Annotated in this window: 315 protein-coding genes, 3 tRNA genes, 1 other RNA gene, 2 pseudogenes and 2 riboswitches (1 of these 323 only partly in view); of the genes and pseudogenes, 168 read left to right on the top strand and 153 right to left on the bottom strand. The window is 62.4% G+C overall.

Features of this window, described 5'->3' with window-relative positions:
- Positions 1–150 precede the first annotated feature (150 nt).
- The 5 genes from ACTJLB_RS11685 to ACTJLB_RS11665 form a co-directional block, all read right to left on the bottom strand.
- Positions 151–879: an SIMPL domain-containing protein gene (locus tag ACTJLB_RS11685; protein WP_027775695.1), complete on the bottom strand. Its 729-nt coding sequence runs from the start codon at positions 877–879 to the stop codon at positions 151–153.
- 203 nt (positions 880–1,082) lie between these two features.
- Positions 1,083–1,541, bottom strand: coding sequence for an EVE domain-containing protein (locus ACTJLB_RS11680; protein ID WP_440783328.1), 459 nt, complete (start codon positions 1,539–1,541; stop codon positions 1,083–1,085).
- A gap of 82 nt (positions 1,542–1,623) precedes the next feature.
- Positions 1,624–1,805: non-coding RNA, 6S RNA (ssrS, locus tag ACTJLB_RS11675), on the bottom strand.
- Positions 1,806–1,967: 162 nt separating this feature from the next.
- Positions 1,968–2,282 carry a cell division protein ZapA gene (locus ACTJLB_RS11670; RefSeq protein WP_020065163.1) on the bottom strand — a complete coding sequence of 105 codons (315 nt, stop codon included), beginning with the start codon at positions 2,280–2,282 and terminating at the stop codon, positions 1,968–1,970.
- Positions 2,279–2,635: an ATPase gene (locus ACTJLB_RS11665; protein WP_027775693.1), complete on the bottom strand. Its 357-nt coding sequence runs from the start codon at positions 2,633–2,635 to the stop codon at positions 2,279–2,281. The genes ACTJLB_RS11670 and ACTJLB_RS11665 overlap by 4 nt, the downstream gene beginning before the upstream one ends.
- A gap of 217 nt (positions 2,636–2,852) precedes the next feature.
- A riboswitch (cobalamin riboswitch) is annotated at positions 2,853–3,133 on the top strand.
- Between the two features lie 92 nt (positions 3,134–3,225).
- Here ACTJLB_RS11665 and ACTJLB_RS11660 point away from each other — a divergent pair.
- Genes ACTJLB_RS11660 through cobC form a run of 6 tightly spaced genes read left to right on the top strand, consistent with a single transcriptional unit; the run spans position 3,226 to position 9,570 of the window.
- Positions 3,226–5,142, top strand: coding sequence for a TonB-dependent receptor domain-containing protein (locus tag ACTJLB_RS11660; RefSeq protein WP_440783327.1), 1,917 nt, complete (start codon positions 3,226–3,228; stop codon positions 5,140–5,142).
- 27 nt (positions 5,143–5,169) lie between these two features.
- Positions 5,170–6,228 carry a FecCD family ABC transporter permease gene (locus ACTJLB_RS11655; protein WP_204520385.1) on the top strand — a complete coding sequence of 353 codons (1,059 nt, stop codon included), beginning with the start codon at positions 5,170–5,172 and terminating at the stop codon, positions 6,226–6,228.
- Complete coding sequence (locus ACTJLB_RS11650) at positions 6,225–7,064, top strand: ABC transporter ATP-binding protein (RefSeq protein WP_408423601.1); 840 nt, start codon at positions 6,225–6,227, stop codon at positions 7,062–7,064. The genes ACTJLB_RS11655 and ACTJLB_RS11650 overlap by 4 nt, the downstream gene beginning before the upstream one ends.
- A gap of 37 nt (positions 7,065–7,101) precedes the next feature.
- On the top strand, positions 7,102–8,163 hold the full coding sequence (cobT, locus tag ACTJLB_RS11645) for a nicotinate-nucleotide--dimethylbenzimidazole phosphoribosyltransferase (RefSeq protein WP_408423598.1): 1,062 nt from the start codon (positions 7,102–7,104) through the stop codon (positions 8,161–8,163).
- Positions 8,164–8,209: 46 nt separating this feature from the next.
- On the top strand, positions 8,210–8,995 hold the full coding sequence (locus tag ACTJLB_RS11640) for an adenosylcobinamide-GDP ribazoletransferase (RefSeq protein WP_020065169.1): 786 nt from the start codon (positions 8,210–8,212) through the stop codon (positions 8,993–8,995).
- The gene (gene cobC, locus ACTJLB_RS11635; RefSeq protein WP_027804176.1) at positions 8,980–9,570 is read left to right on the top strand and encodes an alpha-ribazole phosphatase; all 591 of its coding nucleotides are present in this window, start codon (positions 8,980–8,982) and stop codon (positions 9,568–9,570) included. Before ACTJLB_RS11640 ends, cobC begins: the two co-directional genes overlap by 16 nt.
- A gap of 44 nt (positions 9,571–9,614) precedes the next feature.
- Here the strand turns inward: cobC and ACTJLB_RS11630 are convergent, their stop codons facing one another.
- The 4 genes from ACTJLB_RS11630 to cobU form a co-directional block, all read right to left on the bottom strand.
- Complete coding sequence (locus ACTJLB_RS11630) at positions 9,615–10,493, bottom strand: cobalamin-binding protein (protein WP_408423595.1); 879 nt, start codon at positions 10,491–10,493, stop codon at positions 9,615–9,617.
- A gap of 130 nt (positions 10,494–10,623) precedes the next feature.
- Positions 10,624–11,727: a threonine-phosphate decarboxylase CobD gene (gene cobD / locus ACTJLB_RS11625; protein WP_440783326.1), complete on the bottom strand. Its 1,104-nt coding sequence runs from the start codon at positions 11,725–11,727 to the stop codon at positions 10,624–10,626.
- Entirely contained in the window at positions 11,720–12,655 is a 936-nt protein-coding gene (cbiB, locus tag ACTJLB_RS11620; protein WP_020065173.1) for an adenosylcobinamide-phosphate synthase CbiB, read from the bottom strand. The genes cobD and cbiB overlap by 8 nt, the downstream gene beginning before the upstream one ends.
- The gene (gene cobU, locus ACTJLB_RS11615) at positions 12,655–13,209 is read right to left on the bottom strand and encodes a bifunctional adenosylcobinamide kinase/adenosylcobinamide-phosphate guanylyltransferase (protein WP_408486084.1); all 555 of its coding nucleotides are present in this window, start codon (positions 13,207–13,209) and stop codon (positions 12,655–12,657) included. Before cobU ends, cbiB begins: the two co-directional genes overlap by 1 nt.
- Before the next feature lie 143 nt (positions 13,210–13,352).
- On the opposite strand from cobU, the gene ACTJLB_RS11610 reads away from it, so the two are divergent.
- A complete protein-coding gene (locus tag ACTJLB_RS11610; protein WP_440783342.1) occupies positions 13,353–14,810 on the top strand; it encodes a cobyric acid synthase in 1,458 nt (485 codons plus the stop codon).
- 96 nt (positions 14,811–14,906) lie between these two features.
- Here the strand turns inward: ACTJLB_RS11610 and ACTJLB_RS11605 are convergent, their stop codons facing one another.
- Positions 14,907–15,326 (bottom strand): PaaI family thioesterase, encoded by a 420-nt coding sequence (locus tag ACTJLB_RS11605; RefSeq protein ID WP_088172956.1) that lies wholly within the window; start codon positions 15,324–15,326, stop codon positions 14,907–14,909.
- A gap of 234 nt (positions 15,327–15,560) precedes the next feature.
- On the opposite strand from ACTJLB_RS11605, the gene ACTJLB_RS11600 reads away from it, so the two are divergent.
- Positions 15,561–16,199 (top strand): ParA family protein, encoded by a 639-nt coding sequence (locus tag ACTJLB_RS11600; RefSeq protein ID WP_020065177.1) that lies wholly within the window; start codon positions 15,561–15,563, stop codon positions 16,197–16,199.
- A 237-nt stretch (positions 16,200–16,436) separates the two neighbouring features.
- On the opposite strand, the gene panD is transcribed toward ACTJLB_RS11600, so the two are convergent.
- The 4 genes from panD to ACTJLB_RS11580 form a co-directional block, all read right to left on the bottom strand.
- Positions 16,437–16,823 (bottom strand): aspartate 1-decarboxylase, encoded by a 387-nt coding sequence (gene panD, locus ACTJLB_RS11595; protein WP_008924033.1) that lies wholly within the window; start codon positions 16,821–16,823, stop codon positions 16,437–16,439.
- 16 nt (positions 16,824–16,839) lie between these two features.
- Entirely contained in the window at positions 16,840–17,673 is an 834-nt protein-coding gene (panC, locus tag ACTJLB_RS11590; RefSeq protein ID WP_087751364.1) for a pantoate--beta-alanine ligase, read from the bottom strand.
- A gap of 206 nt (positions 17,674–17,879) precedes the next feature.
- Complete coding sequence (locus ACTJLB_RS11585) at positions 17,880–18,755, bottom strand: segregation and condensation protein A (protein ID WP_020065179.1); 876 nt, start codon at positions 18,753–18,755, stop codon at positions 17,880–17,882.
- 17 nt (positions 18,756–18,772) lie between these two features.
- Entirely contained in the window at positions 18,773–18,958 is a 186-nt protein-coding gene (locus tag ACTJLB_RS11580; RefSeq protein WP_007175923.1) for a DUF3460 family protein, read from the bottom strand.
- Positions 18,959–19,394: 436 nt separating this feature from the next.
- On the opposite strand from ACTJLB_RS11580, the gene ACTJLB_RS11575 reads away from it, so the two are divergent.
- Entirely contained in the window at positions 19,395–21,167 is a 1,773-nt protein-coding gene (locus ACTJLB_RS11575; RefSeq protein WP_440783324.1) for an autotransporter assembly complex protein TamA, read from the top strand.
- A 28-nt stretch (positions 21,168–21,195) separates the two neighbouring features.
- Complete coding sequence (locus ACTJLB_RS11570) at positions 21,196–25,560, top strand: translocation/assembly module TamB domain-containing protein (protein ID WP_440783323.1); 4,365 nt, start codon at positions 21,196–21,198, stop codon at positions 25,558–25,560.
- Between the two features lie 150 nt (positions 25,561–25,710).
- Here ACTJLB_RS11570 and metG read toward each other — a convergent pair whose 3' ends face one another.
- Both metG and ACTJLB_RS11560 read right to left on the bottom strand, forming a co-directional pair.
- Complete coding sequence (metG, locus tag ACTJLB_RS11565) at positions 25,711–27,849, bottom strand: methionine--tRNA ligase (RefSeq protein ID WP_408423580.1); 2,139 nt, start codon at positions 27,847–27,849, stop codon at positions 25,711–25,713.
- Positions 27,850–28,244: 395 nt separating this feature from the next.
- Positions 28,245–28,898: an OmpA family protein gene (locus tag ACTJLB_RS11560; RefSeq protein WP_020065184.1), complete on the bottom strand. Its 654-nt coding sequence runs from the start codon at positions 28,896–28,898 to the stop codon at positions 28,245–28,247.
- Between the two features lie 401 nt (positions 28,899–29,299).
- On the opposite strand from ACTJLB_RS11560, the gene apbC reads away from it, so the two are divergent.
- The 5 genes from apbC (at position 29,300) to ACTJLB_RS11535 (ending at position 35,105) form a co-directional block, all read left to right on the top strand.
- The gene (apbC, locus tag ACTJLB_RS11555) at positions 29,300–30,388 is read left to right on the top strand and encodes an iron-sulfur cluster carrier protein ApbC (protein WP_087751359.1); all 1,089 of its coding nucleotides are present in this window, start codon (positions 29,300–29,302) and stop codon (positions 30,386–30,388) included.
- 130 nt (positions 30,389–30,518) lie between these two features.
- Positions 30,519–31,052: a superoxide dismutase family protein gene (locus ACTJLB_RS11550; RefSeq protein WP_020065186.1), complete on the top strand. Its 534-nt coding sequence runs from the start codon at positions 30,519–30,521 to the stop codon at positions 31,050–31,052.
- A gap of 337 nt (positions 31,053–31,389) precedes the next feature.
- A complete protein-coding gene (dcd, locus tag ACTJLB_RS11545; protein ID WP_006048517.1) occupies positions 31,390–31,959 on the top strand; it encodes a dCTP deaminase in 570 nt (189 codons plus the stop codon).
- 87 nt (positions 31,960–32,046) lie between these two features.
- On the top strand, positions 32,047–34,332 hold the full coding sequence (locus ACTJLB_RS11540; RefSeq protein WP_020065187.1) for an arginine/lysine/ornithine decarboxylase: 2,286 nt from the start codon (positions 32,047–32,049) through the stop codon (positions 34,330–34,332).
- Positions 34,333–34,424: 92 nt separating this feature from the next.
- Positions 34,425–35,105 (top strand): lysozyme inhibitor LprI family protein, encoded by a 681-nt coding sequence (locus ACTJLB_RS11535; RefSeq protein WP_440783341.1) that lies wholly within the window; start codon positions 34,425–34,427, stop codon positions 35,103–35,105.
- 36 nt (positions 35,106–35,141) lie between these two features.
- Here ACTJLB_RS11535 and ACTJLB_RS11530 read toward each other — a convergent pair whose 3' ends face one another.
- From ACTJLB_RS11530 to zwf, 4 genes are all read right to left on the bottom strand, one after another.
- Positions 35,142–36,068 carry a bestrophin family protein gene (locus tag ACTJLB_RS11530; RefSeq protein ID WP_310065640.1) on the bottom strand — a complete coding sequence of 309 codons (927 nt, stop codon included), beginning with the start codon at positions 36,066–36,068 and terminating at the stop codon, positions 35,142–35,144.
- A 160-nt stretch (positions 36,069–36,228) separates the two neighbouring features.
- Positions 36,229–38,145 carry a bifunctional transcriptional regulator/glucokinase gene (locus tag ACTJLB_RS11525; RefSeq protein ID WP_027804181.1) on the bottom strand — a complete coding sequence of 639 codons (1,917 nt, stop codon included), beginning with the start codon at positions 38,143–38,145 and terminating at the stop codon, positions 36,229–36,231.
- Positions 38,123–38,869, bottom strand: a complete 747-nt coding sequence (gene pgl, locus ACTJLB_RS11520) for a 6-phosphogluconolactonase (protein WP_087751357.1) — start codon at positions 38,867–38,869, stop codon at positions 38,123–38,125. The genes ACTJLB_RS11525 and pgl overlap by 23 nt, the downstream gene beginning before the upstream one ends.
- A gap of 49 nt (positions 38,870–38,918) precedes the next feature.
- Positions 38,919–40,382: a glucose-6-phosphate dehydrogenase gene (gene zwf / locus ACTJLB_RS11515; RefSeq protein WP_088172948.1), complete on the bottom strand. Its 1,464-nt coding sequence runs from the start codon at positions 40,380–40,382 to the stop codon at positions 38,919–38,921.
- A gap of 550 nt (positions 40,383–40,932) precedes the next feature.
- Here zwf and ACTJLB_RS11510 point away from each other — a divergent pair.
- The 4 genes from ACTJLB_RS11510 (at position 40,933) to ACTJLB_RS11495 (ending at position 45,438) form a co-directional block, all read left to right on the top strand.
- A complete protein-coding gene (locus ACTJLB_RS11510) occupies positions 40,933–42,180 on the top strand; it encodes an ABC transporter substrate-binding protein (protein WP_020065193.1) in 1,248 nt (415 codons plus the stop codon).
- 243 nt (positions 42,181–42,423) lie between these two features.
- Entirely contained in the window at positions 42,424–43,362 is a 939-nt protein-coding gene (locus ACTJLB_RS11505) for a carbohydrate ABC transporter permease (protein ID WP_027775665.1), read from the top strand.
- The gene (locus tag ACTJLB_RS11500) at positions 43,352–44,209 is read left to right on the top strand and encodes a carbohydrate ABC transporter permease (protein ID WP_020065196.1); all 858 of its coding nucleotides are present in this window, start codon (positions 43,352–43,354) and stop codon (positions 44,207–44,209) included. Before ACTJLB_RS11505 ends, ACTJLB_RS11500 begins: the two co-directional genes overlap by 11 nt.
- Positions 44,210–44,322: 113 nt before the next feature.
- Entirely contained in the window at positions 44,323–45,438 is a 1,116-nt protein-coding gene (locus ACTJLB_RS11495; RefSeq protein WP_131318373.1) for an ABC transporter ATP-binding protein, read from the top strand.
- An 83-nt stretch (positions 45,439–45,521) separates the two neighbouring features.
- Here the strand turns inward: ACTJLB_RS11495 and ACTJLB_RS11490 are convergent, their stop codons facing one another.
- The 4 genes from ACTJLB_RS11490 to trxB form a co-directional block, all read right to left on the bottom strand.
- Positions 45,522–46,439 (bottom strand): LysR family transcriptional regulator, encoded by a 918-nt coding sequence (locus ACTJLB_RS11490; RefSeq protein WP_408486101.1) that lies wholly within the window; start codon positions 46,437–46,439, stop codon positions 45,522–45,524.
- A gap of 99 nt (positions 46,440–46,538) precedes the next feature.
- Entirely contained in the window at positions 46,539–47,159 is a 621-nt protein-coding gene (locus ACTJLB_RS11485) for a trimeric intracellular cation channel family protein (protein ID WP_027804182.1), read from the bottom strand.
- Positions 47,159–47,932 carry a Smr/MutS family protein gene (locus ACTJLB_RS11480; protein WP_408188969.1) on the bottom strand — a complete coding sequence of 258 codons (774 nt, stop codon included), beginning with the start codon at positions 47,930–47,932 and terminating at the stop codon, positions 47,159–47,161. The genes ACTJLB_RS11485 and ACTJLB_RS11480 overlap by 1 nt, the downstream gene beginning before the upstream one ends.
- A gap of 192 nt (positions 47,933–48,124) precedes the next feature.
- Complete coding sequence (gene trxB / locus ACTJLB_RS11475) at positions 48,125–49,126, bottom strand: thioredoxin-disulfide reductase (RefSeq protein WP_440783322.1); 1,002 nt, start codon at positions 49,124–49,126, stop codon at positions 48,125–48,127.
- A 354-nt stretch (positions 49,127–49,480) separates the two neighbouring features.
- Here trxB and ACTJLB_RS11470 point away from each other — a divergent pair, with 354 nt between their 5' ends.
- Positions 49,481–51,796 carry a DNA translocase FtsK gene (locus ACTJLB_RS11470; protein ID WP_408127566.1) on the top strand — a complete coding sequence of 772 codons (2,316 nt, stop codon included), beginning with the start codon at positions 49,481–49,483 and terminating at the stop codon, positions 51,794–51,796.
- A gap of 418 nt (positions 51,797–52,214) precedes the next feature.
- Positions 52,215–52,943, top strand: coding sequence for an outer membrane lipoprotein chaperone LolA (gene lolA, locus ACTJLB_RS11465; protein ID WP_087751350.1), 729 nt, complete (start codon positions 52,215–52,217; stop codon positions 52,941–52,943).
- A gap of 83 nt (positions 52,944–53,026) precedes the next feature.
- Here lolA and ACTJLB_RS11460 read toward each other — a convergent pair whose 3' ends face one another.
- On the bottom strand, positions 53,027–53,938 hold the full coding sequence (locus ACTJLB_RS11460) for a LysR family transcriptional regulator (RefSeq protein WP_440783320.1): 912 nt from the start codon (positions 53,936–53,938) through the stop codon (positions 53,027–53,029).
- Between the two features lie 193 nt (positions 53,939–54,131).
- Between ACTJLB_RS11460 and speB the strand changes: the two genes are divergently transcribed.
- Positions 54,132–55,121 (top strand): agmatinase, encoded by a 990-nt coding sequence (gene speB, locus ACTJLB_RS11455; protein ID WP_440783318.1) that lies wholly within the window; start codon positions 54,132–54,134, stop codon positions 55,119–55,121.
- 92 nt (positions 55,122–55,213) lie between these two features.
- Here the strand turns inward: speB and cytX are convergent, their stop codons facing one another.
- The gene (cytX, locus tag ACTJLB_RS11450; RefSeq protein WP_440783316.1) at positions 55,214–56,530 is read right to left on the bottom strand and encodes a putative hydroxymethylpyrimidine transporter CytX; all 1,317 of its coding nucleotides are present in this window, start codon (positions 56,528–56,530) and stop codon (positions 55,214–55,216) included.
- A gap of 253 nt (positions 56,531–56,783) precedes the next feature.
- Here cytX and ACTJLB_RS11445 point away from each other — a divergent pair, with 253 nt between their 5' ends.
- The 8 genes from ACTJLB_RS11445 to minE all read left to right on the top strand — a co-directional run bounded on the left by ACTJLB_RS11445 (position 56,784) and on the right by minE (position 63,732).
- Entirely contained in the window at positions 56,784–58,097 is a 1,314-nt protein-coding gene (locus ACTJLB_RS11445) for a replication-associated recombination protein A (protein WP_440783315.1), read from the top strand.
- Positions 58,098–58,160: 63 nt separating this feature from the next.
- The gene (gene serS, locus ACTJLB_RS11440) at positions 58,161–59,456 is read left to right on the top strand and encodes a serine--tRNA ligase (protein WP_408491030.1); all 1,296 of its coding nucleotides are present in this window, start codon (positions 58,161–58,163) and stop codon (positions 59,454–59,456) included.
- Positions 59,457–59,624: 168 nt separating this feature from the next.
- Positions 59,625–59,714, top strand: a tRNA-Ser gene (locus tag ACTJLB_RS11435).
- A 261-nt stretch (positions 59,715–59,975) separates the two neighbouring features.
- On the top strand, positions 59,976–60,761 hold the full coding sequence (gene map / locus ACTJLB_RS11430) for a type I methionyl aminopeptidase (protein WP_440783312.1): 786 nt from the start codon (positions 59,976–59,978) through the stop codon (positions 60,759–60,761).
- Positions 60,762–60,955: 194 nt separating this feature from the next.
- Complete coding sequence (locus ACTJLB_RS11425) at positions 60,956–61,489, top strand: GNAT family N-acetyltransferase (RefSeq protein WP_440783310.1); 534 nt, start codon at positions 60,956–60,958, stop codon at positions 61,487–61,489.
- Positions 61,490–61,717: 228 nt separating this feature from the next.
- Positions 61,718–62,542 carry a septum site-determining protein MinC gene (gene minC / locus ACTJLB_RS11420; protein ID WP_440783308.1) on the top strand — a complete coding sequence of 275 codons (825 nt, stop codon included), beginning with the start codon at positions 61,718–61,720 and terminating at the stop codon, positions 62,540–62,542.
- Positions 62,543–62,644: 102 nt separating this feature from the next.
- Positions 62,645–63,460, top strand: coding sequence for a septum site-determining protein MinD (gene minD / locus ACTJLB_RS11415; protein ID WP_007175863.1), 816 nt, complete (start codon positions 62,645–62,647; stop codon positions 63,458–63,460).
- A gap of 14 nt (positions 63,461–63,474) precedes the next feature.
- Positions 63,475–63,732: a cell division topological specificity factor MinE gene (minE, locus tag ACTJLB_RS11410; protein ID WP_020065213.1), complete on the top strand. Its 258-nt coding sequence runs from the start codon at positions 63,475–63,477 to the stop codon at positions 63,730–63,732.
- Between the two features lie 84 nt (positions 63,733–63,816).
- On the opposite strand, the gene ACTJLB_RS11405 is transcribed toward minE, so the two are convergent.
- Positions 63,817–65,334 carry a chloride channel protein gene (locus ACTJLB_RS11405; RefSeq protein WP_440783305.1) on the bottom strand — a complete coding sequence of 506 codons (1,518 nt, stop codon included), beginning with the start codon at positions 65,332–65,334 and terminating at the stop codon, positions 63,817–63,819.
- Positions 65,335–65,543: 209 nt separating this feature from the next.
- Between ACTJLB_RS11405 and waaC the strand changes: the two genes are divergently transcribed.
- Together waaC and ACTJLB_RS11395 are read left to right on the top strand one after the other, a co-directional pair.
- A complete protein-coding gene (waaC, locus tag ACTJLB_RS11400; RefSeq protein ID WP_440783303.1) occupies positions 65,544–66,545 on the top strand; it encodes a lipopolysaccharide heptosyltransferase I in 1,002 nt (333 codons plus the stop codon).
- A gap of 533 nt (positions 66,546–67,078) precedes the next feature.
- Entirely contained in the window at positions 67,079–67,216 is a 138-nt protein-coding gene (locus tag ACTJLB_RS11395) for a hypothetical protein (protein ID WP_165572639.1), read from the top strand.
- Between the two features lie 45 nt (positions 67,217–67,261).
- On the opposite strand, the gene ACTJLB_RS11390 is transcribed toward ACTJLB_RS11395, so the two are convergent.
- The 5 genes from ACTJLB_RS11390 to ACTJLB_RS11370 all read right to left on the bottom strand — a co-directional run bounded on the left by ACTJLB_RS11390 (position 67,262) and on the right by ACTJLB_RS11370 (position 72,464).
- A complete protein-coding gene (locus ACTJLB_RS11390; protein ID WP_440783340.1) occupies positions 67,262–67,441 on the bottom strand; it encodes a hypothetical protein in 180 nt (59 codons plus the stop codon).
- 151 nt (positions 67,442–67,592) lie between these two features.
- A complete protein-coding gene (locus ACTJLB_RS11385; RefSeq protein ID WP_088172943.1) occupies positions 67,593–68,900 on the bottom strand; it encodes an MFS transporter in 1,308 nt (435 codons plus the stop codon).
- Between the two features lie 409 nt (positions 68,901–69,309).
- Complete coding sequence (locus tag ACTJLB_RS11380) at positions 69,310–69,849, bottom strand: energy transducer TonB family protein (RefSeq protein ID WP_288823695.1); 540 nt, start codon at positions 69,847–69,849, stop codon at positions 69,310–69,312.
- A gap of 188 nt (positions 69,850–70,037) precedes the next feature.
- Positions 70,038–71,444 (bottom strand): argininosuccinate lyase, encoded by a 1,407-nt coding sequence (argH, locus tag ACTJLB_RS11375; protein ID WP_027775645.1) that lies wholly within the window; start codon positions 71,442–71,444, stop codon positions 70,038–70,040.
- A 195-nt stretch (positions 71,445–71,639) separates the two neighbouring features.
- Positions 71,640–72,464: a helix-turn-helix transcriptional regulator gene (locus ACTJLB_RS11370; protein WP_204520403.1), complete on the bottom strand. Its 825-nt coding sequence runs from the start codon at positions 72,462–72,464 to the stop codon at positions 71,640–71,642.
- Positions 72,465–72,639: 175 nt separating this feature from the next.
- Here ACTJLB_RS11370 and ACTJLB_RS11365 point away from each other — a divergent pair, with 175 nt between their 5' ends.
- Positions 72,640–73,392 carry a class I SAM-dependent methyltransferase gene (locus ACTJLB_RS11365; protein WP_440783299.1) on the top strand — a complete coding sequence of 251 codons (753 nt, stop codon included), beginning with the start codon at positions 72,640–72,642 and terminating at the stop codon, positions 73,390–73,392.
- Between the two features lie 55 nt (positions 73,393–73,447).
- Here ACTJLB_RS11365 and ppc read toward each other — a convergent pair whose 3' ends face one another.
- Positions 73,448–76,657: a phosphoenolpyruvate carboxylase gene (gene ppc, locus ACTJLB_RS11360; protein WP_087751338.1), complete on the bottom strand. Its 3,210-nt coding sequence runs from the start codon at positions 76,655–76,657 to the stop codon at positions 73,448–73,450.
- 422 nt (positions 76,658–77,079) lie between these two features.
- Here ppc and hemC point away from each other — a divergent pair, with 422 nt between their 5' ends.
- The 3 genes from hemC to ACTJLB_RS11345 are packed head-to-tail and all read left to right on the top strand — an operon-like array spanning position 77,080 to position 81,328.
- Positions 77,080–78,117, top strand: coding sequence for a hydroxymethylbilane synthase (gene hemC, locus ACTJLB_RS11355; RefSeq protein WP_020065225.1), 1,038 nt, complete (start codon positions 77,080–77,082; stop codon positions 78,115–78,117).
- Positions 78,117–80,135 carry a fused uroporphyrinogen-III synthase HemD/membrane protein HemX gene (gene hemDX / locus ACTJLB_RS11350; RefSeq protein WP_440783296.1) on the top strand — a complete coding sequence of 673 codons (2,019 nt, stop codon included), beginning with the start codon at positions 78,117–78,119 and terminating at the stop codon, positions 80,133–80,135. The genes hemC and hemDX overlap by 1 nt, the downstream gene beginning before the upstream one ends.
- Positions 80,136–80,137: 2 nt before the next feature.
- Positions 80,138–81,328 carry a heme biosynthesis protein HemY gene (locus tag ACTJLB_RS11345; RefSeq protein WP_020065227.1) on the top strand — a complete coding sequence of 397 codons (1,191 nt, stop codon included), beginning with the start codon at positions 80,138–80,140 and terminating at the stop codon, positions 81,326–81,328.
- A gap of 198 nt (positions 81,329–81,526) precedes the next feature.
- On the opposite strand, the gene ACTJLB_RS11340 is transcribed toward ACTJLB_RS11345, so the two are convergent.
- Positions 81,527–81,784 carry a hypothetical protein gene (locus ACTJLB_RS11340; RefSeq protein WP_020065228.1) on the bottom strand — a complete coding sequence of 86 codons (258 nt, stop codon included), beginning with the start codon at positions 81,782–81,784 and terminating at the stop codon, positions 81,527–81,529.
- 218 nt (positions 81,785–82,002) lie between these two features.
- Between ACTJLB_RS11340 and ACTJLB_RS11335 the strand changes: the two genes are divergently transcribed.
- From ACTJLB_RS11335 to ACTJLB_RS11320, 4 genes are all read left to right on the top strand, one after another.
- Positions 82,003–82,584, top strand: coding sequence for an RNA polymerase sigma factor (locus tag ACTJLB_RS11335; RefSeq protein WP_193610878.1), 582 nt, complete (start codon positions 82,003–82,005; stop codon positions 82,582–82,584).
- 12 nt (positions 82,585–82,596) lie between these two features.
- The gene (locus tag ACTJLB_RS11330; protein ID WP_408164195.1) at positions 82,597–82,905 is read left to right on the top strand and encodes a hypothetical protein; all 309 of its coding nucleotides are present in this window, start codon (positions 82,597–82,599) and stop codon (positions 82,903–82,905) included.
- A gap of 2 nt (positions 82,906–82,907) precedes the next feature.
- Positions 82,908–83,204, top strand: coding sequence for a 4Fe-4S dicluster domain-containing protein (locus ACTJLB_RS11325; protein ID WP_087751572.1), 297 nt, complete (start codon positions 82,908–82,910; stop codon positions 83,202–83,204).
- A 104-nt stretch (positions 83,205–83,308) separates the two neighbouring features.
- The gene (locus tag ACTJLB_RS11320; protein ID WP_440783294.1) at positions 83,309–84,025 is read left to right on the top strand and encodes an O-methyltransferase; all 717 of its coding nucleotides are present in this window, start codon (positions 83,309–83,311) and stop codon (positions 84,023–84,025) included.
- A 60-nt stretch (positions 84,026–84,085) separates the two neighbouring features.
- Here the strand turns inward: ACTJLB_RS11320 and ACTJLB_RS11315 are convergent, their stop codons facing one another.
- The 9 genes from ACTJLB_RS11315 to ACTJLB_RS11275 form a co-directional block, all read right to left on the bottom strand.
- Positions 84,086–85,702, bottom strand: coding sequence for an MFS transporter (locus tag ACTJLB_RS11315; RefSeq protein WP_440783293.1), 1,617 nt, complete (start codon positions 85,700–85,702; stop codon positions 84,086–84,088).
- 110 nt (positions 85,703–85,812) lie between these two features.
- A complete protein-coding gene (locus ACTJLB_RS11310) occupies positions 85,813–86,835 on the bottom strand; it encodes an LLM class flavin-dependent oxidoreductase (protein ID WP_410802003.1) in 1,023 nt (340 codons plus the stop codon).
- Positions 86,836–87,026: 191 nt separating this feature from the next.
- The gene (locus tag ACTJLB_RS11305; RefSeq protein ID WP_310065613.1) at positions 87,027–87,377 is read right to left on the bottom strand and encodes a hypothetical protein; all 351 of its coding nucleotides are present in this window, start codon (positions 87,375–87,377) and stop codon (positions 87,027–87,029) included.
- A 494-nt stretch (positions 87,378–87,871) separates the two neighbouring features.
- Positions 87,872–88,537, bottom strand: coding sequence for a DUF799 domain-containing protein (locus ACTJLB_RS11300; RefSeq protein WP_020065236.1), 666 nt, complete (start codon positions 88,535–88,537; stop codon positions 87,872–87,874).
- Positions 88,538–88,551: 14 nt separating this feature from the next.
- Entirely contained in the window at positions 88,552–88,917 is a 366-nt protein-coding gene (locus ACTJLB_RS11295) for a DUF4810 domain-containing protein (protein WP_020065237.1), read from the bottom strand.
- A 55-nt stretch (positions 88,918–88,972) separates the two neighbouring features.
- The gene (locus ACTJLB_RS11290) at positions 88,973–89,650 is read right to left on the bottom strand and encodes a CsgG/HfaB family protein (RefSeq protein WP_087751329.1); all 678 of its coding nucleotides are present in this window, start codon (positions 89,648–89,650) and stop codon (positions 88,973–88,975) included.
- A gap of 618 nt (positions 89,651–90,268) precedes the next feature.
- Positions 90,269–91,588 (bottom strand): MFS transporter, encoded by a 1,320-nt coding sequence (locus ACTJLB_RS11285; RefSeq protein ID WP_027775631.1) that lies wholly within the window; start codon positions 91,586–91,588, stop codon positions 90,269–90,271.
- 222 nt (positions 91,589–91,810) lie between these two features.
- The gene (locus ACTJLB_RS11280; protein ID WP_027775630.1) at positions 91,811–92,569 is read right to left on the bottom strand and encodes an SDR family oxidoreductase; all 759 of its coding nucleotides are present in this window, start codon (positions 92,567–92,569) and stop codon (positions 91,811–91,813) included.
- 51 nt (positions 92,570–92,620) lie between these two features.
- Positions 92,621–94,060 carry an aldehyde dehydrogenase family protein gene (locus ACTJLB_RS11275; RefSeq protein WP_440783291.1) on the bottom strand — a complete coding sequence of 480 codons (1,440 nt, stop codon included), beginning with the start codon at positions 94,058–94,060 and terminating at the stop codon, positions 92,621–92,623.
- Between the two features lie 277 nt (positions 94,061–94,337).
- On the opposite strand from ACTJLB_RS11275, the gene ppa reads away from it, so the two are divergent.
- Complete coding sequence (ppa, locus tag ACTJLB_RS11270; RefSeq protein WP_440783290.1) at positions 94,338–94,865, top strand: inorganic diphosphatase; 528 nt, start codon at positions 94,338–94,340, stop codon at positions 94,863–94,865.
- Between the two features lie 321 nt (positions 94,866–95,186).
- Positions 95,187–97,295 carry an FUSC family protein gene (locus ACTJLB_RS11265; protein WP_440783289.1) on the top strand — a complete coding sequence of 703 codons (2,109 nt, stop codon included), beginning with the start codon at positions 95,187–95,189 and terminating at the stop codon, positions 97,293–97,295.
- A 12-nt stretch (positions 97,296–97,307) separates the two neighbouring features.
- Here the strand turns inward: ACTJLB_RS11265 and ACTJLB_RS11260 are convergent, their stop codons facing one another.
- Positions 97,308–97,634 carry a GIY-YIG nuclease family protein gene (locus tag ACTJLB_RS11260; protein WP_087751325.1) on the bottom strand — a complete coding sequence of 109 codons (327 nt, stop codon included), beginning with the start codon at positions 97,632–97,634 and terminating at the stop codon, positions 97,308–97,310.
- A 9-nt stretch (positions 97,635–97,643) separates the two neighbouring features.
- Complete coding sequence (locus tag ACTJLB_RS11255; RefSeq protein WP_440783288.1) at positions 97,644–98,813, bottom strand: GNAT family N-acetyltransferase; 1,170 nt, start codon at positions 98,811–98,813, stop codon at positions 97,644–97,646.
- Between the two features lie 156 nt (positions 98,814–98,969).
- Here ACTJLB_RS11255 and ACTJLB_RS11250 point away from each other — a divergent pair, with 156 nt between their 5' ends.
- Positions 98,970–100,715, top strand: coding sequence for an NAD+ synthase (locus tag ACTJLB_RS11250; RefSeq protein ID WP_087751571.1), 1,746 nt, complete (start codon positions 98,970–98,972; stop codon positions 100,713–100,715).
- A gap of 104 nt (positions 100,716–100,819) precedes the next feature.
- On the top strand, positions 100,820–101,158 hold the full coding sequence (gene glnK / locus ACTJLB_RS11245) for a P-II family nitrogen regulator (RefSeq protein WP_006048444.1): 339 nt from the start codon (positions 100,820–100,822) through the stop codon (positions 101,156–101,158).
- 232 nt (positions 101,159–101,390) lie between these two features.
- Here the strand turns inward: glnK and ACTJLB_RS11240 are convergent, their stop codons facing one another.
- From ACTJLB_RS11240 to ACTJLB_RS11220, 5 genes are all read right to left on the bottom strand, one after another.
- The gene (locus ACTJLB_RS11240; RefSeq protein ID WP_027775623.1) at positions 101,391–102,512 is read right to left on the bottom strand and encodes a porin; all 1,122 of its coding nucleotides are present in this window, start codon (positions 102,510–102,512) and stop codon (positions 101,391–101,393) included.
- 617 nt (positions 102,513–103,129) lie between these two features.
- Complete coding sequence (locus tag ACTJLB_RS11235) at positions 103,130–103,909, bottom strand: ABC transporter ATP-binding protein (protein WP_020065251.1); 780 nt, start codon at positions 103,907–103,909, stop codon at positions 103,130–103,132.
- Between the two features lie 42 nt (positions 103,910–103,951).
- Positions 103,952–104,665 (bottom strand): ABC transporter permease, encoded by a 714-nt coding sequence (locus ACTJLB_RS11230; protein ID WP_020065252.1) that lies wholly within the window; start codon positions 104,663–104,665, stop codon positions 103,952–103,954.
- Positions 104,662–105,351: an ABC transporter permease gene (locus tag ACTJLB_RS11225; protein WP_020065253.1), complete on the bottom strand. Its 690-nt coding sequence runs from the start codon at positions 105,349–105,351 to the stop codon at positions 104,662–104,664. The genes ACTJLB_RS11230 and ACTJLB_RS11225 overlap by 4 nt, the downstream gene beginning before the upstream one ends.
- A 308-nt stretch (positions 105,352–105,659) precedes the next feature.
- Entirely contained in the window at positions 105,660–106,436 is a 777-nt protein-coding gene (locus ACTJLB_RS11220; protein WP_440783287.1) for an ABC transporter substrate-binding protein, read from the bottom strand.
- A 402-nt stretch (positions 106,437–106,838) separates the two neighbouring features.
- Between ACTJLB_RS11220 and ACTJLB_RS11215 the strand changes: the two genes are divergently transcribed.
- Positions 106,839–107,549 carry a pirin family protein gene (locus ACTJLB_RS11215; RefSeq protein WP_131319738.1) on the top strand — a complete coding sequence of 237 codons (711 nt, stop codon included), beginning with the start codon at positions 106,839–106,841 and terminating at the stop codon, positions 107,547–107,549.
- Positions 107,550–107,792: 243 nt separating this feature from the next.
- Here ACTJLB_RS11215 and ACTJLB_RS11210 read toward each other — a convergent pair whose 3' ends face one another.
- Positions 107,793–108,329 (bottom strand): periplasmic heavy metal sensor, encoded by a 537-nt coding sequence (locus tag ACTJLB_RS11210; protein ID WP_020065257.1) that lies wholly within the window; start codon positions 108,327–108,329, stop codon positions 107,793–107,795.
- Positions 108,330–108,549: 220 nt separating this feature from the next.
- On the opposite strand from ACTJLB_RS11210, the gene ACTJLB_RS11205 reads away from it, so the two are divergent.
- Both ACTJLB_RS11205 and ACTJLB_RS11200 read left to right on the top strand, forming a co-directional pair.
- Positions 108,550–109,275, top strand: a complete 726-nt coding sequence (locus ACTJLB_RS11205) for a response regulator (protein WP_013338547.1) — start codon at positions 108,550–108,552, stop codon at positions 109,273–109,275.
- Positions 109,259–110,575, top strand: coding sequence for an ATP-binding protein (locus ACTJLB_RS11200; RefSeq protein WP_020065258.1), 1,317 nt, complete (start codon positions 109,259–109,261; stop codon positions 110,573–110,575). Before ACTJLB_RS11205 ends, ACTJLB_RS11200 begins: the two co-directional genes overlap by 17 nt.
- Before the next feature lie 151 nt (positions 110,576–110,726).
- Here the strand turns inward: ACTJLB_RS11200 and ACTJLB_RS11195 are convergent, their stop codons facing one another.
- Positions 110,727–110,993: a hypothetical protein gene (locus ACTJLB_RS11195; RefSeq protein WP_440783286.1), complete on the bottom strand. Its 267-nt coding sequence runs from the start codon at positions 110,991–110,993 to the stop codon at positions 110,727–110,729.
- 113 nt (positions 110,994–111,106) lie between these two features.
- On the bottom strand, positions 111,107–112,792 hold the full coding sequence (locus tag ACTJLB_RS11190; protein WP_027804193.1) for a sensor domain-containing diguanylate cyclase: 1,686 nt from the start codon (positions 112,790–112,792) through the stop codon (positions 111,107–111,109).
- 753 nt (positions 112,793–113,545) lie between these two features.
- Here ACTJLB_RS11190 and ACTJLB_RS11185 point away from each other — a divergent pair.
- Complete coding sequence (locus ACTJLB_RS11185) at positions 113,546–115,297, top strand: ABC transporter permease (protein ID WP_131319740.1); 1,752 nt, start codon at positions 113,546–113,548, stop codon at positions 115,295–115,297.
- A 94-nt stretch (positions 115,298–115,391) separates the two neighbouring features.
- A complete protein-coding gene (locus tag ACTJLB_RS11180) occupies positions 115,392–116,738 on the top strand; it encodes an ABC transporter ATP-binding protein (RefSeq protein ID WP_013338552.1) in 1,347 nt (448 codons plus the stop codon).
- Positions 116,739–116,843: 105 nt separating this feature from the next.
- On the opposite strand, the gene ACTJLB_RS11175 is transcribed toward ACTJLB_RS11180, so the two are convergent.
- From ACTJLB_RS11175 to ACTJLB_RS11165, 3 genes are all read right to left on the bottom strand, one after another.
- The gene (locus ACTJLB_RS11175; protein ID WP_408409788.1) at positions 116,844–117,386 is read right to left on the bottom strand and encodes a hypothetical protein; all 543 of its coding nucleotides are present in this window, start codon (positions 117,384–117,386) and stop codon (positions 116,844–116,846) included.
- Positions 117,383–117,997 (bottom strand): hypothetical protein, encoded by a 615-nt coding sequence (locus ACTJLB_RS11170; RefSeq protein ID WP_440783284.1) that lies wholly within the window; start codon positions 117,995–117,997, stop codon positions 117,383–117,385. Before ACTJLB_RS11170 ends, ACTJLB_RS11175 begins: the two co-directional genes overlap by 4 nt.
- Before the next feature lie 238 nt (positions 117,998–118,235).
- Positions 118,236–119,294, bottom strand: coding sequence for a sigma-54 interaction domain-containing protein (locus tag ACTJLB_RS11165; RefSeq protein ID WP_020065267.1), 1,059 nt, complete (start codon positions 119,292–119,294; stop codon positions 118,236–118,238).
- A 307-nt stretch (positions 119,295–119,601) separates the two neighbouring features.
- Between ACTJLB_RS11165 and ACTJLB_RS11160 the strand changes: the two genes are divergently transcribed.
- From ACTJLB_RS11160 to otsA, 6 genes are all read left to right on the top strand, one after another.
- Positions 119,602–119,919: a DUF883 family protein gene (locus tag ACTJLB_RS11160; RefSeq protein ID WP_020065268.1), complete on the top strand. Its 318-nt coding sequence runs from the start codon at positions 119,602–119,604 to the stop codon at positions 119,917–119,919.
- A gap of 206 nt (positions 119,920–120,125) precedes the next feature.
- Entirely contained in the window at positions 120,126–120,389 is a 264-nt protein-coding gene (locus ACTJLB_RS11155; RefSeq protein WP_020065269.1) for a hypothetical protein, read from the top strand.
- A 297-nt stretch (positions 120,390–120,686) separates the two neighbouring features.
- A complete protein-coding gene (locus ACTJLB_RS11150) occupies positions 120,687–122,087 on the top strand; it encodes a sigma-54-dependent transcriptional regulator (RefSeq protein ID WP_020065271.1) in 1,401 nt (466 codons plus the stop codon).
- Between the two features lie 91 nt (positions 122,088–122,178).
- Positions 122,179–122,394, top strand: coding sequence for a hypothetical protein (locus ACTJLB_RS11145; protein ID WP_087751317.1), 216 nt, complete (start codon positions 122,179–122,181; stop codon positions 122,392–122,394).
- 153 nt (positions 122,395–122,547) lie between these two features.
- The gene (locus ACTJLB_RS11140) at positions 122,548–122,823 is read left to right on the top strand and encodes a hypothetical protein (protein WP_440783282.1); all 276 of its coding nucleotides are present in this window, start codon (positions 122,548–122,550) and stop codon (positions 122,821–122,823) included.
- A gap of 225 nt (positions 122,824–123,048) precedes the next feature.
- Positions 123,049–124,476: an alpha,alpha-trehalose-phosphate synthase (UDP-forming) gene (gene otsA / locus ACTJLB_RS11135; RefSeq protein WP_020065274.1), complete on the top strand. Its 1,428-nt coding sequence runs from the start codon at positions 123,049–123,051 to the stop codon at positions 124,474–124,476.
- Between the two features lie 142 nt (positions 124,477–124,618).
- Here otsA and ACTJLB_RS11130 read toward each other — a convergent pair whose 3' ends face one another.
- From ACTJLB_RS11130 to ACTJLB_RS11110, 5 genes are all read right to left on the bottom strand, one after another.
- Positions 124,619–126,067: an MFS transporter gene (locus ACTJLB_RS11130; RefSeq protein WP_440783280.1), complete on the bottom strand. Its 1,449-nt coding sequence runs from the start codon at positions 126,065–126,067 to the stop codon at positions 124,619–124,621.
- A gap of 178 nt (positions 126,068–126,245) precedes the next feature.
- The gene (locus ACTJLB_RS11125) at positions 126,246–126,749 is read right to left on the bottom strand and encodes a YbhB/YbcL family Raf kinase inhibitor-like protein (protein ID WP_440783279.1); all 504 of its coding nucleotides are present in this window, start codon (positions 126,747–126,749) and stop codon (positions 126,246–126,248) included.
- Positions 126,750–126,908: 159 nt separating this feature from the next.
- Positions 126,909–127,355 carry a very short patch repair endonuclease gene (locus ACTJLB_RS11120; RefSeq protein ID WP_088172916.1) on the bottom strand — a complete coding sequence of 149 codons (447 nt, stop codon included), beginning with the start codon at positions 127,353–127,355 and terminating at the stop codon, positions 126,909–126,911.
- 222 nt (positions 127,356–127,577) lie between these two features.
- Positions 127,578–128,009 carry a hypothetical protein gene (locus ACTJLB_RS11115; protein WP_440783278.1) on the bottom strand — a complete coding sequence of 144 codons (432 nt, stop codon included), beginning with the start codon at positions 128,007–128,009 and terminating at the stop codon, positions 127,578–127,580.
- Positions 128,010–128,104: 95 nt separating this feature from the next.
- Entirely contained in the window at positions 128,105–128,374 is a 270-nt protein-coding gene (locus tag ACTJLB_RS11110; RefSeq protein WP_440783277.1) for a hypothetical protein, read from the bottom strand.
- A gap of 432 nt (positions 128,375–128,806) precedes the next feature.
- Between ACTJLB_RS11110 and ACTJLB_RS11105 the strand changes: the two genes are divergently transcribed.
- Positions 128,807–129,421, top strand: a complete 615-nt coding sequence (locus ACTJLB_RS11105) for a hypothetical protein (protein WP_440783276.1) — start codon at positions 128,807–128,809, stop codon at positions 129,419–129,421.
- A gap of 77 nt (positions 129,422–129,498) precedes the next feature.
- Here ACTJLB_RS11105 and ACTJLB_RS11100 read toward each other — a convergent pair whose 3' ends face one another.
- The 6 genes from ACTJLB_RS11100 to ACTJLB_RS11075 form a co-directional block, all read right to left on the bottom strand.
- Complete coding sequence (locus tag ACTJLB_RS11100; protein ID WP_440783275.1) at positions 129,499–130,449, bottom strand: LysR family transcriptional regulator; 951 nt, start codon at positions 130,447–130,449, stop codon at positions 129,499–129,501.
- A 201-nt stretch (positions 130,450–130,650) separates the two neighbouring features.
- Entirely contained in the window at positions 130,651–131,538 is an 888-nt protein-coding gene (locus ACTJLB_RS11095) for a LysR family transcriptional regulator (RefSeq protein WP_440783273.1), read from the bottom strand.
- A gap of 73 nt (positions 131,539–131,611) precedes the next feature.
- On the bottom strand, positions 131,612–132,289 hold the full coding sequence (locus ACTJLB_RS11090) for an ABC transporter permease subunit (RefSeq protein WP_088172912.1): 678 nt from the start codon (positions 132,287–132,289) through the stop codon (positions 131,612–131,614).
- Position 132,290: 1 nt separating this feature from the next.
- Entirely contained in the window at positions 132,291–133,028 is a 738-nt protein-coding gene (locus tag ACTJLB_RS11085; protein ID WP_440783272.1) for an amino acid ABC transporter permease, read from the bottom strand.
- Positions 133,029–133,093: 65 nt separating this feature from the next.
- Complete coding sequence (locus tag ACTJLB_RS11080; protein WP_440783271.1) at positions 133,094–134,029, bottom strand: glutamate/aspartate ABC transporter substrate-binding protein; 936 nt, start codon at positions 134,027–134,029, stop codon at positions 133,094–133,096.
- Positions 134,030–134,108: 79 nt separating this feature from the next.
- Complete coding sequence (locus tag ACTJLB_RS11075) at positions 134,109–135,431, bottom strand: hypothetical protein (protein WP_440783270.1); 1,323 nt, start codon at positions 135,429–135,431, stop codon at positions 134,109–134,111.
- Positions 135,432–135,621: 190 nt separating this feature from the next.
- Between ACTJLB_RS11075 and ACTJLB_RS11070 the strand changes: the two genes are divergently transcribed.
- Together ACTJLB_RS11070 and ACTJLB_RS11065 are read left to right on the top strand one after the other, a co-directional pair.
- On the top strand, positions 135,622–136,536 hold the full coding sequence (locus ACTJLB_RS11070; protein ID WP_087751305.1) for a LysR substrate-binding domain-containing protein: 915 nt from the start codon (positions 135,622–135,624) through the stop codon (positions 136,534–136,536).
- 159 nt (positions 136,537–136,695) lie between these two features.
- Entirely contained in the window at positions 136,696–137,391 is a 696-nt protein-coding gene (locus tag ACTJLB_RS11065; protein ID WP_440783269.1) for an alpha/beta hydrolase, read from the top strand.
- 110 nt (positions 137,392–137,501) lie between these two features.
- On the opposite strand, the gene dcm is transcribed toward ACTJLB_RS11065, so the two are convergent.
- Positions 137,502–138,776 (bottom strand): DNA (cytosine-5-)-methyltransferase, encoded by a 1,275-nt coding sequence (gene dcm / locus ACTJLB_RS11060; RefSeq protein ID WP_440783268.1) that lies wholly within the window; start codon positions 138,774–138,776, stop codon positions 137,502–137,504.
- Positions 138,777–139,068: 292 nt separating this feature from the next.
- Complete coding sequence (locus ACTJLB_RS11055; RefSeq protein WP_440783267.1) at positions 139,069–139,395, bottom strand: hypothetical protein; 327 nt, start codon at positions 139,393–139,395, stop codon at positions 139,069–139,071.
- Positions 139,396–139,585: 190 nt separating this feature from the next.
- Between ACTJLB_RS11055 and ACTJLB_RS11050 the strand changes: the two genes are divergently transcribed.
- The 4 genes from ACTJLB_RS11050 (at position 139,586) to ACTJLB_RS11035 (ending at position 142,255) form a co-directional block, all read left to right on the top strand.
- The gene (locus ACTJLB_RS11050) at positions 139,586–139,777 is read left to right on the top strand and encodes a CsbD family protein (protein ID WP_020065286.1); all 192 of its coding nucleotides are present in this window, start codon (positions 139,586–139,588) and stop codon (positions 139,775–139,777) included.
- Between the two features lie 225 nt (positions 139,778–140,002).
- Positions 140,003–140,224: a hypothetical protein gene (locus ACTJLB_RS11045; protein WP_087751302.1), complete on the top strand. Its 222-nt coding sequence runs from the start codon at positions 140,003–140,005 to the stop codon at positions 140,222–140,224.
- Positions 140,225–140,382: 158 nt separating this feature from the next.
- Positions 140,383–141,087 carry a glutathione binding-like protein gene (locus tag ACTJLB_RS11040; RefSeq protein WP_020065288.1) on the top strand — a complete coding sequence of 235 codons (705 nt, stop codon included), beginning with the start codon at positions 140,383–140,385 and terminating at the stop codon, positions 141,085–141,087.
- 67 nt (positions 141,088–141,154) lie between these two features.
- Positions 141,155–142,255: an acyltransferase family protein gene (locus ACTJLB_RS11035; RefSeq protein ID WP_440783265.1), complete on the top strand. Its 1,101-nt coding sequence runs from the start codon at positions 141,155–141,157 to the stop codon at positions 142,253–142,255.
- Positions 142,256–142,312: 57 nt separating this feature from the next.
- Here ACTJLB_RS11035 and ACTJLB_RS11030 read toward each other — a convergent pair.
- Positions 142,313–142,387: transfer RNA gene (locus ACTJLB_RS11030), tRNA-Arg, on the bottom strand.
- 365 nt (positions 142,388–142,752) lie between these two features.
- Positions 142,753–142,944, bottom strand: a complete 192-nt coding sequence (locus ACTJLB_RS11025) for a rubredoxin (RefSeq protein WP_020065290.1) — start codon at positions 142,942–142,944, stop codon at positions 142,753–142,755.
- Between the two features lie 218 nt (positions 142,945–143,162).
- On the opposite strand from ACTJLB_RS11025, the gene ACTJLB_RS11020 reads away from it, so the two are divergent.
- The 5 genes from ACTJLB_RS11020 (at position 143,163) to ACTJLB_RS11000 (ending at position 151,229) form a co-directional block, all read left to right on the top strand.
- Positions 143,163–143,564 carry a DUF4399 domain-containing protein gene (locus tag ACTJLB_RS11020; protein WP_392392444.1) on the top strand — a complete coding sequence of 134 codons (402 nt, stop codon included), beginning with the start codon at positions 143,163–143,165 and terminating at the stop codon, positions 143,562–143,564.
- Between the two features lie 139 nt (positions 143,565–143,703).
- On the top strand, positions 143,704–145,653 hold the full coding sequence (locus tag ACTJLB_RS11015) for an ATP-binding cassette domain-containing protein (protein WP_440783263.1): 1,950 nt from the start codon (positions 143,704–143,706) through the stop codon (positions 145,651–145,653).
- Between the two features lie 407 nt (positions 145,654–146,060).
- Positions 146,061–148,046, top strand: coding sequence for a DNA topoisomerase IV subunit B (locus ACTJLB_RS11010; protein WP_408127607.1), 1,986 nt, complete (start codon positions 146,061–146,063; stop codon positions 148,044–148,046).
- A 69-nt stretch (positions 148,047–148,115) separates the two neighbouring features.
- A complete protein-coding gene (gene parC / locus ACTJLB_RS11005; protein ID WP_214876984.1) occupies positions 148,116–150,440 on the top strand; it encodes a DNA topoisomerase IV subunit A in 2,325 nt (774 codons plus the stop codon).
- A 330-nt stretch (positions 150,441–150,770) separates the two neighbouring features.
- Positions 150,771–151,229, top strand: coding sequence for a CopD family protein (locus tag ACTJLB_RS11000; RefSeq protein WP_020065296.1), 459 nt, complete (start codon positions 150,771–150,773; stop codon positions 151,227–151,229).
- Positions 151,230–151,313: 84 nt separating this feature from the next.
- On the opposite strand, the gene ACTJLB_RS10995 is transcribed toward ACTJLB_RS11000, so the two are convergent.
- The 6 genes from ACTJLB_RS10995 to ACTJLB_RS10970 form a co-directional block, all read right to left on the bottom strand.
- Entirely contained in the window at positions 151,314–152,522 is a 1,209-nt protein-coding gene (locus tag ACTJLB_RS10995; protein ID WP_087751297.1) for a chromate transporter, read from the bottom strand.
- 200 nt (positions 152,523–152,722) lie between these two features.
- The gene (locus ACTJLB_RS10990; RefSeq protein ID WP_020065298.1) at positions 152,723–155,074 is read right to left on the bottom strand and encodes a bifunctional diguanylate cyclase/phosphodiesterase; all 2,352 of its coding nucleotides are present in this window, start codon (positions 155,072–155,074) and stop codon (positions 152,723–152,725) included.
- Positions 155,075–155,660: 586 nt separating this feature from the next.
- The gene (locus tag ACTJLB_RS10985; RefSeq protein ID WP_440783261.1) at positions 155,661–156,563 is read right to left on the bottom strand and encodes a PhzF family phenazine biosynthesis protein; all 903 of its coding nucleotides are present in this window, start codon (positions 156,561–156,563) and stop codon (positions 155,661–155,663) included.
- A gap of 166 nt (positions 156,564–156,729) precedes the next feature.
- Complete coding sequence (locus ACTJLB_RS10980; RefSeq protein WP_020065300.1) at positions 156,730–157,194, bottom strand: RidA family protein; 465 nt, start codon at positions 157,192–157,194, stop codon at positions 156,730–156,732.
- Between the two features lie 54 nt (positions 157,195–157,248).
- On the bottom strand, positions 157,249–158,445 hold the full coding sequence (locus tag ACTJLB_RS10975) for a PLP-dependent aminotransferase family protein (protein WP_440783260.1): 1,197 nt from the start codon (positions 158,443–158,445) through the stop codon (positions 157,249–157,251).
- 75 nt (positions 158,446–158,520) lie between these two features.
- Complete coding sequence (locus tag ACTJLB_RS10970) at positions 158,521–159,225, bottom strand: VOC family protein (RefSeq protein WP_440783259.1); 705 nt, start codon at positions 159,223–159,225, stop codon at positions 158,521–158,523.
- 464 nt (positions 159,226–159,689) lie between these two features.
- Between ACTJLB_RS10970 and ACTJLB_RS10965 the strand changes: the two genes are divergently transcribed.
- A complete protein-coding gene (locus ACTJLB_RS10965) occupies positions 159,690–161,141 on the top strand; it encodes an aminotransferase-like domain-containing protein (protein ID WP_020065303.1) in 1,452 nt (483 codons plus the stop codon).
- Positions 161,142–161,290: 149 nt separating this feature from the next.
- Positions 161,291–163,189: a molecular chaperone HtpG gene (gene htpG / locus ACTJLB_RS10960; RefSeq protein WP_020065304.1), complete on the top strand. Its 1,899-nt coding sequence runs from the start codon at positions 161,291–161,293 to the stop codon at positions 163,187–163,189.
- 140 nt (positions 163,190–163,329) lie between these two features.
- Here htpG and ACTJLB_RS10955 read toward each other — a convergent pair whose 3' ends face one another.
- Positions 163,330–163,599: a hypothetical protein gene (locus ACTJLB_RS10955; protein WP_020065305.1), complete on the bottom strand. Its 270-nt coding sequence runs from the start codon at positions 163,597–163,599 to the stop codon at positions 163,330–163,332.
- Positions 163,600–163,879: 280 nt separating this feature from the next.
- On the opposite strand from ACTJLB_RS10955, the gene ACTJLB_RS10950 reads away from it, so the two are divergent.
- Positions 163,880–165,781 carry a hypothetical protein gene (locus ACTJLB_RS10950; protein ID WP_440783258.1) on the top strand — a complete coding sequence of 634 codons (1,902 nt, stop codon included), beginning with the start codon at positions 163,880–163,882 and terminating at the stop codon, positions 165,779–165,781.
- Positions 165,781–167,526: a hypothetical protein gene (locus ACTJLB_RS10945; RefSeq protein WP_440783257.1), complete on the top strand. Its 1,746-nt coding sequence runs from the start codon at positions 165,781–165,783 to the stop codon at positions 167,524–167,526. Before ACTJLB_RS10950 ends, ACTJLB_RS10945 begins: the two co-directional genes overlap by 1 nt.
- A 102-nt stretch (positions 167,527–167,628) precedes the next feature.
- Here the strand turns inward: ACTJLB_RS10945 and ACTJLB_RS10940 are convergent, their stop codons facing one another.
- Positions 167,629–168,135: an OmpA family protein gene (locus ACTJLB_RS10940; protein ID WP_440783256.1), complete on the bottom strand. Its 507-nt coding sequence runs from the start codon at positions 168,133–168,135 to the stop codon at positions 167,629–167,631.
- Positions 168,136–168,373: 238 nt separating this feature from the next.
- On the opposite strand from ACTJLB_RS10940, the gene ACTJLB_RS10935 reads away from it, so the two are divergent.
- From ACTJLB_RS10935 to ACTJLB_RS10910, 6 genes are all read left to right on the top strand, one after another.
- Positions 168,374–169,084 (top strand): chorismate--pyruvate lyase family protein, encoded by a 711-nt coding sequence (locus tag ACTJLB_RS10935; protein ID WP_310354631.1) that lies wholly within the window; start codon positions 168,374–168,376, stop codon positions 169,082–169,084.
- A complete protein-coding gene (locus ACTJLB_RS10930; protein WP_020065310.1) occupies positions 169,084–169,557 on the top strand; it encodes a DNA-deoxyinosine glycosylase in 474 nt (157 codons plus the stop codon). The genes ACTJLB_RS10935 and ACTJLB_RS10930 overlap by 1 nt, the downstream gene beginning before the upstream one ends.
- The gene (locus ACTJLB_RS10925) at positions 169,554–170,465 is read left to right on the top strand and encodes a spermidine synthase (RefSeq protein WP_440783255.1); all 912 of its coding nucleotides are present in this window, start codon (positions 169,554–169,556) and stop codon (positions 170,463–170,465) included. Before ACTJLB_RS10930 ends, ACTJLB_RS10925 begins: the two co-directional genes overlap by 4 nt.
- Before the next feature lie 443 nt (positions 170,466–170,908).
- Entirely contained in the window at positions 170,909–171,148 is a 240-nt protein-coding gene (locus ACTJLB_RS10920) for a DUF3311 domain-containing protein (protein ID WP_020065312.1), read from the top strand.
- Positions 171,148–172,698, top strand: coding sequence for a monocarboxylate uptake permease MctP (gene mctP, locus ACTJLB_RS10915; RefSeq protein WP_020065313.1), 1,551 nt, complete (start codon positions 171,148–171,150; stop codon positions 172,696–172,698). The genes ACTJLB_RS10920 and mctP overlap by 1 nt, the downstream gene beginning before the upstream one ends.
- Positions 172,699–172,858: 160 nt before the next feature.
- Positions 172,859–174,088 (top strand): FUSC family protein, encoded by a 1,230-nt coding sequence (locus ACTJLB_RS10910; protein WP_440783254.1) that lies wholly within the window; start codon positions 172,859–172,861, stop codon positions 174,086–174,088.
- 55 nt (positions 174,089–174,143) lie between these two features.
- Here ACTJLB_RS10910 and ACTJLB_RS10905 read toward each other — a convergent pair whose 3' ends face one another.
- The 5 genes from ACTJLB_RS10905 to ACTJLB_RS10885 form a co-directional block, all read right to left on the bottom strand.
- Positions 174,144–174,560, bottom strand: coding sequence for a VOC family protein (locus ACTJLB_RS10905; RefSeq protein WP_020065315.1), 417 nt, complete (start codon positions 174,558–174,560; stop codon positions 174,144–174,146).
- Positions 174,561–174,853: 293 nt separating this feature from the next.
- Entirely contained in the window at positions 174,854–175,807 is a 954-nt protein-coding gene (gene tal, locus ACTJLB_RS10900) for a transaldolase (protein WP_440783253.1), read from the bottom strand.
- A 294-nt stretch (positions 175,808–176,101) separates the two neighbouring features.
- Positions 176,102–177,322 carry a benzoate/H(+) symporter BenE family transporter gene (locus ACTJLB_RS10895; protein WP_440783251.1) on the bottom strand — a complete coding sequence of 407 codons (1,221 nt, stop codon included), beginning with the start codon at positions 177,320–177,322 and terminating at the stop codon, positions 176,102–176,104.
- Positions 177,323–177,362: 40 nt separating this feature from the next.
- Complete coding sequence (locus ACTJLB_RS10890) at positions 177,363–178,538, bottom strand: vWA domain-containing protein (RefSeq protein WP_440783249.1); 1,176 nt, start codon at positions 178,536–178,538, stop codon at positions 177,363–177,365.
- A gap of 36 nt (positions 178,539–178,574) precedes the next feature.
- A complete protein-coding gene (locus ACTJLB_RS10885; protein ID WP_020065319.1) occupies positions 178,575–179,417 on the bottom strand; it encodes an AAA family ATPase in 843 nt (280 codons plus the stop codon).
- A 265-nt stretch (positions 179,418–179,682) separates the two neighbouring features.
- Between ACTJLB_RS10885 and ACTJLB_RS10880 the strand changes: the two genes are divergently transcribed.
- Positions 179,683–180,051, top strand: coding sequence for a c-type cytochrome (locus ACTJLB_RS10880; protein WP_013338619.1), 369 nt, complete (start codon positions 179,683–179,685; stop codon positions 180,049–180,051).
- 58 nt (positions 180,052–180,109) lie between these two features.
- Positions 180,110–180,493, top strand: coding sequence for a c-type cytochrome (locus ACTJLB_RS10875; RefSeq protein ID WP_020065320.1), 384 nt, complete (start codon positions 180,110–180,112; stop codon positions 180,491–180,493).
- Positions 180,494–180,667: 174 nt separating this feature from the next.
- Here ACTJLB_RS10875 and ACTJLB_RS10870 read toward each other — a convergent pair whose 3' ends face one another.
- From ACTJLB_RS10870 to rsxB, 3 genes are all read right to left on the bottom strand, one after another.
- Positions 180,668–181,102: a DUF1841 family protein gene (locus ACTJLB_RS10870; RefSeq protein ID WP_020065321.1), complete on the bottom strand. Its 435-nt coding sequence runs from the start codon at positions 181,100–181,102 to the stop codon at positions 180,668–180,670.
- 193 nt (positions 181,103–181,295) lie between these two features.
- A complete protein-coding gene (nth, locus tag ACTJLB_RS10865) occupies positions 181,296–181,940 on the bottom strand; it encodes an endonuclease III (RefSeq protein ID WP_440783248.1) in 645 nt (214 codons plus the stop codon).
- 19 nt (positions 181,941–181,959) lie between these two features.
- A complete protein-coding gene (gene rsxB, locus ACTJLB_RS10860; protein WP_440783247.1) occupies positions 181,960–182,892 on the bottom strand; it encodes an electron transport complex subunit RsxB in 933 nt (310 codons plus the stop codon).
- A gap of 234 nt (positions 182,893–183,126) precedes the next feature.
- Here rsxB and ACTJLB_RS10855 point away from each other — a divergent pair, with 234 nt between their 5' ends.
- Positions 183,127–183,759, top strand: a complete 633-nt coding sequence (locus tag ACTJLB_RS10855) for a TetR/AcrR family transcriptional regulator (protein ID WP_020065324.1) — start codon at positions 183,127–183,129, stop codon at positions 183,757–183,759.
- 219 nt (positions 183,760–183,978) lie between these two features.
- Here ACTJLB_RS10855 and ACTJLB_RS10850 read toward each other — a convergent pair whose 3' ends face one another.
- Together ACTJLB_RS10850 and ACTJLB_RS10845 are read right to left on the bottom strand one after the other, a co-directional pair.
- Entirely contained in the window at positions 183,979–185,256 is a 1,278-nt protein-coding gene (locus ACTJLB_RS10850) for a polyhydroxyalkanoate depolymerase (RefSeq protein WP_020065325.1), read from the bottom strand.
- 181 nt (positions 185,257–185,437) lie between these two features.
- Entirely contained in the window at positions 185,438–187,318 is a 1,881-nt protein-coding gene (locus ACTJLB_RS10845) for a glycoside hydrolase family 15 protein (protein WP_020065326.1), read from the bottom strand.
- 237 nt (positions 187,319–187,555) lie between these two features.
- Here ACTJLB_RS10845 and ACTJLB_RS10840 point away from each other — a divergent pair, with 237 nt between their 5' ends.
- Positions 187,556–187,801, top strand: coding sequence for a hypothetical protein (locus tag ACTJLB_RS10840; protein ID WP_006048362.1), 246 nt, complete (start codon positions 187,556–187,558; stop codon positions 187,799–187,801).
- 272 nt (positions 187,802–188,073) lie between these two features.
- Here ACTJLB_RS10840 and ACTJLB_RS10835 read toward each other — a convergent pair whose 3' ends face one another.
- Positions 188,074–188,226, bottom strand: coding sequence for a DUF3096 domain-containing protein (locus tag ACTJLB_RS10835; RefSeq protein ID WP_007175701.1), 153 nt, complete (start codon positions 188,224–188,226; stop codon positions 188,074–188,076).
- A 277-nt stretch (positions 188,227–188,503) separates the two neighbouring features.
- On the opposite strand from ACTJLB_RS10835, the gene ACTJLB_RS10830 reads away from it, so the two are divergent.
- Positions 188,504–189,808, top strand: a complete 1,305-nt coding sequence (locus ACTJLB_RS10830) for a lactonase family protein (RefSeq protein WP_440783246.1) — start codon at positions 188,504–188,506, stop codon at positions 189,806–189,808.
- A 187-nt stretch (positions 189,809–189,995) separates the two neighbouring features.
- Here ACTJLB_RS10830 and ACTJLB_RS10825 read toward each other — a convergent pair whose 3' ends face one another.
- Together ACTJLB_RS10825 and ACTJLB_RS10820 are read right to left on the bottom strand one after the other, a co-directional pair.
- Positions 189,996–194,042: a DNA translocase FtsK gene (locus ACTJLB_RS10825; RefSeq protein ID WP_440783244.1), complete on the bottom strand. Its 4,047-nt coding sequence runs from the start codon at positions 194,040–194,042 to the stop codon at positions 189,996–189,998.
- A gap of 154 nt (positions 194,043–194,196) precedes the next feature.
- Complete coding sequence (locus tag ACTJLB_RS10820; protein ID WP_440783243.1) at positions 194,197–194,736, bottom strand: META domain-containing protein; 540 nt, start codon at positions 194,734–194,736, stop codon at positions 194,197–194,199.
- Between the two features lie 239 nt (positions 194,737–194,975).
- Here ACTJLB_RS10820 and purT point away from each other — a divergent pair, with 239 nt between their 5' ends.
- The 6 genes from purT to ACTJLB_RS10790 all read left to right on the top strand — a co-directional run bounded on the left by purT (position 194,976) and on the right by ACTJLB_RS10790 (position 202,127).
- Positions 194,976–196,199, top strand: a complete 1,224-nt coding sequence (gene purT, locus ACTJLB_RS10815; RefSeq protein WP_408189098.1) for a formate-dependent phosphoribosylglycinamide formyltransferase — start codon at positions 194,976–194,978, stop codon at positions 196,197–196,199.
- Positions 196,200–196,290: 91 nt separating this feature from the next.
- A complete protein-coding gene (locus tag ACTJLB_RS10810; protein ID WP_087751282.1) occupies positions 196,291–196,518 on the top strand; it encodes a DUF6726 family protein in 228 nt (75 codons plus the stop codon).
- Positions 196,519–196,540: 22 nt separating this feature from the next.
- Positions 196,541–196,897 carry an MliC family protein gene (locus ACTJLB_RS10805; protein WP_408189100.1) on the top strand — a complete coding sequence of 119 codons (357 nt, stop codon included), beginning with the start codon at positions 196,541–196,543 and terminating at the stop codon, positions 196,895–196,897.
- A 270-nt stretch (positions 196,898–197,167) separates the two neighbouring features.
- Positions 197,168–198,820 carry an acetolactate synthase large subunit gene (locus ACTJLB_RS10800; protein WP_088174865.1) on the top strand — a complete coding sequence of 551 codons (1,653 nt, stop codon included), beginning with the start codon at positions 197,168–197,170 and terminating at the stop codon, positions 198,818–198,820.
- A 60-nt stretch (positions 198,821–198,880) separates the two neighbouring features.
- The gene (locus ACTJLB_RS10795) at positions 198,881–200,317 is read left to right on the top strand and encodes an aldehyde dehydrogenase family protein (RefSeq protein WP_408418944.1); all 1,437 of its coding nucleotides are present in this window, start codon (positions 198,881–198,883) and stop codon (positions 200,315–200,317) included.
- Between the two features lie 349 nt (positions 200,318–200,666).
- Complete coding sequence (locus tag ACTJLB_RS10790) at positions 200,667–202,127, top strand: DEAD/DEAH box helicase (RefSeq protein WP_087751231.1); 1,461 nt, start codon at positions 200,667–200,669, stop codon at positions 202,125–202,127.
- Positions 202,128–202,261: 134 nt separating this feature from the next.
- Here ACTJLB_RS10790 and gluQRS read toward each other — a convergent pair whose 3' ends face one another.
- Both gluQRS and ACTJLB_RS10780 read right to left on the bottom strand, forming a co-directional pair.
- On the bottom strand, positions 202,262–203,158 hold the full coding sequence (gene gluQRS / locus ACTJLB_RS10785) for a tRNA glutamyl-Q(34) synthetase GluQRS (protein ID WP_440783339.1): 897 nt from the start codon (positions 203,156–203,158) through the stop codon (positions 202,262–202,264).
- Positions 203,159–203,178: 20 nt separating this feature from the next.
- Positions 203,179–204,042 (bottom strand): sulfurtransferase, encoded by an 864-nt coding sequence (locus tag ACTJLB_RS10780; protein ID WP_408418942.1) that lies wholly within the window; start codon positions 204,040–204,042, stop codon positions 203,179–203,181.
- Between the two features lie 361 nt (positions 204,043–204,403).
- Between ACTJLB_RS10780 and dnaE the strand changes: the two genes are divergently transcribed.
- Complete coding sequence (dnaE, locus tag ACTJLB_RS10775; protein ID WP_440783242.1) at positions 204,404–207,994, top strand: DNA polymerase III subunit alpha; 3,591 nt, start codon at positions 204,404–204,406, stop codon at positions 207,992–207,994.
- Between the two features lie 52 nt (positions 207,995–208,046).
- Here the strand turns inward: dnaE and ACTJLB_RS10770 are convergent, their stop codons facing one another.
- Complete coding sequence (locus ACTJLB_RS10770) at positions 208,047–208,811, bottom strand: glycosyltransferase family 2 protein (protein ID WP_440783241.1); 765 nt, start codon at positions 208,809–208,811, stop codon at positions 208,047–208,049.
- 249 nt (positions 208,812–209,060) lie between these two features.
- Here ACTJLB_RS10770 and msbA point away from each other — a divergent pair, with 249 nt between their 5' ends.
- The 6 genes from msbA to ACTJLB_RS10740 all read left to right on the top strand — a co-directional run bounded on the left by msbA (position 209,061) and on the right by ACTJLB_RS10740 (position 217,178).
- Positions 209,061–210,854, top strand: a complete 1,794-nt coding sequence (gene msbA, locus ACTJLB_RS10765) for a lipid A export permease/ATP-binding protein MsbA (protein ID WP_020065342.1) — start codon at positions 209,061–209,063, stop codon at positions 210,852–210,854.
- Between the two features lie 103 nt (positions 210,855–210,957).
- Positions 210,958–212,034 carry a glycosyltransferase family 4 protein gene (locus ACTJLB_RS10760; RefSeq protein WP_440783338.1) on the top strand — a complete coding sequence of 359 codons (1,077 nt, stop codon included), beginning with the start codon at positions 210,958–210,960 and terminating at the stop codon, positions 212,032–212,034.
- Between the two features lie 362 nt (positions 212,035–212,396).
- Positions 212,397–213,524, top strand: a complete 1,128-nt coding sequence (locus tag ACTJLB_RS10755) for a glycosyltransferase family 9 protein (RefSeq protein ID WP_440783240.1) — start codon at positions 212,397–212,399, stop codon at positions 213,522–213,524.
- The gene (locus ACTJLB_RS10750) at positions 213,524–214,879 is read left to right on the top strand and encodes an O-antigen ligase family protein (protein WP_392392422.1); all 1,356 of its coding nucleotides are present in this window, start codon (positions 213,524–213,526) and stop codon (positions 214,877–214,879) included. Before ACTJLB_RS10755 ends, ACTJLB_RS10750 begins: the two co-directional genes overlap by 1 nt.
- Positions 214,879–216,114 carry a glycosyltransferase gene (locus tag ACTJLB_RS10745; protein WP_087751238.1) on the top strand — a complete coding sequence of 412 codons (1,236 nt, stop codon included), beginning with the start codon at positions 214,879–214,881 and terminating at the stop codon, positions 216,112–216,114. Before ACTJLB_RS10750 ends, ACTJLB_RS10745 begins: the two co-directional genes overlap by 1 nt.
- Before the next feature lie 140 nt (positions 216,115–216,254).
- Positions 216,255–217,178, top strand: coding sequence for a recombination-associated protein RdgC (locus ACTJLB_RS10740; protein WP_440783239.1), 924 nt, complete (start codon positions 216,255–216,257; stop codon positions 217,176–217,178).
- A gap of 274 nt (positions 217,179–217,452) precedes the next feature.
- Here ACTJLB_RS10740 and ACTJLB_RS10735 read toward each other — a convergent pair whose 3' ends face one another.
- Together ACTJLB_RS10735 and ACTJLB_RS10730 are read right to left on the bottom strand one after the other, a co-directional pair.
- Positions 217,453–217,917 (bottom strand): VOC family protein, encoded by a 465-nt coding sequence (locus ACTJLB_RS10735; protein ID WP_020065348.1) that lies wholly within the window; start codon positions 217,915–217,917, stop codon positions 217,453–217,455.
- Between the two features lie 210 nt (positions 217,918–218,127).
- Positions 218,128–219,843, bottom strand: coding sequence for an SH3 domain-containing protein (locus ACTJLB_RS10730; RefSeq protein ID WP_440783238.1), 1,716 nt, complete (start codon positions 219,841–219,843; stop codon positions 218,128–218,130).
- Positions 219,844–219,961: 118 nt separating this feature from the next.
- Between ACTJLB_RS10730 and ACTJLB_RS10725 the strand changes: the two genes are divergently transcribed.
- The 6 genes from ACTJLB_RS10725 to pqqD all read left to right on the top strand — a co-directional run bounded on the left by ACTJLB_RS10725 (position 219,962) and on the right by pqqD (position 225,596).
- The gene (locus ACTJLB_RS10725; protein WP_020065350.1) at positions 219,962–220,387 is read left to right on the top strand and encodes a TOBE domain-containing protein; all 426 of its coding nucleotides are present in this window, start codon (positions 219,962–219,964) and stop codon (positions 220,385–220,387) included.
- Between the two features lie 87 nt (positions 220,388–220,474).
- Positions 220,475–220,975 carry a GAF domain-containing protein gene (locus ACTJLB_RS10720; RefSeq protein WP_020065351.1) on the top strand — a complete coding sequence of 167 codons (501 nt, stop codon included), beginning with the start codon at positions 220,475–220,477 and terminating at the stop codon, positions 220,973–220,975.
- Positions 220,976–221,022: 47 nt separating this feature from the next.
- Positions 221,023–222,717, top strand: a complete 1,695-nt coding sequence (locus tag ACTJLB_RS10715; RefSeq protein ID WP_087751242.1) for a putative bifunctional diguanylate cyclase/phosphodiesterase — start codon at positions 221,023–221,025, stop codon at positions 222,715–222,717.
- Between the two features lie 128 nt (positions 222,718–222,845).
- Positions 222,846–224,819: a sigma-54-dependent Fis family transcriptional regulator gene (locus tag ACTJLB_RS10710; protein WP_440783237.1), complete on the top strand. Its 1,974-nt coding sequence runs from the start codon at positions 222,846–222,848 to the stop codon at positions 224,817–224,819.
- Between the two features lie 281 nt (positions 224,820–225,100).
- On the top strand, positions 225,101–225,175 hold the full coding sequence (pqqA, locus tag ACTJLB_RS10705; protein WP_033379411.1) for a pyrroloquinoline quinone precursor peptide PqqA: 75 nt from the start codon (positions 225,101–225,103) through the stop codon (positions 225,173–225,175).
- 139 nt (positions 225,176–225,314) lie between these two features.
- Complete coding sequence (gene pqqD, locus ACTJLB_RS10700; RefSeq protein ID WP_408409887.1) at positions 225,315–225,596, top strand: pyrroloquinoline quinone biosynthesis peptide chaperone PqqD; 282 nt, start codon at positions 225,315–225,317, stop codon at positions 225,594–225,596.
- A gap of 151 nt (positions 225,597–225,747) precedes the next feature.
- Here the strand turns inward: pqqD and ACTJLB_RS10695 are convergent, their stop codons facing one another.
- The 3 genes from ACTJLB_RS10695 to ACTJLB_RS10685 all read right to left on the bottom strand — a co-directional run bounded on the left by ACTJLB_RS10695 (position 225,748) and on the right by ACTJLB_RS10685 (position 230,391).
- The gene (locus ACTJLB_RS10695; protein ID WP_440783236.1) at positions 225,748–226,998 is read right to left on the bottom strand and encodes a c-type cytochrome; all 1,251 of its coding nucleotides are present in this window, start codon (positions 226,996–226,998) and stop codon (positions 225,748–225,750) included.
- A gap of 87 nt (positions 226,999–227,085) precedes the next feature.
- Positions 227,086–228,813, bottom strand: a complete 1,728-nt coding sequence (locus ACTJLB_RS10690; RefSeq protein ID WP_440783235.1) for a methanol/ethanol family PQQ-dependent dehydrogenase — start codon at positions 228,811–228,813, stop codon at positions 227,086–227,088.
- A gap of 435 nt (positions 228,814–229,248) precedes the next feature.
- A complete protein-coding gene (locus tag ACTJLB_RS10685) occupies positions 229,249–230,391 on the bottom strand; it encodes a GAF domain-containing protein (protein ID WP_440783234.1) in 1,143 nt (380 codons plus the stop codon).
- Positions 230,392–230,752: 361 nt separating this feature from the next.
- On the opposite strand from ACTJLB_RS10685, the gene ACTJLB_RS10680 reads away from it, so the two are divergent.
- Together ACTJLB_RS10680 and ACTJLB_RS10675 are read left to right on the top strand one after the other, a co-directional pair.
- Positions 230,753–232,027, top strand: coding sequence for an EAL and HDOD domain-containing protein (locus tag ACTJLB_RS10680; RefSeq protein ID WP_440783233.1), 1,275 nt, complete (start codon positions 230,753–230,755; stop codon positions 232,025–232,027).
- 160 nt (positions 232,028–232,187) lie between these two features.
- Positions 232,188–233,885: a methyl-accepting chemotaxis protein gene (locus ACTJLB_RS10675; protein ID WP_440783232.1), complete on the top strand. Its 1,698-nt coding sequence runs from the start codon at positions 232,188–232,190 to the stop codon at positions 233,883–233,885.
- Between the two features lie 138 nt (positions 233,886–234,023).
- On the opposite strand, the gene ACTJLB_RS10670 is transcribed toward ACTJLB_RS10675, so the two are convergent.
- Entirely contained in the window at positions 234,024–234,803 is a 780-nt protein-coding gene (locus ACTJLB_RS10670; protein ID WP_440783231.1) for an MBL fold metallo-hydrolase, read from the bottom strand.
- A 172-nt stretch (positions 234,804–234,975) separates the two neighbouring features.
- Positions 234,976–235,860, bottom strand: a complete 885-nt coding sequence (locus ACTJLB_RS10665; RefSeq protein WP_440783230.1) for a LysR family transcriptional regulator — start codon at positions 235,858–235,860, stop codon at positions 234,976–234,978.
- Between the two features lie 150 nt (positions 235,861–236,010).
- On the opposite strand from ACTJLB_RS10665, the gene ACTJLB_RS10660 reads away from it, so the two are divergent.
- The gene (locus ACTJLB_RS10660) at positions 236,011–236,754 is read left to right on the top strand and encodes an SDR family oxidoreductase (protein ID WP_440783228.1); all 744 of its coding nucleotides are present in this window, start codon (positions 236,011–236,013) and stop codon (positions 236,752–236,754) included.
- 49 nt (positions 236,755–236,803) lie between these two features.
- Here ACTJLB_RS10660 and ACTJLB_RS10655 read toward each other — a convergent pair whose 3' ends face one another.
- Together ACTJLB_RS10655 and ACTJLB_RS10650 are read right to left on the bottom strand one after the other, a co-directional pair.
- Positions 236,804–237,481: a carbonic anhydrase gene (locus tag ACTJLB_RS10655; RefSeq protein WP_020065365.1), complete on the bottom strand. Its 678-nt coding sequence runs from the start codon at positions 237,479–237,481 to the stop codon at positions 236,804–236,806.
- 22 nt (positions 237,482–237,503) lie between these two features.
- Positions 237,504–238,820 (bottom strand): DUF2254 domain-containing protein, encoded by a 1,317-nt coding sequence (locus tag ACTJLB_RS10650; protein ID WP_440783226.1) that lies wholly within the window; start codon positions 238,818–238,820, stop codon positions 237,504–237,506.
- 347 nt (positions 238,821–239,167) lie between these two features.
- Between ACTJLB_RS10650 and ACTJLB_RS10645 the strand changes: the two genes are divergently transcribed.
- The 3 genes from ACTJLB_RS10645 to ACTJLB_RS10635 all read left to right on the top strand — a co-directional run bounded on the left by ACTJLB_RS10645 (position 239,168) and on the right by ACTJLB_RS10635 (position 241,019).
- The gene (locus ACTJLB_RS10645) at positions 239,168–239,386 is read left to right on the top strand and encodes a DUF2964 family protein (protein WP_020065367.1); all 219 of its coding nucleotides are present in this window, start codon (positions 239,168–239,170) and stop codon (positions 239,384–239,386) included.
- A gap of 168 nt (positions 239,387–239,554) precedes the next feature.
- Positions 239,555–240,019 (top strand): DUF4126 domain-containing protein, encoded by a 465-nt coding sequence (locus ACTJLB_RS10640; RefSeq protein WP_440783225.1) that lies wholly within the window; start codon positions 239,555–239,557, stop codon positions 240,017–240,019.
- 160 nt (positions 240,020–240,179) lie between these two features.
- On the top strand, positions 240,180–241,019 hold the full coding sequence (locus ACTJLB_RS10635) for a class II glutamine amidotransferase (protein ID WP_440783224.1): 840 nt from the start codon (positions 240,180–240,182) through the stop codon (positions 241,017–241,019).
- Positions 241,020–241,043: 24 nt separating this feature from the next.
- Here ACTJLB_RS10635 and ACTJLB_RS10630 read toward each other — a convergent pair whose 3' ends face one another.
- Positions 241,044–241,439, bottom strand: a complete 396-nt coding sequence (locus ACTJLB_RS10630; protein ID WP_440783336.1) for a BON domain-containing protein — start codon at positions 241,437–241,439, stop codon at positions 241,044–241,046.
- 154 nt (positions 241,440–241,593) lie between these two features.
- A complete protein-coding gene (locus ACTJLB_RS10625) occupies positions 241,594–242,319 on the bottom strand; it encodes a transporter (RefSeq protein WP_440783223.1) in 726 nt (241 codons plus the stop codon).
- Between the two features lie 526 nt (positions 242,320–242,845).
- Here ACTJLB_RS10625 and ACTJLB_RS10620 point away from each other — a divergent pair.
- Positions 242,846–243,886 (top strand): hypothetical protein, encoded by a 1,041-nt coding sequence (locus ACTJLB_RS10620; RefSeq protein ID WP_440783222.1) that lies wholly within the window; start codon positions 242,846–242,848, stop codon positions 243,884–243,886.
- Positions 243,887–243,922: 36 nt separating this feature from the next.
- Here the strand turns inward: ACTJLB_RS10620 and ACTJLB_RS10615 are convergent, their stop codons facing one another.
- A complete protein-coding gene (locus tag ACTJLB_RS10615) occupies positions 243,923–245,659 on the bottom strand; it encodes a SulP family inorganic anion transporter (RefSeq protein WP_440783221.1) in 1,737 nt (578 codons plus the stop codon).
- A 754-nt stretch (positions 245,660–246,413) separates the two neighbouring features.
- Here ACTJLB_RS10615 and ACTJLB_RS10610 point away from each other — a divergent pair.
- The gene (locus ACTJLB_RS10610) at positions 246,414–247,217 is read left to right on the top strand and encodes a transglutaminase-like domain-containing protein (RefSeq protein WP_087751262.1); all 804 of its coding nucleotides are present in this window, start codon (positions 246,414–246,416) and stop codon (positions 247,215–247,217) included.
- A 512-nt stretch (positions 247,218–247,729) separates the two neighbouring features.
- Here the strand turns inward: ACTJLB_RS10610 and ACTJLB_RS10605 are convergent.
- Genes ACTJLB_RS10605 through ACTJLB_RS10595 form a run of 3 tightly spaced genes read right to left on the bottom strand, consistent with a single transcriptional unit; the run spans position 247,730 to position 251,981 of the window.
- Positions 247,730–249,268 (bottom strand): efflux transporter outer membrane subunit, encoded by a 1,539-nt coding sequence (locus ACTJLB_RS10605; protein ID WP_440783220.1) that lies wholly within the window; start codon positions 249,266–249,268, stop codon positions 247,730–247,732.
- Positions 249,265–250,341, bottom strand: a complete 1,077-nt coding sequence (locus ACTJLB_RS10600) for an HlyD family secretion protein (protein ID WP_027804212.1) — start codon at positions 250,339–250,341, stop codon at positions 249,265–249,267. The genes ACTJLB_RS10605 and ACTJLB_RS10600 overlap by 4 nt, the downstream gene beginning before the upstream one ends.
- Before the next feature lie 11 nt (positions 250,342–250,352).
- The gene (locus ACTJLB_RS10595; RefSeq protein ID WP_440783219.1) at positions 250,353–251,981 is read right to left on the bottom strand and encodes an MFS transporter; all 1,629 of its coding nucleotides are present in this window, start codon (positions 251,979–251,981) and stop codon (positions 250,353–250,355) included.
- A gap of 594 nt (positions 251,982–252,575) precedes the next feature.
- On the opposite strand from ACTJLB_RS10595, the gene ACTJLB_RS10590 reads away from it, so the two are divergent.
- Positions 252,576–252,776, top strand: a complete 201-nt coding sequence (locus tag ACTJLB_RS10590) for a copper chaperone (RefSeq protein WP_440783218.1) — start codon at positions 252,576–252,578, stop codon at positions 252,774–252,776.
- 62 nt (positions 252,777–252,838) lie between these two features.
- Here ACTJLB_RS10590 and ACTJLB_RS10585 read toward each other — a convergent pair whose 3' ends face one another.
- Positions 252,839–253,513, bottom strand: a complete 675-nt coding sequence (locus ACTJLB_RS10585) for an antibiotic biosynthesis monooxygenase family protein (protein WP_131316669.1) — start codon at positions 253,511–253,513, stop codon at positions 252,839–252,841.
- A gap of 358 nt (positions 253,514–253,871) precedes the next feature.
- On the opposite strand from ACTJLB_RS10585, the gene ACTJLB_RS10580 reads away from it, so the two are divergent.
- The gene (locus ACTJLB_RS10580; protein WP_440783335.1) at positions 253,872–254,792 is read left to right on the top strand and encodes a LysR family transcriptional regulator; all 921 of its coding nucleotides are present in this window, start codon (positions 253,872–253,874) and stop codon (positions 254,790–254,792) included.
- Here ACTJLB_RS10580 and mug read toward each other — a convergent pair.
- On the bottom strand, positions 254,765–255,295 hold the full coding sequence (mug, locus tag ACTJLB_RS10575; protein WP_440783217.1) for a G/U mismatch-specific DNA glycosylase: 531 nt from the start codon (positions 255,293–255,295) through the stop codon (positions 254,765–254,767). The two genes, ACTJLB_RS10580 and mug, sit on opposite strands and share 28 nt — an antisense overlap.
- Positions 255,292–256,317 (bottom strand): GlxA family transcriptional regulator, encoded by a 1,026-nt coding sequence (locus tag ACTJLB_RS10570; protein ID WP_440783216.1) that lies wholly within the window; start codon positions 256,315–256,317, stop codon positions 255,292–255,294. Before ACTJLB_RS10570 ends, mug begins: the two co-directional genes overlap by 4 nt.
- Positions 256,318–256,653: 336 nt before the next feature.
- On the opposite strand from ACTJLB_RS10570, the gene ACTJLB_RS10565 reads away from it, so the two are divergent.
- The 4 genes from ACTJLB_RS10565 (at position 256,654) to ACTJLB_RS10550 (ending at position 260,818) form a co-directional block, all read left to right on the top strand.
- A complete protein-coding gene (locus ACTJLB_RS10565; RefSeq protein WP_440783215.1) occupies positions 256,654–257,232 on the top strand; it encodes an AraC family transcriptional regulator in 579 nt (192 codons plus the stop codon).
- 221 nt (positions 257,233–257,453) lie between these two features.
- Positions 257,454–259,319: a biosynthetic-type acetolactate synthase large subunit gene (gene ilvB, locus ACTJLB_RS10560; RefSeq protein ID WP_440783213.1), complete on the top strand. Its 1,866-nt coding sequence runs from the start codon at positions 257,454–257,456 to the stop codon at positions 259,317–259,319.
- Positions 259,320–259,362: 43 nt separating this feature from the next.
- Positions 259,363–259,662 carry an ArsR/SmtB family transcription factor gene (locus ACTJLB_RS10555; protein ID WP_440783334.1) on the top strand — a complete coding sequence of 100 codons (300 nt, stop codon included), beginning with the start codon at positions 259,363–259,365 and terminating at the stop codon, positions 259,660–259,662.
- 217 nt (positions 259,663–259,879) lie between these two features.
- Positions 259,880–260,818 carry an aldo/keto reductase gene (locus ACTJLB_RS10550; protein ID WP_440783212.1) on the top strand — a complete coding sequence of 313 codons (939 nt, stop codon included), beginning with the start codon at positions 259,880–259,882 and terminating at the stop codon, positions 260,816–260,818.
- A gap of 152 nt (positions 260,819–260,970) precedes the next feature.
- Here the strand turns inward: ACTJLB_RS10550 and ACTJLB_RS10545 are convergent, their stop codons facing one another.
- The 3 genes from ACTJLB_RS10545 to ACTJLB_RS10535 are packed head-to-tail and all read right to left on the bottom strand — an operon-like array spanning position 260,971 to position 265,489.
- The gene (locus ACTJLB_RS10545; protein ID WP_440783211.1) at positions 260,971–262,101 is read right to left on the bottom strand and encodes an acyl-CoA dehydrogenase family protein; all 1,131 of its coding nucleotides are present in this window, start codon (positions 262,099–262,101) and stop codon (positions 260,971–260,973) included.
- A gap of 12 nt (positions 262,102–262,113) precedes the next feature.
- Complete coding sequence (locus ACTJLB_RS10540) at positions 262,114–263,322, bottom strand: acyl-CoA dehydrogenase family protein (RefSeq protein WP_440783210.1); 1,209 nt, start codon at positions 263,320–263,322, stop codon at positions 262,114–262,116.
- 46 nt (positions 263,323–263,368) lie between these two features.
- Entirely contained in the window at positions 263,369–265,489 is a 2,121-nt protein-coding gene (locus ACTJLB_RS10535; RefSeq protein ID WP_440783209.1) for a 3-hydroxyacyl-CoA dehydrogenase NAD-binding domain-containing protein, read from the bottom strand.
- A gap of 147 nt (positions 265,490–265,636) precedes the next feature.
- Between ACTJLB_RS10535 and ACTJLB_RS10530 the strand changes: the two genes are divergently transcribed.
- The 3 genes from ACTJLB_RS10530 to ACTJLB_RS10520 all read left to right on the top strand — a co-directional run bounded on the left by ACTJLB_RS10530 (position 265,637) and on the right by ACTJLB_RS10520 (position 267,371).
- Positions 265,637–266,545: a LysR family transcriptional regulator gene (locus tag ACTJLB_RS10530; protein ID WP_020065390.1), complete on the top strand. Its 909-nt coding sequence runs from the start codon at positions 265,637–265,639 to the stop codon at positions 266,543–266,545.
- A 172-nt stretch (positions 266,546–266,717) separates the two neighbouring features.
- Complete coding sequence (locus ACTJLB_RS10525; protein WP_088174822.1) at positions 266,718–266,906, top strand: hypothetical protein; 189 nt, start codon at positions 266,718–266,720, stop codon at positions 266,904–266,906.
- 84 nt (positions 266,907–266,990) lie between these two features.
- Entirely contained in the window at positions 266,991–267,371 is a 381-nt protein-coding gene (locus ACTJLB_RS10520) for a DUF5594 family protein (protein WP_020065392.1), read from the top strand.
- A 28-nt stretch (positions 267,372–267,399) separates the two neighbouring features.
- On the opposite strand, the gene ACTJLB_RS10515 is transcribed toward ACTJLB_RS10520, so the two are convergent.
- The 7 genes from ACTJLB_RS10515 to ACTJLB_RS10485 all read right to left on the bottom strand — a co-directional run bounded on the left by ACTJLB_RS10515 (position 267,400) and on the right by ACTJLB_RS10485 (position 276,785).
- Positions 267,400–269,199 (bottom strand): methyl-accepting chemotaxis protein, encoded by a 1,800-nt coding sequence (locus ACTJLB_RS10515; RefSeq protein ID WP_440783206.1) that lies wholly within the window; start codon positions 269,197–269,199, stop codon positions 267,400–267,402.
- Between the two features lie 239 nt (positions 269,200–269,438).
- Positions 269,439–271,550 (bottom strand): phosphocholine-specific phospholipase C, encoded by a 2,112-nt coding sequence (locus tag ACTJLB_RS10510; protein ID WP_440783204.1) that lies wholly within the window; start codon positions 271,548–271,550, stop codon positions 269,439–269,441.
- A 78-nt stretch (positions 271,551–271,628) separates the two neighbouring features.
- On the bottom strand, positions 271,629–271,952 hold the full coding sequence (locus ACTJLB_RS10505) for a hypothetical protein (protein WP_408164363.1): 324 nt from the start codon (positions 271,950–271,952) through the stop codon (positions 271,629–271,631).
- A gap of 179 nt (positions 271,953–272,131) precedes the next feature.
- Positions 272,132–272,986, bottom strand: a complete 855-nt coding sequence (locus ACTJLB_RS10500) for an alpha/beta fold hydrolase (protein ID WP_440783203.1) — start codon at positions 272,984–272,986, stop codon at positions 272,132–272,134.
- Positions 272,987–272,994: 8 nt separating this feature from the next.
- Positions 272,995–274,599, bottom strand: a complete 1,605-nt coding sequence (locus ACTJLB_RS10495) for a benzoate-CoA ligase family protein (RefSeq protein ID WP_440783202.1) — start codon at positions 274,597–274,599, stop codon at positions 272,995–272,997.
- A 114-nt stretch (positions 274,600–274,713) separates the two neighbouring features.
- Positions 274,714–276,309, bottom strand: coding sequence for a 3,4-dehydroadipyl-CoA semialdehyde dehydrogenase (locus tag ACTJLB_RS10490; protein WP_440783201.1), 1,596 nt, complete (start codon positions 276,307–276,309; stop codon positions 274,714–274,716).
- An 8-nt stretch (positions 276,310–276,317) separates the two neighbouring features.
- Positions 276,318–276,785: a DUF4863 family protein gene (locus ACTJLB_RS10485; protein ID WP_087751278.1), complete on the bottom strand. Its 468-nt coding sequence runs from the start codon at positions 276,783–276,785 to the stop codon at positions 276,318–276,320.
- 180 nt (positions 276,786–276,965) lie between these two features.
- On the opposite strand from ACTJLB_RS10485, the gene ACTJLB_RS10480 reads away from it, so the two are divergent.
- From ACTJLB_RS10480 to boxA, 4 genes are all read left to right on the top strand, one after another.
- Positions 276,966–277,973 (top strand): helix-turn-helix transcriptional regulator, encoded by a 1,008-nt coding sequence (locus tag ACTJLB_RS10480; protein WP_440783200.1) that lies wholly within the window; start codon positions 276,966–276,968, stop codon positions 277,971–277,973.
- Between the two features lie 113 nt (positions 277,974–278,086).
- The gene (boxC, locus tag ACTJLB_RS10475; protein ID WP_440783199.1) at positions 278,087–279,757 is read left to right on the top strand and encodes a 2,3-epoxybenzoyl-CoA dihydrolase; all 1,671 of its coding nucleotides are present in this window, start codon (positions 278,087–278,089) and stop codon (positions 279,755–279,757) included.
- Positions 279,758–279,824: 67 nt separating this feature from the next.
- On the top strand, positions 279,825–281,252 hold the full coding sequence (gene boxB / locus ACTJLB_RS10470) for a benzoyl-CoA 2,3-epoxidase subunit BoxB (protein WP_440783198.1): 1,428 nt from the start codon (positions 279,825–279,827) through the stop codon (positions 281,250–281,252).
- An 87-nt stretch (positions 281,253–281,339) separates the two neighbouring features.
- Positions 281,340–282,581, top strand: a complete 1,242-nt coding sequence (gene boxA, locus ACTJLB_RS10465; RefSeq protein WP_440783197.1) for a benzoyl-CoA 2,3-epoxidase subunit BoxA — start codon at positions 281,340–281,342, stop codon at positions 282,579–282,581.
- Between the two features lie 33 nt (positions 282,582–282,614).
- Here the strand turns inward: boxA and ACTJLB_RS10460 are convergent, their stop codons facing one another.
- Complete coding sequence (locus ACTJLB_RS10460; protein ID WP_087752612.1) at positions 282,615–283,355, bottom strand: TetR/AcrR family transcriptional regulator; 741 nt, start codon at positions 283,353–283,355, stop codon at positions 282,615–282,617.
- Between the two features lie 302 nt (positions 283,356–283,657).
- Between ACTJLB_RS10460 and ACTJLB_RS10455 the strand changes: the two genes are divergently transcribed.
- The 8 genes from ACTJLB_RS10455 (at position 283,658) to ACTJLB_RS10420 (ending at position 293,587) form a co-directional block, all read left to right on the top strand.
- Positions 283,658–284,938 (top strand): Zn-dependent hydrolase, encoded by a 1,281-nt coding sequence (locus ACTJLB_RS10455; protein ID WP_440783195.1) that lies wholly within the window; start codon positions 283,658–283,660, stop codon positions 284,936–284,938.
- Positions 284,939–285,105: 167 nt separating this feature from the next.
- Entirely contained in the window at positions 285,106–286,455 is a 1,350-nt protein-coding gene (locus ACTJLB_RS10450) for an NAD(P)-dependent oxidoreductase (RefSeq protein WP_440783193.1), read from the top strand.
- Between the two features lie 60 nt (positions 286,456–286,515).
- Positions 286,516–287,844, top strand: a complete 1,329-nt coding sequence (preA, locus tag ACTJLB_RS10445; RefSeq protein WP_408197259.1) for an NAD-dependent dihydropyrimidine dehydrogenase subunit PreA — start codon at positions 286,516–286,518, stop codon at positions 287,842–287,844.
- Between the two features lie 127 nt (positions 287,845–287,971).
- Positions 287,972–289,483: an NCS1 family nucleobase:cation symporter-1 gene (locus ACTJLB_RS10440; RefSeq protein ID WP_020065408.1), complete on the top strand. Its 1,512-nt coding sequence runs from the start codon at positions 287,972–287,974 to the stop codon at positions 289,481–289,483.
- A gap of 52 nt (positions 289,484–289,535) precedes the next feature.
- Positions 289,536–290,987 carry a dihydropyrimidinase gene (hydA, locus tag ACTJLB_RS10435; protein WP_392392377.1) on the top strand — a complete coding sequence of 484 codons (1,452 nt, stop codon included), beginning with the start codon at positions 289,536–289,538 and terminating at the stop codon, positions 290,985–290,987.
- A gap of 350 nt (positions 290,988–291,337) precedes the next feature.
- Positions 291,338–292,120 carry an amino acid ABC transporter substrate-binding protein gene (locus tag ACTJLB_RS10430; protein ID WP_440783191.1) on the top strand — a complete coding sequence of 261 codons (783 nt, stop codon included), beginning with the start codon at positions 291,338–291,340 and terminating at the stop codon, positions 292,118–292,120.
- A 22-nt stretch (positions 292,121–292,142) separates the two neighbouring features.
- Entirely contained in the window at positions 292,143–292,820 is a 678-nt protein-coding gene (locus ACTJLB_RS10425; protein WP_020065411.1) for an amino acid ABC transporter permease, read from the top strand.
- Positions 292,820–293,587 carry an amino acid ABC transporter ATP-binding protein gene (locus tag ACTJLB_RS10420; protein ID WP_440783190.1) on the top strand — a complete coding sequence of 256 codons (768 nt, stop codon included), beginning with the start codon at positions 292,820–292,822 and terminating at the stop codon, positions 293,585–293,587. Before ACTJLB_RS10425 ends, ACTJLB_RS10420 begins: the two co-directional genes overlap by 1 nt.
- Positions 293,588–293,713: 126 nt before the next feature.
- On the opposite strand, the gene leuA is transcribed toward ACTJLB_RS10420, so the two are convergent.
- A complete protein-coding gene (gene leuA / locus ACTJLB_RS10415) occupies positions 293,714–295,432 on the bottom strand; it encodes a 2-isopropylmalate synthase (RefSeq protein ID WP_440783189.1) in 1,719 nt (572 codons plus the stop codon).
- A 302-nt stretch (positions 295,433–295,734) separates the two neighbouring features.
- Here leuA and ACTJLB_RS10410 point away from each other — a divergent pair, with 302 nt between their 5' ends.
- Positions 295,735–296,250 carry a hypothetical protein gene (locus ACTJLB_RS10410; RefSeq protein WP_440783188.1) on the top strand — a complete coding sequence of 172 codons (516 nt, stop codon included), beginning with the start codon at positions 295,735–295,737 and terminating at the stop codon, positions 296,248–296,250.
- A gap of 61 nt (positions 296,251–296,311) precedes the next feature.
- On the opposite strand, the gene ACTJLB_RS10405 is transcribed toward ACTJLB_RS10410, so the two are convergent.
- From ACTJLB_RS10405 to ACTJLB_RS10390, 4 genes are all read right to left on the bottom strand, one after another.
- Positions 296,312–298,180, bottom strand: coding sequence for a glycosyl transferase family 1 (locus tag ACTJLB_RS10405; RefSeq protein WP_440783187.1), 1,869 nt, complete (start codon positions 298,178–298,180; stop codon positions 296,312–296,314).
- A gap of 142 nt (positions 298,181–298,322) precedes the next feature.
- Positions 298,323–299,585 (bottom strand): DUF3443 domain-containing protein, encoded by a 1,263-nt coding sequence (locus ACTJLB_RS10400; protein ID WP_440783186.1) that lies wholly within the window; start codon positions 299,583–299,585, stop codon positions 298,323–298,325.
- 30 nt (positions 299,586–299,615) lie between these two features.
- Positions 299,616–299,846, bottom strand: coding sequence for a hypothetical protein (locus ACTJLB_RS10395; RefSeq protein ID WP_440783185.1), 231 nt, complete (start codon positions 299,844–299,846; stop codon positions 299,616–299,618).
- Between the two features lie 21 nt (positions 299,847–299,867).
- On the bottom strand, positions 299,868–300,329 hold the full coding sequence (locus ACTJLB_RS10390; RefSeq protein ID WP_408164387.1) for a DUF2844 domain-containing protein: 462 nt from the start codon (positions 300,327–300,329) through the stop codon (positions 299,868–299,870).
- A gap of 343 nt (positions 300,330–300,672) precedes the next feature.
- Between ACTJLB_RS10390 and bamC the strand changes: the two genes are divergently transcribed.
- Entirely contained in the window at positions 300,673–301,905 is a 1,233-nt protein-coding gene (gene bamC / locus ACTJLB_RS10385) for an outer membrane protein assembly factor BamC (protein ID WP_440783184.1), read from the top strand.
- A gap of 177 nt (positions 301,906–302,082) precedes the next feature.
- On the top strand, positions 302,083–302,238 hold the full coding sequence (locus ACTJLB_RS10380) for a hypothetical protein (protein WP_440783182.1): 156 nt from the start codon (positions 302,083–302,085) through the stop codon (positions 302,236–302,238).
- A 158-nt stretch (positions 302,239–302,396) separates the two neighbouring features.
- On the opposite strand, the gene ACTJLB_RS10375 is transcribed toward ACTJLB_RS10380, so the two are convergent.
- From ACTJLB_RS10375 to ACTJLB_RS10350, 6 genes are all read right to left on the bottom strand, one after another.
- The gene (locus ACTJLB_RS10375; RefSeq protein ID WP_088174951.1) at positions 302,397–303,323 is read right to left on the bottom strand and encodes a DMT family transporter; all 927 of its coding nucleotides are present in this window, start codon (positions 303,321–303,323) and stop codon (positions 302,397–302,399) included.
- A 250-nt stretch (positions 303,324–303,573) separates the two neighbouring features.
- The gene (locus ACTJLB_RS10370; protein WP_020065421.1) at positions 303,574–305,172 is read right to left on the bottom strand and encodes an L-lactate permease; all 1,599 of its coding nucleotides are present in this window, start codon (positions 305,170–305,172) and stop codon (positions 303,574–303,576) included.
- 265 nt (positions 305,173–305,437) lie between these two features.
- On the bottom strand, positions 305,438–305,968 hold the full coding sequence (locus ACTJLB_RS10365; protein ID WP_440783181.1) for a hypothetical protein: 531 nt from the start codon (positions 305,966–305,968) through the stop codon (positions 305,438–305,440).
- A gap of 220 nt (positions 305,969–306,188) precedes the next feature.
- Complete coding sequence (locus tag ACTJLB_RS10360) at positions 306,189–306,401, bottom strand: glycine zipper 2TM domain-containing protein (protein WP_020065423.1); 213 nt, start codon at positions 306,399–306,401, stop codon at positions 306,189–306,191.
- Positions 306,402–306,665: 264 nt separating this feature from the next.
- Entirely contained in the window at positions 306,666–308,597 is a 1,932-nt protein-coding gene (gene thiC, locus ACTJLB_RS10355; RefSeq protein WP_027775490.1) for a phosphomethylpyrimidine synthase ThiC, read from the bottom strand.
- 91 nt (positions 308,598–308,688) lie between these two features.
- Positions 308,689–308,807: riboswitch (TPP riboswitch) on the bottom strand.
- Between the two features lie 240 nt (positions 308,808–309,047).
- Entirely contained in the window at positions 309,048–309,467 is a 420-nt protein-coding gene (locus ACTJLB_RS10350) for a GreA/GreB family elongation factor (RefSeq protein ID WP_020065425.1), read from the bottom strand.
- Positions 309,468–310,024: 557 nt separating this feature from the next.
- On the opposite strand from ACTJLB_RS10350, the gene ACTJLB_RS10345 reads away from it, so the two are divergent.
- The 5 genes from ACTJLB_RS10345 (at position 310,025) to ACTJLB_RS10325 (ending at position 314,080) form a co-directional block, all read left to right on the top strand.
- On the top strand, positions 310,025–310,879 hold the full coding sequence (locus ACTJLB_RS10345; protein WP_440783180.1) for a DUF1223 domain-containing protein: 855 nt from the start codon (positions 310,025–310,027) through the stop codon (positions 310,877–310,879).
- Between the two features lie 26 nt (positions 310,880–310,905).
- The gene (locus ACTJLB_RS10340; protein WP_027775488.1) at positions 310,906–311,544 is read left to right on the top strand and encodes a cytochrome b/b6 domain-containing protein; all 639 of its coding nucleotides are present in this window, start codon (positions 310,906–310,908) and stop codon (positions 311,542–311,544) included.
- Positions 311,545–311,576: 32 nt separating this feature from the next.
- Complete coding sequence (locus ACTJLB_RS10335) at positions 311,577–312,368, top strand: molybdopterin-dependent oxidoreductase (RefSeq protein WP_288823570.1); 792 nt, start codon at positions 311,577–311,579, stop codon at positions 312,366–312,368.
- A 113-nt stretch (positions 312,369–312,481) separates the two neighbouring features.
- The gene (locus ACTJLB_RS10330) at positions 312,482–312,727 is read left to right on the top strand and encodes a pentapeptide MXKDX repeat protein (RefSeq protein ID WP_020065429.1); all 246 of its coding nucleotides are present in this window, start codon (positions 312,482–312,484) and stop codon (positions 312,725–312,727) included.
- 423 nt (positions 312,728–313,150) lie between these two features.
- Positions 313,151–314,080 (top strand): EamA family transporter, encoded by a 930-nt coding sequence (locus ACTJLB_RS10325; RefSeq protein ID WP_020065430.1) that lies wholly within the window; start codon positions 313,151–313,153, stop codon positions 314,078–314,080.
- A gap of 79 nt (positions 314,081–314,159) precedes the next feature.
- Here the strand turns inward: ACTJLB_RS10325 and ACTJLB_RS10320 are convergent.
- Positions 314,160–316,193 (bottom strand): annotated as a pseudogene (locus ACTJLB_RS10320) (oxidoreductase).
- A gap of 360 nt (positions 316,194–316,553) precedes the next feature.
- Here ACTJLB_RS10320 and ACTJLB_RS10315 point away from each other — a divergent pair.
- Entirely contained in the window at positions 316,554–317,348 is a 795-nt protein-coding gene (locus ACTJLB_RS10315; protein ID WP_020065432.1) for a DUF4397 domain-containing protein, read from the top strand.
- Between the two features lie 270 nt (positions 317,349–317,618).
- Here the strand turns inward: ACTJLB_RS10315 and ACTJLB_RS10310 are convergent, their stop codons facing one another.
- Together ACTJLB_RS10310 and ACTJLB_RS10305 are read right to left on the bottom strand one after the other, a co-directional pair.
- Positions 317,619–317,753, bottom strand: a complete 135-nt coding sequence (locus tag ACTJLB_RS10310) for an entericidin A/B family lipoprotein (RefSeq protein ID WP_020065433.1) — start codon at positions 317,751–317,753, stop codon at positions 317,619–317,621.
- Positions 317,754–317,981: 228 nt separating this feature from the next.
- On the bottom strand, positions 317,982–319,523 hold the full coding sequence (locus tag ACTJLB_RS10305) for a sensor histidine kinase (RefSeq protein WP_440783179.1): 1,542 nt from the start codon (positions 319,521–319,523) through the stop codon (positions 317,982–317,984).
- Positions 319,524–319,762: 239 nt separating this feature from the next.
- On the opposite strand from ACTJLB_RS10305, the gene ACTJLB_RS10300 reads away from it, so the two are divergent.
- From ACTJLB_RS10300 to ACTJLB_RS10280, 5 genes are all read left to right on the top strand, one after another.
- Entirely contained in the window at positions 319,763–319,939 is a 177-nt protein-coding gene (locus ACTJLB_RS10300; protein WP_020065435.1) for a DUF1328 domain-containing protein, read from the top strand.
- 109 nt (positions 319,940–320,048) lie between these two features.
- The gene (locus tag ACTJLB_RS10295) at positions 320,049–320,210 is read left to right on the top strand and encodes a DUF1328 domain-containing protein (protein WP_006052455.1); all 162 of its coding nucleotides are present in this window, start codon (positions 320,049–320,051) and stop codon (positions 320,208–320,210) included.
- 83 nt (positions 320,211–320,293) lie between these two features.
- On the top strand, positions 320,294–320,866 hold the full coding sequence (locus ACTJLB_RS10290; RefSeq protein WP_020065436.1) for a ferritin-like domain-containing protein: 573 nt from the start codon (positions 320,294–320,296) through the stop codon (positions 320,864–320,866).
- A 118-nt stretch (positions 320,867–320,984) separates the two neighbouring features.
- On the top strand, positions 320,985–321,617 hold the full coding sequence (locus ACTJLB_RS10285; protein WP_440783178.1) for a response regulator: 633 nt from the start codon (positions 320,985–320,987) through the stop codon (positions 321,615–321,617).
- Positions 321,618–321,637: 20 nt separating this feature from the next.
- Entirely contained in the window at positions 321,638–322,066 is a 429-nt protein-coding gene (locus ACTJLB_RS10280) for a response regulator (protein WP_027775480.1), read from the top strand.
- Positions 322,067–322,079: 13 nt separating this feature from the next.
- On the opposite strand, the gene ACTJLB_RS10275 is transcribed toward ACTJLB_RS10280, so the two are convergent.
- Positions 322,080–323,279 carry an MFS transporter gene (locus ACTJLB_RS10275; protein ID WP_440783177.1) on the bottom strand — a complete coding sequence of 400 codons (1,200 nt, stop codon included), beginning with the start codon at positions 323,277–323,279 and terminating at the stop codon, positions 322,080–322,082.
- Between the two features lie 185 nt (positions 323,280–323,464).
- Here ACTJLB_RS10275 and ACTJLB_RS10270 point away from each other — a divergent pair, with 185 nt between their 5' ends.
- Complete coding sequence (locus tag ACTJLB_RS10270; protein WP_440783176.1) at positions 323,465–323,962, top strand: DUF2569 domain-containing protein; 498 nt, start codon at positions 323,465–323,467, stop codon at positions 323,960–323,962.
- A gap of 22 nt (positions 323,963–323,984) precedes the next feature.
- Here the strand turns inward: ACTJLB_RS10270 and ACTJLB_RS10265 are convergent, their stop codons facing one another.
- Genes ACTJLB_RS10265 through ACTJLB_RS10240 form a run of 6 tightly spaced genes read right to left on the bottom strand, consistent with a single transcriptional unit; the run spans position 323,985 to position 329,913 of the window.
- Complete coding sequence (locus ACTJLB_RS10265; RefSeq protein WP_440783175.1) at positions 323,985–324,812, bottom strand: phosphodiesterase; 828 nt, start codon at positions 324,810–324,812, stop codon at positions 323,985–323,987.
- 45 nt (positions 324,813–324,857) lie between these two features.
- Positions 324,858–325,946 carry an ABC transporter ATP-binding protein gene (locus ACTJLB_RS10260; RefSeq protein WP_440783174.1) on the bottom strand — a complete coding sequence of 363 codons (1,089 nt, stop codon included), beginning with the start codon at positions 325,944–325,946 and terminating at the stop codon, positions 324,858–324,860.
- Positions 325,943–326,848: an ABC transporter permease gene (locus tag ACTJLB_RS10255; RefSeq protein WP_440783173.1), complete on the bottom strand. Its 906-nt coding sequence runs from the start codon at positions 326,846–326,848 to the stop codon at positions 325,943–325,945. Before ACTJLB_RS10255 ends, ACTJLB_RS10260 begins: the two co-directional genes overlap by 4 nt.
- A 49-nt stretch (positions 326,849–326,897) precedes the next feature.
- A complete protein-coding gene (locus ACTJLB_RS10250; RefSeq protein WP_020065443.1) occupies positions 326,898–327,722 on the bottom strand; it encodes an ABC transporter permease in 825 nt (274 codons plus the stop codon).
- On the bottom strand, positions 327,719–328,798 hold the full coding sequence (locus ACTJLB_RS10245; RefSeq protein ID WP_310065494.1) for an ABC transporter substrate-binding protein: 1,080 nt from the start codon (positions 328,796–328,798) through the stop codon (positions 327,719–327,721). The genes ACTJLB_RS10250 and ACTJLB_RS10245 overlap by 4 nt, the downstream gene beginning before the upstream one ends.
- Before the next feature lie 47 nt (positions 328,799–328,845).
- Positions 328,846–329,913, bottom strand: coding sequence for a LacI family DNA-binding transcriptional regulator (locus ACTJLB_RS10240; protein WP_131316737.1), 1,068 nt, complete (start codon positions 329,911–329,913; stop codon positions 328,846–328,848).
- 227 nt (positions 329,914–330,140) lie between these two features.
- Between ACTJLB_RS10240 and ACTJLB_RS10235 the strand changes: the two genes are divergently transcribed.
- A tRNA-Leu gene (locus ACTJLB_RS10235) sits at positions 330,141–330,225 on the top strand.
- A gap of 254 nt (positions 330,226–330,479) precedes the next feature.
- On the opposite strand, the pseudogene ACTJLB_RS10230 reads toward ACTJLB_RS10235, so the two are convergent.
- A pseudogene (locus ACTJLB_RS10230) lies at positions 330,480–330,614 on the bottom strand (hypothetical protein); the annotation flags it as partial.
- A 457-nt stretch (positions 330,615–331,071) separates the two neighbouring features.
- Here ACTJLB_RS10230 and ACTJLB_RS10225 point away from each other — a divergent pair.
- The 7 genes from ACTJLB_RS10225 (at position 331,072) to ACTJLB_RS10195 (ending at position 340,095) form a co-directional block, all read left to right on the top strand.
- Positions 331,072–332,145, top strand: coding sequence for a phytanoyl-CoA dioxygenase family protein (locus ACTJLB_RS10225; protein WP_440783172.1), 1,074 nt, complete (start codon positions 331,072–331,074; stop codon positions 332,143–332,145).
- Positions 332,146–333,513: 1,368 nt separating this feature from the next.
- Positions 333,514–334,281: a class I SAM-dependent methyltransferase gene (locus ACTJLB_RS10220; RefSeq protein WP_440783171.1), complete on the top strand. Its 768-nt coding sequence runs from the start codon at positions 333,514–333,516 to the stop codon at positions 334,279–334,281.
- 305 nt (positions 334,282–334,586) lie between these two features.
- Positions 334,587–336,098 (top strand): sugar ABC transporter ATP-binding protein, encoded by a 1,512-nt coding sequence (locus tag ACTJLB_RS10215; RefSeq protein ID WP_020065451.1) that lies wholly within the window; start codon positions 334,587–334,589, stop codon positions 336,096–336,098.
- 16 nt (positions 336,099–336,114) lie between these two features.
- The gene (locus ACTJLB_RS10210) at positions 336,115–337,140 is read left to right on the top strand and encodes an ABC transporter permease (RefSeq protein WP_087752586.1); all 1,026 of its coding nucleotides are present in this window, start codon (positions 336,115–336,117) and stop codon (positions 337,138–337,140) included.
- Between the two features lie 89 nt (positions 337,141–337,229).
- The gene (locus ACTJLB_RS10205) at positions 337,230–338,171 is read left to right on the top strand and encodes an ABC transporter substrate-binding protein (protein ID WP_440783170.1); all 942 of its coding nucleotides are present in this window, start codon (positions 337,230–337,232) and stop codon (positions 338,169–338,171) included.
- A 42-nt stretch (positions 338,172–338,213) separates the two neighbouring features.
- A complete protein-coding gene (locus tag ACTJLB_RS10200) occupies positions 338,214–339,512 on the top strand; it encodes an L-fuconate dehydratase (RefSeq protein ID WP_440783169.1) in 1,299 nt (432 codons plus the stop codon).
- A 79-nt stretch (positions 339,513–339,591) separates the two neighbouring features.
- Positions 339,592–340,095, top strand: a complete 504-nt coding sequence (locus ACTJLB_RS10195; protein ID WP_020065455.1) for a M48 metallopeptidase family protein — start codon at positions 339,592–339,594, stop codon at positions 340,093–340,095.
- Between the two features lie 50 nt (positions 340,096–340,145).
- Here the strand turns inward: ACTJLB_RS10195 and ACTJLB_RS10190 are convergent, their stop codons facing one another.
- The gene (locus ACTJLB_RS10190) at positions 340,146–342,494 is read right to left on the bottom strand and encodes an FdhF/YdeP family oxidoreductase (RefSeq protein WP_440783168.1); all 2,349 of its coding nucleotides are present in this window, start codon (positions 342,492–342,494) and stop codon (positions 340,146–340,148) included.
- 167 nt (positions 342,495–342,661) lie between these two features.
- Here ACTJLB_RS10190 and ACTJLB_RS10185 point away from each other — a divergent pair, with 167 nt between their 5' ends.
- From ACTJLB_RS10185 to ACTJLB_RS10170, 4 genes are all read left to right on the top strand, one after another.
- The gene (locus ACTJLB_RS10185) at positions 342,662–344,095 is read left to right on the top strand and encodes an aminotransferase-like domain-containing protein (RefSeq protein WP_408171015.1); all 1,434 of its coding nucleotides are present in this window, start codon (positions 342,662–342,664) and stop codon (positions 344,093–344,095) included.
- Positions 344,096–344,157: 62 nt separating this feature from the next.
- Entirely contained in the window at positions 344,158–344,511 is a 354-nt protein-coding gene (locus ACTJLB_RS10180; RefSeq protein WP_440783167.1) for an ArsR family transcriptional regulator, read from the top strand.
- Between the two features lie 156 nt (positions 344,512–344,667).
- Positions 344,668–345,810 (top strand): BMP family ABC transporter substrate-binding protein, encoded by a 1,143-nt coding sequence (locus ACTJLB_RS10175; protein ID WP_020065459.1) that lies wholly within the window; start codon positions 344,668–344,670, stop codon positions 345,808–345,810.
- 80 nt (positions 345,811–345,890) lie between these two features.
- Positions 345,891–346,421 carry a nucleoside deaminase gene (locus ACTJLB_RS10170; protein WP_020065460.1) on the top strand — a complete coding sequence of 177 codons (531 nt, stop codon included), beginning with the start codon at positions 345,891–345,893 and terminating at the stop codon, positions 346,419–346,421.
- Here ACTJLB_RS10170 and ACTJLB_RS10165 read toward each other — a convergent pair.
- A complete protein-coding gene (locus tag ACTJLB_RS10165; RefSeq protein ID WP_440783165.1) occupies positions 346,418–347,011 on the bottom strand; it encodes a lysozyme inhibitor LprI family protein in 594 nt (197 codons plus the stop codon). The genes ACTJLB_RS10170 and ACTJLB_RS10165 overlap by 4 nt on opposite strands.
- 252 nt (positions 347,012–347,263) lie before the next feature.
- Between ACTJLB_RS10165 and ACTJLB_RS10160 the strand changes: the two genes are divergently transcribed.
- The 4 genes from ACTJLB_RS10160 to ACTJLB_RS10145 all read left to right on the top strand — a co-directional run bounded on the left by ACTJLB_RS10160 (position 347,264) and on the right by ACTJLB_RS10145 (position 352,323).
- Complete coding sequence (locus ACTJLB_RS10160; RefSeq protein ID WP_408171019.1) at positions 347,264–349,561, top strand: putative bifunctional diguanylate cyclase/phosphodiesterase; 2,298 nt, start codon at positions 347,264–347,266, stop codon at positions 349,559–349,561.
- 126 nt (positions 349,562–349,687) lie between these two features.
- Positions 349,688–351,088, top strand: a complete 1,401-nt coding sequence (locus ACTJLB_RS10155) for an FAD-containing oxidoreductase (protein WP_440783164.1) — start codon at positions 349,688–349,690, stop codon at positions 351,086–351,088.
- Between the two features lie 95 nt (positions 351,089–351,183).
- Positions 351,184–351,759, top strand: a complete 576-nt coding sequence (locus ACTJLB_RS10150; RefSeq protein ID WP_087752577.1) for a TMEM175 family protein — start codon at positions 351,184–351,186, stop codon at positions 351,757–351,759.
- 75 nt (positions 351,760–351,834) lie between these two features.
- The gene (locus ACTJLB_RS10145; RefSeq protein ID WP_114196815.1) at positions 351,835–352,323 is read left to right on the top strand and encodes a metallophosphoesterase family protein; all 489 of its coding nucleotides are present in this window, start codon (positions 351,835–351,837) and stop codon (positions 352,321–352,323) included.
- A gap of 174 nt (positions 352,324–352,497) precedes the next feature.
- Here ACTJLB_RS10145 and proP read toward each other — a convergent pair whose 3' ends face one another.
- The 3 genes from proP to argA all read right to left on the bottom strand — a co-directional run bounded on the left by proP (position 352,498) and on the right by argA (position 356,485).
- Positions 352,498–353,967 carry a glycine betaine/L-proline transporter ProP gene (gene proP, locus ACTJLB_RS10140; RefSeq protein ID WP_440783162.1) on the bottom strand — a complete coding sequence of 490 codons (1,470 nt, stop codon included), beginning with the start codon at positions 353,965–353,967 and terminating at the stop codon, positions 352,498–352,500.
- Between the two features lie 740 nt (positions 353,968–354,707).
- Positions 354,708–354,983 carry an oxidative damage protection protein gene (locus tag ACTJLB_RS10135; protein ID WP_027775455.1) on the bottom strand — a complete coding sequence of 92 codons (276 nt, stop codon included), beginning with the start codon at positions 354,981–354,983 and terminating at the stop codon, positions 354,708–354,710.
- 113 nt (positions 354,984–355,096) lie between these two features.
- Positions 355,097–356,485, bottom strand: coding sequence for an amino-acid N-acetyltransferase (argA, locus tag ACTJLB_RS10130; protein WP_020065469.1), 1,389 nt, complete (start codon positions 356,483–356,485; stop codon positions 355,097–355,099).
- A gap of 23 nt (positions 356,486–356,508) precedes the next feature.
- On the opposite strand from argA, the gene hrpA reads away from it, so the two are divergent.
- Positions 356,509–360,930: an ATP-dependent RNA helicase HrpA gene (hrpA, locus tag ACTJLB_RS10125; protein WP_440783161.1), complete on the top strand. Its 4,422-nt coding sequence runs from the start codon at positions 356,509–356,511 to the stop codon at positions 360,928–360,930.
- 265 nt (positions 360,931–361,195) lie between these two features.
- Here the strand turns inward: hrpA and ACTJLB_RS10120 are convergent, their stop codons facing one another.
- Positions 361,196–364,066 (bottom strand): YadA-like family protein, encoded by a 2,871-nt coding sequence (locus ACTJLB_RS10120; protein ID WP_440783160.1) that lies wholly within the window; start codon positions 364,064–364,066, stop codon positions 361,196–361,198.
- 574 nt (positions 364,067–364,640) lie between these two features.
- Here ACTJLB_RS10120 and ACTJLB_RS10115 point away from each other — a divergent pair.
- From ACTJLB_RS10115 to ACTJLB_RS10100, 4 genes are all read left to right on the top strand, one after another.
- Positions 364,641–365,660, top strand: coding sequence for a YVTN family beta-propeller repeat protein (locus tag ACTJLB_RS10115; protein WP_020065472.1), 1,020 nt, complete (start codon positions 364,641–364,643; stop codon positions 365,658–365,660).
- Between the two features lie 63 nt (positions 365,661–365,723).
- A complete protein-coding gene (locus tag ACTJLB_RS10110) occupies positions 365,724–366,719 on the top strand; it encodes a sterol desaturase family protein (protein WP_020065473.1) in 996 nt (331 codons plus the stop codon).
- Positions 366,720–366,868: 149 nt separating this feature from the next.
- Positions 366,869–367,702, top strand: coding sequence for an EI24 domain-containing protein (locus ACTJLB_RS10105; RefSeq protein WP_020065474.1), 834 nt, complete (start codon positions 366,869–366,871; stop codon positions 367,700–367,702).
- 30 nt (positions 367,703–367,732) lie between these two features.
- The gene (locus tag ACTJLB_RS10100; RefSeq protein WP_310355740.1) at positions 367,733–368,563 is read left to right on the top strand and encodes a competence/damage-inducible protein A; all 831 of its coding nucleotides are present in this window, start codon (positions 367,733–367,735) and stop codon (positions 368,561–368,563) included.
- A gap of 115 nt (positions 368,564–368,678) precedes the next feature.
- On the opposite strand, the gene ACTJLB_RS10095 is transcribed toward ACTJLB_RS10100, so the two are convergent.
- A complete protein-coding gene (locus ACTJLB_RS10095) occupies positions 368,679–369,143 on the bottom strand; it encodes a rhodanese-like domain-containing protein (protein WP_020065476.1) in 465 nt (154 codons plus the stop codon).
- A 438-nt stretch (positions 369,144–369,581) separates the two neighbouring features.
- Between ACTJLB_RS10095 and glnA the strand changes: the two genes are divergently transcribed.
- Entirely contained in the window at positions 369,582–370,997 is a 1,416-nt protein-coding gene (gene glnA / locus ACTJLB_RS10090) for a type I glutamate--ammonia ligase (RefSeq protein WP_020065477.1), read from the top strand.
- A gap of 143 nt (positions 370,998–371,140) precedes the next feature.
- Positions 371,141–371,603, top strand: the start of a protein-coding gene (gene glnL, locus ACTJLB_RS10085; protein WP_020065478.1) for a nitrogen regulation protein NR(II). The gene runs 680 nt beyond the window's last position; 463 of the gene's 1,143 nt are visible here — the first part of the coding sequence; its start codon is at positions 371,141–371,143; its stop codon lies beyond the right edge, outside the window.

The raw sequence follows: 371,603 nt of genomic DNA, 5'->3' as shown, positions 1-371,603 counted from the left end.
CGACCAGCTTGGCGTACCCCGGCTCTCCTGACCTCAACTTCCCGAACCGCCCGGTGCGGACCCGCATGCCGGGTGGTGTGGCAGGGGTACGGCCTTATGGCCGTCCCCTATGCCGATTGCCGCCGCATGGGGCGGCAGGTGGACCGCGCGTTACTTCATCTGCACCGAGCCCGACACATTCACCGTTACCGTCGACGTGCCGCCTTCAATCGGCACAGGGGCCGACATCTTGGCGTCGGCGCCCATGGCGCGCGCGCTCATCATCATGACGGGCCGCGGCATGGCGCCGTTATGTCCGACGTTGACCTCGCGAATCGAATAACCGCTGTAGCCGAACGCCTGCGCGGACGAAGCCGCCTGCTCACGGAACGATTTGATTGCATCGCCAGTCAGCTTTTGTTCAGCAGCGCGCTGCGCCGCGGGCGACAGCGAGAACTGCACATTGCCGACCTGCATGATGGGCGCCATTTGCCCAGCAAGCTTCGACGCCGCGGCGAAGTCGTGCGACTCAAGCACGACCTCCGTGCGGCCGCGCCATGCGGAGATACGGCCATCGCGATCGGTAGACGGATAAATGGAGAACGAACCTGTGCGTGCGGTCACGCCACTCACGCCTTTGGCTTTTTGCAATGCCGAATCGGCACGCTGGTTCAGCGTTGAAGTAAGAGCCGACGGATCGCTCGCTTCCTGCTCGTAAAAGAGCGTGATTTCGACGACGTCTTGAGGCACTTCCGCGCTGGCCTGCGCGTTGAGCGACAGCACGCCGGCCGGTTGATAGGGCGCGACGCTCTGCGCGCGTGCCATAGCGGGCGTGAGCACGAGGGCTGCAGGCGCGGCGCAGACGAGCGCGAAAGCGAGTGCACGTGCGGTGTTTTTCATCTGTGTGGAACTCCTTGCTTGAACAGGATTGCGCACGATCCGGCAGGCGCGATGCAACGGCACGGCGCTGTGTGCGCCGTTGGTAGTCCGTTTGCAAGTGCGTTAGGCGCTTGTAACCTGAGCTTGGTTCCCCAATTTCACGGTGCGATGAGCAGCGGTGAGCGACATCGTTCGTGGCGCCGTTGCAGCAAGCATCGGCGAACTCAGGCGAGTCGCTTCGTGATGAAGCGCCACTCGGCTTCGGTGACCGGCGTGATGGACAGACGGTTGCCTCTCGCCAGCACGCGCATGTCTTTCAGCTCGTCGTGCTCGCGCAATGCGGCGAGCGGAATCAACGGAATCTTCTTCTTGAAGACCACGTCGACGAGCAGCCAGCGCGGCGCTTCCTGCGACGACTTAGGATCGTAGTAAGGACTCTTCTTGTCGAACTGAGTCGGGTCCGGGTAAGCGGTAGACGCTACCTCGGCGATCCCGGCGATGCCAGGCTCGGGACAACTCGAGTGATAGAACAGCACGCCGTCGCCGACCAGCATCGCGTCGCGCATGAAGTTGCGCGCCTGATAGTTGCGCACGCCGGTCCACGGCAACGTACGGTGCGGTGCGTTGGCAAGATGGTCGATGCTTGCTTCGTCCGGTTCGGACTTCATTAGCCAGTAGCGCATGAATCGAAAGGAACGTTAAGGTTGGAAAAGCCGGAGCCCAAACAAAAACGGCACCGGACAGTAGTCCGATGCCGTTCCAAATAAGGTCCCCGCCTTGGCCGCTAGGCCGGCATCCTGAACCGGGGGTTCAGAATTGGTCGCAGTTAGCAGCACTTCGGGTACATCAGACAGAGTGACGCGCACGCCCGTGCTACAAATTTCCGCAACCGTGCACATGGCATTGGTTCAAGGAATATATGACCTTGGCGAACCAGGCAGGGAAGCTAAACCGATGAAGCTAAAACCATTCAGGTGAAACGTTTGCCGAGTGTGCTCGTGCATGCTCTCACGCGCTTTGCTCAGCTGCTACGTGTGCCACCTGGTTGAATCTGCAGCCGACCCGAAGACCGGCCACTTCTACTTCCAGACACGTTGCAAACCTGCTGCTTACTGCATGGTGTACTGCTCGATCACAGTACCCAGTTGTTCGTTCATTTGATGCATTGTACGCCTGATTTCTTCAGCGGGAAATGCTTCTCCGTGACGCACGCTCGATTGCAGCTTAAGCAGTTCCGATGCCAGCGACAGCGCGGCCATGACAGCAATACGATCCGTGCCGCGCACGTTGCTGTTGTTGCGGATCTTCGACATTTCGGCGTCGACTCGTGCGACTGCTTCAAGCAGCGCGCCTTCCGTTTCCGGCGAGCAGGCGAGACGATAGGGCACGCCGAGAATCGATACTTCGATCTGCTTGGTGGTCATGCATTTTCTCCATGGCGAGTGGCGTCGCTCTCCGCTTCGACTTCATGCTGAGCGGGCTCGAGCAGATCGAGCTGGTTGTCCGGCTCGTTGTGCCCGCGAGCGCGCGGCAATTTTTCGAGGATCGCATTGAGCCGCACTTGAGCGTCGTCGATCTTGGCCGACAGCGCGTCGCGCTCCGCTTGCAGTGCATCGCGTTCCTCGCGAACCATGGCAAGTTCCGTGCGCGTGGCTTCTGCCTCGGCGCGCGACTGGGCGAGCTGCTCTTCAAGCGCAACTCGCGCTTCGTTGTGGCGCTGGCTGATCGCTATCAGCTTGCCGATATTCTGTGAGAGTGTTTCGAGTTCGGTGAGCATGTGCTGCGTCCTCTAAAGACCTCGCATTTTAGCGCGGAATGCCGCACGTTCCGACATTTGTCTCGTTTCGAGACGTAACAACACCGCTTTATGCAGGCTTTTTTCGACTGAAGATGAAAAAGTACTCGTGTGTCACAGATCGCGTCGGACAATACTCTGCTCCTGTCCGAATGATCGCTGTCGTGACCCGCATTCTTGACTGGCCCCGAGGCCGCTCATACACTGGCCGCACTCTGGTGCCCGCGCGCGCAATTCATTGCGCGTGCAGTTAAACGGGAAGCAGGGCGCGCCGTTCACCTGAACGCGCGAACCTGCGCTGCCCCCGCAACGGTAAGCGACCGCATTCGCTTTGCACTTCGTGCTTTGCAGTTCGCGTTTGCAGTTCGATCCCCATCGCGTGTTCCAGTTCAACATGCGAGTGTGCCACTGCGCGTCACGCGTGGGAAGGCGGGATCGAGCGTCGTCAGCCCGGATACCGGCCAGAGGGAGAGGCGCGCGCCCGCGAAATGAAGTCAAAAGCGCTCGCGCCTCGTTACGCGACGGCCTGCGGGGAAGCGGGCCGCGCACGCCATCCACGGGAAACTTCACTCATGCTGTCCCCTATCGCCCGCGCGGCGCTGCTCGCGTTTGCAGGGCTGCCGCAGCTCGCGCATGCGCAAGCCGCCGACAGTTCGCCTGCGCCGTCGGTTGCAGTCGCACCGGTCGCTACGAGCGCTGTATCCGTCGCCATCGCCGAATCATCACCTGCTGTTTTGTCGCCCGTCGTCGTCACCGCCGAGCGCGGACCTCAAGCGCTCGCCGACACGATTCCGCAAACGTCGCTATTCGATCAGCAGGACATTGCCGATACCACCGCAACCGATCTGCCGGGTCTGCTGCAACTCGCGCCCGGCGCGCAGATCTCGCGCACAGGTGGCCCCGGTTCGACAGCAAGCCTGTATCTGCGCGGCGCGTCGTCGACGCAATCGCTGATTCTCATCGACGGTGTGCGCGTCGATTCCGTGAGTCTCGGCACCGCGCAAATCGCGCAGATTCCGCTCGATCAGGTCGACCACGTCGAAGTAGTGAACGGCAACGTGTCGGCCTTGTATGGCTCGGGCGCGATCGGAGGCGTGGTCCAGGTGTTCACGAAAGACGGCGGCAATCATCCGCCGCGTTTCAATTTTTCCGTGGGCTACGGCAGCTACCACACGCAGACACAACAGGTAGGCGCGAACGGCGCGTTGGATATGGACGGCCGCACGACCTTCAACATCTCGCTCGCGCGTTCGAAGGACGACGGTTTTTCCGCGCTCAATCCTCGTGAGGCGCCGAATGCGAACCCCAATGCGAACGGCTATCTGAACGAGAGCATCTCCGCTTCGCTGCGCCATAAGTTCACCGACAACTGGGACGCGGGCGTCCGCTATCTGCAGTCGAACGGCAACAACAGCTACGACAATGCGTACGGCGAGCCGACCGATCTGAACAATCTGTACACGAAAGTGCGTCAGTTGTCCGCCTTCGCTAACGGCAAGCTAACCGACTGGTGGACCACGCACTTCATCGTTGCGCAAGGCGACGACCGCAGCGTGTCGAACACCAACGGTCTGTATAACGGCCGCTTCGACACCGACAATCGACAGTACACCTGGCAAAACGATTTCGCGCTGGCCGCGCAGCAGAAACTGCAGGTCGGCTACGAGCATCTGGACCAGAGTCTCGACTCCGATACGTTTGCCGCGCCCACTCGTCATGTCGACTCGGGCTTCGCCGGTTATACGGCACGCTTCGGGCGCAACCAGATACAGGCTAACCTGCGGCGCGACCAGTACTCCGATTTCGGCGGAGCGAACAGTTACTATCTCGGCTATGGCTTCGACATCACGTCGCGCTGGAAGCTAAGCGCAAGCTATTCCAGTTCGTTTCGCGCGCCGAGCTTCGACGATCTGTACTATCCGCTGAGCGGGAATCCGTCCATCCAGCCGGAGCGCAGTCATTCGATCGAAGCAGCGTTGCAGTACGCATCCAATGCGCTCGGTGTGATGCGTTTGAGTGCTTTCCAGACGCGTTATTCGAATCTGATCGACTATGAGCAGGTGACGCCGGGGATCTATCTGGCCGAAAACGTGGGCCATGCAAAAGTGCAAGGACTCGAAGGATCGTGGAGCGGCCATGTAGGTAAGACCGACGTGCGCGCGTCGGTGACGCTGCAAAACCCGGTCGACCTCGACAATGATACCGACCTCGTGCGGCGAGCGCGGCGTTTCGCGTCGCTGACGGTGAATCGCAGTATCGCAGGATGGCGCGTGGGCGGTGAGTGGATCGTGAGCGGTCCGCGCGAAGACAGCAGCGGCAAGCTCGGCGGCTACGGTGTCGTCAACCTGGCTGCCCGCTACAACGTCACGAAGGCATGGTACGTGGCCGCGCAAATCCAGAATGTGTTCAACAAGGACTATGAAACGGCCTACTCGTATAACTCGCCGCGGCGCGGTGCCTATGTCACGGTCGGCTGGCAGCAGCAGTGATGCCAGCGCCGTGCTGGGAACGCGCCGATGAGCCGTCATGAAGGTTCGATGCCCGCCACGCTTCACGCGATGACTGCGAAGCGCGCCGCCGCGATCTGGCTCGTGCTTGCTGTCGCTGCGCTTGCCGTATTGATGGCGTCGCTCGCATTGGGCAGTGTGTCGCTCGCGCCCGCGCGCGTGATCGAGGCGCTTTCGCCGCTGCATGCGGGCGCGTCTGACGCAAACTCCGCCGATCTCGCCGGCGAGATCGTGCGCACGCTGCGTTTGCCTCGCGCGCTGGCCGGTTTTGCTTGCGGCGCATTGCTCGCATTGGCTGGCGCGCTGCTGCAGGTGTTGTTGCGCAATCCGCTCGCTGAGCCATATGTATTAGGCGTATCGGGCGGCGCCGCAACTTTCGCGCTCGTCGCAATGATCGCCGGTTGCGCGTGGTGGCTCGTCGATGCGTCGGCATTCGCGGGCGCATTCGTGTCCATTCTCCTCGTGCTCGGCCTTGCACGTCGCGAGTTGTGGCGCGGCGAACCGCAGGACACGTCGCCGCGCCTGCTTCTGACTGGCGCCGTTATCGCGGCAGGCTGGGGCGCGCTCATTACCTTGCTGCTCAATCTTGCGCCGGACAATCGTTTGCGCGGCATGTTGTTCTGGCTGACCGGCGACCTCAATGGCAATGCGCTGCCGTGGACCGCGCTCGTCGCGCTGGTCGTCGTGCTGATTGCCATCGTGCCCGTTGCGCCGCGCCTGAATGTACTGTTGCGAGGCGACGCTGCCGCGCAGGCGTTGGGCGTTGCGGTCATGCCGTTGCGGTTGCGCGTGTATCTTGCGGCCTCGCTCGCCGCCGCAGCGGCTGTGACGACGGCGGGCACCATCGGCTTTGTCGGACTCGTGGTGCCGCATATGTTACGGCTCGCGTTCGGCAACGACCAACGTATGCTGCTGCCCGCCGCGGCTCTCGGCGGCGGGGTGGCGGTAATGGGCGCCGATCTGATCGCGCGCCTTGTGATCGCGCCGGCGCAACTGCCGGTCGGCGTGATCACGTCGATTATCGGCGTGCCGGTGTTTCTCTGGATGCTGCTGCGCGCCCGCCGATGATGCCCACTAACAACCTCTCGCAGCCCACGCTCAGCGCGCAACGCGTGAGCTTGCGTGCGGGCGCGCGCACGTTGCTCGATGCGTTCACGCATACGTTTTATCCGGGCGAGATCTGGTGCGTGGCCGGTCCGAACGGTGCCGGCAAGACGACACTCTTATCCACGCTCGCGGGTTTGCGTGAACCCTCGGCTGGCCACGTGGAACTCGACGGTGTGCGTATGTCCGCCTGGCACACGCGGCAACTCGCGCAGCGCCGCGCGTTAATGCCGCAAAGCGCGCCCGACGCATTCAGCGCGAGCGTGCTCGACATCGTGATGCTGAACCGCTTTCCGCATTTGACCGGCTGGGGTTGGGAGGGCGAGGGTGACCGCGAGGCCGCGCGTGCCGCGCTGGACTTGCTGGGGCTCACCGCACTAGCCGCGCGAGACGTGCTGTCGCTTTCCGGCGGCGAACGTCAGCGCGTGGCGCTCGCAGCGGTGCTGTGTCAGCAAGCGCCGCTCCTTCTGCTCGACGAACCTTTATCGCATCTGGACTTGCATCATCAGATCGAGTGCCTGGAAGCGCTCAGCGAATGGACGCGTGAGTCGGCGCGGACCCTGCTGTTTTCCTGTCACGACCTGAACCTCGCGCGCCGGTTCGCGACGCACGCGCTGCTGCTCGACGGTGAGGGCGCCGTCTACGCGGGGCGCGTGCACGAGGTACTGACGCCCGCGTTGACGAGCCGCGTATTCGGCTATCCGTTGATCCTGATTCGCGACGGCGAGCACGAGGCGCTCATTCCTGCGCCGCGCTCGCGTCACGAATCTGCTTCGAACCATGACACGTCGTCAAGCTAACGCTCAGAACCAAACATCTTTTATCTTCACGAAACTCATGACCTCTTCGCCACGCTTGTCCGGATTGCCCCAGGTAGAACCGCTCGAACAGACGTTAGGCAGCGAGCTTCAACACGTCATCGACACTAAGACGAAGCCGCCCGGCAGTCTCGGCCGGCTCGAAACGCTCGCGCGTCAGATGGGCCTGATTCAGTGCACTACGCATCCGGCTGTCCAGCGCCCCGCGCTGATCGTGTTCGCGGGCGACCACGGCATTGCGGCCGAAGGCGTCAGCCCGTATCCGCAAGCGGTGACCGCGCAAATGGTCGCGAATTTTCTCGCGGGCGGCGCGGCAGTCAATGCATTAAGCCGGGTCGCGGGCATCGAGCTCGAAGTGGTCAATGCGGGTATCGCGACGCCGTTGCCGCGCACCGATGGCCTTGTCGACATTCCAGTCGGCGCGGGCACGCGCAACTTTGCGCACGAACCTGCGATGACGCACGAGCAGGCGCTCACCGCGATGCAAGCCGGCGCGGCGCGCGTGCGGCATCACGCTGCGCTCGGCAGCAACGTGATCGGCTTCGGCGAAATGGGCATTGCCAACACATCGGCGGCGGCGTGTCTGATGAGCCGCATCTGCGGCGTGCCGATCGACGAATGCGTGGGCCGCGGCACCGGTCTGGACGACGCCGGGCTCGCAAAGAAGCGCAGCGTGCTTGCGGCGGCGCTCGCGCATCACGACGCATCCACGGCTCCTCTCGATGTGCTCGCAACCTTCGGTGGCTTCGAAATCGCGATGATGGCCGGCGCCTATCTTGCCGCCGCGCAAGCGCGCATGACGATTCTGGTCGACGGCTTCATCGCCAGTTCAGCGCTGTTGATTGCGGACGCAATTGCGCCCGACGTGCGTGAATATTGCGTGTTCGCGCATGCGTCGAACGAGGCAGGACATCTGCGCATGCTCGACTATTTCGGCGCGCAGCCGCTGCTATCGCTCGACATGCGGCTCGGCGAAGGCACCGGTGCGGCGCTTGCGGTGCCGTTGCTGCGTGCGGCATGCGCGTTCATCAACGAGATGGCGAGCTTCGAATCGGCCGGTGTAGCGAACCGCGAAGCGTGAACCGCGCCGCACTTCGCTTTTCAGTCAACGAGCACGCAAGCCATATATGAAACCGCTGGCCGAATTGCGCTACTTTTTCACGGCGCTGGGTTACTTCACACGTGTACCCGTGCCGCGCTGGGTCGGCTATGAACCGCACTATCTGAACGCGGCGGCGCGTTATTTTCCGCTCGTCGGCGTGCTGGTCGGCGGCATCAGCGCGCTTGTCTATCTCGCGGCGCTGCGTGTCTTTCCGGCGGGGGTTGCGGTGTTGTTGTCGATGGCGTCGTCGCTATTGATAACGGGCGCGTTCCACGAGGACGGCCTCGCCGATTGCGTCGATGCGTTCGGTGGCGCCTATACGCGCGACGATGCATTACGCATCATGCACGATTCGCGCATTGGCGCTTTTGGTGCGATTGCGCTTGTCGTCGCGCTTGTTCTCAAGTGGCAGACGCTCGCTTCGTTGCCGCCGCTGCGCGCCGCAAGTCTGATGGTTGCGGCTCATGCGGCGAGCCGCGCCTGTGCGATCAGCTATCTCTGCACGCTCGACTATGTGCGTGCCGAGGGCAAAGCGAAGCCGGTCGCGCAGCGCCTGAGCGGCACAGCACTGTTATGCGCCGCCGCATTCGGATTGCCGTGGCTGTTGTGGCCGGACGGACCTCGTGGATGGCTCGCGGCCGACTGGCGGTTCGCGGGCTCGGCGCTCGCGATGCTGGTCGCGTTGCGGTTCACAATGGGCCGCTATTTCGTGAAGCGCATTGGCGGCTACACCGGCGATTGTCTCGGCTTTGCGCAACAGATCTTTGAACTGGGCATCTATCTCCTAGGGCTCGCATGGATATCGTCATGATTCGCCATCCCGCCGTCGCACTCGACGCGGGCGTTTGCTATGGCCACAGCGATGTGGCGCTCGCCGAGGCGGCCGACGTGTCGTCCGCGGCACTTGCTTTAAGACTCGCAAGCTTGCAGGTGCCGGCGCCACGTGTCGTGATGTCGAGCCCGCTGACGCGCTGCTCGGCGCTCGCCGTCGAACTGGCGAACGACTTCGGCTGCGTGCTCAGCCATGACGATCGCCTGAAGGAAATGGATTTCGGCGATTGGGAAGAGCAGCGCTGGGACGCGATCGATCGCGAACTGCTCGACGACTGGGCGTCCAACTTCGAACATGCACGCGCGCATGGCGGCGAGAGCGTCGCGCAGTTCGTCATGCGGGTGCGCGCATGGTTCGACGCGTACGCGCAGACGCGCGAGTTGTCGCCGGCGTATGTGGTCACGCATGCGGGCGTGATGCGCGCGATTGCGTCGTTGGCGCTCGACGTGCCGCTCGAACGTTGCTTGCGATGGTCGCTGGAGACCGCCAACATCGTCTGGCTGCGCCGCGGCGACGAGAGCCAACAGTGGTCGCTCGTGAAGTGGAACGCGTGAGCCTGAGGGCCCATCGGCTCAGGCGTTAATGCACGTTAAGCCTGTTATTGCGCGTTTTGCCTGACGCGCGAGCGAGCGAGATCCAGGTCCTCGCACATCTGCTTCGCCCCTAGCGCGATGCGCGGCGCGGGGCGGTTGATGAGGTCGCCGTCGATCGAAAACAGATTGTTATTCGCTACCGCCGACAGACGCGGCCACGCGCGCCACGCGCCGAGTTGAGGCAAGGCCGTGTCGGGTTTCGTCGCACCGGGCGCTGCCGTGACGATCGCCTGCGGATTCGCCGCGAGCACGGCTTCGGTCGAAACGGTGGGCACGAGCGGTTGCAGTTTCGCGAACACGTTGCGTCCGCCGCATAGCTCGATCACGTCGCTGACCATATGCTCGCCGTTGAGCGTCATCAACGGTTGATCCCACACCTGATAAAACACGCTGACGGCTGGCCGGTCGGCGTACTGCGCGCGCAGGCGCGCAATGTCCCGACGATATGCGGCGGCGGCTGCATCCGCGGTAGACGAGGTGCCGAGCAATTCGCCGAGCTTCGTCAGCGAGACGGCGACATCGTCGAGATGATGCGGCTCGCTGAAGAACAGCGGTATGTGCAATTCGCGCAGACGATCCAGCTGGCGCTGTGCGTTACCGTGCCGCCACACCACGATAAGGTCCGGCTTCAACGCGACGATGCGTTCGAGATCGAGCGACTTGTTGTCACCCACGCGCGGCAGTTGCTGCGCCTGTGGCGGATAGTCGCTGTACGACACGGCACCTACTATCTTCGCGCCGCCGCCGGCCGCGTAGAGCAGTTCGGTGACGTGCGGCGCGAGGCTGATTACGCGTTGCGCGGGTGCGGGCAGCGTGAGCACGGCGCCCGTGTCGTCGGTCACGGCGATGCCCGCTTGCGCGCGCAACGCGATGGCGAGCAGCATGACGGCGAGAGCGGGGCGGAGCGATCGTGCAGACAAATTCATTGGGTCGAACGTCGAGTTTTGCGTTGGGTGGATCGATGCGCTGCCCTGCACTGCAATGCGACGTGGGCAGTTTGCGCGCGTCAACGGATCAGGCCGGTCGCGTTGCGTCGATCGTGTCGACTGCCGCGCGCAAGGTGTGGGCGAGGCGCGCCCATTCGTCTTCACTCGCGGGCAAACCGAAACGCACGCTGCCTGACGATGCGAAAAGTCGCGTCCACACGCCGCGCGTGGCCAATGCCTCGTGCAGGGCTGCGGCACGTGGATCGTCGGTCCAGGCGAAGAGCGGCGTGCTGCGGGTACGAATGCCATGACCTTGCAACAGATCGACGAGGCGCGCGCTGTCCGCTTCGAGCCGTGTGCGCATCTGCTGTTGCCAGGCGTGGTCCAACAGCGCCGCCCTCACGGCATGACGCGCGGGACCGCTGACGGTCCACGCGCCGAGCACGCGGCGCAAGCTGTCGAGCAGCGCGGGCGCGGCAAGCACGAAACCGGCGCGCACGCCCGCAAGTCCAAAAAACTTCCCCGGTGAACGCAACACGATCAGACCGTCGCGATCCGTAAAGGCCGCTAGCGAAGCGTCGGGCATCGTATCCGCAAAGGCTTCGTCGACGAGCAGGGTGCCGCCGCGCGCGCTCAATTGCGCGTGCCAGGCGAGCAGCTTCGAAGCGCTCAGATGCCCGGCGGTCGGATTATTCGGATTCACGACCGCCACATGCGTGAGCGAATCGGGCAGTACATCCCACGAAACATCGAGCGACACCACGCGATGTCCGCCCCGCTCGAATGCAGGCGCATATTCGCTGTAGGTGAGCGGCGCGACGCCGACTACCGCGCGCGGCAGCAACGCCGGCAACGTGCGAATCGCCGCCTGGCTGCCCGCTACCGGCAACACATGCGCCGCGTCCGATGCGCCGTAGTAGCGCGCGGCGCACTCGGCGAGGTCGTCGCCGTCATCGGGCAGGCGGCGCCAGGCGTCGGCGGGAACGGGCGGCACCGGATAGCCGTGCGGATTGATTCCCGTCGACAGATCGAGCCACTCCGGGTACGGAATGCGATAGCGCTCAGCCGCTTCGTGCAGATTGCCGCCGTGCACGATCGTTGCACCGGGTGACGCGCACGCAGCCGGCGCTTCACCAGCGTGCCCCGGCTCGATATGTTGAAGTGAGCGCAACTCGTCCATTCGTTCAGACATGCAAGGGCACGCTCAGCAAGGCCAGCACGATCAGCACCGCGAGCCACAAAATCACCGTACGCTCGACCAGCATGAGCGCGGCCGTTATGTGAGCGGCCTTCGCGGGATGCCCGAAGCCGAGCGTGGGCCGATGTTCGAGCGCGCCGTTATAGACCGCGGGACCGCCGATCAGCACGTTCAGACTGCCGGCGCCCGAGGCCATGACCGGCCCTGCGTTTGGACTGTCCCACCGCGGTGCCTGTTCGCGCCAGCAACGCCACGCGGTGCGCGTGTCGCCGAGCAGCGCATAGCTCGCGGCGGTGAGGCGTGCGGGAATCCAGTTGAGCACGTCGTCCAGTCGAGCGGCGGCCCAGCCGAAGCGCAGATAGCGCGGCGTGCGGTAACCCCACATCGCGTCGAGGGTGTTGGCGAGGCGAAATCCGAGCGCGCCCGGACCGCCCGCGATCGCGAACCAGAAGAGCGCGCCGAAGATCGCGTCATTGCCGTTTTCGAGTGCGGATTCGACGGCGGCGCGGGAAAGTGCGGCTTCGTCGGCATTGGCCGTTTCGCGCGAGACGATCCGCGCCGTCAGCAGGCGTGCTTCCGCGAGATCGCGATGCGCGAGCGCCCGCGCGATGGGCTCGATATGGTCGTGCAGGCTGCGGGCCCCGAGCGCGAACCACAGCAAGGCAACGTGCACTGCGCAGGCGGCGAAAAACGGCAGCACGGCGACGAGCCACCACGCCACCAGCACCGGCGGCAACACGGCAAGCGACCATGCGAGCAGCCCCTTGAGCCGCAAGCGCCGTCCGCGGTTGTAATGCGCTTCGAAACGCGCCGCCCATTTGCCGAAAGCCACCAGCGGATGCGCGCCGCGCGGTTCGCCGAACCAGCGGTCGACGGCCACGCCCGCGGTCGCGAGTGTCACGACAAGAGGAAGCGAGAGCATCACGCGCCGCCCGTGGTTTTGAGCGCGAGCGGCAGGCCCGCGACCATCATGGTGGCCTGCGTGGACAGCGCCGCGACGCGCTGATTCAGGCGCCCGAGTTCGTCGACATAAAGACGCGTTGCCGCGCCGAGCGGTACCACGCCGAGGCCGATTTCGTTGCTCACCGCGATGATCTTGCCGCGAGCGCCGGCAAGCGCGGCTTCCAGTTCTTCGATGCGGGCTTGATATTGATCAGGCGGTAGGCCTTCGCCATCGGCGGGACATAGTAGGTTCGCGAGCCATAGTGTCAGGCAGTCGATCAGCGTGCAATGCCCCGGCGCGTCGGCTTGCCTGATGGCGGCGGCGAGATCGACGTCTGCTTCCAGCAAACGCCACTGTGCGGGGCGCCGCGCGCGATGATGCGCGATGCGCGCGGTGAATTCGGCGTCGCCGGTCATGCGTGCCGTGGCGATGTAGGTCACGGGCAGCGCGCTTTGGGCGGCAAGCTGCTCGGCGTGCACGCTCTTGCCTGAGCGCGCGCCGCCGAGAACGAAGGTGAGGTCGCGGGAAATCATCGCGTGATTGTACCGGCGTGCAGCGCGGGCCGGCGCGATGGGATAATGCCGCTTCAATCGTCCTTTCCTTCGCCGAGTCCGACATTTCAGTGACCATCCATTCGATCTCGCATGACGCCGTACCCGTGCCGCGCGGCACGCTGATGATCCAGGGCACCACGTCCGATGCGGGCAAGAGTACGCTGGTCGCCGGTTTATGCCGGCTCGCGCGGCGGGCCGGTGTCCGGGTCGCGCCGTTCAAGCCGCAGAACATGGCGCTCAACAGCGCAGTGACCGTCGACGGCGGCGAGATCGGGCGCGCTCAGGCGCTGCAGGCGGTGGCCGCCGGCATCGCCGCGCATACCGATCTGAACCCCGTGCTACTCAAGCCCACGAGCGATCGCGGCGCGCAGGTGATCATCCACGGCAAGGCGCGCATGAATCTCGACGCCCGCGCCTATCACGAGTACAAACCCGTCGCTTTCGAAGCGGTACTTGCGTCCTACGCTCGGCTGCAAGCGGCGTACGACACGATTTTCGTGGAAGGCGCGGGCAGCCCGGCCGAGATCAATCTGCGCGAGCGGGATATCGCCAACATGGGTTTCGCCGAAGCCGTCGACTGTCCGGTCGTGCTGGTGGCGGACATCGACCGGGGCGGGGTTTTCGCGCATCTGACAGGGACGCTTGCGTGCCTGTCAGCGAGCGAGCAGGCGCGTGTGCGGGGTTTCATCATCAACCGCTTCCGAGGCGATATCGGACTGCTGAAGCCGGGTCTCGACTGGCTCGAGGCAAAGACCGGCAAGCCGGTGCTCGGTGTCGTCCCGTATCTGCATGGCCTCACGCTCGACGCCGAGGACATGCTGCCGCCCGAACTGCGCGCGGCGCAGCGCGGCGACGCCGCGCGCACGTTGCGGGTGGTCGTGCCGGTGCTGCCGCACATCAGCAACCACACGGATTTCGACGCACTGCGCGCGCATCCACAGGTCGATTTTCATTACGTGCGAAGCGGCACGCCGCCGCCCGCGGACCTCGTCATCCTCCCGGGTTCGAAGAACGTGCGCGGCGATCTGGCGTTTCTGCGTGCGCAGGGCTGGGACGCGGTGCTGCAACGGCACTTGCGCTACGGCGGGCGCGTGATCGGCATATGCGGCGGGATGCAGATGCTCGGGCGCGAGGTTGCCGATCCGTACGGCGTGGAGGGCGCGCCGGGAACGTCGGCGGGCCTTGGCTGGCTCGACTATTGGACAGTGCTGACGCGCGAGAAGACGCTGAAAAACGTGACCGGCCGCCTCGCGTTGCCGGGCTCGCCGGAGGTGGGCGGTTACGAGATTCATATGGGCGAGACGCAAGGACCGGCGCTGGAATCGCCGGCGCTGCGCCTGGGGCTGCCGGGCGAAGCGCGTCCCGACGGTGCGATTTCCGCGGATGGCCAGATCCTCGCGACATACGTGCACGGCCTCTTCGACACACCGGCTGCCTGCGCCGCGCTGTTGGCCTGGGCGGGACTGAGCGACGCAGACGCAATCGACTACCCCGCGTTGCGCGAAGCGTCGCTGGACCGGCTCGCCGACACGCTGGCTGAACACCTGGATCTGGCGAGCTTGATGGCTGCGGTGGCTTGACGGCCGGACTCGCCCGCGTCGCGATCGCGTTCTGCGAAGAACTATCGTGGAGAAGCGGACTTCGCGTCGCGCTGTTGGCGATGCCCTGCTGTCCTATCAATACAGCACGATCTGCGTGCAGCGGAACAAGGCGATCGTCTTGCCGTCGGGTCCGGTGACGGTCGCATCCCAAACCTGCGTGCTGCGGCCAAGGTGCACGCCTTTCGCCACCGCGCGGATCGTGCCTTCAGTCGCCGTGCCGAGAAAGTTGCTTTTGAGCTCGACTGTCGTGAAATTGCGTGCCGTTTCCGGCAGGTGGGCAAGACACGCATAGCCGCAAGCGGTGTCGGCGAGACCGATTACCGTGGCTGCGTGAAGAAAGCCGTTCGGCGCGAGCAGTTCTTCCCGCACGGTCAATTCCGCAGTTAGCGCGCCTTCGTCCAGCGACAGCACATGCACGCCCAGCAAGCCTGGCAGCTTGCCCTTCTGGCGTTCGTGCAGTCGTTCCACGGTGTATTCCGGCCGGAGTTTGCTCATTGGATTGGCTTCCTGGAAAGGTTAAATCGGTAATGCAAGGCGACCGATTAGCCGTTCGGGGGCTTCGGCCTCGCTGCATTTGTCGATATTATCAACGGCTGGATCGGCGCACGGACTCGAATCGGTGCAAGTCGGGGCGCCGACATGACAACAGGTACAAACCAAAAGCAGAAGGTTCAGGGCAGAATGCGGCGGACCGGCCGGCGTCGTCCTGGCTTCATTCCGGGAGTATTCATGACGGTAATCGTGGTGGCGAATCCGAAGGGCGGCGTGGGCAAAAGCACGCTGTCGACCAATCTGGCCGGCTATTTCGCCGCAACCGGCGAGTGGGTGGCGCTCGCCGATCTCGACAAGCAGCAGTCCGCGCATGCGTGGCTGTCGTTGCGGCCGGACACGCTGCCGGCTATCGAAACATGGGAAGTCAACCCCGAGACGCCCGCCAAACCGCCAAAGGGCCTAGAGCACGCGATCATCGACACCCCGGCGGGTTTGCACGGCAATCGCATGAATATCGCGCTGGATCTGGCCGACAAGGTGATCGTGCCGCTGCAGCCGTCGATGTTCGATATTCTGGCTACGCAGGAATTTCTGGAGCGTCTCGCGAAGGAAAAAGCCGTCAGGAAAGGTGCGATCGAGATTGGCGTGGTGGGGATGCGCGTCGATTCGCGCACGCGTTCGGCTGAGCAGTTGCACCGTTTCGTCGAGGGGCTGAAGCTGCCGGTGCTCGGTTACTTGCGCGACACGCAGAACTACGTGCAGCTGGCGGCCCACGGCCTCACTTTGTGGGACGTCGCCAAAAGCCGCGTGGAGAAGGATCTGGAGCAGTGGCAGCCGATCATCGAGTGGACGAATGGCGCCGGTAAGAAGGGGTGAGGGCGGGTCTTTGGGCGAGGCTTGCGCCGGCTTTAAAACGTTAGAACTGACGTGAGCGGACCCGAACTGCCCTGAGCACGGGAGCCAGCCGTAGCGATCAGGCGGAATTCCGCGCCATCAGCGCCCCCACCGCGAGGCAGCCTGTCCGCCCGCTTCGATAGGGCGTGGCGCCGAGCCGGGGGCGGCAACCCCCAGCCAAGCTGAGCTCCGTTACAAAGAACTCAGCGAGCGCGTCGCTCAATTCCAGGCCTGCGTTGGCACGTGATCGCGGCTGCCCTTGATCTTGTTGTTCTCGTCGACGAACACGAGGTCGGGCTTCCAGCCTGCCTTCAACTCCGCTTCGTCGACGACCGCGAAGGCCGCGATGATCACCAGGTCGCCCAGTTGCGCGCGCCGCGCGGCCGAGCCGTTCAACGAAATCATGCCGCTGCCGCGCTCGCCCTTGATCGCATAGGTCGAGAAGCGCTCACCATTGTTGATGTTCCAGATGTCGATCCGTTCGTTTTCGACGATGTTCGCCGCTTCGAGCAGGTCTTCGTCGATCGCGCACGAACCTTCGTAGTGCAGTTCGCAGTGCGTGACCGCGACGCGGTGAATCTTCGACTTCAGCATGTTGCGTTGCATAGTGTTCCAGACGGCTTCAGATTTCGAGGTTGTCGATAAGACGGGTCGCACCGAGCTTGGCGGCGGCCAGCACGACGAGTTCCGCGTTCGCGTCTTGCGGACCCGGCGGCAGCAGATTCGAGCGCTTGCGCACTGCGATGTAGTCAGGCTGCCAGCCGCGGGCGGTCAGCGACGCCATCGCCGCGCGCTCCAGCGCCGTGAAGTCGCGCTCGCCTGCGAGCACCGCGTCGCGCACGCGATTGAGCTCGGCGGCCAGCATCGGCGCCTCGGTGCGCTCGTCCGGCTGCAAATAGCGGTTGCGCGAGCTGAGCGCAAGACCGTCGGTATCGCGCACCGTCTCAGCCGCGATGATGTCGGTCGGCACCGCGAACTGCTGGCACATGCGGCGCACGATCATCAACTGCTGGTAGTCCTTCTTGCCGAACACCGCCACGCGCGGCTGCACGCACGACATCAGTTTCATCACCACGGTGCACACGCCCTGGAAAAAGCCCGGCCGGAATTCGCCTTCGAGAATGTCGCCCAGATCGTGCGGCGGGTGTACCCGGTATTCCTGCGGCTCGGGATAAAGGTCGCGCTCTGTCGGCGCGAAAAGCACGTAGACGTTTTCTTTCTGCAGCTTTTCGATGTCCGCTTCCATCGTGCGCGGATATTTGTCGAAATCCTCGTTCGGCCCGAACTGCAGACGATTGACGAAGATGCTCGCCACCACCGGATCGCCGTGCTGGCGCGCGAGGCGCATCAGCGACAGATGGCCCTCGTGCAGATTGCCCATGGTCGGCACAAAGGCAGTGCGATTCTGGCCGCGCAACTGGTCGCGCAATTCATGGATCGAGCTGATGACTTTCATGATCGGACAGGGATTCCTCGCGCGGCGCGAGACTGGGTTGACGCAAAGGCCTCAGGCGATTGCGCGGCCCGCCGCCTCACTGGTAATGACAGGTTCGGAGCGCGGGATTGTAGTGGATTTGGCCGCCGGACGCACCGAAACGAGGCCTGATCGGCCGTTTTCTGGAGCATGAAGCTCGGCCCGCTGCGCCGCAACCGGTTTTCGCTTCAGGCCGGCAAATAGGCGAGGCGCACGTAGATAGGTGCGAACGGCTCGGCCTGAGTAATTTCGACGAGAGATTCGCGGCACAACTCGAGCATCGCGATGAAGTTGACCACCACAACCGGGACACCCTTGCTGGTATCGAACAGATCGGAAAATTCGACGAAGCGCGCGTTCTGCAGTTGCCGCAGGATCGAACTCATATGCTCGCGCACAGACAGTTCTTCACGCGAAATCTTGTGATGCTGGACGAGCTTCGCACGCTTGATCACGTCAGCCCAGGCGGCGCGCAGGTCCTCGCTGTTCACGTCGGGAAAACGCGGCGTGATGCTTTGCTCGATGTAGACCTCGGCGCGCAGGAAGTCGCGCCCGAGTTGCGGCAACTGGTCGATGCGCTGCGCGGCGAGCTTCATCTGCTCGTATTCGAGCAGGCGCCGCACCAGTTCCGCGCGCGGGTCTTCGGCTTCCTCGCCGCTGTCGGCTTTCTTGACGGGCAGCAGCATGCGCGACTTGATCTCGATCAGCATGGCGGCCATCAGCAGATATTCGGACGCGAGTTCGAGATTGGTCTGGCGCAACTGGTCGACATAGCCGAGGTATTGCACCGTGACATCCGCCATGGGAATGTCGAGTACGTTGAAGTTCTGCTTGCGGATCAGGTACAGCAACAGATCCAGCGGGCCCTCGAACGTTTCGAGGAACACTTCGAGCGCGTCCGGCGGGATATACAGGTCGGTCGGCAGCTTGAAGAGCGGCTCGCCGTATAGGCGCGCGAAAGCAATGCCGTCGACCGTGTCGGGCGTCGAATCGGTGGCGGGCGTGGCTAGCGCGGCGTCGGACGGAGCCGGCGGCGCGCCGTGTGCCTCGTCGGCGGGATTCATTGGTTGCGGGGAGCCGCTCAGAAGTTCTGGTAGTACGAGTAAGGCGTCTGTTCGACGCGCGAAGCTTTCTGCTCGGCGCGCTCTTCCAGGTCGATCGGCTGCTTGTCCCACAGCAAGGCCCGGCCGCGACGTTGCTCGGCTTCCAGGTTGGGCTTCTGCTGCTTGAGCTGGTTCAGGAACTGGGTGATGTCCGATTGATACATGGCTCGACGTCCGTGGTTGGGGCGTGGTTGGGCAAATGGCGGCTTCGCCGCGGTGGTCTTCGCGCGGCTGCCGCTGCTATTCCGCAATTTTAGCGCATGCGCCGCGCGCGGTCGAAAAAGCGAGCCGGCGGCTGACGCATCGTCTGCGAATGCGTCTGGCGCGGATCGCCGGAACCCGCGCGCCGTACCGCGCGTCAAAGGCGGGCGCGTGCGCCTCGTGCCATGCCCCGCGCGGGCGTTGGCGGGCGCGTTTAGAGATAGCGCGGCGCCGCCGATGTGGTCAAATAGCGAGCTTCGGCGGCACTGCGCCCGAACGACAAAATTCATCAACCATGGCCGGAGGTCCTGTTTGGCGGGGTGTGCGATCCAACAGCCGCGCGGGCGGCGCAGCAAAGCCGGCGGGGGCCGCGGCGTTACTACGTCAATGCGTACGCCAATGCCCACGCCAATGTGGCGCTGGCTGCGCGCGTGGCTCGCCCTCGGCATCCTGATGCTGACGCTGGCTGGCGGTCCCGCATACGCGGCGCGCGCGGCGGCGAGCTACAAGGTCGATGTCGAAGCATCGCCGCGCTCGCTGCGCAAGCTGCTGGAAGAACACCTGGACGTTGCGCGGTTCGCGAAGCGTCCCGACATCAGCGACGACCAGTTCGAGTTTCTGATCACGGCCACGCCCCAGCAGGTGCGCGATCTGGCCGCCACGCAAGGCTACTTCACACCGATCGTGCGCACGGACGTGCGTACTGTCGAGAAAACCAGGCATGTGACCGTCAACGTCGATCCCGGCCCGCAAACGGTCATTACCTCCATTTCCCTGTCGTTCCGCGGCCCGGTGCTGACTGAGGACCCGGCGCAGGAAAACGCCGCGCGCTTTGCATTTTCGCTGCACGAGGGCGACCCGTTTTCGCAGGCGGGCTGGGACGACGCGAAGAACGCGTCGCTGAAGGCGTTGCAGGCGCGCCGCTATCTGGGCGCGAAGATCTATCACGCCGAGGCGCGCGTCGATCCACGTACGCACGAGGCCACGCTGTCCGTCGCGTATGAAAGTGGGCCCACCTTCACAATGGGCAAGCTGGACGTGTCGGGCACACGGCGTTATCCGGAACAGATCGTCGAGAATGTGAATCCGATTTCGGTGGGCGACGTCTACGACGTGCAGCGCATTACCGAATTGCAGCGGCAGTTGCAAAACACGCCGTATTACGCGAGCGTCGCGATCGACGTGGACAGCGATCCGGCGAAGCCGGTCGAAACGCCGCTGCATGTGAAGGTATCGGAGTATCCGTACAACAGCATTCGCGGCGGCGTCGGCTATTCGACCGACAACGGCGCGCTGGTGCAGGGCGCGTACTCGTATCTGAATACGTTCGGCAAGGCGTGGCCGTTCACCATCGACGGCCGGGTCGATCAGGTCCAGCAGTACGGCCAGGTTCAACTTGCCATGCCGCCGGGACATCGGGGGTGGACCAATAGTGTGCTGGCGTCCTACACGACCACGGACGTTTCCGACACGCGTATCTACAGCATTCGCGGTGGTGTGCAGCGTACTCGCACTTCGCAGTTCATCGACTACACGTATGCGATCCTGTTCTATCAGGACCGGCTCGACCAGAACGTGGGCGAGCCGACCACGAGCCGCGCGCTGGTGCCGTCGTGGTCGTGGACCCGGCGTAATACCGACGACCCGCTGTTCCCGCGCAAGGGCAACCTGATCCACGTCGAGGCCGGTTTCGCGGTAAAGGGTGTGCTCACCGACCAGACGTTCATCCGCGGCTACGCGCGTGGCCAGCAGTACCTGCCGATCGGCAAGGAAGACCTCATGGTGTTTCGCGCGGAGCTCGGCGGCGTATTCACGAGCGGCAGTTCGAGCGGCATTCCGGCTTCGCTGCTGTTTCGTGCGGGCGGTTCGAACTCGGTGCGCGGCTATTCCTACCAGAGCATTGGTAACAACGTTCAGGGTTCGGTATTGCCGACTAAATATCTGGTGACGGCATCGGCGGAATACCAGCACTGGTTCACGCACGACTGGGGTGCGGCGGCCTTCTTCGACGTCGGCACAGCGACCGACACCTGGGGCGAGAAAACTTTTTTCCCGGGCGTGGGCGTCGGCGCGCGCTGGCGCAGCCCGGTGGGCCCGGTCAATGTCGACGTGGCATACGGCATCCGCAACAGAAGTGTGCGGCCCTATCTGACGCTCGGTATCGCCTTCTGATGCGCACCTCCTTGTACACGAACCACGCATGACGACGGACGTTTCCGCCCAACCTCCCGTGCAGCCGCCCGGCAACCCGCCGCCGGGCGCTGAACCGCCCGGACCGCCGGAACCGCCGCCGGCGAAGCGCCGCCGCGCCGGCCGCCTGTTGTTGAAAACGCTCGCCGCGCTGGTCGTGGTGCTGGTGTTGCTCGTCGCGTTGGCGCTGGGCCTGCTGTACGGCGCGCTCACCACCGAACGCGGCACCGCCTATGCATGGCAGGCGGCGGTCAAGTTGCTGGGCGGCAAGCTGAGCGGCACGCTGGAAAGCGGAGCGCTCGCGAACGGCGTGCGGCTGCGCGAAGTGCGCTGGCGCGCGCTGGACGGCAGCGGCACGGACATCCAGATCGACCGTATGTCGGGCCGTTGGGCGCTCATGCGCGAGCCGTGGCGTTTCACGATCGACTATCTGCATGTGGGTACCGTGGACGCGCGCATCGGCGCCTCGTCGTCGAGCAGCAGCGAGCCGCTGAAGCTCCCGCAAGATCTCCGCTTGCCGATGCAGCTGGAAATCCGCGACGTGCAAGTGGACAAGCTGTTGTTGCACCAGGGCACGTCGACAACCGAGTTTTCGCACTTCGCTTTCCATGGACGCAGCGACGGCCGTCACCACGAGGCCGCTGTCGAGCGGCTCGATACGCCGTTCGGCGCGGTGACGGCGTCTGCAAAGCTCGACGGCGTGCGGCCGTTTCCACTGACCGGCGACGTGGGTTATTCGGGCAAGGTCAACGAAGAAGCCGTGCAGGTGGGCGGGCATCTGAGCGGCACGCTGGCCAATCTCGTCGCCGAGCTCGACGCGAGCGGGATGAAGCTCGCCGGTCACGCGCAAGTCGAGGCGACGCCGTTCGGCGAGGTGCCGCTCAAGCGCGCAACTTTGACGTTCGACCACGTCAATCCGCAGGCTTTTGCACCGGGCGCGCCGCTCGCCGATCTTGCGGTGAGGGCGGAGTTGCAGCCGGTGGGGCAGGAGGCGGGCGCGGTCGGGGCGAGCGCGGCTAGTGAGGCCAGTGGGACCAGTGGGACCAGTGGGACCAGTGGGGCCAGCGTAACGACTTCGCTGAACTCCGCACAAGGCGCAACCGCAGGACATTCCACGAGCGCCAGCCAGCCGCACACGGGCGGCAAGAGCGCCGGCGGTTTCGCAGTGGCGGGCCATATCTCGATTGTCAACGCACGTCCCGGCGCGATCGATCAGCACCTGCTGCCGCTCATCGACGCCAACGCCGACGTGCGCCTCGACGCCAGCGCGCAGCGCATTTCGAATCTCGCCGTGCGCCTCGTGAAGAGCGCCACGCTGACCGGCAGCGGCGCGCTGAGCGGCAAGCGCGGCCAGTTCGATCTGCAGGTCGCCGGTCTCGACCTGAACGCGCTTCAGGCGACGGTGCGGCCCACGCAGCTCTCCGGCCCGATCGCTATTAGGCTCAACGACGATATCCAAACCGTCACGCTCGATCTGGCCGATCCCAAAGCGGCGCTGCGCGCGCAGGGCAAGCTGACCATGGACCCCGCGCGGCTCAGCTTCAACGACGTGCGTATCACGTCGGGCAAAGGCCGCATCGATCTGTCCGGCGCCCTCAAGCACGACGCGAATTCCAGCTATAACCTGAAGGCGCAACTCACCGATTTCGATCCGTTGACGCTGGCCTCGCAAATGCCGTCTCGCGCGCCAGTCAATGGACCTGTTGTGCCGCAGAGCGAGGCGAAGGGCCGGCTGTCCGCGCAGGCCGCGGCGCAAGCCGGCAGCACGGCCGGCGCCAAAAGCGCAGCTCCGGCCGACAAGGCTGCGGCGGTCGTGAAGAACACCGGCAAGGCCGTCGTCAAGAAAGAGGTGATCGAGCGCAAGACACCCGCGCGGAAGCGCGCCGCGCCGCCAGCGCACAAGATCGAGGCGAAAGTCAACGGCACGCTGACCGCGACCGGCATGCTCGCGCCCGTTTTCACCACCAAAGCCGAGTTCAAGCTGGGACCAAGCGTCTACGACGGCCTGCCGCTGACCGGCGGCGGCACGGTGCAACTTGCGGGCTCGCGGATCTTGCCCAGCCGTGCGAACCTTTCGGTGGCGGGCAACCAGGTCGATCTGCAAGGGAGCTTCGGCGCACGCGGCGACCGCTTGCGCTTTCATATCGACGCACCGGCGCTCGAGCGCCTCGGCTTCGGCCTCGCCGGGCTCGTCGCCGCCGACGGCGACCTTACCGGCTCGTTCGAGCATCCGAACGTGGTACTGAACTACAAGGCAGACAGCGTCGTGTTGAGCAGCAACCGTATCGGTCATGCAGAAGGTCACGCCGAACTGCGCGACGGCGCGAACGGCGCGCTCGTCTTCACGACAGACGCGCGCAACGTGAGCGCTGGCGGCGTCGATCTCGCCACGCTCACCGCGCGTCTGACCGGCACGCGCGCCAGTCACTCGCTCGAAGCCGCAGCCACCGGCAAGCTGCAGGACCGCCCTCTGGATCTGACGCTGGCGGCCAACGGCAAGCTCACCGAGGCGCGCGCCGGCACGCGCTGGGACGGCACGGTGACGCGTCTGCAGAACCGCGGCACGCCCGCGTTGAATCTCGAGTCGCCGCTTGCCGTGAGCGCCGGGCCGCGCCGCCTGACGCTCGGCGCGACACGGCTCACGCTCGAAGGCGCGGTGTTGAGCCTGAAGTCGTTCTCTTTCGACCACGGCAAGGCTCAGTCGGCGGGAAGCCTGACTGGCATTTCCGTGGCGCGGCTGCAGGACTTGCGGCGCGAGATCACCGGCACGCCGCCAGCCGTCAAGACCGATCTGATATTCGACGGCGACTGGGACTTCGCGCTCGGCACCACGGCAAGCGGCCATATCCAGTTGCGACGCCGCAGCGGCGACGTCACCGTCGAGATTGGCCGCGGGCTGGCGTCGCTCGGTATTTCCGATATCGCCGCGCGCGCCGAGTTCAGCGGCGGCAATCGTCTGAACGCGACGGTGCATGCGCAGGCGAGCCGCATCGGCGTGATCGACGCCGACGCGCACACCACGCTGGTTGAGCGCGACGGCTTCCTGAGCGTCAACGAAGAGGGCGCGCTTACCGGCAATGTCAACGCCAATGTGCCGTCGCTGAAAACGACCGGCGGGCTGTTCGGGCCGAGCTATCTGCTCGACGGCCACCTCGCGTTGAAGCTTGCGCTTGGCGGCACCGTCGCCAAGCCTAACCTGACGGGTTCGCTGCTCGGTGACGGGCTTTCCGCCACGCTTGTCGACCAGGGCGTGCAGTTGAAGGACGGCGTCGTTCGGGTCGCGCTGTCGCACAACCTCGTCGACTTCGAGCAGGTCGAATTCCACGGCGCGAGCGGGACGTTGCGCGCAACCGGCCGGGTGCGTCTGGACGGAGCGGAGCCCGACCTGACTGCGAGCATCGTCGCGGACAAACTCGAACTCTTTGCGGCGCCGGATCGTAATCTGTCGCTGACGGGCAGCGCGAGCGTCGCCAACGCGGGCGCGCAGGGCGGCATGGCGATCAACGGCAAGTTTACCGTCGACCACGCGCTGTTCGACCTGCCGGAGCAATCCGCGCCCAAGCTCGGCGACGACGTGGTGGTCGTACGCCCGGACGGCACGGTGGCCGGAGAGCGGCCGCGACCGGTGCCGGGCAGCAATAAGCCGGTCGGTCCATTTGCTCCGCGTGCGAACATCGACATCAACCTGGGCAACAACTTCCGGTTTCGCGGACAAGGGGCCGACCTCGGCCTGACCGGCACTATCACGGCGATGAGCGCGCCGAACCTGCCGCTGCGCGCGGTCGGCAACGTGCGCGTGACGCAGGGCTCCACGTACACCGCGTTCGGCCGCAAGCTCAATATCGAGAACGGCTTCTTCACGTTCAACGGACCGGTCGCCAACCCCGGCATCAACATTCTGGCGATGCGCCGCAATCAGCAGGTGGAAGCGGGCGTCTCGGTCACGGGCACCGTGAACTTCCCGGTCGCGAAGCTCGTGTCAGAGCCGAACGTGCCCGATAACGAAAAGCTCTCGTGGCTGCTCTTTGGCCATGGCACGGATCAGGGCAACAACCTCGGCCAGCAGAGCACGATGACGACCGCGCTCGCGTTGCTCGGCAGTGCGAGCGGCAAGCGGATCGCGCAGACTTTCGGTCTCGACGAGTTTTCGATTGGCCGCAGCGAAGTCGGATTGACCGACCCGCAGGTCGTGATGGTGTCGAAGGCGATCAACGAATGGCTCGTGATCGGCTATGAGCAGGGGCTGCAGTCGGCAAGCAACGCGGTCAAGGCGACCGTCAACCTGACGCGCTACTGGTCCGTCGCGGCCTATGGCGGCACATTCGACGGGATCGAGCTGCTATACACGCGGCGCTACGACCGCATCAAGTGGTGATCTGCTTCTGGCCACTCTTGCTGTCTTGAGGAGCGCAATGCGCCGCGCATGAAAGTGCAGGCGAAAAAAAACGGCACGCCTTTTACAGCGTGCCGTTTTGCTTGTTGCAGCTAACCGTGTTGCGGGTGTGCCGACGTGTGCGCTTGCGCGTTACTTCACACGCATGCCTGGCTTGGCGCCGCTGTGCGGCTCGAGCACGTAGAGGCCGGGCTCGGCTTTCTCGTCGGTCGCCGACGCCGCCAGCACCATGCCTTCCGACAGGCCAAACTTCATTTTTCGCGGCGCGAGATTCGCGACCATCACCGTTAGCTTGCCGATGAGCTGCTCCGGCTGATACGCGGACTTGATGCCGGAAAATACGTTGCGCGTTTTCTCCTCGCCGACGTCCAGCGTGAGTTGCAGCAGCTTGTCCGAACCTTCGACCGCCTTGCAGTCGACGATCTTTGCGACACGCAGATCGATCTTCGCAAAGTCGTCGATGGAGATGACTTCGGGCGTGTCGTCCTTGTCCGCCGCGGCAGTCTTTGCGGCCTTCGACTTCGTCTTCGCGTCAGCTGCCGGCGCAGCCGCTTCCGGCGTGGCTTGCAGCGAGTCGCGATTGGCTGCCAGCAAGGCTTCGATCTGCTTGGGGTCGACGCGCGTCATCAAATGCTTGTACGCGTTGATCGGACGCGCCGAACTGAGCGGTACATTCGCGTCGGCCCACACGAGCGGCTCGATGCCGAGGAACGCTTCAACCGCTTCAGCGAGCTTCGGCAGCACGGGCTTGAGCGCAAGCGACAGCAGGCGGAACGCCTCGATGCTCACGCTGCACGTTTCGTGCAGCGCGACAGCGTTGGCCGGGTCTTTCGCCTGGTCCCAGGGCTTCGCCGTGTCGACGTAGGCGTTCACCGCGTCGGCCAGTTCCATGGTCTGGCGCAGCGCGCGGTTGTACTCGCGCGCTTCGTAGTTCGCGGCGATCTGCGGTACGGCGGCGCGCAGCGACGCGAGCAGCGGGTGCTGCATCGCGCTGTCCTGCACGCGGCCGTCGAAGCGCTTGATCAGGAAGCCGGCGGCGCGGCTCGCGATGTTCACGTACTTGCCGACCAGATCGCTGTTCACGCGCGCCTGGAAGTCGTCGAGATTCAGGTCGAGGTCTTCCATCGTGCTGTTCAGCTTGGCCGCGAAGTAGTATCGCAGCCATTCCGGGTTCAGGCCGGTGTCGATCACGCTTTGCGCAGTGATGAAAGTGCCGCGCGACTTCGACATTTTCGCGCCGTCCACGGTCAGGAAGCCGTGCGCGAACACGTTGGTCGGCGTGCGGTGGCCCGAAAATTCGAGCATGGCCGGCCAGAACAACGTGTGGAAATACAGAATGTCTTTGCCGATAAAGTGATACTGCTCGGCCTTCGAGCCCGGGCGAACCCACGCGTCGAAGTCCAGCCCGCGCTTCTGGGCGAGGTTCTTGAAGCTCGCGTAGTAGCCGACCGGCGCATCCAGCCACACGTAGAAGTATTTGCCCGGCGCGCCCGGAATTTCGAAGCCGAAATACGGCGCGTCACGCGAAATATCCCAGTCGGCGAGCTTCGCTTCACCGGCGTCGCCCAGCCACTCGCGCATCTTGTTGGTCGCTTCCGGCTGGGCAAGGCCGCCCACCCACGCGCGCAGGAAATTCTCGCAGCGCGGATCGGACAGGCGGAAGAAGTAATGCGTCGATGTCTTGCGAATCGGCGTGGCGCCCGAGACCACCGAGTACGGATTGACGAGCTCGGTAGGCTGATAGGTCGAGCCGCACACTTCGCAGCTGTCGCCGTACTGGTCTTTCGCGCCGCACTTGGGGCATTCGCCCTTGATGAAGCGGTCCGGCAGGAACATTTCCTTGACCGGGTCGTACGCCTGTTCGATATCGCGGGCGTCGATCAAACCCGCTTCCTTCAGCGCGAGATACACGTTCTCACTCAGGACGCGGTTCTCTTCGGAATCGGTCGAATAATAGTTGTCGAACGAGATCCCGAAGCTGTCGAAGTCGCGCTTGTGCTCCTGCCAGACGCGGTCGATCAGCTGCTTCGGCGTCAAACCTTCCAGTTCCGCGCGCAGCATGACCGGCGTGCCGTGCGTGTCGTCGGCGCCCACGTAATAGACCTCGTGCCCGTGCATTCGCAGCGTGCGGACCCAGATGTCCGTCTGGATATATTCAACCAGATGGCCAATATGGATTTGCCCGTTCGCATAAGGAAGGGCCGACGTGACGAGAACCTGGCGGCGGGCCGACGGCGCGCCTGCAGTGAGATCGGTTGCGGGTGCTGACATAAGGATGGTGGGAGCCTGCGGTGGGACGAAAGATCGATTCTAGCAGGGCAGGCGCCTGCGGGCGCGGCTTGCGCGGGCGCGCAGATGCCGCGCTGCCTCGGGCACTGCGAAAAGCGAGCGCCCAAAAAAAAACCGGGGCGATTAACCCCGGAGCAACAACGACAAGAGGAGAATGGTGACGCGGCGGCTTCGCCAGCCACGTACCGTAAAGACAGACAGCGGAATTTCGGGAGAGTTCGAAATTTTTTCGTCCTCGCGAGAGATTTTCCGCACGGCGTTTTTACAGCCGGCTCAGCATCAGGCTGCCGGCCACCGGATAACTGAATAGGCAACGCCGGTCAGCCCGGTGCTGCGAATCTCCGGCCCCAATTCCCCTGCTCAATCGTGCGTCGCTGTTATTGCGTGGTGTGCTGAGCCGTGGCGCGCAGATAGATTTCCACGCGACGGTTTGCTGCACGGCCGGCTTCGGTGTTGTTGTCGGCGATCGGCTGGTTCTGGCCCATGCCTTGTGCCGACAAACGCTGCGGCGCGACGCCGCGTTGCGCCAGATAGCCGGTCACGCTTTGCGCGCGATTGACCGACAGCGTCTGGTTATAAGCCGGCTGACCCGTGCTGTCGGTGTGGCCGACCACTTGGGCGATCACTTCCGGATTCTGCTGCAGCGTTTGCGTCAGCTGATCCAGCACCGGCGCGAACGACGGCTTGATCGCATAGCTGTTGGTGTCGAACGTGACGGAGCTCGGAATGTTCAGCTTGAGCGAGCCGTCCGGCTGCTCGGTGATCTGCGTGCCCGTGCCCTTGGTGGCGCCCGACAGCTTGTTGTGAATGGATTGCCAGTTGTAGCCGGTGATGCCGCCCACCGCTGCGCCGACGCCGGCGCCAATAGCCGCGCCCTTGCCGCCGCCGAAAATTGCGCCCAGCGCCGCGCCGGTGCCGGCGCCTACGCCCGTACCCACCGCCGTGTTAGTGCCCTGCTGGCTCGCGCAACCTGCGAGCAGGGAGCCCGAAACGGCGAGAATGGCCAGGCGAGTCGTGATTTTTGCATTCATTTTTGATTCCTTTCGAGTAAAGCGAATGACGCGAATAAAGCGCGCGAGTAACGCGCGCGGGTGAAGCGTCCGTGGCGCTAGAGCCTGCGTGGCGAACGTCACGGCACCAGAACAGACTGCTCGACAGTGCGAACAACCAAAGGGACACGCAAGCCAGGCGGAAAACCCCACGCGTTCTTCAGTCCCGGTCCGACAATGAAGAAGGGTCTTCCGGCAGCGCTCGACGTGAGCCACTACAATAAAGCCTGGCGCACGCAGCGATGCGGCCCCACGGCGTCCGCCGGCCCAAAGGGTGCCCGGCACGCCTGGTTTTCGCAATGCTGTCTAACAATTTCTTGCAATTCCGGCGCGTGGCCGAAGCTTCGATTGCGCCGCGCCGCAGGTGTTCCCTTGGAGTGTCAATGAGTATCGATCGGGCTTTGGTCGACGCTGCCCTCGCAGCCGTCACTGACCCCAACACCGGCCGGCCGTATGCCGCAGCCAGGAACATTAAAAACGTAGCCGTGGAGGGTGACACGGTTAACGTCGCGGTGGTACTCGGCTATCCGGCCATGCGCCAGTTCGAGGCCATCCGCAAGCAGTTCGCCGACGCGTTGCAGGCCGTGCCGGGCGTGGCGCAGACGCACATTCAGTTGTCGCAGGAAATCGCGGCGCATACGGTGCAGCGCGGCGTGAAACTCTTGCCGAATGTTAAAAATATCGTGGCCGTGGCGTCGGGCAAGGGTGGCGTCGGCAAAAGCACGACCGCCGTTAACCTCGCGCTGGCGCTGGCCAGCGAGGGCGCGTCGGTCGGCATACTCGACGCGGATATCTACGGACCCTCGCTGCCGCTGATGCTGGGTATCGAAGGGCGCCCCGAATCGCCGGACGAGAAGACCATGAACCCGATGACGGGCCACGGTCTGCAGGCGAACTCCATCGGCTTTCTGATCGAGCAGGACAACCCGATGGTGTGGCGCGGCCCGATGGCCACGTCGGCACTGGAACAGCTGCTGCGGCAGACCAACTGGCGCGATCTCGATTACCTGATCGTCGATATGCCGCCGGGCACCGGGGACATCCAGTTAACGCTCTCGCAACGCGTGCCGGTGACCGGCGCGGTGATCGTCACCACGCCGCAGGACATTGCGCTGCTCGACGCCCGCAAGGGCCTGAAAATGTTCGAGAAAGTCGGCATTCCGATTCTCGGCATTGTCGAGAATATGGCCATGCATATCTGCTCGAATTGCGGCCATGAAGAGCATATCTTCGGCTCGGGAGGCGGCGAGCGCATGGGTAAGGAATATGGCGTCGACGTGCTCGGCAGCCTGCCGCTCGACATTGCGATCCGCGAGCAGGCCGACTCAGGCCGGCCGACGGTAGTGGCCGATCCGCAAGGGCGCATTGCGGAGATTTACCGCACGATCGCGCGCAAGGTCGCGGTTCATATCGCCGAGCGCGCCCGCGACATGACGTCCAAGTTTCCCAACATCGTCGTGCAGAACACCTGACGAGCCCTTCGAACGACGGGCGAAAGGGGGCCGGGGGCGTCTATTCGCGCCTGGTCTCGCGGTATCATGTCGACTTCACAGGTTCGGCTCGGCAACCGCAGGGGCGGCCGCCAGCCGGCACGAGGATCGCATGGGAAAACGAATCGACTGGCAGGCGGTGCATGCTTTCATCGTCCTGACTGCCAGCAGTATGCTGTTATGCGGGTGCAGCGCTTTCCTGAGACCACAGGAAAAGCGCGCCGACGCGCAGTTGCTGCCCACCGTGGGCAATCAGGCGCGCGGCCTCGTTACGTTCATCGAGCGCTCGGACGGCGTTCAGGTTACCTACAATCTCGCGGGCTTGCCGCCTAACAGCGATCACGCGCTTCAGGTTCACGAGCGCGGCGACTGCAACGCAACCGACGGCTCCAGCGCGGGCCAGGTGTTCTCGCCGGCTGCCGAGCGTCTGAAGGCGGGTGCGCGCGTCGAAGGCGATCTCGGCAACATTCATGCGGACGCGAACGGCGTGGCAACCGGCTTCATCGTCGCCCCGGACGTCTCGCTCGACGGTATCCGTTCGGTCCTGCAACGCGCGGTGCTGCTCCATCACGACGCAACCGATCCCTACGCGTATCCGCAACATGGCGCGGGTCCCGCACTCGCTTGCGGTTTGATCCGCCAATGACGGGCTACCGCGTAGTTGCCTCGTTGCCCCAGCCCGTGGCCAGGCGGCCTGAAGCGGCCGGAACGCGGACGAAAGCGGACCAAAGCAAACCCAGGCGGCTACCTCGCGCTTATCAGTGGCGCGTATGTGCGGCAGCATCCTCGTGATCGCGTAAAATAAGCGCCTTTCGCCGCGGCGGCCGGCCGGCGTCATCGCCAGTGCGGCGCCGGGCAGCTTCTTGTGGAGCGCACCGGCAAAACCCGGCCCTGAAAGTGGGACAACCGGCCGCAACGTGCCCGGCACGCGCCGGGTTGTTATCCGTCACACTCCTGTTATTCACGTCGAGCAGCGTTCACCTATGACCATCAAATCCGACAAGTGGATCCGGCGCATGGCCGAGTCGCACAAAATGATCGAGCCGTTCGTGCCCGATCAGGTTCGCGTCTCCGAAGACGGCCGGAAGATCGTCAGTTACGGCACATCGAGCTACGGCTACGACATTCGCTGCGCCGACGAATTCAAGATCTTCACGAACATCAACTCGACCATTGTCGATCCGAAAAATTTCGACGAGAAATCGTTCGTGGACTTCAAAGGCGACGTCTGCATCATCCCGCCTAATTCGTTCGCGCTCGCCCGCACGGTCGAGTATTTCCGCATTCCGCGCTCGGTACTGACCGTGTGTCTCGGCAAGTCCACTTACGCGCGCTGCGGCATCATCGTGAACGTCACGCCGTTCGAGCCGGAATGGGAAGGTCACGTCACGCTCGAATTCTCGAATACGACACCTTTGCCTGCGAAAATCTACGCGAACGAAGGCGTCGCCCAGGTGCTGTTTTTCGAAAGCGACGAGATTTGTGAAACGTCGTACGCGGATCGCGGCGGCAAATATCAAGGTCAGCACGGGGTCACGTTGCCGAAGACGTGACGTCGGCAGCGCATTGACCCACCAGGTACACAGGGTGACCGCTGCAATCTATCCAGTGCAGCGGTCGTTCTTTTTGGAGAATCGCCCATGAAGTTCCGTTTTCCCGTCGTCATCATCGACGAAGATTTCCGCTCCGAGAACATCTCGGGTTCCGGCATCCGGGCTTTGGCCGAAGCAATCGAGAAAGAAGGCGCGGAAGTGCTCGGGTTGACGAGCTACGGCGATCTGACTTCGTTTGCGCAGCAGTCGAGCCGCGCGTCGTGCTTCATCCTTTCGATCGACGACGACGAGTTGCTGCCCTACGTCGAAAACGTCGTGGTTGAAGGGGAAACGCCGGAACTCGCGGCCGCCATCGTCGCGCTGCGCGCGTTCGTGACGGAAGTGCGCCGCCGTAACGCGGACATTCCGATCTTCCTGTACGGCGAAACGCGTACGTCCCGCCACTTGCCGAACGACATCCTGCGCGAACTGCATGGCTTCATCCATATGTTCGAGGACACGCCGGAGTTCGTCGCGCGCCATATCATCCGCGAGACCAAGGTTTATCTGGACTCGCTCGCGCCGCCGTTCTTCAAGGAACTGGTGCAGTACGCGGACGAAGGCTCGTATTCGTGGCACTGTCCCGGCCACTCGGGGGGCGTCGCGTTCCTGAAGAGCCCGCTCGGCCAGATGTTCCATCAGTTCTTCGGCGAAAACATGCTGCGCGCGGACGTCTGCAACGCCGTGGACGAACTCGGTCAACTGCTCGATCACACCGGCCCCGTTGCGGCTTCCGAGCGCAACGCCGCACGTATCTTCAGCGCGGACCATGTGTTCTTCGTGACCAACGGCACGTCGACCTCGAACAAGATCGTCTGGCACGGCACGGTCGCGCCGGGCGACATCGTGCTGGTCGACCGCAACTGCCACAAGTCGATCCTTCACGCGATCACGATGACCGGCGCGATTCCCGTTTTCCTCACGCCGACGCGCAACAACTTCGGCATCATCGGCCCGATTCCGCGGTCGGAATTCGAGCCGGAAAACATCCGCAGAAAGATCGAGGCGAATCCGTTCGCACGCGAAGCGCTGGCGAAAAATCCCGACCTCAAGCCGCGCATTCTGACGATCACGCAAAGCACGTATGACGGCGTGATTTACAACGTCGAGATGATCAAGGAAATGTTGGGCGAGTGGCTGGACACGCTTCACTTCGACGAAGCGTGGCTGCCGCATGCCGAGTTCCACGAGTTCTATCAGGACATGCATGCGATCGGCGCGGGCCGCCCGCGCATCGGCGCAATGGTCTTTGCCACGCACTCCACGCACAAGCTGCTGGCCGGTATTTCGCAGGCGTCGCAGATCGTCGTGCAGGATTCGAAGAACAGCCGCTTCGACAAGCACCGCTTCAACGAGGCGTATCTGATGCATACGTCGACGAGCCCGCAATACGCGATCATCGCTTCGTGCGACGTGGCCGCGGCCATGATGGAAGCGCCCGGCGGCACCGCTTTGGTCGAAGAGTCGATTGCGGAAGCGCTGGACTTCCGCCGCGCGATGACCAAGGTCGATACGGAATACGGCGACGACTGGTTCTTCAAGGTCTGGGGCCCGGACCAGTTCGCCGACGAAGGCATCGGTTCGCGCGAAGACTGGATGCTTCGCCCGAACGATTCGTGGCACGGTTTCGGACCGCTTGCCGAAGGCTTCAACATGCTCGATCCGATCAAGGCGACCATCGTCACGCCGGGTCTGGACATGGACGGCGGTTTCGGTGAGACGGGCATTCCGGCCGCGATCGTGACGAAGTACCTCGCCGAGCACGGCATCATCGTCGAGAAGACCGGGCTGTATTCGTTCTTCATCATGTTCACGATCGGCATCACGAAGGGCCGCTGGAATTCGATGGTGACCGAGCTCCAGCAGTTCAAGGACGACTACGACAACAACCAGCCGCTATGGCGCGTGTTACCGGACTTCGTCGCGCTGCATCCGACTTATGAGCGTGTCGGTTTGCGCGACCTGTGCCAGCAGATCCACAGCGTCTACCGCGCGAACGACATTGCGCGTCTCACGACCGAGATGTACCTGTCGAGCATGGAGCCGGCGATGAAGCCGTCCGACGCGTTCGCGAAGCTCGCGCACCGTGAGATCGACCGCGTACCCATCGACGAACTCGAAGGTCGTGTCACGTCGATTCTGTTGACGCCGTACCCGCCGGGCATTCCGTTGCTGATTCCGGGCGAGCGCTTTAACAAGACCATCGTCAACTATCTGCGATTCGCGCGTGAATTCAACGAGCGTTTCCCGGGTTTCCACACGGACATTCACGGGCTCGTCGGCGAGATGATCAACGGACGCATCGAATATTTCGTCGATTGCGTACGCGTCTGACAATGCGCTTCATGACGTTCCTCGGAAGCGACCGAGGCCGGCGACGCGAGTCGCGTGCGCCGGCTCGGGTGCGAGCGGCACAGCGCGCGCTGATGCGCACGTTGACCTGCGCGCTGCTGCTCGGCGCCGCGCCGCTCGCCGCGCGTGCGGAAGTCGCCGCAGCCGATCCGATCGATGCGGCGATGCGCACGTGTCTGGCACGCAGCGATATGTCGTCGACGATGGGGCAGGTGCAGTGCATGGAAACTGCGCGCATCGGCTGGAAGACCGCTATGGACAACGCATGGCAGCAGTTGCAGCCGGAGTTGCCGCCGGCACGGCGCAAGCAGTGGGAAAAGAGTCAGGCAAGCTGGCAGGCTTCGCGCGACGCAGAAACTCAACTGCTCGCGGCGGTATTCGCCACCACGCGCGGCACGATGTATGTGCTTGCCGAAGCCGATATGCAATTGCAGCCGGTGCGTGACCGGGCTCTCGCGCTGCGCAGCGCGGTCGCGAAAGCAAGTGCGGGTGGCGGCGATCCTCCGGGCCGTCTGCGCGCTTGCCGTGCGGACGCGCGCTGCGAACACGCGATGTTCGACCTGAATCGCTACTATCGCCGTCTGCAGGCAAAGATGCCGGCGCGCTCGCGTCCCACGCTGACGCGCGCACAAAAGGCGTGGACCGCGTATCTGAACGCGACGACGCCGGTCGTCGACGAACGCGGCCGCATCGACATCATCGGTGCGCGTGTGGCGACGCTCAAGCGTTTGTCGGAAACAGTCGGCAACGACTAGGCCTGCGAGCGGACAGGCGCGGCCTCATCTGAGCGCTCAGGTTAGCGCGTAGCTTTCGGCTTGCGGGTCGGGCAGCGCGACCGCGGGTTCGCCGCGCATATCGCGCAGAGCGTCTTCAATGATGAGAGACATGGTACTCAGCGCAAGGTCGTTGTCGTCGGTGCCGAACGGCTCCTCGATTTGCGACGCGATCGCTTCGTGCGCCATGAACGTGTACGCGACGAACACCGCGAACACCGGCGTAAAAATGCCGATGCTGTCGACGAGTCCAAACGGCAACGACGCACAGAAGAAGTACACCGTGCGGTGAATCATCACCGAGTAGGCAAACGGCAACGGCGTCGACGCGATGCGCTCGCACCCGCCGATCACATCCGACAAACCATTCAGATTCCGGTCGAACGCGAGTACGGCCATCGGATCAATTGAGCCCTTTTGCGCCTCGCGCTGCACCCATTCGCCAAGAACCAGCATCAACGTTGCCGGTTTGTAGCGCGATGTCATAACGCGTTCGAACAGCGCAGGCGGCAGGCGTGCGGCGAGGTCCTCGCGCGGATCGCTCCTGCGAAGCTGATGGCGCAGTGCGTGCGGCAACGCGCCCAACGCGGCGCAAAACTCGGCCAGGTTTTCGTTCGGCAACTGCGTCGTTCGCAAGGTCAGCGCCTGGCGAGCGAGCGAACGCGCGTCGTTCAGCAATTGGCCCCAGAGCTTGCGCGCTTCCCACCAGCGGTCATAACTGGCGTTGTTTCGAAAGCCGAGAAACACCGCGAGAGCGATGCCGATGAGCGAGAACGGCGCAGTCGTGTTGAGGTTCAGCGAGATGGGCAACAGATGATCGTGCGCCGCGACCGCAACGACCGAAATCGCGAAAATAAGGAAGAGCCGGGGAAGCAACTGCGGAAGCACCGAGCCGCGCCAGGCGAGCAACATGCGGAACCAATGGAGATGCGGACGGATGATCATCGGTGTGCTTTGCCGTGAGCGATGGAGTTTCTATTATCGCTTGTTGTTCGAGTCGCGCCATTGAAGCGCGTACTCGCACAGGCAATGCTTCGGTCCGGATATCAGAAATTGGGCGAAGGCCACGGCATGGCGCGGCCTTCATGCGACCATCAATCGTGCATCAATCGCGCGCCGACGAAGCCGCGCCGTGACTGAGCCAGTCGAGCACTGCGGTGGCGTCGTCGTCGGCACCTTGACGTGCTTTCGCCACCGTCTCCGCAACGTCCGCGCTCGGCACGGCGCGGCGAATTGCCACGCCGACCGCGAGAATATCGATCATCACAAGATGCAGAATTCGCGAAATCATCGACAATTGCGACTCGCGAATTTCAATGTGATCGGTTTCGAGCGCGACCGTCGCGCGCTTGGCGAGCGGCGTGTTGCTCGACGTGATCGCGATCACCTTCGCGCCTGCCTGCATCGCGACGTCGAGCACGCGCAGCAGTTCGGGCGCGCGGCCCGACTTCGACACGGCGACAATCACGTCGCCCTTGCCGAGCAACGCAGCCGAAGCGGCCTGCATGTACAGATCGCCGTACGCAATGGTCGGAATGCCGAAGCGGAAGAACTTGTAGTGCGCGTCCTGCGCGACGATGTTCGAATTGCCGAGTCCGTAGAACTCGATGCGCCGCGCGCCGTTCAGCAGATCGATCGCGCGTTCGACCTGGTCGAAGTTCAGATGCTCGCGCAATTGCAGAATGGCCGACACGGTGTTGTCGAGGACCTTCGCGCCGAAGTCCGTCGCAGTATCGCCGAGATGCACCTGGCTGTGGCTCACGGGAATGGTGCCGGTCAAACCCGTCGCAAGCTTAAGCTTGAAGTCCGACAAACCCTGACAACCGAGCGAGCGGCAGAAGCGGATCACAGTCGGTTGGCTGACGTCGGCCTTGCGGGCGATGTCGACAATCGGGTCGTTGATGATCGAACGCGGATGGTTCAGCGCGAGATCGGCGACGCGGCGCTCGGCCGGCGTCAGTGCGTCGCGCATCTGCCGGATCCGCTCGAATACGGCCGACGAACTGCCGCCCGCGCGATTCGACAACTGTTCGGCGAGGATCGCGGACACGCCGAGAAACGCCGGATATTCCGCGGTGATCACGTAGGTCGGCACGTTCTGCAGATACGCCTCGAAGCGGCCTTTCGCCTCGAAGCGTTTGCGAAACGACGAGCGCGCGAAGAATTCGCCGAGCCGCGGGACGACGCCGCCGCCGATATAGATGCCGCCGAGCGCGCCGAGCGTGACCGCGATATTGCCCGCAAACGTGCCGAGTATGCCGCAGAACACGTCGACGGATTCAGCCGCAAGCGGCTCGCCTTCCAACGCACGTTTGACGATTTCGACGGTGTCGACGTTTGCCGCTACGCGCTTCTTGTCGCGGCCTGCCAGCGCACGGTAAATGACTTCGATGCCGGGCCCCGCGGCCACGCGTTCGAACGACACATGCGACCATTTCTTGCGCGCGTACTGCAACACGATGTCTTCGCGCTCGTCGGCCGGCGCGAATGTGGCGTGACCGCCTTCGCTGCCGAGCGCGATCCAGCGGTCGTCGGCAGGAATCAGGCCCGACACGCCCATGCCGGTGCCCGGACCGAGCAGGCCGATCACGCTGTTCGGACGGCGCGTGCCGCCGCCGACCTGCACGCGTTGCGCGTCCGTCAGGCCGGGAAGGGCCATGGCGAGCGCGGTGAAGTCGTTCACGACGAGCAGCGTGTCGAAGCCGAGCGCACGGCGCGTGGCTTCGATCGAAAAGCTCCAGTCGTGATTCGTCATGCTGACCTGATCGCCGTCGACCGGGTTCGCAATCGCGATCGCCGCGTGATTCACGCGGCCGATCTTCGTGTCTTTCAGGTACTTCTTGATAACTTCAGCGACGCCGGGGTAATCCGCGCACGGGTAGACGTGCACCGAGCCGATCTCGCCCGGTCCGGTTTCCAGCGCAAAGCGCGCATTCGTGCCGCCGATGTCGGCCAGCAGCCTCGGTCCATCGGCGTGCTGGCCCGCGCCCGGAACAGCCTTAGTTTGCACACCAGTAGACATCGAGTCTCACTCCCTTGTCGTTTGCCAACTGCGAGATGGCATTTTTTTGTAGCGAAGATGCGGCGGCGTTCAGCACGTCCATCTTGCGCGGTCCGGCAATCAGCAAAAACAGATGCTTCACTTCCTTGAGCGCGGAGAGCGACCAGCTCACGCGTGCATGCGGCGCGCTGCCGGGATGCACGGCGACGAAGCGCTCAGTCGTGCTGATGGCGTGATCCCATTCAGGCGCATCAGCGAAGATCGACGCGGTGTGGCCGTCTTCGCCCATGCCGAGTATCGCGACGTCGGGCACGTTGGCGAAACGCGCGTCGGCGTTCAGCGCGGCGACGTGGGCGTGCAGATCCTGCGAGGTGTCGACGAGCGGCCAGAACGTCGCGTTCTTCGCGGCGTTCTGCAGCAACGTGGCATGCACCAGTTGCGAGTTGCTTGCGCTGTCCGTCTCGGGCACCCAGCGGTCGTCCACGAGTGTCACCGCAATGTGCGGCCAGTCGAAGCTTTGGGTGGACAACGTCTGCAGGAAAGGGCGCGGACTGCTGCCGCCGGACACGGCGAGCAGGGCCGGGCGCACGCCGGCTGTGGACGTACCGGCTGTGGACGCGCCGGATATACCGGCGTCTGACGTTGCCGTCTGTGCGGCCAGCGATGCATGCAACGCGTCGCCTACGGCCTTCGCCAACGCGTCGGATTGGGCGCGTTGATCATCGAAAGCGTGAAGCTCGATCACTTCTCCTCCGTGCTGCTTTTTTGTTAGAGCTGCGAAAATCCGCCGCGAATCAGTTCTCTTCTTCGAGCCAGCAGGTGCCGTGCTGCGCAAGCATCGCGCTCGCGGCGGCAGGACCCCATGTGCCCGCAGCATAAGGCTTCGGCGGTTTGTTCGAAGCCTTCCATTCGTTCAGAATCGGTTCGACCCAGCGCCACGCAGCTTCCTGTTCGTCGCGCCGCACGAAGAGTGCGAGACGGCCGTTGATCACGTCGAGCAGGAGGCGTTGGTACGCTTCCATCTGCCCTTCGCGGAAGAACTGGTCGAACGCGAGATCCAGGTGGACGCTTGCGAGATTCATGCCTTCGCCGGGCTGCTTCGCGAGACAGTACAGACGAATCGTTTCGTTCGGCTGCAAGCGGATCACCAGACGATTAGCGCCTGCGCGCAACGCCGAAGCACCCAACGCCGAATGCGGCACCGCACGGAAGTTCACGACGATTTCCGCGACGCGGTCCGCAAGCCTTTTGCCCGTGCGCAGGAAAAAGGGCACGCCGGCCCAACGCCAGTTTTCTATCTCGACCTTCAACGCGACGAAGGTTTCGGTCGTGCTGTTCGGCTTCACGCCCGGTTCCGTCGCATAGGCGGGGACCGCGGTGCCGCGAATCACGCCGGAATGGTACTGGCCGCGCACCGCGACCTTGCCGATGTCGAGCGGATTGATTGGCTTCAACGCGCGCAGCACGCGCAGCTTTTCGTCGCGCACCGAGTCGGAGTCCATCGAATGCGGCGGTTCCATGGCGACGATCGAAAGCAGTTGCAGCAAATGGTTCTGCACCATGTCGCGCAGTGCACCAGTATTGTCGTAGAAATCGCCGCGCGCCTCGACACCGAGTTCTTCTGCAATTGTGATCTGAATGCTTTCCACCCACTCGCGGCGCCACAGCGGCTCGAACAGCGCATTGCCGAAGCGCAGCGCCAGCAGGTTCTGCACGGGTTCTTTGCCGAGGTAGTGGTCGATACGGTAGATCTGTTCTTCAGCGAAGATTTCGCCGACCGCATCATTAATTGCATTCGACGACTTGAGGTCGTAGCCAAGCGGCTTTTCCAGCACGATGCGCGCGTTTTCGTTCAGGCCCACCGACGCGAGCGCGCGGCAGATCGGCACGAACAGCGACGGACCGGTAGCCAGATAAAACACGCGAATGCCGGGCAGGTCTTTCACCGCATCGCGCAGCAGCGCGAAGTCTTCCGGATTGCCCAGGTCGATCTTCACGAACTCGATGCGTTCGAGAAAGCTGGACCATGCCGTTTCGTCGACACCGTTCTTCGACACATGCGGCTTGACGTGCTCGTTGACCCATTGGATGTACTCGCCGCGATCCGCAGCATGGCGCGCCACCGCGACGATCTTGCCGCTGTCGGCCAGCATGCCGCCCGCACGGTGCGCTTCATACAGTGCGGGGAGAATCTTGCGCATCGACAGATCGCCAGTTCCGCCGAAGAGAACGAAGGTGAAGCTTGAATCGGTTTGCATGAGTCTCCGTCGATGTCCTGGGGCCGCCGCGCTGACCGTTCACTGCCGTGAAAAAGGCGACCGTAGTCCGATAAAATATTTTTTGACACTGAATTGTAGTTTAACTACAATCCAAATCAAGAGGTAGCGCTAATTCGATGAAAAAAGCGTGCGCTGTCAGGTCAGTTGCGCGTTTTCGCGAATCGGCAGGCGTCCCCTGCATGTTAACGGACATTGCGTGCCGGCATAGGCCAGCCTGTCCCGGCAGCCGTTACGGAAAGCCGGGGAGTGCAGGGCCGGCAAGCAGATTCCTCGGTTGACGTGCAAGGCACCTCGAGTCTGCCGCGCGAAGCGGGCAGGCAAAAATCAAAAGAGGAGACAGTCAGTTGCATCCCGAACCACTCATCTCTTGAGCTTCCAGCGGCCGGACATCGGTCCGCCGGCACATGCCTCGCGCATGCGCCCGACCGTGCTCGATCGCCCAGTGTTTTGCCTGTTTGAACCAACCACAGCACCCTGGCGACATCAGGGGCCATTTGTTTTTTGTTCAGGTGTCTGGAGGAGATAAGCAATGAAATTTCGCGCGATCATGGGCGCTTTGTGCGCCGCAGGTCTGATGTGTGGCGTCTCGGCCGTGCAAGCTGCCGAGTCGGTCGAAGTGTTGCACTGGTGGACTTCGGGCGGTGAATCGAAAGCCGTCGGCGTCCTCAAGGACGACATGACGAAGCAGGGTTACACGTGGAAGGACTTTGCGGTTGCAGGTGGCGCGGGCGCGGCTGCCATGACGGCACTCAAGACGCAGGTGATCTCGGGCAACGCACCGAGCGCTGCGCAGATCAAGGGCCCGCTGATTCAGGATTGGGCTTCGCAAGGCGTGCTGGTGCCGATCGACTCCGTCGCCGGCGACTGGAAGAAGAATCTGCCGCCGGAAATCGACAAGATCATGCACGCGGACGGCCACTACGTCGCTGCGCCGTTCTCGGTGCATCGCGTGAACTGGCTGTACATCAACAAGGCAGCGCTCGACAAGGCAGGCGGCAAGGTGCCGACCACGTGGCCTGAGTTCTTCGCCGTGGCCGACAAGATGAAGGCGGCAGGCATCCAGCCGATCGCGATGGGCGGCCAGCCGTGGCAAGACTTGACGCTGTGGGAAGACGTGGTTCTGTCGCAAGGCGCGGACTTCTACAAGAAGGCGCTGGTCGACCTCGACGAAAAGACGCTGACTTCGGACAAGATGGTCGGCGTGTTCGACACGGTCCGCAAGATCCAGGGCTACTTCGACGCGGGCCGCACGGGCCGTGACTGGAACCTGGCTACGGCAATGGTCATCAACGGCAAGGCCGGCATGCAGTTCATGGGCGACTGGGCGAAGGGCGAATTCGCCAACGCCGGCAAGAAGTCGGGCTCGGACTACGTGTGCGCAGCAGTGCCGGGCACGGAAAAGGCTTACACGTTCAACGTCGACTCGTTCGTGTTCTTCCAGCAGAAAGGTCAGAAGGCAGCAACGCCGGGCCAACTGGCGCTCGCGAAGACCATCATGTCGCCGGAGTTCCAGGAACAGTTCAGCCTGAACAAGGGTTCGATTCCGGTTCGTCTGGGCGTGTCGATGGCGAAGTTCGACGACTGCGCGAAGAAGTCGTACGCGGATGAACAGGTCGCGATCAAGTCGGGCGGCTATGTGCCGTCGCTCGCACACGGCATGGCTCAACCCGATGCAGCAGCCGGCGCGATCTCCGACGTGGTCACGAAGTTCATGAACTCGCAGCAGGATTCGAAGAGCGCAGTTGCGGCGCTCGCGAAGGCAGCGAAGACCAAGTAAGTGAAGTAGCGAAGCGGCGCGTCCGGGACCGGACGCGCCGCTTCGCGCCGCTGAGGGTGTCGGTTCGCGTCGCGCGATGTGCGCTTTAGCCGATGCAGCCCGATGCAAGCGGCTTCACCCTGGGTTTCATAGAGTCACACCTATGCCGTTGCGGCTTCGCGTTTGTCACGTTCTCACGTTGCCGGTTGGCCGTGTGCGTCGATGCGAGTGGCCAAGCGGTACAGTTTCAGCAGGAGTCGAGTAGTGACTGCTTCTATCAGCGGAAACGGGAAAACGGCCAGCGCCGCCCGCCGCGTGTCGCCCATGGCGGCCCTTGCCGATCGCTGGATTCCGAAGCTGGTGCTCGCACCCAGCGTCGTGATCAGTCTGGTATTCGTCTATGGTTTTATCGCCATCACAGGCTATCTGTCGCTGTCCAATTCGCGGCTGATGCCTCGCTATGAATTTGTCGGTCTCGACCGTTATCGCGAACTGTTCGATAACGACGTGTTCTGGACGTCGGCAGCCAATCTCGGCTGGTTCGGCATTCCGTTCATCGGCATCTGTATCGGCCTCGGTCTCTTCCTTGCGATCCTGCTCGATCAGCAGATCCGCAATGAAGGCGCGCTGCGCGCCGTGTTTCTTTATCCGATGGCGTTGTCGTTCATCGTGACCGGCACGGCGTGGCAATGGATCATGACGCCGAGCATCGGCCTCGAAAAGGTTTTCCACGACTGGGGCTGGACGAGCTTTTCGTTCAGTTGGCTCGGCGACCCCGACAAGGCGATTTTCTGCGTCGTTATCGCGGCGGTGTGGCAGTCCACTGGCTTCGTGATGGCGCTGTTCCTTGCCGGGTTGCGCGGTGTCGACGGTGAAATCTTCAAGGCCGCGCAGATGGACGGCGCGAATCTGCCCACCATCTACCGCAAGATTGTGATTCCGAGCATGCGTCCGGTGTTTTTCTCGGTGCTGCTGATTCTCTGCCATATCACGATCAAGACATTCGACCTGGTCGTCGCCTTGACGGCGGGCGGTCCTGGCACCTCGTCGTCGCTGCCTGCCATTTTCATGTACACGTTTTCGTTCAATCGCGGGCAGCTCGGCGTCGGCGCGGCATCGTCGATGATGATGCTCGCAACCGTCGTGGCCGTGCTCGTGCCGCTCATGTATCTGGAATCGAGGAGCACCCGCAATGCAGCCTAAGATGACGATCAGCCGTGCCGTCATTTACGCGGCCTTGGTCCTGTTTGCCCTGTACTTCCTGTTTCCGCTGTATGTGATGCTGTCGACGTCGTTTAAGGACATCGACCAGTTGCGCACCGGCAACCTGCTTACGCCGCCTTCGCACTGGACCGTGGAGCCCTGGATCAAGGCATGGAGCGGTGCGTGTACCGGCGTGCGTTGCGACGGCATGCAGCCGTTCTTCATGAACTCGGTGCGCATGGTGATTCCGGCGGTTCTGCTCTCGTCGATCATCGGCGCGTTCAACGGTTATGTGCTCACGCACTGGCGTTTTCGCGGCGCCGATCCGATCTTCACGATGCTGCTGGTCGGCTGCTTCATTCCGTTTCAGGCGATCCTTTTGCCGATGGCGCGTTTCGAAGGCTTTCTCGGCCTGTCGAACACCACGACCGGTCTGGTGGTCGTGCACGTGATTTACGGTATCGCGTTCACTACCATGTTCTTCCGCAACTTTTACGTCAGCATTCCGGCTGAACTCGTGAAGGCGGCGCGCATCGACGGCGCGGGTTTCTTCACGATCTTCACGAAGATCCTGCTGCCGGTCTCGCTGCCGATTTTCATGGTGTGCCTGATCTGGCAATTCACGCAGATCTGGAATGACTTCCTGTTCGGGATCGTGTTCTCCGGCGTCGATTCCATGCCGATCACGGTGGCGCTGAACAACCTCGTGAACACCTCGACCGGCGTGAAGGAATACAACGTGGACATGGCCGGCGCGATCATCGCCGCGTTGCCGACCTTGCTGGTCTACATCGTCGCCGGGCGCTATTTCGTGCGCGGCCTGACGGCCGGCGCGGTGAAGGGTTGAACCCAGGCTAGACCATCCGAGCGCGGCGGCCGCTTCGTGCATGAAAGGCACCCAGCACCGCCGTCACCGACAAGACGTTTTCAAGCAGTACCAGAGACAAGAGGATTCACAGCATGGCAAGCCTTTCCATCCGTGACGTGTACAAGACTTACCCGAACGGGGTGCCGGTTCTGAAGGGTGTCAATATCGACATCGAAGACGGCCAGTTCCTGATTCTCGTCGGCGGCTCGGGCTGCGGTAAGTCGACGCTGCTCAACATGATCGCCGGTCTCGAAACCGTGACAAAGGGCGAGATTCAGATCGACGGCAAGACCGTGAACAACCTGTCGCCGAAAGATCGCGACATCGCGATGGTGTTCCAGTCGTACGCGCTGTATCCGTCCATGACGGTGCGCGAGAACATCTCGTTCGGCTTGAACATTCGCAAGGTGCCGAAGCAGGAGCAGGCGCAGATCGTCGACCGTGTGTCGAACACGCTGCAGATCACGCACCTGCTGGATCGCAAGCCCGGCCAGCTGTCCGGCGGCCAGCGTCAGCGCGTGGCAATGGGCCGTGCTCTTGCGCGTGACCCGGTGATGTTCCTGTTCGACGAACCGCTGTCGAACCTCGACGCCAAGCTGCGTATCGAGATGCGTTCGGAGATCAAGCTGCTGCATCAGCGTCTCGGCACGACGATCGTCTACGTGACGCACGATCAGATCGAAGCAATGACGCTCGGCGATCGCATCGCGGTGATGAAGGACGGCATCGTGCAGCAGTTCGGCGCCCCGCAGGAAATTTACGACTCGCCGTCGAACCTGTTCGTGGCGGGCTTTATCGGCGCGCCGCCGATGAACTTCATCCAGGGCAAGCTCGTCGAGCAGGGCGCGGGCGTCGGCATCGAACTGGATACGGGCGTCACTCGCACGGCGTTGAACCTGCCGTTCGACTCGGCGAAGGTCAAGTCGCACGTCGGACGTGACGTGATTCTCGGCTTGCGCCCGGAGCGCATCACCGATGCGCGCGGCGCGCACGGCGACCACGCACGGCTGCAACAGATCGAAGTGAAGGTCGACGTGATCGAGCCGACCGGTCCGGACACGCTCGTCTTCGCGCAGGTCAACGGCAAGCGCGTGGTGAGCCGCGTGCACCCGGCTTCGAACCCGCAGCCGTTGACGAACACGACGCTGCTGTTCGATACGTCGAAGGCGGTGTTGTTCGATCCGTCGAATGAAGAGCGGATCGCCTGAGCCGGTTCTGACGGCTACTGTTGGTGTGAACGAAAAAAAGCCCCTTGTGTCGCGAGACACAAGGGGCTTTTCGCTGAAGGGCGTCAAGCGTCCGGGATGCGCAGATCCGGGTTGTTGCGCACGAGCTCCGTCACCCATTCGGTGAATGCGCGCAGCCGCGAACTCAGATTACGGCGATGCGCGTAAAGGATCGACAGCGGTGTGCTGGGGCTCGTGTAGTTCGTGAGGATTTCCTTGAGCACGCCACGCTCGATAAGATGCGCGACCATGAAGCGCGACGGCTGGATAATGCCGTGGCCGAGCGCACCCGCGCGAATATAGACCGAGCCGTCGTTCACCGCGAGCACGCTTTTCATCGCGACCTTGACGATCTCACCGTTCACTTCGTATTCGAACGGAAACGTCTTGCCGGTTCGCGCGGAAACATAGTTGACTGCGTGGTGTCCACTCAACTCATCGAGCGTGGCCGGCGTGCCGTGTTTCTCCAGATACGCCGGCGACGCGCACGTCACGATGCGCGCCTGGCCGATACGCCGGGCGACGAGACTGGACTCTTCCGGCGTGCCCATGCGAATGACGCAATCTACGGCGTCCTGTATCAGGTCGATGTTGCGGTCGGCGAGACCGAGCCGCACGTCGATTTCAGGGTAGCGCTGGTAGAAATCGTCGAGCGCGGGCAAAAGCAGCGCACGGGCGAGGGTGCCGGACGTATCGACGCGAATCGTGCCCACTGGATTCTCACGCTTGTTCGACAGCGACGACTCCGCGTCGGCGACTTCGGCCAGAATGCGCACGCAGCGGTCGTAGAAGAGCGCGCCGTCTTCGGTAACGCTGACCTGGCGGGTAGAGCGGTTCAACAGCCGTACGCCGACGTGTTCTTCCAGCGCCTGAATCGTCCGGCTGACTTTGGCGCGCGGCAGGTCGAGCGATTCGGATACTTTGGTGAAGCTGTTCGCTTCCACCACACGCGTAAATATCTCCATCGCTTCGAAACGGTCCATGTTTGGCCTTGTGAGTGATTGGCGGAAATAGGTTCGACGTGAAGTGTATAGGCTCGAATTAATGTTGTCCGCATCGGGTGTGGTGGGCGGCAGCTAGAGCTAATGCGGCAATCGCACGTTGAACCGGAAGGTTGCGAGCCGCGACAGCAGAATAAACGCGGTGGCGATCAGCACGCTGTACACGGTGTCGAAATTCACGTAGTCGAGCAGCACATACAGCCAGCAGCCGACAAAAGCGCATGTCGCGTACGGCCGCGAGTCGCGCAGGATCAATGGCACTTCGTTGCACAGCACGTCGCGGATCACGCCGCCGAACACGCCCGTTGCCACGCCCATCAGCACGGACGTGAACCACGGCATTTGGGCGTCGTGCGCAATCGAGGTTCCGGCGATGCTGAAAAGCCCGAGGCCGATCGCGTCGGCCACCAGCAGGACGCGCTCGGACAGCAGGCGCGAGGTGGCTTTCAGCAGCGTGGGGGCAAACAGCGACATCGCGAAAATGGCGATCAGATATTCCTGATGCTCGACCCAGTAGAACGGACGGCGCTCGAGCAGGACGTCGCGCAGTGTGCCGCCTCCAAACGCGGTGGCGATGGCGACGAGAAAGGTGCCCACAGCGTCCAGCCGACGGGTCTTGGCCTCGATAAAACCGGAGATGGCGTACGCGAAAATCGCCAGCGCCTCCATGAAGGTCAGCGCGAGCGTCAGCCTGGGATGGATCACCGTGGCTCCGCCAAAGCTCTTGCGTGAGCCGGCGTAGCGCCCGGCTGCAGCAGCACGACCACAGCGCCTGCGCCGCCGTCATGCGGACGTGCCTGGCAAAACGCGATCACTTCGCTCTTCTGCACGAGCCACGCGCGCACTTTGCCCTTGAGCACGGGTTCCTTGCCGATCGATCCCAACCCCTTGCCGTGAATCACGCGCAGGCAGCGCAAGCCACGCTTTACCGATTCGCGGATGAACTCAGCCAGAGCCTCGCGCGCTTCCTCGCGCCGCATTCCGTGCAGGTCGATCTGTGCCTGCACGATCCAGTCGCCGCGCCGCAGTTTTCGCACGACTTCCTGGCTCACGCCCGGGCGGCAATAGGAGAGTGTTTCGTCGGTGTCGAGCAGCACCTCGGGGTCGAACTCGTCGGAAATCGCTTCGTGCAGCACGGCTTCTTCATCGAGCCGGGTTTGCACCGGCAGCGGCGGCGGAGGATTGCGCGGCAACGATGCGCGCGGCGGCACCGCGAGCGGCGCGACTTCGCCGATTTCGCGGCGAAACAGATTGGCGTCTGCAGCCGCTTCGCGCTGTGCAGCCGCCGCCGCTGCGCGTTCACGCTCGCGCCGCTCGCTGTCGACCTTCAACGCATCGCGCAGCGCGCCCAGGCCCGCCAGACCCGCAGCCGGCTCGATTGCCGGCCTGGCGGCGGGGGCCGCCGGTTCCGGCGCGGGTCGCGCGGCGGCGCTGACACGCTTGGGCTCGTTCGGGTGAGGCTGGTTCTTGGGCATGGCGGCAATACACGCGGAAAATGAGTCGATCGAGAATCGATCGAAAGTAGATCAAGCGGCGTCTTGCATGGCCGTGGCGCACGTCCGAATGCAAAAGGCCGCGGGCTTGGAGCCGCGGCCTTTGATCGAGCGAGCGGCCGGGCACGGCCCAGCCGCCATTTTACCGTTGCGTTCGCGAAGAGACGCAGCCGATCAACGCTCCGCTTCCTGGCTCATTGCGTGCTCGCCGGCCATCTCGTTGATGGTTTCCAGATAGCGTTGCGCGTCGAGCGCTGCCATACAGCCGGTGCCTGCGCTCGTGATGGCCTGACGATACACGTGGTCCTGCACGTCGCCGGCGGCGAACACGCCCGGCACGCTGGTAGCGGTTGCGAAGCCGTTCAGGCCGCCCTTCGTGATGATGTAGCCGTTCTTCATCTCCAGTTGGCCTTCGAAGATGTCCGTGTTCGGCTTGTGGCCAATCGCGACGAACAGGCCCTGCAACGCGATGTTGGTCGTCTCGCCAGTCTGCGTGTGCTTGATGCGCAAGCCGGTTACGCCGGACTGGTCGCCCGTGACTTCGTCGAGCGTATGGTTCCACTTGATCTCGACGACGCCTTCCTTCTCTTTGGCAAGCAGGCGGTCGATCAGGATCGGCTCGGCGCGGAACTTGTCGCGACGGTGGATCACCGTGACCTTCTTCGCGATGCCCGACAGATACAGCGCTTCTTCAACGGCGGTATTGCCGCCGCCGATCACGGCCACATGTTGTTGCTTGTAGAAGAAGCCGTCGCAGGTGGCGCAGGCCGACACGCCCTTGCCCATGAACGCTTCTTCTGACGGCAGGCCGAGATATTGCGCCGATGCGCCCGTCGAGATGATCAGCGAGTCGCACGTGTATTCGCCCGAATCGCCGATCAGGCGGATCGGCTTTTCGTTCAGCTTGGCCGTGTGAATGTGGTCGAAGATGATTTCGGTGTTGAAGCGCTCAGCGTGCTCCAGAAAGCGTGCCATCAGTTCCGGGCCTTGCACGCCGTTGGCGTCGGCGGGCCAGTTCTCCACGTCGGTCGTGGTCATCAGCTGGCCGCCTTGCGCGAGACCCGTGACGAGCACCGGCGCGAGGTTCGCGCGCGCCGCGTAGACCGCTGCCGTGTAGCCGGCGGGACCGGAACCGAGAATCAGAACCTTGGCGTGTTTCGTGGAAGTTGCGGGCATGATCGAATCCTTTTACGGCGCGCTGCTCGCCCATGCGAGGCTGCGCGACTTGGCTGAAACTGTAGATGGGTATCAGTCGGGCATTATAAAGGGCGGGGCGGCGGGCTGCTCCATGAAGCTTTCTGATCGCGGCGATAGCCCACGGCGCGTGCTTTCGAGCCGGTCGCGCGTTGATTGGACGCCTGCGTGTGGCCAATCGGCCAGGTTACCGTCATTTACAGCCTCGCGCGGGGCACTGCGTTTACAATAGGCCGGATTGAAGTTTCGGGTCGCCGGTGTCGCGCCCGCAGCCGCGCCCAGCGCGGCTCGGCTGCGCCCCGGCACACCGGATCGGCCACACAAGCAACAGGATCAATGGCAAAAGCTCCTTATACCGCGAGCGCGCAGGCATTGCCGCACCGCATGTCGCGTCTCTTCACCGAAATCCGCTGGATTCTGCAGGTCGCGCTCGGCGTTTTCCTGCTGATGGCGCTCGTCAGCTACAGCCGGCGCGATCCGAGCTGGACGCACGCCGCGCAGGTGGATCACATCGCCAACTGGGCGGGCCGCGTAGGCGCGTGGACCTCGGACATTCTGCTGCTGCTGTTCGGCCTCTCCGCTTACTGGTGGATCGTGCTGCTCGGCCGCCATATCTCCGCGAACTACAAGCGCATCACCCGTCACGAAGAGTTGCAGGAAGACGCGCCGCGCGATGCCAGTTGGCTCGCGGACGCCTTTGCGTTCATGCTCGTGCTGCTTGCCTGCGACGGCATCGAGGCGTTGCGCATGTGGTCGCTCAAGGTGCAATTGCCGCGCGCGCCCGGTGGCGTGATCGGCGAAGCGGTCGCGCGCGGTGTGTCGCATGCGCTCGGTTTCACGGGCGGCACCCTCGCGCTGCTGATCGTGCTCGGCATTGGCTTGTCGTTGTATTTCCGGTTTTCGTGGCTGTCGGTATCGGAGAAGCTCGGGGAGTCGATCATTTCGGCTGTGACCTTCGCGAAGCTGCGCCGCGAGGCGGGCCGCGACCGCAAGCTGGGCGAAGCCGCGGCGGTGAAGCGCGAAGGTAAGGTCGAGAAAGGCCGCGTGCGTATCGAGGAGCACGAGCCCGTCGTCATCGTGCCGCCGGTCGTCACGCCCGCCAAGTCGGAGCGGGTCGAGAAAGAACGGCAAGTGCCGCTTTTCACTGATCTGCCCGGCGATTCCACGCTGCCGCCTATCTCGCTGCTCGATCCCGCGCCCGCCGCGCAGGAAACCATCTCGGCGGATACGCTCGAATTCACCTCGCGTCTGATCGAGAAAAAGCTCAAGGACTTTGGCGTCGAGGTGAGCGTCGTCGCCGCGTATCCGGGTCCGGTCGTCACGCGCTACGAGATCGAACCGGCCACTGGCGTGAAGGGCAGCCAGATCGTGAATCTCGCAAAAGACCTCGCGCGTTCGCTGTCGCTGGTATCGATCCGCGTCGTCGAAACGATTCCGGGCAAGAATTTCATGGCGCTCGAACTGCCGAATCAGCGCCGCCAGACCGTGAGCCTGTCCGAAATTCTCGGCTCCGCGGTGTATGCGGACGCCGCATCGCCGCTCACCATGGGGCTCGGCAAGGATATCGGCGGCAAGCCCGTATGCGCGGACCTCGCGAAGATGCCTCACCTGCTCGTCGCGGGTACGACCGGTTCGGGCAAGTCGGTTGGTATCAACGCAATGATCCTGTCGCTGCTCTACAAGGCGAGCGCCGACCAGGTCCGCATGATCCTGATCGATCCGAAGATGCTCGAAATGAGCGTCTACGAAGGCATTCCGCATCTGCTCTGTCCGGTGGTGACCGACATGCGCCAGGCGGGTCACGCGCTGAACTGGGCGGTCGCCGAAATGGAGCGGCGCTACAAGCTGATGAGCAAGCTCGGCGTGCGTAACCTCGCCGGCTACAACAACAAGATCGACGAAGCTGCCAAGCGCGAAGAAAAGCTGCCGAACCCTTTCAGCCTCACGCCGGACGAACCGGAGCCGCTCACGCGCCTGCCCAACATCGTCATCGTGATCGACGAACTGGCGGACCTGATGATGGTGGTCGGCAAGAAGGTCGAGGAACTGATCGCGCGTATTGCGCAGAAGGCGCGCGCCGCCGGCATTCACTTGATTCTCGCCACGCAGCGTCCGTCGGTCGACGTGATTACCGGGCTCATCAAGGCGAACGTGCCGACGCGGATGGCGTTCCAGGTGTCGTCCAAAATCGACTCGCGCACAATTCTCGACCAGCAGGGCGCGGAATCGCTGCTCGGTATGGGCGACATGCTCTACCTGCCGCCGGGCAGCGGCTTGCCGGTCCGCGTGCACGGCGCGTTCGTGTCGGACGAAGAAGTGCACCGCGTCGTCGACAAGCTCAAGGAGCAGGGCGAGCCGAACTATATCGAAGGCATTCTCGAAGGCGGCGTGACCGGTGAGGGTGACGAGGGCTCGGCGGGCGCCGGAGCGGGTGGATCAGGCGACGGCGAATCGGATCCGCTTTACGATCAGGCAGTGGACGTGGTGCTGAAAAACAAGCGCGCGTCGATTTCGCTGGTGCAGCGGCATTTGCGCATCGGCTACAACCGCGCGGCGCGCCTGCTGGAGCAAATGGAAAATTCAGGCGTGGTGTCGGCGATGTCGTCGAACGGCAATCGCGAAATTCTGGCACCGGCGCGAGAGGCGGAGTAGGCGTTATGGCGGGAAGTGTTTTGCCCGCTTTCGGGGCCTGCTTCGCGGACGGTCTTCTGAGGCGTGGTCCCAATGGCTGCAGCGGCCTGTTTCATGGTCGGCTTTGAATGTCCGCTTTCAATGTGGACATCAAGGACGCGGTCCAAAGATCCGCCGCGAAGATCCAGGTTCAGGGTCCTCTTCGACGCCGACTTCTAAGGCTCGTTTAAGCCTGCCTGCCTAAGCTCGGTTTGAGGCTCAGCGCAACAGACCGCAGGGACCGAAGTCTCATGCGTTCGCCCCGAGCCTCGCACAGCAAGCGTCTCGCTGTGCTCACGGCCACCGGCAAACACTGCTCATGTCGATGCGCCGCAATCAGAGCCAACCAAGGCCAGACAAAGCAGTCGCTCAACGAATTCAAATCAAGGGAGAGAAATATATGCAGCTATTTGTGCAGCAGCATGCATCCAGCAGCGTCGGCCGGTTCGCCCGGGCAATCGCACGCGGCGTCGGTACAGCCGCGATCGGCGCGACGATGCTCGTCGCTTCGCAGGCGTTCGCGAGCGGCACCGAGCAGTTAAAGGCGTTCGTCGCGCAGGTTCACTCGGCGCGCGGCACCTTCGTGCAGCAGGAAGTACGCGCGCCCAGCAAGGCGCAAGCAGCGAGCGGCGCGAGCGGCGTGCTGTCCACCACGGGCGGCGGCAAGAACGGTACGTCGAGCGGAACATTCACGTTCGCGCGTCCCGGCAAGTTCATCTGGCAATACGAAAAACCCTACTCGCAATTGCTGCAGGCGGACGGCGACAAGCTTTACGTGTACGACAAGGATCTGAACCAGGTGACGGTGAGAAGCCTCGGCGGCGCGCTCGGCGCGAGCCCGGCGGCAATCCTGTTCGGCAGCAACGATCTGGATAAGAACTTCACCTTGCGCGATGCGGGTGTCAAGGCCGGCATCGACTGGCTCGAACTCACGCCGAAAGCGAAAGACACGCAATTTCAGCGCGTGGGCATCGGCTTCAAGGACGGCAATCTGCAAGCAATGGAATTGCACGACGTATTCGGCAACGTGACGTTGCTGACCTTCTCGAACATCCAGAAGAATCCGCCGCTGCCCGCGGATGCGTTCAAATTTACCGTGCCGAAAGGCGCTGACGTGATCAACGGCTAACCGCTCGCCGTGCATTGATGTTTGCGAGAGAAGCCGCGCTGAACGCGCGGCTTTTTTATTACCGGTACAACGCAGCGACCGCGCTACGCTTTCGCTTCGACGGCATGGGCTGCCTTCATATCGTCGATGAACGCTTCGACAATATCTGTTCTATGCTGCCGCGTCCGCGTGACCATATGAAACGCAACGCGATAACGCATTAGCTCCGGGTTCAACGCGGCGAGCAGCCCTTGCTCGACGAACGGCGCCGCGAAGTGTCCGGGCAGGTAGCCGAGGTGATGCCCGGAAAGCACGAGCATCGCGACCGCTTCCATGTTGTCCGCGACCGCGGTGACGTTACGCGGCGTGGTCGAACTTTCGGCTTCGGGCAACGGATAGCTGCGCCACGCCCATTCGTGCGTTGCAGCTTGCTCGGGCGACACGCCGCCGGCTGAAGCAAACAGCGGATGTCCTTTCGCGCAATACGCGAACTGGTCTTCGGCAAACACCTCGGTGTATTCGAGCGACGGCACGCGATGCCAGAAATACCCGATGCCCACCTGAATCCGCCCATTGAGCAGTAACTCTTCGAGCTCGCCGGGTGAGCGCACCAGAATCGAAAATCGCACCGACTGATCGCGCGAGCGAAACCGGCCAATCGCGTTGCTAATGCGCGCACTTGCCGATACGGGCGTGTGCCCGATCATGCCGATGTCGAAGGTGCCCACGAGCTTGCGTCCGACATTGCGCGCCTGCATGCCGAAGCTGTCGACGGCACCGAGCAGCGCGCGAGCGGCATCGGCGAACTGTTCGCCGCGCGCGCTCAGCCGGAAGCCGCCGCGGCCGCGTTCGCACAGCCGATACCCAAGGCGCGTTTCGAGCGTGGCGAGTTGCGTGCTGATGGTCGACTGGCCGACGTTGAGCGTGGCTTGGGCCGACGAGACGCCGCCCGCGTCGACGATCGCGAGGAACACGCGGATAAGTCGTAAATCGAGGTCGGTGAGTTGGGAGAACATGCGTCAGGATACATCGCCGCGGATCGATGTAAAGGTTACTGCGCGGCTATTTTAAGTTGACGGGAAGTGCTCAAGAATGGAGATTCACCCGGCTTTCAGGCGTTCGGAGTGCCTCCGGAACGCATGAGCGCACGCAATATAGCCGGTTCTCAGATTCCGAAAAGCTGCGTCTTCTTTTCATTGCCGAGCCACGATGAATACTTCTTCTTTCATTTCTCCTGAAGCCGGTGAACGGCCGCAGCCGCTATCCGGCAATGCAATGCCGCGCTGCGGCGGCATTGCCACGATGATGCGCCTGCCGAACGTGGGCTCGGCGGAGGGATTCGACGCATGTTTCGTCGGCGTGCCGTTCGACCTGGGCACGTCCAACCGCACTGGCGCGCGCTTTGGACCGCGCCAGATTCGCAGCGAATCGGTGCTGCTGCGCCCTTACAACATGGCAACGCGCGCGGCGCCATTCGATTCTCTGCGCGTGGCCGATCTGGGTGACGTCGCGATTAATCCGTACAACCTGCACGATTCGATCGCCCGGATCGAAACCGCTTACGACGAGATACTTCAGCACGATTGCAAGCCGGTCACCCTTGGCGGCGATCACACCATCGCGTTGCCTATTTTGCGGGCGATTCATCGCAAGCACGGCAAGGTCGGCCTGATTCACGTCGACGCCCACGCCGACGTCAACGACACGATGATGGGCGAGAAAATCGCCCACGGCACGCCGTTTCGTCGCGCGGTCGAAGAGGGGCTGCTCGACTGCGAGCGCGTCGTGCAAATCGGTCTGCGCGGCACGGGCTACGCCGCAGAAGATTTCGACTGGTGCCGCGATCAGGGCTTCGACGTCGTGCAGGCCGAGGCATGCTGGAACCAGTCGCTTGCGCCGCTAATGGCGCGCGTGCGCGAGCGCATGGGCGATGGCCCGGTCTATATCACGTTGGACATCGACGGTATCGACCCGGCCTTTGCGCCCGGCACCGGCACGCCTGAAATTGCCGGACTGACCGTGCCGCAGGCGCTCGAAATCATTCGCGGCGCGCGCGGCTTGAATATCGTCGGATGCGATCTGGTGGAGGTGGCGCCGCCGTACGATCCGTTTGGCACGACGGCGCTGCTCGCCGCGAACCTCGCGTTCGAGTTGTTGTGCGTGCTGCCAGGCGTCGAGTACCGGACTGCTGCTCGCTGAGCTTGGCCGCCATCCGCTGCGATGCGCGGCGGATGCAACGAAAAAGGCCTGCAAATGCAGGCCTTTTCTTTAATTACGGCGCATTGAGCCGCTCACGCGTACGCGGTTTTACGCGTCGACACGAACGCGAGATAACACACCGCGCCGATCACCAGCGCGGGCAGCGTCGCGCCGAGATTCGGGAGCCATTGGTTGATCGCCTGATAAGCGGCAATGCCGATCGCCCACGCAATGAACGCGCTCAGATGCCAGCCGCCCGAGAAGCCGTAACGGCCGCGTACGTCGGCGAGCATGGCGGCTTCTATACGGCGCTTGCGCACGATGAAGTGATCGACCAGCACCACGCCGAAAAGCGGCGCGAACACCGAGCCGATCAACAGAAGGAAGTTCTGATACTTCGCCATCGGTATAAGCAGCGCGATCAATGTGCACAGCGCGCCGAACGCCGCCGACAGCATCGGCACACTGCCGCGCGCCCAGAAGGTGCCCGTCGACACCGCTGCTGAATGAATGTCGGCAAATGCGTTGTCCACTTCGTCGATCAGGATGAGCAGCAACGCAAGCCCGCCGCCGGCTTGCGCAAGCGCGCTTGTCAGCAGCGCGTCGCCGCCACCGGCGGCCAGACCGTAGATCGCGCCCAATGCATAGAACCAGATGTTCGCGATGCCATAGCCGAGCAGCGTGCCGCGGAACGTGTCGCCGGCGCGGCGGCCGAAGCGCGTGTAGTCCGCGATCAACGGTAACCATGAAAGCGGCATTGCCACTACGAGGTCGATAGCGCCGCCGAACGACATCTCGCCAGTGCCGGGGCGGCGCATCATCGCGCTCAGATCGTGCTGCGCGAGCAGGCTCCATGTGAGCCATGCCGCGCCGGCGAGCAGCAGCCAGATGCCCCACGTGCGCAGAAAGCGCCGCACGAACGAGAGCGGGCCGCTGATCGCGAGCAGCGTCGCGAGCAAGCCGAAGATGATGGTCCAGACGAGCGGCATGGAAAGAGAGAACGCCTGCTTCGCAAGAGCGTCGGCGGAATCGCGCATGACGATGACTTCGAACGAACCCCAGCCGACCAGTTGCACCGCGTTCAGCAAAGCCGGCACCGACGCGCCGCGCACGCCGAGCGTCGGACGCAGCGAGGACATCGCCGCGAGCCCGGTGTCCGTGCCGATCACGCCCGCGAGCGCGAGCAGAACCACGCCGATCGCGCTGCCGATCACGATGGCCAGCAGCGCGTGCGGCAGCGACAGCCCCGGCACTAGCAGCGCGCCGGCTTGCGCGACCAGCAGGCCGATGCCGAGCGAGAACCAGAGCGCGAACGCGTCGCCGGTACGGAAGGCGCGGCGCGCGTCGGGTACCGGCGTGAGCGGCGCGTAGGTGGAACCGGCGTCGCCGGCGAGTGGATCTTGTGCCATCGGGTCTTGTCCCTGAGTCGTGTTGCTGTTGCTGTTCCGGTTGCTCTTGTATGCGAGTCCGCGTGCATGTTCAGGATGCGCGCCGCTCGTCCTTGCGCGGTCACTGTCATAATGCAGGACGTTTCCCACGCCTCGCGCCTTGCTCGTGCGGGTTTTGCGCTCTCGTCCGGCAGCATGCCGCCTTCAGGCCGATCATCACACGGACCATCGTGCGGGCCGCGTCCGGAAAAGCCGAGATTATCCCCAAAACGTCATGTTCGAAGAAACCCGTGCCAATGTTCCGCTCGCCGAACGCCTGCGGCCCCGCAATATCGACGAAGTAATCGGTCAGAAGCATCTGCTCGGCCCGAACAAGCCGCTGCGGGTCGCATTCGAATCCGGTGAAGCGCATTCGATGATCCTCTGGGGGCCGCCCGGCGTCGGCAAGACCACGCTCGCGCGGCTCATGGCCGACGCGTTTCACGCGGAATTCATCGCGTTGTCGGCGGTGCTGTCCGGCGTGAAGGACATTCGCGAGGCGGTCGAGACCGCGCAGATTCATCGCGCGAACGGGCATCAGACGCTAGTGTTCGTCGACGAAGTGCATCGCTTCAACAAGAGTCAGCAAGACGCGTTCTTGCCGCATGTCGAGTCGGGGCTCTTCGTGTTCATCGGCGCGACTACGGAGAATCCGTCGTTCGAAGTGAACAGCGCGTTGCTGTCGCGCGCGGCCGTCTACGTGCTCAAAAGTCTCACCGAGGAAGAGTTGGGCGAACTGCTCGTGCGCGCGCAACAGGAACTCGGCGGCTTGACGTTTACCGACGAAGCGCGCGATGCGCTGATCGGTTCCGCCGACGGCGACGGCCGCAAGCTGCTGAACAACCTTGAGATCGTCGCGCGCGCGGCTTCGCAGCAGAAGACCACGGAGATCGACGGCGCGTTGCTCGGCAGCGCGCTCGCCGAGAATCTGCGCCGTTTCGACAAGGGCGGCGACGCTTTCTACGACCAGATCAGCGCGTTGCATAAGTCGGTGCGCGGCAGCAGCCCGGACGGCGCGCTCTACTGGTTCTGCCGCATGCTCGACGGCGGCGCGGACCCGCGCTATCTGGCGCGCCGCATCGTCCGGATGGCGTGGGAGGACATCGGTCTTGCCGACCCGCGTGCCGCGCGCATTGCGCTCGACGCCGCCGAGACCTACGAGCGACTCGGCACGCCCGAGGGCGAACTGGCGCTCGCGCAGGCGATCATCTACCTGGCCGTCGCGCCGAAGTCGAATGCCGGCTACAACGCGTACAACGAGGCGCGCCGCTTCGTGAGCAAGGACAAGTCGCGCGGCGTGCCGGTGCATCTGCGAAACGCGCCGACCAAGCTCATGAAGGAGCTCGGCTACGGCCACGAATATCGCTACGCACACGATGAACCGGATGCATACGCGGCCGGCGAGACGTATTTGCCCGAGAACATGCGCGATCCGCATTGGTACACGCCGACGCCGCGCGGCCTCGAAGGCAAGATAGGCGACAAGATGGCGCGTCTTGCCGAACTCGACGCGCAGTGGCGCAACGAGAACAAGCCCAAGAAGAGTTGAGCCTGTCCGGTGCCGCCGGTGCGCTAAAATCCCATCTTCATACAACGAATCCCGCCCCATCCCATGCTCGACATCCAGTTGCTGCGCAAAGACCTCGACGGCGTCGCGAAGCGCCTCGCCGACCGCGGCTATACCCTCGACGTGGCGGCCTTTACCGCGCTCGAAGCGGAACGCCGCGACACCCAGACTCGCACCGAAGAACTGCAGGCGCGCCGCAACAGCCTGTCGAAGCAGATCGGCGCGATGAAAGGGCGGGGCGAGGACACTTCGGCCGTGATGGCAGAAGTCGGCGGCATCGGCGACGAGATGAAGGCGTCGGCGGCGAAGCTCGACGACATTCAAAAACGTCTGTCGGATCTTCTGCTCGGCGTGCCGAATCTTCCGCATGAGAGCGTGCCGACAGGACGCGACGAAGCCGACAACGTGGAGGTACGCCGCTGGGGCACGCCGCGTCAGTTCGATTTCGCAGTCAAGGATCACGTGGATGTCGGCGCGCCGCTCGGCCTCGATTTCGAGACCGGCGCCAAGCTGTCGGGCGCGCGCTTCACGATGCTGCGTGGGCAGATTGCACGGCTGCATCGTGCGCTCGCGCAGTTCATGATCGACACGCACACGCAGCAGCATGGCTATACGGAGATTTACACGCCGTACATCGTGAATCCGGAAATTCTGTACGGCACCGGCCAGTTGCCCAAGTTCGCCGACGACATGTTCCGCGTCGAGAAGGGCGGCGGCGAAAACACGGTCACGCAGTATCTGATCTCCACGTCGGAAATTTCGCTGACGAACACGGTGCGCGACAGCATCGTCGAAGCGGGCGCGTTGCCGATCAAGCTGACCGCCCATTCGCCGTGCTTCCGTTCGGAAGCGGGCTCGTATGGGCGCGACACGCGCGGCATGATCCGTCAGCATCAGTTCGATAAGGTTGAAATGGTGCAGATCGTGGCGCCGGAAACGTCGTATGACGCATTGGAGCAGATGGTCGGCCACGCCGAGACGATTCTGCAAAAGCTGGAATTGCCGTACCGCGTGATCACGCTGTGCACGGGCGACATGGGTTTCTCGGCGACAAAGACTTACGACCTCGAAGTCTGGTTGCCGGCGCAGAACACCTATCGCGAAATTTCGAGCTGTTCGAACACGGAGTCGTTCCAGGCTCGCCGGATGCAGGCGCGCTACCGGAACGCGCAAGGCAAGCCGGAACTCGTTCATACGCTGAACGGTTCGGGTCTTGCGGTGGGTCGCACGCTCGTGGCCGTGCTCGAGAACTTCCAGAACGCCGATGGCTCCGTGACGGTGCCGGCGGCGCTGCGGCCATACCTTGGCGGCGTCGAGCGGCTGGAAGTGCCGGCGGCCTGATTCGCGTCGGGTGGACGCCAACCGCGTGATTTGATCGCTGCGATTCGTCGAAATTTTTTCGGCGAGGTACTTGGAAATCCAGATCAGCTGTTCTATAATCTTTCTCTCCCAAGCAGCGACCCGCTTGGATCTGACAAAACCGCCTCGTTGTGGCAAGTCGGAAAACACGGAAAGGTGGCAGAGTGGTCGAATGCGCCGGACTCGAAATCCGGTGTACCTTTAGGGGTACCGTGAGTTCGAATCTCACCCTTTCCGCCAAATTCAGAAAACAGGCCCTTCGGGGCCTGTTTTCGTTTGTGCGTGTCAAATGACCCGTCGTTCTAACGTCTGGTATCAAGTCTGGCATTCATAAGCGATGCTAACTTATCGCTGCGCGCGGGGAATTCCACCTGCCGCTGAGTCATCAACCCGCTGACTCACCATCCTCTTCCCCGCTTTGCCCGGCCCCCGCGCCGATCCTCTGTACAATTGGCCGTTCGATTGAATATCGACCCACCTGCGAACCCATCGACCGAATACATGGCCATTACCTACAAGACTCCTGACGACATTGCCAAGCTGCGTATCTCTGGCCGCCTTGCGGCCGACGTGCTGGCCATGATCGCCGAGCACGTGAAGGCCGGTGTCTCCACCGACGAGCTGGACGCACTGTGCAATGACTACATCGTCAACACGCAAAAGTCGATTCCGGCCAACGTCGGTTATCTGGGTTTTCCAAAGACGGTGTGCACCTCGGTCAATCAGGTGGTTTGCCACGGCATTCCGAACCGCAGCGAAGTGCTGAAAGACGGCGACATCATCAATATCGACGTGGCGATCATCAAAGACGGCTACTTCGGCGACACGAGCCGCATGTATTGCGTCGGCCAGCCGAGCACGGTGGCTCGTCAACTGGTCGACACGACCTACGAGGCAATGCTTGCGGGCATTCGCGAAGTGAAGCCGGGAGCGACGCTTGGCGATGTCGGCCACGCGATCCAGAAGATCGCGCAACGCGATGGTTTTTCGATCGTGCGCGACTACTGTGGCCACGGCATCGGCAAGGTTTATCACGAAGACCCGCAGGTTTTGCATTACGGCCAGCCGGGGCAGGGCATACGTCTGAAGCCCGGCATGGTCTTCACGATCGAGCCGATGATCAACGCGGGCCGCGCCGGTACCACGGTATTGCGCGACGGCTGGACGGTGGTCACGAAAGACCGCTCGCTGTCAGCGCAGTGGGAACACATGATCGCGGTCACCGACGACGGGTACGAACTCCTCACGCCCTGGCCGGACGGCACCGGCAACTACGCAGCACCGTGAGGCAAACGCGCTGCGCATGACGTCGACGGGTATGGCGCCAGGCGCCAGGCGCCGGGCGCGCGAAATGCTCGGGGTTGCCTGCGCGCTTTGCGTGAACCGGCTTGCGCGATAAGATCGCCCGTCAAAGAATGAATTGACTCTCGCGCCGGTTCGGTTAAAGCTACGGCTTAAGGTTTCAAGGGGTTTTCGTCTGCATGAGTCCGTCACTGACCGTTCGCCGTATCGCCGCTGATCAGGGCGCCGTTTTTCGCGAACTTCGTACAGCGTCCCTGCGTGAGGCGCCCTATGCGTTCGGCGCAACGCTAGAAGACGCATTGTCCGCGGACGCCGCGAGCTTTGACGCCGTCGCCGCAGAACACGCGGTTTCTGCCGCCATCAGCACTTTCATTCTCTACACCGAGGGTCATCCGGCCGGACTGGTCGAAGCGCACTTCGAAGAAGCCGATGGGCGCCGCGCGTTCGTGTGCGAACTGTGGGTGGCGCCTGCGGTCCGGCATCTTCGCGGCGGAGAGTTGCTGGTCGATACGGCTAGCGGCTGGCTTGCCAACGAGGGCGCGGCGGAAATCTACGCGTGGGTCGCCGACTCGAATCGCAACGCAATGCGCTTTTACGAAGCGCTCGGTTTCGGGCCGACCGGCGAACATCGGCGCGTCGCGCGTTCGCCAGAGCAGGTCGAAAGTCTGCTGGTTCGCCACGTGCCGTCCACGTCGACAGCAGTCGACCAGTGAACTGCCGAGTAGCGCAACCGTCCGCCGCCTGTTTCGAATTCCCGTCCGCGTCTCTGTCCGCATCACCATCCGCATTTCAGCAGCGTTCCCGCCTCGCCCGTTCATGTGCGGCGCGGTTCGATCGTTTCCGCGCGAGCAAGTGTGAACATCCAGCCGCTCGTTGTCCGGCAAAAAATCTCGCCGCGCGCGCGGACGCCTGTAAAATACGCAAAATTTTTGCCGAACGTTATGTCGCCCAAGAAATCGCCCTTTTTCGAACTCCGCAGCGGTTCCGTCGACACGCTCCTGTTTGTGGTCAAGACAACCGACCTCGATGCCATGCGTGCCGAGCTGACCCGGCGCTTCGAGGCGACCCCCGAATTTTTCGCTAACGACGTCGTCGCGATAGACGTGCGCCGGCTCGCCGGCAACGAACGCGTGCCGCTCGCCGAGATCGCACAGTTGCTCGAGAGCGTGCGCATGCGTCCCGTTGGCGTGGTCGCCGACACGCAGCAGTCGTGGGCGGCGGAGTCGGCGCTGCCGTTGCTCGAAGCGCGCGACCGCCGTGGCGCGTCCGCAAAATCGGCTGACGAAGAAGCCGCAGGCGCATCGGCGGCGGACTTGGCCGACTCGGCAACCTCAGGCACAAACGCAGCGCCTGCGAATCAGACGGCCGCAACCGCATCGGTTGAGCCCGCGCCTGCGCCGGCCGCCGAGCCCGTGCGTCTTGCCACGTCTTCGCAAACCATGGTGGTGGAAAAGCCGCTGCGCTCGGGTCAGCGCATCTACGCAAAGGGCGATCTCGTCGTGCTCGGGCTCGTGAGCTACGGCGCGGAAGTTATCGCTGAAGGCAACATCCATATCTATGCGCCGTTGCGCGGCCGTGCGCTCGCAGGCGTGCAAGGCAATCACGACGCGCGCATTTTCTGCACGTGTCTCGAACCGGAACTCATCTCGATCGCGGGCATCTATCGGACGACCGAGAACCCTCTGCCGGCCGACGTGCTCGGCAAGCCGGTGCAGATCTGGCTCGAAGACGAAAAGTTGATGATCGAACCATTGCGGCTCACGTAAGCGCTGCCGGATCCGCTGCGCCGAACGTTGACGGCGCGCGGCGTCGGGGGCGAAATATGGCCGCACATAATTGACGAATTTGACGAACACAAGGTAAGGGTAATGGCAAAAATCATTGTGGTGACATCGGGCAAAGGTGGCGTGGGCAAGACGACCACGAGCGCGAGTTTTGCATCGGCCCTCGCATTGCGTGGCAGCAAGACCGCCGTGATCGACTTCGACGTCGGTCTGCGCAATCTCGATCTCATCATGGGCTGTGAGCGCCGCGTCGTGTACGACCTGATCAACGTCATTCAGGGCGAAGCCAATCTGAACCAGGCGCTGATCAAGGACAAGAAGTGCGAGAACCTCTTCATTCTGCCGGCCTCGCAAACGCGTGACAAAGACGCGCTGACCATGGAAGGCGTCGAAAAGGTCATCAACGACCTCATCGCGATGGACTTCGAATACATCGTGTGCGACTCGCCGGCCGGTATCGAATCCGGCGCGCTCCTCGCCATGCATTTTGCAGACGAAGCGCTGATCGTGACGAACCCGGAAGTGTCGTCGGTGCGCGACTCGGACCGCATTCTCGGCATCCTGTCGTCGAAAACCAAGCGCGCGATTGAAGGCAAGGAGCCGATCAAGGAGCACCTGCTGATCACGCGCTACAACCCGAAGCGCGTGAGCGAAGGCGAGATGCTGTCGCTGACCGACATCCAGGAAATCCTGCGCATCGACCTGATCGGCGTGATCCCGGAATCCGAAGCGGTGCTGCACGCGTCGAATCAGGGTCTGCCTGCAGTGCATCTCGACGGCACCGACGTGGCCGAAGCTTATAAAGACGTCGTATCGCGTTTTCTCGGCGAGCAGAAATCGCTTCGCTTTACCGATTACCAGAAGCCCGGGCTGCTGCAGCGCCTCTTCGGCACCAAGTAAGGGGAGCGCACGTTATGTCGATTCTTTCGTTTTTGCTGGGCGAGAAGAAGAAATCCGCGTCGGTAGCGAAGGAACGCCTGCAGTTGATCATCGCGCACGAGCGCGCCGGCGGTCATGCTCCCGCCGATTATCTGCCTGCGTTGCAACGCGAACTGGTCGCAGTGATTTCGAAGTACGTGCGGATTTCCGACGACGACATTCGCGTGAGTCTCGAGCGCCAGGACGACCTAGAGGTGCTCGAGGTCAAGATAGAGATTCCGCAGACCTTATAAGTCTGCTGGTCGCGTTCGCGGTCGCGGTCGGCGAGAGTCGATGCGCGCGCCGCGCGAACGTCGGCGAACGTCGACGAGCGCGGCTTACGGACGAGGTGCGGGCGAACCGCCTTCAGTCGGTCTATCAGCGGGTCGATCGGCCGTGTCGTCGGCGGATGTGCGAGCGGAGGCATCAGCTGAACTGTCAGCGGACGTCTCGTTGGAACTATCTGCGGCAATGACTTCCGCCACCGGCTCCGATGCGTCGACTTCTGGCGCATCCACCGCGGGCACTTCCGGCACCGGAGCAGGCGCCGGACGCGGCAGCGGCGCCATGTAGCGCTCGGAAAGCGCCTCGTAAAGCGGCGGCGCGAAAAAGCGCGACACGCGGCTCGCGATCAGCGCGGTGGCCATCAGCGAAATCACGAGCGCGTGACCGTTGATCATCTCCATCACGATCACGAAAGACGTGATCGGCGACTGCGTGACGGCGGCCAGATAGCCGACCATGGCGAGCGCGATCAGCATCGGCAGTTGCATGGAGCCGAACACCATGTGCAGCAGATTGCCGAAGCCTGCGCCGATCGACAGCGATGGAGCAAAGATGCCGCCTGGAATGCCGGGCAGGTACGAGCCGACCATCGAAATCATTTTGAGGAACGGATAGAACACCGACAGCTGTTCGTGTCCGTCGAGCAAACCGCGCGCTTCCGCATAGCCGCTGCCGAACGTGGTGCCGCCCGAAACCAGGCCGACTCCCGCGATCACGAAGCCGCACAGCGCGGCGAACGCGACGGGCCGCTCGCCGTGCAATTGACGCAGCGGCGCGGGAATCCAGCGCGCGGTGTTCAGCAGCAGCCAGCAGAACACGCCGCCCGCAATACCCGTGATGATGGCCGTGAGCAGCACCGCGAGCGCGAGCAGATCGGGAAAGTGCGCGCCGATCTGAATGGTGCCGAAGTACGTATAGTTGCCGTTCAGTCCCAGCGCGATCACACCGGCAATGATGATGGCGGTAATCAGCACACCGCTCGCGCGGGCTTCAAAACTGCGCGTCAGTTCCTCGATGGCGAACACGATACCCGCTAGCGGAGTATTGAACGCCGCCGATAGACCCGCTGCCGCGCCGGCCAGCACCAGTTGCCGCTCAATCAGTGCGTTCGAACGCGGATACAGCCTGCGCAGATTGAACATGAGGGCCGCGCCCACTTGCACGGTCGGCCCTTCGCGGCCGATCGTAAATCCGCCGAGTATCGCCAGAAACGACACCACGATCTTCCCGAACAGAATGCGAAACGACAGCAGCCGCGCGCCATATTCGCCGGGTTTCGAATGAAGCGTGGCGATTACCTGAGGAATGCCGCTGCCTTCGGCGCCGCGAAAGAACTTGCGCGTGAGCCATACGGCGAGCGCCGCCACCGCGGGGGTGATGATGAGCGGCGCCCACACGTGCTCGCGCTGCACCGTGCGGAATTCCTCGTAGCCCCAGTCGATCAGCCGCGCGTAGAGCACCGCCACGAGCCCGACCGCGATCGCCCCGAGCCAGAAAATGCCGTACTGGCGCCAAAGACGTCTCGCGCGACGCACGATCCCGGAAGAAAGAAGAGGTTGCGCTCGCGACATGAGATCTGGATGTGCAAAGGATGAAGTATAAAGCGCGCGGAAAACGTAAAACCGTATGAAAGCTTTGTGAAATGAAGTAAAAAGGTAAGCTGTAAGGTGCGCGATGTAAGACGCCGTATTGTTTTCCGGCGGCCGCATTGCCCGTTTCAGCAAAGACTATTCCATTCGTCGGCTAAAATATTTTGACGTTGAACAACCGAAGGCCCTCAATGAAGCGAGTCCTTATCGTCAAGGTCACCTCCCTCGGCGATATCGTGCAAGCGCTGCCCGTCGTAGCGGATATCAAACGCGCATTTCCTGGCGTTCAAGTGGATTGGGCCGCAGACGAAGCATTCGCCGAAGCGGCGCAATGGTGCAAGGGCATCGACCGTGTACTGTTCGCGCCGCTGCGGCGTTTCAAGAAAGCGCGCCGGTGGGCCGACTTCAAGGCGATCGCGGCGTCCATCGCGGAGCTGCGCGCGTATCGCTACGATTACATCATCGACATTCACGGCGTGTACAAAAGCGCGATCATCGCGTTTCTGGCCCGCTCGTCGCGTTGCATCGGCTACCAGTCTCAGGACCTGGGCGAGCGGGGCGCTGCGTTCGCGTACACGGGGCGCTTTGGTCCGCGTCCGCAATGCAATGCGTGGCATGGCATGCGTATCAGCGCGGGCGAGGCTCTCGGCTACGAAGTTGAAGGCCCGCCCGTCTACGACCTGAAGTTGCCGGAGCCGGCGAGCCCGCCGTTCGACGGTGAGCGCGCGCCCGTCGCCGCGCTTTTTCATGCGACGTCGAAAGACGACAAGAAGTGGCCGATCTCGCATTGGGCGGTGGTCGGCACCGAGCTTTCGCAACGCGGCTTCCGCGTGGTCTTGCCGTGGGGTTCGGAAGGCGAGCGCATCGAGGCCGAGCAGATCGCCGCGCAAGTACCGGGCTCGAAGGTCCTGCCGAAGATGACCGTGACGGAAATCGCGCAAATGATCGACGCGTGCTCGTTGGTGGTCGGCGCGGACACCGGTTTTGTCCACCTCGCACATGCGCTGCTGAAGCGCACGGTCATGATTTTCGTATCGACGTCGCCTGAACATTGCGGCGTGGAAGCACCGTTCCGCTCGATCTCAGTTGGCGACGGCCTTTCGGTGCCGCCCATCAGCGCCGTGCTCGATGCCATCGACTACGTGCACAGCGAGCCGCCGGCCGTCGCCGGGCAGGGTTCTGCTGCGGCTTGAGCGCTGCCTCGACCGCAATCGTTTGCTCAAAGAAAAGGGCGTCGCGCGCAGAGTGCCTATTCCACTGGCACTATGACGTGACGCCCCTATAAACGCCCGCGTCGGGGAACGCTGGGCGAAAACGATTCGGCTTGCTGCGCAACCGTGCGAGACGCAAAGCGCTCATTACACGGTTGTTAAATCTGTCGCTTTTCGTTGGTCGGTTGAGCGCTCGCGCTCGTTGCGCGTGTTGGTGAACAAGGCTGAATGGCGCTCGCGAGCCGCGCCTGGCAGACGCGCTCCCGCCTTCAGGAAGGCCGCGAGGCAATACACTCAAGGCTCATTACCGACCGGCATCTTCAAGTCAGTATAGGCGGTGTTTTCATCGGATGTGAGCGTGCATTGCCACGTGTCCGGACGAGTCACGCGGAACGGCGAACGTGTAACACGCGCGTGATCTTCCCTTACAACTGGCAACGTTCTGGCAGCGGTACGTCGTGTTCAATCGAGTCATTCGAGATTTCTCGAACGAACCTGACTCGATGGAGAACAACATGAAACGCCTGCTCCTGACCATGATCGCCGGCACCGTACTCGCAACCCTGCTTGGCGGCTGCGTTGTCGCGCCGGCGCCGGGCTACTACTACGGCGGTGGAGGCTATTACCACCATCACGGCTATTACTACCGTTAAGCTCGAGGCCGGCGCAAAGCCGGTCCGCAACTGACGGTGCGGGCGTCAGGCCACCAGCATCTCGAACCCGATCACCGCGGTAATGGCTGCCGCGTTCGCCGCCAGCGCCTCGACGACAATGCCTTTCCAGGTGGCGGGGCGAAAGCGCAGCGCCAGCAGCAGCGAACACAACAACGCGAGCGCGATGATCGTCACGACGTCGGCATTATGTAAGTGAAGGTTCATCCGGGCCTCCCTGCTTGCCATAGGGTCATTCCTGTCGAGTATAGGCAAGTCAAAAAGGCGCGCAAGGCAGGGGATTCACTCAGCGAAACCGCCGCCAGGCGGGGACTTCAGCGATCAACCCGCCGAGGTCCCCTCCCTGTCTATCGCCGCGTCACATCAAGCGCGAGTCGCGCGTCTCGCGCATGCACAGCACGCCGATCATGCTGACGGCCGCGGCGATCGACACATACGCGCCCACCCACGGCAGCCCGCCGCGCGCGGCCAGCATTTGCGCGATGTACGGCGCAACCGATGCGCCGAGAATCCCGCCCAGGTTGTACGACACACCTGCGCCGGTATAGCGGACGTTGGTCGGAAACAGTTCGGGCAGCAGCGCGCCCATCGGCGCAAAGGTCACGCCCATCAGGAACAGTTCGATGACGAGGAACAGCAGCACCAGCGGCGTTTGTCCGCTGCCGAGGAGCGGCGCCATTGTGAAGCCCGACAGGACCGCCGCGACGATGCCCACGATCAGCACCGGCTTGCGGCCATAGCGGTCGCTTGCCCAGGCGGACAGCGGCGTGGCAAGCGCCATGAACACCACGGCGATGCACAGCAGCCCGAGGAAGGTTTGCCGCGGAATGTGCAGCACCGACACGCCATACGACAGCGAGAACGTGGTCGCGTTATAGAACAACGTGTAGCAGACCACCATCGCGAGCGCGCCCAGCAGCGTGGGCATCCAATGCCGCGACAGCAGCGTCGCAATGGGCACCTTCACGCGCTCCTGACGCTCAATGGCGGCCTGGAAGGCCGGCGTCTCCGCGATCTTGAGCCGCACGTAAAGCCCCAGCGCGACCAGCACCGCGCTTACGAGGAACGGCACGCGCCAGCCCCAGCTCCGGAACTGCGCGTCGCTCAACGACATCGCAAGCGCGAAGAAGAGGCCGTTGGACGCGAGAAAGCCGATCGACGGTCCGAGTTGCGGGAACATGCCGAACCAGCCGCGCTTGCCGGCAGGCGCGTTCTCGGTGGCGAGCAACGCCGCACCGCCCCATTCACCGCCCAATCCAATGCCCTGGCCGAAACGCAAGATGCACAGAAGGATCGGTGCAAGACTGCCAATGGAGTCGTAGCCCGGCACGAAGCCGATCAGCGTGGTCGAGACGCCCATCACGAGCAAAGACGCGACGAGCGTCGATTTACGGCCGATGCGGTCGCCGAAATGGCCGAACAGGAACGAGCCGATCGGCCGCGCGACGAACGCAATGCCGAACGTGACGAAGGCCGACAGGGCCTGAGCCGTTGCCGAGCCATGCGGAAAAAACACCGGGCCGATGACGAGCGCCGCGGCGGTCGCGTAGACGTAGAAATCGTAGAACTCGATCGCGGTGCCGATGAAGCTCGCGAAGATGATCCGCGCACTGTTGGTGTGTCCGGCCGCATTGGGCTCGGCCGCGGAAATCGGCGATGTGGACATGCAGGGTCTCCATGTATCGTGATGCCGCGTTGCCTCGCTCGATAGGGGCGCAGTGTGGCTGCGCAGCGGCGCGGTCAATCGGCATCTTTGTTCAGGTTCGTGCGCTTGAGTCGAACTCGCGTCGGCCATCACGCTGACGGGCGACGAACCCGCAGCATACAGCGTTGGTCGTGAGGACTCGCGCGCGAATGCGGCCTTGTGCGCGTGCATGGCGATCACGCCGCCACGCAGCGAAGGCGTTTGCGTGGCGCGCGCGGATGACGCGGCGCCGCGACAGGTGGCTGCAAGCCGCTCCGGCGGATGAGCGGGCGGCCTGCACCGTGCCGGAGGCTCCGGCGAGGGAATCGGAAAATTATAGCGAGCGCGGCGCGCGCGCAGCAAGGCGGCTGGCCGATCGGCCAGGCCGCGTTCAGTCGATGGTCAGCGATTGAGGCGAAGCCAGTTCGCGCAACTGGAACTTGCCGTCGTCGTTGAAAAGCCAATCTTCGAACAGTTCGAGCTGGCCGCGGCCGTTCAGCAATTTGCCCGGCGGCAATGGCAGCGGTGATGCACGTCGCAACGTGGCGAGCGCGGTGCTTTCCGCTTCGTCGTCGCCGTTCGTGCGATACACCGACGACGCCACCACGTGCCCGTTGCGATCGACGGTGAACGACACCACGACGAGCGAGCGCAGCATCGCTTGCGGCTTGCCGCGCAGTACATACGAAGGATTGCGCTCGACGATGCGTTGGGCGACCGCCTCGCGATATTGATCGAGTGTCGCGCTGTTGACTGCGGCGGGCGGCGTTGCGACGACCGCGCGTGGCGGCGGCGGGGTGAACGTGCAACCGGCGACGGCAAGTGCGAGCAACGCAGTGTAGGCGGTGCCGCGTAGAGACAGTGACCATGCGCAGCCGCGGCGAGCGCGGCATTCAGTCATGGGGCGAAGGAGGCGCGTGCGGGTAAGCATGATGAACCACTAAAGAGGGCAGAACCTGTTTAGATCGTAGTCAAAAACCGCCGCGTTTCAATCCGCGTTCGCCCCGGTATCTCGACTTAGGCGCCAGAAAAAAAGGCGAACTCGCCAACGAGTTCGCCTTCGCAATCCGCCGTGCATGAACGCGCCTATGCCGGCGCGCTCACGCAACTCGACGCCTGTCAGTTCAACGCTTGCCGTGCCGCTTTAACCGCGGCGAGCACCTGCTCGGGCGCGGTGCCGCCAGGATGATTGCGGCTTGCAACCGAGCCTTCGAGCGTCAGGTACGAGAACACGTCGTCGCCGATCAGATGCGCGACGTTCGGCAATTCCGCGCGCATTTCATCGAGCGTGAGGTCCGCGAGATCGCAGCCTCGATCCGCGCAGATGCGCACGGCCAGCGCAACGGCTTCGTGCGCGTCGCGAAACGCGAGGCCGCGCTTGACGAGGTAGTCGGCGAGATCGGTTGCCGTCGAGAATCCCTGCAATGCGGCGTCGCGCATGGCTTGCGGCTTCACCGAAATGCCCGCGACCATTTCAGCGAAGATGCGCAGCGTATCGGCAACGGTGTCCACCGTGTCGAACAGCGGTTCCTTGTCTTCCTGATTGTCCTTGTTGTACGCGAGCGGCTGGCCTTTCATCAGCGTGAGCAGCGCCATCAGATGACCGTTCACACGGCCGGTCTTGCCGCGCGCGAGTTCGGGCACGTCGGGGTTCTTTTTCTGCGGCATGATCGACGAACCCGTGCAGAAGCGGTCGGCCAGGTCGATAAAGCCGACGCGCGGGCTCATCCACAGTACGAGTTCTTCGGAGAAGCGCGAGATGTGCGTCATGACGAGCGCCGACGCCGCCGTGAATTCGATTGCGAAGTCGCGGTCGGACACAGCGTCGAGCGAGTTTGCGCAGATGCCGTCGAAACCGAGCGTCTTTGCCACCGCGTGACGGTCGATCGGATAGCTCGTGCCGGCGAGTGCCGCCGCGCCCAGCGGCAGACGGTTCACGCGCTTGCGGCAATCGAGCATGCGCTCGGCGTCGCGAGAAAACATTTCGACGTAGGCGAGCAGGTGATGACCGAACGTGACCGGCTGCGCGACCTGCAAGTGCGTGAAGCCGGGCATGATGGTCGACGCGTTCTTCTCCGCCATGTCGAGCAGCGCCGTGCGCAGTTCCTTCAGCAACGCGCCGATGCGGTCGATCTCGCCGCGCAGCCACAGGCGGATGTCGGTCGCGACCTGGTCGTTACGCGAGCGGCCCGTGTGCAGACGCTTGCCGGCGTCGCCTATAAGCGCGGTGAGGCGTGCTTCGATGTTCAGGTGAACGTCTTCCAGGTCGAGTTGCCACTCGAACTCGCCTCGCTCGATTTCGCCCTTGATCTGCGCCATGCCGCGTTGGATCGCGGCGAGGTCTTCGGCGGCGATGATCTTTTGCGCGCCCAGCATCGAGGCGTGCGCAAGCGACCCTTCAATGTCGACGAGCGCGAGACGCTTGTCGAAGAAAACCGACGACGTGTAGCGTTTAACGAGCTCCGACATCGGCTCCGAGAAGCGAGCCGACCAGGCTTCGCCTTTTTTGTGCAGTTGGGACGTCATGGTTTTGGGCAGTTAAGCGGCAGTTATGCAGCAGTTAAATGGCGATCGGGCGAGCGGTAAGAGGCTGACGACGCGGATGCGCCTGGCATGACTGCAAGCGCACCGTCGAAGCATGGAAAGACTGGGATTTTAACACTGGCGCAACGCCGCGCCGACGACGGACCCGCGCCCTGCAATGGCGGCTCGTGCCACGGCCTATTCGCGCACCAGCACCACCAGCTTGAGATCTTCGCGATGCGCGGGCTTGAACGTAATCTGATCGTAGACGAGCCGGCCGTCTCGCGGATGATTGAATTCGCGCCGTCCGCCTTCGCGGCCTCCGACGTCTTGCGAAGCCCAGAAGCGCGCAAACGCGTCGCTCGCCGCGGTGAGCGAATCGATCAGCGCACGCGTTGGCGCGTCGTTCAGATGGCGGATCGAATCCGCCCGAAACTCGGCGGCGAGACGCCGCGCGCGCGTGTCCCAGTCGACGATCAACCCGCGCGCCGCCGGTTCCGTGAACGTATATCGCAGCAGATTGCGATCATGCGAACCGTCGAGCCAGCCGACGAAAAGATCGGCCGCGCGTTCGTTCCACGCGAGCGCATTCCATTGACGGTCCAGCACATAGGCGGGCGCGTCTACGAGTTGCACGGTTTCGAGCAGTGTCGCGGGCGCGTCGGCGGCGGCCGGGTCGGGCTCGGCCGGATCGCGCTGGGCGGCCAGTTCGAACAGATACGCCCGCTCGGCGCGCGACAGTTGCAGCGCGACGGCGATACGCGCGAGCGCGTCCGCGGAAGCGGAAACCGGACGCCCCTGCTCGATCCATGTGTACCAGGTCGGACTCACACCGCACAGCTGCGCGACTTCCTCGCGCCGCAAGCCTGGCGTGCGGCGGCGCGGGCCGGGCGGCAGGCCGACCGCTTGCGGCGACAGCCGCTCGCGGTGCGCGCGGATGAAGTCGCCCAGCGCGCGGGCGGGCGTGGCATCGAGCGGCGGCGGGTTGTCGGCGGAAGAGGGCGTGCTCGTTCGCGTGGTCATTCGTTTGGTACGGCGTGAGGAGGGTGGTATAGATACCAGAATAATTGCTTAACTTGTACTGGTACACGGCGGGCTCTATTGTAGCGGCGTAGCGGCTCGAACGGCAGGCCGCGCTGCCAGCACCAGAAACGCGGACCCACACGACACAGTCCCACGCAGACAACCGGAGCTATTCATGAAGCATCACGATCAGGTCGCCGACGCCTTCGGGTCGACCGCCGCCGCCTATTTGACGAGTCCGACCCACGCAACCGGCGCGGATCTGCGGACGCTTGCCGAGTCGATCGCGGCGACGCCGGATGCGACGGTGCTCGACATGGGCTGCGGCGCGGGCCACGCGAGTTTCGCGGTCGCGCCGCATGCCAAAGAAGTGGTCGCCTACGACATCGCTGCGCCGATGCTCGCCACGGTGGAAGGCGCCGCGAAGGATCGCGGCCTCGCGAACATTCGCACGCAGCAGGGCGCGGCCGAGAAATTACCGTTCGCCGATCACACGTTCGACTGGGTCATCAGCCGGATGAGCGCGCATCATTGGCACGACGTGGCGCCGGCGCTTGCCGAAGTGCGGCGCGTGCTGAAGCCGGGTGGCCGGGTGCTGTTCATCGACATCGCCGGTATCGACCATCCGTTGCTGGACACGCATATCCAGGCAATCGAACTCCTGCGCGACGGCTCACATATTCGCGATTACCGCGCTGACGAATGGATCGCGCTCTTCGAAACCGCGGGTTTCAAGGCTTCGATTCGCGAGCGCTGGCGTATCGACATCGAATTCAGTTCGTGGGTGGCGCGCATGCGCACGCCTGAGGATCGCGTGGTGGCGATCCAGTCGCTGTGGCGCAATTCGCCGGATGAAGTGCGGCAGTATTTCGACGTGAAGGAAGACGGCTCTTTCAAGCTGGACGCGTTGATGGTCGAAGCGGCTTGAGAAAGCATGCGGACATGGCAGCGGCGCTCGCAAGCGCCACTGCCATCCCGAACCGTCAACCGGTATTGCGCAACCCCGCCGCGATACCGTTGATGCTCAGATGAATCCCGCGCCGCACGCGCGCATTGGTGTCGCCCGCACGGTAACGCTTGAGCAATTCGACCTGCAGGTGATTAAGCGGATCGAGGTACGGAAAGCGGTTCTTGATCGAGCGCGCGAGCAGCGGATTTTCCGCGAGCCGTTCGCTCTTGCCGGTGATCTCCGACAACACTTTGGACGTACGCTCCCATTCCGCGACGATCCGCTCGAACACATGCTTGCGCAGCTTCTTGTCGGTGACGAGCGCCGCGTAGCGCGAGGCCACCGCGAGGTCGGTCTTCGCCAGCACCATGTCCATGTTCGAGAGCAGCGTCGAGAAGAACGGCCAGGTCTTGTGCATTTTCTTCAGCTGCGCGAGACGGCGTCCGCGCTCGGCATCGCTCGGTGCGTCGTCGAGATACGCGGCCACTGCAGTGCCGAAACCGTACCAGCCCGTCAGCAACAGCCGGCATTGGCCCCACGAAAAACCCCACGGGATTGCGCGCAGATCTTCGATCTTGCGTTGCTTCGGATCCTGCAACTTGCGTGACGCGGGACGGCTGCCGATGTTCAGTTCGGCGATCTCCGAGATCGGCGTGGACTCGAAGAAATACTCCTTGAAGCCGGGCGTTTCATACACGAGCGCGCGATACGAGGCCATGGCCGCGTCGGACAATTGCTGCATCGTGGATTCGAAAACCGGCAGTTCCGCGGGCGCCGTGCCATGCGGCAGCAACGACGCTTCGAGCGTCGCAGCCACCACCGTTTCAAGATTGCGACGGCCGATTTCCGGATTGCCGAACTTGCTCGCGATCACTTCGCCTTGTTCAGTCAAGCGAATCTGGCCGTCGACGGTGCCGGGCGGCTGCGACAGAATCGCCTGATAAGTCGGGCCGCCGCCACGGCCGACGGTGCCGCCGCGTCCATGGAAAAGACGCAGCGTGATGCCGCGTTCGTTGAAGAGCGACACGAGCGCGAGTTCCGCGCGATACAACTCCCAGTTAGACGTGAGGAAGCCGCCGTCCTTGTTGCTGTCCGAGTAGCCGAGCATGACTTCCTGCTCGTTACCCTGATGTTCGATTATCGAGTCGACGCCGGGCAGCGCAAGCAGATCGCGCATGATGTGCGGCGCGTTGCGCAAGTCGGGGATCGTCTCGAAGAGCGGAATGACCATCAGCGCGGCTCTCGCCGGATCGTTCGCGTCGCCGAGCCGGCCTTGCAGCAGGCCGGTCTCTTTTTGCAGCAGCATGACTTCGACCAGATCGCTGACCGTCTCGGTATGCGAAATGATGTAGTTGCGAACCGCGCGCGCGCCGAATTTCTCACGCGTGACACGCGCTTGTTCCAGCACCCCGAGTTCGCTCTTCACGAGATCCGAATACTCGGCATACGGCAGGCGCAACGGGCGCGGCTGAGCAAGCTCGGCGAGCAGCACTTCGAGCTTCTCGCTTTCGGCGAGCGCGGCGTAGTCGTCATGAACGCCCGCGCGCTTCAGCAGTTCGGCGATCACCGCTTCGTGGATGTCCGAGCTCTGGCGCAAGTCGATGCTCGCGAGATGGAAGCCGAATACTTCGGCCGCGCGAGCGAGCGGTGCGAGACGCGGCGCCGCCAGCGGCGCGCCATGATGCGCGGCGAGCGAATCGATCAGCACATGCAGATCGCGCACGAATTCGGACGCGTCGTCGTACGGCGTCGCGCGAATCGGCGCTGCGCCGCGGCCCGCGCTGCGCAGCGGCACGCTGCCTTCGCCGAGACGCACGCGCGCACTTGCCGCGAGCCGCGTGTACATGCCGATCAGCGCACGGCGATAAGGTTCGTCGGTACGGTGCGGCGAACGGTCCGGCGAGATTTCCGCGAGCGCTTTGAGTTCGTCGCTCGCGCCGGCGAGCAGATTCGACACCGACAATTCCGCGCCGAGCTTGTGCACCTGTTCGAGATAGTGTTCAAAGATCACCTCGGCCTGGCGCGCGATCGCATGTTCGAGCGTTTCTGCCGTGACGTTCGGATTGCCGTCACGGTCGCCGCCGATCCAGCTGCCCATCTGGAAGAACGGCGGCAGACGCGCTTCGAGGCCGTGTTCCTTGAGCGCCTCTTCGATATCGGTGTACAGCGCGGGGATTTCTTCGAGGAAGGTCGCACGGTAGTACGACAGCGCGTTTTCGATTTCATCGGCGACCGTGAGCCGCGAGTCGCGCAGCATCCGCGTTTGCCACAGCGACGTGACGCGCGCGCGCAGCATTGCTTCGTTATGCGCGCGTTCGCGGTCGGTCAGCTGCTGATCGCGTTCGGCGAGCAGGCGCGCGACGTCGTGCTCTGCGTCGAGAATGCTCTTGCGCTGCACTTCCGTTGGGTGCGCGGTCAGAACGGGAACGATCAGCGCGTCGTTGAAAAATTGCTGCAACACGGGCGTGGCGGCGGCGCCCGCTTCGACGAGCCGCTCCAGCGCATAGGCAATGGTGCCCGGCTGCGCGGCGGAGCCGGCCAGCGCGTGAATCCGGTGACGGCGATTGCGGTGGCGGTCTTCGGCGATATTCGCGAGATGCGAGAAGTAGCTGAACGCGCGCACCACGCTGACCGTCTGTTCGGGACTCAACGAGCGCAGTTTCTTGTCGAGCGTCTGCACGGCGGCGTTGTCGTCTTCACGGCGAAAACGCACGGCCGTCTGGCGGATTGTTTCGACGACGTCGAACACGGCGTCGCCTTCCTGTTCACGCAGCACGTCGCCGAGCAGCCGCCCCAGATAGCGGATGTCCTGGAAGAGCGGATGGTCCTTGTCGGCGCGCGTGCGGCCGTTGGTTTTCGGCGCGGCGACGACGGTGTCCCCGGAGACGGCTTGCAGGTTCGGCGCTTTGTTTTCCGCTTTGTTTTCCACCTTGTTTTTGGCTTGCGCTTTCGAGTTCGTCTTCACCAGGGCCTTGCTCGTGGCGGACGCAGTTTTCGCCGGCTTGTCCGCTTTCGAAGCCTTGACGGCTTTTTCCGGCTTGGCCGGCACGGTGGTCTTATCGGCCTTGATGGCTTTCGCGGCGTTCGCAGCCTTCGCGCTGGAGGACGCCCGTTTGGCTTTGCCGGGCTGGGCGGCGCTCGCGTCAGACGATGCGGAGGCTGTGGACGCGTCGGCGTCGACAGTGGAAGCGTTGGGCGATGCAGTGTTGCGGCGGGCAGGGCGCGCCGATCCGGAAGACGTCACGATGGGTTTCCTCAGGGAAGCCAGGGTCTGTTAAGTGATGAACTGCTACTGCGGAACTCAAAACTGCACTGGAACTGCAACGTGAACTGCTTTGAAGCGGTATGCACCGATGGCAATACGCCGGGGAGGAAGGCCGCGCGACCGCACAAGCTCTGCACGCGGCGCATGTTGCGCCGCATTGGATCATCGCGCATACGGCGGCGCGGTGCGCGAACGAGCGTGCGTGAACAGGTCGCAGCCAGACAGCGGCGCATGGCGCGAAGCCCGTCTCCTCCATTGATACCGCGTTGGCACGGCGCCTCTGCGCGCCTCGATTCGAGCCTTGTTCCGTAAGGGCCACAGGCGGGCGAACCGGGGGGTGAGCGCGAGGGCGCGTGCTAACATTGTTTGTTATTCCATCCCGTCATTCAATCGACAAGCTAATGAACACCGAGACGTTTGCCGCGCCACCCCACACGCTTGTGATTGCGTCGCGAGAAAGCCGCCTCGCCATGTGGCAGGCGGAGCATGTGCGATGTGCGCTGCACAAATTATATCCATCTTGTGACGTAAAAATCCTCGGAATGACGACACGCGGCGATCAAATTCTCGATCGCACTTTGTCGAAGGTGGGTGGTAAGGGACTGTTCGTCAAAGAACTCGAAGCGGCACTCGCCGATGGCCGCGCCGATCTCGCGGTGCATTCGCTGAAAGACGTGCCGATGGAATTGCCCGCGGGCTTCGCGCTCTCCACGATCATGGAGCGCGAAGATCCGCGCGACGCACTCGTGTCGAACGATTACGACTCGCTTGCCGCGCTGCCGGCCGGTGCAGTGGTGGGCACATCGAGCCTGCGCCGCGAAGCGATGCTGCGCATGCGCTATCCGCATCTCCAGGTGCGGCCGTTGCGCGGCAACCTGGATACGCGCCTCGCCAAACTCGATCGCGGCGATTACGCGGCGATCATTCTCGCTGCGGCAGGTCTCAAGCGCCTCGGTCTGGCTGAGCGTATCCGTGCGCTGCTCGATCCGGACGACAGCTTGCCTGCTGCAGGGCAGGGCGCGCTCGGCATCGAGATTCGCGCCGATCGCGCCGACCTCGCGGCATGGCTCGCGCCGCTGCATCACGAACATACGGCGGCAGCCGTCGAAGCGGAGCGCATGGTGTCACGTTCGCTCGGCGGCAGTTGCGAAGTGCCGCTCGCCGCGTATGCCACTTGGCATGACGGCGCGCTGCATCTGCGCGGCATCGTGGCGACGCCCGATGGCCAGCGCGTGCTGAGCGCGCAGGCGTCGGCACCCGCGCCGACCGTCGAACGCGCGATCGCCTTGGGCAGCGAAGTGGCGAGCGCACTCGAACAGCAAGGCGCAATGGACATCGTCCGCGCGCTCAGCACGGCGAGCGGTCCCGCGGCGCCGGGAGACGGTGCAAGCTCCGGCGCGGACTCCGGCTCGGCAGGCACCCCGGTGTCCGGCGACTGATGGCGGTCGACATTCCCGGCAACGCATCGTCATCCGCCGGCAAGGCGGTGTTCACGGTCGTGATTACGCGACCGTCCGGTCAGTCGAGCGAACTGATAGAACGCCTCACCGCGGCCGGCATGGCGACGCTCGATTTCCCGCTGATCGACATTGCGCCCGTCGCCGACGACGCGCCGTTGCGCGCCGCGCTCGCCTCTCTCGAACGCTATGCGCTCGTCATCTTCGTGTCGCCGAACGCGATCGATCATGCGTTCGCGAAGAGCGGCGCGATCTGGCCGCACGCATTGCCGGTCGGCGTGGTCGGGCCGGGCAGCGTACAGGCGCTCGCGCGTCACGGCGTCAGCGCGTCGACTCATCGCGTCATCAGTCCCGCATCCGGCGCCGACGACGATAACGGGCGCTTCGACTCCGAAGGCCTCTTCGCCGCAATCGACACGGCGCTCGGCGAGGCGAATCTCGAAGGCAAGCGTGTTCTGATCGTGCGTGGCGACGGTGGCCGCGAGTGGCTGGCCGACCGTTTGCGCGAGGCCGGCGCCGAGGTGGAGACGGTCGCCGCGTACCGGCGGCTCGTGCCCGAACCGTCGATTGGCGCGTGGGCTCGTGTGCACCGACTGCTTGCGGGCGAACCGCATGCCTGGCTTCTCACCAGCTCCGAAGGCGTGCGCAATCTGCACGAACTCGCGCAAGAGCATCTCACCGCCGACGAACTCGCGCAGCTCAAGCACGCCGCGCTCGTCACGCCTCATCCCCGTATTGCTGAGACCGCGCGGGCATTGGGTTTTGATAGGATTACGGTGTCAGGCGCGGGCGACGAGCGCATTGCCCGTACCTTGCTCGCCGATCTGCCGACCGTAGTTCAACCGGTACCGTCCAATCCGGCTCATTCACCGGCTAAATCACGCATGACTGAAACGAACGCATCCACGAACGCTTCACCCCAGCCGGCCGCGACCGCCGCGTTGCCGCCGAACCAACCCTTCACGCCCTACGAAGCGCAAAAGCGCCGCAGCGCGAGCGGACCGCTGCTGTGGTTTGTCGTCGTGGTTCTTGCTTGCGCCGCGGGCGTGGGCGGCTATGCGCTCAATCGCAAGGTGGAGCGCACCGAGCAGAACATCGCGCAACGTCAGCAGGCGAACGACACGCAAACCAACGAACTGCGTATCAAAACCGAGCAGGCGCTCGCTACGGTGCGTCAGTCCGACTCGCAGGTCGCGCAACTGGAAGGCAAGCTCGCCGATGCACAGGCCGCACAGCAGGCGCTGCAGCAACAGTACGCGGATCTCGCGCGCAATCGCGACGACTGGACGCTCGCGGAAGTCGGTCAGATGCTGTCTGCCGCAAGCCAGCAATTGCAATTGACCGGCAACACGCAGCTTGCGCTTTTCGCGCTGCAAAGCGCCGACACGCGGCTCGCGGCGTCCGATAGCACGCAGGCGGTCGCGGTCCGTAAGGCCATCGCGCAGGACATCGACAAACTGAAGGCCGCGCCTTCCACCGACCTGACGGGTCTTGCGATCAAGCTCGACAATGCGGTCGATCAGATCGACAGCCTGCCGCTCTCCGGCGAAGCGCCGATTGCCCATGCCACGCCGCGTGCGGCCACATGGGCAGATACGGCCAAGGTGTCCGCGGCCACCGGCGAGCCGCGCTGGAAAGTGTGGTGGAACCAGTTGACGAGCGGCATCGGCCAGCAGTTGACGAGCCTCGTGCAGGTGCGCCGCATCGACAACGCCGACGCGATGATGGTCGCGCCGGACCAGGGCTACTTCGTGCGTGAGAACGTGAAGCTGCGTTTGCTGTCGGCGCGTCTTGCGCTGCTCTCGCGTAACCAGACCACGCTGAAGTCCGACCTGCAGGGCGCGCAGACGGCGCTGACGCGTTACTTCGACATGTCGTCGAAGAAAACTCAGAACGTTGTCGATCTCGTCAAGCAGGTCGAGGCCGGATCGGCCGCGGTCGAATTGCCGAACCTGAATACGAGCCTGCAAGCCGTCAATCAATACCGGGGCCGAGGTTAATCATGGCGATCCGGGGACTTCTATGGCTCGCGCTGCTCTTCACCGTCGCGGTCGCGCTCGCGGTGGTCGGACGCTTCGACATGGGCCAGGTGATGCTGGTGTATCCGCCGTACCGCGTCGACATGTCGCTCAATCTGTTCGTGGTCGGGCTCGTGGTGCTGTTTATTCTGCTGTATGCGCTGCTGCGCATCGTGCGCAATATCTGGCGCATGCCGCAGCGTGTGGCCGCGTACCGTGCGCGCTCGCGCGTCGCGAAGGCGCATGCCGCGCTGCGTGACGCGATCGGCAACCTGTACGCCGGACGCTTTTCGCGCGCGGAAAAGGCCGCGAAAGACGCGCTCGCGAACGGCGACAACAAGGGCGCGGCCGGCCTGATCGCGGCTACTGCGGCGCATCGCATGCATGAATATGCGCGGCGCGACGAATGGCTCGCTCAGATCGACGAAACCGACTGGCAGGACGCCCGTCTGATGGCCACCGCCGACATGCGCGCCGACGGCCGCGATGCGGACGGCGCGCTGACCGCGCTCACCGAAATGCAATCGCAGGGCGCGCGGCGCATTCACGCTCAGCAGATCATGTTGCGCGCGCAGCAGCAATTGAAGAACTGGGGCGAGGTGCTCAAGCTCGTCAAGACGCTGGAAAAGCGCGAGGCGATTCACCCAGCGGTGGCGGTGCGCTTGCGGCAACTGGCGGCGGAGAATCTGCTGCGCGATCGTCGGCATAACGCCGATGCGTTACTCGAACTGTGGAATTCGCTGACGCCGACGGAGCGTCATTCGCCGCGTCTCGCCGATCTAGCTGCGGAACTGCTGGTGGCGCTGAATCGTCCGCAGGAGGCGCGCAAGATCGTTGAAGAAGCGCTCGCGCAGAATTGGGATGCGCGCTTGCTGCGTCGTTATCCGGATACTGCGGGCGGCGATGCGTTGCCGCTCATCCAGAAGGCCGAAGCGTGGCAAAAGGATCGTCCGGACGACGCGGACTTGCTGTTCGCATTGGGCCGGTTGTGTCTGCATCAGCAGTTGTGGGGGAAGGCGCAGTCGTTCCTGGAGCGTGCGCTGAAGCTTGCTGACAATGAGACGCTGAAGATTCGCTCGCACCGTGCGTTGGCTCGGCTTCACGAGCAGTTGGGGGACACGGAGAAGGCGAGCCAGCACTATCGTGAGAGTGCGTTGGCGATGAACATCGTGTGAGATCGCTCTTTGCGCTGGGCAGCAATGCGAAGAGCGTCTGACGATGTCGTCGCTCGTCGCGTGTTGCTCGATGGGAAGTCTTCAACTCCCCAACTTTCGCACCGCATTAGGTGCAGCCCGAAACTTCGGGACTTGAGCGCCGTGCACGAATGCACATTCGAGCGGCGCTCTGTCTAGCTGGCCAGTCCCGCTGCGAGGCTAGTGGAGTACCGCTCCTTCAGGTGCGGCGAGCGTACTGGAACCGTCCTCCGCTGCCGCCAGTTCCAGTTTCAGCCGAGCCGCGGCCAGCACGCGCAGAACGTCGGCGTTGATCATCAGTTCGTCCACCGCCGTCAGCATCAGGTCGGGATAATCGCGGAACTGTGCGAGCCTCGTCAGTTGCCCTTGCATGTCGGCGCACAGCTGCGTCACCTCGTCTGCAATGCTCGCGGACGACACCGGCGCTCCCGGGGACATGCAATCCTCGAATCCCTCACTAGCCAAAATTTCCAGAAGGACCGTCTGATATCTGCTCATTGTTGATCTGCCTCGCTACAAGTGCATCAACTGTAGCTTGGATCTGCGCGAGCAATTCCCGGAACAGGAGCGCTGAACCGGCCCAATTCACGGTTGCGAACGGAAAAGAATTTTCGCACCCGCCACAATATTCGCGCGCCTGAAACGTCTTCAGACGCATGGAACCGCCACCCACCTCGCACACGATGACCGAACGCGACGACGACATCACCGCGACCGTGGTGCGTGAGCGCACGAGGCTCGTCAATTTCATCCGGCGACGAATACGCGATCCCGACGATGCCGAGGACATTTTGCAGGACGTGTTCCATGAATTCGTGCAGGCGTACCGGCTGCCCGCGCCGATCGAACAGGCGAGCGCGTGGCTCTTCCGGGCCGCGCGCAACCGGATCATCGATCGATTTCGTAAGAAAAGAGAGCAGCCTTTGACAGACCTGTCCGAGGGCGATGACGACACCGACAGTGAGTATCGCCTCGACCTGGCGCTGCCGTCGCCCGACGCAGGTCCCGAAGCGCTATACGCTCGCGCGCTATTGCTCAAAGCATTGCAGGACGCGATTGACGAGTTGCCGCCGAACCAGCGCGAGGTATTCATCGGCCACGAGCTGGAAGGAAGGTCCTTCAAAGACATGGTGGCGGAAAGCGGCGTCACGCTGAATACGCTGCTTGCGCGCAAACGCTACGCGGTCTTGCACCTGCGCGCCCGGCTGCAAGCCATTTATGACGAACTGGGTATTTAGAGGAGTCGACGGATGAAATTTCGAATCAGATGCGTGGGTAAGGTACTGCTTGTGGTGGTCGCCGTCGGCGTGCTCGGCTGGGTGGTCATGAGTCTATGGAACTGGGTGATTCCGGCGTTGTTCGTCGGCGCTCGCACGATCGACTTCGCGCATGCGCTGGGCTTGCTGGTTTTGAGCCGCATCCTGTTTGGCGGGTTCCGAGGACACGGCGGCTGGCGCGAACGGCGTCATTGGCGCAAATGGCAAGCCATGACGCCGGAGGAGCGGGAGAATTTTCAGACTGCATGGCGATCAGGCCGCGCCCGCCGCGAGGGAGAATGAACGTGCGCGAAATATCAACGGCGGACTGCAAACAGAAGCCGGGCGTGATTGCGCCAGTCGTCGACCTGAAACGTTGCGAAGGTAAGGGCGATTGTCTGGATGTCTGCCCCGAGAATGTGTTTGAGATCCGGCGCATCGACGACGTCGATTATCTGAGTCTCGGTCTCATGCATCGTTTCAAGCTGCGTGTGCATGGAATGAAAGTCGCCTACACGCCGAACGCGGACGCGTGCCGGTCGTGCGGTCTCTGCGTGAGCGCATGTCCTGAACGCGCAATCAAGCTCGCCAGAACGGCGTAACGTCCAACGTCTTTACTGATGGCGTAACGACACCGCCCGCTGCCCGATGAACCGGGCAGCGCTGGGTGCCTCATCCACACTATCGATCTCGTCAAGGAGCGCACATGACGTCGTCAAGCGCAGTTCTTTTGCGGCGGCTTCACGAACAGAGCCAGACAGAAGTGATAGCTCGCGCACAGGCGCAGTTCGATGGATCGAGCGACGAATTCCTGACTCTCGCGGAGGAATACGACACGCTCGCACCTCGATTGCGCGGCCGATTTCTCGAAACGCTCGGACTGTCCAGCGAAGATTTCGAGTCGTCGCAAGGCACTCCTTTATCGTTAGCCGTGTCAGCGAAAACGGGTAAGTTTCTGCACAACATGGTGCTTGCGCATAAACCGGCTCGAATCCTCGAACTCGGCAGTTCCTGCGGCGTGTCCACGCTGTATCTCGCCGAAGCCCTTCGCACGTTGGGCAGTGGAGTGGTGACAGCGACCGAATCCGACGCGCTCAAGTGCGCGCAACTTCGGGCCAACGTCAAAGCGGCGGGCGTAGAGGCTTATGTTGACCTGTGGGAGGGCGACGCGTTTCAGACCGTTGCCCAACTGGAAGGCACTTTCGATATGGTGTTCATCGACGTATGGGCCAACACCTATCTGAATCTCTTCAAGCAGATTGAGCGGCTGCTGCGCCCTGGCTCTATCGTTCTCGCCGACAACATGTACACGGCCGAGGACGCCGTTCAGCCGTACAAGCGCTACCTTGACAACGATCCGCGCTTTTCGACAACGACGCTCGACTTCGAATCAGGGCTCGAATTTACAGTCGTCGTTTCTTAAGCTGGCAAAGAACGGGCTTCCGGGATGCCGCGAGCAGACATGTTCGGTGAGCGAAGCGCGTCACTTGCGCGGCTCGATGGTGGCGAAGGCGAGCGCCGCTCCTGCGAACGCGCATGCTGCGGACACCAGCGCGACGGCGCGCAGCGCGTCAACAATGGCGTCGGCTTCCGCCTGCGCCGCGAGTGTATGCGAATGCGTAGGAAGAGCATCGGTGGCTGCGGCACGGGGTTGCGCGTCCAATTGCAGTAACGCGGTCTCGCGTGCATCGTGAGGAACGCGCAGTTCGTCTAGGCGCGCCGACAGCGCTGCGTTATGCGACCACACGAACACAATGCCGAGTACCGCAACCGCCAGCAGGCTCGCCACGCGTGCGACCGCGTTGTTGATGCCGGAGGCGACGCCTGCGCGGTGGCCCGGCACTGAGGCCATTACGGTCGTCGTGAGTGGTGCGACCGTGATGGTCATGCCGAGCCCGAGCACGACGAGCGCGGGGAAGAATCCGGTCCAGAAACTGCCGCGCACGAACGGCAGCGCAAGCATCGCAAAACCGATTCCGGCGATGCACGGGCCAGCGCTCAATAGGGCCCGCGAACCGAAGCGAGTCGTCAGACCGCCCGTCAAGCGCGACAACGAGCCGATGATCACGGGCACCGGCAGCAACGCTGCGCCCGCCTCGGTGGCGGTGTAGCCGTGTGCGCGGATCAGAGTGAACGGCAGGAAGAAAAATGCGCCGCCCAGACCGAAGTAAAGCAGCAGCGTGACCAAGTTCGCGCCGGTGAAATCGCGCGAGCGGAACACTTCGAGCGGCATCATCGGGTCACGGCTCTTCGCTTCGATCATCACGAATGCAGCCAGCACGAGCACCCCAACGCCGATTGCGCACAGTACGATGGGATGCGCGAAACCACGCGCCGACGCCTCGGTCAGGCCATAGGTAAGTGCGGCGAGCCCCGCTGCCGCGCTCAGCGCGCCAGGCCAGTCCAACTGTTGAGGCGCATCTGGCTTGTGGCTGTTCGGCACCGACAAAACGGCAAGCGCAATGGTTGCCGCTGCGAGCGGGACGTTGAGAAAGAAGATCGCGCGCCACGACAACGCGTCGACGAGCAAGCCGCCGGCCACTGGACCCAGCGCCGACGTGATCGCGCCGACACCTGCCCACGTTCCGATTGCCCGTCCGCGCTCTTCGCCATCGAACACGGCGCCAATGATCGCGAGGCTGCTGGGCACGAAGAGCGCCGCGCCAATGCCCTGCACCGCACGCCCGGCGATCAGTGAGCCCGCGTTCGGCGCGAGCCCGCAAGCGGCCGACGCCAGCGTGAAGACCGCGACACCCGCAATGAACACCGTGCGGCGGCCGAGTTTGTCGCCCATCGATCCGCCCACCAGTACGAGCGATCCCAGAAAGAGAAGGTAGGCGTTGACGATCCACTGCATCGACGCGACGCTCGCGTGCAACTCGCTCTGGATGGCGGGTAATGCGACATTGACGACAGAGCCGTCGATAAACGCCATGCTCGAGCCGAGGATCGTCGCGGCGAGCGCCAGACGTTTGCGCCGGCACGGACTGTCGAGCGCAGTGGGCTGCGCGCGGATGATGAGCTCGTCGCACGGGCTCGCTTGAGCAGCGACGCCGTGCGTGGGATGTGGGTCGTTATCAAGAACGTGCGGGTCGGCCATGCTCGCTCCAGTGCTGGTCGATGGTGACTAGCATAGCAACTGGAGCGAAGTGGCGTGCAAACGTAGACCGTCGCCAGAACGTTCCCGCCGGCGAGCGCCAGTCCGCCGTACTAACGCCAGCCGAGCGCCGGGGCAACATGCGTCAGGATCGATTCGATGACGTGTGCGCAGTACTCCACGCCAAGCTGGTTCGGTACGGTCAGCAGTAGCGTGTCGGCTTCTGCGATCGCCTCGTCCGCTGCAAGCTGCTTCACGAGCGTATCGGGCGGTGCTGCGTAGCTGCGCCCGAAAATCGTTCGGATGTTGTCGTCGAGCAGACCGACCGTGTCGTCGCTATTCGCATCGCGTCCGAAATACATCCGGTCGCGATCGTTCATCAGCGCGAAAATGCTGCGGCTGACCGACACGCGCGGCTCTCGCGTGTGTCCGGCTTCTTTCCACGCCTGCCGATACGCCCGGATCTGCTCGGCTTGCTGGATATGAAGAGGGCGGCCCGACTCATCGTTCTTCAGTGTCGAGCACTGCAGGTTCATGCCCATTCCGGCCGCCCAGACCGCCGTCGCATCTGAGCCCGAACCCCACCAGATCCGGTCGCGCAACCCCTCGGAGTGAGGCTCGACCCGAAGCAGTCCCGGCGGGTTTGCAAACATCGGTCGCGGATTCGGTTCAGCAAAGCCCTCGCCGCGCAGCACTTCATAAAACACCTCGGTGTGGTGCCGCGCGAGATCGGCATGCGTCTCGCCCTCGCTGGGCGCATAACCGAAGTAACGCCACCCGTCGATCACCTGTTCGCCGGAGCCTCGGCTGATGCCAAGTTGCAGGCGCCCGCCCGCGATCAGATCGGCCGCCCCAGCGTCTTCCGCCATGTAGAGCGGGTTTTCATAACGCATGTCGATGACAGCGGTGCCGATCTCAATGCGGCTCGTTTTCGCACCGACCGCAGCCAGAAGCGGGAACGGCGACGCTAGCTGGCGCGCGAAATGATGCACGCGAAAAAACGCGCCGTCGGCCCCGAGTTCCTCGGCAGCGACAGCGAGCTCGATGGATTGCAGCAGGGCATCGGAGGCTGAACGTGTGAGTGAATGTCGCGATGGACTCCAATGGCCAAACGAGAGAAAACCGATCTTTTTCATAACAGTCCTGCCAGCATGCGTAGGTGGGCGATAACGGCATCTTGCCCGAGTCGGGCAGATGGCGCTCGCTGCGCGAGCCGTGCGCCGACGATTGCGCGCTCGGGTATTGCGTTGCTGATCGAGGTGCAAAATCGGTGGACGCCGATGATGCCGATTACGAGCGAGTCAGACGCTTGCCCTTTTCGAATCGGCTATTTGCCTGCACCGGTGGAAGGGACGCAAGTGAGCACGAGAACTCCTCCGTTATTCGCGGCAGAGCTGACTGTTGCCTGATGAAATTCTCGCGGCCCGCACGACCATTCGGCAACGAAATCGGCTTTGCAGGCACTTCGAGTACGAGAGGTCGCCGGCGAGAAAACCGGGTAGCGGCAGGTATCGACATCGTTACAGTGCAGAGCCAACGCACGAGTGGAATTGCCATGATGAGCGCCACAATTAGCGCCATAGGTGCCCGATTCGATCCGGATGGTGCCAGCGAAGGTGTTCACGCTCGCCCCGAAAAGACCAGCAAGCGAAAGAAGCGTGCAGATTGCTCGGATCATGATTGCCTCCAGGCGTCACTATTGCTCCGCGAATACGGGCCGCCAGGTGAGCGATCGCCGGTGACGGCCTGCGTCCTGCAGGAAGCACGTCGCCGAGTGCGCTATTCAAGTGTAGGTTGAAATTGGGTTTTCGCACTGGCAGGCACTGGCTGCCTGAGGCCGGCTATTCGCGGCCGCGGCGGAGTTTGTTACGGGGGAAATCTTGCACGTCGATGGTGGTCGGCATGCGGGGCATTAGGCGGTGTTAGGCGAGGCGTTGTAAGTCGCGCCGCGCAGTGCAGAGTGGTGATCGATATTCCTGGGGAAGGGCGGGCGTCGCGTTCGCGAAGTTCTGCCGGCGAGCGTCTACTTCGCCCTACCGACCGACCTTCGAAACGTGGCTGACCGACGCCGTCAACCTGGTCTGCGCGATGTTTGCGTGGATTCGCGAGGTAGTGCCTGGTCTCGCCGATGCAAAACGCCTCGGCGAGACTCGTCGCAAGCGCGAACGCCGCTTAGTCCGTGCCGTACTTTGGCGAGCGCGGACCGTAGAGCAGGCCCGTCGGCGCTCCCGCGTGCAGCAGACGATAGCTCGTGATACCGGCAATATCGTGGCTCTTGTCCGTGAGCGAGTTCGCGATCTGCTTGACCGCAGCCATCACGAGCATGCCTATCAGGCCACCGCCCCCGTTGTTGTTGCCTTCTTCGCTGTTGGCCGTCGCGGCGCCTTGCCAGAGCACATCGCCGCTCTTCAGATCGACGAGTTTCGCCGACGCCGTCACCACCGTCGCGCTGACCAGCACGCGATACTGCGTGCCGTATTGCGAGATCGTCGAGTACAGGACCGCATCCGCGCCGAAGATCTCTCGCAGCTTCGCCGGCGATGTCTGCTGGATATCACCCGCCGTCGTGACGCCGTTCTGCTTGAACGTTTCCTCCATTACGGCGACCGGGATCACGTAGTAGCCCGCCTCGGCGAGTGGCATCGTCATCTGCGAGAGCACGCTGTTCGACGCATTCACATCCGTCGTCGTGTTATCGGGCGGCAGCACGAGGATCGAGCGCGGATGCGCATGCTTGAACGCCGTGTAATCCAAGTGCTTCGCGGGCTGCGCGCAAGCGGCGAGCAGCGCGAGCGCGGACAGCGCCAGCGAGAGCTTGAGAGAAGAGATTCTGGACATATGGGTACGCTCGCTTATTGTTGTTTCGGTTTCTTCATCAGGAAGTCCATGTAGGTCGCCGCCTCCGGGAAGAGCTGCTTCTCGGCGTCGAATTCCTGCATGGCGTTCGTGTCGTTACCGACGTTCGCGTACAGCATGCCCAGTTGCGCATGGAAGCCGGGCGGCGGCGTGTTGCCCTTCGCGTTGATTTGCTGCCGCGCCTTTTCGAGCGCGTCGATCTGTTCCTGCGGGCCCTTTTCACCCTTCAGGTAGTCGTAGACGCTGGGCTGGTAGCCGGTCCACTGATAGAGCGGTGGCGTAGTGTTCGCGCAGCCCGCGAGCAGCAGCATTGCTGTCGTGACGGGCAGGCGAAGGCCTCGAAGCATGCCGGTGTATTTCATGTTAACCCCGTAGTATTCGTTGTTTTATCGAGCAATAAATGTGGACGACGCGCGCTCAGCGAGCGGTGCGCAATGCGCCCACGTCGACCTGTTCGGCCAGATGGTTGACGGCTTCCTGGATCGCGAGGTCGAGGACTTTGCCGTTGAGCGTCGAGTCGTAGCTCGCGGTGCCGCCAAATCCGATGATCTGGCGATTGGAGAGGCTGTATTCGCCCGCGCCTTGCGCCGAGGCGACGACTTCCGAAGTCGTGGTATCGACGACGTTGATGCTGACCTTCGCGTAAGCGATCTGGTTCTTACCGCTGCCAAGAATGCCGAATAGTTGGTGATCGCCGACTTCCTTGCGGCCGAATTCGGTGACGTCGCCGGTGATGACGAAATTCGCGCCCTTGATCGCCTGCGCCTTTTTGGTGAAGCCGGCTTCCTGGCGGATTTCGTCGAGGTTGTCGCGGTCAAGCACGTTGAAACGGCCGCTCTGTTGCAGCGAAGTGATCAGAATGGTCTTGGCCTGGCTACCAAGACGATCGACGCCGTCGGAGAAAATGCCACGCATATAGCTCGAGCGGTTGTCGAACTTTCCGACCGAGATTTGCACGGCCTTGCCGACGGGCGGGCGCTGCGCGCTGGCCACCGGCGCAACCGGGAGTGAGCGCGACGACTCTGTCGCACAGCCGCCTAGTGCCGCAATCGCGGCGGCGGCGAGGACGACGCCACAAGTTTTTGACACTTCCATCGATTCTCCTTGGTGTTGGAACGGGAACATCAGTCAGCGTGCGCGCGGGGCGCACGAGCGAAAGCGGCAAGAGAATGGGGAGCAGCGAGATGTGTCGCTGCGAGGCGGCGGTGCGCTCGCGCAAGGCGCGAGGCGTCCGAGCCGCGCGTATGTGGATACGGCGAACGTGGAAGGTGCAGTGCGTCGCCGCACGCGTGGTTATTCCATCGGCGTTGCAAGTTTCTCGCTTCCGGCACGCGAGCGTGCGCGCCGAAGCTCCCCGGTTCTTATTGGTGTAGCGTGTTTTTTTAACTAGTACTCAAGTTTCCACACGAATCTATCGGCGGGTTTACCGGAAACTTTAGGAAAGTTGCGATTTAATGCGCGACGCATTTTGTCGACGCGCTTTTCAGTTTTATTTGGATGCGATTAAAAGGGCGTGAGCCTAAGTTCGATGATCCAGGAAGCTGCCGTTCCTCTATTAGACGCCGACAACGTCTGCAAGCCGCCACATTGCTGACGAAGAACTCAATGCGCTCCAAGTCGCCTTCTCCTGCGACGCTGTCCCACTATCCCCAAAAAACAAAAAGCCCCGGCAGCACACAGCCACCGGGGCCCCACCACACACAACGCTTCAACTCACCGATTAACCATCTTCGCCGGCACGCTAATCGCCAGCAACCCGCCAACGACCATAAACGCCGCAAGCATATACATCCCCGAGTCATTAGCGGCAGTCGCCTGCTTCAACCAGCCGACAGCATACGGACTCAAAAACCCCGCGAGATTACCAATCGAATTAATCATCGCGATACCGGCAGCCGCACCCGTGCCCGCGAGAATCGCCGTAGGCAAACTCCAGAACAAAGGCAACGTAGTGAGAATGCCCATAGTCGCGAGCGTGAGAGAAGCCATTGCAAGCAGCGTGTTCTGCGCCCACACAACCGACAGCACCAAACCAATCGCGCCGGCGAAAGCGGGCAACGCGATATGCCAGCGCCGTTCGCGCGTACGGTCCGCGCTGCGCGCAACGAACACCATTGCGACGACCGCCGCCGCGAAAGGAACCGCCGACAGCAGACCGATCGCGAACGCATCGGTCACACCGGTCGCCTTGATGATAGTCGGCAGCCAGAAGCTCACGCCGTACAGACCCATCACAAACGAGAAGTACGTGAAGCTCAGCATCAGCACGCGGCCGCTCGTCAGCACCTGACGGATCGGCATGTCGTGCTTGGTGGCTTCCTCGGCGGAAACGTGGCGCTCGAGCAGTTCCTTTTCCTCTTTCGTGAGCCACTTTGCTTTCGCAATGCGGTCGTCGAGCGCAACGAACACCAGGATGCCGACGAGTACCGACGGTATCCCTTCCAGCAAGAAAAGCCATTGCCAGCCGTGCCAGCCGTTCATGCCATTGAACGTCTTGAGGATATAGCCCGACACCGGCCCGCCGATCACACCCGACAGCGCGATAGCCGTCATGAACCACGTCGTCATCCGTCCGCGCCGGTGCGACGGATACCAGTACGTGAGATACAGAATGATGCCCGGGAAGAAGCCGGCTTCCGCGACGCCGAGCAGAAAGCGCATCACATAGAACATGGTCGGCGTGGTGACGAACATGGTCAGCATGGAGATCACGCCCCAGGAGACCATGATCCGCGCGATCCACACTCGCGCGCCCACCTTGTGCAAAATCACATTGCTCGGAATCTCAAAGAAGAAATAGCCGACGAAGAAAATGCCCGCGCCAAAGCCATAAACCGCATCGCTCAAGCCGAGGTCGCTCGTCATTTGCAGCTTCGCAAAGCCGACGTTCACGCGGTCCAGATACGCGACCACGTAGCAGAGCATCAGGAGCGGCGCGAGCCGCCAGTTGACCTTGCGATAGGTCGCCTCTTCGAAAGTGGAAGGCGGCGCGCCCGCGCCGGGATGGTGGAGCGGATTTGCGGGACTAGCCATGGTGTCTCCTCTTTTCTTGTCGAATTGAAGTGCCGCGTCGATTGATTCTAGCCGTGCGGCGCGGCTCGCACGGCAATTAGATACCGGGGGAAAACACTGAGCCCGTCAAGCGCCGCGCGTGAACGCGGCTTGCTCAGGGCGTGGCTATGAGCGCCGTGAGCGGCGCTGCGACGACAAAGCCGAAGCCGAACGCAGCGCCAACGTCAACGTAGAACGCAAGCTCTACACGCAGCGGCCGCCATCCACTTCAAGACACACGCCGGTGATGAACTCCGCTTCGTCCGAAGCCAGATAGAGCGCGGCGTTGGCAATATCTTGCGGCGTCGAGAAGCGCCCGAGCGGAATGCCGGCGAGAAAGCGCTGACGGTTCTCAGGCGTATCTTCAACGCCCATGAATTCCGACAGCAGCGCCGTTTCGCCGATCACCGGATTCACGCAGTTCACGCGAATCCTGTCCGGGCCCAACTCCACGGCGAGCGACTTGCTCGCGATGATCACCGCGCCCTTGCTGCCGTTGTACCAGACGAGTCCGGGGCGCGGCCGCACGCCCGCCGTCGACGCAATATTGATGAAGCTGCCGCCGCCTTGTTCGCGGAAATACGGCACGAACTCCTGCACGCTCCAGTAGATGCTTTTGACGTTCACCGCGTACACGCGGTCGAACTCGGCTTCGGTGACTTCGAGCACAGGTTTGTTGCGATGCGTGGTGCCCGCGTTATTGACGACTATCTGCACGCTGCCGAAGTCTTCGAGTGCCGCTTCACGCAGCTTCTGCCAGTCCTCGCGTTGCGCGACGTTGCCCGCGACGGCGATGGCCTTGCCACCGGCCAGCGCAATCTCGCTCGCGACGCGCTCGGCGGCGGGGCCGTTCAGATCGTTGACCACGACGTTCGCGCCTTCGCGCGCGTAGGTCTTCGCGATGCCTTCGCCGAAACCCGAGCCGCCACCCGTGACGATGGCCGTTTTACCTGTCAACCGCATAGTGTCTCCGCTGTTTGTTGTGAGTGGTGATGGATAAGCCCAGCTTGCGAACTAGCCGTGCCGGATCGCAATTGTCTTTAGCGCCGTGAAGCCATACAGCGCCTCGAAACCCTTTTCGCGCCCGTGGCCCGAATGCTTGACGCCGCCGAACGGCAGTTCGACGCCGCCGCCCGCGCCATAGTTGTTGATGAACACCTGGCCCGAGCGCAGACGCCGCGCGAGGCGCATTTGCCGCGCGCCGTCGCGTGTCCAGATGCCCGCGACGAGGCCGTATTGCGTGCCGTTCGCGAGCGCGAGCGCTTCGTCTTCGTCGCTAAAGGACATCGCGGCGAGCACGGGTCCGAACACTTCGTCGCGCGCGAGACGGTGACTCGCGGGCACATCGCGCAACAGCGTGGGCGCCTGATAGAAGCCGCTTTCCGGCGCTTCGGGAATCACCTCGCCATGCGCGGCCATTGCTATGCCGTCGTGTTGCGCGTCGGAGAGAAAGTCCCACACGCGCCGTTGCTGCTTCGCGTTAATAAGCGGCCCGCAGTCGAGATCCGCGTGCGAGGGGCCCACGCGCAGCGCGTTGAACGCGCCGCTCAGCCGGTCGAGCAAGGGCTCGTAAATCGCGCGGTCGATCAGCACGCGGCTGCCCGCCGAACATGTCTGCCCGGCGTTTTGCACGATCGCCGACACGAGTACGGGCAACGCGGCGTCGAGGTCCGCATCGGCAAAGACGAGTTGCGGCGACTTGCCGCCGAGTTCGAGCGTGACCGGCACGTGGTTTTCGGCGGCCATTTGTGTGACGAGCTTGCCGGTCTCGGGCGAGCCTGTGAACGAAATGTGATCGATGCCCGAGTGACGTGCGAGCGCCGCTCCCGCTTCATGTCCGTAACCAGTGACGATATTCAGCGCGCCTGCGGGCAGGCCCGCTTCGGCCGCCAGTTCGGCGACGCGCAGCACCGAGAGACACGCGTCTTCAGCCGGCTTGACGACGCATGCGTTTCCCACGGCAAGTGCCGCGCCCACGCTGCGGCCGAAAATCTGCATTGGATAATTCCACGGCACGATGTGGCCGGTCACGCCGTGCGGCTCGCGGATCGTCATCACCATATAGCCGGCCTGATAGGGCAGTGTTTCGCCATGCAGTTTGTCGGCCGCCCCGGCATAAAACTCGAAGTAGCGCACGAGCGCGGCGGAATCGGCGCGCGCCTGTTTGAGCGGCTTGCCGGTGTCGCGGGCTTCGAGTTGCGCCAGTTCTTCCTGGCGCGCGGCGACGAGCATCGACAGCCGATACAGCACACGTCCGCGTTCCGCCGCGCTTGCCGCGCCCCATGCGCCTTCGAACGCGCGGCGCGCGGCATGGACGGCGGCGTCGATATCCGCCGCGGTGCCCCGCGCAAGCTGCGTGAACGGCTGGCCGTCCGAAGGATCGAGCACAGCGATCGTCTCGCCGCCTGAAGCAGCGGACCATTCGCCGCCAATGAAGTGTCGGGCTTCTTCCATGCAGACTCCTTGAGATGTCGCGCAGCCGGCGTACGTTCAGCCAGACGCCGAAGCGGATGCCGTTACGCGGTGTTCACAAACCAGAGGCACAATCGAGAGACGCCAGACGATTATCGCGCCGATCCGGCGGCGGATGCCATCGGCCGATTGGCTATAATGGCGCATTCCGCACTGTCCGGCCGCTGCGCTCCTGTTCGAGGCAAGTTTTACGATGCATGCCCTCGAGCCCACGCGCCGCATGCCGTGCTCCAAATTCCATCCTGACCAGAGAGCGCTCATGAGCTTCAATCACGTCCCCGCAGGCAAAGATCTTCCGTACGATTTCAACGTCATCATCGAAATCCCGGCGCAGAGCGACCCGGTGAAATACGAAGCCGACAAGGATCTGGGCCTTCTCGTCGTCGACCGTTTCATCGGCACCGGCATGCGCTATCCCGCCAACTACGGCTTCATTCCCCAAACGCTGTCGGGCGACGGCGACCCGGTCGACGTGCTGGTGATCACGCCGTTCCCGCTGCTGGCAGGCTCGGTGGTCCGCGCACGCGCGCTCGGCATGCTGCAAATGACCGACGAATCCGGCGTGGACGCAAAGCTGATCGCCGTCCCGCACGACAAGATCTGCCCGATGACTGCCGACCTGAAGTCGATCGACGACGTCCCGGCGTACCTGAAAGACCAGATCAAGCACTTCTTCGAGCAATACAAGGCGCTCGAGAAGGGCAAGTGGGTGAAGGTCGAAGGCTGGGCGGGTATCGAAGCCGCGCACAAGGAAATCAGCGAAGGCGTGGCGAACCACAAGAAGTAAGCGGCTCGACGCGCTGATCGGAAGAATCACTGTTTCGCCGATCCAGTCGCCTCATGCAAAAAACCGCGCGAGCCCGAAGGGGCCGCGCGGTTTTTTTTTCGATGTGAGGATTGTGACGTCGAGCGTCGAAATGCCGGTATAGCCGCAGTGCATCCCGGAGATGAACCGAAGCCATTTTTATATCTCGGTGTAAACCCTTATTATTTGTGGCCCGCGGTGGATTCGGCTCACTGCCGGGACGTCTGCGAAAGCGCAGCAGCGAGCCCGCAACAAGCCCGCACCAAACCAGCAGTAAGCCCGCTTTGGGAGCACACCGTCCGGATGATGAACCGCAAGTCCAACCTGGCATCTTCTTCGCCCCGATGGTCGAATCGGCTGTATGCGATCGCGACGGCGATCTATCGCAAGCGGCCGGTATGGATGGTGTCGTTTTCCGCCAGCGAGGCGAGTCTCTCCGAAGGCTTGCGCGCCGCATGCGCGTCCACGGCAATGCTCGCGCTCGGCAATGTGTTGCACGATCCCACCTTCGCCTGGGCCGCGATCGGCGCGTTCTGGACCTGTCTCGCGGATGCCGCCGGTTCGAATCGCGCCCGCTTTGCCTCGATGATGGGCTTCGCGCTTCTCTCCACGTTATGCGGCGGACTGACCGCTTTTGCGTCGACCGAAGGAACGGCGTTCGCCGCGCTTGCGTTGCTTATTTTCACGAGCCTCGGCGCGTTCGGACGCATCTGGGGCGCTGCGACGTCGCAAGTGACGATTCTCGCCGCGACCGCTTGTGTCGTGATGGTTGACCGGCCCATGCGCGATGTGCGCGAAGGGCTTGCATTTCTCGGCGTCTATCTGATCGGCTGTCTGTTCGCGGTCGCGTTGAGCCTGACCGTCTGGCGCATCCATCCATTCGGCGCGAGCCGTGCTTCACTGCGGACGGTGTATGTGCGGCTCGCGGACATCGCGCTCGACAGCGCGCGTCTGCTTCAGCAGCGCAGCACCCCGCGAGAGTGGGCGACGCACGCCGCGAAATTCCGCGCGGATGCGCGCGCGGCGCTCGAACGCTCGCGCAAGGCGCTGGCCAGCGTGCCGGCGACGCGAACCGGCGCACGTGAGGCGTACGACACGCTGCTCGCGTTGCTGACCGAAGGCGAGGCGTTGTTCGCCTATCTGATCGCCGTCTCCGGTGCGTGCGAAAAAATGCCCGGCGATGAACGGCGCGCGACGCGCGCGGCGCGTCTCCTCACGGGCATGGGCGAGACGCTTCGCAGCATCGGCGCACAGGCGAACGAAGGGCGCTGGGAGCTTCTCGCCGAGTTGCAACTCCGTGTGCGGCGGCTCGCGGGGCGCCTCGAAAACGCGCTGATGGAGCCGGTGAAACTCAAGTCAGATTTCGAACTCGTCGATTTCACGCCGGTGCAAGCGCCGCCGCCGCGCTTCGCGGACAGCGTCGCTGCAACGCTTGCGCGCGTCTGGGCGACGCTGAAGGCGAACCTGTCGCTCGAGTCCGTCGGTTTGCGTCACGCGGCGCGCGTGGGCGTGACGACGACCGCGGGCTTTCTCGTGATCCGCGCGCTCGGCTTGCCGTTCGGCTATTGGGCGACGATGGCGACGTTGCTGATCCTGCAGCCTTCGATCGCGGCGACCTGGCCGCGCAGTATCGAGCGCGCGGCGGGCAGCATCGTCGGCGGCGTGCTGGCTGCAGGCATCGGCTATGCGATTCATTCTCCGCTCGGTATTTCGCTCGCGGTCTTTCCGCTCGTCATGGCGACGATGGCATTGCGCCCAGTCAGCTACAGCCTGTTCGTGCTGTTCCTCACGCCGACCTTCGTGCTCGTGGCCGACTTCGCGACACCAGGCGCAAGTGAATTCGCATACGCGCTCACGCGGCTCGGCAACAATGTGCTCGGCTGCGTGCTGGCGCTTTTCGCTACGTTTTATTTGTGGCCGACGCGGGAGAAGGGCGACTACCGCACGTATCTCAGCGACGCGGTCCGCGCGAATCTCGCGTATCTGATCGCGGCGCTCGAATCGCCTCGTCGAAGCGAAAAGGACATGGAGCGTTTGCGCCGCGCGGCCGGTCTCGGCAGCAACAACGCCGAGGAAGCCATCGCACGGATTCGCCTCGAAAAGCTGGAGGACTCGCTAGTCGATACGGTAACGCTGACGGTACTGAGTCTGTTGCGAAAAATGGCGGGCACGGCGACGCAGCTTCGGCTGAGTGCGAACCGGCGCGAGATGCAGGATAGCCACGACGAGCTTCGCGTGTGGCTCGCGGCTGTGAACGCCGATATCGAGGCGGCGCTGAATCGAACGATTTTGCCGCTGCGGCACGACCTTCCGGAGCGCGAGCGGCTGACGTCGCTCGAAGCCGATGCGGTGGGTGAGCTTGCGCTGATGCAGCGCTTGCTCACCGAACGCATGCGCGAGGCGCGGGGCTAAGCAACCGCGCCGTCAGGCAGCGCCGTTTTCCTCGGTCGCCTCTTCGATGCTGGTCGAAGCGGGTTCCACGACCGGCACCACCGACTCGAGCGTGCGTCCGCCCGCCGCGAGCACGCGCTTTTCCGAGGGCGCAAGGCGCTTCACCCAATACTCGGCACGCGAAGCACTGGAGCGGTCTGCCAGTTCGAACGATGCCAGCACGCGCACCGGCTTGCGTGAACGGGTGTAGCGCGCGCCCGCGCCGCTCACGTGTTTGTCGAAGCGCGCCTGCACGTCAGTTGCGATGCCGGTGTAGACGCTGCCGTCCGAGCATTCGAGCAGATAAAGAAACCACGCCATGGACGCGCTTCAGCCTTTGAACGGATTGTGTTCGCGCAGCTCGTCCACATACGCGTGGATGCTGTTCTTTTCATTGTCGAGAAAGTGGCCGACGGCATCGGCGAAAGCGGGATGCGCGAGCCAGTGCGCCGAGCGCGTGACCGTGGGCAAAAAGCCTCGGGCCATCTTGTGTTCGCCCTGGGCGCCGCCTTCGAATGCGCCGAGCTTTTCTTCGATGCAAAATTCGAGCGGCTGGTAGTACGCGGTTTCGAAGTGCAGGCACGGCACGTGTTCGAGCGCGCCCCAGTAACGGCCGTATAGCGTGCCGCCTGTTTTCGCGTCGCGCTGATAAACGACGAGCGAGCTCGCGATTGGCTTGCCTTCATATTCGGCGATCACGAGCAGCAGATTCTCCGGCATCGACGCCCCGATCATGCGGAAAAAGTCGAGGTTCAGATACGGAGTCGAAAAGTGCTCGCGGTAAGTTTGCCGATAACACTTGCTGAAGAAGCGCCAGTCGGCGTCCTGAATGTCCTCGCCGCGAATCCTGCGCATCGTGATGCCTGCCTCGTGTACTTTGCGGCGTTCCGCGCGGATGTTCTTGCGCTTCTTCTGTTCGAGCGTCGAGAGGAAATCGTCGAAGTCGCGGTAGCCGTCGTTGAGCCAGTGAAACTGCACGCCTTCGCGTTGCATCATGCCCATGTCGGCGAGCGCACCCGCTTCGGCTTCGGTCGGAAACAGCACGTGCAGTGAGGACACATCGGCCTGCTCGGCGAACGCCATCAATGTGGCCGCGAGATGCCGCAGCGCGTGCGCGTCGGCGGACAGCAGCCGGTTGCCCTGCACGGGCGTGAACGGCACGGCGCACAGGAGCTTCGGGTAGTAGGGCAAGCCGTTGCGCTTGTAGGCGTCGGCCCAGGCCCAGTCGAACACGTACTCGCCATACGAGTGGCCCTTCAGATAAACCGGCGCGGCCGCCGCGAGCTTGCCGGTCAGCGGGTCGGTCAGCGTGACGAATTGCGGCGCCCAGCCCGTGTCCGCAACCGCGCAACGGGTTGCGTGCAGCGCGCTTAGAAACTCATGCCGCAGAAAAGGCGTGGGCTGTGGCTGCTGAGCGAGAAGGGCGTTCCATTCGGCCGCGTCCACCTCGGAGGGCGACGCCAGAATGCCCGTGCGATAATCAAAGCGTTCCTGATTCAACTTGTGTGACTGTCCCAATGAGCGACGCGGCGCGCGTTATATAACGTCAAGCACTGCGTCGTTCGTTTATCCGAGTTGGCCGTTCCGTCGAGCCCAAAACAAGCCGCTTTATTTGCAAGCCCTCCGCAAGCTCTTCGCTTGCCCGTCGATCCTGCCATGAAGACACGAATCGCTCTCGCTCAAATCAATGTCACCGTCGGCGATTTCGCCGGCAACGTCGCGAAAATCGTCGCTGCCGCGCGTGACGCGCACAACGCCGGTGCGAAGCTGCTGGTCGCGCCGGAACTCGCGTTATCCGGTTATCCGCCCGAAGATCTGCTGCTGCGCCCCGCGTTCTATACCGCGAGCGCTGCTGCATTGGCCGATCTCGCCGCGCAACTGAAGCCGTTCGCCGGCCTGCATGTGATTGTCGGCCATCCGTTACGCGAGGTGGGCGACAGCGCGGCCCAGGGTCATGGTAATGCAAACGCGCCGATCCAGCGCGGCGTGCCGCCGGTCGATACGTTCAACGCGGCTTCGCTGCTTGTCGACGGCAAGGTAGCGGGCACCTATCGCAAGCAGGATCTGCCCAACACCGAGGTGTTCGACGAGAAGCGCTATTTCGCATCAGACGCGCAGCCATTCGTGTTCGAGCTCGACGGCGTCAGGTACGGCGTGGTGATCTGTGAAGACGCGTGGCATGCGTCGTCCGCGCAAATGGCGAAGGCCGCGGGCGCGCAGGTGCTGCTGATTCCGAACGGCTCGCCGTTCCACCTGAACAAGGAAGCGGTGCGCTTCGACATTCTGCGAGCGCGGATTCGCGAGACCGGGCTGCCGATGGTCTACGTCAACATGGTCGGCGCGCAGGACGAACTCGTGTTCGACGGCGGGTCGTTCGTGCTCGACGCGCAGGGTGAGCTGGTCGCGAAGATGCCGCAGTTCGAGGAGGCAACCGCAATCGTCGAATTCGACACGGCTCGCCCGGTGCGCGGCGAAACCGACGGTGGTAACAGCGGCGGCAACAGCGGCGGCAACGGCGGCATCGCGCCGGAGCTTTCGCTCGAAGCGCAGGTTTATGCGGCGCTCGTGATGGGTGTGCGCGATTATGTCAACAAGAACGGCTTTCCCGGCGCGCTCATCGGCCTGTCGGGCGGTGTCGATTCGGCGCTGGTGCTGGCGGTCGCGTGCGACGCACTCGGCGCCGAGCGCGTGCGCGCAGTGATGATGCCGTCGCGCTACACGGCTGACATTTCGACCACTGACGCCGCGGAAATGGCACGCCGCGTCGGCGTACGCTACGACGAAATTGCGATCGCGCCGATGTTCGACGCGTTCCGCAGCTCGCTCGCGCAGGAATTCGAGGGCCGTCCGGAAGATGCCACCGAGGAAAACATTCAGGCGCGTATTCGCGGCACGTTGTTGATGGCGCTGTCGAACAAGTTTGGCTCGATCGTGCTGACCACCGGCAACAAGAGCGAAATGGCGGTGGGTTACTGCACGCTTTACGGCGACATGGCCGGGGGCTTCGCGGTGATCAAGGACATCGCGAAGACGCTCGTCTATCGCCTGTGCCATTACCGCAATGAAGCCACGGCGTTCGGCAAGCAGAATGTGATACCCGAGCGGATTTTGACGCGCGCGCCGTCCGCGGAATTGCGCGAGAACCAGACCGACCAGGACAGCCTGCCGCCCTATGACGTGCTCGACGCGATCATGCGCATGTATATGGAAGAGGACCGCTCGCTCGCGGAGATCATCGCCGCGGGTTACGCGGCCGAAGACGTGAAGCGCGTTACGCGGCTCATCAAGATCAACGAATATAAACGCCGACAGGCGCCGATCGGCATTCGCGTTACGCATCGCGCGTTCGGTCGCGACTGGCGTTATCCGATCACGTCGCGCTACACCGAACCGGTGGAGTGAAGAGGCGCGCCGCTTGCGCCGGACTGCCGCAACGCATCCGGCGCGGCGTAGAATAAAAATCATCCATTCCTTTTCACTCTTCCAGTCACGAGACGAGGTTCGCCATGAAGCGCATCACCGCAGTCATCAAACCGTTCAAACTCGACGAAGTGCGCGAGGCGCTCGCTGAAGTCGGCCTGACGGGCCTGACCGTCACCGAGGTCAAAGGATTCGGCCGCCAGAAAGGCCATACCGAGCTCTATCGTGGTGCAGAGTATGTGGTCGACTTCCTGCCGAAAGTGAAGATCGAGGTGGTCGTGGCCGACAATCAATGCGATCAGGTGATCGACGCGATCATCGGCGCAGCCCGCACCGGCAAGATTGGCGACGGCAAGATTTTCGTCGCGGACGTCGAGCGCGTGATCCGAATCCGTACCGGCGAAGAAAACGAAGCGGCAGTGTAAAGCCGCTCGCGCACCGAAGCGGTGCGCCGGCGCCGAAACAAGGTCCGCGCAAGCACCACGCAACCTTCGCGCAACCTTCGCGCGACATCGCAAAACGCCGTGCGCCAATAAAAAACGGTGCGATACCCTTTCGGACATCGCACCGATACGCGCCTCTCGCAGCAGCGTGAAAAAGATTCTCTTGAAGAACTTCTAAGCCCCGAAGGCAGTGCCTTCGGGGAACACCGTTCGATTAGAACGAGTGTTGAATACCTGCGTACACACCGGTCTGGCTGTGGCCAGGCAGCGGGTTCTCGTTGTACGTAGTCGTGCCGCCCGAAGTGATGTTGCCGCCAGGGCCTGCAGCGTTCGCGTCGAGACCGAAGTTAGCGGTCTTGCTGTTACGCGCGGTCGCAACCTGGATGTCCAGCAGCGTGCGCTTGGACAGGTTGTACGAACCGCCGATCGTGTAGATCGTTGCGTTGCCGCCGTTCTTGTTGGCGTTGACGTGATACACCGCCGCGATCAGGGCTGCGGCCGGCGTGGCTTGCCACGTCACACCACCCCATTCGTGATCGAGCGACGTCGGCGATGTGCCTGCAGCGCTAGCAGCGGCGGACGTACGGACTGCCTGGTATGCGCCCTGGATCTTGAACTGACCGAGGAACACGTTGAAGGCTGCCGTGTATTCGCGCGATGCGGTGAACGGGTCGGTGAAGTTACCGTTTGCGGCGTTGCGGATTTCGTCATAGATACCGCGAACCTGGAACAGCGACGACGTGTACGTCAGCTGCAGACCTGCTTCACGGCCTTGCGGCGTCGTGCCGTTACCGTTCCAGTTCGTTGCGTTCGACAGTGCGTACTGACCGTACATGTCAAAGCCGTAGAACTTCGGCGACTGGTAAGCGAGGTTGTTGCTCGATTGCGGCCAGTTGCGGCCACGCACCAGCGATGCCGACGACCAGTTCGACTGACCGAACGGGTCGAAGTCCCACACGCCGTTCGAGATGAAGAGCATGCGACCCATCGTGAACGTACCGTACGTATTGTTCGACAGACCGACCGTTGCCCAACGATTGAAGAGACCGCCGCCGCCAGGACCTGCGCCCGTCATGGTGTTGAACGAGCCTTCCAACTGGAACAGGACCTTGTTGCCGCCGCCGATGTCTTCGACGCCCTTCATGCCCCAGAGGCTCGTGCCCCAGTCACCGCTTTCCGCGCGCCAGCGCGACGTGGAGCCGGTGTAGTTGGCGTTCGGCAGACCGCTTATGTATTCGATACCCGCGTCCAGGCGACCATACAGTGTCACGCTGCTTTGGGCATGCGCAACAACGCCGGCCGACATCAGCGCAGCGGCGAGCAAAGCTTTCTTCATCTTCTCCTCCATACCCTGTCAAAAAGTGAAACCCAGTACTGCGAATGGTGTTCGGACGTAAGCGCTCCGAACAGAAATCGGTACCAGGGAGATTAGCGGGCGGATTAGGTCTCCTGTCCTGACGTGCAGCCTTGGGACTGTCTCGTCGTCACGCCGATCCCTCGCCGACCGGTTCTCCTCTGTGCTTTGAAGTAAAACTACTTTTAATGAACTTTGTTTTGCTACTTTGGTTACTAATTTATCAAAAATACACTTGTGTGGGAGAAGAAATTAGTACCGGCGTTGACCTGTGTCTCCAAATTGCAATACGGATGTGTGCAAAGGCGCTTTCAAGCGCCTTGAAAAATAGCTGAATCCCTTGCGTGACAAGGGAATCACGGATCGGCGGGAGCAAGATTAAGGATTGCCACTATTGACGCTTCCAAAACGGCAAGGTAGTGCGAAAACGAGGGGCTGGAAGGGCGGTACGGCGGGGTTTTCGCGGTCGAAATGCATGGATTACGCAGGTGACCGAAACAAAAAAGGCGCTCGTAAGCGCCTTGTAAAACTACTTTCACTACAAGCGGTAAATGAGACACATGAGTTTGTCTCAAATACCAGGTTCTCCGATATGTCCGCTATTTGAGACTTCCGGAAAGAAACTGCTTGAGGCGCTCGCTACGCGTGTTGCGGAACACTTCGTCGGGGTGGCCTTCTTCTTCCACGCGGCCCTGATGCAGGAACATCACGTGGTTCGACACATTGCGCGCAAATGCCATCTCATGCGTGACAACGATCATCGTGCGGCCTTCCTCGGCGAGCGTCTGCATGACCTTGAGGACTTCGCCGACCAGTTCGGGATCGAGCGCGGAGGTCGGTTCGTCGAACAGCATCACGTCGGGATGCATCGCCAGAGCGCGCGCGATGGCGACGCGCTGCTGCTGGCCGCCGGACAGATGCGACGGATACTGCTTCTCCAGGCGCGGCGCGAGACCGACCTTCTCCAGATACTCGCGAGCGCGATCTTCGGCTTCCTTGCGCTTGAGGCCGAGCACGTTCACGGGCGCTTCGACGATGTTTTCGAGCACGTTCATGTGCGACCACAGGTTGAAGTGCTGGAACACCATGGACAGCTTGGTGCGCACGCGCTGCAACTGCTTCGGGTCGGACACGCGCAACGCACCGTTCTTGGCGATCTGCGTGCGGACTTCTTCGCCGTCCACGAAAATGCGCCCGGCGTTCGGCTGTTCGAGAAAGTTGATGCAGCGGAGCATCGTGCTCTTGCCGGAACCGGACGAGCCGATCACGCTGATCACGTCGCCGGCATTGGCCTTCAGCGTGACGCCCTTGAGAACTTCGTTATCGCCGTACTGTTTGTGAAGCTCGTCGACGAAGAGCTTTTGCTTCGTTGTGTTCATCAGAATCCTTGGGCGTGCTTACGTGCTGGCGCAATGCGCCGGTTACTTGCCTTGCGGCCGCAGGTAAGCGAGCCAGCGGCGCTCGGCGCGGCGGAACAGCCACACCAGCGCGAAAGAAATGCACAAATAGAGCAGGGCGGCGATACCGAACGCATTGAACGACTGATACGTCGCGGAGTTGACGTCGCGCGCGATCTTGAGAATATCCGGCACGGTCGCGGTGAATGCGACAGTCGTGGCGTGCAGCATCAGGATGACTTCGTTGCTGTAATACGGCAGCGCGCGGCGCAGCGCCGAAGGCAGAATCACGCGCCGGTACAGGGTGAACGACGACATGCCGTAAGCGCGTGCCGCTTCGATTTCGCCATACGGCGTAGCCTTGATGGCGCCGGCGAAAATCTCGGTGGTGTAGGCGCAGGTGTTCAGCGTGAACGCGAGCAGCGTGCAGTTCATGCCTTCGCGGAAAAACGCGTTGGTCAGCTCGTGATTGCGGACGATCTCGAGGCTATACAAGCCCGTGTAGCAAAGCAGTAGCTGCACGTAGAGCGGCGTGCCGCGAAAGATGTACGTGTAGAGCCACACGAGAGTGGAAAGCCATTTCTTCTTCGACACGCGCGCCACGGCGAGCGGAATCGACAGGCAGAAACCGAGGCCGATCGACACCACGAGCAGCCACAGCGTGATCGCGAGGCCGGTGAAGCGGTAGCCGTCGGTATAAAGATAGTTGCGCCAGTATTCCTGAATGATCTCGATCATAGATCCGCCTTTCGCACGCCGGTCGAGTAACGCTTTTCGAGGTACATCAGCACGAAGTTGGACACTGTGGTGATGACGAGGTAGATCGCCCCCGCGAACAGGGTGAAGAAGAAAAACCGCAAGGTGCCTTTGCCCGCGTCCTGCGAAGCCTTGACCACATCCGCCAGGCCGATGATCGACACGAGCGCGGTGGCTTTGACCATCACCTGCCAGTTGTTGCCGATGCCGGGCAGCGCGAAGCGCATCATTTGCGGGAACATGATGCGCGAGAACACCTGCCAGCTCGTCATGCCATACGCCGCACCCGCTTCGAGCTGGCCGCGCGGCACGGCGAGGAAGGCACCGCGGAACGTCTCGGTGAAGTACGCGCCGTAAATGAAGCCGAGAACCGCGACGCCGGCCACGAACGGGTCGATGTCGATCTGATCCCAGCCGAGCAGGTCGGTCAGATTGTTTAGCCAGATCTGGATGCTGTAGAAGAGTAGCAGCATCAGCACGAGGTCGGGCACGCCGCGCACAAGCGTGGTGTAGACCGTGCCGGCACCGTGCGAGAAGCGGTTCTTCGACAGTTTCGCCGCCGCGCCGACGAGGCCCAGCAAGAAAGCAAGCGCCAGGGACAACACCGCCAGTTTGACGGTCTGCCAGGTGCCGTTGAGAAGCAGCGGGCCGTAGCCTTGAAGGAACATATCGGGTCCTTGACGATGCGTTTGCGACGCACCGCGAAAGACGCGGCCGGCTCTGCACCGCATGTACCGCGAGCTTCGCTCGCTGTGATCCGCGGCGCACAGCGTACCGCTGTGCAAATCATGACTGCATGACCGTTGGCGGTCTTGCAGCGCGCTTTTCGACTCTCTTTGAAACTAGACCGACTGTATTACGAAGCCCGGGGGAAGCCCATGCGGGCGAGCCCCGAGTTCCATGGTGCCCGCGCCTCGCGCGAGCAGGCGAAGTGCCTGAAGCGGTGGCCCGCCTGTGAACCGTGCTTAGTGTCCGATCAGTGCCCAGGATAGATGTCGAAGTCGAAGTACTGCTTTTCGAGCTTCGTGAACGTGCCGTCCTGATGAACCTGTGCAAGAGCCCGATTGAACATGGTCCGCAGATCGGCGTCTTCCTTTCGCAGACCGATGGCCGTGCCTTCGCCAATGGTTTTCGGATCCTTCACTTCCGGACCGGCCCACGCAAAGCCTTTCCCGCGCGGCGTCTTCAGGAAACCGGCGTCGGCCTGGATCTCGTCCTGCAGCGCGGCGTCGAGCCGGCCGGAGGTGAGATCGGCGTAGACCTGATCCTGATTCTGATACGGCACGACGGTCACGCCTTTCGGCTCCCAATAAGCCTTGGCGTAGGCTTCCTGGGTCGTGCCCTGTTCGACGCCGATGCGCTTGCCCTTCAGGGATTCGGCGGTGGGCAGGAGCGGCGAGCCGGCTTTGGCGATCATGCGCGCGGGCGCGTCGAACAGCTTGTCGGAGAAATCAATCTGCTCGCGACGCTTGTCCGTGACGGTCAGCGACGACACGATCGCGTCGAACTTCTTGCCCTTCAGTGCCGGGATGATGCCGTCGAAATCCTGCTCGACCCACACGCACTTCACGTTCATTCTTGCGCACAGCGCTTTGGTCAGATCGACGTCGAATCCGACGACCTGGCCGCTGGGCGCCTTCGATTCGAACGGCGGATAGCTGGCGTCGACCCCGATGCGTACGGTTTTCCATTCTTTTGCCATGGCGCCGGTGGCCATGACGGCGAGCGCTACGCACAGTGCGAGCTTCTTCATGTTTCTCCTGGGTCAAACTGATCGTCGTGGTGTCCGATCCCGACGAACGCCGGCTTGTGGCCGGCGCCGCTATTCTAGGCGGCCAAAATTGTCGCGCCGCTTTGGGTCCCCTGCGCGGCGTTTCGGCGTTCAGGCGCTTTTGCGGCCACCGTGTACGATGAAAAGCGCGGTATTTTACCCGAACAGGGGCGCGGCGCCAGTGCGCAATGCCGGTCGGACAGGCGCGGCGGCGCACGCGTTGCGTATGCGCGACGCGTAGGCGGGTTCAGCCGGAGTGAGATCGGCCGCGGCCCCGTGCGATTACGCGGATTTGCGAAACGATCCGGTGCATTCGCGCCGATTGTGCGGCGGGCGCGCAGCCCATACATTCTGGCCATCGCCAGATTTGACAGGGAGTACCTCATGATCGAAATTCGCCGCTCCGACGAACGCGGCCACGCCAACCACGGCTGGCTCGACTCGTATCACAGCTTCTCGTTTGCCGACTATCGGGACCCGGAGCATGTCCATTTCGGTCCGCTGCGCGTGATCAACGAAGACCGCATAGCGGGTGGCCAGGGCTTCGGCACGCACGGACACCGCGATATGGAGATCGTGACCTATGTGCTCGAAGGGGCGCTTGCGCACCGCGACAGCATGGGCAACGGCTCCACGATCCGTCCGGGCGACGTGCAGCGCATGAGCGCCGGCACCGGCGTGATGCACAGTGAGTTCAACGCATCGCAGGACGAAGAGGCGCATCTGCTGCAGATCTGGGTGATTCCGCAACGCGCGGGCGATCAGCCGGGTTACGAAGAGAAGCACTTCGAGGCCGCCGACAAGCGCGGCCGGCTACGGGTTGTCGCTTCGCCCGACGGCCGCGACGGCTCGGTGACGATCCACGCGGACGCGTCGATCTACGCCGCGCTGATCGACGGTACCGAGCAGGCCACGTTCACGCTGCCACAAGGACGACTCGCCTATGTGCACGTGGCACGCGGCTCGCTCACGGTGAACGGCGAGGCGCTTCAAGCGGGCGACGCGGCCAAGCTCAGCGAGACAGATACGGTGACGCTGGAAAAAGGGCATAACGCCGAAGTGCTGCTGTTCGACCTCGGCCGGCTCGAAGGCTAAAGAGCGATGGCTGCAGGCGGTCCTGGCCCAACTGGTTGAGCGCGCAACGACCTCGCAAGCGCGAGCGCTCGCCGGATCGCTTGCCGATCACTCGCCGGGACCGCGCTGATAGAAGCTGAGCAGACACGAAAAAACGCCACGGAGAAGCTCCGTGGCGTTTTTTTTAAAGGCGACCACGCGAGTCGCCCTCGTTTATCGAGCCGCGCATTGGCTGCGCGGTCGCGTGTGGCTTACTGGGGTGGCTTACTGATTTGCAGCCGGCGCCGATGCCGCACCCTGCTGGTGATGCTGCCAGCGCTCGCGCATCTTCTCGTGACGCGATTCCATCTTCGCAAAGCGCTGCTTCAGCGCGGTGCTGACGGTGGTCTTCTGCTGATCATTCAAGCCGTTATAGAACTTGAGCCACGCGTCGGTGGTTTGCTGGCGCAACTGTGCGTCTTTCTGCTCGATCTGCTGATGCGCGGCGGCCATTGCGTTCAGATCGAGAATCGGCTGCTGCTGCGCCGACTTGAACTGGTCCTTCATCTGCTCGTGGTTCGCGCGCATCGCCTCGTGGCTCTGCTTCATGGTGTCGAGCGCGGCTTGCCACTGCTTTTCCTGATCCGCGTTCAGCTTCAACTGGTCATGAAGTTGCGTGAGTTCCTTCATGAAGTGCCCATGCCAACCGCCGGGGCCGCCGTGGGCCTCGTGAGCGGGTTGAGCCGCATAGGCTGCGCCCGCGCCGATGGCGAGAGCGGTGGCGGCAACGGCGAGGGCGCGCGAGATTTTTCTGGTGGACATGTCATGCTCCTTGTAATGGAATAGCCGACGATGCATCCGATCACTTTTGACGGCCTGCATTCGGTAAGACACAGCGTAGAGAACTGCATCGACCGCTGTGTTACGCGCCCTGGTGCCGCTGTTACGGGCCATTACGTGCAGCTTTCACGGTAACACCCGGTAACCCTTGAGGCCTGCTTGAAATCGAAAACCGTTCCTGTCGCGCGTTAAACTTCATTCCATGGCTACTCAAATACTTGTTGTCGACGACGACGTCGAATTGCGCGATCTCCTGCGCGACTATCTGGCCCGCCAGGGTATCGAAGTGTCGGTGCTGCACGACGCGGGCTCGCTCGAACGCAGGCTCGAGCGCGAGCGTCCCGATCTGATCGTGCTCGACCTGATGATGCCGGGTGTCGACGGGCTCACGGCGTTGCGCAAGCTGCGCGCATCGGGCGACGACATTCCCGTCATCATGCTGACCGCGCGCGCTGACGACGTCGACCGGATCGTCGGGTTGGAACTCGGTGCTGACGACTACCTCGGCAAGCCGTTCAATCCACGCGAACTGCTTGCGCGCGTGCAGGCAGTCTTGCGCCGTCGCCGCACGCTGCCGTCGGCGGCTGCTCCCGAGCAGCGCGAGCCGTTCAGCTTCGGCCGTTTCACGCTGGACTTCCAGTCGCGCACACTGCATCTGGAAGACAAGCCGCTTACGCTGTCCGGAAGCGAGTTCGCGTTGCTGAAAATCTTCGTGAACCACCCCATGCGCACGCTGACGCGCGAGCGTCTGCTGGAGTTGCTGCACGGTCCCGAGTACGACGGCACCGACCGCGGCATCGACGTGCAGGTGTGGCGTCTGCGGCGCATCCTCGAAACGGATCCGTCCACGCCGCGCTTCATCCAGACAGTGCGCGGGCGGGGCTACGTGTTCGTGCCCGACGGCGAACAGCATGCGCCGGCCCATTGATTCGCTGTTCGGGCGGCTGGCGTTGCTGGTCGTCGCGGTGTTGCTGCTGTCGCATTTCGCGTGGTACGCGCTCATGCGCCTCGAGCGCAACCAGTTGCAAGCGCGCTACGCCGTCGAAGAAGCCACTTTCCTCGTCGACGCGGTGCGTCAGCACGTTGTCCGTAACCCCGACCAGCCGTTGCCCTCGCGTGTGAAACTGGTCGATCCGACGAGCCCCGAGGTGCCGCCGGAATCCCCGAACATGCCGCCGCCCCTGGAACGTTTTATCGAAGACGTTCGCGACCGCATGCCGTCCGGCACACAGGTGCGCGCCGGCTTGCCGGGCGGCCCACCCACGCTGTGGGTGCGCGGAACCGCCGACCACAGCTGGATCGTCGTGCCGGTTCAGCCGCTGCGACCGCCGCGTTCGCTCGACCGCACCGTGCTGTGGCTCGTCATGATCTTCTCGTTCGCGGTCATGGCGGCACTCTTCGCCGCATGGGCGCTGCAGCAGCCTCTGCGCTCGCTAGCCCAGGCGGTTGCGCGGTTCGGCCGTGGCCTGCCGGTGCCGCCCGTGCCCGAGCGCGGACCGCGCGAGTTGAGGCAATTGACGCACGGCTTCAATCAGATGGTTCAGGAAGTCGCGCGTACCGAGAACGACCGCGCGGTGATGCTCGCGGGTGTCGCACACGATCTGAAGACGCCGCTCGCGCGCTTGCGGCTGCGTGCCGAAATGATGGATGAAGCCAAGATGCGCGACGGCGTCGTGCGCGATGTCGATTCCATGACGCACATCGTCGAGCAGTTCCTGGTGTTCGCGCACGACGGCGCCGACCGCAGCGAACCGGTCGAAGTCGACGCGCAATGCGAACGGGTCGTGCGCAGTTATCGCGCAGTGGCCTCGGGCGCGCCGACCGTGGAAACCGACCTGCGGGCGGGTCCCGGTTTCCGCCTTCCCGCCGCGACGCTCGACAGAATTCTGTCGAACCTGCTCGACAACGCGCACGCCTATGGCGCGCCGCCAGTCGTCGTTGCCACTGCACGCACCGCGGAAGGCTTCACGCTGTCGGTGAGCGACAACGGCAAGGGCATTGCCGCGCAGGATCTCGTCAATGCAAGCCGGCCTTTCGTGCGGCTCGATCCGGCGCGCGGCGGCAACGGTCACAGCGGTTTGGGGCTCGCCATCGTCGAGCGGCTGGTTCGGCGCGCGGGCGGAGAGTGGGAGATCGGCAACCACGGCGGCCGTGGCTTGCGGGTCTTGATGAGCTTTCCGTTTTCCGCCGTGCCTCAGGTGAAGACGGCCTCGGAAAGCGTCTGGTGATGTGGTCAGAGGCGCGGCCGTGCGCCGCGTCTTTCGCTGCTGTTGCCCGCGCCCTTGGCACGATGCCCGCTGCTCGAGCCTCATTTCAACCCGTCTTGATGAACGTGGGTGCGGAACCAGAACGCGGCATCGAGCTGGGCCAAGCGCCGCGCTAGTCGGAGAAGAGCGTGTTCAGCGCATTCGCCGCTTCGCTATCCACCGTATTCCACGTCACGGTTTCGGCTTCGAAAATATAGTGCGTCGTGTACTTGCCGAGGCGCGCGAGGATTTCTTCCTGAATGACCTCCGGCGCGACATCCAGCTTCAGATACCAGGCCGTGGACGACAGGCGCGTCTGAAACGCGCCGTATTCGGCCAGCAGATGGTCAAACGCGTCAGCATCCTGATCGCGGCAAACGATGATCAGATTTCCCTTCATGCGAATCTCCCGTTAAAGCGGTATCTACAACCAAGGTCAGTGTCGATCATACCTGCTTGCTTGCGGGAAGCCCGGCGCTTCGGCTTGCGTTGCGTCAGACAGCGGACGCACGGTTACCAGATGTTGGCCACCGTTCGCGCGGACGGCGCGGTGTCGTCGGGCGGCAGTGCTTCGGTGCGGTCGCGGCCGCCGGTCTTCGCGGCGTAGAGCGCCGTGTCGGCGCGGCTCATGATCCGTTCGGGGAGGTCGTCCACGGAAAGTTCGGTGATGCCGATGCTCACGCTGAGCGTGACCGAGGCGGGCAGCTTCGCCGACGGCACGGCCTTCAGGCGCAGGCGCAAGCGTTCGACCACTTCGCGGCCGCCGGCAAGATCGGTGGCCGGCAGCAGCAACCCGAACTCTTCCCCGCCGAGCCGGCCGATCGCATCGGCACCGCGCAGTTCCGCACGGCACGTGTCGACGAAATGTTCCAGCGCGCGGTCGCCCGCGGCATGGCCGAAGCGGTCGTTGATCTGCTTGAAGTGATCGAGGTCCGCGATAGCCATGCACAGTGGCTGATTGCCCAGATGCGCACGGTCGATTTCATGGCGCAGCAAGTCGAGGAAATAGCGGCGCGACAGCGCGCCGGTCAATGCGTCATGACGCGCCTCCGCCGACAGCAGCGTATTGGCCGATTGCAACTGTTCGGCAAGATCGCGCGTGGCCCGATGGTGACGCCGCTCGCGCACGTACGAGACGGTGATCACCCATGCAAGCGCGACGGTGCCGGCCAGCGTCAGGAATACCAGCAGATGATCGCGCTTATGGTTGCGCAGCAGTTCGGGCCAGGCGGGTAACGGCTCGACGAGATGCGCCGACAGCCCCGAATTCAGACCGCCGCGAGTCTGATACAGCGACGGTCCCGGCTGCCCCGCCGAAGCGAACAGCTGCTCCGCGACAGCGGCCGACACCCACGGCGCTGCCTCGCGCACCTGCGCGTCCACGTGTATCTGGATGTCCGGGAACGTGTCGCGGCGATACGTCAGCTTGCGCTCCGCTGCGCGCATCTTCGTCACTGGGGAGTCCGGCAGTGCGTGGCCTTCGAGCTTGCTGTCGTGCGCCATGATGATGACGCCGTTACCGTCGGCGACGAAGGTCCCCGCATGGGCGACCCAGTGGCGCAGCCGCGCGATCCCCACCTTGGCGACGACTGCGCCTGTGAGTTCTCCGTCCGCGTAGACCGGCACGGCGATGAAGATGCCGGGCTCGCCACTCGTGCGGCCTACGCCATACGCTTCCGAGAACGCGCCGAGCAGGGCGCTCGTGAGATAAGCCCGCACGCGCATGTCGACGCCGACAAAGGAACTGCGCGGCATATCGGTGAGGACATCGCTCGCGGCCACGCAGATGCCATTCGCATTCACGAGCCACACCTGATCGAGACCGGAGAAGCCCTGCGCGCGGTGCAAGAAGGTGCTCACGGCGGTCATTCGCGGGTCTTTTAGCAACGCGGCGCGCAGGGCGGGTTCCGTCGTCTCGCCGTTCGCGGCATAATTCCGGGATTGCACCAATGCGTTCTGAACCACGTCCATTTCGGCCATTGTTGCAGGAATGGCCCGCGACATCGCGAGGTCGCTTGCTATCACCTCCGCCATGTTGTCGACGATAGAGGCCGACATCTGGCGCTGGGCGTGCAAGGTCGCGGCAAGTTCTTGCTGTACCATCCGGTCCGCGACCATGCCGGCCACGAACCAGCAAGCCAGTAAGATCAGCACGAAGACGATCGGGCCGGTTGCCTGGCGCAAGGTTGTCCTGTTCATCGACCCTCTGATCCGTCTGGCTTAGACATGCAACTTGCTATTCGTGGCAGCGCCGCGGCGCTGTTTCGCCCCGCGTTTCGCGATTGTGGGAACGGCCGTTTGTGCGCCGTCGCTGGTGCTCGGGATAAGCCACCAACGCAGTGCATCTTTGTGGATTCTAACCGGCATGGGGCCAGACGCCACCGTTATTGAGGCGTGAGATCTCATGGGCGTCACCCATCAGGCTCTTAACGGCAGCACGGCCGGTTTCTTGATGCCCCGCGTGACAAAGCGAAGCGTAATTCCGCAATCGCGGCATCAATGAGCTTGACCGGCCTTTCGATCAATGGTCGTGAGGCTGCCCAAAAAATAGGCTCGCGGCACGGCTGCTTGCTCTTGGCGGAAGGCCGCTGTCAGGTCATTGCCGGGCTGTTGTCAGGCGGCCGCTATAAGTTGTCGCGATTTGCCTTCAAAGGTTGTGCCTGAAACATAGGATGGTGTAGTGTCGTGCCGTCCAAAACAAAGGAAAGCTCGCCAGCCTACGGGCGGCGCCTGCGGCGACAGGATTCTGGCTTGACGGTTGGGGGTTGCGGGGCGGCTTACCCGTGGGCACTTCCGTCGCTGGTCCACGTGTCACCAACGCTAACGATTTACCGCGCACACGCGTTTTGCCATGCCTGATTTCCGCTTTCCGGACCGATCGTCAGACCGCCGCGCCGAAGTCGCGGCCTCGTTCGCGCGTTTGTTCGCCTGTATGAATGAGGAGTGGGTCTGATGGATTTCAGCTTCAACCTGAAGCGCACCGCCAATGCGTCGGCATGGCGGGTGCTGCCCAATCGCTGGGACTTCGTCGCCTTTCCGCTGATCATCTGCATCATCGCAATGGCGGCGATCGGCTTTCACGAGACGCTCGCGCCGATGTCCACGCTAAAGACCCAGGCGATCTCGCTCGACCCCGCGAACCTGCCCGAGTATGCAATGCGCACGACATTGCGCATGCTCGCGGCGATGGTCGCGTCGCTGATATTCACGCTGGTCTACGGTACGCTTGCCGCGAAGAGCCGCCGGGCGGGTCTCGTGCTGGTGCCGATTCTCGACATCCTGCAGTCGGTGCCGGTGCTCGGCTACATATCGTTTACGGTCACATTCTTTCTCGCGCTGTTTCCAGGCCGCGTGCTGGGCGCCGAACTCGCGGCGATCTTCGCGATCTTCACGAGCCAGGCGTGGAACATGACGTTCAGCTTCTATCAGTCGCTGCGCACGGTGCCGCGCGATCTCGACGAAGTTTCGCGCGGCTTTCACCTCACTTCGTGGCAGCGTTTCTGGAAGCTCGAAGTGCCGTTCTCGATGCCCGGTCTCATCTGGAACATGATGATGTCGATGTCCGGCGGCTGGTTCTTCGTGGTCGCCTCCGAGGCCATCACCGTCGGCAACAACACGATCACGCTGCCAGGCATCGGCGCCTATCTCGCGCAGGCGATCGTCGTCAAGAATCTGCACGCGATCGGTTGGGTGATTCTCGCGATGACCGTCGTGATACTCGCGTACGACCAGTTGCTGTTCCGTCCGCTCGTCGCGTGGGCTGACAAATTCCGTATGGAGACCACGAGTTCGGGCGACGCCCCGGAATCGTGGCTGCTTGATCTGATCCGCCGCACACGCCTGATTCACCGCTTGCTCGTGCCGCTCGGCTGGATGTTCGCGAAGGCCGCGCGCGTGCCGTTCCGGCTGCCCGCGTTGCAAAGGCCGCGTTTCCAGATCCCGCAGATGCAGAAGAGCTCGCGCCTTGGCGACATCGTGTGGGCGGCGCTGGTCCTGATCGGCACCGTCTATGTCGTGTATCGCGTCTTCATATACGTGCGCACGGGCGTTTCTCTCGACGAAGTCGGTCACGTTTTCATGCTCGGCCTCATCACACTGTTGCGGGTGGTGGTGCTGATCGCCATCGCGTCGGTGATATGGGTGCCGGTCGGCGTGCTGATCGGCTTGCGGCCGGCGCTCGCCGAGAAGATTCAGCCGCTCGCGCAGTTTCTTGCCGCGTTTCCGGCCAATCTGCTGTTTCCGGTATTCGTGATCGTGATCGTTCGCTTCCACCTGAACCCGGACATCTGGCTGTCGCCGCTGATCGTGCTCGGCACCCAGTGGTATATCCTGTTCAACGTGATTGCCGGCGCGACCTCGTATCCGAACGACTATCGGGAAGCGGCGAAGAATTTCCACATTCGTGGCTGGCAATGGTGGCGTCAGGCCATGTTGCCGGGCATTTTCCCGTACTACGTGACGGGCGCGATCACCGCGTCGGGCGGCGCGTGGAACGCGAGCATCGTCGCGGAATTCGTGCAGTGGGGCGACACGAAGGTTGCGGCGCACGGGCTCGGCGCTTATATCGCGCAGTCCACGGCTGCGGGCGACTATCCGAAGATCATCGTGGGTATTGCGGTGATGTCCCTGTTCGTGACGCTCTTCAACCGCCTGCTGTGGCGTCCGATGTACGCGTACGCCGAAGCCAAGCTTCGGCTGGACTGAGCGCGCCCCACTTTGCCGCTCGCGCCGGGCCCACAACGGGGCCGTGCAACGCTCGGGCGGCCCGGCGTTTCTTGAGAATTGAAGGCATAACGCGATGCAAAATCCTAAAGCTGCTATGACCGCCGCGCCGATCCAGACGCCGCCGAAGCCGCCGCGCCTCGGCGAAGAGATCCTGCGTGTCAAGGACGTGTGCCGCGGTTTCAACAAGTCGCAGGGCGAATTACTCGTTCTCGACGACGCGAACCTGTCGCTGCGCGAAGGCGAGATCGTCGGTCTTCTCGGGCGTTCGGGCTCGGGCAAGTCGACGTTGCTGCGCATCATCGCCGGTCTGATCGAGCCGACCGACGGCGAAGTCACCTATATGGGCAAGCCGCTCGACGGTCCCGCGAAGGGCGTCGCCATGGTATTTCAGACCTTCGCGCTGTTCCCGTGGCTGACCGTGCTGCAAAACGTGGAAGCCGGGCTCGAGGCGCAAGGCGTGGCCGCGCGCGAGCGGCGCGAACGCGCGCTCGCGGCGATCGACCTGATCGGTCTCGACGGTTTCGAGAACGCGTATCCACGCGAGTTGTCGGGCGGCATGCGCCAGCGCGTCGGCTTCGCGCGGGCGCTGGTGGTCGATCCCACGCTGCTGCTGATGGACGAACCGTTCTCCGCGCTCGACGTGCTGACCGCCGAAACGCTGCGTACCGACCTGCTTGACTTGTGGACGCAGGGCCGCATGCCGATCAAGGCCGTGCTGATCGTTACTCACAACATCGAGGAAGCCGTGTTCATGTGCGACCGGATTCTGGTGTTGTCGTCGAATCCGGGCCGCGTCATCGCCGAGATCAAGGTGCCGTTCAAGCATCCGCGCAATCGTCTCGACCCTGCGTTCCGCCGTCTGGTCGACGAAATCTACGCCAAGATGACCGCGCGTCAGACGGACGAGAAAACGAGGAAGGGTCTGGAGCTGCACAGCTGGTTGCCGCATGTGTCGACCAACCTGATGGCTGGTCTGATCGAGACGCTGGCCGCCGCGCCGTATCACGGCCGCGCGGACATGCCGGAAATCGCACGCTCGCTGCATCTGGAGGTGGACGATCTGTTCCCCGTGGCCGAAGTGCTTCAGCACCTCGGTTTCGCCGACGTGCGCGAAGGCGATATTTTCCTGACGCCGCCCGCACGCGTGTTCGCGGAGTTCGGCACGCAGGAACGGAAGATGATGTTCGCCGAGCATCTGTTGAGGCATGTGCCGCTCGCCGCGCGAATCAAGAAGGTGTTGAACGAGCGGCCGGGGCACCGCGCGCCACGCGTGCGCTTCGAACAGGAACTCGAGGATTTTCTGTCCGACAGCGCCGCCGAGGAAACGCTCGACGCGGTCATCAACTGGGGCCGTTACGGCGAGATTTTCTCGTACAACGATCAGACCGAAATCTTCAGTCTGGAAGACGTGGAGTCGTGAGCGCGAGGGCGCTTCTGCGCGTCGCTTATTGAAAACGGCAGGGGAGACCCTGCCGTTTTTTCGTCCTGCCGTGTAATCAGGACAATGTTTGCTGGCGCGTCCGCGCTACTGCAAATTGCCCCAACGTTCGACGGCCGGTTCCGCAGAAGCCCATTTCCAACCCTTGTCCTGCTGGCACGCGCTGGCGGTGTACCAGTCTTCGTGCGCGCCCGGACCGTCGCCGTCCCGCACCGAGAACACGAATTCCTTGCAAAGCGCGAGCGCTGAGCCGAACGCGCGCGTGACGCGCACTTCGCCGTGACCGTTTTCGATGGGCAGCGTGTGTTTGACCGACCAGGGCCGCGTTTCGCCGACGGGCATGGCGCCCGCCAATGCCGCGATCAGATTCTGCTGGTCGGTGTGCATGCTGCGCATATAGCGGCCCACGGCTTCGTCCGTTGCGGCCTGAACGGCGATACCCACACCGATGCCGACCGCCGGGTTCGACGTGACGAGACCCGACGCGACACCGGCGGCGGCGCCGCTTGCCGCGCCGATCGACGCGCAACCGCTCGTGAGCAGAGTCGCGCTGACACATAGCGCGGCTGCAACCGCCGGCAGGCTCAGGCGACGCAGCGGCTTTCCAGTCGCAAGCGCATGCGCCGTCATTGCAGTGCACCCCAGCGTTCGGTGGCGGGCTCGGCCGAAGCCCATTTCCAGTTTTCGCCGTCGCGGCAGATAGATGCGACGTAAAACGCGCTGCTTGCAGGCACGTTCTTAGTGGCGATGTGGTCGACCGAAAAGACGATTTCCTTGCAGTCCAGCGTGCCCGCGCTAATCGTTCGGCTGACGGTGACGCGGCCGTGCTCGTCGTCTTCGATCGGAACGGAGTGCGTGACGCTCCACGGTGCGACGGCGCCGACTTCGAGCGGCCCGGCGATCTTCGCGATGCCGTCTTGCGTGTTCCGGTGGACCACCCGCTCCGAGTACTGCACGCCGGCTCTCGCTGCGGCCACTGCGCCAAGACCGATACCGGTGGCAACAGCGGCGTTATTGGTAACCTGCGCCGCGATCGCGGCGCCGGCGATACCCGCGCCGGCCGTGGCGCCTTCGGTATAAAGCGAACTGCAGCCGCTTAGCGCCGACGAGACCGCCAACGCCAATACGACCAACTTGGCGGCATCAGGCCGCCGACGCGCGGCCGATCGTTCCAGGCGGGTTTTCAAGCGGGTTTTCAAGCGCGGTTTCAACCACTCGGCCCACACCATTTTCTTTCGCATTCCCTGTCTCTACTTTTCTTGCGTGTTCGCGTGCAGAGGCCGCCCCGACCAAGCAGCGCCTCTTCCCATCGACGAAAAATGGGCTGCTGCATTTTGCAGGATGCGTTTTGTAAATGGCAGCGGAAAAGTGCAAGAAATTGCAAAAGATGGTGCAGGTCAAACCGGATTCTGTTCAATGACAGGCCGGTTTGATTGGTGGTGCGAACTGATTGCGGGAGGAAGTTCTGCGCAGACGCGGTTAATGTTCGGTATCTTCTTCCGCGCCTTCGTCGCCGTACGCGCTCAGGCGGTTATAAAGCGTCTTCAGGCTGACGCCGAGCGCTTTTGCCGCGCGCCGCTTGTCGCCGCCGCAGTACTTCAGCGTGCCGAGAATGATCTGCTTCTGAGCGTCGGCGAGCGGCGTGCCGATCCATACGCTCATCGCGTCGCCTTGCGTGACTGGCCGCTTCACCTTCGACGCAAGATGCGGATGCGGCAATTCGACCGTTTTCTCAGCGAGGATAAACGCGCGGTACACCGCGTTCTTCAACTCGCGCACGTTGCCCGGCCACGACCATGTGCGCAGCGTTTCGATCGAGCGCTTGCTGAAGCTCTTGCTGGTGCCTTCCTGCTGATTGAGTTGCGCGAGAAAGTGCTGGGCGAGCAGTTCGCGGTCGTTCTCGCGCTCGCGCAGCGGCGGCGCGCGCAACGGGAAAACCGCCAGACGGTACATCAGGTCTTCACGCAGGCCGTTTTCCTTGACGGCCACGGCCGGGTCGCGATTGGTAGCGGCGATCACGCGCACGTTGCCGCTGATCAGCTCATTGCCGCCTACGCGATAGAACGTGCCGGTTTCGAGCGCGCGCAAAAGTTTCACCTGCCGCACGGGCGCCATTTCGGTGACTTCGTCGAGGAACAGCGTGCCGCCGTTCGCATGCTCGAAGTAGCCGATGCGCCCTTGAACGGCGCCGGTGAAGCTGCCTTTTTCATGGCCGAAAAGCTCGGCCTCGATCAGTTCGTCGGGAATCGCACCGCAATTGACGGCGACGAAGGGCGCGTCCTTGCGGCTGCTTTGATCGTGAATCGTGCGGGCGATCAGCTCCTTGCCGGTGCCCGATTCGCCGATGATCAGCGCGGTCGCGTCGGTGCTCGCGACGCGCTCGATCTGCTCGTACAAGTCGAGCATCACCGGCGACGAGCCGTAAAGCAGGCCGTACGATTTCAGTCCCGCGATGCCGTCCGTGACGCGCTGCTTCGCCTGAGCGGAAGCGCTGCCGCCAGCGGACACAGTGGGCGAGTCCACATCGATTGACGCCATAAACGGGGAAGTCCTGTGCAAATGAGTTCGTTGTTGCGGCGCGCAGGCCTGGGAACGAGACAGCTCTTGAAGTCGTATCTCACAAAAGTCGATTTAACCACTTCGACGGCGCTTCCTGCAATCTATGTGTCAGCTATCGACGAACTGTGGCCGCAAGTCGGTCGAAAGTGCCAGGGGTGAATGCCGCGTGACAGCGTGTTCGCTAAAGTTACCGGGCACAGGGTTTGCGCATTCCTCCCGACACGCGTGCGCTTTCGCCGCTAACAACGCGGCGCGCGAACGCTGACCCTAGACGAGGAGTGAAACGATGACTGACACGACGCAACAGCTTGCACTCGGCGGCCAGAAGATCGTCGAGGATCTGCGGGTGCTGCTCAAGGACTCGGAAGAAATGCTGCGACTCGCCGCCAATGTGCCGGGCGAGGGCGTAGGCGCATTGCGCCAGAAACTGGGCACCCATGTGGAAACGCTGCAATCCGCACTCGGCGATGCGCAGGATAACGCTCAGCGCCGCTATCGCTCGGCGACCGTCAACACGGAACGTTACGTGCGGCAAAACCCGTGGAGCTCGGTCGCCATTGCAGCCGGCGTGGGCTTTGTACTGGGCGTCCTGACGGCACGGTGACGGTCGGCTATCAGCTGATGATTGACTGAATTTCAGCTCAATACCGCTGGTCATGGCCAGGTCCCCGCTGCGCGTTCGCTGGGACCTGCGCAGAGCGAAACTGCCACGCTTTTATCCCGGCCAGCGCCTCGCGATTTATCGACGGTGACCGGCGGCACGATCGCCGCCGCCACCTTTCTCCATTCAACGACCACAAGGAGTTCACGATGGCTCGACCCAAAATTGGTATCTTCGGCGCGCTGATGGCGCTCGGCGGCTTCCTCGCGGTCCGCTATGTCCAGCGAAACCGTGCCGCGCAGGGAGCAACAGGACGTGAGTTGCACCGTTGGGAAGGCGAGGGCGGCGCCGTTACCGCGCCGTCGTCGTCGTCCGCGCCCGGCGCGGCTCTGACGGCGAGCACGGGCCCCGGCGCCCATGGAGCAAACGGCTCCGCACATCCCGACGCGTGGCCGTTCCCGCACAGCAGTTAAGCTTGCTTTTCGCCAGGGCGCCGCATGAAATCCCTGGGATGCGGCGCCTTGGCGGTACTGTTAATTTGTCTCAGTAAAGCCGTATAATAGGTAAATACAGAACAATAGTGCCGATCACGTCCTGCTTTCTGCGTGTATTGTTGCAGTATTGAATGAAATCGGCGGTCCCTTGCCTGAGGCAGGTTGGCGTGCGCTCACATCGAGTCGCATTCGCCGCCGCCCGCGCGAGGGTCGTCGCCCTTTTTAGCATGCCCCGCCGCATGCTCTTCTCCCACGCTTGCAGGCTTTCGAGACGCGATGCCACATGTACTGATTGTCGATGACGACGCAGGTACCCGCGAGGCGCTTTCCGCCATCATCGGGGAAGACGGATTGACCACCGCCACCGCGGGCGATTTGCGCGAAGCGCGCATTCAACTCGTCCGGCAAATGCCGGACGTTGTCTTTACCGACCTGAAGCTGCCGGACGGCAGCGGGGTCGACTTGTTCGAAGATCTCGATCCGCGCTCCGGCGTGGAAGTGATCGTGATCACCGGCCACGCTACGGTGGAGTCGGCGGTGAACGCGCTGAAAATGGGCGCCACCGATTACCTGGTCAAACCGATCAACATGCAGCGCGTGAAGGCGATTCTTTCGCGCCTGCCGCGTGCCGGCGACCTGAAGGCGGAAATCGGCACTCTGCGCGGCGAATTGCGCCGCATGGGCCGCTTTGGTTTGATGCTCGGCAATTCGCCGGCGATGCAGGAGGTCTACGACCAGATCGGCCGCGTTGCGCCCACGGCAGCTTCGGTCATGCTGGTCGGCGAGTCGGGCACCGGCAAGGAAGTGGCCGCGCAGACGCTGCACGAACTGAGCTTGCGTCGCAAGCATGCGTTTCTCGCCGTGAACTGCGGCGCGATCTCGCCGAATCTGATCGAATCGGAAATGTTCGGTCACGAGCGCGGCTCGTTCACCGGCGCCGACCGTCAGCACAAGGGCTATTTCGAGCGCGCGAACGGCGGCACGCTGTTTCTCGACGAAATCACGGAAATGCCGATCGAGCTGCAGGTCAAGCTTTTGCGCGTGCTCGAAACGGGCATGTTCATGCGCGTGGGCACGACAAAGGAAATCGAAACGGACGTGCGCCTGATCGCCGCGACCAACCGCGATCCGGAGCAGGCGGTGCTGGAAGGCAAGCTGCGGCTGGACCTTTACCACCGGCTGAACGTATTCCCGATCAGCTTGCCGCCGCTGCGCGACCGGGGCAAAGACGTGGAGTTGCTGGCCCAGGCGTTTCTCGACGAGCTCAACGAGCGTCATGGCACGCGCAAACATTTCCCGCCCGCGGTGAAGGAGATGTTGTTGTCGTACCCGTGGCCTGGCAACGTGCGCGAACTGAAGAACTACGTGCAGCGCGCGCACATCATGTCCGGCACGGATTCGGACAGCACGGCCACCGTGCCGCTGCAGATCACGCTGTCGAAGCCGGCGGCCGGTACGGCGATCACCATCCCGTTCGGCACGTCGCTCGCAGAAGCGGATCGTCAACTGATTCTGGCCACGCTCGAGCAGTGCGGCGGCGTGAAGACGCGCGCTGCCGAGATTCTCGGCATCAGCCTGAAGACGCTGTATAACCGCCTCGTGGAATACGGCAACGACGCACGTGAAGAAGGCGATTCCGCCGACGAATCGCGCGCGCTGGGCGGCGCGGACGCTTAGCGTTCAGTCGCCCCCGCTTTAGCCGGGAGCGCTTCGGTAACGGCACGACCCTTGCTGCGTCTCGGTAGAACGCATAACGAGGATCACTGACATGCCGGAACACGTTGCCGCTCCCGCGTCGCCGCTTCAAAAGCATGCACATCGTCCGGAGCCGATCGAGCCGCCGACGCCGGGCGAACCCGACACTGTGCCCGACCCGAGTCCTCAGCCGATCGAACCGGTCGAGCCGCCGATCGGCGATCCGCCGCCGCAGCCCACGCAAACTCCCCAAGCCAGTCAGCGCCCGCCAATCTCTCTGCAACTCTGACATGGCCAGCGGGTTGCGCCCTAGCCACGCGCCGCAAACTTGTGTACATGTTACAAATGCGGCGCACGTTTTACCGGCAGTTACGGCGTCGTTCCGAGACTTGTAGATGCCGCCACTGCCTGGGCGGCGCGGCTTTGCCCGGAGGCATCGACCATGAGACATCCAGCACTGCGGCGTTCGGCGCGTCACTCCAAGCGCGACGGCCGTCCCCCGGCGACCAGGAATGGTCCGCCGCTTTCTACCGAGTCGCCCCCCGCGCCCGCGCCTGATTCATCGGCCGCACCCGCCCCTCAGGCGCCTCACCACGATCCGTCCGCGCAGAATCGCGTCGCTCCGCACGCACCACCTAACGGGGAGTACAACCAGGGCGGCGTCCGCCCGGAAGGTCTCGACTACCAGCGCGACTTGGGCTCCGAGCAGGACGCGTGAGGCTCTCCGCCCAGCAAATAATCACGCGAGAACGGCGTTCGCCGGTTCGTCGTAGGAAACGGAAGGAAGTTCTTCGCGGCGTTCCCGTGCTGCGGGTTTTTGCTCGCCCGTCACATTTGCATACATTTTTTGTCCTCCGCTTCCGCAAAAACGGCACGCGACTTGCATGCACCTTTTTGGCACATGTCCGTATGCAACGAAACAACTGAACTAGGTGGAGCACCAATGAGCAGACTGATCGTGGTATCGAATCGTGTTGCGCCGACCCAGGAAGGGCGGCCCGCAGCGGGCGGCCTGGCGATCGGCGTGCTGGATGCGTTGAAGGAAACCGGCGGAGTCTGGTTTGGCTGGAGCGGTGAGACGGTGAGCGAGCCGTCCCCGCCGCTGATTGAGAAACAAGGCAACGTGACCTATGCGACCGTTGGCCTGACCAAGCGTGACTACGACCAGTATTACCGCGGCTTTTCGAATGCGACGCTGTGGCCGACGTTTCACTATCGCAATGACCTGTCGCGGTACGATCGACAGGAATATGCGGGCTATCAGCGCGTCAACGCGACGCTCGCCAAGCAGCTCAAGGAGCTTCTGAGGCCCGACGACATTATCTGGGTTCACGACTACCACTTGCTGCCGTTTGCGCGCTGCCTGCGCGACCTCGGCGTGAAGAACCCGATTGGCTTCTTCCTGCACATTCCGTTTCCGGTCCCCGAGGTGTTACGCACGATCCCGCCGCATGAAGAACTCGTGAAGGCGATGTGCAGCTATGACGTGATCGGCTTTCAGACGGAGGCGGATCGCCAGTCGTTCGTCGATTTCATCGAGCGGGGCCATCATGGCACGTCGAGTGAAGACGGCATGGTTCACGCCTACAACCGTTTCCTCAAGGTGGGTGCGTATCCGATCGGTATCTATCCGGACGCGATCGCCAAGGCCGCCGAGCAGTTCACCGACCGCAAGCCGGTGCGCAGCCTGCGCGACGGCATGCGCGGCCGCAAGCTGATCATGAGCGTCGATCGCCTCGATTATTCGAAGGGTCTGGTCGAACGCTTCCAGGCGTTCGAGCGCCTGCTGCTGAATGCGCCGGGATGGCACGGGCGTGTGTCGCTCGTGCAGATCGCACCGCCGACGCGCGCGGACGTTCAGACCTATCAGCGGATTCGTCAGACGCTGGAAGGCGAGGCGGGGCGTATCAACGGCCGCTTTGCGCAACTCGACTGGACGCCGATCCAGTACCTGAACCGCAAGTACGAACGCAATCTGCTGATGGCGCTGTTCCGTCAATCGCAGGTCGGATACGTGACGCCGCTGCGCGACGGCATGAACCTGGTCGCCAAGGAATATGTCGCGTCGCAAGATCCGGCCGATCCGGGCGTGCTGGTGCTCTCGCAATTCGCCGGCGCCGCCGAGCAACTGCCGGGTGCGCTGGTTGTCAATCCGTTCGATCTCTCGCAGATGGCCGAAGCGCTCGAACGTGCGCTTTCGATGCCGCTCGCCGAACGTCAGGCCCGCCATGCGGACATGATGGCGCCGATGCGCGAGAACAACCTGTCCGTGTGGCGCGATACCTTCCTCGGCGATTTGCGCAACGTCGCTACGGCGTCTTCCGTGACGGCCAAAGCGGTAAAGCTCGCTGACGTGACGGCGTCGTCATAGGGACTTTGCGGCAGCGCGGCTCTCGCGGAGCCGCGCGCGCTCGTCACGTCTGAGCGAGGTTGTCGAAGAAAAGAAAGAGAAGGGCGCGGATCGTTCGCAGCGATCCGCGCCCTTTTGTCGTTGAGTTCGCAAAAAACGTAGATCAGGCCGGCCGCGCCTTCGCCTGTTGCGTTACGCGCAGGGTGCTGACCACCGCTGCCACTGCCGAAAACCCTGCGGCCACATACAGAGCGAGGACTGGCCCGTTGTGCGGCGCCACTCCGAAAATCAACGCGACAAGCGCCGCGCCGAGCGTCTGCCCGGTCAGGCGCGCGGTGCCCAGCATGCCGCTCGCGCCCCCGCTGCGCTCACGCGGCGCCGACGACAGCATCGTGCGGTTGTTAGGCGACTGGAAGATACCGAAACCGGCGCCGCACAACGCCATGCGCCATGCGATCTGCACCGGCTCGGGATGCGCTCCGAGCGTGGCGAGCAGCAGCAGTCCGACGGTCATGGTGGCCAGTCCGACGCCGCCCAGCCAGCCTGACGACACTTTGTCCGACAGCACCCCGGCAATCGGCGCAGCGATGATGATGACCGCGGGCCATGGCGTCATCAGGAGACCGGTATCGACCTGCGAGAAACCGAGCGTGTCCTGCAACATGAAAGGCAGCGACACGAAAGCGAGCATCTGTGCGCAAAACGAACAGACCGAGGTGCCGATCGACAGCGCGAAGATCGGAATCCTCAGCAAATCGATCGGCAGCAACGGCGCCGGCCGGCTCAATTGACGACGCACGAAGAAGTAGCCGATCACCACCGCGCCGATGAATTCCACGGCGACATAGCCGAGCCGTTCACCGTGCCCGAGACCGTCGACTGCAAAAATCAGCAGGCCGAATACGAACGCGTTCATGACCGCGCTCAACAGGTCGTATGGCGAATCGTGGCCGCGGTTCATGGGGAGAGCCTTGAAGCCGCCCACGATCGCCGCGATGCCGATCGGCACATTGATCGCGAAGAGCCACGGCCACGAGGCCACGGCGAGCACCCCCGAGGCCACGGTGGGTGCTACAGCCGAGGACACGGCGACCACCATCGCATTGATTGCGACGCCGCGCCCGAGTTGCGTCGGCGGATAGATCATGCGGACGAGCGCCGTGTTCACGCTCATGACACCCGCCGCGCCGAAGCCCTGCACGACGCGTGCAATCGCGAGCGTCGACAGCGACGTAGAAAGCGCGCAGCCGAAAGACGCGACCGTGAACAGAATCAGGCCACCGAGATAAATGCGCCGATAGCCGATGCGGTCGCCAAGCGACGCCAGCGGCAGCAGCGAAATGGTGATGGCAAGCTGATACGCGTTGACGACCCAGATGGAGCCGGCCGCACTCGCCCGGAGGTTTCGCGCGATAGTGGGCAACGCGACATTGGCAATGGCGCTGTCGAGTACTGCCAGCGTGAGGGCGAGCGCAATGACCAGCATCGACCAATAGCGTTGCGGCGTCGGCAGGCCGTGTTCGGGATTGGACGCTGCGGCGCTGTCGGGAGCGCCTGTCCGCTCTGCGTCGGGCGGTACTGCGCCACTATTGCGCGATGGTTGTGCGTGCATCGGTTGTTGAATGTGCCTTGGACAAACCGCCGGTCGGACAGCGAGCCGTGGGTATCGCGCGCCGTTGCAAAACGGTTCGCGGGACGCGGCGATGCCGGCGCGCAACGGATGAGCGCGCCGGCATCGCCCATGTCACATGCGCGCCGCGCTCGGGCGGCGCGGCATCGCAAGCTTGCCGTTATTTGAGTTCGTAGAGGCCGGTGTGAGTCGTCGAGTCGATCTCGTTCATATGCGTCATGAAACGCGCGACCGCATTGGTGGTTTCTGCATTGATCGGCAGATGCGGCACGCTCAGCGCATGCAGGCGGAAGATGTAGCGATGTGTCTTGTCGCCGCGCGGAGGCGCAGCACCGCCGAAGCCGACCGTGCCGTAGTCGTTGCGCACCTGCAGCGCGCCTTGCGGCAGCTGCGACCCGTCGGCCTTGCCGGCGTTGCGCGGCAGCGAACGCACGTCGGCGGGAATGTTCACCACCACCCAGTGCCAGAACCCGCTGCCAGTCGGCGCGTCGGGATCGTGCACGGTGAGCGCGAAGCTCTGCGTGTCAGCTGGCGCGCCTTCCCACTGCAGCGCGGGCGAAATGTTTTCTCCATCGACGCCAAAGGCTTTGTCGCTGTATTCGTGTGCCTTCGGCATGAAGCCGTTGTTGGAGAAATCGTCGGACCAGAGACGGAAATCAGCCATTATGTGCCTCCCTTCTTGACGGGTTTTCGATGGCCGAAGCGAACGGTTTCAGCGCCGCGCCGACGTCATGCCGGGCGGCCGAGCGTCGCTTCGGGTAAGCCGATTGAGTGTATCACCGCGTGCTTTCGGTTCGCTCGCTGCAACGCCCGGTGTAAGGTGCTACGCGCGCTCCTCGAAGCTCGGCGCGTCGCTTCTCAGCCATTCGACGAGCCGCGTCAGCACCCCTTCTATATCGCGATTGGCGCCACGCAAAGCGCATTCCCATACGACCGCGACGCGCCAGCCGCCAGCGAGCAATGCGGCGCGCACCTTGTCGTCGTTGCTGCGATTACGGCCAATCTTCTCGCGCCAGAACTCGGGGCGCGTCTGCGGCCATTTGAAAAGATGACAGTCGTGGCCATGCCAGAAGCAGCCGTGCACGAGCACGACGGCGCGATAGCGGGGCAGCACGATGTCGGGACGTCCCGGCAGATCGCGCGCATCGAGACGAAAGCGAAAGCCCTGCCGATGCAGCAGGCTGCGGATCAGAACTTCGGGCTTGGTGTTGCGCCCGCGAATGCCGGACATCATGCGGCTGCGGGTCGCGCTATCGACGATATCGACCATTGCTAGCTTTCGAAGCCGCACCGCGCGCGGCCGCAGTGCGTCGGCGTGTGAGGAAGGGACTTCTGTCGACTCATTCGATGGCTCCTCGGTAAGCAGCGATTGCATACGCGGGAGCACGATGCGCGCCACGTCGGGCGTCGCCGGCAGTTTAATTCGATGCGCGCAAGCAAGCCGGCGAATGCCGGCATTTGCCAGTTTACGCAAAAACGGCTGTCGTCACGATCACGATCTGCGCACGAGCATGCAGAGACTTTGTATCCGGCGCAACTCGGAGTCGTAACCTTCGAGCATATGGCCAAGCGACCTTCTGCGCTCACGGCGCCCTTGCTCGAACTCGCGCCTCTCTTCCTTGGTGGGAACCCAGTATCTGCCGATGCGGTCTTCCTGCACGTGGCGAATCGTGCCGGCGCTGACTAACTGGCTCAGCGAAGCCTTCACTTGCCGCGTACTGCTGTTCAACTGGTTCGCGAGCGCGACGCAGGTGTATCGGACTCCCGGCGTCATGATGGCGTCGAGGTTCGACGCACTCAGCCTCTTGCGCTTTGCCGCCTCCTTGTTCTTCTGCGCTTCGTTATCCGTAGCGACGACGGTGCACGCGGCCGGATCCTGCTCGCTGTCGCGTGACGACGCTCGCGCGGTATGGTCTCTTTTCATGTTCGACGCCTCTCTTCTTCCTGTTTTACCAGTGCTGGATCGTCTTCACATCGCGAGCCGGAACATGCGTTTTCCGGCCGCTTCAATGCAACCGCTTACTGCGTTCCAGATGAGGGAACACCGTCGCGCGCCGCGGCGATGGACGCGTCGCGCTCTTTGCCTGCGGCTGCTTTCTGCCGCAGATAGACGCGTTTCGCTGCTGCCACCTTTGCGTCATAGGTGAGATTGGCCGCGGAGATCTGCTGATGCATCTGGACGATCTGGTCGTTTGTGCCCCCTGACGGTTTTTCCGTTTCGGTCTGTGCCCAGCATGTAGATGCGGCGCTGAACAGGCAGAACAACACAGTGGAAACGAGTTTCTTCATAGACGCTCCTGCGAAAAAAACGGCCGCGTTAAGCGGCCGCGAAAGTCCACCACTCAGACCTTGAAAGTGGAGGCTCGGGGTTCGTTACTCGCTGCAACGTGATGAGAAGTTAATGCAAGCGACAGTGAGCGGAAAGAACGGAAATGACGTACGTGTAAAGGAAAACCGAACACGAGCCATTAAGCGCGCTGCAAACACTCGCGTTCCGCCGGCGCTATGTATCCGTCGTGCACCCGTGTCCCCTGAAGTTCTCAGGCCATTTGCGCATGCTGTTCGCAGGCGATTAACGCGTTCACGATCGCGCTTCTTCACAGTCCCTATCGGCTCGCGATACGTTCGCTACTGACACCGATCGGATGACCGAATCGTTCAAACGCTGCGAGTTGTCACGAGGCTTTGGCCACACTTAATAATCAGGAACAGGAGCAAGACATGCGTGCACTCACACTACGATCGCCGGGTATGCTGAACCTCGCCTTTGCTACGGCCATATTGCTGAGTCACCCATTAGCGGCCCGCGCACAAATGACGCGTGCGCCTGCGCCATCCACTGCGGCCAGTGCGGTGGGTGCGGATGCGATGGCCCGGCTTACCAGCCGTATCATCAACGTCGATGTACAGACGAGTCGCATCACGGTCCAGGGAGCGCGCGGAGAAACGGTGGTCGTGGAGGTCGATCCCGAGGTTGCGGACGTGCGACTTCTCAAAGTAGGCGACGAAGTTCATGTCGAGTACTCAGGCGCATTGCTGCTGTCGGCGGAAAAGGTAGAGACGAAGGGCGTCCGTTCGCGCGTCGAGGAAGAGACGGCGACGCCGATATCTCACGGTATGTCCGTCAAGCTTCGCAACGTCGACATTGTCGCAACCGTGCAGCGTTTGGATCGTAAGAATCGGCAGATCGTATTGCGTGGCCCCACGCGCAGCATGCTGTTGCAGATAGCGCCTGACGTACCTCTCGATAAGATTGCCGTTGGTGACAGCGTGCACGCGAAATATCATGCAGAAACAGCGATTCTGATCACGCGCGACGGTAAAGCAATTCGTTAACCCTATGAAGAGCCGGCGTGTAGGTACTGCCGTTCGCAGCAGTACCTACACGCCGGCACGACTTAACTGTCAGCGTGCTAGAAAAGCAACTCCGTCGATTGCAGAACCCGCTTCGCTTCCGCCGTTCCTGCCTTGTCGCTGTCGCGGATCGTTTCCAGCAGTATGTCGACGAGGCAATTCGCAGCCGCGCTGAGAGGATTCCCGTTGCGCGAGACGATGCCGACCGAAGTGTCGGCAAGTTCTTCTCTTAGCGGAAAAGCGCAGAACTTGTAGCGCGTCACGCAAATCTCTGCTAGTGGCCACGGAAAGATGGAAACTGCATCGGTTCTTTGCAGTACTGACGCGGCCACTGTCAATGAATGGGTGAAGTGGACGTTACGTGGTTCCGGCAAGCCATTGCGATAGAACATCTTCTTCGAGAGACGGCACTCCATGTCAGAGTCGAGCGAGACGAGCCAGTCTGCATCCATGAGGTCGGCAAGAGAGCGCGACTGCGCAAGCGGGTGCCCCTGCCGCGCGACAACCGCCAGGCCGCAAGAAAAGAGCGGGCGGAAATTGAATTCCGTATTGGCGATGTCGGGCGCCTGCCGTCCCACGAATAGCTCCACGCTCCCGTCGCGCAAGCGGGGATTCGCAATCGACATAAGACCTTCGAACATCTCCAGTTGGACATTCGGCATTCTCTTGCGGAACTGGATGAATATTTCCGGAAGAAAACAGAGTGCTATCCATGGCGTAATGGAGACCGCGAGCTTGCCGGACGGCTCAGCGCGCATCTCTTTCATCGCGCCATGAGCGCGCTCCACTTGCGCCACGATCAGTCTCGCATGAGTGAGAAGTGTATTGCCGCATTCGGTCAACGTCGCGCCCGACGAGGTACGTTGAATCAATGGCGCATTCACGTCGTCTTCGAGATCTTTAAGCGCCTGGGTGATCGCCGACGGCGACAGTTCCAATGCCCGGGCTGCGCCGCGAACGCTGCCCGCGTCCACAATGGCGACGAGCGCGCGAAGCTGATGGTTCTTCATCGTGTCCTCACCGTTTGCAGGTATGCGTTGCACTTCAGGAAGCCGCTCGACCATGCAAGCGTGTATGCAGACATGCTCTCACGTTGTCTGGCTTCAGGAGATGCTGAAACTGCGCGTGAGTTGTGTGCAACGCGATGCAATTATGAGCGTCGCCCGAGGAGGGCGCCACGATCCCACAAATAACTCTGGATTAACGTAGCGTTATTGTTCGGCCGCGAGTGTTCGCGTGGCGATCGCGATTGCCGTATCCAGTACGACAGATCTCCTGTTTTGCACTCGCCAGAAGGCGACGAGCCGGCGCGGTGGAATATCCTCGAGAATGATGCGTTTCAATTCGCAGCTTGCAAGCAAATCGTTTGGTACATGCTCGGGGAGTAGTGCAATGGCATCGCCAATAGACGCCATACGCAATGAGAGTTCGAGCGAGTCGCATTCTATTGATGGCTGTATCGCACAACCCAGCACGCGCTCCACGTAGCGTCGAACGCCGAAGTGCCGGGGCGGCAGTATCAGCTTCAACTCCGACAAGCGCGACATGGTTTCGCGGCTCAGATCGGCGCGTGCGCTGTGATAGAGAGCGAGGCGTTCGTGATGAAGATCGACGCTTTCGAGGTCCGTAGCGCTGACCTCCGTCGAATAGGTGAGCCCCAGGTCGGCCATGCCGCGTATAACCATCTCGACGATGTGGCTCGAACTGTCGCATTGCAGCGAGAGGCGCGTCTGCGGATAAAGTTGCAGTAGCTCCTTGGTGAGGCTCGGCACGAAATGTCCGATCAACGTCTGTACAGTGGCAATGCGCAGTGAAAGTCCCCAGCCAGGACCTTGCGCGGCATGCGAGATAGATTCGTCCAAAGCGTCGAAGAGAGGTTCGACCGTGCGGAATAGTGCTTCACCATCTGACGTGAGCTGCATTCCGCGTCCATGCCGCCTGAACAGAAGGCGGCCCAGTTTCGATTCGAGCGCCTGGATGTGGCGGCTCAGCGCCGGCTGTGTGATGCCCACAGTTTCCGCCGCCGCGCGCAGCGAATGGTGCTTCGCAACTGCGACGAACATGCGCAGTTGCGTGTCGTGACTCGTGGCCGTGGTCATGTGCCGCGCATGGAGACGGGTTGATCACTCAACGCGGGATGCCGGCGAGTGCGAAAGACTTCTCTCAGTGCAATCATTTCGCCAGCCTCGTCCGAACGCCGTTGGTGATCGCGATGAGGAGCGTGGTAACCGACCAGTAGGCCACACCAGCAACGATCAGCATGGGTACAAGCGTTCCGTCGCGTTCGCCGATCGCAGTCACTCGCCGAAAGAAGTCTCCAAGAGCAATCACATAGACGAGCGACGTGTCCTGGAAAATCACGATGCATTGGGTGAGCGCAAGCGGCACCATTGCACGAAAAGCCTGCGGAAAGATCACATAGCGCAGCGTCTGGAACGGTGTCATGCCGAGTGCGTACCCGGCCTGAAGCTGTCCGCGCGGCAGGCTCGCGATCCCCGCACGAATGATTTCGCAAAAGAACGCGGCTTCGAGCAACGAATAGGCGGTCAGGGCGGAAACGAGCCGCAGGTCCACCGTCGAGGGTAGATTGAACAAAGCCTTCAGGAATTGCGGCACGATCAGAAAAAACCACAGCAGCAGCATGACAAGCGGAATAGATCGGAACAACGACACATAAGCTTGCGTGAAAACGCGTAGCACATAGTGCGACGACAAACTGAATGCGGCCAATACCGTACCCCAGGCGAGACCGAACAGAATCGCCACCACGGTAATCTGCAAAGTGATTCGCATGCCTGAGAGCAGCACGGCTCTCGAATCGATGAGCGTTTGCCAGTCCATCTCGAACATGTCAGCCCCCAATCAGCCCAGGCAATGCAGTCCGGCGACGAATCCAGCGCATGCAGCACAGAATCGCGAAGTTCAGTCCCATATAGACGAGCGTTACGCAAATGAACGACTCATACGGCTGTGCCGTGTAGTCGACGAGTTGCCGCGCCTGGCCGGACAGTTCAAGCAGACCGATAGTTGAAGCCACCGCCGAGTTCTTGGAGATGATGAGGAACTCCGATGTCAGCGGGCCCCATATCGTGCGAAACGTGACGGGCAGAAGCACATACCGATACGCTTGTGCTCGCGTGAGACCGAGGGCGAATGCGGCATGGATCTGTCCAACGGGACGCGCCAGGATCCCGGCGCGCACTTGCTCGCAGATTCTCGAACCCGTGTACACCCCGAGCGATACCACCGATGCAATCAGAAACTGTGGATGAGAAGGCAGACTCTTAAGCCAGTCTCCGATAGCGGCGGGCAGTAGTTCCGGCACGACGAAGAACCAGATAAAAAACTGCACGATCAACGGTACGCCGCGGAAGATAGAAACGTACGCGGCACTCACCGCCTTTGCCGCGCGGTTGGGCAATGTGCGCATTACGCCGAATACAGTGCCCGTCACAAGTGCGAGTGAAAACGCGAGCAATGACAATTCAACGGTGTTCACGAGACCGGACACCAACCAGCCGAGATATGTGGCCGGTTCGCCGGTAGCAACGGGCTGCAGCAGCACGCCCCAGTGCCATCTGTAATCCATGAAATTCCTCTCGCCTGCGCATGTCGGCGCGCGGTTAACGTGTCGTCATATCGGGTCGATGCGGCTCAGGACGTCGGCTTGTCGTCGGGATTCGCGAAGAGCGCCTGCATGCGCGAAGACAGCGGGAAATCCAGGTTGATTTTTTTCGGAGGAATGGGCTGCTGGAACCAGCGCTGATACATCTTCGCCGCAACACCGGACTTTTGGGCCTCGATAATTGCGGCGTCCATGACGGCTTTCATCGGTGCATCGTTCTTGCGCAACATGCAGCCGTAGGCCTCATAGGTTCGAGGCGTGCCCACGATTTCATAATCGCTGGGATTGCGCGCTTTCGCTCGTTCGCCGGCCAGCAACGCGTCGTCCATCATCATGGCTTTAGCGCGGCCAGTGGAGAGCATGAGAAACGATTCGGTGTGATCTTTTGCGCTGATGACGTCCATGCTCATCGATTTCTCTACATTCATCTTGCGCAGGATCTTCTCCGAGGTAGTGCCTGCGCCGACCACGACGGTTTTCTCTTTCAGATCGTCGAAGTCCTTGATGCCCGACTTCCTGTTGACCAGGAGGCGCGTGCCGATTACGAAAAAGCTGTTCGAAAAGGACACCTGTTGCGCGCGCTCCACGTTGTTCGTCGTACTCGTGCATTCGAAATCGATCGTGCCATTCTGAAGCAGCGAGATGCGGTTCTGCGAGGTGATCGGAATGGTGCGGACTTTGAGGTCCGGCGACTTCACGACCATCTTGATGCGCTCGATGATCAGATTCGCGACGTCGATCGAGTAGCCGATCGGCTTCTGGTCGGCGTCGTAGTACGAAAACGGAACCGACGCATCGCGATAGCCGATGGTCACCACATGTTCTTTGCTTATTTTCAGGAGCGTTCCCGTGAGTTCGGGTTCTGCCGCTCTCGCGTCATCGAGTGCGCTGAAGGTCAAAAGGGCGACGGCGGCGATCGCGCCGCAGCGGCCGTTCGCGGCTCGGGCAGAAAGCGGTTGTTTCATCGTGGTCTCCAGAACTTGCATTTCTCGTGGACTCCCCGGGCCGCGCCGGAATCACGCGACAATGGATGTCAGTGTGGTTTCAGCGCGTGCCGGTGATCTGCGCGACATCGAGCACATACATTCGACGCGCATCCTCGTGTACAGAATCGATGCACACGGCGCGGCCATTTCGATTCCAGCGCGGATGCAGATCGCAACGGTTTTCCTTTTTCAGGTCGGGTGGCGCATAGAACTCGCCGATGTCGTAGCGCACATCTTCATGCATGTCGTAGAGAAACAGAATGCGCGTTTTCGTACGCGAGTCGGGGTATGTGTCGGATAACAGCCAGCGCGTGTCGACTGGCGAAAAGCTCATATGGCCGTTCTCAGTGAGCAGGTCGCGACCGATTATTTCCACGCTGCCGTTATCGCTGTCTTCATACAGGTGATAGTGAATGCTGCCGGCGTGCGGGCCCCATACGATGACGTGTGAATTGTCTTGCCAAAGCGGGTGCGATATCTGGTATTCGGACTTTTCGTAGTCGAAGGTGCCGACTGCGGACGAATCGAAATGTTCTGCCAGTTGTGGTAGCGGATGATCCGAACAATCGAGCAACCGCATGCCCGAGCCGTCTGGATTCATCGTGATCAGCCTATGGAGGAAGCAGGTTTCGTCGGCGGTGCGTTCCGTCCAGCGGTGCAAAAACAGCACGCGCGAGGACGCAGCATTGATCTCGATGTGGCTTACCCAGTGAATGGCGTTCTGCATCGACGGAACGTTGTGGAAACTGCGCAGATCGTCATAGCTGACGATCAATGCGGTTTCGCCCGTTGCAAGATCGAGGCGATGGATGCCGTCGTCGGCCGGCGCGAGTTGCATGGGAAATGGACCTCCGCGTTCGCTGTAGCCTATCGTTTCGTGCGTGACGTAGAGGCGCCGGTAGTCGACGCAAAGCGCATAGCGGCTATTGGGTGCGCACACATAAACCGGCATGGGAAGCGTTGTTTTCGTGGCAGTGTCGATGTCGAAAATGGCTGCGCCGAAACCCGGATAGCGCGCCGACAGATCGCCCGTACGAGTGTTGTAAATCACCTTGCGCCCGGGCTCGCCGTCGAGCCATTGCAACTGGCAGCCCATTTGCCAGTTCCAGGCGGTTGTCGTATCGATCGCGTGAAAAGTTTCGCGATCCTCAATATCGAAGTAGCCGACTTTTGCCATGAGTTGTGGCGTAAGAGGCGCATCCATCATGGCGACCTGGTTGCCCAGCACGTAGCGGCCCGTTCGGTCCCATGCGCTCTTGTTGTAGTAGCCAAAGAAATGATGACGCTCGCCACTGCCAAGCCGCCGCACAGGACACTTGAGGTTTACGATTCGCCCGCTTTCGGGCAAGCGGTTGACGATGCAAGTGGAGGACGCAATCATGAGCGGACGAATCGGTTAGTGAAGGTAGCACAGGCATGAAGTGCCGATGCATGAGGTGACTGAAGCATATCGCCGCACATCAATAGGGGGTAATTCATTTTTCGCGCATGGGTATTCGCCGTTGATATACTCGCGCGGCAGTCTTCGTTCGAGTACTGCGCTCCTATGCTCATATCGAAGGGACGTCCCCTTGACCCGGCCACTGAACTTCCAGCAGATCCAGGCATTTCGCGCGGTAATGCAAATGGGTACGACAACAGGCGCTGCGGCAGTACTCAATACCACGCAGCCTTCAATTAGTCGCCGGCTTGCGGAATTGCAGAGCTCTTCCGGTCTGAAGCTGTTCGAGATGCACCATGGAAGACTGCGGCCGACAGGCGAAGGGCAGTTGCTATACAAAGCCGTGCAACTCCATTTCAACGGTCTGGAGAACATCGAATCGGTGGTCGCTATTCTGCGCAAGTCCGGCACGGGAGCGCTGCGAATCGGGTGTACGCCGACGCTCGGTATCGGTCTGTTACCGCAGGTCATTCGTGAGCTTCGAGCCCGTTTCCCACAGACGTATCTGAACGTGCAGACGGCTAATACACCGCAGCTTACGGATCTACTGCGTCAGGATCTGGTGGACCTGATATTGACGACGGGCAAGCTCGACGAGCTCGACTTCCAGACAGAGATCGCGAAGACGGTGCCTGCTGTGTGCGTATTGCCGCTCGGCCATCGTTTGCAAGCGGAGTCGACTATTCATGTGCAGGCTTTACGCGACGAGAGCCTGCTCGCGCTCGGCGAAATGGACGATCTGACTGTCGCAATTAAGGCAGTACTGAATGCGAATGACATGCCCGCTGAATTCGCCATTCAGACTACATCGTCCATTACGATCTGTGCTCTCGTGAGTGCGGGCAATGGCGTCGGAATCGTCAATCCTTATGTGGCGAGTACATTCGCAGGTCAATTGCTGGTCAAGCCGCTGACGCCGGCAATCGACGTGGCCGTGAGCATGGCAATGCCTGCGCACACCGCGCCTTCGTTGCTCGCGCGGCATTTCATCGAGATCCTGAAAGCGCATTTGGACACGATTGCGCTATCCGCGGTATGCGGGTAACCACCACATAAACTTTCTCGGTGTTGTGATTTCCTGGACCTATGATCCAATCGATCCCGCTCTTTTCGCGGCGATCGGAGCACGGTCACGAGTGTCGAAACGTCGATCGGACCTGCCGTGGCCGGCGAAAAATCAAATCACTCGAATGGAGTCACGCAAATGAGCAATCAGCCTGTGATCTTGCTGGTGCATGGTTTTTGGGGCGGCGCTGCGCATTGGAGCAAGGTCATCATCGAATTGGCGCGCAAGGGTCACCAGTCGATCCGCGCTGTGGAATTGCCGCTGACGTCGCTGGCCGATGACGTCGAGCGTACCCGCAAGATGATCGCTCAACAGAACGGACCGGTCTTGCTGGTGGGACATTCGTATGGAGGCGCCGTCATCACACAGGCAGGAAATCACGCGGACGTCGTTGGCCTCGTGTATATCGCGGCGTTTGCGCCGGACGAGGGGGAGAGCCCCGGTGGCATTACGGAGCAGCATGTTCCCGAGGCTGCGCCGCATCTCGAACCTGACAGCGATGGCTATCTATGGCTTAAAGCCGGGAAGTTCCATGAGAGCTTTTGTCAGGACCTTACTTCCGACGAGGGGCTCGTCATGGCCGTGACGCAAAAAGCACCGCTCGGCGGAACATTCGGAGACCGAATCAGTTCGCCGGCGTGGGCTAACAAACCCTCCTGGTACCAGATATCGAGTGAAGACAGAATGATCCACCCCGACAACCAGAGAATGATGTCCACCCGGATGAATGCAAGAAAGGTGGTCACGCTGCCGACAAGTCATGCGTCGCTCGCTTCGCGACCAGTGGAGGTTGCCGCATTGATTCATGAGGCGGCCACAGAACTGGCCAGGTGATCGCAACGTCGCTGGGAGGGCCTGTCGAATCTGTTGCGTATTGGATTGACAGGCCCGCTTTACTGGTCGTGATTACACGAGGCAACTAAGCAACGCAACAAGCAACGCAACTAAGCAAACGCAGTCAACGTTTCCCGCGAACGTTCGCGCTCGCGCGCGAGAAGCTCTTTCAAATGCGGGCTCATGATGCGCGCCACTTCCTGCATGACCGGAACTACGACGCTGTTGCCGAACTGGCGATATGCCTGCGTATCGCTCACGGGAATCACGAAGTCGTCGGGAAAGCCCATCAGACGTGCGCATTCGCGCGGCGTCAAACGGCGTGGCCGCTCCCCGTTGCCTTGCGCGAGAAGAATCTCAGAGCCGTCCTTGTGATAACGCGCGGACAGCGTGCGTGTGACGCTGCCCGGCGTGACGAGGCCGAAGCCGAAGCCGTTTCCGGCCGCGCGATGTTTCTCCGCGTAAGCCTGCAGGTAGGCCCACAGATTCGGTGTCAGCGTGTACTTGGGCTGCACCTTGCGGCGGACGTGGTCGAAGAAACGCTCGCCGTCGTGCGGCAACACCGGCTCGGTGCCGTCCGTCTTGTGCAGAATCGACGCGAGACGCGGCCCCGTTGCCGGCACGCGCAGATCGTCGAAAGAAAACCCGGTTGGCTCGCGAAAACCTACGATGACGATCCGCTCACGATGCTGCGGCGTGAAGTGTTGCCCGTCTATAACTTTGTAGTGGACGTCATATTTCAGCTCGTCGCGCAGCACGTCGAGAATCGTTCTGAACGTGTTGCCTTTATCGTGCGAGAGCAGGTTCTTGACGTTTTCCAGCACGAACGCTGCCGGGCGTTTAGCGTCGATGATGCGCGCGACATCGTAGAAAAGCGTGCCTTGCGTCGTGCACTCGAAACCGTGCGGACGGCCGAGCGAATTCTTCTTGCTTACGCCTGCGATGCTGAAAGGCTGGCAGGGAAAGCCGGCCAGCAGCAGGTCATGCGACGGCACCGAATCTTCCGCGTAGGACACGATGTCGCCGACGAACTGGTGTACGTGGCTGGCGTCCTGGTGATTCTGCTGGTACGTCTTTTTGGAAAACTCGTTCCATTCGCTCGTGAACACGCACTGACCGCCGTGCGCCTCGAAGCCGCGACGAATTCCGCCGATTCCCGCAAAAAGGTCGATGAACTGGAAATCCGCCCGGCTTTCCGGGTGCGTATTTCGCGCGCTCGTATGCAGCATTTCACGCAAAGCGGCTTCGGCGATGCGGGGACAGCTCTGGTCCGTTTTCCAGCGTCGAATGGTTCGGACGTCTTTTCCGCAGCGCGCCGCGATTTCGGCCTGACTGTAGACCTGCAGCGCTTGTAGGAGCAGGTCGTGCCTGGTGGCCATTGTCATGTCGCTTGTTCTCGCTGGGAATTTTGGCGGACATTTTGACCGTTCGATCACCGCCTGTCCAGGAATTTTGGGGCGCGATATGTCCCGCCGGAGCCTTGAGCGGCGAAATGCGCTTGTCACAGTTGGATGTGTACGCTTGCAGCGTGACGCGAGGTCCCTGCGTTGCGACGTGTTGAGGCCGCGGCATCGTTCGCGGCCTTTTTTTATATCGACACCAACATCTCGCGCCTGCTCCCCCGCTTCGTTCCGCACCAGCGGAGCTGCGAAGCAACAACAGCGGGCGACCGCCGCGCTATGCGAGACGCCCGGCGCCGGTTTCGTGCGTAGGTGGAAATAATGCGGCGGTGGCGGGCGCGAGTTCGTCCCATGCCAGAGGCGGCTCGGCCTCGAACTGGTCGAGCTGCAACAGAAGACTGTCCACCGCGCACAGCTGCGGGTGCGTCAGGCTGCCCGTGTCGAGCAACTTGTAAAGACGCTCGCGCCAGTAGGTCGGGGGCAGAATAGGGCCAGCCAGGTCGCCTTGCAACGACAACCGCATCGCGCGCGCGATATGGGTGATGTCGCCGTCGATCAAACCGGCTTTCGATGATGCCGACAGGGTGATGGGTTTGCGGTCCATGGCACCTATTACGGCAGGCTGGAGGGAAACTTTAGCCTTTTGATGAAAAAATTTCCGGGGGCTTGACGGAGAGCCCCTCGCGCGGCACCGCATTTTGCGACGCGGTCAGCAACGGCCCTCAGGCATGGCCGTTGCTCGATCAGGTTACTGGCGCAATTTCGCGTCGGCATTCAAATAAGTGGAGCCGAACATGAACAAGGACCAGGTAAAAGGTGTGGGCGAACAGGTCAAGGGAAAGATCAACGAAGCCGTGGGTAAGGCGACGGATAATCCCGCCAAGGAACTGAAGGGCGATCTCCAGCAGGGCGCGGGCAAGGTGCAGAAGAGCTACGGCGATGCAAAGGAAGACGCGAAGGACCAAGCCAAGCGCAACACCCCGTAATCTGGCTTGATGCGGTCGTAGGGAAAAGGCGCTTCGGCGCCTTTTTCTCGTTGGTTGCGTCATTTCGGGTCGCCGGCAGGAGGCGCGCCGGGCTGCCGTGGGCGTGTCCGGTTTCCGGCTGCATCGTCGGCCGGGCCTGGGAGTAACCCGGCTTTGGCGCGCCGAACGTGCGCTGCGGGCTGTCGGGCCTTTAGACTGGCTGCATCCAACATGGAGGCCGCGACAATGACACCGGAAAAAGTGCTTTCGATGTTCGAACGGCAGTACCTGGAAGGCAAAGCGCCCGTCGATCTGGACGAGACTTGCGCAAGCTTTGCAGCCTGGCTCGCGTCGATGTGGGAGCAACTCGACGTCGAACGCAGGGCTTTGCTGTTGGCGGTGGGTGCCGCGCTGTGGCGCGAAGGTTATGACCTGAGCGCGGGCGGCGCGACGAAGGACTTGTGGTGAGCGGAACCTGAATCGCGGACATGCCGGCGTCCCGCACCCGTTGCGCCGACTCGGTTTATATTTGGCGCTCCGCATTGACACAGCCGAGGCCGGTCGCCCCGTCGATCTCTGCCGCTCGATGCGATTTCCGCCATTCCGCACAGGGTTTACACCATCACATGACAGATCTGTCCGCTTTCCCGATCACGAAGAAATGGCCTGCTGAGCATCCGGACCGCCTTCAGCTGTATTCGTTGCCTACGCCGAACGGCGTCAAAGTGTCGATCATGCTTGAAGAAACCGGCTTGCCTTACGAGCCGCATCTGGTGCGCTTCGACACGAACGATCAGATGACACCGGAATTTCTGTCGGTCAATCCCAACAACAAGATTCCCGCGATCATCGATCCCAACGGACCTGACGGCAAACCGCTGCCGCTCTTCGAGTCCGGCGCGATCCTGATTTATCTCGCGGACAAAACCGGCCAGCTGATTCCAAAGGACGCCGCCGGCCGCTACGAGGCGATTCAGTGGGTCATGTTTCAGATGGGCGGCATCGGCCCGATGTTCGGCCAGCTTGGCTTCTTCCATAAATTCGCAGGCAAGGAATACGAAGACAAGCGTCCGCGCGATCGCTACGTCGCCGAATCGAAAAGACTGCTCGGCGTGCTGGAGCAGCGTCTCGAAGGGCGCGAGTGGATTCTCGGCGATCAGTATTCGATCGCGGACATCGCGACGTTCCCGTGGGTGCGCAATCTGATCGGTTTCTACGAAGCGGGCGAGCTCGTCGGCATAGAGGATTTTCCGAACGTGAAGCGCGTCCTGGCCGCGTTCGTCGCGCGTCCGGCTGTTGTTCGGGGACTGGATAGTCCGAAGCGGGTGTAGACGTTCGTTGGTACGACGGCGGTCCGCACCGGACCGCGCGTCGTTTTGATAACGTATAGCGGAGCGTATGGCAGAACGCATGGCGGACCGTATTGCAGACCGTGTGGGCGGCATACGGCAGTTCAGGTCCATTCAGACTTTGCGCGCGTTGGCCGCGTTGGGCGTGGTCGCATTTCATGCCGAAGGGAATGTGGCCACATACGGCTGGGCGACGCATTTCTTTCATCAGATTTCGCGTTTCGGTGAAATCGGCGTCGATGTCTTTTTCGTCATTTCCGGCTTTGTCATGGTGCTGGTTACGCATGGCAAGCCGCCCGGCGTGGCTTCCGCAAAGGCATTTATCGCTGCCCGCATTACCCGCGTTGTTCCTCTTTATTGGGCGCTCACGTCGCTTTTCATTGTTCTGCTTCTCGTCGTGCCGGGCGCATTCGGAAATGCGTCGCTGAATGTCGGGCATGCGGTGGCCTCCTATCTGTTCTTCCCCTGGCTGAACTGGATCCACGTGACGGCGCCGGTGGTCGGCGTCGGGTGGACGCTCAACTACGAGATGTGGTTTTACGGCGTGTTCGCCGTTTCGATGTGTTTAACGCGTTATCGGCTGCTGGCTGTCGCGGCGTTCCTGGCGGTTATGTCCGCGCTGCATTTCGTTCACACAGGCGGAGTCGCATTTTCGTTTTATACAAACCCGATCGTGATGGAGTTTGTATTTGGCACTCTCGTCGGCTGGGTTTATGCGACGGGACGCGCGGTGCCGATAGCAGTGGCGGCAGCGATCGTCGTGTCGATCCTGGCCGCCGGCAAAGTGTTCGCGCCGGCCCTTAGCGACACGAACCGCTTTCTGGTCTTTGGGTTGCCGGCGTTCGCCGTAGTCGTGGCCGGGTTGTCGCTGGAGAACAAGCTGCGCTGGAGCGCGTTGCTGCAACTCGTTGGCGACTCTTCTTATTCGCTGTATCTGACGCACGTTTTTTCGGTGCCGGTCTGCGTCAAGCTGCTGCAGATATTCGACCGGCAGCATCGTATGCCTGGCGATCTGGTCTGTGTAGTCGTGGTGCTGGCGTCGGTCGCCGTCGGGCTCGCTTCGTACCAATGGCTCGAGGGACCGATGAACAGAATGGGCAAGCGCCTGATCGGGCGGACTCGTGCGACGGCAGAGCCTGTGCGCAACTGAGGCGTTGCGTGGGGCGGCGTGAGAGATGTGAAACGCCGTGCGAGGCTGTGAGGCGGGTGGTCCCCCTGGCAGGAATCGAACCTGCATCTAGCGCTTAGGAGGCACTTGTTCTATCCATTGAACTACAGGGAGATGGATAACTTTCCGGGGCGGACCGGGCCCCTGATCTTTGCTCGCTGCGCCCACATTCGGCGGCAGCGGCTCACATGTCCAGCTATGCAAGCGAGGGCAAGAGTATAGCAAAAACGTTGCAAACGAATGCCGCCTTCAAAGCCCGCCAATACACGATCGGAGCCCGCCGACGCGTCACTATCGCCGACGTTTCGCCTGACGGCCGCACAGGCGAAGAACAGTATCAGGCCCGGCTCGCTCCCCGAGCCCGCCCCAAAAAACAAGCGGCCCAGCAGGCAAGACCTGCTGGGCCGCGCGAACTACCGACGCCTTATCTCAACGTCCGGCCGGTCAAGGCTGGCTCGACACCGCCAAGCCGCTCAGCCTCAAAATTCGACCACCGCGAATTCCGCTTTGCCGACGTCGCACAGCGGGCAGCGCCAGTCGTCCGGAATCGCGGCGAAGCGGGTGCCCGCGGCGATGCCTTCTTCGGGCAGACCTTCTTCCTCGTTGTAGATCCAGCCGCAAATCAGACACACCCAGCTTTTATATTCTGTCACTTCCGTTACTTCGCTCACGACGCACTCATCTCTCTTCAATGCAATGATCCGCCCAGTCTGCCCCTTTTTTGGGCACGGCGGCGACCCGCAATACTACAGGAATTCGTCCGATGCCCCGAGTTACCGACGTTCCGCGCAGGGCTTGCGCGAGGGCGTGTCACGTAGAGCGTGTATCCTCGGACTCGCAGCGGCTCGGCGTTTCCACGCGGTTTATGTTTCCAACCAGGAGAGAAGCCATGTTCAGAAGCAGATGGTTGAGCGGCGCGGCACTGGCCGCGTTGCTGGCGGCGTCGGGTGCAGCGCAGGCTGCAAGCGTGTCGTTCGTGCAGCCGACGGACGGCGCGAGCGTCAGCAATCCGGTCCACGTGGTGTTCCGCGTCGAGGGCATGAAGATCGCGCCCGCCGGCACAATGACGGACGGCACCGGCCATCATCATCTGCTGGTGGACGGCAAGCCGCTGCCCAAAGGCGAGGTGATTCCCGCCAACGACAAATCGCTGCACTTCGGCAAAAGGCAGACCGAAACGGATCTGACACTGCCGCCGGGCGATCACACGCTGACGCTGCAATTTGGCGACGGCGCGCATCGTTCTTATGGCCCCGACCTCAGCAAGACGATCACGGTGCATGTGAAGTGATGGGTGCGCCCCTGCGAGGGCGCAATGGCGGGCACGCGCGGCCCGGTGATTCGTCCTATGTCTTCAGGCTTACAGGCACCAGCCCGCGCGCCCGGTACAATGAGCAGTTCCGACTCATCGCTGTCTTCTCCAATTCTCCATGTCGCTTTACACCATTACCGGGGCCCAACTGGCATTCGGTCACGTCGCGTTGCTCGATCACGCGGACTTCTCTCTCGAATCGGGCGAGCGCGTCGGGCTGATCGGCCGCAATGGCGCGGGCAAGTCGTCGCTGCTGAAAATCGTCGCCGAACTCGCCAAGCCCGACGACGGACTCGTCACGCGCCAGCAGAATCTGACCACGGTGTACGTGCCTCAGGAGCCGGAGTTCGATACGGACGACACGGTGTTCGATGCAGTCGCCGCCGGCCTCACGCACGCCCGCGCGCTGCTCGACGAATACGACGCGGTCGCCAACCAGCTTGCGGACGAACCGGAAGGCGCACAGCACGACGCGCTGATGGCACGCATGAACACGCTGCAATCGTCGCTGGACGCGGCGGACGCCTGGAACTGGAGCACGCGCGTCGCGACCACGCTGCAGCAGATCGGCCTGAATGGCGAGGCGCGCGTCGGTTCGCTGTCGGGCGGCATGCAAAAGCGCGTGGCGCTCGCCCGTGCGCTCGTCGTGCAGCCTGACGTACTGCTGCTCGATGAGCCGACCAACCACCTGGATTTCGACGGCATCCGCTGGCTCGAAGATCTGCTCGTGTCGCAGCGGGCGGCGCTCCTCTTCATCACGCACGACCGGGCGTTTCTCGACCGCGTCGCGACGCGCATCGTCGAACTGGATCGCGGGCGTCTGCTTTCATATCCGGGCAATTTCTCGGCTTATCAGACGCGCAAGGCACAGCAGCTGGAAATTGAACGCGTTGAAAACGAGAAGGCCGACAAGCTCCTCGCGCAGGAAGAGGTGTGGATTCGCAAAGGTGTTGAGGCGCGCCGCACGCGCAGCGTCGGCCGGATCGCACGGCTCGTCGAAATGCGCAACCAGCGCGCCGAACGCCGCAACGTGCAAGGCAACGTCAAGCTCGACGTGGGCCAGGGCGAGAAGTCGGGCAAGATCGTTGCCGAACTGACGGACGTCACAAAGCGCTACGGCTCGCGCACCGTGATCGACAGTTTCACGGCGACCGTCATGCGCGGCGACAAGATCGGTTTCGTCGGTCCGAACGGCGCGGGCAAAACCACGCTGCTGAAGATCATCCTCGGCGAGTTGCAGCCTGACGAAGGCACGGTGCGCGTCGGCACCAATCTGCAAGTGGCTTATTTCGACCAGATGCGCGCGCAGCTGGACCTGGACAAAAGTCTCGCCGATACGATCAGCCCCGGCAGCGAGTGGGTGGAAGTCAACGGCCAGAAAAAGCACGTCATGAGCTACCTGGGCGACTTCCTGTTCGCACCGGAGCGCGCCCGTTCGCCGGTCAAATCGTTGTCGGGCGGCGAGCGTAACCGTCTGCTGCTCGCGCGGCTCTTTGCGCGGCCGGCCAACGTGCTGGTGCTCGACGAACCCACCAACGACCTCGACATTCCCACGCTCGAACTGCTGGAAGAGCTGCTCACCGACTACGACGGCACGGTGCTGCTCGTAAGCCACGACCGCGCGTTTCTCGATAACGTCGCGACGTCGGTGATCGCGTCGGAAGGCGGGGGCAAGTGGCGCGAATACGTAGGCGGCTTCACAGACTGGCAGATCCAGAGCCAGCGCTCGCAGCAAATGGCGCAGGAAGCGCAGAAAGAGGCGAACAGGGACGCGGCCAAAGACAGCGCGAAAGACAGCGCGGCTTCCAAGGACGGTGCCGCTGGCCGCAACACCCAACGCGCGGCCAAGTTGTCTTTCAAGGAACAGCGCGAACTGGAAGCGTTGCCGGAGAAAATCGCCGCTCTCGAAGCGGAGCAGAAAGCCATCGGTGCGCAGCTTGAAGACGGCTCGATATTCGCGAAAGATGCGCAGGAGGGCAAACGCCTTTCCGAACGCTACGCCGCGATCGACGAAGAACTGCTGCTCGCGCTCGAGCGCTGGGACGAACTGGAAAAGCGCCGCAAATAGAGCGGCGAGCGCCGACGTGTTGCGTCGTCGGCGCATTTGCTTTTGCATGGGCCACGCCTTGTCCGGAAGGCCGATCGCTTGAGCCGTGAATTGCCGCCAGGTTTGAAATCAGTAAAATACCCCGCGAACAGGCTTCCCCGGCGTTCGCACCGGCGGCAACGATGCGCGGCAATAGTGCCGTGCGTCGGGCCGTTATCCTGCGTGTCGATAAGAGCCCGCGCACAAAAGCGCGTGGCCGTCACGTGAAATGCGCGCGGAAGCCATGCGGCAAAACAGTCTGCCCGCGCTGCGGGCACCCCACCTAACCACGTTGTTTCGTTTCGCTTTTTTTGAAAACTCAACGCATTGTCCACGGACCTGTCCACAGGACCTGTGGACAACGATGAACCGACGCACCCGAGTCAACCATGTCCACGAAAAAGCCAAACGCCGCGTATAGCGAAGCGTCGATCAAGGTGTTGAAGGGTCTCGAGCCGGTCAAGCAACGGCCCGGCATGTACACCCGCACCGAGAATCCGCTGCACATCATTCAGGAAGTTATAGACAACGCGTCGGACGAAGCCCTCGGCGGCCACGGCCGGCAAATCACGGTCACGCTGCACGCGGACCATTCGGTATCGGTCGAAGACGACGGCCGCGGCATTCCGTTTGGCCTGCATCCGGAAGAAGGCGTGCCGGTCGTGGAAATCGTGTTCACGCGGCTGCACGCGGGCGGCAAGTTCGACAAAGCCGCCGGCGGCGCCTACACGTTTTCGGGCGGCTTGCACGGCGTCGGCGTGTCCGTCACCAACGCGCTGTCCACTCGCCTCGACGTCACCGTGTGGCGCGACGGCAAGGTTGCCGCGCTGAGCTTTGCGCACGGCGACGTGGCGAAGCCGCTCGAAGTGCGTGCCGCAGCGAAGGGCGAAAAGAAGTCCGGCACGCGCGTTACCGCGTGGGCAGACCCGAAGTACTTCGACTCGCCCAATCTGCCGCTCGGCGAATTGCAACGGCTGCTGCGCTCGAAGGCCGTCTTATTGCCGGGCGTCGAAGTCACGCTTATCAACGAGAAAACCGGCGAACAGCAAAGCTGGAAATACGAAGACGGTTTGCGCGGCTATCTGCTCGAAGGCATGAACGGCAGTGACCTGCTCATTCCGCTTTTCGAAGGCGAGCGTTACGCCGAAAACTCGCGATCGAGTGAAGACACGTTCGCCGAAGGCGAGGGTGCCGCGTGGGTCGTCGCGTGGAGCGAGGAAGGGTCGCTCACGCGCGAGTCGTACGTTAACCTGATCCCGACGCCCGCAGGCGGCACGCACGAATCGGGCTTGCGCGACGGCTTGTATCAGGCGGTGAAGAGCTTTGTCGAATTGCACAACCTTCAGCCGAAGGGCGTGAAGCTTCTCGCTGAAGACGTGTTTGCGCGCGTGTCGTTCGTGCTGTCGGCAAAGGTGCTCGATCCGCAATTCCAAGGGCAGATCAAGGAGCGTCTGAATAGCCGCGACGCGGTGAAGCTCGTGTCGTCGTTTGCGCGCCCGGCGCTCGAATTGTGGCTGAATCAGCATGTGGAGCACGGCAAGAAGCTTGCTGACCTCGTCATCAAGCAGGCGCAGGCGCGTACGCGAGCCGGGCAGAAGGTCGAGAAGCGCAAGAGCTCCGGCGTGGCTGTGCTGCCAGGCAAGCTGACCGACTGCGAGTCGACGGAAATCGGCCGCAATGAGTTGTTCCTCGTCGAGGGCGATTCGGCCGGCGGCTCCGCGAAGATGGGCCGCGACAAGGAATATCAGGCGATCCTGCCGCTGCGCGGCAAGGTGCTGAACACATGGGAGACCGAGCGCGACCGCCTCTTTGCGAATAACGAAGTGCACGACATTTCGGTGGCGATCGGCGTCGATCCGCATAGTCCGGACGACAAGGTCGATCTGTCGAACCTGCGCTACGGAAAGATCTGCATTCTGTCGGACGCAGACGTGGATGGCTCGCACATTCAGGTGTTGCTGCTCACGCTGTTCTTCAAGCATTTCCCGCAGTTGATCGAACGCGGGCATGTGTGCGTCGCGCGCCCGCCGCTCTTTCGCGTCGACGCGCCCGCGCGCGGCAAGAAACCGGCGCAAAAGCTCTATGCGCTCGACGAAGGCGAACTCGAAGCGATTCTCGACAAGCTGCGCAAAGACGGCGTGCGCGACACGCAATGGTCGATCAGCCGCTTCAAAGGCCTCGGCGAAATGAGCGCCGAGCAACTGTGGGATACGACGATGAACCCGGACACACGGCGACTCACGCCGGTCGCGCTCGGCGAGCTCGACTACGACGCCACGGTCGCGCGCATGACCATGCTGATGGGCAAGGGCGAAGCGGCATCGCGGCGCAGCTGGCTGGAAGAAAAGGGCAATGAAGTGGAAGCGGATATCTGAGCGGTTTTACAGCGCTCGCATGTCGCACGGAAGCACGAAACTTCACGCCAAACACGATACGGAATCTAGATGGACGACGATAACACTCTCGACCTGTTCACCGAGCCACCGCCGCCGGAAGGCGATTTTCTGACGCTCGGCAACTACGCTGAACGTGCGTACCTCGACTACGCGGTCAGCGTGGTCAAGGGCCGCGCGCTGCCGGATGTATGCGACGGCCAGAAGCCGGTGCAACGCCGCATCCTGTTCGCAATGAACGACATGGGTCTGTCCGACAACGCGAAGCCGGTCAAGTCGGCGCGCGTGGTCGGCGACGTGCTCGGTAAATATCATCCGCACGGCGACCAGTCGGCCTATGACGCGCTGGTGCGTCTCGCGCAAGACTTTTCGATGCGCTACCCGCTGATCGACGGCCAGGGCAACTTCGGTTCTCGCGACGGTGACGGCGCGGCGGCCATGCGCTACACCGAAGCGCGTCTGACGCCGATCGCCAAGCTGCTGCTCGATGAAATCGATCAGGGCACGGTCGACTTCATGAAGAACTACGACGGCGAGTTCGACGAGCCGAGGCTCTTGCCAGCGCGTTTGCCGTTCGTCCTGCTCAACGGCGCCTCGGGCATTGCCGTGGGCCTCGCCACCGAAATCCCGTCGCACAACCTGCGAGAAGTCGCGAGCGCAGCGGTCGCGATGATCCGCAACCCGAAGATTGCGCATGCCGAATTGATGCAGCACATTCCGGGTCCGGATTTCCCAGGCGGCGGCCAGATCATTTCGAGCGAAGCGGAAATTTCGGCGGCCTACGAAACCGGCCGCGGCAGCCTGAAGGTTCGAGCACGCTGGAAGATTGAAGACCTCGCGCGCGGCCAGTGGCAACTGGTCATCACCGAATTGCCGCCGAACACGGCCGCGCAAAAGGTCCTCGAAGAAATCGAGGAACAGACCAATCCGAAGATCAAGCTTGGCAAGAAGGCGCTAACGCCCGAACAGTTGCAAGGCAAGCAGACCATGCTGGCCTTGCTCGACGCGGTGCGCGACGAGTCCGGTAAGGACGCGCCCGTGCGCCTCGTGTTCGAGCCGAAGTCGAGCCGCATCGATCAGACGGAGTTCGTCACCACGCTGCTCGCGCATACGAGTCTCGAATCGAATGCGTCGCTGAATCTCGTGATGGTCGGCGGCGACGGCCGGCCGCGTCAGAAGGGCTTGAGCGAAATCCTGCACGAGTGGATCGCGTTCCGCTTCGCGACGGTCACGCGCCGCACGCGTCACCGTTTGACGAAGGTGGACGACCGGATCCACATCCTCGAAGGCCGGATGATCGTCTTTTTGAATATCGACGAAGTCATCCGCATCATTCGCGAGTCCGACGAACCGAAGGTCGCGTTGATGGCCGCGTTCGGTCTGTCCGATCGCCAGGCCGAGGACATCCTCGAAATCCGGCTGCGTCAGTTGGCTCGTCTCGAGAAGATCAAGATCGAGAAAGAGCTTGCCGAACTGCGCGACGAGAAAGCGAAGCTCGAAGAACTGCTCGGCAGCGAATCGGCGATGAAGCGCCTGCTCATCAAGGAAATCGAAGGCGACGCGAAGCAGTACGGCGACGAGCGCCGCACGCTGATCCAGCAGGAAAAGCGCGCGACGTACGAAGCGCGCGTGGTCGATGAACCTGTCACGGTCGTGGTCTCGCAAAAGGGCTGGGTGCGTGCTTTGAAGGGGCACGGGCTGGACACGGCTGGCTTCACGTTCAAGGCCGGCGACGGTCTCTACGCCGCGTTCCAGTGCCGCACGCCCGATACGCTCGTCGCGTGGGGCAGCAATGGCCGCGTCTATTCGGTCGCGGTGGCGTCGCTGCCGGGCGGCCGTGGCGACGGCGTGCCGGTGACGTCGCTGATCGAACTCGAATCGGGCAGCCACCTGATGCATTACTACGCGGCTTCGGCTGACCAGGCATTGTTGCTCGCGTCGAGCAACGGCTTTGGCTTTATCGCGAAGGTCGGCGACATGGTGAGCCGCCTGAAGGCGGGCAAGTCGTTCATGACAATCGACGCCGGCGCTGTGCCGCTCGCGCCCATGCCGATGCTGCCGGACGCGACGCAGGTCGCGTGTCTGTCGTCGAGCGGGCGCCTGCTGGTATTCGGTCTCGACGAAATGAAGACGCTCTCCGGCGGCGGTCGCGGCGTCACGCTAATGGCGCTCGACGACAAGGAAACGCTGGTTCAGGCGCTCGCGATCAACGCGGCGGGGGTCATGCTGATCGGCGCGCGTCGCGGCGGACGTCTGGACGAAGAAAAGCTGAGCGGCGCCGCTTTGGCGTCGCATGTCGGCAAGCGGGCGCGTAAAGGGCGCACGCCTGAAACCAAGCTGAAGCTCGAAGGTATGCGCCCCGTGCTGGCCGCTTGACGAAGATTGACGTTCCAATACGGCCGGCGTCTGCTAGCATGCGAGGCGCTGGCCGTGCGCAGTGAAGTGTGCCGCAGTGGCTCGCGGCAACCACGCAGTTACCACTCCGTAACTGCGGAGCACGTTGCAGAAAATTCGGGGGCGGCGTTACGGTGTCGAAGTGCGGTATTCCGTCGAGATACAGGCGCGCTGCAATAACAACAAGAAAAACGACGAGAAAGCCTTGGGCCTGCTGGAACTGCACTCATGGCGTGCGGTCGAACGCGCTCAATAGCCGCTGCTCATATCATTCGTCATAAGCGGTGTGGCGTCGTCGGAGAGGAATACAACATGAACAAGGCTATCGAACTCGCGCTGTTTCTACACCTGCTCGCAGTCGCGATATGGATCGGCGGGATGGTCTTCGCGCATTTCTGCTTGCGCCCGGCAATTGCCGATCTTTCGCCCCAATTGCGTTTGCCGTTGTGGGAGTCGGTGTTTGGCCGCTTCTTCAATTGGGTTGCAGCTTCGGTGCTGGTCATTCTGCTGACGGGCGGCTTCCTGCTGATGCAATTCGGCGGCGGCCACGCCACGTGGCCGTTGCATGCAATGGCCGGCCTTGGCATCGTCATGATGCTGATTTTCGGACATATCCGCTTCGCGGTGTTTCCGCGCATTCGCCGCGCGGTGCAGGCGCAGAAGTGGCCTGACGGCGCACAGGCAGTCGGCACGATCCGGCGTCTGGTGCTGATCAATATCGTGCTTGGCGTGGTAACCGTCGGGTTCGCCGTGCTGTCGCGCGGGTTTTGACAGACGCTTGCCGGTTCGCTGAGCTGTCGAAGCACGGTCGCTGAGCTGTCGCTGCGCAGCGACGGAGAATCTCCGAGCGCGCGGCTAAAGCAATGCGCCGTATGCGAGCCACAGTCCACATACGACCGCGACGGTGCCGTACACCACGTACACGGGCACCTTCAGCTTCGCGAAACACATCGCCGAGAATAGCGCGGTAATCAGATAGACCGGTTGCAACGGCACGCGTCCGGCGATACGTAGCACGGCCACCGCAAGGAAGGCCGTGGTGACCGCGCGCAGAATCCGCATGCCGTGCTCGAATTGCTGGTTCATCTTCAATTGATGCAGGTGCTGCTGCGCCAGCACCACGAGGCATCCGGACGGCACGAACAACGCGAGCGTGGCGATGAGCGCGCCAGCCCACCCGTCGACGAGATAGCCGAAGAACGGCACGACATTCAGAAGCGGTCCCGGCGATAACGGCGACAGCGAAAACGCCAGCGTGAAGTCATTGTCCGATATGCCGATCGTCGGCGTGACGAACAATGTCTTGAGCACCGGCAATGCGGAGAAGCCGCCGCCGAACAGCGTCATGCCCGCGCCCGCGAGCCGCGGCCATAGCAGCGCGAGATCGTAGCGATGCGGCAGCGGTAGCGCGAACAGCAGCACGAACACGCACAGCATCGTGAGGATCTGCCAGTCGACGCGCGCGAACGACACGGCAAAGCGCGTGTCCCGCACGGGGCTGACCACCCAGCCCGCACCGAACGCCGCGCTTAGCATCAGCACATAAGCGGCAGGGCTGTGCGCATAGAAAAGCGCGATACAGCCGACGACCGCCGCAGTCCATTCGAGCTTGCCGCGCACGAGCGCACGTGTCTGCTTATACCAGGTGATGCCGATCAACGTGGCGAGTACGACGCTGAAGTGATTGAGCAGGGTCTGCGACGCGGCGGCGCGCACGATCGGCGTGCGATAGAAGATCGCGAAGAGCGTCATCAGCATGAAAAAGGGCAGCACGCTGGCAATGCCCGCGACCCATGCGCCGGCGCGTCCGCGCAGCGCGTGTCCGAGTTGCACGGCGACATTGCAGCCCACCGGCCCCGGCACCATCCACGCAAGCGCGATCAGATCGGAGAACGCGACCCGCGAGAGCCGTCCTTCACGTTCGACGTAGTGATTCTCGAGCTGAGCCATCAGCGCGAGGCCGCCCCATGACAATGCCGACAGGCCGAACACGACCCGAAACAGCGTCCATAGCGGTTCCCGTTCCCCTCGTCTTGCCGCATCGTGGCTTGTTATGGTCTGCATGGCGCCACGGCGCCCGCTGAGCGGGCGTCCGTCCTGTGGATCGTGTGGGTGTTGCGCGAGGCCGACCGGTCCGGCGGCCCCGCGCGAGATTGCAATACAGCGAGAATGTAGCCCGTTTTGTGTGACTGCGGTATGGGCGGGCTTCTCGATTGCAGCATCGAAAGTCAAAGCCTTGCAAGCGACGCCTTCGGCGCGACTGCCTAGCCGTTCGTGCTGGTGCTGGCGCTCGTATTCGTTTCCTGAACGGGATGCCGGCCCGTCATGCCGCACACGCCGAACCGTTCGAGCAGCGCCGGAATTGCGTCGACAGGAACCGGACGCGAAAACAGAAAACCCTGTGCCTCGATATGACCGAGCGCGGCGAGCCACGCAATCTGCTCTTCCGTTTCCGTTCCTTCGACAACCACCGTCAGCCCGAGCGAGCGCGCCAGATTGACGATCGCGGTGACCATCACGCAAACGCTGCGGTCGCCCGGAATAGCCTGAACGAACGACCGGTCCACCTTCAGCGTATCCACGGAAAAACGGTTCAGATACGACAGCGACGAATAGCCAGTGCCGAAGTCGTCGAGTGCGATCCGCACGCCAAGGCGCTTGAGCGCAAAGATCTTTTCGGAGACGAGTTCCGGATATTCCATCATCGCCGTTTCCGTGATTTCGAGTTCCAGGCGGCGTGCCGAAATGCCGCTTTCCTCGATCGCGTGCGACACCGTTTCGTACAGATCGCCGCGCCAGAATTGCACGGCCGAAATGTTCACCGCGAGCGACAGCGTGTCGTAGCCTTGCTGCTGCCACACGGCCAGTTGCCGGCACGCGGTCTCGATCACGAAGTCGCCGATCGGCACGATGAGGCCGGTGGACTCCGCGACCGGAATGAATTCGTTGGCCGGAATCAGACCGTGTTGCGGATGGTTCCAGCGCACCAGCGCCTCGAAGCCGGTGATGCAGCGGCGCGTGAGGTCGATCTTCGGCTGGTAGGCGAGAAACAGTTGCCCTTCGGCAAGCGCGACGCGCAACTGCTGTTCCCACTTCATCAGATGGTCGGCGCGATGCGACAGCTGCGGCGAATAGAACTGGTAGCAGTTCTTGCCCGCATCCTTCGCGCTGTACATCGCGAGGTCGGCTTTTTTCAGCAGGTCGATCTCGCTTTCGTTGGCGACCGAATAAAGCGCGATGCCGATGCTCGCATGCAGCACGAACGAGCTGCCGCGCACCTCGAACGGTTTCGCGAACGCTTCCGCCGCCGCTTCGGCGAGCGCGACCGCGCGCTTCTCGACGTCCTCGCCCTTGATGACGACGACGAACTCGTCGCCGCCGATGCGGCTTAGCGTGCCGTCGTCCGCGACCGCGGTGGAGAGCCGCGAGGCCGTCATTTGCAGCACGATGTCGCCGGCGTTGTGACCGAGCGTGTCGTTGACCGTCTTGAAGTTGTCGAGGTCGATAAACAGAATCGCGAGGCGGCCCAGGTTGGCCGGTTGCGCGACTTCGTGGCGCAGCGTCCGCAAGGTTGCATAGCGATTGCGCAAGCCGGTGAGCAGGTCGTATTCGACCAGATGCGTCATTTCGCGCTCGCGGCCGAGCAGCTTGCCGATCAGGCCGGTTGCCACGGCGAAGAAGCTCAGCATGGCGAGCGAGATGAACCCCGCCATCAGCAGATAGACGTTGCGCGTATGGTTGTAGTCGGCGAACTCCTCGGCTTGCGACAGACCGACCAGCACGCCGAGCGGATAACCGTCGATATGCCGGTACGACACGATGCGCGTGACGTTGTCGATCGAATCGACATAGGTGCCCGAGACGTGTTCCGACGTCGGATACGAGCCGCTCGCCGAGAACGAGCCGTTCGCATTCACGGCGCTGCCGGTGCGGCGCGCGAGCACCCTGCCGTTGTCGGAGATGACCGCGATCACGCCTTCGCGGCCGATCGCCGCGTTGTTGTAGAAGTCGCTCGTGAAATAGCTCGGGTCTTCGGATACCACGACGACACCCGCAAACGTGCCGTCCGGATGATTCAGGCGCCGCGTCATCTGCAAGGTCCAGTGGCCCGACACGCGGCCGAGCACCGGCTTGCTGATATACAACTGGTCGTCGTTTTCGTGCTCGTGGACTTTGAAGTGTTCGCGGTCCGACAGATCGATGCGCTTGGGATTGAGCTCGGCCGTATTGGCAATCAACTGCCCGCGTTCATCGATCAGCGATACCTGCACGAGCGTCTCGCTTTGCACGACGCCTTTTTCAACCGTGCTGGCAAGATCGAAACGTCCCGGTGTCTTCTCGAACTCGTATTTGACGAACCGCGTGATCTGATCGACCTGGTGAATCGCCTTGATCGTATGCTGTTCGAGCGCTGCCGAGAGAATCGCGGCAGACGCCATGGCCTCGCGATAAGTGGCTTCTTTCTCGACGGAAAGACGCGCGAAGATCACGGTCCACAGAAGCACCAGCACCAGTACGCCGAGCGCGGGAATCGCGAACAGCGCACGCCGTCTGGACGCAGCGGGATCGCGGCGGCTTTTGGCTTCGCGCTGATCGGAGAAGCGGGTTTTGCTCATCAGGCGGCCCGTACCCGACTGGGGGCCGGTTGCGAACGCGCGAGGGTCGTCGGCGCTGTTTTCATGGATGGCTGCATGGTGACCAAGTTGCCGGAACTACTGCGCAAGAAAGGGCGTGGCCTGGCGCCTGATCGTTCGCACTTTGTCGAGTACGTTTCGATATTACTTAATGCCACTGGATTAAGGAAGGGTCCCGGCATCGGGTATACGCTGGCGCGGTCCGCGCCTGTATCGAGGCTGTTTTGCGGTCCGTCCGGGCTGCGGTTTTCCGCCTGGTTCCTTGGCGCGCTCCATAGTCCGCCGGTCCGCGAGTCGGAGCATGAGCGGGATAGAACGGCGTTGGAACTGGTATTCGGATGCTGCATCGAGGTTCGGCGTTCCGGCATGGCGGCTGTCACGTGCGTGGTCTTTTCGGGCGGTCTTTATGCGAATTGCATCGGCTCAGCACAGAGAGCGGCTTTTTGTGGCTAAACGTGGTTAAGCGTGGCGAATGGACAAGTTGCGCGTGTCTGCTTCTTCACTGCCTTGCAGGAGCCTTGCGATTGCTCCATTCAATGCGGTGAGATGTAAGCAAACGATGGGCCGGTCACGGCATCCGGAACGTACCGTCGACGACAGTCACCGACGAGCCGCCGATCCACGTCTTGCTGTTCGTGTCGTCGTAGCGCACGAAGACCTGGCCGGCGCGTCCGAGCGCGGTGCCCTGGCGCGCGGTGTAGCTCGCGCCCGGCCGTAGATTCTGCGCACTCAGCAAACCCGCGAGCGCCGCATTGGCACTGCCGGTAACAGGGTCTTCGCCGACGCCGAACGCGCCGCCCGCCATCAGGCAGCGCACTTCGAACGTGGCAGGGCCGCCGGCCTCGTGCGGACCATAAACGGCGAGACCGTGCGTGCCGACCGATTGCACGATGCGCGCGAGCGCTGCGGCGTCGGGTTCGAGCGCGAGACAATCGCGCGCCGAATTCACGCGCACGACGAGCCACGGCGCGCCATTGTCGACGGCGCTCGGCGTGGCGCCGAAGTCCATCGCGTCGCTACGCAAAGCCGTAGACAGTGCGGCGTATTGCTGTTCCGGCAGCGGCGAAATTCGCGCAGGCGGTGCGGCGAAGGCCCACGCGCCATGCATGTCGCCGGAGTCCTCACGAACGGACTGCAATTCGACGAGCCCCACGCCGCACTGCTGAACGAGCTTGCCCGGCTGCTTCGGCTGATAGCCGCTTTCGAGCAGGGCGTGCGCGGTGCCGAGCGTCGGATGACCGGCAAAGGGCAATTCCCCATGAGTCGTGAAAATGCGCACGCGATAGTCGGCGGCCGGGTCCGTCGGCTTCAACAGGAAGGTTGTTTCGGACAGATTGGTCCAGTGCGCGATCGCCTGCATTTGCTCGGCGCTGAGCGTGTCGGCGTCGAATATGACGGCAAGCGGATTGCCTTTGAACGGCACCGACGTGAACACGTCGACCTGTTTGAAACGAACTGTGTTAGCGGGCATCGGGGGCGGTCCGGCGATTCCTGCGGTTGATAGGGTTCGCGGATTCTATCTGCTGCTGCGGGAACGGGCTACCTCGCCACAAATGCAAAACGCGCCGCGGGTGATCGACACCTCGCGACGCGTTCAGTGCGACAGGCCGGACGAGCCGGCCTTAAATCGCGATGCGTTACTCGACTTCCGCGATCATTTCGATTTCGACGCATGCGCCGAGCGGAATCTGCGCGACGCCGAATGCCGAGCGTGCGTGCTTGCCGCGCTCGCCGAACACGTCGGCGACGAGTTCCGACGCACCGTTCGTGACGAGGTGCTGCTCGGTGAATTCGTGCGTGGAATTGACGAGACTCATCAGCTTGACGATGCGCGTGACGCGGTTGAGGTCGCCCACATGCGCGTGCAGCGTGGCAAGCAGGTCGATGGCGATGGATCGCGCCGCGGCCTTGCCGTCTTCGGTGCTGAGCTCGGCGCCGAGCTTGCCCGCCCACACCTTGCCGTCCTTCTTCGCGATGTGGCCGGACAGGTACACCGTATTGCCGCTTTGCGCGCTCATCACATAGGCGGCCGCCGGCGCGCCGGCGTTCGGCAATTCGATGCCCAGTTCCTTCAGCTTGTCATAAACATTCGTTTGAGCCATGTTGTGTCCTCGGTCGGTAATGAGAGGTGGTTGCGGCGAACGGGCCGGCTAATTTCAGAGCTTGGCGCGGACCAGCGTCGCGAGACGCGACACGCCTTCGTCGATCTTCGCCGGCGGTACCGTGACGAACGACAGGCGCAATGTGTTGTGCTGCGCTTCGTTGGCGAAGAACGGACCGCCCGGCACGAACGCGACATTCTGTGCGACCGCTTCTTCCAGCAGCTTCATGCTGTCGATTTGCGCAGGCAGGCTCACCCAGATGAACATGCCGCCTTCCGGACGGTTCCACTGCACGCCTTCGGGCATGTAACGCTCGAGCGCGGCGAGCATTGCCGCGCACTGGTCGCGGTAAAGCTCGCGGATGGTCGGCACATGCGTGTCGAGAAAGCCGACCTTGATCACTTCATGAACGATGCGCTGGGTAAAGCTCGGCGTATGCAGGTCGGTGGCCTGCTTGGCCTGCACGAGTTTGAAGATCAACTCTTCGGGCGCGATGATGTAGCCGACCCGCAGACCCGGCGCGAGCACCTTGGAGAAAGAACCCAGATGGACGATGTGGTCGGGCGCCATCGACAGCATGGTCGGCAGCGGTTCGCCCGCATAATCCAGCGCGCCGTAGGGATCGTCTTCGATTACCGGGAACGGCGCGGTCTTCGCGAACTCGGCGAGCGCGCGGCGGCGCTCGACCGGCAGGCGGCGGCCAGTCGGATTCTGGAAATTCGGTTGTGCGTACAACAGGCGGGCGCCGGCGGTAAGTTCGGGCGTGAGTCCTTCGGGAATCAGCCCTTGTTCGTCGGTCGGCACCTGGATGTAGTGCGGTTCGTACATGGAGAACGATTGCAGTGCGCCGAGGTAGGTCGGCGTTTCGACCAGTACGGGGCTTTGCGGACAGACCAGCACCTTGCCGAGCAGATCGAGCGCCTGCTGCGAGCCGGTCGTGATGAGCACCTGACTCGGGCGGATCTGCGCGCCGTTCACCGAGTAGCGCTTCGCGACCCACTCGCGCAGCGGCGCATAGCCTTCCGTTGCGCTGTACTGAAGCGCGGCGGCGGGCGAGTCGCGCAAAATGCGGTCGGACGCTTCGCGCATGCGTTCGGCCGGGAAGGTGGCCGGCGAGGGCAGGCCGCCCGCGAACGAAATGACTTCGGGCCGCTCCGTGACCTTCAGGATCTCGCGGATCGCCGAGCTGGTGAGCTTGCGTGCGCGTTCGGACAATTGCCACGTGGGGGCTTTCAAGTCGCTTTGGTCCATGGTCTCCTCTGCTGGTATCTCTGGAACCTGTCAAAACTTCGATTATCGCGCGAGTCGGCGACCCGCGCGCGCTGGCTATTTAAGGGTCCGTAGACCGTTGGGTGTTTCGAACTCGGCGGTGAGCGCGGCCGGAGCCGCTGCGTCGTCCGTCGGACGCAGCTTTATCAGATGCGCGGCGCCTAGCCACTGCAATTGCGCGGCCACCGTCTCGACTTGCGGATGCTGGCCGTTCAGCGCTTTTAGTGCGATGCCGGTTTCCGGAAGTGACTCCGACGGATGCCGCGCCGTGTCCCACTGGATGAGCGAGGGCAGCACGCCGTCGCCGGCGCCTTGCCAGGAGGGAAATGCGCCGTCGTCCGCAATCGACAGCCCCCAGCTGAACTCGCCGCGCGTGAGAGGCACGATCGGCGGGATGCGTTGCGGGTACTGGGCCTGCCACGTCGGCAGATGCTTCGGGCGCTCGACGCGGACGACCCAATGCGACAGATACGGCCCGTTCTCGAGGCGCGCGTGCGTGGCGGGGTCGTCGAGCGCGAAGAGCCGCGCGCGCGGCGCGGCGGCGGCCGATTCCTGCGCGGCGTTGGCATGCGGATCGATTGCGATCACTTCCAGATACGCGCCGTCCCACAGGTTCAGCAGACGGTTGTGAGTCCGCATCAACGGATGCGCGCCGCCGCCGGCCGGTGCCACGCCGAGAACGTCGGCGACGTACTGCGTACCCTCGTCGAGCGTGCGGGCGGAAACAACGAGATGATCGAGACGAAGCAAATGTGCGGTCATTGCGGATCGGGAAAACGGGTTTCACATCGGGCCGGACCCGCACCACGCGCAGCGTATGCGGGGGCCCGGGCACGTAAGCATAACCGGTCACGGGGCGACGACAACCCGCGAACGTGTGCTTGACGGGCGATCGACGTGCCCTTGACGGGCGATCAACGTGCGGTGCGAGGTCTTTGCGGCGGCTTCACGGCAACTTCACGGCAACTTCACGGCGACTGGCCGTGAGTCTGTCTGGGGGCGCGTGCCGGTTAGCTTGCCGGCTTGCCCTTATCGGTTCGCTCGCCGCTGCAAAGCGGCGCTCGCGCATCCGATAGCCTGCTCGGCGGGATCGCCGCCAGGCTCGGTACTTCGACGACGCCGCGCATCCGGCCGGCGCGCTTCTTCTGTCTCAAATGTAGCGGCGGCGACCTGCACAGTAACGGTACAATCGATTCGATACCGTTCGGTACAGTTGGAGTGCGTCTATGTCCGTCCCGCTTACACAAATTCCCGCCCCACACGACACGGCGTCGCTGACGCTGGTCGAGCAACTCGTGCAATGGGCCCGCCGCCGCATCGAAGAGCGCGTGTTTCGCCCCGGCATGCGTATGCCGTCCATCCGCAAGCTGGCGCTCGACAAAGGCGTGTCGCGTTTCACGGTGGTCGAGGCGTACGAGCGGCTAGTCGCACAGGGTTACCTGGAGTCGCGGCGCGGCTCGGGTTTCTTCGTGCGCGAGCGTCTGGCGGGCGCGGCGGTTTCGGAAATGCGTCCGGTCACGCAGGCGCCCGCGCCGGCGACCATCGACGTGGTCTGGCTGCTGCGCAACATGCTGCATACCGGGGCGCGCCCGGAGCGCAGTCCGGGTCTCGGCTATCTGCCGGCGCGCTGGCTCGACGGCGAGTTGATCACCAACGCGCTGCGCACGCTGGGCCGGCAAAGCGGCGCGCAGATGCTGGGGATCGGCACGCCGCTCGGTTTTCTGCCGCTGCGCCAGCAGTTGCAGACGCGGCTCGAGGAACTGGAGATCGGCGCGTCGCCCGAGCAGATCGTGATGGTGTCGGGCATCACGCAGGCGATCGACCTGATTTCGCGCATTTATGTGAAGGCGGGCGATTCGGTGATCGTCGGCGATCCGGCGTGGTTCCAGATGTTCGGGCGTTTCGCGTCGCAAGGCGCACGGCTTGTCGGCATGCCCTATACGCCGGACGGCCCGGATCTCGACGCGCTCGAATCGCTGGTGCAGACCTGGCGGCCGAAGATGCTGGTGATCAATTCGGTGCTGCAGAATCCGACCGGCACGTCGCTCACGGCCGCGCAGGCGTTCCGCATCTTGAGGCTTGCCGAGGCGTACGACTTCATCGTGGTCGAAGACGACATTTACGGCGATCTCTGCCCGCCGAGCTATGCCGGCACGCGGCTGGCAAGCCTCGATCAGCTCAAGCGCGTGATCTATCTAGGCAGTTTTTCGAAGACGCTCGCGCCGAATCTGCGCGTGGGTTTCATCGCGTGCGCGCCGGAAGTCGCGAAGGCGGTCAGCGACCAAAAAATGCTGGTCGGCATGACGAGCCCGGAATTGAACGAGCGGGTGCTGTACAAAATCCTCACCGAGGGTCATTACCGACGCCACGTCGAGCGGTTGCGTGCGCGGCTCGACGGCGTACGCGAAAAATCCGTGCGGATGCTGGAAAAGACCGGCCTGAAACTGTTCCTGACACCCACGGCCGGTATGTTTGTGTGGGCCGACACCGGAGTCGACGCCGACGGCCTCGCGGCCGCCGGCCACGAAGCCGGTTTTCTGCTGACGCCCGGCAGCCTTTTTTCGCCGCAGCAGTCGCCCACCACGTGGATGCGCTTCAACATTGCCAATTGCGGGGATCCGGAACTGGCGACGTTCCTCTGCCGTTACCTGGACGGCGTTGCGCGCCGCGCCTCTTGAAACGGCGCCGCATCGCCCTTATTTAGGCGGACGATCCGGCGGCACGGCACCGCACGTCGGCAACCCGGCCCCGTGCCACGCCTGACCCGAAACGCATCCGCAACACCCGATTCGCAAAAACCGATTCGCAACAGAGAGGAAGTCCGACCATGGCACAAGAAACCATGAGCTTTCAGGCAGAAGTGAAACAGCTTCTGCAACTGATGATCCATTCGCTGTACAGCAACAAGGAAATCTTTTTGCGCGAGCTGATTTCCAATGCGTCCGACGCGGCCGACAAGCTGCGTTTCGAAGCAATTGAAAACAGCGGGTTGTACGAGAACGACCCGAATCTGCGCATTCGCGTGTCGTATGACAAGGACGCGCGCACCATCACGATCGACGATAACGGCATCGGCATGAGCCGTGACGAAGCAATCGCCAACCTCGGCACGATCGCGCGCTCGGGCACCAAGGAATTCTTCGGCAAGCTGTCGGGCGATCAGCAGAAAGACGCTGCGCTGATCGGGCAGTTCGGCGTGGGCTTCTACTCGGGCTTCATCGTCGCGGACAAGATCACGGTCGAGACGCGCCGCGCCGGATTGCCAGCGTCGGAAGGCGTGCGCTGGGAAAGCGCCGGCGAGGGCGATTTCGCCGTCGAGCAGATCGAGCGCGCCGCGCGCGGCACGACCATCACGCTGCATCTGCGTGCAGACGAAGACGAACTGCTGTCATCACATCGGCTCAAGTCGATCATTCAGCGGTATTCCGATCACGTCGCGTTGCCCATCCTGATGAAGAAGGAAGAGTGGGACGCGGAAAAGAGCGCGATGGTCACGAAAGACGAGGACGAGACCGTCAATCAGGCCAGCGCGCTGTGGACTCGTGCGAAGAACGACATCACCGAAGAGCAGTACAAGCAGTTTTATCAGCATCTGTCGCACGATCATCAGGATCCGCTTACGTGGACGCATAACCGCGTCGAAGGCCGGAGCGAATACACGCAGTTGCTCTACGTGCCGAGCCACGCGCCGTTCGACCTGTGGAACCGCGATCATCGCGGTGGGCTGAAGCTGTACGTGAAGCGCGTGTTTATCATGGACGACGCCGAGCAACTGCTGCCCGCGTACCTGCGTTTCGTGAAGGGTGTGGTCGATTCGAGCGATCTGCCGCTTAACGTCTCGCGTGAGATCCTGCAGGAAAGCCGCGACGTCAAGGCGATTCGCGAGGGCGTGACCAAGCGCGCGCTGTCGATGCTGGAAGATCTGGCCAACTCGGATAACGACGCCGACAAGGAGAAGTACGCCGGCTTCTGGAAGGAGTTCGGCCAGGTGCTGAAGGAAGGCATCGGCGAAGACTTTGCGAATCGCGAGCGTATTGCCAAGCTCGTGCGCTTTGCGTCCACGCATACGGAAACGCCGGAGCAGAACGTGTCGCTCGCCGATTACGTCGCGCGCATGAAGCCGGAGCAAAGCAAGATTTACTACGTGACCGCCGACACCTGGCAGGCCGCGACGCACAGCCCGCATCTCGAAGTGTTCCGCAAGAAGGGTGTGGAAGTGCTGCTGCTGACCGACCGTGTGGACGAATGGATGCTGTCGTTCCTGAACGAATTCGACGGCAAGCCGCTGCAGAGCGTGGCGCGCGGCGATCTGGATCTGGGCGCGCTGAACGACGAGGAAAAAGAGGCGCAGGAAAAGGTGAGCGAGGAGCTCAAGCCGCTCGTCGACAAAATGAAGGAAGCGCTGAAGGACAAGGCAAAAGACGTGCGCCTCACGTTCCGCCTGACCGATTCGCCCTCGTGCCTCGTTGCAGACGACGGCGAGATGAGCGGTTACCTGCAGCGCATGCTGAAGGCCGCAGGGCAGCAGGCGCCTTCGTTCCATCCGATTCTGGAAGTGAATCCGGAGCACGCACTGGTCAAGGGCTTGCATGCCGATAGCGCGAACTTCGACGACTGGTGCCACCTGCTGTTCGACCAGGCTTTGCTGGCCGAGGGCGGCGCGCTTGAAGATCCGGCGAGCTTCGTGAAGCGTACGAACGCGTTGTTGCTTGCGCGCGCGAATTGAGCCTGATCGTTTAGCGTCGAACCGACGTTCAACGTAGTGAAAGAAAAAATGCGCTGCTTCGGCAGCGCATTTTTTTTGCCGCGCGCTTTGTGGTGTTATGGACCGACCGAGAGAAATCCGGATCGGTCACTGCATGTGCATTAATGGGCGAATGTTAGCCCGTGCAGGTGACGCACTTGCGCAAGCACGCTCCCGGCCAGCTCCTTCGCCTCGAAACTGGAATGATGATCGCCGAGCACCTGCGCCGCGAGGCTGCCGATTGCCGCGCTCGTCTGTTTAGCAGTGTGGTGTTGCGCGAGCGCGGAGCCGGCTAGCTCTTTCTCGATATGGGTAGCGCCCTGACGAGCCAATACGACCGACGCAAGATGCGCGATACGGTCAGAAGTTTCCTTTACGTTTGTAGTACTCAAGCTGACTCCCTGCTGCTAGTTATAGATTTGCTCGACGCCTTGGGTTTGTTTCGATGCCGTGCAAAATTAATTATGGTTAACTAACTAAAACTAATCAACGACCATAAATTGAGATTAGTTTATGAGACGCAGGGCACGGCATTATCTTGACCGTCGCGCTTCGAAACTGGGCGGCTCGAAGATCGGGCACGTTCTTCGAGCCACTTTCTGTACAAGCCGTGCGCGTGGAATCCCTTTTGCGATTGAAGCGCCTGCGCGTTGCGGCACTTTCTGAGTTTTCATGTCCGATTCCGCTTTGGCCGCTCCGGCGGCACTGATCAATGTCACAACGCCTCTCGAGACGGTTCATCTTCTTTGGTCGGTTCTGCGCGAGGAGGGCCACCACGCGGCAGTGCTGCGTGCGGCCGAACTGGCCGCCGCTGGCGTGACATGGCAGTTGCATGCCGATCTGCACGCGAGCGCGGGGCGTTTCGAAGACGCGTATCACAGCGCATCGCAGGCACAAGCTGAAGCCGGCGGCGCGCGCCATGCTCGCCTTGCGCTGTTTGCCGACGCGCTCGCCCGCGCTGAGGTCGCGCGGCATCACAGCGAGATCGCGGTCGCCGCGCAGCCGCTTGCCACCACGCTCGAATGGATCGTCTGGCTCATCAACGGATGTGGCGCGCATTCGGCGGCGGCGCATATGTTGCGAGCCTATCGGCAGCGAGCGCCGCACGACGCGCGCGCGCCGTGGTGGCTGGCTATTTCGCTCGGTGCGCTGGGTGCGGCGGGTGGGGCGGGTGGGGCCAGCGGTCCGGGCGCGCGCGAGGAGCGGCGTGCCGCGCTCGCGAGCGCATATTCGCTCGATCCGGCCGTCGATCCGGCGTTGCCGTTGCAGTTCGTGCTGGCATTGCGCGAGGTGCGCGACTGGACTGCGGTCGGGCACGTGTGCCGCGAGGCGCTGGCGCGCAATCCCGCAGACGCGGAAATGGCGTGGCAGCTCAGCCACGCGCAATGGCAGTGCAACGACGCCGCGGCGGCCGAGGCGACCATGCGCGCCGCGAATGCTGCGTCGCCAGGCAATGCGGACGTGCTCGCCGCGATTGGCTTCTATCTATGCGAACAGGCGCGCTACGAGGACAGTGCCGCGATGTTGCGAGAAGCACTCGCGGTCAATCCGCACGCGGTGACGCCGGCAGTCGATCTTGCAGACCTGGATCTGCGGCACGGCGCATGGGCAAGCGGCTGGAAGCGTTTCGAGGCACGCCTCGCACGCGACGACCGCGAGCCGAACAATATCGTTTCGGTTATGGCTCGCCTGTGTCCGCGCTGGCAAGGGGAGGAGCTCGCCGGCAAGACGCTTGTCGTGCACAGCGAACTCGGCAACGGCGACGACATTCACATGGTGCGCTATGTCCCGCAACTTGCCGCCCGCGTGCGTCAGGAAGGCGGCAGGCTCGTGCTCTGCGTGCGTAAGTCGTTGCACGCGCTGCTCACGCGTTTTTACGCGGACTGCGTGTCCATCGAAGACGGCCCGCTCGGCGCGCCGGATTACAGCCTGCCCATCATGAGCTTGCCGCTTGTGCTGGACCTGCAGCCGGAGCAGGTCCGAGGCGATGCGTATCTTCACGCCGATCCGGACAAGGTGAGCGCGTGGCGTGAGCAGCTACGCAGACAGGCGCCGCAGGCGAGACTGCATGTTGGGCTCGTGTGGGCGGGAAGCCCTACGCATCGTCGCGACGAAAAGCGTTCGATTGCGCGGGCAACGCTTGAACCGTTGCTGTCGCTTGCCGATGTCATCTTCTATTCGCTTACGCCAGGACGTGCGGCCGATGTCGCGGTGCTGACCGCGCAGGGTTACAGCGTGTGCGACATGACGGCGCAATATCACGCCGGCTTCGACGACGTTGCCGCCCATCTCGGTGCGCTCGACGCGCTAGTCACGGTCGACAGTGCACCGTTGCATCTTGGCGGCGCGTTAGGGCGGCCGGTGTTGGCGATGCTCGACCACGTGTCGCACTGGGCGTGGGGCAACGAGGAGGCGCAACCCTGGTACGACTCGGTGGAGCTCTTCAGGCAGCCGCAGCCGGGGCAGTGGGCTCCCGTCATCGAGCGTGTGACGGCGCGCCTTCAAGCGCTGATGGCGGCCGGCGCGACCAACAAGGAATCGAGCCACGCAGCGCATCCGGCAGTAACCGGCTGATGACAACTGACACGGGCGATTCGGGTTTATTACGCAGCGAGGCGCCGCCAACCGACCTAGATGCAGATTCAGACGCAGACGCACTGCATCAACTCGGGCTTGCACATTTTCGCGACGGCGCGCTCGAGCGTGCCTCTGAGCAGCTGGATCGCGCACTGAACCTCGCGCCCGATCGTGCGGATATCTGGGAGCATCGCGGGCTGCTTGCCGTGCTGGGCGGCAATCGGATCGCGGCCGAGGCGTTCTACCATCGCGCGCTGAACTTAAGTGGTGGGAGTGCCAGCGTTCATCGGAATCTTGCTGATTGCCTCAAGCTCTCCGCGCGATTCGCCGAGGCGCGCCAACACTATCAGACCGCGGTCCGCTTCGAGCCCACATTGCACCATGCAGTTCGCGCGCTCGCGCAGATCTGCATGGAACAGGAGCAGCACGCCGATGCAGCGAACTATTGGGCGCGAGCATGGGCGCTCGACTCGGCGAACATTGCAGATGCGTTCATGCTGATCGCGGCTTTGTCGAAGGCGCAGCGCGATGCCGAGATCGGCGATCTGTTGCCGGCCCTGCGCGCACGCTGCAGTTCCGACGCAGCAGCTCTGCAGCAACTCGCATTCACTCTGAACAGCGCGCATCGTTTTGCGGACGCGGTCAGCGTCGCGAGGCAGGGAATCAGCGTTGAACCGAACAACGCCTGGCTGCATCACAACGCGTCGTTCGCGCTCAATATGCTCGGCGACTTCGAGCACATGCAGATGCATACCGCCGAGGCCGCCCGGCTCATGCCGGCCAACCCGTCGATGCAGTTCAACCTCGCGGCATCACAGCTCCGCGCGGGCGATTTCGAACGAGGCTGGAAGCAATACCGGTGGCATGACGCACTACCGGAAAATCACGATCTGGTTCGCCCGGATTTCCCGGAGTGGCAAGGCGAGCGCGTGCTCGGTTGCCGTTTCCTGCTGATCGGCGAACAGGGCCTTGGCGATCAGATCCAGTTTCTGCGTATGGCCGACTGGCTGCATCGGCGTGGCGCGCAGGTGGACGTCTGGGTCGAAGAGCCGCTTGGCGATGTGGCGCGCCATGCGGCGGGCGTGCATGCGGCATGGACCACAGCGCCGCCCGGCCCGTACGACTACTGGTGCCGCATGTTGAGCATGCCTGCGCATATGAAACTCGAATTGCCGATGTTGCCGCTTGCCACGACTTATGTGCAGGCACAGCCTGCAGCGATGCAGCGCTGGCGTGACCGCATGGACGCACTTGGTTCTGTCAAGGCGCAAGGGCCGTTCACGAAGCGCGTCGGGATCGTTTGGGCGGGCAATCCCGCATATGCGCTCGACCGCTATCGGTCCATTGGGCTTCAGCAATGGCCGCCTTTTCTGGAGCAGCCGGGCGTGCGTTGGTTCTCGCTGCAAAAAGGGGAGGCGCAGCACGACGCGGCGGCTTTGTCCGAGGAGATCGACATGCATGTTCTCGGACCGGAGATTCACGACTTCATGGATACGCTGGCGATCATTCAGTCGCTCGATCTGGTCGTTACCGTAGACACTGCGGTCGCGCATCTTGCCGGCGCCTGCGGCACGCCGGTGTGGGTACTGGTGCCCACCTTTACAGACTGGCGCTGGATGGCCGAACGCGCCGATAGTCCGTGGTATCCGTCAATGCGTCTTTTCAGACAGCGTGAGTTGAATCAATGGGAAGCGGTGCTCGCTGAGGTCGCGCAGGCGCTGCAGGAGTACGTCGGCAGCTGAGTCTGCAGCTGAGTTGGCAAATGAATCGGCAGATGAGCCGGGCGCGCGCGGCGCAGCCGGCCCCGTGTGTGACTAGCGTAATCCGCCTGAAGCGGCTGGCGCCTACTTCTTGCCCATCAACGTTTCCATGGTTTCGCCGCGCACCACGATCTCAGTGCGGCGATTGAGCGCGCGTCCTTCGGGCGTATCGTTGCTTGCAACCGGATTGTTGTACGCGTTGCCCTTGGTGCGAATGCGCTCCATCGTCACGCCGCGCGCCACGAGCGCGTAACCCACCGCGGTGGCGCGTGCTTCCGAGAGTTGCTGGTTGTAGTCGAGCGCGCCGACATTGTCCGTGTAGCCTTCGACGATGACCGGCTTCTTGCTGCGCTTGAGCAGCACCGCGGACCGGTCGACCACCGCGCTCGCATCGCCGCGCACTTCCGATTTGTTGAAATCGAACAGCGCTTTTTCGGGCAGCTTCACGGCGACGCCATCCGCGACCGGTGCGACCTCGATGCCCACGGCCTTGTTCAACGACGTCTCAGTATCGCGGTTCAACGGCGCGGCGCAGCCAGCCATCAGCAGCACCGATATTGCGCAGGCGCTCATGCTCAGAATTTTCTTCATGTTTGCTCTCTCGTTCGTTTGCACATCGGATGGCGCGCCCGTCGACAGCGGGCGAATCGCCGGTTCGTAAAGCACGGAGGTTTTATCGTGGGTCGCGGCGTTGGAGAATCGGACCTTTCCGAAATCGGCGACCCGATTGGGCATTTCGATACCGATGCGGCAGTGCAGCCGGATCGTCGGAAAAGACGCGTGCGGGCCGGGCAATCGTCCGACAGTCGCGCCGTTATAATCCGAACCCATGCCTATCCGTTTCGATGCTGCCGACGCGCACTGGCGCGTCGCTCCCTCGCCTGGCCTCGGCGCCGCGCAGAAAGACTGGTTGACCCGTGGCGGTTCGCTGACCGCGCATCTGCGCGCGCTCGGCGAAGTCGCGGTGCGTGTCACGCGTGAAGGCGTGGCGTTGGCCTGGGCCGACGAGCATGCCGCGTTGGGTCTGCCCGCGCGCGCGCCAGTGTGGGTGCGCGAGGTCGTCTTGTCGGTCGATGCCGTGCCCTTCGTCGCCGCGCACAGTGTTGCGCCTCTGGCCGCGAGCGTCGGCGTATGGCAAGCCACGCGACGCCTGCGCACGCGGCCGCTTGCCGAGCTGCTGTATAGCGATAGCAGCGTCGCGCGATCGGCGCTTGTCAGCCGCCGCGTGACCGCGCGGCATCCGCTGTACCGGCTGGCGGCGCGTGAAGTCGGCGGGGTGCCGCCGCACGCACTGTCGGCGCGCCGCTCGGTGTTCGAGCGGCATGGCGAGCCGCTGATGGTCACCGAATGTTTCCTGCCGGCACTGTGGACGCATCTTGCGTCATTAGCGAACGCAGGCGGCGCTCGCCGCTCACTCGCTCCCTCCGTCGACTCCACTCCCGCAGGTCACCCGCGCATGCGCGAACATGGCCGGCCGATCGAGCACACGGCATCGCGCGCGCATCCCGTGTCGCATGCGGCCAGCGAGCGGAGCAGATAATGCTGATCGGCTTTCCTCCGGTTGTCGCCGCCGACACACATACGCTGATTCTCGGCAGCTTTCCCGGCGAGGCGTCGCTCGCCGCGACCCAGTACTACGCGCATCCGCGCAACCAGTTCTGGCGTCTGCTCGGCGCCGTGCTCGACGACCCGCTCGCGGAACTCGCCTACGAAGAGCGGCTGCGGCGTGTGCTTTCTCACGGGATCGGTGTGTGGGACGTGCTCGCCGCGTGCCATCGCGAGGGCAGTCTCGATGCGGCCATTCGCAACGCGCAGCCGAACGACTTTGCATCGCTGCGCGAACACGCGCCGAAGCTGCGCAAGGTCTGCTTCAACGGCAAGACGGCGGGCCGCTTCGCGCCGGTGATCGGCGAGGCGGGCTACACGACCCTCGTATTGCCTTCGTCCAGTCCGGCCAATGCTATGCTCTCGTTCGATCAAAAATTGCGCCTGTGGCGCGACATCCTGACATGACGAAACTCATCAAGCGCGCTTCGGCTGAAGCGCGTGCATTCCGCAACCGCAATGCCGACGGTGCGGGCAAGCGCGAGGTGGCGCGCAACAAGAAAAAGTCGTCGCACGACGACAATCTGCACGACGCGCCGCAAATCGAAACGCCGCGCAAGCCGCGTTTTGCGCCCGTCACGTTTTCGGAAGAGGGCGGCGTGCGTTATCTGCATTTCGGCACGGAATGGGTGCAAGGCGCGATGCGTCTGCGCAAGCCGGACCACATCGAACTCGAATACGCTCAGCAAATGATGGCGTGGCTGCTGTTCATCGAAACGCCCAGGCGCATCGTCCAGCTCGGCCTCGGCGCGGCTGCGCTCACCAAGTTCGCCCATCGCTTCCTGAAGCGCGCCAAAGTCGAGGCGGTCGAAGTAAACCCGGCAGTGGTCATCGCCGCTCGCGCAATGTTCGAGTTGCCGCCGGACGACGCACGCCTCACCGTGCACGAGACGGACGCGTGGGACTTCGTCAACGACCGCGCGAACCACGGCACGATCGGCGCATTGCAAATCGACATTTACGATGCAACGGCGCGCGGCCCGGTGCTCGACAGCGTCGGCTTCTACCGTGCGGCTCGCGCGTGTCTGACCGATGCGGGCGTCGCAACGGTGAATCTGTTCGGCGATCACCCGAGCTTCGTGCGCAACATGAAGCGTCTGAACGAAGCGTTCGACGGTCGCGTCGTCGCGCTGCCGGAAGTGCACGACGGCAACCGCATCGCGATCGCGTTTTCCGGCCCCGCGCTCGACGTGCCGTTCACGGCGCTGCAAACACGTGCGAAGCTGATCGAAGCGGAACTCGGCTTGCCCGCCCGCAAATGGATCAAGGGTCTGCAGGAGTCGACCGGACAGACGGGCGCGTCGTTCGTCATCTGATCGCATAGCGCCGCAAGGGGCCGGGCCATAACTGACCGGCCTCACCCTGACGAGCGTCGCATCCGCGCGACGGAATTCAGATCTGCTATCTATCCGGCATTGCGCCGAAAATCCGCTGTTTTCTCCTTCGCACGCGAACGCGCCGAGGCCGCAAGACCCGCGCTGCGCGTGGGTCCTGACCAGGTTCTCGCCAAGGCACTTCTCCCGCCCGACATCCGCTGAAACACCGTCCTGTCGGCTCTTGCGGCAGTGTCAATGCCTCGGGTCCTCCCTGCTTGACCGCACGTTCGCGGCTCCTATACTCTTTCGAGGCTTTCGGGGCACTCGTGTCTCACGCGGGGCGATCCTCCGCGGGCTTGCTGCCGCGAGGCGGTTTTCCGCGTGGCGGTCCAGCACCCGTCGAACACGGGCCAACATTTCAATAATAGGGAAGAGGAGACGTCATGGCTCACGACGCCGACGCGAATAAAGCCAGCAAGCACTGGCTCTGGCTGTTGCTGTTGCCCTGGATCGCCATGGTCTGGGTGCCGTCGTACAACAAGGTCGAACCGGTATTGTTCGACTTTCCGTTTTTCTACTGGTATCAGCTCCTCTGGGTGCTGATCAGCGCAGTCATTACGGCGCTCGTCTATATGAAGACCAAGGCGCGCTCGTCAGGCCGTCCTCAGGGGGACGCACAATAATGAACGCCATCGCGACTTTCGTCTTCGTTCTATTTTTTATCGGCGTCACCATTCTCGGTTTTATCGCGGCGCACTGGCGGCGCGGCGATCTTGCGCATCTGGAAGAGTGGGGTCTCGGCGGCCGGCGCTTCGGCACCATCGTCACCTGGTTTCTGCTGGGCGGCGACCTCTACACCGCGTACACCTTCATCGCGGTGCCGGCGCTGGTATTCGGTGCGGGCGCAACCGGTTTCTTCGCGCTGCCGTACACCATCCTGATCTACCCGTTCGCGTTCGTCGTCTTCCCGAAACTGTGGAGTATCGCGAAACGTCAGGGCTACGTGACGTCGGCGGACTTCGTATCGGCACGCTACGGCAGCCGTATGCTCGCTCTCGCAATCGCGGTGACGGGTATCGTCGCGACCATGCCGTACATCGCGTTGCAACTGGTCGGAATCGAAGTGGTGATCGGCGCGCTCGGCTTCGACACGAAGGGCTTCGTCGGCGATCTGCCGCTCATCATCGCGTTTGCGATCCTGGCTGCCTACACGTACACGTCGGGCTTGCGCGCGCCGGCCATGATCGCCGTGGTCAAGGACGTCCTGATCTACATCACGATCTTCGCTGCGATCATTGTGATTCCGCCGCAACTGGGCGGCTTCGGCCACATCTTCGCAACGGTGCCGCCGGCCAAGCTGCTGCTGAAGGCGCCGGACGTGTCGAGTCTGAACGGCTATAGCGCGTATGCGACGCTCGCGGTGGGTTCGGCCCTCGCGCTGTTCCTGTACCCGCACTCGATCACGGCGGTGTTGTCGTCGAAATCGGGCAATACGATCCGCCGCAATATGGCGATGCTGCCGGCTTACTCGCTGGTGCTCGGTTTGCTCGCGCTGCTCGGGTTCATGGCGCTTGCCTCGGGCGTGAAGGACATGCCGGAATTCGCGCCGTACTTCAAGGCGTTCGGTCCGAACTTCGCAGTGCCGGCGCTGTTCCTGCACTTCTTCCCGTCGTGGTTCGTCGGCGTGGCGTTCGCGGCGATCGGCATCGGCGCGCTGGTGCCGGCGGCGATCATGTCGATTGCGGCAGCGAACCTGTACACGCGCAACATCCACAAGGAGTTCGTGAATCGCAACATGACGCACGAACAGGAGACCAACGTCGCGAAGCTGGTGTCGCTGATCGTGAAGGTCGGCGCAGTGGCGTTCATTCTCGGCCTGCCGCTCACGTATGCGATCCAGTTGCAACTGCTCGGCGGCATCTGGATCATCCAGACGCTGCCCGCGATCGTGCTCGGTCTGTACACGCGAGTGCTCGACTATCGCGGCCTGCTGCTCGGCTGGGCAGTCGGCATCGCGACCGGCACGTGGATGGCCGTTTCGCTGAAGCTCGCCGGTTCGATCTTTACGATCCATCTGTTCGGCATGGCGATCCCGGGCTATGCGGCTGTCTGGTCGCTGATCGTGAACCTGGTGGTGGCCGTGGTGGTGAGCCTGCTGGTGCGCGCGTTCGGCATGCAGCGCGCCGAAGACCGCACGCGTCCGGAAGACTATCTGGACGTGGTCGAAAGCTAAGCGTCGCAAGCTTGTTGGCGGCCGGGCATACCGGCCGGCAAGCGAAACGGTGCAACTCAAACGCAGCGCCCGCAGATGAAAGTCTGCGGGCGTTTGTGTTTGCAGCGCACTCCAGGGCACGATAGCGGGACCGTCTCTCACAAGCGTCCCTAACTCCGCCATGGCTCCTGCCGATTCCCGCACCGTGATTCCGCGCCGTTCGGCGGTGAGCCGGATGGTTCGCGCGATCACGTCGCCGTATTACCGCTATCGACACGCGAAGGTCCTGCACAGCCTGCGCGTAGGACTGGCAATGCTGTTCTCGATTCTCGCGACAACCGGTATCGACATTCCGCACGGCATCTGGTCGTCGGTGACGCTGCTCGTGGTGATCGGCGGTTTGCAGCATCACGGCAATATCCGCAAGAAAGCGGCGGAGCGGGCCGCGGGCACCTTGCTCGGGGCGTCGATCGGGCTGCTGCTGATCGTGCAGCAGAATCTGCTTGGCTCGCTGCCGCTCACCTATGTGTTGATGTCGATCTTCGCCGCGATCTGCGCGTGGTTCGCGATCGGCTCGTCCGGCTATATCGGGCTGTTGACGGCCATCACGATGTGCATCGTCGCGGGGCATGGCGACAATCTGATCGACGTCGGACTGTGGCGCACGCTGAACGTGCTGATCGGCATTGTGATTGCGCTGGCTTTTTCATTCGCGCTGCCGCTGCACGCCACTTATTCGTGGCGCTACGGTATTGCGGCCAATCTGCGCGAGTGCGCGCAAATCTATACGCGTTTGCTGGAGGGCGAGACGATTGGCGAGGAAGAGCAGGTGAAGCGGTTTCTCGCGATCAACCGGCGGCTCGTGCAATTGCGTTCGCTGATGCCTTCGGTGGCAAAGGAGATCGACGTGCCGCAGGCGAAGCTCGAGGAGATTCAGCGGCTGCATCGCTCGGTGCTGAGTTCGCTCGAACTGCTTGCCACCGGTCCCTTGATGCAGGCCAGCGCGGCCGCGCGCACCGCATATGCCGAACAGTGCGGCGCGGAGGTGCGGGCGGTGCGCGCCATGCTGCTGGCGATTGCGCGCGGCCTGCGCTTTGGCCGCGCGACGCATTTTGGGATTCCGGTGGCGGGCGATCCGGCGGCCGGCGATCCGGTGGGCGGCGGGCCGGTGGACTGCACTCCGGCGGCCGGCGATCCGGTGGCCGGCAATCCGGTGGCCGGCAATTCGGCCGCGTCGCCGCTCGTGCGAACCGCGAGCAATGTCGCGTCTAAACTCCCGCCCGACCTGCAAGGGCCGTATTGGCTCGGGCAGCGGCTCGCGGAACAGGTGGACCGCCTGCGCGCAGCGTTACTCGAGATAGAGGTGAACTGGAACATCGAGCGACGCTCGCGCGTTTTGCAGAAGGCCTAGTTAGAGAAGCTGCCGGTGAACTCCGGTCATGGTGCCTCGCGAGGGCTCGGGCCGATCACTCTTGCGGCAACGTCACCATCCACATCAGGCCGAAGCGGTCCACCGTCATGCCGAAGCCTTTGCTCCAGAAGGTCTCGCCCCATGGCATCACGATCTGGCCGCCGTCGGCGAGGGCGTTGAAGTATTTTTGCGCCGATGCCGTGTCGTCCGCCGTCAGCGACAGGCTGAAGCCGCTCATGGGCTTCGCGTCCTGGTCGCAATTCCCGTCGGACGCCATCCACTGTGTCGAGCCCATCTGAACGTTCGCGTGCATGATCTTGTCTTCGACGCCGGCACGCGGCTGGTTCTGCGAGTCGGGCGGGGCGTCCTTGAAGCGCATCATGAACGTGACTTCGGCACCGAGGTGCTGACGATAATAATCGAGCGCTTCTTCGCAGCGTCCGTTGAAAAAAACGTAGGGTTGAACTTCCATCATCGTCTCCCGAATGTGGATATGAACGCCTTCGCGCCGTGTGGCGGGCAAAGCAGCAGGCGTGCAGACCATTTTAGGCAACGGTTTTCGCGCGATTGTGACTTTGTGTCGTGAGGAAAAGACGGCTCGCCGGAAACGGCCGAAGGCCGCCGTCAGCGGATGAAAGGACACGGAGATTCCCGGTAAACGGAACGCGGCCCCGAACCATGAGCCTCGGGGCCGCGAGTTGTGATCGACTGCGTGTTCGCCGTGTCTTGCCGACGTACGACGACCGCCGCGACTGGCGCAGGCGCTTAACGCAGCGCTTCGATCAGTTTTTCCAGCTTCACTGCGTCGGCCGCAAACGCGCGGATGCCTTCGGCGAGCTTTTCGGTTGCCATGGCTTCGTCGTTGACGAGGAAGCGGAACGACGCTTCATCGACCGGCACGCGTTCAATGTCGGCGTCTTTCGCGCTGTCCGGCGAGAGCTTGCGCTCGACCTTCTCGGTGCTTTCGTGCAGCTTTTGCAGCAGATCCGGGCTGATGGTCAGCAAATCGCAGCCTGCCAGTTCCAGAATCTGGCCCGTGGTTCGGAAGCTCGCGCCCATGACCTCGGTTTTGTAGCCAAATTTCTTGTAGTACGCGTAAATGCGGCGCACGGACTGCACGCCCGGGTCGTTCGCGCCGCCGTCCTTCGCTTCGTCCCACGCACTGCCGGCATTTTTCTTGTACCAGTCGTAAATGCGGCCGACGAACGGCGAGATCAGCTTTGCCCCGGCGTCGGCACAGGCGGCGGCCTGGGCGAGGGAGAACAGCAGCGTCATGTTGCAGTTGATGCCTTCTTTCTGCAGCACTTCGGCCGCGCGTACGCCTTCCCACGTGGAAGCCAGTTTGACCAGCACGCGTTCGCGGTCGATACCGTGGTCCTTGTAGAGCGCAATGATTTCGCGGCCCTTGGCGATCGAGCCTTGGACGTCGAACGACAGGCGCGCATCCACTTCGGTCGACACGCGCCCGGGGATGATTTTCAGGATTTCAGTGCCGAAAGCGATCAGCAGCTGGTCGATGATCGCGCCCATCGGCTTCGACGCATGATCTTTCACCGTTTTTTCGAGCAGCGGCCGGTAGTCGTCTTTCTGGACGGCCTTCAGAATCAGCGACGGATTGGTGGTCGCGTCCTGCGGCTTGTACTGCGCGAGTTGCTGGAAGTCGCCGGTATCGGCCACGACCGTGGTGTATTGCTTGAGTTGCTCGAGTGCGGATGTCATATTCGTGCCTTCAGAGGGCGCATGCGCCGTGGTTCAGGAGAACGAGGTCGCCGCCGGAATGAAAGACCGGGCCCGGCGGCCGCGAGTCACGCTGCAGCATTTGCCCGATGTTGCCGGGAAACGCTGCCGGATGCTTCTATTTTATGGCGGATCGTCGGATGTAGTGTTGACAGTTGCCAGCGGCGATCCGTTCACAGCTATTTCACTGGCAATTCAGCGCGATTGCGGGCGAGCTAAGGTGCCGCTATGCGCCGCATGCAGGAACACCCGCAACGCGCGGGCCATCGCACGTACTCATGCGCGCCGCGCATTGAGGACGACCTGGGTGAGCACGCCCGCCACTAGCCCCCAGAAGGCCGACCCGATAGAGAGCAACGTTAGCCCCGACGCCGTCACCATGAAGGTCACGAGTGCCGCTTCGCGCTGCCTGACGTCCTGCATTGCGTTGGTGAGTCCGCTCATGATCGAGCCGAACAGCGCCAGCGCCGCGACCGACACGACGAGTTCGCGCGGAAACGCCGCGAACAGTGCCGCGATGGTCGCGCCGAAAACGCCGGCGATCAGATAGAAGATACCGCACCACACCGCCGCCATGTAACGCTTGCCGTGTTTTTCGTGCGCTTCGGGGCCGGTACAGATCGCCGCCGTGATCGCGGCAAGGTTGACGCCGTGCGAGCCGAACGGCGCGAGCAGCAGCGACGCGATTCCCGTCGCGGAAATCAGCGGCGCCGACGGCGTGGTATAGCCGTCCGCGCGCAGCACCGCGATGCCGGGCACGTTCTGTGACGCCATGGCGACGACAAAAAGCGGAATCCCGATGCTGACGCTCGCGGCGAGCGAAAACGCCGGCATCGTAAAGACGGGATGCGCGAGCGCCACCTGAAAGTGACTGAAGTCGAGCAGGCCAAGGGCGCCCGCAGCAATCGTGCCGGCAATCAACGTCATTGGAATCGCGTAACGCGGCGCGAGGCGTTTGACGACCAGGTAGGTCAGAAACATCGTCAGCACGAGCGCCGTCTGGAACTGCGCGGCGCGAAAAATCTCGATGCCGATCTCGAACAGGATGCCCGCCAGCAGTGCGGCCGCAATGCCAGCGGGAATTTTCTTCATGAGCGTGTCGAACCAGCCCGTCAGTCCGACAATGGTCAGCAGCAGCGCGCAGACGATAAACGCACCGATCGCCTGCCCGTAAGGCACATGCGGCAGCGACGACACCAGAAGCGCCGCGCCGGGCGTCGACCACGCAATCACAATCGGTGCGCGGAACCGCAACGACAGTCCGATCGTGCAGAGGGCCATGCCGATCGACAACGCCCAGATCCACGACGAAATCTGCGCATTCGTCAGATGTGCGGCTTGACCCGCCTGGAACATGAGCACGAGCGAACTGGTGTAGCCCGTCATCATCGCGACGAAGCCCGCGACGATCGCCGACAGCGAAGTGTCGGCCAATGGGTTGAAGCGCCCGGGCGGAATGCCGGCAGGCGCGAGATCAGGCGATGACGAGCGACTCATGCAAAAACTTTCTTGTCGTTGGAGGGTGGAGCAGTCGGTTCTATTTGCTCAGCATCCGCATGGCGGACTCGAGCCCGGCGAGCGTGAGCGGATACATCCGCTGGCCGAGCACTTCGCGGATCGCGCTGACGGACTGGCGGTACGCCCACAGGCCTTCAGGTTCCGGATTGAGCCACGCATAATGCGGGAAGTGGTCGGCGAGGCGTCGCAGCCACACGGCGCCGGCTTCGGCGTTGTTGTATTCGACGGAGCCGCCCGGCTGCAGCACTTCGTAGGGGCTCATGGTTGCGTCGCCGACGAAGATCAGCTTGTAATCGGGCGTGAATTTGTGCAGCACGTCCCACGTCGCCATGCGCTCGGTGTGGCGGCGACGGTTGTTCTTCCACAGGAAGTCGTACACGCAGTTGTGGAAATAGTAGAACTCGAGGTGCTTGAACTCGGCCTTCGCTGCGGAGAACAGTTCTTCCGTGCGCTTGATGTGATCGTCCATGGAGCCGCCGACATCGAGCAGCATCAGCACTTTCACGTTGTTGTGCCGCTCGGGCACCATCTTGAGATCGAGCCAGCCGGCGTTCGCGGCCGTGCTGCGGATCGTGTCGGGCAGATCGAGCTCTTCGGCCGCGCCTTCGCGCGCGAAGCGGCGCAAGCGCCGTAACGCCACCTTGATGTTGCGCGTGCCGATTTCGACCTGGTCGTCGTAGTCGCGATAGGCGCGCGCTTCCCAGACTTTCACGGCCGTGCGATTGCCCGCCGCGTCGCCGCCGATGCGCACGCCTTCCGGGTTGTAGCCGCCATTGCCGAACGGCGACGTGCCGCCCGTGCCGATCCACTTGCTGCCGCCCTCGTGGCGCTCTTTCTGTTCGTCGAACAGCTGCTTCAGGCGTTCCATCAGTTTGTCGATGCCGCCCATCGCCTCGATTTGCGCCTTTTCTTCCGGCGACAGATCGCGTTGCAGCTTTTTCTTCAGCCAGTCGAGCGGGACGTCGAAGGCAAGTTCCGAGGTCTGCGCAACGCCGTTGAAATACGCGGCGAACGCCTGGTCGAACTTGTCGAAGTACTGTTCGTCCTTCACGAGCGTCATGCGCGCGAGGTAATAAAACTCGTCGAGCGACGGCGCGATCACGTTGGCTTTGAGCGCCTCGAGCAGCGTGAGGTATTCCTTCACCGACACGGGCAGTTTCGCGGCGCGCAGCGAGTAGAAGAAGTCGATCAGCATGCTGGGTTCTCCGCGGCGCGGGCACTCACTAGAAATTCAACGATTATTGCGGTTCATGAAAATGAGCCGCTCGAACAGGCTTACGTCCTGTTCGTTCTTCAGAAGCGCGCCGTGCAGCGGCGGGATGATCTGCTTCTGATCCGACGAGCGCAGCGCTTCCGGTGGGATGTCTTCGGCGAGCAGCAGCTTGAGCCAGTCGAGCAGTTCGGACGTGGACGGCTTTTTCTTCAGCCCGGCCACGTTGCGCAGCTCGAAAAAGCTTTGCATGGCCGCGGCCAGCAGCTCCTTCTTGATGCCGGGATAATGCACCTCCACGATCTGCTGCATCGTGGCCGGGTCGGGAAACTTGATGTAATGGAAAAAGCAGCGGCGCAGAAACGCGTCGGGCAGCTCCTTCTCATTGTTCGACGTGATGATGACGAGCGGACGCTGTTTCGCGCGGATCAACTCGTGCGTCTCGTACACGTAGAACTCCATGCGGTCGAGTTCGCGCAACAGGTCGTTCGGAAACTCGATGTCGGCCTTGTCGATCTCGTCGATCAGCAGCACCGTCTGTTCGTCCGACTCGAACGCCTGCCACAGCACGCCCTTGACGATGTAGTTGCGGATGTCCTTCACCCGCTCGTCGCCGAGTTGCGAATCGCGCAGGCGCGACACCGCGTCGTATTCGTAGAGACCCTGCTGGGCCTTGGTGGTGGACTTGATATGCCACTGCAGCAGCGGCATGCCGAGCGCGGCGGCGACTTCTTCGGCCAGCATGGTCTTGCCGGTGCCGGGCTCGCCCTTGATCAGCAGCGGGCGCTTGAGCGTCATCGCGGCGTTGACCGCGAGCTTGAGGTCGTCGGTGGCGACGTACTGCGATGAGCCTTCGAAACGCATGGCAAGATGCTCTTTGGGCGGAAAAAACCCAGTATAAGTCAGAAGCCCTGTTGGCCTGAAACGGGCTCGCGTATGGTTTCAGCCGCGGCGCGGCCCGGCCGCAATGCAGGCCCGCCGGCCGGCGCGCCCCGCGCGGTGGACGTTCGGCGCGGCGTCGCGGTACAATTAGCCCGATTTTTTTGGCCTGCGTGGCTCCCTATAAGAATAACGGCGCGGGCCGTTGCCTTTTTGGGCGCCCGTTTCCCCTCAAGCCAGGTTACATGCTATGAATAAATTCGTCGGCAAACACGTCGTGATCGCAGCGCTGTCGGTGCTCGCGGGCTATGCGGCCAGTGCGCAGGCAGCGGATGTCGTCGGCAACGCGAAAGCGGGCCAAGGCAAGGTCGCGATGTGTATTGGCTGCCACGGCATCCCTGAATATCGCACGGCTTATCCTGAGGTCTACCGCGTGCCCATGCTCGGCGGCCAGAATCAGGCGTACCTCGAAAACGCCCTGCGCGGCTACAAGAAGGGCGATCGCCACTTCGAAACGATGCACGCGATCACCGCGTCGCTATCGGATCAGGACATCGCCGACATCGCTGCTTACTACGCGGCGCAAAATTCCTCATCGAAGAGCAATCCCGACAAGTGACCGGCTGCGGTTATCCAACCAGTCACACGGCTATTAAATTCGCGGGATAGGAGAATTCATGAATAAGCCCCAACAGGCACTCCACACGGTGTTCAAGGCTGCATGCGCGTCGGCGGCAGTAATCGGTCTGGTTGCAACGAGCGTCGCCCATGCGGCCGACGCCGGCAACGGCAAGGTGCTGTCCGAGAGCCACAACTGCGCGGCATGTCACGGCCCGAACCTGAACAAGCCCGTAAGCCCGGAATATCCGAAGCTCGCGGGTCAGCATTCCGATTACGTCTACTGGGCGCTGCGTCAGTATCAGATGGGTAACGGCAACCCGCACATGGGTCGCAATAACGCGATCATGCAGGCGCAGGTGCAGAGCCTGTCGCAATCTGACATGAAAGACATCGCGGCTTACATCGAATCGCTGAACGGCGATCTCGTGCAGAAGAAGTAAGCACGCCGCGCCACCTCGGCGCTGCCTGGCAACTTCAACGACACCCCGCTTCGACGGGGTGTCGTGCTTTTTGACGCCGGAGTTTGCGTGCGTGGTTGAGTTCGCGGCCCGCGCGCTCTTTTGCGCGTTCCCTTCGATGCTCCTATTCGCGTCGCGATCCGCGCACGCTTGCCGCTAGTCGCGCGTCGCGCGCCGTTCGATGCGCTGCAGATACGCGTCCGTATCGGGCGGCAAGCCTGTCCGCTGCGCTTCCCAAATGGTTTCGCCGAGGCATTCCATGATCGCGTGCTGCGCGTCGTGCGTCGACCCGAGACGGGCAGCAAGACGCTCGTGCGCGGCGCGGATGCCTGGCGGTTGGTCGATCGACAGTTGTTCCGTGATGGCCAGGTGCATCGACAGATGCAGGAACGGATTGGTCTGTCCGCGCTCGGGCGAGTAGTCCTGAGCCTGGGCCGCCTCGGTATCGGTCAGTTCCGCGTGATACTCGGGATGCTCAGTGATCCAGTCGGCGGCAATCGCTTCGAGCGGCGTCAGAATCTCGCCCTGACGCTGCTTGCGCCATGTCTCGGTGAAAAATTGACGGACTTCGTCGCGGCTTGGATTGAACATCATGGGACCGGTTTATCGAGTGGAAAGTGGGAGGACGCAACGGCTGCGTGCGGTGAGGCGTTGCTGTGAGAACGCGCCACGCGGAGCCGCTCACGCTGGCCGGTGCCGCCGCGTATAACTCAGGCCGGCTGCGCTCTATATATAACGCGGCATTTTACGCGCCGGTGCCGCGGCTTGCTGGGGACGCGCCCGCTCAAAGATCGGGCGGCGGCGTCTTTGGCCGGAATTCGCAAAGCGGCTCGATCGCGCAGTGCCAGCACTCCGGCCGACGCGCCTTGCACACATAACGGCCATGCAGGATCAGCCAATGATGCGCGTCCTTCTTGAACTCGGTGGGCGTGAATTTTTCGAGCGCTGTTTCGACCGCGCGCACGTCTTTGCCGGGAGCCAGCCCGGTTCGATTCGCAACCCGAAAGATGTGTGTGTCGACGGCGATAGTCGGATGGCCGAACGCCGTGTTCAGAATCACGTTAGCTGTCTTGCGCCCGACGCCGGGCAGACTTTCCAGCGCCTCGCGGTCCTCAGGCACTTTGCCGCCGTATTGATCGAGCAGGATGCGGCAAGTCGCGATCACGTTCTTGGCCTTGTTCCTGTACAACCCGATCGTCTTGATGTAGTCGGCAACGCCTTCTTCTCCAAGCTCCAACACTTTTTGCGGCGTGTTGGCCACAGGGAACATCTTGCGCATGGCCTTGTTGACCGAGACGTCAGTTGCCTGCGCCGAAAGCAGCACGGCAATCAGCAGTTCGAACGGTGTGGTGTACTCCAGTTCGGTCGTAGGATGCGGATTGATGCTCTGAAGCGTTTCGTAGATGGCGCGGCGTTTGTTCGCGTTCATGCTGAGCGGGCGGATGCTGTTAGCGCGGATTGCGCGTGCCGGCCGGCGTCGACGGCGGCGGGTTGCCGGCGGCATCGTCGGCGGGCTTATCGGTACGTTGATCGGTACGTTGGTCGGTGCCTGTGCCGGTAAGTCCGAGACGGCGGCGGCGCGCTTCGGCCGCGTCGATCTGCGCCTGCACGTCGGCGCTCACCTGCTCGGTGTTCAACGGGACCTGGCCTTTGGCGGCCAGCTCTTCCTTCTTCTTGCGCGCGCGTTCGAGCGCGGCCTGGATAATCGCGCGTTTCTTCGCTTCGGCCTCGGCATTCTCAGCAGTGCTTGCAGGCGATGCCGACGGCGTCGGCACGTTGCCTGCCGGCGCAGTGGCAGCCGCAGTAGTAGCGCCGCTAGCGGCTGCGCTGCTCCGCCGCGCCGCAACACGTGCTTCGGCGGCTTCGCGCTCGCGTGCGAGACGCGCTTCACGCCGGTTATGTCGGTCGCGAGCGGCGTCGGCGAGCGGCTGGCTCCATGCGTCCCAGCCGGTCGCGTCGCCGGTGACAGGCGGCATCGAAATACAATCGACCGGGCAGGGCGGCACGCACAGGTCGCAGCCCGTGCACAACTCGGCGACTACCGTGTGCATGTGTTTCGGTGCCCCAACTATTGCGTCGACGGGGCACGCTTGCATGCACAAAGTGCAACCGATGCACACCTGTTCGTCGATAACCGCCAGAGGGCGTGGGCGTTCGACGCCATTGGCGGAATTGAGCGGAATCACCGGTTTGCCGAGCAAGGCGGCGAGGCGCGCGACGCCTTCTTCACCACCCGGCGGGCATTGGTTGTAATTGGCTTCGCCGCATGCGACGGCCTCGGCATACGGACGGCACGCCGGATAACCGCACTTGGTGCATTGCGTCTGGGGAAGCAGATCTTCAATGCGATCTGCGAGTGTTTTGATCTGTGTCACGGTCACGATGTGGGGCCAAGCGGGGCTCGGCAGGGCGGCCGCACAGCTTGAACTAAATAGCACATTATCGCCGATTTCCCCAATTGCCATCGGCAATCCATGTGCCATAATCGAAGCGCCTTTTTCGAAAGACCGCAGAAGGGTTTCCCCCAACCAGCCCGTTCAGTGCCGTCTATGCAAGGCCCGAGGAGAGGCCGGCGGCACGATCTGGAAAACGCGGCTCACGAAGACCATGCCACCATGAATCAGCCGAAAATCAAAAGAGATCCTGAAGGCACCCGGCGCCGCATTCTGCTTGCGGCAGCCGAAGAGTTTGCAAATGGTGGGCTATTCGGCGCGCGCGTCGATCAGATCGCCCGCCGAGCGGAGACGAACGAACGCATGCTCTACTACTACTTCGGTAGCAAGGAGCAGCTCTTCACTGCAGTACTCGAGCACGCGTTCAGCGCGCTCAACGAAGCGGAACGCACGCTCGAACTGAACGGCATTGCGCCGGTCGAGGCAGTTACGCGTCTCGCGCATTTTGTTTGGGATTACTACCGCGACCATCCTGAACTGCTGCGCCTCGTCAATAACGAAAATTTGCACGAGGCGCGTTATATGCAGAAGTCCACGCGCATCCGCGAAATGATTTCGCCGATCGTCGCCACGCTTGGCAGCATTCTCGAGCGTGGTCAACGCGCAGGGCTCTTTCGCACGAACGTGGATCCGCTGCGCTTCTACGTCACGCTGTCAGGCATGGGCTATTACATCGTGTCCAATCGCTTCACGCTCGAAGCCACGCTTGGTCGCGATTTCAGCAGTGCGAGCGAACGCAGTGAGGTGATTCAGATGAACACCGAACTATTGCTCGCTTATCTGTTGCGAAAGTAGGACGGTCTCGGTGTTGGTCTGCAAAGTTGAGATGCGCTAAGACGCTTCTCAACTTTGCTTGCTTTTGAATGGGCCGTTTGAGACGTGCCAAAAAAACGGCCTCCTAATCAGGAGGCCGTTCTTATCTGCTTCGCGAGGACTTCGTGTGACTTCATGAGTGACATCATGATTGGCCGAAAAAGCCTGCATGACGCGTTCGCGAAGTCCGCATGACACGCGTCACACTTCGGCTTTTTCCTTCACGACCTTCGGCGCCTTGTTGTGCTCGAGGATGAAGTCGCGCAACTGCGGATAAATGATCGTGCGCCAGCGGCGGCCCGAAAAGATACCGTAGTGCCCGCACTTTTCCGCCGTGAAGTGACGCTTGTTGTTCTCCGGAATGCCGGTGCACAACCCGTGAGCGGCATAGGTCTGACCGTCGCCGGAAATGTCGTCCAGTTCGCCTTCAATCGTGAAGAGCGCAGTTTTCGTGATGTCCTGCGGACGCACGCGTTCGCCGGCCACGTCCCAGGTACCTTCGGCCAGACAGAACTCCTGAAACACCACGCGGATCGTGTCCAGGTAGTAATCGGCGTCCATGTCGAGCACGGCGTTGTACTCGTCGTAGAAGCGGCGATGCGCTTCCGCGTCGTCTTCGTCGCCACGCAGGAGGCTCTGGTAGAAGTCCCAATGCGAAGCCGCATGACGTTCCGGGTTCATCGCGACAAAGCCCGTGTGTTGCAGGAAGCCCGGGTACACCTTGCGGCCCACGCCCGGATAGTTCGGCGGCACCGTGAAGATCACGTTGTTTTCGAACCATTCGTAGGAGTGTTGCGTGGCGAGCGAGTTGACCGACGTGGGGCTCTTACGCGCGTCGATAGGCCCGCCCATCATGGTCATGGTGCGCGGCGTGTCTTCGCCGCGGCTCGCCAGCAACGAAATGGCGGCGAGCACCGGCACCGTCGGCTGGCACACGGAGATCACATGCAGATTCTTCGCGCCGATGTGGCGGATGAATTCCTGAATGTAGGCGACGTAATCGTCGAGATGAAACTCGCCGTCTTCGAGCGGCACCATGCGCGCGTCGATCCAGTCGGTCAGATAGACCTTGTGGTCCTGCAACAACGTGCGCACTGTGTCACGCAGCAGCGTGGCATGGTGGCCCGATAACGGCGCGCAGACCAGCACGACCGGTTCGTCCTTGAGCTGGGTCACGGCGTCGCTGTCGTCCGCGAAACGCTTGAAGCGCATCAGACGGCAGAACGGCTTTTCGATGATCGTTTGCTCGATGATCGGAATGTTGTGACCGTCTTTGACGATCTGATGCAGATTGAACTCCGGCTTCTCGTAATCTTTACCAAGCCGGTAGAGCAGTTCGTAGCCGGCGGAAAGGCGCGTGGCACCGGGCACGTAGGCCAGCGGGCTGGCAGGATTCGCGAACGATTTGGACGCGGCCTGAGCCCAGGCGGTAAGCGGGCTCAGCATAGCCCGCTGGAATTCGTGCAATTGGTAGAGCATGGGTGCTCCGTTTTAAGCGGTTCGCATGGGGCTTCGCAAACACGCGTGTGGCGTTGCGGCAGGCCATTCTTGGTTGTTGGCACACTATTTTTGGGCCGACAGACGGTTCGATGATATAGAAACAAGTGGTGTTGTGCAATGCAGCAATCTGGTGGTGTGAATCCGTGAAAATGTCATTGAATCATGCTACTGGCGATGTTGCTGTGCCGCTATCCGGGCTTGCAGCAGCCTCAAGTTCCGCCTGGTGCATGCCGTTATGAGACGGCTGACCCGTGGCCCGCGCCATCGCCTGTTCGTGTTTCATCAGGTTCAGCCCGGTATTGACGAGCGACACATGCGAGAACGCCTGCGGGAAGTTGCCAACCAGGCGTTTCGCCGCCGGATCGTATTCCTCCGCGAGCAGCCCGACGTCGTTGCATAGTCCGAGCAGCCGTTCGTACATGGCGATCGCTTCGTCAAGCCGGCCTTGCAGCGCCAGGTTGTCCACCATCCAGAACGAGCAAGCCAGAAACGTGCCTTCCCCCGGCGGAAGGCCGTCGTCGAATTCGGTCGTGCGGTAGCGCATCACGAAACCGTCGTGCATCAGGTCGCGTTCGATCGCCTCCACCGTACCTTTGATTCGTGGATCGTTCGGCGGCAGGAAGCTCACGAGTGGCATGAGCAGCACGCTGGCGTCCAGCTGGTCGCTGCCGTACGCCTGCACAAACGCGTTGCGCGACGGGTTCCACGCCTTTTCGCAGACTTCCGCGTGAATCTGCGCGCGGGTGGCGCGCCATTCGTCGAGCGGGCCTTCGAGCTTGAACATTTCCGCCGATGCAAGCGCACGGTCGAACGCAACCCACGCCATGACCTTCGAGAAAGTGAAATGCTGGCGCCCGCCGCGCGTCTCCCAGATGCCCTCGTCGGGTTGCTGCCAGATCGTCGTCAGGTGGCGCAGCAGCGCGCATTGCACGTTCCACGCGGTGTCGTCTGCCTGCAGGCCGCCGACGCGGGCCAGATGCAGCGCGTTCATCACCTCGCCGTACACGTCCAGCTGAAGCTGCCCCACCGCGTTATTGCCGATCCGCACGGGCTTCGCGCCCTGATAGCCGGGCAGCCAGTCGATCTCGAACTCGGGCAGGCGCCGCTCGCCGGCGAGCCCATACATGATCTGCAACTGGTCGGGCGCGCCGGCCGTGACGCGGCCGAGCCAGCTGCGCCATGCACGCGCCTCGTCGTAATAGCCGCCGCGCATCAGCGCGAGCAGCGTAATGGTCGCGTCGCGCAGCCAGCAGTAGCGGTAGTCCCAGTTGCGCGTGCCGCCCAGCTGTTCGGGCAGCGACGTGGTGGGCGCGGCGACGATTCCGCCAGTCGGCTCGTAGGCGAGCGCCCGCAGCGTGATCAGCGAGCGACGGATCGGCTCGGCCCATCTTCCCTGGATGCTGCCGCGCGCCGACCATTCGAGCCAATGGTTCTCGGTGCGTGCGAGCGCCGTGTGCGGATCGCGTGCCGGCGGCAGCCGCAAGTGCGAAGCCGCGTAGGCGAGCGAGAAGGGCACGCGTTCGCCTTCCTTGACGGTGAATTCGGCCACCGTTTTCATGTTCTCGCCGACGAGTTCAACGGGCGTGCGCAGCACCGCGTTATCCGGGCCGACGATCGCGCGGATGCCGCTCTCGTTCTTCAGACGTTGGACCCACGGAATCGAGAAGCCGTAGTCGAAGCGCAGCACGAGTTCCATCTTCATGCGCACGGTGCCTCGTTTGCCGACGACGATACGCACCATCTCCGACCAGCCGTTGCCCGGCGGCATGAAATCCACGAGCGTCACCGCGCCTTCGGGCGTTTCGAAGTCGGTTTCGAGTATCAGCGTTTCGCCCCGATACCGGCGGGTGATTTTCACGGGCGCGTCGGTATCGGGACAAATCAGCCATCGGCCGTTGTCCGGCGTGCCGAGCAGCGCGGCGAAACATGCTCCAGAGTCGAATCGCGGCCAGCAAAGCCAGTCGACGGAACCTTCGCGGGAAATGAGCGCGGCGGTGTGGCCGTCGCCGATGAGCGCATAGTCTTCGATGGGTGCGGGCATGAGGTTGCGTATCAGTGCGTTTGAGTAGCAGGTGCGGCGCAACGGGCCCCACCTGTTCGTTGTTCTTTCCGGACTCGCTGGCGGTTTTTCGGCTTGGTCGGCAATGCGGCAAAACGCGAGTTGGTAAATTTCGAGCCTATGCCTACAATCAGTAATCTGGCCGGCGCGGAATTCTTCACTGTTTTGCGAACCGGCTTGCCCATCGCGCATGCACACGCCGTTTCGAGGACGAAAGCCATGCTGAATCCGTCAAAATCCGACTGCATCACGATTCTCTCCGCCGCGAGCCAGCTTGCGGACGATTCAATGTTGCCTCTCGATCACAGCCGCCTTGGTCTGAGCCGCAACGGCATGCAGACCGCCGCGAGCTTTCTGATCGAACGAGCCTGCTTCCGGCGTTATCAGGAAGGTGACGGCCATTATGCCGTCGGCGCGCTGTCGCTGCAGGGGCGCTGGCGTCTGGAACAGCTTTCGAACGGCTGACGCCGGCGTCTTCCGCGAGCGGCATTGACATCGGGCGGCGCCCGGACCTTGTCTTGCCAGGGCGCCTGACGTCTATTCTTGCCAGCCTGCGGCAGTGACCGCACGGTCTTGTCGGGCCGTGCGCACTTGCGCTTGCGTGCTCCCACGCGTTCGTGCAGTTCGTGCACGTTGAGCACTGTCGCCGGGCGGCAGTGTCGGCGAAGTTCGCACACCCGCCGCCCATCCACTTCGCATCGAAATATGCCGGGCCGTCTTGCGCCCGGCTGCCGCGCTCAGAAGTGCGAAGACCCCACGCCAAAAATCCCAATGATCCCGATGATGATCAGATAGAGCGCGACGATATAGTTCAACAGCCGCGGCATCACGAGAATCAGTATGCCGGCGATCAACGAAACCAGCGGGCCCAGGCTGAGTGTGACGTTCATGAATACTCCGTAGTGTGGTGAGACGCGATTAAAAAAGATCCCGTTCAGGCGGGACAATTGCTACCCATGCAGCGGCCGGCGTTGCAGCATCCGAGTTCTAAAACAGTCCGCTACGCGACTGACTAGCTGCCGACAGGTTCGCGCGGCCCGCTTCGCTGCATCATCCGTTGCAACACTTTTATACTTGCTCGACGTGAACAACGCTCGACCGTCGCGCGGCAGACCAGAGACGCCATTACAACCAGTTCATGCAAATAAACGATGTAGAGGAGGTTATATGCTTCGTCGTCACCGGGCCGCAGTGCGCGCCGCCTCAGGTGTTACTCAGCCTTCTTCGTATGCCGATGCGGGCTCCCCTTCACGGCGCGCGCGCACATGGGCTCCCATGCACTCCGCCGGCTCGATCATAAAAGGTTTCGCGCTCATGGTCTCGATTGTCGCTTCGCCCGCGTTCGCCCAGGACGCCGGCCCCGCTCCCGCCGACGGCGTCTATGACATGCTGGTCGGCACCTATACCGGCGGCAAGAGCGAGGGCTTGTATGTCTATCGCTTCGACACGAAGACCGGCGACGCGACGCGCGTCTCGGTCGCGCAGACGGTCAACCCGTCGTATCTGGTGGTGAGCCGCGACCGCCGGTTCGTCTATGCCGTCAACGAACTGCCTGGCGACAACGGACCGGCCAGTCAGCGCGGCGGCATCAGCGCATTTCGCTTCGACGCCGCGAGCGGCCAGTTGAGCTTCCTCAACAAGGTTTCCGCCGACGGCAACGACCCGTGCTACCTGAGTCTCTCACCGGATGGCAAATATCTGCTGACCGCGAACTATTCGGTTGCGGCCGACCCGGGCGGCAGCTTCGCGGTGTTTCCGGTGCAGGCGGACGGCCAGCTCGGCGCGTCGGTGTTGACGGTGCATCATGAAGGCGGCGGCCCGGTGAAAGGACGCCAGGACAACTCGCACGTGCACTCCACTGTCTTTTCGCCGGACGGACGTTATCTGTTCGCGCAGGATCTCGGCGCCGACAAGCTCTATTCGTACCGCTACACGCCCGACGGCAGTCGCGGCCTGTTCGGTCCGACCGACTGGCGCTATACGCAGGAGAAGCCGGGCACGGGCCCCCGGCATCTGGTGTTCGGCGTCGACGGCAAGCATGCGTATCTGACGAGCGAGCTCGCCGCCACCGTCAGCATCTTCAATTACGACGACGGCAAGCTCACGCAGGTCCAGACAGTCTCGCTAACGGAGCCCGGCTTCAAGGGCGCGGTCGGGGCGGCGGCGATCCATCTGTCGCCGGACGGGCGGTTCCTGTACGCGACCAATCGCGGCGACGCGAACGAGATCGTGATCTTCTCCGTCGATCCGACGAACGGACATCTGAAAAAGATCGGTCATCAATCGAGCCTTGGAAAGTCGCCGCGCGAATTCGCGATCGACCCCACGGGGAAATGGCTGATCGTCGGCAATCAGAACAGCGACACGGTCTACGTGTTCAGGCGCGACCTGCAGAGCGGCTTGCTCGAAGCGAACCCGAAGCGTATCGAGATCGGCTCGCCGGTTGACTTCAAGCTCGTGTCGCCGTCGTGAGGGACGGGCCCGCATCTGTGCGCAGGTGAGGGAACCACTGAATCATGCGTGCAAGCATGCACGCCGTACGCTGCATGCTGCATGAAAAACGGGCCGCTTCGAGCGGCCCGTTGTTTTGTAGCAAGCCTGGCTCGCCTCGTAACGCGCATTCGATGCGTCGGCGAAGCTGACCGCCAGTCAGACAGGCTTACTCCGCAGGTCCAGGCGCGAGCACTTCACGGCTGCCGTTGATACCCATGGCCGACACCAGCCCAGCGGTTTCCATCTGTTCGACAAGACGCGCCGCACGGTTATAGCCGATGCGCAATTGCCGCTGCACCGATGAAATCGACGCGCGCCGCGTGCGGACGACAAACGCAACGGCTTCGTCGTACAGCGGATCGGCTTCGGCATCCGGCGAGTCGCCGAACAGGTCCTGCGCCGCGCCGCCGTCGGTCGCGGGGCCGTCGAGAATGCCTTCCTCGTATTGCGGCTCGCCGAACTGCTTCAGATACTCGACGATCGCGTGCACTTCCTCGTCCGCGACGAACGCGCCGTGCACGCGCTGTGGATAGCCCGTGCCTGGCGGCAGGAACAGCATGTCGCCCTGGCCGAGCAGCGACTCCGCGCCCATCTGGTCGAGAATCGTGCGCGAGTCGATCTTCGACGACACCTGGAATGCGACGCGCGTCGGAATGTTCGCCTTGATGAGCCCGGTGATTACGTCCACCGAAGGGCGCTGCGTCGCGAGAATCAAGTGGATGCCGGCGGCGCGCGCTTTTTGCGCAAGCCTCGCGATCAGTTCCTCGATTTTCTTGCCGGCCACCATCATGAGGTCGGCAAGTTCGTCGATCACCACGACGATCAGCGGAAGAGGCGCGAGCGGCTCGGGCGCCTCCGGCGTCAGTGAAAACGGATTGCCCAGCTTCTTGCCCTTCGCTTCTGTGTCGCGAATTTTCTGATTGAAGCCTGCGAGGTTGCGCACGCCGACCGCGGACATCAGGCGGTAGCGCTTTTCCATTTCGCCGACGCACCAGTTCAGCGCGTTGGCCGCGAGCTTCATGTCGGTGACGACCGGTGCGAGCAGATGCGGAATGCCCTCGTAGACCGACAGCTCCAGCATTTTCGGGTCGATCATGATGAGGCGCACTTCCTCGGGCGTCGCCTTGTAGAGGAGCGAGCAGATCATCGCGTTGATCGCGACCGACTTGCCCGAGCCGGTCGTGCCCGCAACCAGCATGTGCGGCGCCTTTGCCAGATCGGCGACGACCGGATGGCCGGTAATGTCCTTGCCCATCGCCAGTGTCAATTGCGAATGCGAGTTCTGATAGACGCTCGCTTCGAGAATCTCGGACAGGCGGATCGTCTGGCGCTTCGCGTTCGGCAATTCGAGGCCCATGCACGTCTTGCCGGGAATCGTTTCGACGACACGGATCGACGTGAGTCCGAGACCGCGTGACAGGTCCTTCATCAACCCGACGATCTGACTGCCGCGCACCCCGAGCGCCGGTTCGACCTCGAAACGCGTGATGACGGGACCTGCCGACGCGCCGACCACCGTCACCGGCACCTTGAATTCCTGCAGGCGCTGTTCGATCAGAAGACCGGTCTCGATGAGCTTTTCCTCAGAAACGGGCTCGACGTCGGTATCGGCGGGCGCAAGCAGATCGAGCGTGGGCAATTCGACCATCGACGCGGCCGGCGCGTGGAACTCGAAGCCGTTAGTCGGGCTGTGGCCGCGCAGCGGCGTGCGCTGCACGGGCGGTTCGGCCGCAGGCACCGGTTCGTGCCCGGCGTTCGATGCCGCCGGCGGTGGAGAGGGCGGCGCGGAATAGGTGGCGTCCACGTCCAGAGCGGGAGCGTGGATCGACGGCGCGGTCGGGGGTGCGCCGAGGCTTTCCTCGTCATTCTGTTGCGCATGCGGTTGCGGTACCGCCTGGTCGCGCGTTGCCGTGTGCGCTTGGGTTACCAGGCTGGGCAAACGAACCACGTTAGACGACGCCGGCGTCGCAGCGCCTGGCTCCGGCGCGCCGGTTGTATCTGCCACAGGTGCGGCGTTCGGTTCGACCGATGTGGTCGCTTGATCCGCGAGGGTAGGGGGCGTGTGCAGGTCGGCAGTGGCTGGGGATGCCAAGCCTGCGGTGGTTTCGCTCGTATCTGTGTTTGTGCCTGTGTTTGTGCCTGTGATTGCCGCGTACTGGACCTGTGGAGCGTGGACCGGAGCGTTGTCTGGCGCAATGTCCGGAGCGACCGACACCGGCCGGATCACGAGCGGCGTAGCGGAGTCTTCGACTTGTGCGTCGCGGTGCTGACCTGCAAGCGTGGTCGGGCTGTCGGGACGGTCGTCCGGCTGTTGCGCCGACGAAGGCAGATCTTCTTCCCAAGGCGGCGTCTGCGACGGCGCGTCGGGCTCCTGCAGTCGGGTTGCAAAGATGCCGAACGGCGTGCGATTGAGCGGTGGTGCGGCAACCGGCAGTGTTGGCACGACCGTCGATGCCGTCCCCGCTGCGGGCACGATCGCCGGCGTTGACGGCGTTGACGGCGTTGCAAGTTCAGTCGGCAAGCTTATCGGCGCTTGAATGACCGGCGGCTCAATCGGCCACTGCACGAGTGGCACCGTACTGCTCGTAGCCGGCGCCTCGGGCTCCGTCCGCAGCGTGTGAGCGTGCGCGACAACCGGCGTTTCATGCGGCGTTTCAAGTGCAGTTTGTTCCACTGACATTGAAGGCTGCATGCCAACGGGCCGCTCGAACGGCGTTTCATCGGCGTGGATCGCATCGACTTGCGGCGCATTGCTCGCCGCCGGACTTGCGACATCGTCAGACTCTGCCTGATCCGCGAATGAAGGCGGCTCGACGTTGCCGTAGTGCGAAACTTCCCCGCTTGAAGCGGCGCTCGCACCCGACGGCGGCATGTTCGGCTCCGCGATCTTCGCAACGTCCGCGCCGGTGCTTCGCGCGAGGCTGACGCCGGCGATATCCGTCCAGCGGGCGGCGTTCTCGGCAATGCTGCGCAGCGTCTCCTGGACGCTGGCTGGCGGCGTGACCTTCTGTGTTGCAGGCAAGGGCCGCGTGTAGCTCGGCGCGGCCGACAACGGACGACGCGTGCCCGAAACCGAAGCGACATCCTGGGTGCGCGGGGCCGATGGCGGCACTTGCGCCGGCGATGCCGCGCGATTGAACGGCGTCGAAGCAGGGTTGAGCGCGGCGCGGCCATCGCCGGATCCGCTCGGCGACGTCGTACCGGCAGGCCCGCGCGGACCCGCGGTTGTGCTCGCTGCAAAGCGCGCGGCATGCGCATCAGCGCCTTGCATACCGGCGGTCATTCCCGCCGCACCCATGCCGGTTCCCAACGATCCACTGCCTCGCGGGTCACGAGTTGGGCGGCCTGTGCCGAGCGAGCCGTTATCGGCCGCCGCGTTTTGCGCTGCTGTGCTCACAGTAGACGCACGCGGCTGCGACGTGGTCTCGCGCAGCCAACCAGCCGGTGCGACCGGCTCCGTCGGCGCCCAAGTCGCCTTCCCGGCAGACGACCCATGCATAGGCGTCTGTGACGTTGCGTGCCGCGCCGGATTCGCGCTGCCGGTGACCAGAACCGGCTCGGCTTGCGAGCTTCGGCTGCGCGGCGCAACTCGCCCGGCTCTCCAGCTTTCGCCGGTCGCGCGCGTTGGCGCGTCCCTGCCAGCGGCAGATCCGGCAGCGCCGACGCCTGCAGCCCCGGCGCCACCCGCAGCGCGTGCCTTGACAGGCGGTCGCCAAACGGTGGGCCGCGAATAGCGCCCTTTGGTTTTGGGCGCCATCGTGTTCATGGGACTGGAAATGTGCGGCGACGCGGCATCGTCGATGCGATGGCGGCGCGCTTCATCGTCACGCCTTGCGAGACCGCGCGAGCCGAGGCCGAGGCCGAACGCGCCGTCGGCCCACGCGAGAAACTCGCGCCAGTGGAAACCGATCAGCCAGGGCAGGCTGACCAACAGCAGCGCCAGCGCTGCCAGCGGCGTGCCGATATGTCCGAGCAGATGGCCGAAGCCCGCCGCGAGCGCATGGCCGATCGCGTTTGTGCCGGTCGCGCCGATCAGCGACGCCTCCAGCGTGCAACTCGCCACCATCACGCAGACGAAGCCGAGCCAGAGCCGGATCGTGCCGGGGCCGCGCAAACCCGCGCCGCCCGGCAGCATCGACTTGACGAGCCGCCATATGAGAGGAATGAACCAGACGGCCGACCCGCCGAACCAGCCGAAAACTACCGTGTGCATACTCGACATCAACAAATGACGGATTGAGGGAAACGCAATCCGTCGAGTTTAAACCGGCGAAGCCCGAGGGCTTCGAAGGCGGACACAAGTATGCCTGCGTCCTCGTGCAAACCGGGCGGCGCGCCGAATAATGCGCACGCCGCCCGCGCTACTGCTACTTGACGCTACGCTCGAACACCAGCGTATCGCCGTTATCGAGCACCAGCTGCATTTGCTGCGGCTCACGCATCTGCACGCCGGTCCGTTCGATGTGCGTCAGCGCGCTCAGGTAGGTGCCTTCAATCTGCCCGCCCGGCGTCGCGCAAGCCATGCGTGTGCCGCCCAGCGTGCCGAAACTGAGCTTGCCGTCTTTTAGCGAGTACGAGCCCATATAGCGATTGCAGCCGGAAAAGCCGCTCGCGTGGCGCTGGCCCTTCGCGGTCGAAAGCGTGAGTGTGATCGGCGCGCCGAGATTCGCGAACGGAATCGTGCGGGCCGTGCCGTCCGGCTGCTTCCATCCGGTGAGAACCCAGCTCGTGTCGTCGAGTAATTGAGTGGCGGCGGGGTTGAACGGGTCGGGCGCGGGGGCTTCCGAATCCGGATGCTTCGGAATCGCGCAGGCGCCGAGCAGCGCCGCGACGCTCAACGCGGCGAGGACCGTGCGCGCAAATGGAGCAATGCCCGCAAGACGTCGCGTGGAGAAGCTTGGATGCATGGCGTCGTTCCTCTTGAAACTGGCAAAGGCGTAAGGGTAACGCACTCGGTGCGTCGAGCGCTCACGCAGATTGCGGCAGCGCCCCTATTGCGCCGCATTCGAGGTCAGCGCGCGGCAGCTCTTCGAGCGCACCGCGCAGATCGGAGCGGTCGCCGCGAGCAAGGCGCGGCGAGGGGCCCGCATGTTAACATCGTGCTCTACCCAATCCCACCCTCATCCGACTTTTATCTGGAGACCCCATGCAGATCGGCCAACGGATCGGCACGCCGCTTTCTGAATCCGCCACGCGCGTCATGCTGCTCGGCGCCGGTGAACTCGGCAAGGAGGTGATCATCTCGCTGCAGCGGCTGGGCGTCGAGGTCATTGCCGTCGACCGTTATCCGAACGCGCCGGGCCATCAGGTCGCGCACCGCACGCACGTGATCGACATGACCGACGGCGCCGCGCTGCGCGCGCTCGTCGAGCAGGAACGCCCGCATCTGATCGTCCCCGAAATCGAGGCGATCGCAACCGACGCGCTTGCCGCTATCGAAAGCGACGGTCTTGCCGAGGTGATTCCGACCGCGCGCGCCACGCAGCTCACAATGAACCGCGAAGGCATCCGCCGTCTTGCCGCCGAAGAACTCGGCTTGCCCACCTCGCCGTATGCGTTCGCCGATTCGCTCGATGAACTGCGGGCGGGCATCGCCAAGGTCGGTTATCCGTGCGTGGTGAAGCCGGTCATGTCGTCGTCGGGCAAGGGGCAATCGGTGCTGAAAAGCGACGCCGACGTCGAGCCCGCCTGGCAGTATGCAATGGCCGGCGGGCGAGTGAATCACGGCCGCGTGATCGTCGAAGGCTTTATCGACTTCGACTACGAAATCACGCAGTTGACCGTGCGCGCCGTCGATCCGTCGACTGGTGAAGTCGCCACGTACTTCTGCGATCCGATCGGTCATGTGCAGGTGGCGGGCGACTATGTCGAATCGTGGCAGCCGCAGCCCATGAACCCGCTCGCACTCGAACGTTCGCGTGAAGTCGCGCACAAGGTGACGGCCGCGCTCGGCGGACGTGGCCTCTTCGGCGTGGAACTTTTCGTCCGCGGCGATGACGTATGGTTCTCGGAAGTCAGCCCGCGTCCGCACGACACGGGTCTCGTTACGCTGTGCTCGCAACGCTTTTCGGAATTCGAATTGCACGCGCGCGCAATTCTGGGTTTGCCGGTCGATACGTCGTTGCGCGCGCCCGGTGCGTCGGCGGTGATTTACGGCGGGCTCGATGAAGCGGGCATCGCCTTCGAAGGCGTTGCTGCGGCGCTCGCCGTGCCGAATGCGGACCTGCGCCTTTTCGGCAAGCCGGAGAGCTTCGTCAAGCGCCGCATGGGCGTGGCGCTGGCAACCGGCGGCAACATCGACGAAGCACGCTCGCGCGCGAAAGAGGCCGCGGCGGCGGTGCGTCCGGTGTCGGGAAAGTCTGCGCAATGACGCGCTCGCGAGCGTGCCGGCCAGCCCGGCGCGATCGCAGCCTGATTGTCCGAGCCCACGAATGAATGGTCTCACCGAAGTCGAGGTACGAATGTCGCAGGAATCCGGCAGCACAGTGACGCGCGGCTCAACCCGGCACGGCAACGCCGTTCGTCTCGGCGCTCTTGGCGTGTTGTTCGCGCTTTGCGCGGCGTTGACGGGCTGCGGGCTCGCCGCTGCACCGTGCCGAATTGCGTCCGCCGGTCTGAAGATCGTGCCGGTGGTCGGGCACGTGGCCGCCGCGCCGACCGACGCCTGCGCCGACGTCATCGACCCTTGATCAGCAACGAGCGGGGCATTCAATGAAGAAAAGGCTGGTTGCAGTGAGCCTCGCGGCAATGTGTGGCTATGCGTTCGCCGCGCCCTTGCATCTCGACGACGTTCAGGCGAAAAATCGTCAAACGCGTAAATACACCTGCGCGACCGGCAGGATCCTGCACGTCACCTACTGGAATACGGCCAACGGCCAGAGCTTCGCGCTCGTGCCCGTGAAGGGCAAACAACTGCTGTTCGTCAACACGATTGCTGCGTCCGGCGTGAAATATCAGGCCGGCAGCTATACCTGGTGGACCAAGGGTCCGCGCGCCGATCTCTACGACGCCATGGCCGGCGAAGACGCGCCGCCAGTTCTGTCCGACTGCATCACCCTCAATCGCTGAAGGCCGGCCGAGGCAGTGCCGGAATCCCGCCTCGATATCATCGAGCGGCCGGCCGAAGCCGTCGGCCTTTTGTTTTCTCGCGCTGCAGTGTCTCCGTGCGCGCATCATTTCTTCCCGAGTAGTAAGCTGTCCGGCGTGGCATTGCGCGTGTCGTCGTGACTGTTGTCGCCGTTGCTGTCTCTGCGGTCGTCCTGAGTCTCCGATCGTCCGTTTCCGCTCACCCACGGCCAGGCCTTGCGCCCGCGTCCGTACCATCAAGCGAGACCCTCCATGAAAGCATCCGACCTGTTCGTCAAATCGCTGGAAGCCGAAGGTGTCGAGTATGTGTTCGGCATCCCCGGTGAAGAAAATCTCGATCTGCTCGAATCGCTGCGCCGCTCGAAAATCCGCTTGATCCTTACGCGTCATGAACAGGCAGCGGGCTTCATGGCCGCGACCTACGGACGTCTGACGGGCCGCACCGGCGTGTGTCTTGCAACGCTCGGCCCGGGCGCGACCAACTTCGTGACGGCGGCGGCCTACGCGCAGCTGGGCGGCATGCCAATGCTGATGGTCACGGGCCAGAAGCCGATCAAGTCGAGCAAGCAGGGCCATTTTCAGATTGTCGATGTCGTGCGGATGATGGAGCCGCTCACCAAGTACACGCGCCAGATCGTGTCCATCGCCAATATTCCGGCCGCGGTGCGCGAGGCCGTCAGGCAGGCCGAAGAAGAACGCCCCGGCGCCACGCATCTCGAGTTGCCCGAAGACGTCGCGCACGAAGAGGGCGACGGCAAGCCGATTCCGAAGAGCTACAGCCGGCGTCCGGTCGCCGAGGAAAAAGCGGTCGCGCGAGCCGTTGAAGCCATCATGAAAGCGAAGCATCCGTTGCTGATGATCGGCGCGGGAGGCAACCGCAAGACCACGACGAAGATGCTGCGCGAGTTCGTCGACCAGATCGGCATCCCGTTCTTCACCACGCAGATGGGCAAGGGCGTAATCGACGAATCGCATCCTATGTGGCTCGGCAACGCCACGTTGTCCGACGGCGACTTCGTGCACCGCGCGATCGATCACGCCGACTGCATCATCAATGTCGGGCACGACGTGATCGAGAAGCCGCCGTTCTTCATGCGCAGCGGCGAGGCCGGCGAGAAAACGGTGATTCACGTCAACTTCCTCGGCGCGGAAGTCGATACCGTGTATTTCCCGCAGATCGAAGTGGTCGGCGACATCGCCAATGCGGTGTGGCAGCTAAAGGAGAGCCTGAAGGAGCGCCAGGAACACTGGGACTTCACGCGCTTCAAGGAGATCAAGGAGCACTTCGAGGCGCATCTGGTGAAAGGCCAGCACGACGACCGCTTTCCGATGTATCCGGTGCGGCTCGTCAACGACGTGTACGAGACCACGCCCGTCGACGGCATCGTGTGTCTGGACAACGGCATGTACAAGATCTGGTTCGCGCGCTACTACCGTGCGCACGAACCCAATTCGCTGCTGCTCGACAACGCGCTTGCTTCGATGGGCGCCGGCTTGCCGTCCGCAATCGCCACCAAGATCGTGCACCCGGACCGCAAGGTCATGGCCGTGTGCGGCGACGGCGGCTTCATGATGAATTCGCAGGAGCTGGAAACGGCGGTGCGGCTGAAGCTCGATCTCGTGATCCTGATTTTGCGCGACGACGCGTTCGGCATGATCCGCTGGAAGCAGGAGAACATGAACTTCCCCGATTACGGCATGACGCTCGCGAATCCGGACTTCGTCGCGTACGCGCAGAGCTATGGAGCGAAGGGGCACCGGGTCGAAGCGGCGGCGGAATTCGCGCCGCTGCTGCGCGAATGTTTTGCCACGCCGGGCGTGCATGTGATCGACGTGCCCATCGACTATTCGGATAACGAGCGCGTGCTGAACCGCGAGATCAAGCGGCTTTCCGCGCAACTGTGAGCGGTGCGGGCTGCTTCGGCGCCGCGCTGTCGCTGTGACCTACCGGAAGGAGAATGCGTCATGCTGAACAAGACTTACCCGTACTACCTCGCGAACGAAGCCGTGGCGGCGAACACGGATCTCGAAGTCACCGACAAATTCAGCGGCGAAGTCGCAACGCGTGTCGCAATGGCCGACGCGGCCGCGATCGACAAGGCAATCGGCTTCGCCGTCGAAGCGATGCCCGCAATGCGTGCGTTTGCTCCGTTCAAGCGCCAGGCGGTGCTCGCGCATTGCGTGAAGCGCTTTCGTGAGCGTTACGACGAACTGGCGCTCGCACTGTGCATCGAGGCAGGCAAGCCGATCAACGACTCGAAGGGCGAAGTCACTCGCCTGATCGACACGTTCAAGGTAGCCGCCGAGGAAGCCGTGCGGATCGACGGCGAGATCGTCAATCTGCAGATTTCACCGCGTGCCAACGGTTACCACGGCTATGTGAAGCGTGTGCCCATCGGTCCGTGTTCGTTTATCTCGCCGTTCAATTTTCCGCTGAACCTGACCGCGCATAAGGTCGCGCCGGCGATTGCCGCAGGCGTGCCGTTCGTGCTGAAGCCGGCGAGCCGCACCCCGGTCGGCGCGCTGATCATGGGTGAGATTCTCGCCGAAACCGACTTGCCGAAGGGCGCCTTTTCGATTCTTCCCGCGCACCGGGACGGCGCCGATCTCTTCACGACCGACGAACGCTTCAAGCTGCTGTCGTTCACGGGCTCGCCGGCGGTGGGCTGGGAACTGAAGAAAAAGGCGGGCAAGAAGAAGGTGATTCTGGAGCTGGGCGGCAACGCGGCAGCGATTGTCGACGGCGATCAGGGCGGCAAGCTCGACTATGTCGTCGACCGGCTCGCGTTCGGCGCGTTCTATCAGTCGGGGCAAAGCTGTATCGGCGTGCAGCGGATTCTCGTGCACGCAAGCATCTACGATGCGCTGCGCGAGAAGTTGATCGCCAAAACCAGGTCGCTCGTGATGGGCGACCCGAAGGACGAAAAGACTTTCGTCGGGCCGATGATTTCCGAATCGGAGTCGAAGCGGCTCGCCGGCTGGATGGAAAGCGCGGTGCAGGCGGGCGCGACGATCGTCGCGGGCGGCAAGGTAGACGGCGCAATGTTCGAGGCCACCCTGCTCGAAGGCGTTAAGCGCGACACCGACCTGTATCGCAAGGAAGCGTTCGGGCCCGTCGTCATTCTGGAGCGTTTCGACGATTTCGGCGCTGCCCTCGCAACCGTCAACGACAGCGACTTCGGCCTCCAGGCGGGCGTGTTTACCGATTCGCTCGCGCATGCGCATCGCGCGTGGGACGAACTCGAAGTGGGCGGCGTGGTGATCAACGACGTGCCGTCGTTTCGCGTCGATAACATGCCGTACGGCGGCGTGAAGGACTCGGGGCTCGGGCGCGAGGGCGTGCGCTATGCCATCGAAGACATGACAGAACTGCGTCTGATGGTGATGCGCGAGACCTGGTGAGGTGCGGGAGTCGGTGCGGGCGCAAAACCGCTTTTCCCTCTGTCATGCGACTGTCGTTTGAACGCACTACGCTCGCCGAGCGAGGCGCACGGCGGCGCGCGCCGGCACGCGCCGCCGGGCTTTTGCCGCATAAGCAGAAAGCCGGCGCCTGCGCCATGAGTGTTTTTGCTGAAGTGCTACAATACCGGCCTTTCCGGCGGGTGTTTCCGCCGGCCGGAGCCGGCCGCATCCTTTCCCGCAACGACGGGTCCTGTGCGGAACGCCGTGGCTCCGCCTTCATCCTGATGCCTTCTGCGGTTCCGACCGCTGCCGCGCGCACGCGCCAAGCGCATTTTTAGCGAAAGCCACCATGTCCGACACAGCCGTCACCCCCAGCACTGCGACCTTCGATCAATTCGGTCTCGCACCCGACATCCTGAAAGCGGTCAAAGAATCGGGCTACACCACGCCCACGCCGATTCAGGAGCAGGCGATTCCTGTCGTGCTGGCAGGCCGCGACGTCATGGGCGCCGCGCAAACCGGCACCGGCAAGACCGCCAGCTTCTCGCTGCCGATCATCCAGCGCCTGTTGCCGCAGGCCAGCACGAGCGCTTCGCCCGCCCGCCATCCGGTGCGTGCGCTGATTCTCACGCCGACCCGCGAGCTGGCCGATCAGGTTGCGGCGAACGTTCAGTCGTATGCGAAGCACACGGCGCTGCGCAGCGCCGTCGTTTTCGGCGGCGTGGACATGAACCCGCAGTCGGAGCAGTTGCGCCGCGGCGTCGAAATTCTGATCGCCACGCCGGGCCGCCTGCTCGATCACGTGCAACAGAAAACCGCCAACCTCGGGCAGGTACAAATCCTCGTGCTCGACGAAGCCGACCGGATGCTCGACATGGGCTTCCTGCCGGACTTGCAGCGAATTCTGAATCTGCTGCCGAAAGAGCGTCAGACGCTGCTGTTTTCGGCCACGTTCTCGGGCGAAATCAAGAAGCTGGCCGCCACGTACCTGCGCAATCCGCAGACTATCGAAGTGGCGCGCAGCAACTCGACCGCGACCAATGTCACGCAGATCGTCTATGAAGTGGCCGAAGGCGACAAAACCGGCGCGGTGGTTCAGCTGATCCGCGAGCGCGGCCTGAAGCAGGTGATCGTGTTCTGCAACAGCAAGATCGGCGCGAGCCGACTTGCGCGCAGTCTGGAGCGTGACGGCGTGGTCGCGACCGCGATTCACGGCGATCGCTCGCAAAACGAGCGGATGCAGGCGCTCGATGCATTCAAGCGAGGCGAGATCGAGGCGCTGGTCGCCACCGACGTCGCCGCCCGCGGTCTGGACATCGCCGAACTGCCGGCTGTCATCAACTTCGATTTGCCGTTCAACGCCGAAGATTATGTGCACCGCATTGGCCGTACGGGCCGTGCGGGCGCTTCCGGCGACGCTTTGTCGCTGTGCAGCCCGAACGAGCGCAAGCAGCTGGCGGATATCGAGAAACTGATCAAGCGTCCGCTGGAGGTTCTGCGTCTGACCGTCGAGGCGCCCGTGCGTCATCATCACGAAGAGCGCGCACCGCGGCGTGAGCGCAGCGAGGGCCGTGACGAGCGGGGCGGTCGCCGCCGCTCGGGCGCGCCGTCGGGTTCGTTCGACCGGCCGCATCATCATCGCGCGCAGCCTGTGGACGACTTTTTCCTGAAGCCTTATGAACCGTCGCCTGCTTCGGTTCGCAAAGGCGAAGAGGCCGAGGCTGCCGGGTCGGCGCCGCAGAAGTCGTCTTCGAAGCAGCCGCTTGCGGCATTGCTGGGCGGCTTTGGCATGCCGCGCAAGTCATCGTAAAAGAGGGCGGCCGACAGTTTCAGGGTTGGCGCTGTTGCGCCGGGCGCTTGATTTAGACCGGCGGAAGTAGCTTTTCAGCGCTCATGCGAATGGCGGCCTTGGGCTTCATGGCTTGCATGCAGCGCAGCGCCAGGTCATATGGCCGAGCACATGCGCTTTGACCACGCCGCGGTCGCCGCGGTGTAGAAATCGTCCAGCGTCGTGCGGGCTTTGACGCTTGCGTCGCCATCCAGATTCAATCCCAGATGCCGCGCGGCCGCGTTCAGCGCTTCGAGCGGCTTATCGCAGTCGAGCGCGCTCGCTCCATTCTGTTTGCTGAGCTTTTCACCATACTGGTTTGTGACCACAGGCACGTGCAAGTACCGTGGCGTTGGCACGCCGAGGCATCGCTGCAAGTAAATCTGCCTTGCCGTTGAATCCATCAGATCTGCGCCCCGCACAATGTGCGTGATGCCCGCGTCGGCGTCGTCGACTACTACCGCCAGTTGATACGCCCACTGGTCGTCCGCGCGTCTCAGCACGAAATCGCCGACGTCGGTGGCGAGATTCTGCGTCTGCTTGCCCTGCCAGCGATCTTCGAAGGCGATCACGGCCGCGTCGTCGTCCGGCACGCGCAGGCGCCACGCGCGCGCCGGCTTGCCGTGCAGTCCGTTGCGACACGTGCCCGGATAGGCGAGCGTGGTGTTACGCGTATGTGCGTGCAGCAGCGAGTCGGCGATTTCCTTGCGCGTGCAGCCGCACGGATAGACGAGGCCCGCCGCCTTCAACTGTTCGAAGGCCTGCTGATAACGCGCGATGCGCGTGCTTTGCCAGACGGGTGGCTCGTCGGCGTACATGCCGAAGCGTTCGAGCGTGGCGAGGATGTCTTGCGCGGCGCCCGGCACGGTGCGCGGTCCGTCGATATCTTCAATGCGAACCAGCCATGCGCCGTGATGCGCCCGGGCGTCGAGCCAGCTTGCGAGCGCACTCACCAGCGAGCCGAAATGCAGCGGGCCGGTGGGCGAGGGCGCGAAGCGTCCGCGATAGTTCATGAGTCGGCAAGCACCGCCGTTCAGGCAGCGCGAGCCGCCTTGCTGTCCGGATGACATGCCGGACACGTCTTGCCAGGCACGTACATCGGCGACTTCTGCGCTTCGGGCGTGACCACCGCGCGGCAGCCGAAGCATTGCGCGGTCGCGGTGGGCTCGAGTTGCGGATTGAGCGCAGTGCGGTAGTCGAACACGAAGCAGTCGCCGTGATAATGCGCGCCGCCCACTTCCTCGAAATACTTGAGGATGCCGCCTTCGAGCTGATACACGTGCTCGATACCCACTTCCTTCATGTGAATCGCGGCCTTCTCGCAGCGAATCCCGCCCGTGCAGAACGACACGACGGTCTTGCCCTCCAGGTCGGCACGGTTCTGCTCGATGACTTCCGGAAACTCGCTGAATTTCGTGATGCGGTAATCGAGGGCGTTGTCGAACGTGCCGACGTCTACTTCGAACGCGTTGCGCGTGTCGAGCATGACGACCGGGCGGCCCGCGTCGTCGTAGCCGCGGTCGAGCCAGGCTTTGAGCGTGGGTGCGTCGACGAACGGCGCGCGGCCCAATTCCGGCCGAATGGCCGGCTTTTTCATTGTGATGATTTCGCGCTTGAGCTTCACCAGCATGCGCGTGAACGGCTGCTTCTCCGACAGGCTTTCCTTGAATTGCAGGCTCGCGAACTTGCCCTCGAAGAGCGGATCGTGACGGATGTAGTGGACGAACGCGTCGGTGTCCTCGCGCGTGCCCGCGACGAACAGATTGATGCCTTCCGGCGCCAGCAGAATGGTGCCGCGCAGGCCGAGCGCGTTGCAGCGCTCCGTAACGTGCGGGCGCCATGCGGCGGTGTCTTCGATGGTCGCGAAATGGTACGCGGCGAGATTGACGATACTCATGAATGTCCAGCGGTAATAAGTGGCGGCGTTGTGCGTGACGGGCGCGGCGGGCTGCAGCCGGATGGTCGCGTGCGGGGAGAACCCGAAGCGTGGAGCCCAGTGCCCGGTGCCGCGGCCACGTCGAACGCGGCAAAACCCGTATTATCCCTCAAGCCGGCGCTTTCCCCGACTCGGCCGAATGGCCAGTCAGTTGCGTTAGCGCAAATGGCCTGCAAACTCGCGGGCATCGGTCCGTACAAGGCCGGGGAAGACCTCACAAAAGTCCCGAAAGCGCCAAGGCGCGGCGCTGTGAAGTCAGCGTCCTACGCCGGATGGCTAACGCGGGGTTTTGCGCTGAAATCTCCGGGAGGGTGGAGTTACAATGTCGCCCATGTCAGATCCCCGCTTCGTTCATCTCCGCGTCCACTCCGAATTCTCGATTGCCGACGGCATCGTGCGTCTTGACGACGTCGTCAAGGCGGCTGCCCAGGACGGTCAGGGCGCGCTCGCCCTCACCGATCTCGGCAACGCGTTCGGCCTCGTCCGTTTCTATAAGGAAGCGCGCGGCAAAGGGGTCAAACCCATTGCCGGCTGCGACGTCTGGATCACCAATCCGGACGACCGCGACAAGCCTTCGCGCCTGCTGCTGCTGGTGAAAGACCGTCGCGGCTACCTGAACCTGTGCGAGTTGCTGAGCAAGGCTTCCCTCACGAACCAGTATCGTGGTCGCGCGGAAGTCGAGGCTGGCTGGCTGGAATCCGGTTTGGGCGAGGGCTTGCTCGCATTGTCGGGGGCGCAGCAGGGCGACATCGGGCTCGCGCTTGCCGCGGGCAATCAGGAAGCGGCAAAGCGCAACGCGCTGCATTGGGCAAAGGTCTTCCCGGGCGGCTTCTACATCGAGTTGCAGCGTTGCGGTCAGCCGGGCGGCGAGCAGTATGTCCAGCAGGCGGTCGCGCTCGCAGCTTCGTTGAAGCTGCCGGTAGTCGCCACGCATCCCATGCAGTTCATGACGCCCGACGACTTCACCGCGCACGAAGCGCGCGTGTGCATTTCGGAAGGCGACATTCTCGCCAATCCGCGGCGCCAGAAGCGCTTCACGCCCGAGCAGTATTTCCGCACGCAAGAGGAAATGGCCGCGCTCTTCGCGGATATTCCGTCGGCGCTTGCCAATACGGTGGAAATCGCCAAGCGCTGCAATCTCACGCTCGAACTGGGCAAGCCGAAACTGCCGCTCTTTCCGACACCCGACGGCATGTCGCTCGACGACTACCTCGTGCATCTGTCGAAAGAAGGGTTGGAAAAGCGTCTCGAGCAGTTGTACCCGGACGAAGCGGAGCGCGCCGCGCAGCGCGACACGTATTATCAGCGGCTCGAGTTCGAGTGCGGCACGATCATCAAGATGGGCTTTCCGGGCTACTTCCTGATCGTCGCGGACTTCATCAACTGGGCGAAGAACAACGGCGTGCCCGTGGGCCCCGGCCGCGGTTCGGGCGCGGGCTCGCTCGTCGCCTATGCGCTTGGCGTGACCGACCTCGATCCGCTGCGCTATAACCTGCTGTTCGAGCGTTTCCTGAATCCGGAACGCGTGTCGATGCCCGACTTCGACATCGACTTCTGCCAGCACGGCCGCGACCGCGTGATCCAGTACGTGAAGGAGAAATACGGCGCAGACGCCGTGTCGCAGATCGCGACGTTCGGCACGATGGCCGCGAAGGCGGCGGTGCGCGACATCGGCCGCGTGCTCGATCTCGGCTACATGTTCACAGACGGCATCGCGAAGCTTATTCCGTTCAAGCCGGGCAAACACGTCACGATCGCCGACGCGATGAAGGAAGAGCCGCTTCTGCAGGAGCGCTTCGACAACGAAGACGAAGTGCATCAGCTGCTCGAACTCGCGCAACGCGTGGAAGGCCTCACGCGCAACGTCGGCATGCACGCGGGCGGCGTGCTGATCGCGCCGGGCAAGCTGACCGATTTCTGCCCGCTCTACACGCAGGGCGACGAAAGCGGCGTCGTGAGCCAGTACGACAAGGACGACGTCGAAGCGGTCGGCCTCGTGAAGTTCGACTTTCTGGGTCTCACCACACTGACCATTCTGGATTGGGCCGAGCGTTATATCCGCCGCCTCGATCCGTCGAAGAAAGACTGGTCGCTCGGGCAAGTGCCGCTCGACGACCCGGCGTCGTTCTCGATCCTGAAGAAAGCGAATACGGTCGCCGTGTTCCAGCTGGAAAGCCGCGGCATGCAGGGCATGCTGAAAGACGCGCAGCCGGACCGCTTCGAGGACATCATCGCGCTCGTCGCGTTGTACCGTCCTGGCCCGATGGACCTGATCCCAAGCTTCTGCGCGCGTAAGCATGGCCGCGAAGTGGTCGAGTATCCTGACCCGCGCGTCGAACCTGTTCTGAAAGAGACCTACGGCATCATGGTCTACCAGGAGCAGGTGATGCAGATGGCGCAGATCATCGGCGGCTACTCGCTGGGCGGCGCCGACTTGCTGCGTCGCGCGATGGGTAAGAAGAAGGCCGAGGAAATGGCCCAGCATCGCGAGCTGTTCCGCCAGGGCGCCGCGAAGAACGGGCTGACCGGCGAGAAGGCCGACGAAATCTTCGACTTGATGGAGAAGTTCGCGGGTTACGGCTTCAACAAGTCGCACGCGGCCGCGTATGCGCTCCTCGCGTATTACACCGCGTGGCTGAAGGCGCACCATCCGGCGGAATTCATGGCGGCGAATATGTCGCTCGCCATGGACGACACGGACAAGGTCAAGATCCTGTTCGAAGACTGTCTCGCCAACAAGATGGTGGTGCTGCCGCCGGACATCAATCTGTCGGCGTATCGTTTCGAGCCGGTCGCGGAAGCCGACGGCAAGCGCTCAAAGACCATCCGCTATGGTCTCGGCGCGATCAAGGGCAGCGGCCAGAATGCGATCGAGGAAATCCTGCGCGCGCGCGAAGACGGTCCGTTTATCGACATCTTCGATTTCTGCAACCGGATCGACCGCCGCGTCGTGAATCGCCGTACGGTTGAAGCGCTGATTCGCGCAGGCGCGTTCGACACCTTGCATCAGAATCGCGCGCAGCTGATCGCGTCGGTTTCGCTCGCCATGGAAGCCGCCGAGCAGGCGAGCGCGAATGCGCTGCAAGCGGGACTGTTCGACATGGGCGACGCGCCGTCGCAAGGCCACGAACTGGTGGACGAACCGGAGTGGCCCGAAAAGAAGAAGTTGCAGGAAGAGAAGGCCGCGCTCGGCTTCTACCTGTCGGGCCATCTGTTCGATGCGTACAAGACAGAAGTGCGTCGCTTCGTGCGCCAGAAAATCGGCGAGCTGAAGGAGGGGCGCGACAAGCTGGTTGCCGGCATCATCGCGTCGCTTCGCACGCAGATGACCCAGCGCGGCAAGATGCTGATTGCGCTACTCGACGACGGCACCGGTCAATGCGAAGTGACGGTCTTCAACGAGACCTTCGAAGCGAACAAGCAACTGTTCAAGGAAGACGAGTTGCTGGTCGTGCAGGGCCAGGCACGCAACGACGCGTTCACGGGCGGTATCCGCTTCACGGTCGACACGGTCATGGATCTGGGCCGCGCGCGTTGCCGCTATGCCGAGGCCGTGAAAGTGCAGATGAACGGCAACGCTGACGCATTGGCGTTGCGGCGCGTGCTCGAAGCACATAGCGCGGGTAAAGATGAGCCGCAGGCAGTGCCGGCGCCGGCGGCTTCATCGCGCGGCGGCAATGGCGGTGGGCGAAACGGCGGCGGCGGATTTGGTGGCGGCTATGGCGGCGACAATGGGCGGCAACGTCAGCCCGTCCAGATCCCGAACGGCCTCGCCGTTCAGGTGGTGTACCGCAGCGAGAACGCAGAGGGCGAAATGCGTCTTGGCGACGCCTGGCGCGTGAAGCCAACCGACGAACTGCTTGCCGACCTGCGCGGCCAGTTCGCCGGCAGCGCGATCGAAATCGTGTATTGATGCGAGCGCCGCTGGCGCCGATGCAGGCGCCGCCGCGTACGCCCTGCGGGCGCTACTGCGAGCGCCGCTCTTCTCCAAGCCTCGCGAGTTTGAGGAAGCGGTAGTACACCGTCTCCGCGTTGAACACGGCGATCATGAAGCCGGCGCGGCCGTCCAGAAAACCGCGCCGAAGCAGGTAGGTTCGCACGAACGCCCAGGCGCCGCGGCCAAGCGCCTTGCCGAAGCTGCCGCGTTGACCCGCGGCGTGACGCTGCAGCGCGCCGGCGGTCGAATAGGCGTCGAGCTTGCGTAATACGCCCTCGAAGTTTTCGTACGAGTAGTGCATCAGCTTGCCGGCGAGGCGTTGCGCCGGTGTATCGAACACCAGTCGTTCGTGAACCAGATCGTCGGAAAAACGCGCGGTGCCGCGTTTGAAGAGACGCGGAATCCAGTCCGGATACCAGCCGCTGTGGTGAATCCAGTGCCCGCAAAAACTCGACAGTCGGTCCACTGCATAAACGTCCGCGGCGGGTGCTGCGAGCGCTGCACGGATAGCGGCCGCGAGTTCCGGCGAAACGATTTCGTCGGCGTCGAGCGAGAAAATCCATGTGGTGGTGAGCGCGTCCACCGCGCGGTTCTTTTGCGGGCCGAACCCTGGCCAGTCCGTTTGTTCGATCACCTGCGCGCCGTGTGCCCGCGCGATTTCAGCTGTGCCGTCGGTGCTGCCGCCGTCGATCACGACGATCTGGTCGGCAAAGGCCACGGACTGCAGACATTCGGCCAGCCGCGCCGCCGCGTTTCTAGTAATGATGGCGACGCCGAGGGTGGTTGCTTGCATACCTGAATTGCCTGATCGCGAAATGGACTGGAGGCGGAATGACCGGACGGATCGCGCAAAAGCGCGCGATGGAGCGCAACGGGTCGCGGAAGTATACACAGCCTGTTCGATCCTTCGCTAACCGGGATCGTCGCGCCAAAACGTCAGCCGACCGTCAACTCCAACCGTTTACAATGCTTCTTTTCGATCTTCGCGCGGCGGGCTGCCCGTTGCCGGCGCGAATCTCGTACCGCATTCCCAGAGGATTCCTTGAGCGCGAAGCCAACGTTAAGCAAACCCATCGGTGAAGGTGAGGCGTCGTCCCCTGCCGTCGTTTTCCGCCGCCTGTGGCCGTTCATCAAGCCGCTCCTGTGGGTGATCGTCGGGGCGATCGTCGCAATGGCGGTGAGCGCCGGCACCGACGCGGCTATCCCCGCGTTGCTCAAGCCGCTGCTCGACAAAGGCTTTGGCGCGCATGCGAGCGACAACGCGAAATGGTTCGTGCCGGCCGCTGTGATCGGCCTCGCGCTGATCCGCGGTGTATCGCAATATGCGTCGGGCTACCTGCTCGCGTACGTGTCCAACAAGATCCTGCTCGAACTGCGCCTGAGAATGTTCGACCGCATGATTCACACGAGCGTCGCGTTTTTTCAGCGCGAAACCGCGAGCACGGTGATCAACGCAATCGTCTTCGAGGTCAACCAGATTCTCAACGTGCTGTTGGGCGTGATGGTGACGCTGGTACGCGACTCGCTCACTGTGATCTTCCTGCTCGGCTATCTGTTCTATCTGAACTGGCGTCTGACGCTGATCGTGGCGGTGCTGCTGCCGGGCATCGGCTGGCTGGTCGGCAAGATCAACCGCCGGCTGCGGCGTCTGAACCGCGAGCATCAACTGCTCACGAACGAGCTGTCTTATATCGTCGAGGAGACCGTGGGCGGCTACAAGGTCGTCAAGGTTCATAACGGCGAAAAGTACGAAATGGACCGCTTTACGTCCATGAGCAAGCGCCTGCGTGGCTATGCAATGCGCATGACCGTGTCGGGCGGCCTTGCTCAACCGCTGACACAGTTCCTCGCGTCTATCGCGCTCGCCGTCGTGATTACGATCGCGGTGGTGCAGTCGTCGTCGGATCAGACCACGGTCGGCGGCTTTGTCGCATTCGTCACGTCAATGCTGCTGATCATCTCGCCGCTCAAGCATCTTATGGACGTGAACCAGCCGCTGCAGCGCGGCATGACGGCGGCCGAACTGATCTTCGGTCTGATCGACGAGCCTGCGGAGCCTGCGGGCGGCGGCAAGCCGCTCGAACGCGCGCGCGGCGAAGTTGAGTTCCGCAACGTCTCGTTTATGTACAGCACCAACGCCACGCATAACCGTCACACGCTCGACCATGTGTCGTTCAAGGTTGCGCCAGGCGAGATGGTGGCGCTCGCGGGCCCGTCGGGCAGCGGCAAGACTACCTTGGTGAATTTGCTGCCGCGCTTTTTCGATCCGACCGGCGGCGAGATTCTGGTCGACGGAGTTCCGATTGGCGACTACGACCTTCACGCGCTGCGCAGCCAGATCGCCATGGTTAGCCAGGACGTCGTGCTCTTCAACGACACCGTGGCCAACAACGTCGCCTACGGCCAGACCGCAGATCGGGACAAGGTCAACGCGGCGCTCCGGGCGGCCAATTTGTGGGACACGGTCGAGGCTATGCCCAACGGCATAGACACGCTCGTGGGCGACAACGGCATGATGCTCTCCGGCGGCCAGCGGCAACGTCTCGCAATCGCGCGTGCCATCTACAAGGACGCGCCCATCCTGATTCTCGACGAAGCAACTTCAGCGCTGGATTCCGAGTCCGAGCGCCACGTGCAGGCCGCGCTCGAAACGCTCATGAAGGGCCGCACGACGCTCGTCATTGCGCACCGTCTATCGACCATCGAGCGCGCTAACCGGATTCTCGTGATGGAGGCGGGGCGAATCGCCGAAAGCGGCAGCCATCGCGAGTTGCTCGCGCAAAATGGACTGTATGCACATCTGCATCGCATCCAGTTTCAGCAGAGTGCGGCGTAACGCGCACGACGTCAGCCTCCGGCGGTCTTGTCTCCCCCGATTGGCGGACCGCGCCCCCTCTCCGATAACGTTTGACGAGGCGCTCGCGCGCGCTGTCTGAATGATGAAACTTGGACTTTCCAGCAACGCATTGCAGCACAGCGGCGGCCTAGAGCGCTATGCGATGGATCTCGTGCGAGGCTTCGCGGCACGCGGCGTCGAGCTTGCATTTTTTGCGCGTCGTTTCGATACGTCTCTGCCCGAAAGCGGCATGGTCGAACGGCACCGCATCAATGTGTCGTTCCTGCCGGGCAAACTGCGCGACCGGTGGTTCTCATGGCGTTTGCGCTCGGCGCGCCGAGCGGCGCACGTCGACTTGCTGATTGGCTGCAACCGCGTTGACTCGTCGGATATCGCCATCTGCGGCGGTACGCATCTTGGTTTTCTTCAGGCGACGGGGCGCACGCAGAAGCGCTCGGACCATTGGCAGACCGAACTTGAGCGGCGCCAATACGCGCGCTCCAAGGTCGTCGTCGCCCATTCGCAACTCATGCATGACGAATTGCGGCGACTGTACGAGGTCGACGAAGCAAAAATCCGTGTGTTGTATCCGCCCGTCGACGGAACACGTTTCAAGCCGACCGATGCCGCCACTCGCGCCGCCCTGCGGCGTAAATACGGTTTTGCGGACGACGAGATCGTTCTGCTGTTTCCGTCCAGCAGTCACGAGCGCAAGGGGTTGCCGCTCATCGAAGCGGCGTTGCGGGATACGTCGCTGCCGATCGTGGTGGCGGTGGCGGGGCGCCCGCCCGCGCGCGCTTCGGAACGGCTGCGCTACATCGGCTACGTCAAGGAACTCGCGGAGTGTTATCAGGCCGCCGATTTCACTATTCTTGCATCGACGTACGAGCCGTTCGGCCTCGTCGGCATCGAATCGGTGATGTGCGGCACCCCGGTGATTTTCCCGTCGAACATCGGTTGCTGCGACGCTATCGCCTCACATGCAAAGTTTGTCTTCGAGCCGGGCGACGTGGCCGACCTGCGGGCAACGCTGGCGCGAGCGGTCGCGGCACATCGCGACCACGCGCGCCTCGCGCCGCCCGAACTCACCGACGCCGCCGCGGTCCGCTATGACCCGAGCGTGGCCGCTCACGTCGACGCGTTGCTGAGCCTGGCGAAGCAGATCGCACCCGTCTCGTAAGTCTCGCCACTCTCTGCGGGGCGGCGCGCGTGGGCCGCCGGGCACGGTCTGGCGTCGTTTTGCGCGAGGGCCACATGTTATAATTTTGCGATATCGACGCTTGAAATTAACGCTTGAATTTGGCTTGATCTCACTCGAGCCGAACACCCCCTTTACTTCACCGGGCTTCGATGCCCGCGAGGACAGGCGGCGGGCCAGCAGCGCCGTCGCCGGGGCGCGCCTACCCGTCACGACGGGGCCGCAGCCGCCGCACTGGATCTGTCGAAAAGAATACGCTGGAGATTGTGCATGGCGAACGCGACCTCGCGCCGGGTATCGGCGTACAGCAAGATCGCGGCGGAAATAAACGCGCCGATGAGCCTATGAGTCGGCTTGCCGGGCGTCTTCTTACCTTCAGGTCGGCTATTCCGCGACTGCTCGCCAAGCCTTTTCGCCGCGAGCCGCAGAGCATTCGCCGTATCCTGATCGCGCATCATCTTTTGCTTGGCGATACGTTGCTGCTCACGCCGCTGCTCGCCAAGTTGCGTGCGCAATATCCGCAAGCGGACATTCTTCTGGCCTGCCCGAAAGCCATCGTGCCGCTATATGCGGGGCGGCCTTTCGGCGTGAACGCGTTGCCGTTCGATCCGCGCGATCCGGCGTCCGTGCGAAACGTTTTGCTTTCCGGACCTTACGACCTTGGCCTCGTGCTCGGCGATAACCGCTATAGCTGGCTCGCGCTCGCGGCCGGCTGCCGGTGGATCGTCGGACACTCCGGCGACAAGCCCGCGTGGAAGAACTGGCCGCTCGACCGGAGCGTGCCATATCCCAATGCCCCCGAGGCGTGGGCCGACCTCGCCGCGCAACTGATAGAAGGGCCGCCTCCGCGCGCTTACCGTCCCGCCGATTGGCCGGCGCCTCCGCATCGCGCGTTGCCGGAGCCGGCGCAGTTCACAAAACGTTATGTGGTGCTTCATCCGGGCGCGAGCGGGAGCGTCAAGCGCTGGCCGAATGCACGCTGGCTCGATCTGGCGGGGCGAGTCGAAGCACTGGGTTATCTGCCGGTGTGGACCGGCGGTCCGGGTGAAGCGGATCTCATCCGCGCGATCGACCCGCAAGCGCGTCATCCGAATCTGGCGGCTCAGCTCGGTCTCGGCGAGTTGTGGCATCTGTTTGCCGGTGCTGAGGCCGTGGTTTGTCCCGATACCGGAGTCGCCCATCTTGGGCGCCTGATCGGGGTGCCTACGCTTGCGCTCTTCGGTCCCGGCAACGCGCAGATTCATGGCGCGGGACGCTACTGGCGCGAGGTGCCGTTCGTGCCGATCACCGTCGCCGACATGCCGTGCCGCGATCAGCCTTTTATCTTCCGCCGCGAGGTAGCATGGGTGCGGCGCTGCGATCGCAATGAGACGACCTGCGTCGCGTGGCGCGGCGACCACGCCGAGTGCATGGGCCAACTCACGGTCGAGTCGGTATTCAATGTTTTGCAAAATATCCTGGTGAAAGCGTAATGACTCACACGGCTGCGCGAGTGGAGCGCCTGTTCTGGGTTGCCTGTCCGGTCCTGCTGTTCGTGGTGATGTTCGGCCACATGACGGCGATCGTCTTCAACGCGCTCGCGTTGCTTGCGCTCGGTGTCGCGGCGGGTGCCTTTTCGGCGGACCGTCCGCCGCTCGTGCGCTGGCCGCTGCTGCTGCCCGTGGCCGCGTGGGCGGGGTGGGGGCTTGCTTCGGTGGCGTGGTCGCCGTATCCGATGGTCAGCCTGCACGCGTGGTGCGACGAGGTGCTCTATCCGCTGGTGTCGTTCTGGGGCTTCTGGCTGTTCGGAAGCCAACTGCGGCGACCCGAGCCCGTGGTCGCCGTCAACTGGCTTGCGTGCCTTGCGCTCGCCACGATCAGCGCGCTCAACTGGGGGCATCTGCAGCCGCCTACGGCCAATACTTTCCCGTTGCATTTCTATAATCGCGTCGGTCATACCAGCACGCTCGCGGTGTTCTCGATGGCGCTCTTCGCCGGCTTCCTGTTGCGTCCGCGCTGGCGCGTGGTCGGCGCGAGCGGCATTGTGCTGTGCCTCTTTATCGGCCTCGCGACGCTCAACCGGTTCTTCTGGCCGGCCGCCGCCGTAACGCTTCTCGTCGCGTTATATCCGCTGTATCGGCGCCGCCTCATGCTCGCGGTGCTGGCCATTGCCGTGGTGGGTGCAGCCGGCGTCGGCACGCTCGAACTCAGTTCCCGCTTGCGCACGAGCGGTGCCGCGCCGGAGGTCACGCAGGCGCGCGACGTCGTGATCGACGGTCACCAGGTCTACGTGCCGGGCTCACTGTCGGCTATCGGCGATACGGTATCGGCCGATACGCGCCCGAAGTTGTGGGCGTTCTATGTCGGCCAGGCCGAGCATCACGCCTGGGCCGGTATCGGTTTCGGCAAGCCATTGCCGGGCATCGTCTATCGCAATGCAATGCCGCCTGCGTTGCTGGCGGCAGAACCGCAAGCGCTGACGCATGCGCACAACCTGTTCATCAACACGTGGCTGCAGACAGGCTTCATTGGCGTGGTGCTGCAGACGGCGCTGTTGCTAAGCCTGGTTGCGCGATTCTGGCGGTATCAGCGAGCAGAACCGTGGTTATGCGCTGCAGGCGTCGCACTGGTGGCCGGCATGATCGCGAAAAACATGACCGACGATTTCATGTGGCAGACGACCATGCTGGCGTTCTGGTCGTTCGCGGGCCTCCTGCTGGGGTACGCGGAGCACGGCAGAGCTTCGGCTGGATCTTCGCAAAGCGTTGAGCGCACCATGTCCACGGCCGGGCGGGTCGAACCGCTACGCGAATCGCAGACCGTCAAGCTGGATGAAAAAGGGCGGTGATGAGCGAGACATTAAAGGCCGCAGAGACCGACCGCGCCCCGCTGCGCATTCTGTTCCACATCAACGACTTCGGTAAGGGCGGCACCGAGACGGCGTTGCTGTCGTGGCTCAAGACACTGGACCGCCGGCTGTTCGCGCCGAGCCTCTCGGTGGCCTATCCGACCGACGACCTGGCGTTCTGGCGCGCGCATTCCATTCCCGACGACGTCGATGTCCATGTGCTCGCTTCATCGGAATGGATGGCCGCGCTGCATAAGAAAGCGCGCCAACGCAAACTCGGCCTCGGCGAGAAGCTGTTGCACAAGGCGCTGACCTACGGCGCGATCCGGCCGCTGGCGGCGCGGCGGATGCGACGCCTCGTGAGCCAGCATGACCTGGTTTGCGACTTCGATTTTTCGCTGCGTCATCTGGCAGGCAGTTGCGGCGTGCCGTGGATTGGCGTCAGTCACTTCAGCCTCGCCGCGCGGCTTGGCAACAAGAGCGAGCGTTATGTTGCCCGCCGCGTCCGGCATTTCGCACGTTACTCCGCGGTAGCCGTGCTAACGCCGGCCATGCTGCGCGAAGCGCGTGAGCTTTTCGCGACAAGTCATGTGGACGTTACCGAGTTGCCGAACGTGATCGACATCGAGGCGTTGCGGCGTGCGGCGTCCGGGCAGATCGAACGTCCGGCGGATTCGTTCATTGTGTCGGTGGCGCGTCTGGACGAAGGTCAGAAGGACCACAAGACGCTGCTGCGAGCCTACGCCCAATTACGCGAGCGTGGCCGCTGCAACGCGGCGCTGGTGCTGATCGGCGAGGGACGGGACCGAGGCGAGCTGGAGCAACTCGCACACGAACTGGGGATCGCCCCGTCCGTGCATTTCCTGGGCTTTTGCGCGAACCCATCGCCCTATATCAGGCAGGCAGAGCTGCTAGTGCTGAGCAGCCGCTATGAGGGCTTCGGCATGGTGCTTGGCGAGGCCATGGCGCTCGGCACGCCGGTTCTATCGACGGATTGCCCGACCGGCCCGCGCGATCTGCTGGAGGGCGGCAAAGCCGGCCTGCTAGTACAGCCGGGCGATGTCGACGCGATGGCGCTGGCCATGGAACGTCTTCTCACCGAGACCGAACTGCGCCGTAGCCTCGTGCAGGCAGCTTCACAAAAGGTCGCCAGTTTTGCGCCCGCAAGCGCGAACCAGCGGATGCTCGCACTGGCCTCGAGGCTGTTGAAGGAGAAGGCGGCGACGTCTCGGTGAGCCGTGGCTTCGATTGCGTGGCGGTTGCGCTAATCTCTAAACGCTGGTCCTCCGGCGTCGCTCGCCGAGATCGTCAGCATGTCGGGCGAGCTGCCAGATAGAGATAGAATGGTGCGCTTTGCCCGTACTCGACTCTGCCCATGTGGTTCAAAAACCTTCAGCTTCACCGCCTTCCCGCGCCGTGGTCCGTTACTCCCGAACAGATGCAGAAGTGGCTCGCGCCGCATGCTTTCGCGCCCGGCAATAGTGTAGAGATGCAAAGCCATGGCTGGGCGTCTCCTCGCGACAACGATTCGCTCGTGTATGCGCTCAATGGCCAATTGCTGCTCACGTTTCGCACCGAAAAGAAACTGCTGCCGGCTTCGGTCGTCACGCAGGTTACGAAGGCGCGCGCCGCTGAACTGGAAGAGCAGCAGGGCTTCAAACCAGGCCGCAAACAGATGCGCGAACTCAAGGAGCAGGTCACCGACGAACTGTTGCCGCGCGCTTTCAGCATCCGGCGTGATACGCGCGTGTGGATCGATTGCCGCAACGGCTGGCTGGTCATCGACGCAGGGTCGCAAGCAGTCGCCGACGAAGTGCGCGGGTTGCTGGTGAAGTCGATCGATCAGTTGCCGCTTGGCACCGTGCGCGTTACACAATCGCCGGTTGCGGCCATGACGGGTTGGCTGCTCTCGGGCGAGGGGCCCGCTGGTTTCACGCTCGATCAGGACACCGAGTTGCGCTCACCGGCGGAAGGCAACGCAACCGTGCGTTACGTCGGACATACTTTGGACGCCGAAGATATGCGCCGTCATATCGAGGCCGGCAAGCAATGCATGCGACTTGCGATGACGTGGAACGATCGGGTGTCGTTCGTACTGACGCCTTCGCTGACGATCAAGCGCATTGCACCGCTCGACGTGCTGAAGGAAGCCAGCGATCCGACCGCGCAGAACGACGACGAACGCTTCGACTCGGATTTCACGCTGATGACTGCGGAACTCGATCGCATGCTGCGTGACCTGCTCGACGCGTTGGGCGGAGAGCAGGTTGACGCGGTGCTGCAGGCCGCGGCGGCTTGAGGGGGTAGTGCGTTCGGGAAGACCTGGTTTTGCGATTACACCAGGCTTGGCTTCCGGAAGGCGGAAAGTCCGCTCGATTCCGCAGTCGGGGGAAGGCAGCGGTGACGATGCACAGGCTCGCTCAAGGAACCGTGACCCGGTTCAGCGTAACGGCGAAAACAACTACCGTATCAATGAGTTGAGGAAGTTGTGGGGTGGTTATGCACAGACTACTGAACAGAATCTGTGGGTAACTTCACCCCGCCACTCCCCTCGAAGCATGCCGCCCCGACAATTACTTCATCGCCGCCATGGCCTGCTGGATCTCTTCGGTGCTGAGATCGCGCTTATGCGTGGCCAACGACCAGCTATGTCCAAACGGGTCTTTCAGCTGGCCGTAGCGGTCGCCCCAGAACATGTCGGCGACAGCCATCTTGACGGTCGCGCCCGCATCGACGGCTTGCTGGAAACTGGCGTCCACGTCTTCGACGTAGTGGTGGATCGTCACCGGCGTGCCTTGCAGGTGGTTCGGTCCGAACGCCTGGTGTTCGGGCCATTCGTCGGTGAGCATCAGCATCGAATCGCCGATTTTCAGGCACGCGTGCATCACCTTGCCGCCCGGCCCCGGCAGCCGGAACTGTTCGACGGCGTTGAAGGCTTTCGTGTAGAACGCGATGGCTTCGGCTGCGTTTGCGCAGATCAGGTACGGCGTGAGCGAGTGCATCCCTTCCGGGATCGGTTTGACAGCAGGGCTGCTCATGACGGCGACTCCTTGAAGTAACAGGTTCGTGGATTGAAAGTCCGACTGTTTCAGCCAGGCTCCCAACGTTACGACGAGCACGTCACCGCCGGATCGACACTCCGTAAAAAATATTTTCGAGCACGAACGTGCGCGTAACGGGCGAGGTTGAAAGGCCTGAAAGTCGCTTGTCAGCCATCGACCGTCAGCTTCCAGTCATCGCAGCAACCCTCAGCCCGCCGGATTATCTTCATCCGCAGGCGCCGGTGGCGCCGCAGCGGGCCCTCGCGAGGGCGCCGCCGTCCCGTCGGGTGCGCCAAGTATGCTGATCTGGAACGTCCGCGTGGCCGCAAGCGACTGCAGCGTGGAATCCTCGGGAATGTGCTCGAAAAGCGGCAGGATGACGGAGCCGCCAATCACCGCGCGCCGGCTATTGTCAGCGGGACGCAGTCCCCACACGTCCTGATACACGACCGGCACCGTGACGCCGTTGCGAGTCGTATTGCCGATGTAAAGCATGACATGTCCGCCGATATAAATCAGCGTGCGTAACGGCACGCCATGTTGCGCCAGATAGTCGAGGCGTTGTCCAGGCGTCGAAGCGGACAGATCGATCATGCGCCCGGCGCTCATCTGCGTGGACGAATGACGCGGCAACCACACGCCGAAGGCGGCGAAGATGCTTTGCAACTCCGACGAGCAGTCGTTATAGAGGCCGCTGTTGCCCCAGCCGTAAGGCCGACCAATCAGTGCTTTCATCAGCGTAGCGAGATGGCGTGGCGTCGCGGCGAGCGGCATCGGTGCAATCTGTTGGTCGGTAAGTTCGGCTGTGCGAACGAGCGCGTCGCCTTCTGCGTCGCGTGCGGGCACGAGGACTTGGTGCGGAGCCGGCGTATCGGCGACCGTGCCAGGTTCGCTAACCTTGGTGCCGGCATTGGCGTCCACGCTCGAGTCATTGGCAGCACCAGCACCGCTAGCGCTACCGTCAGCCGCCGCACGCGTTTTCACGCCGCGTCCCGCGTTGACCGATGAGCGCGCGATCAATGGCAACAGCGTGCCGGCAGGCGCGTCGAAGCGGAAGACACCGCGGCTATCGCGCACCGGCGCCGAAGCAGAAATCACCGCGCCGAGCGATTTGGCCGTTGCTGCGCGCCATGCATCGACGAATCGCTCGCTCGCCATGCCCACACCGTCGCTGCGCACCCAGCCCTGCACATCCGGCGTTTGCACATAACGCCATGCACCGTCGACGCTCATGCCCAGCACATACAGCGGCGTACCCGGCCGCACCGCGGAGATTTGCAGATTGTCGAACGGATAGCCTTCGCCAGCCAGACGGTGGCTGTAGAACGACGGGTCGGAGGTCGGCAGCTCGCGCACCATGAGGTTGGTCGTTGCGATTGCACGCCGTGAGGGCTGGTAGACCGGCGCCTCGGTGAACTGCGCGACGTTCATGTTGCGCGCGATGGCGTCGATCCACGCCTTGTCGTGCGGACGGAAGTTCTCGCCATAACCGACAGCCGCGCCGCTCTTGCCGCTATTGTCGAAGCTGGCAATGCGGCGCTGCTGCAGCGCGACGATATCCGCGCCTTGCTGGCGATAGACGCGCATGGCGACGTACGCGGAATTCCACGGCGACGGCGCATTGGTGCCGGTGCCGAAGTAGCGTGCATAGAGCGCCCGGAAGTGCGCCTGCTGGTCGGCGGTACTCAGGAACGTCTGGTCGTAACCGGGGCTCGTCGGATCGAGCCAGTGATCGACGTCCTGATCATAGGCGCCGAGCGGGAACAGCGTGATCGTATCTGCGGTAACGCGCGCGTCGCGTGTCTGCGACGGATTACTACACGCGGCGAGCCCCGCAAGCGACGCGAAAGCGAGGGAAATGACGACGGCGCGCGCGGCGTTCGGCCAGGAGCGAGCGATGCGGAAAGGGACGGCTACAGGCATGAGTTCGGCAAAGTAAGTCCAAGGCCACGATGATACGGTGTCGCGCGTTCCATTACACTTGATCGATTCGCAAACGAACGCATTCAACGCCTCGTGCGTTGATTCATAGGAGCAAGATATGCAAACGAGCGCACGCAACCAGTTTGCCGGCGAGGTCACGACAGTCACGCACGGCGCCGTCAACGACGAAGTCACGCTGCGCACCGCGGACGGACTGGACATCGTCGCAATCATTACGCACGGCAGTGCAACGGCGCTTGGTCTCGCCGCAGGCAAGAAAGCTTTTGCGCTGGTGAAGGCGTCGTCGATTATCGTGATGGTCGACGTAGCGAAGAATCAGGTGTCGGCGCGCAACTGCATCGCGGGTACCGTGACGGCAGTAACGAAGGGCGCGGTCAATTCGGAGGTGATCATTGGTGCGGGCGGCGCGCAGATCGCTGCGGTCGTGACCAACGAGAGTGCAGAGCGCCTGGGCCTCGCGGCAGGCAAAGCGGCAACGGCGATCTTCAAGGCATCGAGCGTGATCATCGGCGTGCAGTCGTAGTGGCCGCACTCCAGTGAACCAGAGCGCCGCTTGCTTTACACTGGGCCGACTGGTTTCCTCACTTTCCGCTTTCATCACGGACCCGTCATGTTCGAAGTTTCCTCCGCCTCGCAATTGCCCAAGGCCGCGCATTACGAAGAACTCGTCGCGCAGGCGCGCGCGCTTCTCGCCGACGAAACCGACTGGATCGCCAACGCCGCGAATTTCTCGTCGTTCGTGTTTCATTCGCTGAGCGGTCTGAACTGGGCCGGGTTCTACTTTTTTGATGGCCGCGAACTCGTGGTCGGCCCATTCCAGGGCAAGCCGGCGTGCGTGCGCATTGCGCTCGGCAAGGGCGTCTGCGGCACCGCTGCGCAAACGCGCGAGACGCAGGTTGTACGCGACGTCCACGAATTCCCCGGCCATATCGCCTGCGATTCCGCGTCGCAATCGGAAATCGTCGTGCCGCTCGTCGCACCGGACGGCACGCTGATCGGCGTATGGGACGTAGATAGCCCGCTCGTTGCGCGCTTCGACGAAGACGACGCAAAGGGCATGCAAGCGCTCTGTGCGGTGTTTATCGAATCAGCGCTGCCGCGCGCGCCTTAGTCGCCGCACGCGGTCTCGGCCATTATCAGAAAAATATAAGGCGCGCGATGCAAGACCCGTCTCATCCCGCAGTGCATGCGCGCGACGCCGCTCTGGAAGCGGCGCCCTTCGGCATGTTCATCTGCAATGCACGCGGCACGTTCGAGCACGTCAACGCGGCCTTCGAAAAACTGACGGGAATGACCGCGAATGAACTGGTCGGCCGGCGTAGCTTTGAGTCTCTGCACGATCCGGCAGAGCTTGCGAGACGTCGCGGCGAATTGCCGATATTGGCCAGGATAGGCGCCCGCTACGAGAGTGAGTGGACCTATTTGCGACGCAGCGGCACGCCGGTACGCGTGGTGCTCGCGCTGTCCCCGCTCTCCGGTGAAGGAGTGTGTCATCCCGGCGACGCGCGTTACGTCGGCGTTGTCGTCGACATGACGCGCTATGCGCAATCGGACGCGCGCCTCTGGTATGTGTCGCATCACGACGGCGTGACGCGTCTGCCCAATCAGACGCTTTTCACCGAGCGCCTCGAGTTGACGATCGCACGCTGTGAACGCCATACGAGCGGCTTTACCGTGCTTATCGCCGAGCTCGATCACTTGCGCAAACTTCGCGACGCACTCGGTTTGCACGCAGCCGAACTCGTGTTGCAGATCGTCGGCGAGCGGTTGCGAGGTCTCTTTCCGAACGACGGCACGATCGCCTCGATCGGCGGCACGCAGTTCGCATTGCTGATCAACGAGACCGGCTCCGCTGCCGATGCGTTCGCCGCCGAGGCGCTCAGCCGCATTGCCGAACCGATCGACTACGGCGGTACGGCGCTGAACATTGCGGCGAGCATCGGCATCGTCGCGTATCCGGACGACGGCGGCGATGCGCCGACGTTGATGCGCCGCGCGGGCGTCGCACTCTCGGCGGCAGCGGCGGTCAACGGCAACGCCGTCCGGCGTTTTTCGACCGCGCTCGAAGGGCAGGCCGCGCGCCGCTTCCAGATCGAGACCATGTTGCGTGAAGCGTTGGAGCGCCAGCAGTTGCATCTTGTCTACCAGCCGCAGGTGACGCTCGCCACCGGCCGCATCGCGCAAGTCGAAGCGCTGCTGCGCTGGAATCATCCAGAGCGCGGCATGATCAGTCCGGCCGAGTTCGTGCCGGTTGCCGAAGAGTCAGGGCTCATTGAGCAGATCGGCGAATGGGTGATCCGCACCGCGTGTCGCGACGCCGGCAAGCTGCTTCGCATCACGGGCAACCTGCCACGCGTCGCGGTTAATGTGTCGCCGCAGCAGTTCCAGCGGCACGACCTCTTCGAGACCATTCGCGGCGCGCTCGACAGCGCCGCGCTCGCTCCGTCCTATCTGGAAGTGGAGATCACTGAAGGTGTGTTGCTGGGCGACACCGACCAGACGCTAGAAACGCTCCACGCGCTGCGCGGGCTCGGCGTGGAGATTGCCGTCGACGACTTCGGCACAGGCTATTCGAGTCTCGCGTATTTGACGCGGTTTCCGCTCAATCGCCTCAAGATCGACCAGTCGTTCGTGACGAGAATGGCCGGCGATCCGCAATGTCACGCGCTCGTCGGCGCGATCGTCGCAATGGCGCACGCACTCGGGCTGCGCGTCACGGCGGAGGGCGTCGAAACACCTGAGCAAGCGGCGCAGCTACAGGCGCTCGGCTGCGACGAGGCGCAAGGTTTCTGGTTTTCGCGGCCGGTGACGGCGTCGGCGTTGGGGAATCTGCTGAGTCCGTCGGGCGCGTGATGTCGGTGGCATGCGTGCCGTCCCACCATCTGACTGGCCGCCGTGTGTGACGAGTTGGCGCAATATTTGCATTGTGTCGCACCATCACGGCCCGAGCAAAACGACCCGGGCCTGACCAGGAGGAGACAATGCGCGACGACACGTATCACGCCGTAACCCCATTCGCCCCCAACGAGACTTGCTGGCTCACCCCGTCGATTCAGAAGTCCCATGAACGCTCGGAAGTGTTCGGTCTGAGCGAGTCCATGCGTCCCGACTACGATGTGCTGCCGGCCGGCGAACTGGCGCTGAAGCTCGAGCAGAACCGCATTCTTTGCGCGCACGCCACGCCGGTCATGGAAACCCTCCATGAGCAGATTGTGAACACTCAGAGCATGATCGTGCTGACGGACGCCGAAGGTCTGATCCTTCATTCGATCGGCGACGACGACTTCCTGCGGCGCGCCGAAAAGGTCGCGCTACGGCCCGGCGCGAACTGGGCGGAAAACCGGCAAGGCACCAATGCCATCGGCACAGCGCTCGCCGAGCGCAGCGCAATCGTCGTGCACGGCGAGCAGCACTATCTCGCCGCCAACCGCTTCCTGACCTGCTCGAGCGTGCCGATTCTCGATCCGTACGGCGATCTCATCGGCGTGCTCGACGTCACGGGCGACCATCGCAGCTATCACCAGCACACCATGGCGCTCGCAAAGATGTCCGTACAGATGATCGAGAATCACCTGTTTGCCAACACGTTTCGCGAAACCTTGCAGATCGCATTTCATGGCCGCCCGGAATTTCTCGGTACCTTGATGGAAGGCATCGCCGCCTTCACGTGCGACGGCCGCTTTCTGTCCGCGAATCGCAGCGCGCAATTCCAGCTCGGCTTGCCGCTTGCGGGGTTGCGCGCGCATACGCTGTCGTCGCTGTTCGGGCTTACCAGCGCCCAGTTGATCGACCGTCTGCGCACGCATCGCGATCGTCATCTGTCGCTGAACCTGAGCAACGGCGCCGTGGTGTGCGCGAACGTCCGGTTCCGCCGCGCGACAGTCGCCGAAGAGCCCGCCCGTTCGCGCACGCCGACTGAACCGGCTGCAGCCCAGCGCAGCGAACCGTCCGCCATGCCCGCGCATCCGCTGTCGAAGCTCGGTTATCTCGACACCGGCGACCCGCAGATCGCGGCGGTCATCGCCAAGGTGCGCAAGGTCATCGGCAAGAACATCCCGATTCTGATCACCGGCGAGACCGGCACCGGCAAGGAACTGCTCGCGCAGGCGATCCACAACGATTCGCCTCGCCGCGCCGGCCCTTTCGTCGCGGTGAACTGCGCGTCGATACCGGAAACGTTGATTGAATCGGAACTGTTTGGCTACGAGGAGGGCGCATTCACCGGCGCGCGGCGCAAAGGCGCCGTCGGCAAACTGTTGCAGGCCAACGGCGGCACGCTTTTTCTCGATGAAATCGGCGACATGCCGTACCCGTTGCAAGTGCGTCTGTTGCGGGTGCTGCAGGAGCGTCTCGTGAACCCGCTCGGCTCGACAAAGTCGATTCCCGTCGATGTCGCGATCATTTGCGCGACCCATCGCGATCTGCGTGAAATGATCGCGCAGAGCCGCTTTCGCGAGGATTTGTACTACCGCCTCAACGGTCTGGTCGTCAAATTACCGCCGCTGCGCGAACGCACCGATCTGTCAGCGGTGATCAGAAAAATGCTGGATTGCGCAGCGGCTGAGAACGGCGGCGGCCAGGCGCTCAGCATCGCAGACGACGTCATGACGCTCTTCGGGCAATGCGCGTGGCCCGGCAACTTCCGCCAGCTCGGCAATCTGCTGCGTACGGCGGCGGTGATGGTGGATGCAGACGGAGAAATTCGCCGCGAGCATCTTCCCGACGATTTCTTCGACGACCTGCGTGTCGCCGGCCCATCGTCCCCGCACGGAGTGGATGTGTTGTCGTTACCGAGCGGGCGGCTTCACGACGTTGCCGCGAGCGTGATCGCCAACGCGGTCGCGCAGCATGGCGGCAACGTGTCGGCTGCGGCTCGCACGCTCGGCATCTCGCGCAATACCATCTATCGGAAGCTGCCGGCGCACGGCGCGAACAACAGCGAAGACGCAGCGTGACTCGCGTGGGGAGCTATGCGCTGCGATGCTCCGTTGTGCAACAGCACTGTTCCGGAATTGAACGGGTGCGAATTTCGACCCCGCGCCCAGCACGCCGTGCTTGTAACGCGCGCAACAGGCGTTGGCCCGCAAACAAGCCGTCGCTTGGGACGCAGCGCTTTGGCTGCACTACAGGCGAAATGAAAGCGCCGGTCGATACGTTCGGCATGGACATTGCGTTCATAAGAGAACCGCTTCGACGATGCGGTTTTTTATCAAATGTCCTATTCAAGGAGACAGCCATGCAGTGGACCACCCCCGCTTACACCGACTTGCGCTTCGGTTTTGAAATCACGATGTATATCGCCACTCGCTAAGCCATGTTCAAACGCCGCCGCGCGCGTCACGTTGCACGAGGCGCGCGGCGGCGTTCAAAGCATCGCCTAGGCAAGCATAGATTCCGGGGTTCGATGCAGGCAGCGCCCTGCCACAACGAATCAGAAACGCGTAACTGCCATGAATGCTCCGGATACTGAAAACTTCATCGGTCCGCGCCCGAATTTGCATCCGCTCTTCCGCTTGCAGCGGGATGTCGCGCAAGACGGCTATGTGCTGGTGTCTGCGGCAGGGGTCGTCAAGTTGAATCCTACAGCAGGCGAAATACTGAGCCGCTGCGACGGCACGCGCGAACTCGACGAGATCATCGGCGAGCTCGAGGACATGTTCAACGCGTCGGATCTCGCCACGGACGTCTATCGTTTCATCGAGCATGCGCGGCAACGCGGCTGGGTAGAGTGATCACGACTTGTGATCACGACTTGAGTGTTCGGCGGCGCAACGCGCTCTGCACACGCGTTAAAAGCGCCCAGCGATTTTCCTGAACCGCAGGGAATCGCTGAGCGCTTTCACTCCCGCCGCACGGCGCGAATCACATTTTCACCGCTTGCCTCTAGGGCGAAGTACCCGCATTGAGCGAGCTACCGGCGCTCAGCGGTTTCGACGACGCCCTCGCGCTCTCGTCCGTCAGCTTGCTCTTTCCGGCGCTGTAGCCGTTCCAATACAACAGGAACGCCATGATGTCCGCATAGTCTTGCGGCTTCATCTTGCCGGGACGGTCCGCGGGCATGTTGGTCGCCATATACCCATACACACCGCCGATAGTCAGCTTCGCATTCGCCGTCGGCGCAAACGACGGACCTCGCAACGCGGGCGCGTTCAGTCCTTGCAGATCGGGACCGTGGCACTTCGCGCATGCACTCGAGTACAAGGTCTTGCCATGCGCGACCTGGGCGCGGTCGAAAGCCGGCGCGTCCGTGGACACGGCCGCATCGACCTTGATGAAATGGCCCTCGGCAATCTCGCGACCACCGGCTCGCATGATCGCTCCTTTGATGTCGGCATGACGAGGACCGTCGCGATACGCAAACACCGCTGCGTCCGGCATCGTCGCGTGTGCTGTGCGAGGCAGCGTCCAGCCGCGCGTCAACGTGGCGAGCCTGCCGTCGGACTCCATCTTGCGCAGCGCGGCGTCGATACGCGGCTGCAACGCTGCTCCGTTTTTGCCGAACGCAAACACCAGTTGCCAGTCGGCATATGCCGAAGCGGCTTGCGCGATCTGAAAGCGCCGCTCGGGATGCGTTTTCGTATAAGCAACGACAGCCGGGTACCAGACGATCGCACGTTGTGCATGTCCGTTTGCGACGGCATCGACGGTGAGTTCAGCGGTGTTCTCAAGATCGAGCTTCACGTTCGGTTGCTGCACGGCGATCAACTGCGCGGGGCTCGCATATGTGGCCGCAACAATCTCGGCGTCGCCTGTGTGCGCCGCGGGTTCATGCATCGTCACGCTCACATAGCCCGAGTGCAGATAAGTCCGCGAGAAAGTCAGCTTGCTATTGGAGCCGTCGGCGACCTCGGAGCGCGGAAAGCCGGCGATCACATCGCACTTGCGGGCGAGCGCCTTGTCGAGTTCCTTAAGCGAGACACCGTCGTCGTCGTTGCTCGCGAAACCTCCTGGCGCAAGCGTCAAAGCAACGCCGGCGGTGCGAAATGCTTCGCGTGTGACGGCCTCGTCGAGCACCGTCGAAGGGCTGCCTGGAAAAGTGCAAACGCGCACGCCCGCGCTGGCGTGACCAGGCATCGGCATGCCGCTCGCCAGCAACGTGCCGGCTAGCGCAAAAGAGTTGAGTCGAGTCTTCATGATATTGCTTCCGGGAAGGGCGGGCCGCCGCAAGCCACCTGCGCGCGCGATCAGGCGCGCGAGGCCGGCGCGGCGCCCGCGTGGAGGTCAGCCGTGGTTGAGTGCAAAAACGTACAGCGTGCCGCCGCGTGGAATCTTCTCGGCAGCTTTCGCCATCGGCCCGCCCCAGATTGGATTAGCGCCGCCATAGCCGGCGAGAATCGCGACGTACTCCTTGCCGTCGACCTCGAACACCGACGGTTGCGCCACGATGCCGCTGGCGAGCTTCGGGCTCTTCCAGAGCACCTTGCCGGTCGACGAATCGAATGCGTACAGATGGCCGTCCAGCGAACCGCTAAACGCGAGTCCGCTCGCGGTGGTGGCAACGCCACCGTTCCACGGCAGCTTGCTCCAGTAACTCCACATCTTCTTGCCGGTCGTGACGTCGATAGCCTGCAGTTCGCCGTAGCCCTTGCTGCCAGGCTCAGGCTTGATCTCGAAGCCTTCGCCGAGGTACGGCAGTCCTTCCATGTACGTGACCGACTTGCCGGACAGCGACATGCACGCATGCAGCGCCGGAACAATCGCAACCTGCCTGTCGGGGTCGTACGAAACCGACCACCAGTTCTTGCCGCCGAGGAAGCTCGGGCACGTCTCGATGGTCGTGCCTGTCTTCGGGTATTTCGACGGGTCCTGAACCGGCACGCCGTCCGCCGTGTAGCCCGTCACGGAGGTGGCCTTGACGAAGGGCTTCGCGTAGATCAGCTTGCCCGTGCCGCGGTCGATTGCGTGGAAGTAGCCGTTGCGGTCCGCATGAATGATCGCGTCATAGTTCTTGTCCTGATACTTGATGTTCGCGAGCACCGGCGTATTGACGCCGTCATAGTCCCAGGTGTCGTGCTTCGTGTACTGGTAATGCCATTTGAGGTCGCCGGTCTTCGGGTCGAGCGCGAGCAGCGAATCCGAATAGAGGTTGTCGCCCGGCCGCAGATCTGCGAGCCACGGGCCCGGATTGCCCACCCCCCAGTACAGCGTTCTCGATGCCGCGTCATACGTTCCCGTGAGCCACGCAGGCGCGCCGCCGTGCTCCTGCATGCCGTCGGGCCAGGTGTTGGCGCCTTTCTCTCCGGCCGCCGGCACCGTGAAGCGCTTCCACAGCACGTTGCCGTTATCGGGATTCAATGCCGCGATGAAGCCGCGTGCGCCATACTCGCCGCCCGCGCTGCCCACCACCAGTGCGCCGTCGATCGCGAGCGGCGCAAGCGAGAACGCATAGCCGACTCCCGGCTCGAACATCGTCTTGCGCCATGCGAGCGAACCTGTTTGCGCGTCGAGCGCGACGACCTCGCCGTTGAGCATCGCGACATACACGTTCTTGCCGTAAAGCGCGACGCCGCGATTGATCACGTCGCAGCATGCGGTCTTGAACGACTCGGCGCCGAGCTTCGGTTCGAACTTCCACAACTGCTTGCCGCTTGCCGCATCGAATGCATAGACGTTGTCTTTCGGCGTGGTCACGAAGAGGTAACGGCCATTGACGATTGGCGTGGCTTCGAAACCCTGTTGCAGATCCGCGGGAAATTTGTAGCTCCACACCTGTTTCAACTGCTTCACATTCGCCGTATCGATCTGCTTGAGCGGCGAATGTGCCTGGCCGTTGTAGGTGCGGTAATACGTGAGCCAACCCGGATCGCTTTGCGCGGCGCTCAGCCGGTCGTAGGTGACGGCGGGATAATCGTCGGCGAAGGCGGCCGTTGCGCATGACAGACTGACGACCGCGGCGACGCTTGTTGCAAGCGCTCGCGGCCGCAGCACCGAAATTGAACGTGCTTTCATCCTTGTCTCCTGTGTCGACCTGAGGTCGCGCTTAAGCGCTGCTCCGGTCTCATGCGACGTGGTCGCGGCCAATCAGAACTCGAGCGCGGCGCGCTGGTCCGATCCACACCACATGGTTGCTGTTGAGTTATCGACGCGAAGCCGGACGGCGACGTCATCGCTTGCGAACGCAGTCTGGCTGCGAGTCGTTCAAGGCAAATCGCATGCCATTTCGGCAGTGCTAAGCCGCAAGACGCGCCAGGCTGGAGAGGCGGGAAACATTGGAGCCCGTCAGCGTGCTTGCTGACGGTCATGACGCTGTTGCGCGTTGGCGCAACCAGGCGGCTATGTGTTGCGAAAAAAGACAGCGCGGCTTCGAGTGCGCGAGCGACGCGCCGTCGAGCTTACTGACAGCGGTGAGCCTTCAAGTGATGGACCAGGATCATTCGTTCGATCTCAGGTGACGGGCGGGGCACCCGCGTCAGCGCGCCTCGTCAGAGCCCATCTGAGTTGGCGTTCCCTGATGCGCAGGTTGATACGGTCCGACGCAAGGCGCCCGAGCGTGGAGAGTGCGTCGCGCTGCGACTGGAGGAGTCTGCGCGGCGCGCGGTCGATCACAGCCAGCGACCCGAGCGCGTAGCCCTGAATGTCGCGAACGCTCACGCCCGCATAGAAACGGATGTGGGGCTCGCCCGTCACCAGCGGATTCCCAGCAAAGCGCAGGTCGGCCACCGCGTCCTCAACGACGAATACGTCGTCCTGCTGGATCGTGAAGTTGCAGAAGGCCCATGAACGCGGTGTTTCGCTGCGCTCAAGGCCCCAATGAGATTTGAACCACTGCCGCTCAGGCGTGAGCAACGTCAGCAACGCAATGGGCGCCTCAAGCAGGGTTGCCGCCAGTCGCGTGATCTCGTCGAACGCTTCTTCCTCAGGCGTATCGACTACGCCGGCGGCGGCAACGGCCATCAACCGTTGCGACTCGTTGCTCGCTGGATCTCCGCTCTCCGGCCCGACCGAAGGCCGTGACAGTGCCCCTTTGTCACCGAGTAAGTGGCGCACTGTCTTCTGCAGAATTTCCGAAGTCCCACCCGCCGGCAACACATGCAGGCGGCCTCCTGGGCCCCCGAGATTCGCCGCCTGTTCGCCCGGCACATCTCCCGGCACATCTCCAGTCACGACGACATGCGTGTGTCCGAGGCCCGGATGCTGGAGGATTTCTTTTATGAGCCGCGGGTAGACGCCGTCTTCCCCGTCGAATTCCACGACGATCACTGGCGGTAGCAGATATCCGGCCGTTAACAATGTTGCGAACGGGTCGGAACCGGCACGAACGGTGCACTCCGGCAAAACGCCCAAGGTTTCAACGTAGCGATGCATCTTATGTTGCGGCGCATGGACGAGGACCATCGCAGGGCCGTGGATTCTTTCACGCGCCAGTCTCGCCATCAGGTCCATTACAGCGCTGCGGCGCACGCGCCGGTGGCCGCCTGGCGTTTTCCATGAGTCGAGGGCGTTCTGTTCGATCCATGTCTGCGCAGTGCGGATCGAAACGCCGAGCAGTTCTGCTGCCGCCCGGGTGGTGATGATTGGGTCTTCCATCTTGTTCCAGTCTTTTCGTCCCCGGGAGGATACGGCATATAGGGGTTAACGGTGAATGACGAAAAAAATATAGCAAATTCGGCAAATCGAGTTAAGATGGGTGCTCGTATCAACCATCGTCCTTCCCGTACCCCGACGGGCAAGGATTTCTGAAACCGGCCATTGGCCGGTTTTTTTTTGGAAAAGCCACATGGCGATGAATTCGGCAGAGTGGACGCGGCGCCGTTTTAGGCATCCGCATAAAATGGCAAAAATGGAAATTTCGCTAAAGAACCGTCGGGCTCGCGCCGTTATCAATATTTGAAGACGCCGGTCAGCGGCGAAAACAATACGAGCCGGACAGACAACGGGAGGCGAGACCATGAGTAGCAGTGAGCAGACTGAAGCTAGCCAGGCCGCAACGACCTGGGTCGCGCGCCAACCGATTGTCGACCGGGTGGGCCGGCTCGTGGCTTATGAGCTTCTGTTCAGGGATGGGCCTGGCCCCGGGGCGAATATCCACGACGGGTTTGGCTGCACTGCGGAGGTTGTCGAGCGCACTGTGGGGGCGTTGGGGATTGAGGCAGTTCTGGACGGTCTCGATGGATATCTGAATTGCACGGCGGACTTCCTGCACTCCTCGGTGACTCAGATCCTCGGGGGCAGGCGCTTCGTGCTGGAAGTACTCGAGACGTGCGAGCTCGACAACCAGCTCAAAAAACGATGCGCTCTGCTGCGCGCTGCCGGATTCCGGATCGCGCTGGACGATGTGCTGCACATCACTCCCGACATCGAGGCTTTTCTGCCGGTAGTAGACATCGTCAAGCTCGAGTGGCCCGCCATTGAAGCAGGCAGGGCAAAGACAGTGGTGCGCGATCTGAAACGCACTGGCAAGGTCGTCGTAGCAGAGAAGGTCGACGATAGGCAGCAGTTGCAGGTTGCCATCGATTCGGGCTGCGACATGGTCCAGGGGTTCTACTTCAGCAGACCGGAACTCATGCAGGCGCGCCGTATGGTGCCTGACCTGGGCCAGGTGCTGGAGGTGCTGAACCTGCTGATCGACGATGCCTGTGATCACCGGATCATACGTGCGCTGTCGACCATGCCCGTGCTGGTGACGCAACTGCTTCGGCTTGCGAACTGCCCGGGTACTGCCAACCAGAAACGTACGGCCATTTCATCGCTGCACCACGCACTCGCTGCGGCCGGGACAACGAGGCTCTTCCAGTGGTGCAGCCTGCTGCTTTACAACCATGGGGACTTCGACATCGTCTCCCGTGACCCGCTGATTGCGCTGGCGACTCAACGCGCGTCTCTCATGCTGAGACTCGCCCTGTTGCAGCGCCCGGCTGGAACGGCGTTCGCACAGACCGCCTACCTCACCGGCATGCTGTCGTTGCTGCACGTGAGTTATGCGCGGGAACAGGCTGAGTTTGCTCAGGAGCTTCCGCTCGAGCAGTCCATCAGGGCCGCGCTGACCGGGCGCAGCGGAGAGCTGGGTGAGCTGCTTGCCGTTGCAGAAAGCTACGAGAGCGGGCCGCATGGGAAGGCGCGGGAGCGAAAAGCGGACGCCTGCGTTGCGTCGCCATTCGTCGGATCGACCATGGAGCAAGGGATACGCACGTCACCTTCGAGGGAATGCTTATCGTACGCCTGATGTCTGCGGAGACTGGAGGTCCTGAATTACGCGTTAAATGGACTGCAAGAATAATTAAGCATACCGAACATTATTTATTAGAAGTGTTTACACCTGGCACCGTTCAGTGTGTCATTGACCGATCCGATATATCTGAGACACATCAAGTGGGAGTTGAGCAATGAAGTATCTGGGCAATCTACGAATTGGGGCGCGACTTAGAGTCGGATTTGGCGTTGCGCTGCTGTTGCTGCTGCTGACCGGGGGGCTGGCGGTTCTGCAGGTCTCCAGAATCTATGGAGGCACTCAGGACATCGCTGAGAACTGGTTGCCGAGCGTGCAGAGTCTTGGGGAGATCAGGGCCCTGGCGAACGGCGTGCGCAGGGCAAGTCTGCGTTCCATACTGGAAAGCGATGCGCGCCAGAAACAGGACCAACGCACGCAGCACGACGTGGCACTGTCATCGCTAAGTACTGCGATGGCCGACTATGAGAAGCTTGTTTCCTCGCACGAGGAACAGCAGATCGTCGACAACATGAAGAAGGCGTGGACGACATACCTCGGTTCCGACAAGAGCCTGCTTGAACTGTCCGAGTCGGGAGACGCTGGCTTTGCCGCCGCTAAAACACTCGCAACGGGCGAGTCCGCACGGCAATTCACAGATGCGCTTCAATGGATCGAGCAAGGTGTGAAGCTGAATCGCGCTGGAGCAGCTGCAGCGAGTACTGAAGCTGCGTCGAACTACCGTAGTACGGTTGTGCTCACTGCAACGCTTGCCTGTGCGGCGATCCTTCTTTCTATCTTCGTGGCGTGGCTGATCACACGTTCAATTGTCACTCCGCTCGGCCGCGCGGTTGGTATTGCCGAGACGGTGGCCCGCGGTGATCTCACATCTGACATTGCGGTGTCCGGTTCCGATGAAACCAGCCAACTGTTACTGGCGCTGCGAAACATGAACGAACGACTCGTGGACGTTGTCAGCCGCGTTCGATCCAGCAGCGAAAGCATTGCTACCGGCTCCTCGCAGATTGCCGCCGGCAACACTGACCTTAGCCAGCGAACGGAAGAGCAGGCGGCATCGCTCGAAGAAACCGCAGCGAGCATGGAGCAGCTGACCGCGACGGTGAAACAGAACACGGATAACGCCAAGCAAGGCAATACGCTGGCCAGCAACGCATCCGAGGTGGCAGCAAGAGGTGGCGAAGTCGTGGCGCAAGTGGTTCACACCATGCACGACATTTCCGCGAGTTCGGCAAAGGTGGCCGAGATCATTTCCGTGATCGAGGGCATTGCATTTCAGACCAACATCCTCGCGCTCAACGCGGCAGTCGAGGCCGCACGGGCCGGGGAGGAAGGCAGGGGATTCGCCGTTGTCGCCAGCGAAGTCCGCGGACTCGCGCAGCGTAGTGCTTCGGCGGCAAAAGAGATCAAGGAACTCATCAGCCAGTCCGTGGCGAAAGTGGAGGCCGGAACATCACTGGTCGATAACGCGGGGACGACCATGAAAGAGGTGGTCGACTCGGTAAAACGTGTTACTGATCTGATGGGGGAGATCGCTTCTGCGTCGGTCGAACAGCATACCGGTATCGAGCAGGTGAACCAGGCCGTCATGCAGATGGACGAGGTGACGCAGCAGAACGCGGCTCTTGTTGAGGAAGCCTCTGCAGCTGCGCAGTCGATGGCGGCGCAGTCAGGCACGCTGCGCGAACTTGTTTCGACGTTTCGTTTGCCCGCGCACGTCGTCGGCCTCGCAAGCCTGCCGGAGCACACGACGGTCGCATCAAGCCGCCCTATGCTGAAGACCAGGAAGAGTGTCCAGCGCAGGACCGACGCACCCGTTATGTCCGGCGATAGCAATCCGGCCTGGCAGTCCTTCTAGCCGTGCCTTGATGCTCGGGGCGAAGCCGGGTCGCGCCTTGCATGCGGCCCGGCACACTTTTCTGGATGAGGCATAACGTGTGCGCTGCGCTCTGTCGACACCGAGCGTAGGACCGGCTGCGTTCACCGGGTTTGTCATTCACCACTCGATTTTCAAAGGCTCGCCGCGCAGCAAGGGCAACAAGCGATCGCCGACGCCGAGCGAGTTGAATACCGACGCGAGGTCGTCGGCGCTTTCCGTGTTGTGCTTCCAGCCTTCGTTGTGCACTGCCAGGATCTTCGCATTGGGGAAGGCGTGGGCGGCAGCGAGAGCATCGTTGCTGTCCATCGTCATCTGGAAGCGTCCCCGCGGTTCGGCCGCGCCGGCGAAGACGATCACCACCTTTGGAGAATACCGGCGGGCGACCTTAGCCGTGCCCTCGTACCAGACCGTATCGCCGGTCACGTAGATCGCATCGCCTTCTTCCTCTTCTCCCAGCAGAAAACCGATGACGTCACCCGAATACGGCTCGATTCCCACCGGGCCATGTCGTGCCGGCGTCCCGGTAATCAGCAAACGCCTGCCGCCCGGGCCTTCGAACGTTTTTGTTTCGAAGGGGGCGAGGCCCAACGCATTGCCGCCCAAACGCTCCTGCCCGGACATCGTGGTGAAGGTCGTTTTCACGGCCGGCAAGATTGTGCGCCCCGCTGAGTCGAGATTATCGAAGTGATGGTCGTGGCTGAGCAATACGGCATCTAACGAGCCGATCTGCTCGATCGTCATCGCGGGACCGGTGGTTTTATCAAACGTCACTGACTTGCCATGGTATGGCTGGTAAGTACCAGGCGGATCGAACGTCGGGTCCGTTAAAAACCGGCAGCCGTTTATCTCGATCAAAGTGGTGGGTCCGCCAATCAGGGTAATCGTTGCACCAGTCATCACAGCGCCTAATGTCGAATGAGAATGCGGCGATTATGGCGACATCGCTCTCCGGGCGGCATTCCTCGTATTTGTTCAGCGGATGATCAATTTTGTACAGATGCACTCAAGGCGGAACCGACGTGCGTGCGACACGACTCTTGGCAAGGGCTAAGCGATGTCCGAGCGCAACCTATTCGATCGATTCACGCTCGCTGGAGAAGAGGTTGATCAGAAAGTCGGCGACCGTTTTGGTTGCGAGGTCGGTGACGCCATCGCGTCGGATCAATAGCCAAAGTTCTCGTGATGGCGGCGCTTCCAACATCAGGCAGCGCACCAATGTATCCTGGTTGCGCCCGACAAAGTGCGGTAATAGGGCGATTCCTGCGCCGGCGCGCGCCGCTGCAGCCTGCATCACCTGACTATTGCTTCTGAATGCCATGCGGGCGCGCGGGTAGGTTTCACTGAGCCAGGTGGCTTCCGGCAAGTGCGCGTTGGCCTCGTCGAAGCCAACAAAGGTTGGGCTCTCGCCGGCATCCAGACGTCGCCGCCATTCGTCCAGAGCATAAAAGCCGAAACCGACCGTCGCCGCCCGCTTTGCAATGACATCGCCGTCAGTTGGCCGACCGAACCGCAGCGCAATGTCGGCTTCACGTCGCTCGAGGCTGACCGCTCGAAAGTCGGTGGCGAGATCGATATCCAACGTTGGATAGGTCGTGCTCAAGCGGGCCAGTTTTTCGACGAGAAAGCTTTGGGCCAAACTGGGAGGGGCATTGACGCGCACCAGTCCACTCGGGACCTGGGTTGCGCCTCGGCGTCCGAATCTTGCAGCCGCCGCTTCCATCTCGCTCGCAGGAGACAGAGCGCGCACGCCAGCCGCGGTCAACGCATAACCATCGGGACGACGTTCCACCAATTTCTCCCCCATCGCTTTCTCGAGCGTCCGAATGCGGCGGGATATCGTCGCGTGGGAAAGCGACAGCGCACGCGCTGCGGCTGACAGGCTCCCATGACGTGCAAGAGACACGAAGATACGGATGTCTTCCCAATCGAACGGTGTGCGGATTTGATCAGCCATTGTCGGAAATTAGCGAATGGTTCAACGAAAACATGCCGATTAGCATGAGTCCTTCGATGAGCAACAGCATCTGTCGATGCATGAACGGCGGCTCGGGCGTTTGCTCAACGCAAAATGCGCCGAAGCTCTTCAAAGGCAAAAGGATACGTGATGCGTGAAGGAATCAAGGGTAAGGTGGTTTTGATCGTAGGCGGCGCGGGCGGAATCGGCTCTGCCGCGGCGAGAGCGTTAGCCGCAGACGGCGCAATCGTTGCCGTTGCGGACATAGATGAAAAGAGATCGGCGCTGCTGGTCCAGCAAATTCGTGCCGAGGATGGAGACGCCAGGCACTACAACGTCGACGTCACTCGAAAGAGCGATATCGAGCGGGTCGTCAATACCGTCGTCGCCGATCTCGGCAAGCTCGACGTGCTAATCAACAGCGCGGGCGTCATGTTGATTCGTCCGATGGCCGAGGTGAACACCGAGGAATGGGAAACCACGATTGACCTGAACCTGAAGGGGATCCTGTGGGGGATCGCAGCCGCCTTGCCCGTATTTCTGCGACAAGGCTCTGGCCACGTGATCAACCTGGGCTCGGTGCATGGCCTGAAGGTGTTCTCACCGGGTGGCGCCGTGCACTCTGCTTCCAAGTTTGCCATTCGAGCGCTCTCGGAAGGATTGCGAGCCGAGATGGCCCAACATTCAACCCGGGTGACCTCGATCACGCCCGGTGCAGTAGACAGTGGTATTCAGAACAAAACTACCGGCACCGACAGCGCCCGCATTCTGGAGATCTACAAAAAAGCGATTTCTCCCACAGCCGTTGCGCGTGCCATTGTGTTCGCCATCGAGCAGCCGGCTGAAGTCGATGTCAACGAAATCGTCGTACGTCCCACTGCGCAACTCATCTGATTTCGTTTCATCGAGTGACGTCGCCGCGAGCGAACATCGGCCCGCGCCTTCACCGTGCACGTGCGGCCAGGCGCGCAATCATCCGGTCAGCCATCGCGCGGTCGATGACTTCGAATGAGCGGCTCGTGCGCTCATAGGCGTACATGTCGCCCGTCGCGATGTCGAACCACCAGCCGCTCAATACCAGTGCCCCGGACGTGACCTGCTGATGAACTATCGGGTATGTCATCAGATGCTCGAGTTGCACAAGCACGTTGAGTTGCGACAATTGATCGTGCGTTTTCAACGTCCCATTGAGCGGACCTTCGTTTTCGAGGCGAAATGCTGCGTTATTGGCGTGGAAAAGCCATCTATCGAGATTCGGCGCTTTCAGCTTGGCGTTGTGTGCATATACGGCTTTCATCGCACCGCACTCGGAATGCCCGCATACAACGATATTCGCGACTTTCAGCACCAGCACTGCGTACTCGATTGCGCTTGCCTCGGAGAGGTCGCCGGTAGAGGTTCCTTCCGAAGTTGCTGGTGGTATCAGATTGCCGACATTGCGCATCGTGAACAGATCGCCCGGATGGGTCGAGACGAGCAGGTCCGGCACAACCCGGCTGTCCGAGCACGTAATGAAGAGCGCATCGGGCGTCTGCGCAAGCGCCAGTTTGCTGAACTGCTTCGCGTATTGCGGCAGCATTTTCTCGCGAAACTCGACGATGCCCATTATCAGTTTGCGCATGGCTTGTCTCCGGAAGGGCCACTTAATAGTTATTTGTCGTCGAGACCGCCGAACCTCCAAGCCCTTGCGAGTCAGGGATGCGGGCCAACGCCAGGTCTTCCGGGAATGGATGATGCCTGGTGATCGCACGGTCGATCAGCATTAGCTCGACGCGCAATGCCTCATGACGATGCTCCGGCAGACACTGGATGAGGTTCTCTATCGCCGCGCGCAGACGCCGTGCGATTTGAATGCTGCTCGCGCCATACTGACGTATCTCGCGGAAACTGATATGCACGAAATCTTCCCAATTGGGCGTTCGCAAGATCACGCGAACCCGCCCCGAACGATCCTCGATCTCTTCGACGCGCAAAGAACGTTTGCCCACCATGCGTAATAGCCGGTGCAACTGATCGATCGCAAGCACCGCCGTGGTCGGATCGTTTATCGCCGCCGACAGCGCTTTTAGCGCAATATCGACCAGGATGCGAAACGCGAACATAGGGTCCTGCTCCATCGTGCGCTCCGTCCCGAAAGCGACGAGCGTGCGCAGCTTGTTTTCGTCGATTGCGCCGAAGTTTCCGTACAAATGAAAGAGTGGTTCGTCCACCGCGACGAAATCACCGACTTGCGGCACGAATTCGATCACTACGTCAGCGCGCCGTGCCTTGGCCACCAGCCTTTCCAGATTCACGGCCAGAACGATGCCGGGCTTCCCGCGCTGAGAAACAATGCGATCGGGTACGCCTCGCTCTTTGTGAAGTTCCGGCGCGACGACCACGCCCGTAGACGGGGAGGGGTAAACGCTCTCAATAACCGCGATTCCTTGCTCTCCCACGCGAGCCACGAGGCTGACAGGGCGCAAAAATTTTGCCGCGTAGTCGATCAAAAAGAGAAAAGCGACGACGGAAGTAAATCCGAATAGCGCTGCAATGAACACTTGCAGCTGGAGTACCTGATTCTCGCCCATCCAGCCGGCCGTTCTATTGGCGAACAGCAGTGTGAAAACGAATAACCCCGAAATGCTACGGATGACGTTATCGCGCAGCAATGTCGTCGCGATGATTCGCGGGGTGTACTGTCCCCCGGCTACCTGGATTGCGACGAGCAGCGAACCAAACGTGAATACCAGGAACGCCAGGTCTGCGGAAACGATGTCGCCGAGCAGCGACCGCGCACCCGTCATGGACAGTCCAAGAAGGCTGGTTTTTGCGTCAAGGGTCCCTTGCCTCGTCATCCATCTTCCGGTCATTTCAGCCACGGGCTTTACCACGGCATAGATCGCGATCGCAATGAGCGGCACAGTCCACAGCGAAGATCTCAGGTAGCTCTTCAAGCTGTACCAGCGATTCCAGTCCATGTCTGTTCTCTCTCTACACGGTTCATATCGCGGTGTGGCCGAAGGTATCCGCGGTGCGTCAGCCAGTATTTAGTGGAGGCTTCACGGGCGGGCGCGCACAGCGCTCAGATCAGTCCAAAACCGGCGCGAAGCAGGTTACGGACACGCAAACCTTCCCGATGCAATAAAACACTCGAACTTCAGGGTGGTCAATGAGACCTTGGTCCTGGACGTCGAGATTCCGGAATGGCGCCTCGATGGGCTTGTCCGCCCGAATATTTGTCGGCGCAAACGCGCCTCTTCTGGAAAACGCCGCAACGGCGCACTAATATGGTTTGAGGAACCAGTCGCAGACTGCAGAGGTCCTGATGAAAAAATCGGAAAGGCGGGTTGCGATCGCATTGGTCGGCGTCGCTCTATGGCTGAGCGGTCTTTATACGACTATCGTCGGCTTGCTTTACGATCGCCCGGCGGAGTTTCGCTACGGCGTACTCGCGATTTTTTTCGGTGTCGCAATCGCCGTGATTGCGCTTAACCTGATATCCATTCCAGGCCTGTCGAGCAAAAAAAAGCCGATCTCGCGATAGCGAGTGCGCCTGGAAGATCCCTCTTTGTTGTTCTGAGGAACACTCAACGCCGGCGGTCCCTGTAGCTGCGCATCGCAACTCGCGACCGCAAATCGATGCGGTACCCCGATGACACGGAAGTCAATGAGCGTGTTTAATACGCGTTATTGGTTCCGACCTGGAGTCCGCATGTCTATGTATGTTCTCGCATTGCTGATTGGCGTTGTGGCAGGGCTTCGCACGATGACTGCACCCACCGCCGTCAGTTGGGCGGCGTACCTCGGCTGGTTGCCGTTGCGGGAGACACCGCTCGCATTCTTCGGCTTCGCTGCCACGCCCTACGTTTTCACGGTGCTGGCGATCGCGGAGTTCATCGTCGATCAGTTGCCCAATACCGCCAGCCGCACCGTGCCGATACAGTTCGGCGCGCGTCTCGTGTCGGGCGGACTGAGCGGCGCGGCGATCGGCGCGGCGCACGGCGGTTGGGTCGGCGGCGTGATTGCCGGACTGGTCGGCGCAGTCATCGGTACATTGGGCGGCGCGAGAGCCCGCGGAGCCATGTCGCGCGCGTTTGGTCGCGACCGGCCGGCGGCGCTGGTCGAAGACGCAGTGGCGGTGCTCGCCGCCGCGTTGATCGTAATGGCCGTGCAGTGACCGGACCGGGAGCGACGTAGTTGCCTTGCTCGAACGATATCGTCAAGTTTGTCTATTAGCACCGCGCTTGCGGCCCGCAATTTGAAAGAGCCGGTGCGGCGCTCCTTTGCCTCGCGAACTTTTCGCCACTTACCCCGGCGTATCTGACTGGAGACCTCTCATGTGCCGCTGGCTCGCTTATTCCGGCAACCCGATTCAGCTTGAAACGGTGATGTTCAACGCCAAGCATTCCTTGATCGATCAGAGCCTGAATTCGCGGCTCGGCCACACGACCACCAATGGTGACGGCTTCGGGATCGGCTGGTACGGACATCCGACCGACATACCTTTTCGCTACCGCTGCATTCAGCCCGCATGGAGCGACCGCAATCTGCGCGAAGCGGCGCGAGCGGTCCGCGCGCCGCTATTCGTCGCCCACATCCGGGCGGCGACCGACACGCCGTCGCAGGAAACCAACTGTCATCCGTTCCGTCATGGGCGCTGGCTGTTCGCGCACAACGGGCTCGTGCGTAATTATCCTGCGGTGCGTCGCGACCTGATGATCGCGATTTCGCCCGAACTGTTCCCTTCGATCGAAGGCTCGACCGACTCCGAAGTGATGTTCTTCCTCGCGCTCACGTTCGGTCTCGAACTGGAACCCGTTACGGCTCTCGAGAGGATGGTGGGGTTCGTCGAAGAAACGGGGCGACGCCACGGTGTCGCCGAACCGTTGAACATGACCGTCTGCGCAACCGATGGCGAGCAGATCGTCGCCGTGCGCTACTCGAGCGAAAGGCAGTCGCGCTCGTTGTTTCACAACACGTCGTTCCGTCACCTGCACCAGTTGTATCCCGACGATACGCGCATCGCGATGGCCGGGCAAGATGCGTTTCTGGTTCTTTCAGAACCGCTCGCCGATTTGCCAGGATGGTGGCAAGAGATTCCGGAGAGCACCGCGGTGGTGGCGCGCGGCGGCGAGATCGAGCGGTTCGCATTCGAGCCTCGCGATGCCGCCGGTTAAGCCCGCGATTTGCATGGTCGAGCGTTAATACCCCTTGGTGTACAGCGACAGATGGTTACTCACCGAGGTTACGCCCGGCACGTTCATCGCTACCGTCGCGGCCTGCTCGATCTGGGCACCGTCCGGCACGCTGCCCGATAAGGTCACGACGCCGCCGCGCGCCTTGACGAATACGTTCGATACGTTGAAGTGGGGCGCTTTAGACAACGCTTTGCGAACATCGCGGGCCAGCTTCTTGTCGGACTGTGCCGTACTGCCTGAGCTTGCACCTGAAGCTGACGTCGTCGGCATGGCGTTGCTGGTTTGCGCGTAGACGTTCGAGGCCAGCGTCAGACATCCGGCGAAGACAAGCCGACTCACGACGTGAAGTGGTTCATGATTGCGTCTCCAGGTGGTTTTAATTAACTCTGAATCAAAGATAGCCAACGTTTCGTTCCGAATAAAGCCGTCTGTACGGTCGCGGCTAAACCTGGCTTAAAGGTCTCGCGCCATTGACGAGTGAGCGAATGCGGCAGCGCTTAGCTAAGCGGGTACAACACACTCGGGCATAACGCTCCTTGGCGCGTGGCCATGATCATCGACTGAACCAGCGATACTGCAGCGTCAACGAAATGGACGTGAAGTCTCCGCCGGCTCGTGTGACGAGTCCGTGCGAGAAGGCCAACTTGGTCGACCAGCCTCGTGCAATGGGCACGGAGAGCGTCATGCCGTATCGTATATTGGCCGATCGATCGGCGGCGTCGACACCGTTCGTCGTGGTTCGGCCGCCTGCTGCGTAGCCGATATCGCCCGCGACCCAGAGGCCGGGGCGAAAACCGTAGCCCACGTGCAACTGAAAGATCATTAAAGGCGCCTGGCTGCGCTTCTTGCCGCGAAAGAAGTCATTGTTAGCCGTAAAGAACCACGCACCGGCGGACCCGTCCATGAACCAGTTTCCGAATGGCTGCGAGATGCCCAGTTCGGGCTTGAATGCCCATCGGTTTGCGCCAATGTTGACGAGCCTCGAATCCACATACTGCCCGGACGGCGCAATGACCGTCAGGCTGGTGCCAAGCGACGTAGTCGATTCCGGCTTCGTGAAGGCCTCGGGCGGCAACGGTGGATTACCGAAGACGTTGTAAGCGAAGCGAAGTCGCGTGTCTCCAATGCCGCTTCGATGTACTTCGGTGGGCGCGTCGATCACATTGCCGCTGACGTTGCCGCGCGCGAACGGCACTCCGACTCCGAGCGAGGCTGTGTGACCGAGCAGATCGAAGGTCCTGACGTAGCCGAGCGTCAGCAGGTTGAATTGGGCCTGCACACCGGTAATCGGTAAAGACGAGTCCGTCAGTACATCGCCAGAAAGATGCGAGTATGTTGCGACCAGAAAATTGGTGCCTACAGGCGAAGGAGAATACGAGCGAGGTTCCAGTTCCTGTGAACACGCTGGGGCGTTGGCCAGTAGAGTGCCGAATGCACTTGCACACGCAAGCGCCCAACGGCACCAGATACGCGTCATCGTCGGCCTGAATGGACGGTCGAGCGCAGCGCGCGACCGCGCCCGAAAATGAACCGGAGTTGGCGAATCCAGCGTAACCGCTGGCTGATCCACCGGTAATACGACCTTGGTCTGATTACAGGAGTCGTACAGCGGTGCGACCATGAACAGACGCCGATCAAGACCAGCGTGGACTACGCTTTGCATTGGCCGTTAACGCGGTGCCGCTTGCTCATGCACGCCTCGAGAACATTGCCGTCGCGCATCCATTACAAGTACTGCCAGTACCCTTGATCAACGCGCAGATTCTTCGGGGACGCGAGAGATAAAAGCACGCCAGGAGCCGGCGATGAGCATGCTGTCATGGTTGCTGAACCGCCACCGTCACGACGATCGAGCCGATCACCAGCAGATGAAGCAAATGTTGGATCGCGTCGTCGGAATGAGCCCTCCATTACGTTTCGCCCGGAATTATGAGGCGCGTCTGTTGCCCGCGTTGACTGAAGCCGTGCGTTACATCGAGCGGCTCACTGCGGAAGTTCCCGCTGCGCACGAGGCGACTGCTGCCGCATGGTCCAGCGATCCCTGCATTCACGCCTTCTTTACGACGCCGCAGGACGTATGTGCCGCATTGAGTCAATCAGAACACTTGCGGAGTTACTTCGAGGAGCATGCGGAATTGCTTGAGGTATTCGCGGTGTTGGGCATGGCCTTGCATCAGAGACAGGTGTTCGGCGTTGCACAGCACGGCGTAGCCACCCGATCCGATGTCGCTCAAACTACCGTCAGTTTCAGCGATCATCAGGTGCGCGTATGCGGCGCAACCGATTCAGAACTTCGTCAACAGATCGTGCTGCGGCTGCTCGACCAGTTGATGTTGCAAGGCCTGCAAAAAATCGAAACCGACGAATCGCGGCGCAATGCCCTTCAGGAAGAGCGCGCACTGTTGAGAGCACGCCTCGTGCTATTGGAGCGGCAAGCCGCTGGCGTGCAGTCCATGCTGGGAAGCAAAGCGCCGCCGAGCGTCGGCGAGATGGCGAGTGCCCAGGCGCAACTCGACCGGAACGAACAGGAACTGGCGAAGCTTGGTCTCAAGACGGAGACGATCGAGCGTGGACTGGGTGTGATATGCGAAGTACTGTCTTCGCCGGGGCCATACCTATGCGTGCAACAGAAAAAGCTGCGGCTAGACCCGATGAATATCGTGGCCGATGGTACGGATGGTACGAATGGAACGGGTGGTCGGGAGGCGAACGAGGTCGAGTTCACGGTCGTGCAACTGCCTGAGTCCGCCAACCTGACTCGTGCGTTTGCATTGCTGCGCTTCAAACGCAGTGATCTTCTCCCTGAACGGGATATGTTTGGAGAGGCGAGGCGGCTGCTGATCTGAGGCTGGGAAGCGCGTAACCCATTCATAGCGGATGAGTTATTGCGCTGAGTGCCGCTCGAGGTAATGATCGACGGCACTCCCCACGGTCGGATGAAATTGCGCATCGCCGAGAACATCGGACATTTCGAAACGTCTGAGCTTGTCTCGCACAGGATCCTTCATTTCCGCAAAGTGCAACTCAATGTCGCGCTTGCCTAGTGTTCGCGTCAGTTCTCTGAGCATATCTGCCGAAGTCACATCGATGCTGGTGACAGGCTCGGCAGCCACTACGATTGTGCGCACGGGCGTTGGAGATGTATCGACGGCTTCCAGCAGGCATTCCTGAAAAAGCTCGGCATTGGCGAAAAACAATGGCGCGTCCCAGCGGAATAGAAGCAGTCCCGGAATCCGCAAGGCATGCGGATAGCGCTCGATGTCATGGTAGCCGCGGAGGTGTTCCACGCGTCCGAGAATGGCGTAGTGGGGGCGCCAACCGTCCCACAGGAACTCTATGACTGCGATCACGATTGCGATGCAGATACCGGGAATCGCACCGAAGACGGCGACGCCCACGAAGCAGACAATGGAAAGCCAGAACTCCCATTGCTGGATTCGAAAGATGCGGCCGAGGTCCGCAAATTCGAACAGGCCGAGGGCTGCGGCAATGACGACAGCGGCGAGCGCGCTATTGGGCAGGTAGCGCATCAGATTGGGCGCGGCGATCAGAAGAATTGCTACCGCCACCGCGCCGACAACACCGGTCACCTGCGTTCTCGCGCCCGCTGCTTCGGCCACGGGTGTTCGCGAAGAACTGCTGCTGATCGGAAAGCCCTGAAAAAAGCCAGCCGCTAAATTGGCCGCTCCCAAGCCGACCATCTCCTGGTTTGGATCCACACGTGTATGAAATCGCGCAGCGAAGGTCCGTGACAGCACGCTGGTATCCGCAAATGAAATCAGTGCGACCGCACAGCCGCCCAGCAGAATCTTGATGGGATCGGCATCGCCGATCGATGGCAACGCGAATGACGGCAGACCTTGTGGGATCTTGCCGAGTACTTTGACGCCTCGGCTGTCCAGATCGAAAACGATAACGCTTAGCGTCGCGACCACGACGGCGATAAGAATACCCGGCACTTTATCGAAGCGTTTTAGCAACAGTATCAGCGCGAGGCTTCCCACACCGACCGCGAAGCTGTACCAGTTGGTTTTGCCGTCGACGATTGCGGCGCCAAGCGACAGCAGATCACGCAACGGTCCGCGGTCGTCAAAGGAAATGGCAAAGAGCTTGGGTAGCTGGCTGATCAGGACAGTCAGCGCAATGCCGTTCATGTAGCCGTATCGAATCGGCTTGGAGAGCAGTTCCGTAATGAAGCCGAGGCGGAGAAGCCCCATCACAATACAGAAGAGGCCAGAGACGATCGCCATCATGCTGGCTATCGCGATCGCGCGAGACGGGTCGCTGCCGGCGGTAGCGATAACGACGGCAAGAATCGGCGCGGCCAGCGCGGAGTCGGGACCGAGAACGAGAATCCGGCTGGGGCCGAAGACGGCATAAGCCAGTAACGGAACGATCGTCGCATAGAGACCGTAAACGCCAGGCACGCCGGACGCCTCGGCATATGCGATACCCACGGGTACGAGCATCGTGGTGAGCACCAGTCCCGCTGCAAGATCGTTAGGTAGCCAGTTGAGCCGATATGTCCGAAGCATCGTCAGACCGGGCAGCCAACGCAGCCATCGCCGCGCGGGCGCCGCAGTCTGTCCACCTTCCGGAACAGGATGGTCGGCTTGCATTTGTCGGATGGTTGAGGAAAAAAGTCGCGATATTGAGTGTTCCGCACTGCCATTTCCGCATCAAGGATAGGCGAGTCAGTCGGGCACGGTGAATGGGACCATGGTCCAATACCTCCCGCAGCAGGCGATGCGTAGACGGGCTTTGGCATGCATATTTACCGGTTACGAGTATTGACGCTCGTGACCGGCGGACCCGGTTTGCCAGCGCATGCAGTCTCGCGACGCAGCACGGTATCGGCAGCCGTTGACGGCCACAAGCCCGGGCTCCGAGCGCCGCTTTTAAATAGATCGCGACATTAAGCAGAAATGCGCCCAGAATGGGCAGGAGAGCGGCCTCTTCGTGGCCGCCGAAACGGGGGAACAAAATGGCAAAAGGTCAACTGCGTAGTAACCGCGAGGCGAAAAAGCCAAAACAGCCGAAGAAGTCACCATCACCGGGAACGGATCTGTTCAGGACGCCTGCCTCCAAGTCTGCCGTACCGAGTGCGGTAGCGAAGAAAAAGTAACGACACGCGCACGTGGCGGGCAGCCGCTTTGCCCCATGTGTGTGCGCATTTCAACAAGGTGTACGAGGCAGCTAGTAGCAGCGTCGCTGCGATTTCGCGTGCACCTTTTTCCTGTTTTTGGCGAGTCACCATCAGCAGAATTGTTATCGCTGATCCGTCGCTCGATCCACCCGACCCACGTCACCGCCGGCACCCGGCATCTCCAGCGCGCAGCGCGTCACGTGTTTTATCAATGAAAGGATGGTCCGATGAAACTGCGCGTGGGCTATGAGCTGGTCTATGAGTGCGCACAGCCGACACCGATGATGTTGATGCTGAACACACACTTTTCGCACGCTCAGGACGTGTTGTCCGCCGATCTTCTGGTTGTGAATCCGCCAGTGGCCATTACGCAGTATCGCGATAGCTTCGGCAATCTGTGCAGCCGCCTTGTTGCACCTCAAGGGGCGATCTCGCTTTCGACAAGCGCGCTGCTCAACGTCTCCGATCAGCCGGAGACGCGCGGTCCTTTTGACTATCAGCACGCCGTCGAAGCGCTCCCGGACGAGTGTCTCGCGTTCTTGCTCGGCAGCCGTTATTGCGAAACGGACCTGCTTTCCGACATTGCGTGGAAACTGTTCTCGGGCACGCCACCCGGCGGTGCACGGGTTCAGGCGATTTGCGACTACGTGCACCGCCATATCGAATTTGGCTACGAATTCGCGCGCCCGACCAAAACCGCATTCGATGCATGGCAGGAACGCAAAGGCGTCTGTCGCGATTTCGCGCATCTTGCTGTGGCGCTGTGCCGTGCAATGAATATTCCGGCACGCTACTGCACCGGCTATATCAGCGATGTCGGCGTGCCGCCGCCCTGGAGCGCAATGGATTTTGCGGCATGGTTTGAAGCGTATGTCGGCGGCTCATGGCAAACCTTCGATCCGCGCAATAACGTGCCGCGTATCGGTCGGGTGCTGATGGCGCGTGGCCGGGATGCCGCCGACGTAGCAATCAGCAATACGTTCGGCCCTACGAAGCTCATCAAATTCGACGTTCACTGCGCGGCGGAATGATGGGCGGTTCCGGCGCAGTCTGGAGCGAGGCGGTCGACACACGTTCGACACATGCCCGACGCCTCGCGGTGACATGTGTCGCCGGCCGAGTTAGCTGCCCCGATAAATGTCGCAAGACAAGCCAACGATACAAGGGCCCCCGTCTCGCCCTCTGCCGCTTGCGGCGGAGCCGCCGGGTTGCGGTCCAAGAGAGTCGTACCCGGGTGTCGCTGCCGTAGGTTGCGACATTGCAGGTTGCGACATGGTCGTACCTGATCCGTCGCTATTCTGGACAGGCTGGCCAGTTTGCGAATACGCGAGACCCGATGCAGCGGACATTACCGTGGCAACCAGCATTGAAGATAAGGAAACTTTCATTTTTAACCTCAGTTTGAAGCACGATCCGGTATAGATCGATAGGATCACGAATCGAACCGTGTAGGTTGAATTACATACCTTCTTTTGACCCCTTTGTGCCGCAATTGCCTAATTGCGTGTCGATTGTAAGAACGGGCAGCGTGGCGGCTCAACGCCTAATGCTCCGCTTGCTGCTGGCCATAAGTCGACTCCCAACCACCGCCGAGTACCTTGCAGAGCGTGATGAGATTAGTGGCGGCGTTCGCTTTGCTGTGTTCAAGATTACTCTGTGCGTCGAGCAACTGCTTCTGCACGTTGAGCACGTCGAGAAAATCGACGGCCCCTGCTTTGTACCGTTGCCGTGCGATCGAAAGCGCACTCTGATTCAGGCTGACCACTTGTTTGAGCCGATCGTTGCGGCGCTGTTCGGCGTCGTACACGACAAGCGCATCGTCCACCTCGCGCCAGGCCTGCAGCACCGTGCGCTTGTAGGCGATAGCGGCTTCCTGCTGTTGCGCCTCGCGCAAGTGCAGTGTTCCCTTGAGGCGGCCACCCTCGAAGATTGGAAGCGTTATTGACGGCCCAATCACGAATTGACCCGACGCCCAGTCTGCGAGAGTAGAAAGCTGAAGGCTCTGAAATCCCGCGCTGCCATTGAGCGATATGCGCGGATAAAAGTCTGCCTTAGCCATACCGATAGTCGCGGTCGCGGCGTGCAACTGCGCCTCGGCTCTCCTGATGTCCGGCCTGCGTTGCACCACTTCCGACGGAAATCCGATAGGTACTTGACGAGGCAACGCTGGAACATCACCGACCTCGCTGAGCATTTGCTGTAGTCCACCCGGCTGCATTCCCAGTAACACGCCAATTGCATTGATCGTTGTTTCGCGGCTGGCCTCGAGAGTCGGAATGAGGGTCTCGATAGACTCTGCCTGCGCGGAAGCGTTGGCCACGTCCAGATTCGTAGTGACGCCTTCACGTACTCGCGTCTCTGTGAGCTTCGTGGCATCGCGAGCGATTGCAAGGTTCTGCTTTGCTATTTCCAGCAGAGCCTGAGTGTCGCGCAGCTGAACATAGTCTCGCGCAAGTTCCGCGCGTGCAGACAACAGCACAGCATTCCGGTCCTGATAAGACGCCTCGCTCATCGCGGTGGCGGCCTCCACGCCACGCCTTACTCGTCCCCAGAAATCGAGTTCCCACGACGCGTCGAAGCCGAACTGATAAAGGTCGTACGCCGGCGAGCCTTTGTCGCCAGGCAATGCCGCCACGCCGGTCGGCGAGGCACCGGAAGCGGACTGGGTTTGTGTTCCCGTGGGTGTAACGCCGAGCAACGAGAGGATGCCGTTCATGCTGCCGCGCTCGCGGTTATATGAGGCGGCTCCATTGAGGCTGGGATATTCCTCAGCGCCGACGATGCGCCGCTCCGCCCGGCTTTGCAGCAGGCGAGCGGACGCCGCCGCTACATCGAGGTTCGCATCGCCCAGACGTTCTTCCAGCGAATTCAGCGTGGGATCGTTAAGCAGCTTCCACCAGTCGGAGTTGAATTCCGACTCGACCGGGCGGCTCGCTGCTTGTGCGGACTGTGTTCGATTGAACACATCAGGTGCAGCGGCCTCTGGGCGCTCGAAGTTGGGCCCGACCAGACACCCGCTTAGCGCAAAGCACACCAACACAGCCAATGCCGGTGTACGGACGGAAAACTCGCGCGCGTTCATTTGAGGTCCGCCTCCTTCATCGACACATCGGCGGGTTTGCCGACAGCGACTTCAGTCTCGACAGAAAGCCCCACGCTCAATGCAGATGCCGCTTGCTGACCCGGGTCGATGCTGATCTTGACCGGCACGCGCTGCACCACTTTCGTGAAATTACCGGTCGCGTTGTCGGGCGCGATAGGCGCAAAGCTGACGCCGGTAGCGGGCGCAAGACTGTCGATATGGCCTCGAATAACGACACCCGGAAAACTGTCGACCTTAATGCGCACTGTAGCTCCCGGGCGCATTCTTGCAAGCTGGTTTTCCTGAAAGTTCGCGACGACATATGCATCCGTAAGCGGCACGATGGCGAGAAGCGGAGCACCCGGCGTAATGAATGCGCCAACGCGTGCCGAACGTCTTCCGACCTTCCCGTCTATGGGCGCACGAATCTCCGTATAGGAAAGGTTCAGCTTTGCCTGCTCCAGAGTGGCCTGCGCATGCGCGAGGGCGCCGGCTGCTTTATCGCGCTGCGTACGCAGCACGTCGAGGTTTTGCTGGGTGGCGACGAGTACTGCGCGATCGCGCGACTGTTGTGCGAGTTGCTCGGCCAGTGCGCTCGATGCACGCTGTTGTTCCTGCGTCGTGCCCGCGCCGGTTTCGGACAGATTGCGATAGCGCGATGCGTTTGCTTGCGCAAACTCGATGGCTGCTTCGTCCGAGCGAAGCGTCGCGCGGCCCTGATCGACGAGCGACGGATGCCGCGCAATCTCTGCGTCGTAGTTCGCAACGGAGGCTTTCGCGGCGGCCACGTCAGCCTCGGCGCTCATGAGCGCTGCCCGGAAGTCGCGGTCGTCGATACGCGCGAGCAGTTGGCCGGCCTTCACCTGCTGGTTATCTGTGACCGGCACGTCAGACAACTGGCCTGCGATGCGTGACGCCACCAGAGTGAAATCGGCGGTGACATATGCGTCGTTGGTCGACTCGCTGCCGGGCTCGGCCCACAGCCATATACAAACAAGTACAACGACGCAGGGAACCACCACATACGCGGCGAGCCGAAGCGTTTTCAAAGGGAGTCGGAAGACAGTTGACATATATTCATCGATCAGCGGGAAGAGGGAGGCGTGGTGCACCAGGGTGGATAGATACGCGTCGGTAACACGGGCACGAGAAGAAGCAGGGCTATCGCGATGCAGCCCATCACGCGATAAAGGTCCGCGGATGTCAGCACGACGGACTGCTCGTGAATACGGTGCGCAAGTGCGGCGAGGAGGCCGTGATCTTCGCCGACGCTTTGCGCTGTAATCAGTGCGCTATTGCCGAGCCGGTCAACGAGCATGCTCGAATGAAAGTGCTGGCGGGCAGTACCTAGCCCCTCGATGAGACTGGTCGCTACCACTCCGGCGAAAACCTTCACCGTGTTGAACATGGCGGATGCAAACGGGCCATCTGTTGGAGCGAGACCACCGGTTACGCCCATCAGGATCGAGAGAATCACCATGGGTTGTGCTGCAATTTGCAGCGATTGCAGCCAGTAGAAGTTATCGCGTACCCACTCTGACGTCATGAAGCTTCCCATGAAGCAGGTGACGCCCATCAGCGAAATTCCAGCGGCGAGAATCCACCGGCGGTCGACCCGCTGGATATTCAAAACGGCCGCAGTCACAGGCAGCGCAATTAATAGCGGCAGTGCGACGAGCAGCGCCAACGGCGTCGTTTGAAGCGGCCGGTAGCCGTGTACTTTCGCAAGGTATTGGGACGGGATGACGGCGATGCCGGTCAGCAGGATCACGGCCCCCGCGAGCGTAAGAAGGCCGTGCGTGAAGTTTCTCCGACCAAGTAGACGCAGGCCGAAAAACGGCAGCGGATGAAACCACTCGTTCACGATGAATGCGATCAGCAGCAATGCACCACCGCCGAGCATCACGCGGATAAAGCCGGAATTGAGCCAGTCCAGCCGGTCGCCTTGCAATAAGCCAATGACCAGCATCGCAACTGCAGGACAGCCTGTCACGAATCCGCTCCAGTTGAACGATTTGAAGCGTTCGAGTTTGAGCGGCTCCACAGGAAGCCCTTGCTGGATCGCGATACAACTCAGCAGGCCTAGCGGCACGATCTGCCAGAAAGTCATCCGCCAGTTCACATATTCAGTCCACAGCGCGGCGAGAGGAATTCCGAGTGCCGGCCCGAAGGTTGCAGTCAATGCATACCCAGCAAGTCCATAGAGCTTGATCTTCGGCGGAAGATAGCGCAGTGCTGCGATGATCAGCATCGGCGGAAGACAACCGCCGGCTATTCCCTGGAGTACTCGAAGCACATGCAGCGTCGGCAGATTCGGTGCCAGCGGGCAAAGAAATCCGAACACCATGGTGGCCACTACCGCGCCGATCGTGAACCGCTTGAGCGTGAGCGTCATCGCGAACCACGGCGCAAATACCATCGTGGTTACGTTTGCAGCCTCGAAAAGAGCAGTCAGCCACGTTCCGTCGTCGTGTCCGATCGACAGTGCGCCGCGGATGTCCGTCAGCGCGACCGCCGTCACCTGCTCATTGACTATCGCCAGCAATGAGGAGAGAAGCATCCCAACCAACCCGATCGCGAGGCGAGGCGATAACCCAGGTGTCGCAGCGTTCTTTGGAGCTGGACTGTCTGCTTCCCGTAAGGCGACCGGCGTCGGCGAGCCGACTTCCTCCGGTTCTGCCGTTCCAGTTGTCCGTGGCGTTGCGATGTTCATGAGGTCTGCAGATGTACCAGAAGGGTTGGGCTTTTGCGCCGGGCACCGGGATTGCCGACGCTCGGTAGTGTTAAATATCGAGCGGAACCGGCGTACAGGTCACTTCTTTCCCCTCGTAGTTCCGGCGCGTCCGTTCAACGTATTTCAGCGCCGCTGGACTACCGCATCGAGGTTGATTAATTCTAGGAGACCGGCCGACCTTCATGAAAGACAATGGAGCTTGTGCATTTGGCCATTCCGTTTGCGAATCGGGCCAATGAGTCCGAGCGCCCTCATGCATGCGCGTGTTCTGGAATAATCTCTTTCGATTCGACGAGCCAATCGACATGGGTTGTGCTGGAAACAGTACGAAGACGTGCAACTCGCCACGAAGCGTACGGTGGCCATTTCTGATCGTTTTTGGGCCAACGCAAGAGTGCAGGCTTTCCAATGGCACATACGACACCCATAGTTAGGACAAGCCGGCGATGTGCCGTCGCGCCATGCTTCTTCTGAAGGTGCATCGCCATGAACTGTGAGCTGGCTCGCATGCAGTCTGATGCCCGGTGCGGAGAAGGTATGCAGCCGTAATGCTATTGACTGGAGAGGTGAGACATGAAATTTTCAGTGAAGAAAGACATTCGCACAGACGACGTCCCGACCATTGAGCATGCAATGAAGATGGTCGACGCAGACGCCAAAGTTAGCGTGAACGTCAATGCAAAAACCGTGAGCGTCGATTCGTGGTTAATGCCGGAGGAGTTCCTCGTTGCTTTCGTCGACGAAGACTATGACGTGCGCATTGTCGAGGCATAGGCTGACGGTACTCGGGCGTATCGGGAGGCAATGTAGAGCCGCCTCCCGATTCGCCCCGCGCGCTAGGCAGCAGGCTGCGCGTCGCTGAAGTATTGAGGTGCTTCACGGCGATCGAACATTCCATACTCGCGCACCACACGAATATGTCGCAAATGCACATTGGCCGGCAGCGTGGCTTCTCGTTGGAACACCTGCGCGGCCTCTAGATCGCGCCACGTCAGCACCGCAATCACGTCGCCTGGCGTCATTAGCGCATCGAATACGTCCCACGCAACCAGACCGGAAGCCGCAAGGTCGAGTCCCATTGACTTTACAACGGCCTCTGCTCCTGCCTGTCTGAGCCACTCCGGCGCATACGTCGCAGCGAGTAGCGTCACCGCAGTGCCTGCTCCTGTCTCGGTTACATCAAGACGTTGTTCAAGCAGCACTTCTCCCTCAGGCAAGCAGGTGTCCTCGACGACTTGTCCAATTCGCAGGCGATAGTCGGAAAACACGCGGTCGCGCGCTGCCTGTTGTACCTGATGATGCTTCGTCGTGGTGCGCCAGCGCACGAGCGACTTTTCATCGCGCCACGTTGACAGCGAAAGTAGCCACCCGTCGCGCGTCAAACTTGCATAGCGGTTGTTGTCGATAAAGCCCACGATCTTTTCGAGTTCTGGACGTAGCATCTTTGCCATGCCGAGATACAGGTCGAACTGTTCACGTAGAGGATGTACTTCGAGCATTGCAGAAAACATTCCGGACTCTTCCTTTGCTTAGCGATACGATTGACCCGCGGTCGGGCGATTGGCTGCATTGATTGTCCGTGCCGCATCGAATTTACTGAAGCGGAAGCGCGCTCCATATTGGGCCAATAAGTTCGGCAAATTTGCCATTCCGTGAACAGGCGCGGGGACGAGCGTTTTCTTCCTTCAGACCAATAGTGCCGATGCAGACACAGCTAGCATCGCAAACACTTTGAGCATTGCATTTGCGTCTTCCTTAAATAGCCTGCGCTCGGCCAATCCCAGTCATCTTTGGGCCAGGTTGAATAGACGAAGCATTCCGGTGCCTACAATCGCGAGGTGCGCAGCAGATGACCGATGGGGAGTTGAAATGGACAAATTGCGCGAGATGGAGGTCTTTGTAGCCATCGTCGATCGTGGCAGCTTTACGGGCGCATCGGAGAAGCTCGGAATGTCGACACCGGCGGTCTCACGGGCACTGAATTCGCTTGAAGCGCGGCTTGGCACGCAACTGCTCGCACGGACCACTCGCACGGTTCGGCCGACTGACGCAGGCGTCGGCTACCTCGATGCCTGCCGTAAAGTGCTGGACGCTATTACCGAGGCCGACGCGAATGTCGCAGCAGACCACCTGAATCCCGTCGGCACGCTGACGGTATCGGCGCCGGTTCTATTCGGGCAGCGGTTCGTCGCACCCTTGATCAACGCGTTCGCGCTGCGCTACCCCGAGGTCAACGTCAATGCCGTGTATGCCGATCGCACGACCCGGCTACTGGAAGAAGGTGTGGATATTGCAATTCGTATCGGCCATCTTGGAGATTCGACGATATTCGCCGTTCCTCTAGGCACGGTGCGACGCCGCACCTACGCGGCGCCGGCGTACATTGCTGCGCATGGTGAGCCCCGCCATCCCAGAGACCTGATGAACCACCACTGTGTGTCGTTTACCGGCGTGTCCAGTCCGTTCGAATGGGTGTTCAACGAGAATGGATCGAGACTGCCGGTGCGGCTTCAGCCACGGATGATTGTCGACCTGTCTCCCGCCGCGGTGCTGGCGGCACTCGATGGCGTAGGCATCACTCAACTGCTCTCGTATCAAGCGGCGCCAGAGGTGCTCGATGGCAAGCTGCGGGCTCTCCTGACGGCGTTCGAGCCCGAGGCTGTGCCAGTGAATCTGCTGCACATCGAGCGACGGGGCGCGAGCGGCAAGGTGCGCGCGTTTGTGGATTTCGTCACCGATAGCCTGCGCAGCAATCCGCACCTTCAGGACGAAGACGCAACGGCCACGTGAAGTTCGCGATAGGCAGTCGCCAGCGAATCGAGGCTATATGCACGATTGAGGCCACTCGGGTTAGGCAGCACCCATGCGCGCGCACCGCCGAATCTGTCGGCCTGCAATCCCCATTGGATATCGCGCCTGCCGGACATTGCCGAGATCGCCATCTTCCCGAGAAAGGCGATATACCGCGGCGCATAGTGTGCGATTTTGCGCTGGAAATCAGATGCGGCCGCTTCTATCTCCAGTCGCGAAAGCTCGCCTGCTCGCGCAGTTGGACGCGAGACTGCGGTGGTGAGTCCACAACCATAACGGAGCAAAGTACAGTCGTCTTCAGGACGAATCTGTTGCGGAGTAAAGCCTGCGAGGTGCACCGTCTGCCAGAAGCGGTTGTTTCTACCCTCGAAGTGGTGGCCTCTCGCTGCAGCACGCATGCCAGGATTTATTCCGCAAAATACCAGCGACAAACCTGGCTCTAGAACATCCGGAAGCGATTGAGTGTCGATGGCGCGACTCACGAATAACTCGCGCTTTGTGCCGCCACCAGCATGCCGGTGCCCGTATCTGTCCGCGGGCGCGACTCGACCGTGCCGCGGAATCGTTGGCGATATTGTTTTGGCGTGACATTGAGCCGACGGGCGAAGGTGGTACGCATTTGCGTGGCACTGTGAAAACCGCACTTGAATGCGACGGTTTTTAGCGGAGCGTCCGAGTCTTCGAGTAGCTTTCTCGCCGTATCTACGCGAACCTGTTCGACAAACGCCGAAGGCGTGACCTTCGCATACTTGGCGAAGAGGCGTGAAAAAGTACGTCGGCTGACCGAAACAGCGGTGGCGAGCTGTTCGATCGATAGCGTGTCGGTTATATGCTCGGTCACATACTGATGCACTTTGCCGATAATCGGATTGTCATCCTTGCCGGCCCCGATGTAAGGGCTGTACTGCGATTGACCGCCTTCTCGCTGGATATATACAACGAGGCGTTTTGCGACACGCACCGCCATTTCGTGTCCCCAGTCTTCGGCCACGAGCGAAAGACAAAGGTCGATTCCCGCTGTCACGCCAGCAGATGTAAACAGCCGGCCGTCACGAATGAAAATCCGGTCGGGCTGCACGCAGGCCAAAGGGAAGTCGCGCGCGAGGCGGGCGGCTTCTGCCCAATGGGTCGTTACTTGCTTGCCGTCGATCAGTCCCGCGTGTCCCAGCACAAACGCGCCGTTGCACACCGAACCGAACCGTGCCGCGCCATATGCCTGCGTTTGCAACCATTTCAAAAAGTCGTCCGTTGGCCGGTAATCGGGCAGGGTCGGTCCTCCCGCGACGAGAACCATATCGAACTGGGCGAGAGAATCGGCAAAAGCCGATGGCACGGAAAGTTGCATCCCGTTGGAGCATGTCACGGTGCCGGCTTTGCTTCCGATAAGCGACACCTCATAGCGTTGATGCTCGGAGAGATTTGCATTCGCTTCCGCGAATACATCGAGTGGGCCTGCAACGTCCAGTGCCTGCACACCATCGAATACGACAATGACGACTTTCATGCCGTGACCTTCATCAAATAGGAACGCGCTTCCGTTACCAGCATGGGCCGACGCTCCTTGATGGGGGCGCCATGCAACGCGATAAGCGACGGCAACGAGCGATGGCCTAGCTTACAGCAACCGCCACATGCGGCGCCTGCCGTAACCGTTAAATGACTTTTGCGTCAGTGTAAAGAACGGGCAAAAACTCACGGCAACGCCGGCGGCACGAAGTGGCCCAAATTCCGCGCTGATTGGCCAGGTATCGCGGGTTCTATGCATTCCGGGGCGACGTCGATTAGTTAAAGTTGATTTGAAGGATCGATCTAGTTGAGTGCACTCGCGGAGTAACGGCGCATGCGTGTCGGGATGATGGTGTATTCAGGTTTTCAACTGCTCGAGGTGAGTTGCCCAATGGACGTGTTCCACGAAGCGAACCGTGTATGCGGCGCCGCGTTCTACGAGCAGCACGTTGTTGGGCCGCGTCCCGGGCCGGTTACATGCTCGAACGGCACCGCGGTGGGCACCACAGCGTCTCTGCGCGATTTGCAGACATCGTTGGACATTGTCATGGTGCCCGGTTCTCCGGCGACAGGTTCGGAGCGCGAGCATCGCGAACTGGTGGATTGGCTCACGAACGCTGGACGCAGCGCGAGAAAGATCGCGTCGGTGTCGAACGGTGCTTTTCTCGTGGCGCGTGCGGGTCTTGCGAACGATCGCTGGCTGACCACGCGTGAGCGCGACGCACAGCGTCTTGCAAGCGAGTATCCATTGGTGCACGTTGTAACGGATCAAATCTGCTTGAAAGACGGCAACCTTTATTCGTCGGGCGGCGTGAGTGCCGGTATCTATCTCGCGTTGGCTCTCGTCGGAGAAGATCTGGGCGAACACATCGCCGGCGACGTTGCGAAAGCACTATTGCGTCGAGGCATTTGAACAGAAGCGTGTACCGCAAGGTGCTGGAACGACCGCGTTTCCTTTTTCGCAATGCTTCGGCGATACGCTGGCCCGGATGTGTTCTCTTTTGGCCCGTAGAGCGCCTGCATCGTTGAGCGTGCTGTTTGGATCATTGGCAGAATCGTCTTCATGGTTCTTCTGGCCCATCGCTGGTAAGACCTGGCCGTCGATCCCAAGGCGGTTCTCCACACGAGTCAGCCATGACCACCAATCTGAACCTTGCTTCACAAGTCTGTCCGGCGCCAACGCTTCCCGGCGAACCAATGTCGGGCGCCGACATTATCCTGCGCGTACTTGCGGAGCAGGGCGTCGATACGCTATTCGGATATAGCGGCGGCGCGATCCTGCCGACTTATGACGCGGTGTTCCGTTTCAACGAATCACACGCCGCACGCCCTGAACGCCAGATCAAATTCGTCGTGCCGGCCAACGAACAGGCGGCGGGTTTCATGGCGGCCGGCTATGCGCGCGCGAGCGGAAAAGTAGGTGTGTTCATGGTGACGTCCGGGCCTGGCGCGACCAATGCAGTCACGCCGATCGCCGACTGTAACGGAGATTCGATTCCCGTCGTCCTCATATGCGGTCAGGTGCCGCGCGCGGCAATCGGCAGTGACGCTTTCCAGGAAGCGCCGGTCTTCAACATCATGTCGGCCTGCGCCAAACAGGTGTTTCTCGTCACCGACCCCGCCAAACTCGAACAGACATTGCGCACGGCATTCGAAATCGCGCGCACTGGCCGCCCTGGTCCGGTCGTAGTCGATGTGCCAAAGGACATCCAGAACTGGGTCGGTCAGTATCAGGGGCAAGGCACCTTGCACTTTCGAGGCTACTCCGACCGGTTGCGATTAGTGGCTAACGGTTCTCGTCTTGACGAGCAAAAAGGCGCCCAGTTCTTCGATCTCCTTGGACAGAGCGAGCGACCGCTCCTGTATGTGGGCGGCGGTGTTATCGCGGCAGGCGCAACGGCCGAACTGCGTCAGTTCGCGGAGCGTTACGAGATCCCGGTCGTGACGACGTTGATGGGCCTCGGCGCGATACCTGCGCAACACCCGCTATCGCTCGGCATGCTCGGCATGCACGGCGCCGCCTGCGCGAATTACGCCGTTGAAGATTGCGACTTCCTGATTGCGGTGGGCGCACGATTCGACGATCGGGTCGCGGGCGGCCGACCGGACATGTTTGCGGCAGGCGCGCGACACGTCGCACATATCGACATCGACGAGGCGGAGATCAACAAGGTCAAGCGCGCGCATTGGAGTCACATAGGCGACGCGAGGCAGGCATTGCGCGCATTGATGGAGCACGAGTCCGTTGCTTTGTCGTCCGCCGGATGGATCGGATGGGTGACGGAACTGAGGCAGCGCCACGGCATGAACTATGACCGCAGCAACCCTCTGATTCAGCCGCAGCGTGTGATTGAAAAACTCAGCGAAATTACCGGTGGGCGCGCAATCATCAGCACAGGTGTAGGCCAGCATCAAATGTGGACCGCACAGTTCTACCAGTTCACCGAGCCGCGAAGCTTTCTTACCTCGGGCAGCATGGGCACGATGGGATTCGGTCTGCCCGCCGCAATCGGCGCTCAATTGGCGCGGCCTGATGCGCTGGTTATCGACATCGACGGTGACGGCAGTATCCGCATGAACGCTGGAGAACTCGAAACGGCCAGCACGTACGGCGTTCCAGTGAAGGTCTTGCTGCTCAACAATCGTGGTGACGGGATGATTCGCCAGTGGCAGCGTCTTTTTTACGAAGGACGTACTTTCGTAAGCGACAAGGCTCTTCATCGCAAGGACTTTGTGATGGCGGCGCGCGCGGACGGCTTCGAGTTTGCCTGTCGCGTCGAAACGCCGGGCGAACTCGAGGCGAAGCTGAAAGCATTCGTGGCGTTCGAGGGACCCGCCTTTCTGGAAGTGATGATCGATCAGAACGCCGACGTATTTCCAATGGTAGGTCCGGGTCAAAGCTATTCGAACATGATTACAGGGCCGTTCATACCGTCGCGATCCAATCCGGAACATGGAAAGGAAGGGGCAGTGCGGCTTCAGGCCGCGGACATGTTCTGAGCATGCTTTCGATGCTTTCTATTTCCATTCCGGGCAAAACGCCATGATTGATGTCGACCTGATTCACAAGGCGCTTGCGAATCCCTTCCGGCGGCAGATTCTCGCGTGGTTAAAGACGCCGGACGAAATTTTTGCACAGGGTCACATCGATTTCGGTCATGGCGTGCCACCGAACGCGATTCATGCGCGCAGCGGTCTATCGCAGTCCACGGTCTCGGCGCACGTTGCAAGCCTGGTAGAGGCGCAGCTTGTGGTTCCGACGCGAGTGGGCCAGTGGGTCTTTTTATCGCGCAATGAAGAGGTGATCGGCGAGTTTGCCAGACAGGTCAGCTTACATTTGTGAATGCGGCGCGCGGCGCATCGCGTCTCTTCTCTTCGTCGAAATCGTCCGGTGTTCTTCACAAATCGTCCTATGCTGGAAGTCGAGACAAGCGTTCGACAATTGCGAAGGCACAGTCTTCGCTTCAGGCTCGATGCGTGGCATTGACCCTGTCTCTTTGCCCGACCGGAGTACCCGGCTACGGGACCTGTGCGGCACCACTCAATGCGGAGGTATCGTCATGATCGAGCCTTGCGATTTCCGGCTCAAAAGAATTGCGCTGAACCACGGAGGCGGCTCCATGCCCGCAATCGGCTTTGGCACGCTGATCGCCGATGCGGCCATCACGATAAGCGCCACGAAAGACGCGCTGGAAGCGGGCTATCGGCACTTCGATTGTGCGGAACGCTATCGCAACGAGCGCGAGGTGGGCGACGCGTTACAAGCGGGACTTTCAGCGGGTGGAATCGCACGCGAAGACATCTTCGTGACCACGAAGTTATGGAATTCGAATCATCGTCCGGAGCGCGTCAAACCGGCTTTCGACGCAAGCCTTGAAAGGCTTCGACTGGACTATCTGGATCTTTATCTCATTCATACGCCGTTCGCATTCCAGGCGGGAGATGAACAGGATCCTCGCGACGCAAATGGAAACGTGCTTTATGACGAAGGAGTGACCCTGCTCGATACATGGCGGGCGATGGAAGATCTGGTCGACGGGGGAAGATGTCGCGCGATCGGTCTGTCCGACATTGGCCTCGATGATCTGGTACCGCTCTATGAATCGGCAAGAATAAAGCCGGCCGTGGTTCAGGTCGAGGCGCATCCCTATCTTCCAGAAAACGAACTCCTGGAGTTCTGCAAGAAGAAAGAGATCGTGTTTCTGGCGTTTGCCCCGTTAGGTCACGGAATTAGACCCGGGCCGCTCGAAGATCCGGTCGTCTCACGAATTGCCGCGCGGATTGGCAAGACGCCTGCACAGGTACTGCTTGCATGGGCGGTGCAGCGCGGGACCGCCGTCCTGACGACGCCGAAGACCGCCGCGCGTGCGCGCGAGAATTTCGACATTTCAGCTCTTCCCGCTGATGCCTTCGACGAGATCAATCGCATCGAAACCAGGCAGCGGTTTAACCAGGTCGTGAAGACCGGCAACCCGGGATTTATCCCGCGCATTGAATGAGGTTGCGATCTGGCGCAGTGCTGGCCAGAAACGAGCGTGGAATGTCCCGAAACCGTCGAAGCGAGCGCGTCAGTCATAACCCTTAGAACCTGAACTGTTCTCATCAGCGGTCAGGAGACTGCTGGTCCTGGCGGGCAGACGCGGTTATGACTTTACTCACGCCCTAATCGTACGAATCTATCCAGGTGATGATCCTCATCTCCAAGCTGATGATCGATCATCACAAGCCGCTTCGCGTAATGAGCGAGCGGCAACTCCCACGTCATGCCTATGCCGCCGTGCAGTTGAATGCACTCTTGCGCGACCAGTGCGCCGATCCTGCCGATGCTGTACTTCGCCGCCGACACCGCGCGCTCCCGCACCGTGCGCTGCGCACCGAGCGCCGCTGCCGCGTTGATTACCGCTGAACGCGCCTGCTCGATTTCCAGCAGCATGTCGGCCATTCTGTGCTGCAGCGCCTGGAAGCTGCCTATCGCCACGCCGAACTGCTTGCGCGTGCGCAGGTAGTCAAGCGTGTAGTCCTTCGCGACGTCCATCGCGCCGACAGCCTCCGCACACAACGCAAGCACACCACATGCAATCGCATACTCGAGGGTCGGGAAGCCCGCACCTTCCGCGCCAAGCAGCGATTCTTCGCTGAGTGTGACATTGTCGAACGTGACTTCGGCCGCGCGTCCGCCGTCGATTTTCGGATAGCCTCGCACGCTGACACCCGCTGCGTCCGGAGGCACGAGAAAGAGCGATATGCCTTCCTCTGAATCGTCCGCACCGGTGGTCCGCGCGGACACGAGGAAGAGTGCAGCGTGCTCACCGTGCTGCACCACCGCTTTAGCGCCGTTCAATTGCCACGTGTCGCCCTCGCGTTGGGCGCGCGTGGTGACACGCGAGAGTTCGTAATGGCCGCCGGGTTCACCATGCGCGAGTGCGGCGATACGCGAGCCGTCGATCAATTCGCCCAGCAGGGCGCGTTGCGTGGCGTTGCCGCTTCGTGCGACGGCCTGCCCCACAATGAGCGTATCGAGGAACGGTTCGACCACGAGGCCGCGGCCCAGGCTCTCGAACACCACCGCGATATCGAATCCGCCGCCGCCAAAGCCGCCGTTCGCTTCATCGAAGAGGGCACCGATAATGCCTAGCTCTGCAAAACGACTCCACAGTTCAGGGCTAAAGCCTTCAGGCGAGCGGGCGATCCTGTCGCGCGTCTCGAAGCGGTACTGCTCGCTGACGAAGCGGTTCAACGTATCCGCAAGCATGCGGCGATCTTCGGTGTGCTGGAAATTCATGACGTGCGTCTCCTACAGTCCGAGGATCATTTTAGAAATGATGTTCTTCTGGATTTCATTCGAGCCGCCGAAAATCGACAGCTTGCGATTGTTGAAATACAGCGAAGCCGCGCTCGCCGCTTCTTCGGGACCGACCGGTGCGCCTTGATAACCGTCGTGCAATGCTTCTTCGATGAACGGCTGCGCATACGGCCCCACCGCGCGGCGCGTCAGCGACGAGATCTCCTGGCGAATCTCCGTGCCGCGAATCTTCAGCATCGAACTCTCGGCACCCGGCACGCCTCCGCCCGCTACTGCCGCGATCACGCGCAAGTTGGTCGTCTTCATGTTCTCCAGATCGATTTCAACGCGTGCCATGCGCGCCGCGAACGCCGGATCTTCGCAAAGCGGCCGGCCGTTGCGCTGCTGTTTCGCCGCAATCTTGCGCAGCCGGTTGAATGCCGCGACGGAGAACCCGACGCCCGCGATATTCGTACGCTCGTACGTGAGCAAATATTTGGCGTATGTCCAGCCTTTGTTTTCCTCACCGACCAGGTTCTCAGCGGGCACTCGCACGTCGGTGAAAAATACTTCGTTCACTTCATGCTCGCCATCGAGCGTGATGATCGGCCTCACTTCGACGCCCGGCGTTTTCATATCGATGAGCAGGAAGCTGATGCCTTCCTGCTTGCGTACGTCGGTTGCGGTGCGCACGAGACAGAAGATCATGTTCGCGTAGTGGCCGAGCGTGGTCCAGGTCTTTTGGCCGTTCACGATGTAATGCTCGCCGTCCGCGTCGACGCCGCGCACGGCAGTGGTCTTGACCGAAGCGAGATCGGACCCTGCGCCGGGTTCTGAGTAGCCCTGACACCACCAATCGGAACCATCGAGAATACGCGGCAGCCAATACCGCTTCTGCGATTCACTGCCGTATCTGATCAACACCGGTCCGAGCATGTTGACGCCGAACGGCACGATGCGCGGCGCTCCGGCCAGCGCACATTCGTTTTCGAAGATGAACTTCTGCACTGCGGTCCAACCCGGTCCGCCGTATTCTGCGGGCCAGTGATTTGCGAGCCAGCCGCGCTCGTTCAGAATCGCATGCCACCCGGCCATGTCGTCGCGCGTGAGGCGCCGGCCGCCATGCACCTTGTCGGCGAGGTGCCGTGGAAGCTTGTCGCGCAAGAACGCAAGCACTTCTGCACGAAAGGCTTCTTCTTCAGGTGTGAAGTTCAGATCCATGACTGTTCCTTCGTGAGTTAAACGGCTACGCTGAAAAAGAGCCGCTTCATGCCGTGTAATTGAGGCTCGCAAAATCCGCGCCGCGCTCGACCAGATCAATGAGCAGGGGCGAAGCTCGCCAGAACAATGGGTCTTCTTTCGCAAATTCGCGGATGTCCGCGAGAATGCGCGGCAGGCCGATCATGTCCGCATATTTCATCGGGCCGCCGCGATAGCGCGGGAAACCGTAGCCGTATAAAAAGGTCACGTCGACGTCGAGCGGTCGCAGCGCAATCCGTTCGTGCACGACGTTCGCTCCTTCATTGATCATCGCGGCCATGTAGCGGCGAATGATCTCGTCGTCGGAGAATTCACGCGGCGTGATGCCGGCTCGTACACGCTCGGCATCGATGATCGCCTCGACTTCCGGATCGGGCTGGCCGCTGCGCGATCCTTCGGGGTACAGATAAAAGCCGCGCCCCGTTTTTTGACCGAACCAGCCTCGCTCGCATAGACGGTCGGCAATCTGCACATAGCGCGCGGCCGGATTGCGCGTCGCTGCGCGCCGTTTGCGCGCTGCCCAGCCGATGTCGCCGCCAGCGAGATCCACCACCTGAAACGGTCCCATCGGGAAGCCGAACGCGCGTACTGCTGCATCGATCTGATAGGGCGAGGCGCCGTCTTCCATCATCGCGTCGGCGGCACTGCGATACACGGCGAGAATGCGATTGCCAATGAAGCCGTCGCACACGCCTGCGCGTACCGGCGTCTTGCGCAGCTTCTTTGCAAGCTCGAATGCGGTGGCGACAACGTCGGCGCTGACGGCTTTCGGCACGACTACTTCAAGCAGCTTCATGATGTTGGCCGGCGAGAAGAAGTGCAGACCGATCACATCCGCGGGGCGCGAGATGCTGGCTGCAATCGCGTCGATGTCCAGATACGACGTGTTGGTTGCGAGCACGGCGCCCGGCTTGCACACGCGGTCGAGTTCGGCAAACACGGCCTGCTTGACCGACAGATCTTCGAACACAGCCTCGATCACGAGATCCGCGTCGGCGAGTGCGTCGTATGAAGTACTGCCGGTCCAGCGCGCCATGAGTTGGGCCTTTTTCTCGGCGCTCATGCGGCCCTTCGCAATCAGGCCGTCATAGACCTTTTCGATGTGCGCGCGGCCCCGGGCGAGCGAAGCTTCGTCGCGCTCGATCATCGTCACGGGCAGGCCCGCGTCGAGCACTGCGACGGCAATGCCCGCACCCATCGTGCCGCCGCCGACGACGCCAATCGCGTTCAGCGCACGCGGCTTCGTGTCGCGCGTCTCGGGCGCTTTGAGCACTTCGCGCTCTGCAAAAAACGCATGAACGAGGCCCGCACGCTGCGGACTGTCGAGGCATTCGAGAAAGAGTTGGCGTTCGCGGCGCAAGCCGTCTTCAAAAGGCTGTGCGATCGCCGCTTCGACTGCATCGACGATTTTTAGCGGTGAAAACAGACCACGCGATTTTTTGGCGGTCTCGGCGCGTGCCGTAGCGACTGCGGCGAGGCTCGCGGCGCGGTCGTTCAACGCGGTGGCGTCACGCGTGCGGCGCACTGGCGCATGACCCGCAAGCAATTCGTGAACATAGGCGAGCCCTTCCGCGAGGATGTCGTCGCTGCTGCCAAGCCGGTCGACGAGCCCTAACACGAGTGCTTCCTGCGCGTTTGCATGGCGACCGCTCAACATCAGGTCGAGCGCCGCCTGGGCGCCGATCAGGCGCGGCGTGCGCTGCGTGCCGCCCGCGCCGGGCAGCAACCCGAGTTGGACCTCGGGCAAGCCGAGCTTCGCCCCGTCTACAGCGAGCCGGTAGTGCGCCGCGAGCGCCACCTCCAGACCGCCGCCGAGCGCCGCACCGTGAATCGCCGCGATGACGGGTTTCGTACACGCTTCGATGCGGTTGCACACGTCCGGCAACGACGGCGGCACCGGCGGCTTGCCGAACTCGCGAATGTCCGCGCCGGCGATAAAGTTGCGGCCCGCGCCGACGATCAACACGGCTTGCACGGAAGGGTCGCTGTCGGCGGCTTCGATCGCGGCGAGCAGTCCGCGCCGCACGTCGGCGGAGAGCGCGTTGACGGGCGCGTGATCGATCGTGACGAGCAGCACCTTGCCACGCAATTCGCGTGTCACGACGTCGGTTGAAGTGGTGAGGCTCATGGCGTGTCGTCTCCTTGCTGATTGTCTGGGCGCATAGGCGACATCCCGCGCCCGCGAATTGTGCTGATTGTGGAGTGGTCAAGGTTCATTGACAATCACATGAACGATTGACAGACTGTCAAAATATCTTTGACAAAAGGCGCGGTTGTGGACGTCCATTCGCTGACTTTGCTGGTGGAGATACTCGACGCAGGTAACCTGAGCGAGGCGGCGAGGCGCCTCAAAATGAGCCGCGCGAACGTGAGCTACCACCTGAACCAGCTGGAACGCTCGGTGGGCTTGCAACTCGTCCGGCGCACCACGCGTCGCGTCGAGCCCACGGAGATCGGCCTTCAGCTATATGAGCATGGCCGCGCGATTCAGAACGCGCTACTGGCCGCGCGCGAATCGGTAACGACGCTCGGGCAAAGCCTGCAGGGGCGAGTGCGCCTGAGCGTGCCGAGCGGTTATGGGCAACTCGTCATGTCGGAGTGGTTGATCGAGTTCAAGCGTCGCTATCCAGGCATCGTTCTCGATGTGCTGTTCGAGAACCGCGTGGAAGACCTGATGCGCGACGAAGTGGACATTGCCGTGCGGGTCATGTCCGAGCCACCGCAAAATCTCGTGGCACGCGACATGGGGCCGGTCAGATACGTTGCCTGTGCATCGCGCGCGTTCGCGGAAAGCCACGGCATGCCCATGCAACTAGACGATCTGCGCACCACGCCGTTGATTACGGCGGCGGTCGTGGGCCGTCAGTTACGCGTTGCCGCCTATCTCGGTGACGAACGGCACGAGGTGTTGCTCGAACCGACGATCATCTCCGAGAACTTTCTGTTTTTGCGGCAAGCGGTACTCGCAGGACTTGGCGTCGGCATCTTGCCGGATTATGTGGTGCAAGATGATCTGAAACGCGGCGATGCCGTGACCACGCTCGACGAATGGCGTTTGAGCATCTTCGGCACGAACATGTACATGCTTTACATGCCGAACCGGCACCACACTCGCGCCGCGGCGACTTTCATCGAGTTCATTCTGGCGCAGGCGCGAGCAAGCGGAAGAGGCGGCGCTTCGTAGCCCACGCTTTGTAGCCCACGCTTCGTAGCCCGCGCGTTTTCGGCGGACCACAATTGTCCCTTCATGTAGCTCTGGCGAGTATGCTGTGAAAAAGAGCGTGCACGCGCCGTGCGACAGTACGCCACGAACCTGAAGAACGTCACGAACGTCGTGAACGTCAGCGGAGACCGGAATGAAGTGGACAATCGCATTTCTCGTCGTGCTCGCAAGCATCATTGTCGCGATGCTGATCGCGCGCCTGCCCACCGAGCAGGCTATTCGCCTGGCGGGCTATGCGGCGACGGCAGCGCTTGCTGCGCTCGTGAGTTACGTGATCCGGCGGCGCGGCAATCGCGCGCGTAAAACGAGGCGCGTGGGCTAGGCGGCGCCGAGCTGAGTGCTTGCAGCGGGCCGCATAGTACATGCTACGATGCTCCGCTCATTGCGCAGCATGTCGGAGAATCAGATGCGTCCAGAGAATGCCGCCCGTTTCGATGAAGAGTTCGCGCCTCGCATTGCCGAGGCCATCGCCGCGTGCTTCGCTACCACCGTGCACACGGAAGTACTGCCGTACGAAGGCCCTGGCCATCCTACGCGCCTGCGCATTCATGCCGCACCGCTAGAGCATATCGCCCAGTTTGAGCATCCGTTGAATCTATATCTCACGTGGGACAGCGACGAGATCGAGAGGCTCATGAAAGAAGAAGGCCAGGCGCGTTTCTCTCGCTATCTGGCCGCGCTGCCGCGAAAGCTGGCGGCGTGGCATCATGCGCGCGACCTTGATTTTCTTTCGCATACGCAGGCCGATCCGGTGGCACTGATCGGCGGGCTCGACTTCGAGTCGTGAGCCCGCGCCACCGGGTTTTTCGGATCGTCTAGTCGAGCTTGAACTGCGTAACCGCGCTCGCAAGGCTCACCGCCTGCGATTGCAATGCAGCTGCTGCTGCGGTCGACTGTTCGACGAGCGCGGCGTTCTGCTGAACCATTTCATCCAGCTGGCTCACCGCGCGGTTCACTTCCTGAATGCCGCGCGTCTGCTCATTGGCGGCTTGCGTGATTTCGGAAATGATCGTGGTCACGTTGGCGACGTTGCTCACGATCTCCGTCATCGTTTCGCCCGCCTGCCGCACCTGGCCCGAACCTGAACTCACACTCGCGACCGTGGCTTCGATCAGCGCCTTGATTTCTTTGGCGGCTTGCGCGCTGCGTTGCGCGAGGCTGCGCACTTCGCCCGCCACGACCGCGAAGCCGCGACCCTGTTCGCCGGCACGCGCAGCTTCAACCGCAGCGTTCAACGCAAGAATGTTGGTCTGGAAAGCAATGCCGTCGATCACGCCGATGATGTCGGAGATCTTCACCGACGCATGTTCGATCTCGCCCATTGTCGTAATCACTTCGGAGATCACCACGCCGCCGCGCGAAGCGACCTGCGATGCGGAAACCGCGGTCGTGTCGGCCTGCTTCGCGGCGCTCGCCGATTGGGTGACCGTGGACGTGATCTCTTCCATCGACGCGGCGGTTTCCTGCAAGCTCGCCGCAGCCGATTCTGTGCGTCCGGACAGATCGACGTTGCCTGCTGCAATCTCATTGGCGGCCACGCGCACCGACTCGCTCGCGTCGCGAATCTGACGCATCACGTGACTCAGTTTGTCGATGAATGTGTTGAACGAACGGGCGATCTGCGCGACTTCGTCGTTGCCGACGGCTGGCAGGCGTTGCGTCAGATCGCCTTCGCCGGAACCGATGTCGTCCATTGCATCGCGTACTTTCGACAGACGCTGGAACGAAGCCGCGGTGACCGCCGCGACGATAGCCGCTGCAATGCCCGCAATCACGATCAGTGCGATCACGGACGCGGTCAGCAGCGAACGCATGCCGGCGGTTGCCTCCGCTTTGTCGAGCGCGACGACCACGTACCAGTTGGTGCCCGGAATGGATTGCGCGCGCAACAGTTTCGGGCTGCCGCTCACGTCCATCTGCAGCGGACGTTGCGCGCTAAAGAGCGCGGCGAGCTTGTCGCCCGCGAGGCCCGGCGCGAGATCGGACACCGGCTTCAACGTGAGCTTTGGATCCGGGTGCGCGACGATATTGCCGCCCGCATCGATCAGCATGCCGAAGCTCGCGGGCGTCGGGTGGATCGATTTCACGTTGGCAATCACGCTGTCCATTGCGACGTCGCCGGACACCACGCCCTTCACCGCGCCGTCGCGTACCACGGGCGCGGCGAACGCGACCACCAGCTTACCCGAGCCGACATCGACATAAGGCGGCGTTGCCACCGGCTTGCCTGCTGCCACGGCCTGCTTGTACCAGGGCCGCCCGGTCGGATCGTAGTCGGCGGGAATGCCGGTCGGGTCGGAGAACTTTGCTGTCTTGTCCGCGTAGCCGACATAAACGTTGGTGAACTTGCCAGCGGTGGCGATCTGCTGGAGCGCCGGCGACGGGTCGGGTTGCAGCACTGCGTTCTGCAGCGAGTCGATCATCTGGCTGTTGGCGGCAACCCAGTCGCTGATACCGGCTGCATGGCCGCTCTCGACTGCCGTCAAACTGCTGTCGATGGCGTCGGCGTTATACGAATTCGCGACCACATAATTAAGGACCGCATTGGCAGCAAGTGCGACCACGACGATGGCGACGCACAGCGCAACGATCCGCGCGCGAATGGATGTGAACATGGTGGAAGTCTTTCGGATGAGCATAGAGCCGTAGTGATTGAGGCGGGCGCCTCATACGCGGTTTACGGCTCTCGAACCGAAAGTCTTGAGCGCATGTGCGCTAGTGTTTTCACGCAGTGCATCGCGCGAATTCGTCTGAAGATAAGATTCAAATACGGCCAACGTGCACTACGATTTAAAAAAACGGCCGCTGCGTTTTATCGCAGCGGCCGTTGTCATGCGTCGGTGTTCGCGCTCGTTCAGGCGCCCAGCGCAGGATCGCTCATGCTGCTCTTGCCCGTCTCCACGTGGCCTGAAAAACGGCGGGCAAATAGCGGGTCGGTGTCGACGGTAATCGCCAGGTCGTACCAGCCGTGCGCATTGCGAAGATCGAGGTAAAGCTCGTCGGTATCGCCGCCGCGCACCACACGTTTGATCGTGTGCTTCGGGTCGTACGCATTGACAATCGTGAACTTGCAATGCGCGCTGCCCACGTTTTCGAGGCGCAGTTGCAGATTGCCGTTCACGACGTCGTAGCCTTCCAGCACTTCGGGGCGCGCGATATCCGATCCGTCCCACCAGCTGCGAGCAATCGGCCGGCCGGTGAAGCGGCGCAAGAAACCGTTCGGACCGTGAACGGTGAAATCGTAAGAGCCGTCCGCATTCAGCGGGAACTGATCCTGCAAGCGCTTGCCGGCCTCGACCGTATACGTGCGCGGCGCCTCGAGGCTGTTCGCGCGATAGACGAGAAACACCGCGCCTGCGCTGCCCGTATTGACGAAGCGCATGGTCAACGTTTTTTCGGCGCCTTCGCCATGCACTCGCACGAACATTTCATACGGCAGCGCACGAGCCGGGCGCACGCCGGGTTCCTGACGCGGGACTGCCTGTACCGCAGGCGGCAGCGGCACGTAGTCCGGATGACGGTTCTGATCGGGCGGCACATAGCCGGTCGTGCTCGGCAACGTCGGGAAGGCGTCGTTCGGGTTGCTGAAGTTGAAGGCCGACGTCAGGTCGCCGCACACCGCGCGTCGCCACGGCGAGATGTTCGGCTCGCCGAGATTGTGCTGCTGGCCGAAGCGCTGTTCGATAAAGCGGATTACCGACGTATGGTCGAACACCTCCGAACACACATAGCCGCCTTTGGACCACGGCGAGACGACGAGCATCGGCACGCGCGGGCCGAGGCCGTACGGCGCGGCAACGTTCTTTGCATCGCCCGGATAGATTTCGTTGACGGTGTCGACGGTGGAGAGGCCGTTCGCACTCGAACTCGGCGCACACGGCGGCACCATATGGTCGAAGAAGCCGTCGTTCTCGTCGTAATTGATCAGGAGTACGGTCTTGCTCCACACCTCGGGATTCGAGGTCAGGATCTGCAAGACCTGGTCGATGTACCACGCGCCGTAATTCGCAGGCCAGTTCGGGTGCTCTGAATAGGCTTCCGGTGCGACGATCCACGAGACTTGCGGCAGCGCGTTGTTCTGCACATCGCGCTTGAGAATGTCGAAGTAGCCGTCGCCCTTCAATGCATTCGTGCCGGTGCGCGCGTTCTCATACAGCGGGTTGCCCGGCTGAGCGTTGCGGTACTGGTTGAAGTAGAGCAGCGAGTTGTCGCCGTAGTTGCCGATATAAGCGTTCTGAGTCCAGCCCCAGGAGCCCTTGGCGTCGAGCCCGGTGCCGATGTCCTGATAGATCTTCCACGAAATGCCTGCGTTTTGCAGCACTTCCGGATAGGTCGACCAGCCGTAGCCGAGTTCGGAATTGTCGATCACAGGACCGCCGCCGGTGCCGTCGTTGCCTACACCGCCTGCCCACATGTAGTAGCGGTTCGGGTCCGTCGGGCCCATCAGCGAGCAATGGTAGGCGTCGCAAATCGTGAATGCGTCGGCGAGTTGATAGTGGAAAGGAATGTCCTCGCGCGTGAGGTAGGCCATGGTGGTCGAGCCTTTGGCGGGCACCCACTGATCGTAGCGGCCGCCGTTCCACGCAGCGTGCGTGCTGTTCCAGTCGTGCGCGAGGTCCTGCACGAACTGCAGTCCGAGGTTCGGCGCGCTCGGGCGGAACGGCAACACATAGCCGAGATCCGCGGCAAGCGGTTGATACCACACCGGCTTGCCATTGGGCAGGTTGACCGCGCGCGTGTCGCCGAAACCGCGCACACCCTTGAGCGTGCCGAAGTAGTGGTCGAACGAGCGGTTTTCCTGCATCAGCACCACGATGTGTTCGACGTCGCGGATCGTGCCGGTCTTGTTGTTCGCCGGAATGGCGAGCGCGTTGCGAATGCCTTGCGGCAGCATGCTCAGCGCGGTGACGGAACCGGCCGCGTGCGCGGCAGAGCGTAGAAAATCACGACGATTTTTTGAGGTCATGGTATGTGCTTTCGTGTCTTCAGTGGGAAAACGATCCACGCAGCGCGGCAGGCATGAGCGGCGCGTGAAGCGCGGGACTCAGTCAACGGTATGGATTACAGGTGTGGCGAGGGGCGTCGAAGCGGCGGCGGACAATGCCGGGTCGGCGCTTGATGCAGGTAGTGCTGGGCTTTGAATCGTGACGGCGGCGGGCGAGGGCGATGCAGAAAGAGGATTTGCCGACAGGACGGCGGTGCTGCTCTGATCGGTGGCGTTCAGCGCGGAGCCGGCGTTGCCCGTATCCGGCGCCTTGGCGTCGTCATTGCCGCAGGCGACGATCAGCGCGGACAGTGGCAGCGCCACGAGCGCAATGGCCAAACGTTTGCGATGCAAGGCACTGAACGGCTTCGACGCATAGGACATAGCGATGTCTCCGGCACGGGGAACGCGCGGGCATCGGTGTGCCCAGGTCAGCGGTGCGAAGAGAATATCCGCTTACCTGTGTAAGTTTTGTGAAGTTTTGGAAATTTGGGGATTTGGTGACAAATGGGGATAAAGGTTGTCGCCTCGCCCGTTGCGTGCCGGCGAGCGGCAACCTGCCGCTACCGGTATCGCGACACGAACTCCGCGATTGCTTCGTTCAACCGGTCAGGCGCATCGCGGTGTGGCGAGTGTCCGCAAGCGTCGAGCTTGACGAGTTCGGCATGCGGCGCGTACTTGGGAATGGTGTCGATCTGAGCCATCGTGCCGTAGTTGTCGTCGTGGCCTTGTAGGGCGAGCAACGGCTTGTTGATCGTCGAAAGCTGCTGCGCAATCGACCAGTCGCGGAATGCAGGATCCAGCCAGATATCATTCCAGCCATAGAAAGCGGAATCGACGTCTGCGTGATAGCGGGCGAGTTTGTCGCGCAGGTCGGTGCTTTCGTAAAGCTGCTTCGTCTGCGCGATGCTTTGCACCGATAACTCTTCGACAAATACGTGCGGCGCGATGGCCACCGCGCCCGCCAGCGCGTCGGGATGCAACGCCGCGTAAAGCAGCGCGATCGAGCCGCCGTCGCTGTGTCCAATGATCCACATGCGCCGCCGTTCGTGCAGGCCAATGCCGAGTTCGTCCAGCAGCGCGGGCAAAATATCGCGCGCCTGGTCGCTCATGAAGTCGACCGGCCATTTGACGTGGTGGGGGCGCGGTGTCGATAAACCATAACCGGGACGCGAGTACACGAGTCCACGCATGCCGAGCCGCTCGCACAACGATTGTGGCCAGTCGCGCCACATGGCGATCGAGCCGAGTCCTTCGTGAAGGAAGACGGCGATTGGCGCATGGCTCGTTGCGTTGCCAGTGGTGTCGGCGGCTTCACCGTTCAACCAGCGATATTCAATCCGCAGCGGCCCGTGCGATGCCGTGGCGGGCAGGTCGGCGAAATGGCTAGTGGGTGTCTCGACAGCGGCATTCTGCATGTATCACCTTATGACTGTTCGCGCAGTTTGAAGCGTTGAATTTTTCCGGTGGCGGTCTTCGGCAAGTCGTCGACGAACACGATTTCGCGTGGATACTTGTGCGGCGCGAGCCGGTCTTTCACGAACGCCTTCAATTCGTCCACCAGTATCTCAGACGGTGAAAACTCGCGCTTCAATACGACGAACGCGCGCGTTTTCATAAGGCCGCCGTGATCGACACCGACCACGGCCGCTTCGAGCACTGCGTTATGCTGCACCAGCACCATTTCCACTTCGACCGGCGACACATACTGGCCACTGACTTTCAGCATGTCGTCGCTGCGGCCCGCATACACATAGCAGCCATTCGGCAGACGGCTGTACTTGTCGCCGCTGCGAATCCACTCGCCGAGAAAAGTGGCTCGCGTTTTTTCGCGGTTACACCAGTACATCAGCGCGGCACTCGGGCCTTTGATAAAGAGGTCGCCCACTTCGCCGTCGCCGACCGCGCGACCGCTGTCGTCGCGCAACTCCACTTCGTAACCGGGCACAGGGCGACCCGTCGTGCCATATTCGACTTCGCCCGCGCGATTGGACAGGAAGATATGCAGCATCTCCGTCGAGCCGATGCCGTCGAGAATTTCACAGCCGAAGTGCCGCGTAAAACGTTCGCCGATCTCGCGCGGCAATGCCTCGCCAGCGGAGGTGCAAACGCGCATTGCGACATCGTCGCGCGCAGGCAGGTTCGGCGACACTAGCATGCTCGCGTAAAGCGTCGGCACGCCATAGAAAACGGTCGGACGGTGGCGCGTGAGGCGGGAGAAAACGGCGTCGGCGGTGGGGCGCTCAGCCATCAGCACAGCAGTAGCGCCGACGGAAAGCGGAAAGGTCAGCGCGTTACCCAGCCCATAGGCAAAGAACAGCTTCGCCGCGGAGAACACCACATCGCTTTCGACAATGCCGAGTACCGGCTTCGCGTACAACTCGGCGGTCCAGTAAAGATTCGCATGCGTGTGGACAGTGCCCTTCGGTTTTCCGGTCGAACCCGATGAATACAGCCAGAAGGCAATGTCGTCGCAACCTGTGGTGGCGGCTTTCAAAGCGGGCGTCGCGGCATTGATCAGATCTTCCAGCACCGGCGCCGCGAACGGCTCGCCTTCAGGTGCTGGCGCCGCCCGGTTGGAGACAATGAGCTGGCAGCCGTCGTGCTCGGCCGTCTCCATGGCTTGCGTGACATTTTGGATCAGCACGCTCGACGCAATGACCGCACGCGCATGACTATGCGTGAGCATGTACACGTAATCGGCCGGCGTGAGCAACGTGTTTGCGACCACCGGAACCACGCCCGCATAGAGCGCGCCAAGAAAAGCGATGGGCAATGAGACGGTGTCCAGCATTACCAGCAGCACACGCTCTTCAGGATGCACGCCCAAACCGCGTAACGCGCTCGAAAAGCGCCGTGCGCGGTCTTCGAGTTCGCCGTAAGTCATGTGGCCGCTGTCGTCGATATAAGCGGTTTTCGCCGCGCGCGGCGCGTTCAACGCGAACAGATGAGCCGCGAAATTGAAGCGAGCGGGCGGCGGCTCGACCGTGACGACGGGCTGGCTTGCAGCCGGTTCGAACAGGGCTTCCATATGTCTCCTCCATCGAGTGGGGGCGGTCCGGCTGTTATGTGCTCATGATCCGCTGAATGTCTGCATGCGCTACTGCGGGCGCTTCTCCGTCATCTGGTGTTCATCTTCAAGTCGTCATGCCGTGGGCAAATGGGTTAGCTGCGCAACTGCGTCGATTGCCGCTGCCGACGCCTGAATCGCCGAACGCCGGTGATAGAAACCAAGCGCGCGCAGACCGCCGAGTTCTTCACCGCCGCCCGCGCGTCCCGGTCCGCCGTGAAGCGACATCGGCATCACGTTGCCGTGGCCGGTCTGACTCTGCTCGACGGAAGGCGAAACCGCATGCACGCGGCCATGCGAATCGGCGAGTTCAAGCGCAAGCCTGCCCAGGTGCGCGTCGTCGTTTGAATAGATCGATGCGACGAGCGATCCCTGTCCGCGCCGCGCGAGGTCGACCGCGTGCGCTTCGCTCAGTTCACCGGCGCCGTTTGCTACGCGATATGGCGCCACACTCGCCACGGGTCCGAATACTTCGACATCGTGCAGCAGGGTTGCGTTATCCGGATCGTTGACGACGAACAGATGCGGCGCGATGCACGCAGCAACAGCCGCATCGGCGTCGATGAGCGGCGCGGCCGACCCGTCGTACGCGAGCACCGCTTCCTCACGCAACGCGGCAATGCCCGCCAGCACGTTCTCGTATTGCGCGCGGCTCACGAGCGATCCCATGCGCACGGCGTCGTTGCGCGGATTGCCCACGGTGATCTTCGCGAGCTTCGTTTTCAGCGCATCGACGACGGCATCAAGCGCCCTGTCAGGAACGAACGCGCGCCGGATCGCCGTGCATTTCTGCCCGGATTTCACGGTCATTTCCCGCACGACTTCCTTGATGAAAAGATCGAATGCGGGCGTGTCGGGGGTCGCATCCGCACACAGAATCGCGCTGTTCAGACTATCGGCTTCGACATTCAGCCGCGCGCCGCGTACGACGAAAGCCGGGTATGCGCGCAGCGATGCGGCCGTTTCAGCCGAGCCCGTGAAGGACACGACATCGAACGCCTGAACCTGGTCGAGCAGACCCGCAGAGCCGCCGCAAATCACCGAGAGCGCGCCGCGTGGCAGGATGCCCGCGTTGACGACATCGGCGATCATGCGTTGCGTGAGCCACGCCGTCGCGGTCGCGGGCTTAACGATGACGGGTACGCCGGAAAGCAACGCAGGGGCCGCTTTTTCCCACAAGCCCCACGACGGAAAGTTGAATGCGTTGATAAAGAGCGCGACGCCGCGCGTTGGCGTGAGCACGTGCTGCACGCTGAACGATTGATCCTTGCTCAATGCGCTCGCGTTGCCGTCGCGCAGCGCATGCACGTTGCCGAGCGATGCTCCTAACCTGGCGTAGTACGACAGCGTGAAAATGCCGCCGTCGATATCGACCGCTGAATCGTTGCGCGTCGTGCCGGAGTTAGCGAGAGCGATCGCATAGTAGTCGTCCCGCTTCGACTGAAGGAGCTTGACCACATCGGCGAGACGCGCGGCGCGCTCGGCATAGGACAGCGCGCGCAGGGACGCGCCGGCTTCATCGCGCGCAAAGCGGAATGCGTGTGACAGATCCAGTCCTTCGCTGGACACGCGCACGAGCGCTTCTCCCGTTACCGGATCGGTCAGCGTGTGTCCGTCTCCGGTTCCCGCAACCCATTCGCCCGCTACGTGGTTCTTCAACAGTTCGATCATGACGGCACTCACGCAGCGGTGAATTCGATTGCGCCTTGCGGCAGAAGATACAGCACGAGCGCCTGGCCGTTCGCCACCGTGGGTCGATGCGCGGAGCCTGCCTGATAGACGCACCAGCCCGCAGGATGACCGTCGAAGGTTGCGCCTTCTGTCAGCGGCATGATGAGATCGATCTCGCCGTGCGGATGAACATGATGCGGGCCGGCAATGTCCTTCATGTCGACTACGTCGACGGAAAAGCCGTGGGTGTCGGGCAGCGCTTTGAAGATGCGCCCGTAACGGATGCCGCCGCCCTCGCGGTTGCACAGCCAGCCTTCAGCGGCTCCCGCGCGGCATGCAGCGGCGAGATCGCGAAATGTCTGGCTGTCTGCGGGGTAGGTGCTGTTGAGCCAGTCTGCGAGTTCGGCGTTCAGCGGCCGGCCTGCGAGTTGCGCTGTCACGCCGGCTATCAGGCGCTGGAAATCGGATGGGGACATGCGGGCCTCCAGACTGTGCGCACGCACGTTAATGCATGTGACGCGCTGCGCGGTCTCCGTAATGCCGCTCGAAGAATCGCGGCGAGCTTGGTATGCGATCAATGTTCGGCGAAAATTAACCGTTCACTAAGCGTGTGTCAAGCACTATAGTACATGTATGGCTGGATCTAGGTAGAAAACATGAACCGAAATAACGTTGCTTCATCGCCCGGCTCGCCGTCTAACTCGCCATCCGATTCGCCGTCGCTCGAAGCCGTCGGCGAGGAGAGCGCTCGCGGCGAGCGCACCGGCGAACGCGAAGAGCGCGACCCGTTTCTGACCGCGATGGGCGAGCGCGTGCGCCTGCTGCGCGCACGTCGCGGCATGACGCGCAAGACACTGGCTGCTGAAACCGGCCTGTCGGAGCGGCATCTCGCGAATCTGGAATCGGGCGTCGGCAATGCGTCGGTGCTGGTGTTGCGGCAGATCGCGGCCACGTTGAACTGCCCGCTGGCCGAGGTGATCGGCGACGAAACGACTGCGTCCGCCGAATGGTTGTTGATCCGCGAACTGCTGCACGGGCGCGACCAGGCTGCATTGCAGCGCGCGCGCGTGGCACTTGCCGAGATGTTCGCGCAGGCGCCGCGCGACCCGCATCGCAAGGACCGGATTGCGCTGATCGGACTGCGCGGCGCCGGAAAATCGACGCTCGGGCGCATGCTCGCGCAGGAGCGCAAGGTTCCGTTCGTCGAGTTGACGAGGGTGATCGAGCAACTGGCGGGCTGCCCGCCGGCGGAAATCCATTCGCTATATGGCGCAAGCGCTTACAGGCGGTACGAACACCGTGCGCTCGAAGCGGTGATACAGGAGCACGAACGTGCGGTGATCGCGTCGCCGGGCGGGCTGGTGTCCGAGTCCGGCACGTTCAACGCGCTGCTGTCGCATTGCTTCACCGTGTGGCTGCAGGCCGCACCTGAAGAGCACATGCGCCGGGTCGTCGCGCAGGGCGATTTGCGGCCCATGTCGGGCAACAAGGAGGCGATGGACGACCTGAAGCGCATTCTGGCTGGCCGCAGCGAGTTGTATGGCCGCGCGGATATGACCTTCGACACGAGCGAGAAAACCTTGGCGGACGCCTATCTGCAACTGCGAGACCGCCTTGCTGCGCGGCTCGCAGCCGAATCGCCCGATGAGGCACGCGCTGTCTGACATGCACTGAGGGATCAGGGAAACACCTTAATATGCATTAAAGTGCTTTACATGGGTTGGACAGTGCACTATTGTTCTGGAAACAACTTGCATCGTCCAGTCAGGAGACGCCCATGTCCACAGCAGAAGCCGCGATCGCGCCGGTCGACTACCGCACCGATCCCTCGCAGTACAAGCATTGGAAGCTGAGCTTCAACGGCCCGGTAGCGACGCTCGGCATCGACATCGCGGAAGACGGCGGTATTCGCGAAGGCTATAAGCTCAAACTGAATTCGTATGACCTCGGCGTGGATATCGAACTGCACGACGCCATTCAGCGAATCCGTTTCGAGCACCCGGAAGTCAAAACCGTCGTGTTGACGAGCCTCAAGGACCGCGTGTTCTGCTCGGGCGCCAACATCTTCATGCTCGGCCTTTCGTCGCACGCGTGGAAGGTCAACTTCTGCAAGTTCACGAACGAAACGCGTAACGGACTGGAAGACTCGTCGCGTCATTCGGGCCTCAAGTTTCTTGCGGCGGTGAACGGCGCCTGCGCGGGCGGCGGCTATGAACTTGCGCTTGCGTGTGACGAGATCTACCTGGTGGACGACCGCTCTTCGTCGGTGTCGTTGCCCGAAGTGCCGTTGCTCGGCGTGCTGCCCGGCACGGGCGGACTCACGCGAGTCACTGACAAACGCAAGGTGCGCCATGACCGCGCCGACATTTTCTGCACCGTGGTCGAAGGTATTCGCGGCGAGCGGGCAAAAGCGTGGCGTCTCGTGGACGAGGTCGTCAAACCGAACCAGTTCGACCAGGCCATTCAGGCTCGCGCGCTCGAACTCGCCGCGCAGAGCGATCGTCCTTCGGCCGCGCAAGGTGTGATGCTCACGCGCATCAAGCGTACGGACCGCGACGACGGACTCACGTATAAAACGCTAGACGTCACGATCGATCGCGCTAAACGCATTGCGACATTCACCGCAAAAGCGCCGCAAACGGAACAGCCCACAAATATCGACGCGATCGTCGCAGCGGGCGCGAACTGGTGGCCGTTGCAATTCGCTCGCGAACTCGACGACGCCATCCTGTCGATGCGCACCAACGAGCTTGAAGTCGGCACATGGATATTCCGAACCGAAGGCGACGCGCGCAACGTGCTCGCCGCCGACGCTGTGTTGATGCAGCACAAGGACCACTGGTTCGTACGCGAGACGATTGGCATGTTGCGCCGCACGCTCGCGCGCATCGACGTTTCGTCGCGTTCGTTATTTGCGTTGATCGAACCGGGCTCATGCTTTGCCGGCACGTTCGCCGAACTCGCTTTTGCAGCGGATCGTTCGTATATGGCCGCGTTGCCGGGCAATGAGGAAGAGGAGCCCGCCATCACGCTGTCGGAAGCGAACTTCGGTCTTTATCCGATGGTTACCCACCAGTCACGGCTTGCACGCCGCTTCTATGAAGAAACGGCGCCGCTCGACACGGTGCGTTCGCTGATCGGACAGTCGGTCAAGCCGGTCGAGGCCGAGCGTTTGGGACTTGTCACGGCAGCGCCGGACGACATCGATTGGGCCGACGAAATTCGGATCGCACTAGAAGAACGCGCGGCAATGTCTCCCGATGCGCTGACCGGACTCGAAGCGAACCTGCGTTTTAACGGCCCCGAAACAATGGAAACGCGCATTTTTGGCCGTCTCACCGCTTGGCAGAACTGGATCTTCAACCGGCCGAACGCAGTGGGCGAGAAGGGTGCGCTCAAGGTGTACGGCAAGGGCAGCAAGGCGCAATTCGACGTATCGCGCGTTTGACGCACGAGCGCATTACGACGCCCGCTTCCCGGTACGCCTCTCACCTTCCGCATTGCAAGGAACGACCATGTCAACGATCAACTACAGCGAAAAGATTCCGAACAACGTCAACCTCGCCGACGACCGCGCGCTGCAGCGCGCGCTCGAGCAGTGGCAGCCGAACTTCCTGTCGTGGTGGGGCGATATGGGCCCGGAAGGCTCGCACGGCTACGACGTGTATCTGCGTACTGCGGTGAGCGTGGATGCGGGAGGCTGGGCGCATTTCGATCATGTGAAGATGCCGGACTATCGCTGGGGCATCTTTCTGACGCCGGGCGACCAGGACCGCAAGATTCACTTCGGCGAACATAAGGGCGAAGCCGCATGGCAGGACGTGCCCGGCGAGCACCGCGCCAATCTGCGCCGTATCATCGTGACGCAAGGCGATACGGAGCCCGCTTCCGTCGAGCAGCAACGACACCTCGGCTTGACCGCGCCTTCCATGTACGACTTGCGAAACCTGTTTCAGGTCAACGTGGAAGAAGGCCGGCATCTGTGGGCTATGGTGTACCTGCTGCACCGCTACTTCGGCCGCGACGGTCGTGAGGAAGCCGAAGCACTGCTGGGGCGACGTTCCGGCGACGACGACAATCCTCGCATTCTCGGTGCGTTCAACGAGAAAACGCCGGATTGGCTCGCGTTCTATATGTTCACGTACTTCACTGATCGCGACGGCAAGTTCCAGTTGTCCGCACTCGCGGAATCGGGCTTCGACCCGCTCGCGCGCACCACGAAGTTTATGTTGACCGAAGAGGCGCACCATATGTTCGTCGGCGAATCGGGCGTTTCGCGCGTGATTCAGCGGACTGCTCAGGTGATGAACGAACTCGGCACCGACGACGTCGCCAGGATTCGCGCGGCCGGTGTGATCGACTTGCCGACCATTCAGCGCTATCTCAACTTCCATTACTCGGTGACGATCGACCTGTTCGGCGCGGATCATTCGTCGAATGCGGCCACGTTCTATAGCTCGGGCCTGAAGGGCCGCTATGAAGAGGGCAAGCGCGATGACGATCATCAATTGAACGGGCAGAGCTACAAGCTGCTGGATGTGCAGGACGGCAAGCTCCTGGAACGCGAAGTGCCCATGCTCAATGCGATGAACGAAGTTCTGCGCGACGACTACATCAAGGACTCGGTCGCGGGTGTAGGCCGCTGGAACAAGGTGCTCGAAAAGGCCGGCATAGACTTCCGCATGACGGTGCCGCACAAGGCGTTCAACCGGCAGATCGGCACCTTTGCGGGCACACGCGTGTCGCCCGACGGCCGCGTGATCGGCGAAGCGGAGTGGGCCGCAAACGAAGCGAAGTGGCTCGCCACACCGGAAGACCGCGCATTCGTTGCTTCGCTGATGGGTCGCGTCACGGAGCCCGGCAAATTCGCGAACTGGATTGCGCCGCCTGCGATGGGCGTGAACCGTCAGCCGGTCGATTTCGAATACGTGCGCTTTAACTGAACGCCGGTATCGCGCAACGCAGGAGTTGCTGAAGTTGCATGAAGCGCGCGTGGCAAGCTTGCGCGGCACAACATGGTGGAGGAAGTCATGAACGGCCCAGTGTCGATCGAGGTTCTCAGGCAGCATCTGATCGATCCGGAAATCTGCATTCGCTGCAATACGTGCGAAGAGACCTGTCCGATCGACGCGATCACGCACGACGAAAACAACTACGTCGTGAAGGCGGATGTCTGCAACGGCTGCATGGCGTGCGTGCCGCCTTGTCCTACCGGCGCGATCGACAACTGGCGTACCGTATTGAAGGCCGACGCATATCCGGTCGAAGAACAATTCACTTGGGACGTCTTGCCAGAGCAGAACACAATGGCCGCGCCCGCGGTGGAGGAATCGCCCGCGGCGGACACTACCGGCGATGCAGCGGCGAACGCGAGCGGCATTGAAGTAGACACCGTGCGCGGGTCAGTCGTGCCGCCGTGGTCCGCCGCGAAGCCTTACGTCAATCTCTACACACACAAGACGCCGACTACGGCGACTGTGGTCGGCAACTACCGGCTTACCGACGTATCGACGGAAAGCGACATACATCACATCGTGCTCGACTTCGGAACGATGCCGTTTCCGGTGCTCGAAGGTCAATCGATCGGCATTCTGCCGCCCGGCGCGACCGGCGACGGGCGCGTGCACCACGCGCGCCAATATTCGATCGCCAGCCCGCGCGACGGCGAGCGCCCCGGCTACAACAACGTTTCGCTGACGGTGAAGCGCGTCGCACAACGGCATGGCGATTCGATCGACGGAATCTGCTCGAACTATCTGTGCGATCTGAAAAAGGGCGACGTGGTCACGGTGATCGGCCCGTTCGGCAGCACGTTTCTGATGCCGAACCATCCGAATTCGCATCTTCTGATGATCTGCACGGGCACCGGTTCGGCGCCGATGCGCGCAATGACGGAATATCGCCGGCGCCGTCGCCTGAAGGGAGCAACGGGCAAGCTGATGCTGTTTTTTGGTGCGCGTACCAAAGAGGAATTGCCATACTTCGGGCCGCTAACTAATCTGCCGAAAGATTTCATCGACACCAATCTCGCATTCTCGCGCACGCCGGGGCAGCCCAAGCGCTACGTGCAGGACGCGATGCGCGAACGCGCGGTCGACGTTGCGCAGATGCTCAAGGACGACAATACGCATATCTACGTGTGCGGGCTAAAGGGCATGGAAGACGGCGTGCTGCAAGCGCTGAAGGAGATCGGCGAGCAGCATCAGCTGGATTGGGAAGCGCTGTGGGCGAAGCTCAAGAAAGAAGGGCGCCTGCATCTGGAAACGTATTGATCCGGCCGCGCCAGAAACCGCTGCCGCGAAGCGTCACCGGCCTGGCGCCCGTTGTGCCGGCGACACTGCCCCGCACGCGCGAATGACCAGTTGCACGACTTCTTCGGTCGTCGCCTCGAACGACTTTTGCGTCATCGCGCGCTTGCCTTTGAGCGCGCGAATCTGTGCGTCGAAGTCGGCGTAGTGCTGGGTCGTCGCCCAGATCATATACATCAGCGTTCGCGCATCGACAGGCGCGAGCAGGCCTCGTGAGATCCAGTCGTCGATTACTTTTACACGGCTGTCGAGCCATGGCTTGACGCGCCCCGTCAGAATGTCTTCCATATGCCCGGCGCCGTGAATGATCTCGCTCGCCCACACTTTCGAGCCGAGCGGGCGCCGCCGCGACAATTCCATTTTCGCGCGCACATATCCGCCGATTGCCTCCACCGGATCGTCGCTGCATTCGAATGTATCGGCTGCGCGGTACCAGTCTTCGAACAGGTCTTCGAGCACACGCCGGTAAAGCGCAAGCTTGGTCGGGAAGTAGTAATGCACGTTGGCTTTCGGTAAGCCCGCGCGTTCGGCGATCATCGCGGTGCTCGCCCCGTCGAGTCCGCGTTCCGCGAAGACCGCTTCCGCACAAGCCAGAAGATGCGCTTCGTTCGACTCGCGAATGTGCGCCTTGCGCCGCCGCAAAGGCGCGCGCGTTTCGTCGTTTTCCGTGATGCCCCCAGCCACGTCGTCGTCTCTCATGTTCGCCTTCGGCGGCATGGGCGCCGCGTCGCGCTTCATTCTAGTCGCTCGACGCACTGCTCACCTACGTATTTTGAAAGCCGCTTTCCGCGCTGCTGCAATGCAATGGCACGCTTCTCGCTCTTGGTTTGCCCGTGCGAAAAGCATTGATTTGGCGGAGTTAATCGTCTACAACCTGTCCAACTGGACAGGATTGAGAAAGCGGGACATGCACCAGGGTTAGCCCTCGCTATGAGAAGCAGCCAGGCGCATGGAACCTGCACCGCAGCCGTGCGGAGACGCCCCAAAAGCCGCCGCCCATGCACCAGTTTCATGTCGGTTCACCGGAAGGAGCGAGACGAATGAACGCGGTATCCGAAGCGCTAAAGCGGGCAGAGCCCGCTACGTCGATCAGGATCGACGGCAGGCGGCTGTGGGACAGCCTGATGACGATGGCAAAGATCGGTGCAACGCCTAAAGGCGGCGTATGCCGCCTCGCGCTGACCGACCTCGACAAGGAAGGGCGAGACCTGATCGTTAGCTGGGCGAAGGAAGCCGGCTGCACGGTCAGTGTCGATCAGATGGGCAACGTGTTCATGCGCCGCGCGGGACGCAATCCCGATGCATTGCCTGTGATGACCGGCTCGCATGCGGACTCGCAGCCGACTGGCGGGCGATTCGACGGCATTTACGGCGTGCTGGGCGGTCTCGAAGTGATTCGGAGTCTGAACGATCACGGCATCGAGACCGAGCATCCTGTCGAAGTCGTGATCTGGACCAACGAGGAAGGCTCGCGTTTTGCGCCGGCCATGGTTGCGTCCGGCGTGTTCGCGGGCGTGTTCTCGCTCGAATACGGTTTGTCGCGCAAAGACGTAGATGGCAAGACGATCGGCGAGGAACTGCAGCGCATCGGCTATGCGGGCGATGTGCCGTGCGGCGGTCGCCGATTGCATGCGGCGTTCGAACTGCATATCGAGCAGGGGCCGATTCTCGAAGCCGAGCAGAAAACCATTGGCGTAGTCACGGATGCGCAAGGTCAGCGCTGGTACGAAATCACGCTGACGGGACAGGAGGCGCACGCGGGTCCGACGCCGATGCCGCGCCGGCGCGATGCACTGCTCGGCGCTGCGCGAGTAGTCGACCTCGTCAATCGCATCGGGCTGGATAATGCGCCGCTCGCGTGCGCGACGGTCGGCATGATGCAGGTCTATCCGAACTCGCGCAATGTGATCCCTGGGCGAGTGTTCTTTACCGTCGACTTCCGGCATCCGGACAACGCCGTGCTGGCGAAGATGGATGCCGCGTTGCGCGAAGGCGTGGCGCAGATCGCGAACGGCATCGGTCTCGAAACCGAACTCGAACAGATCTTTTACTACGAGCCCGTCGCGTTCGACGAAGCTTGCGTGAAGTCGGTGCGCGCAGCGGCCGAGCGCTTTGGTTACTCGCATCGCAACATGGTGTCCGGCGCGGGTCACGACGCCTGTTATCTCGCGCAAGTCGCGCCCACTTCAATGGTGTTCGTGCCGTGCGTCGACGGGATCAGCCATAACGAAATCGAGGACGCCTCCTTCGAATGGATCGAAGCCGGCGCGAACGTGTTGCTCCATGCGATGCTGGAGCGTGCGTGCGAGCCGGTTTCATAGTGCGCCGATTAATGTGGCTTGCCAGCGCCGTCCCGGATTCTGATCGCGACCCGGATTACCTGCTTTAACAGCTTCACCGTAGCGCCAGAAAAACATGCCGTGCAGGCTTCGCTCACGCGAGAGTCGACAGGTGCGGCTGCGTCCTCAAATCGACAGAAGGAACGTGTATGGCTATCAAGCAAACCGGCGACATCGCCGCGCAACGCCTGTCGCCCGAGCAGATTTCCTGCGAGTTCTCCGACATTGCACCTTTGCTCGACGCAAGCGCCGCCGCCGCGGCGGCGAGCCGTTGCCACTACTGTTACGACGCGCCTTGCGTCAACGCTTGTCCGACCGGGATCGATATTCCCAGCTTCATTCGCAAGATTGGCAACGGCAACCTGAAGGGCGCGGCGGTGGACATTCTGTCGGCCAATCCGCTCGGCGGCATGTGCGCGCGCGTGTGCCCGACTGAAATTCTGTGTGAAGGCGCTTGCGTGCGCAATCATCAGGACGCGAAGCCGGTGGCGATCGGCGCACTGCAACGTCATGCAACCGACTGGGCGATGGCTCGCGGCGAAGCATTGTTCAAGCGGGCGCCCGCGACCGGCCGGCACGTCGCAGTGATAGGCGCCGGGCCTGCGGGACTCGCGTGCGCGCATCGCCTTGCACTGGCGGGCCATGACGTCACCCTCTACGACGCTCGCGACAAAGCCGGCGGTCTCAACGAATACGGCATTGCCGCTTATAAAACAGTCGACGATTTCGCGCAGCGTGAAGTGGAATGGCTGTGCTCTGTGGGAGGCATCGAAATAAGAAACGGCGTTGCGCTAGGGCGCGACATCGACCTCGATACGCTACGCAAGCAACACGACGCCGTGTTTCTCGCGATTGGCCTTACGGGCGTGCGCGCACTCGCGATGGCCGGCGAGGACCTGAGCGGCGTGATGAATGCGGTGGATTTCATCGAGCAGATTCGCAGCGCACGCGATCTCGGCGCGGTGCCGGTGGGCCGCCGCGTCGTCGTGATCGGCGGAGGCAATACCGCGGTGGATGCGGCTGTGCAAAGCCGCAAGCTCGGCGCGACATCGGTAGCGATGGTGTATCGGCGCGGCGTCGAATCCATGAGCGCGACATGGGCCGAACGCGACTTCGCACAAACGAGCGGCGTCACGCTTATCACGCATGCAACGCCAGTACGTTTGATCGGCGAGGGCGGCGTGGTGACGGGCGTCGAATTCGAACGCACAGTGAGCGGGGGCGACCAGGAGCGCTTCGTGATCGAAGCGGACATGGTGCTCAAGGCGATCGGCCAGACGCTCGTGCCGGTGGGAATCGAACGCGAGTTGCTGACGCTCGACGGCAGCCGCATTGCTGTCGATGCAACCGGGCAGACGTCGCTTGCCGGCGTCTGGGCGGGCGGCGATTGTGCGGCCACGGGCGGTATCGACCTGACCGTGCAAGCCGTGCAGGACGGCAAGCTCGCGGCCGCCGCTATCGATGCGCAATTCGCTCGCACCGCCGTGAAAGCCGCGTAGCGTGGCTCGCTGCACAGCACTGGAAGACACAACAAAATAGCCGTCCCCAAGGAGCCGAACATGGCCGATCTGCGCTGTACGATTGCCGGCATCACATCGCCGAATCCCTTCTGGCTCGCGTCTGCGCCGCCGACCGACAAAGCCTATAACGTGAACCGCGCGTTCGAAGCCGGATGGGGCGGCGTGGTGTGGAAGACACTCGGCCTCGACCCGCACGTGGTCAACGTGAGTTCGCGCTACGGCGCGGTGCAATGGAACGGTCAACGCATCGCGGGGCTCAACAACATCGAGTTGATCACCGACCGCCCGCTCGACGTCAACCTACGCGAGATCGCACAGGTGAAACGCGACTGGCCCGAACGCGCCATGATCGTTTCGCTGATGGTGCCGTGCAATGAGCGCGACTGGAAGTGGATCTTGCCGCTCGTGGAGGACACTGGCGCCGATGCAGTCGAACTGAATTTCGGATGTCCGCACGGCATGAGCGAACGAGGGATGGGCGCGGCGGTCGGCCAGGTGCCCGAGTACATCGAGATGGTCACGCGCTGGGTCAAGGAAAGCTCGAAGCTGCCGTGCCTCGTCAAGCTCACACCGAATATCACCGACATCCGGCTCGGCTCACGCGCGGCATACAAGGGCGGTGCGGACGGCGTGTCGTTGATCAACACGATCAACTCGATCGTCGCCGTGGATCTCGACGCAATGGCACCGTTGCCGATGGTGGACGGAAAGGGCACGCACGGCGGCTACTGCGGCCCGGCGGTGAAGCCGATCGCATTGAACATGGTCGCCGAAATCGCACGTGACGTGGAGACGCCGAACCTGCCGATTTCGGGTATCGGCGGCATTTCGACCTGGCGCGATGCAGCCGAATTCATGGTGCTGGGCGCGGGCAGCGTGCAGGTCTGTACGGCGGCTATGCACTACGGTTTTCGCATTGTCACGGATCTCGCCGACGGTCTTGCCAACTGGATGGACGAGAAGGGCTACGCGACGCTCGACGACATTCGCGGCCGCGCCGTGCCCAACGTTACCGACTGGAAGTATCTGAACCTCAAGTACGACATCAAGGCACGCATCGACCAGGACAAGTGCATTCAATGCGGCCTCTGTCATATCGCATGCGAGGACACTGCGCATCAGGCGATCATGAAAGAAAAAGATGGCGTCCGGCATTTTGAAGTGATGGACTCCGAATGTGTGGGCTGCAATCTGTGCATGCATGTGTGCCCGGTCGAGCAATGCATCACCATGGAGCGCGTGGACAACGGCGAATATGCGAACTGGACTACGCATCCGAACAATCCGGCGCGAGTGAATGCTCCGGCTGGTGAGGTAGAGGCAGAGTCAGCGAACGCCGAACCCGCCCACGCAGCAAAAGCCGCCTGAAATACGAGGCGAAATCGTTGTAAGCGCAGTTGTTAGCGCAGCGCTTGTACCGAACCGGTGTTTTCTCTAACGCCCGACGCGCCGACAGAAGCCGCGCGGGCTTCAACGATCTAGTGGAGATCTTTCGATGAAGCAGACCGCGCAACCCGTCGATCCGCAATTCGCGGCCGGCGCGCAAGGCAGCAGTCTTTACAACGACGACCTTGCACCCACCGGCCCCGCGCAGCGCACCTGGCGCTGGTATCACTTTGCAGCGCTGTGGGTGGGCATGGTGATGAACATTGCGTCGTACATGCTCGCGGCCGGATTGACTGAAGAGGGTATGTCACCGTGGCAAGCGGTGTTGACCGTGCTGCTAGGCAACCTGATCGTGCTCGTGCCGATGTTGCTGATCGGCCACGCGGGCGCCAAGCACGGCATTCCGTATGCGGTGCTGGTGCGCTCGTCGTTCGGCACGCAGGGCGCGAAATTGCCGGCAATGCTGCGCGCCATTGTGGCCTGCGGCTGGTACGGCATTCAAACGTGGCTTGGCGGCAGCGCGATCTATACGCTGTTGAACATTCTCACCGGCAACGCGCTGCACGGCGCAGCGTTGCCGTTCATCGACATTTCCATTGCACAGCTCGCGTGTTTCCTCGTGTTTTGGGCCTTGCAGATCTACTTCATCGTGCATGGCACGGACTCGATCCGCTGGCTCGAAAGCTGGTCGGCGCCAATCAAGATCGTCATGTGTATTGCGCTTGTCTGGTGGGCGACATCTAAAGCAGGCGGGCTCGGCTCGATGCTCGCGGCGCCTTCGCAGTTCGTGCCGGGCGGCAAGAAGGAGGGTATGTTCTGGGCGACTTTCTGGCCGGGCCTTACCGCCATGGTCGGCTTCTGGGCTACGCTCGCGTTGAACATTCCCGACTTCACGCGTTTTGCAAAAACGCAGCGCGACCAGATTGTCGGGCAGTCCATCGGTTTGCCGGTGCCGATGGCTTTGCTCTCGGTAATTTCGGTGGTGGTGACGTCTGCTACCGTGGTGATCTACGGCAAGGCGATCTGGGACCCGATCGACCTGACGAGCCGCATGACGGGCATTGGCGTCGGCCTCGCTCTCATCATCCTCACGCTCGACACGATGTGCTGCAATCTTGCCGCGAATCTCGTCGGACCCGCTTATGATTTTTCGAGCCTGTGGCCGAAGGGCATTTCGTATCGCGTCGGCGGCATGATTACCGCAACCATCGCAATCGTCATGATGCCGTGGAAGATTCTCGCGACTACCCAAGGCTATATCTTCACGTGGCTCGTCGGTTACTCGGCGCTGCTCGGTCCGGTGGCAGGCATTCTGATGGTCGACTATTTCCTGATTCGCGGCACGCGGCTCGATACCCGCGAACTATTCGACGAGCGCGGCGAATATAGCTATACCGGCGGCTGGAATATCGGCGCGGTGGTCGCGCTGGTGATCGGTGTGCTGCCGAATCTGCCGGGCTTTTTGCACACGGCGTTTCCTGCTTCGTTCGCGAACGTGCCGTCGATCTTCAATACGGTCTACACGTATGCATGGTTTGTCGGGCTCGCGTTGGCGTCGATCGTGTACAGCGCCTGGATGAAACTCAGCAAAGGACCCAGCGCGCGTGTCGCGAGTGCATGAGAAACGCGTGTCTGCAGCAGCGACACAAGCAAATTCATAAGGAGGCGGCAACATGACGACCCTGATTCGCGGCGGCACCATTATCGACGCGGAGAACACGTATCGAGCGGACGTGTTGTGTGCCGACCCGCAAGACGGCGGCACCATCCTGCAGATCGGAGCGGACCTGGAAGCGCCGGCGGGCGCGGCGATCGTCGATGCGGGCGGGCAGTATGTGATGCCCGGCGGCATCGATCCGCACACGCATATGGAGCTGCCCTTCATGGGCACCACCGCGAGCGACGACTTCTATACGGGCACTGCAGCGGGATTGTCGGGCGGCACCACGAGCATCATCGACTTCGTGATTCCTAGTCCGAAGCAAAGCCTGATGGAAGCGTTCAAGCAGTGGCGCGGGTGGGCGGAGAAGGCGTCGGCGGATTATGGGTTTCATGTCGCCGTGACATGGTGGGACGACTCGGTGTATCGCGACATGGGCACGCTCGTGCATGAACATGGCGTGTCGAGCTTCAAGCACTTCATGGCCTACAAGAACGCCATCATGGCCGACGACGAAGTACTGGTGAACAGTTTCTCGAGATCGCTCGAACTCGGCGCGCTGCCCACTGTGCATGCGGAAAACGGTGAACTGGTGTTTCAGTTGCAGCGCCAGTTGCTCGCAAAAGGCTTCACGGGGCCCGAGGCGCATCCGCTGTCACGGCCGCCCGAAGTCGAAGGCGAGGCGGCCAATCGCGCGATTCGTATCGCGCAGGTGCTGGGAGTGCCGGTGTATATCGTGCACGTGTCCGCGAAAGACGCTGTCGATGCGATCTCGCGGGCGCGCAGCGAAGGGCTGCGCGTATTCGGCGAAGTGTTGCCAGGGCATCTCGTGATCGACGAAGCCGTATATCGCGATCCCGACTGGACGCGCGCCGCAGCGCACGTGATGAGCCCGCCGTTTCGCTCGGCCGAACATCGCGAGGCATTGTGGCGAGGTTTGCAGGCCGGCCAATTGCATACCACCGCGACCGATCACTGCGTATTCTGCGCGTCGCAAAAGGCCATGGGCCGCGAAGACTTCACGAAGATTCCGAACGGCTGCGGCGGCGTTGAAGATCGCATGGCGGTGCTGTGGCATCACGGCGTGAACTCCGGGCGTCTCACGCCGAACGAGTTCGTGCGCATTACGTCGACGAACGCCGCACAGATCTTCAACCTGTATCCGCGTAAGGGCGCGGTGCGTGTCGGCGCCGATGCGGATATCGTCGTATGGGACCCCAACGCAAGCAAGACGATTTCCGTGAAGACGCATCATCAGAAAGTCGACTTCAACGTGTTCGAAGGCATGACGGTGCAAGGCGTGGCGATGCATACGCTCACGCGCGGCGCGCTTGCCTGGACCGACGGCGACTTGCGTGCCGTGAGAGGCGCTGGCCAGTATCAGAAGCGCCCGCCAAATGCTGCTTACTTCGACGCGATCCGCGTGTCGAACAAGCTGAAAGAGCCGCATCCCATCGAGCGGTAGCGCTCGAGCTTCCAGACTGCGGCGCGGCCGGGCAAGCTCGCGCCGACTCTTCTCTCGGCGCCGCGCAATCGCCGCGGCACCGCTGTCTCGCGTTTTCCCCGATGGCGTCCCGCCCATGTTCCATGTTGCGATGCATGCCGCGTCGTCACATCTGCTGTAGAGTTGAAATTCATGTGATAGTGGAGGCGATGGCTGCGGCTTAGCACGGATGCGCATATGGATTGGAAAGCTGATCCTTTGTAAAAACGCATGCCGTTTGCTACAGTCCGCCCACTCCGCCGGGCACGAGCGCCGGTGGGACTGCCAACACGCGTCCAGGCATGCGTCCTGACCACCTTAGGGAGCCACTCATGAAGTCGATTCGTTCCATTGTGCTGATCGCGCTGTTTCATGCGGTAACCGTGAGCCCCGTGTTCGCCGCCGATGAACTCGCGCAGATCAAGTCCTCGGGCGTGTTCAGGATTGGTACGGAAGGCACTTATGCACCGTTCACCTATCACGACGAGTCGGGCAAGCTAACCGGCTTCGACGTGGAAGTCGGCACGCAGATCGCGCAGCGTCTGGGCGTCAAGCCGCAATTTATCGAAGGCAAATGGGACGGCCTGATTGCCGGTCTCGACGTGAACCGCTACGACGCGGTGATTAACGAGGTTGCGGTGACCGACGCGCGCAAGCTCAAATATGATTTCTCCGACCCGTACATCACGTCGCATGCAGCACTGATCGTGCGCTCGGACAACAACGCGATTAAGACTTTCGACGATCTGAAGGGCAAAAAGTCCGCCAACACGCTCACCAGCAACTTCGGCAAGATCGCCGCCGCGCACGGCGCGGAAGTGATTCCCGTGCAGGGCTTCAATGAATCGATCGATCTGCTGACCGCGGGCCGTGTCGATGCAACCGTGAACGATTCGCTGTCGTTCCTCGACTTCAAGAAGCACAAGCCGGATGCGAAGGTGAAGATCGCCGCGCTGGACACATCGCCGGATAGCAGCGACAAGTCGGCCGTGCTGATTCGCAAGGGCAGCCCGGAACTCGTCGCGGCGATCAACAAGGCGCTCGCCGATATGAAGAAAGACGGCACCTACGCGAAGATCTCGCAGAAGTACTTCGGCAAAGACGTCTCCAAATAAACGCCTTTCGCGAGTCTGAATCATGCCGGCATGGTTGCATCTGATGGCGCACTCGCTGTGGCCCCTGCTATATGCGGGGCTCGTGTTTACTGTGCCGCTCACATTGGCTTCGTTTGCAATCGGACTCGCGCTCGCGTTTATTGTCGCGCTGGTGCGGCTCTTTGGGCCGAAGTGGGCAGTGGCGGTGGTGCGCTTTTACGTGTGGCTGTTCCGCGGCTCACCGTTGCTCGTGCAACTATTCGTGATCTTCTACGGCTTGCCGAACGTAGGCATCGTGCTCGATCCGTTGACGGCGGCGATTATCGGCTTCTCGCTGAATGTGGGCGCCTACAACTCGGAAGTGATTCGCGGTGTAATCGAGTCGATTCCGAAAGGACAGTGGGAAGCCGCGTATTCAATGGGAATGACGCGCGAACAGGCGCTGCGTCGTGCGATCTTGCCGCAGGCCGCACGCGTCGCGCTGCCGCCGTTGTCCAACTCGTTTATCGCGCTCGTGAAGGACACGTCGTTGGCCGCTGTGCTGACTGTGCCCGAAGTGTTTCAGGCGGCGCAGAGAATTGCTTCGGTCACCTACGAACCGTTGATTCTTTATACCGAGGCTGCGCTGGTGTATCTCCTGTTCAGCTCGGTGCTGTCGTCGGCTCAAGTGAGGCTTGAACGAAAGTTCGGCCGTCATGCACTCTTTCAGGCGGGCAACTAATGATCCGACTGGAAAAGATCGACAAGTATTTTTCCGGGCTCCGTGTGCTCAACTCGGTCGACCTGCACCTCGCGCAGGGCAACGTGACTGCGTTGATCGGGCCGTCGGGTAGCGGCAAGAGTACGCTGTTGCGTTGCGTGAATCTGCTGGAAATTCCCGAGGCCGGCTCGCTCGAAATCGGCGATCAGAAACTCACGTTCAGCCGCGACGAGCGGCCGTCGCGCGAAACGGTCCTGACTATTCGCCGCCGTACCGGCATGGTGTTTCAGAACTTCCAGTTGTTTCCGCATCTCACGGTGCGTCAGAACGTAATGGAAGGCCTCATCACCGTGCTGAAATGGGACAAGGAAAAGGCGCGTGCCCGCGCTGACGAATTGCTGGAGAAGGTCGGCATCGCGCACAAGGGCGATGCATGGCCTGTCACCCTGTCGGGCGGGCAACAGCAGCGAGTTGCGATCGCGCGAGCATTGGCGCCGTCGCCCGAAGTGTTGTTGTGCGACGAGCCCACGTCCGCGCTCGATCCCGGACTCGCCGCGGAAGTGGTCGAAGTACTCAAGCAACTCGCGAATGAAGGCATGACCATGCTGATGGCGACGCATGATTTGCGGCTCGCCGCTACGATCGCACGCCACGTGGTGTTCCTTAACAACGGCGTAGTGGTGGAGTCGGGTCCGTCACGCGATGTGTTCATGCGGCCGCAGCAGGAGGAAACCGCGCGCTTCGTCTCGACGTTGACGCACAGCTTGCCCGATGCATGGACCGAGTGAAGCGGATATGAGCGAGTACCTTTGATAAGAAAGCCGCTCAGGTATGCAACAAAGAAGAAAAGGGGCGCCAGTTTGGAACTGCGCCCCTTTTGCATATCAGGCCGTTAAAGGCACCTTATTGGTGTCTTACGCTTCGACGCGCTCTGCTTCGTTGTCCAGCGCAGATTCGAAGAACCGTGCTTTCGCCTCTTCACTGACGCGAGCATACGCGCGGTTCACGCCGCTGATCACCGCTCGAATCGACGCGGTCACCAGATTGGCGTCGATACCCACGCCGAACGCGCTGCCGGTTACGTCGGCCCCGGCCATTTCCGCGACCGCGACCGCGCGGGCGTCGGCGCCTTGCGTCAACGCGCGCTCCTCATAGTGCTGGATGCGCACGGGCACACCGATCGCGTGCATCAGTGCGTCGAGCGGACCGTTGCCTTCGCCGTTCAACACGCGCCGGGTGCCATTGATGTCGACAGTCAGCTTGATGCGCTCGCGTCCGTCCTGCTCGGACAGGCTGTGGCCGATGTAGTGCACCGGCGCGGTATTCTGCACGTACTCCTGCTGGAACAGTTCCCAGATCTGCGACGGCGTGACTTCCTGTCCGCTGTCGTCGGTAAAACGCTGCACGGCCGAACTGAAATCCACCTGCAAGCGGCGCGGCAACACGACGCCGTAGCTCTGCTCGAGCAGGTACGCGATGCCGCCCTTGCCAGACTGGCTGTTTACACGGATCACGGAATCGTAGGTGCGGCCCAGGTCGTTCGGATCGATCGGCATGTACGGCACTTCCCACATCGCGTCGGGTTTCTGCGCAGCGAAACCTTTTTTGATCGCGTCCTGATGCGAGCCGGAGAATGCGGTGAACACCAGATCGCCCACATACGGATGACGCGGATGAACGGGCAACTGCGTGCATTCCTCGGCCGTGCGCGCGATTTCGTTGATGTTCGAGAAGTCGAGTCCGGGATCGACGCCCTGCGTGTACAAATTCAGTGCGAGCGTGACGAGGTCCACGTTGCCGGTGCGCTCGCCGTTGCCGAACAGGCACCCTTCGATACGATCAGCGCCCGCCATCACCGCGAGTTCCGCCGCGGCCACCGCGGTGCCCCGATCGTTATGCGGATGCACCGACACGATCAACGAATCGCGGCGCGCGAGGTTGCGGTGCATCCATTCGATCTGGTCGGCGTAGACGTTCGGCGTCGCCATTTCGACCGTTGCAGGCAGGTTGACGATGGCCTTGTGTTCGGGCGTGGGTTGCCAGATGTCGAACACCGCGTCGCAAACTTCCTTCGCGAATTCGAGTTCGGTGCCGCTGAACACTTCAGGGCTGTACTGCAGCGTGAAATGCGTTTCCGGCGCGGCATCGGCGAGACGTTTCATCGTGCGCGCGGCTTTTTGTGCGAGTTCCTTGACGCCGTTCTGGTCGAGCCCGAACACGATCTTGCGGAATTCCGGCGCGGTTGCGTTGTACAGATGGACGATCGCACGCGGCGCGCCACGCAACGATTCGAACGTACGCTCGATCAGATCGTCGCGGGCTTGCGTCAACACTTCGATCGTTACGTCGTCGGGAATGTGGCCGCCTTCGATCAGCTCTCGCACGAAGTTGAAATCGGTCTGCGATGCCGACGGGAACGCGACTTCGATCTCCTTGAAACCGATCTGCACCAGCGTCTTGAACATGCGCATCTTGCGCTCTGCGTTCATCGGCTCGAACAGAGCCTGGTTGCCGTCGCGCAGGTCGGTGCTCATCCAGATCGGCGCGCGCGTGATCGTGCGCGACGGCCACTGGCGGTCCGTCAAATTGATGGGCTTGAAGGAGCGGTACTTGGTAGCTGGGTTCTTCAACATTTTCATCGTCCGTGGGTTCGACTGGCTGGTAGTCGACCGGACGACAAGAACGCAAAGCAGCGCCGCCGGTCGGAAACCGGGGCTGGGTCAGTTACTGGGGAATTATGCGGTGCTTCGGGTGTTTCAGATGGAAGCGCGCAGCAGCAGACCTAGCCCGGTAGAGCGGGCTAGTAGTAGCGATAGGGTGGTCTGGGCGCGGTACATAGTGCGCAATAGGAACATATTATTGGGACGGCGTCAAGCGGGGCGCTCGCGCGCGGCGCCAGGCTACAATTCCCGACGGCTTGAAAAACGGAACGTCAATGAAGATTCGGATTGTCACTATCGCGTGCGCTGCGACCGCCGCAGCACTCCTCGCGGCCTGCACGGCTGTCTACAAGAACTCGGACGCGTGCGAGCAGTTAATGCGAAGCAAGCTGGCAGAACAATCGACCGATACGCTGAAGATCGGCCATACGGGCGCTGGAATCGACGGCTCACGCGTCGTGGTTGAAGGGTCCATTGAACATGTGATGACGGCGTCTGAAGTAGCGGCCGCATCAGCGCGAGCAGCGTCGGGCGCTCGGGCAGGACGCAGAGTGGCGGCCTCGGGTGTGGGACCGGCTTCGTCTGTGTCGCAGGCGGCCTCGTCGGTCACTGCGTCGGAGGCTGATGCGCTTGCACGGAAGCCGAACAAGCCGAACAAGCCGAAGAAGCTGATTCTGGCCGCAGCCGCCGAATGCACGTTCCATGGCCCGACGCTGGACACGTTTAGCTGGTTAGCGCCCGCAAAGCTGGCAGCGCCCTCCGACCCGGACGCGAACGAAACAGACGAGTAAGCTCCCAGGCGGCCGGTTCATTATCCAGGTGACGTGAATCCACCGCCTGACATTGCGCTGCCTATCTGCTCTCCAGCATCAACGCTAGCGCGCTTTCGGCAAACGCCTCAGGCCGGCCTTCAAAGCAGCGCTCAACCGCGCGCGTGTCGATCAGCCGCTGCCGCAATGCTGTGCGTTCGTCGTGTCCTTCGATCATTCGCACCGCTGCCGCGATATAACCCTCGACGTTGTCCGCCGTTGTCCACGGCGGCATACCCACGCGCTCGAATAGCGCGCCGTCGATCCGTTCGAATACCTCAGGTCCGCGCTTGCACACGCCCGGCAAACCGAGCGTCAGCGCGTCGACGATGCCATTCGTATTGCCGAACGGGAACGGACTCAGAAAGAGATCGGAGCGATTCACGCGCTCCAGGTAGCCCGCATACTGACAAAACTCGTGCACGACCGCGCCCGGTACCGCGCGTCCGATGACCTCGCGCATCTGGTCGAGCGCGAGGCCGGCCGGCACGCCGCTCATGAAGTGGAATTCGACAGGCGTCGCGGCCCGCGCACCGATCTCGCGACACGCTGCGAAAAAACCGGGGTTGAGCTTCATCGCGCTAGCGGTAATGACCACTTCTAGCGTTTCGCGCGCAGGCGGAATGCGCGCGGAGATCTCCGGCAACGCAACCGAAGGCCGGTACGGCTGGCCGTCTTTCGGCAGCTTCATCAGGCGCTCGCTGAAGCATGCAGGATCGCCGACATAGTCTTCCTCGACGCTCACGTAGTCGATCTTGTCCGAGTGCGTGGTGGCCGGGTGCCCGAGGCCGGCGATCTGCAACGGCGCGACGCGGAGATTCGACATGAATACCGTCATCACGAACATGCCGACGCTCGGCATATACAGCACGTCGGGCTTTTCGCGCTCCGCAAAGTCGCGAATGGTCCGCAGACATTCGCCGATGTACTCCGGGTCCTCCAGTTCGATAAAACGGTCGAAGACCGCTCGCCCGATATCGTCGATTGCATAGCCGAAGCCAAAGCCCACCACCTCGAAATGCTTGCGCGCTGCCTCGATAGTGCGCGAGTGCGTGCGATAAATTGAATGCGCACCGCCGAACCACTCGAGGACGACCATCATCAACGGCTTTTTGCGGCGCTTCGCATTCTTCGGCGTCTTGGGGTTCGCCGCGTTCGCCTTGCGCGGTGGCACCGGCAGGTCGGTCAAACCGAGTTGCGTGAGCTTGCGGCGCACGAGCACATTAATGTCGAGCTTGATCTCATGACGGCGCGGCGTTTCTGCGTAGCTGCAAAACATGTAGGCGTTGTGCAGCAACGCGGTGGGCAGATCGTCGAGGTCGCCGATCTGCTGCAGTTTGCCGGGAAGCCACTCGATCAGTGCTTCGCGCTTGAGATGCGCGCTCGGCGAACCCTTGAAAACCGGCGCCAGCAGGACGAGTGCGAGGGAGGCCGCAAGCACCTTGTCGTACGCCCACAGCGCGACGAAGTCCAGCTCCATTTCAGAGCCGGTTGAATACAGCACGCAAAGCTTCTCGACGAAACGGTCACCTGCAAGAAACTGCCTGTCGTGCGCGCCGCGCGGATTCAGTTGGCAAGCGACATGGTCCGCATTGCCGAACGGCGTAACCGAGAACAGCAAACCCACCCATTCATGCAGCGTCAGAAAGAGCCTGAAACATTCGCCGGGCAGCTGGAACTCCGGATCGGCAAAGAGCGTGGAGGCCGCGCTGGCGAGCCGCGTACAGAAGCGCGTGCGTTGCTCGGCAGGCGCAAGGCCGCTCATGCCCGACGCAAGAAAGCTTTTGTCCAGCAGACCGCGTTTGTGCTGCAGTAGCGCGAATGCCGAGAGGAGCTGGATCGACGCCCGGATGTGCTGCCGCGTGTAGACGAGCTGCTCGAATTCGTCGAGCGAAAAGGTGGCTTCTTCCATCGGGAGGGCGTGGGTAGTTATGCATGACTAAGCATTTTCCAGATGCGTTAGCCGCGAACGACGATTATCGCAGCCAGCCGATATCGAATCTTCGCCATCCACGATTTTGCGAATTTTCAGCACAGCAAACGAGGCATCCCACTCAGAAGGCGTAGTAAGGGCCGGGCCCCGCCGACGTTGCGCGCGATGCAATCGCGGTGTACACACGGCGCCCGAAAAAGAACGGCAGGCCCCAGCCGAAGCCGCTGCTTGCGATGCCCGCTATGTTGTTGAAGGCGTTGTTCGCCGATGCAAACAGAACCCGCGAATTGCCGACCGAAAACGTGACTGCGTTCGCCGCGCCGTCCGTGCCGGTGATCGTCGCCGTCGCCGACTGCGTCGAACTCGGGCAATACCAGTAGCCGCATTGGGGCAGTTGCGTGTCGCGATAGAAGAGGCCGTTCGAGCCCGTGTCGAGATAACTTTGCGTGTACGTTTGAGCGCCTTGCGTGGTCGTCACGTAGCCGGTCTGCGGATTGCCCTTCAACACCCGCGCGCTGCCGAGCGTGTTGTTTGCCTGAGTGCCGATGCCGAAGATCATCGACCCGGAAACGGTGAGCGCGCCGCTGTCTGGAACCGCGGGAAGATCGATCACCACGCCGTTGTTGTCGAGGGCGAAGCGGCTGACCGGATTGACCACCTGCTGTGCGAGAGGTTGCGCTGCCGGCACGCAGGCGCCGCCCGCGTCGCAGCCGTAATACCAGCGTGGCAGCGCTGCGTTCGCGCAGGCGCTGCCGCAGTCGGCCGCGAACGCGCCGACGCCGAGAATGCCGTTGGCACGCAGCGTGTCGAGCGTGAGCATCGACGGACCGGAGCCGGCGCAGTCCGCGGGGACTGTCGGCACCGCAGGGTCGGCAATCAGTTGAATCGCGATCGACGCGGCCAGTTGTCCGGCCATGCGCACGTCCGCGCTGCGCACCGCGCCCCACGCGTAGCCGCCGCCGAACACCGCGCATTCGCCCGATATCCCGGCGCCCGACGTGATCGCGGCGAGCGGCAAGCCAGCCGGTATGGCCGAGGCAAGAATGCGCAGACCGTGCGAGCCGGTGTCCACCTGAATGTTGTCGATGGTCGCGCAGTTGTCCGTGCCCGGCTGGCAGATGGTGACGCTCGTGGTCAGCATGTTGCGCGTGAGACGCGGCGCCGCCGTCACGACGATCGGCTGCACATTGGGCGTGTTCGACTGCGCGACGGCAGTGCCGCTCGGGCTCGATGCGGCAGTCGGCGCCGACGCGACAGGCGCGCTCGCCGCCCCTGAACTGCTCGCCGGGGTGGTCGCGGCCTGGCCGCCACCGCTGCCGCCGCCACATGCCGTAAGAGCCGCGCAGACGAGCAGCAGGAGAGGGAGTGAGAGATTGAGCTTCATGGCGTCAACGTAGGTCGGCAGTGGTTTTGGTTATTCCGGGCGCCTGGTGGTGCGGGCGCGCTCAGGCGAATAGTTGAGGCGCTTCTGGGCGCGGCTTGCCGCAATCGGGTTGAAGTCCGGCACGAGCGCAGCAACAGGATTTGCGCGGCTGACCACGCGTTGGCCGCGTTGCTTGTCCGGCTCTGTTGGTCTGCCGGCGCCGAACGGGTTGTCCGATGGTCTTTCGAACTGGAGCAGCACCGATACAAGCGCCGGAGCCATCCGCAAGCGCCTGGACCAGCGTCAGCGTAGGTCGTCGGCAGTGACGCCCGGCGGCAACGCGCCGGGTAGCCATGCGCGGCCCGCATAGCCGCGCATGGGTCCGCCCGATTCCACGATCACGTCCGGCCGCGCGACGCGCGACGCGTGCAGATTGCCGTCGATTGCGGCCGCAGCGCCCGCCCGGTAAGAGCCGGCGTAGTTGCCGAGCAGGGCGACGAGATCGGGCATCGTCGGGCCCTGCCACGTATAGGCAACGATTTCGCCGGTGCTCGTCGCGTATTCGTTGATGGCGGTGTTGCCCGCATCGGTCGATGTACGCAGGCGCAGCGCGCCGTTCAGCAGGCTTTGAGGCGCCGCGGCGTGGCCCGTCGGCTGCAGCGGCATCACACCGCCGAGTTGAGCGCAAGCATGGGCACTGACGCACAGCGTCGCGACGGCGATCGCTGACGCGGTAATGACGGGAAAGAGATGGGCTTGGGGCATGACAGTCTCCGTGGCGTGGCGCGTTCGGTCTTCTCGCAAAGTCGATTTGAAGATATCACTCGCGCTTCCTGACGAAGCCTGGCGCCCGTTTCGCGGCCCTGTGTTATCGCAAAAGTAACGGGCGTCGAGCCTGCAAAGAGTCTTTGAAAACAATGTTCTGACAGGCGCGTCGTATGTGGCTGACAGGCCATTCGGAATGTTTGCTGAACGTTAAATATGACGCTTGCGGTGAGTCCCTCGGGAGGGGCAAACCCCGGTTTTTGCACAGGGCTCGCCGGGATCGGTAAAATATCGGGTTGATCCACGGAAACTTGCCGTGGCGTAGCGGAAGGATTCCCCGAACATGACTGATCTTCGTCTTACCAAGCGGTTTGCAGTAATGCTGATGGCGGGCGGGCTGGTCGCCGGCTGCGGCACGTCGTCGCCGACCAAAGTCGACTACAAGAGCGACTCCAAATCGAAACAGGTGTCACTCGCCGTCCCGCCGAACATGATCGACGAGACGCCCGATCAGCGTTCGCTGCCCCCGCAAGGCGGCGAAACCTCGCTGTCCACGCTGCGTCAGGTTCAGGCCCAGGCGCCCGCGGCCAACACGCTGGCGGTCGTGCCGCCCGTGAGCAACATGCATATCCAGCGCGACGGCACGGAAAGCTGGCTCGTGATCGACGGCAAGGCGCCGGCAGACGCGTGGCCGCAAATCCGCCGGTTCTGGCAGGAGCAGGGTTTCCTGCTGGTGGTCGACCAGCGCGACAAGGGCGTGATGGAAACCGACTGGAACGAAACGCACGCGCAGATCAACGACGGTTTGATCCGCAGCACGCTGTCCAAGGCGCTGGGCAACAGCTACGTGACTTCCGAGCGCAACAAGTACCGCACGCGCCTCGAAGCGGCGCCGAACGGCGGCACGTACGTGTTCATCAGCCAGAAGGGCATGCGCGAGGCGCTGACCGGCACGAGCAACGACTCGAGCACGTGGGAGCCGAAGGCGAACGACCCCGGCCTCGAGCAGGAATACCTGAAACGCTTGATGGCGGCGCTCGCACTTGCCGATTCGCGTGCAAAGTCGGGCGGCGGCCAGACAGCAGAACTGTCGCCGGCGGGCGCGCAGACGGCGCCTAACGCGGCTACGTCGGGCGCGAAATCGGCGGCTGCGGCCACTGCGGCACAGAATGTCGCCCTCTCGGCACAGCAGCCGGTGCGCGATCCGGACGCGGCGAACGCGTCGGCGCAGTTGTCGTCGAACGAACTGACGCTCGGCGAGCCGTACGACCGTGCATGGCTGCGCGTGGGCCTCGCGCTCGACCGCAGCAATTTCACCGTCGACGACCGCGATCTGAGCCGCGGTCTGTACTTCGTGCGTTACGTCGATCCGAAGGACATGTCGTCGGCCGAGCAGGGCTTCTGGAGCCAGGTATTCCACGGCAAGAAGGAAAAAGTGGCCAAGCAGTATCGCGTGAACGTGCGCGCGCTGACGCCTGACCAGACCCGCGTCGCCGTGGTGGACGACAAAGGTGGCGTCGACGAAAGCCCGCAGGCCACGCAGATCATGACGCTGATGGCCGATCAGCTGCACTGACGCGCGCCGCTGCAACTGGCGGCAGGCTGTCTGAAAACCCGTCCGGGACGCCGTTCCCGGGCGGGTTTTTATTTTGCGACGGATGAGATCACGTTGGCGTCCCGCGAGGCGCCGCGTGCACACGTCTTGCTCACGATGAGAGGGCCGGTGTGGATCGGCGCTCAACGGGAGACAGCCATGTTCGACGTGATCCCTTACTGGATGTGGGCGGCGAGCTTGCTCGTTCTCGCGCTCGTGTGCGGTGCGGCCTTGAATCCGCAGGAGTCGCGACGGCCGCGAGCGCTGCGGACGCGTCACGCGGGCACGCTGCGCCCGAGGTGGCTGATGCGCTGAATTGAAACGGCGGGTGATTGGAGTCAAGCGGGGGCGCGTCGTGTCGCAGGGCAGCGGGCAAGACGCTAGCGCTGACCTGATGCGAACGCTTGGCCGCGGCGCGCCGCAAGGGTTGCCGTTCGCCTGAATGCCCCTCTGATCGACGCGTTGCGCAACCCTCAGGTATCCGCGCGACGGGTTCCGACCCACGGCAAGCGCTTGATGACGCCCGTTGCCAGCGCCGTACCCACCAGAATCACGCCGCAGCCTTCGAGCATGCCGGCTGAAACGCCTTCACCGAGAAACAGCGCGCCCCACAGAATGCCGAAGATCGGGATCACGAAGGTGACCGTGATCGCCCGCGCCGGCCCGGCCACCGCGATCAGGTGGAAGAACAGCATATAGGCGACGCCGGTGCACGCCACGCCAAGCGCGAGCACTGCGCCCCACGCGTGCAGCGAGATCGGCGCACTCGGCCAGTAGATCACCGCGAGCGGCAACAGAACGATGGTGGCGCCCGTCATCGTGCCGGCGGCCACTGTGAGCGCGTCGACGCCGGTCAGGTAACGTTTCGTGTAATTCGCGGCGATGCCGTACAGCAGCGTCGCGCCGAGCGCCGCGCCGGCGGCGAGCGCGGTTGTCAGCGGCGTCGCCGACGCGCTGCCCGGGCTGGCCATCTGATCCCAGACCAGCATCAGCACGCCGAGGAAACCGATCACGAGACCGAGCGTGCGCAGCGCGCTCAGCCGGTCGCGCAGCCAGAGGAAAGCCACGAGGCCGCCCCACAGCGGGGTCGTTGCGTTGATCACCGACGTCACGCCCGCCGACAGCGTCAACTCCGCATAGGCGAAGAGACAAAAGGGCGCCGCCGAATTCAGAATACCTACCACGAGCAGCGGAAAAGCGCGCGTGCGCAGGATCGTCGCCGATTGTTGCAACGGGCGGCGCGCGAGCAGCACGGCGATCAGGAAGGCCGCGCCGATGCCGACGCGCAGCGCCATCAGCGGCGCAACGCCAAAGTCGGTTACGCCGACGCGAATAAACAGGAACGACGCGCCCCACAGGGCCGCGAGGATCAGCAACTGGACGATATTTTTGGCATTCATTGTGATGGCGTCGCGCGCGGTTGAGTCGAGACGCCTGCGCATCGTATCAGCGCGAGAAGACGAAACGTTTCAGCGTGGAATGAAATGGCAAGATTCGGGAGAGGGCGTCTGACACACGTGATCGTAAGCGTGGTGGGAAGCCGCGCAAAGCGAGCAATTCTCACGCTGATGTGAGAAAAATTGCGATTTCACGACGCGAGAGAGAGGCGCGGGCGCGCCAAGCCAGCGCGCCCGCCACCTCAACGCTGGTTCAGTGCGGAATCATCCCCTGAAGGACATTCTGCTGCAGCCAGACCAGAATGCCGAGCAGCACGGTCAACAGAATCGAATGCTTGAACGTCTTGGCGAATACCACGCCTTCCTTGCCTTTGAGGTCCGTCGTTGCCACGCCTGTCGAGATATTTTGCGGCGAGATCATCTTGCCCATCACGCCGCCCGAGGAGTTCGTCGCCGCCATCAGAACGGGGTTCAGGTTCAACTGATTGGCCGCAACCACCTGCAGGTTGCCGAACAGCGCGTTGCCCGACGTATCGCTGCCGGACAGGAACACCGCGACCCAGCCGAGGAACGCCGACACCAGCGGAAAGAACGGTCCGACCGACGCGACCCCGAGCCCGAGCGTGTACGTGAGCCCCGAGTAGTTCATCAGATAGGCGAGCCCGACGATGGTCGCGACTGTGAGAATCGCGATGCGCGTCTGCACCCACGTATCGACGATCGCCGCGCCGAAATCACGCGCGCTGAGTCCGACCACCAGACTCGTGATGATCGCGGCGACCAGAATCGCCGTGCCGGTGGCGAGCGGCTGGAAGTCCCAGATCGCGCCGTACGGTGTGTTGTACAAGGTGATGAACACCGCTTTGTCGAGGCCCGGCCAAGGCACTTTAACGTCGCCGATCAGAAAGATCTTCGCCACGGTCCAGACGATCACGACCACGGACACGATAATCCACGGATACCAGCCCTGGCTGCCGCCGATCTTTCCGCGCACTTCGCCGACGCGGTCGATATTGACCGCGAACGCGGGATCGACGGCCGGTTTCCACACGCGCAGAAACGCGATCGTGACGACGAGCGACACCATCGACGACAACACGTCGGTCAGACTGTAATTGACGTAGTTAGACGCGACGAACTGCGTGAGCGCGAAACTGGCGCCTGAAACCAGCAGCACCGGCCAGACGCGCACCATGTTGCGAAAGCCGGCATAGACGGCGATCACGTAGAACGGCAACAGCAAGGCGAAGAACGGCAACTGGCGGCCGACCATTTTTGCGAGCGAATCGGCGGGCAGATGCGTGACTGCGCCGAGCACCGTGATCGGCACGCCGAGCGCGCCGAATGCCACGGGCGCCGTGTTGAAAATCAGCGTGAAGGTGAGTGCTTCGAGCGTCGGAAAACCGAGCAGGATCAGCAGCGAACTCGTGATCGCGACCGGCGTGCCGAAGCCCGAAATTCCCTCCAGCAACGCGCCGAACGAAAAGCCCACCACGACCAGCACGACGCGTCGGTCGTTCGGCAGGTTGTCGATCATCCACATGCGAAAGGCCGCGAAGCGGCCGGAGCGTTGTGCGATGTTGTATAGCAGGATCGCGGTGAACACGATCCACATGACCGGCCAGCACGCGAACACGACGCCAGCGGCGACGGAGTCCAGCGCGAGCCTCACTGGAAACTGCCACACGGCAATCGCGACGACGAGGCCGACGATCAGCCCCGCGAGCGACGCCTGCCATGCAGGCCGGCGCGCCCAGCCGAGCAGCAACAGCACGACGATGATCGGCAATGCCGCGACGAGGAACGACGGAAGCAGGGAATTGCCGACCGGAGTGAGTAGTTGATGAAACATCACGTCTCCTTCGTTGTTGTTCGAAATCGACGCGTGACTGCGAATGACGGGACGCGTCGCTCCTGCAGGACGGATGAGCGCCGCCCGCGCAGAAAACCACCGGTCGGCTCGCTTTTAAACGGTTACTGTGTGCGGCTTAACCAAGCATAGAGCCCGAGGCTCTCACGTCAAGAAGGGAAACTACGGGAGCAATCGGAAGCTTGTCGCCCTGATTCTTGCCGGCGGCGCGCGCCGGCAGGAATCACTTCGCTCAACCTGAAGTCGTTCAATGATGGTAGCCGTGCCCATGGCCATGTCCGCCCGACCACCAGCCGAAGCCGATCGACACAGACGGACCGTACCAGCCAGGATAGCCGTAGCCGTACCAGGGCGGATAAACCGGCGGCGGATAATACGCGGGATAAGCCGGCGCGACGTACACCGGCGGTTGCGCGACCACATAGGTGGCAGGGGGGTACGACGAGCCTGGCTGCTGCTCGACCTGTTGCCCCTGTTGTCCCTGTTGCCCTTGCATTGCTTGCTGGCCGGCCTGCGGATCGGTGCCCGTGCCGCCCACCGTGCCCACCGGCACTTCTCGCTGTGCCGCGCTGGCTGGGACGGTCGCGTAATACGCAGGGTAGTAGCCCGGATAGTAACCGTATGGGTAATAGCAGCCCGTCAGCATTACTGCGCCCGCGGCGCCGCAGAGCGCGAGCCGGACGCGGCCGATGTAACCGCTGGTAGAAATACGTTGGCGCGTGCGCAGCCGCGACAGCATGTGAACGGGATGAGAAGAGTCAACCAGGCGGGACTTCATGACGAGCTCCGGTGTGCAAACTACTTGCGAGCGACGCAGCCGACGCTTCCGTCGGTACGTCATTGCACGAGCTTACGCTCACGCGGCGCAAAGAGGATTGCAAAACCGTAACGGCGTATTTCGCCTCGTTTTACGGCTTTTCCCGGCCCACGTCTTGTCAGCGGAAAGCGAGCAGGGCATTGCACCCGGCTCGCGTTTCACCGCTGAGGAGTAACGAAGCTTACTTGCCGACCTGATTACCAATCACGCCGCCCACGGCCGCGCCGCCGAGCGTGGAAAGCGCACTGCCTCCAATGACCGCACCGGCGGCACCGCCTACGCCAGCGCCGATTGCCGTATCCCGTTGCCGCGTACTCATTCCCTCGCAGGCCGAAAGACTCGCGACAACCGCGACGATCATCGCGAGCGAACCCAATTTACGAATCGATTTCATGATGCTCACTCCCTTTGTTGTGATTGGAAGCCGCCTGTCGTATTGCGTTCCTGAATTGATCTTATCGCTGTGGACAGTTTCCAGATGTATGAGGTTGTCAGCAGACTGACGGTTTCGTAATCAAATGTTTCCCAACGCGTAGCAGGAGCCGTACCTGAACAGCAGGCGAAAAAAAGCCCGCTGACGGCGGGCTTTGTGGTGCTAGACGTTGCGCGCGCATCGAAATGCGCGCGCGGCTGTCACCGGTGCGAGAACGGCGTGGCCTTACTGCCGCTGATAGATCTCGGCGCCTTTCTTCATGAACTCGATGGATTTCACTTCCATGCCTTTTTTCAGCGCTTCGTCGTCGGTGACGCCCTGTTGCGCCGCGAATTCGCGCACGTCCTGCGTGATCTTCATCGAGCAGAAATGCGGACCGCACATCGAGCAGAAATGCGCGACCTTCGCGGAATCCTTCGGCAGCGTTTCGTCGTGGAATTCGCGTGCCTTGTCCGGATCGAGACCGAGGTTGAACTGATCTTCCCAACGGAATTCGAAGCGCGCCTTGCTCAATGCATTGTCACGCACCTGCGCGCCCGGATGGCCCTTCGCCAGATCGGCGGCGTGCGCGGCGAGCTTGTACGTGATGATGCCGGTCTTCACGTCGTCCTTGTTCGGCAAGCCCAGGTGTTCCTTGGGCGTCACGTAGCAGAGCATCGCGGTGCCGAACCAGCCGATCATTGCCGCGCCGATGCCCGACGTGATGTGATCGTAACCGGGAGCGATGTCGGTGGTGAGCGGCCCGAGCGTGTAGAACGGCGCTTCGTCACACCATTCGAGTTGCAGGTCCATGTTCTCCTTGATCAACTGCATCGGCACGTGACCGGGGCCTTCGATCATCGTCTGCACGTCGTGCTTCCATGCGATCTGCGTAAGCTCGCCGAGCGTCTTCAATTCGCCGAGCTGCGCTTCGTCGTTCGCGTCGTAAATCGAGCCGGGACGCAGGCCGTCGCCGAGCGAGAAGGCCACGTCATACGCCTTCATGATTTCGCAGATGTCTTCGAAATGCTCGTACAGGAAGCTTTCCTTGTGATGCGCGAGGCACCACTTCGCCATGATCGAGCCGCCGCGCGACACGATACCGGTCATGCGCTTGGCGGTGAGCGGCACATACTGCAATCGCACGCCCGCATGAATCGTGAAGTAATCGACGCCTTGTTCGGCCTGTTCGATCAGCGTATCGCGGAAAATCTCCCACGTCAGGTCTTCGGCCTTGCCGTTGACCTTTTCGAGCGCCTGATAGATCGGCACCGTGCCGATCGGCACCGGCGAATTGCGGATGATCCACTCGCGCGTTTCGTGAATGTGCTTGCCGGTCGACAGATCCATCACCGTGTCGCCGCCCCAGCGGATGGCCCACGTCATCTTGTCGACTTCCTCGCCGATCGAAGATGTCACCGCCGAGTTGCCGATGTTCGCGTTCACCTTCACGAGGAAGTTGCGGCCGATGATCATCGGCTCGCTTTCCGGGTGATTGATGTTGTTCGGGATGATCGCGCGGCCGCGCGCAACTTCGTCGCGCACGAATTCCGGCGTGATTTCGGTGAGGCCGTTCGGACCAAACGCGCTCGCACCGAACGCCTGGCCCGGATGCTGACGGCCCATCATCGCGGCGAGCTTTTCGCCGTTCGGACCGCTCGTCTTCAGCGTCTCGAGATACTCGGCGCGGCGCTGGTTCTCGCGAATCGCGATGTACTCCATTTCCGGCGTAATGATGCCTTTGCGCGCGTAGTGCATCTGCGACACGTTCTTGCCGGGCATCGCACGGCGCGGCGTGCGGTGCAGGCCTTGAAAGCGCAATTCGGCAGTCGCGGGATCGGCGGCGCGCTCGCGGCCGTAGTCGCTCGTGAGGCCGGAGAGCGGTTCCGTATCGCCGCGTTCTTCGATCCAGCGCTGACGCAGCGCGGGCAAGCCGGCGCGGATGTCGATCTTCGCTTCGGGATCGGAGTAGGGACCCGACGTATCGTAGACGTACACGGGCGGATTCTTTTCGCCGCCGAAGCTGTCTGGCGTGTCGGATTGCGTGATTTCGCGCATCGGCACGCGGATGTCGGGGCGCGAGCCGGTCACGTAGACCTTGCGGGAATTCGGCAGCGGCGCGACGGCGGCTTCGTCGACGTGGGCGTCGGCGGAAAGAAACTTCGGGTTGGCGTTCATGCGTGTTCTCCGTCAAAGCAATGTGGGCCGCTAAGCAGGAGACGAGACGGAAGTAGTCGGAATTCGCGAGAGATGAGGCACAAGGGCTGGAGTGCGAAATCCGTACGCTTCCCTGCGCTGGCATTATCCAGATCAGGTTCAAAGGGTATTTCTCACCCACGTGGCACGGACCTCCAACTCCCGTGCATCGCAGGACCCCCGCGTTAGCAGCGCACACGATACACCGGGCGGGCGCCGCTTGGCAACCCGTCTGCAATGCTGTGTGCGATCGGTATGGGCGTCGTGCGTGAAGCGCAGCGCCCTTGTGGGCCGAGGCTATCTGCGGGAGCGAACGCGCAAGACGTCGCATCGCGTTGCAGCCCGCCGATCCGCTATTTGCGCACTATCCTTGTATTGACGGGCGCGCCGCATATGACGCGCTGCAGCACTAATGCCACGCGGCCTGTTTGCTTACAGCGTGAAATCGTCCGAGGCTTCGGGCTGATACAGGATCTTTTCGAGCTTCAGCACCTTTTCGGCGCCGCTTGGCGGCACGAAGCGAATCTGCTCGCCGCGTTTCGCGCCGAGAAGCGCGAGGCCGACTGGCGAGAACACATTCAGGCGGCCATGCGCGAAGTCGGCGTCGGGCGGATAGACGACGGTCCAGGTCATGTGTTCACCGCTGCTTTCGTCGACGAGCGTCGCCTGCGAGTTCATCGTGACCACGTTGGCCGGAATCTCGCGCGAATCGACGATAACCGCGCGCTCCAGTACGTCGTCGAGCATGTCGTGCAAACGTGCGTCCGCGCCGGGTGCAGCGGCGTGCTTCTCAAGACGGGCGACGTCGAGTTCGGTGAGGTAACACTGCTTGGTCCTTCTGGTCGTTTTCACGGCGGCTACTCCAATTCGATCTGCAATATGGCTGCAATCTGTGTGAGGAAACATCATGCGGATGTGATCGGCCCGGCGCCCCGAAAGTCCCCTTGGGGACGACGCGGCTTCAGGCAAGGAAGCGAGCTGCGTCAGGTGGGGCGCCGGGCGGCGAGAAGCGGAAGCGTTTCTGGCGGAAGCGTTCGCGACGGCTCCTCGGCGGAATGCGGCGCGAACTGCACGCGCGCGCATCCACTTGCGCGGCGAGGGCGCAAGCGGGTGTGGGCGCGTGAAGTCGGAGAACGCATTGAAGGGCCGGCAGTTGTCGAGTGAAGATGAGCGACGCACCGCTTGTAGCTGACGATGACTGTGACGACAGCGAGCGGCGCAGTGATTAAGGGCATGTTAGCACGGCGTCTTTCAACGACCTTCGCGAACATTTCGCCGCTGTAAGTCGGGCCGCGCCAAACGTTGATGCGATGAACACGCGTGCAAACGTCAGGCAAAAAAATTTGCGGGGGGCTGTCATAACCTGCTGCGCGCATCGACAAACGTGCAGATCCCGATAGGAGCAGGTCATGCAATCAATCGTCATGCGCCGCGCACGCCGACCGTTCGTTCGAGCCGTCGCAGTTCTCAGCGCAATAGCAATGTTGTCCGCGAGCGGTCTGGCAAGCGCAGCCGGCGCGATGTGCAGCGCGCGTAGTCCAGCGCATCGCGTTGCGCTCGTCGAGTTGTACAGCAGCGAAGGGTGCAATAGCTGTCCGCCCGCCGACCAGTGGCTCAGCCAATGGAAGCACAGCGGTTCAACGCAAAGCATCGTGCCTCTGGCGCTGCACGTCGACTACTGGAACAGCCTCGGTTGGACGGATCGCTTCTCGCAGCACCGCTTCACCGAACGTCAGCAGACGCTCACCGATCTTGCGGGCGGCCACACCATCTACACGCCTGAAGTTTTCGTGGCGGGGCGGGAGTTGCGAAGCTGGTCGCAACGCGACAGTTTCGAAGCTCGCGTCGGCAAACTCGTGGCTGAGCCGGCACGAGCGAACGTCGCCCTCGAATTGAAGCCGCAGACGGGCGGCGCATTCAACGTCGCGGCGCGCTTTGACAGCAAGGCTGCCGATACCGCCGGGCCGCTCGATGCCTACGTCGCGGTGTACGAAAACTCGCTGAGCTCGCAGGTCGGCGCCGGCGAAAACCGCGGCGCGACATTGCATCACGAACGAGTGGTGCGGCAATGGATCGGGCCGGTGCCGCTCGTTGGCGGCAATGCGCAGATCAGTCGCGACATTCGTTTCGACGATGCCGATACCAATGCCGATACGAACAGGAACGCGAACGCGTCGGCCGACAGATTCGGCGTAGTCGCTTTTGTCCAGAACGCAGCAACCGGCGACGTGCTGCAGGTGGCCGAACTGGCCGCCTGCCATTGAGCTCGCGTCAATCAACGGAGATTCCCATGGCAACGCCTCATGTTGTTCGCGACAGCGCACCGCCTGCCGCGCCCTCCAGCGGCGTGATACATCCGGTATGGGTGCGCATCACGCATTGGCTCAACGCACTCGCGGCGATCGTCATGATGCTGTCGGGATGGCGCATTTACGACGCGTCGCCGGTCTTTCCCGCGTTCCGTTTTCCGACGGAAATCACGCTCGGCGGTTGGCTCGGCGGCGCATTGCAATGGCATTTCGCAGCGATGTGGCTGCTGGTTTTCAACGGCCTCGCGTATCTCGCGTTGAACCTTGCGACGGGACGTTTCTTCCGCAAGTTCTTGCCGGTCTCGCCGCGCGCGGTGTTGCACGATTTCATCGCCGCGTTGACCGGCAAGCTGTCGCACGCGGACTTGCGGGTCTACAACGCGGTGCAGAAATTCGCCTACCTGTTCGTCGTTCTCGATCTGCTCGTGCTTGTGCTGTCTGGGCTCGCGATCTGGAAGTCGGTGCAGTTCCCGCTGCTGCGCGAGTTGATGGGCGGCTACGACAACGCCCGCATCGTTCACTTCTGCGCGATGGCGCTGATGGCTGCGTTCATCGTCGTTCATCTGGCGATGGTTGCGCTCGTGCCTCGCTCGCTGCTTGCCATGTTGCGCGGTCGATAAATGCTTCGCGCGAACGTTACGGATAACGAATCATGAACAAGATCATTAAAAACGCTGCGACGAATGTCGCTGGCAAACTGGACCGCGAGTCGATTCTGATCGACGTCAGGCGCGAGCTTTCAATGCCGTCGCGGCGACTCTTCGGCAAGCAGCTACTGTCGCTTGGCGGATTGTCGATGCTGACCGGCTGCTCGCTGACCGACGACGAATCGGTCAACAAGTTTCTCACTGCCGTCTCGCGCCTGAACGATCGCGCACAAGCCGCGCTGTTCGATCCTAGGCAACTGGCGCCTACATACACCGAAGCGCAGATCACTCGGCCGTTTCCGTTCAATGCCTACTACGGTGTCGACGAGGTGCCGCAGGTCGACGCTTCCGGCTACAAGCTGAAAATCAGCGGCCTCGTGACCGGCCAGCGCGTCTGGAGCTTGCCCGAGTTGTACGCGCTGCCGCACGCGGAGCAGATCACACGGCATATCTGCGTGGAAGGGTGGAGCGCGATAGGTCGTTGGGGCGGCACGCCGTTCGGCGATTTTCTGCGTCGCATCGGCGCGGACACGAGTGCGAAGTACGTCGGCTTCAAATGCGCGGACGACTACTACGAAAGCATCGACATGCCCACCGCGCTGCACCCGCAGACGCTGCTCACGTTTTCGTACGACGGCGAGCGCCTGCCCGCGAAATACGGCTTCCCGATGAAGTTGCGCATGCCGACCAAGCTCGGCTACAAGAACCCGAAGCACATCGTCGAGATGTTCGTCACCAACACGTATCCTGGCGGCTATTGGGTCGACCAGGGCTACAACTGGTTCGGAGGCTCCTGACGCGCGCGGGTCGCCGCATGCGCCGCGCGCATGCGCGACCCCGGGCGGCAGAAGCTTCGGAAATACGCCGGCTACGGCCGGTTCGATTGATCCACAACAAACGGAGTTATTCCATGAAGAAATTTGCAATCGCAGCAGTGGCCGTCACCTTCCTGATGAGCGGCGGCGCCGCATTCGCGCAGGCAAGCGGCGCGATGTCCAACGACTCGATGTCGCATGATTCGATGTCGAAAGATTCGATGTCCAAGGACGGCATGTCGAAAGACCACATGAAGAAGGACACAATGAAGCACGACAAGATGAAAAAAGGCGACGCAATGGGCATGAAACACGAGGCGTCGGGCGCGATGAGCAACTAGGCGGGCCGCCGTAGCCGCTTATTTTGCGTGCCCGGTGCGGCTTGCGCCGCCCGGGTGGTTCCGATGCACGTTGCATGAAGCGGCGCTTGGCGCTCAAATCCAGACAGAAAGCCGGGGTGCGGTTACGCCCCGGCTTTTTGTTGCATGCGCACCAAAAGTTACGATTCTTTCGCATGGCGCGGTGGGCGCTTACTGCATAATGCGATGCGCGCCACGAATTCGGCGCGTGTCAGCCGCGAGTCCGCCAGAGCCACCGCTCGACCGGCGCGGCGTTGCATGTCCCATCTGGCTTTCTCTGTTAGCCAACCTTCGTACTTCGCTCCACCACCATGTCTGCCAGCCTCGCCCGCCTGACCGCATCGCCGATGCGGTGTCCGCCGTCCCCCCAGCGGGCGCCTCGAACGGCATGGGCGGGTTGAAACGATGTCGCTGGAACTCCCAAGCCGGTTTTCTCGTGGTTTCCCGATCCGTCTGCCTCAGTCGCGCAACGGTCAGATCGCGCTCGCGCTCGGCGTCGTTTATGTGGTGTGGGGCTCGACCTATCTTGCAGTCCATGTTGCGCTAGGCTCGTTTCCACCGTTGCTGATGTCCGGTCTGCGCAATCTTTTCGCGGGCGTCGGCCTGTTCGTTTTCGCGGCTCGCCGCAATCCGGTTTGGCCGAGCGCGGCGGAAATCCGCAACGCCGGGCTGGTCGGCACGATGCTGGTGGGGCTGTCGAGCGGCATGCTGGCGTACGGCATGCGCACGGTCGGCACGGGCACAGCCGCGGTAATGGTCGCGACCGTGCCTCTCTTTGCGACGGTGATCGCTGCCGTGGCGGGACGGAAGATCGGCAAAGGCGAGTGGTTCGCGGTCGGGCTCGGGCTCGTCGGTATCGCGATCCTGAGCCATGGCGACAGTGCGCCCGGTTCGGCGGGCGGCAGCCTCGCGATTCTGTGCGGGGCGCTCTTCTGGGCGGGCGGCGCGCATCTCGCGGGGCGTCTTAAGCTGCCGTCGGACCTGTTTTTGTCCACGTCGCTGCAGATCGGCCTTGGCGGCGCAATGTCGACCATGGTCGCCTGGGTTTCGGGCGAGCGCATGCTCGAAGTGCATTTCCTCCCGCTGCTCGCGTTCGTCTATCTGATGCTGATCGGGACCATGGCCGCCTACGTCGCCTACGGTTTTCTCATACGGCATACGAGCCCGATCATTGCGAGCAGTTGCATGTACGTGAATCCAGTGGTTGCGGTGGCGCTCGGCGCGTTGCTGCTCGGCGAGCCCGTCACGCACTCGACGGTGATCGCGACGGTCGTAATCCTGGTCAGCGTGGGCTTGTCATTCTGGCTCGATTATCGGAAGAAAGGGCTCGCCTGAAAGTCGACGCCTGCGGCGGTACGGGCAGGGCGCGCACGCGACTCCGCCCATTCCCGCCCACTCCCGCCCATGTCCTGCGTCAAAGCCGTGCGGCCAGTTCCGCGCCTTCGCGGATTGCACGCTTGGCATCCAGCTCGGTGGCGAGCGCCGCGCCGCCAATCACGTGATAGCGTGGGCCGCCTGCATCCGCCGGTTCCCGTGGATGCAGATCGCGCAGCGATTCCTGCCCTGCACACACGACGATGTTGTCGACCTCCAGCCACTCTTCGACGCCGCCATGCGCGATCTTCAAACCGCGCTCGCTGATTTCCAGGTACGACACCCCGGCCAGCATCTTCACGCCGTTCCGCGCGAGCGTCGCTCGATGCACCCAGCCCGAAGTCTTGCCGAGCCCCGTGCCGAGCTTGCCCGCTTTGCGTTGCAACAGCCAGATTTGCCGGAACGGCCGGGTAGCTGCGGGCGGCTTCAAGCCGCCGCGTTCGCGCACGGAAAGATCGACACCCCATTCGTCTAGCCACGCATCGCGCGGCATCGGCAAAGGCTCGCCAGTGGGATGCAGCAGGAACTCGCTGACGTCGAAGCCGATGCCTCCCGCGCCGATCACAGCGACGCGGCGTCCTATAGGCGCACCGCGCAGCACATCCACATATGACAGAACATTGGGCAGATCGATGCCCGCGATTGCGGGCCGACGCGGCACGATGCCGGTTGCGATCACGATGTCGTCGTAAGCACCGGCGGCGAGGAGCGCTGGGTCGACGCGCGTACCGAGCCGCACGTCGACGCAATGCCGTTCCAGCTGGCTTTGGAAATAGCGGATCGTCTCGCTGAATTCTTCCTTGCCCGGCACGCGCATGGCCAGATTGAACTGCCCGCCGATCGTTGCGCCTGCATCGAACAAGGTCACGCGATGTCCGCGCGACGCTGCAACCGTCGCCGCCGACAGCCCCGCCGGTCCCGCACCGACCACCGCCACAGTCCGCACGAGTTGGGGACCCGCGAGCGGTCGATACACCAGCTCGGTTTCGCGCCCCGCGCGCGGATTGACGAGGCAGGTTGCGCGCTGATTCCTGAACGTATGATCAAGACATGCCTGATTGCACGCGATACAGGTGTTGATTTCGTGCGCGCGTCCTTCGGCGGTTTTCAGCACGAACTCCGGATCGGCGAGCAGCGGTCTTGCCATCGAGACCAGATCGCCGGCGCCGTCGGCGATCAATGCCTCCGCCACCTCAGGCGTGTTGATGCGGTTCGAGACGATCACCGGCACCTTCACCGCGGCCTTCAGTCGCGCGCTCAGCGCGGCGAACGCGGCGCGCGGCACCGAGGTGACGATGGTCGGCACGCGCGCCTCATGCCAGCCGATGCCGGTGTTGAACATCGTCACGCCCGCTGCTTCGAGCGCCTGCGCGACCTGCACGGTTTCATCCCACGTATTGCCGCCTTCCACCAGATCGATCAGCGAGAGCCGATAAACGACGATAAAGCGCTTCCCGCAAACCTAGCGAACCCGCTCGACGATCTCGCGCGCGATCCGCATGCGGTTCTCGATGCCGCCGCCGTAGCGGTCCGTGCGCCGGTTGGTGCGCGGGCAAAGGAACTGGTTGAGCAGGTAGCCTTCGCTGCCCGTGATTTCGATGCCGTCATAGCCCGCGCGTTGAGCGAGCTTCGCGCAGCGCGCGTAGTCGCGCACCGTCTTCGCAATGCCGGCAGTGCTCAGCGCGCGCGGCTTGAACTTCGAGATCGGCGACTTCAAAGCCGATGCCGACACAACCAGCGGCTGAAACCCGTAACGCCCCGCGTGCAGGATCTGCAGCGCGATCTTGCCGCCTTCTTCGTGAACCGCTTGCGTGAGCAGCCGATGATTGCGCAGATCGAATACCGAGTTGAGCGTGCCGCCGAACGGCAGCAGCCATCCTTCGCGATTCGGCGAGATGCCGCCGGTGACGATCAGACCAACGCCGCCCTTCGCGCGCTCACGAAAGTACGCGGCCAGCTTTGGATAATTCCAGAAGCGGTCTTCCATGCCGGTATGCATGGAGCCCATCACAACGCGATTGCGCAGACGGGTGAAACCGAGGTCCAGCTCCGCGAGTAAGTGTTGGTAAGACATACAGGCTGCCGTTGTAAGTATGGGGTGCGCACGAACGATACACCGAGCGATCGCGACCACCATCTGAGGAAAGCTTCTAATGCTCGCAAGATGTTGCCCTGTAAGACATTGTCACGCCTCGATAAGCCAAATCGATGGTTGCGGCACAGCCATTGCTCATTGCGTGCGTCCATCGAATGGACCGCGCGGCGCCCTGAAAAGGCGTAATGCGCGCAGGGATAGGAGGGAGTGCTTCGCGAAGGACAGCCGGACCGGGACCGTTCGAACAACGCATCGAACACGGTTTCAGATGGCACTGTCTTTAAGCGGGCGCCCGCATATGAATGGGCGGAGAGCCCGACATCGATATAGGTGAACACAATGAAACTGATCCGAACCATGGCGGCCGTGATCGCCGTTGCTTCTGTCCTGAGCGCGTGCGGCGGGGGCTCCGACGACGTAGGCAAGGAGCTTGGCCTGACGAACCCGCAAATCCATTTCGTGCATGCGATCCCGAGCGGACCGGCCGTGGATTTTCTCGTGAACGGCACCGCACCGTCGGGACAGACGAATGTCTCGTATAAGGGCGTGACGAACTTCACGAACATCAACACGGGCTCGACGAACGTGGGTTATGCGGCGACCGGCACGACGACCGCGCTCGCAAGCGGCAACTTCCCGAACGTCGCGAAGGGCCACGAATATACGGTGCTCGCGTTGCCGGGCGCGGCGGCAGCCGACATCGGTCTGATCGACGATCCGTTCGACAAGGGTCTGCTTTCGAACAGCGCGCGTGTGCGGGGCTTCAACGCATCGGGCAATGCACCGAACCTCGACCTCTATCTGGTCCAGTCGACCAACACGAACATCAGCAACGTAGCCCCGACGATGTCTGGCTTGTCGTTCAAGAACGCGGTGCCGGCAAGCGGCCAGGATTCCATCTACGTATCGGGTGGCCAGTATGTGCTGATCGCAACGGCTGCCGGCAGCAAGACGCCGATCTATCAGTCGCAGTCGTTCACGTTGTCGAACAACGCTGACTGGCTGATCACGTCGGTGCCGATTGGCGGCGCGCTGAGCCAACTGGCGGTGGGACAGATCCATCTGCTCGTCGTGCAGAACGGCAACACGAACACGCCGAGCGTCGAATTGTCGAACACGCTGACGGGCGCATAAGTTCGCTAGAGAGCGTGCGCGCATTGCAGCGCACGCGATAGCGGCAAGTCCTGGGGAGGACGGGGCGGCGATCCACGCATGTGGGTCGCCGCTTTGTTTTGTGCGCAAGCATCGATACATGCATTCGATACCCGCACCCGCACCCGCACCCGGACATGACCGCGTTCAACAACGTTCAACAAAAAACCCGCTGCGGTTTCCCGCAGCGGGTTTCGTTCAAACGCAGCGGCTATGCGCCGCGACGGCGCTGGCCGCTCGACGAAGAACGACTTACTTCGCCTTTTCAGCGGAGTTGGTAAGGGCGTCGCCGCCCTTCGAGATGTCCTGGCCGGCACCTGCCATGGTGTTGCAGCCGGCGAGCGCGGCCGTGCCTGCGATGAGAAGCAAAGCGATCAGTCGATTCATGAAAGTTCTCCTTGTCGAGAAGGTATCGGTAGACGTGTCCCGCTAGCGGCTGTGCTAGCTGCCGACCGTGGCTTGCGCCAGTCGATCCGGTCTGATTGCATGGTAAAAAAAGGGTGCGTGCCGCGCTGTCGGCTACGCTGCGATTTTGTTGTAGGCGTGCTCTGGTGTTGACGTCGGCGCACTCCTACAAATACGAGCAGCAGCGGATTCAAGCGCGGCGCAACGCGGCTACACCGAAGTGCGCGCGGGGAACGGCAACGGGTCGCTGCCCGGCTGCGCCGACGTGCTGACGCTCGGCATCACGACATGGATGTCGGTGCCCCTCGGCACGCCGCGTCTGATGTCGAACTGCCCGCCATGCGCGGCGACCCGCTGACGCATGCCGAGCAGTCCATGGGTGTGCGTGCGTGTCAGATCGGCCGGCATGATGCCCACGCCGTTGTCGGCGATATCGAGCGTGACCCGGCCGTCGCCGACCTGCAAGCCGATCGACACCTGCGACGCTCGCGCGTACTTCGCCGCGTTCGTCAACGATTCCTGGGCGACGCGAAAGAGCGCGATTTCCGTTTGCTCGTCGAGCTGGATATCGTCGGCCGGGAGCTGCAGGTTCAGCGTCCAGTTATTGCGTTGCGCGGCTTCGTCGGCGAGTGTGCGCAGTGCGGTCACAAGACCGAAATTCGCCAGCACGGTAGGCCGCATGTCTTCGATGATGCGGCGCTTGAGCGCAATGCCCTGGTCCAGATTAGCGAGCGCGCGCTTTAACTTCTCGGAGATGTCCGGGTCGCTCTCTTTCAGTTTGCGGTTTGCCCACGCCACGTCCATTTTGCTCGCGGTCAGAATTGCGCCGAGTTCGTCGTGCAGCTCGCGCGCGAGTTGCGTCTTCTCATTTTCGCTGACGGCCTGCAAATGCCAGCCGAGCGCCTCGAGTTGACGCGTGCGTTCGTTCACGAGTTGATCGAGCTCGCCTTGTTGTGTGATCAATTGACGCTGAACGCGCGCCTGCCGGTCGATCTGAATGCCCAGATTGCGGAAGAGCAGAATGAACAACACGATATTGAGCGCCGACAGGCCAGCCGCGCATAACGTCGAAATGCGCTGGTCGGCACGGCTCGCGGCGAGCGCGTGCTGCGCGCGCCGTTCTTCGTTGTCGCGCAGCAGGCTCAGTGTGCTGTCGACGAGCGCCGCATCTACCGCGTTGGCATGGCTCGTGTTGCCGCATGCGCTCAGATCGAGCGGACCGGGCGCCGCGCGTTGCAAGGCGGCGGCGCCGGCGCCGATTCGAGCGTCGATCAGCGCGCGGATTTGCGTGAAGCTCGCGAGCTCCGCGCTATCGGCTTTGGGACTGCGGTAAAAACGCTCCAGCAGCTGTTCGCTGTCGCGAATGCTGACGGCGGTCGCGCAAAAATCGTGCGCTGCGGCGTCACGCTTCGTCAGAAGAAAATCGCTTTGCTGCGCGCTCAGACGCGATAGCTGACTCGCGAGCGCGCTGAGTTGCACGGTGACGTCGCGGGCTTCGAGCGCTGTCTCGTACTCGGCGGCGATGCGCTCGCGCGCGGTTTCGAGAATCACCAGGCCGCCGACGGTGATCACAATCGCCACGGTCATCGCGATCGCCCAGCTGCGGTTGCGCATCCAGTTGCTCAGGCGGGCCGCGGCGCCGGGTTGCGGCGCCGGGGTTTGCGATCCGGTTCGCGCTTCCTGTTGCGCTTCATTCTGCACTTTATTGTGCACTTCATTATGCACGTCAGCCGCGTTCTGCACGTTTGACACGTTCTACTCCTTGGACACGCATCAGTGTAGCGTCCGCTGCAGTCGCCGCGGGTGCGCGCCCGCGCGCTGGCGCGCACATTGTGCGTGGCGAATCTGCGTCCGGGCCGCTTCGCGTAAAGCGGCCGTAATCCAATGTAAGCGGATTCTCACACGAAAACCGGAGTGCGTCGGAATGCGCCCGGCGATGCAGCTGGATACGATGGACCCTGATCCCATTCACTGTTCTGGAGGAAGCCATCATGCTGAAGTGGGCGTTGTTTTTCGCCGTCATCGCGGTGATCGCCGGCCTTCTTGGGTTCACCGGCGTGGCTGCGGGCGCGGCGGCAATCGCGAAGTTCCTGTTTGTCGTGTTCCTGATTCTGTGCGTGGTGTTCCTCGTGCTCGGCTTCGTGGTGACGAAAAAAATCGTCGATTAGCGCCGCTTTGCCTCGTAGAGGCGCCTGAAACAGGGCGCTTAAGCAAAGCGGCACGCGCAACCTGAGCGCACGGAAGTCCCCGCGGATACTAACAAGAAGGAGAGTCGCCATGCTTCACTATGCCATCGTGTTCTTCGTCATCGCCATCATTGCTGCGGTGTTCGGTTTCACCGGAATCGCGGCGGGCGCGGCCGAGATCGCGAAGATACTGTTCTATATTTTCCTCGTCGTGTTCGTGGTCACGCTGCTGCTCGGTGTCTTCCGAACATAGACCTGAACATGATTCTATCGGCGCATCGCGCGGGCACCTTGCGTGATGCAGCCACCCCCCAATACGGATAAAGGAGAGATTCAATGGCGAACACACCTGGCGCCCAAGGCGCGGCATCGCAGTCGAGCGATCCGTTCGTGATGGACATTCAGAAGATCCGCGACGACGCCCGCAAGCACATGTCGGATGGCCCGGTCACGCAAACTTACGGCGCTGATCGCGACACGGTGCTCAAGCTCCTCAACGACGCGCTGGCTACCGAAATCGTCTGCACGTTGCGCTACAAGCGCCATCATTTCATGGCGAAGGGCATCAACTCGGAAGCGGTAGCCGCCGAATTCGCGGAGCACGCGGCCGAAGAGCAGGAACATGCCGACCGTATCGCCGAGCGCATCGTGCAGCTTGGCGGCGAGCCGGACTTTGCGCCGGACGGGCTGAAGACGCGCGCGCATTCCGAGTACAAGGAAGGCGAGAACCTGACGGACATGATTCGCGAGAACCTGGTGGCGGAGCGCATCGCTATCGACACCTATCGCGAGATCATCCGCTATCTCGGCGAGAAGGACGTGACGACGCGTCGTATGTTCGAAGAAATTCTCGCAGTCGAGGAAGAGCATGCGGACGATATGGCCGACCTGCTCGAAGGGCGCGAGTGATTGCGCCTGGCATGGCGAGCTTGCGGCCGGCGGTTCCGGCCGCGATAACGCCAAAGTACGGCGCGACGTCATTACAATGTCTGCTTTGGAGCGATTCCATCGTACGGACACCAAGCCGATGATTCGAGTGTTGATAGCTGACGACCACGCGATCGTCCGAGGGGGTTTCAGACAGTTCGTCGCCGACGAGCCGGACATGTGCGTCGCGGCGGAAGCGGCCACCGGCGACGAAACCATCAGCCTCGTGCGCGAACAGGCATTCGACGTCGTGCTGCTCGACATTGCGATGCCGGACAAGAACGGTATCGACACCTTGCGCGTCATCAAGCAGGTGCGCCCGGAGCAGGGCGTGCTGATCCTCTCGGGCTACCCGGAGAGCCAGTACGCGATCAACCTGCTGCGCGCGGGCGCGAACGGTTATCTGAACAAGGACTGCGAACCCGATGAAATCGTGCGTGCGATTCGTGCGGTAGCGCGAGGGCATCGTTATTTGTCCCAGGCGGTGGCCGACACGCTTGCCGACAATCTCGACAAACCGGCGGCGGCGCGGCCGCACGAAGCGCTGTCCGAGCGCGAGTTTCAGATTTTCTGCAAGCTCGCGGCGGGGCAGATTCCCACGCAGATTGCCGAGGAACTGCATTTGTCCGTGAAAACGGTCAGCACGTATAGGGCTCGCGTGCTCGAGAAAATGCGCCTGGCGAACAATGCCGATCTGACTTATTACGCGATCAAGAACGGCTTGATCGAATAATGGACGATCGAGAAATCCCGATGAACAGCGAATCGAACACCGTTGCCGAGTCAGCCAGCCGCGCACCGTTGCGCGTGCTGCTTATCGAGGATTCGCCGCTGATCCGCCGCAGTCTGGTGGAGGCGATCGACGCGTCGGGTTCGCTGCGCGTGGCCGCTTATGCCGATTCGGCCGACGAAGCCATCGCGCTCCTGAGCGACGACGCGTTCGACGCGGTGATTGTCGATCTGCAATTGAAGCAGGGCTCGGGCGTACCCGTCCTGGCCTATTTGCAGCGCGAAGGTTTGATCGACTCCGTGTTTGCCGCGGTGCTGACCAATCATGCATTGCCGGCTTATCGCGAGCGCTGCGAACAATATGGCGTGCGCCACTTCTACGACAAGTCTTTCGAATTCGATCGCGTGATCGATGCGCTGCACGAGTACGCGTTCGCACGAAGCAACGGCTAGGCGTTCGCCGCGATCAACCTTTGGCAGTACGAGCCTGCAGCGCCAGATGATTCCACGCGGCGAGGCCCGCGAACAACAGACCCGCGACGCTCACGCCCACCCATCCGAAAACCGGCCACACCGCTGCGCCGACGCCTGAGCCGATCGCTCCGCCGATGAAATACGCAACCATGTACACGGTATTCACGCGGCTGCGCGCGTCGGGCTTGAGCGCGTAAACGCGCGACTGATTCGAAATCTGCGCGGCCTGCACGCCGACGTCGAGCACGATCACGCCGATCACGAGCCCCACGATGCTCTTCGCGGATGCGCCGAACACGACGAAAGAGATGGCCACCAGCACGATGGACAGCGTGATGATCGCGCGTGGTCCGCGGCGGTCCGCGAACTTGCCGGCAAGTGGCGCAGCGAGCGCCCCCGCCGCGCCGACGATGCCGAACAGTCCCGCAGCCTGTGGTCCGAGATGGAACGGCGCGCCCGCCAGCAACAGCGCGAGCACCGACCAGAAGATACTGAAACCGGCGAATAGCGCGGCGCCCGTCAGCGAAGCCTCGCGCAACGCGCGATGCTCGACGAGCAGATGCCACATCGACATGAGCAGCTTGCCGTAGGTCAGCGTCGAGGTCGGCTTGCTTTTCGGCAGACGCAGGATGATGACCACGGCAAGCACGAGCAATGCGACCACGGAAGCGGCGAATACCGCACGCCAGCCGAGGTATTGCGCAACGAGGCCTGCAGCTGTCCGCGCCAGCAGGATGCCGAGCAGCAGACCGCTCATCACCGTGCCGACCGCATGCCCGCGCTCCGACGGCGGCGCGAGTTCGGCGGCGAACGGCACCGCCTGTTGGGCGATGGTGGCGAGCACGCCGATCGCGAGGCTCGCGACGATCAGGACCGACAGCGTCGGCGCGGCGGCCGCGACGACAAGCGCGACGCACATGCCCGCAGTCTGCAGCAGGATCAGCGCCCGCCGGTCGAAGCGGTCGCCGAGCGGCGCGAGCAGCAACATGCCGGCCGCGTAGCCGAGCTGCGTGATGGCCGGCACCGCGCCGACCCATGACGCGCTCGCGGGGAACGACTGCCTGAAGTTGTCGAGCAGCGGCTGGTTGTAATAGATGTTGGCGACCGAGATGCCGGCAATGGTCGCGAGCAGAAGCAGCAGGCCGCGCAGCGACCGGTCGGAGGCGGGTGTGGACGCGTTGGAAGTGGACATGAGAGATGCGGTGGGCGGACCGGCCCATGCACGGTCCTCAAGCGTGCCGATCATACCGGAGCGAACCGGATTGTGCTGACTCGCCGCCACGCGTGCGCCATGTGCGCCCGTGACAAAAATGCGAAGTTTGCCGGGCCCGGATTCGTAGAATCGGCGCGCTATCTCAGCCAACTCCGTACGATCTCATGAAAGAGCCCACGACACGCTCGACTCAACGGCAGTCGCCACGCATTGGCGGAGGCCTGCTCATCGCGCTGCTCTGTTTTGCGGCGTGGGCGCTAGTTACCGCAATCGCAATGCGCGACCCACTGGAAATGATGCTCGAATGGGAACTGCTTGCGGTATTCGCGCGCGCCGGAACACATGGCTGGTATCGCACGGTGATCGTCATGGTCGGCGCGAATGTGATGACCGGCGCGTTTATCGTGGCGGGCGCAGGGTGGTTGACGCTCCTCGCCGCGCGCAGATCGGCGCGCTTTAACGTACACGTGCAGGCGTGGCTCGGCGCGATTCTGGCAATGCGCACGGGCGCCTATCTGGCGAGCGATTACATGACGCATGCGATTGGGATCGCCATTGCGATTCCGTTCGACGGCCTGATGCAGGCGATCGTCGCGGCCGCGCTCGGAATGCCGTACTTCGGCGTATCGCGGCGCGCGCGTCGAACATTCGTCAACCGCTGACCCGTACAGAACGAACCCGTGTTCAGTCGATCAGCGCGCCTTCCGGCTCGTAGAAAGGATAGGGACCGTCGGCGGCATCGACATACGCGTGGTGCGTAACCAGGCCTGTTGCCGGATCGTAGCGATGCAGCGCATACGCAGGCGGTTCCATCATGAACGCCGACGGCGCGTCGTCGCGAAGATCAAGCGCGACCTGATGCGCGGGCGCCGGTACCGCGGACGCAATCGTGCCGCCAAAACGCACGAACATCGGGCGATGCACATGCCCGCAGATCACGCGCTCCACGTTCGGATAACGCGCGATCAGTGCAGCCAGTCTGGCTGACGCAGAAGGATCGAGCCGCAGCTCGTCCATATGTCCGATGCCGCAAGCAAACGGCGGATGATGCAGCGCGACGATTGTTGGCTTGCCGCTCGCCGCGTCGAGTTGCGTCTCCAGCCACGCGAGCCGCGCGTCGCACAGCGTACCGGCGCTTCTGCCCGGCTCCAGCGAATCGAGAGCGATCACGCGCAATGCGCCGACATCGAATGCGTACTGGACGAATTCGCCGCCGCTGTGCAGTTCCGCACGGTCGGGGAAGGCGGCGCGCAGCGCGGCCCGGTCGTCGTGATTGCCGACCAGCAGGAAGTAAGGCAATTCAAGCGGCGCGAGCAGCGTCTTCAGGTGTTCGTACTGTTGCGGATCGCCCTGATCGACAAGGTCGCCGGTGATAATCACGGCGTCAGGACGGGGAACGAGTGCGTTCAGCGCAGCGACGCAACGCGCGAGATACGCGGCGGTGTCGACGCGGCGATAGGCAAGCCCGCCGGGCCGCTTGATATGCAGGTCGCTAATTTGAGCCAGCAGCATGGGATAGTCCTTGTTTGAGCGCGCTCGAAAAGCAGCGCCGCGTTGTTACGATAGCGCAATCAGCGCGTCCTGCACGATCGAGATGCCGACCGGCGTGCCGCGCGCCAGTTCGACGCGGCCCGCGACGTCGACGAGCAACGCATCCGGTGCGGCGCCGCTGATCGTCAGGCGCGTGCGCTCACCGAGAAACGCGCTTGTTTCGACGTGGCCTCGCAGTTGCGCGTGTGTGGGATCGGCGAGAAACGCGTCTTCGGGGCGGAAGAAGATCTCGTGCGCCGAGCGTGCCGGCGTCGCAATTTGCGTGGGCGTCGAAGGCAGCGGCACGGCACCGCCCGTGGTCGTCAACATGTTGCCGCGGCGTTCGCCGGAGACACGGTTGATCGTGCCGACGAACTGCGCGACGGTGCGATTGGCAGGTCGATAGTAGATGTCGCGCGGGGAGCCGATCTGCTCGATACGCCCGGCGCTCATCACGACGATGCGATCGCCCAGTTCCATCGCTTCGGCCTGGTCGTGCGTCACATACACGGTCGTAATGCCCAGTTTGCGCAGCAGCGTGTTCATCTCGCTGCGCAGTGCGTCGCGCAAACGGGCGTCGAGTGCCGTGAGCGGTTCGTCGAGCAGCAGCACGCGCGGCTGCACGGCAAGCGCGCGTGCCAGCGCCACGCGTTGACGCTGTCCGCCGGAGAGCTGGTCGATCGGTTTATCGGCATGCGCGGTGAGGCGCATCATGTCAAGCAATTCGTCGATGCGCTGCCGCGCTGTCGCCGCAGGCATACGTTTGATTTTCAGTCCGTAGCCGATGTTGCCGCGCACGGTCAGGTTAGGAAACAGCGCATAGCTCTGGAACACCATGCCCACCTGACGTTTTTCGATGGGCAGGGCGGTGACGTCGTCGTCGCCGAATGCGATGCGGCCGCCGGCGTCGGGCGTTTCGAGTCCTGCGATCATGCGCAGCGTCGTGGTCTTGCCGCAGCCGGACGGACCGAGCAGCACGAGCGTCTCACCGGCTTCGATATGAAGATCGACCGGTTCGAGCACACGTGTGCCGCGAAAGGTTTTCGCGCATTGCGTCAACGTGATGGGAACCGAGCCGGCAACAGAAGCGGGCACAGCGGTAGAGGCGAGTTTCATGATGTCGTGACGGAATTCGAAGCAGAAGCGGCGATGCGTTTTTTCGCCGCGTTGCGCTGGCCGGTAGCATCGACGCCGAGCCATTGCATTGCGACGAGGAGCGGCATCGTCATGATGAAAAAGAGAATCGTGTACGCGCTGCCGATTTCGATGCGCATCGACGCGTATGTGTCGGCGAGACCGACCGGCAGCGTTTTCGTGTCGGGCGTGTGCAACATCCACGTCAGATTGAATTCGCCAATGGAAAGCGTCAGCACGGCGAGCGCGCCCGCCACGATGCCCGGCCTCGCGTTCGGCAGAACGATGGTCACGAAGCGCTGCATGAAACTCGCGCCGAGACTGGCCGCGCCTTCTTCGAGCGTGCGCAGGTCGCTGCTCGCGCACACTGCGGCAACCGCGCGCACCATGAACGGCAGCGTGAACACCACATGTCCGACGACGATAAACGCCACGCTCATGCGGAACATCGTGAAGCCGCCGTACACCACGAGGAGCGCGAGAGCCGATGCAAGACCCGGCAATGCGATCGGCAGCACCAGAAATTCCTCGACGATGCGCGAAAGCCGCGTCTTGCTGCGCGCGAGCACGTAGCCTGCGGGAACGCCGGTCAGCAGCGTGATAAGCAACGTGATCGCTGCGACTTCGAGAGACAGGAACACCGAGCCGTGATACTGCGTCCACACTTCGGCGAGCCAGCGCAGCGTGAAGCCGCTCGAGACACCCTTGAAGTAGTTGACGGTCAAGCCCGCGACGATCGACATGACAACCGGCACGATCAGGAACGCGCATAGCAGCAGTGTAACGAGCCATTGGCTCGCTGCGAGCCACGCTCTTGCATCGGGCAGGCGGAGCCGCGTACGTGGCTTTGCGTCGGTCGGCAAAGAGGAAGTAATGGAATTCATTGGGAGGTTCTGCTTCCGGTTGGGTCCGCGCTGTATCGAATGACGCCGCTCATGCGCTCGCCGCCACGGCTGATCCGCTCACGCTGCGCGCCAATGCAAGCACCGCCCACGTGACGATGCCGAGCACGATCGAAAGTCCGGCCGCCGTCATCATGTTCGCGTTGAGCGTGAACTCGGTGTAGATGGTCATCGGCAATACGTCGATGTCGGTTGCGAGCGTGAATGCCGTACCGAACGCGCCCATCGCGGTCGCGAAGCACACTGCGCCCGCCGCGATCAGGCCGGGCGACAGCGCGGGCAACACGATGTCGCGCGTAATGCGCCACGGCGACGCGCCGAGCGAACGCGCCGCTTCTTCGAGCGATGCATCGAGCTTGGTTGCCGACGCCATCACCGTGACGATCACGCGCGGAATCGAGAAGTACAGGTAGCCGAGAAAGAGGCCGCTCATCGAGTAGGCGAACACCCAGCGGTCGCCGGTGAGCTTGAGCGACAGCGCACCGATCAACCCCTGGCGTCCCGCGAGCATGATGACCATGAAGCCGACCACTACGCCGGGAAACGCGAGCGGAAACGTCAGCAACGCGAGCAGCGTGCGCTTGAACGCGAACTCGCGACGCGCGAGCAGCAAACCGGCGATCACCGAGAGGACTAACGTGGCCGCCGTGACGGCCGCCGACAACACGATCGTCGCGCCGAGGCTCGACATGTAGCGCGGATTGGTCAGCATCGCGCGATAGGTGGCGAACGCGTGGCCGTCGCCGCTCAGTTGCGCGAGGGCGCCCATCGGCAACAGCCAGAACGCGATGAAGACCGCTAGCGCCGGCGCGATCAGTGCAATGCGCCAGCGCAGTGGGAACGTAATGTCGTTCAATGCATCACCTGCAGATAACGCTCGCCGAAGCTCGACTGCTTCTCGGCCATCTTGCCGAAGTCGACGGGTTTTGCGCGTGCGTACTCGCTTGCCGGCAGGAATTTTGCGGCGGTCTGCGCGCTCATCGCATTCGCGCGAACCGGGCGCAGATACGCATCGGCCCACAGTTTCTGGCCTTCGTCGGAGAGCACGAAGTCGAGCACCTTCTTGCCGTTCGCTTCATGCGGCGCGCCCTTCACGAGACTCATCACGTACGGCACGGAGATCGTGCCTTCCTTCGGGATCACGAATTCGACGTTCGCGTGATCCTTGTATTTCGCGCGATAGGCGTCGAAATCGTAGTCGAGCAGAATTGGAATTTCGCCGGACATGACGCGCGCGTAGGCGGTTTGCTTCGGCACGATCGGCGCGTTGGCCTTGAGCTTGCGAAACCAGTCGAGGCCCGGTTCGAAGTTATCGAGCGTGCCGCCGAGCGCCTGATTCACCGCGACCGCGCCTGCATAGCCGACGAATGCGCTCGACGGATCGAGATAGCCGACCATGCCTTTGTACTCGGGCTTGAGCAGGTCTGCCCACGAGCGCGGTACGGGCTTGCCTTCGAGCGCGTCCTTGTTGACGAAGAAGCCGAGCGTGCCCGAGTGGATCGTGAACCAGTAGCCTTGCGGGTCTTTCATGTTGGCGGGGATGTCGTCCCAATGCGCGGGCTTATACGGCTCGACGACGCCCTTGTCTTTCGCCTGGAAAGCCGATGAAACGCCCAGATACACCACGTCTGCCACTGGGCTCTTTTGTTCCGCCATCAACTGCGCGATCGACTGGCCGGAGTTCTTGTTGTCGAACGGCACGCGAATTCCGGTCTTCTGCTGGATCGCCTTGATCTGACTTGCCCAGTCGGCCCATTCGGGCGGGCAGTTGTAGCAGATCGCGGTTTCATCGGCGTGGGCCGTTTGCGAGGTGACGGTGGCAAGCGCGGCGGTCACGAGCGTACCGGCGCACAGCGCGACGGCGGTGGATTGGGCGAGGCGGCGCATCAGCGGTGAGACTGCCGATGCAAGGCGTACGGAAGAGCGGATCACTGCGGTTCTCCTGGAATGGAAGAGAGCGGGTGGTTCAGGTGGATTGTTCAACGTTGGAGATGAAGACGCTGGCCGACATGCGTCGCGCCCGCGTCGTTGCGATTTGAAATTGCGGCGATCGTGGCGCCTTCGCGCAAGCTGTGCGGCAGCGTCAGTGCAAGCGGCGTTTCGCCGAGACCTTCGAAATTTGCGGTGACGCGTGTCAGCAAACGGCGCCACGCGGCACAGCCGATCTCACGGTTCGGCGCGCAGACGCTTGCGAGCGGCGGCGACAAAAGTTCGCCCATTGCAAGACCGTCGAAGCCGAGAATCGACATGTCGCGCGGAATCTGCAGACGCGCCCGGCGCAGGCCGCGCATCACGACCATTGCGAGCAGATCGTTACTGCAGAAGAGGGCGCTTGGACGGTTCGGGCCGCTCGTCAGATGCGCGAGCACCGCCGGCGACAATTCGTCCGCGTTGAAGTCGACTTCAAGCGCGGGTGCAGGCGCGAGGCCGGCTTGCTGCATTGCTTGCGTGTAGCCGAGATGCCGCTGCCGCGCGCGGTCGGAGGCAGCGAGCGTGCCGGCGAGCATGAGGATGCGGCGATGGCCGTGCGCGATCAGCATGCGCACGCCTTCGTAGGCGGCGAGACGGTTGTCCACGGACACCGACGGACGCCGCACTGTGTCGTTGTGCATCAGCACATAGAGCAGGCCGTCACGGTCGAGCTCGTCGAGAAGGGGATGCGTGTCGGCGTCGGCGACCGTCAGGATCAGGCCTTCCACGCGATGCTCGCGCAGCGTTTCGATGGCGCGGCGTTCGCGCTCGGCGTCGTACTGGGTGGTCATCAACATGAGCCGGTAGCCTTGCGCGGCTGCGAGTTCGTCGATGCCTTGCAGGCACTCCGCGAACACAGGGTTGGCAAGCGTGGGCACGATCACGCCGATCAGGCGCGTGCGCTCGCCGCGCAGTTGACGGCCGAGCGGGCTGGGCCGGAAGTTCAGCGCGTCGATGGACTGGCGCACCTTGTCGAGCGTGACCGGATTGACGGTGTGCGGCGCGTTGATCGCGCGCGAGACCGTCGCGATAGAAAAGCCCGCGTGCGCAGCGACGTCCTTGATTGTCGGGGTCATGATTTCCGCTCGGTTGTAAACGTTTTCAGGAGCGGATTATCGGAAAGGTTTGTGACTTGGCGATGACGTCGGTTTCGGTTGCGGATTGTTTCGTTTGAAGTCGAGCGGGGGCGGTGAAGTGCGGTGCGGGTGTGTTGGCGTTGCCGGTTCGATCGGCGGCGCTGCGCAGGTTTGGCCGGCCAGGCGGCCAATGGTAGAATGCGCGTCCACGCGGTTTGACCACCCTCGCCGGGGTGATGAAATTGGTAAACATAGCGGACTTAAAATCCGCCGCCTAACGGCTTGTCGGTTCGAGTCCGATCCCCGGCACCACCCGCCCAGCGCGGAAACGACGAAATCGCGCAACGCGTACCAACGTAGGGGTGTGGATTTTTCAGCCCTAAACCGGATTGTCCGTCACGTTCTCTTTGTTTCGATTCTGCCGACGGCTGCAGCAAGTCGGTCCGTGACGAGGTGTGCATATCGCTTCGTCGGCACCACGGATTTGTGTCCCAACACGCCGACCGCGAAAGGTCAATTCCTGCATTGATCATTTCCGACGCTGCACCATGTCGCAAGTCATGGAACTTGGTGCTCGGATAGTCCGCCGCGGCTCGAGCTCGCTTCCAAGCTTTCTCAAACTGCTTGACCGTCAAGGTGAAGCGGATGCACCGTGCCAATACGGCACGAGCGAATGGAGCGGACGATGCGCGGCCGGCCATTCTTCGTGCCTGCGAGCGAGTATCTCTGTCGGGTCATCTTTGTACGTAGGATCTCGCCACGGCGCATGCCGGAATAGAACCCGATCCTGATGGCCGCGGACACTTCACGATGCCTGCAAACGCGCGCGACCTTGAACATCTCTTTGCGTTGCGAATGACGGTGTCGAACGGCCGCTTCGGGCCTGCGGGCACACGGGAAACCCTAACCCATCCGCGGCACCTTGAATCAGCGTGGTTGTCGGCGCGTCGGTGAGCGAAAGGCCGTTCTCCGCCCGCCTGGACCACCTCAATGCCGCTGTCGGCTGCAGCAACTATAGGAACGTCCCGGGCGCAACTAAGGTCGAGTGGATGCCCTCACTCAACCACATGTCATGACAGCAAAGCGACGATGGCCTGCGATGACTGCAGTGCTAGAATCCAGGCTTTCAACATTGACGGTATTTCTCGCGCAATCCAAATGAATAATCGATTCGTCAATCCTTTGCCCGGCGTGCCTGATGTTGAGTCGCCTTTTTTTGACCAGTTATTTGCCGCGAAAGAGACTTCGGCCGAAGTCTTGTCCATAGCATCGCAGCTGCGCGAAAAAGGGTATGCGATTATTGATTTTCCGGATGCCGAATTCAATGCGCGGGCCGAGCGGATCAAGTCGAAATTCTCGACTACGTTCGATTTTGATCACTGGCGCGAAGAACTATGGCACAAGAACGACAGCCTCCGCGTTCAGGACGCGTGGGAATCAGATGCGGATGTTCGGGCAATCGCCACGAATCCCGCTGTTCTGAAACTGCTTGGCGACATATATGGCCGCCGCGCTATTCCATTCCAGACACTAAATTTTCCGGTCGGAACGCAGCAGCCTATCCACAATGACAGCATCCACTTTTCGAGCGTCCCGGAACGTTTCATGTGTGGTGTCTGGGTTGCGCTTGAAGACGTCGATGGGAGCAACGGTGCGCTGGAGTACTACCCGGGCAGCCACAAGTTCCCGACCTATGCGAATGAGCACATGGGCGTGTGCTCGGCTACACAGTACAAACCAACCGGGCACTACCCGCAGTACCTTGATCTGTGGCGTCAACTTATTGCCGCGGCTGGAATTGACGCAAAGACATTCCACGCAAAGAAAGGGCAAGCACTCATATGGGCGGCCAACCTGCTACACGGCGGATCAAAGCAGACGGACCCGGCTCGGACTCGTTGGAGCCAAGTCACGCACTACTACTTCGAAAACTGTGTCTACTACACGCCAGTGGTTTCAGACCCGGCGTTCGGACGCACCTACTACCGGCAGATCAAAGACGCATCTACTGGATTTATTCAGCCGAACGTTTATTCTGGCGTTGAAGTAGACCACGAGGTCATCGAGCGCAGCATGCCAAACGCGTTCGAGCGCTACGTGAAACCGGCGCCGCCCTCTGACTTTGATCCTGCTGGATACCTCCGCCTCAATCCAGATGTCGCTAACGCGGGTGCGGACGCGACCGAGCACTATCTGGAGCATGGCCGGCGCGAAGGGCGCCGCTGGTCATAACATCATTCCGGCGACGGCAGGAGGCTCTTCATTCAAGGCGACGCAGGTAGCGGGGCTTCCATCGATCATCTGACGCCTCGACGGTTCCGAGGTTGGCATAAGCGGATCTTGGGGCGAGTCTTGGTAAGCGATGATCACAGCGTCAGTTGCATCGTTGAATCCGGCAGTGAGAAAGGCCCCGCTACGCTTTGGTAAACGGAAGAATCCAATTCTCGATAAGACAACCGCTGAGACCGAGGCGCCCGAGAAAGCAAAGTGGCATCGCCGACATCGGCGCGAAAAACGCACGCGGCTAAGCTCCCAAGGCGAGGACTAAGTCGAACGGAGTCATCGCGAGCATTCGGATCCATGGTCGATGGAAAAGGATGGGAAGAAATACTGGGGCGGTACGATCAGCTCCAGGTATACGCGCAAGTGAGAGGAAGTGCTCAAGGACATTGAGCAACGCAGCGTGTCCTTCTTGGCGGTTGAATACCTTAGCGAAGTGGCTGATAAGAGCGCGGCTCTGTCTCCAGTGGGCGACAAGAAGATTGGGTGCACGGCTGCCTGCCGAGCAAGATTACGCCTGGTGCCGACAGGTCCCCACGAGCCCGCCGCGCGCTCGTTTCTCATCTCTAACCATCCTTAACAGTGCGCCATTTCGGTCCACCGTATTCTTGCTGGCTGAGAAATCGGGGGATCGCATGAAATATCCGTACGACTTAGTCGCAGGCATCTTGTGTCTCACCATGTCGTTTGTATGCTTGGGTGCGCTACTGCTCGGCTGGCCCAACTCATCGGCTAAGACGCCGCTTCTGGCTCAGAGGTCGACGCGTCTGAACTCGTGGGGATCACCGCCCGTTGCTAGATATACGCCGCGCATGAATTCCGCGCCGGTGGTGTCCCACTGTGGCGAGCCGAAAGTAAGGTCGTCCGAATTCAACTTTCCCTGAGCGCGGCCGGTCAATACCCTTTAGGCGGTGTCGTCGGTTCGGCCAAATGCTCCTACTGCTGTAGCTGGCCTTCGCATACCCAGTGGATATCGTGGACGATCGCTGACCCGTATCTGAATTCGCCAGTCGGGTACAGCACCGAAAAGAAGGTGCGCCGGCGGGCATCAAGACCGAGTTGATGCTGACGCTGAGTTACACCTCGCGATCAATTATCGATGCCCAATGCATTGGCATTCGCCACCACCATTGTCTGAGCTATGATTGTCGACTTACAAAAAATTCCGAGAAACCTATGCTATACCACTTGGACACGTGTTCGGTTTTCCGAGGCTTTCTGATTGTCGACGGATGGTGCGAACACGGCGCGCCGGAGGTTCTGTATCGAGGTGTACCCGTTCCCTCGACAACTCTGTCTATCGCACGTCCGGATGTCGCAGTGGTGCATGGAGGAACTCCCGAAAAGTGGGGCTTCAAGATCGCCGCATCTCTACTGCCTGTCATCGACAATCGCGATCTCTCTCTGCGCTTCGGCGATGTGGTTCTGCAAGCGCCGGGCACGATGCTTGAAGACATGGAGAACGCGCAGTTCAGCAGTATGACGCAGCGGCTGCTGAGCGAATCAAAACCTAGTGACAAGGTTCTGGAGATCGGTTCGCGCGCGCGAAGCGGCAACACAAATCGGCATCTCGTGCACCCAGAGGCCGAGTACTACGGTCTGGACATCGCGGCCGGCTCTAACGTCGACATTGTCGGCGACGCGCATCATCTAAGTCGTCACGTGCGTGGTGGGATTTTCGATACGATCTTCTCGGTGTCGGTCTTCGAACATCTGCTGATGCCGTGGATGGTCGCGCTTGAGATGAACAAGGCTCTTAAGATCGGCGGCCTCGCCTATATCCAGTCGCATCACACGTTCCCTCTGCACGATCAGCCGTGGGATTTTTGGCGCTTCTCCAAGGACGCATGGAACGGCCTGTTCAATGCGCATACCGGTTTCGAGATTGTCGATGCGGGGCGCGCCCTGCGTTGCAGAATTGCGCCCGAGACAACCGCTGTAGCGCACACGCAGCCTGGTCTTGATGACGGGCCCGGTGGTCATCTTCTCAGCGCTTGTCTTGTACGGAAAACAGGCTCGCCGAAAGTCCAATGGGAGGCGGAAGCTAGCGAGGTCTACAACCTTGCATATGATCACGGCGTGCGATAAAAGCATCCGCCCGCAGGATCCTTGTCAGACAATATTGGTATCGGCTTACCCGCCACCCCCACCCCCAATCCCAAACTGTGCACAAACCCCACCACGTAAGCACTGCACACACTGGGGAATGCCTGAGCTTGAGCCGCTCCCGCCGCGCGTCGTAGAATCGTCGCACATCGGTTTGGGGGTCCAGCAATGTGCCTGGCTTCTCGTTGCGATTTCATTCGAATAATGCCGGGCCGCCCGGCGCTTTCGCGACCCGTCTCCCGGGTTGATGCGGGCGTTCGCCGCTCGCTCGCCATCGGCTTCGCGCCATGACCCCGTTGATTTCCGTCAAAAAGCTCAGCAAGAGCTTTCCCGGCGTGCGGGCGCTTCACGACGTTCAGTTCGACCTGGTCGAGGGCGAAGTCCACGCGCTGATGGGCGAAAACGGCGCCGGCAAATCGACGCTGATGAAAATCCTCGCCGGCGTCTACACCCGCGATTCCGGCGAGATTCTCCTCGGTGGACAGCCGGTGGAGTTGCAGAGCCCGCGTGACGCGCAAGCCGCGGGCATCGGCATCATTCATCAGGAACTCCAACTGATGAATCACCTGACGGTCGCCCAGAACATCTTCATCGGCCGCGAGCCTCGCGGGCGGCTTGGTCTCTTTCTCGACGAAGACAAACTCAACGCGAAGGCGCGCGAAATCCTCTCGCGCATGCATGTGAATATCGACCCGCGCGCCATGGTCGGCAACCTCACGGTTGCGAGCCAGCAGATGGTCGAAATCGCCAAGGCTTTGTCGTTCGACTCGCGCGTGCTCATCATGGACGAGCCTACGTCGGCGCTCAACGACGCCGAAATCGCCGAGCTTTTTCGCATCATCCGTGAACTGAAGCAGCGTGGCGTCGGCGTCGTCTATATCTCGCACAAGATGGACGAGCTCAAGCAGATCGCCGATCGCGTCACCGTACTGCGCGACGGAGAGTACGTGGCCACCGTCGCCGCCGCCGACACGAGCGTCGAGGCGATCATCGGCATGATGGTCGGGCGCACCTTGAGCGACGTTGCGCCCGCCGGGCGCGCTGCGTCGCAAGGCGAGATCGCGCTCGAAGTCAGAAACCTCCACGCCGGCCCGCTCGTGCGGGACGTGAGTTTCACGCTGCGCAAGGGCGAGATATTAGGCTTTGCCGGCCTGATGGGCGCGGGCCGGACCGAGGTCGCGCGAGCCGTGTTCGGCGCCGATCCGGTCGAGTCCGGCGAGATCTTCGTGAAAGGCGCGAAGGCCTCGATCAGAACGCCGAGCGACGCCGTCGCGCATGGCATCGGCTATCTGTCGGAGGACCGTAAGCGTTTCGGGCTCGCCACCGGCATGGATGTGGAATCGAACATCGTCATGTCGAACCTGCGCAATTTCCTGTCGCTCAACTTTTTTCTGCGCCGCGCGCGGATGCGCCGCCGCGCGTCCCACTTCATCAATCTGCTCGCGATTCGCACGCCGTCCGCCGCGCAGCAAGTACGGCTGCTGTCGGGCGGCAACCAGCAGAAGATCGTGATCGCGAAGTGGCTGGAGCGCGACTGCGACGTACTGTTCTTCGACGAACCGACGCGCGGCATCGACGTCGGCGCAAAGAGCGAAATCTACAAGCTGCTGCGCTCGCTCGCGGACGAGGGCAAGGCGATCGTGATGATTTCGTCGGAACTGCCGGAGATATTGCGCATGAGCGACCGTGTCGTCGTGATGTGCGAGGGCCGTATCACCGGCGAACTCCCGGCGGAGCAGGCGACCCAGGAGCGCATCATGCATCTGGCCACGCAGCGCCAAACACTGAAAGCGGCGTGAGCCGCGAGAGGACGCTATGACAATGCAACCCGATTCTTCCGCGCTGACCGGCCAGCGGCGCTTAACCGGCCTGAGAGCCCGCATCTTCTCGCCGACTGCTTTGCAGAAGCTGCTCGCCTTCGCAAGCCTGATCCTGTTGCTGGTGTTTTTCAGCTTCGCGTCGCCCGCTTTCATGCAGATGGACAACATCCTCGGCATTCTGCAGGCGACGGCGGTCAACGGAGTTCTCGCGATTGCCTCCACGTTCGTCATCATCACCGGCGGCATCGATCTGTCCGTCGGCACGCTGATGACCTTCACCGCGGTCATTTGCGGCGTGTTTCTCACGTACTGGCATTTGCCGATGTGGCTCGGCGTGCTTGCCGCGATCGGCACGGGCGCGATCTGCGGCACCATTTCGGGCACGCTCACCGCGAAGATGAAAATACCGCCGTTTATCGCGACGCTCGGCATGATGCTGCTGCTCAAGGGGCTCTCGCTTGTCGTGTCGGCCGACAAGCCGATCTATTTCACCGACACCGAAAACTTCTACATGATTTCGCAGGACTCGTTGATCGGTTATCTGGTGCCGAGCCTGCCGATCCCCAACGCAGTGCTGATTCTGTTCTTTCTCGCAATCGTGAGTTCCGTCACGCTCAATCGCACGGCGCTTGGCCGCTACACGTTCGCGCTCGGCAGCAACGAAGAAGCGGTGCGGCTTTCGGGCGTGAACGTCGACAGGTGGAAGATCGCCATTTACGGCCTGGGCGGCGCAATTTGCGGTATTGCGGGGTTGCTGATCGCGTCGCGCCTGAATTCGGCGCAGCCGGCGCTCGGCCAGGGTTACGAGCTCGAAGCGATTGCGGCCGTGGTGATCGGCGGGACCTCGCTTTCGGGCGGCTCGGGCACGATACTCGGCACCATCATCGGCGCATTCATTATGAGCGTGCTGACCAACGGCTTGCGCATCATGTCCGTTGCTCAGGAATGGCAGATCGTGGTGACTGGCCTCATCATCATTCTCGCGGTCTACGCGGACATCTTGCGACGCAGGAAGAGCTGACGCTCGCGACAATATCAACAACGGGAGGCGCCACAAGGCTTCCTGCACAGCTGAAGAAGAAGGGTCCACACCTCAGGAGGAGATATTTCATGTTGAATCGCAAACTATTCGGCGTCGTGATAGGCGTCGGCGCGCTCGTCGGCGGCGCGAATCTCGCAAACGCGGACGAGGTCTACATTCCGCTCATTTCCAAGGGCTTCCAGCACCAGTTCTGGCAGGCGGTCAAGGCAGGCGCCGAACAGGGCGCGAAGGAACACAAGGTCAGAATCACCTTCGAAGGACCGGAGACGGAAGCCATGGTCGACAAGCAGATCGACATGCTGTCGGCAGCGCTCGCGAAAAAACCGCAGGCGCTCGGCATCGCCGCGCTCGACAGCAAGGCGGCCATCCCGCTGCTGCGAAGAGCGCAGGCCGCGAAGATTCCGGTTATTGCGTTCGACTCGGGCGTAGACAGCGACATTCCGCTCACGACCTGCTCGACCGACAATCTTGCCGCCGCCGCGCTCGCTGCCGACAAGATGGCCGAGGCGATCGGCAATGCAGGGGAAGTGGGCGTCATCGTGCACGATCAGACGAGTCGCACGGGCATTGACCGCCGCGACGGTTTCCTCAACGAAATGAAAAGCAAGCATCCGAACGTCAAGATCGTCTCGGTGCAGTACGGCGGCGGGGACCATCTGAAGTCCGCCGAAATCGCCAAGGCGATGATCCAGGCGAATCCGAATCTGAAGGGCATTTTCGGCGCCAATGAGGGTTCGGCGGAAGGCGCGGCTATCGGTGTCAAGGAATCGGGCAAGAAGCTCGTGCTGATCGGCTACGACTCCGGCAAGGAGCAGAAAGACGACATCAACTCCGGGTTGATGGCCGGCGCGATCACGCAGAACCCGATCGGGATCGGTAAATGCGTCGTCGATTCCGCAGTGAAAGCGCTCAAGGGCGAGAAGCTGCCGAAGAAAGTCGACACTGGGTTTTACTGGTACGACAAGAGCAACATGAACGATCCGAAGATCGCCGCAGTGCTCTACGATTGATTGATCGTCGCTTAACGAACTGCCGTCGAGGAGCGTGCTCACATGACCACGATTACCACGCTGTCCGTCAGGGACATCCGGTTTCCGACTTCGCGCTCGCTCGACGGCTCCGATGCGATGAACGCCGCGCCCGATTATTCGGCCACCTACGTGACCCTTGAAACGGATGCGCCGCACGCGCTTACCGGCCATGGGCTGACATTCACGATCGGCCGCGGCAACGAGATCTGCGTGAGGGCGGTGGAGGCGCTCGCTCCGCTCGTCGTCGGTAGAACGCTGGAAGAGATTGCTTCGGACATGGGCGCTTTCTGGCGCATGCTGACCTCGGACAGCCAGTTGCGCTGGATCGGTCCGGACAAGGGCGCGATCCATCTCGCCACGGCTGCGGTCGTCAACGCGGCCTGGGACCTATGGGCAAAGGCGGAAGGCAAGCCGGTTTGGAAACTGCTTGTCGACATGAGCCCGGAAGAACTGGTGCGATGTCTGGACTTCCGCTATGTGACGGACGCGATCACGCCGCAGGAAGCCATCGCGATGCTGCATCGTCACGCAGCCACCAGAAGCGGGCGCGAGAACGAAATGCTCGCGCACGGCTATCCTGCGTACACGACGTCGGCGGGTTGGCTCGGCTATGACGACGACAAGATTCGCCGGCTCGCGCGCGAAGGCGTCGCTCAAGGCTGGACGCATTTCAAGCAGAAGGTCGGCGGCAATCTCGACGAGGACATGCGCCGCGCTCGCATCCTGCGCGAAGAGATCGGCCAGGACCGCAAGCTGATGATGGACGCGAATCAGGTGTGGGATGTGGACGAAGCCATCGCGAACATGCGGCATCTCGCGCAGTTCGACCCGTGGTGGATCGAAGAGCCCACGAGCCCCGACGACATTCTCGGTCACGCGGCGATCCGTCGACGCCTTGCGCCAATCGGTGTAGCGACGGGCGAGCATTGCCATAATCGCGTGATGTTCAAGCAGTTGCTGCAGGCGCACGCAATCGATTTCTGTCAGGTGGACAGTTGCCGTTTGGGCGGCTTGAACGAAGTGATCGTCGTACTGCTGATGGCGGCGAAGTTCGGCGTGCCCGTCTGTCCGCACGCGGGCGGCGTCGGCTTATGCGAGTACGTGCAGCATATTTCGCTGTTCGACTATATCTGCGTGTCGGCGTCGCTCGAAAACCGGGTGCTCGAATATGTGGACCACTTGCATGAGCATTTCGTCGATCCTGTCGTGATCCGCAATGGCCGTTATATGCCGCCGCAGCGGCCGGGCTACAGCATCGAAATGCACGCGGCCTCGCTCGACCAGCACGACTTTCCTAACGGTCCCGTTTGGCGCCCTTGAGCGCGTTGCTGGCCTGGCCGTGTAAACTTGGCGTTCAGCGTTCCGCATTTTCAAGCGGCGCTCATGCAAAGCCACGACCATGCATCAACTGAAATATCTGAGCGGCTATCCGCCCGCATTGCTGGAGAAAGTCAAAAAGCTGATCGCCGACGACCAGCTCGGCGCCTATCTCGCCGCGCGCTATCCGAACTCGCACGAAGTCCAGACGGACCGTGCGCTCTACACGTACTGCGCGGAATTGAAGCGTGAGCATTTGCGCAGCGCGGAGCAGATCGACAAAGTCACTTACGACAGCAAGCTCGACGTAGTGCGTCACGCGCTGGGTCTGCATACCAGCATTTCGCGCGTGCAGGGTGGCAAGCTCAAAGCGAAGAAGGAAATCCGCATCGCGTCGCTATTCAAAACGGCGGCGCCGGAGTTTCTGAAAATGATCGTCGTGCACGAACTCGCGCATCTGAAAGAGAGCGACCACAACAAGGCGTTCTACCGTCTCTGCGAGTTCATGCAGCCGGGTTACCACCAGATCGAATTCGACCTGCGGCTTTACCTGACCCATCGCGAGTCGGCGAAGAGTCAGGCTTGATACGTGCCGCGGTTTATCCAAACGAAAGCGCGCGGCACGTCATGGCCTTCTCAGGCGGCGACCGCTTCAGCCATTTCGACAGCCGACGCCTTCAGCAACACCGGAATGGACTTCGATGTGGGCGTACCCGCACCGTCCGCGACCGACGACAGCGGCACGAGCGGATTTGTCTCCGGGTAGTAAGCGCCGAGGCAACCGCGCGGAATGTCGTATTCGACTAGCAGAAAGCCATCTGCGTGACGTTCGATACCATCGGCCCACACGCTCGTAATGTCCACGCGCTGTCCGGCGGCAAACCCCAGCATCGCGATGTCATCCTTGTTGGCGAACAGCACGCGCCGCTGTCCATACACGCCGCGATAACGGTCGTCGAGGCCGTAGATCGTCGTGTTGTACTGATCGTGTGAGCGGGTCGTCATCAACGTCATCAGGCGTTCGCCGTGCTGTTCTCGTGCGCGATGAATCGGCGTGTCGAGCGCGATGGGATGCACGAGAAACTGCGCCTTGCCGGAGGGCGTTTTCCAGATCCGCTCGCGCGATGCGACGCCCAGGTGGAAGCCGCCCGGGCGCTTGAGCCGCTCGTTGTAATCGTGAAAGCCGTCGATTACTTTCTCGATGCCGTCGCGAATCAGCGAGTAATCCGCGGCGTGCGCGAGCCAATCGACCTTGTCGCTGCCGAGCGTCGCATGCGCCATGCGCGCGACGATCGCGATTTCCGACAGCAGGTTCTCCGACGCCGGTTTGTTCATGCCGTACGAGATGTGCACCATGCTCATCGAATCTTCGACGCTCACGCCTTGCGCAACGCCGTTCTGCAAGTCGATCTCGGTGCGGCCGAGCGTCGGCAGAATCAGCGCGTCGCGGCCATGCACGAGATGGCTGCGGTTGAGCTTCGTCGTGATATGCACGGTCAGATCGCACGAGCGCATGGCTTCCCACGTGCGCGGCGTGTCGGGCGTCGCGATCGAAAAGTTGCCGCCAAGGCCGATGAACACCTTGACCTTGCCATCGAGCATCGCCTGAATCGTATTGACCACGTCGAGCCCATGCTCGCGCGGCGGCTCGAAACGGTAGGCCTCGCCGAGCCGGTCGAGAAACGCCTGCGTCGGCTTCTCTTCGATGCCCACGGTACGGTCGCCCTGTACGTTCGAGTGTCCGCGCACCGGGCACAGGCCCGCGCCGCGCCGGCCGATATTGCCGCGCATCATCATCAGGTTCGACAGCAGCTGTACCGTCGGCACCGAGTTCTTGTGCTGTGTGAGGCCCATGCCCCACGTCGAGATTACCGCGCGGCCCTTCACGTAGATGTCGGCGAGCTTCAGCACGTCCTCGAACGGCACGCCTGCTTCGGCGACGATGGTCTCCCAGCTTTCCGCGCGCAGATCTTCGGCAAATGCCTCGAAGCCGACCGTATGTTCGGCGATGAACGCGACGTCGAGCACGCGTTCCAGCCCGGAAGCCTGAGCCTCGTCATCCAGTTCGATCACGCGCTTGGCCACGCCTTTGATGAGCGCGAAGTCGCCGCCGACCTTCGGGCGGATGAACACGGAGCTGATCTTCGTGCTGCCCATCGTCAGCATTTCCACTGGATGCTGCGGGCTCGCAAAACGCTCGAGTCCGCGTTCTTTCAGCGGATTGATCGACACGATCGTCGCGCCGCGCTTTGCGCACTCGCGCAGTTCACCGAGCATCCGCGGATGGTTGGTCGCGGGGTTCTGGCCGAAGATCAGCAGCGTGTCGGCATGTTCGAAGTCGTCGAGCGTCACCGTGCCCTTGCCGATGCCCACGGTGTGAGGCAGGCCGCGGCTCGTCGCTTCGTGGCACATGTTCGAGCAATCGGGGAAATTGTTGGTGCCGTACATCCGGACGAACAACTGGTACAGGAACGCTGCTTCGTTGCTCGCGCGGCCGGACGTATAGAACGCTGCCTCATTCGGGTCGTCGAGACGCTGCAGATGGCTCGCGATCAGATCGAACGCTTCGTCCCAGCCGATCGGCACGTAGCGGTCGCGCATCGCGTCATAGACGAGCGGGTCGGTCAGGCGGCCGTGCTGCTCCAACTCGAAGTCGGACTGCGTCATCAGTTCGGCGACGGTGTGCTCCGCGAAGAACGCGGGCGTCACGCGCTTGCTGGTTGCCTCGGCGGCCACCGCTTTTACACCGTTCTCGCAAAACTCGAACGTGGATGCATGCTCGCGGTCGGGCCATGCACAGCCGGGGCAGTCGAAGCCGTCAGGTTGATTCTGTTTGAGCAGCGTGCGGTAGTTGCCGCCCGTCACCTTTTCCTTGATCAGGTTGATGGCGACGTACTTGAGCGCGCCCCAGCCCGCTGCCGGATGCTTGTATGGCTCGATTCGAGGTTCGCTGCCGGATTCGCTGCGTGTGTCGGTTTTTTTCATGATGTTGCCGCGCGTGGTCGTGTCATGGCTTTTCGGGCCGATGTTCCAAGACTACTGTGTTCCAATCGCACTGCAGCATACAGAAAATCAAAAAGGGAAGGGATACAGTTGCTCGCGATTTGTCATAGACTGGCGTCTCAAACCATCCAGTTCCTTGAGCCACGTCCTTGAAACTGTACGAAAAGCTCGCCGATGAAATCACCGAAGCCGTGCGCCGGGGCGTGTTCGCCGCGGGTGAGCGGATTCCTTCGGTGCGGCAGGCGAGCCAGCAGCATGGCGTGAGCATCAAGACGGTGCTGCATGCGTACGCGTTGCTGGAGAGCCGCGGCATTGTCGAGACGCGCCCGCAGTCCGGATACTTCGTGCGCGAAGCCGCGCTGCACGCGTTTCGGCCCGAGACCCGGCGGGCGGGCGGCAAGCCTGCCGCGCTGGTCGCGCCCGTTGCCGCGGAAGTCGACGTGAGCCGCCTCGTTCTGTCGACGCTTCGTAGCATTCGCGCGCACGACGCCGTCCCGTTTGGCTCGCCGTATCCCGATCCATCGCTATTTCCGTGGCGGCGCATCAATCAGTACGCGAACGCGATTGCGCGCCGTCAGGCGAGCTGGAACCTGATCGACGATCTGCCGCCCGGCAACCCGGAGCTGATCCGGCAGATCGCCCGGCGCTATACCGAGAACGGCATGCCGGTCGATCCGGACGAGATCGTCATCACGCTCGGCGCCACCGAGGCGATCAACTTGAGCCTGCAGGCGGTCGCCAAGCCGGGCGACACAGTGGCCGTCGAATCGCCGACTTACTACGCGATGCTGCACGCGATCGAGCGTCTCGGTATGCGCGCTATCGAGGTAGCGACGCATCCGGTCGACGGAATCGACATCGACGCACTCGCACAGGTCATCGAGCGGCAGAAGATCGCCGCCTGCATGGTGATGCCGAATTTCCAGAATCCGCTCGGTTTCCAGATGCCGGATGCGCGCAAGCGGCAACTCGTCGAATTGCTCGCCGCGCATCAGATTCCGGTGATCGAGAACGACGTTTATCAGGAGTTGTATTTCGGCGAGACGCGGCCGTCGGCATTGAAAAGCTTCGACACGCAAGGGCTCGTGCTGCATTGCGCGTCGTTTTCGAAGAGCCTCACGGCGTCGTACCGGATAGGCTGGGCGTTGCCGGGGCGTTATCGTGCGCAGGTCGAGAAGCTGAAGTTTTTGAACACGCTGACTACGCCTTCCGTGCCGCAGGTCGCGGTCGCCGATTATCTGCGGCAGGATGCATACGACCGGCATCTGCGGCATGTTCGCAAGGTCTACCGGCAGCAGGCGAGCATCATGACCGCGCTGGTGCGGCGTTTCTTTCCTGCCGGCACCCGTATCTCGACGCCGCAAGGCGGCTATGTGTTGTGGGTGGAGTTGCCCGAGCGTGTCGATTCGATGCGCCTTTATCAGGCGGCGCTCGCGCGCAGCATTACGGTCGGCCCGGGCATGATGTTTTCGACGCGCAACGATTTTCGCCATTTCATCCGGCTTAATTACAGCTACCCGTGGACTGCGCAAACGGAGGCGGCGTTGAAGACACTGGGCGAACTGGTGACGCAGATGGCGTGAAGCGCTTGCACGCGTTGGTGTAGCAGAGCTTGACAGACAAAAACAGTAAGAAGGAGACACGAATGGATGACGATGAAATCGACCCGGTGCTGATCGCCGTGCTGGGGCAGCTTTGGCGCGCGCATCGAGAAAGCTTGGGAGACGCGAGGCCTCGCCGCGAGACGCGCAGCGGCGCGTGGTCGTTAGCACGGCTCTCCAAGCAGGCCAACGTGCCGATGAGCGCGCTTCGGCGGCAGTTGACGGTGCTCGTCGACAGCGGTCTGGTGGAGACGACTTTCGACGAGGAGGGCGCCGGCACCGCGCGTCTGAGCGACAGCGGCCGGGAGGTGTGCGCGGAGCTGTTCGGCGAGAGCGGTGCCGCGGGCGATGACGGGGCGCCCGACCGCGACGACACGTCGCCGCCGAGCCTTCACTAGTTAATCGCGCCGCGCGCAATACCGGTTCCGTTATACACGGGATAACAGCGAATAATTTTTCCTCTGAAATTGACCTCGGAATATGGCCCCCTATGCTGGAGGCCTGCCCGCACCAACGGGCGCCAGGCGAACCCCTTAATCGATTTCGGAGAATTCATGAAAACAACGCTGGCGCGAGCGCTGCATCGATCATTGCGTATCAAGACTGCCCGGACCGCGCTCGTTGCGGCATGTGCCGCAACCGTCGGCCTCAGCCTCGGTTTTGCTGCGACGGCAGCGTCGGCGGCCACCGCGCAGCCTGTCGGCATTGCGTTTGTCTACCTCGGCAATCCCGGCGACGCCGGCTGGACCTATGCGCACGAACAGGGCGTAAAAGAGGTCGAGGCAAAGTTTGGCGACAAGATCAAGGTGACACGCATCGAGAACGTGCCCGAGTCCGCAGACTCTGAGCGCGTGTTCCGCGATCTCGCGTCGAAGGGCAACAAGATCGTGGTGGGATCGAGCTTCGGCTTCCAGGACTTCGAACTGAAAGTCGCCAAAGACTTCCCGGACACGGTGTTCGAACACGCGACCGGCTACAAGAAAGCGGCCAACTTCGCGACGTACGACGTGCGCACCTACCAGAGCGCCTATCTCGCCGGGCTCGTCGCCGGTTACACGACGAAGTCGAACACGCTTGGCTTCGTGGGCTCGGTGCCGGTGCCGGAAGTGGTGCGCAACATCAACGCTTTCACGATGGGCGCGCGCTCCGTGAACCCGAAGGTGCGCGTCAAGGTCGTGTGGATCAATAGCTGGTTCGATCCGGGCCGCGAGAAGCAGGCCGCCGAAACGCTGATCGGCCAGGGCGCGGACGTTCTCATCCAGAACACGGATTCGACGGCGACCATGCAGACCGCCGAGCAGAAGAAGGTGCACGCGTTCGGCTGGGATTCGAACATGAAGAAGTTCGGGCCCAACGCGCAACTGGGCGCGTGCGTGAGCAACTGGGGCGTGTATTACACGTATCTGGTGCAGCAGGTCATGGCGGGCACATGGAACAACGCGCCGGTGTGGTGGGGCCTGAAAGAGAAGGCGATCGATCTCGCCGATATCAACACCGAAGCGGTGTCGCCTACTGCGCAGAAGGCGTTGAGCCAGAAGCGCGATGACATCATCTCGGGCAAGTTCAATCCGTTCGCCGGGCCGATCGTGGATCAGTCCGGGGCGGTGAAGGTTGCGGCGGGCAAGTCGCTGAGCGACGCGGAGCTGCTGCGTTTGAACTGGTTCGTGCAGGGCGTCGACGGCTCGCTGCCGAAGTAACGCGAACTGCATCGATCCTCCCAGCCTGCCGACAGTAGAGAAGGAGTACACCCGTGAGTCTGACTGTTCCGAGCGCGGAGATGAGCGCAACAGCCGGCGCCGATGCGGCGGGCTTTCCGCCGCAAGGTTTGACGCCCACGCACGAGCAGATCGTGCGGCATCTGCGGCATTCGAGCCGGATCGCCGAGCGTGCGACGCTGCTCGGGCATCACCCGTTCGGCGCGGTGCTGGTCGGCCCGGACCAGGAAACCGTGTTGATGGAGCAGGGCAACGTCGACACCGTGAACCATGCGGAGTCGGTGCTCGCTCGCGTGGCGGCGCTCAACTTCACACCCGCTTACTTGTGGAGCTGCACGCTGTACACGTCGGTCGAGCCGTGTTGCATGTGCGCGGGCACGATGTATTGGGCGAACATCGGCCGGGTGGTGTTCGGCATGACGGAGAAGCGTCTGCTGGAGGCGACCGGCGATCACGCGGAGAATCCGACCATGAGCGTCGATTGCCGGTATGTCTTCGATCACTGTCAGAAGCGCGTCGAAGTGATCGGCCCGGTCGCCGAAGTCGAGTCCGAGGTAATGGACGTGCAGCGCAGGTTCTGGAATAGCCGCTAGCTCCGCTCCAGCATCGCGATGCCGCAGAACCAGTCGCCGCCATGCGGCCGGTATTTCCACCGGCCGTCGTTCTGCTTGATGACGCTCGGGCACTGCTCGCCGATCGCGATTCCAGGATTCGCGGCCGTGCATTGACGCATTGCCGTTTCGACGTTAGGACTCGCAGGCACGGACGGCTTGCGTGAGCGCTCCGGGGGCGCGGACTTGAGCGCGGGCTTGAGCGCATCGGCAGGTTCCAGGGGTTGCGCCAGCGCAGGCGGCGCGCCCGTCGGGAGGCTCGCCAGCAACTGCTGAAGCTCGTCGATACGTGTTGCGTACCACGTGCCGAGACACGCCGCGTCCCGGCAATTGGTCTCGCGCCAGGCCCATTTGCTGTCGCTGTCGGCGATAAAGCCGCGCCGATCCGGCGCTCGTCGGCGCGCTTTCCAGTAGAGCTGCCCAAGCGTGTCGTCCAGACGCGACAACGCCGTGTCGCTGCAGATCATCTTCTCGGTGAAGGATTGACCCTTCGTGCAGTTGAAACTTGCGGCCTGAACGGGCGAATGCGCGATCAGCAGCGCGGCGATCAGAACGGAGCGGACGATTTTCATGACGATTCCCGCGATGCATGGTTTTTCATGCAACGGATGATCGTCCGATCCCGTGCGATCGAGACGCCGGAAAAACGCGGCACTTACCGCGAGTGATTACCAGATGTTGCCTCGCGCGGGTTCGCCCGACACTCCGGATCGCGCAATGCAGGACAAACGGAAGCACGCCCGGCGGACATCTTCACGTTTGGCGGGTATACCCTGATGCGCTGCTTACGCTTTCTTGCCGATGTTGGGTTGGGGGGCGCATATATGAACCGCGAAGCGACATCACGCATGGACGTAGGAGCGACGCCCGATGCCGGCCATTACCGGCCGGATCTGGCCGAAGAGGTGTTGGCGTCGGAGCGTAGCGTGTTGCGGCTGATCACGCGCAATACGCCGTTGCCGGAATTGCTGGAAGAAGTTTGCCACCGCGCGGAAGCGCTGCTGGGCGGGGGCGCGTCGTGCTCGATCCTGCTGCTCGACGACGACGGCGTCCACGTGAAGATGGGCGCCGCGCCGTCGTTGCCGGCGGAATTCAGCACGGCGATCGACGGCGTGCCGATCGGTCCGAGCGCGGGCTCTTGCGGCACCGCGATGTACGAGCGGCGGCTGGTGGTAGTCGAGGACATCGAGACGGATTCGCTATGGGCGGACTTCCGCGCGCTTGCGTTGCCGCACGGCTTGCGCGCGTGCTGGTCGGTGCCGTTCGAGAACGACGCCGGCGCCGTGCTGGGCGCGTTCGCCGTCTATCATCGCGAGCCGCGCCGTCCTACCGCGCAGGAAGAGACGATGCTGCGCGACATCAGCCGCAGCGTCGGGCTTGCCGTGCATCAGGACGCGATGGCGCAGCGGCTTGCGAACAGCGAGGAGCACCACCGGCTGGTCGTCGATCATCTGATCGAGGGCATTGTCGTGCAGTCTCGCTCGGGCGTCGTGCTGGCCTGCAATCCGAGCGCGCAACGCATGTTGCGCACCGGTCCGCAGATCGTCGGACGCAGCATCCGCACGGTGATGGTGCGTGGCTTTCACGAGGACGGCTCGCCCGTGGCCGAGCATGAGCGGCCTGTCGCGCAGGTGCTTGCGAGCGGCCAGCCGATGCTCGGCGTCACACTGGCGCTCGAACTGGTGAACGGCGAAGTGATCTGGGTCACCGAGAACGTCGTGCCAATTCTGAAGCCAGGCGAGAGCAAGCCCGACTCCGTACTGATCTCGTTCACCGACATCGGCCCGGTGCGCGAGGCGCAGCGCCAGTTGAAATTTCTCGCGACGCGCGATTCCCTCACCGGGCTCTACAACCGGGCCTATCTGACGGAGCGCATGAACAGCCTGTTCGCACCCGGCAACCCGAATTACAGCGGCGAGCTTACGAGCGTTGCCGTGCTGTTCGTCGATCTCGACGGATTCAAGAAGGTCAACGACACGGCCGGTCATGAGGCCGGCGACGCGTTACTGAGACGGGTCGCCGAGCGGCTTGCCGGCTGCGTCGGCCCGGACGATACACTCGCGCGCGTGGGCGGCGACGAGTTCGTGATCGTGGTGAGCGCCTGCGAATGCAACGAGCAGATAGTCGGCCTCGCGCGTCGCATCCTCGGGGAAATCGCGGTGCCGTTCGCGGTGGCGGACAACGAGTACTACCTGGGCGCGTCGATTGGCATCAGCCGCTTTCCCGAAGACGGCCAGGACGCTCCTACGCTGATGCGCAACGCCGACTCGGCGATGTATCACGCGAAACAGCGCGGGCGCAACAACTTCCAGTTCTTCACGGCGGAGCTCAATCAGCAACTGCAACGCCGGTTCCTGATCGAGCAGTCGCTGCGCCGCGCGCTCGCCGCCCACGAGCTCAGTCTCGTGTATCAGCCGATCGTCGATAGTCACGCCGGCCGGACCATCGGCGCGGAGGCACTGCTGCGCTGGTACAACAGCGAGCTTGGCAATGTCTCGCCGGCCGAGTTCATTCCGGTTGCGGAAGACGCGGGACTGATCGTCGAGATCGGCGACTGGGTGCTCGCCCGTGCCTGCGAGCAGGCGGCGCAATGGCGGCGCACGCTCGCGCCGGATCTGATCGTCGCGGTGAATCTGTCGCCGCGCCAGTTCAACGACGGTCTGGTGGAGCGGATCAGGCGCTGTCTGGACCACTCCGGGCTTGAGCCGGCGGCGCTCGAACTGGAAATCACCGAGCGGCTTCTGATGAGCGACAGCGACACCGTGCTGCCCATGCTGCTTGCGTTGAGCGCGACGGGCGTGCGTATTTCCGTCGACGACTTCGGCACCGGCTATTCGTCGCTGTCGTATCTGAAACGCTTTCCGTTGCACAACCTGAAGATAGACCGGTCGTTCGTGGCGGGCTTGCCCGATCATCGCGATTCGATCGCGATCACGCAGGCCGTGGTGGCCATGGCGCACTCGCTTGGTATGAACGTCACCGCGGAAGGCGTGGAGACGCCCGAGCAGGCCGCATTCCTTCGTTCGATCGATTGCGACAAACAGCAGGGTTATCTGTACAGCCGGCCAGTGGGAGCGAGCGCGTATGCACGCGCGTTGGCGGATGTGTATGCGGCGACGTGATCCGCTCGCCGCGTTGGCGTATGTCGCGAGGGTTCTCAATCCGCGAGGATCGGCAGCGTGACATAACCGCGCTGAAGACTGGGCGTAAGATGCAACGACCTGCATCTGAGCCCCAGGAGACTTGCGATGGCACAGCACTTCGACGCGGTTGTGATCGGCACGGGACAGGGCGGCGCGCCGCTCGCCGTGCGTCTTGGCAAAAGCGGCCGCCGCACGGCGGTCATTGAACGCGCGGCGTTCGGCGGGACCTGTGTGAACGTCGGCTGCACGCCGACTAAGGCGTACGTGGCGAGCGCCCGCGCGGCGCACGTGGCGCGCCATGCGGCGAGGCTCGGCGTGCATATCGGCGGCGCGGTCGGTGTGGATATGGCGGCGGTCAAGGCGCGCAAGGACAAGATCGTGGGCCAGTCGCACGACGGCGTGGAGGCCTGGCTGCGGGGCGCCAGGAACCTCACGGTATTCAACGGCCATGCGCGCTTCACCGGGCCGCACACGCTTGCCGTCAGCGGGCCAGACGGAGGCGTGCTGAACGAACTGAGCGCGGACGAGATTTTCCTCAATACGGGCACGCGCGCCGTGGTGCCGCCGCTTGAAGGGATCGAGCGAGCCCGCTATTACACCAACTCGAGTCTGCTTGAGATCACGGAGTTGCCAAGCCGGCTCGTGATTGTTGGGGGAAGTTATATCGCGCTCGAATTCGCGCAGGTGTTTCGCCGCTTCGGCAGCGAAGTGACGGTGCTGGTGCGCGGCGATCGTGTGCTCACGCGCGAGGACGCCGACTTTGCGGAGTCGGTGCAGAGCGTGCTGGCGCGTGAGGGCGTGGAGTTCCGTTTCGGAGTGCAGCCTTCGCGCGTGGAGCCGCATCCGCATCGCGAGAATGAAGTGTGTATCGGCTTCGAGCAGAATGTTCCCGCGCTGGAGGCGTCGCACCTGCTGTTCGCAACCGGCCGCAAACCGAATACCGACGATCTCGGTCTTGCCGCAGCCGGCATCGAAACCGACCGGCATGGCACGATTCCCGTGGACGGCCAGTTGCGCACCAACGTGCCGGGCGTATGGGCGATCGGCGACATCAACGGGCGAGGCGCATTTACGCATACGTCCTACGACGATTATCAGATCGTCGCGGCCAATCTGTTCGATGGCGGCACGCGCACTGTCGACAAACGGATCATGGCGTACGCGGTGTTCGTGGACCCGCCGCTCGCGCGCGTGGGCCTTTCCGAAGACGACGTGCGCAAGAGCGGCCGCGACGCGTTGATCGCGACCATGCCGATGTCGCGCGTGGGCCGCGCTCGCGAGCGCGGCGAGACCGACGGTTTCATGAAGGTGCTTGCCGACCCGCACACCCGGCAGATTCTCGGCGCGGCGATCCACGGTATAGAAGGCGACGAGGCGATCCATACCATCATCGACATCATGACGGCGGGCGCGCCGTATCCCACCTTGCAATACGCGATGCACATTCACCCGACCATCAGCGAACTGGTGCCGACTTTGCTCGACGGTCTGAAGCCGCTGAAGTAACGCGAGCGCGGCGCGCGTCGACAAAGCGTCGCGCCATCGCGGATAATCGCCCCGCATTCAATCGCATTCAATCGCATTCATTCGAGGAACAGCCGATGGGCAAGGGACGTGTCGAAGCCTTCAGCGATGGCGTGATCGCCATCATCATCACGATCATGGTGCTGGAAATCAAGGTACCGGAAGGCTTCGATCTCGCCGCACTGACTCCGCTCGTGCCGGTATTCGCCGCCTATGTGCTGAGCTTCATCTACGTGGGCATTTACTGGAACAATCATCATCACATGTTCCATGCGGTGCAAAGGGTCAACGGCGGCGTGCTGTGGGCCAATCTGCATCTGCTGTTCTGGCTGTCGCTGCTTCCCGCGGTCACGCATTGGGTCGGCGAAAATCATCTGGCCTCGTGGCCGACCGCCATGTACGGCGTCGTGCTGTTCATGTCGGCCATCGCGTACTTCATCCTGACGCGCACGCTGATCCGTGCGCACGGTCGTGACTCGACGCTCGCAAAAGCGGTGGGCAACGACATCAAAGGGAAAGTGTCGGTGGCGATTTATCTGGCGGGCATTGCGCTCGCGTTCGTCGCACCGTGGATTTCGGCGGCGCTCTACGCGCTTGCTGCGGCATGGTGGCTCGTGCCGGACCGGCGCATCGAGCATGTGATGGAAGCCTGAGCGTGCTTGCGGGCGACCGCCTTCGTGCAACGAGGCTAATTGCGACCAGACTCGAGCTTCACGGATACTGTCGTCATGACTTCATCTACTCGCCGCGCGCCGTCGAGCCGCATCGGCCTCATCTCCGACACGCACAACCTCGTGCGTCCCGAAGCGCTCGAATACCTCGCGGGCTGCGACGCCATCATTCACGCGGGCGACATCTGTAACGAGGCCGTGCTCGAGGCGCTCCGTCAGATCGCGCCGCTCACCGTAGTGCGCGGCAATAACGACACCGGCGAGTGGGCCGCGTCGCTGCCTACGCATGCGACGCTCAACGTGCAGCAGGTCGCGATACTTGTCGTGCATGACATCGCCGACGTGCCAGCCGATCCGCGCAACGACGGTATCGGCGTGGTGGTGACCGGCCATTCGCATAAGCCGTCGATCACCGAGCGCGACGGCGTGCTGTTCATCAACCCCGGCAGTGCGGGGCCGCGGCGCTTCAAGCTGCCGGTGTCGGCGGGCATCCTGACGGTCGAAGGATCGCGCGCGCAGGCGAGATTCGATCTGCTGCTGAAATGAAAACGGGCCGGCAAATCTGCCGGCCCGTCGTACGCCTACTTTCGATGTAACTGGGATGCCGCGCGGTGAGTCGGCTTCGCTAGCGCGATTACTGCAATCAAGCCTGATACCGCGGTTAGCGGCGACTCCCGAAGGAATCGTGTCGCGTCACCGCGGCTACCGCGCCGCAGTCAATCACGCACGCGCCGTAGCAGTGGCTGCGTAGCGTTCGTCCATCTCTTCGGCTTCACGTTCGCCGCGCAGTACTGCGTGCGCTTCGGCGCGCGTCGCCACGCAAGGGCCCGAGCCGAGCAGCGGCTTGCGGGCGGTTTCGCGAAGCGCCATGACGGAGACGATACCGATCAGCGACGCGCCCATCAGGTAGTACGCAGGCATCATCAGATTGCCGGTGCGGTCGACGAGCCACGCGGTCACGAACGGCGTCGTACCGCCGAACAGCGACACCGAGATATTGAAGCCGATGGCCAGCGCGCCATAGCGGATCTTGGTCGGGAACAGCGCCGGCAGTGCCGACGGCATCACGCCCGTGAAGCACGACAGCAGCACGCCGAGAATCATCAGGCCGCCGAACACGGGCACCAGCGTGCCCATGCGGATCAGCAGCAGGGCAGGGATCGACAGCGCGAACAGACCCACGCAGCCGAACAGCATCACCGGCTTACGGCCGATCGTGTCGGACAGACGGCCGGCTGCGAGCGTCATCGGCATCATCAGTACCATCACGAGCAGCACGATGAAAAGGCCGTGCGATTCGTTGAAGTGCAGGGTGGCCGACAGGTAGCTCGGCAGGTACGAGAGCGCCATGTAGTCGGTCACGTTGAAGATCAGCACGAGGCCGACGCACAGCAGCAACGGCTTCCATTGCTGCATGAGCAGATTGCGCAGCGACTGCTTCGGCACCGCCTTGTCTTCGGCTTCGCGTTGTTCGGCCTGCTTCTTGAACGCGGGCGTTTCTTCGAGCTTCATCCGGATATAAAGACCCACCAGGCCCAGCGGACCGGCGATCAGGAACGGCACACGCCAGCCCCACGACAGCAGCGCGTCGTTCGACAGCGTCGCGGTCAGCACCGCAACCGTGCCTGCGCCGAGCACGTAGCCGATCAGCGTACCGAACTCAAGGAAGCTGCCCATGAAGCCGCGCCGCTTGTCGGTCGAAAATTCGGCGATGAAGGTGGCTGCTCCGCCGTATTCGCCGCCGGTCGAAAAGCCTTGCACCAGACGCGCTACGAGCAGCAGCGCCGGCGCGAGGATGCCGATCGAGCCATAGCTCGGGATCAGCCCGATCGCGAACGTGCCGATCGCCATCATGATCATGGTCATTGCGAGTACGCGCTGACGGCCGATGCGGTCGCCGAGCGGCCCGAACACCATGCCGCCGACCGGGCGCACGAGAAATGCGGCGGCAAACGTGCCGAACGTGGCGATCAACTGGGCGGAAGGGCTCGACGACGGGAAGAACACTTTGCCGAGCGTGACAGCGATGTAGCTGTACACGCCGAAATCGAACCATTCCATTGCGTTGCCGAGCGCCATGGCGCCGACGGCACGTTTGAGGAGCGAGTTGTCGACGACGGTGATGTCGTCGAGAGAAAGGCGCTGTTCTTGTTTGTGATGTCGCCAGAAGCCGTTGCTGGAAGCGGTCAAGGTAAAACTCCGATGACTGCGACGAAACTCATGATGCGTTCCGCCACGGTTGCTGGGAAGTGCAGTTTCGCAAACGGGGCGATGGCGTTCTTGCGCCGCGAAGGCGAAAGAGTGGGCGCGCGTCGGAAAAGAAACGCGAAAGCGCGGCAATAGCAGCAAACGCCCGTGCCTCGCGAGCCAGGTCGCGAAAAAACACTCGATTAAATTGTGTTAACTGTTGCACCTGCGTGGCCGTGGAGGGGGGCAGATGCATGAGGACGCAGACGGCTGGAGGCCGGACCTACGCCACTGGAAGGCTTGAAACGAAAAAGGCCGGTGCTTTATTCGCCACCTGAATGACCCTTGGATGACCGAAGGGCGACTTCAAACCGCGATACGACCGACAAGCCTTCTTGTATAAAAACTGTTCCATCGCGATGGACTCACGCAGTGCAGGCACATGGCGGGTCGCAAGGTCAGAGAACGCGAATGTAGGTGAATTGCTGTTGGAACGACGCACATGTTAGCACGATGACAGAGGATCGTGCAAACCCGGTTTTGGACCCGCGGTCTGGCGAAGGCGCTCGATCCCTTGCGGGGCGGGAGATTCCGGCGATCGAGACGGTCTCGAAAAGACGTCTGGAAGAGCACGAAATGTACCGTTCGGAGAGTTTGCGCGACAGGCGGGGGACGAAAAAAATCCGCGCACCTGGCGCGGATTTCGTCGCTACTGCTGCGAGTGCGGAGCACTCGAATTGCGCTCACTCAGCCGGCGGCGGCACGTAACCTTGCGCCGTATCCGCGCCTTCGCCGAAGAAGAACTTTTCGGTCTGCTTCATCAGATACTGTCGCGCGCGCGGATCAGCCATGTTCAGACGGTTTTCGTTGATCAGCATGGTTTGCTGCTTCAACCAGGCTTGCCACGCTTCCTTGGAAATGCTTTCGTAGATCCGCTTGCCGAGTTCGCCCGGCAGCGGCGGGAAATCGAGGCCTTCGGCTTCCTTGCCGAGCTTCGCGCATTGAACCATACGAGTCATGCTGTGCTTCTCCTGTGTCGACCGGAGTGAATGCTTCGGCACTCACTCCAGTCCCATAAAAAATAATTACCGTAATCGATACGAGGACGGGCGGTCGCTTTATATGGGGCCGCTCAGAGCTGTTTCATCAGCACGAGCGATTTGCGCTGCCAGTTGTACAGTCGGCGGCGGTCTTCGGGCAGGTCGTCGACCGTGACCTTGACGAAGCCGCGCTTGAGGAACCAGTGCTCGGTACGCGTGGTGAGCACGAAAATGCGCGTGAGCCCGCGGGCCCGCGCGCGTTGCTCGATGCGTTTGAGCAGGCGCTCGCCGTCGCCGGTGCCCTGCGCTTCGGGCGCGACTGTCAGGCAAGCCATTTCGCCGATGCGCTCCTGCGTGTACGGATACAACGCCGCGCAGCCGAACAGCACGCCATCGTGCTCGATCACCGAGAAATGGTCGATGTCGCGCTCGATCTGATGGCGGCCGCGCCGCACCAGTGTGCCGTCCGATTCGAGCGGCTCGATCAGCGCGAGAATGCCGCCGACGTCGTCCGGCGTTGCTTCGCGCAGACTTTCGAGGTTCTCGTACGAGATCATCGTGCCCACGCCGTCGTGCAGGAACAGTTCGAGCAGCAGACTGCCGTCGAGCGCGTAAGGGATGATGTGCGCCCGCGCCACGCCGCCGCGGCATGCGCGGATCGAATGCTTCAGATAGAAGCCCGCGTCGCCGGTGACTTCGCCGCTTTCGTGCAGCTTGTACGCGTCGTCGAGCGACAGTTCGCGGATCAGTTCGGTGCCGTCTTCGCCGGCCTGCATGAGGCCGGGCGTTTCGGTCAGGAACACGATCTTGTCGGCGCGCAAGGCTATGGCGGCAGCCGAGGCGACGTCTTCCATTGCGAGGTTGAACGCCTCGCCGGTGGGCGAAAAGCCGAGCGGCGACAACAGCACCAGCTTGCGGCTTGCGAGCGAATGGCGGATCGAATCCGCGTCGATCTTGCGCACCACGCCTGTGTGCGCGAAGTCGACGCCGTCCAGAATGCCGACTGGGCGCGCCGTCACGAAGTTGCCCGAGACGACGCTGATGTGCGCGTGCGCCATGGGCGTGTTCGGCAAGCCCTGGCTGATGGCGGCCTCGATATCCAGACGCACTTCGCCCGCGGCTTCTTTCGCGGACTCGAGCGCGCGGGCGTCGGTAATGCGCATGCCGTGCGAAAACTCCGACTCGACGCCGTGCAGACTCATCTGCTCTTCGACCTGCGGCCGGGAGCCGTGCACGAGAACGATCTGGATGCCCATGGCCTGCAGCAGCGCGATGTCGGACACGAGCGCATTCAGGAGCCCCTGATGCACCACTTCGCCGCCGAAACCGACAACAAACGTCTTATTCCGGAACGCGTGGATATAAGGGGCGACTGAGCGCATCCAGTCGACGAATTGCGCGTGCTGTGCGAGGTTTTCCGTTGCTCCGGCGGGGGCCGGAACGCTCGCGGGCGCGGGGACGAGGTCGGTTTGGGAATTCATGCCGGGGATTATAATGCGCCCCCATGTCGAATGTACCCAAAAGTCCCGCCGCGGCGAACGAGAATGCGGCGCCGGCCGCCGATCAGGCGAACTCTGGCGACGCGCAGCGCCGCCACGAAAAGGACGCGAACCGAAGCAACCCGGACGCGCCTCGCAAGGCGCGCGAGCCGCATCGTGCCGGCGAACGCGCACAGGCGTCTTCCAACCAGAAGAATCCGTCGCGCACGGCGAAAGATGTCGAGCGCGCTGAGCCGCCTGGCGAGACGCGAAGCGCACCTGAATCGCGTGAGCGGGGCGAACAACGCAAACAACGCGGCGAACAACGCGGGCAGAGCGCGCAGAGTGACCAGCGCGACCAGCGCGGGCAGCCGGAGGCTGGAAAGCCATCGCGCCAGCAACCGCCCCGTGAACCGCGCGCCCCACGTGAGGCGCGCGTGGTGCAGCCGAATCCGGTTCCGCCGATCACTTTCCCCGAAGCGCTGCCGGTCTCGGCCCGCCGCGACGAAATCGCCAAGGCGATCGCGGAAAACCAGGTGGTAATCGTGTCGGGCGAAACCGGCTCGGGCAAGACCACGCAGTTGCCGAAAATCTGCCTCGCGTTAGGGCGCGGCCTCGGCGCGGGCGGCTCGGGCTTGATCGGCCACACACAGCCGCGCCGTATTGCCGCTTCGGCGACGGGCCGGCGCATCGCCGAGGAGCTTGGCACGCCGTTCGGCGAAGTGGTCGGCTACAAAGTGCGCTTCACGGACAATCTGTCGCCGGGTGCATCCGTCAAGCTGATGACGGACGGTATTCTCCTCGCCGAAACACAGACTGATCCGCTGCTCAAAGCGTATGACACGCTGATCATCGACGAGGCGCACGAGCGCAGTCTGAACATCGACTTTCTGCTCGGCTACCTGAAGGAAATTCTGGTCAAGCGCCCTGATCTGAAGCTGATCGTGACGTCGGCGACGATCGACGCCGACCGGTTCGCGCGCCACTTCGGCAGCGAGGAAAAGCCCGCGCCGGTAATCGAAGTGAGCGGGCGGCTTTACCCGGTCGAGGTGCGCTACCGTCCGATCGAAGAGGACAGCCCCGCCGTGAAAGCGGCGCAGGGTACGTCAGGCACCTCGGGCGGTCCGGCGTCGCGTGAACGTGCGAAAACTCCGCGAGAGACCGGCAAGGAGCGCGACCGCGATCTGATGGAAGCGATCGTCGACGCCGTCGACGAACTGTGCCGCGAAGGCCCCGGCGACGTGCTGGTGTTTTTGCCTGGCGAGCGTGAAATCCGCGACGCCGCCGAGGCGCTGCGCAAGCATCATCCGCCGCACACGGAAATCCTGCCGCTGTTCGCGCGCCTCTCCGCCGCCGATCAGGAACGCGTGTTCCGCACCTCCAACGCACGGCGCATCGTCCTCGCGACGAACGTGGCGGAGACGTCGCTCACGGTGCCGGGCATTCGCTACGTGGTCGATACGGGACTCGCGCGCGTGAAGCGCTATTCGTATCGCAACAAGGTCGAGCAGTTGCAGGTCGAGCCGATTTCGCAGGCCGCCGCAAATCAGCGGGCAGGGCGGTGCGGGCGGGTGGCCGACGGCATCTGCATTCGCCTGTATGACGAGAGCGATTACCAGAGCCGCGTGCGCTTCACCGATCCGGAGATTCTGCGGTCGTCGCTCGCGTCGGTAATTCTGCGCATGAAGTCGCTGCATCTGACGGCGATCGAGACGTTCCCGTTCATCGAACCGCCGCCGGGCCGCGCGATCGCCGACGGCTATCAGCTGCTGAACGAACTCGGCGCCGTCGACGACGACAATCAGCTGACGCCGCTCGGCCGCGAACTCGCGCGTTTGCCGCTCGACCCGCGCGTCGGCCGGATGATTCTCGCCGCGCGCGATCAGCAATCGCTGAAGGAAGTGTTGATCATCGCGAGCGCGTTGTCGGTGCAAGATCCGCGCGACCGGCCGATCGAGGCGCAGGAACAGGCCGACCAGGCGCATCGCCGGTTTGCCGACGAACGCTCGGAATTCCTGCAGTGGCTGAAAATCTGGAACTGGTTCGAAGAAGCGATCGCGCACAAGAAATCGAACAAGCAGTTGCACGAGGAATGCCGGAAGAATTTTCTGTCGCAATTGCGTCTGCGCGAATGGCGCGACGTGCATTCGCAACTGCTGACGGTGGTGCGTGAACACGGCTGGCGTCTGAACGAAGCTGAAGCGACTTTCGAGCAGATCCATCTCGCGCTGCTGACCGGTCTCCTGGGCAACATCGGACTGAAAGCCGACGATGAGCCGTACTACCTCGGCGCACGCGGCATCAAGTTCTATCTATGGCCGGGCTCCGCGCTCGTCAAGAAAGCGGGCAAGTGGGTCATGGCCGCGGAACTCGTCGAGACGAGCCGTTTGTACGCCCGCTGCATTGCGAAGATCGAGCCTGAATGGATCGAAAAAATCGGCTCGCATTTGCTGAAGAAGTCGCTGTCAGAACCGCATTGGGAGAAGCGCGCGGCGCAGGTGTCGGCCTTCGAACGGGCGGTTCTGTACGGGCTGCCGATCTATCACCGGCGGCGCGTGAGCTTCGGCAAACAGGACCCTGCGCGAGCGCGCGAACTGTTCATTCGCGGCGCGCTCGTCGAAGGTGAGTTCGACACCAAGCTCGGATTTTTCGCGCACAACCGCAAGCTGCTTGCCGACATCGAGCAACTGGAACACAAGTCGCGCCGTCAGGATGTGCTCGTCGACGACGAACTGATTTTCGCGTTCTACGATCAGGCGCTGCCGAAGGGGATTTACACCGGCGCGTCGTTCGAGCGCTGGTATCGCGATGAACTGAAGAAAAGCGGTCAGCCCGAGGACAAGTTGCGCCTGCTGTATCTGTCGCGCGACGACCTGATGCGGCACGAAGCTGCCGGCGTGACGACCGATCTGTTCCCGAAACGGATGACGATGGCGGGCGTCGAAATGGCGCTCACCTATCACTTCGAGCCGGGTTCTCCGCGCGACGGCGTCACGCTCGCCGTGCCGCTCTATGCACTCAATCAGGTGGACGCGCGGCGCTGCGAATGGCTCGTGCCCGGCATGCTGAAGGAGAAGACGCAACTGCTGCTCAAGTCGCTGCCGCAGAAGCTCCGGCGTCACTGCGTGCCGCTGCCGGAATATGCGGCCGGTTTCGTCGACCGGCATGGGCCGCCGCGTTTTGGTGCTGGCGGTTTGCTCGAAGCGTTGATCGCCGATATTCGCGAGCAGAAGCAACTGATGCTGAAACAGTCCGACTTCAAGCTTGAGACGTTGCCGCCGCATCTGTTCATGAACTTCAAGGTCGTGGACGAACACGGGCGGCAGCTCGCGATGGGGCGCAACCTGTCGCAGCTACGGGCGGAACTGGGTGGCCAGGCCCAGCAGCACTTCCAGAAGATTGCATCGAGCGCCGCGGGCGCGGCGCTGGCGGACGCGGCCGGTTCGCGGACGGACGGAGCAGGAGTTGGTGGAGCGCCGCGGACGGCGCCTGCATCCACCGGTCAGGCACAGCGAGGGAAGGGCGCGGCTGCGTCGGCGCCGCAGACGCCGTCGCAGGGTAGCGCAGGTAGTGCGGGTAGTGCGGGCGGCACGGCGTTGTACGAAAACCTCATCACGTGGAATTTCGGAAAGCTGCCGGAGTTGCTCGAAATCCGTCGCGGCGGGCAGACATTATTTGGCTACCCGGCTCTCGTGGATCGCGGCACGCATTGCGACGTCGAGGTGTTCGATTCGCCGGATGAGGCCGCGCGTATTCATCGGGCGGGCCTGCGTCGGCTATTCGCTTTGCAGTTGAAGGAGCCGATCAAGTATCTGGAGAAAAATCTGCCGGGCTTGCGCGAAATGGCGATGCAGTTCATGACGCGCGGTACACAGGAGGAGTTACGTGATCAGCTGATCGACACCGCGCTCGATCGCGCCTGCCTGCAGGACCCGCTGCCCGACGACGATGTCAGTTTCCATACGCGCCGCGATGAAGGACGTAGCCGGCTGACGTTGCTGGCGCAGGAGATTGCGCGGCTGGTTGGACAGATTCTCGGCGAATACGCGTCGGTACTGAAGAAGCTGGTGCAGGCGAAGTCGTTCACGGCTGCGCACGCGGACATGCAGAATCAGCTCGACGCTCTGATCGGCAAGCGATTCGTGGTGGACACCCCGTACTCGCAGCTCACGCATTTTCCGCGTTATCTGAAGGGTATTGCGTTGCGGATCGACAAATTGAAGGCTGATCCCGCGCGCGACGCACGGCAGTTCGCGGAATTCCAGCCACTGCTGCAGAACTATCAGCGAGCGGTCGCGCAGCGCGGCGGCGTGCCCGATGCACGTCTGTCCGAGTTCCGCTGGCTGCTCGAAGAGTTGCGCGTTTCGCTGTTCGCCCAGGAGTTGCGCACGCCGATGCCTGTGTCGGTCAAGCGGCTTTACAAGGTGTGGGATTCGATGCAGCGGTGAGTCGTGGGGGGCGTAATACGTGGCTGTGGCTTGGGTGTTTTGGGGGCCGCAGCGCATGCCGGGCGCTTCCTGCGCTTTCCTCGCCTTCAACCGCGCTGAACAAAAAAGGCGCGTGACACCCGTTTCTTATGGAGCACGGGTGTCACGCGCGAACAGGCGCAATCCGGCGCTGGACTTACGCCGACCTGCTGACTCCATATTCAGCGCCGCGATGCACGGCGCGCTGCCGGACCGGACGCCAGCGCCCCAGTCCGGCAACACTCGCTTACCAGTGCACACCCGCACCGATCGATGCGCCGATCTGGCCACGCGAGTCCGTACTGCCTTGCAGCTTGTAGACCCACTTGCCCGTCTCCGACAACTGCGACACGCCGATGGCAAGCGCTGACTGGCCGCCATAGGTGCCGCCGGCCATCGCGACCATGCCGTGACCGGGCAGCACAGCTTGCGGCAGACCGACCATGGCTAAAGCAGATGCGGTGCCGCCGTACGAGTCGCGTCGAGCTGAGCGGATCTGGTCGTCGGTGTAGTTGCGCGCCTCGCCGACCGCGCCGCTCGCGCTCTGCTGCAACTGATTGACGTTGACTGCGTCCGTGCCTTGCACGCCGGCTGCGACATTGGTGATCTGGCGCTCCTGACCCGCGGCGCCGACGGACACCGTATTCGCGCGATCCGCGACCGAGCCTTGGCCCAAGGCGACGGAATTCGTGCCGCTAGCAGTGGCAGCCGCGCCGAGCGCAGTCGCGTTGTTGCCGCCTGCGATGGAATTCGCGCCGATTGCGGTGGCGTTCACGCCGGTGGCCTGCGCGCTCGCGCCGCCCGCGACCGAGTGCACGCCCGACGACACGGCACCTTCGGTGTCGCGATTACCTTCGCCGCTGAAGAACGGATTCGCTGCGTTGACCACGGCGTTGTTGACGGCGCCGGTGATCGCAGCGTTCAGTTGACCGACGTTGACGGCATCGGAAGCGTCGACGCCTGCGGCGACGTTATGGATCGTGGTGCCGCCGCTAGCGGCATTGCCACCCAGCGTGACGCTGTTTTTGTCGACGTTGCCATTGGCGTCCTGGTCGTACATCACCGCACCGTCGAGCTTCGCGGCGTTAGCGGCGCCCTGGTCACTGACAGCTTTCAACTGTGCGACGTTGACGGCGTCGGTATCGGCTGTGCCGGCTGCGACGTTCGTGACCTGCCGCTGGTTACCGGCCGAGCCGACCGAGACCGTGCCGGCGCGATCGGCGATGGAACCCTGGCCGAGCGCAACGGAGTTCGCGGCGACAGCGCTTGCCTGATAGCCGAGCGCGACGGAATTGGAAGCCGCCGCGCTTGCCTGATAGCCGACGGCAAGGGAGTTGAGCCCCGCCGCGCCTGCCTGATAACCGAGGGCAGTCGAGCCGTCGCCTGACGCGCTAGCAAAGCCTCCAACGGCGGTGCTGTAGCCGCCCTGCGCCTGAGAACTGGTGCCGGCGGCCAAGCTTGCATCGCCGGCGGCAAGCGCCGAGCTGCCGATGGCGACCGCATTGGCCCCGGTCGCCGATGCGTCGTCGGTGCCGTCATTCAGGCCGTTTGCCTTGAAGTAGCGCGCCGCGTTCGCACTGACCGTTTGTAACTGGCTCAGGTTGACGGCGTCGGTTGCCTGGGTGCCGGCAGCGACGTTGGTGATCTGGCGTTCGCTGCCGGCCGAGCCGACCGAGACCGTTCCTGCGCGATCGGCGATGGAACCTTGACCGAGCGCGACGGAGTTGGCGGCGACAGCGCTTGCCTGATAGCCCAAGGCGACCGAGTTGGCCGCGACAGCGCTAGCCTGATAGCCGAGCGCAACCGAGTTGGCCGCGACAGCGGTTGCCTCATAGCCGAGGGCAGTCGAGCCGTCGCCTGACGCGCTGGCAAAACCCCCGACGGCGGTACTGTAGCCGCCCTGTGCCTGCGAACTCGTGCCGACGGCCAAGCTTGCATCGCCTGCGGCAAGTGCCGAACTGCCGATGGCGACCGCATTGACCCCGGTCGCCGATGCGTCGTCGGTGCCATCGTTCAGGCCGTTGCCGTTTGCCTTGAAGTAGCGCGACGCGCTTGCGGTAGCGGCTTGCAACTGGCTGACGTTGACAGCGTCGGTTGCGTCCGCTCCAGCCGCGACATGCGTCAGGCGGCGCTCGTTGTCTTGAGAGCCGATCGATACTTCGCCCTTTGCGACCGTAGCCGCAATGGTCGTGGGATCGGCGCCAGCGGGTACATACGCGGGTTTGCTGAGGTCCGCGCCCGTTGCGGAGTGAGCGCCGAGCGCCACGCTGTTGTCAGTGGAGGCTGCGGCACCGTAACCGATCGCGACCGAGTTCAAGCCTGTAACCAGGGCCGCGTAGCCGAGCGCCGTGGAGTTCCCGCCTGAGGCAGTAGCCGACGGACCACCGGCGAAGGCGTTGTTGCCCGACGCCGTGGCCGCATAGCCCAGCGCGACACTGCCGATCGCGCTGGACTTCGCGCCGTAGCCAAGGGCGGTCGACTGCGTTCCGGTCGCGGCTGCGCCACTGCCTAAGGCGGCGCTGCCATCCTTGTCTGCGAGCGCTCCTGACCCGGCCGCGATCGAGTCGATGCCGTTTGCACTTGCCAGCACTCCCGTGGCAACCGCGTGATCACCAGCGGCAACGGCTGCGGTCCCCGTTGCGACCGAATCGGCGCCCGACGCCACGGCGCCGTTTCCTGCTGCAATCGACCGGAAACCCTCTGCACGCGCACTCATGCCCAACGCTGTCGAACCGTCGGCTGAAGCACTGGAACCCGCGCCTTGTGCGATCGAATTTAACCCGGAGGCTGTTGCCCCTGAGCCCACTGCAATCGAGTTGTCTGCCGCCGCGGCGGCGCCCGCACCTTCCGCAACGGAACTCGTACCCGATGCCGTCGCGTTCAATCCGAGCGCCACGGAGTTATCTCCGGCGGCGACTGCGAAAGGCCCCGCGGCCGTGGAATTGACGCCTGCCGCCATCGCGTTCGCCTCGCCCAATGCCGCAGCCGCCGCGACAACCGCCAGTACGACAAGCTTCGTGCGCGTAGAGCCGCGCTTGGTCTTCGCCCTTGACGTTTCGGGCGTTGCTACCCAGGTTGCCGTCGCTTCGCACCAGATTGATTGATGGATTTTGTTCACTTGTCTTGAAACTCCGCGCAGTTGTGTCGTGGCCGGAGTGGACGAAATAATCGGAGAGGGCGTCATCGCCCATTAATCAGGTGCGTGCGGAAAATATCGGCTATTAACGCGAGCCTGCCTGTCGCCATTATCTGGCTGTTGCTTTCGTGTGGTTGCCCACGCCCGGATTATCTGCGTCACACTCGAAACGTCCACGGGATTGAGGGTTGGACGATGAGCACGCGAGATTGTCGGAGCGCGCTGCGAACGGCGGAAATAAGCGAAATCCGAAAATATGCGAAACAAATCCAGCGGTCTTAAATCGATCGATTAATTTGGTTGTAAAGCGAGGCGGAATAGAGAGTAGTCGTGATTATTCCGAGTTTTAATAATGCAGAGCGGAGATTGTCTTATCGCGTCCGCGCACAAATGAGACTGACGTTTCTCCCATCGCTGCGCATCCGGAAGCAGATTCAATCGCTCAACAAGCGTCCCATCCGGCCCCTCATTTTCGGTGAGCGACACCCCGATCTCCGTCAACCGCAGGCCCGGGCAAACGTTCTACAATGACGGTCGTTCTCCGAAGTGAGTTTTCATGCGTAAATTTTTTCTTTCTGGCGTGACAGCCACGTTCGCCGCGGGCATGGCTCTCGTAGCCGCCGCAGGCGTCTTTTCTCCGGCGGCCCATGCCAACAACGTGATCGTGCTGAATTCCGCCGAAGCCACGCTGAGCCTTATCGACGAGACGACTCGCCAGGTTGTCGGCACTGTACCGACAGGCAAGGAACCCCATCACCTGATGGCGACGCCGGACAACTCGTCGCTGATCGTGGCGAACTCGGTGTCGAACAACCTGATGTTCGTCGACCCCAAGTCGGGGCAGGTGCAGCGCTGGGTCGAAAACATTGAAGACCCGTACCAGATCGGCTTTTCGCCTGATCGCAAGTGGCTGGTTACTACCGGTTTGCGCCTCGACCGCCTCGATATCTATCATTACGACGGCCAGAAGAACCAGATGACGCTCGCGTCGCGTCTGCCGCTCGCGGTCATGCCGAGCCACATGGCGTTCACGAACGACAGCAAAACGGTGTTTGTCACGCTGCAGGTCTCCGGCGAACTCGCCGCGATCGACCTGGCTACGCAAACCGTCAAGTGGAAAATGAAGGTCGGCAAGGTCCCCGCAGGGCTCTGGATGACGCCGGGCGAAAAGTATCTGCTCGTCGGCATGACCGGCGCCGACTACGTGGCCGTGGTCGACTGGCATACGCAGAAGATCGTGAAGACCATTCACACGGGCAACGGCGCGCACAACTTCCGCTCGCTCGCCGACGGCAAGCATGTCGCGGTGTCCAACCGGGTGGCAAGCACGATCAGCATCATCGACGAAGATTCGCTTACCAATGTCGGCGACATCACCGGTTTGCTGCCGGGTCCGGACGACATGGAACTTTCCGCCGACAAACGGTATCTGTGGGTAACGTTCCGCTTCGCGAAGCACGTCGGCGTCATCGACCTGAACACGCGCAAGCTGATTCAGACCATTGCGGTGGGCCGTTCGCCGCATGGCATCTATTTCTTTAATCGTGCGCCGGTCACGGCGCCGAATGGCGCGTGATAATGCTGCTATCCAAGCCGCTTTTCAGCGAGCCGCAACGATCGAAGTAACCCGACCAGCGCCATGTTCCATCTGATTTCGTCTTCCCTCGACAGCTTCGTCTCCGCGTTGCAGACGTTGCTGTATGTCGACGTGGTGCAGCCGCTGCTGTTCCACTTCAATCTGATGGACTACGACGAGGACACGTACGACAGCCTGTACTGGGTAATCGTGGGCGTCCTCGAAGTGCTGGCCATGTACGCGATCTTGCGGCCGCTGGAAGCGCTGCGTCCGGTCGAGCAGTGGGAGAACCGCAAAGCGGTGCGCGTCGACGTGATCTACACGTGGATCGCCAAGCTGGGCATTCTCAACCTGTTCTTCTTTTTTGCGCTGCAGCCGTTTTTCGACCATGTGCAGGCGTGGTTGCGTCTGCATGACATCTCGAATATCGAGTTCGACAATCTGTGGCCCGGCGTGACTACGCAGCCGCTCGTCACGTTTGTCATGTACCTTCTGGTGCTCGATTTCGCGGGTTACTGGTATCACCGCTGGCAGCACCGCGTCGGCGTCTGGTGGGAGTTGCATGCGGTGCATCACAGTCAGCAGCAAATGTCGCTGTGGGCCGACGACCGCAATCATCTGCTCGACGACCTGCTGCAGGCGTCGTTCTTCGCAGTGATCGCGCTCGTGATCGGCGTGCCGCCGTCGCAATTCGTCGTGCTGGTCGCCATCACGAATCTCGCGCAAAGCGTCCAGCACGCCAACATTCGCCTGTACTTCGGCTGGCTCGGAGAGCGTCTGCTGGTCAGCCCGACGTTCCATCGGCGCCATCATGCTATTGGCTACGGTCACGAAGGTCTGAAATACGGCTGCAATTTCGGCGTGCTGTTTCCGTGGTGGGACATGCTGTTCCGGAGCGTGTCGTGGAGCCGCGAGATGGAGCCGACCGGAATCAGCGACCAACTCCAGGGCCGCGTCTACGGCGAAGGTTTCTGGGCGCAGCACTGGCTCGCCTTCGCGCGCATCGGCCGGCGTCTGTCGGCACGGCGGCGCAATCAGGGCGGTGCGACCGCAGTCTGAGCCTGACGGTTCGTTTCTCCGCCCGCCGCCGGTTTCCCCGGCGGCGCGTCACGTGGTTTATGCTGTCCACGTTCGCGCTCGAGGTCCGCATTCTGTGACGGCGCGCCGCTTCCTCCATTTCATCGTTGCATTCACCGGCACTGGCTCGCATGAATGATCTGTTGCGCTCGTTCGGGCGCGCGCTCGCAAGCGCGCTCCACCCGCGCATGCTCTGGCTGACCTTCCTGCCGTTCCTCGCGGCAACAGTCGGGTGGGGCGTGATCCTGTGGTTCTCGTGGCAGACGCTGATCGGCGCGACGCGTGGCTGGCTCGAAAGCTGGTCGTTCACCGTCACGCTCTACCATCTGTTCGACTCGCTTGGTTTTTCGGGACTGCACGCGGCTATCGCGCCATTCCTTGTGATTGCCATGACGATCCCGCTGATCGTCGTCACGGTATTGCTGCTGATCGCCACGCTGTCGATGCCGGCCGTGATCCGCTTCCTGTCGACTCGCCAGTTCCCAGGCCTCGAAATGCGTCGCGGCGGAACGTGGTACGGCAGCGTCGGGCAGGCGCTGTGGACGACGCTGGTATGTCTCGTGCTGCTGATCGTCACGCTGCCGCTGTGGCTGGTCCCGCCGTTTTTCGCGTTGATTCCGCCGCTGCTGTGGGGCTGGCTGACCTATCGCGTGATGACCTACGACGCGCTCGCTCTGCACGCGACCCGCGACGAACGGCGTGCGCTGGTTCGGCGTTTCCGCTTGCCGCTGCTGTTGATCGGCGTCGCGAGCGGTTTGCTGGGTTCGTTGCCGACGCTGTTGTGGGCATCGTCGGTGTGGCTGATCGTGTTATTTCCGGTCATCACCGCGGTGACCATCTGGATTTATGCATTCATCCTCGTGTTTTCGGCGCTGTGGTTCGGCTACTACTGTTTGCGGGCACTGCAACGCATGCGCGCGGACGAGGCAGGGGGCGTGCGGCAGACTGCGCCGGTTCCTTATTGATCAACAAACGACATAACCAAAGAGGCGGCAATGGCATTTGGCGTCATCATCATCGGCGATGAAATTCTGTCGGGCAGGCGCGTCGACAAGCATTTGCCGAAAGTCATCGAACTGCTGGGCGCGCGTGGCTTGTCGCTCGGCTGGGCGGAATATATCGGCGACGACCCGCACCGCATTACCGCGACGCTGCGGCGCACTTTCGACTCCGGCGATATCGTGTTCTCGACGGGCGGTATCGGCGCGACACCGGACGACCATACGCGTCAATGTGCGGCGGCCGCGCTCGGCGTGCCGCTGGAATTGCATCCGCAAGCGCAGAAGCTGATTCAGGAGCGCATTCGCGACATGTATCCGGCCACCGCAGCGACGCCGCTGGACCTGAATTCGCCCGAGAATCTGCATCGTCTGAATATGGGCACGTATCCGCAGGGCGCGGAGATTATTCCGAACGGCTACAACAAGATTCCGGGCTTCTCGATTCGCGAGCACTATTTCGTGCCGGGCTTCCCAGTCATGGCCTGGCCGATGATCGAATGGGTGCTGGACACCCACTACGCGCATCTGCATCACGCCATGCCGCACGCGGAAAAGTCCTTGCTCGTGTTCGAGCTACCCGAGTCGCGCGTCACGCCGCTAATGGAAAAAATCGAACACGATTTTCCTGGCGTGCGCGTGTTCAGTTTGCCGAGTGTCGGCGACGCCGAGCGCGGGGGCGTTTATGCGCGTCATCACATCGACCTGGGCGTGAAGGGCGAGCCGGAGGCGGTTGCGGCGGCGTTCGTGAAGCTGCGAGAAGGCGTGCACCTGCTGGGCGGCGACATCGTCGAGCACGAGGCGGCAGCGGCGAAGCCCCGCGCCTGAGCTTCGCCTGCGCGCTATGAATTTGCGACCGCGCTTGCCGCGCGGATTCGCATTGAGCGGTGCGCAATTGCCCTTATGCAATCGCCCTCACGCAATCGCCCTCACGCAATCCCTCTTAAGCGCCGATCCACGGCAACCCGCGAAAACACCAGCCCGAGACGGTCTTGCGGTGCCCTTGGCCGTCCTTGTCGCCTTCGAAGCCTTCCAGCAGGTCATAAGCCTTCGTGAAGCCAGCTTGCGCGGCCGCGATGGCCGCGAGCTTCGAACGCGCGGCGCTGCGGCACAGAAAAAGCACCGGCGTATCCGGCGACGCAACGTCGCTCAACTGATGCAGGAACTCCTGATTCGGCACGGCCCCCGGATAGCGCGTCCATTCGACGTGCGCATACTGCCCGTCGCCGATCACCGGCCGGCCGACCCAGTCGAGTTCCGCGCGCGTGCGCACATCCACGAGACGCGTGCGCGGATCGAGCTGCAGCAGTTCGAACGCCTCGGCAGGCGAGAGCGCGCCAGCGTACGGCAACTGGTTTTCGGTGCGGCGTTTGTCCGCCTGTGAATACAGCTGTTCTAGTGTGCTCATGAGTCAGTCTCCTTGACCAAAAGACCATTCTATCGCGGCCTCCAGGCGTGGCGCGGGGTCCAGACGCTGCGTCGAATGCCAAGCCATGCGGCGGATTTAATCGCCCATGTTTGGTGCAAATTCCTGTCATTGCACCAAAATAAACCGACGCGAATAACGCTCGTCGAAAATTGCCCCAATACGGTGCGTGACGCTGAGACAAGAACTCACGGGCGCACGTCACGCGGTGCGCGAATTCCCCGGAAACGCGCGCAGCACGTGCGTTCACGCCTTGTTGGCGCATACATGGCACAGTTGCTGCTTTAACCGTCCCGATCGATCTGCCGCGGCTAATTTCGACTTTTACTCTTCATCATTGAGGGGTGGACGTGCCGGGACGGGTCAGCTAGATTGGGCGGCGGCTGAAATCCGCCGAATTCGTTAATCAGGAGATAGGTTATGAGTAAATCCGTGGCCGACGTCGTTCAACTCGTCAAAGACGAAGACGTCAAGTTTGTCGACTTCCGTTTCACCGACACGCGCGGCAAAGAGCAACACGTTTCGGTGCCGGTGTCGGCATTCGATGAAGACAAGTTCGAAAGCGGCCATGCGTTTGACGGTTCGTCGATTGCCGGTTGGAAGGGCATCGAAGCATCGGATATGTTGCTGGTCCCGGACGCGAACACGGCCTTCATCGACCCGTTCTACGAAGAGTCCACGCTCGTGCTGACCTGCGACGTCGTCGAACCGGCGGACGGCAAGGGCTATGAGCGCGACCCGCGCTCGCTCGCCAAGCGCGCTGAAGCCTATCTGAAGAGCTCGGGCTTGGGCGACACGGCCTTCTTCGGTCCGGAACCGGAATTCTTCATTTTCGACTCGGTTCAGTGGAACACGGATCAGTCGGGCTGTTTCGTCAAGATCGGCTCGGAAGAAGCACCGTGGTCGTCGTCGAAGGAATTCGAAGGCGGCAACACCGGCCACCGTCCGGGCACGAAGGGCGGCTACTTCCCGGTCGCTCCGGTCGACACGTTCCAGGACATCCGTTCGGAAATGTGCCTGCTGCTCGAACAGATCGGCATTCCGGTCGAAGTGCATCACCACGAAGTCGCGGGCCAGGGCCAGAATGAAATCGGCACCAAGTTCTCGACGCTGGTGCAACGCGCCGACTGGCTGCAGCAAATGAAGTACATCATCCAGAACGTCGCGCACACGTACGGCAAGACGGCTACGTTCATGCCGAAGCCGATCGTCGGCGATAACGGTTCGGGCATGCACGTTCACCAGTCGATCTGGAAGGACGGCCAGAACCTGTTCGCAGGCAACGGCTACGCAGGTCTGTCGGAATTCGCGCTGTTCTACATCGGCGGCATCATCAAGCATGCCCGCGCGCTGAACGCGATCACGAACCCGTCGACGAACTCGTACAAGCGTCTCGTGCCGCACTTCGAAGCACCGGTTAAGCTGGCTTACTCGGCTCGCAACCGTTCGGCGTCGATCCGTATTCCGCACGTGTCGAACCCGAAGGGCCGCCGTATCGAAACGCGCTTCCCCGATCCGATGGCGAATCCGTACCTGTGCTTCTCCGCGCTGATGATGGCGGGTCTGGACGGCGTGCAGAACAAGATTCATCCGGGCGAAGCCGCCGACAAGAACCTGTACGACCTGCCGCCGGAAGAGGATGCAAAGATCCCGACCGTGTGTGCCGGCCTCGACCAGGCTCTGGACGCGCTGGACGGCGACCGCGAATTCCTGACGCGCGGTGGCGTGTTCACGGATTCGATGCTCGATGCGTACATCGAACTGAAGACGAACGAGCTGCAACGTTATCGTCAGTCGGTGCACCCGATCGAGTTCGAAATGTACTACTCGCTGTAAGCGGCAATGGCGCTTCGCCCTTCGAACGGCGAAGCGCTTTGTCCGACGCTCGCGATCGGTCACGAAGGGACGGCGGCGCCGTCCCTTTTTCGTTGGACCGGCCGCAGTGATTTGCCACCATCTCCTATCGGCCAGACTGCAAGATGGTTCTGAAAAATCTGATCAAGGCGCGCAAAGGGCACGAGCAGACGTTGTCGGATGACGCGCAGCTCGTCGCTTCCGGTTTGCTGCAGGGCTTCGAGGCACTGCCCACCGTCGTGCTGATACTCGAGAAGCGCACGCTGCGCGTCGCGTTTGCGAATCCGTCGGCCGAGTCGATGCTCGAGCTTTCGCGCAAGCAGTTGACGCAGATGGCGTGGCCGGACATTTTCTCGAACGCGGACGAGCTGGTCGCGACCATCACCTCGATCGCCGCGAACCGTTTCCACGCGACGCATCTGGATGCTGTGCTCGAGCGGCCCGGTCACGAGCCGCTGCATGTGCATGCGATCGTCGGCTTCCTGGAAAGCGCGCAAGACTACGTGTTGCTCGAACTGTTCGAGAACGAGCGGCATTTGCGCACCGACCGCGAAGAGCGCATCAACGACCTGACGGCCGTCAATAAAC

The organism is Paraburkholderia sp. 22098, from assembly GCF_052045935.1.
In the GTDB taxonomy this organism is placed as follows: Bacteria; Pseudomonadota; Gammaproteobacteria; order Burkholderiales; family Burkholderiaceae; genus Paraburkholderia; species Paraburkholderia caledonica.
This window is presented reverse-complemented; position numbering and strand designations above follow the sequence as displayed.

Coding starts and splice junctions, on each gene's coding strand:
- ACTJLB_RS11685 (WP_027775695.1), bottom strand. CDS start 879: ATGAAAAACACCGCACGTGCACTCGCTTTCGCGCTCGTCTGCGCCGCG.
- ACTJLB_RS11680 (WP_440783328.1), bottom strand. CDS start 1,541: ATGCGCTACTGGCTAATGAAGTCCGAACCGGACGAAGCAAGCATCGAC.
- ACTJLB_RS11670 (WP_020065163.1), bottom strand. CDS start 2,282: ATGACCACCAAGCAGATCGAAGTATCGATTCTCGGCGTGCCCTATCGT.
- ACTJLB_RS11665 (WP_027775693.1), bottom strand. CDS start 2,635: ATGCTCACCGAACTCGAAACACTCTCACAGAATATCGGCAAGCTGATA.
- ACTJLB_RS11660 (WP_440783327.1), top strand. CDS start 3,226: ATGCTGTCCCCTATCGCCCGCGCGGCGCTGCTCGCGTTTGCAGGGCTG.
- ACTJLB_RS11655 (WP_204520385.1), top strand. CDS start 5,170: ATGAGCCGTCATGAAGGTTCGATGCCCGCCACGCTTCACGCGATGACT.
- ACTJLB_RS11650 (WP_408423601.1), top strand. CDS start 6,225: ATGATGCCCACTAACAACCTCTCGCAGCCCACGCTCAGCGCGCAACGC.
- cobT (WP_408423598.1), top strand. CDS start 7,102: ATGACCTCTTCGCCACGCTTGTCCGGATTGCCCCAGGTAGAACCGCTC.
- ACTJLB_RS11640 (WP_020065169.1), top strand. CDS start 8,210: ATGAAACCGCTGGCCGAATTGCGCTACTTTTTCACGGCGCTGGGTTAC.
- cobC (WP_027804176.1), top strand. CDS start 8,980: ATGGATATCGTCATGATTCGCCATCCCGCCGTCGCACTCGACGCGGGC.
- ACTJLB_RS11630 (WP_408423595.1), bottom strand. CDS start 10,493: ATGCTGCTCGCCATCGCGTTGCGCGCGCAAGCGGGCATCGCCGTGACC.
- cobD (WP_440783326.1), bottom strand. CDS start 11,727: ATGTCTGAACGAATGGACGAGTTGCGCTCACTTCAACATATCGAGCCG.
- cbiB (WP_020065173.1), bottom strand. CDS start 12,655: ATGCTCTCGCTTCCTCTTGTCGTGACACTCGCGACCGCGGGCGTGGCC.
- cobU (WP_408486084.1), bottom strand. CDS start 13,209: ATGATTTCCCGCGACCTCACCTTCGTTCTCGGCGGCGCGCGCTCAGGC.
- ACTJLB_RS11610 (WP_440783342.1), top strand. CDS start 13,353: ATGATCCAGGGCACCACGTCCGATGCGGGCAAGAGTACGCTGGTCGCC.
- ACTJLB_RS11605 (WP_088172956.1), bottom strand. CDS start 15,326: ATGAGCAAACTCCGGCCGGAATACACCGTGGAACGACTGCACGAACGC.
- ACTJLB_RS11600 (WP_020065177.1), top strand. CDS start 15,561: ATGACGGTAATCGTGGTGGCGAATCCGAAGGGCGGCGTGGGCAAAAGC.
- panD (WP_008924033.1), bottom strand. CDS start 16,823: ATGCAACGCAACATGCTGAAGTCGAAGATTCACCGCGTCGCGGTCACG.
- panC (WP_087751364.1), bottom strand. CDS start 17,673: ATGAAAGTCATCAGCTCGATCCATGAATTGCGCGACCAGTTGCGCGGC.
- ACTJLB_RS11585 (WP_020065179.1), bottom strand. CDS start 18,755: ATGAATCCCGCCGACGAGGCACACGGCGCGCCGCCGGCTCCGTCCGAC.
- ACTJLB_RS11580 (WP_007175923.1), bottom strand. CDS start 18,958: ATGTATCAATCGGACATCACCCAGTTCCTGAACCAGCTCAAGCAGCAG.
- ACTJLB_RS11575 (WP_440783324.1), top strand. CDS start 19,395: ATGCCCACGCCAATGTGGCGCTGGCTGCGCGCGTGGCTCGCCCTCGGC.
- ACTJLB_RS11570 (WP_440783323.1), top strand. CDS start 21,196: ATGACGACGGACGTTTCCGCCCAACCTCCCGTGCAGCCGCCCGGCAAC.
- metG (WP_408423580.1), bottom strand. CDS start 27,849: ATGTCAGCACCCGCAACCGATCTCACTGCAGGCGCGCCGTCGGCCCGC.
- ACTJLB_RS11560 (WP_020065184.1), bottom strand. CDS start 28,898: ATGAATGCAAAAATCACGACTCGCCTGGCCATTCTCGCCGTTTCGGGC.
- apbC (WP_087751359.1), top strand. CDS start 29,300: ATGAGTATCGATCGGGCTTTGGTCGACGCTGCCCTCGCAGCCGTCACT.
- ACTJLB_RS11550 (WP_020065186.1), top strand. CDS start 30,519: ATGGGAAAACGAATCGACTGGCAGGCGGTGCATGCTTTCATCGTCCTG.
- dcd (WP_006048517.1), top strand. CDS start 31,390: ATGACCATCAAATCCGACAAGTGGATCCGGCGCATGGCCGAGTCGCAC.
- ACTJLB_RS11540 (WP_020065187.1), top strand. CDS start 32,047: ATGAAGTTCCGTTTTCCCGTCGTCATCATCGACGAAGATTTCCGCTCC.
- ACTJLB_RS11535 (WP_440783341.1), top strand. CDS start 34,425: ATGCGCACGTTGACCTGCGCGCTGCTGCTCGGCGCCGCGCCGCTCGCC.
- ACTJLB_RS11530 (WP_310065640.1), bottom strand. CDS start 36,068: ATGATCATCCGTCCGCATCTCCATTGGTTCCGCATGTTGCTCGCCTGG.
- ACTJLB_RS11525 (WP_027804181.1), bottom strand. CDS start 38,145: ATGTCTACTGGTGTGCAAACTAAGGCTGTTCCGGGCGCGGGCCAGCAC.
- zwf (WP_088172948.1), bottom strand. CDS start 40,382: ATGCAAACCGATTCAAGCTTCACCTTCGTTCTCTTCGGCGGAACTGGC.
- ACTJLB_RS11510 (WP_020065193.1), top strand. CDS start 40,933: ATGAAATTTCGCGCGATCATGGGCGCTTTGTGCGCCGCAGGTCTGATG.
- ACTJLB_RS11500 (WP_020065196.1), top strand. CDS start 43,352: ATGCAGCCTAAGATGACGATCAGCCGTGCCGTCATTTACGCGGCCTTG.
- ACTJLB_RS11495 (WP_131318373.1), top strand. CDS start 44,323: ATGGCAAGCCTTTCCATCCGTGACGTGTACAAGACTTACCCGAACGGG.
- ACTJLB_RS11490 (WP_408486101.1), bottom strand. CDS start 46,439: ATGGACCGTTTCGAAGCGATGGAGATATTTACGCGTGTGGTGGAAGCG.
- ACTJLB_RS11480 (WP_408188969.1), bottom strand. CDS start 47,932: ATGCCCAAGAACCAGCCTCACCCGAACGAGCCCAAGCGTGTCAGCGCC.
- trxB (WP_440783322.1), bottom strand. CDS start 49,126: ATGCCCGCAACTTCCACGAAACACGCCAAGGTTCTGATTCTCGGTTCC.
- ACTJLB_RS11470 (WP_408127566.1), top strand. CDS start 49,481: ATGGCAAAAGCTCCTTATACCGCGAGCGCGCAGGCATTGCCGCACCGC.
- lolA (WP_087751350.1), top strand. CDS start 52,215: ATGCAGCTATTTGTGCAGCAGCATGCATCCAGCAGCGTCGGCCGGTTC.
- ACTJLB_RS11460 (WP_440783320.1), bottom strand. CDS start 53,938: ATGTTCTCCCAACTCACCGACCTCGATTTACGACTTATCCGCGTGTTC.
- speB (WP_440783318.1), top strand. CDS start 54,132: ATGAATACTTCTTCTTTCATTTCTCCTGAAGCCGGTGAACGGCCGCAG.
- cytX (WP_440783316.1), bottom strand. CDS start 56,530: ATGGCACAAGATCCACTCGCCGGCGACGCCGGTTCCACCTACGCGCCG.
- ACTJLB_RS11445 (WP_440783315.1), top strand. CDS start 56,784: ATGTTCGAAGAAACCCGTGCCAATGTTCCGCTCGCCGAACGCCTGCGG.
- serS (WP_408491030.1), top strand. CDS start 58,161: ATGCTCGACATCCAGTTGCTGCGCAAAGACCTCGACGGCGTCGCGAAG.
- map (WP_440783312.1), top strand. CDS start 59,976: ATGGCCATTACCTACAAGACTCCTGACGACATTGCCAAGCTGCGTATC.
- ACTJLB_RS11425 (WP_440783310.1), top strand. CDS start 60,956: ATGAGTCCGTCACTGACCGTTCGCCGTATCGCCGCTGATCAGGGCGCC.
- minC (WP_440783308.1), top strand. CDS start 61,718: ATGTCGCCCAAGAAATCGCCCTTTTTCGAACTCCGCAGCGGTTCCGTC.
- minD (WP_007175863.1), top strand. CDS start 62,645: ATGGCAAAAATCATTGTGGTGACATCGGGCAAAGGTGGCGTGGGCAAG.
- minE (WP_020065213.1), top strand. CDS start 63,475: ATGTCGATTCTTTCGTTTTTGCTGGGCGAGAAGAAGAAATCCGCGTCG.
- ACTJLB_RS11405 (WP_440783305.1), bottom strand. CDS start 65,334: ATGTCGCGAGCGCAACCTCTTCTTTCTTCCGGGATCGTGCGTCGCGCG.
- waaC (WP_440783303.1), top strand. CDS start 65,544: ATGAAGCGAGTCCTTATCGTCAAGGTCACCTCCCTCGGCGATATCGTG.
- ACTJLB_RS11395 (WP_165572639.1), top strand. CDS start 67,079: ATGAAACGCCTGCTCCTGACCATGATCGCCGGCACCGTACTCGCAACC.
- ACTJLB_RS11390 (WP_440783340.1), bottom strand. CDS start 67,441: ATGAACCTTCACTTACATAATGCCGACGTCGTGACGATCATCGCGCTC.
- ACTJLB_RS11385 (WP_088172943.1), bottom strand. CDS start 68,900: ATGTCCACATCGCCGATTTCCGCGGCCGAGCCCAATGCGGCCGGACAC.
- ACTJLB_RS11380 (WP_288823695.1), bottom strand. CDS start 69,849: ATGCTTACCCGCACGCGCCTCCTTCGCCCCATGACTGAATGCCGCGCT.
- argH (WP_027775645.1), bottom strand. CDS start 71,444: ATGACGTCCCAACTGCACAAAAAAGGCGAAGCCTGGTCGGCTCGCTTC.
- ACTJLB_RS11370 (WP_204520403.1), bottom strand. CDS start 72,464: ATGACCACGCGAACGAGCACGCCCTCTTCCGCCGACAACCCGCCGCCG.
- ACTJLB_RS11365 (WP_440783299.1), top strand. CDS start 72,640: ATGAAGCATCACGATCAGGTCGCCGACGCCTTCGGGTCGACCGCCGCC.
- hemC (WP_020065225.1), top strand. CDS start 77,080: ATGAACACCGAGACGTTTGCCGCGCCACCCCACACGCTTGTGATTGCG.
- hemDX (WP_440783296.1), top strand. CDS start 78,117: ATGGCGGTCGACATTCCCGGCAACGCATCGTCATCCGCCGGCAAGGCG.
- ACTJLB_RS11345 (WP_020065227.1), top strand. CDS start 80,138: ATGGCGATCCGGGGACTTCTATGGCTCGCGCTGCTCTTCACCGTCGCG.
- ACTJLB_RS11340 (WP_020065228.1), bottom strand. CDS start 81,784: ATGTCCCCGGGAGCGCCGGTGTCGTCCGCGAGCATTGCAGACGAGGTG.
- ACTJLB_RS11335 (WP_193610878.1), top strand. CDS start 82,003: ATGGAACCGCCACCCACCTCGCACACGATGACCGAACGCGACGACGAC.
- ACTJLB_RS11330 (WP_408164195.1), top strand. CDS start 82,597: ATGAAATTTCGAATCAGATGCGTGGGTAAGGTACTGCTTGTGGTGGTC.
- ACTJLB_RS11320 (WP_440783294.1), top strand. CDS start 83,309: ATGACGTCGTCAAGCGCAGTTCTTTTGCGGCGGCTTCACGAACAGAGC.
- ACTJLB_RS11315 (WP_440783293.1), bottom strand. CDS start 85,702: ATGGCCGACCCGCACGTTCTTGATAACGACCCACATCCCACGCACGGC.
- ACTJLB_RS11310 (WP_410802003.1), bottom strand. CDS start 86,835: ATGAAAAAGATCGGTTTTCTCTCGTTTGGCCATTGGAGTCCATCGCGA.
- ACTJLB_RS11305 (WP_310065613.1), bottom strand. CDS start 87,377: ATGATCCGAGCAATCTGCACGCTTCTTTCGCTTGCTGGTCTTTTCGGG.
- ACTJLB_RS11300 (WP_020065236.1), bottom strand. CDS start 88,537: ATGTCCAGAATCTCTTCTCTCAAGCTCTCGCTGGCGCTGTCCGCGCTC.
- ACTJLB_RS11295 (WP_020065237.1), bottom strand. CDS start 88,917: ATGAAATACACCGGCATGCTTCGAGGCCTTCGCCTGCCCGTCACGACA.
- ACTJLB_RS11290 (WP_087751329.1), bottom strand. CDS start 89,650: ATGGAAGTGTCAAAAACTTGTGGCGTCGTCCTCGCCGCCGCCGCGATT.
- ACTJLB_RS11285 (WP_027775631.1), bottom strand. CDS start 91,588: ATGGCTAGTCCCGCAAATCCGCTCCACCATCCCGGCGCGGGCGCGCCG.
- ACTJLB_RS11280 (WP_027775630.1), bottom strand. CDS start 92,569: ATGCGGTTGACAGGTAAAACGGCCATCGTCACGGGTGGCGGCTCGGGT.
- ACTJLB_RS11275 (WP_440783291.1), bottom strand. CDS start 94,060: ATGGAAGAAGCCCGACACTTCATTGGCGGCGAATGGTCCGCTGCTTCA.
- ppa (WP_440783290.1), top strand. CDS start 94,338: ATGAGCTTCAATCACGTCCCCGCAGGCAAAGATCTTCCGTACGATTTC.
- ACTJLB_RS11265 (WP_440783289.1), top strand. CDS start 95,187: ATGATGAACCGCAAGTCCAACCTGGCATCTTCTTCGCCCCGATGGTCG.
- ACTJLB_RS11260 (WP_087751325.1), bottom strand. CDS start 97,634: ATGGCGTGGTTTCTTTATCTGCTCGAATGCTCGGACGGCAGCGTCTAC.
- ACTJLB_RS11250 (WP_087751571.1), top strand. CDS start 98,970: ATGAAGACACGAATCGCTCTCGCTCAAATCAATGTCACCGTCGGCGAT.
- glnK (WP_006048444.1), top strand. CDS start 100,820: ATGAAGCGCATCACCGCAGTCATCAAACCGTTCAAACTCGACGAAGTG.
- ACTJLB_RS11240 (WP_027775623.1), bottom strand. CDS start 102,512: ATGAAGAAAGCTTTGCTCGCCGCTGCGCTGATGTCGGCCGGCGTTGTT.
- ACTJLB_RS11235 (WP_020065251.1), bottom strand. CDS start 103,909: ATGAACACAACGAAGCAAAAGCTCTTCGTCGACGAGCTTCACAAACAG.
- ACTJLB_RS11230 (WP_020065252.1), bottom strand. CDS start 104,665: ATGATCGAGATCATTCAGGAATACTGGCGCAACTATCTTTATACCGAC.
- ACTJLB_RS11225 (WP_020065253.1), bottom strand. CDS start 105,351: ATGTTCCTTCAAGGCTACGGCCCGCTGCTTCTCAACGGCACCTGGCAG.
- ACTJLB_RS11220 (WP_440783287.1), bottom strand. CDS start 106,436: ATGAAGAAGCTCGCACTGTGCGTAGCGCTCGCCGTCATGGCCACCGGC.
- ACTJLB_RS11215 (WP_131319738.1), top strand. CDS start 106,839: ATGATCGAAATTCGCCGCTCCGACGAACGCGGCCACGCCAACCACGGC.
- ACTJLB_RS11210 (WP_020065257.1), bottom strand. CDS start 108,329: ATGTCCACCAGAAAAATCTCGCGCGCCCTCGCCGTTGCCGCCACCGCT.
- ACTJLB_RS11205 (WP_013338547.1), top strand. CDS start 108,550: ATGGCTACTCAAATACTTGTTGTCGACGACGACGTCGAATTGCGCGAT.
- ACTJLB_RS11200 (WP_020065258.1), top strand. CDS start 109,259: ATGCGCCGGCCCATTGATTCGCTGTTCGGGCGGCTGGCGTTGCTGGTC.
- ACTJLB_RS11195 (WP_440783286.1), bottom strand. CDS start 110,993: ATGAAGGGAAATCTGATCATCGTTTGCCGCGATCAGGATGCTGACGCG.
- ACTJLB_RS11190 (WP_027804193.1), bottom strand. CDS start 112,792: ATGAACAGGACAACCTTGCGCCAGGCAACCGGCCCGATCGTCTTCGTG.
- ACTJLB_RS11185 (WP_131319740.1), top strand. CDS start 113,546: ATGGATTTCAGCTTCAACCTGAAGCGCACCGCCAATGCGTCGGCATGG.
- ACTJLB_RS11180 (WP_013338552.1), top strand. CDS start 115,392: ATGCAAAATCCTAAAGCTGCTATGACCGCCGCGCCGATCCAGACGCCG.
- ACTJLB_RS11175 (WP_408409788.1), bottom strand. CDS start 117,386: ATGACGGCGCATGCGCTTGCGACTGGAAAGCCGCTGCGTCGCCTGAGC.
- ACTJLB_RS11170 (WP_440783284.1), bottom strand. CDS start 117,997: ATGCGAAAGAAAATGGTGTGGGCCGAGTGGTTGAAACCGCGCTTGAAA.
- ACTJLB_RS11165 (WP_020065267.1), bottom strand. CDS start 119,294: ATGGCGTCAATCGATGTGGACTCGCCCACTGTGTCCGCTGGCGGCAGC.
- ACTJLB_RS11160 (WP_020065268.1), top strand. CDS start 119,602: ATGACTGACACGACGCAACAGCTTGCACTCGGCGGCCAGAAGATCGTC.
- ACTJLB_RS11155 (WP_020065269.1), top strand. CDS start 120,126: ATGGCTCGACCCAAAATTGGTATCTTCGGCGCGCTGATGGCGCTCGGC.
- ACTJLB_RS11150 (WP_020065271.1), top strand. CDS start 120,687: ATGCCACATGTACTGATTGTCGATGACGACGCAGGTACCCGCGAGGCG.
- ACTJLB_RS11145 (WP_087751317.1), top strand. CDS start 122,179: ATGCCGGAACACGTTGCCGCTCCCGCGTCGCCGCTTCAAAAGCATGCA.
- ACTJLB_RS11140 (WP_440783282.1), top strand. CDS start 122,548: ATGAGACATCCAGCACTGCGGCGTTCGGCGCGTCACTCCAAGCGCGAC.
- otsA (WP_020065274.1), top strand. CDS start 123,049: ATGAGCAGACTGATCGTGGTATCGAATCGTGTTGCGCCGACCCAGGAA.
- ACTJLB_RS11130 (WP_440783280.1), bottom strand. CDS start 126,067: ATGCACGCACAACCATCGCGCAATAGTGGCGCAGTACCGCCCGACGCA.
- ACTJLB_RS11125 (WP_440783279.1), bottom strand. CDS start 126,749: ATGGCTGATTTCCGTCTCTGGTCCGACGATTTCTCCAACAACGGCTTC.
- ACTJLB_RS11120 (WP_088172916.1), bottom strand. CDS start 127,355: ATGGTCGATATCGTCGATAGCGCGACCCGCAGCCGCATGATGTCCGGC.
- ACTJLB_RS11115 (WP_440783278.1), bottom strand. CDS start 128,009: ATGAAAAGAGACCATACCGCGCGAGCGTCGTCACGCGACAGCGAGCAG.
- ACTJLB_RS11110 (WP_440783277.1), bottom strand. CDS start 128,374: ATGAAGAAACTCGTTTCCACTGTGTTGTTCTGCCTGTTCAGCGCCGCA.
- ACTJLB_RS11105 (WP_440783276.1), top strand. CDS start 128,807: ATGCGTGCACTCACACTACGATCGCCGGGTATGCTGAACCTCGCCTTT.
- ACTJLB_RS11100 (WP_440783275.1), bottom strand. CDS start 130,449: ATGAAGAACCATCAGCTTCGCGCGCTCGTCGCCATTGTGGACGCGGGC.
- ACTJLB_RS11095 (WP_440783273.1), bottom strand. CDS start 131,538: ATGACCACGGCCACGAGTCACGACACGCAACTGCGCATGTTCGTCGCA.
- ACTJLB_RS11090 (WP_088172912.1), bottom strand. CDS start 132,289: ATGTTCGAGATGGACTGGCAAACGCTCATCGATTCGAGAGCCGTGCTG.
- ACTJLB_RS11085 (WP_440783272.1), bottom strand. CDS start 133,028: ATGGATTACAGATGGCACTGGGGCGTGCTGCTGCAGCCCGTTGCTACC.
- ACTJLB_RS11080 (WP_440783271.1), bottom strand. CDS start 134,029: ATGAAACAACCGCTTTCTGCCCGAGCCGCGAACGGCCGCTGCGGCGCG.
- ACTJLB_RS11075 (WP_440783270.1), bottom strand. CDS start 135,431: ATGATTGCGTCCTCCACTTGCATCGTCAACCGCTTGCCCGAAAGCGGG.
- ACTJLB_RS11065 (WP_440783269.1), top strand. CDS start 136,696: ATGAGCAATCAGCCTGTGATCTTGCTGGTGCATGGTTTTTGGGGCGGC.
- dcm (WP_440783268.1), bottom strand. CDS start 138,776: ATGACAATGGCCACCAGGCACGACCTGCTCCTACAAGCGCTGCAGGTC.
- ACTJLB_RS11055 (WP_440783267.1), bottom strand. CDS start 139,395: ATGGACCGCAAACCCATCACCCTGTCGGCATCATCGAAAGCCGGTTTG.
- ACTJLB_RS11050 (WP_020065286.1), top strand. CDS start 139,586: ATGAACAAGGACCAGGTAAAAGGTGTGGGCGAACAGGTCAAGGGAAAG.
- ACTJLB_RS11045 (WP_087751302.1), top strand. CDS start 140,003: ATGACACCGGAAAAAGTGCTTTCGATGTTCGAACGGCAGTACCTGGAA.
- ACTJLB_RS11040 (WP_020065288.1), top strand. CDS start 140,383: ATGACAGATCTGTCCGCTTTCCCGATCACGAAGAAATGGCCTGCTGAG.
- ACTJLB_RS11035 (WP_440783265.1), top strand. CDS start 141,155: ATGGCAGAACGCATGGCGGACCGTATTGCAGACCGTGTGGGCGGCATA.
- ACTJLB_RS11020 (WP_392392444.1), top strand. CDS start 143,163: ATGTTCAGAAGCAGATGGTTGAGCGGCGCGGCACTGGCCGCGTTGCTG.
- ACTJLB_RS11015 (WP_440783263.1), top strand. CDS start 143,704: ATGTCGCTTTACACCATTACCGGGGCCCAACTGGCATTCGGTCACGTC.
- ACTJLB_RS11010 (WP_408127607.1), top strand. CDS start 146,061: ATGTCCACGAAAAAGCCAAACGCCGCGTATAGCGAAGCGTCGATCAAG.
- parC (WP_214876984.1), top strand. CDS start 148,116: ATGGACGACGATAACACTCTCGACCTGTTCACCGAGCCACCGCCGCCG.
- ACTJLB_RS11000 (WP_020065296.1), top strand. CDS start 150,771: ATGAACAAGGCTATCGAACTCGCGCTGTTTCTACACCTGCTCGCAGTC.
- ACTJLB_RS10995 (WP_087751297.1), bottom strand. CDS start 152,522: ATGCAGACCATAACAAGCCACGATGCGGCAAGACGAGGGGAACGGGAA.
- ACTJLB_RS10990 (WP_020065298.1), bottom strand. CDS start 155,074: ATGAGCAAAACCCGCTTCTCCGATCAGCGCGAAGCCAAAAGCCGCCGC.
- ACTJLB_RS10985 (WP_440783261.1), bottom strand. CDS start 156,563: ATGCCCGCTAACACAGTTCGTTTCAAACAGGTCGACGTGTTCACGTCG.
- ACTJLB_RS10980 (WP_020065300.1), bottom strand. CDS start 157,194: ATGGCTCAAACGAATGTTTATGACAAGCTGAAGGAACTGGGCATCGAA.
- ACTJLB_RS10975 (WP_440783260.1), bottom strand. CDS start 158,445: ATGGACCAAAGCGACTTGAAAGCCCCCACGTGGCAATTGTCCGAACGC.
- ACTJLB_RS10970 (WP_440783259.1), bottom strand. CDS start 159,225: ATGACCGCACATTTGCTTCGTCTCGATCATCTCGTTGTTTCCGCCCGC.
- ACTJLB_RS10965 (WP_020065303.1), top strand. CDS start 159,690: ATGTCCGTCCCGCTTACACAAATTCCCGCCCCACACGACACGGCGTCG.
- htpG (WP_020065304.1), top strand. CDS start 161,291: ATGGCACAAGAAACCATGAGCTTTCAGGCAGAAGTGAAACAGCTTCTG.
- ACTJLB_RS10950 (WP_440783258.1), top strand. CDS start 163,880: ATGTCCGATTCCGCTTTGGCCGCTCCGGCGGCACTGATCAATGTCACA.
- ACTJLB_RS10945 (WP_440783257.1), top strand. CDS start 165,781: ATGACAACTGACACGGGCGATTCGGGTTTATTACGCAGCGAGGCGCCG.
- ACTJLB_RS10940 (WP_440783256.1), bottom strand. CDS start 168,135: ATGAAGAAAATTCTGAGCATGAGCGCCTGCGCAATATCGGTGCTGCTG.
- ACTJLB_RS10935 (WP_310354631.1), top strand. CDS start 168,374: ATGCCTATCCGTTTCGATGCTGCCGACGCGCACTGGCGCGTCGCTCCC.
- ACTJLB_RS10930 (WP_020065310.1), top strand. CDS start 169,084: ATGCTGATCGGCTTTCCTCCGGTTGTCGCCGCCGACACACATACGCTG.
- ACTJLB_RS10925 (WP_440783255.1), top strand. CDS start 169,554: ATGACGAAACTCATCAAGCGCGCTTCGGCTGAAGCGCGTGCATTCCGC.
- ACTJLB_RS10920 (WP_020065312.1), top strand. CDS start 170,909: ATGGCTCACGACGCCGACGCGAATAAAGCCAGCAAGCACTGGCTCTGG.
- mctP (WP_020065313.1), top strand. CDS start 171,148: ATGAACGCCATCGCGACTTTCGTCTTCGTTCTATTTTTTATCGGCGTC.
- ACTJLB_RS10910 (WP_440783254.1), top strand. CDS start 172,859: ATGGCTCCTGCCGATTCCCGCACCGTGATTCCGCGCCGTTCGGCGGTG.
- ACTJLB_RS10905 (WP_020065315.1), bottom strand. CDS start 174,560: ATGGAAGTTCAACCCTACGTTTTTTTCAACGGACGCTGCGAAGAAGCG.
- tal (WP_440783253.1), bottom strand. CDS start 175,807: ATGACATCCGCACTCGAGCAACTCAAGCAATACACCACGGTCGTGGCC.
- ACTJLB_RS10895 (WP_440783251.1), bottom strand. CDS start 177,322: ATGAGTCGCTCGTCATCGCCTGATCTCGCGCCTGCCGGCATTCCGCCC.
- ACTJLB_RS10890 (WP_440783249.1), bottom strand. CDS start 178,538: ATGCTGATCGACTTCTTCTACTCGCTGCGCGCCGCGAAACTGCCCGTG.
- ACTJLB_RS10885 (WP_020065319.1), bottom strand. CDS start 179,417: ATGCGTTTCGAAGGCTCATCGCAGTACGTCGCCACCGACGACCTCAAG.
- ACTJLB_RS10880 (WP_013338619.1), top strand. CDS start 179,683: ATGAATAAATTCGTCGGCAAACACGTCGTGATCGCAGCGCTGTCGGTG.
- ACTJLB_RS10875 (WP_020065320.1), top strand. CDS start 180,110: ATGAATAAGCCCCAACAGGCACTCCACACGGTGTTCAAGGCTGCATGC.
- ACTJLB_RS10870 (WP_020065321.1), bottom strand. CDS start 181,102: ATGTTCAATCCAAGCCGCGACGAAGTCCGTCAATTTTTCACCGAGACA.
- nth (WP_440783248.1), bottom strand. CDS start 181,940: ATGAACGCGAACAAACGCCGCGCCATCTACGAAACGCTTCAGAGCATC.
- ACTJLB_RS10855 (WP_020065324.1), top strand. CDS start 183,127: ATGAATCAGCCGAAAATCAAAAGAGATCCTGAAGGCACCCGGCGCCGC.
- ACTJLB_RS10850 (WP_020065325.1), bottom strand. CDS start 185,256: ATGCTCTACCAATTGCACGAATTCCAGCGGGCTATGCTGAGCCCGCTT.
- ACTJLB_RS10845 (WP_020065326.1), bottom strand. CDS start 187,318: ATGCCCGCACCCATCGAAGACTATGCGCTCATCGGCGACGGCCACACC.
- ACTJLB_RS10840 (WP_006048362.1), top strand. CDS start 187,556: ATGCTGAATCCGTCAAAATCCGACTGCATCACGATTCTCTCCGCCGCG.
- ACTJLB_RS10835 (WP_007175701.1), bottom strand. CDS start 188,226: ATGAACGTCACACTCAGCCTGGGCCCGCTGGTTTCGTTGATCGCCGGC.
- ACTJLB_RS10830 (WP_440783246.1), top strand. CDS start 188,504: ATGCTTCGTCGTCACCGGGCCGCAGTGCGCGCCGCCTCAGGTGTTACT.
- ACTJLB_RS10825 (WP_440783244.1), bottom strand. CDS start 194,042: ATGCACACGGTAGTTTTCGGCTGGTTCGGCGGGTCGGCCGTCTGGTTC.
- ACTJLB_RS10820 (WP_440783243.1), bottom strand. CDS start 194,736: ATGCATCCAAGCTTCTCCACGCGACGTCTTGCGGGCATTGCTCCATTT.
- purT (WP_408189098.1), top strand. CDS start 194,976: ATGCAGATCGGCCAACGGATCGGCACGCCGCTTTCTGAATCCGCCACG.
- ACTJLB_RS10810 (WP_087751282.1), top strand. CDS start 196,291: ATGTCGCAGGAATCCGGCAGCACAGTGACGCGCGGCTCAACCCGGCAC.
- ACTJLB_RS10805 (WP_408189100.1), top strand. CDS start 196,541: ATGAAGAAAAGGCTGGTTGCAGTGAGCCTCGCGGCAATGTGTGGCTAT.
- ACTJLB_RS10800 (WP_088174865.1), top strand. CDS start 197,168: ATGAAAGCATCCGACCTGTTCGTCAAATCGCTGGAAGCCGAAGGTGTC.
- ACTJLB_RS10795 (WP_408418944.1), top strand. CDS start 198,881: ATGCTGAACAAGACTTACCCGTACTACCTCGCGAACGAAGCCGTGGCG.
- ACTJLB_RS10790 (WP_087751231.1), top strand. CDS start 200,667: ATGTCCGACACAGCCGTCACCCCCAGCACTGCGACCTTCGATCAATTC.
- gluQRS (WP_440783339.1), bottom strand. CDS start 203,158: ATGAACTATCGCGGACGCTTCGCGCCCTCGCCCACCGGCCCGCTGCAT.
- ACTJLB_RS10780 (WP_408418942.1), bottom strand. CDS start 204,042: ATGAGTATCGTCAATCTCGCCGCGTACCATTTCGCGACCATCGAAGAC.
- dnaE (WP_440783242.1), top strand. CDS start 204,404: ATGTCGCCCATGTCAGATCCCCGCTTCGTTCATCTCCGCGTCCACTCC.
- ACTJLB_RS10770 (WP_440783241.1), bottom strand. CDS start 208,811: ATGCAAGCAACCACCCTCGGCGTCGCCATCATTACTAGAAACGCGGCG.
- ACTJLB_RS10760 (WP_440783338.1), top strand. CDS start 210,958: ATGAAACTTGGACTTTCCAGCAACGCATTGCAGCACAGCGGCGGCCTA.
- ACTJLB_RS10755 (WP_440783240.1), top strand. CDS start 212,397: ATGAGTCGGCTTGCCGGGCGTCTTCTTACCTTCAGGTCGGCTATTCCG.
- ACTJLB_RS10750 (WP_392392422.1), top strand. CDS start 213,524: ATGACTCACACGGCTGCGCGAGTGGAGCGCCTGTTCTGGGTTGCCTGT.
- ACTJLB_RS10745 (WP_087751238.1), top strand. CDS start 214,879: ATGAGCGAGACATTAAAGGCCGCAGAGACCGACCGCGCCCCGCTGCGC.
- ACTJLB_RS10740 (WP_440783239.1), top strand. CDS start 216,255: ATGTGGTTCAAAAACCTTCAGCTTCACCGCCTTCCCGCGCCGTGGTCC.
- ACTJLB_RS10735 (WP_020065348.1), bottom strand. CDS start 217,917: ATGAGCAGCCCTGCTGTCAAACCGATCCCGGAAGGGATGCACTCGCTC.
- ACTJLB_RS10730 (WP_440783238.1), bottom strand. CDS start 219,843: ATGCCTGTAGCCGTCCCTTTCCGCATCGCTCGCTCCTGGCCGAACGCC.
- ACTJLB_RS10725 (WP_020065350.1), top strand. CDS start 219,962: ATGCAAACGAGCGCACGCAACCAGTTTGCCGGCGAGGTCACGACAGTC.
- ACTJLB_RS10720 (WP_020065351.1), top strand. CDS start 220,475: ATGTTCGAAGTTTCCTCCGCCTCGCAATTGCCCAAGGCCGCGCATTAC.
- ACTJLB_RS10715 (WP_087751242.1), top strand. CDS start 221,023: ATGCAAGACCCGTCTCATCCCGCAGTGCATGCGCGCGACGCCGCTCTG.
- ACTJLB_RS10710 (WP_440783237.1), top strand. CDS start 222,846: ATGCGCGACGACACGTATCACGCCGTAACCCCATTCGCCCCCAACGAG.
- pqqD (WP_408409887.1), top strand. CDS start 225,315: ATGAATGCTCCGGATACTGAAAACTTCATCGGTCCGCGCCCGAATTTG.
- ACTJLB_RS10695 (WP_440783236.1), bottom strand. CDS start 226,998: ATGAAGACTCGACTCAACTCTTTTGCGCTAGCCGGCACGTTGCTGGCG.
- ACTJLB_RS10690 (WP_440783235.1), bottom strand. CDS start 228,813: ATGAAAGCACGTTCAATTTCGGTGCTGCGGCCGCGAGCGCTTGCAACA.
- ACTJLB_RS10685 (WP_440783234.1), bottom strand. CDS start 230,391: ATGGAAGACCCAATCATCACCACCCGGGCGGCAGCAGAACTGCTCGGC.
- ACTJLB_RS10680 (WP_440783233.1), top strand. CDS start 230,753: ATGAGTAGCAGTGAGCAGACTGAAGCTAGCCAGGCCGCAACGACCTGG.
- ACTJLB_RS10675 (WP_440783232.1), top strand. CDS start 232,188: ATGAAGTATCTGGGCAATCTACGAATTGGGGCGCGACTTAGAGTCGGA.
- ACTJLB_RS10670 (WP_440783231.1), bottom strand. CDS start 234,803: ATGACTGGTGCAACGATTACCCTGATTGGCGGACCCACCACTTTGATC.
- ACTJLB_RS10665 (WP_440783230.1), bottom strand. CDS start 235,860: ATGGCTGATCAAATCCGCACACCGTTCGATTGGGAAGACATCCGTATC.
- ACTJLB_RS10660 (WP_440783228.1), top strand. CDS start 236,011: ATGCGTGAAGGAATCAAGGGTAAGGTGGTTTTGATCGTAGGCGGCGCG.
- ACTJLB_RS10655 (WP_020065365.1), bottom strand. CDS start 237,481: ATGCGCAAACTGATAATGGGCATCGTCGAGTTTCGCGAGAAAATGCTG.
- ACTJLB_RS10650 (WP_440783226.1), bottom strand. CDS start 238,820: ATGGACTGGAATCGCTGGTACAGCTTGAAGAGCTACCTGAGATCTTCG.
- ACTJLB_RS10645 (WP_020065367.1), top strand. CDS start 239,168: ATGAAAAAATCGGAAAGGCGGGTTGCGATCGCATTGGTCGGCGTCGCT.
- ACTJLB_RS10640 (WP_440783225.1), top strand. CDS start 239,555: ATGTCTATGTATGTTCTCGCATTGCTGATTGGCGTTGTGGCAGGGCTT.
- ACTJLB_RS10635 (WP_440783224.1), top strand. CDS start 240,180: ATGTGCCGCTGGCTCGCTTATTCCGGCAACCCGATTCAGCTTGAAACG.
- ACTJLB_RS10620 (WP_440783222.1), top strand. CDS start 242,846: ATGAGCATGCTGTCATGGTTGCTGAACCGCCACCGTCACGACGATCGA.
- ACTJLB_RS10615 (WP_440783221.1), bottom strand. CDS start 245,659: ATGCAAGCCGACCATCCTGTTCCGGAAGGTGGACAGACTGCGGCGCCC.
- ACTJLB_RS10610 (WP_087751262.1), top strand. CDS start 246,414: ATGAAACTGCGCGTGGGCTATGAGCTGGTCTATGAGTGCGCACAGCCG.
- ACTJLB_RS10605 (WP_440783220.1), bottom strand. CDS start 249,268: ATGAACGCGCGCGAGTTTTCCGTCCGTACACCGGCATTGGCTGTGTTG.
- ACTJLB_RS10600 (WP_027804212.1), bottom strand. CDS start 250,341: ATGTCAACTGTCTTCCGACTCCCTTTGAAAACGCTTCGGCTCGCCGCG.
- ACTJLB_RS10595 (WP_440783219.1), bottom strand. CDS start 251,981: ATGAACATCGCAACGCCACGGACAACTGGAACGGCAGAACCGGAGGAA.
- ACTJLB_RS10590 (WP_440783218.1), top strand. CDS start 252,576: ATGAAATTTTCAGTGAAGAAAGACATTCGCACAGACGACGTCCCGACC.
- ACTJLB_RS10585 (WP_131316669.1), bottom strand. CDS start 253,513: ATGTTTTCTGCAATGCTCGAAGTACATCCTCTACGTGAACAGTTCGAC.
- ACTJLB_RS10580 (WP_440783335.1), top strand. CDS start 253,872: ATGGACAAATTGCGCGAGATGGAGGTCTTTGTAGCCATCGTCGATCGT.
- ACTJLB_RS10570 (WP_440783216.1), bottom strand. CDS start 256,317: ATGAAAGTCGTCATTGTCGTATTCGATGGTGTGCAGGCACTGGACGTT.
- ACTJLB_RS10565 (WP_440783215.1), top strand. CDS start 256,654: ATGCGTGTCGGGATGATGGTGTATTCAGGTTTTCAACTGCTCGAGGTG.
- ilvB (WP_440783213.1), top strand. CDS start 257,454: ATGACCACCAATCTGAACCTTGCTTCACAAGTCTGTCCGGCGCCAACG.
- ACTJLB_RS10555 (WP_440783334.1), top strand. CDS start 259,363: ATGATTGATGTCGACCTGATTCACAAGGCGCTTGCGAATCCCTTCCGG.
- ACTJLB_RS10550 (WP_440783212.1), top strand. CDS start 259,880: ATGATCGAGCCTTGCGATTTCCGGCTCAAAAGAATTGCGCTGAACCAC.
- ACTJLB_RS10545 (WP_440783211.1), bottom strand. CDS start 262,101: ATGAATTTCCAGCACACCGAAGATCGCCGCATGCTTGCGGATACGTTG.
- ACTJLB_RS10540 (WP_440783210.1), bottom strand. CDS start 263,322: ATGGATCTGAACTTCACACCTGAAGAAGAAGCCTTTCGTGCAGAAGTG.
- ACTJLB_RS10535 (WP_440783209.1), bottom strand. CDS start 265,489: ATGAGCCTCACCACTTCAACCGACGTCGTGACACGCGAATTGCGTGGC.
- ACTJLB_RS10525 (WP_088174822.1), top strand. CDS start 266,718: ATGAAGTGGACAATCGCATTTCTCGTCGTGCTCGCAAGCATCATTGTC.
- ACTJLB_RS10520 (WP_020065392.1), top strand. CDS start 266,991: ATGCGTCCAGAGAATGCCGCCCGTTTCGATGAAGAGTTCGCGCCTCGC.
- ACTJLB_RS10515 (WP_440783206.1), bottom strand. CDS start 269,199: ATGTTCACATCCATTCGCGCGCGGATCGTTGCGCTGTGCGTCGCCATC.
- ACTJLB_RS10510 (WP_440783204.1), bottom strand. CDS start 271,550: ATGACCTCAAAAAATCGTCGTGATTTTCTACGCTCTGCCGCGCACGCG.
- ACTJLB_RS10505 (WP_408164363.1), bottom strand. CDS start 271,952: ATGTCCTATGCGTCGAAGCCGTTCAGTGCCTTGCATCGCAAACGTTTG.
- ACTJLB_RS10500 (WP_440783203.1), bottom strand. CDS start 272,986: ATGCAGAATGCCGCTGTCGAGACACCCACTAGCCATTTCGCCGACCTG.
- ACTJLB_RS10495 (WP_440783202.1), bottom strand. CDS start 274,599: ATGGAAGCCCTGTTCGAACCGGCTGCAAGCCAGCCCGTCGTCACGGTC.
- ACTJLB_RS10490 (WP_440783201.1), bottom strand. CDS start 276,309: ATGATCGAACTGTTGAAGAACCACGTAGCGGGCGAATGGGTTGCGGGA.
- ACTJLB_RS10485 (WP_087751278.1), bottom strand. CDS start 276,785: ATGTCCCCATCCGATTTCCAGCGCCTGATAGCCGGCGTGACAGCGCAA.
- ACTJLB_RS10480 (WP_440783200.1), top strand. CDS start 276,966: ATGAACCGAAATAACGTTGCTTCATCGCCCGGCTCGCCGTCTAACTCG.
- boxC (WP_440783199.1), top strand. CDS start 278,087: ATGTCCACAGCAGAAGCCGCGATCGCGCCGGTCGACTACCGCACCGAT.
- boxB (WP_440783198.1), top strand. CDS start 279,825: ATGTCAACGATCAACTACAGCGAAAAGATTCCGAACAACGTCAACCTC.
- boxA (WP_440783197.1), top strand. CDS start 281,340: ATGAACGGCCCAGTGTCGATCGAGGTTCTCAGGCAGCATCTGATCGAT.
- ACTJLB_RS10460 (WP_087752612.1), bottom strand. CDS start 283,355: ATGAAGCGCGACGCGGCGCCCATGCCGCCGAAGGCGAACATGAGAGAC.
- ACTJLB_RS10455 (WP_440783195.1), top strand. CDS start 283,658: ATGAACGCGGTATCCGAAGCGCTAAAGCGGGCAGAGCCCGCTACGTCG.
- ACTJLB_RS10450 (WP_440783193.1), top strand. CDS start 285,106: ATGGCTATCAAGCAAACCGGCGACATCGCCGCGCAACGCCTGTCGCCC.
- preA (WP_408197259.1), top strand. CDS start 286,516: ATGGCCGATCTGCGCTGTACGATTGCCGGCATCACATCGCCGAATCCC.
- ACTJLB_RS10440 (WP_020065408.1), top strand. CDS start 287,972: ATGAAGCAGACCGCGCAACCCGTCGATCCGCAATTCGCGGCCGGCGCG.
- hydA (WP_392392377.1), top strand. CDS start 289,536: ATGACGACCCTGATTCGCGGCGGCACCATTATCGACGCGGAGAACACG.
- ACTJLB_RS10430 (WP_440783191.1), top strand. CDS start 291,338: ATGAAGTCGATTCGTTCCATTGTGCTGATCGCGCTGTTTCATGCGGTA.
- ACTJLB_RS10425 (WP_020065411.1), top strand. CDS start 292,143: ATGCCGGCATGGTTGCATCTGATGGCGCACTCGCTGTGGCCCCTGCTA.
- ACTJLB_RS10420 (WP_440783190.1), top strand. CDS start 292,820: ATGATCCGACTGGAAAAGATCGACAAGTATTTTTCCGGGCTCCGTGTG.
- leuA (WP_440783189.1), bottom strand. CDS start 295,432: ATGTTGAAGAACCCAGCTACCAAGTACCGCTCCTTCAAGCCCATCAAT.
- ACTJLB_RS10410 (WP_440783188.1), top strand. CDS start 295,735: ATGAAGATTCGGATTGTCACTATCGCGTGCGCTGCGACCGCCGCAGCA.
- ACTJLB_RS10405 (WP_440783187.1), bottom strand. CDS start 298,180: ATGGAAGAAGCCACCTTTTCGCTCGACGAATTCGAGCAGCTCGTCTAC.
- ACTJLB_RS10400 (WP_440783186.1), bottom strand. CDS start 299,585: ATGAAGCTCAATCTCTCACTCCCTCTCCTGCTGCTCGTCTGCGCGGCT.
- ACTJLB_RS10395 (WP_440783185.1), bottom strand. CDS start 299,846: ATGGCTCCGGCGCTTGTATCGGTGCTGCTCCAGTTCGAAAGACCATCG.
- ACTJLB_RS10390 (WP_408164387.1), bottom strand. CDS start 300,329: ATGCCCCAAGCCCATCTCTTTCCCGTCATTACCGCGTCAGCGATCGCC.
- bamC (WP_440783184.1), top strand. CDS start 300,673: ATGACTGATCTTCGTCTTACCAAGCGGTTTGCAGTAATGCTGATGGCG.
- ACTJLB_RS10380 (WP_440783182.1), top strand. CDS start 302,083: ATGTTCGACGTGATCCCTTACTGGATGTGGGCGGCGAGCTTGCTCGTT.
- ACTJLB_RS10375 (WP_088174951.1), bottom strand. CDS start 303,323: ATGAATGCCAAAAATATCGTCCAGTTGCTGATCCTCGCGGCCCTGTGG.
- ACTJLB_RS10370 (WP_020065421.1), bottom strand. CDS start 305,172: ATGTTTCATCAACTACTCACTCCGGTCGGCAATTCCCTGCTTCCGTCG.
- ACTJLB_RS10365 (WP_440783181.1), bottom strand. CDS start 305,968: ATGAAGTCCCGCCTGGTTGACTCTTCTCATCCCGTTCACATGCTGTCG.
- ACTJLB_RS10360 (WP_020065423.1), bottom strand. CDS start 306,401: ATGAAATCGATTCGTAAATTGGGTTCGCTCGCGATGATCGTCGCGGTT.
- thiC (WP_027775490.1), bottom strand. CDS start 308,597: ATGAACGCCAACCCGAAGTTTCTTTCCGCCGACGCCCACGTCGACGAA.
- ACTJLB_RS10345 (WP_440783180.1), top strand. CDS start 310,025: ATGCAATCAATCGTCATGCGCCGCGCACGCCGACCGTTCGTTCGAGCC.
- ACTJLB_RS10340 (WP_027775488.1), top strand. CDS start 310,906: ATGGCAACGCCTCATGTTGTTCGCGACAGCGCACCGCCTGCCGCGCCC.
- ACTJLB_RS10335 (WP_288823570.1), top strand. CDS start 311,577: ATGAACAAGATCATTAAAAACGCTGCGACGAATGTCGCTGGCAAACTG.
- ACTJLB_RS10330 (WP_020065429.1), top strand. CDS start 312,482: ATGAAGAAATTTGCAATCGCAGCAGTGGCCGTCACCTTCCTGATGAGC.
- ACTJLB_RS10325 (WP_020065430.1), top strand. CDS start 313,151: ATGTCGCTGGAACTCCCAAGCCGGTTTTCTCGTGGTTTCCCGATCCGT.
- ACTJLB_RS10315 (WP_020065432.1), top strand. CDS start 316,554: ATGAAACTGATCCGAACCATGGCGGCCGTGATCGCCGTTGCTTCTGTC.
- ACTJLB_RS10310 (WP_020065433.1), bottom strand. CDS start 317,753: ATGAATCGACTGATCGCTTTGCTTCTCATCGCAGGCACGGCCGCGCTC.
- ACTJLB_RS10300 (WP_020065435.1), top strand. CDS start 319,763: ATGCTGAAGTGGGCGTTGTTTTTCGCCGTCATCGCGGTGATCGCCGGC.
- ACTJLB_RS10295 (WP_006052455.1), top strand. CDS start 320,049: ATGCTTCACTATGCCATCGTGTTCTTCGTCATCGCCATCATTGCTGCG.
- ACTJLB_RS10290 (WP_020065436.1), top strand. CDS start 320,294: ATGGCGAACACACCTGGCGCCCAAGGCGCGGCATCGCAGTCGAGCGAT.
- ACTJLB_RS10285 (WP_440783178.1), top strand. CDS start 320,985: ATGATTCGAGTGTTGATAGCTGACGACCACGCGATCGTCCGAGGGGGT.
- ACTJLB_RS10280 (WP_027775480.1), top strand. CDS start 321,638: ATGAACAGCGAATCGAACACCGTTGCCGAGTCAGCCAGCCGCGCACCG.
- ACTJLB_RS10275 (WP_440783177.1), bottom strand. CDS start 323,279: ATGTCCACTTCCAACGCGTCCACACCCGCCTCCGACCGGTCGCTGCGC.
- ACTJLB_RS10270 (WP_440783176.1), top strand. CDS start 323,465: ATGAAAGAGCCCACGACACGCTCGACTCAACGGCAGTCGCCACGCATT.
- ACTJLB_RS10265 (WP_440783175.1), bottom strand. CDS start 324,812: ATGCTGCTGGCTCAAATTAGCGACCTGCATATCAAGCGGCCCGGCGGG.
- ACTJLB_RS10260 (WP_440783174.1), bottom strand. CDS start 325,946: ATGAAACTCGCCTCTACCGCTGTGCCCGCTTCTGTTGCCGGCTCGGTT.
- ACTJLB_RS10255 (WP_440783173.1), bottom strand. CDS start 326,848: ATGAATTCCATTACTTCCTCTTTGCCGACCGACGCAAAGCCACGTACG.
- ACTJLB_RS10240 (WP_131316737.1), bottom strand. CDS start 329,913: ATGACCCCGACAATCAAGGACGTCGCTGCGCACGCGGGCTTTTCTATC.
- ACTJLB_RS10225 (WP_440783172.1), top strand. CDS start 331,072: ATGAATAATCGATTCGTCAATCCTTTGCCCGGCGTGCCTGATGTTGAG.
- ACTJLB_RS10215 (WP_020065451.1), top strand. CDS start 334,587: ATGACCCCGTTGATTTCCGTCAAAAAGCTCAGCAAGAGCTTTCCCGGC.
- ACTJLB_RS10210 (WP_087752586.1), top strand. CDS start 336,115: ATGACAATGCAACCCGATTCTTCCGCGCTGACCGGCCAGCGGCGCTTA.
- ACTJLB_RS10205 (WP_440783170.1), top strand. CDS start 337,230: ATGTTGAATCGCAAACTATTCGGCGTCGTGATAGGCGTCGGCGCGCTC.
- ACTJLB_RS10200 (WP_440783169.1), top strand. CDS start 338,214: ATGACCACGATTACCACGCTGTCCGTCAGGGACATCCGGTTTCCGACT.
- ACTJLB_RS10195 (WP_020065455.1), top strand. CDS start 339,592: ATGCATCAACTGAAATATCTGAGCGGCTATCCGCCCGCATTGCTGGAG.
- ACTJLB_RS10190 (WP_440783168.1), bottom strand. CDS start 342,494: ATGAAAAAAACCGACACACGCAGCGAATCCGGCAGCGAACCTCGAATC.
- ACTJLB_RS10180 (WP_440783167.1), top strand. CDS start 344,158: ATGGATGACGATGAAATCGACCCGGTGCTGATCGCCGTGCTGGGGCAG.
- ACTJLB_RS10175 (WP_020065459.1), top strand. CDS start 344,668: ATGAAAACAACGCTGGCGCGAGCGCTGCATCGATCATTGCGTATCAAG.
- ACTJLB_RS10170 (WP_020065460.1), top strand. CDS start 345,891: ATGAGCGCAACAGCCGGCGCCGATGCGGCGGGCTTTCCGCCGCAAGGT.
- ACTJLB_RS10165 (WP_440783165.1), bottom strand. CDS start 347,011: ATGAAAATCGTCCGCTCCGTTCTGATCGCCGCGCTGCTGATCGCGCAT.
- ACTJLB_RS10160 (WP_408171019.1), top strand. CDS start 347,264: ATGAACCGCGAAGCGACATCACGCATGGACGTAGGAGCGACGCCCGAT.
- ACTJLB_RS10155 (WP_440783164.1), top strand. CDS start 349,688: ATGGCACAGCACTTCGACGCGGTTGTGATCGGCACGGGACAGGGCGGC.
- ACTJLB_RS10150 (WP_087752577.1), top strand. CDS start 351,184: ATGGGCAAGGGACGTGTCGAAGCCTTCAGCGATGGCGTGATCGCCATC.
- ACTJLB_RS10145 (WP_114196815.1), top strand. CDS start 351,835: ATGACTTCATCTACTCGCCGCGCGCCGTCGAGCCGCATCGGCCTCATC.
- ACTJLB_RS10135 (WP_027775455.1), bottom strand. CDS start 354,983: ATGACTCGTATGGTTCAATGCGCGAAGCTCGGCAAGGAAGCCGAAGGC.
- argA (WP_020065469.1), bottom strand. CDS start 356,485: ATGAATTCCCAAACCGACCTCGTCCCCGCGCCCGCGAGCGTTCCGGCC.
- hrpA (WP_440783161.1), top strand. CDS start 356,509: ATGTCGAATGTACCCAAAAGTCCCGCCGCGGCGAACGAGAATGCGGCG.
- ACTJLB_RS10115 (WP_020065472.1), top strand. CDS start 364,641: ATGCGTAAATTTTTTCTTTCTGGCGTGACAGCCACGTTCGCCGCGGGC.
- ACTJLB_RS10110 (WP_020065473.1), top strand. CDS start 365,724: ATGTTCCATCTGATTTCGTCTTCCCTCGACAGCTTCGTCTCCGCGTTG.
- ACTJLB_RS10105 (WP_020065474.1), top strand. CDS start 366,869: ATGAATGATCTGTTGCGCTCGTTCGGGCGCGCGCTCGCAAGCGCGCTC.
- ACTJLB_RS10100 (WP_310355740.1), top strand. CDS start 367,733: ATGGCATTTGGCGTCATCATCATCGGCGATGAAATTCTGTCGGGCAGG.
- ACTJLB_RS10095 (WP_020065476.1), bottom strand. CDS start 369,143: ATGAGCACACTAGAACAGCTGTATTCACAGGCGGACAAACGCCGCACC.
- glnA (WP_020065477.1), top strand. CDS start 369,582: ATGAGTAAATCCGTGGCCGACGTCGTTCAACTCGTCAAAGACGAAGAC.